The sequence below is a fragment of the Nonomuraea sp. NPDC001699 genome (assembly GCF_053596455.1).
Map to the genome: position 1 here is coordinate 1 of NZ_JBSFGF010000006.1, position 456,262 is coordinate 456,262.

The following is a 456,262-nucleotide window of genomic DNA, read 5'->3' on the forward strand; positions in this document are numbered from 1 at the left end:
CCCTGGACGATCGTGGCCGTCTCGGCCTGGTGGTCGGTGAAGCCGCTGACCTGGACGTCGGCGTCCAGGTAGTCCCAGTTGGGGTTGCCGCCGGCCGTGGCGGCGGTGGCCCTGATCGTGTTGGCGCCCGCGTTGACCTGGGCGGTGAGGGTGACGGTGGCCCAGGTGTCCCAGTTCGCGGTGGGCGCGAACGCCCGGGCCGCGGCCACCACCGAGCCGTTGACGGCGATGTCGCTGGGCCGGTCGGCGGTGGTGCCGTTGGCGTAACGCAGGGACAGGGTGGCGGTGCCGGCGGCGGGCGCGTCGACGGTCCACTCGGTGTAGGCGCCGGCGACGTTGTCGCCGTTCACGAAGCCGCTGCCCGAGTAGCCGGTGTGGTTGGACTCGACGGCCCCCTGCGAGACCGTCGCGTTCTCGGCCTCGTACCGGGTGGGCGCGGCGCCGGCGGGACCGGCGGGTACGGCCAGCATGCCCGCGACCAGCGCGAGGACGCACAACCGGGACTTCCACAGGTTCATCGGGTGGCTCCTGAGGGGTTAGCGGCTCTTCATCGTGTTCCCACAAGGAGTCACACGCGTCAACAGATAAACGATCTTGGAACGATCCAATTTTAGGAAAGTTTCCTAACTCACGCGGCGAGGGTTGCCGCGATACATCCGATGTGCAAACGGATGTGGACAGATATTTGCCGGAGATGTATGGGTGAAGCAGGCATGAGATCGGACCTGTGCTCGCCGCCGTTCGACAGGAGGACAAGATCATGCCGCTCAGAAACCGACATCGTGCGGTCGCTCTCGTCGCGACAGGATTACTGCTCATCCCGCCCGTCCCCGCGGCCGTGGCCCTCACCGCCACCCTGTACGAGGCGGAGGACGCGACGATCTCGCAAGGGACGGTCGACTCCGACCACGCCGGGTACACCGGGACCGGGTTCGTCAACTACGACAACGCCGTGGGCTCGTCCGTGGAGTTCCAGGTCAGTGCCGTGGAGAGTGGGGCGCATGCCCTGGTCTTCCGCTTCGCCAACGGCACGACCACCGACCGGTCGATGACCATCACGGTCAACGGCGTCGCCGTGTCCCAGTCGTTTCCCGGCACCGGCGCCTGGACGACTTGGCGGACCGCGACCGTCCGGGCCTCGCTCGACGCGGGCACGAACACTGTACGGGCCGCCGCCGCCACCGCAGCGGGCGGGCCGAACCTCGACTCGCTGACAGTGGACGACGACGCCCCGACCATTGACTGGTCCCGCGCCGTGGTCGACTCGACCATGGCCAGGTACACGCCGGGCACGCTGGGCGGCTGGAGCTACACCCGCGGCCTGTACCTTTGGGCCCAATACCTGGTGTGGCGGCGCACCGGCGAACCTCGCTACCTGAGCTACATCAAGGACTGGGCCGACCGGTTCGTGGACGCCTCCGGCGGCATCTCCCAGAGCTTCAACAATCTGGACAGCATGCAGGCGGGCAACGTCCTGCTGGCCCTGTACCGGGAGACCGGCCAGGCCCGTTACCGGACCGCCGCCGCCAAGATCAGAACCAGGTTGAACACCTACCCGCGCACCTCCGACGGCGGCTGGTGGCACTCGACCTCCGACTCACGTCAGGGACAGCTCTGGGGCGACGGCGTGTACATGGTCGACCCGTTCCTGGCCAGATACGGATCCTGGGTCGAGGCCGACTCCTTCACCGGCGCGGAACCGGCCAGGCAGCTCGAGGTGTACTGGAGTCACCTGCGTCGAACGGACGGGACGGCGGCCGGACTGCTGTACCACGCCTACGACGAGCCCGGCGGCCTGACCGCGCCGTGGGTCAAACCGTCGATCGGCAACACGAACGGCGTCTCCTGGTGCCGGGCGATGGGCTGGTTCGGCATGGCCGTCGTCGACGTGCTGGACCTCGTCCCGGCCACCCATCCGCGCCGGGCGGCGCTCGTCGGCATCCTGCGCGACCTGGTCCCCGCCTACGCTCGCTGGCAGGATCCGGCGACCGGCCGCTGGTGGCAGGTGGTCACCGAGCCGTCGAACGCCGCCAACTGGACCGAGACGTCCTGCTCGGCGATGTACACGTACACGATCTCCAAGTCGGTCGAACGCGGGTACGTGGACGCCTCCTACCAGGTCAACGCCGACCGCGGATACCAGGGTGTGCTGGCCACGCTGTCGGTGGGCGGCGACGGCCGGACCAACATCGCGGACATCAGCGAGGGGACCAACGCGAGCGACTCCCTGAGCTATTACTTCGGCCGGGCCAGGCCGGTCAACGACTTCCACGGGCTGGGCGCGTTCCTCATCATGAACGAACAGGTGCGCCGCTGAGGACGCGTCGATCCGCAACGGATCGGCTCTGAGTGGCTTTCGAGCGCCTGTGCGGTGCCAAAACGCCGATGCTGTTGCTGAGCTGGGCATCTGCAAGGCGGTCAGGCTGCTCTGTGGTACTCGCTGATCAGTCCGGTGACAGTCCTTCGATGGTGGATACGGGCGGTCATGTCGATCACTCGGCGAACGTGTTCGCCCGTGGCGAGCGCGGCGGAATCTTCAGGACGCGCACGTCCGCGCCGATGAGCACCTCGTCGAATGCTCTGCCGAACTTGCCGTCCCTGTCCCGGATCGGGAACCGGAACCTGTCGGCTCGCTCGCCCAGTCCCATCAGCAGATTGCGTGCCTGCTGCGCCGTCCAGGCGCCGGTTGGATTTGCCGTGGCACCGAGGATGTGCACGCGCCGTGTTTCGATCTCCATGACGAACAACACGTGCAGGCTCTCCCGAGCCAATCGGACGATCAGATCGCGGATCTCTTCAGCGATCGGGGGCCGGCCCTGTTTGGCGGGGTAGGTCCACTTCTTCTTGACCAGCCTGCGATGCCAGGCCAGCAGCGTGCCGGGCGTTACGCTGCGATGCGGTCGAAGACGAGCGGGTAACAGTCTTGCCGGCGCGGCCAGCAGCGCCCGATCGGCCCAGTCCGGTCTGGGCTGGGGGACCTGGCGATGCAGCCCCGCGACCTCATGCCGCAACACCAAGATCTCCACCTCTTTGGAGGCACTGCCGCGTGCGAGCGGCACCAGCCAGCCGAACACCCTGACCACCAGCAGATGCAGAAGGCGAAACAGCACGAGAGGCAAGCCTGGAAGTCCAGGTTAGACCCGCTGCAATCAGTTCTGGCACCGGACAGGGGTGACCGCGCATCCGACTGGGGCGTGGACGGTGCAGCAGGCCCGCAACTTGGTCATGGATCTGGGGAGCGCATCGCCAGGCTACGATTCTTGATCCACGATCGGGCCCCGCTCTTCACCGTCGCCCTTTGAGAGGTTTTCACAGCCAATGGCCTGCGATCCATCCGCCGAAGGCTCGTCGTCGCAGGCGTGATGAGCGAATACCACCACGCCGCTTAATCACAGCTCAGCCCACGAAACTCAATATTCGAGCGGCACACCTCGCGATGGTCGCAGTCGCTGCCCTGATCACGCAGCAAAACTCTTTCCGAGCGGATGCCGTGCTGATGGTGCGGTTCTTCCCGGACGAAAGCGTGCCGTCGGGTGCCGTGAGTTCCAAGGCGCCAACGCGCACAACAATCACATACGGGACAGCAGTTCAGCCTTCCGCCGTGACCTGTTCGATCATGGGAGCTTGTACGGCGGCCAGCACGGCGGCGGCGAAGGGCAGGGAGTGATGCGTGGCTCCCCAGCCAATGCCGAACACCACGGAGGCGGGATCGTTGTTGGGGTTGGAGAGGGCCTGGTGCCCACGGATGCGCAGCCGCAATGACCCGCGAGCCTCCTCCAGCGCATGCCAGTCGACGCCCTCGATCTCGGTGATCGGGTAACGCCGGTCACCTGCCGTGTACTTGGCCGGGGAAGCTGCGGACGCGAACCAGGTGAAGGTGACGGCCTGCCCGTCGAAGGCGGCCTCACCGTCCCATGCCTTGAAACGACGCGGTACCGAAGGACCGGCGATCAGGAACCGCTCAGCCGGACCGCGCTGGGACAGGGCCGCGCGCACCTCGTTGGCATACTGGTCGGCCAGCGTCTTCGTGGCGGCGGGCAGCACCAGCCGGTACGGATCGAGCGACTCCTGGAGCTGCCCCGTTGCCGCGGACATGACCGGATCGGCTCCCTCCCGGGGAACCACCCGCAACACCACCCTGCCGCGTGCACCAGGCTCCAGCATGACATCGGCCAGCGCGTCGTACGGCACGAACCGTTCTCCGAGCTCCATGCTCAGTTTCGACGCCTTACCCGGCTCAGGCGTGATGCGCAGCCCACCGTCCTCGAACTCCCACGCGCAACCTCGCCCCTTCAGTACGTCACCCATGCAAGCAAGGATAGGTGCACGAACACTGGCGGCTACGCAGACGGGCGACCACCGCGACGAGTCGGCCGGGTCTGCGCACGTCGCCGGCCGCCACGTTCGGTGACGACGACTACGGCGACTTCTGCCGGCGCACTCCGAAGGAGCACGAAGCGGTCGACCTGTCCAGGTCGCGGCGCTTCGGGAAATGGCATTCGCCGGTGAGGGTCTCCATGGCGGTCGACCGTGACCGCAGCATGGTGACGCACGGCCACCCCCTCCCATGTCGGCCGCCGAGATGATCGGTTCTGCGGCTGCCGAAAACTCCATCCACGCGGTTCAAGCCGCATATGAGTGGTCTGTGAAGGCTGCAGCCGAGGCTGTCTGCCAAAGTTTCGACCTGATGTGAGAGACGATGGCCTGTCGTGGTCGGCAGGATGGTCGCGGGCGTGCTCGGTGCGTGCTCGTGCGCCCCGTAACGTGCCGTCGGAACCCGGCATTGCCCGACATGCAAAGCGCGCTGAGGCGGCATGAACTGCCATCAAGCGGCACCGCGCTTCTAATCCGACGGTCGCAGGTTCGAATCCTGCAGGGCGCGCAATTGTGATGTCTCGGGACATCGGAAACCCTCGAACCTACGGGTTCGGGGGTTTCGTCTTGTTCGGGTTTGCCTGGGGCTGGTAGTCGCGGGCGGGGTCGAGGGTCAGCTCGCGTAGCAGTTCTCCGGTGACGGCGTTGGCGACGTGGATGTGCAGGTTGTCGATCAGGAGGATGACGTGGGTTCGGGCGTGGGTTCGTCCGATGCCGATGTGGTGCAGTCGGCCGTTGACGCGCAGGGTGACCACGCCGGAGGGGTCGATGCGGTCGTGGCGTACGCGTGCGTGGGTGTCGGCGTCGCGGCTGCCGTCGGGCAGGGCCTTGGGCGAGGTGGCGTAGGTCGCGGCCGGGGTGGCGCGGTGTGGCAGGGACCGGTGCGGGCGGTGGTGGTTGTAGGTGTCGGTGAAGCGGTCGAGTAGCGCTTGCAGGTCGGCGAGGGTGGACAGCACTGCTCGGTCCACCCATGACGGCCTTGGACGGTGGACCTGGCGGCGCAGCACGGTGACTTCGTGCCGCAGGACGAGGATCTCCATGTTCTTGGACGCGTCGCTACGGGCCGGCAGCGTCAGCCAACCCATTCTGCGGCAGAAGATCATGGAGAAGAGACGTGGCGTCACGAGCCCGGAGCATGCCTGACCCAGGCCACTGCTCCGACCAGGAAGCCGAGACAAACCCGCAGCTCACGACCGTGAATGGAGTACTGGCACCCAGCGGCGAGGCCGGCCCGTCCACCGCCTCCGGCAGGCAGGGACGGGCCGTTCCCTTCAGCGGGGGGACGACGGTCCGAACGGCCGGTCGCCACGCAGCGTGATGCGGTGCATGACCCGGCGGGCGGTGCCGTAGTCGCGGTTGGCGTAGTGGGCGGTGCTGCGGTTGTCCCACATGGCCACGTCGCCGAGGCGCCAGCGGTGGCGGATGATGTGCTCCGGCTTCGTCAGGTGGGTGTAGAGCAGGTCGAGGATGTGACGGCTCTCAGCCTCGGAGACGCCGACGACGTGCGAGGTGAAGCCGGGGTTGACGAAGAGGCCCTTGCGCCCGGTCTCGGGGTGGACGCGGACGACGGGGTGCTCCACCGGGTCCAGCCGGGTGACGACCTCGCCCTCCCAGACGCTGCCCTTGCCGCCGCGCCGCTGGGCCAGGTAGTAGCCGAACTCGCGGTTGCCGTCGTGCACCGCGGTGAGCTGGTCGGCCAGTTCCCGTACGGGTGCGGCCAGTGAGTCGTAGGCGAGCTGGCTGTCGGCCCAGCTCGTGTCCCCGCCGGTGGGCGGCAGCACCACGGCGCGCAGGATCGAGCCGAGCGGCGGGCGCGGCATGAAGGTGACGTCGGTGTGCCAGACGTCGGCGAAGCCGTTGTCGGCGCTGTCGAGCTCGTAGATCTCCGGGTGCGTCTCGTCCACGCCGCCGACGACGGGGTGGGAGGCGGTCAACTCGCCGAGGCGGCGGCCCAGGGCGACCTGGCCGTCCTCGTCGAGGCTCTGGCCGGAGAAGAACAGTGCCTTCCACTCGACGAGGGCGGCTCGTACCGCGGCCAGCTCCTCGTCGTCGGCGGTCGCCAGGTCGAGCCCTTCTATCCGGGCGCCGAAGTGTGGTCCGAGCGGGCGCAGGGTGAGCGTGGCGGCCAGGGGTGTGGACATGTGCGCTCCTGTTCTGTGGTGGTCATCCGGCGGCCTCGCGGACGGCGTGGCTGACGGTGGCACGCAGGGCCGTGTACTCGGGGAGGGCGCGGAGTTCGTCGGGCTCCAGGCCGGTGCGGGGCAGGGGGATGTCGAGGTCGAGGGCGATCTGGCCGGGCCTGCTGGTCAGCACGACGACGCGGCTGCCGAGGAAGACGGCCTCTTCGACGCTGTGGGTGACGAACACGGAGGTGCGGCCCGTCTGCTCGCTGACCCGGCGCAGGTCCTCCTGCAGCCGCTCGCGGGTGAGCGCGTCCAGGGACGCGAACGGCTCGTCGAGCAGCAGCAGCGGATCGTCGCCCGCCAGCGCCCTGGCGATGGCCACGCGCTGCTGCTGACCGCCGGACAGCTGCCAGGTCCGGCGGCGGGCCACGTCGTGCAGGCCGACCCGTTCCAGGAGCTCTGGCACCCGGCGGGCGCGCTCCTCGCGGGGGACGCCCGCGTAGCGCAGGGCCAGCTCCACGTTGCCGCCCACGCTCTTCCAGGGGAACAGCCGGGGCTGCTGGAACACGATCCCGGCGCCGGTGCCGGGCACCGGCGCGGCTCCGGCGGTACGGACGACGCCGCCGCTGGGCCGCTCGAAGCCGGCGATCAGGCGCAGCAGCGTGCTTTTGCCGCAGCCGGACGCTCCGACGATCACGAGGAACGAGCCGCGGGGGACGTCGAGCGAGATCGGGCCGAGCGCGGTCACGATGTCCGTGCCCGTCCCGTACACGTGCACGACATCCTTGACGTGGACAGCGGTCTGCGTGCCGGCCTCAAGGGGTGAGGACATCGGGCAGCCCCTTGTTGTAGACGGCGTTCCGCACGGTCGCCAGGTCGGGTACGGCTTCGATCTTCTGCTGGTCCTTGAGGAACTGCGCGGCGCTGACGAGGTTCTCGGCCAGGGCGCCGGGCCGCTCGGGGGTGCCGAGCCACTCGGGGGAGGCCAGGTCGGCGGGCTTGAGGAAGACGCCCTGGGTGAGCTGGTCCCCGGCGTCCTCCTTGGTGAGGTTGAGCTCGGCGGCGACGGCGGCGGCGGCCTCGGCGCGGTTGTCGGCGATGAGCTGCAGGGCCCTCGCCTCGGCCTTGCGCCAGGCGTCCACCGCGTCTGGATGCGCCTTGAGGAACGCGGTGGACACCACTCCGAGGTCAAGCGTGGGCTTGCCGGCCGTGGCCAGTTCCCGGCTGGCGATCAGGACCTTGCCGTTCTTCTTCAGCTCCTTCAGGGTGGGCAGCCAGGTGTAGGCGGCGTCGATGTCGCCGCGCGTCCAGGAGGCAAGGATGTCCTGCGGTTCGAGGTCGACGATGGTCAGCTCCGACTCGCGCACGCCCGCCTGGCCGAGCGCGGCCAGCAGGCTGTAATGGGAGGTCGAGGCGAACGACGTGGCGACCTTCTTGCCGCGCAGGCCCTCGATCGCCGACACGCCGCTGTCGTTCCTGACGACCAGGGCCTCGTTGTCACCTGCCACGTCGAGCACGAACGCCACCTGGTACGGGATGTTCAGCGGGGCCGACAGCCCGCGGGCCACCGGGCTGGAGCCGATGGCGGCGATGTCCACGCTGCCGGCCACGAAGGCGGTGTTGATGCTGGCGCCCGAGTCGAACTTCGTCCACTGGATCTGGTAACCGGGCAGCGCCTCCTCCAGCCACCTCTTGTTCTTGACGATGAGGTCGCCGCTGGGGAAGGCCTGGTAGGCGAGGCGGATGCGGTTGGCCGCCGCGCCGCCACCGCCTCCCCGGGACGCGGTGCCATCACCGCAGGCGGCCAGGACCGCGATCAACACGAAAGACAGCAGGAATCTCAGACGCATGGCGGCTTCCTCACGAGGGACGTGCGGCGGGTCACGAGCGGCCCCGCCAGGGGATGAGCCGTTTCTCCGCGACCCGCAGCAGGCCGTCGATGAGCAGGCCTGACAGTCCGATGGCCAGCAGCCCCAGCACCACGACGTCGGTCTGCAGGTAACGCTGGGCGTCCCGGACCATGCCGCCGATGCCGGGCACGCCGTTGACCGTCTCAGCGGCGACCACGGACGAGTACGCGATGCCGACGGCCAGGCGGACGCCGGTGAAGATCTCCGGCAGCGCGTTGGGCAGCACCACGTCCCGGATGACGTCCCGCCGCGAGGCGCCCAGTGCCCTGGCCGCCTCGACCAGGTGGGACGGCGCGCCGTGCACGGCGGTGGCGGTGGCCACCGCGACCGGTGGCAGCGCCGCGATCGCCAGCAGCCACAGCTTGGGCGTCTCGTCGATGCCGAACCAGATGATGAGCAGGCTGAAGTACGCCAGCGGCGGCAGCGCCCGCACGAAGGTGACCACCGGCTCGGCCACGACGCGGATCCACGGCACGGTGCCGAGCACGACGCCCACGACGAGCCCGCCGGCCACACCGATCGCGGATCCGATGAGGATGCGCCGCAGGCTGATGCCCAAGTGCTCGACGAGCAGGCTGCCGCTGTAACCGCGGATGCCGTCGTGCGTCGTGGACAACCGCAGGAACTGCTCCCACACGGCACCGGGAGAGGGGATGAAAGAGGGATTGGCCGCCGCGGCCGCGGCGAGCTGCCACAGGCCGAGGAGCGCGGCCCCGGCGAGCACGCGCACCATGGTCCTGCGGGTCGCCGGCCGCCATCGCCGGGTGACGGACGCCGGTCCGCCGTCGGGAACGGCGGTCGAGGGGGCGGCCGTCGAGGTGGGCGAGGTCACCGCCTCGGACGCCTGGTCGGGGGGCTCATGACCACGAAACTACGGCGACGCTCACCTAAAGTCAACATTTCCTACTAGCTATATCGGATATATGTAGCCGGGCGTCGGGGACATCCGGGTGCACCCGGACGGCTTGCGCGCTCAGAACCCGATCGGCTCACGCACGAGCACGACCGTGGCCCGCTCCGGCAGGGCCTCGCGCTCCACGATGAGGATCTGGCCGATGAACGATGACTGCCCGAACTCCTGGAGGCGCCGGTGCTCGCGCGGCAGGCTGTAGGAGCGGACCCGCCGCAGCGCCCCGGCGAAATCATCAGCCGCGGGTTCCCCGCCGCTCCGGGTTCTGCTCGGCCTCACCGGCCCCGACACGAAAGGTCGAACCTGCGCAGGAACGCCTGCCAGAGGTTGTCCCCATGAGACGGACAGACGCCGGTGCGGGACGACCGCAGCCACAACGGTTTCGGGTCACGGTCGCCCGGGGCGGGTGCCGCACCGTGAGCCGGATCAGCGTGCCTTCCAGCACGGGCGGGTCGCCGTGGTCCAGCCAGGCGGCCCGGCGGGTCAGGCGGGGATGCAACCGGTCCCACGGCAGGGCGTTCGCGGCGCCGTAGCGGGTCATACCGTGCGCAGGAAGTCGTCCAGCACGTCGAGGCCGCTGCGCAGGGACGCGATCGGCACGCGTTCGTCGACGCCGTGCATGCCGGCTGGTGTGCGGCCGTCGGGGTCCTCACCGAGCGGGGCGAAGCCGAAGCCCGCCAGCCCCAGTTCGGCGAACGGCTTGGCGTCGGTGCCACCGCCCATGCAGAACGGGACGATCACGCCGTCCGGGTCGTGGCGCAGGACCGACGCGGCCATCGCGTCGTACCAGGCGTTGTCCCAGCCGGCCCCGATCGCGGGGCGGTAGGACAGGAATGACCGGGTGATGGACGGTCCCAGCAACTCGTCGATGATGGCGAGCTGTTCGTCCTCGGTGCCGGGCAGCGAGCGTACGTCGATCTCGGCGTGCGCCTCGCCTGGTACCACGTTGAACTTGTAGCCCGCGTCGAGCACGGTGACGTTCGTCGAGCAGCGCAGCGACGGCTCGACGTACTCGCGCAGCGGCCCGATCCGGTCGAGGACGGCCTCGACGCCCTCGTCGGAGGAGAGGTCGGCGTCGAGGCCGAGGGTCCGCACGGCGGTGTCGAGCAGCCGGCGCACCGGTGGCGTCAGCACCAGCGGCCACCGGTGCGCCGAGATCCGGGCCAGGCCGGTCACCAGGCGGGCGACGGGGTTGTCCGGGTTCGGGCGTGACCCGTGGCCCTCCGTACCGGTCGCGCGGACGCGCATGTGGAGGGAGCCGCGCTCGGCGACAGCGATCGGGTAGAACCGCCGTACCGTCCCGTCGGGCGCCCGTACCGGCACGGGCCGTCCGCCCGACTCGCCGACGGCGGTGGTGACCCCGGCGAAGAGCTCGGGTCGGTTGCGTACCAGCCATTCGGCGCCGAGGGCGCCGTCCTCCTCCTCGTCCGCGACGAAGGCGAAGACCACGTCGCGTCGTGGTCCGGTCGCGTCGGCCGCCCACCGCAGCAGGGTGGCGAGCATCATCGCGACCGTATCCTTCATGTCGGTGGCGCCGCGGCCCCACACGTACCCGTCCGCCACCCGGCCCTCGAACGGCGCCACCGTCCACCGCTCCGGCTCGGCGGGGACGACGTCGAGATGCCCGTGGACGAGCAGGCCGGGCAGCAACCGGTCGGCGCCGGGGACCCGGAGAACGACGTTGGCCCGGGTCGGCGCGGACTCGATGATTTCGGGGTCGTATCCCGCCCCGCGCAGGAGACTGGCGACGTACTCGGCCGCGGCCAGTTCGCCCTTGCTGCCCGCCTTGCCGTAGTTGCTGGTGTCGATCGCGATGAGGTCGGAGCAGATCGTCACGACGTCCGGGTGGTCTTTCATCGTTCTCCTGTCTTGGCTGGGTAGGTGATCAGGTAGCCGTGCCGCCGGTCGAAGGCGGCGATCTCGGCGCCGTCGGCCAGGGCCCCGGCCAGCACGTCCCGTACGTGGGCACGCCAGGCCCGCGCGAGGAGGGGGTTCTCGACCCGGAACCGTTCGATGTCCTCGGGGACCGGGACGAAGGCGGGCCCGCCCGTCCACGGCACCACCCGGAGCGCGTCGTCGCGGACCGTGATCAGCGGCCGATGGTCGCCCTCGGGCGGCCCGGCGGCGGCGGGGGAGAGCAGGTCCCACTCGACGAACAGCCGGTCGCTGGCCTCGCCGCGGTTGAGCCCGTCGTGCATCGGGCCGTAGCAGTCGGGCAGGTAGTCCGTCGCCCGGGCGCCGAGCTTGACCAGGTTGAAGTACGCGTTGCGACGGACCAGGGGGTCGAACGTCCAGGTGATCGAGCCGATGCCGCGGCCCAGCGCCCAGTCGCGCTGGTGGCACTTGAGCAGGTAGCCGATCTGCCGGCCGCGGTACTTCGCCTCCACCCCGGTGATGTGGCTGTGCAGGGATCCGTTGTGCGGCGCGAGGAACCCGACCGCGGCGCCGGCCAGATGCTCCCCGACGAATGCGACGGCGACGTAGTTGCCGGTCATGCTGAAGGCGCGCAGCAACGCGACGGTGATCTGGCTGGAGTCGGGCGCGCCGTCCCAGACCCGGTTGAAGAGGGCGGCGATCGCCTCGAGGTCGGCGAGCCCGGCCGCCTCGCGGACTGACACTCCGTGCTCCGGCGTCATCGCCCGGCCTCGCCGAGCAGGTCGGCGAGCAGCCCGGTCAGCAGGGCGAGACGGTCGCCGAGCCGAGCCACGTCGACCCACTCGTGGCGGGCGTGCGCCCCGCCGCCCACCGCGCCCAGGCCGTCCAGGGTCGGCACCCCGGCAGCGGCCGTGAGGTTGCCGTCCGATCCGCCGCCGACCGCGACGCCGGCGAGCGGGCCGATGCCCAGCCGATCCGCCACGGCGCGGGCCCGCTCGAACAGCCCGGCCGTCATCGTGGCATCGAGCGGCGGACGGTCGATGCCACCCTCCATCTCGATGGTGACGTCACCGTTCGCCGGCGCCAGGCCGCGGATCGCGGTGTCGACCCGCCGCAGCTCCTCGGCGGTCCGGGCGCGAACGTCGATCGTCAACGTGGCCCGGTCCGGCACCGTGTTGACGGCCGTACCGGCGGAAGCCATCGTCGGCGTCACGCTGGTCCCCGCCGCGTCGTCGGCCAGCGCGGCGACGGCGCCGACGGCGGCGCCCAGTGTGATCAGCGCGTTCGCGCCCAGGTGCGGTTCCAGGCCGGCGTGGGCCGCGCGTCCGGCGAAGGTCAGCTCGTAGTGGGCACGGCCCTTGCGTTCGGTCTTCAGGGCGCCGGAGTCGTCGCCGGCCTCCAGTACCAGGGCCGCAGCGCAGCCCCTGGCCTCATCCTCGATCAGCTCGCGGGAGGTCGGAGAGCCGAGCTCCTCGTCACCGGTGACCAGCAGGGTGACCCCGGATGGGTCGTCGAGCGCGGCGATGGCGTGGAAGGCGAGGGCGAGGCCCACCTTCATGTCCAGGCACCCGGGCCCGCGGATCCGGTCGCCGGCCGTGCAGGGGATCGTGTCGATCGTGCCCAGCGGCCAGACGGTGTCGTGGTGGCCCAGCACGAGCACGCGAGGTGGTTCCTTTCCCCACCGCCAGCGCAGGTGGGTGCGGCCGGCGGTGACGATCGGCTCGGCGGGGCGGCCCAGGATCTCTTCGCCGACCCGCGCGACGCAGTCGGCGCTGCGGGCGACCGCGGCGAGGTCGGTGGAGGGTGACTCGCAGCGGATCATCCGGACCGACGCCGCGACGACGCCGGCGACCCGGGAGCGGGAGCTGACGGACGGTGCGTTCATGGGTTTTCCTCCGGCGCTTTGGACGGCGCCGTCAACGTTTCATCGGGTGCGGTGGCGACTCTTGTGGCCCGACATGAAAGGCGGTCCCGAGGTTGGGTGTTCGACACCGACGGCGGCCGGCGCCGCCGGTTAGCTTGCTCAAACGAGACGGGTCGCAGCGGGCGGCCCGCGTGTTCAGGAGGACCAGGTGACGGAACGGGTGGCGGACGTGGTCGTCGTGCCGGTCGGGACCGATGGGGCGGTGCCGGCCCCGGTGGCCGGCTTCCTCGCGGAGGCCGGCGTTGATGTTGACGTGCACGCGATCGGGGCTCGCCTCGGCCCGGCCGAGCCCGGCGACGTGGCCCGGGTCCCCATACTCGACGGCCCCGACCTCGTCTACGTGACCGTCGGTGATCCCCGGCCGGGTCTGGCGTTCGACCACGTGCGGGCGGCCGCGATGGCGGCGGCCCGGCACTGCGGATCCGCGCCGGCGGTGCTCGACGCGATCGGGTGCTGGGCGGCCGACCCGGATTGCGCGGTCGCCGCGGCGGAGGGCTGGACCCTCGGCACGTACCGATACCGCCCCGACTGGACCGTCGCCGACCTGCTCGCCCGGCTCGACCCCGGTCCGCGTCGGCACGGGGGACCGGAGCATGCCGTACGGGAAGGGGTCGCGCTCGGCGCGGCCGCCAACCTCGCTCGGGATCTGACCAACACGCCGCCCGGCCAACTCGTCCCGGCGCGGCTGGCGACCGTGTGCCAGGAACTCGGCGAGGCGCTCGGGTTCGAGGTACGCGTACACGACGCCGCGATGCTGGAGCGCGAGCAATTCGGCGGCATCGCCGGCGTGGGCCGGGGAAGCGTGCATCCGCCGTGCCTGATCGAGCTGCGACGCGGAGGCGACGGCCCGCACACGGCGCTCGTCGGCAAGGGCATCACCTTCGACGCGGGCGGCCTGTCGCTCAAGCCCACCCGGGGCATGCTCACCATGAAGGCGGACATGGCCGGCGCCGCCGCCGTTCTCGGCGCCTTCGTCGCGCTGGCCCGCCTGGGCTCCGACGCGCCGGTGCGGGCCTATCTGCCGTGTGCCGAGAACATGCCGGGCCCGTACGCGGTCCGGATCGGGGACGTCCTGCGCCATCGCGGTGGCCGGACCGTCGAGGTGACCAACGCCGACTGCGAGGGACGGCTCGTGGTCGCGGACGCCATGGCGTACGCCGTGGAGGCCGGCCCTGCCGCGATCGTCGACCTGGCGACGCTGACCTCGGTCACCGGCCTCGGCCCCGACATGTGGGCCGGTTTCGGCACCGACGACGCCCTGCTGGCGCGGGTGCTGGCCGCCGGCGGCGCGGCCGGTGAGCCCGGGTGGGCGATGCCGATGTGGGAGCCCTACCGGGCCACCCTCGCCTCCGACGTGGCGGACACCCGGAACTTCGACCCGGACGCGCCCCAGCCGTACGGCGCCATCACCGCGGCGCTGTACCTGGAGCCGTTCGCGTCCGGCGTGCCGTGGGCGCATCTCGACCTCGGGCTCACGGTGATGCGCCCGGCCGCCGACGCCCGGTGGGCCGCAGGCGCCAACGGCCGCGGGGTGCGCCTGCTCACCCGCTACCTGACCGCCGGCGCGCCGGCACTGGAGGAGGGCGCATGAGCGTCGTGGACGGTCCCTGGTTCGACGATCTCGCCGTCGGCGACACCTTCACCGCGCCGGCCGTCACGCTGGATGCCGGGCTCCATGCCCAGCACCGGGCGATCCTCGGCGACCGGCTCCGGCTCTGCCTCGACGAGACGCTCGCCGAGCGGGTCACCGGACGTCCCGGCCTCGCGTATCCCGGCGTGGTCTGGGACGTGGCCGTCGGCCAGTCGAGCGTCGTGACCCGCCAGGTGGTGGCGAACCTCTTCTACCGGGGGCTGCGGCCGCGGGCGACGCCGTACCTCGGCGACACCCTCGTCACCTCGACCGAGGTCGTCGCTCTCCGCCGGGTCCGGTCCCGGCCCGACCGGCCCGAGCGCGGCAAGGCGGTGCTGAGCATCGTGACCCGGGACCAGACCGGACGTGTCATCCTCGCTTTCGACCGGTGCGCGCTGCTGCCCTGCCGCGACGGGTCCGGACCGGCCCCGGAGGCGGGCCCCCACGTCGACGGCCTTTTCACCGCACCGTCCGTGCCGGACGTGGCGACGGCCCCCGACTGGCTCGCGCAGTGGTCGCTCAAGCCGCTGGAGCCCTCGCCCGGCGGTCCGCCTGCGGCTGGCGACACCTTCGAGCTGGCGGCCGGCGACGTCGTCTCGAGCGCGCCGGAACTGGCGCGGCTCACCGTCAACATCGCGGCGGTGCACCACGACGCGGAGGCCGCCGGCGGCCGTCGGCTCGTCTACGGCGGGCACACGATCGGGCTCGCGCTCAGCCAGACCTGCCGGATGGTCCCGGGGCTGGTGATCGTGACCGAGTGGTTCGCATGCGATCACGTCGCACCCGTCTTCGAAGGCGACACGGTGCGCAGCCGCGTCACGGTGCGGGGCGTCACCCCCTACCGGGACGGCACCGCGATCGCCGTGCTCAACACCCAGACGTCGGTGGCCGGTCGCGGAGCCGTCCTCGACTGGACCTTCGCGGCGCTGGTCGCATGAGCACCGTACGAGGCCCGGCCTGGCTCTTCGTCCCGGGCGACCGCCCTGAGCGCTTCGCGAAGGCCGCGAGCGCCGCCGACCAGATCATCTGCGATCTGGAGGACGCCGTGGCGCTGACTGCCAAGCCGGCGGCCCGGGACCACGTCGCGGGCTGGCTCGCCGCCGGCGGATCCGCCTGGGTACGGGTGAACCCGGCAGGATCACCGTGGCACGCGGACGATCTGCGCGCGCTGGTCGGCTGTGCGGGCCTGCGGGGCGTGGTCGTGCCCAAGGCCGAGTCGGCGGCGGACCTGCAACGCGTGTGCGACCTGCTCCCGGTGCCGTCGGCGGCCCTCGTCGAGTCCGCCGTCGGCGTCGGGCGAGTCGCCGAGATGCTCGCCGTCGAGCGGGTGGAGCGGCTCATGCTGGGCACTGTCGACCTCGCCCTCGATCTCGGCTGCGAGCAGGAGTCCGACGTCGTCAGGCAGGTCCGGAGCCGGCTGGCTCTGGAGTCCCGCGCGGCTGGGAAGCCCGCGCCGGTGGACGGGGTGACCATGGCGCTGCGGGACTACGACGCCACGTTCGCCGACGCCGGGCGAGCGCGCCGCGAGGGCTACGCGGGCAAGCTCGCAGTCCATCCGGTCCAGGTCGGCGCGATCCGGGCCGCCTTCGCGCCGTCGCCGGAGGAGGTGTCCTGGGCGCGCGAGGTGATCGCGGCGGCCGGGCAGGGTGCGGTCGCCGTCGGGGGCGTCATGGTCGACGCCCCGGTCGTCGAGCGCGCGCGCCGGATTGTGGCTGGCTCGGCCATCGATGAGAAAAGGGGAACTGGGGACTGAGATGGCGCACTTCGAGAGTAACGTCCTGTGGAATCCGGCGTGGTCGGCCCTCGACGGCTGGGCGGAACGCCCTCCGGACGCGATCGAGCACTTTCACCGATCGATCCCGGGATTCGCCGAGTCCGCGCTGGTGCCGGCGCCGGCGATCGCCGACCAGGTCGGCGTCGCGCACGTGCTCGTCAAGCACGAGGTCGAGCGCCTCGGCCTGCCGTCGTTCAAGGTCGTCGGTGCGAGCTGGGCCGTCAGCGTGGCGATCGCCGGTCACATCGGCCGCGTGCCCTTCCCGACGTTCGACGCGCTCGCCGAGGCGGCCGGCGCCCTGCGCGCCTCGATCGTCCTGTCGACCGCCACGGACGGCAACCACGGCCGCGCCGTCGCGTACCTGGCGCGCCGGCTGGGCCTGAACAGCCGGATCTTCGTGCCCGCGGACATGGCCGAGGCACGCGTCGATGCGATCCGCGGTGAGGGCGCCGAGGTCGAGGTGGTCGCCGGATCGTACGACGACGCCGTTCGCCGGTCGGCCGAGAGCGCGGAGCGGGACCGGTCCGACGGCCGGCACGAGCTGCTCGTCTCGGACACGTCGTGGCCCGGGTACACCCGGATCCCCGAGGCCGTGGCCGCCGGTTACTCGACGATCTTCGCCGAGACCCGGCGCCAGCTCGCCGCGGCGCTCGGCTCGGACGCGTCGATCGACCTGGCGCTCGTCCCGGTGGGTGTGGGCGCGTTCGCCTCGGCCGCGGTCCGCAGCCTCGCGAGCGGGTCGTGCAGCGTCGTCACCGCCGAGCCGGCTGCGGCCGACTGCCTGTGGCAGTCCCTGGCGGCCCGGGAACGGGTGACGGTGCCGGGACCGCACGAGTCCACGATGGCGGGGCTCAACTGCGGCGAGGTCTCGCTGGTGGCATGGCCGGCGCTGCAGCGGGGCGTCCGTGCCGCCACCCGGGTCTCCGACCTCGAGGTGGCCGCGGCCGTCCGCGACCTCGCCGCGCTCGGCGTCGCGACCAGCGAGAGCGGCGCGGCCGGTCTGGCCGGTCTCCGGCGGCTGCGGCTCGACTCGCGGGCGGGTTCGCTGCTGCGGCCCAGATCCACGCTCGTCCTCTTCGACACCGAAGGGGTCACCGATCCGGCCGGATACGAGGCGGTCCTGGCCGGATCGTCGACGGCGCGGGGTCGTACCGAAGAAGGGGCGGGTCATGTCACGGGTCGATGAGCTCATCGCGTACCTCTCCGAAGCCGTTCCCCGCGAAGCGAGGTCGCGGGGGATTCCGGGGGTCGCCGTAGGGCTGTGTGATGCCGACGGCGTCCTGTGGGCCGAGGGATTCGGCAGCGGCATCGGCGTCCGCACCATGTTCAGCGTCCAGTCGACGTCGAAGCTGGTCACCGCGACCGGCGTGCTGCTGGCCGTGCAGGAGGGCCTGGTCGACCTCGACCAGCCGATCCTGCGCCACCTGCCGGACTTCACCGTACACAGCGACTTCGAGGAGCGGCCCGAACGCCGGATCACCCTGCGCCACCTGCTGACCCACACCGCCGGCTTCACCCACGAGGCGCCGGTCGGGTCCAACTACGAGGTCGGCGACGCCACGTTCGAGGAGCACCTCGCCAGCATCTCCGAGACCTGGCTGCGGTTCCCCGTCGGCCACCACCACGAGTACTCCAACCTCGGGATCGACCTTGCCGGCCAGGTGGTGGCCACTGCGGCGGGGGAGACGTTCGCCGAGTTCATGCGCGGGCGGCTGTTCGAGCCGCTCGGTCTCACCCGGTCGACGTTCGACTTCGGCGCCTTCGACGGCGAGGAGGACCGGACGCTCGGGCACTCCCGTACGTTCGCCCGCGCGGGCCGCGACGTGCCCCGGCGAGTGCCGATGGTGCCGTCGGGCGGTCTCTACACCAGCGTGGCGGATGTACTGCGCTACCTGCGATTCCAGTTGCGCGAGGGCGACGGCGTCCTACGGCCCGAGTTGGCCCGGCAACACCTGGACTTCCCGAGGCTGACCGAGGAGCAGACCCAGGGGTACGGGCTGGGGCTCTACGTCGACCGCTGGGCGCCCGGGGTCCGGGTGCTGCACCACGGCGGGGCCGGCTTCGGCTTCCTCTGCCAGGTGTTCTGGCTGCCGGACCTCGGCATCGGCGGTGCGGTGCTCACCAACTCCGTGGACCACGACCTGCAGAACGAGCTGGCGGCCGACATCGTCCGGCGGCTCGCGGACGGCCACGGCTCGCAGGCCACCCCACCCCCGGCGGCGGTTTCGCCTTACCCGCAGGACGCGGCCGGCCGGTACGTCGGGCGCCTTGGCGACATCCGGGACATCGTCGCCCGCGACGGCGAACTTCACGGCGTCGACGGCCGGTCCGTGTTCCTGCGCGACGCGGCCGGGCACGTCCGTTACCAGCTCGACGCCGTCACCGGCGATGTGCGGTACCGGACCGCCGTGCCCGAGCTCGGCCCGTCGACGCTCGAACCCGGCCTGGCCGGCGACTACGAATCCCGGGTCGGGGAGGTGCCGATGGCGCCGTACCGCCTGCGGCAGGACGGGGACCACGCCGTGATCGACCTGCCCAGTGGGGGCTCCCTCGATGACCCGATCACCCTGCAGCTCACCGCCGCCGGCCCGGGACGCTACCTGTCCGCGACCGGCGAGGTGCTGACGGTCGGCGACGCCGGCCCGGCGTACGCCAACATCCCCCTGAACCGGACCGAGGACTGAGGTGACCCTGATGGGTAAGGTATCCGCGCTGGAAGGCATCGAGATGCGGCGGCTCCGGCTGCCCCTGGTGTCGCCGTTCCGCACCTCCTTCGGCACCCAGACGACCAAAGACGTGCTGATCCTCCGCGCCGTCACCGCCGACGCCGAGGGCTGGGGCGAGTGTGTCGCCGCGCAGCACCCGCTGTACGCCTCGGAGTACGTCGGCGCGGCGATGATCACGCTGCGCGACTTCCTCGTGCCCGCGCTGCGCGACCTGCCCGCCATCGACGTCAACCTCGTCAGCGCCGCGCTGGATCGCTTCCGCGGGCACCGGATGAGCAAGGCGGCGCTTGAGATGGCGGTCTGGGACGCCGAGCTACGGGGTCTGGGGATGCCGCTGAGCCGCGCGCTCGGCGCCGTCCACACGTCGGTGCCGGCGGGCGTCTCGGTCGGCATCATGGACACCCTCGACGAGCTGGTCACCGCGGTCGGCGCCTACCTGGCCGACGGATACCGGCGGATCAAACTCAAGATCGAGCCAGGCTGGGACGTCGCGGCGGTGCGCGCGATCCGGGACGCGTTCGGCGACATCCCGTTGCAGGTCGACGCGAACGCGGCGTACACGCTCGCCGACGTCGACCAACTCCGGAAACTGGACGATTTCGGCCTGCTGCTCATCGAGCAGCCGATGGCCGAGGAGAACGTGCTGGGCCACGCCGAGCTGGCCCGCCACCTGCGAACCCCCATCTGCCTGGACGAGTCGATCACCTCCGCCCGGGCCGCGGCCGACGCGATCAGACTGGGCGCGTGCCGTGTCGTCAACATCAAGGCCGGCCGGGTGGGCGGCTACCTCGAGGCCCGGCGCGTGCACGACCTCTGCCAAGCCCACGACGTCCCGGTCTGGTGCGGCGGCATGGTCGAGACCGGCCTGGGCCGCGCCGCGAACGCCGCCCTGGCCGCCCTGCCCGGCATGCGGCTACCAGGTGACATCTCCGCCTCGTCGCGCTTCTACCACCAGGACATCACCCCACCCCTCGAACTCAGCGACGGCTACATGTCAGTCCCGGAAGGCCCAGGCCTGGGCGTCACCCCCGACCCCGAAGCCCTCGCCGCGGCAACAGTTCACACCGAGTGGCTGCCTCTATAGGAGGCCGCTGAAGAATCGGCGTCTCGTCTGTAGTGATTCATACCGAGTCTGGGTGCGGGGTGTGGAGCGTGATATTCGGCGGCCTCATAGACAGCGGCGACCGCTACCGCTCATCCCGCAGTGAACCCGAAGCCCCATGAAGATGGTGCTGCCGCACCAGATCGAGCAGGCCGATAGTGCCGTGGAACAAGATCGGGCAAATCGGCCGTGGCTAGAATCACGGTTGTGGAGCGCCCGGAACAGCCGGAAGCATCCGTCGTGGCAGACGGACCGTCGATCACGCTGGCCCGGATCCTGGAGGACGCCGGCCACACCCTGCTCCGCCCGGCGTTCGACGGCCAGGACCTAGACCGGATCGTCGACGGCCTGGTGATCTTCGACCCGGCCGACCAGGTCGCCTGGTCGCGGCGCCCCCTGGTTCTTGCCGTCGGGGTCCAGGCTGGTGAGCAGCTCACCGCCCTCAGCGAGCGGGTGGCACGCCAGGGCGGCGCGCTCATCGTCCACGAGAGCGTCGTCGCCTCGCTGACCGGCCCGCGGACCGTCGTGCCGGTGCTCGCGCTTGGCAACGAGAACTCCTGGATCCAGCTCGCCGCGACCCTCGCGCCGCTGGTGAACGGCTCGTCCGGCCCCGCGCTCGCGGCGCCGCTCGGTGGCGTCCCGACCGGCGACCTGTTCGCCCTGGCGAACGCCATCGCCGAGATCCTCGACGCGCCGGTCACGGTCGAGGACCGGGACTCCCGGGTGCTCGCCTTCTCGATCCGGCAGGAGGAGGCGGACCCGTCGCGCATCGGCGCGATCCTCAACCGCCAGGTCACGCCCTGGGCCACGCAGGATCTCACCGAGCGCGGCATCTTCCGCCAGTTGTACCGCACCCAGGAGCCGCTCTTCGTCGATCCGCCCGAGAGCGGGTACGGCGGTTTCACGATGCCCCGCGTCGTGCTGGGCATCCGGGCCGACGACGAGATCCTGGGCTCGGTGTGGGCCGCGGTCCCCGGTCCGCTCTCGGACGAGCGGATGCAGGCCTTCCGCGAGCTGCAGGGCACGGTCGCCGTGCACCTGCTGAGCCACCGCGCGAACGCCAACGTGGAGCGCCGAATGCGTTCGGACCTCACCGCCCAGGTCCTGGCCGGCGGCCCGGAGGCGGAGGAGGTCGCGGCCCGGCTGGGCCTGCCCCACCGCCCGATGCTGGTGCTCGCGGTCGCGCTCCCGGACGGCGAGGACGAGCCCGCACGCCTGCGCGGCGACCGCGCGGCCGAGCTGCTGCGCATCGGTGACGCGTTCGACATGCACCTCGGCACCGTCCAGCCGGGCGCCTCCGCCGCGCTGGTAGGCGACATCGTGTACGGGATCGTTCCGCTGCCCCCTGCCGCCGACCCGCACTCGGACCGCGGTCAGCGGATGGCGAAGGACTTCCTCGCCCGGGTAGGGCGGCGGTCCGCCGCGGTGATCGGGGTCAGCGCCGTCGCGCCCGACGCCTACGCCCTCCCGCGGGCCCGGGAGGAGGCCGACCGCGCGCTGCGGCTGGCCCGCAGCGCGCAGCAGGGCGACCGCGTCTGCTCGACGGTCGAGCACGCGTACGAGTTGCTCATGATGGAGATGGCCGACCTGGTGTCGGCGCGGGGGATGGGCCTCAGCGGGCCGCTCGCCCGCCTCGTCGAGCAGGACGAGCGCCACGGGTACCTGGTGCCGACACTGCGCGCGTGGCTGGACCACTTCGGCGACAACATCGCCGCGTCAGCGTCGCTGCACGTCCACCCCAACACGTTCCGCTACCGCCTGAAGCGGGTCGCGGAGGTCTCCGGGATGAGCCTGGACAACCACGACGAGCGGCTGTCGCTGATGCTCCAGTTCCGGCTCTTCATGCGCTCCTGACCGGCAGCCTCGTCGCGCGGCGCTACCCGGCGCTCGCAATTTCGTGCCGCGACACCAGCGCCGCCGCCCCCGGACTTGTGACGATCAGCGGTGTCCGGCATCCAGGCAACCGACGAGAGGCCCGGTGTGAACCGCTATCTGACTGTCGACGACATCCGGCGGATCGACGTACCCAAGCAACCGGCGATCAGCCCGGACGGCAGCGCGGTCGCCTACGTCGTCCAGACCGACGACCTCGACGCGGACCGCGTCGAGCAGACCCTGTGGCTGGTGCCCACCGGCGGCGGGAACCCGCGCCGCCTGACCGACGGCGTCGGCGACTGCGCCCCGGCCTGGTCGCCGGACGGCCGGCTGCTCGCCTTCCTGCGCACCACCGACGGCCGGCCCCAGATCTGGCTGCTCGACGTCGGGACGTCCGAGGCGCGGCAGCTCACCCGCCGGCCCGGCGGAGCGGGCGCCCCGGCGTTCAGCCCGGACGGCTCGCGGCTGCTGTTCACCGCGCCGGCCGATCCCCCGGAGTCCGAGGGCACGTGGGCGTGGGGCGCGCCGGTCGTGAGCCGCCGCCTCGACTACTACGCTGACGGCGCCGGCGTGCTGAGCGCCCCGCGGCAGCACATCCACATCGCCGACGTCGGCACGGGCGGATGCGAGCAGATCACCGCCGGCGAGTGGAGCGCATTCGGGGCGGCCTGGTCGGCGGACGGCACCCGGATCGCCTTCTCCGCCGCCATGTCCGCGGACGCCGACCTCACCCGGCAATCCGCCGCGTACACCATCGACCTCGGCGACCCCGGACGGGTCCCGCGGCCGGCGGGCCCGTTATCCGGCAGCGCCGGGCCGCTCGCCTGGACGGGTGACGGCACCCGGCTGCTGGTCTGCGGCCACCCGGAGGGGCCCGCGCGCTTCACCGGCCTGCTCCTCGTCGATCCGGCGGACGGCACGGCCCGGCACCTCACCGAGCAGATGGACCGGCAGGTCATGTACGGCGCGCCCGGTTATCCCGGCTCGACGCCGCGCGTGGTGCCGCAGCTCGGGACGGTCCTGTTCTGCGTGCGCGAGGGCGGCTACGTCGTGCCGTACACCATGCCCGAGACCGGCGGTACCCCCACCGCGCTGCTCGCGGCGCCCGACCAGAACGTCTCGAGCCTGAGCGTGGCCGGCACACTGGTCGCGTTCATCGGCAACGGGCCGGACACGTTCGGCGAGATCTACGTCCTGGACCTCGCGACCGGCACGTCGACCCAGTTGACCAACCATCGCGAGCGGCTCGGCGACCGGCGTCCGGCCCCGCGCGCCGAGCGTACGTTCACCATCTCCGATGGGACGGCCGTCACCGGATGGGTCATGCGCGACCCCGACGCCACCGGCCCGCAGCCGCTGCTGCTGGACATCCATGGCGGCCCGCACAACGCCTGGAACGGCGCCGCGGAGGCCGTGCACCTCTACCACCACGAGCTCGTCGCGCGCGGCTGGACCGTACTGCTGCTCAACCCGCGGGGAAGCGACGGCTACGGCGAGGAGTTCGCCCGCGCCGTGAGTGGCCGGTGGGGAACCTCGGACACCGCGGACTTCCTCGAGCCCCTCGAAGAGCTCGTCGCCGAGGGTCTCGTCGACGACAACCGCATCGCGGTGACCGGTTACAGCTATGGCGGCTACATGACCTGCTACCTCACCAGCCGCAGCGACCGGTTCGCCGCGGCCGTCGGCGGGGGCGTCATCAGCGATCTGCGCAGCGCCGCCGGCACGACCGACAACCGGCGCGCCCTGTCGACCAGCGAGTGGGGCGGCGCGTTCTGGGCGGACGCCGAGAACTACGCGGCGATGTCGCCCATCACCCACGTGGCCGAGGTACGCACTCCCACATTGCTCCTGCACGGCGGTGCGGACGTCCGCTGCCCGCTCGACCAGGCCAGGCAGTGGCACACGGCGCTGCGCGAGCTCGGCGTGCAGACCGAGATCGTGATCTACCCGGAGGCGTCGCACAACATGCTGTTCAACAGCCCGCCCCGGTTCCGGCGCGACTACAACGCCCGGGTCGTGGACTGGGTGACAAGGTACGCCGGCTGATGCGCGTCTCGGAGATTCTGGCGGTGCCCGGCATCGGCACCTACAGCAACGACGACCAGGCGGCGATCAAGGCCGGGGCGGTACGCGACGGCTACTTCTACGACGGCCCCGCGCTCACCCCGGGCTACCGCGCGATCCGCCAGCCCAGCGAGTCGCTGCAGATTTCGCTCTTCCTCGACGACGACCGCGTGGCCACCGGGGCCGGGGTGTCGGTGCAGTACGCCGGCGGCTCCGGACGCGAGCCCGTCCTGCTGGCGGAGGCGGCCCGCGACCGCTGGCTGCCGGTGCTGCGCGACGTCCTGCTGGACGCGACCGTGGACTCGTTCCGGGAGACCTCCGCCCTGATCGCGCCGCTCGGGCTGCCACGAGCGGTCGCGTACGGGGTCAGCCAGGCCCTGCTCGATGCGGCCGCGAACGCCACCCGGCGCACGATGGCCGAGGTGGTCGCCGCCGAGTACGGCGGCGCCGATCCGATCGGTCCAGTCCCGCTGCTCGCCCAGTCCGGCGAGGACCGGCGGGGCGCGGTCGACCGGATGGTGCTGCGCCGGGTCGAGAGCCTGCCGCACGGGCTGATCAACAACGCCGATCTGCTCGTCGGGCCCGGCGGCCACCTGCTGCTGGAGTATGTCGGCTGGGTACGCGACCGGGTGCTGGCGCGGCGCCCGGACGACGACTACCAGCCGGTGATCCACATCGACTGCTACGGCACCCTCGGCGACGTCTTCCCCTCCACGGCCGAGGTGGCCGGCTTCCTCGCCCGGCTGGCCGAGAAGTGCGCGCCGTTCCCGCTGCGCGTCGAGCAGCCGATGCGCGCGGCGTCGCGGGAGGCCCAGATCGACGTCCTCCTGCGCCTGCGCGAACACGAAACCGGCGTCCAGATCGTCGCCGACGAGTGGTGCAACACCCACGAGGACGTGCTGGCCTTCCTCGACGCGCGGGCGGCCGACATGATCCAGATCAAGATGCCCGACGTCGGCAGCCTCGACGACGCCGTGCGGTCCGTTCTCGCCTGCCGGGCCGCAGGCGTCGCGGCGTACCTCGGAGGGTCGTGCACCGAGACCGACCTGTCGGCCCGCATCGCCACCCACGTCGCGATGGGCGCGGGCGCGGACGTGCTGCTGGCCCGGCCCGGCATGGGCGTCGACGAGGCAGTGATGGTGACCAGGAACGAGATGGCCCGCACCCATGCGGTCATCGAGCACAGGAGCAGACGTGACGGGACTCAGTGACATCAGGATCATCGCCGTCGAGCAGTACGGCGCCGGCCCATTCGGATCGTTGCACCTCGCCGAGCTCGGCGCCGACGTGATCAAGATCGAGGACGCGCGTACGGGCGGCGACATCGGGCGGCATGTCCCGCCGTTCGCCGAGGACGACGACAGCCTCTTCTTCCAGAGCTTCAACCGGAACAAGCGCAGCATCTGCCTCGACCTCTCGGTTCCGGCCGGCGTGGCGGTGCTGCACCGCCTCGTCGAGGGCGCCGACGCGCTCATGTACAACCTGCGTGGGGACGTGCCGGACAAGCTCGGCCTCCGGTACGCCGACCTGAGCCACCTCAATCCGCGGCTGGTGGTCTGCTCGCTGTCCGGTTACGGGATGACCGGGCCGCGGCGGGCGGAGCCGGCGTACGACTACGTCGTCCAAGGTCTCGCCGCGTGGATGGACCTGACCGGCGACCCGGCCGGACCGCCGACCAAGAGCGGCCTTTCGCTGGTCGACTACTGCGGCGGAGTCGTCGCGGCGATGTCGTTGCTGGCTGGGGTCCACGTCGCCCGGCGCGACGGCGTCGGCGGCGAGTGCGACGTCAGCCTCTTCGACACGGCGATGGCGATGCTCTCCTACCCGGCGACCTGGTTCCTCACCCGGGGGCACGAGACCCGCCGCAAGACCCGGTCGGCGCACCCCTCGGTAGTGCCGTTCGGCGCCTACCCCACCGCGGACGGCTGGTTGATGCTCGCCTGCGTCAAGCCGGTGTTCTTCGAGCGCCTGACCAAGGTGCTGGGCGTCGCCGAGGTCGCCGCCGATCCCCGGTTCGCGACGCTCGCCGGCCGCCAGGCGCACCAGGCCGAGCTGGACGCGGTGCTGGACTCCGCCCTGTCCCGGCACGGCACCGACCACTGGGTCGGCCTGCTGTCGGCGGCGGGCGTGCCGTGCGGCCCGGTCAACGGGCTGCGCGAGGCCTTCGAGGAGCCGCAGGCCGCGCAGCGCGGCCTGGTCGTCGACACCGACCACCCCAGCTTCGGTACGGTACGGCACGTGCGCACGGCGGGACGCGCCTGGTGGGAGAACCCGACACCGGACCGCGCGCCGGGCCTCGGCGAGCACCGCGAGCAGATCCTGCGGGAGGAACTCGGCATGAGCGCCGCGGAACTGGCCGATCTTGCACGGGGCGGCGCCTTCGGCGGTGAACGGTGAGCGGCGCTCCCGCCGCCGTGGTGGCGCTCGCCGCCCGGCTGAACGCTTTGACCCAGCTGATCGAGGACGACACCGGGGCCGGGAAGAACGGCCCGATGGCGGGCTGGACCATCGCGGTCAAGGACAACATCGACGTCGCCGGGACGGTGCGCACCGACGGGCTCCGCGACCCGCATCCGCCCGCGGCGGTGATCGACGCGGAGGTGGTGCGCCGGCTGCGGGCCGCCGGCGCGCGGATCGTCGCCAAGGCGAACCTTGAGGAGATCAGCTTCGGGGCGACCACGCAGAACGACACGTGGGGCGCCTGCCGCAACCCGTGGGACCTGGACCGGATCCCCGGCGGCTCAAGCGGCGGGTCGGCCGTCGCGGTCGCCGCGGGCCTGGTCCGGCTCGCGATCGGCACGGACACCGGCGGCTCACTACGCAACCCGGCCGCGTTCTGCGGGGTGACCACGCTGCGCCCGAGCCACGGGCTGGTGCCGACGCTGGGAGTGACGCCGCTGAGCCCCAGCATGGACGTCGTCGGGCCGCTCGCGCGTAGTGCGGCCGAGGCCCGCATCGCCCTGGAGGTCATGGCCGGCACGGGCTCGCGGCCCCTTCCGCCGCGGGACCTGTCCAGCCTGACCGTGGCCGTACCCGAGCCGTACTTCCTCGACGACCTGGAGCCCGCGGTCGCCGCCGGCTTCCGCGATCTGCTCGACCTGCTGGGCGCGCACGGCGCGAAGATCCGGCGGGTGGCCCTGCGCGACGTCGATCGGGTGCACCAGGCGATGGCCGCGCTGCAGAACTCCGAGGCGATCCGCCACCTCCGGCCGTACTGGCACGACGCCCGCGTCTGCGCCGGGATCAAGGGGCGGATCGAGGCGGGCCGCCGGGTCACCACCGAGGAGATCGAGAGCGCGCTCGCGGTGGCCTCCGTCTGGCGGGCCCGGGTCGACGAGGTGCTCGCCGAGGCCGACGTCATCGCCGTGCCGGCCACGCCCTTCGTCGCGCCCGTTGCCGGGGACGGCGATCTCACCCTCGTCAGCCGGCGGATCAACCAGCTCACCGGCTGCTGGTCGGTCACCGGCCTGCCCGTCGTCGGCCTGCCGGTGTCGCCCTCGCCGGCCGGGCTGCCGGTCGGCGCACAGCTGGTCGGCCGGCGCGGCGCCGACCGGGCCCTGCTCATGGTGGGCGAAGCCGTGCAGGCGGTCAGCGACTGGCATCGCCGCCGCCCGCCCGGCGCACTACCCGACGACGCCTGGTAGTGCCGCGGCGACGTGCGCCTCCAGCAAGGGCAGAGGCAGCTGCCCCGCGCCGAGCACCACGTCGTGGAACCGGGCCAGGTCGAAGCCGGCACCCTGGCGGCGCTCCGCCTCCCGCCGGATCCGCACGATCTCGAGCCGGCCGACCAAGTAGGCCAGGGCCTGGCCCGGCGTCACGATGTACCGGTCGACCTCCGCGTCGATGTGCCCCGGGCTCAGCGGTGAGTGCTCGGCCAGGAAGCGCTTGGCCCGCTGCCGGCTCCAGCCCTTGGCGTGCAGGCCGGTGTCGATGACCAGGCGGCAGGCCCGCAGCGAGTCGAACGACAGCATGCCCAGCCGGTCCAGCGGGCTGCTGTAGAGGCCCATCTCGTCGGCGAGCCGTTCGGCGTACAGCCCCCAGCCCTCGAGGAAGCCGGTGACCGTGGTGGTGCGGCGGAACTCCGACAGCTCGGTGAGCTCGGCGGCGAGGCCCATCTGCAGGTGGTGCCCGGGAACGCCCTCGTGGAAGGCGAGGGCCTCAACCTCGTACCGGGCCCAGGCGCGCGGATCGGAGACGTTGATGACGAACGTCCCGCCCCGCGAGCCGTCCTTCGGCGCAAGCATGTACTGGCCGAGCGATCCGCTCGTCGCCGCCTCGACCGCGCACGCGGCGCGCGGCAGCCGCCCGAACCAGCCCGGGGCGCGGTCGGTCGCCCGGGCCAGGGCGACCTCCGCGGCGCGTACGAGGCCGGCGGCGTCGTCGAAGTGCAGGGCCGGGTCGTCGCGCATCCTGGCCATGACGGCGGCCACGTCCGAGGTGCCGAAGACCTCCCGGCCGAGGGCGGCGTACTCCTCGTCCAGGGCCGCGACCTGGGCGAGCCCTATCTCGTGGATGCGGTCAGGGTGGAGGTCGGTGGTGGTGTGCGAGCGGACCAGGGTGGCGTAGACGCGATCGCCGTCGTCGAGCCAGCACAGCCCGCACCGCTCATTGGGCCGCGCGGACGGCGCGACCTCCCATGTCAACGCGTTGGCATAGTCGGCCAGCGCGGGGCGCACCACCTCGCCGACCACCGCGCGCAGGTGATCCGTGCGCGCGGCGCGGTCGACGGCCAGCAGCGGGTCGTCCTCGAGCGGGGTGTGCAGCCACCTCCGCACCCTGTCCACGGTGTCCGCCACGGCGAAGGCGACCGGGGTACGGCCGGCCGCGCGGCCCGCAGCGAGACGCTCCAGCCTGTCGCGCAGATTGCGCGCGAAGCCGCGGTACTTCTTCGGCAGGGCGCCGGCCACCTCGGCGGACGGGAGCGCCAGCTTGGCGACCTGGCCCGGGAACTGGGTCACCGGCCCGAAGAGCGGGTCGACGTCGAGCTCGGCGAACCGGTGTTCGAGCACGTCGGCTCTGGTCGCGGCCTGCCAGGCGAGGACCGCGCCGTCGAGCGAGACGGGTGTGCCGTCCGGCGTACGGGCGAGCGCGGCGGCGGCATGTGCCACCTCGCGCAGCTCGCGGAGCTCGGCCGCCTCGGCCGTCGCGCTGACGTCCTCGAAGTGCCCTGCCACCGAGTACTCACCGATCAGGTGCGCCCAGGTGGGCGCCGTGCGGTATCGGAGCTCCTGGTACCGCTTGCCGAGGCTTTCGACGTCCACCAACCCGGACCCCTCCGTCATTTGATCCATGTTTCACCTAGTCCGGTACGGTCTGACGGACGACGTTAAAGTGAGGGGCGACCGTGGGGCTTGGGTCTGGCCACGATCGAGCACGGGCACCTTTGTGGGCTTGGACAAGAATCGCTGCCGCGCTGTGGCTTCAATCGTGGGTTACATCACCCAGCGCCGAGCTGGCTCGTCCCGCCGGCCGCAGAGGAAGTCACACGCCAATGGTCCGAAATCGCCCTTTTCGTGTCTCGATTTCCGTATTGTGCTCGACGGTCGCGCTGGCTGCCTGCTCCAACGGTGGGAGCACCGGTAGCTCGTCCGGCGACGACTATGCCGACGGTGGCTCGCTCACCATCGCGATCGACAGCGACCCCGGTGCGCTCGACCCGCAGCGCTCGGTCAACGGCGTCAACAAGATGATGGCCGTCTTCGCCTACGACACGCCCGTCAAGCTGCTGGACTCCGGCGAGGTGGCGCCCAGCGTCGTCAAGTCGTGGACCGGCGAGGGAACCTCCTACACGCTGACCGTCCGCGAGGGCGTCACCTGCTCGGACGGCTCGCCGATGGACGCGCAGACGGTGGCCGACAACATCAACTACGTGGCCGCCGAGGGCAACGGCTCACCCATGCGCGGCGCCGCCGTTCCTGCCGGCGCCACGGCAACGGCCGACAAGGCCGCCGGCACCGTCGCGGTCAAGCTCAAGGAGGGCGCGCCCTTCTTCTTGCAGAACCTGGCCGAGCTGCCGCTGGTCTGCTCGAGCGCCATCAAGAACCGCGACTCCCTGAAGGCCGCCTCCGCCGGCTCCGGTCCGTTCGTCCTCTCCAGCGTGCAGGCCGGCAACCAGTACACGTACACCCGCCGCGACGGGTACGCCTGGGGGCCGAACGGCGCCTCGACCGCCGAGAAGGGCATACCGGCGAAGGTGACCTTCAAGCTCGTGACGAGCGTGACCACGACGGCCAACCTCCTGCTGAGCAAGGGCGTCAACATCTCGCTCCTCTCCGGTGCCGACACCCGGCGGCTCAAGGCCGCCAAGGTGTTCTCGGACGGCGGCAGCATCATCGACGACGAGCTCACCTTCAACCAGGCCGCCGGTCTGCCGACCGCCGACGTCAACGTCCGGCGCGCGCTCGTCGGCGCTCTCAACATGAAGGAACTGGCCCAGGTCGCCACCGGCGGCCTCGGACAGGAGGCCAACGGGCTGCTGACCGACCCGAAGATCTGCAGCGGTGACACCGTCACCCCGAACAAGCCGGCGTACGACGCGGCCGCCGCGGCGGCGCTGCTCGACCGGGCCGGCTGGACGGCCGCCGGCGGCGGAGCCCGGGCCAAGGACGGCAAGCCGCTCGAGGTCGCGTTCGTCTACGACAACGAGGACACCACGACCGCGGCGGCGGCCGAGTACATCGGCCAGAAGTGGACGGCGCTGGGCGTCAAGGTGGACCTCAAGGGACAGTCGTTCAACGCGCGGTCCGACGTCGTCTTCGGCGGCAAGGGCCCGTGGACCGCGACCCTCATCGGCCTCGGCGTGTCCAACCCGGCCACGCTCGTGCCATTCTTCTCCGGCGCCACCCCGTCGCATGGCGGCATCAACTACGGCTCGATGCACAACGACGTCTTCGACAGCTCGATCAAGGCGGCGCAGGCGAAGTCCGGCACCGGCGGCTGCGCCGACTGGAACGCGGGCGAGGGCGCCCTGATCAAGGACGCGGACATCACCCCGATCGGCGTCTCGCCCTACCTCTACTGGGGCAACGGGGCCAAGTTCGACGTCGTCGCCCGCGTGCTGGAGCCCACCTCGCTCCGGGTTCTGCGCTAGGTACGGCGGGGAGGATGGGAGGTTCTGTGAAGTCGTCGCTGCGCGCCAGGCACCCGTGGCCGGTATTCCTGATCCGGCGGCTGGGGAGGTTCGTCGTCTCGCTGGCGGTCGTCGTCACCGCATCGTTCGCCATGGTCCACGCGCTGCCGGGCGACCCGGTACGCGGAGCCCTGGGCCTGATGGCGCCGCCGGAGACCATCGCGGCCACCCGGGAGCGTCTCGGGCTCAACGACCCGCTGTGGCGGCAGTACCTGGACTATCTCTGGAACCTGTTCCACCTCGACCTCGGTACGTCACTGGACACCCAGACGCCGGTGCGGGAGAAGATGGCACAGTTGGTGCCCGCGACCCTCCAGCTCGGCCTGACCGCGTTCGTGGTCTGCCTCGCGGTGGCGATACCGGTGGGCCTGCTTCTCGGTATCGCCACCCGGGACGGCCGGGGCCGCGGCCTGCACTTCGGCTTCGGCGGCGTGACCGGGCTCGCGCTCTCCGTGCCGGACTACCTGGTGTCGGTCGGACTCGTGTTCGTCTTCGCCGTCTCCCTCAACGCGCTGCCGGTCGCGGGCCTGTCCGGTCCCGCGTCGTTCGTGCTGCCGGTGACCGCCCTCGTCGTGGGGCCGGCCGCCTACCTGGCGCGGATCGTCCGGGCCGAGACCCAGCGGGTGCTCGGCGAGGACTACATCCGGGCGGCGCGCGCGAAGCGCCTCGCGGCGCGGCTGATCTACCTGCGGCACGCGCTGCCGAACACGCTGACCCCGACGCTGACCGTCTCCGGCATGATCCTCGCGTCGATGGTGGCCGGCACCGTGCTCGTGGAGAACGTGTTCGCCTGGCCCGGCGTCGGCGCCGAACTCGTGCATTCGGTGCTCGCCAAGGACTACCCGGTCGTCCAGGCGGTCGCGCTCTTCTTCGGCGCCGGCATCCTGCTGATCAACCTCGCGGTCGACATCGCGATCGCCGTCATCGACCCGCGCTCGACGATCAAGGAGAGCTGACGTGTCCTGGTCACGTACCCGCCATCACCTGTCGTCGCCGCTCGGCGTGGTCACGGTCGCCCTGCTGCTGCTCCTGGTCGCGACCGCCGTCGTGGCGCCGCTGCTGCTCGGCGACCGGGCCACGGAGATCGCGGGCGGCGCACTCCAGGCGGGACCGTCGGCGGCGCACCCGTTCGGCACGGACGCCCTCGGACGCGACGTCCTCACGCGGACGCTGGTGGCCACCCGGCTGTCCCTCGTCCTCGCTCTGCTCGTCGTCGGCATCGGCGTGGCCTGCGGGCTGATCATCGGCACCGTCCCCGTCGTGCTCGGCCGGCGCGCCGGCCGAATGGTGGTCGCCGTCCTGAACCTGATGGTCGCCTTTCCCGGGCTGCTGCTCGCCCTGTTCCTCGCCATGATCTTCGGAGTGGGGGCGCGCGGCGCTGTGCTGTCGATGGCGATCGCCTTCGCGCCCTCGTTCGCGCGGCTGACCCACACCACCGCCAGCGGCGTCGCGAACGCCGACTACGTCTCCGCCGCGCGACTGCTCCGGGTCCCGCGGTGGCGGATCCTGATTCGCCACGTCATCCCGAACATCTCGGAACCCCTCGTCATCAACGCGACCAGCCAGGTCGGGGCGGCGCTGCTCAGCATATCGGCGCTGTCCTACATCGGCTTCGGCGTGCAACCGCCGCAGTACGACTGGGGACGCATGCTCGCCGACGGGCTGCCGGCCATCTACACCAACCCCGTGGCCGCGCTCGCGCCGTCCATCATGATCGTCGTCGCGGGTCTCGCATTCGTCCTCGCCGGCGAGCTGCTGACCCAGGTCCTCGGCGGCAGCCAGCACGGTCACCTCCGGCTCCCGTCCCTCAGGTCCCAGCGCCGGGATACGGCCCCGGCCGAGACGCCGCCACCGGGCGACGAGGTGCTCCGGATCGAGCGCCTGACCGTCACCGTACCCGGCGAGACCGCGCCCTTCTCCCCGGTCGTCGACGTCAGCATGCGCCTTCGCCGCGGCGAGATCGTCGGGCTGGTCGGCGAGTCGGGATCGGGCAAGAGCCTCACCGCCATGGCGGCCGCGCAGCTCACCTCGTACCCGAACGTCGCTGAGGCCGACGTGCACCAGATCAAGGGCAACGAGCTGCGGCGGATGCGCCCCCGCGACCGCGAGCGGCTGCTCGGCACCTCGCTCGCGATGGTGTTCCAGGACCCGATGTCGTCGCTGAACCCGGCGCTCAAGGTCGGACGCCAGCTCGCCGAGGTCGCGGAGACCCACGAACGCCTCAGCCGCCGGGACGCGTGGCGACGAGCCGTCGACCGCCTCAGCGCAGTGCTGATCACCGACCCGCAGGCGCGGGCGAAGCAGTACCCGATGGCGTTCTCCGGCGGCATGCGCCAGCGTGCGTCGATCGCGATGGGCCTCATGGCCCAACCGGCGCTGATCGTCGCCGACGAGCCGACCACCGCCCTCGACGTGACGGTCCAGAAGGAGGTGCTCGGCCTGCTGCGGCGCATCTCCCAGGAGAGCGACGCCGCCGTCCTGCTGATCAGCCACGACATCGCGGTGGTGGCTGAGAACGCGTCCCGGGTCCTGGTCATGTACGCCGGCCGGGTGGTCGAGGAACTGCCGGTCAGCAGGCTCGCCGAGGCCACGCATCCGTACACCCGCGCGTTGATCGCGAGCATCCCGGACATGTCGACCGACCGGTCGCGGCCGCTCGCGAACATTCCCGGCCGCCCGCCGCACGCCTCTGACCTGCCGCCGGGCTGCGCGTTCGCGCCCCGGTGCGGCCGGGCGGACGACCGATGCCGGCAGGCGCGTCCCGAACTGGCCGACTCGGGCGGCGGCGCCGTCGCCTGCTGGCATCCGCTGCTGCCGGTCCTAGAAAGCGAGGCGTGACGTGCTCGAGCTCCGCGACATAGTTGTCCGGTACGGCCACCATCGGGGCGCCGTGACGGCCGTCGACGAGGTCAGCCTGACCGTGGCGGCCGGCTCGGTCGTCGGGCTCGTCGGCGAGTCGGGGTCCGGCAAGTCGACCCTCGCCCGGGCGGCGGTCAGCCTCGCCCCGCTCACCTCGGGCACGATCCTCTGGAAGGGGGCGGTGCTCGACCCGCGCGACCGCCCGCCGTTGCAGTACGTGTTCCAGGACCCGTACGCGTCCCTCAACCCGCGGATGAGCGTCGGCGCGTCGATCGCCGAGGGCCTGCCCCGGGGGAGCGGGCGGCGGGAGCGGTCGGCCCGGGTCACCGAGCTGCTCGAGATGGTCCGGCTCGATCCTGGCGACGTCCACAAGCGCCCCCGGCAGCTCTCCGGCGGACAGCGGCAGCGCGTCGCCATCGCCCGCGCCCTCGCCGCCGAGCCCGAGGTCCTGATCGCCGACGAGATCACGTCGGCGCTCGACGTCTCGGTCCAGGGTGCCGTACTCAACCTGCTCAAGGAGATCCAGACCCGGACCGGGGTCGGGATCCTGTTCATCTCGCACAACCTCGCCGTGGTCCGCTACGTGGCCGACTCGATCGCGGTCATGAAGTCCGGCCGGCTCGTCGAGCACGGTACGACGGAGGACGTCATCGAGCGTTCCGCGCATCCGTACACGAAGCAGCTCCTCGAAGCCGTCCCGACCATGACGATGGGTGGCCGCTCATAGCCGAGAGTCGATGCCGCGCTTTGATCCGGTGCCCATCAGGCGACCAGCCGGATGCGGGTGGGAAGGCCCGCGGCACCACAGGGCCGAGCTCATCTGCGCAGACCACTATCGCGCCGGACGGCGGGCGCGCGTAGAGGTCCACGATCCAGGATCTTTGCGGCGAATTCCGGGTCTTTGCTGGTGGTCCAGGATCGGGGGCGGCGCCATCTCACCCCTTCCTTCATCAGGATCCGGCGCACATGAGAGCGACCGACCTCGATTTCGGCGCCACGGGCCGCGGCTGTCAGCGTGTCCAGCGTCCACACGTCCGGCACATCTTCCTCCTCGGCGGCGGCCAGCCCGTTCAGCCACGGATCGGGCACAGGTCGCCCTGGTGGGGTCGTGTTGACCAGGGCGATGATCTGGCTGCGCTCGCTTTCGGTGAGCCGCGGTCGTTGCCCTGGCCCCGGGCCGATCGCCCAGGCCATCGATCCCTTCGCCGTTGAACCGGTGTAACCGCCGGCGCACCGTTTCCGGGTGACAGCTCAGTCTGGCCGCGATTGCCGGCATCCTCAGCCCGTCCCAGCTGGCCACCACGATCGGGGCACGCTGGATCCAGTCACCGGGAGCGTGCCGGGCACCGGCCAACCGGCGCATTGTGCGTTCTTCCCTCTCATCGCACGGAGCCCGCGCGAACAGTAGCTTCGGCATGGCGGAACCCTCCTGCCATGAGAATCCGCCTGCTCAAGGCGCCTGGCCAGAGGCAACCCCACACCCTTTGAGGAACGCAGCACTAGCTTCTCGTCCCGCCATCGTCGACCCAGACCAGGCGAGCAGAGCAGTCGCGAAGCACGGCTCGACGGCGCACAGGACGGGAGCAACACAGGCGCCGTCACATCACCATGAAAGAAAGTGGCCGGATGGACACTGGCTTCGACTCGGCCGGCCGGTCGAGGCACCAGCTACTCATGTCAGTCGCGAACCACGACATCGTGGCTGGCCTGCGTGGGCAGGGTCGCGATGTCGCCGCTCCACTGGACGGTGTACGTGCTCTGTCGGGTCTCCCCAATCGCATTCGCCCAGGTCAGCGTCTAGGACACCTTGAACGCCATGATTCGGCCACTGCCCGGCCCCGGTTGTCCACAGCCGTAACCGCTCCGGCGCCACCCGCCGTCCGGGCCCTCTGACCAGCGCGGACGCTCTACTTTGCGTCTGGTGACACCGGCCGAGCGCCGGGCCCGTATGGCGGCGCGGCTGACGCCATGGGCGCGGGCGAGCGCGGCGATGGAGACGCCTCGTTCCTGGTATGCGGTCGCGCCACAGCTCGGTGGTTCGCAGCGCGGGCGGGTGGTAGTAGGTGGCGTCGACCTCGACCAGCGGGAATTTCGCCGCGTAGTGGTCGAGGCGCTCTTCTGGCGTGGTGGCCGTCGGTGGATGCCAGCCAGACTCCAGCAACGACCGATTCGTCCACGACGCCGTTCCCACCAGAACCCTGCCCATGGCGGTGTGCACTGCCCCGATGAGGCCGTGTCAGACGCCTTGGCGTATGTACAGGTCGCGCAGCAGGCCGATCTCGCCGCCGTGATGCGAGACCTCGACCAGGGCGTGCAGCGCGAGCTTCAGGTAGGTGTAGGTGCTCTCGGCGACGAGAGGCGAGTGACCCCGGGAGGTGGCGGGGTCATGGGATCGGGGGTCACGAGAGTCACGGCGGTCACGGGGTCATGGGACGGCGGGCGTCACGCGGGTCACGGGGTCACGGGGTCATGGGGCTGTGGTTACGGGGTGGGGGGTTCGAGGTTTCGTGGGATGAGGGGCGGCGGGCGGCGTAGGAGCGGAGGGCGCGCAGGAAGTCGATGTGGCGGAACCCGGGCCAGTACACCTCGCAGAAGTGGAGCCGGGCGGTGGCCGACTGCCAGATCAGGAACCCCGATAGCCGCTGCTCCCCGCTTGTCCTGATGATGAGGTCCGGGTCGGGCCGCCCGGCCGTGTAGAGGCGGGCGGCGATGTCGTCCGCGGTGATCGTTCGGGCGAGCTCGTCGATTGGCACGCCCGCGTCCGCCCTGTCGGTCAGCACGGACCTGACCGCGTCGACCACCTCCTGCCGCCCGTCGTACCCGATGGCGAGCGTCAGGTGAAAGCCTTCCCTGTCGCGGGTACGGTCGACGGCGAGCTTGAGCGCGTGGGCCGTGGGGTCGGGCAGTTCGTCGAGCCGTCCCGCCACGTGGAGCCGCCAGCGGGGGGCCGAGTCGACCAGCCGTCCCGCGACGATCTCCTCGATCAGTCCCATGTAGAAGGCGACCTGCGCCGATTCGCGCTTGCGAACGTTGTCGACGGACGCGACGTAGATGGTGACGTGTCTGATGTCGAGGTCGGCGCACCAGCCGATGACGGTCTCGATGTGCTCGACGCCGTGGCGGTGTCCTTGGCTCGGGTTGTCCAGACCCACCTCCTTGGCCCATCGCCTGTTGCCGTCCATCACCAGGGCGACGTGGGCGGGGAGTGGGCCCTTCAGCAGCCGGGAGCGCAGGTGACGGGCGTAGAGGGCATAGAGCACAAGCGGCACCCTAGTAGCAGCTGCCACCGCGGCGGGCGAGTTCACGCCGCAGTTCAAGGTTCTCGCCATGGGGTTGCTCGAGGGCCGCTCGTAGCTCCGAGATCTCTTCCTGGGAACCGGGCGGAGTTCCGCGGCCGTCGCTGCCCCCGTGGATCCGCGGCCGCCGGTTGATGAAGGCGTGCCCGGTTGCGGAGGCGTAGTGTGCATCGGCATCACCTGGTAGTTCTCGATCTGGCAGGTCAGCCCGCAGTACTGGCGGGTCACCCCGACCGACCTGTCGCCTTTCTTGATCGCTTGTGTGTCGTCAGCGATCAATACCCCGGCCGCGCTGCCCAGATGTTCGACGACGTAGGCGCGCACGCCATCGCGTGGTACGTCGGCGTCCCACTTGGCCCGTGACAGCAGTCACTCGATCGGGTTGGCGGTCGGGATGCCCGAGGTGGTCGGCCAGCTGCCAGGAGTTTAGGCGGCACACCGGCCAGCAGCCCGCGGACCAGGTCTGCGAACGTCGCCTTCGGCTCGGGCCGCTTGAACAACCGATCAGCGATCTTCGATGGTTATCTTGGGTAGCCAAGCGAAATAGCTGGTCAGCTGCTTGAAGGTCTGTCAGGCACGTCAGGCAAGTAGGTTGGCCATGGCAATCTCGGAAGTCGGCGCGGTGCTCTTTAACTGGGGAGTCGCCGTAGCATCCGGGAAATTTTGGGCGGATATGATCGACTAGGCTCCTTAGCTGCGGATCTTCGAGCTGTGGCGAGGGGTGCTGGTTGGTCGCTCAGGTCTTCACCGACCAGCAACTTGAGGCACTGCGCCAGTTCCCGAGATCGGGCGCGAGGAGCTGTTCCGGTTCTTCGCCCTCCGTCCGGATGATGAGGTGGCACGGTGACAAACCATGATGAGGCGGCGGCTGTCCGACCGTTGACACTGGCTTGGGTGAGCCGGCACCTGGAGGTCGGCGAACGGATCGTCGAAACCGAGGCGCTGCACGGCGGCATCAATGCCGAGATGCGGAGGCTGACCATCGGCACGCGGCACGGAGGCACCCGTGACCTGGTGCTGCGGACCTTAGTCAACATGGAGTACGCCGAGGACTGGCTGAATAGGGAGGCCGGCGCCCTGACCCTGCTCACGGGGACCGACGTGCCGGTTCCTGGACTGGTCGCGGTTGATCCAACCGCCGCGCATTGCGAGTATCCCTCGCTCGTCATGACACATCTGGCGGGCCGAACGGTCCTCGACGATGAGGGATTGGAGACACGCGTCCCTCTGCTGGCCCGTCAACTCGCGGCGATCCATGCGCTGCGGCCCGCCGAGCGGCCCCGGAAGTATGTGACGCTGACGACCGCCGACACCGTCGTGGTTCCGAAGGGCGCCGACGCGGCGGCATGGGCCGCGGCAATCGACGTGATCCGCAAGCCGGCGCCGCCCTATGAAGGACGATTCCTGCACCGGGACTTCCAACCCGGCAACGTGCTGTTCGACATGTCGCCCCCAAGCCCGGCAGGTGCCCGGATCACCGGCGTCGTCGACTGGGCAGCGACCTGTTGGGGCCCGGCGGATCTCGACGTGGCGCACTGCTCCACCAATCTCGCCCTGCTGCACGGCCCGGCGTGGGGTCTGCGGTTCGCTGAGGCGTATCAGGAGGCCGGCGGTGTGTTGGCCGCGGCCGCGAGCGAGCGGCTGTACTGGCAGGTGCGGGACGGGCTGGCGTGCTCAGAAGAAGTGCAGTTGGTGTCGCAGCCATGGAGGGAGGCAGGGAGGACAGAGCTGACGACGCGTGCCGTGGAGGAGCGGCTGGATGCCTATGTCACCGCCCTGATGGACGCACTGGCCTGAGCCAGGGAGGTCCGGGGCGGCCCTCGGCGCGGTGGGCACCAGGATTTTGCGGCCGATGCGCAGCGCGGGCAGAAATCTGATCACAGCATCAACACAGCAGCCCTCAGACCAGGAGACCCAGGGTCGGCACGGCACGGCTGGACGCGGGCGAGTTCTCATATCCCGGTCACCCCAAGCCGCTCGGCCACCCGCGCCACCGCCGCGGCCGGTGCTGAGGCCACGTCGTCGGGCACGGACCCGAGCCAGGGCAAGCTGCACAGCTGGACCAGCATGCCCAGCCGATCAACTGGGACTCACGAACGCTGCCAGGTCAGCCGCCGTCGGCGTGAAATACCTGATCAGCTCATCGCCGGTGATCTCCGGGTACGAGCGCAGCTGCTCCTCGGAGAACATCTTCTCGGACAACGCACCACCTCTACCTGCCGTACCGGATGAAACCGGAACGAACGTAGCGGCAGTGATGCTCACCTGCCGCAGGCGGTCAAGCGCCTACATTTATGCAGGTCAGAGGCTACTTCGCTGGAAATTTCTTCATTGCTACCGGCGCCCCTGGACGGTCACCTGCTCGACCACATCAGCGGCAGCCAGGCACTCGCCAACGTCCAGGCCGTGCCCGCCAACGGCGCGAGAGAGAGAAACGGGCAAGCTGATCATGGCCTTGACGTTACGCGCCCGCGCGGGCGTAACAGTGGCTCCCGAAACTCCGGGAGCTCCTCGAACGCGAGCCACTTCGCCGGTTGGGAACAAGAGCGTGGTCAGCATGTCTTCAACAGGCTGACCACGCGCTACCAGCTCGCCGAATCAGTTCAAAGGCTGGTTGAGGTCAGCCGCCAGGCTGCGTAGGGATCGCCATCGTGGGCGCGAGCTCGCAGTTCTGCGGTCCGGCCCTGCTTGGCGAGCAGATCGGTCAGCCGGCGAGAGGCGGTGAAATCGCCAGCCGCGGCCCGCGCTTCTAGTTCGTAGGTGTTGTCCTGCTTGGCCAGAAGGTCGACAAGACGGCGAGCAGCGAAGGAATCGCCGGCGTCAGCCCGAGTACGTAACTCCAGAACACCGCCTTGTTGGACAAGTAAATCGGCCAATCGCCAGGCGGCATACGGATTGCCTGTCTTGGCCCAAGCCCGCAACTCTTCGGTTTGGCCCCGCTTCGCCAGCAAGTCGGCCAGTTGCCAGGCGGCATGGATGTCGCTGTTGTCAGCTTCGGTCAACACCCGCAGTTCTAAAGCATTGCCACGCTCCGCATAGAGATCGGCAAGTCGCCGAGCGGCAGGTTCGTCACCTCTTCTGGCGCGGGCCCGCAGCTCCTCTACTAAACCCTGCTTGGCCAGCGCGTCGGCATGGCTTTCGGCCAAGAGCCGAAGTGCGGCCTTGTCTCCGGCTTGAATTCGGGCTTGTAGTCCCACAAAGCGCCCGTGCTCCAGCAACAGGTTCGCCAGGCGCTTGGCGGCGTACCGGTTGCCCGCGTCAGCCAGCACTTCCAAGTCCTCTTGGCGATCTTGTGCGGCCAACACGTCGATGAGCCGACGCGCGGCGTACGCGTCCCCAGCCTGGGCGCGTGCGTGCAGCTCTTCTGTCCGCTCCTGCTCCGCCAGCAGGTCGACCAGTCTCTGGGCAGCGCTACGCTCTCCTGCGTCGGCGGGGAGGATCTCCTCCGCGGGCGGGCGTGTTGCCTGCCGAGCTTCCACCACTGCCGGCGGCTGGGAAGTGTGGGAACCGGTTCCTTCCCGCGTTGCTCGGGCCTCGCGTTCAGTCCGGAGCTCTTGCTGCAGATCAATGATCGTTTGTTGAAGATGGGCGACGGTCTCCTGCAGGAGACTGATCTGTTCCATCGGTGCCGGCGCCTGGTGGATGCGCTCCGCGATGGCCACCCGTTCCCACGCCGCTTCCCACGCCGACATCTCAGTCAGGGCGACGCCGCATGCCTGGACAAAGGCCAGCATGACCTTTTTCGGCGCCAGTCGTTTAGCCCGCAGCATCTCAGAGACAGTGCTACGCGCTAGCCGCACCTTGTGGAGCTGGGTTCTTTCCTGCAGCTGACGCAGGGAGGGTTCCCCGGCTCGGACATGCAGCGCGGTGAGCGCACGGGCCAGATCCTCACGCGTTACGACTGAGTCTGGGTCCAGCCGATGTGGGCCGCCTTCCTCGCGGGGGAGATGTTCCACGCTGCCTCGTTCGCGATCGTCCGGACATGTCTTTGAATGTCCGACAGCTTAGGCCGCCTCCTCGTCGCGGACGGGGGTTCACGGAAACCTCGTGGGCCAGTGTCCGGAAATGGACGGCCCGTGGCGTCAGTTCGGCTCGGGAATGGCCGCCAACCTCGCCGGACACCGATCTTCCCTCTCACTCTGATCCAGTGACTTGTCCGACCATTCTGGAGAGGCCTTCATGCTGGATCTGTTGACCGAGCTAGCCCAGCTAGCCACCGCCGGCGTCGGCCTTGCTGCCGCGCTGACGATGGCGCGACGCCGCGTCCGCCCAACCCGCCGTAAGCGACGACGCGACAACGATCACGACGCGTCGATGGAGTAGAGCCGCGCACGCCTCAATGGACTGGCTCGGCACCAGAGGGCCAGTGACGGGCTTTCAACAAGGGGCGCCCGTGCGCCCCTTGTGTTCTCTTGCCTGCAGGGCGGCTGCCTGTGTGACGCCCCGACTTCATGCTTCTGCGCGAAGCACTCCGGGATGAGGTGATGGAGGGTTGGTGGAACATTGATCCAGCTTCGGAGGCCTGTGAATGGGACTCGCCGAAGGCACCCACACCTTGGCGCCCGCGCACGTACGTGAAACGGCTACCGTCACCGTCGGCCTGCTCATGGGGGTCTGGGTGATCGACTATGTCGATCGGCCATCGGCGAGGAGTTCGCGCTACCGGCCTGGACCACTACCAGGTCCGGCGCTACGACGCCTGGCACCGCCACGGCCACCCGGCCGCTCACGTACGCGCCGGCCTGGTCCCAACGTCGGCGCCACCACCAGACCCGCGCCCGAGCCGGCCGCTCTTGGGGACGGCGGCTTCTCCATCATGAAATCGTCCTGAACTACTAGCTAGTAGGCTGAACCTCGTTCTGATCTCGAACGAGGCCGGTGACGTGACCCCCCGAAGCGCCAGCAGCGCACAGATCGTCTCGCCGAAATTGGTCGCCCGGGCGACAGAGCTGTCCGCGCTGTTGGCCACGCTCGGCAGCCCCCCGGCAGTCGCGGTCGTCGAGGGCGAGGCGGGGATCGGCAAGACCCGGCTCGTCAGGGAGCTGGCCACCGAGCTGGCCGGGACGCTGGTGCTGACCGGCGGCTGCGGGCACATCCGCGAGCCGTTCCCGCTCGGCCCGGTGCTCGAAGCGCTGCGCGGCACCGGCGAACTGCTGGCGGCCGTCTCTCTGTCACCGGTGGCGGGGGCGTTGCGGCCGCTGCTGCCCGAGCTCGCGCACGTCCTCCCGCTCGTCCCTGAGCCGCTGGACGACCGGGTCGGCGAGCGGCACCGCGTGTTCCGCGGGCTGGCCGAGCTGCTGACCACCCTCGGCGCGGTGGTCCTGGTGCTGGAGGACATGCACTGGGCCGACGAGCAGACCGTCGAGTTCCTCGGTTACCTGCTGTCGGATCCCCCGCCGGACCTGAGCGTGGTCCTCACCTACCGCGGCGAGGAAGTGGGAGTCGGCGTGCGGGCGCTGACCTCCCGGCTGCCCACGGCCGTGGCCAGGACCCGGGTGGCACTGGCCCCGTTCAGCACGGCGGAGACGCAGGAGCTGGCCGCCTCGATCCTCGGCGCCCCGCGCGTGTCCGAGGACTTCGCGCTCTACCTGCGGGAGCGCACGTCGGGCCTGCCGTTCGCGATCCAGGAGCTGCTGGCGCTGCTGCGCGCCCGCGGCACCCTCGTACGGCGCGACGGCGGCTGGGCGCGCAAGACGATCGACGAGCTCGACGTCCCCGCCGGGGTGCGCGACTCGGTGCTCGAACGGGTCAGCCGCCTGTCTCCCGCCGCCCGCGCAGTGGTCGAGGCGAGCGCGGTGCTGGAGGCGCACGTCCCGATCGGCACACTGCTGGCCACCTGCCGGATCCCGGCGGGCGAGGCGGAAACCGGACTGGACGAGGCCCTCGAACGCGGCCTGCTGATCGAGCGGTCAGGGCTGGTCGGGTTCAGGCATCTGCTGGCCGTACAGGCCGTGTACGGCAGCGTGCCGCTGTCGCGGCGGCGCGATCTGCACGCGCGGGCGGGCGCGGCGGTGGCGCGGCTCAGCCCGGTGCCGCTCGGGCAGCTCGCGCACCACCTGCGCCACTCCGGGCAACTGGACGCCTGGGTGTCGGCGGCCGAGCAGGCCGCCGACCAGGCGACCGCGCTCGGTGACGACGACGAGGCGGCGCACCTGCTGAAGGCGGTGCTGCGGGACGCCCCGCTCGACCCGGTACGGCGGGCGGAACTCGCGGTCAAGCTCGGCTGGGCGAGCACCAGGACGCTGAAGGTCGTCGCCGAGCTCGACGCGCTGTCAGCGGCGCTCGCACACGACCCGCCCCAGCCGCTGCGCGGGGAGCTGCGCTTCCTGTACGCGCTGGGTCTGGACCGGACGGCGGCGGAGCCCCCGCTGCAGTGGCGCGCCTTCACCGACGCGGTGGAGTCGCTGGACGGGCGCCCCGACCTGCTGGCACAGGCGATGGTGGGGCTCGGCCTGCCGACGACTCCGGAGGTGCCGCTGGCCGAGCACGTCGGCTGGCTGGAACGGGCGCTGGAGCAGTTGCCCGCGATCGATGACGCGCCCCTACGCGCGTTCGTGCTGGGCAAGGTCGCCATGGTGCTCACGGCGGTGGGCGATCCCCGCTGGGCGGAGCTGTCGGACCGGCTGCTGGCGCAGACGGGCGGCAGGCCGGTGAACCGCAGGGAGGTGGGCGCGTTCTGCTCACTCGGCGAGGACGCGTGCTACGCCGGGCGGTACGAGGTCGCCGACCGGATGCTCTCGGCCGCGCTGCTCGGGGCTCCGGGCTGCGACCTGACCCGGTGGATGGAATTCGAATGCCGGGCGTCGTACGCAGCCCTCGCCTACGCGCGCGGTGCATGGGCGGGCCTGCGGGAGGAGGTCGAATTCCTGTCCGAACGGCTGGCCGGGCACCCGCGCCAACTCGCCGTCCTGGACATTCTCGGGGCCTGCCTGACGCTCGCCTCCGGCGAGGTGGAGGAGGCCAGGCTCGGGCTGCTCGACGTGGTGGAGCGGGCGACGCGGATGGGCGCGATCGACGTGCTGCCGATCGCGATGGGCGCGCTGCTCAGGCAGGGCGGCGAACCGCCCGCCGGGCTCGCGGCGGCCATCGCGGTGTGGGACACCAAACGGCTCTGGCCGGTGGCCGTGCGGGTGCTGCCGCCGCTGGTCGACGCGCTGGTCACGGCCGGGCGCCAGGACGAGGCGCAGGCGCTGACCGACCGGCTCGGCCGTGAGCTCGCCACGCTGGACGCGCCGCTCGCGCCACCGTCGCTGGCCCACGCCCGCGGCCTGCTGGCCGCCGGCGCGTCGGACCCGGCCACCGCGTCCGCCGAGTTCCTGGCCGCGGTTGACGGCTACGACCGGCTCGGCTGCCCGTACGAGGCCGCCCAGGCGCGTGAGCTGGCCGCCGCCGGCCTGTTCGCGCTCGCCGACGAGCGCGCCGCCGATCTGCTGAACGCGGCCCTGGCCGGGTACGCCGCGCTCGGTGCCCGCTGGGACCTCGACCGTGCCTCCCACCTGGCCAGGCGGCGCGGCGTCCCCTCGCCGGCCCGGCACCGGGGCGGGCCGAGCGGCTACGGCGGCGACCTGTCACCCCGGGAGCGGGAGGTCGCGACGCTGGCGGCGACCGGGCTGACGAACAGAGAGATCGCCACGGAGCTCTTCCTGTCGACGAAGACGGTCGACAAGCATCTCAGCGCGGCGCTGCGCAAGCTCGGGCTGCGTTCGCGGGCCGCGCTCGCCCGAAGGCTGGACGGCGGGGCATAAATGGGGATTCTTACCCATAGGTAGGTAGAGGGCGCGCCGCAGACCATGGGCGTCATGTCCGGAACCGATCCGCAGCGTGACCTTGAGCACCCGGAGGAGCCCGAAGAGGGCGACCAGGAGCCCGACGAGGACCCCGCTGCCCTAGTGCCCGATGACGGATGGGTCGACGTCTGACCGCCCGCCTGCCTGACCTACCTCCCGAGGAGCCCCATGCCTAGTTTCTCGCGCCTGTTACGGCGCGGATCCGCCGTCGCCGTCACCGCGGTGACCCTCGCGGGCTCGCTGTCCGCCGTCTCCACTCCGGGTGCGCTGGCCGTGCCGGCCGCGCAACCCGATCTGGACCGGCTGCCGGCGGGCACGCACAAGATCACGCTCATCACCGGCGACACCGTCACCCTCTCGGACCGGGGCGGCGCTCACCAGGTCGACGTGGACCCCGCCGCCCGTCCGGGTGGCCCGGCGCCCGCCTTCCTGACCAGGGCGACGCCCAAGGGCGTGTACGTCTTCCCGACCGACGCCATGGCCGCCGTGAACGCGGGCAACGTCGACAAGGAACTGTTCAACGTCGAGTACCTGGCCGAGAACGGCTACACCGACGCCGAGACCAAGCAGCTGCCGGTCATCGTCCAGTACCCGAAGGGACAGCGCGGGGCGAAGGCGGCGGCGGACGCGCTGCCGGCCACCACCACCGCCACCGACCTGACCAGCATCAGCGGCGCCGGACTCCAGGTCGACAAGGCCAAGGCCGGCGACTTCTGGAGCGCCGTCCGCGACGGCGGCACGGCCGCGCGCACCCTCAAACAGGGCGTCGCCAAGCTCTGGCTGGACCGGAAGGTGCAGGTCAACCTGGCCGAGAGCGTTCCCCTGATCGGCGCGCCCCAGGTCTGGGCCGCCGGGTTCGACGGCACCGGGGTGAAGGTCGCCGTCCTCGACACCGGCGTCGACACCAAGCATCCCGACCTGGCGGGCGTGCTCGCGGAGACGCACTCGTTCGTCCCCGGCCAAGACGTGACCGACGGCCACGGCCACGGGACCCACGTGGCCTCCACGATCGCGGGCTCGGGCAGTGCGTCTGGCGGGAAGAACAAGGGCGTCGCCCCCGGCGCCAAGCTGCTGATCGGCAAGGTGCTCGACAACGCCGGACAGGGCGAGTCATCCTGGCTGATCGACGGCATGGAGTGGGCCGCGAGCAGCGGCGCCAAGGTCGTCAGCATGAGCATCGGCGGCGGCGTCAGCGACGGGTCCGACCCGATGTCGCAGGCCGTCGACGAGCTGACGGCGAGCACCGGCACGCTGTTCGTGATCGCCGCGGGCAACAACGGGCCCGGAGCGCGGACCGTCAACACGCCGGGCACCGCCGATGCCGCGCTGACGGTGGCGGCCACGACGAAGACCGACGAACTGGCCGACTTCTCCAGCCGCGGCCCCCGCCTGGACGGGGCGCTCAAGCCGGACATCGCCGCCCCGGGCTTCGCCATCGTCGCCGCGCGGGCCGCGGGCACCGCGATGGGCACGCCGGTGGACGACTACTACACCTCCGCCAACGGCACCTCGATGGCGACCCCGCACGTGGCGGGCGCCGTGGCGATCCTCGCCCAGCGCCACCCCGACTGGACGGCGGCGCAGTACAAGGCCGCGCTGATGAGCACCAGCAAGCAGGTCGGGCTGACCGTCTACGAGGAGGGCGCCGGCCGGGTCGACGTGGCCAGGGCGGCCTCCCAGCAGGTCGTCGCCACCACCGCGAACCTGGACTTCGGCGACGGCAAGACCGCCACGAAGCAGGTCACCTACGCGAACCTGACGGACCAGCCGGTCACGCTCACGCTGACCCCCACGCTGTCCGACAGCAAGCGCAAGCCGATCGAGGGCGCGCTGAGCGCCGACAAGACCCTCACGCTCCCCGCCGGCGGCACCGCGACCGCGACGGTCACGCTCGACGCTGCCGACCTCGGCTTCGGCGCATACGGCGGCGCCATCACCGCCCAGGCGGGCGACGTACGGCTCAGCACCCCGGTCGGCCTCTTCATCGCGGGACCGAGGGTCACGCTCACCGTCAAGACGATCGGCCGGGACGGCGCCCCGCTGACCCCCACGGGGCTCGACCTCATCAGCGTGACGGACTCCGAGGAGCAGCCCGACGGCGCCGGCGTCTCAGAGCCCGGCGTGGTGACGGTCCGGGTGCCTCCGAGCACCTACAGCATCATGGAGCTGGCACAGTGGATCGACGACGACTCGCGGACGAACTACGCCTGGCTGAGTGATCCGGAGGTGAAGGTCACCGAGGACACCACGATCACGCTCGACCTGCGCAAGGCCAGCCAGGTGCGGTTCGGCACGCCCACTCCCGCTGGTCCGCTCAACAACACCGTGATCGAGACCTACCAGCGTACGACGGAGAACGGCGCGCGGTACGCGGGCATGCTCGACCACAGCCCCTGGGACCTGGTCTGGGCTACCCCGACCAAGCGCGTCACCAAGGGCACATTCCGCTTCGCCCAGCAGGCGATTCTCGGCCAGCCGGAGGTGAGCATGTCCCTCCTCCGCAAGGGCATGCCGGACATCCAGGCCGTCCCGGGGATGCATTGGGAGTACGAGGGGGTCGAGAGCCAGAACGGCCATCCCGGCTGGGTCCCGTTCACCGGAACCCAGGATCTCCCGGTGGTGAACGTGGGAACGGGAACTCCGGAGGAACTGGCCAAGCTCGACCTCAAGGGCAAGCTGGCGCTGCTGGAGACCGGCTTGCAGGCGAACATCTTCGGCACGGCCTGCGGCGTGCCGATCGAGGTGGTGCAGAACCTGCGTGCGGCCGGGGCCGCCGGTGTGGTGGCGTTCCCGAGTGCGCCGTCGGAGACGATGCCCCGATGCTCCCTGCCGTTGCCGATCTCGCAGGCGCCGTTCACCGGCGAGCTCAAGGAGCTGGGGATCGCCAACGTGTCCCTGTCCGCCCGTGACGGCGCGGCGGTACGCGACCGGCTGACCAAGGGCCCGGTCACGATCCGGGTGACGGGAACGCCGGACACCCCCTTCACGTACGCGCTGAAGGAGTACCAGGAGGGCAGGATTCCCGAATCGCTGAACCACACCTACAAGCACAACCAGCTCGCCCAGGTCGACGTGGTGCACGTGGCCCCGGACCCGGCCACCAAGTTCTCCGACCACCGCCTGGCCTGGAAGCAGGACGAACGCCTGCTCGTCGCGCAGGCCGTCGAACTCGGCACCTGGTCGGCCGTCGGTCCGCACACCCGGCGCGACTACGTCGGTCCACTGGCGGCGGACGTGATGCAGCTGAACATCAGCGTGGCGAGGCCGTCGGACAACACCGTCGAGGTGAGCGACGCTCTGGACGTCTATGACAAGCCGGTCCGCACCCAGCAGCGTATGTTCGCCGGACCGCGCACGCCCGGTGGCTACACGGCTCCGGACCAGGTGTACCGGGTGCCCGACCCCGCCAGGCCGTACCCGGCGACCTTGGGGCTGAACACCCCGTGCGACCTGTGCAGGCGCGGCGACCTGCTCTTCCCCATCTTCCATACGATGAGGGTGAACGGCGGGCTCCAGCAGCACGACGACATGGGCGGGATGTACAGCTACACCTATCGTCTCACCAAGCAGGACGGGACCGACGTGCCGTTGACCAACATCAACCGCATCTTCCTGTTCAGGCTGCCCCCGGAGAAGGCCACGTACCGGCTTTCGGCGACGAGCAAGTCGATCAACGCAGTCTGGACGTTCACCTCGTTCCGCGCGGAGAAGGACACGGTGAAGCCCGGGCACATCTGCGCCGTCGTGTCCGCCGATCCGTGCCGTCCCGAGCCGATGGTCACCGTCGGCTTCGACCTGGATGACACGCTCGACCTGCGGAACACCGTGGCCACCGGGCGCCACCGCTTCACCGTCAACGCAGGACACGGTCCTTCGTTGGAGGCGATGCCGAAGATCGCCGGGCTGAAGGTGTGGGCCAGCACGGACGACGGCAAGACGTGGAACCCGGTCCAGCTCTCGAAGAAGAAGGGCGGCTCCTACACCGCGACCGCGACCTACCCGTCCCGTGGCAACACCACGGGCACCGTCAGTCTCAAGGCGGAAGCCTGGGACACCGACGGCAACCGGGTGGAGCAGACGACACTGAAGGCGTTCGGTCTGCGCTGACGAAGAACGAGCACCGCCCGGACCGGGGTCCGGGCGGTGCTCCTCGTCCGACTGCCGAAGAGGTCATAGACAGCCGATGACACGTGCCTGGTTTGTATCGTGTCTGGCCAGCATGAAGTCCGTCCTCATGACGATCGCCGGGTATGCCGGGTTTTCCGACCGTATCGACTCTTCTTCGGAATTTCACCGCAGCTTGGCCACGTGTCCCGGCCCAGCGAGATCGTCCCTGGCCCACCGTCGGCCATCTGCCGCAGGGCGATGGCCTTGAGCTCAGGATCGTGGCGAGACGAGGGCCGGCAGCGCGGCGGCCAGAGCGCGGCCGCGGGCGGGGGGCGCGCTCGCCGTCTCCCAGCCGGATCTGCCGGCCCTGATGGCGCAGAACCACGGCGCCGTCCGGCTGCCGGGCGACGACGATGCCGGTCTCGGGCAGTGACACGCCGCGTGCGCCGTCGCCGAGGTCGGCCAGTTCGGGCAGCACCAGCCCGGCGGCGGCCTGCGCGGCGGCCAGCCGGTCACGTAGTCCCCGCATCTGTTCGGCGTCACGTTCGCGTTCAACTTGGGCGGCGCGGGCCTGCTGTTCGGCGGCCACCGCGCGCTCACGCTGGAGATCACGCTCGGTGCCAGCCTGGCGCAACACCTCCTCGGCGCGGGCCTGCAGCCGCGCAGCGGCGGCGGCTTCGCCCTGGGCGGCGACCAGGGCCAGGCGGGCGTCGGTCGCCTCCTGCCTGGCGGTCTCGGCGCGGCCTTCAGCGGTCTCGGCCCGGGCCTGAGCCTGGCGGCTGTCGTGCTCGGCACGCTCGCGGGCGAGGTCGGCCTCGGCGGCCGCGGCCCGCAGGGTCTCGGCCCGCCGGGCGTGCTCTTCTGCGGCGGCGCGCAGCCGGTCGATCTCGCGCCGGGCCTCCTCCAGCAGGGCGGCCGTCCGTTGCTGCTCGGCTTGGGCCTGCTCCTGCTCGCGCAGCGCGTCGTCGCGGGCCTGCTCGGCCGCGCCGCGGGCGCGTTCGTGCTCGGCTACCTGAGCCCAGGCGTCGCGGGCGTCGGCCTTGGCCGCGTCGACCTTGCTGTTGGCCTCCCGTTCGGCGCGGCGCTGCTCCCGTTCGGCGGCCTCCTGGTTTTCCCGGGCGGCCCGGGCACGGCGGTCGGCCAGCTCGGCGCGGGTGTCGGCCTCGTTTTTCTCGCGGCGCGCCTGCGCGGCGTCGGATCGTGCCACTCGGGAGATGCTCGACGAACGGCAGCACCTGCTCGAGATCGCTCTGTGCATGTTCGGCTCGGACACCACGGCCGACCACGTCGTCCAGGAGACCTATCGCCGCTGGTACGCCCTCGACGAGGAGGAGCGCGCCGCCATCGCGGTGCCGCGCGCCTGGCTGACGCGGACAGCGGGAAGCATCTGCCTGGAGCTCGTCGCCGACCCCGACCACGTGCCTGGAGGCCCGGTGACCCGGGCTCAGCCCGTGCCGTACCCGGCCTCGCACCAGGCCGGGTACGGCCCGGAGATGCTCGCCAGGCACGAGCGGGTGGCCCGCCGGTTCGCCGCGGCCTGCCAGGCGGGCGACACCGAGGCGCTGCGGGAAGTCCTGGCCGCCGACGCGACCGTCGTCAGCGATGGCGGCGGCAAGGTGCGCGTCGCCGTACGGCCGACTTACGGTGCGGACGCGGTCGCGCGGGTCGTCACGGCGTTGCTGATCGATCAGCCAGGCACCGAGCCGGCCATCGGATCGGTGAACGGCAGGACGGGGCTCGTGCTGCGGCGGGCGGGCAAGGCCGTGGCCGTGGTCAGCGTGAGCGTGGCCGGGGCCGAGGTCACGGCGGTGTGGATCATCCTGAACCCTGACAAACTCCAGCGTTGGCACTGAAGGGCATACCGGTGCACGACCAGATCCTCTCCACTGACCCGACAACGACGGGGTGGAATTCAGGTCGCTCTACTCCACGCGCGTCGCCGTGACCGCCGGCAGCTCCTCCCCCGGGCGGGCCAGCGGCCACGCAGGTCACCACGCTCCTCCTCGAACACGAGGCCGCCTGTCACAACCGAGGGGGGCTGCCTTGTCTTAGCTGACGACGGGGCGCACCACAGCGCCCAGAAGGCAGAAGGGTGCCAGCAATGAAAATCGTGGTGATTGGCGGGACCGGGCTCATCGGGTCGAAGCTGGTGAAGAAGCTGGGCGAGCACGGCCACGAGGCCGTGGCCGCGTCGCCGAACACCGGCGTCGACACGTTGACCGGGGAAGGTCTGGCCGAGGTGCTGAAGGGCGCCCAGGTCGTGATCGACGTGTCGAACTCGCCCTCGTTCGAGCGCGAGGCCGTCATGAAGTTCTTCCGGACCTCCACCGGCAACCTGCTGGCGGCCGAGGCGGCCGCGGGGGTGGGCCATCACGTGGCGGTGTCGATCGTGGGGACCGAGCGGATGCCGGAGAACGGCTACTTCGCGGCGAAGATCGCCCAGGAGCAGCTGATCGAGAAGTCGGGGATCCCGTTCTCGCTGATGCACTCCACCCAGTTCTTCGAGTTCGCCCGCGGCATCGCCGACGAGGGCACGATCGACGGCAAGGTGCACATCGCGCCGGTGCTGTTCCAGCCGATCGCGGGCGACGACGTGGCCCAGGCGGTCGGCAGGACCGCGGTGGGGACGCCGCTGAACGGCCGGATCGAGATCGCCGGACCGACCCAGTACAAGATGGACGAGTTCTTCCGCAAGGCGCTGGCCGCCTGGGGCGACACCCGCGAGGTCGTCGTCGACCCGCAGGCGCGCTACTTCGGCAGCGTGCTCGGCGAGCGGTCGCTGGTGCCCGCTGACGGCGCGCAGCTCGGCACCATCACCTACAAGGACTGGCTCGACCAGTCCGACGCGAAGTAGGGCGGGGCGATGGACAAGCCGCGATCGACCGCGTGGCAGACGGCGTTGACCGTGCTGCAGGAGGCGCAGCCTCCGTTCATCCCCGAGGGCGCGCACGCGATGACCGTGGTCATCGAGTACCCGCCCGGAGACCCCGGCGCGCCGCCGCATCGCCACCCGGGTCCCGCCTTCGGCGTCGTCCTCGACGGCGAGATGCTGATGGAGCTGGAAGGAGAGCCGGAGCGGGTGATCCGCGCCGGCGAGGCGTTCTGGGAGCCGGGTGGCGACGTCATCCACTACCAGGACGGCAACAATCGCGACGATGTCCCGGTACGGTTCACGGTCACCATGTTGTGCGAGCCGGGCAGGCCGATGTTCACGCTGGTGGAAGAGGCCGAGCTGGCCCAGCGCAAGGACCGCCGCGCGCCACGCCCGTCCTGAACCCCGGCGACGTATCCGCAGCGTGACGGCACCGGCTGCCGTCGTCGCTGCCTGATCCCAGGATCGAACCAGGCCGCCGGCTCACCGGCCGGCGGTCCGATCCGCCATGCCAACAACCCGAGGTTTGACACGAATGAACCATGAACGACCGGTTCGGATCGGCACGCTCGGCAGCCTGCGTGAGCACCTGCAGTGGGCGATCGAGCTGGAGCACGCGACGCTGCCGCCGTACTTGACGGCGCTGTACTCGTTGGATCCGGAGCGTAACCCGGCGGCTGTGGAGGTGGTGAGCGGCGTCTTCGTGGAGGAGATGCTGCACTTGGCGCTGGCGGCGAACCTGCTCAACGCCGTCGGCGGCACGCCGCGGCTCGACACGCCCGAGATGCTGCCGCCGCACCCGCGCAAGCTGCCCCACGGTGATGTGGAGGTGTCGCTGGTGCCGTTCGGCGCGGAGGCGCTGGAGATGTTCCTGCGCCTGGAACGGCCCGCGCCGCCCGGCGCGCCGCCGGAGGACGACGACTACGAGACCATCGGGCAGTTCTACGCCGCGATCGAGCAGGGGTTGCGCCATCTGTGCGAAACGCTCGGCGAGAAGGAGGTGTTCTGCGGCGACCCGGCCCGGCAGGTGAGCGGCGCCCACTTCCGTCACACTGCCGGATCGTTGTTCGCCGTCGAGGATCTGGAGTCCGCGCTCGGCGCGCTGAAGGAGATCGTCGAGCAGGGGGAGGGCAACGCCCGCGGCGAGGTCTGGGACGGCGACCAGGACGTCCTCCACCCCGAGCGGAAAGAGGTCGCCCACTACTACCGCTTTCAGGAGCTCAAGCTCGGCCGCCGTTACCAGCGGGGCGACACCCCGAAGACCGGCCCGACCGGGGAGAAGGTCGGCGTCGACCCAGACGGCGTGCTGCCGATGTCACCCAACCCGCGGCCCGCTGAGCCGGGCAGTGCCGTACGGGCGGCGCAGGATCTGTTCGACACCACCTACAGCACCCTGCTGAACCTGCTGGAGCAGGCATTCAACGGCGACCCGAAGCGGCTCACGGACGCCACCCGCACCATGTTCACGCTCAGGGCCCAGGCGCAGGCCCTGATGGCGCTGCCCGGCGGCGCCGGTCCCACCTTCGCCTACGTGCCGCCCGAAGCACGCGACTGATCCAGGAAACCTCTCCGCTGCCGCGTGGGCGGCGGAGAGGACAGAAGTCACCGGGTTCGCGTCACCAGCTCGCCGATCTCGGGGAGGACGGCGTCCGCGACCGTGATCTTCCGCTGGATGAGCCCGTTGGCGTGGAACAGGTCGGCAGCGTGCTGCTGCTCGGCGACGAACTCCGCGCTGACCGGGTGCAGCCCCCACGGGCGGGTGCGCAGCGCGTGCTCCCACGCGTCGAGGTCGCCGTCGAACAGGGCCGCGGCCTCGCGCGGGTGCTCCTCCGTCCAGTTGTCCGCCCGTTGCAGCGCGGTGACGATCCTGGCCAGCTCCTCCGGCCGTTCCTGGGCGAAGTCGCGGCGGGTGAACCAGAGTGAGCGGTGGCTGAACAGGCCCTCGGTCTCCACCAGCGTCCGGGTGCGCGACTCGACCGGCGTCAGGTAGGGGTAGGAGCCCACCCAGGCGTCCACGTCGCCGTTCACCAGCAGCTCGGCGGCGTTGCCGTAGGCGTCCACCGGGACGATGTCGCCCCACCCGAGCCCGGCCCGCTCCAGCGCCAGCAGCAGCAGGGTGGTCTGCCAGGAGCCGTGCCCGAGCGCCACCCGCCTGCCCTTCAGCTCCGCCACCGAGCTGATCGGGGAGTCGTCCCGCACCACCAGGCGGCCGTTCTCGACCCGCGGCCCCGAGATCGCCACGTACACGATGTCGTGCCCCTTGGCCTGGGCGGTGACCGGGGGCGTGGAGCCGGTGCCGATGAAGTCGTATCCGCCGTCGAACAGGTGGTCGCCGTGTGCGGACGGCAGGGCCCGGGTGGGATCGACGCGCTCGTCCCGGCCGAGGGCGTTCAGGTCCACCCATTCGACGCCGGGCAGCAGGTCGCGGTGGCGGGCCACCCAGAGCGTGTTGTTCTGCGGGAAGAAGCCGACCTTGGTGGTCATCAGGAGCGTCCTTTCAGTAGCGGCAGAACGTGGCGGCCCACGCGGCGGGCCTCTTCGAGATGGGGGATCCCGGCCAGGATGAGGGCGTCCACCCTGAGGTCCAGCAGCCGGTCGAGGCGGTCGGCGACCTGGTGGTAGTCGCCGACCAGGCCGAAGGCCGGGCCGTCGCGCAGTTGGCTGAACCCGCCCCACACGTGGGGGGCGACCTCCAGGGCGCGGGGGTCGTCACCGGCTCCGGCGAGGAAGGCGCGGCTGCGTCGCACGCCGACGGAGTCGCCCTCGCCGGCGTCGCTCTCGCGCGGCCGGGCCCGCCAGCCGGCCTCGATCTCCGCCCACGCCTCCTCCTCGCTCTCCCGGGCCAGCAGGTCCACCCGCACGGCGAACCGGGGCGGCGTGGCACTGTGCGCGCGCACCGCGTCGAACTTCTCCTCCAGCGCCTCGAACGGCTCCAGCCAGGACAGGTAGTAGTCGGCGTGCCGTCCGGCGGCGTCGATAGCGGCGGGGGAGGAGCCGGAGAAGAAGATCTCGGGGAACGGCTGCCCGGCCAGCTCCTCCGGCAGCCCGGCGTTCTCCACCTGGTAGAAGCGGCCACGGTGGGTGTGCCCGCCCTGCCAGACTCCCTTGAGCACGTCCAGGAACTCCGAGGTGCGGGCGTAGCGGTCGTCGTGGTCCACCTTGTCGCCCCACCACAGCTGCGCCGGGCCGCCGCCGCCGGAGATGACGTTGTAGACGATCCGGCCGCCGGTGGCCCGTTGCAGCGTGGCCGTCATCCGGGCGGCCTGGACGGGGTGCAGGAAGCCGGGCTGGAAGGCCACCATGAAGCGGTACGACGTGGTCTCGCGGGCCAGCGTCGCGGCGGCGGCCCACGGGTCGTCGGTGTGCGGGAAGTTCGGCAGCAGCCCGCCGGTGAAGCCGCTGTCTTCAGCGGCCCTGGCGACCTCGGCCATGTAGTCGGCGTGGCTGTAGCCGTCGTCCCGGCCGTCCCTGGTGCCGGGGGCGGTGCCGCCGGGGGCGAAACCGCCTCGGCTGCGGACGCGGCGGCGCAGCGAGGGCTGGTCGCCCTCCATGTGAATGCGCCAGTAGATGTCAACGGTCAACAGACCGCTCCTTCACGTGCTCGCCGAGGCGGTAGACGTCCTCGGTCTGGAGGAAGAACTCGGTGACGCCGAGCGCGGCGTACTCGTCGGCGGCCTCGATCGAGGGCAGGTGCACGCCGTAGCGCAGGCCGGGCAGCTCGGGGACGAGGGCCGCCAGGTCGTCACCGGCCACGAAGACGTGCACGTCGGCGTGGCGGCGCGACAGCTCCAGGGCCTCGGGCGAGACGCCCGACAGGTGCACCTCGGGGAAGGGCGGGGACGACAGCGGCGCGCCGAAGCCGCCCTTGACCACCTCGTAGAAGTCCCCGGCGAAGTCGAACGGGCCGCCGCCCCAGACGCCCTTGGCCACGGTGAGGAACTCGTCGGCGCGGGCGAACCGGGCGGCGCCGGTCAGGAAGTCGCCCTGCGCCCTGGCCACGGCCGGGTCCAGATCCACCGCGAGCCGCCAGCCGAGCCGTCCGGCGGAGAAACGCTGCAGGGACGCCGAGAGCTTGGCCGCGTAGACCGGGGTGGCCACGGCCGGGTGGAACTCGGCCACGACCCGCAGGTGGCGGGTGCGGCGCAGGGCGTTGGCGGCGACGGCGAGAGATTCCTGGCCTGCGGGGTCGAAGGGCGAGAGCGCGCCCGCCCACCCGGACAGGTCCGCGGCCACGGCGGCCCGCCCGGCGGGGTCGGTGAGCGCCGGCCGCACGTCGGTGACGAAGGCCGGCAGCTTGGCGGGGGCGGGGCTCGTGGTGGGCAGGACCAGGTGGAAGCGCGCGGTGCGGTGCGCCGTCATGCCGCCGCCCCCAACGGGACCTCTTCCAGCAGGGCGTCGATGCGCGGGAGCAGCTCCCCGGCCAGCGGCTCGATCTGGCTGTCCAGCACGAACAGGCCGCGCGTGACGTGCCGCGCGCCGAGCACGCTCAGCACCGGGCGCAGGGCGTAGTCCACGGCCAGCAGGTGGCCGGGGGTGCCGCCGGTGGCGATCGGCACCACCGTCTTGCCGGCGAACGCGCCCTGCGGCAGGACGTCCAGGAACGCCTTCAGCAGGCCGGTGTAGGACGCCTTGTAGATCGGGGTGGCGACGACGATCGTGTCGGCCGCGGCCACCTGCGCGGTGGCGTGGGCCAGCTCGGGATGGGCGGTGTCGCCGCGCAGCAGGGCCTCGGCGGGCAGGTCACGAAGGCGCAGTACGGTGGCGGGCCGGTCCAGCCGCCCGGCCAGGTGGTCGAGCAGGCGTACGGTGCGCGAGGCGGCCGATGGGCTGCCGGAGATGAGCAGGACGGACATGTCAGATCTTTCCTAGGGGTTCAGCGGACACGGGCGGCGTCCGGGTCGGCCGCGGCGACTGGCCCGTCTCGTCGAGGAATCCGGGCGGCGGCAGGTGGTACGGCGGCTCGGCGCCGGCCGGCAGGAGCGCGGGCTCCCGCTCGCGGGAGTCGAACTCCGCGCTGACCGCCGCGAGCGTCTCGGGCTGCTCGACCAGCGTGACCGCCGCCGTGGCCAGGTAGCGGGCGGCGGCCAGCAGCCCGGCGTGTGCGATCGGGGTGCCGGTCGCCGCGGTGGCCGCCCACGAGTGCAGGGGCACCCCGAGCGGCACCACGGCCGCGACCAGGCTGAGGTGCGGGGCCGTCCAGCTCACCTCGGAGGTGTCGCTGGACGGGCCGCCGAGGTCAGGACCGGCGGGCGGGCGCAGCGGCAGCACCTTGCCGGCCAGGCCGGCGGGCGGCCGGCCGATCGCCGCCTGCAGCCGCCGCGCGAACGCGTGGTCGGCGTCAGTGAACACCGGCGGCCCCAGCTCGCTCATCGTGTGGTGCAGCAGCTCGGCGCCCGCCCGGTTGCCGAGCCCCTGCCGGATGGCGGTGACCAGGCGGTGCTCCAGCCGGGTCCCGCTGCCGGCGGCGGCGGCGTGGGCGCAGGTCACGACCTGGTCGTAGAGGGTCCTGGCGGCGGCGGCCGTGGACTCGCGGACGTAGACCCAGACCGTCCGCAGGTCGGGGGTGACGTTGGGGGCGCCGCCGCCGCTGATCGTGTAGCTGACGCGGCCGGAGGGGGAGACGTGGCCGGCGCGCAGGCGCTCGACCATCTCCGTCAGCAGCAGCGCGCCGTCCAGGCCGCTGCGGGTGCCCAGCGGGTTCGAGCCGTGGCCGGGCGAGCCGAGGAAGGAGAACGTGGCCGAGTACAGGGCGCTGGTGACGTCCCAGCCGGTGCCGGTGACGGGGGCGGGGTGCCAGTCGAGGAAGGCGTCCAGCCCGTCGTAGGCGCCGTCGTGCACCGCGTACGCCTTCCCGACCAGGTGCTCCTCGCCGGTGGACGCGAACACCTTGATCGTGGCCCGGTTCCCCAGTGCCGTGGCGGCGGCGATGGCCGCGCCTGCCGACGCCGCCGCCAGGGCGTTGTGGCCGCAGCCGTGGCCGGGGCCGTAGGCGGGGGCGTACTCGTCGCCCTCGAACGCGACCGGCTCGTGCCGGGCCGCGCCGGCCCGCTGGGACAGGCCGGGCAGGGCGTCGTACTCGACGTTGAAGCCCAGCACCGGCCCGCGGTCGCCGTGGGTGGCGACGAACGCGGCAGGCAGGCCGGCCGTGCCCCACGCGATCGTGAAGCCGTGCGCGCGCAGGAGCGCGGCGGTGGCCAGGGCCGAGCGCCATTCGCGCAGCGACGGCTCGGCGTAGGCCCAGATCCGGTCGGCGAGCCCGGTCAGCGCGGCGGCGTTCTCGGCGATCCAGCCCGCCGCCGTCATGGCCCTCGTCATGGCCCTGCTCACGGCACTGCTCCCGGGCGCCGTCATGGCGCCGCTCCCGCGTGGGCGTCCACGCCGAGGTCGGCGAGGAGCCGGCGGCGCAGCTCGACGAAGTCGGGGTCGGTGCGGTCGCGCGGCCGGTCGAGCTCGACCCGCACATCGGTGACGAACGTGCCCGCGCGCAGCACCGCGATCCGGTCGGCGAGCAGGATCGCCTCCTCCACGTCATGCGTGACCAGCACCACGGCCGGGCGGTGCCGGGCGCACAGCTCGGCGATCAGGTCCTGCATGTGCAGCCGGGTCAGGGCGTCCAGCGCGGCGAACGGCTCGTCGAGCAGCAGCAGCTCCGGCTCGCGTACCAGGGCCCTGGCCAGCGCGACCCGCTGGGCCTCACCGCCGGACAGCGTCGCGGGCCAGGCGTCGGCATGGCTGCTCAGCCCCACCTCGGCCAGGGCCGCCAGGCCCTTGGCGCGGGCGGCGCGGCCCTGCCCGATGATCACGTTGGCGAGGGCGCGCTTGGACGGGACGAGCCGCGGCTCCTGGAAGACGACGGTGCGCACCGGCGGCACCAGCACGCTCCCGCCGCCGGCCGCGTCCAGCCCGGCCAGGATGCGCAGGAGCGTGGTCTTGCCGGTGCCGCTCGCGCCGAGCAGCGCCAGGAACTCGCCGCGCCGCACGTCCAGGTCCACCCCGTCGAGCACGGCCCGCTCGCCGAAGACCTTGCGCAGCCCCCGGGTGCGTACGGCGAGGCTCATCGGATCGTCACCGCCCTGCGCCAGGGCATCGTGACCCGCTCGGCCAGCCGCAGGGCCAGGTCGGCGGCGAGCCCGATCACCGCGTACAGCAGCACGCACAGAGCGAGGATGTCGGTGCGCAGGTAGTCGGTGGCCCGGGCCATGAGGTAGCCGAGCCCGGCCGTCACGTTGATCTCCTCGGCGGCGATGAGCGCGATCACGCTGAGCGTGGTGGACAACCGCAGCCCGGCGAAGATCGACGGCAGCGCGCCCGGCAGCACGACCTCGCGGGCGACGGCCAGCCGGCCCAGTCCGAACGAGCGGGCCGCCTCGACGACCTTGCGGTCCACGTTGCGCACCCCGCTGGAGACGTTGATGTACATGGGGAACGTGCAGGCCACCCCGATCAGCAGGATCTTGGACGCCTCCTCGATCCCGAACCAGACGATGAACAGCGAGGTCAGCGCCAGGAACGGGATGGCGCGCAGGGCCTGCATCGAGGAGTCGACGAGCTCCTCGCCGAGCCGGGTGAAGCCGGAGACGACGCCCAGCGCCAGCCCCGTGGAGGCGCCCAGCAGCAGGCCGAGCCCGGCCCTGGTGACCGACACGCGCAGCGCCTCGGGGAGCTGGCCGTCGGCCCACAGCTCGCCGAAGGTGTCGACGACGTCCTGAGGGCCGGCGAGCACGTCCTGGGTGAGGGCGCCGGTGGCGGTGGCCGCGTACCAGGCGGCGAGCAGCAGGACGGGGCCGGTGGCGCGCAGCGCGAGCGTGACGGCCGGGTGGCGGCCGGACGAGCGCGGCGGCTGTGGCGCGACGAGCCCTTCGACGCCGGCCTCCGCGTGAGTGGCCACGCTCATGACCGCGCGCTCCCGAGCGTGTTCACGTCCACGACGTGCTGGGAGACGTCCAGCGGCGCGGTGAGCACCTTCTGGTCGAGAAAGAACCTCGCCACGTCCTGATATTTCGTGATTTCGGCGGCGGTGACCGCCTGGGCGGGCCTGCCCTTCTTCTGGATGCCGACCACGAGCTCCTTCTGCTCGCCCTGCACGGCCTGCGGGCCGGTCTGGGTGAAGACGTTCAGGTACGCCGCCGGATCGGCGATCTCCTTGGCGCTGCCCTCCTCGATGAACGCGAACAGCGCCTTGACCACCTCGGGATGCTCCTGCAGCAGCTTGTTGGCGGCCACGTAGATCACGTAGTTGTCCGACTTGATCGCCTCGCCGTCGGCCAGGACGCGCGCGCCCAGCTGGGTGACGGCGGGGATGAGGAAGGTGGAGAAGGTGGACCAGGCGTCCACCTCGCCCGAGCCGAAGACCGGCGCGGTCTGCGGCGGCGGCAGATAGACCCGCTTGACCTTCTCGACCGGCACGTCGAACGTCTGCAACGCCTTGAGCAGCAGGTACTCGCTGGTGCCGCCGTGCCCGACGGCCACGCTGCGCCCGGCCAGATCGGCCACGGACCTGATCGGCGAGTCCTTCTTCACCACGATGCCCTCCCCGGCCAGGTCGGGCGGGACGGTGGCGAAGATCTTGAAACTGGGCTTGACGGCCAGCGCGGTGACGCCGGAGGTGATCGAGCCGGTGGCGATGTCGAGCGAGCCCGCGTTGATGGCCTGGGCGGCCGGGGCGAACACGGAGAAGTCCCCGGCCCACTTGACCTTGGCGTTGACCTTGGCCAGGGCCGCGTCCAGGCTGCCGTCCTTCTTCGCGACGGCCAGGAAGCCGCTGTTGCCGGGGTCGGAGATGCGCACGACGACCTGCTCCTGGCCGGCGGCGGTGGTGGTGGTGTCCGGGCCGCCGCAGGCCGTGGCCAGGAGGGCGAGCGGAAGGGCGAGCAGCAGCTTACGCATGGGTGACTCCTTGGAGCGGGGTGTGGTCGGCCCAGGCGGCGACGTCCACGGGTGATTCGAGGAAGCCGTGGCCGCGCAGGAAGCGCTCCTGCTCGGCCAGCAGGTCGAGGCGTTCGGCGGACAGGTCGAGGTGGAGCGAGGCGCCGGGGCGGTAGGCCGCGGCCACGCCGGTCGCGCCGGCGCCGGTCTCCGCGCCCAGGATCCTGGCCACCTCGGACGGGTGCGCGGCGGCCCAGTCCGCGGCGCGCAGCAGGACGGCCAGGAAGCGGGTGACCACCTGCGGATGCTCGTCCAGCAGGCGCTGGTGGACGGTGATCGGGCGGGGGGTGCCGTTGTTGATCCGCGCGCGCCGGTCCGGCACGGCGTCCAGGTCGATGCCCACCTCCGCGCCGTGGCGCAGGGCGGCCTCGACGGCGAGCGCGCCCTTGACGTAGACCGCGTCCACCCGGCCGGCGGCCAGTGCGGCCAGCTCCGCCTCCCACTGGCCGCCGTCTGGCTCGGCCTCGACGTCCACCAGTTCGGCGTCACCGAGCCCGAGCCCGGCCAGGGAGAGCGCGCCGTGGAAGCCGCGCAGGGCCATGGCCCGCCAGAAGTCGATGGCGATGCGGTGCCGGGGCGCCGCCAGCCGCAGGCCCTTGAGCTGCTCGGGACTCTCCAGGGCGGTGCCGCCGCGCACCAGCACGACCTGCCGCTCCTCGATCCAGGTGAGCCCGATGAGCCTGGTCGCCTCGCCGCGCGAGCGCGCCCACAGCGCCGGTACGTTGCCGCCCTCGCGGAACAGGCCGGTCAGAGCGTGGGTGTAGTGGGTCTCGCGGGGCACGCCGGGGTCGTCGTCCTGCAGCGAGCGGACCTCGATCCCGTCGCCGGCGAACTCTCCCGCCAGCCAGCCCTGGTCGGCCGCGATGCCTGTGGCGGTGGGGACGGGACAGCGGGTGAACCAGATGGCGTCGAGTGCGGCTGTGGTCATGGGCCAGAGTTTGCTTGTAAATTGGTAGGGAATGCAAAGATTGTCCCGCGATGCGGGAAGCGTTCCCGGCTGGACCGGCTTCCACCTGGTCCCCGATCTCCCTACTCGGAAGACGGAGTTTCCCGTATGGCAACAGACGACAGCGTCCAGTCGGTGCGCAGGGCGATCGGCCTGCTCGGCTGCTTCGGGGGCGGTGACGCCTCGCTCGGCCTGTCCGACCTGGCGCGCAGGATGGGGCTGTCCACCTCGACCACCCACCGCCTGGCCAGGACGCTGGCCGCCACGGGCTTCCTGGAGCAGGAGGCGCGCACCGGCCGCTACCGGCTGGGGCCGTCCATCACGGAGCTGGGGCAGCTCTCCTTCCACCGGCGCGGCCTGCACCGCATCACCCCCGAACTGGCCGAGCTGGCCCGCATCACCTCCGCCACCGTGGACCTGGCCGTCCGCAACGACCGGCACGCGGTCATCCTGAGCGGCGGCTCGCTCAACCCCGACAGCGGCGCCGGGCTGCGCCGCCCCCTGCACTCCACGGCGCTGGGCAAGGTGCTGCTGGCCTGGGACCCGGAGGGCAGCGCCGACCTGGAGGCGCTCGGCCCGCTGCCGGCGCTGACCGGCCGCACCATCGTGGACCACGCCGAACTGCGCGAGGAGCTGGTCCGCGTGCGCGAGTCGGGGTACGCGCTCAACGACGGGGAGTCGGGCGACGGCATCCGCACCGTCGCGGTGCCGGTGCTCGACCGGCACAACCACGTCCGCTACGCGCTGGCCGTGCGCTCCACGCCGCTGGTCATCAGCGACGCGCGGATCGACTGGTTCGCCGCGCACGCGCGGGCCTGCGCCCGCGCGCTGGAGGTGCTGCTGATCCCACCGGCCGAGCGCCGCCTGCGCCCCTCCGCCTGAGTCACGGCAGGCGGCGCCGGCCGGCGGCGGTGACGCGCAGGCCGAACTCCAGCGGCGGATGCGCGCGGCCGAGCCGGTCGGCGAGCCCCTGGGTGATTTACGGGGAAGGCGTGACGGAGGCGAGGAGCGCCAGCTTCTCGGCGCTGCCGGTGCCGGGGTCGGGGTGCAGGACGATGAGCGTCTGGCCCGCCGCGCCGCTCACGCCCAGCCTCTCCCGGTTCAGCCACAGCTCACCCACCTGGGGATGGTCGAGGCGCTTGGCCGCGCCTTCGCACGTGTTCACGTCGTGACGGGCCCAGAGCCTGCTGAACAGCGGGCTGGCGAGGGAGAGCTCGCCGACGAGTTCGACGAACCGGGGATCGTCGATGTCGGCGCCGACGGACTTGCGGAAGCCGGCGACCATGCCCTGCGCGGCGTTCTCCCAGTCCGGGTAGAGAGCCTGCTCGGCGGGGTCGAGGAACACGTCCCGCAGGCGGTTGCGCCCCGCCGCGAGCCGCGGCGACAGGGTGGTCGCCGGCGCGTTGGCGGCCAGGACGTCGAAGGAGCGGCCCTCCACGTACGCAGGCAGCGCGAGCGCGGCGACGAGCTTGGCGATGCCCGTGGGAACGCTCTCCTTGCGGGGCCGCCGCCGTCGCCGCCGGGGATCGCCCGCCCCGAGGCGCAGCAGATAGGCCGTCGCGTCGTCGTCGAGCCGCAGCACGCGCGCGAGGGACACCAGCACCTGCGCGGACGGGTTGCGGTCGCGGCCCTGCTCCAGGCGCAGGTAGTAGTCGGCGCTGATGCCGGCGAGCATCGCGACCTCCTCCCGGCGCAGGCCCGGCACCCGCCGTACGCCCACGGAAGGGATGCCGGCCTGCTCAGGAGTGACGAGCTCCCGGCGGGCGCGTACGTATTCGCCCAGAAGGTTGGATTCGCCGCCCATGCGCACCACGGTAACGGCGCACCTCGGCGCGTGCCTGGCCCCCTCACCCCCAGGATCGCGAGGGCTCTGGCTGCGCCGGCGGACGAGCGGAAACCTCACTCGGGAACGAACACCCCTTTGATGAGCAAGGAGCCGCACATGTCAACGTACGTGCTGGTGCACGGGGCCTGGCACAGCGGACGATGCTGGGAGCGGGTGGTCCCGCTCCTGACCTCGGCCGGGCATCAGGCGGCCGCGCCGTCGCTGACCGGCCTCGGTGACAAGGCCCATCTGCTCGGCCCCGAGGTGGGACTGGACACCCACGCCGGCGACGTCGTCGAGCTGATCACCGCGAACGACCTCACCGACGTGATCCTGGTCGGCCACAGCTACGCCGGGCTGGTCATCTCCTCCGTAGCCAACCGCATCCCGGAACGCGTCGCCCACCTGGTCTACCTCGACGCGATGGTCCCGGAGGACGGCGAGAGCGCGGTGGACGTGCAGCCCGTCACCCAGGCCCTCATCGACCGCGCCGCGCAGTCCGGGACCGGCTGGCGGATCCCGCCGATGCCCGAGCTGCCGCCGCCCCTGGGCCTGTTCGGGGTCACCGACCCGGCGGACGTGGCCTGGCTGCGGGCGATGCTGTCGGACCAGCCGGCGCTCTGCCTCCAGCAGCCGGTCCGGCTGGACAACCCCGTCACGCACGCGATCCCGCGGACGCACATCCACTGCGTCGCGGGCGTGCCGGAGGGCATCACGCGGCGGCCCGTCCCGGCGACGCAGCCCAACGGCAGCCCCGCACAGGTGTGGGAACTGCCGACGGGCCACGACTGCATGATCACCATGCCGGACGAGCTCACCGAACTGCTGCTCAAGCTCGCGTGACCCGGTGGCCCGGGTCGGACCGGGATCGTGTCGCCGCGCCCGGCCGCGACATCGGCTGGAGTGCGGGGGAGGGGCCGGACTCGTCGCCGAGCGCCGAGCTGTTCCAGTGGTGGTACGACCAGGTGCGGTCGGAAACCCTGTCCGAAAGCGGTCACGGTCAAAGGGTGATTTCCCATGCACAATCGTCTCTTATGGAGGCAAGGCGGCACATCGCCACCTCCTGCTCCAGCCCGAGAGGACCTCCATGGACATCCCGGCCCGAGCCACCCTGATCAACAAGAAGTCCGGGCTCGCCCTCGACATCATGGAATGCGACATGTCCGACGGGGGCTGGGTGATTCAGTGGACCCCCCACGGCCGGGCCAATCAGATCTTCCGCTTGGAACCCGCCGAGGGCGGCTACAAGTTCATCGCCGAACACTCCGGCAAGGCCCTCGACGTCACTCTGGCGAGCCAGAACTCCGACTTCGCGATGCAGTGGGGGATCAACGGCAGTCCCAGTCAGATCTGGTACCTCAAGGAGCACGAGGCGGGCGTCTACCGGCTCATCGCCAAGCACTCGGGCAAGGTTCTGGCAGTCGCGAACGCCTCCACCGACCCGGGCGCACGCGTGGTGCAGTTCGAACCCGGTCATGACGAGAACGAGCTCTGGCTGCTCAAGGCCGTTCCCTAGCGCCGGTACGCGGAGTTCGGTTGCACGGGGTGGTCGGGTCCCAGGAACTGCGGCGTGAGGGAGGGCCGGTTCGGAGGCGTCGGTGCCTGCGGGTCCGTTGTGGCCATGGCGCCCGGGCAGGATGGTTGCCATGGTTTCCTACCAGTTGGTCATTGACTGCGCCTCGCCCGACCTCATGGCCCGGTTCTGGGCGAGCGCGCTGAGGTACACGGTGGAGCCGCCACCGGACGAATTCGGCACATGGCGGGAGTACTGGCTCAGCATCGGCGTGCCCGAGGATGAGTTGGGCGAGGGCGACTGCAGCGACAGCATCATCGATCCCGAGGGGCACGGCCCGAGGATCTGGTTCCAGCAGGTGCCCGAAGCCAAGACGGTCAAGAATCGGTTCCACCTGGATGTGAAGGTGGGCGGTAAGCGGGCGGACGTGCCGTTGGAGACCCGGAGGGCGCGGGTGGACGCCGAGGTGGAGCGGCTGGTCCAGGCAGGGGCGTCCGTGGTGCGGGTGCTGTCGCAGCCCGGAGTCGATCACTATGCGGTGGCGATGGCTGACCCGGAGGGAAACGAGTTCGACGTGGCGTAGCGCCACCCCAGGCGGCCCGCGTCCCGTACGTGAGTGCCGCGCGCGGCTGACGTACATCGCGGTTCTCATGATCGAAGGCTCTACCGCTGATTTCTGCATTCAGCCTGCTCAGGTCAGGTCGAGCCCGGCGAGTTGGGCTCTGCTGGTCACGTTGAGCTTGGGGAAGGCCCGGTAGAGCTGGTAGCTGACGGTCTTGGGGCTGAGGAAGAGCCGGGCGCCGATTTCCTTGTTGGCCCGCCCTGCCGCGGCCAGGCGTACGATCTGCAGTTCCTGGGGCGACAGGGCCGGCAAACCGTCGCGGGCACCGACGGCCAGAGTGGTGTCGCCGGCGGCGCGAAGCTCGTTCACCCCGAGGGGTGGGGCTGCTGTTCGACCACGACGACATGATGGTCTCATGGGAGGCCCCGATCGGCGACTGGTGGCCCGACTGGCTCGGCTCCAGCTGCCCGGCCCTGCTGATCCACAGCCTGGAGGATGCTTGCGGGGCATCGAGCCGGCGCCGAATGGGCGATCGACGGCGGCGTCCTACGGCAACTCTGGGGGACGGCACGACGAGGAGCCGCGCCCACCCCGACGGGGCCCGATGGAACTGCCCGCCACCCCCGTCCGCTTCCTGCTCCTGCTCGACGTCGGCCGCGGCGACGTCCCGCGGCCGGACAGCCTCGTGCTCGGCGCGCTCGCCGGAGAGCTCAAGACCATCACCTCTGCGGCCCGCACGGAGTCACGCAGGTCGGCCTCGATTGGCAAGGGCGGCAGCGGCGACCGTGCAAACAAACGCGGGGGCGTAGAAGATGCCGACCGATGCGAGGCCGAGGACGCACCAGATGCCTAGACAGATTGCAGTCAAGGTTGTGGCCCACCTCATGTACCTGCCCGTAACGACGAGAGGGACTGCCGAGATGGCGACGGGAATGAAGAGCGGGAGGCCGTTCGTCCAGTCGATGTCGGACGCATGAGTTCCTGTGGGATTATTGATTCTGTAGACCGGGATGATGAGCGTGAACAAGGCTCCGGCGAGCGCGAGGGCCACCCCTGCGACGACCCAGCGTCTTTCGGAACTCATCGGCTCATCGGCTCATCACCCGTCTCTCGCGGAGTCTTCGGCGACGCCGCAGGCTGACACTAATTATAGGTGCGTATGACCCTGTAATGGCGAGACAGCAGGAAACTGCATCCGGAGTCCGCATATGAATCGGTGAGGCCGGTCAGGTTCCCGTCCCACCAGCCCTGCACGACATTCCTCGGATAATATACGTGGGCCGCGGGACGGCAACGCCGCAGAACGGGCCGTTCGCGTAGTGCGCATACGGCTCCGACCTGTGGTCGGTGCAGCCGTAGAGATTCTGGAAATTGTCCGCGACTTTGAACCAGCCGGTTGTCGTCAGCCAGGAATGGTTGGCGTTCCCCCAGCCGGGCTGAATGCAGTTGACGCCGTTCCAGTCCCAGCCGACGAAATTCGTCACATCGTTGACCGTTAGATTGATGGGGTCCACCCACCAGGTCTCCTTCGTGAGCCCGGTGGTGGGGTCGTCCGTCTTGAGAAGCTGGTCGCGCCGGATGGCCGGTTCCATCTGGCAGGTCTTCAGGTTCAGGCGCGTTTCGTCGCCCTGGACCGCCTTCTCGTCCGGCCCCAGCTCCAGCTCGACGGTGAAGACGCAGTCATCCGCGCCGAGTTGGCGTTGGAGGACGGTGATCTGGTGGCACAGGGCGAGTATCGCCACGTCCTTGTCCCGATCGTTTAGGGCAGCAACCGCAGCGCGGCGACCGTGTTCGTGACGGTGAGGTAGGCCAGGCGAAGGAGCACGACTGATCATCCTGTCGCACGCGTTTCTGTCCCCCGGGTGGCCCTGAGTTCGCGCCGCCACGCGAAGGTCTCACATGGTCATGACCTGGGCGGACGCAATTTCGGCAGACGCACTGCCGCCGCGCGAGCAGGCACGACTCGCCCTCCGCCCGCTCCAGCCTGGCCGTCAACGGTCCAGCACGCCCTGACTACTCGCACTCTCGGTGTTTCCTCATGATCAGAGCGCAGGACATGGGTTGTGGGGGCCAGGATCGCCAAGTCCATCCGGCCAGCCCACGCCACCGGCGATCTTCGCCCACGTCTCCGGAGTCACCCGGAGAGCACGCAAGGCCGAGTCGGCGCAGACGTCACGCAGAGGATCATCGCTGATCCCGCCGACCTGCCACGACATCACCCCCCACCCGGCCGCCGCGCTCATGGCCACCCCGCCGTCGGCGCTCAACGCCACCGCGCCCACCGGGCCCGGCGACCCGGGCAACTCGGCCAGCAGCACCGGACGCAGCCGGTCACGCAACCCCCACCAACCGACCCTGCCGCCGTCCTCGCCCGTCACGGCGCCACTCCCGTCGGACGTGAACGCCACGCCGATCATCAGGCTCCGCACCCCCGGCAACGTCGCCAGCCGCCGCGGCCTGGCCGGATCGCCCACGTCCCACACCTGATTCCCCGTCACCGCCGTACGCCCATCGGCGCTCAGCGCACCCGCACCCCACGGCACACCCGGCCGGGTCAGCACCCCCGCCTGAACCGGACGCGCCGGATCGGCCAGGTCCCACACCACCGCCTTGTCCTCGCTGACCGTCAACGCCCTGCGCCCATCGGCGCTCAACCCCGCCGACAACACCGCCGACGCGTGCACCTCCGACGGCCGCCGGAGCTGCCCGCCGGCCGCGTCCCAGAAGACGACCCCGCCGCCGTCGAAGCCCGCCACGGCCCTCCCGCCGTCCCGCGACAGCGCCACCGCGCTCACCGGCCGCACGCCATCACCCGCCACGACCGTGCGCGAGCGGGAATGACCGCCCATCTCCCACACGCGCACCGAACCGTCGCGACCACCGATCAGGCCGGTGCGGCCATCAGCGGTGAGCGCCACCGCGGAGGCGTCCAGGCGATCCTGCAACGTGCTCGACGCGGTCACCAGCAGGCCGCGCCCGGGAGGGCCCTGAGGCGCCAGCTCCCACCGGACGACGCGCTCGTGCGCGTCCGCCGACAGCGCGATCCGCCCGTCGGCCGACAGCGCGAGGTCCCGCACGTCGCTCGCGCCCGGCAGATTGCCCTGACGCCCGGCGAGCAACGTGCCGGTCAGCGCGGCCCGCGTACCGGCATCGGCGTGCAGCTCGACCGCGGCCGCGCCCACGAGCCGCGCGGCCAGGTCATCGACATCACGCAGCCTCACCCCTTGCAGGGCCAGGTCCCTGGCGGTGGCGATCCTGGCGCTCTCACGACCGTCGGCCACCACCCAGGCCAGCGCTACCAGCAGCACGCCTGTCAGCAGGATCAGGCCAAGACCTGACCACGGCCCACCTCGTGCAGCACGTTGATTCGTCATTCCTCGCGCCATCTGTAAGTAGTCGGGGCGGGGCCCGGGTCCATCGACCGCAGGATCGGGAAGTTGGTCACGTCGAACGTGAGGGTGACTTACTCGCCCGGGTTGCTCTTGCGCAGCTGGTTCCATTTCTTGTTCTCCCAGCTGACGTCGTGGTCGAGCAGGATGTTCTCTATGGCGGACAACCCTTTGCAGATGTCGCCGACCACGCCCTTGTACTGTCCGACCACAGGAATCTTATCGACCCACGGGAATCCACTGACCACGTCAATGGTCCCACAGACACCGTTGACCGAGCCCGGCTGCTTGTCCCGCAGTACCTTCTTCTTATCCATACCTGCGTGGGGGAGTAGCTCTGGTAGCAGTGCTCCTCGTACTTGTGCTTGGGGTTCTTGAGGCAGGTCTCGATCGGCCTGTCGTCATATCCAGCCCGCTTTCCGGTTTCCACGATGCATTCGAGGTGAATGAGCCCTCCGCCGAAGCAGGTCTTCGGATCGCCTCCTCGGACATGGCAGTTGGCCGGACGGGGGCCGACTGCTTGTGGCCAGTCCGCCCCGACGGCGCCCAGCCGTTTCGTTCGAGCCGTCCTCGCCCTTGGTGTACAGGTTGCGGCATGTCACGTACACGACATTTCCTTCGATGCAGGCGGAGCGTCATGTCCCGCCGGCCCGGCACTTCTCGTGAACCGAGTCGGCGCCATCGCATCTGTTGCCGTTGTGCCGATACTCCTCGCACACCTTGTGGACGGCATCCTTCTCGCACTGCTGTGTCGTTTTCTTCGTCCCGAACACACACTTCTCGAAGCCCTTCTTGTTGAGGTTCTTCCTGCATTTGTCGTACTGAGTCTTCTTCGGCTTGGTCGTCTTGTGGCCGTCGGGGTCGGTGAGGGGCAAAGGATTGTCGTTGGCATAGATGGAGCGGTTGAGCTGGACAGAGGAGCTTCCTCACTCGGCCGTGTGCGTGAGGATCGCGTCGGCCAGCTCCTGGTGGGTCTCCAGCGGCAGCGTGTGCCCCATGCCTGCCACGATCGTCAGCCGCGCCCCCGGGATCTGCTCGGCGATGATGGCGCCGTGACCCGGTTTGACCGGCTCGTGGCTGCCGTCGATGACCACCGTGGGCGCCTTCACCCGGTGGAGCACGCCCACCGGCTCGAAGTCGGGGCCGGCCGCTGCGGCCAGCCGGTGGTTGGCCACCGCCGACAGGTCGCGGGCCCGGTCGTAGATGCGTTCCCGCAGCCGGCGCGCCGCGTCCTCGTCGAACGGCAGCCCTGTGCCGTGCAGCACGCGCTGCTCGGCGAGCATGCCGTTGATCAGCGCGCGGCGGTCCTGCGCCGGTGGGGCGGCCATCAGCGCGCGGAAGAATTCCACGAACTCCGGCGCCGGCTGCCCTCGGGCTGCGGCTGCCCCGTCAGGGCCCGCATGAGCACCTGGCCCTCACCGCCGCCGGGTGGCGAGGAGGCGATGACGGTCAGCGAGCGCACCCGGTCCGGCGCCTCCACGGCGATGAGCTGGCCGAGCAGCCCGCCCGGCCGAGTGGCCCACCAGGTGCGCGCGGTCCGAGCCGTGGGCGTCCAGCACGCGGTAGACGTCGTTCTTGATGTCGTCCCAGGTGTACGGCTCGGCCGCGAAGTCGACGGTGCCGGACATGCCGGTGTCGCGGTGGTCGTAGCGGATCACCCTGCGGCCCCCGGCGGTCAGTCGGCCGACGAACTCGTCCGGCCACAGGATGCCCTGCGACATCGAACCCATGATCAACAGGGTCGGCGCGTCGGTCTCGGCGCCGAACTCTTCACTCCAAATGTTCACGTTTTGCATGTCTCCCGGCGTGCCGTCCCCGGTGACCGGCGCCTTCCGTAGAACTACCGGTGACGCCGGATCCGTACGGGGAGCCGATGCCCAGCGTGCTGATGTTTCAGGAGTTTCCGAATTGGATTCGCCCTGATCTGGGGGCTGCGGAGCGGGCGTCCGGCAAGGCGCGGGGGTGTGAGGCCATGGGAAGAGCACGCGGAGCGGGCTGGTGGAGGCCGGCCGCTCATCTGGGGAGTGGCCCGTCACGTCAACGAAGCCGACCTGCTCGGTAGCGGTGAATACAAGGGCGATCAACCCCCTGTACAGCGCGCCACTCGCGCCCGGCCCGGCAAGGACGCGTAGCCACTTCCTCCGCAGCCGGCCTCGCCTCGAGGTGTGGCAGTCCGGGTGAGCCTTCGCTGGAGGTCCCGACGAGCCATGGGCCCCTGGAGCTTGGCCTGACTATCGGCGGCTGCTGCCGCACGCCCTCACTGTCCTGCCGCCCGGCTCCGACAGCCTGCTCGAAATCTGCCGGTATCTCGGCGCCGCCGGTGACCATCGCTCCGCCCTCGCTCTGGCTCCGCAGCTGTGCGAGCACCGCACCGCACACCTCGGTGCCGAGCACCCCGGCACCCTGACCGCCCGGCACGAAGCTCACGCTCTGGGACAGCAGATCGCTCCAACAAGTGGGCACGCCGAGCGTCGGCGGCTCCCCTGCGGCCTTCTCACCCGAAGGCCGCCTGTTGGCCGTGGCAGACGCAACCGACCAAATCCAGCTGTGGGATGTCACCGCCGGCCTGCCCCTCGGGCTCCCGCTCAGCGGCTTCTTCCACCCGGAAGATCCCCTCGGGAACAGCTCACTCAACTCGCTGGCCTTCGCCCCGGATGGGTCGGCCGTGCTCACCATCGACCGCGCCCGTCTCCGCACCCACCTCATCGCGCCCGACAAGATCAAATCCGCGTTGTGCGCCCAGTCCGGGCCCCTGTCCGAAGCGGACTGGAAGATCTTCATACCCGAAATCCCTTACCGCCGGACTTGCTGATCGTCATGCCAGGTGAGCCCGAACGATCCATCATCGTGGTGGAAGCACGCTCGACACCACCCGGCACGGCAGCTCTTGGCCTACCCGCGACCTGTGAAGGCCCGCCTCCGGCGGGCCGGTGCGTCGGCCACTGCCTCCACGGCAGCCGCGGGCGCGCGGGACCGTCTCGCCGCTTTCCCCGCGGAAACCTGGCATTTCTGCGACACCTGCCCCTCGTCAGGCTCTGGAACGACGACCTACGCATCCTTGGCGTCTGCGAGGGTCTTGTGGACGACGCCGACGGAGGCCTTCACGCCGGCGTCGATGGTGCGGATGGATTCCCCGCGCTGGCGACGGGCGAGAATCGCTGCGCGTTTGTCGTCGTCGACCACCGGGGGGCGGCCGCCGACCCGGCCGCGGCGGCGGGCCGCCTCCAGGCCGTTCCTGGTCTTGCGGACGATGTCGCGGCGCCGGTCCTCCGACAGGGCCACGGCCAGGTCGAGGATCAGGGAGCGCTCGGTGTGCTCGCCCGCCGCGATGCCCTCCAGCACCTTGACCGCGATACCGCGCTGGAACAGGTCGTTGAGGACGATGAGCCCTTCCAGGAGGTTGCGGCCGAGCCGGTCGACCTCCTGGACGGTCAGCATGTCCCCACGGCGGATGTGGGACAGCGCGTCCAGCAGGACGGGCCGCGAGCTTGCCGCTGATCTTCTCCTCGAGCGCCGGTGGTGTCCAGCGCGACCAGCTCATGTGGATCCGGCGGGTCTGGCGCAGCAGGCTCTCGTAGGTCGCCGCGGCTCAGTCGGAAACAGGCACTTGGGTCGTCTCATCCACTCGGCAGTGGAGCCCGTCGAACATGACGGCCAGAAGTCGATCACGATGTGCGGGGGTCCGCTCCGCCGCCCAGGCGACTGAAGCGATCAGGGAGAAAAGGGCAGAAGCGTCAATATCGGGTCGGATCGTCCCCGTGTGCTGGGCTCTGTCCAGTAGTTGCGCCCCAGCGGCCTTGACGGCTTGGCAGGTGGCGTGGAGTTCGGATGCGGGGTCGGCGAGGCTGTCGACGAGAGCGTCGACCAGGCCGCGATAGGCCATGGCGTGCTCGACCGCGGCCGTCAGCCAGGTGGCCAAAGCTTGGTGCGGGGATGGGGAGGCGAGCAGCTCATCTGAGCGGGCTTTCAGGCCGCGCAGGCTTTCGCCCAGCAACGCCTCCAGTAGTGCCTGGCGGGTCGGGAAGTGCCGGTAGAGGGTCACGTTGCCGACGCCGGCGGTGCGCGCGATGTCGTTCAAGGAGGCGCCGACGCCGTGCTCGGCGAAAGCCGTCCGGGCGGTCGTCAGGAGCCGCTCGTAATTGCGTCGCGCATCTTTGCGCCCTACGGGCCGGGCCTGCGTTGATCGGTCCGCCACGGGAACCCTCCACATATTTGCCAAAGCGAGGAACCTCCTCATATCTTAGCTCACCACAAGCGAGGAACTTCCTCGTTTCTTTGGGTTCCATTCTGAGGAGTGCCATGACCGAGCAGAGCACGCACGTGGCAAGAGCGGGATCCGGGCCCGCCGGTGCCTCCCGACAGCAGCGCCGCCCCGGCCTGGTGCTCGCCATCGTGCTGATCTGTCAGACGATGTTCATCCTCGACACCAACGTGGTGAACATCGCCCTCCCCGACATCCAGCACGACCTCGGCTTCTCGGCGGCCGGCCTGTCCTGGGTGCTCAATGCCTACATGCTGGCCTTCGGCGGTCTGCTGCTGCTCGGCGGTCGCGTGGGCGACATCGTCGGCCAACGGCGGGCTCTCATCGGCGGGGTGGTCGTCTTCACCGCCGCCTCACTGGCCGGAGGGCTGGCCACATCGGCTGGGATGCTGCTGGCGGCCCGTGCCGGTCAGGGGATCGGCGCCGCCGTCGCCGCACCGACCGTGCTCGCCCTCATCACCGTAGGCTTTCCGGACCCCGCACGCCGGGCGCGGGCACTGGGGGCTTACGCGGCGGTCTCCGGTTCCGGCGCCGCGATCGGGCTCATCGCCGGTGGCGTGCTCACCGACTGGATCTCCTGGCGGTGGGTGCTGTTCATCAACGTGCCGATCGGCATCGTCCTGCTGATCCTGGCCCCGCTGTTCGTCACCGAGACCGATCGCCACCCCGGCCGCTTCGACGTGGCGGGTTCGCTGACCTCGACGCTCGGCATGACCGCACTCGTCTACGGCTTCATCCGCGCCGCCGAGCAGGGCTTCGGTGACGTGGTCACGCTCGGCGCGCTCGGCGCGGCCGCCGTCCTGCTGGTCCTGTTCGTGGCCGTCGAGTCCCGTGCCCGGCAGCCGATCGTCCCGCTGCGGCTGTTCGCCGACCGCAACCGCGCCGGCGGCTACGTCGTGCTGCTGTTCGTCCTGGCCGCGGGCAACGGCATGTTCTTCTTTCTCACCCAGTTCCTGCAGCAAGTCCGCGGATACAGCCCGCTGCAGGCGGGGTTCGCCTTCGTGCCGCTGGCCCTGGTGATCCTTGCATCCTCCGGCGTGGCGGCCCGGCTGCTGCCGCGCCTGGGCGCCAAGACGTTGATCGCCGTCGGCGCCGGGGCGATCAGCCTGGCCCTGCTGTGGATGACGCGGCTGACGCCGCAGACCGACTACGCCTCCGCGCTGCTCGGCCCGATGATGATCGCCGGTCTCGGCATGGGCGCCTTGCTGGTGGGAGCCACCACCGTGTTGTCCTCCGGCATCCAGGCCGAGGACGCCGGCGCCGCCTCGGGCCTGCTCAACGTCATGCAGCAGATCGGCGGTGCGCTGGGGCTGGCCATCCTCGTCACGGTGTTCGGCGCGGCCACGCGCGCTTCGCGCGGACCGTCCCACCAGGTCCTCACCGAGGGGGTCACCGCGGCCTTCACCGTCGCCGCCGCGTTCACCGCCGCCGCAATCCTCCTGGCCCTGGCCATGAAGAACCGACCGGCTCCCACAGCCGAATCCGCAGCCGCGGAAAAGCTCACCCGATGACGAAGGAAGCAGCCTCATCTGCGCCGGCGATGAGATGCGGGAACGGGACCCGGTGTACGTTCTCCGTTCCGCCACACTCTGCCCCCCGACTCCAGGCAGCAGCGGCCCCGCCTGAATCCGAGGGGTGCGCCCGCTCTTCGGCGAGGCGGACTGGCGCGCGACGCCACCCACCAGATCGGAAGTGCCGATTTGCCGATTGGCCCGCGAAGAGGATCGGAACGGCCAGTAGCGACTCAGCCGTGTGGTGACTCTGACGACTGGACATCGTCGGGTTATGGCTGATCAGCGGGCCGCCGGGGTGGCGGGTCGTCGCGCTCCAGCAATTGCACTGCGGCGAGGAATTGTTCCTGGGTGAGCCCGGTCGCGTTCTGCAGGTCTCCGGTCGAGATCTCGGTCCGGTTGTCCCGCCTGGCGACTTCAAGCGCGCGAAGGAGTTTCCCGGCCCCTGGTTCGGCGTCGATGCAGTGCCGGGCGGCCGCTTGGGCGTGGAGCTGCCTCATGTGATCGGCGGAGCAGGCGACCACCATCCGCCGTCCGTCCCAGGCGGGGTTCGGTGGCGTGGGTCGCCGAGGAATCGGGCACGAGCCCGTACCGGCGGTGTTCTCTCGAACGTGCCCCCAGGACCAAAGTAGCTGTGCGTAGCGAACCGTCACTCTTATGGCGTGATCAGACGTGGCTCAGCTCAGGCCCAGCGACCTGACCAGGTCGAGCATTTCGGCGCGATGCAGGGCGGCCGGGTTGCCTGCTACGGGGTGAATGTGGCCGTCGATCTCCAGGGCGACCAGGCCGTGCATCCGGCCCCAGACGCGCAGCGCGAGGGCCGCCGCCGCGGGCGGCACGTCGGGGAGATCCTCCTGGATCTTTGCGGCGTGGTCCGGATGGAGGTCGGACCAGGAGGTGTCTTCGGGCTGGTGGCGCCGGGCATGCGGCCACGAGGCCGCCACCAGGCGGGTGAGCTCGCGGCACACACGGCGGGCCGTCTGGTCGACCGGCCCGTCCTCGGGCGGCTGGTAGCCCGGGACGGGGTGTCCGTAGAAGAGCCGGAAGCTCTCCGGATGGGCCAGCGCCCACTCTCTAAGCGCCCGGCCCCAGGCCATAAGCCTGCCGCCGGGGTCGGTGTTGGGCACCGCGTTGCTGGCGGACTCCAGCGCATCCGCGAGCGAGGCGGCGATCTCGCTGATCAGTGCCGTGATCAGGTCGTCCCGGGTGGGGAAGTAGCTGTAGATCGCGCGCGCGGTCATCCCCATCTCGCGGGCGATGCCCCGCAGCGAGATCGCTCCCGGGCCGCCTTCGGCCATCTGCCGCAGCGCGATGGTCTTGATCTCCCGGCTCGTCTCCACCCGCAGCCGCTCCCGGCGGCTCATCATGCCCCCGGCGCGTTCGCTCTGTTCGATGCCCACCTTGAACAGGTTACAGGGATGCGTTAGCCTTCGGCGGGTCAAAAGTACACGCCGTGTCCGAATGAAACGGAGTTTCCATGCCTGCTTACGTCATCGCCAACGTCGATGTGCTCGATGAGGAGGCCGGCTGGGCCTACGCCCCCGTTGCCCAGCGGTCGATCCTCGACCACGGCGGCCGCTACCTGGTCGCGGGCCCCGTGCCCGAACCCGCCGAGGGCACTTGGGCCTCCTCCCGGCTCCTGATCATCGAGTTCCCCGACATGGACCGTGCCCGGCAGTGGTACGACTCCCCTGAGTACCGGCGGGCCAGGCAAATCCGAGACGGCAAGGCCCGCGTCGGGCTGCTCTTCGTCGAAGGCTCCCCACCCGAAGGCTTCACCCTTCCCTCCTAGGAACTCTCCGATGGAGGTGACCCCCGTACGCTTGTCGAAGGCCGTTGGTGGACTGGTCGACGATGCCGAGCGCGTTCTGCCGAGCGGGCCCTGGGGGGTGGGAACATCCGACGAGCCGCAAAGTAGCTGTCCGCGATGGCGGTGACTGTGTGCTCGCAGAAGACCGATTCGCAGAAGCTGGGGAGGGCCGGTAACGCCTTCGCCACTTCTGGTCCACTACCGCCAGTTCGGTGCACCCTGGAAACATGACGAAGACGTCGCCCGAGGCGGGACATGCGCCGGGTTCGCGGTTATGGCGAGTCGTGGCGATCGCCGCAGTCGTGGTGCTGGCAGTCTGCCTGGCGGCCGGGGTGCTGTGGTTCTTCGCCGATCCGCTGCACTTACCCGACCAGGTGCTGCAGGTACTGGATCAGCGGGCCGGCGTGGTCGGCATGTTCACCGGCATGGCGCTGGGGGCGGCCGCCCTGGGGGTCGCCGTGGTGGCGTTGCGGGCGCAATTGCGCGCCGAGCACGCCCCGGCACAGGCCGAGCAGCAGACCAGCCCGCCCACAGTGTCGGCCTCGGGCGAGCGGGTGGTCGCCCTTGACGGCGACAACTCCGGCATCATCTCCACCGGTGACGGCGCGCGGAACGTGCAGATGCGGGCCGAGGCCTCCGGGCAGGGCCGCGTGTACCAGGCAGGTGGCGACCAGACCATCAACGAACGATGACCACCCCACCAGACGATCCCCAAGAGCTGCTGGGCATCCAGATGGACGGCGCCGCTCGTGAGCACGGCCGGGTGTACCAAGCAGCTCACAACCAGATCATCAACCACAGCGAGCACCACCACTATCCACCTGCGCCGGAGCCGGGCCAGATCGTCGAGGGCGACATCCCGCAATGTCCGCCCGGCTTCCAGCCACGCGAGCAACTGCTGCAGCGCGTGGCCGGCCTGCTCGGCGATCCCGCGCCCGGCCAGAGCGGTCAGGTGGCCGGCGGGGCAGCGGTGATCTGCGCGATGGCCGGAACCCCCGGGGTGGGCAAGACGATGCTGGCCGCCTCCTACGCCTGGGCCTGCCAGGCCGCGCGCTGGCCAGTCATCGCCTGGATCGCCGCCGAGACCACCGACCAGCTCCTGACCGGCCTGGCCGCCCTGGCCGAACGGCTCGGCGAACGCAAGGCCGACGACGACGCCACGGCCGCCGCCGAACGAGCCAAGAACTGGCTGGCCGCCACCGCCCGGCCGGCACTGCTGGTGTTCGACAACGCCACCGACGCCGCGGCGGTGCGCCGCTGGTGCCCGGCCACCGGCGCCACCCGCGTGCTCATCACCACCCGCAACCGCGCCTTCCTGCGCCTGTTCCAACCCGTTGAGGTCGAAGTCTTCACCACCGCCCAAGCCCACGCCTTTCTGCGCCGGCGCACCGGCCTCGAGGACGCCGACGATGTCGCCCAACTGGCCGGCGAGCTGGGATGCCTGCCCCTGGCGCTGGCCCAGGCCGCCTCCGTGATCACCCGGCTGGGCCTCAGCTACAGCGACTACCTGAACCTATTGCGTGGCTTCCCAGTCACCGAGTATCTGCCCGCCCAGCACGGCGACGCCTACCCGGCCGGCACCGCCGAGGCGATCCTGCTGTCGGTCACCCAGGCCGAGACCGCACTACCCCAGGCCCACGACCTGCTGGAGATGCTCTCGGTGCTGTCCCCGGCCGGCGTCCCCCTGGAGGTCCTGCAAGCCTGGAGCACCCCCGACGGCGAGCCGCTACAGCTACGAACCCTGCTGGCCGACCTGGCCGATACCTCGCTGATCGCCTTCAGCGAGGACCATTCCGCCATCTTGATGCACCGCCTGGTCCAGCGCGTCCTACGCGACCGCGCCGCCCACCATGGTGACTTCGACGCCATTCTGAGTCGGGCCACCGACCTGCTGCACGCCTTCAAAACCACCCTGCCCGACGGCGTCCACACCTGGGCTGCACGCGGCGCCGTCGAAGTATTCATCGAACAGACCGATGCTCTCTATCGGCATGCCCACCTCAGGGAGGGTCCTTCTAGCGACCTTTTGGAGCTTTTTAGTTGGTGTGGCCACTACCTGTACGCACTGGCCGACCTCACTCGTGCGGTCGCCCTGCGGGAGGTGGCGGTTGTCGATCACGAGCGGGTGCTGGGCGCCGACCACCCCTCAACCCTGACCTCCCGCAACAACCTCGCCCACGCCTACCGAACGGCGGGGAACCTGGGCCAGGCCATCCCCTTGTACGAGGCCACACTCGCCGACCGGGAACGGGTACTGGGCGCCGACCACCCCTCAACCCTGACCTCCCGCAACAACCTCGCCTACACCTACCAGGCGGCGGGGAACCTGGGCCGGGCCATCTCCTTGTACGAGGCCACCCTCGCCGACCGGGAACGGGTACTGGGCGCCGACCACCCCTCAACCCTGACCTCCCGCAACAACCTCGCCCACGCCTACCGAACGGCGGGGAACCTGGGCCAGGCCATCCCCTTGTACGAGGCCACACTCGCCGACCGGGAACGGGTACTGGGCGCCGACCACCCTTCAACCCTGACCTCCCGCAACAACCTCGCCCAGGCCTACCAGGCAGCGGGCGACCTGCGCCAGGCCATCCGCTTGCACGAGGCCACACTCGCCGACCGGGAACGGGTGCTGGGCGCCGACCACCCCTCAACCCTGACCTCCCGCAACAACCTCGCCCACGCCTATCGAACGGTGGGGGACCTGGGCCAGGCCATCCCCTTGTACGAGGCCACCCTCGCCGACCGGGAACGGGTACTGGGTACCGACCATCCCGACACGCAGGGCTCCCGCAACAACCTCGCCCACGCCTACCGAGCGGCGGGCGACCTGGGCCAGGCCATCCGCTTGTACGAGGCCACACTCGCCCACCGGGAACGGGTGCTGGGTACCGACCATCCCGACACGCTGGGCTCCCGCAACAACCTCGCCTACACCTACCAGGCGGCGGGGGACCTGGACCGGGCCGTCCCCTTGCATGAGGCCACACTTGCCGACCGGGAACGGGTGCTGGGCGCCGACCACCCTTCAACCCTGACCTCCCGCAACAACCTCGCCGCCGCCTACCAGGCGGCGGGGGACCTGGAGCGGGCCCTCCCGTTGTACAAGCAGACGCTGGCCGAGCGTGAGCGGGTGCTGGGCGGCGACCACCCCGACACGCTGGCGTCCCGCAACAACCTCGCCGCCGCCTACCGAACCGCGGGGGACTTGGGCCGGGCCATCCCCCTGCTGGAGGCCGCCTTCGCCAACTGCGAGCGGGTGCTGGGCGCCGACCACCCTACGACTCGCATTGTCCGAGAGAACATTGAGACGGTGAACGCCGACAGCATGCGCCACGGTGCCCGCGGATGGAGGCGGCTGTTCCGGAGGCGGGGCCGCGCCACTGGCGAATCTTGAAGGAGCTGGATCCTTCAGATGACGATCGTTTTTTACAGACCGGCCATGCGGCCATCAGAAGGCACTGGGAGCCTTCGACAACTCGTTCAACAACTCCGGCGGTTCAACAACCCTTGGACACTGTTTGTTGACCGAATTGCCGACGTGGTCGACGCCCTGCAGCTCTGCGCCTGCCGATGATCTCATCCACGCTGGTCAAGCGGCATGTGAGTATGTGTGGAGGACGCCGCCGAGCCGGTCTCTTAGGCGTACGTCGAGGTTGGCGGTCGTTTCAAAGCAGTAGCGGTCGAGGAGTTCAGGGCGGCAGTGCTGCACCCATCGCTCGGATCAGGAAGCGTGTCCGGCAGCCCGCCGGCTCGGGTTCGGCGTGGCGTAGCGCGTGCGGTGGCGCACTGTGTGCGTATAACTACTCTGTGCCGAACGAAGTGCAGAAGGTGATTTGTGTCGGTGGCGGACCCGCCGGCCTGTATTTCGCGATCCAGATGAAGCTGCGCGATCCTTCGTGTGACATATCCGTTTTCGAGCGCGATCCGGCGGGTTCGACGTACGGCTGGGGCGTGACGTACTGGGGAAGCCTGCTCGACCGGCTTCACGAGAGCGATCCCGAGTCGGCCCGCGCCATCGGCGAGGCGTCCGTACGGTGGCAGGACGGGATCGCCCTCGTCGGCGGCCGCACCACCACGCACCGCGGCGACGAGGGCTTCGGCATCGGCCGCCACCGGCTGCTCGGCATCCTGGCCGACCGGGCGATCGCACTCGGCGTGCGGGTGGAGTTCGAGCGCGAGATCCTCGGCGAGGTCCCGGACGCTGACCTGGTGGTGGCCGCCGACGGGGTGAACAGCCCGCTGCGCGGCCGCCACGACTTCGGCACCGAGGTCGCCACGGGGGGCAACACCTACATCTGGCTCGGGACCACCAAGGTCTTCGACGCCTTCACCTTCGCCTTCGTGGAGACCGAGCACGGCTGGATCTGGTGCTACGGCTACCGCTTCGACGACGAGCGCAGCACCTGTGTGATCGAGTGCGCGCCCGCCACGTGGCGCGGGCTCGGGCTCGACCGCGCCGACGAGGCGGGCAACCTGGAGCTGCTGGAAAAGCTGTTCGTCGACGTGCTCGACGGGCATCGGCTCGTCGGGCGCGGGCAGGGCGTCGCGCAGTGGCTGCGCTTCCAGACCGTGACGAACCGCTCCTGGCACTGCGGCAACCTCGTCCTGCTCGGCGACGCCGCGCACACCACGCACTACTCGATCGGCGCCGGGACCACGCTCGCGATCGAGGACGCCATCGCGCTGGCCGGCGCGATCGGGCGTCACCCCGCCCTGGCGCCCGCGCTCGCGGCCTACGCGCGGGAGCGCAAGGCCGCGTTGTTGCCGGTCCAGAGCGCCGCCCGCTACAGCGCGCGGTTCTACGAGGATCTGCCGCGCTACCTGCGCCTGGAGCCCGCGCAGATGTTCGCGCTGCTCGGCCAGCGGCACTCGCCGCTGTTGTCGTACATGCCGCCGCTGCTGTACTACCGGCTCGACCGGGCGGTGAGCCGGCTGGAGGCGGCGCGCAAGTTCAAGCGCTGGGCCGGGCACCGGATCGCCGGGTCACTGCAGTCGTTGTCGCGCTGACGGGGTCAGCGCAGGTCGCGGACGAGGCGGCCGACGACGGAGTGGACCCTGCCGTCGTCGAACGAGTCCGAGCCGATCAGCAGGGTCACAGCCATCACCGGTGGCAAGGCCACGAGTGCTGCCGGCGGCTCCCTTGGTGTCGATGCGCAGCGTTCGGCTCTCTCGTCGCTCATGGCACGCCGATGCGCCGGCTGATCGAATCCGGCGCCCTGCGCGGAGACCGCTGATCGGCCTGCGCGACCCGGGCTCCGCACCGGGCACCGGCCCCCCAGAACCCGTTCCCCGGGGCCGATCACGGCTGTCGGCGCCCGACACCGGCCATCGCTGACTGTCCGGCTTGCCGCGTTTGTCAAATGGGCGTCACCAGAGGTGTACTGCCTTCCGGAAAGCTGATCATCCGATCACGCACGAGGGAGGACCGGTGGACTTCGCGATCCTCGGCACCATTCGCCTCAATGGTCCCGGCGGCCGGATCCGTCTCAGCCGCAAGCAGCGGGCCGTGATCGGGGTCCTGCTGCTCCACCCGAACGCGACCGTTTCCACCGAACGCCTGATCGGCGCCCTCTGGGACGACCCGCCCCGCTCGGCGCTGTCCAACGTCCAGACCTACGTCCATCAGCTCCGCCGCTCCCTGGAGGGCAGCGGCCTGTGGCTGGGGACCGAGGGGTCGGGGTACGCCTGCGAGGTCCCGCCGGAGCGTCTGGACCTGCTGGTGTTCGAGGAGGGCGTACGCCGGGCGCGCAGGGAACGGGCGAACGGCGACCTGGTGGCGGCCGAGCGCGAGTACGCGGCCGCGGTCGCGTTGTGGCGCGGAACCCCGGCCGAGGACGTACCGCTCAGCGGGGCCGTGGCGCTGCGGATCACCGAGCTGGAGGAGCAGCTGGCGGTGGCCAGATCGGAGTGGATCGACGTACGGCTCGCGCTCGGCCACGACGGCCTCGCCGCCGAACTGCGTACCCTTGTCGCCGCCCACCCGCTGCGTGAGCGGTTGCGAGAGCAGCTCGTGGTCGCCCTGCACCGCAGCGGGCGGCGGGACGAGGCCCTCGACGCCTTCCGCGAGGCGCGTGAGCTGCTGGTGGCCGAGCTGGGCATCGAGCCGGGCCCGGAACTGCGCCGCCTGCACGCCGCGCTGCTCTCCGGCGACGCCGACCGCCGTTCGCCGCTGCTCCCCGGCGAGACGGATCACCACTCGCCACCGGCCGGAGAGGCCGGGCGCCACTCGCCGCCACCGGCAGGAGAGGGCGGTCGTCATTCGCCGCCGCCGGCCGCGGACGCCGACCGGCACGGCATGCCGCCTTCCGCGGACGTCGAAGCGGGCGAGCGGCCGATGGCGTTCCGGGGGCTGTGCCAGTTACCCGGCGACACCGCGGACTTCGTCGGGCGTGAGGGAGAGGTCGCCGAGCTGCTGAGGCTGCTGCGGGCGGGCGCGGATCGGCTCGGTCCGCCCATCGTGGTCGTGTCCGGTCTGCCCGGCGTGGGCAAGACCACGCTCGCCGTACGACTGGCGCACCTGTTGCGAGCCGACTATCCCGACGGGCAGCTCTTCGTCCGGCTCGGACGGGACGCGCGCGGCCCCCGGGAGCCCGGCGAGCTGCTGGACGTGCTGCTGCGCTCGCTCGGCCTCGACGGCGCGCTCATCCCCGTCCCGGTCGAGGAACGCGCGGGACTGCTGCGTCAGCGGCTGGCCGACCGGGCGGTGCTCCTCGTGCTGGACGACGCCGTCGAGGAGGACCAGCTCCGCCACCTGCTGCCGGGCACCGCACGCGGCGCCGTCCTGGTGACCTCCCGCTCTCCGCTGCCCGCCCTGGAAGGTGCCGTGCGGCTCACGCTCGACGTCCCTGACGAGAAGGACGCCAGGCTCCTGCTGGAACGCGTGGCGGGCCCGGACCGCATCGGTTCGGCGCCCGGCGCGGCCGAGCAGATCCTGCGTTCCTGCGGCCGGTTGCCGCTGGCCATCCGGGTCGCGGGAGCCCGCCTGGCCACCCGGCCGGTCTGGCCGGTCAGCGAGTTCGCCACCCGGCTGGCCGGACGGGGCCTGGACGAGCTGGTCGTCGGCGGGCTGGACGTGCGCGCGACGTTCGAGCCGAGCTACGCGGCGCTGCCGGACCCGGCCAGGCGCGCGTTCCGGCTGCTGGGCCTGGCCGGGCTGGACAGCGTGGCGGAGTGGTCGGTCGCGGCCCTCCTCAGACGACCCGCCCCGGAGACGGACGCGGCGCCCGCCGGACCGCCTGGCTCGGACGGGGATGCGGACAAGCTGGGGGCGGCCGCGCTGGAGGCGGATGCGGCGCTGGAGACGCTGGTCGCGCGGGGCATGCTCACCTCGACCGAGGTGGACGGGGCCGGACAGCCCCGCTACCGGCTGCACGACCTGCTGCGGGTGTACGCGCGGGAACGGGCGCAGGCGGAGGAGACCCCCGAGGGGCGGCGTGCGGTGCTCACCTGGCACGTGCTGGAATGCCTGCGGCGTACCCGGGCCGCCACGCGCCGCCTGCCGATCCTGCTGGCCCCGCCGTACGAGCGCGAGCCGGAGGAGGGACCGGCGCCCGACGTACGGGTGAGCGAGATGTGGCTGGCGGCCGAGCGGCGTACGCTGATGCTCGCCCTCAGCACCGCCGCCGAGCTGGGCCTGAACGACGCGGCGGCCGAGCTGGGGCACCACCTCACCAGCTATTTGATCATGGATCGGTTCCTGGCCGACGCCGAGCGGGTCCAGCAGATCGTGATCGGGCTGGGCGATGGGCGCGCCGCGCTGCGGGCCCGGCTGCTGCTGGCCACGGTGGAGATCGAATGGGGTCGGTTCCTTTCGGCCGAGACCATGTGCGGCGTGCTTCTGGCGGAGTTCGGCCGCGCCGGCGATAGGCATGGAGCGGCGTACGCGCTGATCGTCAGGGCCGCCGCGCGGCACGGCATGGGCCATCTGGACGAGGCGCTGGCCGACGCGTACGCCTGCCTCGACCTGATGGCGGCTCACGGCGACGCCGCCGGGCTGGCGTACGCGTGGACCTGGCCTGTCTGGATCCACGTCGAGCGCGGTGAGCACGGCCGGGCCGTGGAGATCGCCAGAGCGCGGCTGGAGGTGACCGAGAAGGACGACTACGCCATCCGCGGCAACCTGCTGCGCGGCCTCGGCACCGCCCTCTACCAGCGGGGCGAGACGGCGGAGGCCGTCGTCCGCTACCGGGAGGGCCTGCTGGCGGCGCAGGCGCTCGGCGATCGCGCCGAGACGAGCAAGGCGCTGCGCCGGCTGGGGGAGGCACTGGGTGCGCTGGGCCGCTTCGACGAGGCGGCCGAGACACTGGCGGCGAGCCTGCGGCTGTTCGTGGAAAGCGGCGACACCCTGGGCGAGGCACTGGCCGGGCACGCGCTCGGCGTCGTGCACCTGCGCCAGGGCGAGCCCCGCCGGGCGGTGGCGGACCTGCGGGCCGCGCTGGAACGGCTCGGCGGCGACGGGCCTCCGGTGTGGCGGGCCCGCGCTCTCAGAGAGCTGGGCCGGGCCTACGCCCTGCTGGGGCGGCACGAGGAGTCGGCGGCGGCGTGGCGCGGCTCCCTCGCCCTGTTCGGCGACGCGGCGGAGGGACGGGAGGTGGCCGCGTTCCTGGCGCCCTGACCGACGCTATTCGCCGAGCCGCCACACGACCGGCACGCCCTGCGTTCCCGCCAGCCTGGCCTCCTTGCGCGCCAGCCCCGGCGTGGCGCCCTCGGCGACCAGCACGCCCTCGGGTGACAGGGCGGCCCACATCCCGGCGGGCGCGTCGGCCGCCTCCAGCGCCCGGTTCACCTCCAGCGCCCGGTTCACCTCCGGCCGGGCCGGGGCGGGCGTCCGGCGGGCCCGCCACCGCCGCCAGTACAGCCACTGCACGACGATCAGCGGCCCGAGCACGGTCAGCAGCGGCAGCAGCCGGCCATGGGACAGGACGAAGGCGATGGACAGAGCCAGCAGAACGGCCTCCAGGCCGGCGGCACACCAAGCGGCCGCCTTCCCGTACGCCCGTAGCGCCACCACCGGCCAGATCGACAACATCAGGCAGTCGCCGAGCCCGATGAGGGCGGGATCGTCGCCAAAGGAGGAGGCCAGCACCGGCGCGAACGGCAGCCCCTGCATCCGCTGGACGAAGTCGGCGGTGAGCGACGTCAGCCCGGTGGCCAGCGTGTCGTACAGGGTGAGGGCGGCGGCCAGGGCGGCCACCTGCGCGGGCGTGATCGCCGCCTGCACCCACATGTTCACCACGCCGACGACGAGCAGGATCAGCAGCGCGTCGTTGATCACAAGGAGCGCGGCCGGCCGTCCCAGCGCGAAGGCGGTGACGTCGGCGGCGCACAGGAGCAGGGCGGCGATCATGCCCCACCGGCCGCCCAGCACGGGGGCGAGGGTGAGCTGGGTCAACGTCAGGACCACGAGCCCGAAGATCGACACGACGACGCCCGTGGGCAGGTGCAGGTACGCGAACGGCATCACGACCAGCGTCACCACCATGACCGCGATGTCCGCGCCCACCATCCGGCCGACCGGCGGTCTGGGCATGACGTAACGGCGCAGGTACGCGGCGGTGAGCGCGACGGCCAGAGCGACCAGGGCGTACAGGGCGAGCACGTACGGGGTCATCACAGTCCTCGCTCGAAGCTGATCTCCAGCAGGTCCGTGCGCAGCCGGCAGGGCGTGGGCAGGTCCTCGGCGGTCTCGACCAGGACGATGCCGGTCAGAGGCAGCCCGTGGGCGCGCTCCTCCAGGCGGCCGAGCAGGCCCTGCTCGGCCTTGCCCGCGACGACGTACAGGATGGTGCCCTCCAGGGCGTACCGGGTGGGCAGCGGCAGCGCGTGCTCGGCCTGCAGCAGGTCCAGCACGTCACGCGTGGTCAGCCCGCCGGGCGACCTGCGGCCGAGCACCCGCGAGGTGGCGGGCAGGGCGGCGAGGGCGCACGTCGGGGGCTCGGCCAGAACCTGGACGAGGTCGCCGGTGACGTACCTGAGCAGAAGCGTGGTGTCGCGAAACGTGGAGTACGGCGTCACGACGATCGTGCCGACCTCGCCGGGAGCGGCGGGGGCCAGGGTCTCGGGGTCGAGTATCTCGACCAGGCCCTGGTCGGCGGACAGGTGCAGATGACCGTCGGGGCAGACGCGGCCGGACACCGGGGCGATCTCGGTCATGCCGTACCCGTCGCGGACCTCGGCCCCGAACGCGTGCTCCGCCCGCTCGCGCAGCGCGTCGGTGAGGACCTCGCCGCCGGACCAGATGGTGGTCAGCGCGAAGTCGGCGGCCCGCCAGCCGCCCCGCTCGGCCTCCTGCACGAGCGCCGCGAGGTGGGAGGCCGGCACGTTGAGGTGAGACATCTGCGCGCGCTTGCCCGGAACGTGCAGCGGAGTGGCCAGCCGGTCGAGCGTGGCGGCCGGGTCGATGGTGCCCAGGTGGGCGAACACGGCCCCGGTACGGGTGACGGCCCGTTCGGTGAGGATCTGCGCGACGGACCGCGAACTGCTCGCGTTGGCCCACACGTCGTCCGTGCGCACGTTCCCGGACATCATGAGCGAGAGCGCCGACAGGCACGACAGCAGCTCGATCTCGTAGGCGGAGAACCACACGAGCGTGGGCGTGCCCGTCGTGCCCGTCGTGTGCGCGAGCACGGATGGCCTGGCCAGGTCGGAGACGAAGGCCGCCGGCCTGCCGCGCAGGTCGGCCTTGGAGGTGGGGGCGATCGAGGACAGGGTTTGCGGGGTGATGGAGGCCGGGTCCACGCCGTGCTCCGCGAACCACCGCCGGTAGTAAGGGCTCTCCGCCGCCGCGTGGGCCACCGTGCGCCGCAGCCGCCGCCGGGTGAGGTCCTCCTGGAGCTCGGGGTCGTTGCCCGCGATCAGGTCGTCGGCGCCCTCGCCGGGCGAGCCGAACGTCTCCAGCGTCTCGCGCATGTCGTCGACCAGCGTGTAGACGTCCCGCAGCCGGAACCTGCGCCCCGACATCATCGACCAGGCGTAGCCGAGCTGGCGTACCGCGGTGCCGAACACGCCGCTTTCCTCCCGTCGTGGTGTCCCCCGGGAGAGGGCTCCCGGGGGATCCCTCGCTGTTCGTCAGACCTGCAGCCCGAAGATGGCGCTGGACAGGGTGCTGACGGCGTACTTCGCGTAACGACGGGCGGTCTTGACCATGACGAACTCCCAGTTCTTCAGGGGGCGCACCGATCGCGCCCTCTGCGATCAAGAGTGCGAGCCGCTGCCAGAGATCCCCTACACAGTCGCTACAAAGTCATTACAAACAGCTGGTGGCGGGCCCCGTCACCCGCCGGTGAGCCGATGCCGGGTCTCGCGGCAGTCGCCGGCGGCCCAGATCCCGACGGCCAGGCGCCCGTCCGGCTTGGGCCGCAAACCGCCGGTCGGGCCGCCCGGCAGCTTGGTGAGGTCGGGGTTCAGCCAAGATGATGGCGAAACCCGCATGGGATGTGAACGGGCTCCGGGGCGGCGGGGCTCGGACAAGTGGCGAGGGCTCGTGGCGGACCCGATGGCTCGGAGGACCTGCAACTCGGGCTAACGGAGGACTCGGTAGCGAAGATGAGCCTCACTCGCGAAGGCTGATGTGCCGAGGCGCTCAAGCTCGATGTGCCGCCCAAGGCCGGCGAACAGCGAGATGCCGTCGCCGAGCAGGACCGGCGCAACGTCCAGGTGGAGCTCGTCGACGAGACCGAGCCGCAGGCACTGTCGTGAGATGGTTCCTCCGAGCAGGCTGACCCAGCCGTCCCCGGCCGCTTGCGTGGCCAGTCTGACGGCCTCGTTGATGTCGTCGACGACGAAGTTGTACGTGATGCCGTCGCGCTCGATCGGCTCATGGGCGCTGTGGGTCATCAGGTAGACCGGGACCTTCAGCATGCCGCCGTACGGGATCTCGCCGTCCTCGATGGTCTGGGTCTTGTTCGCGCCGCCGACCACCGCGCCGATCCGGCTCATCACTGTCCCGACGACGGCGTCGTCCTCGGGAGCGGAGGGTCGGCCGAACATCCAGTCGACCCCGCCGTCCTCCCTTGCCATGAACCCGTCAAGAGTGATGGTCGCGTGGACGATCACGGTGGCCATAAGCCGCTCCCTTCTCCGAGAGGTGAGTCGATCGACTCGCCTCTATGACCGTAATCGTGTGCGTAATGGTGAGTCAAGGAACTCGCCTCGATGAGATACTGAACGGATGACACGTGGACGCTCCTCGTACCACCGTGCGGTGGCCGCGACCAATCGCGAGGCGATCCTCGGCGCCGCCGCGCAGCTCTTCCTGGAGTTCGGGTACGACCGCACGCCACTGGCACGTGTCGCCGAGCAGGCAGGGGTGTCCAAGGCGACGCTCTTCAAGCAGTTCCCGACCAAGGCCGAGCTCTTCGAGGCAACGGTGCTCGCGGCAGGCGGATCGCCGGCGCCGGAACCTGTCGAGATCCCGACCGGCGACCTCTACGCGGGCTTGGTGGTGCTGGGTCGCGCGTATTCGGAACTGTTGACTCGTCCTCGCATGGTCGCCCTGATGCGAACCGTGATCGCCGAATCGCACCACTTCCCCGAACTGCGCGAGCGGACCTTCGACTTCGGCACGCTGCCTGTGCTGCAGGCGCTGGGACGCTATCTGCGGGAGGCGCACTCCGCAGGCAGCGCCGACATCGATGATCCGGATCTGGCATCCGCACAGTTCCTCGGCATGATCGCGTCCGCGATCTTCTGGCCGCGCCTCACGCACGGTACGTGGTCGATCACCAAGGAAGAGCAGTCGCGAGCGGTCGACGAAGCAGCCCGAACGATCGCCGCGCGCTTCGCAACTCCCTGACGTGATCATCCGCCTCCGGGGCGGTGCCCAACCTCAGGCGGACAGCCTCCTCGCCAGGCACCGCGCCACGCTGGAGCAAAGTGCCTGGCAACTCCCAACCGTCGCGTCCCGTCGAGGCCTTCGGCGGTGGCCACCCGCGTGAGCTGGTGGCTGACGCCCGCGTCTCTATCGCGGGTCGAGTACGCGCGTCATCCAGATCGAATCACCGTGTTCGGCGTCCTCGTCGATGCGGTCGCTTCGGTGGAAGCCGAGTTTCTCAAGGACGCGGAACGAGGGTGTGTTCCACTCCCGCACAGTGGCCCAGAGGCGGTGACGCCCTGTTCGAATCGCGGCTTCCAAGACCGCACGGGCGGCTTCTGTCGCATAACCATGGCCGTGAGCTCGTTGTGCCAGCTCGTACGCGATCTCAGGTTCGTCGAACGTTCCCTGGCCGACGGTCAATCCGCAATACCCGATGAACTCACCGGTGTCGCGCAGCTCCATGGCCAGCAACCCGAGCCCGGGAGCCGCCGTCAGCGGATTGTCAACGAGCCAGCTGCGGACGTCCTCGACCGTCGGCCGTCCCTCGGCGTCGATCCGGCGGGCCGCCGGCACTCGCGGGTCCCGCTCGAACCACAACCCGCGGAACTGTTCTGCGTCCGACGGCACCCACCGTCGCAACCGCAGCCGCTCGGTCATCAACTCTGCCGGTAGATCCTCATATGTCCTCATCCGGCCAACCTAACCCAGTGCTGGTGACCCTCGGACCCGACAGAAGCGGTAGCGAGAATGTCGGGAGATCCGGGCCGGTGACGTCGCACGATGGGGGCATGGACGACACGACCTTGACATCCCGTTTCCTCCGCGACGGCTTCGTGAAGCTGGAGGGTGCCGTCGCGCCGCGCGTGGCCGCAGACTGTGCGCGGCTGCTGTGGCGGGAGACGGGCTGCGACCCGGACGACCCGTCCACGTGGACGCAGCCCGTGCACTGGGTGGCCGGTATGGCACAGGGACCGTTCGCGGCCGCACCCAATTCCCCGGCCCTGCATCATGCGTACGACCTGCTCGTCGGCGCGGGACGCTGGGAGCCGCGCTACTCACTGGGCACGTTCCCGCTGCGCTTCCCCCACGAGGAGGAGCCGAACGACGCGGGCTGGCACATCGAGGGGAGCTATCTGCCGGAGGGCGAGAGCTGGTACTTCACGAATCTGCGCTCCCAGGGGCGGGCGCTGTTGATGCTCTTCCTGTTCAGCGAAGTCGGTGAGGAGGACGCCCCGACCCGGATCCGGGTCGGCTCACACCTCGACGTGCCGAAGGTGCTGGAGAAGTACGGGGAGGACGGGGCGAGCGGGCTGACCCTCGCACCCGATCTGGTGGCGGCGTCCGACCACCGGCCGCTCGCCCTCGCCACCGGGTCCCCGGGCGACGTTTTCCTGTGCCACCCGTTCCTGGTGCACGCCGCACAGCCGCACCATGGGGTGCGGCCGCGCTTCATGGCCCAGCCGCCGCTCCTGCCGGCCGCGCCGTACGAACTGGATCGCGCCGACGGCGCGTACTCACTGGTGGAGATTGCGATCCGCCAGGGGCTGGGACGGGACGGGGGCGGCGCTGGATAGAGGTGCCTGACGACTATCGTCGGCAGGGCGGCCGTGCAGAGGCTGCGGAAGGAGGGCACGCATGCTGGAGCGGCTGAACCAGGCCATGGAGCACATCGAGGGCCATCTCGACCAGGCCCTCGACGTGGAGGAGCTGGCACGCGTCGCGGCCACCTCGGAGCAGCACCTGCGCCGGATGTTCTCCGCGCTGGCGGGCATGCCGCTCGCGGAGTACGTCCGGCGCCGCCGGCTCACCCTGGCGGGCGCCGAAGTACTCGCGGGGCGTGAAACGCTGCTGGATATCGCGGTGCGCTACGGCTACGGCTCCGGTGAGGCGTTCGCGCGGGCGTTTCGTGCCATGCACGGCATCGGGCCAGGCGAGGCCCGGCGTACCGGCGCCGCGCTCACCTCCCAGTCCCGAATGGCCTTCCGCCTCACCATCGAAGGGAGCAGCAGCATGCGGTACCGCGTCGTGGACAGGGCGGACTTCACCGTCGTCGGGTTCAAGGCCCGGGTACCGCTGGTGCACGCGGGCCCGAACCAGGCGATCATCGACTTCGTCCGGAGGATCGATCCACAGGCTCTGGGACGCCTGGAGAAGCTGTCGGACCAGGAACCGTACGGCATCGTCGCGGTGTGCGACGACATGGAACCCGGCCGCGCCGAGGGTGATGAGCTCGACTACCATCACGGCGTGATCACCTCCGCCGCCGCTCCGGAAGGCACGACCACGCTGGCCGTCCCGGCCGGCACCTGGGCGGTCTTCACCACCTCCGGGCCCGCGCCACGGGCCATCCAGGAGCTGTGGCGGGACGTGTTCACCGAGTGGTTCCCGTCGAACCCGTACCGCACCCGCACCGGCCCCGAGATCCTCCGCATCCAGCTGTCGCCGGACAAGACGGAGGCCGACGCCGAACTGTGGCTCCCGGTGGAGCCCGAGCACCGCTGAACACGGCGACCTACCCCCGGGGTGGACGTCCGGGGCTGACCCTCGCGATGGCATCCCCCGGACACGAATGCTGGGTCAGGGCCGTAGGAAGCGATGGAGTGCACGTGAGGCGGCCATTCGGCCGGTCCCGGCCGCCGCCCGGAAGGCAGCCGTTCCCGGCGGAACGGGGTCGCCAGATGCCTGGTCAGTGCCCGTTCCTGGCTCTGGGGCCGGCTCCAGACCCGGTTAGGCCTCCTCGCATGCGATCTCGGGCGGGCAGCTGACCTTCGCGCCGCCGAACCTGACCCGGGTACCGCCAGGCACGCTCAGCCGGTAGTCGGCGCCGCAGTCGCCGCCCCCGCATTCGTAGTCGATGGTCATGCGGTGCTCGCTCCACGACTCGGTGTGGCGCTTGGGGCCGGTCCAGCGCAGCCTGCGGTCGACCACGACCTCGCCCGCCGGCCCGGTGACCACGGTGATCATCACCGGGCCGCTGGAGTCGACCTCCAGCTCGTCCCCGGTCAGTCGGTACGTGCCGCGGGTGGTCTCCGAAGCGGGCACCATCGGCTCGCGGCCGTTGCTGTGGATCAGCATCGCGCCCCCGGCGATCGCGACAGCAGCCAGCAGGGCGGTGGCTGCGAGGATCTTCTTCATGCCTCAAAGGTAGGAACTCGCGGCCCCGGCGAACGATGGTGCTGCTTTCCCACTTGACGGTGGTGCTGGCCCCACCCTCGAACAGGGGTGCCGGATGATGGCCGACGCGGAGCCCACCGCCCTGACACCCGAGACGCCCCGGCCGCCGTTCTCCTTCCGCAGTTCGAGGTCCGCGCTGACTCCAACGGCGGCGCCGGCGGGTCCGCCACCACCGGGCTCGCCGGCGGCGGGGGGCGGCGGCAGCGGCGGCGGCAGCACCGTTGCGCCCGACGTTCTAGTCGGTGAGCAGGATGTCGTCCAGGCACAGCGTGTACGGCGCGTCAGCGCCGCCCACCTGGAACAACACCTGGGCCTCCCGGTCGGAGACCTTGGCGGTGTTCTGGTAGGTGTAGGTCCGGGAGCCGGTGCCGACCTCGGGGTAGCCGTCCACGATCGCGGTGTGCGTCTCGCCGCTGCCCTGGACCAGTGACCTGATCTTCACCGTCCGCGTCGCCGACGCCTTGAAGCTCAGCCGGTACGTCTTCCCGGCCTCCACGCCGATGCCGCTCTGCCCGACCATCGCGGCCCACACGTTGTCACCACCCGCGGGGACGTGGGCGCACAACCGCCCGCCCGTCGCCTCGATCGGGGTGTTCTTGGACGCCCACCAACCCTTGACCCCGTTGTCCAGCGAGCCGTTCACGACGCTCTGGTGCACGGGCACGAGAGAGACATTGTCCAGGCACAACGTGTAGGGCGCGTCAGCGCCGCCCACCTGGAACAACACCTGGGCCTCCGTGTCCGACCCCTTGGCCGTGGCCGCGTAGGTGAACTTCTTCGGGCTGCCGCCGACCTCGGGGTAGCCGTCCACGATCGCGGCGCGCTTCTCGCCGCCGCCCTGGACCAGCGACCTGATCCTCGTCGTCCTCGTGGCGGTCGCCTCGAAGCTCAACTGGTAGGTCTGTCCGGACTGGACCGCGACGCCGCTCTGCCCGATCATCGCGGCCCACACGTTGTCACCACCCGCGGGGACCTGGGCGCACAACCGCCCGCCGGTCACCTTGATCGGGGTGTTTTTGGACGCCCACCAGCCCTTGACCCCGTTGTCCAGGGAGCCGTTCACCACGGCGTCGCCGGCGGGCGCGGCGGCGTACGCGGGAGTCGCCGCCGCGGCCATCGCCACGAAGGCGCCCACGGCGATGAGGCGCATTGATAGAGGATTCATGAAAAATGATCTTAGGAAGGACGTCACCATCGGCACAGAGCCAATTCGTGGTCACGCAGTTGGGCCAACCTTCACGAGTGGACCTGCGTGCGGTGGAGTGTGACGAAGGAGGCGAGAACGGCGGCGAGGCCGTCGGACGCGTTCACGGTGGAGTGCCGCAGCGGCGTGCCGGATTCGATGGAACGGGCGATCTCCTGGTACACGAGCCCGCGCAGGACCCGGACGGGCGGGATCTCCCGCATGGCCCTCGATCCCATGCGTTCGAAGAGCAGCGTGCTGCCGCTGACCGTGAGGCGCGCATCGGTGTCGAACAGGCTGAGCCGCTCAGACGGAACCGCGGAACAGGTCGTGCCGGCGAAGGCGAGCCGCGAGCCGTTGTGGAAGCTCACCAGGCCGATGGCCCGCCCTCCCGGATCGTCGTCGACCTGGATCCTCGTGTCGGCCGGCTCGCCGAGAAGCTGACAGGCCAGATCGAGGTACGGCGTGAGAATCCGGGCGAGTGCCCGTTTCTGCCGCGTCGGCCCCCAGCGGAACCACAACGGGTTGCGGAACTCCTCGAAGGGATGTGACCGGGAGACCTCGAGTGTCGCGCAGGTCGTCGCCGTCCAGGTCCAGGCTCGTACCTCGGCCGGCACCGCCATGCGGAACGGCATCATGACGCCGATCAGCGCTGTGTCACGCCGGGTCAGCTGCCGGAGCTGCGCCAGTTCCTGGGGGGAGGGGGCGGGTTCCTGCAGGAGTACCGCCTTGCCCGCCTCGGCCGCCTGCCGGACCAGGGCGACTCTCGCCTCCGTGTGGGTGCACAGGACGATGAGCCGGATGTCCGGGTCGAGCAGCAGGCTCTCCCATGTCGCGTCGGTGGGGGCACCGTCCGCGTCCACGACCGGGTCCCGGTTCAGCGCGTGGACGAGCTGGAAGCCCTCGTCGCGCAGCAGGTCGTCCACGGCCTGCTGATGGAGGGGACTGCCGCCGACGACGGCGGCCCTGATCGTCACGGCACGTCCGCCGTTTCGGACCGCCGGCTGATCGGATGTACGTTCGCGCCCTCGCGGAAGGGGGTCAGGCGAGTCATATCGCCCTCCAAGCTCTCATGACCTGACGCTCTGGTGGATGGGCCCCGCCGGAAGCGTGGCGGGATGTCCGGAGATCTTTACGAGCTGCCCAGTGTCATCTTGGATCCGCGTGGAGGCGAAGTCCACGGTCAGGAGTGGCGACGTCACGCCAAGGCAGATGGTCGCCTCGGCTCTCTTCCCGCGAACGGGTGGGTTCAGAGAAGGACCGTCATGGACGTCTCGGTGGTACGGAAGCCGATCCGCGGCCAGATGTGCCGCGCCGGGTTCGCCTGGCTGACCACGGCGGTGAGGGATTCCAGGCCGTCGGCCGCCGCCTTCTGTATGACGTGACGGAGGAGGGTCAGGCCCAGACCTCGGGGCGTGCCGGCAGGGTGGCGGAAGGCGTTGGCGACCCATGAGAGGCCGTCCCAGTCATTGACCACCACCCCCGCCACCACCCGATCCGTCAGGTCCACGGCGAGTGAGCTGCAGGGCAGGAGCGGGCCGATCAGCTCGCCCCGGAGAAGGGGAGCCAACTCCTCTCGCAGCACCTCTTCGTCGGTACGCGGAGAATGATCCGGATGTCCGGGCGGGAACGCGTTCCGCCAGGCGGGCAGCACCTCCTCCGGCGCACGATCGCAGGGCGTGAACCGGAATCCCTCCGGCGCCGTCGCGGGGGGCCAGGCCGCCGCTGCGCCGAGATCGCAGGAGATCACGTGCGCGTGCCGGATCAGGCGGGCACCGCGGGCCGTCAATTCCGCGCCGAAGTCCTCGGAGACCGTGACGTACCAGCCGCGCATTTTCGCGGCGACCGTCTCGGCCGGTCGCGGGCCGATGATCTCGACCTTGTGCGCCCACGGCCGGCCGTCCCGTTCGCCGTGCACGTAGCTGATTGCCGGAACACCCTGCTCATTCTCCAGAAAATGGCGCTCCTGCTGCATGCGAACATTTGTATCGCACCCCGGCGACATTGCTGAAGGCCGGACCGTTGTTTGCCGATGAACTGCCGCCATGGGCAGCTTGACGGCCCGCCGCGGCCAGTGCCTATGCTGGGCATTCCTTGGCGGCCGACCCTGGACAAAGGGAGTGGCGAGGCGATGCTGAACAGCGCGAACGGTGGCGACCTGACCGGCCGGTTGTCCGGCCCGCTGGCTGAGATCACCGCGCCGGAGCGCTGGAATATACGCGCGGAGTCATTCTGGTGTTATGTGGAACCGCCGGGGTTCAGTCGCCGGCTCCAGGGGTGGAAGATACACGTCTCGGCGACCACGCAATCGGCGCCGACGGTGCTGGAGAATGCGGCCGAAGTGCTGCTGCGCCGACGGGCCTGTTTCAAATTCGCCAAAGGCTTGGAACAGGTCGAAGAACTGACGTCCATGCGTTTTCCCCGGTCCGGCGGAGGAAAATTCATCACCGTCTATCCCGATGACGACGAACATTTCCGCGTACTCGTGGAGGAGTTGCACGGGGCCGTCGCGGGGCAGGCCGGGCCGGCCATCTTGTCCGACCGGCCCTACTGCCCGGGAAGCCTGGTCCACTACCGATACGGGGGATTCACGGACGCCCTGTCCAGGCTCGACGACGACGGGTCGTACGTGCCGGCGCTCGTGGCCCCCGACGGCACCTGGGCGGAGGACCGGCGTGAGGCCCGGTTCACGCCTCCGCCGTGGGCGCCGCCGCCGTTTCCCGGGATGACGTCGCCGCCGGCGCGAGACGGCGGGCCGGTGTTCATCGCCGACCGGTTCCAGGTGGACGAAGCGATCCGGCACTCCAACCGAGGCGGCGTCTACCGGGCCACGGATCGGCGGAGCGGGCACCGGGTGATCCTCAAGGAGGCTCGTCCGCACATCTCGGACGCGCACGCCCGGTTGCGGCACGAGGCGGACATGCTCGACCTCATGGAGCCACTCGGCGTCACGCCCCGCAAGGTGACGCTGTTCGAGTACCAGCACCACCTGTTCCTGGCGGAGGAGGAGATCCCCGGGCGGTCCCTGCGGAAATGGGTGGAACAGGAGTCACAGGGGACGGAGATCCGCCGCCCGCCACCGGCGGACGTGCGGGCCGTGGCCGCACGGCTGGTGGACCTGGTGGCGCTGGTCCACCGGAGCGGCCTGGTGCTCCGAGATCTCAGCCCGGGCAATGTCGTGGTCACTCCGGACGGCGCGTTGCGCCTGGTGGACGTGGAGTTCGTGACCCGGCAGGGGAGCCCGGCCACGCCGGTGATGACGCCCGGCTACACGGCGCCGGAGCAGATCGCGGCACGCGGCTCCTCGGCGGTCGCCTCGCGGACGGCCGATCTCTACAGCCTCGGCGCGTGCCTGCTGTACCTGTGCGCCCGGGTCGACCTGGTGCTCACGGCTGACGACGACCCCGTCCGGGTGGCGGACGAGCGCATGGAACTGCTGGTACGAACCGCCATGCACGGCAACGACCCCCTACGTCGCCTGGCACCTGTGATCCTCGGCCTGACGGCGGCGGAGCCGGGGGCGCGGTGGGGTCTCGACCGGGTGCGAGCCGCTCTGCGCGGCGACCGCGGCGCCGCGCCCGAGCCCATCGCGGCCCTCACCCCGGACGAGCAGGACGGTCTCCTGCGTGACCTGCTGGACCACACGGCGGAGCGGATGACGCCCGGCGGCGGACCTCTCTGGCCGCCCGTGCGGCACGAGAACCGTACGGGGGACGCCGCCGGTGTGCACGCCGGCGCCGGTGGCGTGATCATGGTGCTGGCGGGCGCGGTGCGCGTCTTCGACGACCAGAGACACCGGCACGCTCTGGCCACGGCGTCCGCATGGCTGTGCGCGGAGCTGGAGCGCGAGCCGCGCGTTCTTCCCGGGCTGTTCTTCGGCCGCTCGGGCAGCGCCTGGGCGTTGTACGAGGCGGCCCGCGTCCTCGGTGACGACGGCCTTGCCGAACGTGCCCTCGCCTATGCCAGGCGCATTCCGCTGCGGTGGTACATACCGGACTACACGCATGGCACGGCGGGTGCCGGAGTCGCGCAACTCGCGCTCTGGCAGGCCACGGGCGACCCCGAATTCCGGGCGCGAGCACAATTGTGCGGCGATCGGCTGATGGAGACCTGCGAACGCCGGGCGGACGAAGTCGTGTGGCCGATCCCCGAAGGCTTCGCGTCCAAGCTGGCCGGTCTCACGCACTACGGTTTCGCGCATGGCGTCGCGGGCATCGCGACGTTCCTGCTCTCGGCCGGCCATGCCCTCGGCCGGGCCGACTACGTCGAGATGGCCGAGACCTGCGGCACGGCGCTGTACGCCCGGGCCGAGCGGGTCGGCGAGGCCGTCCGGTGGCCGGTCGGCCCCAAAGACGCCACCCGGGCTGGGGCGCCGGAGCCGGACACCGCATGGTGGTGCAACGGCTCCGGCGGCATCGGCGCCTTCTTCGCCAGATTGTGGCGGACGACCGGCGACGCTCGTTTTCTCAGCATGGCGGAGATGGCCGCGACAGCGGTGCGGAACGAGCGATGGGTGCTCGGCCCCGATCACTGTCACGGCAACGCGGGGAACGGCGAGCTGCTGCTCGACCTGGCCGGCCTGCTGGGTGAGGAACGCTATCTCAGCTGGGCCGCCGAGCACGCGGCCCGTATCCACAGCGGGCACGTCCGCGCGAACGGACGGAAGATCATCCGCGCCACGGACGGGCGGGACCTGCCCTTCAGCTACAACCTGGGCCTGGGCGGGATCATCGGGTTCCTGCTGCGGCTGCGCCATGGTGGCCGCCGGTGGTTCATGCCCGATGAGTTCGCCCTGCATCCCCCGCACGCAGAAGGGAGGTGAGACCGTGTCCACCGATGTGGCCGCTCTTCAGGAGCTTCCCGCCGCGGAGAACGCCGAGGCGCAGGAGAGAACCGTCTGCTGCATGACCTGGACCGTACCGGGTTGCCAGACCTCGTTCGTCTCCACGTAGGAGTGGCGAGGCGGGCCGGCCGCCCGGTGCCGGTGCTTTTACGGTGCGGGGTGGCCGGCTGTGCTCAGGGCGTCGTGCCAGGGGCCGATCTTTACGACAATCATGAGGGCGGCGTCATATCTCGTGTCCGGGCGATCACGGACCGTCGTCCTTCTGGCGCACATTATAGCCAATTGCCGGGGAAATCTTGGGGGTTGTTCGTGCTTGTTCGATCAATAGAATGATGGGATCCCTGCGAGAATCGTCGTCGAAAGTTGTGCTGAATGCTGGTGTCACTCGGGCTGTATCCACTGGCGGAAAAGGTTTACCGGTTGCTCCTTCTACGTCAGGACTTAGACGTCGAGGCGATGGCGAGTGAGCTTTCCACAACTAATGATCAGGTCCGAACGGCGCTCGATCATCTGGCCGAGCTGGCATTACTCCTGCCCTCCTGGGAATCTCCCGGCAGCTTTCGGCCGGTCAGCCCGCAGGTGGGGTTGCAGGTGCTCCTCCAGCAACGCCAGGCCGAGCTGGCGCGTCAGCAGAACCAGATCGCCGAGGCCGAGTCCGCCATCGCGGCCATCGTCAGCGAATACTCCGACGCCCAACAGGACGGGCAACGTCCTGGAGCCGATTGGCTGCTCGGGATGGATGCCATCCAGGCCCGCATCGAGAGACTGTCGGCCGAGGCCGTCTGTGAAGTGGCCAGCATGATGCCCGGCGGGGCGCAGGACCCTCAGCTGATCGAGGCGGCCAAGTGCCTGGACAGGCAGGTCCGTGACCGGGGGGTGGACATTCGCACGATCGGGCTGGACAGCATGCGAAACGACGGCCCCACGCTGGCGTACGCGGAATGGCTGGTCGAGATGGGCGCGCAGGTCCGCACGGTGCCGACCCTGCCCATCCGGATGTTGATCTATGATCGCCGGGTCGCCTTTCTCCCGGTGGATGCGTCGAATACCCAGGTCGGGGCCGTGCAGGTGTCGGAGAGCGGGACCGTGGTCGCCGTCCTCGCGTTGTTCGACCAGATCTGGAACGCGGCGACGCCCATCGGGTCGCAACCGCACAAGGACGAGGCCGGGCTGCTGCCGCAGGAACGGCACCTGCTCAAGCTGCTGGCCGAAGGAATGACGGACGAGGCGGCCGGTCATCACCTCGGCCTGTCCCAGCGCACGGTGCGGCGCATGATGGCGGCGATCATGGAGCGGCTCGGCGCCCGTAGCCGTTTCGAAGCGGGGTTGCGCGCGGCGCGACAAGGCTGGCTCTGACCCGCCGCCTCAGCCTTCGGGGCGGCCGCGACGCGGTCTGGACGCGCCACCGGCAGGTGCGGGCCGCCGTCGCCGGGGAAGTTGTAGACGCCAATTGGGCCCCCACCGCGGAAGCGGGCGGCCGACCTCATGGACGCGTTCTTCTCGCCCGGGCCGGGATCCGCCATCAGCCCGATCGCATTGTCGCGGCCCCCGCCTCGGCGACATGGAGATCCGCCACTGGCGGTCGCCCGCTGCCGGCCCCGTGCGGCGGTCAGACCTAATCAGGTCAGACACCTTTAGGTCACGCGCCGGCACTTCAACACGGTCCATTCTGCTGAGCATACTGATCGCACCACACGGCAGTTCCTCACCAGAAAAGGATCGAAAATGCAGCTTCCCACGAAGTTCACCGCGAAGATCGCTGCCCTCCTCGTTTCCGTGGCCGTGCTCGGAACGGGCGGCGCGGTGGTGGCCCTGGCCGGTCATGCGCCCGCCGGCAAAGCAGTCATGAACGTGGCCGACGGTGTAAACGGAAACATCTGGGGCTGAGTCCCGGACAATCGTTGCCGATGTTTCGTCATGTATGTGATTACAGCTCGCTTGGCTCCGATGATCCCGGGGAGCCCGCCGCTCGACACCGAGCGGCTGCGCTCTTCCCTGACCGCGTTCAGAGGCCCGATCAGCGTCTGCCACGCCTACCTCCGAAGTGACGCCGGCGGGATATCGCTGGTCCTGTACCTGAACGGCGCCGACCTGCCGCAGGTGGAAAGCGGCTCCCGCGCCCTGCTGGAGGCGGTGCTGGCCGACGATGCCGATCCGGCTGGATGGGTGGTCGCGCACTGCGGGGCCGACGTGATCTCGCTGGCGATGGACACGTTGCTCAGGGCCGATCCGTTGACCGAAACCTGATCGGATGGCCCTCGCTCCGGTGTCAACCCCCTGGCTTCGAGCATGGAAGGATGGAATGAAACTCTCAGTCGGGCGTTCGCCGCACCAAGAGTCGCTCCGCTCGCTGCTCCGCAAGCTTCGGATTCGGGCCGGGCTCACTCAACAACAACTGGCTGATCTGTCCACGTTGAGTGTGCGTGCGATTCGTGATCTGGAAAGTGGACGGGTGCATCGGCCCCGTTTGGAGACCGTTCGCCTGCTGGCCGACGGTCTCGCTCTCGAAGGCGGCACCCGCTCGCTGTTCATCGCGGCGGCGACCGAGGCCGCCGCCGACGCCGACAACGCCGACGACCACAACGCCGGCGCCGACAATGACGCCTTCATGCCGGAAGACGACTTGGGGGCCACGATCGCGCACGTCATAGAGAACGCGCTCATGAGCACCGTGCCAGGCCAGGTGGAGGCGCGGCCCTGCCCTCCGGAGGGGGCCGTCCGGCAGGTGTCCATGATCCGCCTGGACGGCGGCGAGCCCCGTCACATCTTCATGGAGATCTGGATGTGGCGTGGATCCGAGATGCCTCAATGGTTCCGGACGGACGACGCGTCAGGGTGGAGAATCCCTGACCTGACTTGAGGCCGCGCCCGGCGAGCCGGGGCCGTGTGATGTCCGCCGCCGGCCGGTCCGTTCTCGGTCATCGAGCGACGGGCCGGCTCGCGGCCTTTTTCTGTCGTGAGCTGGGAAAAGTCGAGCCCGCTGCCACCCGCCGCCGTACGCCTGCTTTGCTGGCAATCTCTCGCCATGGCTGCTACACGCCTTGGCAGACGCTGGACGCCCGCCGTTTCGGTGACACACGATGAATGCGCGGAAGCCGCCATTCCCCCGAAAAGCGCCGTCCCGGCCTCATGAAAGGTTGCCATGTCACAACCGACTGTTCTCGCGCCCCGTTCCTGGGCAGAGCCGGCAAAGCATTATCTCGCCGTCCTGGAGAATTCCTGGTACCAGCATCTCACGCTGTTCCAGGATATCGTCGCCCATCGGACGACCGACTTCTGGACAGCCCATGGCGCCCGTTATCTCAACGTGCCGATCACGACGGGTTCCATTTCCAGCCCGATGGGCCGCGGCAGCGACAGCACGCCGGTGAAGGTCGAGCTGGAAGGCGTTTCGACCTATCTCGCGGACTCGATGCAGTTCATGCTCGAATTCGGCTGCCGGCTCTCGCCCGGCGGGGCGTACTACCTCATGCCTTCCTTCAGGGGCGAGCAGGCCGACCAGACGCACCTGTGCCAGTTCTTCCACAGCGAGGCCGAGATCGCCGGAGGTCTGGACGACGTCATCCGGGTGGTGGAGGACTACCTGCGCCATCTTGCCGCCGGCCTGCTTGAGCACGGCCGTCAGGCCGTGCTGGACGTCGCGGGCGGCGTCGAGCACCTGGAGGAGCTCGCGGGCTCGGCCGCCCTGCCTCGCGTGCCGTTCGAGGAGGCGGTGGCCCGGCTTCGCCAGGATCCGGCATTCGTGCGGGAAATGGGACCGCAGTGCCGCACTCTCACCCGTGCCGGAGAACGGGAACTGATGGAGCAATTCGGGGGATACGTATGGGTCACCCATATGGACCACCTCAGCGTGCCGTTCTATCAGGCGTTCGACCCCGACGATCCCACCAAGGCGTTGAGCGCCGATCTGCTTTTCGGTATCGGCGAAACGGTCGGCTCGGGAGAGCGGCACGCCAACGCCGCCGAACTTGAACGGGCGCTCGACCTGCACGAGGTGTCGGCCGACGAATATCACTGGTACATGACCATGAAGGACCGTCATCCGCTGCGTACATCGGGTTTCGGGCTCGGGGTCGAACGCTTCCTCCTCTGGGTGATGAAACACGACGACATCCGGGACCTGGCGCTGCTGCTGCGATTCAACGGCCAGCAGATCCTGCCCTGAAGCCATCAATACCGACACGGAGTTCTCATGGCACTGATCGACGTTCCCGCGCACGATTCCACGCAGCACGAAGTGCTCGACTATTTCCGCAAGAAAGCCGACGGCTACGACCAGGTGGACGAGCAGGTCTACTGGCGGCTGTCGGACCAGCTTCTCTGGGAGGCGCTGCAGGAGTACGTGCTTCCCAACGTCCCGGTGGGTGGGCGGCTCCTGGACGCGGGCGGCGGCACGGGCCGGTGGACCCAGCGGATTCTGCGGGAGCGCCCGGACCTGACCTGTGTGCACTTCGACCTCAGCCCCGACATGACACGGCACGCCACGGCGAAGGCGGAGGAAGACGGCTATCTCGACCGTCTCACCGTGGTGAACGGCGATCTGATGGACGTGGAACGGCACCTGGCGGGCGACCGGTTCGACCTGATCATCAGCTTCCACAACGTGCTCGGTTTCGTGGCCGATCCCGATGAGGTGCTCAGGCAGCTCGCCACGCTGATGGCGCCCGACGCCCAGCTGGCCCTGGTGCTGCCCAACCGCTATCACGCGGCCTTCTTCAACCTGCACGTCGGCATGCTGGAGGACGCGGAGTCGGCGGTGTCCGACGCTCGCGGGCGGTTCACTCCGGACATGCCGGCCATGCACTTGTTCACGCCCGGACTGCTGCACGAGAGGCTGGTCGGGCTCGGACTGACCGTCCCGGTCAGGACGGGGTTCCCGACGCTCATCTATCCGGGCTACCAGGAGACCCAGCTCGAAGGCACCAGCGCCGGCGTCTCCCGGAGCTTGTCCGACCCCCAGAGCTACGAACGCATCCTGAAGCTGGAGCGTCGCATGCTCAGCGAGCCGGACCTGGCCGAACGCGGGAACAACCTGTTCTTCGTCGCCCGCCAAGGCCCCGCGTCGTAGGCGATGCACTTCTCGACGAGGCGGGCTCTGGTGGACGAGCCGGACCCGAGCCCGCCCGCACCCCTGCTTCCGCACGCCCTGCGCCGCGGAGACGTGATCGGACTCTGCTCCCCCTCGATGCCGCACGCCGCCAGATTCCCCCGGCGCCGAACCCGGGCGATCGGCGCGCTGGAGGCGGCGGGCTACCGCGTGCGTGAGGGGCGGAACTGGCTCAAGGACACCGGTCACACGGCCGGCACCCCCGAGGAGCGGGTCCAGGACCTGCACGAGCTGTTCGCCGACGGCCAGGTCCGCGCCATCATGACCTCCATCGGCGGCTACAACGCCAACCAACTGCTGGAACTGCTCGACTACGACCTGATCCGGCGCCACCCGAAGCTGCTGATCGGCTACAGCGACGCCACGGCGCTCCTGCTGGCGATCTGGAAACGCGCTCGGGTGGGGGTCGTGATGGGCCCCCAGCTTCTTCCCCAGTGGGGGGAGTCCGGCGGATGCCTGTCCTACACCGAGGCGATGCTGGAGCGCACCGTGGCGGACTCCCGCCCGATCGGTGACATCCCGTTCCCCGAGGAGCAGGTTCTGGAGTTCCTCGCCTGGGACTGCGACGACGAACGGCCGAGACGCCAGGATCGGGCCGCTCCGGTACGGGTCCTGCGGGAAGGCGAGGCGGAGGGCTTCCTGATCGGCGCGAATCTCGACACCCTCCTGAGGCTGGCCGGTACGGACTTCTGGCCGGACCTGCGGGGCGCGATGTTGCTGGTGGAGACCGCGGGCAGCGACGTCGGCGAAGTGGAGGCGCAGCTGACCCACCTGCGTCACCTCGGGGTCTTCGACCAGATCGTCGCGCTGGGGCTCGGCCGGTTCACCGATCCCGCGATGGACCGGCTCCCCGAACTGGCGGCCGTCGTGGACCGGGCGGCGCAGGGCTTCCGCGGCCCGGTTCTGAGCGGGCTTCCGCTGGGCCACACCGACCCCGTGATGTGCGTGCCCTTCGGGGCGCGGGCCGTGTTGCACGCCGGCGAGCGGCAGCGTCTGACGGTGCTGGACCCGGCGGTCAGAGAGGACGGCTGCATGCCATGAACAAGGCGACGAAATGGTCGGCGCCGGTCGGGAGAAAGCCGGCGATGGCGGCGGCCTTCCTGCTCGCGGTGCTGGCGGGCCAGTTCTTCCACACGGTCGTCGACCGCAATCGATGGCCCTTCTGCTCCAACAACATGTTCAACCGCGCGCTGCCCCGACGGTTCCCCCAGTTACGGATCCGGCTGAGGGACGGCGACGAATGGACCGGCCTCCGCCAGGTCTACGGCCTGATGCCGCTGGAGTTCTTCCGGGTTGTGGACATCTTCGCCACCGTCCTGCTGGAGAACACGGACGACGAGGTGAAGGAGCGGTTCTGCCGGACGATATTGGACCGGCTCAACACGCGGCCCTGGCCGAACTACGACGAGGTGCGGCGATCGGAACGGCCCACGCATCCACGCGGTTTCACCGGACTAGAGGTGATCATGGTCAGTATCGACGTCGGAGACTACTCGATGACCGACGACGGGCCTCTCTACGACCACCAGGTGCTCTACCGCTGTGAGGTGGGGTGATGGTGCGCAGGCTCTCGGCGATCCTCTTCGGGCAGGAGGACGCCGCCGACCGGTTGCCGCTCGCGCGCGTGAGTCTGGGGCTCGCGGTCATCCGCACGATCGTGCAGATGCCCGCCGGGTCGTTCTTCGAGGAGCACCAGGACACCCTTCAGGCGTGCCAACCGGAGGACCGTCGCGGCGTCCGGCTGAGCGCCTTCCAGTTCAACGCGCTGCGGCTGCTGTCGCTGGCCGCCGTGGGGTTGTGGACGATCGGCGTGCGCCATGCCCTCGTGCGGGTCTCCGCGGCGGCCGGCTTCGCCGCGCTCAACTGCTATGTCGCCCAGTTCCATCCGCGTTTGTGGAACTACAACAGTCACCTGAACCTGTTCCTGTGCGCGGCGACCGCGGTCGACACCTCGAAGTGGCTGAGCGTCGACAAGCGGCCGCCCGGCCCCCTGTCGAAGGAGGAGGCGCAGCTTCAGTCGCTCGCGCTCGCCGCCATGCAATTGGGGGCCGCCTCGATCTACAGCCAGGCGGGGCTGTCGAAGCTCATTCACGGCAAGCTCAAATGGATGGTGGAGGGCGGCACCCTCAAGGGCTCGCTGGCCGTGCTGGGAACGGCCGAGGGACACCGCCTCAGCGCCAACGACCCGCTGATGCGGGTGCTGAGCGTGGCGACCGTCGTCGGTGAGGCGGCCTTCCTGCCGCTGTTGGTGGCCCGCTGGAAGAACCGACGTCTGATCGCGCTCGGCGCCGTCGCCTTCCATCTGGCGACCAAACGTTTCCTGGGCATCTCCTTCTGGCATCTGTGGGCGCTGTACCCGGCGCTGTTCATCGCCCCGTCGCCGAAGACCGACCGCTCGTAGGGAATCGCACTGCTCGTGTAGAGACGGGCCCGAAGCCAGGAGATCCAGCCATGCCAGGCCAAGTCAGTCACAGCGATGTACGGCGGGCGAGTCGTTCACAACAGACCCTTGTGGATCTGACCGCCGGCTTTACCGATCACTTCCTCCGAGCCGGGGCCGAGCGTCTGTCCGCCGAGCCGGCCGTACCGCGCGACGACCCGACCGTTCTGTTCACCAACTCCGCCGTGGTCGCGTTCAAACCCTACCTACGCGGTGACGTCGTCCTGGGCGATCGCACGCTCGTGGTCACCCAGCCGTGCGTCAGGGCGCACAATCTGAAGACCACCTTCAGCGAGGCGTTCTCGGCCGACTTCGTCCTGCAGTTCAACATGCTCGCCGTGCTCGCGCCCGTGGCCGCCCTCGACTCGCTGGCCGAGACCATCAGGCGGTTCTTCAGCGACCTGCACGGGCTGAAGGGCTCGCAGGTGCTGCTGAAGGTGGCGGCCGACGACCATGACCTGCACACCGCCTGGCAGGACGCCTGGACGACGCCGTTGGCCTACGACGAGGAGCCGCGTCGCTACTACCGCTGGGGCTTCGGCGAGGACCGGATGACCGGGCGGGGCGCCACCTTCGCCATCGAGCAGTCCGGCGGCAAATGGCGCGACCTGGGAAATCTCATCGCCTTCGAATGGGACGGCCGGACCGTCGGCTACGGGTTCGGAATCGGCGTCGAGACGCTCGCCGCGTGCCTGGCCCGCAGCAGGTGGGTGATCGACGTGATGCCGCCCGGGGTACTCCCGCCCGTGGAGACGGAGCAGCAGGCCAAGCTCGCGGACCTGCTGGGGCTGCTCGCCCGGCTGTACGCCAACGACATCGAGATGTCCGGCCGCGCCCAGGGCTACATCATGCGCATGGCCCTGGTGACGCTGGACGCCCTGGCGTCCGAGCTGCGGGTGCCCGAGGACGAGCTGCTGGCCAGGATGGGCGCGATCACGGCCGCGCAGACTCCTGATCTGGACCTGGTGCGCCCCTTCCGGCGAGACCTCGCACAGCTGCGCATGCTGCCCGAAGCGGTGCGTTCGTTCGACCTGTCGTTGCGGTGCCGCCGGGACGTGTCGCCGGAGATGCTCTGCGCCGCCGCCGAGGGGGTCGCGCTTCCCGACGTGCTCAGGATCGACTCGTCCGTCTCGGACGTGTGGTGCGGGCCTTCGCTGGACGAGGACGAGCACTCCGTGACGATCTCGTTGAGCCTCCTGACCCGCCACCCGTTGACTCCGCAGCAGATCAAGGAGGCGTTGCGGACCGTGACCCAGGAACTGGCCGGGAATTTCGGCGCGACATTGCGCGGCACGGTATAGGCCGCGGCCCGCGATGCCGGCCACGTGCGTTCTGTGGAGTGAAAGTGGACCTTGCAGCAGAGATATATGACCGGTTCTCGGCCGACCTCGCGGAGGCTGTCACCGGAGAAGAGCTGGCGGCGGTCCAGGCCCGGCACACGGGCCGGCGCAGCCGGGTGAAAGAGGAGTTCCGCGAGCTGGCGAAGCTGCCTGAGCACGAGCGCAAGGAACGCGCGGTCATGCTCAACGGCCTGGAACTGCGCATGCGCGTGGAAGTGGAGGAGAAGACCGGCCGGGTGCGGGCGGAGGAGACCGCCCGGCAGATCGAGCACGAATGGCTCGACCTGTCCCTGCCCGGTCAGGTGCCCCGGCGTGGCGCCTGGCACCCGCTCACGGAGGTGGAGCGCCACTGCCTGGACGTGCTGCGCCGGCTCGGATTCGAGCGCGCGGACGGTCCGGAGGTCGAGGACGCGTACCACAACTTCGACGCGCTGAACATCCCGCAACACCATCCGGCGAGGGACCTGCAGGACACCTTCTGGCTCGACGCCGGGCTGCTCCTGCGCTCGCACACGACCACCATCCAGGCCCGAGTGCTGGGCGGCCGGCCGCGGACGCCGGTCAAGATCGTCGCGGCGGGACGGGTCTACCGCAACGAGGCTGTGGACGCCACGCACATGGCGATGTTCCACCAGCTTGAGGGCTTCTGGCTGGAGCGCGGGCTCGCCCTGGGGCATCTGAAGGAAGTTCTCGTCTTCGTGGTACGGGCTCTGTACGGAGACCGCGTGCGGATGCGGTTCAAACCCAAGTACTACCCCTACACCGAACCATCGCTCGGGCTGGACATCGCGTGCACGGCCTGCGGCGGCGACGGGTGCGAGGCCTGTCACCGCGTCGGCTGGGTGACCATCATCGGCGCCGGGATGATTCATCCGGCGGTGCTTCGCGAATTCGGCTTCGACGGCGACGGGATGCGCGGGATCGCGTTCGGCTGGGGCACGACCAGAATGGCCGCGCAATGGCTCGGCATCTCCAAGGTGAGGTCGCTGTACTCCGCCGACCACCGTCAGCTGGCCTACCTGCATCGAGGCGTCTCATGAAATTCTCCCTCGCCGGCCTGCGCGCGTTCCTGCCGGAGCTGCCCCACGACCTCGCCCGGGTGCGGGCGGCGCTGGACGAGTCCGGTCTTGAGGTCAAGGGCGTCGAGTCCGACGGCTCGGACTCGTACGTGACGCTGGAGTTCCTGGCCAATCGTGGCGACCACCGCTGTTACGCGGGGGTGGCCACCGAACTCGGCGCCCGGCTGCGCCTCCCGGTGACGCTTCCGCCGGTCGAAGAGCCGGAGATCGGCGACGGCACGATCGAGGTGGCCGTGGAGTCGGCGGCGTGCCTGGCGTACTCGCTGACCCCGCTCACCGTTCTCGATGCGAAGGCCGAGCTGGGCGCCCCTGTGACCGCCAGACTGGCCGCCGGCGACCTCCTGACCGGATCGGCGCCGGTGGACGCGGCCAACGCCGCGGCCTTGGAGCTCGGCCAGCCGACCCACGTCTTCGACGCCGACCGGGTGAGCGGCACTGTCCGCATCCGTGCGAGCCGCTCCGGTGAGCAGGCCCATCTGATCGGGGAGCGGAAGCCCCGGCCGCTGCCCGCCGGCCTGCCCGTGGTGGCCGACGACGAGAAGATCCTCGCGGTGGCGGGCGTGCTGGGCTGCGAGGAGTCCCGCGTGCGGGAGGAGACGCGGCGGCTGCTCCTGGAGTCCGCGGCCTACGATCCCGTGGCGGTCAGGAAGGCCGCGGCCGCGATCGGGGTCTCCACCATGGCGTCGCAGCGATACGAGCGTGGCAGCGACCCCACCGCCGTCCTTCGGGGCGCCGGCCGGGTGATCCGCCTGTTGGAGGAGGCCGGCGCCGCCGAGCGGGACGGGCCGTCCACCGTGCCCGTACGGTGGACGGCCCCACCGCCGCGCATCGCGCTCGACCCGCCGACCTGCTCCGACTTCCTCGGCGTCGAGCTCGGCCTGACGGACATGGCCGGCAGGCTCGGCGAGTACGGCTTCCGCCACGAGGGCGACGGGGAGTTCTCCGTGCCGGGCTCGCGCATCTGGGACGTGAAGGAGCCGGAAGACCTCTACGAGGAGCTCGCTCGCCATATCGGCTACGACACGCTGCCCGCCCGGCCGCTGCCGGCCAGCCCCGGCGCCCCGCTCACGCCGAAGGAAGAGCTGGTCCAGGCGATCGGCGACACCCTCGCCGGCCTCGGCTTCTACGAGACGTTCACCGAGGGCTTCTACGGCAAGGAGACGTTGCGCCTGCTCTCACCGGCCGAGTCCGAGCCGCTGGCCCGGCACGTGCGGATACTGAACGCCGAGGACCGCCGCTACTCCATGCTGAAGAACAACTGCCTGGCGCAGGCCGTGGCGGCGGTGAGCGCCAATCTGCGGTTCAAGCAGGGCGACGTGCGCCTGTTCGAGGTGACCCGGGTCTTCGAGCCCGACGCCACGGCGGACAACGGCCTCTGCCGCGAACACGAGGTCGTCTGGGCCGTGGCACTGGGCAGCCGCGCCGCCGACCAGTGGTCGGGCAAGCCGGGCGAGACGGATGTCTTCTTCCTGCGCGGCGCGGTGGAGGAGATCGCGCTGCGCTGTGGTGCCGACGTCGCCTTCCGCCCCGTCCCGCAGGCCCATCCGCTGGCCGGAGTCCTCCACCCCCACCGCGGCGCCGAGATCCTCCTCGACGGCCGGCACGCGGGGCTCGTCGCGGAAGTGCATCCGGACGTGCGCCGCCGCGCCGGCCTCGGCGGCAACCGTCCCTGCTACCTGGAGCTGCGCCTGGACGCGTGGAAGCTGCGCAAGGAGCCGGCCGGGCGCCCGCCGTTCCGTGAGGACCCCGGCGTGGAGCGCATGGTCGACTTCGTCATGCCCCGCCCGGTGCTCAGCCAGGACGTCCTGGACGTGATGACCGCCGCCGGTCCTCCCTGGGTGCGCAGCATCAGAGTCGGCGACGTCTTCCTGCCGCGCGGAGCCGCTCCGGGCGAGCGCTCGGTCACCTATGTCATCACCTGCAACAGCGAGCCCGTACGGCCGGCCGACGAGGTCAACGCCATGCTCGAGAGCTTCATCGAGAAGGTGACGGAGCGATTCGCCGACCAGGGCGTACGCCTGCGCTGAGTGCCCTCGATCCATCGCCCGTCCCGTGAGAACGGTTAACGACATTGACGCATCTCCATTCCATTCTGTTCTGCATTCCCCATGCCGGCGGATCTGCCAGCTCCTTCGCGGGCTGGCACGGCCCGTTCGGGCACAGCGCGGAGGTACGGCCGATAGAACTGGCCGGGAAGGGCGCAAGGGCGGGCGAGACGCCGTACGCGTCGATCCAGGAGGCCGCGGAGGACGTCGCCGGCGTCATCGAGAAGGAGTCGGCCGGCAGGACCTGGGCGGTGCTCGGCCACAGCATGGGCGCGCTCATCGCCTACGAAGCCGTACGCGTGCTGTCGGGACGTGGGCATCCCCCGGCTCAGCGGTTGATCGTCTCGGGATGTCCCGCCCCGCGGCAGCGGCCGGGCACGCGCCCGGACGAGCCGCTCGAAGGCGCGGGGGCCCTCGGTTTCCTTGAGCGGCTCGACGGCCTGCCGCCCGAGATCGCCCGAGACGGGGAGGCGGCCGAGTACTTCGCGGAGCTCGTCCGCCGCGACGGCCTGCTTCTGTCGGAGTATCGCCACACACCGCCGACCGGCCCGCTCGACTGCCCCGTCACCGTGCTGACGGGTTCGGCGGATCCCATCACGACGGACACCGATCCCGCCGACTGGGAACTGGCGGTCGACCGGCCGGTGCGCATGTGCCGCGTGAACGGGCGAGGACATTTCTTCACGATGGAGAACCCCGCGGAGTGTGCCGCTCTGGTGCTCACCGAACTCGGCTGGACCGCGGCGCCCGAGGAGCGGGCCGCCCGGCTGTACCTGGATCTCATGAAGAAGACGCTGACCAACGTCATCTACGAGGACCCGCCCGTGCCCAGCGACTGGAGCCCGGGCTCCACCTATGACCGGGTCAATCGCAGCGCGGGTCTGGACTGGCCGAGCAAGGCCCACACCATGGTCGGGCTACGCCGGCTCGACAACGTCCAGGAATGCGTCGAGCGGGTGCTCCGCGACGGCGTCCCGGGCGATCTCATCGAGACCGGCGTCTGGCGCGGGGGCACCACCATCATGATGCGAGCCGTACTGGCCGCATGGGGGATAGAGGACCGGCTCGTGTGGGTGGCCGATTCCTTCCAGGGGATGCCCGAACCCACGCCGGACGCGCACCCCGACGACACCCGGCTCGCCACCCACGAGTTCAACCACTTCATCGGCGTGCCGCTGGAGACGGTGCAACAGAATTTCCGCGCCTATGGACTGCTGGACGACCAGGTCCGCTTCCTCCCGGGCTGGTTCAAGGACACCCTTCCGTCCGCCCCGATGAACCGGCTCGCCCTGCTGCGGCTGGACGGCGACCTGTACGACTCGACGATGGACGCGCTGGAGCACCTGTACCCCAAGCTCTCCCGCGGCGGCTTCGTCATCGTCGACGACTACTTCCTCAAACCCTGCCGCGACGCCGTCTACGACTTCCGCGACAGGCACGGGATCGAGGACGAGATCCGAGACATCGACGGCTACGGCGCCTACTGGCGTCGAGAGAACTGAGGGAGGCCCCGATATGTCCGGCGACTTGCCCATGACGACGACCGCGGCCGCCCAGGTGGAAGGTCCGCCGGTGGCCGACGACGGCGCCGCCCTCGCGGACACGTTGGCGGGCGCCCTCCTGCGCGCCGCGAGCGAGGCGCCGGACCACGGCGTGGTGATCGTCGCGCCCGACGGCCTGTCCAGCACCGTCCTCACCTATCCGGAGCTGCTCGAAGCCGCGCGTTCCGTGCTGGCCGGGCTGCTGCGGGCCGGCTGCGCGCCCGGGGACACGATCGTCCTGTACGGTCTGGACCTGGCGGACTACTTCCCCGCTCTGTGGGCCTGCCTGCTGGGCGGGCTCGTGCCGCTGCCCGTGGACGCGCGCCGTGACACGGCCTCCCGCACCCGATCGGTCGAACGGCTGCGCGGTGCGTGTGACGTCCTCGGCCGTCCTCGCGTCCTGACCGACGCGGCCGGCGTCCGGACGCTGGCGGGCGAGAACGATCTGCGCCCGATCGACGTCGCCGAGTGCCGGGCGGCCGTGACGGACCCGACGCCGCCGCCCGCGCCCGGCGGGGCGGACACGGCGTTGCTCATGCTGTCGTCCGGCAGCACGGGAAAGCCGAAGCTCATTCCCCTGACGCACGCGGGCCTCGTCGACTTCGCCGCCGGTAATCGGCACATGGTGGGCTGGGAGCAGCAGGAGAAGACGCTCAACTGGCTGCCCCTCGACCTCAGCGCGAGCCTGCTGCTCTACCACGTGCTGCCGGTGTTCCTGCGGATGACCAACGTCCACGTGCCGCCGGAGGTCGTCCTCGCCCGCCCGGTGCGCTGGTTCGACCTGATCTGCGCGCATGGGGCGCACCACGCGTGGGCGCCCACGTTCGCCTTCCGGCTGCTGTGCTCCGCGCTCGCGGGCGGCGGGGAGCGGCCCCGCTGGGATCTGAGGCACGTACGGACGATCGTGAGCGGCGGTGAGCAGATCACGGTACGCGCCGTCGACGACCTGCTCGACGCGCTGGCCCCGTACGGCCTGCCGCGCGACTGTTTCGTCCCGGCCTGGGGCATGACCGAGACCTGCACGGGCATCACGTTCGGCCGGTACGGCGAGCCGGGCGGCGTGCATCGGCTGCGTTCGTCGAGCCTGCACGGCAGGGTCGCGCCGGCCGGGCCCGAGGTGCCGCACGAGGAGTGCGCCTCCTACGTCGCACTCGGACGGCCCGCGCCGGGCTCGGCCATCCGCATCGTGGACGACCGGCAGCGGCTGCTCACGGAGGGCGAGATCGGCCATCTGCAGGTGCGCTCCCCACGGGTGACGCCCGGCTATCTCCACGACGACGAGGCGAACGCGCGGGCGTTCCCCGAAGGCCGCGGCGGGCCGGCGAGCTGGCTGGCCACGGGGGATCTGGCGTACGTCCTGGACGGTCGGCTCGTGATGGTCGGCCGGCACAAGGACGTCATCGTCATCAACGGCGAGAACCACTCGTGCACGGCGATCGAGGCGGTCGTCGAGACCGTCGACGGCGTCGCGCGGGGAGCCGTCGCGGCCTGCGGGGTACCCGACGAGGCGCTGGGCAGCGAACGGCTAGCGATCTTCTTCGCCTGCTCGCCCGGCGACCGCACGGCCGACGAGATCGCCGGCGACGTGGGACGGACCGTCGTCCGCCGGCTGGGCCTGTTCGCCCACCACCTCGTGCCCCTGGCGCCCGAGGACTTCCCGCGCACACCGGGCGGCAAGCTGCGACGCGCCGACCTGGCCGCGATGGTGCCCCGGGGACGGCCCTCGGAAAGACCTCCGCGGGACGCCACCGCGTCCCCGGACCTGCTCCGCCTGCTGCGCTCGGAGGTCGCCTCGCTCGGCGTGGCCGTGGATCCGGGGGGCGCCGACGACCACCGGCCCTTCCACGAGTTCGGCCTGACCTCGGTCTCGATCGTGCGCCTGCACGCGCGCCTCGACGAGGTGCTCGGGCGCGAGCTGCCCGTCCACGCCCTCTTCGAGCACCCGTCGATCGCCGAACTGGCGGCGTTCCTCGACCGGCGCACGAGCGAACCGGACCGCGGCGCGAGGCGGCCGTCCGCCCCGGACCCGCGGGTGGCCGTCATCGGGATCGGGCTCAGGTTCCCGGGAGCCCGCACGGCCGGGGAGTACTGGGAGAACCTGCGCCGGGGAAAGGACTGCACGACGGCCTCTCCCGGACTGACGCGCCGTGGAATGCTCGACGACGTCTTCGCGTTCGAGCCCCGGTTCTTCGGCATGAGCCCGAAGGAGGCCACCCTCACCCATCCCGGGCACCGGCTGTTCCTGGAATGCGCCTACGAGGCGCTGGAGGGGGCGGGATACGCCGCCGATGGCGCGGACGCCCGCGTCGGAGTGTTCGCCGGCGAGGGGATGACCCTGCTCGGGTACCAGTCGCCCGCCTCGGGCGGCCGGCCGGCCGGAGGACTCACGGACGCCATGCAGGCCGCGATCGGCAGGCAGAGCGACTTCCTGGCCTCGACCGTCTCGTTCCGGCTCGGCCTCACCGGGCCGGCGATCGGCGTCCAGACGGCCTGCTCGACGTCTCTCACCGCCGTGCACCTCGCGATCCAGGCGTTACGCGCCGGCGATGCCGACATGGCGCTGGCCGGCGCGGCGGCGATCAACCTGCCGCAGGACTCGCGGTACGTCCACCATCCCGAGTCCGTGCTCTCCCCAACCGGGATGTGCCGGCCGTTCGACGCCGGGGCGGACGGCACCGTCCCGGGAAACGGGGTCGGCGTCGTCCTGCTCAAGCCCCTCGCGGCGGCGATCGAGGACGGAGATCCCGTACTCGCGGTGATCTCCGGCACGGCCGTCAACAACGACGGCCGGCGCAAGGCGGGTTTCACCGCCCCGAGCGTGCAGGGCCAGGTGGACGTCGTCCGCACCGCGCTGCGACGTGCCGGCCTCCGCGGCGACGACCTCGGCTATGTCGAGGCGCACGGCACGGGCACCCCGGTCGGCGACCCCATCGAGTTCGAGGCTCTCAGCCGGGCACTGCGCTCGGACTCGGGACGTGTGGGCTTCTGCGCGCTCGGATCGGTCAAATCGAGCGTCGGCCATCTCGACACGTGCTCGGGCATCGCCGGCCTGATCAAGGTGGTGCTGATGCTCGGGCACCGCGAACTGGTGCCCACGCCCAACCTCTCAACGCCCCATCCGGCGCTGAACCTGGGAAGCAGCCCCTTGACCCTGGCCGCCTCGCCGCGGCCGGTGCCCTGGACGCCCGAAGGCTCGCAGCCGCTGCGTGCCGGGGTGAACTCGCTCGGCGTGGGCGGCACCAACGCCTTCGTGGTCGTGGAGGAGCCGCCCGCGCGCGTCCTCTCCACGTCAGGTGAGCGTTCCTACCCGGTGCCGCTGTCAGGGCGTACCGAGGAGGCGGTCCGCCGGACGGCGGCCCGGATCGCGGACTGGCTGCTCCGGCATCCGGACGTGACCGTGCCCGACGTGGTGGCCTCGCTGGCACGCCGTCCCGCCTTCGAGGTACGCGCCGCCGTGGTCGCCGCGTCCGTGGCGGAACTCGTGCCTTCCCTACGCGCCTGCCAGGTCCCGGCAGCCGGTTCCGCGCCGCCGCGGGACGGCTCGCTGGCCTTCGTCTTCTCGGGACAGGGCAACGCCCACCACGGCATGGCGCGTGACCTCCACGCGTCGTTGCCGGTGTTCCGGAGCGTGCTCGACGAGTGCGAGCAGGCCCACCTGGAGCACACCGGCGTCAGCCTCTCGGACGCGCTGCTCGGCCGGCGGGGAACCGGCCCGCTTCCCAACGACCTCGCGCAACCGGCGTCGTTCGCCTTCCAGGTCGCGCTCGCCGCCCAGCTTCGCGACTGGGGCGTGGAGCCGGAGTACGTGTGCGGGCACAGCCTCGGCGAGATCTCCGCGCTGTGCGTGGGCGGCGCCCTTTCCGTCCGCGAGGGCGTGCTGCTGACCGCGCGGCGCGGCCGGCTGATGGAATCGTCCGTCGCGGAAGGCGGCATGCTGGCCGTACGCGGGGACGCGGCGCTGATCGGGCGTCTCGCCCGCGACAGCGGGCTGGAGATCGCGGCGCACAACGGAGCTCGTGAGTTCGTGCTCTCCGGCACCGTCACGGCGGTCCGGCGCTGCGAACGGCTCCTGACGGAGGCGGAACTGGACTGGCGCCGCCTGGAGGTGAACCGGGCGTTTCACTCGGCCCTGCTCGACCCCATGCTGGAGGAGTGGGAGCGTGCCGTCTCCGCCCGCACACTGTCGCCGCTCAGGGTGCCGCTGGTCTCGTCGGTCGACGGCGCGGTGCTGCCCGCCGGTGACGCACCCGATCCCCGCTACCTCGTACGACAGGCGCGGAACGCGGTGCGCTACGACCGGGCCGTGTCCTCGCTGCGGGACTCCGGATGCCGGTCGTTCCTGGAGATCGGCCCGAGAGACGAGCTCGCCGCTCTCGGGCGCCGGCTGACGCCGGACCTGGACTGGTCGTCGGCGCAGCGACGTGGGACGGAACCACTCAAGGCGCTCGCGCTCGCCGTGGGCGAGCTGTACGTGGCGGGACGCCCGGTGGCGTGGAGCCGGGTCGCCGCGGAAGGCCGGCGTGCCGCCCTGCCGGGCCATCCCTTTCAGCGCACGGACATCCCCTACACCGGGCACGAGGAGAAGGTAGCTGTGAACGGTCCTCTCACCATCATCCGGTCGCTGACGGCGGAGCGGCTCGGCCTCGCCCCCGGCGACGTCGACGTGGACGCCACCTTCGTGGCGCTGGGCGGCGACTCGTTGTCGATGGTCGCGCTGACCAGGCAGGTCGCCAGGGAGTTCGGGGTACGCGTGCCGCTGCGCGCCCTGTTCGACGAGGCCGACACGCCACGCAAGCTCGCCGACTCCGTGACCGGAGGCGTCGAGGTGGACGTCCCGCCGCCGCCCGCCCCCGGGAACGGGCCCGACGTCGCGGCGACCGAGCTCACCGATGTGTACGCGGCGCAGCTCAGGCTGGCCGAGGGCATGGTGGACAAGGTGACCGGGCTGATCGCACGGCAACTCGATGTGCTGGCCGCACGACCGGCGCCGCGGCCACCGGCTCAGGTCGTGCCCCCGGAGGCTCGGGCCGTGGCTCCGCCGCCCGCCGCGGCCGTCCCCGTCACGACCGCTCCCGCACCGTCGCGGCCGGACGCCGCCGCGACGGGAGCGTGCGACTTCAGCCTCTACTTCTTCGGCAACTATCCAGACCAGGACGCGAACGCCAGATATGCCCACATCGTGAGCGCCGCGGAGTACGCCGACCGCCACGACTTCCACGCCCTGTGGATTCCCGAGCGCCATTTCCACTCCTTCGGCGGCCTGTTCCCCAACCCGTCGGTGCTGGCAGCCGCGCTGGCGACCCGCACGTCAAAGGTCCGGCTCCACGCCGGCTCCGTCGTCCTGCCGCTCCACGACCCGATCCGGGTCGCCGAGGAGTGGTCCATGGTCGACAACCTCTCGCAGGGGCGCGCCGGCCTCTGCGTGGCCTCGGGGTGGCACGCGAACGACTTCGCGCTGGCGCCGGCGAGTTACGCCGACCGCCGTGACCTGATGGTCGAGCGGCTCGGCACCGTGCGGCGGCTCTGGGCGGGCGAGAAGATCTCCGTCACCTCCGGCACGGGGGAGAGCATCGAGGTGGGGCTGTTCCCGCGTCCGGTTCAGCCGCGGCCTCCGCTCTACGTCGCCGTGGTCGGCAACCCGGACAGTTACCGCCGGGCGGCCGAGAACGATCTGGGCATCGTCACCAACCTCATGTCACAGAGCGTCGACCAGCTCGCGGCGAACATCGCCCGCTACCGGGACGCGCGGGCCGAGCATGGTCTCGATCCGGCCGCCGGCCGCGTCGTCGTCCTGATGCACACCTATGTCGGCGACGACCTGGACCGGGTCCGCCGGGAAGCGGCCGGGCCGTTCCGCGAGTATCTCCGGGCTTCGCTGCATCTGCTCGGCGACCTCGCCGGCAGCCTGGGCATCGAAGGGGACGTCACCCAGGCCGACCAGGCGGACGTGGAATACCTGCTCGACGAGGCGTACGAGCGCTACTGCCGCGACCGTGCGCTGATCGGCACTCCGGAGAGCTGCCGCCCGATCGCCGACTCGCTGATCGCCGCCGGCGTGGACGAGATCGCCTGCTTCGTCGACTTCGGGCTGCCCGGCGAGCAGATGCTCGCGGGGCTGCCGGGGATTTCCACCCTCCGGGCGCGGGCCGCCGCGCCACCCGCGCGGAAAGAGGTGGAGCAGCGGGCGCAACCTCCCGCTCCGGCCTCCCCGGCGCAGCGGCGGCTGTGGATCGTCGAGCAGATGTATCCCGGCCGTCACGACTACTGGGAGCCGAAGGGAATCCTGCTGGAGGGCGCACTCGACGTCGAAGTGCTGCTCGACGCCCTGCGGCAGGTGATCGCCCGCCATCCGCAGCTACGCTCCCGGTTCCGGGAGGTCGACGGCCGGATTCAGCAGTCGTTCCACGCGCCGGGTCCGGTGCGGTGCCCTGTCGTGGACCTGACCGGCCACACCGTGGAACAGGCGCACGCCGAGCTGGCGCGGGAGCTGCGCGGGCGGAGGCCGGATCTGTCCGAGGGGCCGCTGGTCCTCGCCACCCTGGCCGTGCTCGGTGAGGGCCGCCACTTGTTGTTCCTGCTGGCGCACCACATGGTCTTCGACTCCTTCTCCACCGGAGTGTTCGCCCGGGACCTCGCGGCCTTCTATCGGGCCTGGCCCGGTCGGCCCGCGGATCTTCCCGCGCTTGCCGCCTCGGTGGCGGCCCGTCCCGAGCACACCCCCGGCGATCTCGCCTTCTGGACCGGGGAGCTGGCCGGTGCCGAGGTCCTCGCCCTTCCGACCGACCGCGCCGTCGCGGGCTCTCACGTGGTTCAGGGCGCATGTCTGACCCGCGAGTTCGGTGACCGGCTGGCCGCGGGCGTCGAGTCGTACGCCCGCGATCACGGGGCCACGACGTTCATGGTGATCCTGAGCGCGCTCGGCGCGGTCTTCGCGCGGATGGCCGGCCAGGAGGACTTCATGCTCGGCACGGCGGTGACCGACCGGCCGGAGGGCACCGAGCACCAGGTGGGCATGTTCATCAACACGTTGGCGCTGCGCATGGACGTGACGGGCGACCCGAGCTTCCCCCAGCTGGTACGGCGTGTCCGCGACCGGTGCGCACGCGCCTACGAGCACCAGAACGTCCCGTTCGACGACCTGGTGACCGCGCTCAACCCCGAGCGGGTCGCCGGCGCCAACCCCCTGTTCGACGTGATGATCGAGTACGAGAGGGCGACCGGTCTCGACTTCGACCCGCCGCGCGTGCGCGCCGAGATCGTGGACGCCCCGGCGGACCGGGCGCCGTTCGCCCTCACCTTCTACCTGACCAGGCACGAGACCGGACTGCGGTGCGCGGTCGAGTACGACTCGGCGCTGTTCGACGCGTCCACGGTGGCACGCGTCCTGGACTACACCCGTGAGGTGCTCGACCGGGCGCTGACCGACGGCACGGCGCCGCTGTCCGCGCTCACCCGGCTCACGGCGGCCGACCGCGACGCCCTGGAGGCCCGCCAGGCTCCGGCGAAGGCGCCCGAGCCGCCCTTGTGCCTGCACCACCTCGTCGAGGAGCAGGCCCGGCGCACCCCGGAGGCGACGGCGATCGTCGGCGACGAGGGACGGCTCACCTATCGGGAGCTCGACGAGGCCGCGAACGCCCTGGCCGGCGCCCTGGCGGAGCGGGGCCTCGGCCGGGGGGACCGGGCAGCCGTCCGCATGGCTCCGGGCGCGAATCTGATCATCACGCTTCTCGCCGTGCTCAAGGCCGGCGCCGCGTACGTCCCGCTGGACGTCTCACTGCCGAAGAGCCGCATCGACTTCTGCCTGGAGGACAGCAAGGCGGCTCTGCTGGTCGTGGACGAAGGCTTCGCCGGTTCTCCATGGGAGCCGACGTTCGTGGTCGACGACACCGTCCGCACCTCGTTCGCCGCGGAACCGCCGCGGGTGCCCAGCACGCCGGAGGACATCGCCTACTGCGTCTACACCTCCGGCTCCACCGGCAGGCCGAAGGCGGTGCAGGTGCCACACCGCGGCCCGGTGAACCTGGCGCGCTGGCAACTGCGCAACCATTCGCCGCTGCGCACCCTGCAATGGACCTCCGTCGCCTTCGACGTCAGCGTGCAGGAGATCTTCGGGACCCTCGCCTCCGGGGCGGCACTGGTCGTCGTGCCGGAAGGCGTGCGCGGCGACGCGCAGGCGCTGGGCGCCGCTCTGAACCGGCACGACGTGCAGCGGCTCCACCTGCCCTGCACGGCCCTGAAGCACCTGGCCGAGTGCGATCTGAAGGCGCCGTCCCTGCGCGAGGTCCTCAGCGCGGGCGAACCGCTCACCGTCACCGCCGCGCTGAGACGGTTCCTCGACGCGCATCCGGACGTCCGGCTGTTCAACCAGTACGGCCCGACCGAGACCTCCGTGATCGTCACCAGTCACGAGGTCACCGACCTCGACAGCCCGCTCGTGCCGATCGGCCGGCCCATCGACAACGTGCGCGTCCAGGTCATGGACGGCAACGGGCAGGAGGTGCCGATCGGCGCGATCGGCGAGCTGTACGTCGGCGGGGTGGCCGTCGCCCACGGGTACCTCGACGATCTCGCCCTCACGAAGAGGCGCTTCCTGTCCGGCGCCGAAGGGCCGGTCTACCGCACGGGCGACCTCGTACGGTGGCGTGCCGACGGCGATCTGGAGTTCCACGGCCGTCAGGACCAGCAGGTGAAGATCCGCGGCCACCGGGTCGAGCCCGGGGAGACCGAATGGGCGCTCGGGCGGCTGGCCGAGGTCCAGAACTGCGCGGTGCTCGTACGCCCCGACGCCTCCGGCGATCCGCAGCTGGTCGCCTACGTGGTGATCGAGCCCGGGACGTTCTCGCAGGAGCGGCCGTGGAACGTCGAGCTGCGCGACAGCCTGCGCGCGCTGCTGCCGTCGTATCTCGTGCCGGACAAGTGGATACGCGTGGACGAGCTGCCGATGAACGCCAACAGGAAGTTGTCCTCCGCCGACCTCCCCGACCCTGTGGAGGAGGACGGGGCAGCCGACGGGGACAAGCCCGTCACCGCCGTGGAGGAGGCGCTGCACGAGATCTGGTGCGCCGAGCTGGAACTCCGCGCGATGCCGGTGACCCGGTCCTTCTTCGACGCCGGGGGCAACTCGCTGAAGGCGCTGCGGGTCATCACGTTGATGCGGGAGCGGTTCGGCTACCAGTATCCGCTGGCCGACTTCATGGCCGAGCCGGACATCCGATCGGTGGCCGGCCGCCTGGAGGTGGCGAATGACGTCGCCGCCGTCCACTGACAGCCCACCTCGTGAGGCGCGGAGCAGGGCGTTCATACCGTCGCTCACCCTGTCGGGCTTCACCGTCTCGCTCATCAACATCCTGCCGGTCCCGCTGCTGCCGAGCCTGCCGGAGATGCTGGGCACCACGCCGGCGTCCGTGTACTGGACGGTGACGGCGACGTTGCTGGTCGCCGCCGTGTCCACGCCGATCTGCGGGCGCCTGGGCGACATGCTGGGCAAACGCCGGGTGCTGCTGTACTGCCTGGGCCTGATGGTCGTCGGCTCGGTGATCTGCGGCTGCGCCGGCTCCGCGGCGACGCTGATCGGCGGACGCGCCCTGCAGGGCTGCGCGGCGGGGGCGCTGCCTCTCGGGCTGAGCATCATGCGGGACCAGCTTCCGGCGCGGCGGCTCGGGCGGGGGCTCGCCGCCATGAGCGCCTCGGTCGGGCTCGGCGGGACCGTCGGGTTCCCGCTGGCGGCGTTCATCTCCGAGCACGCGGACTGGCATGCGCTGTTCTGGCTGGTGGTCGCCTTGGGCGTGGTCCAGGTGTCGCTGGTCGCGTTCTTCGTGCCCGAGAGCGGCATCCGGCACGGCGGGCGTTTCGACTGGATCGGCGCCACCTCGTTGTCGGCCGGGCTGGTGTGCGTTCTCGTGGCCCTGTCGAAGGGCCACGACTGGGGGTGGACGAGCCCCGCCATCCTGGGCGCCGCCGTCGTGGGCACGGTCGTCATCGCCTGCTGGGCGCGGTACGAGTCACGCGTCGGCCAGCCGCTCGTCAACCTGCGCACGCTGCGCGCTCTGCCGATGCTCCTGACCAACGTGGTCACGTTGCTGGTCGGCTTCGCGATGTTCGTGCTGTCCCTCGTGGTGCCCCAGATGTTGCAGGCGCCGCCGGGTACGGGGTACGGCGCGGCGTGGTCCATGGTCGAGGCGGGGCTCGCGCTCGCTCCGGCCGGGATCGCGATGGTGGCCGTCGCCCCGGTGTCCACGCGGATCGTCGTCAGGCTGCGGAGCAGGGGCGTGCTCCTGCTCGGTTGCGGAGTCATCGGCACCGGCTACGCGCTGATCATCCCGCTGTCGGGATCGTCCTGGATCGTTCTCGCCCCTGCCGTCGTCGGCGTCGGGCTGGGCCTGGCGTTCTTCGCCATGCCCGCCATCATCGCCGCGACCGCCCCCGCTGCCGAGACAGCCGCGGCCAACGGGTTCAACACCCTCGTCCGGCAGCTCGGCGCCGCGCTCTCCAGCGCGTTGACGAGTGCCGTCTTCGCCAACTACAACGTCCGAGTCCCGGTGGGCGGCGTCGTGCACCTATACCCGTCGCGTACCGGCCTGACGATCGCCCTGCTGGCCGCCTGCGCCGCCTGCGCCGTGGCCGCGGTGGTCACGACCTGCATTCCGAGGGATGTGTCATGAACGACCGGCTCCAAGACCCGCGGGGGACGCTCATCTTCGACGGCGACTGCGGCTTCTGCACCTCGGTGGTGCGGCTGCTGTCGCGGTACGTCGCACCCGGCGTCGACTACCGTCCCTGGCAGCGCGAGGACCTCGACGCGCTGGCGCTCACGATCGAGCAGGTGACGCGCGAGGTGTGGTGGCTGCACCCGGCCGAGACCCGCGCCGGGGGCGCGCGGGCGTTCGCCAGAGTCCTGCGGCACGGACGTCGGCCGTGGCCGATCGCCGGACGGCTGATGGAGCTGCGGCCGATCGCCGCTCCGGCCGCTCTCGTCTATCGCTGGATCGCGCGCAACAGGAGCAGGCTGCCCGGCGGCACCCCCGCCTGCCGGTTGTAAGACCGTCGCCCCTCTTCGTGAGGGGGCGGGAGTTGCCTTCGTTCTGCCGATGGAACTACCCATCGAATCGTCCGGTGCTGCCTAAAGTGTTCATCGATGAAGCCGCCCTGCATTTGGACGAAGTGACCCATGGAAAACGAACGGCAGCAGGCATTGTCGAGGATATTCGCGGACGTGCTGGAGGTGGCCGAGGTCGGAGCGGACGACAACTTCTTCGACCTCGGCGGAAACTCCCTCATGGCCATGAAGATCGTCAATCGGGTGCGTGACGAACTCGACGGGAAAGTGACGGCCCGCCTCTTCTACCGGTGGCCGACGATTGCCGGGCTCGACCAGAACGTGGAATTCGGGGTGGCGCCCGGCGGCCCGATGACACGTTATCCGGAATAGGAGCGCGGCATGACGCGTATATCGATCATCAAGCATGAGCGTTCGTCCGCTCCTGAAACTCGGCTCTTCTGTTTTCCGCACATCGCGGGCGGCCCGGCCATGTTCACGAGCTGGGCCGAGGCGTTGCCGCCGGAGATCGAGCTGTGCGTGCCTCTGCTCCCCGGCAGGGAGCGGAGTTTCGGCCGGGCGCCGTTCACCGACATCGAGGACCTGTGCGCGGCGCTGCACGAGGCGGTCGGCCCTGCCATGGACATTCCGTCGGTCTTCTTCGGCGACTGTCTCGGCGCGCTGGTGGCCTTCCGGCTCGCACAGCGGCTCCAAGCCGCCGGGGAGACCGGCCCGCGCATGTTGATCGTGCAGGGTGTGGGCGCGCCCCAGACACTCGCGGAGACGGAAATGGGATATCCGCCGTCCGACGCGGCCACCGGTGAGCTGGTGGACTACCTGAAGCGGGCCGGCGACACCGATTCCGCGTTGCTGGACGACCCGGACTGGGTGGAGATCCTGGAGCCGGCGCTCCGCGGGGATCTGGCCATCGCGGAGAGCTTCCGTCACCACGCCGCCCCGCTGCTGACCGTACCGATCTCCGTCGTCGTACGTGACCACGCCAGAGCGACGATCGCCGACTTCTCCCTGTGGGCCGGCCTGACCGACTCGGAGTTCACCCTGCGCGTGCTGCCTCCCGGACCCCGGGAATGGGAGCGGACCGCCGCGGCGGTGGGTCGCCAGATTTCCCGGACGAGCTAGTCGAAGGGCTGTCCAGTGCATCATCGAGTGCGGGCCGTGGGCCTGATCATGGCCTTGACCTCCGCCTGTTGCTTCGGCTTCGCCGGGGTCGCGGCGAAGGCCCTCGGTCATGTCGGCCTGGGATCGCTGCAGGCGGTGTGGATTCGGCTGCTCATAGGTTCCTGCCTGCTCGTGCCGTTCGTGCTCCTGCGGCGGCGGGACGCTCTGCGCGTCCCCCGGTCGGTGCTGCCGGCCATGGCCGCGTACGGTCTGCTGGCGGTGGCCGGCGCGCAGGGCATGTTCTTCGCCGCGCTTTCCCGGATACCGGTGGGCATCGCCCTTCTGATCGTCTATCTGGCGCCCGTCCTCGTCCTGCTCTGGGTGCGCGTCATGTGGCGGCGGAGGATCTCCTCGCACGCCGTTCTCGGCGCCGTTCTGGTGACGATGGGACTGGCGTCGGTCGTGCAGGTGCGGGCGGGTGCGGGACTCGACCCGCTCGGCCTCTTGTTTGCTCTGTCCGCCGCCTGCTGTCTTGCCACGTATTTCCTGCTCAGTGAATCGCTGGCCGGAGTCGACGTGCTCGGCCTGCTGGTCTGGGGGCTCGGTGGCGGCGCCCTCGTCCTGACCCCCGTGGCCGCGCCATGGAACATCCGCTGGGCGGCATTCCTGGAGGACGTGCCGGTCGGCGGCTGGCAGGTGCCCGTTGTCGGCGTGCTCGCGTGGCTGGTGCTGGTGAGCACGATCGCGGCCTACCTCACGGGCATGGGCGCGGTCAGGCGCCTGTCCTCCCCGCTGGCCAGCGTTCTCGCCAGCCTTGAGGTCCTGGTGGCGGCCGTGGTGGCACTGATAGCGCTGGACGAGCGGCTGTCGTTCGTGCAGTGGTGCGGCATGTTTCTCGTGCTCGCCGGTTCGTTCCTGTCCAACCGGGCCGCGAAAGAAGGTGGGGGGAAGCCGGGGCGGAGCCGTCCGGACGATGCCGAAGGGCCGCGTGCGGTCGTGGACGCCGGCCCGGTCGCACGCCCGGCGGCACCCGGCCGTCACGCCGTCACCGTCTCCCGTACCGGCTTCGACGACCCCGCGCAGCGCCTTGTCACGGAGCTTCAGCCGCGCCTCCTGCACCCGACGCGGCAGCACGGCGACCACTGACCTCTCGTCCGCGCGACACCGTCCTCCAGGCTGCCGCCCCGACTATGTAACGGAATGGAGTCATATGCGTACCATCGGTCTTATTGGTGGGCTGAGCTGGGAGTCCACTGCGATCTACTACCAGATCATCAACCAGGAGGTCCGTGCCAGGCTGGGCGGAACCCACTCCGCGCGCAGTCTCATCTGGTCCTTCGAGTTCAGCAGCTGCGAGGAGCTCATCTTCGCCGGACGCTGGGACGAGGTCGGCGCCCTGCTCGGCGACGCCGGGCGGAAGCTGGAGGGCCTGGGCGCCGACACGCTGCTCATCTGCAGCAACACCTTCCATCGTGTCGCCGGGCAGGTCGCGCGGTCGGTGACCGTCCCGGTGCTGCACATCGCGGACGCCGTGGGCACGGAGGTCCGCAACCGGGGAATGCGGAAGATCGGCCTCCTGGGCACCCGCTTCACCATGGAGGGGTCGTTCTACCGGGACCGCCTGGCCGCCAACGGCTTCGAGGTGGTCGTGCCGGAGTACGAGCAGCGGCTGGTCGTCGAACGTGTGATCTTCGACGAGCTGGTCCGGGGGGTGCTCAAGGAATCCTCCAGGGAGGTCTTCGGGCAGATCGTCGCCGACCTCGCGGCGAGGGGCGCGGAGGGCGTCATCCTCGGCTGCACCGAGATCGAGCTGCTGATCAGCGAGAAGGACACCAGCATCCCGGTCTTCCCCAGCGCCCGCTTGCACGCGGAGGCGGCCGTGGACTTCGCCCTGCACGCGGCCCGATTCGACGGCGCGTCAGCCGCTTGACGCACGGAAGGCAGGAGGTGGCTCGGATGAGCAGTCGCGAGGAGTCCGCGATCGTCGTGTCGACCGGGGACGCCCTGGTCTCCCGGTCCCGGTCCTGGGCTCCGGGCCGGCCCTTCCCGGTGCTGGACGGACCGGGTGTGGAGCGCTACCGGAGCGTGCTCCTGCGTCGCGGACGCCCGGAGTGGCCGGCGATCGACGGCAGCCCGCGGGACGGCGTCGTGTTGTCCGTGGGCGGCGAGGAGAGCGAGGCGGCGGCGGTCCTGCTGGCCAGGGCGACGGACAGGCCGCATGCCCACCTCGGCCTGAGTGAGCTCGCCGGGGCGATCGGCCGCCACGCGGACGAGCCGATCGCGCTGGTCGGCCTCGTCGACGACTTCGCCGCCCTGGGGGACTGGCCCGGCTTTCTGGCGCCGCGCCTCGGTGTCGTGACCGCCAGAGACGCCTCCTCGCTCAGTTGCCTGGTGTACCGGACGCTCACCCTTCATGCCCTGGGCCAGGCGCGCGACTTCACGATCCTGCATCCGGAGGACGAGGAGGCCGACAGCGCCGACGCGGTCGCGTGGGACGAACTCCTCTCGCTGAAGGACGAGCCGGTGCGTCTTCTGGCGATGCGCACCCATGGCATGGAGTGCGGCGCGAACCTGCCTGACGCCATCCTGTGCGGCAGATCCGACTACCTGGGGAAACCCCTTCCCGTGTTGAACGGGGAGCACCGCGCCGTGTCATGTCTCAGAGGAGCCGGTTGTTACCGCAAGGACCTCAAGGACGAGCAGCGCCTCCCCGTCGCCGACCTCGACGCCAGCGTGGTCCTCGCGCAGAGCTGCATGTCGGTGGCGGTCGGCAACAACGTCTTCCCCGGCGATGTCGGGTTCGGCGTGGGCTTCATGGCCGGCACGGCGGTCGCGGTCATCGGCACGATCGGCAAGCACCTCGACGACGCCGGCTTCATGCACGAGATGCGAGCCGGCCTGGCCGCCGGAGGCTCGCTGGGCCACGTTCTTGAGCAGGTCAACGAGCAGGCCATGCTCGTGGGAGGGGAGATGTCGCGGTTCGGGCTGCTGGGCGACCCCACGCTCGTGCTGATCCCCGACGCCGCGCCGGAGCCTCGTCGGCGGCCGGCCCTTCCGGACGAGCGCGACAACCGGGGGCTGGACGAGCTGGCCTACCTCAACGCGGAGGTCATCCCCCGGCTGCTGCGGCTGCGCTGGCTCGACGTCGAGGTTCCGGAGGGAAGGCTCGCCGAGCTGCGCAGCGGGATCAAGGCCGCGGCCGGTGGCTGGCGTGCCGCTCCTCCGGAGACGGAGCTGGCCGCGGTGGCCGGGCAACTGGCGGCGGTTCAGGCCGAGGTCGTGACGTCGTTGATCCAGCAGATCCATTCCTCTTGGTGGCATTTCACGCAAACCGCTCTGCCTGCCTTCGGCAAGGTGAGCGACGAGCCCCAGCGCTGTCCGAAGTGCAAGCTGGACAGCGCCTTCCTGGCCACGTTCGCGCATCGGATCGAGCCCGAGCTGAGGATCTCCACGGTCCAGTGCCGGCGTTGCGGAGATCTGTGGTGGTCCACTTCCGGTGCCACTGCCGCCGTGGAGGCCGAGCACGTCGCCTGGCTCAGGCCCGACCGGCCTTGCGAGCTGACGGCCACCGTGTCCAACCACGCGGGGTCCAACCAGGCGGGCAGAAGGCTCGTGGGCACGGTGGGCTTCGCGATCTCGGCCGGGAAGTTCCTGCACCTGCCGGAGGGCTGGTCCGCGCCGTGCGACCTCGACCCCGGCGAGTCGCGGGACATCGCCTGGACCGTGACGGCCGCCTCCGAGGTCGTGCCGCACGAATACGAGGGCTGGTGTGTGCGGCTCTTCGACGGGGTCTACAGCGCGTCGACCATGCAGATGGAAGTGCTGCCGTAATCCGGACGCCGGAGGAAGGAGCAGGATGGCTCGCGGTTCTCGGCGCTGGGGGGTCCTCGGCGTTCTGTGCCTGTGCGTATGGATTCTCGTCATGGACAACACCGTGCTCAACCTGGCGGTGCCCGTGCTCATGGGCGACCTCGGCGCGGGGCCGGACGACGTCCAGTGGATCATCAACGCCTACGCCCTGGCCTTCGCCGGAATGCTGCTCACCTCCGGAAGCCTGTCCGACAGGTACGGGCGCAGGCGGTTCCTCATCCTCGGCCTGGTCGTGTTCGGCGGCGCCTCACTGGTCGCGTCACTGTCGGCCGAGCCCTGGCACCTGATCGTCGCGCGGGCCTTCATGGGGCTGGGCGGTGCGATGCTGATGCCGAGCACCCTGTCCATCCTGGTCAACGTCTTCGACGCCGGGGAACGCCGCAAGGCGTTCGCGGCGTGGAGCGCGGCGGCCATGATGGGGCTCGTCGTCGGGCCGCTGGTCGGCGGGTTCGTGCTGGAACACGCGCCCTGGGGCATGATCTTCCTGCTCAACCTGCCCGTCGCCGGGCTGGTCATCGCCGTTGCGGTCCGGCTCGTACCCGAGTCCAAGGGGCCCGCCCGCCGGCTCGACCCGGTCGGCGTCCTGTCATCGGCCCTGGGGATGACCGCCCTGATCTACGTGGTCATCTCGCTGCCGCGCGAGGGATGGGCGGCGCCGCGCTCACTCGTGGCGGCGCTGCTCGCCGTCGCCTCGCTGTCGGCGTTCATCTGGTGGGAGCGGCGCACGGATCATCCGATGCTCCCGCTGTCGCTGTTCCGCGACCGGCGCTTCAGCGGCGCGTCGCTCACGATCGTCCTGGTGGTCTTCGGCTCGGGCGCTCTGCTGCTCGTCCTCGCGCAGTACCTGCAGTTCGTACGGGGGATCAGCCCGGTCGCCGCCGGGCTGGACCTGCTGCCCTACGTCGTCGCGTCCGTGCTCGGCAACGTGGCGAGCGGGGCGCTGGGCAAGAGGATCAGCAACCAGTCCCTCATCGCCACGGGGTTCGCCGGGGCGGCGGCGGGATTCGTCCTGCTGGCGTTCATCGACAGCGGCGCGGACGGGGGCCTGCTCCCCGCCGGCCTGGTGATCATGGGGGTCGGTGCGGGGCTGGCGAGCCCGGCCGCGTACACCTTGCTGATGGGGGTCGTGCCGGAGGAGCACGCCGGGGTCGGATCGGCTCTCAACGACACCGTTCAGCAACTGGGGATGGCCCTGAGCGTGGCGGTGCTGGGAAGCGTGATGGCCTGGAAATACACGTCCTCGATGCCGGCGGGTGCCCCGGCGGCGGCGAGGGAGTCCATCGCCGGCGCCCTGGACACGGGCGATGCCACGCTGGTCGCGGCGGCCAAGTCCGCGTTCCTGTCCGGGATGTCGCTCACCCTGGTGATCGGCGCCGCCTGTTGCGTGGTCGCGATGATCTCGGCGATGAGCGTGCTCAGATCTCCCTCCGCCGTGCCGATGCCTGATCCCGAGACCGGAGTCGTGCGGGCCCCGTAGCAGCCTTTTCTCGTCCGATCCACCTTTTTACTCTGACGAACGGAGCTGGAAATGAACGAGGGCGCGATTCAGACCTTTGGTGGTTTGTTCGAGGGTGTGGCTGGGCGTTTTGGTGGTGAGGTGGCGTTGGTGGTGGGGGAGGTGGAGTTGTCGTATGGGGAGTTGAATGGGTGGGCTAATCGGTTGGCTCGGGTTTTGGTGGGTCGGGGTGTGGGGCCGGGGTGTGTGGTGGCGGTGGTGTTGCCGCGGTCGGTGGAGTTTGTGGTTGCGGTTTTGGCGGTGGTGAAGGCGGGGGGTGCTTTTTTGCCGGTGGATCCGTCGTATCCGGTGGAGCGGGTGGAGTTTATGGTGGCGGATTCGGGGGCGGGGTTGGTTATTCGGGATTTGGCTGATTTTCCGGTGGGGGGTTGTTCGTCGGCTGATTTGGTGGTGGGGGAGCGGTTGGGGGTTTTGGGGGTGGATGATCCGGCGTATGTGATTTATACGTCGGGGTCGACGGGGCGGCCTAAGGGTGTGGTGGTGTCGCATGCGGGTGCGGTGAATTTGGCTGCGGTGCAGGTGGCGCGGTTTGGTGTGGGGCCGGGGTGTCGGGTGTTGCAGTTTGCTTCGCCGAGTTTTGATGCGTCGGTGTTTGAGTTGTTGTGGGCTTTTGGTGGGGGTGGGGCGTTGGTGGTGTGTCCGGTGGGTGTGTTTGGTGGGGAGGAGTTGGGCCGGTTTTTGGTGGAGCAGCGGGTGAGTCATGGGTTGATTCCGCCGGCGGCGTTGGTGACGGTGCCGGAGATGGAGTTGACGGATTTGCGGGTGTTGGTGGTGGGTGGTGAGGCGTGGGGTGGTGATTTGTTGCGGCGTTGGGTGGGTGGTCGTGCGTTGTTCAATGCGTATGGGCCGACGGAGACGTCGGTGGTGGCGACGTTGAGTGGGGTTTTGGGGGTGGTGGAGGGTGTGCCGCCGATGGGGCGGCCTTTGGAGAATTTGCGGGCGTTTGTGTTGGATGAGTGGTTGCGGCCGGTGCCGGTGGGTGTGGCGGGGGAGTTGTATGTGGCTGGGGTGGGTTTGGCGTTGGGGTATGTGAATCGGCCGGGGTTGACGGCGGAGCGGTTTGTGGCGTGTCCGTTTGTTTCGGGTGAGCGGATGTATCGCACGGGTGATGTGGTGCGGTGGCGGGTGGATGGGGATTTGGAGTTTGTTGGTCGGGTGGATGACCAGGTGAAGGTTCGTGGGGTGCGGATCGAGCTTGGTGAGGTGGAGGCGGTGGTGGCTGGGTTGCCGGGGGTGGCGCAGGTGGCGGTGGTGGTGCGTGAGGATCGGGTGGGGGATCGGCGGTTGGTGGCGTATGTGGTGCCGCGTGCCGGTGTGGGGCTGGATGGGGGGTGGGTGCGTCGGGGGGCGGCTGAGGGGTTGCCGAAGGCGATGGTGCCGTCGGCGGTGGTGGTTTTGGATCGGTTGCCGGTGACGGTGAACGGGAAGGTCGATCGGCGGGCGTTGCCGGTTCCGGATTATCGGGTGTCGGGGCGTGGGCCGGGGAGTGAGCGGGAGGAGTTGTTGTGTGGGTTGTTCGCCGAGGTGCTCGGGTTGGAGCGGGTCGGCGTCGACGACGACTTCTTCGACCTCGGTGGAGACTCACTCCTGGCCACGAGGCTGATCAGCCGCGTACGCGCCGAGCTGGGCACGGCGCTTTCCGTCAGAGCCGTCTTCGACCGGCCCACCGCCGCCGAACTGGCCCGAGGGCTCGCGCCTGACGCGACCTCGGGGCCCGTGCTGGCCCCGACCTCGCGTGCCGGGGCCGTGCCGCTGTCGTTCGCCCAGCAGCGGCTCTGGTTCCTGCACCGTCTGGAGACGGACGCCGCGACGTACAACGTGCCGATCGCGCTGCGGATGAAGGGGCGGCTGGACGTGGGCGCGCTGGATGCGGCGTTGCGTGACGTCGTGGCCCGGCACGAGAGCCTTCGGACGATCTTCCCCGATCTCGACGGCGTCCCGGCCCAGCGGATCCTGAGCCCGGCCGAAGCCGGCCCGCGACTGGCCGAGGTCGCGGTGGAGGAGGCGTCGCTGGCCGAGGCGCTCAGGCGGGCGGCGACGCGCGGGTTCGACCTGTCGGCCGAGCCGCCGCTGCGCGCGTCCCTCTTCACGGTGTCCCCTGACGATCACGTGCTGTTGCTCGTCCTTCACCACATCGCCTGCGACGGCTGGTCGGTGGCTCCCCTCGTCCAGGACCTGTCCCACGCCTACGTCGCGCGCCGCCGCGGCGGCGACCCCGGCCAGGCGCCCCTGCCCGTGCAGTATGCCGACTACGCGCAGTGGCAGCACGAGCTGCTCGGCGGCGAGGACGACCCCGGCAGCCTGATCAGCAGGCAGCGGGAGTACTGGGCCGGCAAGCTGGCCGGCCTTCCCGAGGAGCTGACGCTCCCCGCTGATCGGCTCCGGCCGGAAGGCTCCGGCGGCCGAGGCGACGTGATCCGGTTCGAGTGCGACGTCTCGGTGCATGCCGGCCTGCTGCGCCTGGCCAGGCAGAGCCGCGCCACGGTCTTCATGGTGGTGCACGCCGCCCTGTCGGCGCTGCTCACCCGGATGGGCGCGGGCACCGACGTCCCGGTGGGCACGGTGATCGCCGGCCGCACCGACGAGGCGCTGAACGATCTGGTCGGGTTCTTCGTCAACACCCTGGTGCTGCGCGTGGACACCGGCGGCGATCCCAGCTTCAGGGAGCTGGTGGCCCGGACGCGCGAGGTGGACCTGGAGGCCTACGCCCACCAGGACCTTCCGTTCGAGTATCTGGTGGAGATGCTCAACCCCGCGCGCGTGCTGGGACGGCATCCGCTCTTCCAGGTGATGCTGGCCTTCCAGAACAACGCCGCACCCCGTTCGAACCTGGACGGGCTCGCCGTCGAGACGGAAGTCCTCCCCACGGGCACCACCAAGTTCGACCTGTCGATGGAGGTGGCCGAACGGTTCGACGACGGCGGCCGGCCGGCGGGCCTGCACGGCACGCTGGAATACGCCGCCGACCTGTTCGGCAGGCCCGCGGCGGACATGCTCCTCGCGCGGTTCTTGCGGGTCCTGGCGCAGGTGGCGGACGCCCCCGACACGCCGATGAGCCGGCTCGACGTGCTGGACGCCGACGAATGGCGCCGCCTCGTGACCGATCAGCACGAGAACGAGCTCGCCGTTTCCGAGCAGACCATTGGTGGTTTGTTCGAGGGTGTGGCTGGGCGTTTTGGTGGTGAGGTGGCGTTGGTGGTGGGGGAGGTGGAGTTGTCGTATGGGGAGTTGAATGGGTGGGCTAATCGGTTGGCTCGGGTTTTGGTGGGTCGGGGTGTGGGGCCGGGGTGTGTGGTGGCGGTGGTGTTGCCGCGGTCGGTGGAGTTTGTGGTTGCGGTTTTGGCGGTGGTGAAGGCGGGGGGTGCTTTTTTGCCGGTGGATCCGTCGTATCCGGTGGAGCGGGTGGAGTTTATGGTGGCGGATTCGGGGGCGGGGTTGGTTATTCGGGATTTGGCTGATTTTCCGGTGGGGGGTTGTTCGTCGGCTGATTTGGTGGTGGGGGAGCGGTTGGGGGTTTTGGGGGTGGATGATCCGGCGTATGTGATTTATACGTCGGGGTCGACGGGGCGGCCTAAGGGTGTGGTGGTGTCGCATGCGGGTGCGGTGAATTTGGCTGCGGTGCAGGTGGCGCGGTTTGGTGTGGGGCCGGGGTGTCGGGTGTTGCAGTTTGCTTCGCCGAGTTTTGATGCGTCGGTGTTTGAGTTGTTGTGGGCTTTTGGTGGGGGTGGGGCGTTGGTGGTGTGTCCGGTGGGTGTGTTTGGTGGGGAGGAGTTGGGCCGGTTTTTGGTGGAGCAGCGGGTGAGTCATGGGTTGATTCCGCCGGCGGCGTTGGTGACGGTGCCGGAGATGGAGTTGACGGATTTGCGGGTGTTGGTGGTGGGTGGTGAGGCGTGGGGTGGTGATTTGTTGCGGCGTTGGGTGGGTGGTCGTGCGTTGTTCAATGCGTATGGGCCGACGGAGACGTCGGTGGTGGCGACGTTGAGTGGGGTTTTGGGGGTGGTGGAGGGTGTGCCGCCGATGGGGCGGCCTTTGGAGAATTTGCGGGCGTTTGTGTTGGATGAGTGGTTGCGGCCGGTGCCGGTGGGTGTGGCGGGGGAGTTGTATGTGGCTGGGGTGGGTTTGGCGTTGGGGTATGTGAATCGGCCGGGGTTGACGGCGGAGCGGTTTGTGGCGTGTCCGTTTGTTTCGGGTGAGCGGATGTATCGCACGGGTGATGTGGTGCGGTGGCGGGTGGATGGGGATTTGGAGTTTGTTGGTCGGGTGGATGACCAGGTGAAGGTTCGTGGGGTGCGGATCGAGCTTGGTGAGGTGGAGGCGGTGGTGGCTGGGTTGCCGGGGGTGGCGCAGGTGGCGGTGGTGGTGCGTGAGGATCGGGTGGGGGATCGGCGGTTGGTGGCGTATGTGGTGCCGCGTGCCGGTGTGGGGCTGGATGGGGGGTGGGTGCGTCGGGGGGCGGCTGAGGGGTTGCCGAAGGCGATGGTGCCGTCGGCGGTGGTGGTTTTGGATCGGTTGCCGGTGACGGTGAACGGGAAGGTCGATCGGCGGGCGTTGCCGGTTCCGGATTATCGGGTGTCGGGGCGTGGGCCGGGGAGTGAGCGGGAGGAGTTGTTGTGTGGGTTGTTCGCCGAGGTGCTCGGGTTGGAGCGGGTCGGCGTCGACGACAACTTCTTCGACCTCGGCGGCGATTCCATCATCGCGATCCAGCTGCTGGCCAGGATCAAGAAGGAAGGGCTGACGTTCAGTCCGCGGCAGTTGCTGCAACAGCAGACGGTGAGAGGGCTCGTCTCCCTCGTGGAGGACGCCGGCGAACCGTCGACGCCCTCCGCGGACGACGGGACGGGCCCCGTGACGCTCACGCCGATCATGCACTGGCTTCGCGATCTCGGCGGATCCGTCGACGAGTTCAGCCAGAGCGTCGTCGTGACCGTGCCGGCCGATCTCGATCTCGATCACCTGCGCGCCGCTGTGGGGCATGTCCGTAGACATCACGACGCGCTGCGACTGCAACTCTCGCAAGCCGGCGGCGCATGGTCACTCCGCGTGAATCCGCCGGACGGGCTTCCCGGCGAGTCCTGTGCCCGGCGGGTCGACGTGGCGGGACTCCCGGACGACGAGCTCGCGCGGACGATCACGGCACACCGGTCGGAAGCCGCCCGCCGCCTGGACGTCCGGGCCGGTGCCGTCGTCGAGATCGTCTGGTTCGCCGCGGGTCCGTCCCGCCCCGGCCGGTTGTTGATCATGGTCCACCACCTCGCGGTGGACGGGGTCTCGTGGCGCATCCTGCTCCCGGACCTGGCGGCCGCGTACGAGGCGGTGGGCGCCGGCCGGCCGGTGACCCTGCCACCCGTGGCCACCTCCTTCCGGCAGTGGGCCGAGAGGCTGCGCGCCGAGGCGGCGAGTCCGGCGCGGGAAGGGGAGCTGGAGCTCTGGCGCGACGTCCTGGAGACCGCCGACCCGCCGCTCGGCGGCGGTCACGACGTCGAGGCCGGCGCCACCGCGCGCCATCTGACACTGACCCTTTCCCCGGCGGCCACCCGCGACCTGCTGGCCAAGGTGCCCGCCGCCCTGGGGGGAAGGATCAACGAGGCACTGCTCACAGCACTCGCGCTCGCCGTCGGACACTGGCCCGAACGCTGCGCCGCCGGCTCGGCCGTCCTGATCGACGTCGAGGGGCACGGGCGCGAGGAGATCGTCCCGGATGTGGATCTGTCACGCACGGTCGGCTGGTTCACCAGCATGTTCCCCGTCCGGCTCGACCCTGGCCAGGTGGACTGGGAGGCGGTGCGCGCCGGCACGGCCGCGATGGGAACCGCCTTCGAGCGGGTCAAGGAGCAACTGCGGGCGATCCCCGACAACGGCATCGGGTTCGGCCTGCTGCGCCATCTGAACGAACGGACCTCATCGAGCCTGGCCGGCCGTCCACGGCCGCGGATCGGCTTCAACTATCTCGGGCGGATCACGCTCGGCGACGAGGAGGAGAGCTGGGCCCTCGCTCCGGGCACGCAGGCCATCCAGGGCACGCGCGCCGCGGACCTGCCCCTGCCCCACCAGGTCGAGGTGAACGCCATCACCCAGGACTCGGCCGACGGGCCGCGGCTGGTGGCGATCTGGACCTGGGCCGCGGAGGCGGTCTCGGAAGAGGCCGTCCGATCACTGGCCGAGCGCTGGTTCCAGGCGCTGCGGGGGCTCGTCGCACATGCGTCCGCCGCCGAGGAGACGGATGCGTGAGGGTATCGGCACGACAACGGAGGAAGCGTGATGACCAATCCCTTCGAGGACCACGGCCGCGAGTACGAGGCTCTCGTCAACGCCGCCGGACAACATTCCCTGTGGCCGGTGGACATCGAGGTGCCCGATGGCTGGACGGTCACGTTCGGGCCCGGCGGACGTGCCGAATGCCTGGAGTTCATCGAGAACAACTGGAGCGATGTGCGCCTCTTCAGGAGAGGTGCGGAATCGGCGGGGTGAGTCGGGCCACCCTGCGCTACACCCGTTCCTGGAAAGGTGAGGGTCTGGTGAATGATTCAACGATGTCGGACGTGCGCAACGGGCTGGCCTCGCTGCTCTACCGGACCGCGGGATCGCGGGCGACATGGGACGCGCCCTCCGTGGCGGCGGAGGTGGGTGCCGAGACAGTCGATATCGAGGCAGCCATCATGTGCCTGGAACAGCTCGGACTGCTCGTCCCTTCCACGCAGGCGACAACGGGATACATCATCGTAAATCCTGACGTGGCGCTCTCCCGGCTGCTCGACCTGGAGCGGAGCCTCGCGGCCAGCTACCACCGGCGGCTCGGTCATTTCCGCGAGGCGTTGCACATGCTGCTGCGGGACTTCTCGCCCGGCGAGCGGCACGGGAACGGCGTGAACGTCGAGTTGCTGCGAACCTCGACGGAGCTGAGCGAGTTCCTCGATCATCGATCCTCCCAGGTGAAGCAGCAGGAGCTGGCCATCCATCCCAGCGCGCCCGCGATCGACGCCACGAACGAGATGTTGTCGAGGACGGTGCGGGCCCTGTCCCGCGGCGTCAAGATGCGGGTCCTCTATTCCGATCATGTGGTGGCGCACCCCGTGATGCGTGACTACTGCATGGAGGCGATGCGTCACGGGGCGGACATCCGGGTCGGCGGTTATCTGCCGCTCGGCATGACCCTCATGGACGACGACCTGGCCCTGTTGCCCATCGACCCGCAGGACACCTCTCTCGGCGTCGTGGCCATCCACAGCATGGAGGTGGTCAGGTCCATGTACGCGGTGTTCGCATACCACTGGTCCGAGGCCGTCCCGATAGCGAACGTGCTGGATCACGCGGAATGCGTGGACAGAATCCTGTCCACCCAGGAAAGGGTGATCATCCGGATGCTCGCCATCGGCGCCAAGGACGAGGCGATCGCACGAAGGCTCAACGTATCGCCCAGGACGCTCAGCCGCGTGATCTCGACCCTGCTGGACCGCCTGGGCGTGGAGACCCGATTCCAGGCGGCCGTGAAGGTCACCAAGATGGGACTGCTGGCAAGAGAGCCCTTGGAGGGCACGTGGACCGAGCGGTCACGCCATGCGGCCTCGCGATCCGCCCGGGGCCCGCGTCCCCACCCCTCCGCGCAAGGCTTCGGCCCATGACGGCCGCGCCCCGGCCGGTGCGGGGCTCCGGGCCGGGCTGCATGGCCCGCGTCCCGATCAGTACGGCTCCGCAGTCCGAAAACTGTCGCCACCGCTTGCTAGTTTCTCGGTCCATGAGCCAGCGGACATGGACGATCGACGATCACCTTGAGGGCAAGCCCGACGCATCGGTAGCCCTGTACCACGAATTTGTCAGCCTGGTTGAGGCATGCGGGCCCTTCACGTACGCGGTGTCCAAGAGCATGATCACCGTCAAGGGCACACGTCGAGGATTCGCCGGAGCGAAGCCGGACATGCGGGGGCTCCGAGGGTACTTCGACATCCAGCGCACGATCGGCGACGACGCCCGCATCAGCAGCGTGTCCCCGTACACGAAGCGGTTGTACGTTCATACCTTCCGGATCTCTGATCTCGCCGAGCTTGATGAGGGGTTCGCCGGCTGGCTCCGCGAGGCGTACGAAGTTGGGCAAGGCGGACATCTGGGAGGCCTGGTCGCCAGCTGATCGTCGGGCACCCCACTTCTCGTTCGACGGCGGCGCTCGTGTTGCCGCAGCCGTCCCGGAGCCCACGGTGGGAAAGTCGGCAGTGCGTGTTCCGTCGCTCGCTCGTACCGTGTAGTCATGACTGGACGGCTGGTGGTCGTCATCGGTTTCGACGGCATCGAGCTCGTTGACGTCGCGTGCGTGACGACCGGTTTCGACTACGCCAACCGGCAGGGCGCCGACCCGGCGTACCGGGTCGTGTTCGCGACTCCGATGGGCCGGCCCGTGCGGTGCGACTCCGGGCTGGAGCTGCCCGGGCAGGGGCGGATCGACACGATGGGCGGCCCGATCGACACGCTGATCGTCTCGGGTGGTCAAGGGCACGAGACCGCCGCCGCCAACCCTCGGTTCGTCAGTCAGGTCGTACGGCTGGCCGGGCTGTCGCGGCGGGTCGCGTCCGTGTGCACCGGGGCGACGGTGCTGGCCGCGGCCGGTCTGCTCGACAACCGCCGGGCCACCACGCACTGGTACGAGGCCGGACGGCTGGCCACCCGATACCCGCACGTACGGGTCGACCCCGCGCCGATCTTCGTACGGGACGGCACGGTCGCGACGTCAGGCGGGGTCACCGCCTCTCTGGATCTCACGCTGTCGTTCATCGAGGAGGACCACGGGTCCGAGCTGGCCCGCCGCGTCGCCATGGGCATGGTCACTTACCTGAAAAGGCCGGGGGACCAGGCGCAGGTGAGCATGTTCAACCGGATCGCGCACGCCGACCAGGTCCTGGTCCGGCGGGTCGTCGACCATGTGGTCAGCCATCTGGACGAGGATCTCGGCGTCGCCCGTCTGGCCGCGCTCGCCGGGGTGAGCGAGCGGCATCTGAGCAGGCTGTTCGTCGAGTGCGTCGGCCGGACCCCCTCGCGGCTGGTCCGCGAGACGCGGCTCGAAGCGGCCGCCCAGCTGCTCACCGGCACTCGTGAGTCGGTCGCGGCCATCGCCCGGCGGTGCGGGTTCGCCTCCGCCGAGTCCTTACGGCAGGCGTTCGTGGCGTGGGCCGGGATCTCACCGTCGCGTTACCGTGGGAGATCATGACGCTCACGTTCGCCGCCGACGGCACAGAGCACCGGCCCGGGGTTCTTCCCGGACCGGCGCTCTCGTGTGTCAGCCTCCGGCGCTGAAGGACCTCGCGCCGTTACCGTAGACGGTCATGTCCACCCAGGGGTGCGATTCCTGGATGCAGGAGAAGTACGGCACAAGGCAGAAGACGCCCTGGGTCCGCTTGCGCCATTGGGCCGCTCCCCGGCCGCCGTTGCTCACGAGCGACTCGTGAGCCTTGAACGACCAGCCCACCATGTAGACCTCGGCCCACCTGGTGTAGAAGTGGGCGCTGGTGATCCGGGAGCCGTCGCGGCAGTAGTCCATTCTCTGGAAATACTTCCAGAGCCATTGGCCGACGCGGTTCTTGCCGCCTCGGTAGCCGGTGTAGATCCAGCAGGAACTCGCCATGATCTGGGTCCGTTCCTCCGCCGAGACGACGACATCGTTCTGGGCGAGCTTCGCGAGATAATCCTCGCTGGAGATGGAGTCCAGCGGTTCCTCGCCGTTCTCCGTGGTGGCCAGTTCGGTGTCGGGATCCGTCAGAGACGACGAGACCTTCTGGGACGTCCTGCTCTCCGCTCCCGCCGCGGGCGCGAGCATCAAGCAGGCGAGCGCCGCCGCCAGCAGCACGACAAACGCATGCCGTACGAGCGGAATACGCCTTCGCAGGCTTCTCATTGCTGTCCTTTTCCGCGATTCCCGAGAATCGCACATCGGCCTGAACGAACCTTTCATCGGTAATACGTTCCTGGGCGGGAAGCTCGACGGAATTCATCGCCGTTTTCCGGCCGGGCGGTTCACGGCCCGCCGCACGGGGGCTGTCGCACGGCGATACCGCATCTCGACGGCGGCGGCCGATTCGCCGCGCGCGACGCCGATCTGCCCCCAGGTGGCGCCCTCCATCCGCAGATGGACCACATGGCGGATCTCGGGGTCGAGCAGCGCGATCAGAGGGGCCGCGCGCCTGGCCTCGTCCCCGTCGGCCACGGCGTCCTCGAAGCCGTGGGGGCGCGGCATCAGCGCCGCGTGGCGGCATAACGCCTGTTCACGGGCCGTCCGGCGGTGGTGGTCGACCACGAGTCGCGTCGTGACGGTGGCGAGGAACGGCCACGCCCGCTCCTCCTCCAGTCCTGCGAAAGTGGCGGTACGCAGCAACGCGTCCTGGACGACGTCCTCCGCGTCCGCCCCGGCCCCCATACGTTTCGCCAAGGCCAGCAGTCGCGGCCGGTACGCCATCAGGACATGCCAACGTTGTTCTGTGACTTTCATGCCACGGCCCTTTCTGTTTCCATGCAGACAAAGGAGCCCGGACAAAGTCGCCCCGTAAGATTGCAGACATGCGGAACCGCCGCACCAGGACCACCGCCGGACGTTTCCAGGCCACCTGAGCGTGGCTTCCCCGACTCCGGCCGGGCTTTATCGCACGCGCCGGGCGGTCACCCCTACGACCGCCCATCCACACCCCGACGCCCTCATCGCCGGCTCCCGACCCCCCGCAGTTCCCTCCGTTCGGGGCACCGGGCTTTCGCTTTCTCACCAGATCGAAGCAGTTCGTGTCCTTGTCCGGATCGAACCGGGGAGCGCGCTGTCCGGATCCATGGGATTCCCGTCCGCTTGCCAGGGCGCCGGGAAGGCCAAGCGATTCCCGGCCACGCCCGTTACTAGCGCAGAGTACGGCGCACGGTGGCCGTCGCTGACGGGTGCCAAGCCGCACCATCTCGCCGTGCACCCGTCGATGGGCCAACCGGGTTCTCCCGCGCCAGGCGAATGATCAGGTCCTCCGACACCTGACTGCGGCCCAGTGACATCAGCCAATCGAAGACCCGGAGCGCGATCAGATAGGGGGTGCCGGTGACGATCCCGTCCGCGACGGCTGGAACTCCCTGTCTCGTTCTCGGAGCGGGACGCGCGCCTGGCGGTAGGCCCTTTGTAGGTCCGTCAGGAGATACCTGAATGCCGGATGATTCCCGGTGGCGGTCGCAGCTCGCCGGTGCGTGTGGGGCAGTAGTCGCGCAGTTCTTCCGCCGCGCGTCGTGACCACCGCGCAATGAATGCAGGGTCCAGCTCTTCGTCGAGCACGGCCACGTGGATCTCTCCGGTTGTCGACTTGTGGACGTGCATGAGCTCTCCACCGTCCGGCGCTAGATCCCAGATCTCGGCGACCCAGTTCTCAGTTCCAGGAACGCTGAGGACGGAGAGCTCGATGAGTCGTTCCCCCTCTCTTGTCACGATCACGATGCCACCCCATTCCCTGGACGAATGCAGCGTCCAGCGACCCCGTCCCACTAAGCTGCCGACACTGAAGTCCCTCGTCAGGCAGCAGGTACTCCACGAGCCTATTCTCGGCTTTGTTGCCAAGCGCCATCCGGCTACCAGTTCTTGCGAGGTGGTGGCGACAGTCTTCAGTGGATGTCGACGGTGTAGCCGCTGGCCTGGAGGGTGAAGAGGCGGGCGTATTCGCCGTCTGCGGCCATCAGGGTGGTGTGGGTGCCCTGTTCGGCGATTCTGCCGTCCGTCAGCACCACGATGAGGTCGGCGTCCTTGACGGCGCTCAGCCGGTGGGAGATCAGCAGGCTGGTGCGGCCGGCCCGGTGCTCGCGCAACCGCTGGTGGATGGCGTGTTCGGCCTCCGCGTCGAGTCCGGCGCTCGGCTCGTCCAGGATGAGCAGGTCGCGTTCGCCCCGGATCAACGCTCTGGCCACGGCGAGGCGCTGCCACTGGCCGCCGGACAGGACGACGCCGCTGGCCTCGGCGGCGTCGAGGAAGCGGTTGCTCAGCAACGTGTCGTACCCGTGCGGCAGGCTGTCCAGCGCCTTGTCCACCCCCGCCAGTCGTGCCGCCGCCCTGACCTGGTCGGGGGAGGCGCCCAGTGAGCCGAGTGAGATGTTCTCCGCCGCCGTGAAGTCGTAGGCCACGTAGTCCTGGAAGACCGCGGTCAGCCGGGAGCGCAGTTCGGCGGGGTCGGCGTCACGCAGGTCCGTCCCGTCCCAGCGCACTGCCCCGCGGGTCGGGTCGTAGAACCGGCACAGCAGTTTGACCAGGGTCGACTTTCCGGCGCCGTTGAGTCCCACGAGCGCGACGCTGGCGCCGTGCGGGATGGTGAGATCCACTCCGCGCAGCACCCATGGTTGCTCCTCGCCGTAGCGGAACCAGACGTCCCGTACTTCGATCCCGGAGCGGAGCGCGGGCAGCGGGCGCGGCGGGAGACGTACGGGAAGGTCGGGGACGGCGGAGACGACGGCGCGGTAGTGACCGAAGACCAGCAGCGCCTGGTGCAGCCGGGCGAGCTGGGTGACCCCGCCGGACAACGCGCCCTGCACCCCGGCGACGGCGGCGGCGAAGACGGCCACGTCGCCCACGCCGAGCCGGCCGCCGGCGATCGCCCAGATCAGTCCGGCGCCGCCGATCGCCGCGCCGAGCAGGGCCAGCAGCCCGTGTCCCGCCAGCGCTCGCCGTTCCAGGGCCTGCTCCTGGTGGTTGACGGCGCGGATCTCGCCGAGGAGACGGTCGCGCAGGAACGTGCCGAGCCCGAACAGCCGCACCTCCTTGGCCGGCTCGACCTCGGTGAGCAGGTCGGCGTAGAAGATCTGGCGGCGCATCGCCGGGCTGAGCGTCCAGCCGAGACGTACCTTGCGCCTGCTCAGCGACAGCTGCACCCCCAGCGACGGCAGCGCGGACAGCAGGACGATCCCGGTCATGACCGGGCTCAGCGCCATGAGCGCGGCGACGAACCCGGCCAGCGTGACCAGCCCGCGCACCAGCGCCAGGCCGGGGGCCAGGATCTGGTTGGCGGCGCCCGTCCCCGCCTGCTCGGCCAGTCTGAGCCGGTCGCGGAAGCGGGGGTTCTCGAACGGGCCGAGTCCGACGAAGGCGTTGACCGAGGTGAACAGGCGCTCGCGGGTCAGCAGGTCCATGCCGCGGCGCAGCCGTCCGTCGGTGTATTCGGTCAGGTGCGGCAGCAGCGCGGCGACCAGGCCCACCACACCGAGCATGATCGTGGGCACCAGGACGGCCCGGTTGCCCGCCAGACCGTCCAGGATGAGCTTGGTGCACCAGGCCGCGGCCACCGGCGTCGTGCCGCCGACGATCACGGCGAGCGCCGAGCAGACGGCCGCGAGCGGAGCGGCCCGCCAGGCCAGCCCCCACACCGTCACGGCCCTCCCGGCCAGCCGCAGCACGCCGGGCGAGACGTCGTGGGTCATGCGGTGACGGGGGCGCCGAGCCCGGCCACGGTGACCGCGCGCGACCTGACCCGGCCGGAGTCGTCGAGCAGGTAGAAGGCGGGGAAGGCGGAGTTGGGGAAGGCCAGGCAGACCGGGCCGTTGGCGGGCTCGGTGATCACGGTGGCGCTGCCGCGCAGCGCGTCCGCGTAGCTGTCCCCGTCAGGGCCGGACACGACGGCGAGCACCTGCGAGGGGGAGTAACCCGCGTTGGCGACGAGCTGGAGGAACGGCGGCAGTTGCCCGGGGCAGGCCTGACACTCGGTGTCGAAGAAGCCGATCATCGCGGGCCGGCCGATCCCGCCCACGTCGGGGACGGTCGAGCCCACCGGCAGCAGCGGCGGCCCCGAGGGCGCGGCGTGCTGCTCGGCGTGGCGCAGCCTGCGGATCACCGCGAGCGTCAGCACCAGGTTGAGCGCGCTCACGACGCCCACGATGACCAGGGCTGCGATGACGTACGGCATCAGAGGTTCCTCTCCAGGAGAAGGTCGGCGAGGTCGTCGAAGAGCACCAGAACGGCGGCGAGCACCGCGGCGGCGACCAGCGCCAGCGCGACCCCGGCGAGTTCGACGCTCCCGCCCGGCATCGCCCAGCCGGTGACCGCGACCGCGATCAGGAGCAGGTTGCGCACGACCTGGGCCCGGCTCAGCGGGGCGGCGGTGACGCCGAAGCACCGGCAGGTGGCGGCGGAGCCGCGGCGCAGGGCCAGCAGGATCGCGGCGGCGAAGGCCGCCGACAGCGCGGCGGCCAGCACGAATCCCGCGCGCTCGCCCGTGGCGAGCAGCGCCACGGCGGCGCTCTCACCGGCCAGTACGGCCACCGCGACCGGCGCGGCGGGCAGTCCGGGAGCCAGACCGGGGACGGAGGACACGAAGGCGCGCCAGCCGGTGGCCTTGCCCGCCAGCGCGGCCAGGAAGACGAGGCAGAGCACGGCCCTGCAGCCCAGCTCTATGTACGGCATGGCACTCCTGCGCAGGTGGGGTCCGCCCACGCCCCTCGCGGAGGGGTCGTGGGCGGGGTGTGGAGGGTCAGCAGCACTCGTAGCAGGACACGTAGGTCGTGCAGTCCGGCCGCACGCAGGTGTACGCGGTGTGGTCGAGCCAGTGGTAGCACCAGCACTCGTAGGGGCACCCCCTGGCGTCCGCGGTGCTGGCGGGCAGCAGGGCGCCGAGCATCCGGTCGCCCAACGCCTTGAGTGTGCGAGTCATCCGACCTCCTGGGTGAGAGGGGCTGTATTCGCCTGATCATCACCATCGGGTCAGGGGAGGGGCAATCCTTTCGGACCGCCACCGAAATGCGACAAATCAGGCGCTGTATTCGAGGAGTTCGTGCCCCAGCGAGGTGAGCACGTGCCGCACCGCCCGTCCCTCGCGGTAGGTGTTCACGAGCCCCGCCAGCCGCAACGCCGTCACGTGCTCGGACACCGTCGAGGCGCTCACCGCCAGCGACCTGGCCAGCTCGCCGGTCGCCGACCCGCCGCCGATCGAGCGCAGGACCCTGGCGCGGGCCTGCCCGACGACCTGGGCCAGGGCGTCCACCGGCACGGGGTGCCGGGTGCCCTCGTCGCTGACCGGATAGGCGATGACGGCCCTGCGGTCGCCGCGGGGCGGCGACAGCGCGAGAAAGCAGCGGCTGGCGCACATCAGCGGCGAGAACGCCACGCCCCCGTCACCGAGCTCCACCGGTGACGGGCACATGTCCGACGTGTCGATCTGCAGGGCGCAGCCGTACCAGCTCAGCCTGGGGGTGAGTCTGGGCAGCGTACGGCCGAAGCCTCGTACGCAGATCAGCTCGGAGTATCGGTTCACGTGCGCGCTCAGGCGGCGGTGTATCGCGTCCCATTCCGGGGCCACGCAGCTGACGTAGAAGGCGCGCAGCGCGTCGGCGACGTCGCGGAGACCGGGTTGGACGTCGAGTTCGTCGTTGAGTGTGCCTGCTCCGGACGGCAGTGGCAGGTCGGCCCAGAGGAAGCCGGACACGCTGTGCGGCGCGTGGTGGACGCGTCGTACGAACGGCATGGCTCTGGCGGGCGTCCTGCGTGCCAGGTCCCGCCACGGTGATCCGGGTACGGCGAAACCGGGATGATGCAGGCACAGGGCGGCGAACAGGGTGTGGTGCAGGGGGGAGATGATGAAGGTCGTCGTGGCCAGTCCTGCAGCAGAAAAGACCAGACGCATATCCCAGCCCCGTTGTCAGGAAATGTCCGGACATAATGGAGTATGAGGCTGTTAGGACGTACTAACAAGGGTGCGTAGGACGACCCCCAGCACGCGGTCAGCTGGTACAAGTCCCCATAATCTCGAATCCGCGCTGATCTCCCCGTCGCCCAGCACCACGAGCTTTCCGGGCGGGACCGTCGAGGGCAGCCCGGGGCACTCCGGCGGCACCGGTTCACCCGGCAGCGCCGCGACCCGCTTGACCACCCACTCGGCGGACGTGACCTCGGGCAGCGGCCCCTCGCGCCACCGCATCCCCGGCCCGATCGCCTCAAGCACCACGATCTGCCCGCGTCTGACCGCCTTGCCGCGCAGCACCAGCAACCGGTCGCCGGGCCGCAACGCCGGCACCATGCTCTCCCCGCGTACCGTCACCACCGCCAGCCGGCGCCTGGCCAGGAACACGACAATGACCAGCAGGGCGGCGAATGCGGCGATCACGGGCATGGCGTGAGCGTAAGCGTCCGACCTGTGGGGCTCAAGGATTGCGGGTGCAGAACCCTCCTCCGCTTGCGCGGGGGCCTGCTCGGGACGGCCGAGGTCATGGCGTCGCGTGCCTGGGCTGCCGCTGTGGAGGAGCATCTTCAAGGAGGCGGAGCTGCTTCGGCGTCAGGTACCGCGACGGCTTTCGTGTCGCAGAGTGACGCCCTGTTCATGTGGGGATGGCGTCGACGAACGCCTTGTTCCGACGGCTCTTCGGCGCGGAGGCTCGAAGAGCCGGCATCGCGGTGGTGATCCGCCTAGTCGGGGGAGCGCAAGAGCATTGCCTCCACCTCGGCGCCGGCGTCGGCCGTGCAGACGTACGTGGGTCTACCGGTCGCCGGATCAACGTAGTACAGGCTCGCGCGCTTGCCGCATCTTGAGCACCAGGCGTCCGGCCCGCCACCGAGCTCGGCCAGGCCGACCTTGATCTCTGGGATAACAAAAGCCATGGGGGAAGCGTAGGTCGGCGTGGTCAGGACTTCCGTGGTGACAGCGCGTCTTGCGGAATCCATGCCCGCAGATTGTTCGACACGGGAGGTGACGGGCCCGCCGGTGGTGACCAGGACCCGGGAGAACTGGTCGAGGCGACACGGCCTTCGCCGGAGCAAGCGGATGCTAACGGCGCAGCAGCAGGCGCAGCAGGCGCAGCGCACGGGATCGGCGTCCGGAGTCGGCCGAGAACATGTAGATGACGGCGGGGAGTGTCAGCAACGCGGCGCTTGCCACGACCAGTGCGACGAGGTGGGGCAGCATCATCATGGAGCTTCCCTTCTGGAGTTCGGCATCACCTCGGCCGACGCCGAGGGTGCGATTTCAGGATGCGGCGTGCCGAATAGCCGTTGACGATCCGTGCCAAGGTCTTACGCGATCCGATGAACCCGTACGTCGGCTGACAGAAACTGACAACCCAGCCCAGGTGACGCTGTGGGGAGATGTGCCACATGTGGTTTACGTTCTCGAGAATTCTGGAATCTTGACATCACCATGTCTCCGCAAGCCCCTCTGCCGGAGGATCCCCTGGCCGTTCTACGTGAGCGCCTGCGGGACCTGCATCTGCACGCAGGCGAGCCCAGCAGCCGGACTCTGGCGAAGCAGACGGGAGCGATGAGCCACTCCACCGCGCACGGTGTGATCCGCTGCGTCAACCTGCCTCGATGGGGCAATTTGGAGCTCGTGGTCGAGGCGTTGAAGGGCGACGTCACCGAGTTCAAAGCTCTGTGGATCGCCGCCCACAATATGCGTGCCCAGAGCAACAGCCTTCTGGATTCCGGGGCCGAGCCCACGGTCCGGAACGAAGACGCTCAAGGGCCGGCCCTCGATCTCCTGCATGAGCAGGAGGATCTGTATCGGCCGGAGGAGGGATCGCCGGCACAAGGTCACTCCGGCGCCGTCTGGTCGGTGGCCTTCCATCCGAACGGGCACATCCTCGCAAGCGGCGGCGGCGACGGAACCGTGCGGCTGTGGGACACCGTGACGGGGAAGCCGTGGCGGGAGCCTTTGTCAGGCCATACAGGTGCCGTCGTGGCTGTGGCCTTCCATCCCGACGGGGATCTGGTGGCCAGTGGTGGAAGCGACAAGACGATCCGCCTGTGGCATCTTGACGGCCTGAAACCAGCGAGGGAACCGCTGTACGGCCATACCGGCAGTGTTTGGTCGGTGGTCTTTCACCCGAACGGGCACATCCTTGCCAGCGGTGGCATAGACGGGACCGTGCGGTTGTGGGACACCAAAACTGGAAGGCCGTTGAAGGGGCCTCTGATCAACCTCGACGGCGCCGGCTGGGCCCTCGCCTTCAACGTCGACGGACACCTGCTGGCGAACGGCGGGGACGACGGCATGGTGCGCTTGTGGAAGGCGACGTCCGGGCAGGCGGCAAGTGAGCCTTTGGCGGGGCACAACGGCGCAGTCGTGACGGTGGCCTTTCATCCGGACGGGCACTTGCTGGCCAGCGGCGGCGACGACGAAACGGTGCGGTTGTGGGATCCCCTGTCCGGGCGCGCCATGGCCGGTCCGTTCATCGGCCATATCGGCCCGGTCCGGTCGGTGGCCTTCCACCCGGGAGCGGACTTGGTGGCCAGCGCCGGCGATGATGGATTGGTCCGGTTGTGGCATGTCGATTCCGGGAAGCAAGTGGGGCGGCCTCTCGGCGGCCATACAGGTCCGGTCCGGGCCGTCGCTTTCCACCCCCACGGCCATTTGCTCGCCACCGCAGGTGCCGACAGGAAGGTGCGGTTGTGGAAGAGCACCCAACCGCCCGACCACCAAGCGCTGTACCGGCGCATCGACAATTTGCATGCTCGAATACGCACGTTGAATTCGTAGAGGTGGCGGCGAAGTCGCGACAGGCCGTTGTCGTCGAGGAGTCGGCGTAGAAATGGAAGCCTCGATCGCGTCCGGCAACCGCAGTGTGACCTCGGGTTCGCTCATCGCGCCACCCTGACCTCAGCACACCGGCTTGCGGTATCGGGAGAGGCGGAGTTCGAAGCCGACGTCTCGGCTGGAGGGTGAGAGCGCGATCCCGCCGCTGGTTGCGGCGTTCCAGAGCCATGGCTTCACGTACCGGAGAGGGGACTGCTCCGGCTCGGCGCAGATGGCTTCTCGTAGGGTCATGCGGAGACGTTGGAGCAGGTCCAGGTCTGCCGTCGGGTGGTTCACGGCCCGCTGCCGTCCGTCGTGGGCGGTGGCCTCGGCCAACGCCATGGCGATGTCCTCGATGGCCGGCGGCTCGTCCTTTGGCGTACCGACTCGCTGAGCCCGCCAGTCGGACCAGTTCGATCCGATGCTCTCCAGTGCCTGAAGCAGCATGGTGAGGACCTGACGTTCCGTGTCCGTGCCGTTGCCCCACACCTCGCGCAACAGCGGAAAGATCTGGGCCCAGGTGACGTGCGCGAACCTGATGTCGTCCTGGCCGGCTGGCGGCGTGAAGGTGAAGGGCGGTGTCAAGTAGGTGAGATCCACGCTCAGACCGGGATGGTGATGGCCGGCGAGAGCAAAGTACGAGGTGAGTTGACCGCGCCGGTGGCTCGACGTCTCCGTCTTCAACTCGATCATCCAGAGACGATCGGCCCACAGTACGGCGTAATCGGGTGCCCCGCCCTGCTCGTCGTCGTGCCTTGGGCGCAGTTCGAACTCGTCCACGAAGAGCGGTTGGGTGTGCCGGCCGCTCTGACCGAACGACAACTCGTCCAGCGATCGCAGGAACCGGGTTCCGTGAGGCGAAGGCCGGGAGCGGCTGTTCCACGGGGGATAGGGGCCGCCCACGATGAGCATGGTCAGGAGACGCTGGCAGTATTCCTCCCTGCCCAGCCGTAGGCGTCCTAACAGGTGAAGAGGGTCTTCCAACATCACGGCTCCAGGAATTCGATGACGGCGTAGCCGGATTGGATGCTGTTCATCTCCTTGCTCCCTTGTCCGATGGGACATCGGATCTTCACGTCCAGGAGTTTCCATACGCGTACGCATCGTGATGGGCTCGTGACGAATGGAGGTGGCCTGTTGAGGTCGACCATCGAGCAGCGGCATTCGTGACCTCGTCATTGTTCGCTGAAGAAGTCCTGTAGGGCCTGGGCTACGACGAGTGGGGATCCGTCGTCCTCCGGGCCTGAGTGCCCGATTCCTGGCAGGTCGAGATGTCGGGCGCGGGGCAGCGTCTCGGACAGTTTCCGGAGTGCCAGGCGCAGGTAGTCGGCGCTCTTCGTGCCGCCGAGGAGCAGCACCCGCGCATCGAGCGTCGCGTAGTCCGTGATCGTGTCGGCCATCTCCCTGACCACCTGCATGTCGTAGTGCTGCGTCGGGATGAGCGCTTTGACCGGCACCTCGTCGGCGGGCCCATCGCCCTGCAACCGCGCGCCGATCGCCAGGAGCGGTACGAGGGCGAAGCGGGGGATCCTGCTGAACAGCGACGGTTCGGCGTCCAGCCCCTTCAGTGCGGTGACCAGCGCTGATGCGCTCCTTCCCGCGGCTACCTCGTGGTCGTAGCGCGGCACCCAGTCCATCGGCGCCGAGCCGTCGATGGACAGCGGGGGCTCATACAGGGCGAGCCGGTCAAGGGCGGGCGTGGTCAGGGCCGTACGCAGGACGACGAGCGCGCCCGAGCTCAGACCGAAGATCTGCGACGCGCCGGTCGCCGTGACGAGCGCCTGCAGGTCTTCGACCTCCCGCATGACGCTGAAGTCGGCCCCGTGCGGGCCGCTCAGCCCGCGTCCGCGCCGGTCGGGCACATAGACGGTGAAGTCTGTCGACAGGGCGGCGGCGAGCTTCGTGAAGTGCTGCGACGCCTGCATCGCGCCGTGGACGAGGATCAGCCCGGGGCCGCGGCCACGGCGGCGGTAGCCGATCGTGGTTCCGTCGGCAGAAAGAACCTGATCGTGCAGGAGGCGCGGCTCATTCCTCATCGCGCCTCGCCCCCGGCCGGGACGAACCTGTGCTCCGCCCGCTTGCCGGCCTCCACTGCCGCGTTCCCGCGTTCCAGCAGGTCGCGCTGGTATTCCGTCAGAGCCGGGATCAGGTCCCGTCGGCCCTGATCGACCTCGGTCAGGCGGGCGCTCAGCCGTACGGCGTCCAGCAGTGCGGTGTTGGCGCCGTTGCCGCCGCTGGCCAGGGTCAGGTGGGCCGCGTCGCCCAGCAGCGTGACCCGGCCCACCGGCCACGACGGCATCGGACGGTCGTGGACCTTGGAGCGGCCCACGCCGCTCAGGTCGGCGCCGCGTACCAGGTCCCGCAGGTCGGGATGCCAGTCTTCGATGAGCTCCAGCACCAGGTCGCGAGCGTCCCCCCGGTCCGGTGTGGCGGCCGCCGGATGGTCCGGAGGCAGGAGCAGCACCCATCGCACGTAGCTTTCCCGGCGGGGCATGGGCAGGTCGGGTACGAGTTCGGCGGCGGCCTCGCCGGGCTCCCTGTCGAACTGCATGCGTCCCAGCATCAGCGTGATGCCCGGCCCCTTGACCATCGTGCCGCGTCCTGGCACGAGCTCCAGGAAGCGGTCGGTGGCCGGGGTGCGGCCCATCGCCCCGCACAGGTCGGCGTCGATGAGCCGGACCTCGGGCACCAGCCGGCGCCGCACCGCGGAGTTGCCGCCGTCGGCTCCGACCAGCACGTCGCCCGTGGCCCGCGTGCCGTCGGAGAAGTGCGCGGTGACGGTTCCGTCCGTCTCTTCGGTGTGGTCCTTCAGGCGTTTGCCGAAGGTGACCCGGCCGTCCAGGTCGCCGAGCAGGACCTGCCGCAGCACCTGCCGGTCGAAGGCCCTGGCCTCCTCCGGTCCGGGCAGGTCGCTGCCGAGCAGCGTGAGCCGGTGGTCGAACAGCAGCCCCGGCCCGGTCAGGCCGCCGCTGGTGGCTTCGGCCAGTTGGTACAGCCGGGGCGGCAGGACGGCGCGTAAGGCCGCCAACGCGGGCGGCGCGAGTCCGATCCGGTAGCCCTGAGCCCGCTCGCCGGTGCCGTCGTCGGCTTCGTACACGTTCACGTCGAGGCCGGCGCGCATGAGGGCGTGCGCGAGCGTCAGCCCGCCGAGCCCTGCGCCGATCACCAGGACACGTGTCATCTTGGTCCTCCGTTCACAGGTGAACAACGTTCACGTGTACATTGTTCACGTAGCTCGGGCAGGACTGTCAACCCCGATTTCAGGAGGACACGATGGGGCAGCGGCGCACCGAGGTGCTGCAGGCGGCGATCGGACTGCTCGACGAGGTGGGCCTCGACGCGCTCACCATGCGGCTGCTGGCGAGCCGGCTCGGGGTGCGGGCGAGCGCCCTCTACCGGCACTACCCCAGCAAGCAGGCCCTGCTGGACGCCATGGTCGCGCACCTGGTCAGCGTGGCGGACGACGTCGCGCCGCTCGCCGACGCCCCCTGGGACGAGCTGTTGCGCGGCGTGGCGTCCGGCGTGCGCGACATCATGCTGGCCCACCGCGACGGCGCCCGTCTCATATCCGGTTTCCAGCACCCGGGCGACGAGGCGGTCAGCACCTTCGAACGTCTCATCGCGGCCCTGGTCGCCGCGGGGATCCCCGCTGACGTCGCCGCCGTCGCCGTGGACACCGTCCTGGCCTACGCCAACGGCTACACGATCGAGGAACAGAACCGCAAGACGGGAGCCGACGGCTGGCCCAGAGAGCATCGGGACCGCGCTTTCCAGGCCGGCCTCGACCTGATCGTCTCCGGCGTCAGAGGAACCCTGGCGCAGTGACGTGACGACGCCCTGTCGCCTGCGCCCGGTGATGGCCGGAACCCGGTCAGGCCCTCGACCGTGGTGTGCTCGCCGTAGGTGCCGTCCCCCTTCGAGGGATCAAGGATTGCCGGGGTACACGTACCCTTCTTCGGCGATCTCCTCCAGTCTCTCGTCCCCGATCACCGCTTCCACGGCGTCGCCCAGGAGCCCCCGCCACTTGGCCAGACGCTGGAACAGCTCACGGTCGACCATGTAGTCCACCAGGATCTGCGGGCTCGCGTCGGCGAAGGCGATCCTGGAGCGGATCCGGTCGAGCGACACGACGAACTCGTTCAGATCGCTGAAGAGCTCGATCGCGTCCGGGAGCCGCAGCGTCACCTCGGATTCACTCATCGCACCACCTTGACGTCCGAGGTCTGAGTATCTCCTGTCGTGTGCGTCCAGTGACGCACACGACAGGGGATCACGTGCTCCGCGCCAGTGGCTCCTCCTTGGTCTCCGCGTCGATCGCGACGTTGCCGCCGGACAGGATCGCGACCACCGGGCCCGGTGGCAGGTGTGCCTGGTGGGTGAGGTAGGCGGCTGTGGCGGTCGCGCCGCTGGGTTCGGCGCGTTCGCCCAGCTCGCGCCAGAGCAGGTCGGCGGCGGTGTCGATGGCGTCCTCGGGCACGGTGAGCATGTCGTCCACGTACCGGTGGATGTGTTCCCAGGCCAGGGCGCCCAGTACCGGGGCGCGCAGGCCGTCGGCTCGGGTGCGGTAGGTCAGTTCCACCGGCCATGCGGTCCGCGTGCCCGTCCGGAAGCTGGCCGCACCGTCGGCGGCCAGTTCGGGTTCGACGCCGATCACCCGGATGGTCGGGTCGGCGGCCTTGACCGCCACCGCGATCCCGGCCAGCAGGCCGCCGTTGCAGACGGGCACCAGGACGGTCCCCGCGTCCGGCAGGTCCAGGCAGAGTTCGGTCCCGGCGGTGCCGTGCCCGGCGATGACGTCGTACGCGTCGGAGCCGACGACCGTCGCGCCGAACCGGTCGGCCAGAGCGAGGCACGCCTCCTCCCGCAGGGCGGGCGGCACGATCACCACCTCGGCGCCGAGCCGGCGGGCGGCGCGCACCTTCAGGTCCGGGGCCGTGTCCGGCAGGACGACGGTCGCCCGCACCCCGTGTTCGGCGGCGGCGTACGCGATGGCCTGGGCGTGGTTGCCCGACGACTGGACGATCACGTGCCGGACGCCGCGCCCGGCCAGCCGGCCCACGGCGTTGACCGCGCCGCGCACCTTGAACGAGCGGGTCGGCTGGCGGTTCTCCGGCTTGACCCAGAGCCGTTCGCCGGGCACCCGCAGCAGCGGCGTGCGCCGGACGTACGGCGCGATACGGTCACCGGCGGCCCGGACGTCGGCCGCGGTGACAAGCCCGGTGGTGGGTTCGGTGTGCGTCATGCCTCTCATGGGTTCCGGGTTCATGCGCTCAGCACCCTCTCCTGGATGGCGTCCAGGTCGGCCGCGGCCTCCGACGGCGGGGCGGCGTCCGGGACGAGGTCCTCCAGGTGACGCAGCGGCCGGTGCCGCAGCCCCACCAAGCCCCACAGCACCAGGAACACGCCGCTGGCGTGCAGCACGACCCCCGCGCCCCCGCCGGGCCCGCCGGCGAACCGTCCGGCCCACTCCGCCAGCGGCCCGGCGGCGAGGAAGCCGATCGGCTGCATGGCCGTGGCGATCATGATGTTCACCGCGAGCACCCGTCCCTGCAGCTCCGGACCCACCTTGACCTGGATGATGGACAGCCAGTGCGCGTTGCCGATGCTCATGCACGCCAGCCGGACGAACAACCCGGCCGCGACCAGCCACACGACCGGCCACACGCCCATCAGCACCACGCCGAGCCCGGACCCGACGACGAAACCGATCATCCCGGTGGCCCGTCGCCGGGTGCCGCCCCACACCAGCACCACGCCGGTGCCCACGGCCGCGCCGACGCCGCCGACGGCGGTCACCAGGCCCAGGTCCGCGGAGGTGCCGATGGCCAGCACGACGGGGGTGACGAGCACCCACATCAGCGCGGTGCAGAAGTTCACGACCGCGAAGTAGAGCGCCATCACCATCAGCGGACGTCGCCTGCGCAGGAACCGCCACCCGCCGGTGAGCGCCGCCGTGAACGTCTCCTCGCGCCGGTGGAACAGCCGGTCGGGGAAGCGCACCAGCAGCAGCGTCAGCACGCCGATCGCGAACGTGGCCACGTCCACGGCCACCACCGCCGACAACCCGAACAGGCCGATCAGCGCGCCGCCCGCGAGCGGCGCGACCACGTTGCCCGCGCCGAAGCCCACGTTCGCCAGCGCGTTGGCCTGCGGCAGGTACGGTTTCGGCACCAGTTGCGCGATCGCCGCCAGCCACGCGGGCTGCTGGAACGCCGACACGACGGAGGTCACGCCCACGATGAGGCAGACGTTCCAGAACTCCAGCCGCCCGGTGGTCAGCAGCAGCACCAGCGCCACCATGGACAACCCGGACAGCGCGTCGCAGGCCAGCATGATCCTGCGCCGGTCCACCCGGTCGGCCAGCGCGCCGCCCAGCGGGGTGAGCAGCACGGCCGGGATCTGCGCCAGCATCGTGACCAGCGCCAGGTCCAGGATCTCGCCGCTGCGCTGGTAGGCCCACACGCCGAGCGCGAACGAGCTCAGCGCCGTGCCCAGCGCCGAGACGATCTGCCCGCCCGCGACCGTGTAGAAGGGCCGCAGCCTGGCGCGTTCGGGCGGACGCACCGGGTCGGGCAGCGTCCCGGCCGCCCAGCGGGTCAGGTGCGCCAGCACCAGGGCGGCCAGCGGCTCGGCCTGGTGACGCAGGAAGTAGTGCCCGGCCCTGGGCAGCACGGCCCGCTCCACCCGCGGCGCGAACGCCGCCCATTCGGTGTGGCGCTCCTCGTGCAGCTCGGTGGCGCGGTCGCGTTCCCCGACCAGGCTCAGGATCGGGGCGCGCAGCGGCGCACCCTCGCCGGCCAGCTCCTGGCCGAACCACTCCTGCGCCTGGTCGGCGTCGTGCCGCATGGCGCGTACGGCGGTGCGCTTGGCGGCCTCGTCCATGTCGTCGAGCAGCCCGCCGGAGGCGCGCAGCGCGTCCCGGAACATCCGGTCGGACACCCAGCGGTCGCCGCCGAACAGCCGCCTGACCGGACCGGGCAGCCGTGCCGCCGGGAAGCTCGCGGCGGCGATCACGCCCAGCACGGGCACGCCGTCCGCCTCCAGCCGGCGTGCCAGCGCGACGGCGGTCGCGGAGCCCACGCAGTGGCCGTAGACCGCGACGGGACCCGACGCGGTCGCGGCCACCTCGGCGGCCAGCACGTCCACGAGCTGCTCCAGCGGGAGCGGCGGCTCGTCCGGGCGGGCGGGGTCGTGGCCGGGCAGTTCGGCGGAGAGCACCTCGACCCGGTCGCCCAGCGCCTGGGCCAGCGGCTGGTACACCGCCGCCGACCCGCCGCCGTACGGCACGCAGACCAGCGTGAACTCGCCGGCCCGGCCGCCGCCCAGGCGGTGCAGCAGCCCGCCGGTGTCCTCGCGGCCCAGGAACGCGGCCAGCTCGGCCACGGCGGGCCGGGTGAACAGGTCGATCACCCGCAGCCCGCGGCCGATCTCCTTGACCGCGCGCACCGCGGCGAACGAGTCGCCGCCGAGGGCGAAGAAGTCGTCGCCCGCACCCACCCGTTCCACGCCGAGCACCCGGGCGAAGGCCCCGGCGACCAGCTCCTCGTTCGGTGTCGAGGGCGGCGCGTACGCGGCCTGCCCGGCCACCGGCTCGGGCAGCGCGGCCCGGTCGATCTTCCCGTTCGGATTGAGCGGCAGCCGGTCCAGGGCCATGACGTGCGCCGGCACCATGTAGTCGGGCAGCCGCTCGCGCAGCGCCGACCGTACGGACGCGGCCTCCACGGTCGCGGGCGTCACCCACGCGGCGAGCTGCCTGGCCTTCCCCTCGCCGACGGGCAGCACCACGGCCTCGGCGATCTGGGGCAGCGCCCGCAGCGCGGTGGTGACCTCGCCCAGCTCGACGCGGTAGCCGCGCACCTTGACCTGGTCGTCCACCCGGCCGCGGAACTCGATCCGCCCGTCGGAGGTGACGCGCAGCAGGTCGCCGCTGCGGTAGCAGCGTCCCTCGGCGGTCAGCGGGTCGGGGACGAACCGCTCGGCGGTCAGCTCGGGCCGGCCGATGTAGCCGCGGGTGACGCCGGGGCCGCCGACCACCAGCTCGCCGGGCACGCCGGGCGGCACCGGCCGTAGTGCGGCGTCCACGAGGTGCCCGTACACGCCGGGCAGCGGACGGCCCAGCGGCACGATGCCGGTCCGCCGGTCGGCGGGGATCTCCTCGGTGTCGCAGACCAGGCAGATCATCGTGGACTCGGTGTGGCCGTAGTGGCTCTGGATCCGCAGTCCGGGCCGGGCGGCCCGGGCCCGCTCCACCAGGTCCCACGGGCAGGCCTCGCCCGCCAGGATCAGCAGCTCGCGCGGCAGCACGGCGGCCAGGTCGCCGCCCGAGGCCAGCAGCTCCAGGTGGCTCGGGACGCACTTGACGACGTCCACCCGGTGCTCGGCCAGGTAGCCGGCGAACGCGGCCGGGTCCATGGCGGTCTCGCGGGGGACCAGGTGCACCGTCCCGCCCGTGGTCAGCGCGCCGAACACGCAGGTCAGGCCGAAGTCGGCGGCGGGCGTGGAGACCACCGCGAACGACCCGCCGGGCACGCCGATGCGCGGCAGCATGCCGCCCAGGTAGTTCAGGACGCCGCCGTGCTCGGCGGCCACCGCCTTGGGCGTGCCGGTGGACCCCGACGTGAAGATCACGTGGTGCAGGTGCTCCGGCAGCACCTCGACCCGGGGGCGGGTGTCCGGCAGGGACGGCGGCCGGTCGAGCGCCAGCACCCGCCGGCCGTCCCCGATCAGCGGCGCGAACTCGCTCACCGTCACCACGGCCCGCACCCCGGCGGCCTCCAGCATCGCGGCGATCCGCGCCGCCGGGTACGCCGGGTCCATCGGCAGGTAGCCGCCGCCCGACTTCTGGATGCCGAACAACGCGCACGCCAGGCCCGCGCCCGGCTCCAGCAGCACGCCGACCGGCTCGTCGGCGCCCACCCCGGCCTCCAGCAGCCAGTGCGCGATCCGGTTCGCGGACGCCTCCAGCTCGGCGTACGTCAGGGCGCGGTCGGCGCCCACCACGGCCGGCGCGCCGGGCGTCTCGTCCACCCAGCGCTCGATCAGGTGGTGCACCGCCCCGGCGGGCGGCTCGGGCGGCGCCCCGCCGTCCACGGCGGGGCCGGTCACCGGCTCCAGCGGCACCGCCCCCACCGGCGCGTCCAGGTCGGCGAGCAGCCCGTCGAGCAGGGCCGCGTACCAGCGGGTCAGCTTGGCGGCGGTGCCCGGCTCGAACAGGTCGGTCCGGTAGGCGAGCCCGCCGCGCAGCGGCGCGCCCGGCCCGTCGTCGACGACGTGCCAGCTCAGGTCGAACTTGGTGGTCAGCTCCGGCAGGTGGATCTCGGACGCCTCCAGGCCGGGCAGCTCCGGCCCGGCCCCGCCGGGGATGTAGTTGAGCATCACCTGGAACAGCGGCGTGGCCGCCAGGTTCCGCTCCGGCCGCAGCCGGTCCACCACCCGGTCGAACGGCGTGCCCGCGTGCGCGAGCGCGCCCAGCGCGGACTCCCGCGCGCGGGCCAGCAGGTCGCGCCCGGTCGGGTCGCCGCCCACGTCGGTCCGCACGACGACGGTGTTGAGGAAGCAGCCCACCACGCCTTCGGTGTCCGGGTGGTCGCGGCCGGAGACCGGTACGCCGACCGCGACGTCCGCAGTGGCCGACAGCCGGGCCAGCAGCGCCTGCAGCCCGGCCAGCAGCACGATGAACGGCGTGGACCGGTAGGCGGCGGCCACCGCCCTGATTCGCTCGCTCAGCCCGGCCGGCAGCTCCAGGTCGAGCGCGGCCCCGCCCGGGTCGGGCACCGCGGGACGCGGCCGGTCGGTGGGCAGGTCGAGCACCGGCGGCAGGCCGTCCAGGTGCCCGGCCCACCAGTCCAGGTCGGCCGGGTCGGGGACGGGGGACACCTCGGCGTACTGCGCCGGCGGCGGGTCCAGCGGCGGGCGCAGGCCGAGGCGGGCGGCGTACAGGCCGGACAGTTCCGACAGCAGCAGCCCGCGCGTCCAGGCGTCGGTGGCGATGTGGTGGAAGGTGAGCGAGAGCACGTGCTCGTCGTCGGCCCCAGGCTCGCCGACGGTGAGCAGCACCGCCCGCATCGGCGGCTCGCGGTCCAGCGCGAACGGCGTCGCCAGGTGCGCGGCCAGCACGTCCTCGACCTCCGAGCGGTCCACGCGCGTGGTGGACACGGGCACCTCGGCGGCGTCCCGGACCACGATCACCGGCTCGGGGCCGGAGTCGTCGACCACGCCGCGCAGCACGTGGTGCCGCTCGGCCAGGTCGCGTACGGCGTCGAGCAGGGCGTCCGCCCGCAGCGGGCCGCGCAGCCGCAGCGCCACCGGCACGTTGTAGGCGCTGCTGTCCGGTTCGAGCTGGGCCAGGAACCACAGCCTGGCCTGCACGCCGGACAGCGGCACCGGCCCGTCCGCCGGCGCGCGCCGCACGCGAACGGCGTCCGCCGGACGGGGGAGCGCGGCGGCCAGGTCGGCCAGCACCGGGTGCTCGAACAGCAGCCGCACCGGCACCGCCGCGCCCAGCCGCTCCCGCAGCCGCCCGGCCACCCGGGTCGCCGCGAACGAGTGCCCGCCGAGGGCGAAGAAGTCGTCGTCCGCCCAGACCTCGGGGAGCCCGAGCACGTCGGCCCAGACCTCGCCCACCAGGCGCTCCCCGGCGGTGCCCAGCGGCACCCGCACCGCAGGCCCCGCCTCGGGCACGGGCAGCGCCGCCCGGTCCACCTTGCCGTTCGGGGTGAGCGGCAGCGCCTCCAGCACGCCGATCGCGGCCGGCACCATGTAGTCGGGCAGCCGCTCGCGCAGCGCCGCCCGCACCTCTGGCACGTCCACCGTGGCCATCGCGGCCGGCGTCACCCAGGCGGCCAGGCGCCGCTCCAGGCCCTCGCCGACCGGCTGCACGTACGCCTCCGCGACCTGCGGCAGGGCCCGCAGAGCCGCGGCGACCTCGCCCAGCTCGACGCGGAAGCCGCGCACCTTCACCTGGTCGTCGATCCGCCCCAGGAACTCGACCAGCCCGTCCCCGGTCACCCGGACGCGGTCGCCGGTGCGGTACCAGCCGCCGGTGAAACGTTCCGCGGTGAGGTCGGGGCGGCCCAGGTAGCCGCGGGCCACGCTGGGCCCGCCGATCCACAGCTCACCGGGCACGCCGGGCGGCAGCGCCCGTCCGGACGGGTCGGCCACCCGGCACAGCACGTCGGCCAGCGGCCGGCCCAGCGGCGCCCGGCCCGGGCCCAGCCCGGCCAGGGCCTCGGCCGCGTCGCAGGCCAGCACCGACACCGTGGTCTCGGTGGGGCCGTAGTGGATCTGCACCTCCAGGTCCGGCCGCGCCTCCCGGACTCGCGCCACCAGGTCCGCCGGCACCGCCTCGCCGGCCAGGATCAGCAGCTTCCCGGGTAACGCGGCCGTGCCGAGGAGTTCGAGCTGGCTGGGCACCATCTTGATCGCGTCCACCGGGTGCGCCGCCAGGCGGGCGGCGAACGCGGCCGGGTCGGTGGCCGTCTCGTGGTCGATCAGGTGGAGGGTGGCGCCCGTGGTCAGCGCGCACCACACGTTCGTCATGCCGAGGTCGGCGGCGGCGGTGGAGACCAGCGCGAACGACGTCATCCCGGCGGGGACGACCTCGGCCACCGCGCCGAGGTAGTGCGTGATGTGCCGGTGCTCGACCGCGACGCCCTTCGGCCGTCCGGTCGAGCCCGACGTGTAGATCACGTACGCCAGGTGCTCCGGCCGCACCGCCAGGCCGGGACGCCCGCCGGCCGCCTCCGCCGCGGCGGCGAGCTCGGCGTCCGTGAGCACGAACCGCGCACCGGCGTCGGTCACCACCGCCCGGTTGCGCCGCTCCGGATAGACCGGGTCGAGCGGCAGGTAGGCCGCCCCCGCCTTGAGCACGCCGAGCATGGCGACCACCAGCTCGGGACGCCGCTCCAGCAGCACCCCGACCGGCTCCTCCGGACGCACCCCGCTCGCCAGCAGCCAATGGGCCACCTGGTTGGCGCGGCGGTCCAGCTCCGCGTAGCTGAGCGAGCCGACGGCGACCGCGTCCGGGCGGGCGTCGGCCACCCGCTCGACCAGCGTGTGCAGCGGCACGTCCACCGGCAGCGCGGCGTCCCGGCCGCGCAGGTCGTCGCCGGCCGGCAGCCGCACCGGCGCGGCGGGGTCGGTGAGCAGGCCGTCCAGCAGTTCCAGGTACCAGCCGGCCAGCCGGCTCACGGTGGCCTCGTCGAACAGGTCGGTGCGGTACCGCAACTCGCCCGAGAACCGGGTGCCGTCGTCGCCGAGCTCCAGGTTCAGGTCGAACTTGGCGGTCGGCGCGGGCGGCGTCCCGGCCACGACCTCCAGTCCGGGCAGCGACATCGGCGCGCCGGTCTCGTAGACGTTGAGCATCACCTGGAACAGCGGCGTGACCGCGAGGTTCCGCTCCGGCTGCAGGCGCTCCACGACCCGCTCGAACGGCGTGCCGGCGTGCGCGAACGCGTCCAGCGCCGCCGTGCGCGCCCGCGCCAGCAGCTCCGCGCCGGTCGGGTCGCCCGAGGTGTCGCCGCGCACCACCAGCGTGTTGATGAAACAGCCGACGACCCGCTCGGCGTCGGGGTGGTGGCGGCCCGCGTGCGGCACCCCGACGGCGATGTCGTCGACGCCGGACAGGCGGCTCAGCAACGCCTGCAACCCGGCCAGGAACACCATGAACGGCGACGTCCCCGCCACCGCGCGCACCTTCGCCGACAGCGCCTCGGGCACCTCCACCACGACGGCCGCCCCCTCCCACGTGGGCACGGACGGGCGCGGGCGGGCGAGCGGCAGGTCGAGCACCGGCGGCAGGCCCGCCAGGCGCCCGGCCCACCAGTCGAGGTCGGCGTCCGGCCGTCCGGCCTCCCAGGCGGCCACGTCCGCGTACTGGAGGGCCGGGGGAGCGGGGGGCGGCTCCAGGCCGAGGCGGGCGGCGTACAGGCGGGTGAGGTCGTCCAGCAGCACGCGTTCCGACCAGGCGTCGGTGGCGATGTGGTGCAGGGTGAGCGCGAGCACGCACTCCTCGTCGCCGAGCCGGAACACCGTGGCCCGCAGGGGCGGCTCGGCGTCCAGCCGGAACGGCCGCCAGGCGTGCGCGGCCAGCTCCCGGTCCAGCTCCGTCCCGTCCACGTCCACCACGGGCACCGGGACGGCGGCGACGGGCCGCACGCGCCCCTCGTCGATGACGCCGCGCAGGACCCAGTGCCGTTCGGCCAGGTCCGCCACCGCGCCGGTGAGGGCGGCGACGTCCACCGGGCCGCGCAGCCGCAGCGTCAGCGGCACGTTGTAGGCGGGCGTGTCCGGTTCGAGTTGGGCCAGGAACCACAGCCGTTCCTGCGCCGGCGACAGCGGCATGTCCGCGGCCGACGTCGCCGGGATGCCGGGGGCGGCCTTCTTCTCCTTCTGCTTCAGAGCGGCGTCGATCCTGGACCGGACGAGTTCGGCGATCCGGTCCTCACGTGTCTCGGTCATCCCTCGTCCCCCTCCATCAGGTCGGCGGCCAGCAGCTCTTCGAGCGCGGCGGCGAAGTCGGCGAGCACCGGACGGTCGAACAACAACCGCACGGGCACGGTGACCTGCAACATCTCGCGCAGGCGGGCGGCCACCCTGGTCGCGGCGAACGAGGCTCCGCCGAGGGCGAAGAAGTCGTCGCCGGCCCAGACCTCGGGCCGTTCGAGCACCTCGGCCCAGACGGCGGCCACCAGCCGCTCGGCGCCGGTGTCCGGCGCGACCCGCGCCGGGTCCGGGCCGGTGTCCGGCTCGGGCAGCGCGTGGCGGTCGACCTTGCCGCCGGGCAGCGTGGGCAGGGCGGGCAGGGCGACCCAGCGGCGCGGCACCATGTGGCCGGGCAGCCGGGACCGGGCGTGCCGCTCGATCGCGGCCAGGTCCGCCGTCTCCGGCGCGACGTAGCCGACCAGGTGGGCGTGCGCGTCCGTCCCCGCGACGGTCACGGCGGCCTCGGCCAGCTCGCGCAGCACGGCCTCGATCTCGCCCAGCTCGATCCGGTACCCGCGGACCTTCACCTGGTGGTCGCGGCGGCCGTGGAACTCCAGCGTCCCGTCCGGCCGCCATCGGGCCAGGTCACCGGTGCGGTAGCAGCGGCCGTCCGGCGTGAACGGGTCGGCCACGAAGGCGGTCGCGGTCAGGTCCGGACGCCCCCGATAGCCGCGGGCCACCCCGGCGCCGCCCAGCAGCAGTTCGCCGACCGCGCCCGGCGGCACCAGCCGCAGCCGCGCGTCGACCACGTACGCCCGCTCGCCCGGCATCGGCGCCCCGATCGGCACCCGGTCGCCCTCGTGCGCGCGCACCCGGTGCAGCGTCGAGGTGACGGTGGTCTCGGTGGGCCCGTAGGCGTTCCACAACTCGCCGACGCGGCGCAGGATCTGCTCGGCCAGCGCCGGGTCCAGCGCCTCCCCGCCCGCGACGGCGCGCAGCGCCGGGCCGCCCGCCCAGCCGGTTGCGATCAGCATCCGGTACGCGGTCGGCACCAGGTCGATCACCGTGGCCGCGCTCGTGCCGATCAGCTCGGCCAGCGCGTGCCCGTCGGTGGCCGTGGCCCTGTCCACCACCACCGACGTGCCGCCGGCGGTCAGGACGCTCCACAGCTCGGAGGCGGAGGCGTCGAAGCTCAGCGGCGCGACCGCGAGTTGCACGTCGGCCGGGCCGAGGCGGAGCGTCGAGATCATCCCGGCCACGAGGGCGGCCAGGCCGCCGTGGGTGACCTCGACCCCCTTGGGGGCGCCGGTGGAGCCGGAGGTGTAGGTGACGTACGCCAGGTCCTCGGAGCGCACCTCGGGCAGGTCCGCGAGCGGGCCGGCCGCGAGCCGGTCCGCGTCGAGCACCACCGGCCGGTGCCCGGCAGGGGTCGCCGGGCCGTTCGGGGCGGGCGGCGCCGGGTGGTGCGGGGTGGACGGCGGGGCTGGGTCGAAGGGGGTGTCGCCGCGGGTGAGCACCACGCGGGCGCCCGCGTCCGCGGCCAGCAGGCGCAGCCGTTCGGCCGGGTGTTCGGGGTCCAGCGGCAGGTACGCCGCCCCCGCCCGCCACACGCCCAGCAGCACCACGGGCAACATCCGGTCCCGCGGCACGTGGACGCCGACCACGTCGCCCCGCGACACCCCGTGCGCCAGCAGCCCGGCCGCGATCCGGTCGGCGCGGTCGTTCAGCTCGGCGTGGCTCAGCGCGGCGCCGTCCGGGCCGACCACCGCCGTGCCCACCGTGCCCGCCGTGCCCGCCGTGCCGGTTCTGTGGGCCGCGAGGGCCCGGGGCACCGGCGGCAGGTCGTCCGGCAGCCGCGGGCCGGCCGCGCGGGCCAGCAGCGCGGCGCGCTCGTCCGGCGTGACCGGCTCGAACGCCGCGATCAGCAGGTCCGGCTCGGCCACCGCGCGTCGCAGCAGCCACAGCAGCCGGTCCAGGTACGCCCCGGCCGCCTCCCGGCCGAGCAGCGCGACCGCGTACTCCAGGTGCAGCTCGGCGCCGGCCGCCGTGCGGTTGACGAGCACGCTGAACTCGTGCACGGCAGCGCCGGAGCCGACCTCGGTCAGCAGTTCGAGGCAGCCCGCGCGCACCGGCACCTCGGCGTGCTGCATGGCCAGCAGCACGGGGGCGCGGGGCAGGTCGGCGGGCGGCGCCTCCTGGTGGACGAGCGCCCGCGTGGTGGCCTCCCCGGCCTGCCTGACCAGGTCGCGGAAGGTCGGCTCGGCGTCCGGCCGCAGCCGCACCGGCACCGTGTCGATCAGCGGCCCGACGACCCGGGCCAGCTCCGGCCTGGCACGCCGCGCCGCGACCATGCCGACCAGCGTGTCCGGCTCCCCGGCGGCCAGGGCGACGGCGGCCACGTACACCGCGAACGGGGTCGCGCCGCACGCGCGGGCCAGCGCGGCCACGCCGTCCGTGAGCTCTTCGGGCAGCGGCCTGGTCACCCGGCACGTCGTCAGGTCGCGCGGCGGCGGCCCCGCCACCGGCGCCCCCGCCAGCTCGCCGCGCCAGAACTCCCGCAGCCGCGCGAGGTCGGGCCGTTCCTCCTGCTCGCGCACCGCCACGTCGCCGAGCTGCACCGCGGGCTCGGGAACGGGCTCGCCCGCCAGCTCGGCGGCCAGCTCGTCCATGAGCACGCCGACCGAACCGCCGTCGAAGGCGAGGTGGTCGGTCACGAGCACCAGCTCGGCCACGTCGTCCCCGACGGGGCACAGGCTCGCGCGCAGCAGCGGCACCTCGTTCGTCACGTCGAACACGTGCTCCGCCGCGGCCCGGGCCACCTTCACCGGGTCCGCGCCCGCCGGATGCTCGACCAGCGGGACGGCGACGGGCGGGTGCACGACCGCGTACGGGACGCCGTCCTCGCCGACGGAGACCGTGCTGCGCAGGGCCTCGTGCCGGCGCAGGACCGCGTCGAGTGCCGGGCGCAGCGGCGCGCTCCCGCTCAGGCCGCGCACGCCCAGCCGGACCGACACGGTGGTGACCGGGCTGTGCGGGTGGAGCTGGCGCAACGTCCAGAACTCGCGTTGCGCGGCGGTGAGCGGGTGCCGGGTCCGGCCGGTCCGCCGCACCGGCGCCGATCCCGGCTCGCGCAGCCGCGCCGCCAGCCCGGCCGCGGTCGGCTCGGTCAGGAACGACGCCAGGGGCACGGTGTGCCCGAGCCGCCGTGACAGCTCGGTCACCACCCGGGCGGCGGCCAGCGAGTGCCCGCCCAGGTCGGCGAACCGGTCGTGCACGCCCACCTCCGGCAGGCCCAGCACGTCCGCGATCACCTCGGCCACCTGGCGCTCGTCGTCCGTGCGCGGCGCGACCGGGGCCGCGTTCCCCGTCCGGGCGGCGCCCAGCTTGGGCAGGGCCGCGCGGTCCACCTTGCCGGTGGGGCCGATCGGCAGGTCGCCGGTCACGCCGATCCTGGCCGGGACCAGGTGGTCGGGCAGGCGGTCGCGCAGCCAGTCGCGCAGGTCGGGCTCGGTCACGCCGGAGGCGGCCACGTGCGCGGCGAGGTAGGCGATGCCGTCGTCGTCGGTGTGGGCCAGCACGACCGCGCGGCGCACCGCGGGGTGGCGGTCCAGCGCCGACTCGACCTCGCCCAGCTCCACCCGGTAGCCGCGGATCTTGACCTGGTCGTCGGCGCGGCCCACGTACCGCAGCTCGCCGTCCACCCGTCGGACCAGGTCGCCGCTGCGGTAGACGCGGGCGCCGTCGGGCTCGGTGCGGAAGGCCTGCGACTCGTGGCCCAGGTAGCCGCGGGTCACGCCGGGGCCGCCGATCCACAACTCGCCGGTCTCTCCGTCCGGGACCGGCCTGCCCGCGTCGTCGCGCACGCTGAGCAGCGCGCCCGCCATCGGCTCGCCCAGCGGCGGTTCGCCCTGGTGGTCGCGGGTCACCTCGAACATGGTGGAGCCGGTGGTGCACTCGGTGGGGCCGTACATGTTGAGCACCCGGCGTACGCCCGGGTTGGCGAACATGCGCGCGACCAGGGCCGCGGTCAGCCGTTCGCCGCCCGACAGCACCATGCGCACGCCGTCCGGCAGCGGCTCGCGCAGCAGCACCGACAGCGCGGACGGGACGCCGAAGACCGTGCGCACCTCGTCGCGGGCCGGCAGCGTCGGCAGCGCCAGCACGTTGTCCGCCATGATCACGGTTCCGCCGGCGAACAGCGGCGTGAAGATCTGGGTGATGGAGGCGTCGAAGCAGATGGAGGAGCCGGCCAGCATGCCGCTCAACTCCTCGGCGGTGTAGGCGGCCGCCTCCCAGCGCACCAGGTTCAGGGTGTTGCGATGCTCCACGACCACGCCCTTGGGGCGGCCGGTCGAGCCGGAGGTGTAGATGACGTACGCGGCGTCGCCCGGCTCGCCGGGCACCTCGGGCCCGGACGCGGCGGGCGTCACGTCGTCGACGAGCACCGTGGCGGCGCCGGTCAGCGACGCGGTGTCGCGCCGCGCGGCCGAGGTGACCACCGCGCTCACGGCGGCGTCCTCGGCCATGAAACGTAACCGTTCCGCCGGGTAGGCCGGGTCCAGCGGGACGTAGGCCGCCCCCGCCTTCAGCACCCCGATCAGCGCGGGCACCAGCCACTCGTCGCGGTCCAGGCAGATGCCCGCCAGGTCGCCGCGTCCGACACCGCGCGCGGCCAGGGCGTGGGCGACCCCGTTGGCCCTGCGGTCGAGCTCGGCGTAGGTCAGCCGGCTCGTGCCCGCGACGACGGCGAGGCGATCGGGCGTCCGCCGGCACTGCGCCTCCAGGGCCTGGTGGAGGCGGCTGGGGGAGTCTGTGAGAGGGCGGTTCGCGCCCGTCACATCCGTATTCATGTGTCCTCTTTCCAGCAAAGATCGAACGTGTCCGGGTGGGCGGTCTCGAACGGGCCCGCTCCTCCGGGACGGCACGCGGGCCCGGGCGAGGTCGTCGCTGGGCGCGCGGGGGGTCGTGCGGGCGGCTCACTGCCGCATGGTCGGCGGGGCCGGCGGGGTCGGCGGGGAGTGTCTTCTACGGTCACCTGCTCCCTTCACCGAAGACCGGGTCCTCCGCACAGCAGCATCGGTGACCCGGCTTGCCGCTGACTTGGAACCTGCCGTGATCTTGCTTGCATCAGGGCGACGTCGACGGCCGATCGGCTCGGGACGGCTCGGCGGGCGGCCTTCTCTCCACTGCTCCGGGGCGCCGGGACACCGTGATCCTCTCGGCCGGGGCCCTCCCGCAAACGGGCCTTTCCCGGGGAAAAGGACTGGACGCGGCGACGGCCGGGCTTGTAGCTTGCAGGCGACCGTGACACCGCCCGAGGAGGTGAGCCCCATGAACGCAGTTCCGCTGTGGGTGCTCCCCCATTCCGTCACGGCCGGGCGGCTGACGTAGGCGTCGCCGGGAGCGCCTCTCCGACAAGGCACTCCCGAAAGGCAACGCCATGCACTCTCCGCACGCCAACGCCATAGAGCCGCCGTCGAACGCCGGCGCCGACCGCGTGCCTCTCGCGTACGACGTGATCATCGCCGGATGCGGGCCGACCGGCGCGATGCTGGCCGCCGAACTGCGGCTGCACGACGTACGGGTACTCGTCCTGGAGAAGGAGACCGAGCCCAAGTCGTTCGTCCGCATAGTCGGGCTGCATATTCGCAGCCTTGAGATCATGGCGATGCGCGGCCTGCTGGAACGCGTTCTCGAACACGGAAGACGGCGTCCGGCCGCCGGTTTCTTCGCCGCCATCGACAAACCCGTGCCCAAGGGCCTGGATTCCGCGCACGCCTATTTGCTGGGCATTCCGCAGCCGGTCATCGAGCGCCTGCTCGAAGAGCACGCGATCGACCTCGGAGCGCAGATCCGCCGCGGTCGCGCGGTGACCGCCCTCGAACAGGACGACGAAGGCGTGACCGTCGAACTGGCCGACGGGGAACGGCTGCGCGCACGCTTTCTCGTCGGCTGCGACGGCGCGCGCAGTACGGTGCGCAAACTGCTCGGCGTCGGCTTCCCCGGCGAGCCGTCGCGGACCGAGACGCTGATGGGCGAGATGGAGGCGGGCGTGCCGCAGGAGGAGATCACCGCCAGGGCGGCCGAGCTCCACGGGCCCCACAGGCCGTTCTGGATCCGGCCCTTCGGCAACGGGGTCTACAGCGTCGTCGTCCCGGCCGTCGGAACAGGCGACCGCGCGGAACCGCCGACCCTTGAGGACTTCCGGCAGGCGCTGCGCGCCCTCGCCGGAACCGATTTCGGCGTGCACTCGCCGCGCTGGTTGTCCCGCTTCGGCGACGCCACCCGGCTGGCCGAACGTTATCGGCTCGGGCGGGTGCTGCTGGCCGGCGACGCGGCGCACATCCACCCACCCATCGGCGGACAGGGCCTCAACCTCGGCGTCCAGGACGCGTTCAACCTCGGCTGGAAGCTGGCCGCGCAGGTCCGCGGCTGGGCGCCGGCCACGCTGCTGGACACCTACGAGGCCGAACGCCACCCGGTCGCCGCGGACGTGCTGGACAACACCCGCGCCCAGAAGGAGCTGCTGTCCCCCGAACCGGGCCCGCAGGCCGTGCGCAGGCTGCTCACCGAACTCATGGACATCGACGAGGTGAACCGCCACCTGATCGAGAAGATCACCGCGGTCGGCGTCCGCTACGACTTCGGCGAGGGCCCCGACCTGCTCGGCCGCCGCCTGCCCGACCTCGACGTGAAGGAGGGCCGCCTCTACGGCCTGCTGCGTCACGGCCGCGGCCTGCTGCTGGACCGCACCGAACGCCTGACCGCCGGCGGCTGGTCGGACCGGGTCGACCACGTGGCGGATCGCACCGCGGCCCTGGACGTCCCGTGCGTCCTGCTGCGCCCCGACGGCCACGTGGCCTGGGCCGGCGACGACCAGCACGACCTGGACGCCCATCTCTCCCGCTGGTTCGGCCCGCCCGCGACCCGATGAAGGCGCGGCCCTGTCGGGGATGAAGAGGTTCGGGTGATCATGACGCCGCCGCCGTCGTGAACCGCGACGACGGCGGCGCCGTCAAGATCGTGCAGGGGGCGCCGTGTTCGTATAGGGATGGCGTCAAAACGCCCCCGGTCACGGGCGCGGGAGGTGAGGCTGGGGGCGTCAACAATGCGGACGAAAGCGACACATGCCTACCAATCCCACTCCTGAACAGCCCCCCACCCCGTACGACGTGGAGATCGAGCGCGCCCGGCTCAGGGAGATCAGGTCCCGGCTCCCCGACGCCGTCCGGCCGCTCGGCGGCGTGCTGCCGAGCCTGGCCGGGCTCACGGTGGCGGAGTCCGCCTTCACGTCCTTCACCTATTCGCTCGCCCTGGCCTACAACGAGGTCGAGGCGTTCACGATGGTGGAGGCGCGCCACCGGGTCGAGGACGTGGCACGCATCCAGGACGGCCTGACCGCGTCCATCACGACCTGGGAGAGCGCCGAGCGCGCCAGTTCCGTGAGCCGGTGGTGAACCTCGCGGCCCTGGGGCGGCACGGCCTCATGGTGGGCACGGGCGCGGCGCTGACGCTGTCGGCCCTGGGCGTTCCGGCGGCCTGGCCGTTCGTCGGCAAGATGTACGTCCACCAGTACGACCCGCAGGCGTTCTTCGACGCCGCCCCCACCTGGTCGTCGGTCCACGACGACGTCGTCGCCGCCCGGCTGGACGTCGAGGCCCTCGTCGCCGGGGTGGCCGCGACGAGCTGGCGCAGCGAGGACGGCCGGGCCTTCCAGCGCCGCATGGACGCCTACCTGGCCGACCTCCGCGGCATCGAGCTCCGCGCGCTGGTCACCGCGCTCACCCTGTTCACGGCGGGGGCCGCACTGGCGGCGATGGTGCTGTTCCAGTTCCTGGTCGCGGCGGCCATGGCGGCGGTGGCGCTGTGGACGCTGACCGCGGCCGTCACGCCGCTCAGCCTGGCCTCGGCCCGGCTCCTGGCCATGCAGTGCCTGATCAAGCTCTTCGAGGGCTACCAGGCGGTGGAGTCGATGCTCGACGCGCTGCTGCACGGCTGCGCCGCCGCCCTGACCGCGGCGGTGGCGGCCGACCTGGGCGTCCGGACCGTCCGCGGTGACCGTGACGGCCTGAACGACCTCGCCGCGGCGACCTTCGCCCAGGGGCCCATGCTGGTCTGGGGCACGGCCGACCGGATCGAGCGCGACCTGACCGCGCACGGCCTCAGCGGCCGGTTCCCGTCCTCCGGCCCCTGGTCGGGCGGGCGGGCGGGCGCGGCTCTGCCGCCAGGACTGCCGCAGGCGGCGGGCGGCAAGGCGGTCAACGATCTCATGACCGGCGGCCAGACGCTGACCGGCCGCCTCACGCCGGAGCAGAACGCCGACGGCTTGTACCTCTTCCCCTGGGAGTGACCAATGGGAGCGTCCATGAACTTCGAGGAAGAGCTCGGGATCGACCCCGAGCGGCTCGCGGCCGATGCCGACCGCCTCTTCGGCCTGCTGGGACGGCCGCCCGGCGAGGCCGCGACGGCACGGGCCGAGTCCCGGGACGGCTGGGTGAGCGTCGAGTACAGCTGCGCGGCGGGCGTGCGGGACCTGCGCCTCGACCCGCGGGCCATGCGCCTGGACTCCGGCCGGCTCGCCGGGACGATCCTCGACCTGATCCAGCAGGCGAGGGAACGGGCCGAAGCCGAGGAACGCGCCAGGACCGAGGCCCTTCTCGGCGGCAACGCGCTTCTGGCCGACCGCCGGCTCGTCGCCGAGCACCTGCGCGCCGCGACCGGCGCCCTCCAGGAGAACCTGGAACGCGCCGCCGCGACCATCGACCGGGTCCGCGCCCTGCTCCGCCCCTGACCGGGCGGCGGCACGTCCGCGGTCACGGTCTGAAGCGGTAACCCATCCCGGGTTCGGTGATCAGATGGACGGGCCGGGACGGGTCCCGTTCGAGCTTGCGGCGGATCTGCGCCATGTACTGGCGCAGGTAGTGGGTCTCCTTGACGAACGTCGCGCCCCACACCTCGGTGAGGACCCGGCGCTGGCTGATCAGCTTGCCGGGGTGGCGCAGCAGCAGGTCGAGGATGTGCCACTCCGTCGGCGTCAGCCGGACGTCGCCGGAGATCGTCTTGTTCGTCAGGTCGATGACGTGGTCGCCGATCCGGATGCTCGCCAGCTCGGCCTCCTGGATGGCGGTGCGCCGGGTCACGGCCCGCACCCGGGCCAGCAGCTCGTCGATGCCGAACGGTTTCGTCACGTAGTCGTCGGCGCCGGCGTCCAGGGCCTCGATCTTGTCCTGGTTCCCGGCCCGGCCGGACAGCACGATGATCGGGATGCCGCTCCAGCCGCGCAGGCCGTGGATCACCTCCACGCCGTCCAGGTCAGGCAGGCCCAGGTCGAGGATGACCAGGTCCGGGGCGGCGTCGACGGCGGCCCTGAGCGCGGACGCGCCGTCGGCCGCGACGGTGACGTCGTAGTGCCGGGCGACCAGGTTGATGCGCAGGGCGCGCAGGATCTGCGGCTCGTCGTCCACGACGAGGATGCGGGTCACCGGGTCGTCCTCCGCGGGGTGGCGACGGGCAGGGTGAGGATCATGGTCAGACCGCCCCCAGGCGTCTCTTCGGGTACGAGCGTGCCGCCCATGGCCTCGGCGAGCCCGCGTGACAGGGCGAGCCCGAGCCCGACGCCGGAGTGGTTGTCGCGGTCGCCGAGCCGCTGGAACGGCTGGAAGACCCGGTCGTGCGCCTCCGGCGGGATGCCCGGGCCGCGATCGATCACCCGGATCTCGACGTGGTCGCCGTGCCCGCTGGCGGTGATCAGCACGGTCCGGCCGGGCGGGCTGTAGCGCACGGCGTTGGACATGAGATTGACCAGGACGCGTTCGAGCAGCGCGGGGTCGGCCAGGACGTCGGGCAGCTCGACGGAGACGTCGCCGTCGATGCGCTCCTGGAGCGGGCCCAGGTCGTCGATGGCCCGCGGCACGATCTCCTCAAGCGCCAGGGGCTGCGCGCTCACCCCGAGCACGCCCGCCTGCAACCGGCTCATGTCCAGCAGGTTCGCCACCAGCCGGTCCAGCTTGTCCAGCGACTCCTCCGCGGTGGCCAGCAGCTCCGAGCGGTCCCGTTCCGACCAGGCGATCTCGGTGCTGCCCAGGCTCTCGACGGCGGCCTTGGCCGAGGCGAGCGGCGTGCGCAGGTCGTGGCTGACGGCGGCCAGCAGCGCGGTGCGCATGCGGTCGGCCTCGGCCAGCGGGCGGGCGTGTTCGGCCGCCTCCTGGAGGCGTTCCTGGCGCAGCGCGACGGCGGCCTCGGCGGCGAACGCCTCCAGCACCGCGCGGTCGGAGGCCTCCAGCGGGCCGCCCTTGGCCGCCAGGACCAGGTCCTCGCCGATGACGACGTCGGTGTCGGACTGGCCGGGGCAGGTGGAGGGGGCGCCGCCGGAGGTGGCGACGATCCGCCAGACGTCCGGGTCTGACTGGTCGTCGGGGGTGTGGGCGGCGTCGGGCCGGCGTTCCAGCAGGGTGACCGAGCTCAGGCCGAACGTCTCGCGGGTGCGTTCCAGCAGGGACGGCACGGCGGCCTCGCCGCGCAGCACGTGCCCGGCCAGCGTGGACAGCAGTTCGGCGTCGGCGCTCGCGCGGGCGGCCTGCCGGGTGCGGCGGGCCGCGATGTCCACGATCGTGCTCACCGCCGCCGCCACCAGCAGGAACACGACCAGCGCGAACAGGTTCTCCGGGGCGGCGATGGTGAACTCGCCGACCGGCGGCGTGAAGAACCAGTTGAGCAGCAGCGACCCGCCGACGGCCGCGGTGATGGCCGGCCACATGCCGCCGGCCAGTGCCACGCCCACGGTCAGGCAGAGGAAGAACAGGATCTCGCTGGGCAGCGACAGCAGGTCCCGGAACGGCCACAGCGCGGCCGTCAGCAGCGGCATCCCGGCCACCGCGAGAACCCAGCCGGTCGTGCGGCGGGCGCGGGTGAGCGCGGCGCGCGAGCGGCCCGGCCGCCGGCCCTTCTTGGCCTCCTCGTGCGTGATCATGTGCACGTCGATCGAGCCGGACCGGGCGGTGGTCTCCACGCCGACGCCGCGGGAGAAGATCTGCGCGAACCGCCCCCTGCGCGAGGCGCCGAGGACGAGCTGGGTGGCGTTGACGCCGCGGGCGAAGTCGAGCAGCGCCCGGGGGACGTCGTCGCCGACGACCTGGTGGTAGGTGCCGCCCATGTCCTCCACCAGTGTGCGCTGGCGGGCCAGGCTGCCCGGGTCGGCCCCGGCCAGCCCGTCGGCGCTGGTCACGTGCACCGCGAGCAGGTCGGCGCCCTTGGTGCGGGCGGCGATGCGGGCGGCCCGCCGGACCAGCGTGTCGCCCTCGGGGCCGCCGGTCAGGGCGACGACGACGCGTTCGCGGGTCTCCCACGTGGTCGCGATGCCGTGGTCGGCGCGGTAGCGGTCGAGCTGGTCGTCCACCTTGCCGGCCACCCACAGCAGCGCCAGCTCGCGCAGCGCGGTGAGGTTGCCGACGCGGAAGTAGTTCGACAGCGCCGCGTTCACCTTCTCGGGGGCGTACACGTTGCCGTGGGCCATCCGCCTGCGCAGCGCCTCGGGCGACATGTCCACCAGCTCGATCTGGTCGGCCCGGCGCACGACCTCGTCGGGCACGGTCTCGCGCTGCGGCACACCGGTGATCTCCTGGACGACGTCGTTGACCGACTCCAGGTGCTGGATGTTCACCGTGGAGATCACGTCGATGCCGGCGTCCAGGATGTCGTCGATGTCCTGCCAGCGCTTGGCGTTCTTCGAGCCGGGCACGTTGGTGTGGGCCAGCTCGTCGATCAGCGCCACCCGCGGCCGGCGGGCGATCACGGCGTCGGCGTCCAGCTCGGTGAAGGTGGCGCCGCGGTGGACGAGCGTCCGGCGGGGGACGATCTCCATGCCCTCCAGCAGGGCGGCGGTCCGGGCCCGGCCGTGGGTCTCGACGAACCCCACGACCACGTCCCGGCCGCGCTCGTGGGCCCTGCGGCCCTCGCCGAGCATCGCGTACGTCTTGCCGACCCCGGGCGCCGCCCCGAGGTAGACCCGCAGCCGGCCCCTCACCTCACGCCCTGTCGAGCGCGAGGTTGAGTTCGAGCACGTTGACCGCGGGCTCGCCCATGAAGCCGAGGACGCGGCCGGTGGTGTGCTCGCCGATCAGCCCCTTGACCCGGGCGAGGTCGAGGCCGCGCTCCCTGGCCACGCGGGGCGCCTGGAGCTCGGCGTAGGCGACCGAGATGTGCGGGTCGAGACCGGAACCGCTGGCCGTGACCGCGTCGGCGGGGACGACCGCCCTGGCGTTCCCCCTGACGGGCACGGTCCGCCCGGCGGAGTAGTCCTCACCCGGCCTGCCGCACTCGACCGTGACGCCCTGGTAGGAGGCGACGAACGGGACGGCGGGGCACGCCTGGTTGACGCTGACGGCCCGGCCGGGGAAGACCTTCAGCACCGCGCCGACCCCGTCGGCCGTGCAGTACGGGCGGGCGCCGCTGACGCCCTCCAGCTCGCCGGCCGCCCTGGAACGGGCGCAGACCCGGGTGAGCAGCGACTTCCTGCCCTCCCCGCCCGCGCCCGGCAGCGTGTCCACGACGTCCTCAGGACCGAGGTTGCTCGCCCCCGACGAGGTCGGGTCGTAGCCGTCGCCGGCGGCCGAGGGACGGGACTGGAAGTACGTCCTGACCGGGTTGCCGTCCTTGTCGGTGAAGGACTGGCCGATCAGGGCGCTGCCGTGGCCGCCGTCGACGATTGAGCCGTTGGCCCGGCCGTTGAACAGCGCCTGGGCGACGCCGGTGGTGACCAGCGGGTAGACGACGCCGAGCAGCGCGGTCAGGACGGCGACGGCGCGCAGGGCGGCGAGGTGCTGGCGGACCCAGCTTGGCAGGCGTTCCATTTATGACATCCCCGGAAGGAACTGGATCAGCAGGTCAATGAGCTTGATGCCGGCGAAGGGGGCGACGATGCCGCCCAGGCCGTAGACGTACAGGTTGCGGGAGAGCAGTTTGGAGGCGCTGGAGGGCCGGTAGCGCACTCCGCGCAGGGCCAGTGGGATGAGCGCGACGATGACCAGCGCGTTGAAGACGACCGCCGACAGGATGGCCGACTGGGGGCTGGCCAGGCGCATGACGTTGAGCGCGTCCAGGCCCGGGTAGACGGCGGCGAACATGGCGGGGATGATCGCGAAGTACTTGGCGATGTCGTTGGCGATCGAGAACGTGGTCAGCGCGCCCCGGGTGATCAGCAACTGCTTGCCGATCTCGACGATCTCGATGAGCTTGGTCGGGTTGGAGTCCAGGTCCACCATGTTCCCGGCCTCCTTGGCGGCCGAGGTGCCGGTGTTCATGGCCACGCCGACGTCCGACTGGGCCAGGGCGGGGGCGTCGTTGGTGCCGTCGCCGGTCATCGCGACCAGGCGGCCGCCCTCCTGCTCCTTCCTGATCAGGGCGAGCTTGTCCTCGGGGGTGGCCTCGGCCAGGAAGTCGTCCACGCCGGCCTCGTCGGCGATGGCCTTGGCGGTGAGCGGGTTGTCGCCGGTGATCATGACGGTGCGGATGCCCATGCGGCGCATCTCGTCGAAGCGTTCGCGCATGCCCTGCTTGACGACGTCCTTGAGGTGGATGACGCCGAGCACGCGGCCCCGCTCGGCCACGACCAGCGGGGTGCCGCCGGAGGCGGAGATGCCGTCCACGATGTGGCCGACGTCGTCGGTGGGGTGGCCGCCGTTGTCGCGCACCCACTTCATGACCGCGGTGGCCGCGCCCTTGCGGACCTCGCGACCGTCCAGGTTCACGCCGGACATGCGGGTCTGCGCGGTGAACTGCACCCATTCGGCGCCGTGGATCTCGCGCTCGCGCAGGCCGTACCGCTCCTTGGCGAACACCACGATCGAGCGGCCCTCGGGGGTCTCGTCGGCGAGGCTGGAGAGCTGGGCGGCCTCGGCGAGCTCCTGCTCGCCGATCCCCTCCACGGGGACGAACTCGGCCGCCTGCCGGTTGCCCAGCGTGATCGTGCCGGTCTTGTCCAGCAGCAGCGTGGACACGTCGCCCGCGGCCTCGACCGCGCGTCCCGACATGGCCAGGACGTTGCGCTGGACCAGGCGGTCCATGCCGGCGATGCCGATGGCCGACAGCAGCGCCCCGATCGTCGTCGGGATCAGGCAGACCAGCAGCGACACCAGCACGATGCCGGTGACGCCGTTCGCGTCGAGCGCGACCGAGTCGGGGACGCCGGGGTTGATCTGCTTGGAGTAGATCGCCAGCGGCTGCATGGTCACGGTGGCGACGAGGAAGACGATCGTCAGGGCGGCCAGCAGGATGTTGAGCGCGATCTCGTTCGGCGTCTTCTGCCGGTTCGCGCCCTCGACCAGGGCGATCATGCGGTCGATGAAGCTCTCGCCGGGCTTCTGGGTGATCTTGACGACGATCCGGTCGGAGAGCACCTTCGTGCCGCCGGTCACCGCCGAGCGGTCGCCGCCCGACTCGCGGATGACGGGCGCGGACTCGCCGGTGATGGCCGACTCGTCCACCGAGGCGATGCCCTCGACCACGTCGCCGTCGCCGGGGATGACCTCGCCGGCCTCGACCACCACCAGGTCGCCCTGCCGCAGGTCGGGCGCGCCGACCCGGTCCCACTCGGTCCCGCCGCCGGCGCGCAGGCGGCGGGCCTGGGTGTCGGTCTTGGCCTTGCGCAGCGTGGCCGCCTGCGCCTTGCCGCGCCCTTCGGCGACGGCCTCGGCCAGGTTGGCGAAGACCACGGTCAGCCACAGCCACACGACGGTCGCCCAGGCGAAGAACGACGGCTCGACGACCGCCAGGACGGTGGTGAACACCGCGCCGACCTCGACGATCAGCATGACGGGGTTGCGCCACAACGTGGCCGGGTTCAGCTTCCTGACCGCGTCGGGGAAGGACCTGACGAGCTGCCGGGGATCCAGCAGGCCGCCGCCCACGCGGCCGTCCCGGCGTGCGGGGGAGGGTTTGTCCAGTACGGGGGTTGACATGTCAGGACAGTCCTTCTGCGATCGGGCCGAGCGCGAGTGCCGGGAGGAAGGTGAGGGCGACGAGGACGACCGTCACGCCGACGACCATGCCGACGAACTGCGGCCGGTGCGTGGGCAGCGTGCCGGCGCCCTCCGGGACGGGCGACTGCGCCGCCAGCGAGCCGGCCAGGGCCAGCACCAGGATGATCGGCAGGAACCGGCCGAAGGCCATGCACAGGCCGAGCGCGACGTCGTACCAGGGGGTGTTGACGGTCAGGCCGCCGAAGGCCGAGCCGTTGTTGTTGGAGGCGCTGGTGAAGGCGTACAGGACCTCCGACAGGCCGTGCGGGCCGCCGTTCAGCATGCCCGCGCGCTGCTCCGCCGAGCCCATCGCGGCGGCGGTGCCGATGAGCACCAGGGCCGGGGTGACCAGGAAGTACAGGGAGGCGAGCTTGATCTCGCGGGCGCCGATGCGCTTGCCCAGGTACTCGGGGGTGCGGCCGACCATCAGGCCCGCCACGAAGACGGTGATCACGGCGAGGATGAGCATGCCGTACAGGCCCGAGCCGACGCCGCCGGGCGCGACCTCGCCGAGCATCATGTTGACCATCGTCATCATGCCGCCGAACGGCGTGTAGGAGTCGTGGAAGGAGTTCACCGCCCCGGTCGAGGTGAGCGTGGTCGCCGCGCCGAAGGTGGCCGAGTTGGACACCCCGAAGCGCAGCTCCTTGCCCTCCATCGCCGCGCCCACGGCCTGCGGGACGGTGGCGTTCCCGGACAGCTCGAAGACGTTGGTGAGGATCACGCTGGTCAGCGCGAGGACGCCCATCACGGCGAGGATGGCGTACCCCTGGCGGACCTGGCCGACCAGCCGGCCGAAGGTGCGGGTGAGCGAGAACGGGATCACCAGGATCAGGAAGATCTCGAACCAGTTCGTCCAGCTCGTGGCGTTCTCGAACGGGTGGGAGGAGTTGGCGTTGTAGAAGCCGCCGCCGTTGGTGCCCAGTTCCTTGATGACCTCCTGGGAGGCCACCGGGCCGCCGGTGATGCCCTGCGTTCCGCCGGTCAGCGTGGTCAGCTCGTGCACGCCGGAGAAGTTCTGCACCAGGCCGCCCGCGACCAGCACCAGCGCCCCGACGAACGCGATCGGCAGCAGGATGCGCAGCGTGCCGCGGACCAGGTCGACCCAGAAGTTGCCGATCGTGCCGGACCTGCGGCGGGCGAACCCGCGGACGAGGGCGACCGCGACCGCCATGCCGACGGCCGCCGAGACGAAGTTCTGCACGGCCAGGGCGGCCATCTGGGTCAGGTGGCCCATCGTGGACTCGCCCGAGTACGCCTGCCAGTTGGTGTTGGTGACGAAGCTGATCGCGGTGTTCCAGGCGATGTGACCGGTGACCGGTTCCATGCCCAGGCTGAGCGGCAGCTTGTCCTGAAGGCGCTGGAGGCCGTACACGACCAGGACGGAGACGACCGAGAAGGCGAGCAGGCCGCGCGCGTAGACCGGCCAGCTCTGCTCGGCGTCGGCGCGCACCCCGAGCAGCCGGTAGATCCCGCGCTCGACCGCGTTGTGCCTGGTCGTGGAGTAGACGCGGTACATGTGGTCGCCGAGCGGCTTGTGCACCAGCGCGAGCGCGGCGATCAGCGAGGCTATGAAGATCATTCCTGCGACGGTCGTGCTCATCAGAACCGCTCCGGGAACAGCAGGGCGGCGACCATGAAGATCACCAGGGCCGCGGCCACCACGAGACCGGTGGCGTTGATCGCGCTCACAGGCGCTCCACCGCCTTCACCACGAGCCCGAAGACCACGAAGACCGCGATCGTCAGGGCGACGAAGATGACGTCTGCCATCCCCACTCCTCAGCTCTGGAACATTTCCTTACCGCCCGGAATGAGCGGTTCCAGACCAAGGAAAACCCGGGAAAAGCCCCGTTTGGCGTTTCTTGACGGCTTCCCTACGGCGGCGGCCCGATTCTTCACGCGATCCATACGCGGACCCCTCCGCGCGGCGCGTCAGCCCACGTGGACGTGCGGGCGGCGCTCCAGGTCCGGCTCCGCCTGGCGCAGCACCTCCCGGGTCAGCGGCGGCACGTCCCCGCCGCCGAAGACCAGGTAGCGCAGCATCGCCACGACCGGGTTGCCCTCGGTCCAGTGGAAGTAGATGTGCGGCACCGAGCCGGTCCGGTCGCGCAGGTGGAGCAGGAGCGCGGCCAGCGAGTTGGGCACGGCCGAGCTCTCGATGGTGAGGATCCGGTGCCCGTACCGCTCCTCGCCCCTGACGTGCAGCTCGGTCTCGAACTCGGACGCGTCCGGCACCGAGACCTCCACGAACAGCACCGGCTCCGAGCTGCGCAGCCGGTGGTTGAGCCAGGTCTCGCGTAGTTTGTCGTGGTACTCGTCCTGGTCGCGCTGGTGGGGCTCGTTCGCGATCAGGTGGAGGTCTCCGCAGGCGTCGTTGACGTACTGCTCGGCCAGCGTGTCCAGGCGCACCTCGGTCACCCGCAGCTCCGTGGAGCGGGTGGCGCGGGAGATCAGCGAGGTGACGACGATGGCCGCGATGAAGAACGAGGCGATCTTCACGCCGTCCGGCCGCTCGATCACGTTGTCGACCAGCGTGTAGACGAGCACAGCCGTGATCACGGAGAAGCCGGCCGTGGCCCCGCGCTGCCTCTTCTTGTACGCCGACAGGGTCACCGCGACCGCCGCCGACAACATGAGCACCAGCACGCCCGTGGCGTACGCGCCTCCCTGGGCCTCCACGTCCGCGTCGAAGATGATCGTGATGGCGAACGCGATCACGGAGAACACCAGGACCAGCGGACGGACCGCGCCGGTCCACTCCGGGGCCATGCCGTAGCGGGGCAGGTAGCGCGGCACCAGGTTGATCAGCCCCGCCATGGCCGACGCCCCCGCGAACCACAGGATCGTGATGGTGGAGACGTCGTAGACGGTGCCGAACCAGTCGCCCAGGTAGCCGTGCGCCAGATAGGCCAGGGCCCGGCCGCTCGCCCGGCCGCCCTCCTCGAACTCCTCGTGCGGGATCAGCACGGTGGTGACGAAGCTGGAACAGATCAGGAACACGCTCATGATGGACGCCGCCACCGTGAGCATCCGCTTGGTGCCCTTGATCCGCTGCCCGACCTCGCCCTTGACCACCGGCATCACCGCCACGCCGGTCTCGAACCCCGACAGGCCGAGCGCCAGCTTGGGCATCACCAGCAACGACAGCCCGATCATGGTGAGCGGGCTGCTGAAGTCGAGGCTCAGGGCACGCTGCCAGTCCACGACCACCTGCGGCGCCTGGACGACCCGGGTGAGGGCGGTGGCGACGACGACCGCGTTCAGAGCGAGGTAGACGAGGACGAGCAGCACCGCGATGCCGATCGCCTCGCTGAAGCCCATCAGGAACACCCCGCCGAGCGCGGCCAGCAGCACGAGGGTGACGATCACCCGCCCCCCGGCCAGGAAGTCGGGCACGAAGGGGTTCTCCAGGATGTGCGCCGTGGCGTCGGCCGCCGACAGCGTCATGGTGATGACGAAGTCGGTGGCCGCGAACCCGAGCAGCGCCAGGACGAAGATCTTGCCCCACCACTGCGGGGCGAGCTTCTCCAGCATCGCGATCGAGCCCTGGCCGTACGGGCTCTCGGCGGCGACCCGGCGGTAGACCGGCAGCGCGCCCAGCAGGGTGAGCGCGACCAGGAACAGGGTGGCCAGGGGCGACAGGAACCCGGCCGCCAGGGCCGCGATGCCGGGCTGGTAGCCCAGGGTGGAGAAGTAGTCGACGCCGGTCAGGCACATGACCCGCCACCACGGGTGCTTCACATGGGGGCCGTGCTCGATCTGCCCGCGGTCGGTCTGCAGGCCCTGGAGGAGCCAGGAACGCAGCGTTCCTTCCGTAGCCGCCGGCCGTTTCGCCAGCACCATTCTCGGTCATCCCCCCGTCAAGGCCGCGTAAATACGCATCGCACCCTAGCGACGGTTTGAGGGGGTTTGGCCGAGTCGGGGCGTCAAGAAAACGTATGGATGCGTAGGGAGACGGGGGCCGTTCGGCCTGAGTTTCAGCGCTCGGGGACGACCGGAACTCCAGTGGCCGACCCGCCCCCATGACGCCTCCATCCGAATGGAAAGGTCCATCCAGCACAACGCATCAAGGGGGAGGGACCGCCTTTTCGCCGTCGCCCGGCGTCGCCGGTCGGGGGTCAGGCGTCCCAGGCGACCGGGAGACTCTTCATCCCGTAGATGTCGGCGGTCTCCGGGCGCAGGGCGACCTCCTCGGCCGGTACGGCCAGCCTCAGCGTGGGGAAGCGGTTGAGCAGGGCGGGGAAGGCGACCCGCATCTCGACGCGGGCGAGCTGCTGCCCCAGGCACTGGTGGATGCCGTGGCTGAAGGCCAGGTGGCCGCCGTTCTGCCGGCGCAGGTCGAGCGTGTGCGGGTCGGGGAAGCGCTCGGGGTCGCGGTTGGCGGTGCTGAGGGACAGGATGACGGTCGAACCGGCCTTGACGGTGTGGCCGCCCAGCTCGACGTCCTCCAGCGCGACCCGGTGGAACTGCTTGGCGACGCTCAGGTACCGCAGCAGCTCCTCCACGGCGCCGTCCACGAGCCCGGGGTCGTCGCGCAGCGCGGCGAGCTGGTCCGGGTTCTGCAGCAGCGCGAACGTGCCCAGCGCCAGCATGTTCGCGGTCGTGTCGAACCCGGCCGACAGCAGGATCAGGGCCATCCCCTGCAGCTCCTCGTCGGTGAGGTCGCTGTCGAGCAGGTCGCTGAGCACGTCGTCGGTCGGGTTGGCGCGCTTGGCGGCGACGAGCTGCGCGAGGTACTGCTGGGTCGCGAGGTAGGCGGCGATCAGCTCGTCGTCGCCGACCTCCCCGCCGAGGAACTTGTCGATGTTCTCCTGGAAGAAGCCCCGGTCCTCGTACGGAACCCCGAGCAGCTCGCAGATGACGACGGCGGGGATGGGCTTGGCGAACGCGGTCACCAGGTCCGCCTGGGTGCCGGCCTTCTCCATGGCGTCCAGGTGCTCGGCGGTGACCTGCTCGACGCGTTCGGTCAGCAGGCGCATGCGGCGGACGGTGAACTTGCCGACCAGCGGCTTGCGGTACCGGCTGTGCTGCGGCTCGTCCATGAGCAGGAACTCGCCGGGCGGCGCCGGGGGCACCTCGATGTCGCCGTAGTCGATCAGCGGGTGCTGGACCATGAGCTCCTTGCGGGAGCTGAAGCGCGGGTCGGCCAGGACCGACCGGGCCAGGTCGTAGCCGGTGACCAGCCAGCCCTCGTGGCCGCTGGGGAAGGTGAAGCGGCTGATCGGGCCGTGCTCGTGGGCCTCGACCAGGGCCTCGGGCGGGTCGAACGGGCAGCCGCGGCGGCGCTCGGTCGGCATGGAGGCGAGGGTGTGGAGGGAGTCGGTCATGGTCGTTCCTTCACGTCCTAGGAGATCTTGCGGCGGTAGGTGTTCATGGCGAAGAAGTAGGCGACGACGAGGATGCCGACGCACCAGGCCAGGGCGATCCAGATGTCGTTGCCGACCGGCTGCTCGCTGAACAGGGCGCGGACGGCGTTGACGATGGAGGTCACCGGCTGGTTCTCGGCGAAGACCCGCACCACGGTGGGCATGGTGTCGGTGGGCACGAACGCCGAGCTGAGGAACGGCAGGAAGATGAGCGGGTAGGAGAACGCGCTCGCGCCCTCCATGGTCTTGGCCGACAGGCCGGGAATGACGGCGATCCAGGTCAGCGCCAGGGTGAACAGGATCAGGATGCCCGCGACCGACAGCCACGCGAGCACTCCGGCCCCCGAGCGGAAGCCCATGAGCAGGGCGACGAGCATCACGACCACGAGGGAGATCAGGTTGGCGATCAGCGAGGTCAGCACGTGCGCCCACAGCACGGACGAGCGCGCGGTCGGCATCGACTGGAAACGCTCGAAGATGCCGCCCTTCATGTCCATGAACAGCCGGTACGCGGTGTAGGCGATGCCCGAGGCGACCGTGATGAGCAGGATGCCGGGCAGCATGTAGTTCACATACGAGTCCGACCCTGTTCTGATCGCGCCGCCGAAGACGTAGACGAACATGAGCATCATGGCGATCGGCATGATCGCGGTCGTGATGATGGTGTCCGGGCTGCGCGTGATGTGGCGCAGTGACCGTCCCAGCAGGACGGTGGTGTCACCGAAGAAGTGCTTGCTCATCGTGGTTGTCCTTAGGCTTTCGTGCCGACGAGGGTGAGGAAGACGTCCTCCAGGGTCGGCTGCTTCTCGACGTACTCGACCTTGGCGGGCGGGAGGAGCTGCTTGAGCTCGGCGAGGGTGCCGTTGACGATGATCCGGCCCTCGTGCAGGATCGCGATCCGGTCCGCGAGCTGTTCGGCCTCGTCCAGGTACTGGGTGGTGAGCAGCACCGTCGTGCCGCGTCCGGCGAGCTCCTTGACGGCCTGCCACACCTCGATGCGGGCCTGGGGGTCGAGCCCCGTCGTGGGCTCGTCGAGGAAGATGACCGGCGGGTCGCCGATGAGGCTCATCGCGATGTCGAGGCGGCGTCGCATGCCGCCCGAGTACGTCGCCACCTTCCGCCCGCCCGCCTCGGTCAGCGAGAACCGGGTGAGCAGCTCGTCGGCGATCTTCCCCGGGTTCTTCAGGTGCCGCAGCCGGGCGACCAGCACCAGGTTCTCCCGCCCGCTGAGGATCTCGTCCACGGCGGCGAACTGGCCGGTCAGGCTGATGGACTCGCGCACGTCCGCGGCCTGCTTGGCGACGTCGAGGCCGTTGACGGTGGCCGTGCCGGCGTCGGCCTTGAGCAGCGTGGCCAGGATCTTCACCATCGTGGTCTTGCCGGCTCCGTTGGAGCCGAGCAGGGCGAAGATGCTGCCCCGCGCCACCTCGAAGTCCACGCCGCGCAGGACGTGCAGCTCCTTGTACGACTTCTCCAGGCCCCGCACGCGGATCGCCTGGACCGGCTGTGCCGTCATCGGACGGTCCCTCCTTCTTCTCCGGTTCGCCATCTACCTAGCACTGCTGAGTACTGCTACATAGTGACACGGACTAGCGGTACTTAGCAACGCTGAATAGCCGAGGCCGAGGCGCGAGTGCCGTGCCCGGTGAGCTGTTCATGCGTAGAGCATCGTCGGGTGCGCTGACACGGCGCCGACGTCGTGCTGACACGGCACCGCCACGGACCCGCCGGATGTCAGGACGAAATGAACCTTTCACCGCCTCCGAGACGTTCGCGCTGGTCGTCGCGGTCCGTCGAGGGCCGATCTTGCGGTGGGGGCGAGCCCTGTCGTGCAATTCACGGTGATCGCTTCTCACACCTTCACGAGGGGAGAGCTGGTGCGTCGCAGAATCACCGCCTTGGCGCTTGTCGCGGTCACCGCCCTGGCGCCTGTCCTGGCCACGAGTACGCCGGCACACGCCACATCCACGCTCCAGGTCGTCTACACCAACCTGCCCTACGACATCTGCCTCTCCTTCGGCCGCTCGGGCCAGGAGAACGGACGCTGGCAGACCTGGTGGTGCAGCACGCACTATCCGCAGAGCTACCCGGGCTCCTCCACCTACGACCTGTGGGCGTACGTGGACTGACGCCTTCTCCCCGGGCTCGTGGCCGTCGGCCGAGCTCGGGGGGTGGGGTGTTCGGGTGGATATTTAGTCAAAAAGTTGCGCACATGGGCAATTAGGCCCGAATCTATGATCTCGGGGTCGGGTGGCACAGAGATCATGAGGGCACATGGGGACCAAACGGGGCGCGGGGGCAGCCATCGGCTGGGCGGCGCTGTCGATCGTGATTCCGGGCGCGGCCCATCTGCGGGCCGGGTACCGCGTGCTCGGGCTGGCGCTGCTGGGGCTGTTCCTGGCCGCGGGCGTCGCGGTGGCCGTCGTGGCGATCTCGGCGGGCGGCATGGCCATGGCGACGGAGGCGGCCTGGGCCAAGGCGATCGGCGGCGGCGCGCTCGGCGTCGGCGTCGCGTGGGGGCTGCTGGTGGTCGCCTCGTACACGGTGCTGCGGCCGCGGCGGCGGCTGATCTGGTCGGACGGCCTGGCGCTGCTGCTGGTCGCGGCCGTGGTGTCGCCGTTCGTGGTGGCCTCGCAGACGGTGTCGGAGGTGGACGCCACGCTGACCGACGTGTTCGACGCCCCGGAGCCCACCCCCATCAACCACGAAGACCCCTGGGCCGGACGTACCAGGGTGAACATCCTGCTGCTCGGCGGCGACGGCGCACGCGGCCGGACCGGGACGAGCATCCGCACCGACAGCCTCAACGTGGCCAGCATCGACGTCAGGACCGGCGAGACCGTGCTGTTCGCGCTGCCCAGGGAGATGGAGAACGCGCCCTTCCCCAAGGACAGCGTGATGGGCAGGCTGTTCCCGCCGCCCAAGGGCTTCTACGTCCAGGGGGCGGGCCGCGGGTCGGAGGACCTGCTGAACGGCGTCTGGGCCTACGCCGACACCCATCCCGCGCTGTTCCACAACGCCCCCACCCGGGCGCCGGAGGCCGTCAAGGGCGCGGTCGGCCAGATCCTCGGCCTCAAGATCGACTACTACGTGCTGGTGAACATGTGGGGCGTGGCCCGGCTGATCGACGCGCTCGGCGGCGTGCGCATCCACGTCGAGCAGGACATCTGCTACGGCGTCGGCCGCAGCGACGGCGGCGTCATCAGGGCGGGCACCCGCCGGCTGAACGGCAACGACGCGCTCTGGTACGGCAGGGCGCGCGACCACGACGGCTCCAGCTGCGCCGGCGGCGACAACCACGCCCGGATGCGGCGCCAGCACTGCGTCATCTCCGCCATGCTCGACCAGCTCGACCCGGCCACCGTGCTGCTGAAGTTCAAGCAGCTGGCCGGCGCGGCCCGGCAGACGTTCAGGACCGACATCCCGCGCGGGCTGTTGCAGGACCTGGTGCCGCTGGCCGACAAGGTCAAGGGCGGGCGGGTCGGGACGTTGTCCATCGTCCCGCCACGCTACAACCCGGCGTATCCGGACTTCCCGCGCATCCGCGCCGACGTCCGCAAGGCCATCGCCCGCTCGCACCGCGCCCCCGTCGCCATGGGCACGCCGTCCGCGGGACCGTCGAGCACGCCGTCCGGTACGCCGTCCGCCAGGCCCACCAGGACGGCGTTGGCGTCGTCGGGGAAGTTGTCGGACTCCTGCGCGGCCTAGTCGATCCAGGCCCACAGGCAGACGTCGAGCACGCACACCAGCGCCCACACGATGAGCGCGGCGACCCTCCGATGCTCCCCTGCACGCATGTGTTCGCCCTAGCGGTCCGGCCCGGCATGACGGTTGCTACATTGCGCAACTCTACAACTGTCTGCGGCGGTTCAGTACGGCCAGCACCCCGCCGTACAGGACGGCCACGAGCGCCAGCCACAGACAGCTCGTGACGGGCAGGGCGGTCAGGCCGACGGGAGCGGCCAGCGGCGAGAGCGGCAGCAGCAACGCGATCGCCGCGAGCGACCCCGCGGCCAGCCACAGCGGCGGGGAGACCGGGGCGACGGGCCGCAGCAGCAGCATGATCACGGCCTGGGTGAGCAGGTTCTCGATGAACCAGCCCGTGTGGAAGGACCGCTCGTCGACCACGCCGACGACCTGGGTCAGGACGGTGAAGGTGGCCAGGTCCACGCCGGCGTTGAGCGCCCCGAAACCGGCGATGAACCCGAGGATGCCGCGCGGACGCAGCCCGAACGGCCCCCGCAGGACGGCCGGCGCGGCCCGGTCGAAGGCGAAGGCGAGCTGGGCGACGTCGAAGCAGACGTTCTGCAGCAGCACCTGGACCGGCAACATCGGCAGGAACGGCAGCGCCAGCCCGGCCGCCAGCATCGCGATCACGTTCCCGAGGTTGGACGACAGCGCGATGCGCAGATAGGTGACGATGTTGCCGGTGCTCCGCCGTCCGGCGACGATCGCGTGGTCGATCGCCGACAGGTCCTTGCCGGCCAGCACGACGTCGGCGGTCTCGCGGGTGACGTCCACGGCGGCGCGCGGGCAGATGCCGACGTCGGCGGCGCGCATGGCGGGCGAGTCGTTGACGCCGTCGCCGAGGAAGCCGACCGTGTGCCCGGCCTCGCGCAGCACCCGGACGACGCGGGCCTTGTCGTCCGGGGTGCAGCGGGCGATCACCGTGGCCCGTTCGGCGGCGGCGGGGGTGAGGTCGGCCGCCTCGATCACCGCCCCCACGTCGAGGCCCAGCTCCCGGCACGTCCGGGCGGCGGTGGCCGGGTGGTCGCCGGTCAGCACCTTCAGGGCGATGCCCCTGCGGGCCAGCAGCGCCAGCGCGGCGGCGGCGTCCGGCGACGGCTCGTCGACGAGGGTGAGGAATCCGGTGAGCCTCAGCCCGCCCTCCACGACGGGATCGCCGGGGGAGTGCCCGGCGTACTGATCGGCGTGCTGATCGGCGTGCTGATCGGACACGGCGACCGCGAGCACCCGCGCACCGGCTTCGGCCAGGGCTCGGGCGACCTCGCCCGCCCGCAGGCGATCACCCGGGCTCATCGCACACCGGCCGAGCACCGCCTCCACGGCGCCCTTGACCACGACGACGTTCGCGCCGCCGTCCCGGACCACCGCGCGGGAGAGCCGCTGGGCGGGATCGAAGGGGGTGGCCTCCAGCCCTTCGGTGCCGCCCAGGTCGGGCGCGCACTCCAGGATCGCCTCGTCCAGCGGGTCGGGGATCGGGGGATCGGTCAGGTGCAGCGTCCAGAAGCTGTTGACGGCCGCCCAGCGCAGCACCTCGGGATCCGGCGCGCCGCCGGGGCCGACGGACGCGCTGAGCACGGGCCGGTCCCGCGTCAGGGTGCCGGTCTTGTCCATGCACAGGACGTCGATCGCCCCCACGTCGTGCAGCGCGGGCAGCCGCTTGACGATCACGCCCCGGTGGGCCAGCAGCGCCGCTCCCCGGGCGAGCGCCGTGGTCACCACGACCGGCAACATCTCGGGCGTCAGCCCCACGGCCACCGCCACCGCGAACGGCAGCGCCTCCAGCCCCTTGCCGCGCAGGACCGCGCCGGCCACCAGCGCCACGGGCGGGATGACCAGCATGAGCCGGACCAGGATCCAGGAGATGCCGTTCACCGACTGGTCGAAGGCCGAACGCTGCCGCGCCGGAGCGTGGTGGGCGCCGGCGAACAGGGTGCCGCCTCCCGTGGCCGTCACCACCGCGAGCGCGCTGCCGGACGCCACGCTGCTGCCCTGCCAGCACAGATGGTCGTCCCCCTCGGGCAGGTCGCGCGCCCGCTTGGGCACGGGCGCGGACTCGCCGGTCAGCGCCGCCTGGTGCACGGTCAGGCCGGCGGCCCGTAACAGCCGCACGTCGGCGGGGACCAGGTCGCCCGGCCCCAGCTTGATCACGTCGCCGGGGACGAGCTGGTCGACGGGGATCTCCCGCTCCCGCGGCTCGCCTCCGTCGCGGGAGCGCCGTCTCACGGTGGCCGTGGTGGCCACGAGCCTGCGCAGGGCCGCAGTCGAGCGGTCGGCGCGGAACTCGCCGTTGGAGCGCAGCAGGCAACTGGCCGCCACCAGCAGGACGATGACGGCCGCCGTCCCCCAGGAGGTGATCGCGGCGGAGACGAGCCCCAGCGCGAGCAGCGTCATGGTGAACGGGTCACGCAGGCTGCGGGCCAGGCGGCGCGGCCAGGACACCGGCCGCTGGGCGGGGATCGTGTTCTCGCCGCGTTCCAGCAGGCGGGCCTCGGCCTGCGCCTCCGTCAGGCCGCGTGGCCCGGTGTCGAGCAGGCGCAGGGTCTGGAGCTGGCTCAGCGTGGCCGGACCGCCGGCCCTGGTCGGCGCGTCAGGCGCCCAGACCATGGACGCGTCCTCCGGAGGCGCCGGCCCGTTGCGAGAGCCGCCCGACGAGGCCGCGCACGGTGGCCACGACGTCCTCGTCGTCGATCAGGTAGACGACCCTGCGGCCCTCGCGGCGGGAGCGGACCAGGCCGGCCAGTTTCAGCTTGGCCAGGTGCTGGCTGACCGCGGGCAGCGCGCCGCCCACCCGTTCGGCCAGCCCGGACACGTCGCACTCGCCCTGCGCCAGCGCCCACACGATGTGCAGCCTGGGCGGCGAGGCCAGCAGCGCGAAGGCGGCCGCGGCCTCGGCCAGCACCTCGGCGGGCGGGTCAGGGGTCGTTGTGCCGGCCACCTTCACTCCTTTTTCGGACAGGTGACAAGTCTAGGCGCGCGGCGGCCGGCGCCCCGGCCGCTACCGGCCCGCGCAGAGGTCGGCGGGCGGCCTGCCGACGGCCAGCCGGAGGGCGCTCTCGATGAACCGGCTGTTCTGCTTCTTGGTCACCATCTCCGACTGGGTGAGGGAGCCGGTCACCGCGACCCGCTTCTTCGGCACGTAGACCTGGAACGCGCCGAAGAAACCGCTGTGCCCGTAGGCCGCGTCGCCCGTCGCCGTCAGCCGGGCGATGCCCAGCCCGTACGGCGAGCCGGCCTTGACGCTCTGCGGGGTGCTGCGCACCATCGTCCGGAGCGTCGCCGGGCGCTTGAAGACCTTGCCCTCGAACAGGCCGCGCATGAACCGGTTGAGGTCGGCCCCCGTGGAGACCAGGCCGCCCCCGCCGAACGTGTCGAACGTCGGGTTGAAGTCGTAGGTGTCGCGCTCCCCGAGGTAGTTGTGGGCGCGCGGGCCGCGGGGCGCCTCCGGGTGTTCGAGGTAGGTGCGGTCCATCTTCAGCGGACGCAGCAACATCGACCGGTACACCTGGTGCAGCGGCTTGCGGGCGGCCTTCTCGATGACCAGCCCGGCCAGGACGTAGCCCGTGTCGGAGTAGTGGTAGCCCTTGGCGGGCGCGAAGTAGGGCTTGCCCGAGCGCAGCGCCCAGTCCACCAGTTCCAGGGGCTTCCAGGTCTTGTCCGGGTGGTCGAGCACGTACTGGAACCATTTCTCGTCCCCGACGTAGTCGTACAGGCCGGCGGTGTGGTCCAGGAGCTGCCGGACGGTGATGCGCGACCCGTACGGGATGCGCGCGACCAGCTTCCGGTCCAGGTACGTGCCGATGGGGGCGTCCAGGCGCAGGTCGCCGCGTTCGGCGAGCTGGAGGGCGACGGCCGCGGTCATCGTCTTGGTGACGCTGGCCGCCCGGAAGGCGTCGGAGGGGCGCAGGGGGCGTCCGCCGAGCTCGTACACGCCGGCCGCGCCGTCGAAGCTGCGGCCGGGGCCGGTCACGGTGAGGATCGCGCCGGGCACGGGCGGCTTGACGACGCCGTCCAGTAAGCAGCGGAACTGCTCGTCGGTGGCGTCCTGGGCCGCGGCGGGGACGCGGGCCGTCCGGGCGAGGGCCGGGGCGGCGAGCCCGCCGCTGAGCACCACGCCGGCCAGGACGGCGGCGAACAGGCGAGATTTCTGAACCTGGTGGCGAATTTTTGACCGCATGGCCAGGATTTAATCCAGATGGTATGAGTGAGACAAGAGGTTCGCCCGGATTCTGCGGTTTCCCGTACCGAGGAGGTGCAGCCATGCCCGAGGCTTCCGGCTGGGACGATTCCCTGCTCCCCCGAGAGCGCGAGGTGCTTGCCCTGATGGCCGAGGGCTGGTCCAACACCGGCATCGCCGACCGGCTCTTCGTGTCGCTGAGCGCGGTGGAGAAGCACGTCACCGCGGTGTTCGCCAAGCTGGGGCTGCCCGCGTCGGCGGCCGGCAACCGGCGGGTGCTGGCGGTGCTGCACTACCTGGCGGCGACCGGCCGGCCCGGGGAGGAACGCGGAACCGTGCCGGGTGGGGGAAACCGCACAGTCGGCGGCCGGGGCTTGCCGCGCGACGTCCGTCAGGCTTGAATCCTGGCCATGCGGTCAAAAATCGATCAGGACAGCCAGAAGAAGGCCTCGTTCATCGAGGAGGCCCGGCGACGGCAGATCGTGGAGGGCGCCATCTCCACCATCGCCAGCACCGGGTTGCCCCAGGCGTCGCTGGCCCGGATCGCCCAGGACGTCGGCGTCAGCAGAGGCGTGATCTCCTACCATTTCGCCGGCAAGGACGAACTGATCCAGCAGGTCGTCAATGCCCTGTTCGCCGAGACCAACCGGTTCATCAAGGCCCGGGTGGACCGGGCGCCGGACGCCCCGCACCGGCTGCGCGCCTTCATCGAGGCCAGTTTCGAGTTCATGGCGGCCAACCGCGCCAACTTCGTCGCGCTGGTGGACATCTGGGGCAGCTTCGGATCGCCGGAGGCCAAACGCCGCTTCAACGCCGACATGTACGACCCGTGCCGCCGCCACCTGGAGGGCATCCTGCGGCGCGGCCAGGACAGCGGCGACTTCCGCGACTTCTCGCCGCGCACGCTGGCCGCCACCGTGCAGGGCGCGATCGACGGCGTGATGCTCCAGTGGGTCTTCGACGAGGAGGCCATCGACCTGGCCGACTGCGCGGCCGAGCTGGCGATGATGTTCGACATGGCCACCCGGCGGCGGGCGTGACCGCCGCGCCGCCGCCCGGTGGGGGAGCTGCCGGGAACGTCGCCGGGGGGCTCGGTGGGGGAGTGGCCGGGCATGTCGCGGGAGGCCTGGGTGGGTTGCTCCGGGAGCGGGCCGTCGCCCACGGTGACCGCGTGCTGTTCCGCTTCGCCGGGGTCGAGACCACCGTCGCGCAGGTGGAGGACCGCACCGACCGGCTGGCGGCCGTGCTGGCCGCGCACGGCGTCCGCCGGGGCGACCGGGTCGCGGTGATGCTGGACAACGGCGTCGGGTTCCCGGTCGCCTGGCTGGCGATCGCCAGGCTCGGCGCGGTGATCGTCCCGCTGAACCCGGGCTACCGCAGCGCCGACCTGGCTCACATCGTCAAGGACTCCGGCCCGGTGCTGGCCCTGGCCGGCTCGGCCGCCGCGGCGCAGGCGCTGCTCGCGCTGGACTTCGGCGAGGTCGGGCTGCTCGATCCCGCCGACGCCGGGCCCGCACCCGACCCCGTACAGGCCGGCGCCTTCGACGCGGGCGCCGAGGCGGCCGTCGCGGCCGGCTTACGCGACCTGCCCGACGTCGGCTGGGACGACCTCCTCAACCTCCAGTACACCTCGGGCACGACCGGCTTCCCCAAAGGCTGCATGCTCACCCACCGCTACTGGCTCCACCTGGCCGAGCTCGCGGCCGACGTCGCCGCCGTCACGCCGGACGACGTGGACCTCACCGCGCAGCCCTTCCACTACATGGACCCGCAGTGGAACACGGTGCTGTGCCTGCTGACCGGCATCCCGCTGGTGATCCTGCCGCGCTTCTCCGCCTCGGGCTTCTGGCCGTCGGTCCGCGAGCACGGCGCCACCTTCTTCTACGTCCTCGGCACGATGCCGCTGCTGCTGCTCAAGCAGCCGCCCGACGCCGGACTGGACCGCTCCCACCGCGTCCGGCTCGTCCTGTGCTCGGGGATCACGCCCGCCCTGCACGCCACGATCGAGGAGCGTTGGGGTGCGCCCTGGCGGGAGGCGTACGGCAGCACCGAGGCGGGGGTGGTGCTGGCCGTCCGGCCCGAGGACACCGCGTGCGTCGGCACCGGCGCGATGGGGTCGCCCGTTCCCGGCAAGGAGGCCAAGGTCGTCCGGGAGGACGGAACCGACGCCGCGGACGGCGAGGTCGGCGAGATCGTGGCCCGCGGCGCGCCGATGCTGACCGGCTACTGGAACCGGGACGAGCCGCTGCTGCGCGACGGCTGGTACCCCATGGGCGACCTCGGTTACCGGGACGCGCGCGGCCACTACCACCTGGTCGGGCGGCTCAAGGACATGATCAGGCGTGGCAGCGAGAACATCGCCGCCGCCGAGGTGGAGGCGGTCCTGACCGGCCACCCGGCCGTGCGCGCCGCCGCCGTGGTCCCGGTGCCGGACGAGCTGTTCGGCGAGGAGGTCAAGGCGTTCGTCCAGGTCGCCGAGCCCGTCGAGCCGCGCGAGCTGGTGGCCTACGTCCGCGCGCGGCTGGCCGCCTTCAAGACGCCGAGGTACGTGGAGTTCGTCGAGGCGTTCCCGATGACGCCGTCCGAACGCGTCGCCAAACACCTGCTGCCCGCCGGACGCGGCGGCGCCTACGACTCCCGGGAGGAAGACCGATGAGCACCGATCTGCGGGTGCGCCGCGCCGGCTCGGCCCTGGTGGTCGCCTTCGACCGGCCCGAGGTGCTCAACGCCTTCCGGCAGCGCACCTACGGCGAGCTGGTCGCCGTCCTGGACGAAGCCGCCCGCGACGACGCGGTGGGCGCGGTCGTGCTCACCGGCACCGGCCGCGCCTTCTCGGCCGGCACCGACCTGAAGGAGGCCGGCGCGCAACTGGCCGCCGGGTCCGACGCCGACCTGGTCGAACGGATCGCCGCGCTCCAGGACCTCACCCGCCGCTTCACCGCCCACCCCAAGGTGATCATCTCCGCGGTCAACGGGATCGCGGTCGGCGTCGGCGTGGAGCTGGCCATCGCCAGCGACCTGCGACTGGCCGGCCACGCCGCCTCATTCGCCTTCAAGGAGGTGCACCGCGGCCTGTTCCCGAGCAACGGCGTCCTGTACGCCCTGCCCCGCCTGATCGGCCACGGCCGCGCGGTGGACCTGCTGCTGTCGGGCGAGACCGTCGGCGCCGCCGAGGCGTACCGGGCCGGGCTGGTCAGCCGCCTGGTCCCCGACGCCGACCTGCTCGACACGGCGTTGGAGCTGGCCGAACGCGTCGCCGCCGCCGCGCCCACCCCGGTACGCCTGATCAAGAAGGCCATGCGGCGGGTCTGGGAGCTGGACCTGGAACAGGTGCTCGACCTGGAGACCGAAGGGCTGCTGGCCTGCCTGCGCGGCCAGGACGTGCTCGAAGGCGTCCGGTCCTTCGTCGAGCGGCGTCCCGCCGTCTACCGCGGAAACTGACCGTCCTCGCGATCAATGAGACCCCGGCCCGCCCATGGGCCGGGGTCCGACCTCCCCTTTCCGAGAACAGCAGGGAGCCGAACGCCAATGACCGGGCACGACAGCGGAGGATCGCTCCACCGCGGACTCAGACGACGGCACATGACCATGATCGGGCTCGGCGGCGTCATCAGCGCCGGCCTGTTCGTCAGCAGCGGCAAGGTGATCGCCGACACCGGCCCGGCGGCGCTGGTCGCCTACGCCCTGGGCGGCCTGATCGTCATCCTGGTGATGCGGATGCTCGGCGAGATGGCCGCCGCCCGGCCCTCGGCGGGCTCGTTCGCCGACTACGCCCGTACCGCCCTCGGCCCGCGCGCCGGGTTCCTGGTGGGCTGGTGCTACTGGCTGTTCGCCATCGTCGCGGTGGCGTTCGAGGGGGTGGCGGGGGCCAAGCTGCTGCACTCCCTGTCCGGCGGCATCCCGGTGCTGCCGGCGGCCGTCGCGCTGCTGGCCGCCCTCACCGCGGCCAACCTGGTCTCGGTGCGGCTGTTCGGCGAGACCGAGTTCTGGCTGGCCTCGGTCAAGGTCGTGGTGATCGTGGCGTTCCTCGCCGCCGGGGCGCTGTACGTCCTGGGCCTGTGGCCGTCCGCCGAGGCCGGGGCCGGGCTCGCCACGCTGACCGGGCACGGCGGGTTCGCCCCCAAGGGCTGGGGTGCGGTCCTCACCGCCCTCGTCACCGTGCTGTTCTCCTACTTCGGCGCGGAGATCGTCACCATCGCGGCCGCCGAGTCGGCCGAACCGGCCAAGGAGGTCGCGCGGGCCACCCTGCGGGTGGTCTGGCGGGTGCTGATCTTCTACGTCGGCTCGGTGCTGGTCATCCTGGCGGTCGTGCCGTGGGACCGGGTCCCGGCCAACGGCGCCGACAGCCCGTTCGTGACCGCCATCTCCGCGCTCGGCGTCCCCGGCGCGGCGACGCTGATGACCTGGGTCGTCCTGGTCGCGGTCGTGTCGGTGATGAACGCCGCGCTGTACGCCGCCTCGCGCGTCCTGCGTGCCATGGCCGCCCGCGGCGACGCTCCCGCCGCGGCGGGCCGGGTGCGCGCGTCCGGCGTCCCCGCGCCCGCGCTGCTCGGCGGCGCCGTGCTCGCGCTGGCCCTGATGGCCGGTGCGAGCGCGGCCGGTGACGACGCCTTCGACCTGCTGATCAACACCGCCGGGTTGCTGGTGTTGATGCTCTACGTCTTCGTCGCGCTCAGCCAGCTCCGGCTGCGCCGCCGCATGGAGGCCGAGTCGCCCGAGCTGCTCAGGCTGCGGATGTGGGGCTTCCCCTGGCTGAGCCGGGTCGTGGTGGCGCTGCTGGTCCTGGCGTTCGCCGCGGTCGCCTCCTCCGCGGAGGCGCTGCCGGTCGTCGGCGCGGTCGCCGTGGCCGTCGGCGGCACCCTGCTCGCCTACGAGATCAGGTCCCGCCGCAAGGAACCCGCCGACGCCGTCGCGGTGGCGCGACGTTCAGGCGCCTGACACCCCCGATCACCGCCGGTTCCCTCTGTACGAGCCCCGAGCGGGCCAGTATAGAAGTTGCGAAAATTCGCAATTTGTTGAACACTAATGTGCGAAAGGCTGGTGCGGAGTCGCGCCGGACGTCGGCAGAAGGCGGGGACCAGGGGTGAGCGAGGCGTTCGCTGCGGCGATCCGGCGCCGGGTGGATGAGGCGGCCGGCGCGCTGCACGCGGCCGAACAGGACGGCGACGCCGACGCGGCGCTGGCGGCCGCCGGAGGGCTGGACGAGGTGCTGCGGATGGCCCGCGCACACGGGGTGGACACGGACCGGAGCCCCGATCCCGCCCCGGCCCGCCAGGCCGTGGAGGGAGAGGAGTCGCGCTGATGTCCGTCCCCCTGTACGAGGCCAAGGCCGAGCTGTTCCGCCTGCTGGGGCATCCGGTGCGCATCCGCGTCCTGGAGCTGCTCCAGGACGGGCCGATGCCGGTGCGCGACCTGCTGGCCGAGATCGAGGTGGAGCCCGCCGGCCTGTCGCAACATCTGGCGGTGCTGCGCCGCTCGGAACTGGTCACCGCGCGCCGCGACGGATCGACCGTCGTCTACGCGCTGTCCGGCGGGGACGTCGCGGAGCTGCTGCGCGCCGCCCGTCACCTGCTCCAGGCCAAGCTCTCGGGCCGGCACGCGCTGCTGAACGAGCTGCTCGAGTCGGAGGCCGGCGAACGGTGACCCCAGTGCTCCGGGCGGGCTGGGCCCGTCTGCGCCCCGTTCTGCCCGCCCGGGCCGATCTGGCCGCCTTCGGCCGTCATCCGCGCCGTGACCTGCTGGCCGGGCTGACCGTGGCGATCGTGGCGCTGCCGCTGGCGCTCGGCTTCGGCATCTCCAGCGGGCTGGGCGCGCAGGCGGGGCTGGCCACCGCGGTGGTGGCCGGCGCGCTGGCCGCCGTCTTCGGCGGCTCCGCGCTGCAGGTGTCCGGGCCGACCGGGGCGATGACGGTGGTGCTGGTGCCGATCATGCACGCGTACGGCGCCTCCGGCGTGCTGACGGTGGGGGTGCTGGCCGGGCTGCTGCTGCTCGGCCTGGCCCTGGCGCGGGCGGGCCGGTTCATGATGCTGGTGCCCGCGCCGGTGGTGGAGGGGTTCACCCTGGGCATCGCCTGTGTGATCGGCATGCAGCAGGTGCCCGCCGCGCTCGGCGTTCCCACACCCGAGGGCGACAAGGTGCTGGCCGTGGCCTGGCAGGCGATACGCGACTTCGCCGCCCGTCCGAACTGGGCCGCCTTCGCCATGACCGCGGCGGTGGCGGCGCTGATCCTGGTCGGCGGGCGTCTCCGGCCCTCGGTGCCGTTCTCGCTGCTGGCCGTCGTCGCCGCCACCCTCGTCGCGGAGCTGGTGAACCTGCCGGTGGCGCGCATCGACGCCCTGCCCGCGGGGCTGCCCGCGCCGTCCCTGGAGTTCCTGGACGTGGCCGCGCTGAGCTCCCTCGTCGCCCCCGCGTTCGCCGTGGCCGCGCTGGCCGCGCTGGAGTCGTTGTTGTCGGCCGCGGTCGCCGACGGCATGAGCGTCAACCATCGGCACGACCCCGACCGCGAACTGTTCGGCCAGGGCGTGGCCAACCTGATCGCCCCGCTGTTCGGCGGCGTCCCGGCCACCGGCGCGATCGCCCGTACGGCGGTCAACGTGCGCGCGGGCGCCTCCTCCCGGCTGGCCGCGCTCGCTCATGCCGCGATCCTGGGCGTGATCGTGTTCACCGCCGCCGGCCTGGTGGCCCGCATCCCGCTGGCGGCCCTGGCGGGCGTGCTGCTGGCCACCGCGGCGCGGATGGTCGAGGTCGGCTCGGTGCGGGCGATGTTGCGGTCCACCCGCGCCGACGCCGTCGTCCTGGCCTCGACCGCGATCGCCACGCTCGTCCTGGACCTGGTCACCGCCGTCATCCTCGGCCTGATCGTGGCCGGGGCGCTCGCGCTGCGCGCCATCGCCCGCGACGTCCGCCTGGACACCGTGCCCCTGCGGGCCGACCTGCCGGACGACCACGACGCCGAAGAGCACGAGCTGCTGGCCGAGCACATCGTCGCCTACCGGCTGGACGGGCCGCTGTTCTTCGCCGCGGCGCACCGCTTCCTGCTGGAGCTGTCGGAGGTCGCCGACGTCTCGGTGATCATCCTGCGCATGTCCCGCATCACCACGATCGACGCCAGCGGCGCCCTGGTGCTCGGCGACGCCATCACCCGCCTGGAACGACGCGGCATCATCGTGTACGTCTCCGGCATCCGGGACGGCCATCACCGGCCACTGCGCGCCCTGGGCACGATCGCCCGGCTGGACGAGGCGGGGCAGGTGTTCGCCTCCACGCCGGAGGCCATCGCGGCGGCCCGCCGCCATCTCCACCGGACCGGCGTCCTGCCCTCCGCCACCGGCTGAACCCCGCCGGCATCTGCGGACCAGGTGGCATGAACCTGACTTTTCCGTCACTCGGGTTGGCGTGATGATGACGGGGTGCGCCGTATGGGCAAGCAGGGGAAGTTACCGTTCATCGGCCTTGCCGCACTCCTGGTGGCGCTCGTCGCCTGGGGCGTCCTGGCGGGCTGGTGGTCGTTCGTGGGTGACAAGAACAATGTGCCCTGGGCGGAACCCGTGGGCTGGCTGGCCGGCATCGGAGGCTCTGTCGCCGGCGTCGTCAGCCTGTTCGTGACCCTGGCCGGGGACAAGAAGGAACGGGCGCGGCGTACGTCCGTGGAGCCGGAACAACGGCGGGAGCCCGAACGGCCCCCCACGACCGGGGTCCGGTCTCCGCGAACCATTCACCGAAGCGCCATCATCGATCGCAAGGACGAGCAGGCCCTTCTCCTGACCCGGCTGACTCAGGGGCCGTGGGGCGTCGTCGTCGTGACGGGAGAACGGGGAGTCGGTAAGACGATGCTCGTGGACCGGGTGGTGGACGAGTTGGCGGGCGCATCGGCCGGTCCGCTGCCGACGATCTTCCGCCACGAGGCCGTTCCCGGCCTGGGCCTCGACGCCAGGACGCTGATCGCCGACCTCGAAGCGCTGCAGGGCGACGGGGTGGTGCGATGGTCCGAGGTCGGCGACGCGCCGCCCGCCGATCACGTGCGAGCGTGCCTGGAGAGGATCGGCGACACCCCGGCGGTGATCGTCGTCGAGCGCGCGGAGAACCTGCTCGACCCGGCCACCCGGCAGCTCGCCGATCCCGAGCTGAGCTCGGTGTTCGAGGTGCTCGCCGCGGACGAGGGCCATCGCGTCGCCGTGGTGCTCGTGACGCGGGTACCGCCGAAGACCGCAGGACCAGGCCGATGGGCGGCTCACGCGCCGATCAAGGTGGGCGGGCTGGAGCGGACGTTCTTCCTCACCTTCATCGGCGACCGGACCAACCAGAAACACACGATGCTCCGGGCGGCGGACAAGTACTACGACTTGTTCGGGGGCAACCTCCGCCTGGCGGAGCTGGCCTGCGTCGTCGCCCAGTCGCCGCAGGACGACACCACCCAGCTGTTCAAGAAGCTGGACGGGAAGACCCGGAGAATGCCCGAATTCCTCATCGAGAGGCTCATGCGGGGGCTGGACCCGGGAGAGCGCGCGATCCTCGAAGCGCTCGACGCCTTCGGGACCGCCGTGGACGCGGAGGCGGTGCACGAACTGCTCGGCCAGGCGGAGGGCGGGACCCGGCTCCGGCTCGGCGACGTGCGGGACATCCTGGCGGGGCTGGTGGACAAACGCGTGGCGGACAGGACGCGCGACGGGGAGTACTGCCTGGCCCTGTCGGAGGAGGAGCGGGCCTGGGCCGGGCTGCCCGGCGAGGACGGACCCGTCGGGGCGAGGCAGAAGAAGCTGCTGACCGACGCCGGTGGCGTGCTCGCCGGCCGCCGCGTGTCGTCCCCGCGGACGGTCGAGCACCTGCGCCTGCACCTCGCCGGGATGCGCGCCTACATCCGGGCGGGCAGCCCGCAGTCCGCCTACAACCGGATCGAGGTCGTCGATCGCGAGCTGCGCAAGCGGCACTGCGCGTTCCTGCTGCGCGAGCCACGGGAGAGGCTGCGGGGCAGGCTCGTCGATGGGGACGCCGAGCGGGAGCTGGAGAACGACACCGCGCTCGGGGACATCTACGCCTCCGGCGGCGATTTCGACAAGGCGAGCGAGGCGTACGGCAGAGCGCTCCAGCAGGCCGACGACCGGCACGACGTGCCCGGCCGCATGCGGGTCCGGGCCAACTTCGCGACAGCGTACTGGTGGAACCGGGACGCGAAGAACGCCGGCGAACACTACAAGGGCGTGCTTCACGAACACGACAAGCTGGCCCGGAGCGGCCGGCAGGAACACCTCGCCCTGCTGCCGGTCCGGATGAGCGCGCTGGAAGGGCTGGCGGACTGCCATCGTCAATGGGGCGACTACGACAGGGCCATCCAGTACGCCGAAGAAGCACGCGCCGTGCCCGGAACGACCGGATATCCCGACACCGACGACGCCCTCGCCCTCGCCCTGTCGGGAAGCGTCTCCATCGACCTGAAGCTGGCCCGCTGGCACGCCGAGCTCGGCGATCTGGCGGCCGCGGAAGGCGCCCTCATGGCCGTCGGGCAGAGGCTGACCGGACACGACGAGGACTGGTTGCACAGCCGCTACCAGGACGGGATCGCCCAGGCACGGCTCGGACACGACGACGATGAGGCGATGCGGGCGGCGCAGAAGGCGGTGGAGCTCGCGCGGCGGTACAACGATCCGATCATCCTGTTGCGGGCGCGCACGACCCTCTGCCAGATCCACCTGGCCCGGCACGACCTCGCCGACGCCTCCCAGCAGATCGAGAGCGCCGCCCAATACCGCCATGTCGGCCGTCCGCTGCTCACCCCGGCCCTGCGGGCGCTGGTCTCGCTCGCCCGGTCCGGCCAGGACGGCGACGCGGTCAGGCTGTTCCGCGAGCTTCTGGACGAGACGAACCGGCGCATCGAACGAGACGAGGACGACGTCACCGCTTGGAACTTCAAGGGCTTCGCTCTCTGCGGCCTCCACCTGAACAGCGAGGACACCCTGGCCGGGGCCATGCACGCGTTCCTCGTGGCGCGCGACAGGACGTCACGCGCCACCCCGGGGCTGGTGGGCCGCCTGCTGTTCCTGCTGAAGCAGCTCGACGGGTACGGCCGGACCCCCGGACGGTTGCAACCGGTCTGCGATGTCCTGACCTTCGAGGAGCCGTCCGCCTGAGCCGGGCTGCTCAGCGCCGTCCCCGGCCGGGCCCGGCGCCGAGGTCTTCCGGGAGGCCCGTCCCCGCGCCGAACCACCCCTGTTCCTGTGCCCGGACGATCGCCTGGACGCGGGTGGCGACGCCCATCTCCTGGTAGAGGGCCTGGAGGAGCCGGAACATGGCGCGTTCGGAGTAGCCGGCCCGTCCGGCGAGCTGCGCCACGGTCGAGCCTTCCGCGAGCTGCCGCAGCCAGGACAACTGCCGGGGACTCGGCGGCTTCGTGTCCCCGCCCGTCCGGTGTGCGCCGGTGGCCAGGGCCGTGGCCACGACCGCGGGCAGCACCGCCTGCCCCTCGGCGGTCGCCTCCACCGTACGCCTGAGCACGCCCGCCGCCACGTCGCGCCTCAGCACCGACCGGGCGCCGGCCCGTACCGCCCGCGTCCCCAGCACGGCGGGCTCCTCGCCGATCAGCGCGATCACGGCGTGCGTCGCGGCCACGTCACGCAGCCGGCCGAGGACGTCCCAGTCCCGCTCGTGCTCCAGGGTCAGCAGCACCACGCCGCGCTGGACCTGCCGTACCCAGGCCAGCACCTCCGCCGGAGCCTCGACGCGATGACCCGCCGCGGACAGGACTGCGGCGACCCCCTCGCGGTACATGGGCAGGGGGTCGACGACCGCGACATGGAGGGCCACCGGTGGCAGGAATTCCCTTCTCGACGGCTGTCGCGGTCGCTCATGGCCGGTGGACGCGCGACGGCCCGGCGCGAACGCGCTTCAGCCTGGATATCAGCCCTGTCAATGGCCCGGGACCGGCGACGCGGTCCGGCGGCTTCGCGCGGCCCGGTGTCAGGTTCCCGCCGGTGATTGTTCGTGGACCCGCCCCCGAGGCGCTTCCTACCGTCGAGGGCACCCCACGCTAGGAGGTCTTCATGGACGACACCGGCGCGCCGACATTCCACTTCATCGTGACCGATCAGCCGACCGCCCATCGCGCGCTCAGGGTGCGCTACTCCAAGGGCCGGCTTCCGGATCTGCCGAGGGGCGCCGTGCCGACGATCCGGGAGATCGCGAACGAGGACGCGAGGCGGACCCCGGAGGAGGTCGCGGCCGCGTTCGGGAAACGGGAGCCCGAGATGGTCAGGGACATCGGGCGCAAGGTGCTGGTGCACCTGGTCGAGCTGGTGACCGGCAGGCAGGCGAACTGACGCGACGCTCCCGCCCGCGCCACCGGCGGGTGCCGGGGCGCGGGCGGGGCGGTCGGCTGCCTCGCGAACCACGGAAGCGGGCCCGCCGGGGTGTCCGACAGCAGGCTGGACGGACCCGGACGAACTCGTCTGGCCCACTAGGGCGGCGTGAGCGAGGCGGTCAGGTGGTGGCGGAAGCGGCGGGCCGCCTCGGACACGTACGCGCCCTCCCGCCAGTACAGCCGCAGCACCCGTTCGGCGCCGGGAGCGGCCAGCCGTACGGGCGCGAACGGCGTGCGCGACGCCATCGGCGAGCGGAGATACCACGCGGGCCCGAACCCCACGCCCAGACCGGCGCCGACCATCTCGATGCCCGTGGACGCCTCGTCGATCTCGCAGGCGACCACCAGCTCCAGCCCGGCCTCGGCGAACAGCCGCTCGGCCAGCGTGCGCTGCCAGATCCCCGGCCGGGTGGTGACGACGGGTTCGCCCGCGAGGTCGGCCATGGTCACCTCGCTCCGTCCGGCGAGCCGGTGCCCGAGCGGCACGCCCAGCATGACCTCCTCGCGGACCAGCACCTCATGGCCCAGCCCCGGCCCCTCCAGCTCCTCGGAGGCCAGGCAGAAGTCGACCTGTCCCTCGCTCAGCCGGTCGGCCATGACCTGCGGGGTCGCCTGGAAGAGGCGTACGGCGACGCCGGGATGCTCGGCGATGAAGCTCTTGACCGCCTCGGTGACGGTGAGCAGCGTCTCCGAGGCCAGCGAGACGCTGCCGCGGGCCAGGCCGGCGGCGTCGGTGAGTTCGCGCCGGGCGTCGTCCAGCTCGGCCAGGGCCCGGTCCACCCGGCGCAGGAAGGCGACGCCGAACCGGTTGAGGTGGATGCGCCGGCCGTGCCGGTCGAACAGCGGCACCCCGAGATCGGCCTCCAGCCGTGCGATGGTCCGGCTGAGCGAGGGCTGGGCGATGCGGAGCTCTTCGGCCGCCCTGCTGATGTGCTCGTGGCGCGCCACGACCTGGAAATAGCGCAGCGACAGCAGATCCATCATGCCTCTACGGATATCAACTGATGAGAATATCGGTCTTGGACAGCATATAGCAGCCCTTCTTAGGCTCATTCGTGAGAATGCGATCTTCAGGAGGTTCCGTGCCTTTCGGGTATTTGTTCACCGTGGCGCTCGCCGCGATCGGCACGCTGTTCGCGCTGCGGCCGGTGCCGTACTCGCGTCCGCTGGGCCGGCCGAGCTACTTACTTCGGCCTGGCCGCCAACGAACTGCCGTTCGCGGCCTTCTTCTGGCTGCTGCTGCTCCCGACGGCGCTGGCGTTCGCCAAGGGTGACATTCACTCGGCGGGCGGCTGGGCCGTCGTCGCCCTGGCCGCCGTGACCACGATCGGGCTCACGGTCATCGCCCGCCGCGCGCTGGGGGAGCGGGCCAGGATCGAGCGCGCCATGACGGAAGGGCTGGGCGCGGGCTGGCGGGCCGGCGCAACCTGCTCGACGTCTACCACCACCGCTCGCGCCCCTCCAGCGCGCCCGTGCTGATCCACCTGCACGGAGGCGGCTACTCCGGCGGCCACAAGAACAGCCAGTCGCTCCCCCTGCTCCACCACCTCGCCTCCCAGGGGTGGGTGTGCGTCAGCGCCAACTACCGGCTGCGGCCCCAGGCCCAGCACCCGGACCACCTGATCGACCTCAAGAAGATCATCGCCTGGGTACGCGAGCACGCCCACGAGTACGGCGCCGACCCGTCCACGCTGTTCGTCGCGGGCAGCTCGGCGGGCGGGCACTTGGCGGCGCCGGCCGCGCTCACCCCCAACGACCCCGCCTTCCAGCCGGGCTTCGAGCACGCCGACACCTCCGTGACCGGCGTGATCTACCTGAACGGCTGGTACGGCCCCTACTTCGACGACGACCCCGCGTCCTCGCCGCCGGCGGCGGCAACCACGCCTTCGATCTGCACCCCTCGGTCCGATTCGAGGCGGTCGTCGACGCGGTCGAGGGCCTCACCGCCTGGGTGAGGTCACGGGAGCGGGTGGCCGGCCTCATTCGGGAGTCTGCTCCAGCAGGCCCCGGGCCAGCCGGCGAACGGCGTCGCCCAGCTCGCGCGGCGACCGGATCGTGAACGGGAAGCCGAGCCCGGCGAGCATGGCGGCCATGCCGTCCAGCGACTCGGCGCGCATCCGCAGGAGGGTCCCGTCCGGGGCGCCGGTGAGCGTGGCCACCGACGGCGGGATGCGACGGGCCGCCTCGGCCAGGGGGACGTGCAGAAGGACCTCGACCGCGTGCGCGTACGGCACCCGCGCCAGCGACGCGGTGACCTGCCGCACCGGGTCGGACTCCTCGGGGATCTCATAGGACGCCGTCCCGGGGACGACGGACGAGATCCGGTCGAGGCGGAAGGTGCGGATCTCGCCGGACAGGTGGTCGAGGCCGGTGACGTACCAGCGGCCGGAGTGGAGGACCAGGCCGTGGCCGTCCAGTTCGCGTTCGGTTCGTGAGCCCTTCCAGGAGCGATAGGCCAGCGTGACCCGGCGGCGGTCGCGGATCGCGGCGGCCAGGGTCAGCACGGCCCGGCTCGCGGGCGTCGGCGTCGCGCGCTCGGCGAGGGTGAAGTCCAGGGTCTCCTCCAGTGCGCCGGCCTGCTCGCGCAGCGTGGCCGGCAGCACCCGCCGGATCTTGGCCAGGGCGGCTTCGGTGGCCTCGGCGGCCAGGCCCAGGCGGCGTCCGGCGAGCAGGCCGAGGACCACGGCGGTGGCCTCGTCGTCGGTGAGCATCAGCGGCGGCAGCTTGTAGCCGGGCATCAGCCGGTAGCCGCCGTAGCGGCCGCGCTCGGCGGCGACCGGGATGCCCAGGTCGGCGAGCCGGGCGGCGTAGCGCCGGACGGTCCGCTCGTCCACGCCGAGCCGCTGCGCCAGGTCCCTGCCGCCCAGGACGTGGTGCGCCTGGAGGAGTTCGAGCATCGCCAGCATCCGGGTCGCCGGATATGACACAGGTCACCTACTTTATCCGGGCGGATTCTGTCCGCTTTCGGCTTTAGCGTAGCGACATCGGCTCACTGGAAGGACGAAGAGATGGCGAACTACGTACTGGTGCCCGGACTCTGGCTCGGCGCCTGGGCCTGGGACCAGGTGGCGGAGAGGCTGCGCGCCGCCGGGCACCGGGTGCGGGCGGTCACGCTGACGGGGGTGGCCGAGCGGGCCGCGGAGCTGTCGCCGGAGGTCGGCGTGGAGACGCATGTCGCCGACATCCTCGCCGCGATGGACGGATGGGAGGAGGTCGTCCTGGTCGGGCACAGCGGCGCGAACGTCCCGGTGACCGCGGTCGCCGACCGGCACCCCGAGCGGATCGCCCGGATCGTGTACGTCGACACCGCGTCGCTGCCGTCCGGCGTGGCGGTGATCGACTTCAACGACGAGGTCACCCAGAAGGCCTGGCGCGCCCAGGTCGGCGACGGTTACGCGCTCGACGTGCCCGCCTACGAGCAGGGGGCGGGCAGGTTCGACGGACTGACCGAGGAGGACTGGGAGCGCGTCCGCGAGAGGGCGACGCCGCACCCGTGGGGCGCGGTCACCCAGCCGATCGAACGGCCTCAGGACATCCCGGCGACGCCGAAGACCATGGTCGCCTCGACGATGCCGGTGGCGCTGATCCACGAGCTGATCGCCTCGGGGAACCCGGCGTTCGCCCCGCTCGGCACGCCCGAATGGACCTTCGTCGAGCTGCCGACCGGCCACTGGCCGATGTTCTCGCGCCCGGACGACCTCGCCGCGCTGCTCTGACGATCCGGCCGGTCCGCCGGGTGCGGCCTGGTCAGCGCCGCGTCCCCCGGACGGGGTCCGGCTCGGCCGGAGGGGAGGTGCCGTCCAGGTAGGCGAGCACGGCCCGGACGCGGCGGTGGCCGGAGTCGTCCGGGGCCAGGCCGAGCTTGGCGAAGACGTTGCCGATGTGCTTGTGGACGGCGTTGTCGGAGATGCGCATCCGCTCGGCGATGGTGGCGTTGTCGTGCCCCTGCGCCATGAGCGCCAGGGACTCCCGCTCGCGGGCGGTGAGGGCGGCGAGGGGGTCGTCGGGGCGGCGGGCGAAGAGCTGGGCGATCACCTCGGGGTCCATGGCGGTGCCGCCGGCCGCGACGCGGCGCAGGGCGTCGACGAACTCGGCCACCCGGCCGATCCGGTCCTTGAGCAGGTAGCCGATGCCGCCGCGGCCGTCGGAGAGCAGCTCGCCGGCGTACTCGCGCTCGACGTACTGGGAGAGCACCAGGATCGGCAGCGCGCCGTGCTCGCGGCGGGCCCGCAGCGCGGCGTGGATCCCCTCGTCGCGGAACGACGGCGGCAGCCGCACGTCCACGATGGCGATGTCGGGGCGGTGTTCGGCGACGGCGTCGAGGAACGCCTCCCCGTCGCCGACGACCGCCACGACCTCGCAGCCCTTCGCCGCCAGCAGCAGCTTCAGCCCGCTGGACAGCAGAACGTTGTCCTCGGCGATCACGACCCGCACGGAACCTCCTGAAACGATCACAATGCGCACGGCATCCGGACGGCGAGCGTGGTGGGGCCGCCCGCGGGGCTGTCGAGGCGGACCACGCCGTCGAGGGCGGCGACCCGCCGGCGGATCCCGGGGATCCCGGTGCCGCGCGCCTCGTCGGCGCCGCCCCTCCCGTCGTCGGTGACCTCGATGGACAGCACGTCGCCGGACCGCTCGACCCGCAGGGCCGCCCGGGTGGCGGCGGCGTGCTTGGCCACGTTCGTCAGCGCCTCGGCGATCACGTAGTAGGCCACCGTCTCCACGGACGCCGGGAGCACGCCCAGCTCGGCGAGCTCGATGTGGACCGGCACGCCCGACCGGGCGGCCAGCGCCGTCAGCGCGCCGTCGAGCCCGCGGTCGGCCAGGATCGGCGGGTAGATCGTCTGGAGCACCGTGCGCAGTTCGGCCATCGCCTCCTCGGCCGTCTCGTGCGCCTGCCGGAGCAGCGCCGCGACCGTCTCCGGGTCGTCGGCGAGCGACTCCCGGGCCAGGCCCAGATGCATGGCGATGGTCACCAGGCGCGCCTGCGTCCCGTCGTGGAGATCGCGTTCGATGCGCTGGAGCTCCGCGCCGTGGGCGTCGACGACGCCGACGCGGCTCCTGGTCAGCACGTCCACCCGCTCGGTGAGCCGTTCGCGGGCCGACGGCGTGAGCAGCGCCAGGCACAGCCGGGCGTGCAGCCGCGCCAGCACCGGCAGCCCCCACCAGGCCGCCGCGCCGAGGACGGCGATCTGCGCGGCGCCCCCGACCAGCGCGGTCACCCAGTCACCCACCTGGACGTCGTAGAAGGAGAACAACGTGGGCCGCACGCCGACGGGGAACGCCCACCACAGGGACATCGCCACCGCGGCGACCACGATGTTGCCCAGGCACAGCAGGGCGGCCAGCCCGAGCGGGAACCCGACGGCGACGTGCGCGAGGGCCCAGGGGAGATCCCGCCGCCCGCCCGGCCGCCCGTCGGCCGGGACGCCGAGCAGCCCGCCGGCCCGCCGGCGGTGCCAGGCCGCCCAGCCCCGCCCGGCCGCCGGCGCGAGCAGCACCGGCAGGGCGAGCGCCGTGGCCACGGCGGTGGCCAGCGTGCCCAGCAGGTAGATCGAGCCGGAGAACGCACGGTCACGCATGCGCACCTCCTCACGACTCCGTACGGATCCCAGTATTTGTCACCATGTCCCGCCGGACACTACAGCGGGCTGTACCAAGGCGCGTGCGGCCGGCTGTATCGTGCCGGGGCTGCGGCCGCAATAGCGTCCCCGGCCATGAAACCGACACGTGCGAGACGCCTGGTCCCGGCCGCCGCCCTGACCGCCTTGATCGCCCTGTCCGCCTTCGCGCCCCCGGCCGGCGCCGACGCCGTCGCGCCCCCGTCGCTCGACTGGAAGCCGTGCGCCCAGGGCTCCGACGACGCCGTGGGCAAGGAGCTCGACCGGGCGGGCGCACGCTGCGCGGCGCTCACCGTCCCGCTCGACCACTCCAGGCCGGGCGGCCGCACGATCGAACTCGCGCTGTCCCGCATCCCCGCCGCCGACCGCGCCCACCGCATCGGCACCCTGGTGCTCAACAGCGGCGGCCCAGGCGAGAGCACGCTGGACATGCCCCTGCGGACCCGCGCGGCCATGAAGGACGTCGGCGCCCGGTACGACATCGTCGGCCTGGACCCGCGTTTCGTCGGGCGCAGCACGCCGCTCGACTGCGGCTGGCCCATCGGCCTGTGGGTCCGCTCGGCCGGCGCGACCCGCGCCCGGTTCGATCACCAGGTGGCGGTGCAGCGCGACCTGGCCGAGCGCTGCGCCGAGCGTCACGCCGACGTGCTCCCGTACGCCAACACCCGCGACACGGCCCGCGACCTCGACCTCGTGCGCCGCGCCCTCGGGGAGCGCCGGATCTCCTTCCTCGGCTACTCCTACGGCAGTTACCTGGGCGCGGTCTACACCCAGCTGTTCCCCGGCCGCACCGACCGCGTGGTCCTGGACAGCGCGGGCGACCCGGACAAGTGGGGCCCCAGGGCGATGCGGGGCAGCGAGGACGAGGCGGACCGCGCGCTGCGCGGCTGGGCGTCCTGGGCCGCCGCCCGTCACGGCGCCTACGGCCTCGGCGCCACCACCGCCCGGGTGCTCGCCACCGTGGACACGATCGTCGCCGCCGCCGAGGACGGCCCGCTGCGCGTCGGCCGGTACGAGGTGGACGACCAGGCGGTCCCGTACATCCTGTCCGTCGGCTCGGCCAACGACCGCCCGGAGGCCCGCGCCGAGTTCGCCGCCACCGTCCGGACCCTGAACGAGGCCGCGCACGGCCGCCCGGCCGAACCGGGCGCCGAACTCGCCGGATTCCTCTCGTTCGTCCTGACCGGCGCCGGCTCCCCGCTCGCCGGTCCGGCCGCCGCCATCACCTGCGGCGACCGGGCCGCGCCGCGCGACCCCGACGTCTACTGGGACGACGTCCAGCGCAGCCGTGTGCGCCACCCGCTCTTCGGGCCCGTCAAGAACAACATCTGGCCCTGCGCGTTCTGGCCGACGCGGCCGCGCGAGCGCCTCACGCGTGTCGCCAACGCCACCCCCGCGCTGATCGTGTCCGCCACCGGCGACACCGCCACCACCTACGAGGGCAGCAAGGCCATGCACCGGGCGCTGACCGGCTCCCGCCTGCTCACCCTGCGCGGCGTCACCGCCCACGGCATCTACGGCGAGTACGGCGACGCCTGCGTGGACGCCAAGGTCAACGCCTACCTGGCCACCGGCGCCCTCCCCGCCACCGACCAGACCTGCCGCCCCTGACCCGCCCGCTGCCGCCACGCGCGTCGGCGCCGACCGCCGCGCACCCGCACGGCGATCGGCGCCTTGTGGTCGGCCGTCTTTGCTAGCGGCCTCTCACCCGTACCTCTGCCAGGGCCAGGGGATTGGTGGCCGAGGAGAGCTGGATGCGCACGTGCCGCCCGGTCGTGCCGGCGGGCAGCCTGATCGTGCTGGGCCGCCCGGCCTGCTCCTGCACGTGCACGGCGGTCACGCCCGGTGCCGTGCGGGCCGCTTCCAGGCCGTCCGCGGTGATCGGCTGCTCGGAGGACATCACCCAGTAGTCCCGCAACCGGTCGGCGCAGCAGTCGGTGCGGTTCCAGATCTCGACGCTGTCCAGGTCGGCCGAGGCTCCCAGATCGACCTGCCACCAGGCTTCCTTGGCCGGTTCCGCGGTGTGGCTGACCGAACCGTTCCAGAAGTCGCCGTTGGTGTTGCCGTCCACGGCCCGCGAGGCCGGGGCGTCGTAGCCGGTGCTCTGCTGGGTGGCCGGCTTGCCCTGGGCCAGGTTGGGCAACACCACCGAGACGGGCACCGGGTACGGCACGCGCAACCGGCCCGACTTGAGCGTTGCTCGCATCGGCATCGCGGCGGGCTCGGCCCCTTCTGGCACGGTCACGGTGACGGGCACGTCGGCGCTCGCCCCGCCCGCCAGGTTGCCGATCCTGGTGTTCGCCGCGTTCACCGTCCAGCCTTCGGGCGCGGTGAGTTCCAGCGAGGCCCCGTGCAGCGGCTTGGAGCCGGGGTTGGTGACGGTCACCTTGCCGCTGAAGGTCTCACCGGCCTCTACGAACTCGGGCAGATCGGTGCCGAAGCGCGGCAGGGCCGACACGCCGGGCGTCTCGATCTTGAAGGAGTAGGCGTACTGCCCGGTCTCGGCGGGGGTGGTGACGACCACCCGGCCCTGCTCGTCGCGCTGCCACCGCAGCGGGCCGCTGTCGGAGCCGAGCAGCGTGATGCGCGTCCCGGGGGCGACCGGCACGTCCGCGCCCAGGGTGAGCTGCTCGCCCGGCCACTTCAGCGCGGTGGCGTAGAGCACGCCGTCCTTGACGGTGTACCGGAGGTCGTCCGGGCCGCCCTTCTCCTCGGCCCGGTTCCAGTACGTGGTGCCGTACATGGCCTCGCCGTTGACCTTCAGCCAGGAGCCCATGTCCAGCAGCCGTTCGCGCTGCACCTCGGGGATGGTGCCGTCGGCCTTCGGGCCCACGTCCAGCAGCAGGTTGCCGTTCTTGCTGACGATGTCCACGAAGGAGTCCACGAGCTGGTCGGAGGTCAGGTAGTCCTCGATGGGCTCGTTCTGGTTGTAGCCGTAGGAGTGGGCGATGCCGCGGCTGGACTCCCACTTGACGGGGTCGATGTCCGGCTTGACGGAGTACTCGGGCGTCTGGAAGTCCAGCTCGTGGCTCTCCAGCGCGCCGCTCTCGATCTTGCACCGGTTGGCGACCGCCACCTCCTTGCCCTTCTTGGCCGCCTGGTTGTAGTAGTCGGCGATCACCCCCGCGGTCTGCCACTGGGCGGCCGAACGGTCCCACTGGCCGTCGCACCACAGGATGTCGGGGTCGTAGCCGTCGATCAGCTCGCGCATCTGCGGGAGCATGTAGTCCTTGACGTAGTCGCCGCTCTGCGGAGCCCCGGTGTACGGCACGGGCTGACCGGTGTACGGGTTGGTCGCCGGCTGGCCGGTGAACAGCGGGTTGTACCACTCCATGAGCGAGTAGTAGAAGCCCGCGCGCAGCTTCCCGTCGGCGCGGGCCGCGGTGAACAGCTCCTTGGCCAGGTCCCGCTTCGGGCCCATCGCCATGGTGTCGCGCTCGCTCACCTTGCTGTCCCACAGGGCGACGCCCTCGTGGTGCTTGGAGGTGAGGACGAAGTACTTGGCCCCGGCGTCGTTGAAGAGCTTGACCCAGTCGGCGGCGTCGAACTTCTCCGCCTTCCACTGCTCGGCGAAGCGGTCGTAGGAGAAGTCCTGGCCGTAGGTGTCCCGGTGGTAGCTGTTGGTCGCGTTGCCGGGGGAGTTCATGTAGTACCAGTACCACTCGGCGTAACTGCCGCGCGGGCCCCAGGCCGGGACGGAGTACGCCCCCCAGTGGAGGAAGATGCCGAACTTGTCGTTGCTGAACCATTTGGGGGTCGGATGACTGTTCAACGATTCGACGGTCGGCTCATAGGGGCCGTCTGTCGCTGCCTGGGCAGGAGCAGGCAGACATCCGATGATGCTGAGCATGGAGACGGCGAGAAGTCGACGTAAGCGGGCCATGGCCACTCCAAAGCGGGGGAGAGATTGGAGGAAACGTAGCCCGAGCTCCAGGGCATCGGCAAGAGCTGTGCGCAGATTCATCCGATGTCTGTCCTGAAGGGCGAGACGGCGTCACGCCCCGGCTCCGCCCGCCGCCGTGGTCCACCGCCACGGCGGGACGTCGGTGCTGGACAGCGTCTGCCCGCCGGAGGCCACCGCGTAGAGCCGCTCCAGGACGGTGTTGGCGGCCAGCCCGGCCGCGCCGGTGATCGACCCGCGTTCCTTCAGCGTCGAGGGCACGATCGGCGGCGCCGGCCGTACCGTGCACAGGGCCTCGACGTGCCGGCGGAGCGGCTCCAGGAAGGTGTCGCCGGCACGCGCGTTGCCGCCGCCGACCACGACGATCTCGGGGTCGATCGCGAGCACGAGCGCGGCGATGCCGATCGCGATCTCCCCGCTGAACCGGTCGACCGCCTGGACGGCCGGAGCCTCGCCGTCGGCCGCGGCGGCGAACACCTCCTCGCGGTTGAGCCGCCGTCCGTCGGCGAGCCGCACGTCGTGCAGGAACTCCTGGGCGTGCTCCCAGCCGAGGTGCGGCAGCGCGCCGATCTCGCCGGCCGCGCCGTTCGCGCCGCGGACGACCATGCCGTTCAGGACGAGCCCCGCCCCCGTGCGGTTGCCCGAGTGCACGTAGATCGTCGAGGTCGCGTCGGTGGCGCTGCCCTTCCACGCCTCGGCGAACGCGGCCAGGTTCGAGTCGTTCTCCACCGCGATCGGGCACTCGAAGTGCGGTTCCAGCGCCGCGCGCACGCTGAAGCCGGCCCAGCCCGCCGCCCCCTTGGTGATGACGTCCTGGTAGACCACGGCGGGCACGGCCGCGCCGATCGCCCAGACCTCGGCCCGCCCGCGCCCCTGCTCGGCGAGCAGGCGGTCGACGACCCGCACGGCGGCGGCGACGAGATCGCCGGGGGCCTGCGAGACGGACGAGGCGACCGCCCCCGCGGCCAGCACCTCGCCGTTCAGGTCGGCGATCTCGGCCCTGGTGGTGTGCTGGCCGAGGTCGATGCCGACCACGACCGCCGCCTCGGCCCGGAAGCGGTAGCGGCTGGCCGGCCGACCGGCGCCGGTCGGGGCCAGCGGCTCGACCGGGACGGCCCAGCCGAGCGTGACGAGGTTGGCGACGACGGAGTCCGCGGCGGTCTTCGAGAGCCCCGTGGCCTGGGCGACCATGGGGATGGTGAGCGGCTCCCGCCGGATCGCCTCGATCACGGCCAGGGAGTTCAGGCGCCGTAGCCGCGACTGGTCTCCGGCGCGGCGCAGCGGGCTCTGCTCACGTCCGAACAGCACACTCATCCACAACCCTCTCGATTCCTGCGGCGTCGGGTGACGCACGGAGTACGGGTCAACCTCTTCCATTAATACAGAAACTGTCTTTATTATTGCGCAGCGCAGTCCCGCCTCGCGTCGCACGGCACCCCGTAGACGCCTGCCCCCAGAAGGGAACAGCAATGCGCAACAGCATCCGCGTCACGGCCGTCGTCAGCGCGCTCCTCGTCCTGAGCGCGTGCGGCACGAAGCTCCAAGGCGGCGAGCCCTCCGGCGCCTCGCCGGACTCGAACGCGAAACCCCTGGTCTACTGGGGAAAGTGGGCCAAGGGCACCCCGCAGGCCACGCTCTTCGAGAGCATCATCGCCGACTACGCCAAGGAGACCGGGCGCAAGGTCGACGTGCAGTGGCTCGGCAAGGCCCAGGAAGAGCAGATCAAGAACGCGATCGCGACCGGGGAGGGCCCCGACCTCTTCGACACGGCGATCGACCACACCGCCGAGTTCCGCGCCGCCGGCGCGCTCGGCGACATGGCGGACGTCTTCAAGACCAAGATCCCCGGCGAGAACGCCACGATCGAGCAGGTCCTGCCGAAGAGCGTGCTGAAGGCGATCAGCGACGACAAGGGCTACGGGTTCGTGCCCCACAGCGTCTTCTCCGTGGGCCTCTGGTACGACGCCGCCCGCTATCCCGACTTCGCCACCACCCCGCCCAAGACCTTCGGGGACTTCCTCGCCGTCGCGGGCAAGGAGAAGGCCGCGGGCCGCCGGCCGATCGCGCTCGACGGCACGGTCAACTCCTACAACGCGTTCTGGCTCTACCAGCTGCTGCTCTCGACGGCGGGCCCCGGCGCGCTGCGGCAGCTCGCCGAGGACCCCGGCGCCTGGGACCGTCCCGAGGTGAAGCGGGCCGCGACCGAGCTCGAATCGCTCGTCGAGGCCGGGCTCTTCCAGCCCGACCACATGGCCACGAAGTTCCCCGACGCGCAGAACGCGTGGGCGGCCGGCGACCACACCTTCAACCTGAACGGCACCTGGCTCGGCAGCGAGACGGCCTCGCTCCGCGCCCCGGCGGTCAAGGCGCGCATCATCTCGTTGCCGCCGGTGGACGCCTCGAAGGGCTCGGCGGTCACGATCGGCGCGCTCGGCTGGGGGATGAACCCGAAGTCGAAGAGCCGGCAGGCGGTCGCGGACTTCCTGGCCTTCGCGATGCAGAAGAAGTACATCGACCGGATCGCGACCGACGCCGACAACATCCCGTCGCGCGCCGACTCCCCGGCCCCCGAGGCGCTCACCTCGATCCAGGAGTCGATCCGCACCGCGACGGCGGTCAGCCTCGACTTCGACGGCGTCGCCACCGTGGCGCCCAAGTGGTTCAACGACGTCTTCCTCCCGCTCGACGACAAGCTCGTCGGCGGCTCGATCGACGCCGCCAAGTTCCTGGCCGAGGGCAAGGCGCAGACCGCCGAGCTGGGCGAATAGTGGTCGCGGACACCATGGCGCGGCCCAAGGCACGCCGAGGGCGGGCGGCGGCCGACGGCGGCGCCCTGCACGTCGAGCGCCGCCGGCTGTACCTCCCGTTGCTGCTGCCGGCACTGATCGCCTACCTGCTCTTCTTCGTCGTGCCGTCGGTCTTCGGCGTCGTGCTCAGTTTCGCCGAGTGGTCGGGGCTGGGCACCGAGTTCTCCTGGGTCGGCCTCGCCAATTACGCCGAACTCCTGTCGAGCCGGATGTTCCTGTCGTCGTTCCTGAACACCGTCCTGCTGACACTGATCGTCGGGGCGGCGCTCTTCCTCGTCGCAGTCGCCGCGATGGTCGCGCTGCGCACCGCTCGCGCCGGCGCCTTCATCCGGTCGGCCGTCTTCCTGCCGTTCATGATCTCACCGATCGCCGTCGGTCTCGCGGTCTCGTTCCTGTTCAACCCGAAGGGCATGGTGAACAGCGTCCTCGGACTGGCCGGCCTGGACGCGCTGCGCCAGCCCTGGCTCGGGCCCGAGCTCATCTTCCGGGTGATCATGGCCGGGGTCGTGTGGAGCGCGGCCGGCTTCTACGTCGTCCTGGTGATGTCCGCGGTGGACGGGATCCCCCCGAGCCTGTACGAGGTGGCCCGCATCGAAGGCGCCGGCCTGATCCAGCAGTTCAGGTACGTCACCCTGCCGCTGACCCGGGACATGATCGCGATCGCCGCGGCCCTCTGGGCGATCGCCGGCATCAAGACGTTCGAGATCGTCATCGCCTTCGTCGGCACGGCGGGCACCCCTCCGCCGGAGGCCAGGACCCTCGCCGTCGAGCAGTACCTGCGGGTCACGGGCGGACGCGTCGGCGGCATGGCGCAGCTCGGCGAGGCGGCCGCCATCGGGGTGGTCATGACGGCCATCACCGTCGGGCTGATCGTGCTGTCCCGCCGCATCCAGCGGCGCGACCGGCTGGAGTGGTCATGACCGGCTCCGCCCGACGCCCGGCCGACGTCTTCGGCGCCTCGCTGATCGTGCTCATCAGGGCCGGTCTCTGGCTGTGGGTGCTCTTCAACGTCGCCATGGTCGTCTGGGTCATGCTGAACTCGGTCAAGACCTCACGGTCGATCTTCGCGAACCCCGTGGGGATGCCCGACACCTGGATGTGGGAGAACTTCGCCACCGCCTGGTCGGACTCGGGGCTCGGGGCCGCCGCGCTCAACTCGGTGGTCCTGGTGACCGTCTCGGTGGCGCTCATCATGGGGCTCAGCATCCCGGCGGCCTACGCGGTGGCGCGGCTGGGCGGCCGGTCGAGCGGGCCGGTCGCGACGTTCTTCGCCGTCGGCATGAGCATCCCGTTCCAGGCGTTCGCCGTGCCCATGGTGCTCATCGGCGTCGGCCTGTCGAGGTTCATGATCGACTGGGTGACGGGGGCGTGGGATCCACGCGTCACCGTCGCGCTCTTCTACGTCGTGCTGAGCCTGCCGTTCAGCGTCTTCGTGCTCATCGGCTACTTCCGGTCGCTGCCCGGCGAGCTGGAGGAGGCCGCGGCCCTGGACGGCGCGACGCCGTTCAGGACCTTCTGGCGGATCATGGTCCCGCTCGCCAGGCCCGGCATCACGACCGTGGCCGTGCTGAACGTGCTGAGCCTGTGGAACGAGACCGTGATCGTGCTGATGCTGGTGCCCAACCAGCGCATGCAGACGCTGAACGTCGCGCTGCTCAACTTCTACTCCAACATGCAATACACCTCGAACTGGGGCGGGCTCTTCGCCGGCGTCGTCATCGTCGTGCTCCCCATGATCGTGATCTACCTCTGGTTCGGCCGCCGCATCGTCAACGGCATGACGCAAGGCATCGGCAAATGACTGACAATCGCGCGGAAACGGATGGTCACCCCATGCACGGAACGGTCGGACTCATCGGCGCGGGCGGCATCGCCAACGCGCATCTACCGGCCTGGCTCGACCTCGGCTACGACGTCGTGGTCTTCTCCGTCGCCGACGACGCGGAGCGGCTCATCGCCCGGCACGGCGGCGGGCGGTCCGTGGCGGGCCTGGAGGAACTGCTCGGCGCGGCCGACGTCGTCGACATCTGCACGCCGACGCACACCCACCGTGAGCTGGCGCTCGCCGCCCTTGAGCACGGCCTCCCGACGGTGTGCGAGAAACCTCTGACCCGCACACTCGGAGAGGCGGAGGACCTCGTCGCGCGGTTCGCCGCGGCCGGGGTGCCGCTCTTCCCCGCCCACGTCGTCCGGTACTTCGCCGAGTACGAGGAGCTGTGGCACGCGGTGACGCGCGGCGACGTGGGCCGCGTCGGCGTGCAACGCCACACCCGCCAGGGACGCAGCCCCCAGAGCGGCTGGTATCTCGACGAGCACCGCTCGGGCGGCGTGCTCCTCGACCTCATGATCCACGACATCGACGTCGCCCGCTGGATCGGCGGCGACGTCGAGCGGGTGTTCGCCCGGACGAACGTCGTGGACGGCAGCCAGAGCACGCAGGCGTTCCTGACGCATGCCGGGGGCGCGATCTCGGTGCTCACCGCGACCTGGACCACCGCTCCGATCGAGTTCCGGACGCAGTTCGAGGTCGCGGGGTCCGACGGCGTCCTGCACGGCGACTCCGCCGAGCGCCGCGCCTTCCGCTACGAGGGACACGCCGAGCCCGGCGCGGACCTCCTTCCCGATTTCTCCCCTCTCACCAGCCCCTATCGCGCCGAACTGGCGGATTTCATGCGGTCCATCGCGACCGGCGCAGCGCCGAGGGTCACCGCCCTCGACGGCCTTGAGGCCATGCGCATCGCGGACGCCGTGGCCCGCTCGGCCGCCGCCGGCCTGCCCGTCGACCTTCAGCCCACCAAGGAAGAGGTTTCTGCCGCATGAGGATCGGAATCCTCTCCTTCGCCCACCTGCACGCGACCGAGTACGCCGCCGCGCTGCGCCGTGCCGGCGACGTCGAGATCGCGGCGTGCGACGCCGGCCACGCCGACCGCCCCACGGGGGAGCTCGGCGGCCGTGCGCTCGCCGACGAGCTCGGCATCGGCTGGTTCGAGACCGAGGAGGACCTCTGGGCCTGGCGGCCGGACGGCGTGGTGATCTGCGCCGAGAACGTCAGGCACCGCGAGCTCGCGGTCCGCGCCGCCGCCGAGGGCGTGCACGTGCTGTGCGAGAAGCCGCTGGCGACGTCGCTCGCGGACGCGGCCGAGATGCTCGGCGCCGCCCGCGCCGCGGGCACCGTGCTGATGACGGCGTTCCCGGTCAGGTTCGCCCCCGCCTACGCCGAACTGCGCGCGGCGGTACGACACGGCGACCTCGGCCGGATCGTCTCCATCGCGGCCACGAACTGCGGCGGCGTGCCCACTACCCGGGACTGGTTCGTCGACCCGGCGCGCAGCGGCGGAGGCGCCCTGACCGACCACGTCGTGCACGTGGCCGACCTGCTCGCCGACCTCCTGGACGAGGACCCCGTCGAGGTGTACGCCATCGCCAACACGATCCCGAACCCGGCGCAGAACGGCGCCGCCGCACCGGTCGAGACCGCCGGGCTCGTCTCCCTGCTCTACCGCGACGGCGCCATCGCCTCGATCGACTGCTCCTGGTCGCGCCCGCCCGGCCGGCCCAACGCCGGCGACCTGGTCACGCTGACCGTCGTCGGCACCGAGGGCGTGGCCGAGATCGCGCCCTTCGCCGGCGTCCTGACCGGCTGGAACAGCCGCGGCGCGGTCGCCGCCGGGTACGGCGCGCCGCTGGACGACCTGCTGATCCGCGCCTTCCTCGACGCGGTGCGCACCGGCGAGGCCCGCCAGCCGGACGCGACGGCGGGCTACCGCACCGTCGCGCTGGTCGAGGCGGCGTACCGGTCGCTGACCGAGACGGCCCCCGTGCGCCTTGAGATGGAGACCCGATGAGCAGCCGCCTGCTCGGCGCCGCCCTGTCCGTAGTGGTCGCCGCGGCCCTGGCCGTCGTGCCCGGTCACGCCGCCGCGGCCACGACGGTCGCCGAGACGCCGACCCCCCGCACGACGGTCACCTTCACCGACACCCACGAGGTGCTGCACGGCAACCCGTACACCGGCACCGCCTTCGACATCAACTCGCCCAAGCCCGCGGGCCAACGCGGCTGGGTCTTCGCCGACGACCCCGCGATCACCGCGTTCATCGACGGCAAGGAGAAGATCCCGGACGAGGCGGACATCGTACGGCTCCAGATCGCATGGGCCGACTTCGAGCCCGACGACGACGCCTTCACCTGGGACCGCCTGGACGCGTTCATGAAGCGCATCGTCGAGCAGGGCAAGACCGTGGAGTTCCAGCTCCTCATGTCCGAGGCGCCGGACATCGAGAACGACCCGAGCGTCTTCGCCTACGAGTACCCGCCCGCCTGGCTCTTCGACAAGCTCGGCGCGGGGTTCCGGCTCGCGCCGTACAACACGGTCTACAAGTCACGGCAGCCGATCTACCACGACCCGATCTACCTCGCCGAGCTCAAGGAGGCGGTCGGCGCCTTCGCCGCCCGATACGACACGAACCCGGGGATGGCCTGGGTCGACCTGCGCGCCTTCGCGCTGTTCGGCGAGTGGTCCGGCTGGAACGACGCGATGAACTTCCCCTGGCCCGACAACGCCACCCGCTCGAAGACGCTGCGCGCGATCATCGACATCTACGCCGACGCCTTCACCCGGACGATGGTCATGATGCCGAACCCCGGCGCGGACGTCGTCGCGACCGACCCCGACGCCGACACCCAGGCCAAACGGTACGTCGCCTTCGGCTACGACCAGGCCGCCCGCAACGAGAACTGGGGCCTGCGGTCCGACACGGTGAACAGCGCGTTCCCGTGGATGCAGTACGGCACCGGCAGCGAGAGCGTGTGGATCAACCGCAAGCTCCGCCGTGACCTCATCCAGGTCTCGGAGGGCGCGGGCTGGGACAGCGGGATCATGCTGAACAACCCGCGGCTCGTCGTCAAGAACGCGCTGGAGGCCTACCACTCGAACCTCCAGGGCATCAACAACACGAGCTTCGCGCAGTGGCAGGCGATGAAGGACGCGTACGGCGAGTGGTTCACGACGCTCGGGCGCTACTCCGGCTACCGGTTCGTCATGCCGCGGGCGACGTACGACTCGCAGGTCACGGCCGGTGGCCGGTTCACGCTCGCCCACACCTGGACCAACAACGGCGTCGGCTTCAGCCCGCGCAAGTACCCGCTGGAGGTGCGCTTCACCGACCGTGCCACGGGCGAGGTGGTGTGGCGCGGCACCGACGACTCGCTCGACCAGACGAAGTGGTTCAAGGGGGACGTGCGCGAACTGCGCTCGGTGTTCACGCTGCCCGCGGGCGTCCCCGCCGGAACCTACGACGTCGGGGTCGCCATGCTCGGCGCCGACGGCAAGCCGCGCATCGAGCTGGCCATGCCGGACGGCGCCGGCAAGGTGTACCCGATCGGCACGATCAAGGTCGTGCCCGAGGTCACGCGTCCGGCGGCGCTCGCCGCGCCGCTCACCCAGTTCAGGATCGAGAACGAGGACTACACCGAGGCCAAGGGCGCGTACGGCGTCGAGGCGCCGCCCGAGGGCGGCTTCGGCTCGGTCTACCTGGACGAGGCCGGTGAGTGGGCCGAGTACGACAACGTCGTGGTGCCCGCGAGCGGGACCTACCGGGCCGAGTTCCGCGTGTCGTCGGAGCAGGGCAACCGCTTCCGGGTCGAGGTGGACGGCCGGGACGCGCTGGGCACGGTCACCGTGCCGGACTCCGGCGGCTACAACGTCTACCGGACCGTCGAACGCGACCTCACCCTTCCCGAGGGCCGCCACACGATCCGGATCATCCGCGAGGACGGCCGCTGGTTCTTCATGAACTGGATGCGGTTCACCCGCGAGCGGCCCGAGTCGATCACGATCCAGGCCGAGAAGCCCACCGCTCAGGAGGGCGTCTGGCTCGCCGCCGAGGACGCGGTCAGCGACGACGGCACCCCCGGCGTCTCGGTCGTCGACACCGGCGACTGGCTGCGGTACGACGACGTCGAGGTGCCCGCGAGCGGCGACTACCTGCTGCAGTTCCAGTACTCCACGGTCAACGCCGACCCGCTGACGTTCCGGGTCGAGGTCGACGGGACCGACGTCTCGGGCGGGCTGAGCCTGCGCGACACGGGCGGCGTCAACCGCGTCCGGACGGAGGACTTCGTCCTCCCGCTGACCGCCGGCACCCACTCGATCAAGGTGGTGTGGACCGAGGCCCACTCCAACATCGTGTGGAACCGGATGCGCTTCGACCTCCAGGGCGCCGCCGAGCAGACGATCGAGGCGGAGCACTACACCATGCAGTGGAACCTGGGCCAGGAATGGGCCTGGAAGGGGGCCGACACCGGCGTCGTCGTCGGCACGTACCAGGGCGCCGACGGCCCCGTGCGCGCGGTCGGCCACGTGGACGAGGGCGACTACCTGCGCTACGAGAACGTCCTCGCGCCGCACACCGGGCTCTACCGGGTCGCGTTCACCGCCGCGTCCGGCAAGGCCACCTCCTTCCGCTTCGAGGTCGACGGCGACCGGTACCCGGTGCACGTGCCGGACACCGGTGGCGACGGCCACTTCACGACCGTCGGCACCTGGGTGAAGCTCACCGCGGGCGCGCACACGTTCCGGATCGTCGCCGAGGGGACGGGCCTGCTGCTCGACGCGTTCACCGTCACCGCGGGCACCGCCGCGACCAAGGCGCTCGTCGCGACCGGCGCCACCGCGCTCAAGGCCGGCCAGACCGCCACGATCACCACCGAGGCCGTGCACGCCGACGGCAGCCGCACCCCGGTCTCCAACGGCGTCACCTACGTCAGCTCGGACCCGTCGGTCGCCACGGTGGACGCGCACGGCGTGGTGAAGGCGGCGTCCTGGGGATCGACCACCATCACGGCGATCTACGACGGCCTCTCGGACGGCTATTCGCTGACCGTCACCGACCCCGCGCTGCTCCTCACCCACGTCAACGACGACGACCCGCGAGTGACGTACTCCGGCGCCTTCGGCGTGGACCGGGGCCGCGGACTCGGCGACTACGGCGACGACGTGCACTACTCCACCGAGAAGGGGGACTACGCCGAGCTCACCTTCACCGGCACCGGCATCAGCTTCCTCACCGAGCGCTACACCGACATGGGGGTCGTCGACCTCTACGTGGACGGCGAGCTGCGGGCCTCGGCGGACTGCTACGGCCCGGTCCGGCAGGGGCAGCAGCGGGTGTTCCGGGCGAGCGGCCTGGAGCTGGGCGAGCACACGATCCGCGTCGTCAACAGGCAGAGCGCCGCCGACACCGGACGGATCGCCATCGTCGACGCCTTCGTCGTCGAGGTGCCGCGCCCGTGGGCCGACGGCGCCGAGCTCACCGTCACGAAGAAGCAGAACTCGGTGCGGCTCGCCTGGCCCAGGTCGCCGATCGCGACCGGCTACGCCGTCTTCGACGGTGACACCGAGGTCGCCCGCGTCCCGGCGAACAAGACCAAGGCGAAGCTCGCCGCGCTCGCGCCGGGCTCGGCGCACACGTTCACGGTACGTCCGGTGCTGCCGGGCGGCGCCGTGCTGACCTTCGGACTGACCGCAGAGGTGACGCCATGACCTCCTTGCGCAAGGGACTGCTCCGGATCGAGGGAGCCGCCGACCCGGTCTCCGGGACGCTGCCGATCCTGACCGGCGTGCCCCCCACCACCGGGGACGGCGTGGGCGTCGACGACGAGATGCGCCGGAACCTGGCCTACGGCCGGCCGCGCTCGCTCCTGCCCTACACCCGCCAGTGGGGGTACGGCCGCGAGCGCGCCGAGCGCGAGCTGCCCACGGTGGTCCTGGAGAACGACCTGCTCACCGCCACGTTCCTGCCGGGGTACGGCGGGCGCCTGTGGTCCCTCGTCCACCGGCCCAGCGGCCGGGAGCTGCTGCACCGCAACCCGATCCTCCAGCCCGCCAACCTCGCCCTGCGGGACGCGTGGGTCGCCGGCGGGGTGGAGTGGAACCTGGGCACGACCGGGCACTGGCCGCTGACCTGCGAGCCGCTGCACGCGGTCCGGGCCACCGCCGCCGACGGGACGCCGGTGCTGCGCATGTTCGAGTTCGAGCGGCTGCGGCGGTTGATCGTGCGGATCGACGCCTGGCTGCCCGCCGGGTCGCCGGTGCTCTACGTGCACGTCTCCCTCCACAACCCCGCCGACCAGGTCACGCCGGTCTACTGGTGGTCCAACATCGCCGTCCCGGAGAGCGCGGGGAGCCGGGTGCTCTGCCCGGCCGATCGCGCCTTCCACTTCGACTACGTGAGCGATCTGCGGCACGTGGACTTCCCCGGCGCGGACGGTGCGGACGGGGCCGACCGCAGCTACCCGGCGCGGGCCGTCCGGGCGGCCGACTACTTCCTGGACCTGCCCGAGGGGGAGCGCCGCTGGATCGCGGCCCTGGACGAGGCCGGGTCGGGGCTCGTCCAGACCTCCACCGGCAGGCTGCGCGGGCGCAAGCTGTTCTGCTGGGGGGCCACGGCCGGCGGCCGGCAGTGGCAGGAGTGGCTGTCCGGCCCCGGCTCGCCGTACCTGGAGATCCAGGCCGGGCTCGCCAGGACCCAGCTGGAGCACCTGCCGATGCCCGGCGGCGCGACCTGGTCCTGGGTGGAGGCGTACGGCCGGCTCGACGTCGACGCGGCGGCCGCGCACGGGAACTGGCGGGAGGCGTGCGCGGCGACGGCCGAGGCGCTGGAACGGCTCGTCCCTCCCGCCCGGCTGGACGAGGCGCTCGGGGAGGCGGCGTCCTTCGGGCCGCCCGAGGAGTGGCTGGCCGAGGGCTCCGGCTGGGGCGGGCTGGAGGGACTCGACGGCTTCCCGCCGCCGGGCCCCGCACAGGAGCCCTGGGGGCGACTACTGGCCACCGGCCGGCTGCCGGTCTGCGACCCGCCCGCGCCCCCGATCACCGGCCGGCGCTGGAGGGAGGCGCTGGAGGGCAGCGCGGACGACTGGCACGCGTACTACCACCTGGCCCTGATGCGCCTGGCCGACGGTGAGGACGACGCGGCCCGCGACGCCTGCGAGCTGTCCGTCGGCGCGCGGAGGACCCCATGGGCGCTGCGCGTCCTGGCCTTCCTCGCCGCGTCGCCGCAGGAGGCGGCCGACCTGCTGCTCGAAGCCCACCGGCTGCGCCCGGACCTGCGGGAACTGGCCGTCGAGACCCTCGACGCCCAGCTCGTGGCCGGGCGGTGCGAGGCGGCGCTCGCCCTGATCGAGGAGCTGCCCTACCGCGACCACGGCCGGATCCGGCTGGCCGAGGCCAGGGCCGCGCACGCGACCGGCGACGACGACCGCCTGCGCCGCCTGCTGGCGGAGGGCATCCGCGTCGACGACCTGCGCGAGGGCGAGGTCTCCCTCGACCGGCTCTGGCTGGCCGTCCACCCCGGCGAGCCCGTCCCGCCCCGGTACGACTTCCGCATGTCCGGATGAGCCCCGGCTGTCAGAAGTAGTCGGCCGGCCAGTGGGCGGCGTTCGCCGCGCCGACCACGGGCGCCGGGTCGCCCAGGACCGCGCGGGCCATCCCCGTGCGGTCCCGCTCCGGGACGACGCTCGCGAACAGGTGCGGCAGGGCCGGGTCGTCCCAGGTCAGCCTGGCCCTGCCGGTGCCGACGCCCCTGGCTTCCGCCTCGGCGGCCAGGGCGGAGAGCACCTCGGGCACGTCCCCGGCGACCTCCAGCACGTCGAGCACGCCGCCCTCCCATCGGACGGCGGCGTACCCGGCGTCCCCGGCCAGCAGCTCGACCGGGTCGCCGTACCAGATCGGCAGCCGGTCGCGCCAGTGCGCCTCGTCCCGCACGGCGGTCAGCGGACGCCGCGCGTTGTGCCGGTCGTACAGCTCACGCAGGAGGGTCGCGTCACCCGCGGCGAGCCCGCGCAACCTCCGCCCGCCCGCGGCGGGCCGGCGCAGCGGGCCGGACACGGTCCGCAGCTCGAAGACGGACCACTCCTTGTAGACCCCGGGCGTGCCGGTGAACAGCAGCGACCAGGCGCAGCCGTCGGCCGCCATCGCCTCGGTAGCCATCGCCAGCAGCCGCCGGACGTGCCCCCGGCCGCGCACCGACGGATGGGCGGCGACGTTGGCCACCCCGCCCACCAGCACCTCGCCGCCCAGGCCGTCGTGGACCCGGCGCGGCAGGTAGTACACGCACGCCGACACGTCGCCGGTCACGAACGTCCTGCCGTACCGGCCGGGGTCGGTCTCGTACAGGGGCACCACGTGCGGGGCGTCGAAGCAGGCGGCCCACAGCGCGTGGAGCGCCTCGCGGTCGCCGGGACGGGCGGTGCGCAGCGGCGTCACCCCATCCTCCCCAGGTGCTCCGGCGTCACCTCGTGCTCCAGCGGGACGCCGCCGGCGTACCGGGCGATCTCCTCGACCACCAGCCTGCCCTGGCGGGCCCGGCCCGAGTCGGTGCCGGCCGCCTGGTGCGGGGTGAGCAGCACGTTCGGCAGCCCGCGGAAGGGGTGCCCGACCGGCAGCGGCTCCTCGTCGAAGACGTCGATCGCCGCGTCCAGCCGTCCCGTGCGCAGCTCGGCCAGCAGGGCGGCCTCGTCGACCAGCCACGACCGGGCGGTGTTGACCAGCCCGGCGCCGTCGGGCATCAGCGCCAGCTCCCGCGCCCCGAGCAGGTGGCGCGTCTCCGGCAGCGCCGGGGCGTGCACGGCGACGATCCGGCTGGTGGACAGCAGCTCGTCCAGCTCGACGGCGCCCTCGTGGTACGGGTCGGCCACGGTGACCTCGGCGCCGAGCGCGCGGACCAGGTCGAGGTAGGCGCGGCCGGTCCTGGAGGCGCCGATGACGCCGATCGGGCAGCCGAGGATCTCCCGCCTGGCCGGCGCCCGCTCGGCCTCCTCCCACGGCAGGCCGCCGCGCAGGGCGTGGTCGAAGCGGTGCACCTGGTGCAGCAGCGCCAGCGTGAAGGTCAGCGCCACCTCCGCGACCGACCGCGCCATGCCCGCGCCCGCCTGCGTCACCCGGACGCCGCGCGCCCACAGCTCGCCGGTGACGAACGGCTTGACCGTCGCCCCGGTGTGCGCGACCAGGCGCAGCCCAGGCGCCCGGTCGAGCAGCTCGGCGGTGAGCGGCGGCACCCCCCACGACGTCACCAGCACCTCGGTGCCGGGCAGCGCCTCGGGCAGCGCGCGGTGGTCGTCGATCAGCCGCACGTCCCCCAGGGCGGTCAGGGCGGCGGGATCGGGGAAGAACTGCGCACGCAACCCCGGCGGGACGCTGACCAGGACGCGCACGGGGGAGTCAGGAGAGCCAGGCATCGCGGTGTTCCGCCACGAAGTCGTCGTCGGTCAGCCACGGGTAGGCGGCGCTGACGCGGGTCAGCTCCTCGGCCTGGCCGGGGGACAGGCCCTCGGCGGGGTCGAGGCACCAGGTGCCCGCCAGCAAACCCTGCCTGCGCAGCACCTCGTGCACGCCCGCGATGCACCCGGCGAAGGCGTTGGCGGCGTCGAAGACGGCGGCGTTGGCGTCGGTGAGCGCCGTGGCCCGGCCCCACCACGGCGCCGGGTCGTCGCGCAGGCCCTCGGCCATCTCCACCGCCGCCCGGGTCCACACCGCCCACTGGCCGAGCAGCCCGCCGACGAAGCGCGCCCCGCCGGGCAGCTCGGCCAGCAGGTCGCCGATGATGTGGTCGTCGTTGCCCGTGTACAGCGCGACCTGGTCGGCCCGGTCGGAGGCGGCCACCCCGTGCGCCACGTCCAGCGAGCGGTAGCGGTCGAACGCCGCCACCTTCACCGCGACCGTGGACGGCTGGTCGGCCAGCGCCCGCCAGAAGCCGCGCGACAGCACCGGCCCGCCGATGGCCGTCTGCAGGTAGAAGCCGACGACCGGCAGCACCTCGCCCACGGCCGCGGCCCGCGCCAGCAGGTCGCCCTCGGAGGCGCCCGGCACGACCGGCGACAGCAGCACGGCGTCGTACCCGAGGGAGGCGGCCAGCTCGGCCTCGGCCACCGCCTGCGCGGTCGGGCCGCACGCCCCGGCGACGAGCACCGGCGGCTCCCCGGAAGACCGCCGGGCGGACTCCCGGCTCACGTCGGCGGCCAGGCGGAGGACCGGCTCCAGCAGCCCGGCCCGGCGGATCTCGAACTGGGTCGTGTGCACGCCCACGGCCAGGCCGCCGGCGCCCGCCGCCAGGTAGTACCGGCTGAGGGCGGCCTGGCGGCGCTCGTCCAGCGTCCGGTCCGCGGTCAGCGCGAGCGGGTGCGCGGGGATGACGGTCCCCGCCCGCAGGCGCGACAGCGCGGCATTCGGCGTGAGCATCAGAATCTCCCGTCTCGTACGGCGAACTTGGTGGGTTTGCCCGACGTCGGCAGCCCGGCGGACAGCCAGGCGGCCTGCCAGTCGACGAGCGTGCCCAGCGGGACGTCCGGGTAGCCGAAGAGCCGGTGACAGAGGGTGGCGTCGTTCAGCAGCGCCGTCGCGGCCTCGGACCCCTCGAAGGACACCGGCGTGCCCAGGCGCGCGCCGAAGGCGGCGGCCACCCGGCGCACCGAGGCGGTCTCGGGCCCGGTCAGGTTCAGCGTGAACGGCGTGCCCGACGTGGCGTGGGCGAGCGAGCGCAGCACGACCTCGTTGGCGTAGCCCTGCCAGACCACGTTGACGTGGCCGGTCGTCACGTCCACCGGGGCGCCGGACAGCACCCGCTGCCCGATGTCGGCGAGCACGCCGTACCGCAGGTCCACCGCGTAGTTGAGGCGGACGAGCGTCACGGCCGTGCCGCGGGTGGCGGCCGCGTGCTCGAAGATGCGCTCGCGTCCGAGGCAGCTCATCGCGTACTCGCCCACCGGCCCGACCGGGTCGCCCTCGGCGCTGCCGCCCGACGAGACGGGCACCAGCGGGTAGACGTTGCCCGTGGACAACGCGGCGACGCGCGCGTGGCCGTACCTGTCGGCGACGCGGGCGGGCAGGGCCGCGTTGACGACCCAGGCGAGGTATGGCGCGGCCGACGTGCCGAACTTCGCCCCGACCATGAAGACCACGTCCCCGGCGTCGGGCAGCGTGCCCAGATCGCCGTCGAGCAGGTCGAAGGGGACGACGTCCACGCCGTGCGCGGCGAGGGCGCCGGCGGCCGCGCGGTCGGACCAGCGGGAGACGGCGAAGACGCGGTCGGCGCCGCGCCCGGCGGCGTCCAGGCCGCGCCGGGCCAGGCGGCACAACGTGGGCCCCATCTTGCCCCCGGCGCCCAGCACGACCAGGTCGCCGGAGCCGGCGGCGAGGTCGGCCACGAGCGACTCGGACGGCCGCGTGAGGCGCTCTTCCAGTTCGTCGACGGAGGTGAACATCAGCCCTTGATCCCCGACATCGTGACTCCTTCGGTGAAATAACGCTGGCCGACCAGGTAGGCGGCGAAGATCGGTACAAACGCGACCGTGGCCCCGGCCAGCACCACGCTGAGCGGCACGTTCTCCGTCTGCAGGGAGGCGATGCCCACGGTCAGGGTGCGCATGTCGGCGCCGCCGCCGATGATGAGCGGCCAGAGCAGGTCGTTCCAGTGCCACAGGAAGACGAAGACGCCCAGCGTGGCCAGGATCGGCTTGCACAGCGGCAGGACGATCCTGATGAAGATCCGCCACTCGGAGGCGCCGTCGAGCCGGGCCGCCTCGAACAGCTCGTCCGGCAGGCCCATGATGAACTGCCGCATGAGGAAGACCGCCTGCGCGTTGGCGAGCGTCGGCAGGATCAGCCCCCAGTAGGTGTCCACCCCGCCCAGCTCGGCGATGAGCATGAAGGTCGGGATGAGCGTCACGTGGTAGGGCACCATGACCATGGCCAGGAACGACCAGAACATGGGCTCGCGGCCGGGGAACCGTTTCTTGGCGAAGGCGTACCCGGCCAGCGAGGCCAGCAGGAGCACGGCCACCACGCTGACCACGGAGTAGATCAGCGTGTTGACCGTCCAGGTGACCAGGTCGCGCCCGCCCAGCACCTCGCCGTAGGCGCCGAAGTCGACCGGCCAGGGCAGCATGCTCTCCGGGAACGTCACGGCCGTGCCCGGCTTCAGCGACAGCACGACCATCGCGTAGAAGGGGAACAGCGTGACCGGCGTGGCGACGGCCAGCAGGACGAACCTGACGACCTTCCCGCCCCTCGTCGGCTCCAGCGCCTTGTACGAGCGATACTTCGTCACTTCGACCTCCCGATGATCAGGCGCTGGATCAGCGCGACCACGAGGGTCATGACGAACAGCGCGACGCCGATGGCGCTGGCGTAGCCGAAGTCGAAGTTCTTGAACGCCTGCTCGTACAGGGCCATGACCAGCGTGAAGCTGCCGTGCGCCGGGCCGCCGCCGGTCATCACGTAGACCAGGTCGAACACCTGGAAGGAGTTGGTCGTCTCGATGACGGCGACGAAGAACAGCGCGGGGCGCAGCTGCGGGGCCACGATGTAGCGGAACCGCTGCCAGGTGGAGGCGCCGTCGGTGAGCGCGGCCTCCTCCAGCTCCCGCGGCAGGTCCTGGAGCCGGGCCAGGACGATCAGCATGCCGTACCCGAACCTGGACCAGACCGAGACGATCACCAGCGCCGGGATGACCAGCGTGGTGGAGGCCAGCCAGGACTGCCCGGTGAGCTTGGTGATCGGCCCCTCGGAGGAGAACAGCCAGGTGAAGACCGTCCCGGCCAGGACCAGGCTGGTGACGACGGGCAGGAAGAAGACCGAGCGGAAGAACGCGGCCCCGCGGAAGGCGCGGCGCACCAGCAGCGCCATGCCCACCGAGGCCGCCATCGACGCCGGCACGTACAGGATCGTGTAGATCAGCGTGATGCGCAGCGACTCCCAGAAGACGGGGTCGGCGGCCATCCGCCGGTAGTTGTCCACGCCGGTCCACTCCGGGCTGGCGCCGATGGAGGAGTCGAAGAACCCCAGCAGCACCCCGGCGACGGACGGGCCGAACCGGAACAGCAGGAAGAGCAGGAGGCACGGCAGGACGAACAGCAGTCCGGTCCGCGCCTCCCACCGCCTGACGTCGATCGCCGCCATCAGCCACCCAGCAGCGCGTCCGCGGCCTTGGCCGCGTCGGCGAGCGCCTGCTCGGGCGTCTTCTTGCCGATCAGCGCGGCCTGGATCTCGGGAGCCAGGACGCCCATCACGTCACGCGCCTTCTCGTGCAGCGGCCCGGCCGTGGTCAGGTCGAGCGCCTTCTCCACCTCGGCCTGCACCGGGTCGTCCGCGTACAGCGAGCCGGTGGACTTGCGCGGCGAGAAGTAGCCGGAGGCCAGGTCGTAGGCCTTGCTCGGGGCCGCGCCGGTGGCGAAGCCGATCCACTTGCCCGCCGCCTCCTTGTTGTCGGAGGCCTTGAGCAGGGACAGCGAGCCGACGGTGCCGTAGGCGACCTGCTTGGCGTCGGTCAGCGGCGGCAGCACCTTGATGTTCTCCTTGCCCCAGAACGACTCGACGTCGGCGGGGAGCTGCTGCCAGGTGCAGGCCACCTTGTTCTGCGCGGTCCTGGTCTGCTCGAACTTGGGCAGCCCGGTCAGCAGGTCCTTCTCCACGAAGCCGCCGTCGGCCAGGTTCTTCAGGAACGTCAGCGCCTTGACGCCCTCGGGGCCGCCGAAGGCCGCCGACTTGCCGTCGGGGCTGAACACGTCGCCGCCCGCCTGCCACAGCAGCGGGTAGAACGACTGGTTGAGGGTGGCGGCGGGGTCGGCCCAGTAGTTGGTGACGTCCACGTCCTTGGCCTTGAACTTCGGGGCCAGGGTGAGCACGTCGTTCCAGGTCTTGGGGAACTCGGTGATCCCGGCGGCGTCGAAGGCCTTCTGGTTGCAGACCAGCGGGTTGGCCGACATGAGGATCGGCGCGCCCATGACCTTGCCGTCGATGGTGACCGACTTCAGGGCGTTGTCCCGGTAGTCGGCCTTGTCGGCGAGGTAGGCGTCCACCGGCTCCAGCGTCCTGCCGTACTTGGGGAGCTGGTCGGGGATGAGGTAGACCACGTCGGGCGCCTTGTTGCCGGCGATCGCCGTGGACAGCGCCTCGTCGCGCTTGGCCCACGGGTAGATCTCGACCTTGACGTCGATGTTCGGGTTGGCCGCCTCGAACGCCTTGGTCTGCTCGTCCCAGAACGCCTGGTGCTTGGCCTGGTCGGCGATGTTCGGGTAGATCCACATGGTCACGGTCTGCTTCTCGTCGCCTCCGGAGCCGCCGCCGCAGGCGGTCAGGGTGCCGAGGGCGGCCGCAGCGGCGGCCAGCGCGCGCAGTCGCATGATCGTTCCTTCCTAGGATGCCGGCACGGTGACGACCGTGCCGCTGTGCCGGGCCTTCTCGGCGGCGAAGACCGCGAGGTGGCTGTGGAGCGACTCGGTGGGGCCCGAGCGCACGTGTGCGGGGTCGCCGGTGGCCAGCGCGGTGACGAAGGCGTCCATCACGCCGTCGTCCCCGCCGCCGTGGCCGTCGCCGGCGTTCGAGCCGGTCTCGGTGACGTCGCGACGGGTGCTGCGGCCGTCGCGGAAGTCGAGCACCTCGACCGACTCGCCGTCGCCGATCAGCCGCCCGTGGGTGCCGAAGATCTTCGTCTGGCGGTGGGTCTGCTCGGTGAAGGCGGTCATGGTGAACGTCGCGGTCGCCCCGCCGGTCAGCTCCATGGCGAGCACCTGGTGGTCGACCACGTCGTTGTCGCAGGCGTACACGCACCTGCCGTACGGGCCGGTGCGCAGGGCGTCCATGACCTGCTCCTCGTTCTCGCCCAGGATGCTGGTCGGCCAGTCGTAGCCGCGGTTCAGGTACAGCCGCGGCGCCGAGTACGGGCACCCGGGCTCCAGGACGCAGTCGAGGCAGCGGTCGGCGGCCTGCGCCGGTCGCCGCTCGGGCCTGAAGTGGCCGAGCGAGCCGAAACTGGCGACCTTCTCGATCCTGAGCCCGGTGACGTAGGCCAGCCAGTCCAGGTCGTGGGAGGACTTGGCCAGCAGCATCGGGCTGGCCAGGCGCTCGCTGCGCCAGGGGCCGCGCACGTAGGAGTGCGCCTGGTGCCACCAGCCGACCGGCTCCAGGTGCTCGACGCTCATGACCTCGCCGAGCACCCCGCTGTCCACGGTCTCCTTCACCAGCGCGGTGTAGGGCGTGTAGCGCAGCACGTGGCAGACGGCGAGCAGCACGCCCGTCCCGGCGACGGCCGACACGATCTCGCGGCACTCCTGCTCGGTCGGCGCCATGGGCTTCTCCAGGAGCAGCGCGTAGCCCGCCCGCGCCAGGGCGATGGCGGGCTCGACGTGCAGGCGGTCCTGGGTGGACAGGACGACGGCGTCGGCCACCCGCTCGCGCAGCAGCTCGCGCCAGTCGCCGAACTCGCGCACCCCGGGCCCGGCCAGCCTGGCCCGGCGGACGGGGTCGGGGTCGGCCACGGCGACCAGCTCCGCCCGGTCGGGGTGGGCGGCGATCCAGGAGGCGTAGGTCTGGCCCCGGTTGCCCGCCCCCGCGACGGCCAGCGTTACTTTACGCACCTAAATCACCAGATTTCCCGAGGTAAGGACCTTCGGCCCGTCGGCCGGCAGCTCCCTGGCGACGCCCTCCTCGACGTTGCCCGTGTGCTGGACCACCTCGAAGGCCTTGATCGACAGACGGCCGCCGCCGAACTGGCAGCCGGTCGCCGTGTAACGGTTCCTGCCGGAGTCGAGCTGGACGTGGGCTCCGGCGTTCTGGCTCCGGACCCCGGCGAGCTGCCAGGAGACCAGCCCGGCGCCGTCCACCCGCGACAGCCCGGCCTCGGCCAGCTCGGTGCCGCCGTCGAGGCGGACGCGCTGGTCGGCCTTGCCGGCGGCGGCCAGGCCCACGTTCTTGACCGTGCAGCCGGTCAGCGACACCGACCCGGCGAGGACCAGCGGGGCCGCGCCCTCGGCGCCGTTCAGCGTGGAGCCGGACAGGCGCAGGTCGGCGCCGTTGAAGGCGTTGCCGTTCAGGCCGTGGAACGTGGTGCGGCTGACGTGCACCGGCGCGGTCACGTTCGCCTGGACGATCTCGCTCTTGGCCGGGACGGTGAAGACGCAGCCCTCGATCAGGTTGGGACGGCGCGACAACTTCGACTGCTGCGAGACGATCAGCGTGTGGCTGGCCGAGCAGCCGCGCATCTGCACGCCGTCGGCGTTGACCCAGATCATGCCCGAGCCCTCCAGCGACGGCTTGCCGATGACCTGGAGGTCCTCCAGCGTCAGGTCGGTGATCTTCACCCGGGCCACGAACCACGAGCAGACGTGCTTGCGCACGGTGATGCGCTTGGCCGCCGAGCCCCAGGCCGCGCCGGAGTTGGCGAAGGTCATCAGGCCGGAGTTGCCGGTGTAGGTCAGGTCGTGCTCGTACTGGCCGTGGGTGACGAACGGCCCCTGGTCGTCGCCGTCGCCGTGGCAGTTCTCCACGTAGCAGTAGGCGCTGGCGGTGAAGTCGTTCAGGTGGCGGGCGTTGGCCGTGTGGCAGTCGCGGACGTGGCCGTACAGGCAGTAGATCTGCTGGGTCAGGTAGCCCGCGCCGCCCCAGGTGACGCTGGCGGGGTTCTTCAGGGTGCAGCGCTCGGTGCGGAAGTGGGTGGCCCAGCGCCGCATGATCAGCGGCCAGAACGTGCCCGTGCCGTGGAGGCCCTCGACGTCGCAGTGGACGGCGTACTCGTAGGCCAGCGGGTGCGAGCCGGTGTACTGGTCGCCGTCCGCGACGCCCTCGAAGCGCAGGTTGCGCACGTGCACGCGCTCGACCGGCTCGACGAGCGTCCAGGTGATCGTCCGGCCGGCGGCCAGCTCCCAGCCGTTCTTGTAGTTCACCCGGACGTGCGTGCCGTCGACGATCTGGGTGATCTCGACCAGCTTCTGCAGCTCGCGCTCCCAGCGGCCGGACAGCGCGTTGACCTCGGCGCTCCACCACTGCCCGACCTTGAAGGCGGCGGAGTCGGCGACCTCGAAGACGTCCGACAGGTCGGGCACCGCGGCGCCCAGCTTGTGGGTGACCGTGGTCGAGGTGACCTTGCCGCGGAAGAACATGACCGCCGCGAACGGGTCGTCCTGGCCGGCCTTCTCGATGCCCACGGTGCGCATCGTGTGACCGCCGAAGTCCAGCACCAGGCCGGAGCGCTGGAACTTGTGCCGCTTGACGAAGTTGAGGTCGCTGTGGGCCTCGATCCTGGAGACGGCGGGGTCGTTGACCATGGCCTCCAGGGCGGCGTCCGCGGGCGTCCTGTCGTCGAAGACGCCGAAGGCCCGGAAGTCGAGGCAGCCGTCGTGGAGCTGGATCCAGCGGCCCTTCGGCGCGGAGCCGAGCACGGTGCCGCCGTTGGCGGCGGCCGTGGAGGCCGCGTCCCAGCGCACGAGCTTGCCGCCGCCGTCGCCCGGCTTGAGGTAGCCCGCGACCTGCGCCAGTGTGCCGTCCGCCAGCTTGGCGGCCTCGAAGGCGAGCAGCTCGGCGACGGTGCCGACCGCCTGCACCTCGTCCTTGGGCTTCTTGTCCGGCTCGGCGAGCGCGGGCCTGGCCGCCAGGACGGTGCCGACAGCCGCTAAACCGGTGACGCGCAGGATGTCACGACGTTCCATGGGTGGTTCCTTACAGTGCGAGGGTGTCGGCGATGAGGACGCGGGGGCCGGCGGGCGGGAAGGCGCGCTCGACGCCCTCCTCGGTGCAGCCGGTGTGCACCAGGACGGTGGCGGCGGTCAGGTCGAGGCGGCCGCCGGTGAAGCGGGAGCCGGCGGCGCGGAAGCGGTTGTCGCCGCCGGTCAGCTCGACGCGGGTGGCGTCGGCCGTGCAGGCGGCCAGGTCCCAGGTCAGGACGCCCGGACCGGCGGCACGGCCGAGGACGGCGCCGTCCAGCGTGACCCCCTCCAGGCGCAGCCGCTGGTCGCGTACGGCGCTCAGTTCGATCCGCACGCCGTCGACCCGGCCGCCGCTGATCACGACGTCGGACGAGCCCAGCGAGACCTGGCCCTTGCCGCTCAGGACGCACCCGGTGAGGCGCAGGGGACCGGAGCCGCGCAGCGTGGCGCCGTCGAGCCCGGTGATGACGCACTCCTTGAAGTGCAGCGCGTTGCTCACCGGCGTCTGGACCAGCACCTGGTCCTTGGGCAGGTCGAAGGAGCAGCCCTCGATGACGTTGGGGCGGCCGGAGCGGTTGGAGCGCTGGCCGATCGCGACGGTTCTGGCCGAGCAGCCGCGCATGTGCAGGCCGTCGGCGTTCACCTGGAGCGTTCCCGCCGGGTCGAACGTCGAGCGGGGGATCACCCGCACGTCCTCCAGCGTCAGGTCGGTGATCTTCGTTCCGGCCACGAACCACGAGCACAGGTGCTTGCGCACGGTGATGCGCTTGGCGCTGGTGCCCCACAGGGCGCCGCTGTTGGCGATGTCCATGAGGCCGGAGTTGCCGGTGAAGACCAGGTCGTGCTCGTACTGGCCGTGGGTGGTGAAGGGGTTGCCGCCCTCGTCGTCGCCGTCGCCGTGGCAGTTCTCGACCGTGCAGTAGGCGCTGGCGGTGAAGTCGTTGAGGTGGCGGACGTTGGAGGTGGTGCAGTCGGCGACGTGGCCGTACAGGCAGTAGATCTGCTGGGTCAGGTAGCCCGCGCCGCCGTACATGACGGTCGGGGGGTTCTTCAGGCTGCAGCGCCGGGTGCGGAAGTGGGTGCACCAGCGCCGCATGATCACCGGCCAGAAGCTGCCGGTGGCGTGGACGTCCTCGACGTCGCAGTGGACGGCGTACTCGTAGGCGATCGGGTGCGAGCCGGTGTACTCGTCGCCGCCGGGCGCGGCCACGAAGCGCAGGCCGCGCACGTCGACGCGCTCGACCGGGTTGACCAGCGTCCAGGTCAGCGTACGGCCGGCCGCCAGCTCCCAGCCGTTCTTGTAGTTCACCCGGACGTGCCGGTCGTCGACGATCTGGGTGACCTGGACCAGGCGCTGGAGCTCGCGCTCGTACGTGCCCGCCAGCGCGTCGACCTCCACGGCCCACCACTGGCCGACCCGGAACGAGCGGGAGTCGACCTCGAAGACGTCGGCCAGGTCGGGGATCGTGGCCGTGAGCGTGCCGGTGACGGTGGTCCGGGTTCGCTCGCCCTGGAAGAACAGGACCGCGCCGAAGGGGTTGTCGTGACTGTTCTTCTCGATGCCCTCGGTGGTCATGGTGTGGCCGCCGAAGTCGAGCACGACGTCCGAGCGCCGGAAGGTGTGGCGCTTGACGAAGTTGAGGTCGGTGTGGGCCTCGATCCTGGAGACGGCCGGGTCGTTGACCATGGCCTCCAGCGCGGCGTCCGCGGGCGACTTGGGGTCGAGGACGCCGAACGCCCGGAAGTCGAGGCGGCCGTCGTGGAGCTGGATCCAGCGGCCCTTCGGCGCGGAGCCGAGGACCGTGCCGCCGTTGGCGGGCGCGGTGGAGGCCGCGTCCCAGCGGACGAGCTTGCCGCCGCCGTCACCGGCGCGATGGTAGCCCGCGACACGCAGCAGCGTGCCGTCGGCGAGTCGGGAGGCGTCGAGCGCGAGCAGGCGTGCGACGTCGCTTACATGGTTCATGGGGGGAGGCCTTCGGGAACGGGGTGATGGGAAGGCCGGGCGTGCGAAGGCGGGCAGGCGGCGGCGCTGCGGCCCAGGACGTCCGGCGCCGGGGCCGCGGCGCTCGGAGTCGGATCTTCGCCCGAAACGATTGGCGAGGACGCTAGACAGTGGTGGCGGATCTGTCAAGCCGTCACGCGGGATGCCCGAGCTGCTGGGAGATCATCGCCGCGGTCTCCCGCACCTCCCGGCCGAGCTCCTGGTAGCGCCAGGCGGGCAGGTCGCGCTTGAGCGAGGTGATGCTGATCGCGCCCACGCAGGCGCCGGTGTGGTCGCGCAGCGCGCTGCCGATGCAGAAGATCCCGTCGGCGTCCTCCTCGTCGTCGACCGCGTAGCCGAGCTCCCTGACGGTCTTCAGGTGGGCCAGCAGCAGCGGCAGCTCGGTGATCGTGTGGCCGGTCCGGCGCGGCAGGCCGACGTGGCCGACGACCTTGGCGACCTCCTCGTCGCTCATCTCGGCCAGCAGCGCCTTGCCCAGCCCGGTGCAGTGGGGCAGCTCCCTGGTGCCCATCCGCAGGTCGACCTGGATGCGCTCGCCGTTGCTCACCTGGTCGACGACGACCGCCTGCCCGGCCTCGGGCACGGCGAGCCGGGAGTTCATCGCGGTCCGCTCGGTGAGCTCGACCAGCGCCGGCCGCGCCACGTCGCGCAGCGAGAGCTGTGCCTGGGCCCTGGCCCCCAGCCTGGCCAGCGCCATGCCCAGCCGGTAGCGGCGGTTCATGCCCTCGCCGTCGTCGGCGACCAGGCTGTAGCCGCGCAGCGTGTAGAGCGTGGCGAAGGCGGCGCTCTTGCTCAGCCCGCAGGCCGCGGCGATCTCGGTCACGCTCATGCCGCCGCCCGGCCCCACACGGGACAGGACCTCCAGCACCTCGGCGGCGCGGGCGACGCTGCGGACCCAATATCGCGATTCCTCAGCAGCAGTGTTCGTCACAGCCGAACAGCTTAGCGGAATTCATCGTTGACCCCCACCCATCTTCGTGTTTCAATCTCCCTCGTCTGTTCGGTATTGCCAAACACTGTTCGGAATTTGTGGCGGATGACCAGCGCTCCCCAGGCCGGGCCGGGCCGGGAAGCGCGTCAGAGGAGAGAGATTTGAAGCACCTAGCCGAGCGCGCACGCCAGGTCATCCCCGGCGGCGTGAACAGCGGGCAGCGCAGCATTCCCGGGCTCACCGACCTGGTGATCACCCATGCCGCCGGCGCCCGCTTCCGCGACTCGCAAGGACGGGAGTTCGTCGACTACCACGCCGCCTTCGGCCCGCCGCTGCTCGGCCACAACGACCCCGACGTCGGCGCGGCCGTCGCCGAGGCCGGCCGTACGGTCGACCTGTGCGGCGTCGGCGTCACCACGGGTGAGGTCGAGCTGGCCGAGACGCTGGCCGAACTCGTGCCGAGCGTGGAGAAGGTGCTCCTGACCAGCACCGGCAGCGAGGCCACCTTCCACGCCCTGCGCGTGGCAAGGGCCGCGACCGGCCGCCGGCTCGTGGTGAAGTTCCAGGGTTGCTACCACGGCTGGCACGACGCGGTCAGCCTCAACGTGATCTCCACGCCGGAGAAGGTCGGCACGCACGACCCGATCTCGACCGGCATCCTGCCCGAGGTGCTCCAGGCCACGCTGGTCCTGCCGTTCAACGACGCGGAGGCCGTCCGCCGGGCGTTCGCCGAGCACGGCGACGACATCGCCGCCGTCATCCTGGAGCCGGTGCCGCACAACGTCGGCTGCCTGCTGCCCGAGCAGGAGTTCCTCCAGACGCTGCGCGCCGAGTGCACCAGGGCGGGGAGCGTGCTGATCTTCGACGAGGTCATCACCGGCTTCCGTCACCACCTGGGCGGCTGGCAGGCGATCTCCGGCATCACCCCCGACCTCACCACCATGGGCAAGGCGATCGCGAACGGCTACCCGGTGGGCGCGCTCGGAGGCCGCGCCGATCTCATGGAGCTGTTCAGCTCGCGGCCCGGCGGCCCCGCCTTCTTCGCCGGCACCTACAACGGCCACCCGGCCGTCGTGGCGGCCGCCCTGGCCACGCTGCGCAAGCTGCGCGAGGAGCCGGTGCACGAGCACGTCTTCCGACTCGGCGAGCGGATCAGGACCGGGCTGGCCGAGGTCTTCGCCTCGCTGGACCTCCCGGCGCTGGTCAGCGGTTACGGCTCGGTCTTCGTCGGATATTTCATGACCGGACCCGCCCGCACCTACGACGACCTGCTGCGCAATGATGCCAACATGTTCATCGGGTACCGCCGCCGCCTGCTGGAGCACGGCATCTTCGAGCTGCCGCTGAACCTCAAGCGCAGCCACGTCTCCTACGCCCACACCGACGCCGACGTCGACCACCTGCTCGAAGCGGCCGCCGTCGCGGCCACCCTGGCCCGCGGCGACGTGCTCGACCTCACCGACGCCAGCACGATGGGCGGAGCCGATGCTCACCGTTGACACCAAGCGCCCGGTCGGGCCCGCCGGCCGGATCAGCCGCGTCGAGACCCTCTCGCTCGGCACCGCCTGGCGCGACTTCTCCTACGTGCGCGTCCACACCGACGAAGGTCTGAGCGGCATCGGCGAGATCACCCACCCCTACCGGGGCCGGGAGACCTGCTCGCTGACCGAGGCCATGGCGCAGCGCCACCTGATCGGCGCCGATCCCTTCGACGTCGAGGAGATCTGGCTGCGGATGTACCAGGGCGACTTCCTGCGCGGCGGCGACGTCGGCGGCATCGTCGTCTCCGGCGTCGACCAGGCGCTCTACGACATCATGGGCAAGGCGCTGGGCGTGCCCGCCTACCGGCTGACCGGCGGCGCCTGCCGCGACTCGGTGCGCGTCTACGCCAACGGCTGGTACACCGGCGAGCGCGACCCGCAGGTGTTCGCGGCCAAGGCCAAGGAGGTCGCCGCCCGCGGCTACACCGGGCTGAAGTTCGACCCGTTCGGGGCCGGGCTGGGCGAGCTGTCCCGGGCCGAGCTGCGGCTCTCGGTCGACATCGTCGCGGCCGTCCGCGAGGCCGTGCCGGACCTCGACCTCTTCGTCGAGGGGCACGCCCGCTTCGCGATGCCGACCGCCGTCCGGCTGGTGCGCGAGCTGGAGCCGTTCGACCTCGGCTGGTTCGAGGAGCCGCTGCCCTGGACGCACATCGAGCGCTACGCCGAACTGCGCGCCCGCGCCGCCATGCCCATCTCCGGCGGCGAGCACTTCCACAACCGCTACGAGTACGCCCGGCTGTTCGCCACCGGCGCGGTCGACATCATCCAGCCCGACCTGTCGATGGCCGGCGGGTTCACCGAGATCAGGAAGCTCGCCGCGCAGGCCGACGTGCACGCCATGCTGGTCGCCCCGCACAACTCCAACTCCCCGCTGTGCACCACGGCCTCCGTGCACGCCGTGCTCGGCATGCCCAACCTGCTCGTCCTGGAGACGTTCGACGGCATGCTGGAGCCGTACGTCTTCGACGCGCTGAAGGGCGCCCTGCCCGTGGTCGACGGCCACATCGGGCTGCCGGAGCGGCCGGGGCTCGGCGTCGAGCTGGCCGACGAGGTCTTCGCCGAGCACCCGCCCTCCCACCGGTTCTGGAACATGTTCAAGGAGGGCTGGGAGAAGCGTGATCGTTGACGTCCACTCCCATCTGTTCACCTGCCCGGACGACGTCGGCGACCCGTTCGCGGCCGAGTCCGCCCGCGCGCACGGCGGTCACGTCGACCTGACCGTGCGCTGGGCGGACTACGCCGCCACCTCGCCCCCCGGCACCCGTACCGTGGTGGTGGGCGGCAAGGCCAGGCGCTCGGGCCTGTGGGTGGACGACGCCGCCGTGGCCGCCTACGCGGCCGAGCACCCCGACCGGCTCATCGGCTACCTGTCGCTGGACCCCACCCAGCCCGGCTGGCGCGACGAGCTGGAGCACGGCCACCGCGACCTGGGGCTGCGCGGCATCAAGCTCATGCCGATGTACGCCGGCTTCGACCCGGCCGCCCCCGAGCTGGACGACCTGTACGCCTACGCCGCCCGCCACGGCCTGCCGCTGCTCGTGCACACCGGGACCACGTTCGTCTCGGCCGCCCCCCTGCGGTACGCCCTGCCGGTGCACCTGGACGAGGTCGCCATCAGGCATCCGGAGCTGCGCATGGTCCTGGCCCACCTCGGCCACCCGTACGAGGGCGAGTGCATCGCGGTGATCCGCAAGCACCGCCACGTCTACGCCGACGTCTCGGCCCTGCACTACCGGCCCTTCCAGCTCTGGCACAGCCTGCGCCTGGCCCAGGACTACGGCGTGTGGGCCAAGCTCCTGTTCGGCAGCGACTACCCCTTCACCACGGTGGACGCCTCGGTGGAGGGGCTGCGGGCCGTCGGCGCGGTCCCCGGCATCCCCGGGCTGCCGCCCCTGGACCGTGAGGAGATCGAGAAGCTCATCCACCGCCCGTCGCTCGACCTGCTGGGGCTGTCATGACCGAACTGGCCGTGGTCACCGGGGCCGCCAGGGGCCTCGGCCAGGCCATCGCCGCGCGCCTGACGGCCGACGGCTACCGGGTGGTCACCGTCGACCGGCCGGGCGCGGGCTGCGCGTACGGCTTCGACCTGGCCGACACCGAGGGCCTGGCCGGGCTCGCCGACGAGGTCCGGCGCGACCACGGGCCGATCCACGTCCTGGTCAACAACGCCGGGGTGGCTCGCCTTGAGCACTTCAACGAGATCACCGTGGCCGGCTGGCAGGCCGTCATGCGGGTCAACTGCGACGCGCCGTTCTTCCTGTCCCAGCGGGTGGCCGAGCACATGATCGCCGACGGCGTGCGGGGCCGGATCGTCTCCGTCTCCTCCAAGAACGGCCTCATGGCCGAAGCCGGCCTGGCCCACTACAACGCCTCCAAGGGCGCCCTGGAACTGATCACCCGTTCGCTCGCCGCCGAGCTGGGAGCCCACGGCATCACCGTCAACGCCGTCGCGCCCGGCATGATCGCCACCCCGATCGACGGCGACTTCCCCTTCGACCGCGAGGCCTTCGAGGCGGCGTGGGAGGAGCGCATCCCGCTGCGGGGCGGGTACGGCCAGCCGGACGACGTGGCCGGCGCGGTCGCCTACCTGGCTTCGGAGGCGGCCCGCTACGTCACCGGCTCCACCCTGGTCGTGGACGGCGGGGTGCTGGCCGACCAGATGCCGCGGCTCAGGTTCATGCCGCCGTACCGGAACTCGCTGCGACCCGGTTCCTGAATCCCGCGTCCGACCTGCGGCGCCCGGCCGGTTCATCGGCCGGGCGCCGCTGCGTTTCAGGGCTGCTCGAACACCTCTGCCGCGAATCAGCACGTCGGAGCCCCTTGCCTTCTGGATACCATAGGGGGGTATAGTGTTCTCAACGGCAACGAGCCGAGGGAGGGCTGGACATGGCTGGACGCAGTAACAAGCAGGACCAAGGGATGCGGTTGCGCCGGATCGAAGGGCAGGTCCGCGGCCTGCAGCGGATGGTCGAGGACGACAAGTACTGCATCGACATCCTGACCCAGGTGTCGGCCGCGACCAGCGCCCTGAAGTCGTTCTCCCTGTCGCTGCTTGAGGAGCACCTGGCCCATTGCGTCGCCGAGGCCACCCTGAAGGGCGGTCCCGAGGCCGACGCGAAGGTCAAGGAAGCCTCCGACGCCATCGCCAGACTTGTTCGTTCCTGACCGGATTGAAGGAGAGACCGATATGAGCACCACCACCTACACCGTCAAGGGCATGACCTGCGGCCACTGCGTCAGCTCGGTCAAGGAGGAGGTCGGCGAGGTGGCCGGGGTGACCGGCGTCCAGGTCGACCTGGCCTCCGGCCTGCTGACCGTCGAGAGTGACAGCCCGATCGACGCGGCGCACATCGTCGCCGCCGTCGAGGAGGCCGGGTACGAAGTGGCGAATCAGTCGTGAACACCGCAGCCAAGCTCGGCTCCTACGCCCTGGGGCTGGCCGTCGTCTTCGGCGGCGCCCTGGGCGCCGGCAAGGCCGTGGGGCCGGTCGGGGCCGCACCCGCCACCGCCCACAGCGCCATGGCGGACACCGCGGAGAGCGCGGGTCACGACCAGCACGCAGCCCAGCAGACGACGAACGATACCCCCGGGGGGCTCCAAGTGTCAGAGAACGGTTACACCCTCAACCCGCTCACCGCGACGATCAAGCCCGGTGAGGCCACCGACTTCAGCTTCTCCGTGACCGGCCCCGACGGCCGGGCGGTCACCGACTACCAGGTCCAGCACGACAAGAAGCTGCACTTCATCGTGGTCTCCCGCGACCTGGGCAGTTTCCAGCACGTCCATCCGGAGATGGCGGCCGACGGGGTCTGGTCGGTCAAGGTCACCTTCCCCGAGGCGGGCGGCTACCGCGCCTTCGCCGACTTCGCGCCGACCGGCGGCGAGCCCCTGACGCTGGGCGCCGACCTGGCCGTGGGAGGCGACTACGCGCCCAAGCCGCTGCCGGCGGCGAGCCGTACGTCCAAGGTCGACGGCTATGACGTCACCCTCGAAGGCGACCTGACGCCGGGCCAGGCGAGCAAGCTCACCCTCAAGGTCAGCAAGGACGGCAAGCCGGTCACCGACCTGCAGCCCTACCTCGGCGCCTTCGGCCACCTGGTGGCCCTCCGCGCCCGCGACCTCGCCTACCTGCACGTCCACCCCGACGGCGAGCCCGGCGACGGCAGGACGAAGCCCGGCCCCGAGATCGTCTTCTACGCCCAGGTGCCGAGCGGCGGCGACTACCGCCTGTTCCTGGACTTCCAGCACGAGGGCGAGGTCCGCACCGCCGACTTCACCCTCGCCGCCGGGCCGGCGGCCGCCACGTCCGCCGCGCCGGCGACGCCCGGCGGGCACGGCAACCACAGCCACTGATCGAGCCACGGAGAAAGGGGAATGGTGATGTCTGCTGTCACCGATGACCGGCAGAACGCGGTCGAACTCTCGATCGGCGGCATGACCTGCGCCTCGTGCGCCAACCGCATCGAGCGCAAGCTCAACAAGATGGACGGCGTGACCGCCACGGTCAACTACGCCACCGAGAAGGCGAAGGTCACCTTCCCCGAAGGCGTCGATCCGCAGCAGCTGATCGCCCAGGTGGAGGCGGCCGGCTACACCGCCGCCCTGCCCGCGCCGCCCAGGACCGAGGGCGAGCCGGGCGAGCAGGAGCCGGAGGACGAGCTGCGGCCGCTGCGCAGCCGGTTGATCACTTCGGTGGTGCTGGCCGTGCCGGTGATCGCGATGGCGATGATCCCGCCGTTGCAGTTCACGAACTGGCAGTGGATGTCGCTGGTGCTGGCCGCGCCGGTCGTGGTCTACGCCGGTTGGCCCTTCCACAAGGCCGCCTGGACGAACCTGCGCCACGGCGCGGCCACCATGGACACGCTGATCTCCGTCGGCACCATCGCCGCGCTCGGCTGGTCGTTGTGGGCGCTGTTCTTCGGCAGCGCGGGCACCCCGGGAATGACCCATCCCTTCGCGTTCACGATCGAGCGCACCGACGGGTCGGGCAACATCTACCTGGAGGCCGCGGCGGGGGTCACCGCGTTCATCCTGGCCGGCCGCTACTTCGAGGCCCGCTCCAAGCGGCGGGCGGGGGCCGCGCTGCGCGCCCTGCTGGAGCTCGGCGCCAAGGACGTCGCCGTGCTGCGCGACGGCGTGGAGACCCGCATCCCCAGCGACCGGCTGGCCGTGGGCGACCGGTTCGTGGTGCGGCCGGGTGAGAAGATCGCCACCGACGGCGTGATCGAGGAGGGCACCTCCGCGGTGGACGCCTCGATGCTGACCGGCGAGTCCGTGCCCGTCGAGGTGCGGCCCGGCGACGCGGTCACCGGCGCGACGGTCAACGCGGGCGGCCGGCTGGTCGTGCGGGCCACCCGGGTCGGCGCGGACACCCAGCTCGCCCAGATGGCCAAGCTGGTCGAGGACGCCCAGACGGGCAAGGCCCAGGTGCAACGCCTGGCCGACCGCGTCTCCGGCATCTTCGTCCCGATCGTGATCGCGCTGGCCCTCGGCACCTTGGGCTTCTGGCTCGGCACCGGCGACGGCGTCGGCGCGGCCTTCACCGCCGCGGTCGCCGTGCTGATCATCGCCTGCCCGTGCGCGCTCGGCCTGGCCACCCCGACGGCACTGCTGGTCGGCACCGGCAGGGGCGCCCAGCTCGGCATCCTGATCAAGGGCCCCGAGGTGCTGGAGTCCACCCGCCGCATCGACACGGTGGTGCTGGACAAGACCGGCACCGTGACCGAGGGCCGGATGACGCTCACCGGCGTGCACCTGGCCGAGGGCGAGGACGAGGCCGAGGTGCTGCGCCTGGCGGGCGCCCTGGAGCACGCCTCCGAGCACCCGATCGCCCAGGCCGTCGCCAAGGGCGCCGCCGCCCGCGTCGGCGACCTGCCCACCCCCGAGGACTTCGCGAACGTCGAGGGCCTCGGCGTCCAGGGCATCGTGGACGGCCACGCGGTCCTGGTCGGCCGCCCGAGGCTGCTGGAGGAGTGGTCGCAGCACCTGTCGCCCGACCTGGAACGTGCTCTGCACGCCGCCCAGGCCGGCGGCAGGACCGCCGTGGCGGTCGGCTGGGACGGCAGGGCCCGCGCGGTGCTGGTCGTCGCCGACGTGATCAAGCCCACCAGCAAGGAGGCCATCAGCCAGCTCCGGGCGCTCGGTCTCACGCCCGTCCTGCTGACCGGCGACAACGAGGCCGTGGCCAGGACCGTGGCCGCCGAGGTCGGCATCGACGAGGTGATCGCCGAGGTGCTGCCCGCCGACAAGGTCGACGTCGTCAAGGAGCTCCAGGGCGAGGGCAAGGTCGTGGCGATGGTCGGCGACGGCGTCAACGACGCGGCCGCGCTCGCCCAGGCCGACCTGGGCCTGGCCATGGGCACCGGCACGGACGCCGCGATCGAGGCCTCCGACCTGACCCTGGTCCGCGGCGACCTGCTGGTGGCGGCCGACGCGATCAGGCTGTCGCGCCGGACGCTCGGCACGATCAAGGGCAACCTGTTCTGGGCCTTCGCCTACAACGTGGCCGCCCTGCCGCTGGCCGCGCTCGGCCTGCTCAACCCGATGATCGCGGGGGCCGCGATGGCCTTCTCCAGCGTCTTCGTGGTGAGCAACAGCCTGCGGCTGCGCCGCTTCAAGTGAACACCCCAGGAAAGGGCTCCGGGCACCCCGCCCGGAGCCCTTTCCGCGTTCCCGCGCTCGGCCCCGCCGCCGGGGAGTGGAACGGTCCGGCCTAGGCTCTGATCATCCGCACAGGAAGGACCCCCGTTGACCACCAACCCGGACGACATCCTCACCGCGCTCACCACCGAGGAACTGCGCCGGCGGCACAGCGTCAAGTGGCGCGAGTTCCCTCCCGACGTCCTTCCCCTGCGCATCGCCGAGATGGACACCCCGCTCGCCGAGCCCGTCGCCGAGGCGCTGACGTCGGCCGTCCGCCGGGGCGACACCGGTTACGCGCGGGCCGGAGGCCTGCCCGAGGCGTTCGCGGGCTTCGCCGCGCAACGGTACGGGTGGCACCCCGACCCCGCCGGGGCACGCGTGCTCCCGGACATCATGTCGGGCGTCGTGGAGATCCTCCGGATCATCACCGGACCCGGTGACCGCGTCGTCGTCAACACCCCCGGCCACCCGCTCTTCTTCACCTGGCTCGAACACCTCGGCCGCCAGGTGGTCCGCAACCCGCTGGCCGCCGGGCCCGACGGCCACCGCCTCGACCTGGACCGGCTGGAGCGCGACTTCGCCGCGGGCGCGCGGGCGTACCTGCTGTGCAACCCGCACAACCCCACCGGCCTGGTCCTCACCCGTGAGGAGCTGACCAGGGTCGCCGCGCTGGCCGACCGCCATGACGTGCGCGTCGTCACGGACGAGGTCCTGGCCCCCCTCACCTACGCCGGCCACCGGCACGTCCCGTTCGCGTCCCTGGACAGCCCGGCGGCGGCCCGTTCCGTCGCCTTCGTCTCGGCGTCCAAGGCGTGGAACATCGCCGGGCTCAAGGCCGCGCTGGCCGTCCCCGGGCCGGACGCCCGCGCCGACGTCGCGGCGATCCGCGAGGAGGTCGGCGAGGGCGCCGGACTGTTCGGGGTGCTCGCCTCCGAGGCCGCCTTCACGCACGGCGTCCCCTGGCTCGATCAGCTGATCACCGCCCTCGACGGCAACCGGCACCTGCTGGCCGGACGCCTGGCCGACCTCCTGCCCGCCGTCGCCCATCACCCGCCGCAGGCGGGCTATGCCGCCTGGCTCGACTGCCGCCCGCTGGACCTGGGCGACGATCCCGCCCAGGTGTTCCTCCAGCAGGGCAGGGTCGGCCTGTCGGCAGGGCTGAGGTTCGGCCCGGACAGCGGCGGGTTCGTCCGGCTCAACTTCGCCACCTCGCCGGCCCGGGTCGGCGAGGGCGTCGAACGGATGGCCGCCGCCGTCGGTCAGGGGCGGACCGCGCCGAGCAGCCGGGCGCGCCAGTAGTCGTCGAGGTCGACCACCTTGACGACGTCCCCGGTCTGGGGCGCGTGGACCATCTTGCCGTTGCCGGCGTACATGCCCATGTGTCCCAGCCCCTTGCTGAAGAGCAGGTCGCCGGGCTGCAACGCGTCGAGCGGGACGCGCCTGGCCGCGCCCCACGACCACTGCGTCCAGGTGGTGCGGGGCAGCGCGACCCCCGCCGTGCGCCAGGCGGCCTGGGTGAGGCCGGAGCAGTCGTAGGAGCCGGGGCCCGTGCCGCCGAACCGGTACGGCTTGCCGACCTGGGCGAAGGCGAACTGCAACGCCGCACGGGCGCTTCCGGAGGCCGGGCCGGTGTACCTGATCCCCGTACTGTTGGGATCGCCGCTGCGGAAGGCGTTGAGCTTGCGCAGGAGCTTGGTCTGCTCCGCCACCATCTTCTCGGCCTTGGCCTTCTCCGAGCGGAACTTGTCGCGCGCCGTGTCGGCCTCGGCGAGGACGGTCTTGGCCTGGTCGCGCCGGTCGCGCAGGTCCTTGGTGGTCGCCGCGAAGGCGGCCAGCTTCGCCGCTCTGGCCTGGGAGATCTGTTCGAGGGAGGCCATGCCGCTCAGCACCGTCTCGGGGCTGCCCTCGGCGACGAGGCGGCCCCAGCTGGTGATCGGGCCGGACTGGTAGTCGCTGACCGCCGTCGTGACGAGATCCTTGCGTAACTGGTCGGCCTGGGCGTTCTTGCGTTCGACCTCGGCGTTGAGCGCGTCGAACTTCCGCTTCGCCGTCTTGTATGCCTCGGACGCCTGGTTGTACCGCTCGACCACCTCGTCCGCCCGCTCGTTCAGCTTCACCAGCTTGGCCTTGGCCTTGGCGGGGGACGGATCGGCGAAGGCGACATCCGGGACGGAGAGCGCCCCGACCGCCGCCAGTGTCACGGCCACTGCCGCTCGCGCGAGCCTCGTCGCCACGACCACTACGATGCCTCCTCGTATGTCTCCATGCCTGAGGCGGAATAGTACAGAAAGTCTTCCTGAGTGTGGGCCTTTCGGGCGTACTACCCGGCGTAACAGACGGCCGTTCCGGCTCGTCTGGAGATACGCACGCGGTGTCGAGCGCGTTCACCGGCACGCGGAAACGCCCGGCTCCCGTGGGAGCCGGGCGTTTCCGACGGCCTCAGCGGGCCGCGCGATGCCCGGCGGCGCGGCGGGCGTCGGCCAGCGGCTTCGACGGGATGATCAGCGTGGGCCGCGAGGTGGCGTGCATGACGTGGGTGGACGTGCTGCCCGACAGCAGCGCGCGCAGCCCCTGCCGGCCCCGGGAGCCCAGGACGATCAGCGAGGCGTCGATCTCCTCGGCGACGGCGACGATGGTGGCGGCGACCACCTCCTCCGGGACCGAGGCGACCCGCGGCTCGGCCTTCAGCCCGAGGGTGCGAGCCAGGTCGGCGCCCTCGGCGGCCAGCCGCTCGGAGGCGTCCAGGGTCTTGGCGTCGATGTCCCGCAGATCCTCCAGGGCGGGATGCCCTTCGAGGTGGGCGGCGAGGCTCTCCAGGGGCTGACGGGCGTAGAGCACCACCGCGGAGGCGCCGGGGAACAGCCGGGCGGCCTCCTCGACGGCGTGGCGGGCGTCGGACGAGCCGTCGTAGGCGATGAGGATGGACATGGGGATCTCCTTCGGAGCTGTGGGCGTCGAGGTCAGCCGCGGGCGGCGGCAGGGGTCTCGTCGGCGGCCTCGGTGTGCACGGCGCCCCGCGAGCGCAGCGTCAGCGCAGCGATCAGCGCGCCGGCCACCGCGATCCCGGCGGCTCCCACGAAGGCCGAGGAGAAGCCGTCGGTCAGCGCGGGCAGGTTCCCCAGCTGGGCGGCGCCGTTCGCGGCGGCGACGGCCGTCATGGCGGCCAGTCCGAGCGCCGAGCCGACCTGGTAGCTGGTGTTGACGATGCCGGAGGCGAGGCCGCCCTCCTCGGGACGGGCGGAGGAGATCGCGGTGCCGAGGGAGGGGATGAAGGCCAGCGACATGCCGAGCGCGGCCACGAGGCTGGCGGGCAGGACGTCCACCGCGAAGCTGCCTTCGGGGCTGATCAGCGACAGCCAGCCCATGCCGACGGCGAGCAGGACGAGGCCGGCCACCGTGACGGCCTTCGGGCCGAACCGGTTGATGGCGCGCGGCGCCAGGACGATCATGCCGAGCATGATGAGGACGGTCATCGGCACCAGGGCGGCGCCGCTGGGGAAGGCGCTGTAGCCGAGCACCTGCTGCAGGTAGAGGTTGAGGAAGAACCACATCGGGATCCAGGCCCCGCCGAGCAGGAGCTGGGTCAGGTTGGCGGCGGCGAGGTTCGGCGTACGGAAGATCGACAGCCTCATCAGCGGCTCGCGGCGGCGGGCCTGGATGGCGAGGAAGGCGATGAGCAGCACCACGGCCGCGGCCAGCACGCCCCAGGTCTCGCCGGAGCCCCAGCCGACCTCGGGCGCCCGGACGATGGCGTACACGGCGGCACCGAGCCCGGCGGTGACGAACAGTGCGCCGAAGACGTCGATGGACCCGCGCTGGGACTGGCCGGCCGGCATCAGGGGGCGGGTGGCCAGCAGCGCGACCAGGGCGATCGGGATATTGATGTAGAAGACCCAGGGCCAGCTCAGGTACTCGGTGATGACGCCGCCGAGGAACACGCCCGCGGTGCCGCCCGCCGGGGCGGCCGCGCCGTAGAGGGCGAGGGCCTTGGTGAGCTCCTTGGGGTCGTGGCCGAACAGCATCATCAGCAGGGTGAGCGCGGACGGGGCGATCAGGGCCGCGCCGACGCCCTGGACGGCACGTCCGGTGAGCTCGACCCACACCTCGGGGGCGATGCCGGCCACGAGCGAGCCGGCGAGCAGGATCAGCCAGCCGGCGCCGAACAGCTTGCGTGCGCCGAACAGGTCGGAGAGCCGGCCGCCGAGCAGCAGGAGCCCGCCGAAGGCGACGACGTAGGCGTTGAAGACCCACGACAGGTTCTCCTGCGAGAAGCCGAGGTCTTCCTGGATGCGGGGAAGGGCCACGCCGATGATCGACGTGTCCATGATGACGATGAACTGGGCCGTGGCGATCAGGGCCAGGGCGGTCCATCGCCGGGGGGATGGTGTGGACATGAGCATTCTCCAGCGTTACGCCGTACCCCGGTGGGGGATGCGGGTGGTTTCTCGGTTCAGCTGTATACCTGTAGGGGGTATCTGGCGATGAACATACATACACCGGGGGGGTATCTGTCAAGTCCACGTGGGCGGTCGTTCGGAGATTCGGTGCGGCGCGCGGATCGGGGCGGCGCTTCAGGGTGGCCGCCGCCGGCCCGCCGTCCATGTCCCGAGCAGGTGCGGACGACGGGCGGGGCGGCTCATCGCCTGCCCGGGGCGGGTCTTCTCAGTGGCCCTGGTGGTACTGGTGGATCACCGCGTGACCCTTGCCGCGGGAGATCAGCCACTTGTTCACCGGCGTGGTCAGCAGGAAGGCCACGAGCAGCGACCCGGCCAGGGCCGCCCAGAACAGCCAGTCGGCCAGCCCGGCGTCCATGGCGCCCGGCACGGTCACCATCACGGTGTTGTCCAGCACCTCCATCAGCGCGATCGAGATGGTGTCGGCGGCCAGTGCCACCTTCAGCGCCGACCTGAAGTCCAGCCCGGCGCGCAGCACGCCGCGCATGGTCAGCGCGTAGCCGAACACGAACGCCAGCGCCACCGACAGGATCACGGTGGCGAGGTTGGACAGGCCGGCCGCGGTGCCGATCACCATGCCGAGCACCTCGCCGATCGCGCAGCCGGTCAGGCAGTGCAGGGTCGCCTGCGCGGCCGTGGCCCAGGTGGCGGCGGGCGGGTGGTGGTGATGTCCGCTATGGTCCATGATGTGGCTCCAGGGGGTAGGGGTATGGGGTATGCGTCCGGGTCAAGGGGCGGGCCTCCTGGTGGACGAAGAAGGGAAAAGGGGACGATTTCGCCCGAATCGTAACTCTACTATCATGATTAGTAGAACTTCGTTCAAGGGTTCTTCGGTGTGGCTCGGCAGTCCGAGGTCCGCGGGATGTGGTCGCGGCGTTTCAGGACGCGGCCGGGCGGCCGGACGCGCTCGGGTGGCGTCGGCTACTAGATGTGGTCGTAGGTCAGAGCGAGAACAGCGAGTGGCAGTGATGGGCCAGGAACGAGCCGACCCCCGGCGCCAGCGCGACCACTCCGGGCCCGCCGAGCAGCGCGCTGACCAGGAGCCGCCCGGTCAGCCGTTCACGGCGGCGGAGCGGCTGCTCCGGGCCGAGCAGCCGGCGTACGCGAGTGAGCGCCGTCTCGCCGCCGGCCCCGAGCGTGAACGCGGGCGCGCGCCCGGTGGCCAGGCTCACCAGCGCCGCGGCGATCTGCGCGCGCGGGTGGCGGCGGGCGGCGACGTCGTCGGCGAGCAGCTCGACCAGCCGGGCGATCTCGGTCCTGGCCTGCTCGAACAACGGCACCCGGGGGAACGCCCGGACCAGGGCCTCGGCCCCGGCGAGCACCAGATGATGACGGCCGCGCAGGTGCGCCCGCTCGTGCTCCAGCACGGCGGCGATCTGCTCCGGGGTCAGGGCCCGCAGCGCGCTCGTGGTGATCACCGTCTGCGCGCGCCGGCCCGGCACGCAGTACGCCAGCCGCTCGTCATAATCGATCACCACCGCGCCCAGCTCGGCGTCGCGCCGCCCGAGAAGCCGCAGCATGGCGGCGTGCCGGCGACGCTCGACGGAGGCCCGCACCAGGACGACCCCGCCGCAGCAGACCACCCTCGCCACCACCGCGGCGGCCGCCGGAATGGCCGCCGACCCGACCTGGGTCACGCCCGAACCGTCGCCCAGCATGCTGGCGCAGACCTCGAACAGCCCCGCCAGCCCGTGCCCCACGACCTCGGCCGGCACGGCGAAGGCCAGCGCGGCCAGGACGGCCGAGGCGACCACCGACGCCGCGCCCGCCTGCCACAGCGCGATCGCCAGCCGGGGCGCGCGGTCGGCCCACTTGGCGGCCCGCCGCCCCAGCGCGGGCAGCCAGACGGCCGCCACCACGGTGTAGCAGGCCAGGACGGCGGCGGCGATCATGCGGGGCGGCCCCGGTGCGGGTAGACCTGCAGGGCCGCCTCCAGGGCCTGCGCCTCTTCGGGGGTGAGCCGTTCGAGGAAGTGCACGAGCGTGGCGGCCTGGTTGCCGCTGCCCGCGAGCGCGCGGCGCATCACGTCGGCGGTGTAGGCCTCCTTGGAGGCGACCGGTTCGTAGACGTAGGCGCGGCCGACGGCCTCGCGCCGGAGCATGCCCTTGGTGTGCAGCTTGTCCATCACGGTCATCACCGTGGTGTAGGCGATGGTCCGCCGCTGCCTGAGGTCTTCGAAGACGTCGCGGACGGAGGCGGGGCGGCGCCTGGCCCACATCCAGTCCATGATCGTGGATTCGAGCTCCCCAAGGCCACGCATCATGCCGGTCATGCTACCCGCGGTCGTAGTCAGAGCGCCTCGCGCGCCGCGACGGATCGCTTGAGCCTGATCAGGTCCTTCGGCGCGTTGACGGCGACCGCGCCCACCAGCACGCCGTCGCGGGCGAAGGCCACGGCGAAGCGGTCCTCCTCCGGGCTGCCGGCGACGACGCGGGCCTCGTCGGCCAGGTGCGGCAGGCCGGCCGTCTGGATGCGGGCGCCGTGCACGTGGGTGGCGAAGTTGGGCACGTCCGCGAACGGCTGCGCCTGCTCGGGGCCCGCCAGGAGGTTGCGGGCGGCCACCGCGCCCTGCTCGTTGGCGTTGGACCAGTGCTCGACGCGGATCAGGGCGTCGTCGTACAGGCGGTGCGGCCAGCGGGCCACGTCGCCCGCCGCGACGACGTCGGCCGAACCGGCGGCGTACAGCGTCGGCTCGCACACGACGCCGTCGTCCACGGCCAGGCCGCTGCCCTCCAGCCATTCGGTGTTGGGCGTCACGCCCATGCCGCCGACGACCAGGTCGGCGGACAGCACGCGGCCGTCGGCGAGACGCACCAGGCCGTCGGTCACGTCGGTGACGCGGGTGCCGGTGACGAGTTCGACGCCGTTGCGCTCATGGTGCCCGGCCAGCCAGCGCGCCGCCTCCGCGCCGAGGCCCGCGTGCATGGGGTGCGGCCCGGAGTCGACCAGGGTGACCTTGCGGCCGAGCTGCCTGGCCGTGGACGCCACCTCGCCCCCGATGAACCCGCCCCCGATGACGAGCACGTGCTCGTGGCCGGAGTCCAGCTCGGCGCGCAGGGCAAGGGCGTCCTCGATGGTGCGCAGGGTGCGCACGCCGTCGAGCCGCCTGGGACGGGCGCCGCTGGCGATGACCAGGCCGTCGTAGCCGAGCTCGGTGCCGTCGTCGAGGACGACCGCGCGGTTCGCGGCGTCCAGGCGTACGGCCTGCCTGCCGCGCAGCCACTCCTCGCCGAGCTCCTCCGCACCGGGGAGCGTGACGTCCTCGTCGCCGCGCAGGACGCTCTTGGACAGCGGCGGCCGGTTGTACGGCACGTGCGCCTCGGCGCCGACCAGCGTGAGCTCGCCGTCGAAGCCCTCGCGGCGCAGGGTCTGGACGGCCCGCAGCCCCGCCAGCGAGGCGCCGACAACAATGATCTTGCCAAGGATTCTCATGCGAGGCACCATACCGGTAGGGGGTATAGCCGAGGCAATGTGACGCGCGTCTCACATACCCCTCCTCCGTATGGCTTGCCTTTCGTGGTGATCGGGCGTACGTTCTCTTCGTCACATACCCGGCAGGGGTATCTACGAGAGGAGCGAGGCGATGAGCACGAAGACCTACACGGTGTCCGGGATGACCTGCGGTGGCTGCGCGGGCACCGTCAAGACCGAGATCGGCAAGGTCGCCGGGGTCTCCTCGGTCGACGTCGAGCTGGCCACGGGACAGGTGACCGTCACCTCGGCCGACGCCCTCGACGACGCCAGGATCAGGGACGTCGTCGAAGAGGCGGGCTACGAGCTGGTGGCCGGCTGAGCAGGCAGGACCACCGAAGCGGCGCCGGGAGCTGACCCGGCGCCGCTTCGGCCGTCACCCTCGGCCGGGCCGGGTCGATCAGGTCGGCCGGGTCAGCTCCCGGTGGAGGCTCCGGCAGGCGCGGGTGAGCGAGGTCGAGCCGCGTCTCTCCGCGTGGGCGGCCACCTCCGGGATCTCGCCGCGCGCGCCCGCCCACGTGGCGAGGTCGGTGGCCAGCACGACGGCGTCGGTGTGCGGGCGCCGGGCCCGTTCGCCCTCGCGGGGGAGGAAGACGGGCAGGTGGTGGCGCATGATCGTCCACACCTCGGCGTGCGCGCCCTGCTTGGCGGCCAGTTCCAGTGAGGGCAGCGCCGGGTCGGTCTCGTGGCGGGTGCGGCGGCCGAGCAGGCCCAGCAGGCGGCCCGTCTCGGCGGCGGGAAGCGCGCCCCTGGCCGCCAGCTCAAGCAGCGGGGGCACCGCGTCGTCGCCCTCCAGGGTGAGGAAGCAGGCCAGGACCAGGGCCGTGGCCGGGCCGGACGCGCCTTCGGCCGACGCGAGGCCGCGCAGGTCGTCGATCGTGAGGTCGGGCGGGTCGAAGCGGCCGGTCAGTCCGATCGCCAGATGGGCCGCCACGAGCTCCCGGTGGTGCGGCATCATGCCCGGCCAGAACCGCCGTGACGCGCGCCGGGACGGACGTGTCCCGGACGGCGCGGTCAGCAGGGCGTCGAGGTGCGCGAGCCCGGTGGGCTCCACGGGCCGCCAGCTCACCCGAGGGCCGAGTCCCCGGTCGCCGTGCGGCCCGAGGTCGAGGCTCCAAGTCAGCTCCACCTCCGGAGGCGGCGGCGCGCCGCGCTCGAACCAGCGGGCCACCACCGCGCCGGCCGCCGAGCCGAGGCCCTTCGCGCGTGCGGCCAGGTCGGGGGCGGGGCCGGGCGGAAGGCGCAGCAGGGCCTGTTCCAGGTCCAGCGGGAGCGGTTCGCGACCGGAGTCCGCGTACCCGGCCAGGCGGGTGAGCAGGGTCTCGGGGTCGAGGTGGCCGTCGGCGCGGGTGGGGGTGGCCAGCAGGACCGGGGGCAGGGCTCCGGCCTTCGCCGCGCTCAGCAGCTCGTCGAGGCGGGCCAGGAGGAAGGCGTGCGGGTGGGCGCAATTCCGCTGGTGGGGGAGGCGGCTCCAGCCGGCGGACGCGGGCCGCGCGCCGGGGTCGTAGAGGTCGTGGAGGTCGGGCTCGACGTCGTCCGTCCGGAGGAGGTCCGCCCGCACGTCGGCGGGCAGCTCGTGGATCGGGACCATCGTGCGCAGGGCGGGGAACAGCCGGAAGGCCGTGGCCGCGAGGGTCACCATGCCGTCGTACAGGGTGTGCCCGAGATCGCCGGCCGGGTCGGGGAGGACCCGGCGCCGCGGACGTGACCCGGGCGGCCCCGGGTCCTCGCCGGGGTTGACGAGCTCCCTGGCCAGCGCGGTGCACCAGTCACGAGGGGACTCCCACGACGGCGCGTCGTAGAGCACCGGCCGCAGGTCCTCGCCGAACCGCCGGGCCAGCCTCTCCCGCAGGGCGTCCGGACTCGCGTGCGCCTCCCGGACGACCGCCGCCAGCCACGCCTCGACGCCGATCCAGCCGTTCTCCCCCGGCGGCCCGCCGTCCGGGCCGCCGTCCGGGCCGGACGCGGGGAACGGGCCGGGCACGACGGGCTCCGGCAGCCGGCCCGGGGTGAAGTCGCCGGTCCAGCCTTCGACGAACCGCTCGCGGAGCCGCCGGGCCGAGGCCGGGGGCAGCAGTTCGGCGCCCTCCAGGATCGGGGCGGTGTCGGGGAGGTGGGCGGCGTGCTTGAGGGTGAGGGCCACCGCGCGGTCGCGCACCTCGTGGGAGGCGTGCGCGTACGCGTTGGTCAGCGCGGTGACGTGGTCGGCCACGCGTTCGGGATGGCGGCCGAGGTCGCGGTCGAGCCAGGTCAGGCCCTTCACCGCGAGCTTGGCCTCCTGGCGGAACGTCATCACCTCGACGGCCTCGGCGGCGTCCGCCGGGTCGAGGCGCGCCCGGCGTACCTGCTGCCAGGCCAGCTCGGCCACCGGGCCCGGCGCGGCGGCCAGCAGCCGCAGGTAGTCGTGCACCAGCCCGGCCGACTCCTCCGGCGCAGGCGCCACGAGCGTGTGCAGCCGGACGAAGAACCGCAGGTCACGCGCGTCGCCGCCGAGCAGGAACCGGCGCACGCAGCCGGCGATGACCTGCTCGCGCGGCAGCGCGCGGGCGGTCAGGGCCAGCCAGTGGGACGGCTTCGGGGTGAGTGTCTCGCCGGCCAGCGCCCGGCCCGCGCCGGCCGCCTCGAAGATCCGCGGAAGCAGGTGCGGCGTCAGCGGGTCCTCGGCCACGGCCGCCGCCGACAACCAGGCCGCCACCAGCGGTTCGTGGTCGGGCGGGGTGGCCGCGCCGTCGCGCAGCAGTTCCAGGGCCAGCGGCACGATCCGGTCGTCGGGACGGCGGACGCGGCGTGCGATCCGGCCCGCCAGGTCGGCCCGCCAGGCCGCCGGGCGGCCGGAGAGCGCCTTCACCAGCCGGTGCGGGCTCGGCGCGTCGGTCCCGCGGGGATTGAGGTCGCGCTTCGTCAGCCAGGTGGCGGCGCCGGCCGGGCCGGGAACGGTCGCCGCGCCCGTCATCCTCAGCGCCTCGGACAGGCGGGCGGCGTGGCCGTCGGCGGTCCAGGCGAAGCCGTCCCAGCCGATGGCGGCCAGCCGGGGGCGGACCTCGGCGAGCAGGCCGGGCAGCTCGGCGGCGACGGCGGCCCGCTCGTCGCCGGTGAGCGTCGGCAGCCGCGCCGCCAGGCCCTCGGTGTCGCGGGCGAGCACGAGGTTCCTGATCTCGGTGCGGACGTCGTCGGCGGTCACGAGGTGGCTCCGGTGAGCTGGGCGTGCAGGCGCCGGCACTCGTGCGCGAATCGGGTCGTCCGGCGGCCGCGGGCGTACTCGGCGATGACCGGCATCTCCCCGCGCGCGCCGGTCCAGTGCGCGACGTCGGCGGCGAAGGCGACGAGCGCGGTGTGGGTCGCCGTGACGCGGCGCCCCTCGCCGGGCAGCATCCCGGGCAGCAGGGTCAGCAGGATGCGCCACACCTCGTGGTGGCCGCCTGCCTCGGCCAGCGCGGTCAGGGCCGCGATGGCGGGGCGGGTCTCCTGCCAGGTGCGGCGCAGCACCAGCGCGAGCTGGCGGCCGATCGCCTCGGCGGGCAGCTCTCCCTTGGCGGCCAGGTTCAGGATCTGCCGGGTCACGCCGGGCACGCCACCGGCCAGGAGGAAGGCGAGGATCACCGCCGTCGGCTCGCCCATCGGCCCTTGGGCGATCTCCAGGCCGGCGAGCGCCGCCGGGGCGCTCCACACCCCCCAGTGACCGTGCAACAGGTAGGGCAGGAAGTTGACGGCCACGACCTCGCGGTGCGAGGGCAGCATGGCGGGCCACGCGCCGACCGTGTGGCCGGACTCGCCGGTCGAGTCGGACGGCTCGCGCAGCAGCACCTCGTCGATCAGCCGATGGCCGGTCGGGGCCGTCAGCCGCAGCACGGGCCGCAGTCTGACCTCGGTGAAGTGTTCCGGCTCGCCGTCACCGAAGTCGACCATGGACGCGCCTGCCATGTGACGCCACACGTGGCCGCACTCGGGGTCGGCCAGGCCGTCGCCGGCGAGCCAGCGGGCGGCGGACCCGGCCGCCTCCGACTCGACCTTGGCGGCCCGCTCGGCCGCCGCCGGGTGGGCGCCCCTCGGCAGCCGCAGCAGCGCCTGCGCCAGGTCGGCCGGCAGCGGCTCGACGCCGGCGGCGGTGCACGTCTCCAGCCGGTCGATCAGCACGTCGGGGTCGAGGTGGCCGCTCGTCCAGGTCGGCGTGGCCAGCAGCACCGGCGGCAGCGTGCCGGTCCGGAGGGCCTCGGCGAGTTCGGCGTGGCGGTGCAGCAGGAAGTCGTGGGGCGGGGAGACACGATGGGCGTGGGGCAGCCGGTTGCGCCGCCGCCACTCGTCCTGCTCGGGCAGCTCAGGGGGCAGGTACGAACGCAGCCGCGGCGGGACGAAGACGACGGTCACCTGCACCAGCGGCTCGTCGGGGCCCGGCGGGGGCACCTGGTCACCCGCCCGCATCGCGGCGATCCGGGCGGGCCGCACGCCGAACTCGGCCATGCGCTCGTAGGCGTGCTCAAGGATGTGGTCCGGCATGGCCTCCGCGGAGTCGTCGTACTGGATGCCGGGCCTGGCCTGGGCCGGGTGGAGAGGGTCGGGGTCGTTCAGGTGGATCCGGCCGCCGGCGAAGGAGATCTGCCGGTCGCCCTCGTGGGCCACCGCGTTGCCGGGGCCGTCGTCGCTGGTCCAGGTGATGAAGAAGGCGCGCAGCGGGGCGTCGTCGTCGAGGTAGCGGCCGGGCCGGTGGAAGCCGCCCACCATGATCCGCCGGGACTGCGGCGGCTGCGCGGCGGGATCCTCGCCACGGGTGAGGACACGCGCCCTCAGGGAGTGGCTCGCCTGGTCCCAGAACTTCTCCGGCCGGATCGGCGGCACCTCCGGCACGCTGCCCGGGGTGACCAGCTCGGCGGACAGCGCCGCCTGCCAGCTGTCGGGGTCGAGGCGCACCTTGTCGGTCCGCCAGTAGCTGTGGACCTGCTCGGCGTGGCCCCTGAGATCGTGGCGCAGCGCCGCCCGGTCGCCGGCGGCGCCGGTGACGAAGGCCGCCAGCCAGCGTTCCTGCTCGATCCAGGGCTCGTGGTGGTCGGGGAAGACCGACGGCTCGGGGAAGCGCCGCGCCTCGGGCGGCTCGGGCAGCGGCGGGAACTCCTTGCGCTCCAGCAGCTCCTCGACCGGTATGTCCCCGCCGAACCGCCCGGCCAGCTTCGCGCCCAGATCCGCGGGGAGCGCGCGGACGCCGTCGAGGATCGCCTCGGCGTGGTCGGCGAACAGGGCGGCGTGCCGCAGCGTCAGCTCGACCGCGCGGTTGCGCACGTCGAAGGACGCGTGCGCGTAGGCCGTGGTCAGCGCGGTCACGAAGTCGGCGGCCGTCTCCGGCGTGGCCCGGATCGCCTGGTCGAGCCAGCGCAGGCCCAGGGTGGCGAGCTTGGCCTCGGCCCGGAAGGTGAGCGCGTCGACCGCCTCGACCAGGTCGGCGTGGTCGAGCGGCATCGCCCCGCGCACCTGCGCGGCGGCCAGCTCGGCGACCGTGCCCGGGGCCGACGGCAACAACCGCAGATAGTCGCGCAGACGGGCGGCGGACTCCGCGGGCGTGGGGTCGAGCAGCGTGTGCAGCCGGACGAAGAAGCGCAGGTCCTGCGCCTCGCCGCCGCGCAGGAACCGGCTCACGCAACCGTCGAGCGCCTGCTCCCTGGGCAGCTCGCGGGCGGCGGCGGCCAGCCAGCGGCTGGGCCGGGGCTCCAGCCGCTCGTCGCGGAGGGCACGGCCCGCGCCGTCGGCGTCGAAAACGCGCGGCAGCAGCACGGGGGTCAGCGGGTCGCCGGGCACGCTCGGGACGGTCAGCCAGGCGGCCACCAGCGGGTCGTGGTCGGGCGGCACGGCCCCGGACTCGCGCAGCAGCGCCACGGCCAGCGGCGCGATGCGGTCGGCGGGACGGCGCACCCGCCGGGCCAGCCGGACAGCGACGTCGCGCCGCCACTCCAGGGGCCGGGTGGCCGCCAACCGGCACACCTGGGCGACGTTGGGCTCCCTGGCCCAGCGGCGGTTGACGTCGCGGCCGGTCATCCAGGCCACGGCGGCGGCCGGGCCGGTGATGACGCCGACGCCGGTCAGCAGCAGCGCGCCGGCCACGGTGTCGAGCAGGTCGCCGACCTCCCAGGAGGCCATCTCCTCGACGCCCTCGACGTCGTCGGGGTGCTCGGCGCGCAGCCGTTCGGTGCGGGCCTGGCGCAGCTCCTTGACCAGGCCGGGCAGCCGTCCGCCCAGCTCGGCGCGTTCCTGCTCGGTGATCGTGCCCAGCCGGTCGGCCAGGCGGGCGACCTGGTTGCGGATGATCAGGTCGAGGATCTCCGTCCAGAGGGTCATCGGGAGACCTCCACGGCGGCGCGGGCGACGATCCGGGCGGCCAGCACGTGCTTGCACGGCCCGCGGGAGCCGCGATGGTCCCACCACCACTCGCAGGTGCAGGAGCCGTCGGCCAGCGAGACCCGGCGGGTGCCGCCCGAGGTGCGGACGGTGGCCGACTCGCCTTCGAGGTGCACCGCGCCCGCCTCGACCAGCTTGCGCGCCTTGGCCAGCCGCGGGTTGAGCAGGATCACGTTGTCCTTGTCGTAGGGCAGCTCGCGGTGGAAGTGGGCGGCCTCCGACAGGTCGTAGCCGACCCGGCCGGCGACGCCGAGCCGCGTCAGCGCGGCACGTACCCGGTCGGCGGGGATGCCGGCGCGGTCGGCCAGCAGGCCGATCTCGATCTCGGGCTCGAAGTTGAGCAGCATGCCCACCACGTCGGCGTCGTTCTCGGCCTCGTCGGTGGCCAGGTCGTCGAGCACCGCGCCCTCGCCGGAGAAGCCGCGCCAGCGTTCGGGCGAGAGGGTGAGCGTGTAGCGCATGCCGGGCAGCTCCAGCTCCCAGGCGCTGGAGGCGGCGTCGGGCGGGCCGTACACCCGCAGGGACTTCGCGAAGCGCAGCAGCGGCAGGAGGGTGCCGAGCCGGTTGGGGCCGGCGAGCTGGACCGAGCCGGATACCTGGTGCTGGGAGACCTTCAGGTCGCGCCCGGATTGTGCCACCCACACCGTGCCCTTCTTGGGCAGCCCGCGCAGGAACCGCACCGCCGCCATGCCGGCCAGCTCGCCGCGCTGGTCCATGCCCGAGGCGATGACCTGCACCTCGGCGAACCCGCGCAGCCAGCGCTCGGGCAGCGGCACCTTCTTCTCCACCACCGCGCCGTCCGTCGTGGTCACGACCAGCTCGTCGAGGCCGACCCCCAGGTGCAGCGGGTCGCGCGCGCCGATGCGCGCCAGCGCCTCCCGCAGCGGCGCGTTGACGTCGACGTTGGTGGTGCCCCGGTCGAAGACCTCGCCGTCGAGCGCGCCGTCCAGCAGGTCGAGCCGGGCGTACACGCCGCCGCAGGCCGAGAAGGACTCGAAGCGCAAGCGGTCGCCGTTGCACGTCACCACCGGGTCGCGTACCCAGCCGGGCCGCGACTGCGGCTGGTGGTAGCGGGCCAGCGCCACGTCGGCGACGCCGAGCAGGGCCGCGGCGGCGGGGGCGGCCTGCGTGACCACGCCGCTGAAGAACCGGGGGGCCACGGCCGGGCCGGACAGGGCCCGGCCGCCGGAGGTCGCCAGACCGAGCCGGCCGTCGACGAGGGAGGAGGGCGCGGCGTACGTGTACGCCTGCGTCGCTGAAGTCATGGCCGGGACGATAGATCGCCCCACCGACAAGATCGCTGCTTCACTTTCCGCGGTCTTCGACGCCAGATCATCTTTAATTCCGGATGGTCTACTCATTTCGGACAAGCCGGTTTATGCTCTGGGCATCCTGAAGTGGATCACACCCCCGGGAGGCGCCCATGAAGAAGATGACCATCCGCCGCAAGAGCACGCAGCGCCTGATGTCCGGTGCCCGCCGGCTCTGGATCGAGTGGTGCTGGTAGGTGCCGAGACGGCGGGCGCTCTCGGGTGCCCGCCCCTGCGGTCTCCGGACCTGCCGTGAACCGCTTCGACTGCCATCGCGGGCACGGGCCCTACGCCGGGGTCTCCGGCTTCCTCGCCGAGATCGCCGCCGACCGTCCGCGCCTGGCCGCCCCCCACCGGGTCGAGCTGCACGCGATCGCCCCCTGGCTCGACCGTACGGCCCGGCCGGCCGCCGAGGAGGAGCCGATCAGGTTCCACCCGGCCCGCCGCACCGCCTGCCTGGCGTACGGCGCCGCGGAGTTCGCCGCCTCCTGGGCCGGCACCCTGCGCCGCCCGGTCACCGTCACCTTCGAGCACGTCGCGCACGCCGACGAGACCACCGCCGAGCTGCTGGACACCCTGCTCCCGCGGATCGCCTCCACCCCGCTGCGCCTTGACCTGCGCGACGACGGCCGCGCCGAGCCCCCGCCGCTGCCCACGGACCCGGACGCCGTCCGCGCCGCGCTCGGCGACGGCCTGGCCCGCGGCTTCTACCACCACGCGGCCCGCGTCGCCGCCCACGGACGCGCCATCGTCACCCCCGAAGGCGACCTGCGGCAGTGGTGGGCCTGCACCACGGGCCTGGCCACCGCGCTGGCGGCGCTGGAGCGCGCGGAAGAGGCGCTCGCACTCTACGACGAGGCACGCGCGGCCACCGGCGACCCAAAGATCAACATGTCCGCCGCGTACGCCACCGCCATGTTGTACGCCCGCCACCTCCCGGCCGCCCGCCAGGACCCCGGGCAGGCACGACACTGGCTGGAGGAGGCGCTCCGGCTGGCCGAAGACGTGGACGACCCCCGCCACCAGGTGATCTCCACCGTCTTCTACGAGCAGGGCCTGGCCCTGCTGGACGCCAAGGCCGGCGCGCCCGCCGAGGCGCTGCGGCTGATCGACGACGGGCTGGCCAGGCTGACGGCGGTGCTGGCGCCGGGCGAGCACCCGCAGCACCTGGCCCGCCTGCGCCACAACCGCGCCCAGGTGCACCTGGCTCTCGGCGACCCGGCGCGGGCCCTGGCCGACCTCGACGGCGTGATCGCCCACGACCCGGACAACAGCGAGTACTACGTGGACCGGGCCGCCCTGCACCGCGCGGCCGGACGCGTCCAGGCCGCGATCAAGGACTACGGCACCGCCATCCGCCTGGGACCGCATCTGCCCGAGGCGTACTACAACCGCGCCGTGCTCCTCCTGGAACGCGGCCGCGACGAGCGGGCCCGCGAGGACCTGGGGCGCGCGCTCGCCATCGACCCCGGCCACCTGGACGCCCGGATCGCCCTGGTCAACGCCCACCTGGAGCGCGGCGCGCTGGACGCCGCCGAACGCGACGCGCTGGCCGGCCTCGCGCTGGCCCCCAAGGAGCCGGCGCTGCTGTGCACGCTCGGCCTGATCCGCTCCGAGCGCGGCGAGCCGGCCGAGGAGCTGTTCACCCAGGCCCTGGAGGGTGACGAGACGCTGGTCGAGGCGTGGACCAACCGCGCCGCCGTGCGCTTCGAGCGCGGTGAGGTGACCGCCGCCGTGGCCGACCTGGACCGGGCGGTGGCGCTGTCGCCCGCGCCCGAGCCGCGCTACAACCGGGGCACCGCGCTGGCCCGGCTCGGCCGCTGGGAGGAGGCGGCCCGCGACTTCACCGACGCGCTCGCCCAGCCCGGCCTGGACCGGGCTCTCCGCCGCGACCTGCGTGCCGAACTGGCCCGCTGCGACCGCGCCCGCTCCGGCTGAACCGCAAGGCTTACTGTGCGTCCGCCTTGTCGCAGGTGGTGTCGCGGCCGGGCAGGACGCCGTCCACCAGGTAGCGGTTGACCGTGGTGTTCACGCAGGTGTCGCCCGCGGCGAGGTAGGCGCCGTGGCGGAAGGCGCCGCGCAGGGTGACCATGCGGGAGCCGGTCAGCGTCCGGTGCATCGCCCGCTGGCCGGGGAACGGGGTGACGGGGTCGCCGTCGGCGCCGACGACCAGCATCGGGACGTCGTTGCCGAGCCTGGTGGGCGCCTCCACCGGGGCGGACGGCCAGAAGGAGCAGGGGCTGAGGTTGCGGGTCATCGGCCCGAACAGCGGCTCGTCCGCGCGGTGGGCCTGGATGTCGCGGAAGTAGCCCTCCACGTCGCGGGAGGCGGCCCGGTCGGCGCACAGGATCGGGATGCCGGCCCGGTCCTCGGCCGGCCCCGAGCCGGTGAACAGGCCGTCGAGGGTCTCCTTCAGCGACGCCGGGACGGTGACCGCCTCGCCGCGGGCGGCGCCGGCCAGCGTCCGCACCTCCGCCGCGAAGCCGGCGTACGCCTTGGCGCTGTCGTCGTAGAGGCGGACGAACAGCAGGTAGGGGATGTGATGGGCGTCGATCCGGTACGCGCCGACCCGCAGCGGGCGGCGCGCCGCGGCCCGGTCGACGCGCTCCACGGTGGCCAGGACGTCGGCCCGGGTGCCGCCCAGGCCGTACTCGGCGTCGCGGGCGGCGGCCCAGGCGGCCCAGTTCCCCAGCGCGGCGTCGATGGCCGGGCCGTTCGCGGACAGCAGGTCGGGGCCGTAGACGTCCGGGCCGACCGCGCTGTCCAGCACGAACCGGTCGGCCCGTGAGCCGAACAGCTGCGTGTAGACCGCGCCCAGGTAGGTGCCGTAGGAGTAGCCGAGATAGGACAGCCTGGGCTCGCCGAGGGCGGCGCGGATGACGTCCATGTCGCGGGCGGTGTTGCGGGTGGAGGCGTACGGCAGCAGGTCGCGGCCGCTCTTGGCGCACCCGTCGGCCAGCTCCCTCATGAGCGTGACGCTCTCGTCGAAGGTGCGGCGGGTCGGGCCGGCCGACCGGGTGGGGGTGTCGGTCGTCCACCGGCAGCGGATCGGCGTGCTGCGGCCGACGAAGCGCGGGTCCATCCCGATCAGGTCGTAGCGGGCCGCGACCTCGGGCATGAGCCGGCCGAGCAGCGGCCGGGGCAGCCCGCTCCCACCCGGACCGCCGGGGTTGATCAGCAGGACGCCCCGGCGCGCGGCGGGGTCGGTCGCCTTGATCCGTGAGATCGCCACCGAGACGGTCCGCCCCCCTGGCCTGCGGTGGTCCAGCGGGACGGTGACCTCGGCGCACTGGGCCCCCGCCGCGTCGAGAGCCTCGCCGATCTCGTCGCCGCGACCGGTCCGGCAGCGGTGCCAGTCGAGCGTCTGGCGGTGGAACCGGGTCGCGTCACCGGCCCGGGCGTCGCCCGTGACGGCCGCCGACGCCTGGCCGGTGACCGCGAGCCCCGCCACCAGGGTCGCGCTCGCGACGACGGCTGTCACGATCTTTCGTGCACGCACAGAAAGCCCCCTTTTCTGATGATGTCGTCACCGACGTTAGGGTTCCGTGCGTTTGATCTTGATCGGCCGAACGGCCGACCGGGGTCGGCCTAACGGACATTCCCCCGCTCAGTGGCCGTCGCAGCAGGCGGTGCGGGCCGCCTGAAGGTGGACGGGCTCGTTCCACCAGTGGCCCGCCGTGCTCGGATGGACGGGGACGCGGTCCCTGACCCTGCCCGAGAGGGCCGAAGCGGCGGGCGTCGCCTGGTCGGTGGTGGTGGCGGACGGGTAGGGCGCGAGAAGCCGCTCGACCGTATGGTGCCTGCCGCCGACGACGACGGCGGTGACATCGGCCGCGTCCTCGATGCGGGACAGCGGGTCGCCGCGGACGATGGCCAGGTCGGCGTACATGCCCTTGGCGACCCTGCCCAGCGGCAGGCCGAGGTGGGCCCCGGACGCGCTGGTCGCGGCGGTGAGCGTCTCGCGCGGGGTCAGGCCGAACCTGACCATGGCGCGCAGGTTCATGTGCAGGCTGACCCCGAGATGGTCGATCGGCGCGTCGGTGCCGGCGGTGACCACGCCGCCGCCGCGGATCATCGCCGTGAGCTGCGCGACCTGGTTGGCGAGGTTCGTCCGGGTCACCTGGACCGCCGCGGGGTCGGCGTTCTGCACCGTGGTGACCGTCGCCCGGAGCTGGGCCATCCGCCAGTTCGGGTAGAGCCGGCGCACCCGTTCGTCGGTGACCAGCGAGGTGTCCTCCCGGTAGAGGATCGAGGAGGTGAACAGGGTGGGGGTTCTGGCCATCTTCGAGGCGTTGAACATGGAGATGACGTCGGAGTAGGCGGACCCGACGTTCGTGACGGTGCGCGAGTAGCCGAACCGGTTGGTGGCGCCGACGTGCTCGGTCTGGTCGCCGCCCATGGCGATCGCCGGATAGTGGTAGTGCGAGCTGACCGGCTTGCCCCGCCGGTGGGCCCACTCGATGACCTCGCGGTGCCAGGCGACCGGCAGCCGCACGTAGCACTTCAGCAGGTCGTAGTCGAGGGCCGCGGCCCGCCGCAGTTCGAGCAGCAGTTGGTCGTGGCTGTAGGTCGGGCGCATGAAGTTGTAGTAGACGCGCGCGCCGTCGATGGCCTCGCCGGTGCCCAGGTAGCGCGGCGCGAGCCGGGCGCCGGACTGCACCGACTCCCGCTCCTCGACCATGTGGTACGCGGGTGAGCCGGGCGAGCGCGTCGTGGTGACGCCCAGGGCGAGCCACAGCGGACCCTGCCGCGATCCGTAGGCGTAGCCCTGCATCTCCCGGTGGTGGTGGATGTCGATCAGGCCGGGCATGACGAATCCGTCCCGGGCGTCGATCAGGGTGCCGGGCCTGCCGTCCCGGTGCGGCTCGACCGCGGTGATGCGCTGGCCTCGTACGAGGATGTCGACGTCGTGGGCGACGTGGTCGGAGACGCCGTCCCACATGCGGCCCGCGTGGATGACGACCTGGTCGGGGCCGGGGTCGTTGCGCCAGGTCAGCCGCATCGGGATCGGCCGCGCGGGCCCGCCGTCGAGGCGCGCGCTCTTGAGACGCCCCTCGTTCAGGTAGAGCAGGGTGGCCGAGTCGCCGGCCCAGACGGGGGCGTCGGAGACCTCCCGGGTGACCTGACGGGCGGCGCCGGTGGGCCGTCCGGAACCGTCGACGGGCAGCACCCACAGGAGCGACTCCATGGCGAACGCCAGCATGGTGCCGTCGGGGGACCAGACGGGACCGTCGTCGCCGCGGGTCTGGAGGGAGCGGTGCGGCGCGGGGTCGACGTACGTGCCGGCGCCCGTGGCCCGGTCGACGAGCAGGATCTTGGACAGCCCTTCCCGGTAGCGTCGCGAGTACGGCACCACCGCGGCCATCGCCAGCGTCCGGCCGTCGGGTGACCAGGTCGGGCGGCCCGGCTCGAAGGTGGCGTCGTAGATCTTCCGGAGGTCGCCGGTGGAGACGTCCACGACCCATAGGGCGCCGTCCTGGTCGAGGTAGGCGATCTCCCGGCCGTCCGGCGACCAGCGGACCGACAGGGCGGCGGAGTCGGTCAGCCGGGTCACCTGCCGGTCGGCGCCGGTGGCCAGGTCGCGCACCCAGACGTTGAGCGTGCCGGTGCGGTCGGTGACGAACGCCAGCCGCCGCCCGTCGGGGGAGAAGTCCGGGTCGGCCTTCCACCAGCGGTCGCGGAAGAGCGGTTCAGGGGTGCCGCCGGAGCGCATCAGGTAGATGTCGTTGAGGGCGCGGAAGGCGATGGCGGAACCGTCGGGGGAGACCGCCGGGCTGCCGATCCCGACGACGGGGAACGACCCCGGCTCGTCGAACACGCGGACCTTCTTCTGGTACTTCGGAGTGGTCGTGGTGAGCGCGGCGGTGAATCCGACCGTGCCGACGGACGGGGAATCGAGCCGGCGTACTTTGATGGCGCCCGCGGAGGTGTAGTAAAAGCGTCCGTCAGGGGCGAAGCGGGCACGGAACGGGAAGACCTCCTCGCCGGTGACGAGGGCGCCCGCGGTGCCGGCCAGCTCGTTGGCGCCCGAGCGGAAGAGGTGGTAGGCGAGGTCGGCGCCGTTCGGCAGCCAGGACGGCTGGTGGACGACCTGGCCGGCGGGCACCGTGACCGCCGTGCCGCGCGTGCCGGTGGCGACGTCGATGACGTCGATCCTGGTGTCGGCGACGACGAACGCGATCTTCCGTCCGTCGGGCGACCAGGCCGGTTCGTACTCCTCGGCGGGGCCGTCGGTCAGGACGCGGCTCGCTCCGGTGGCGACGTCGAGCAGGTGGATCCCGTAGCTGCCGCCCGCGTCGGAGGAGTAGGCGATGGTCCGCCCGTCGGGGCTGTAGCGGGGCTCCCGGTGATCGAACGGGCCGGTGGTCAGCTTCGTGATCGCGGACCCGTCGGGGCGGATCGTCCACAGGTCGAAGACGCCGTCGCGGTACGACTGGAACACGAGGGTGCCGCCGTCGGGGGACCAGTCGGGCTGGGCGACGTCGTACAGGTCGCTGGTGAGCCTGCGGGCGGCGCCCCCGGAGGCGGAGCAGACCCACAGGACGCCGAGCAGGTCGAGGGCGAGCCGGCGGCCGTCGGGCGAGGGGGCGACGGCGAAGCCGGTGCCGGAGGTGACGGCCGTACGGGCGGCGGCGCCCGCCATGCCCCCGACGCCGGCCCGCGCCGGTGAGGCCGGGACGAGCACGGCGGCGAGGGCGGCGCCGCCACCCGCCAGAACGGCCCGGCGGGACGGGCGGGAGGTCGATCCGGAGGAGGAGGTGAACGCGTCGGGAGGAACCGGAGCATGGGACATCGCGAATCTCCATTCCACTATTCAGATGGTCAGCGAACCGCTGAACGTGTTGACGCGCGAGTCATGGTCGCAGACGAAATGCCTTTAGTCCCGGAGTTGCTCCGATCGGCGGCAGGGGATCAGGCGGGGGGTTCGAGCATCGGCACGAGGAAGCGCCTGGCCACCGCGGCCAGTTGCCCGTCGTCGTCGAGGTCGATGACGGCGCTGGGGATCGCCAGGAAGGAGGTGGAGATCCGTACCATCATCTCGGCCACGAGGTCGGCGTCCAGGCGCTCGGACACGTTGCCCGCCCGCTGCTCCCGGCGGAGCTGGCCGGCGACGAACTGCCGCACGGTGGCGAGGGTGCGGCCCCCGTCGGTCATCATGGACGGCACCAGCAGGTCGGGCTCCGTGGCGATGAGCCCGCCGATCAGCGGGTTGCCGCGGATGGCCCGCAACGAGCTGACGAAGCCGAGCACCACCCTGTCGGCCGGGGTGCGGGCCTGCTCGATGTCGATGAGGAACCGGTCGAAGTAGCGCCGGAACTCCCGGCGGACCACATGCTCGACCAGCGTGTCCTTGGTGTCGAAGCGCCGGTAGACGGTGATCCGGGACACCTTCGCCAGGCGCGCGACGTCCTCCATGGTGGAGCGCCTGATGCCCATCCGGCAGAACTGCTCGTAGGCCGCGTCGAGAATGCGCGCCCTCAGCTCGTCGAGGTCGCCGACCCGCTCGACGGCGTCGACGAACGCGCGCTCCAGCAACGACTCCGAGCCCGACGGCGCCATGAAGCCGGACAGCACGGATTCCACGATCACCTCCTGGTCCGTTCCGCCTCGGGGGCGGGTCTTGTGATGTCCATCACATCGTGCTCTCATGATGATACACAGACTCAAGGTTTGTTTCTCAGTATCACCCACTTCTCGGCCTCGCACGAGAAGGAGGAAGCGGCGTGGGAGACCTCGGCAGGCGTGATTCCGGCGACGACGCCGACACGCGCCCCCTGCTCGGCGGATCTCCGGCGAGCCGATCGAGACTGCCCTGAGCGGGACCCCCCCATCTCGAAGGAGTGCAGAGCATGGCAGAGCTGAGCAGGCGCGAGATCCTGATCTCGGGCACCGCCCTGGGAGCCCTCGGCGCGCTGGGCATCACCTCTCCGGCCCAGGCGAAGACCCTGGCGAAGACCCTGGCGGACGACTGGACCTGGCCGGCCTCCGGCTCGGTCGCGGGCTCCGGCACCGGCGCCGACCCCCGATGGGTGTGGGACGACGTCGCCGATCCACTCCTCGCCTCGCTGTTCGACCGCGGCGTCATCCCCGAGGTCAACCGGCTGCTGTACGACTGGAACCGCAACGACCAGCCCCTGCCCGCCGGGCTCCCCGCCGACCTGCGGGCCTTCATCGAGCAGGCGCGTCAGCTGCCCTCGTGGGCCGACCAGGGCAAACTCGACGCCGCCTCGCGCTTCCACGCGCTCAAGGGCAACTACATCGTCGTCCTCACCATCGTCGGGGCGGGCATGCTGGCCACCGCCATCCCCAAGGAGGCCCGCGCGGTCTACTACTCGGCGGGCGGCGCCGACCTGAAGGACCGGGTCGCCAAGACGAACGTCCTGGCCTACGCGGTCAGGCCGCAGAACGCCTGGGGGCCCGGCGGGACGGCCGTGGTCGAGGCCGTCAAGACCCGGCTGGTGCACGCGGCCGTGCGGCACCTGCTCAAGTCGTCCCCCCACTGGCCGGGCCCCATCCCGATCAGCCAGGAGGACATGCTCGTCACGTGGCACACCCTGGCGACCTACTCCATGCGCGGGATGCGCGAGTGGAAGGTGCGCATCTCCGCCGGCGAGTCCGCGGCGTACCTGCACTCGTTGCAACTGCTGGCGCACATGCTCGGCATCAGGGACGAGTTCATCCCCGCCACCTGGGACTCCTCCTACGCCCAGTCCGACATCGTGCTGCCCAGGAACATGGGGCCCACCGCCGAGGGCGTGGAGCTGAACGGCATCCTGCGGGGCATGCTCGCGGAGCTGACCAGCCCGGGCGGCATCGACAAGCCCCTGGTCAACGCGTTCTCCAGGTACCTCACCGGCAACCAGGCGGCCGACTGGAACGGCATCCCGCGCGAGCCGCTGTGGGACCCGGTCGTCAAGACCGCCTGGCCGCTGCTGGTGCAGTTCAGAGAGGGGCTGATCGGGCTGCCGCTGGTGCCCGCCGCGGCCTGGCTCCTCGACGAGATGATCAAGAAGTGGACCACGTTCTACCTGACCAAGGGCGCGCAGACCAAGATCGTGATCCCGACCGGCAACCGTCCCGGCTGACCGCCCCCGCCCAAGCAGAAGGCCCTCCCCGCCGGTGACGGGGAGGGCCTTCGGGGTGCGTGTCAGACCAGGGGGCGACGGCGCAGCCGGTAGGCGACCGCCGACACCCACAACATCGCGCCGGTGACGCCGACGGCCAGGGTCACCGAACCCCCTGGGCCGCCGCTCATCGTCCAGCCGTTCCCGGCGATGACGGCCACGCCCGCCACGAAGGACGCGACGGCCGAGCCCGGCGCCCCGGCCCGGGAGAAGTGGCGGCCGAGCACGAAGCAGGCCGCCGCCAGGGCGATGAAGGCGATCGAGCCGGAGGCCATGTGCAGCCCGGCGTGCCAGCTCATCGTCGTGGGCGGGCCCGCCGGGGTGCCGACGGGGAAGCCGTCGCCGGCGTCCATCCGGAAGATCCCGGCGGAGATCATCCCGATGCCGTTGACCAGCAGGAGGCGGGGCAGCCACCGGCCGGGGACGGCCCGGCGCAGCCCGTACGAGCCGGCGATCACCAGCGCGCCGACGACCAGGAAGTCGGCCACCTGGATCCAGCCGGGCGAGCCGGTCGACAACTGGCTGAGCGGGTGGCGGACGATGTCGAAGCCCTCGCGGGTGAGCACTTGGACCAGGTTGACCGCCGTCCACAGGGGGGCGGCGACGGCGCCCGCGGTCAGCAGGGTGCGGGTCGAGGCGGGGGTGGCGGTGGGGGCGATGGCGGTCATGTCCCGTGTCCTTTCGTGTTCTACTGCATACGCGACGAACGGGCGATGTGACAGGGAACGCACATGAGATTTCTGCTGACGAACGTGAGCGAGCGGCGCGACGACGAGACGCTGCACGTCGAGATGGGCAGGTTCATCCAGGAGCTCACCGAGGCGGGCGTGCTGCTCGCCACCGGAGGCATGGAACTGGGCGGCACCGTGCTCAGGTCCGCGGGCGGCGAGCTGACCGTGACCGACGGGCCCTTCGCCGAGGCCAAGGAGATGGCGGGCGGCTTCGCGCTGATCGAGGTCGGTTCGCGGGAGGAGGCGCTGGAGATCTCGCGGCGCTTCTTCGCGGTCGTCGGCGACGGCGAGTGCCACATGCGCCAGATCTACTGATGGACGCCGTCACGGCGGTCTGGCGGGAGGAGTCCGCACGGATCGTCGCCGGGCTGGCCCGGATGCTCGGCGACGTGGGCCTGGCCGAGGAGTTCGCCCAGGACGCGCTGGTCGCCGCGCTGGAGACCTGGCCGCGCGACGGCGTACCGGACAGGCCGGGCGCGTGGCTGATGACCACCGCCAAGCGACGCGCCCTCGACCACCTGCGCCGCGACCGGCGGCACGACCGGGTGATCGGCGAACTCCGGCCGGAGCGGCCCGGCCAGGACGAGCCGCCCGGCGACGACGTGTTGCGGCTGATGTTCGTCTCCAGCCATCCCGTGCTGCCCGCCGAGGAGCGGACCGCGCTGACGCTGCGGCTGCTCGGCGGCCTGACCACCGCGGAGATCGCCCGTGCGTTCCTGGTGCGGGAGGCGGTCGTGGCTGGACGCGTCGCGCGCGCCAAGCGCACGCTCGCCGAGGAAGGGGTGCCGTTCGAGCTGCCGCAGGGGCCCGAGCTGGCCGTACGGCTGGCGTCCGTGCTGGAGGTCATCTACCTGATCTTCAACGAGGGTTACTCGGCCACGGCGGGCGAGGACCTGATGCGGCCCGCCCTGGCGCTGGAGGCGCTGCGGCTCGGACGGCTGCTGGCCGGGCTGGCGCCGGGCGAGTCCGAGGTGCACGGGCTGGTGGCGCTGATGGAGATCCAGCAGTCGCGCGCGGACGCCCGTACCGGGCCGTCGGGGGAGCCGGTGCAGCTGCACGAGCAGGACCGGGGACGGTGGGACCGGGAGCTGATCGCGCGCGGGTTCGCCTCCATGCTGAGGGCGCGGGAGGCGGGCGGAGGGCTCGGGCCGTACGTCCTGCAGGCGGCGATCGCGGTGTGTCACGCGCAGGCGGCCGGGGCGGCCGACACGGACTGGGACCAGATCGCGGCCCTCTACGGCGCGCTGGCACGGCTCCTGCCCTCGCCGGTGGTCCGGCTCAACCAGGCGGTCGCCGTCGGCATGGCGACCGGGCCGGAGGCGGGGCTGGCGCTGGTGGACTCGCTGCTGTCGGACCCGGCGCTGCGGGACTACCCGCCGCTGTCGGCCGTCCACGGCGACCTGCTGGCGCGGGCGGGGCGCGGCGCCGAGGCCGCGACGGCGTTCGAGCGGGCCGCCGCCCTCACCCGCAACACCGCCGAACGCGCCTTCCTCCTCACCCGCGCCGCCCGCCACCGCACCGCCTCCTCCCTCGCCCGGACGACGGGCGTCCGGGACACGGCCCTGCTCGGCGAGGCGGCGGACCGGTTCCTGGCGCGCACGGACCTGGACGCCGGGACGATCCGGTCGTACGGGCAGACGTTGCGGCGGCTGCGCCTGGACCTGGGGGCCGCCACGCCGCTGGCCGAGATCACCCCCGCCCTCGTGGCCAGGGTGTTCGCCGCCGCCTGGAGCACGGCCGCGCCCAGGACCTGGAACCGGCACCGCGCGGCCGTACGGTCCTTCGGCGCGTGGGCGGGCCTCGGCGACCTGCCGGCCGAGCTGCCCAGGAAGCACGACGACCGCAGGAGGCGCCCCGCCGTCGCCGATCAGGCTTTGGCCGCGCTCTGGCGGCACCCGTCGCCGCGGGAGAGGGCGCTGTGGCGGCTGGTGCACGAGTCGGGCGCCTCGGCCGCCGCCGTCCTCGCGCTCAACGTCGAGGACCTCGACCTGCCCGCCCGCCGCGCCGCCACGATCACGTGGGGCGACGGCGCCGCGGCCCTGCTGGAGGAGCTGGTCGCGGGCCGGACCGGCGGCCCGCTCTTCCTGGCCGGCCGCAGGCCCGCCCCCGCCCGGACGCCGGACCCGGCCGACCTGTGCCCCGAGACCGGCAGGCGCCGCCTGTCCTACGAACGCGCCGAGTACCTGTTCAAGCAGGCCTCGGGCGGCTACACCCTGCACCAGCTCGCGACGTCGGGACGCCGTCCGGCGCCGGCGGCCGGGTAATCGGGTCGACAGGCGGGCCGGCGATGCAGTGTGATGGTCCGGCCGCCCGCCGCACCGAGCGGGCCCGTCGACGGAGTCGCCTTTGCCGGAAACCGCGGACATCCGCCCCACGATCGACGCCGCCCTGGTCAGGAGGCTGGTCGACACGCAGTTCCCGCAGTGGGCCGGGCTGCCGCTGCGACTGCTCGACCCGGCGGGCTCCGACCATGTGATCTACCGGCTGGGCGAGGAGCTGTCCGTCCGGCTGCCCCGCCATCCCGGGGCCGTCGGGCAGGCCGAGAAGGAACGCGAGTGGCTGCCCCGGCTCGCCCCGCGGCTGCCGCTGGCCGTCCCGGTGCCGGTGGAGGTGGGGGAGCCCGGCTTCGGCTACCCGTGGCGGTGGGCGGTGTCCCGCTGGCTGACGGGCGAGGCGGCCACCGTCGAGGCGCTGGCCGGCTCGTCCGAGGCCGCCGTGGAGCTGGCCGGATTCCTGGCCGCCCTGCAGCGGTTCATGCCCGAGTCCGTCCGGTCGCTCAAGAGACGTCCGGAACTCGGCGAGCAGCCGCTGGCGGGCCGCGACCGCGCGACGCGGGCCGCCATCGCGGCGCTCGGCGGCGTGTTCGACGGCAGGGCCATGACCGCCCTGTGGGAGGCGGCCATGAGCGCCCCCGGCTGGGACCGCGCCCCCGTCTGGTTCCACGGCGACTTCCACACCGGCAACCTGCTGACCGTCGACGGCCGGATCAGCGCGGTCATCGACTTCGGCGGCCTCGGCATCGGCGACCCGGCCTGCGACCTGACGATCGCCTTCACCCTGATGTCGGCCGGCAGCCGGGCCGCCTTCCGCGCCGCGCTCGGCGTGGACGAGGCCACCTGGACCCGGGGCCGCGGCTGGGCCCTCGCCACCGGCCTGAACGCGTACACCGCCTACGCCGCCGTCGACCCGAGGGTCGCCGCGCAGACCACCCGCCAGATCACCGAGGCCCTCGCCGGCTGAATCGGGATGTAAGAAAGCCGCCCTTCGGACCACATGTCTAGGAACGACTCGTCCACGACCGAAGGAACCGGCTTGCCCGACCCACATGAGCGCTTCACCGTGCTCTACGACACCTACCAACCGCGGGTGTACGCCTACGCGGCGAGCCGCGCCGGGCACCAACTCGCCGAGGAAGTGGTCAGCGAGACCTTCCTGGTGGCCTGGCGGCGTCTGGACGACATTCCCGGCCACGCCGAGCTGCCATGGCTCTTCCGCGTCGCCCGCAACGTGCTGAGCGACAACCTCCGGCAGGCCGTACGGCGGGAGGCCCTTCAGGCCGAGCTCAGGACGTGGACCGAGTCGGCCGCCCTCGACGCGGGCGAACAGGCCACCGAGCGGGTCGCCGTGCTGCGGGCGCTGGCCAGGATGTCCGATGCCGACAAGGAGCTCCCGACCCTGACCACCTGGCACGGCCTGTCCGCCGCGGAGGCGGCCGAGGTGCTCGGCTGCACGAAGGCCGGCTTCGCTGGATCGCGGATCGCGCCTGTCCGCCGACGACCTGCTGGTTCTGGCCGCCCTTGACGCGCCGGGGGAGCCCGCTCGCCGGCCGTCGCGCCCGAGACGGACCCTGCTGACGGGCCTTCGGCTCACCGCCGTCGCGGCCGTCGCGGTCGCGGCCGTCGTCTTCGTGCGGAGCACGGACGCCCGGCTCGCCACGCCTGTCGCCATGTCCGCCCGTACCGTACTGCTCGCCGCCGCGGAGCGGATCGAGACCGCGACCCCGGCGACCGGCCGCTACTGGCACACCGTGGGGCTGAGCATGGCGCTGCGGAGCGCGGGACAGGGGCCGCCCGGCGGTGGGACCCCCAAGAGCGTCGGCTACCGGGTGACGTGCACCCACGAGCTCTGGATGGCGAAGTCGGGACGAGACCCCAGCTGGCTCGTGGTCACCGCTCAGTCGGGCAAGCCGCTCACCGGCGCCGATGAGGAGACCTGGCGCCTGCAGGGCCGATGGAGGCTGGGTGACTGCGATGGAGCCGGGGTTCCCGGAGTGGGCCCGCTGACCGCGCCGCCGTTCGCCGTACGGCTCGACGACGAGCGCAACCCGGAGGTGTCCTATCCGATGGTCGGAGCCACGCCCGTCACCACGAAGCAGGTGATGGACCTGCCGGCCGATCCGGCGGCGCTCAAGAAGGTCCTTCAGCAGTGGGCCCGGCAGGCCGGTCAGCAGTCGGACGAGGCGTTGTTCGCGGAGGCCGTCAGTCTGCTGTCGCAACTTCCGACCACGCCCAGGATACGGGCCGCGCTCTACCGGATGCTCGCCGACCTCCCGGGCGTGCAGAACCTCGGCAGGATCAGCGACCCCCTGGGACGGGTGGGGACAGGGATAGAGCTGCAGGGCGGAACGCAACGGATCGTCATCGACGAGGCGTCGGGCCGCCCGCTGGCCATGGAGGACCGGCTCGACGGAGACGAGCTCACCGCGTGGACCGCTCTGACGGCGTCCGGCTGGACCGACGCGAGACCGGTGCTGCCCGAGCAGCGCTGAGCACAAGCCCGCGAACCCGGCCTGAAATGAGAGGGACGGACTATATGGTCCCGGCATGAACCGTGTTCCCGCCACCATGCCGGGTCCGTGGGCAGCGAAGCTGACCGGCGCCTTCGAGATCCTGCTCGGCCGTCCGCTGTCGAGTTTCGATGCGGACGCCACCTATGCGACGTTCTTCGGCGGCAACCTCATCGACGAGCTCGGCTTCGCGCGTGACGTCGCCTGGGTGACCCCGGCCGCCCTCGCCGGCGCCGAGCCCGTCGTCTGGGACTGCCCGATCTTCGACGTGGACGAGCCGCCGACGACGTTCGACGCGAGCCGGTCGGTCTTCGAGTTCGACAAGGCGGGGCTGCCACCGGAGTTCGCGTCGGACCTGGCGGCGGTGTGCTTCGCGGACCGGCTCGTCCTGGGCGGCGATCTGGTTCCCCTGCTCGCCCGGCACGACCTCGCCGGGCCCGGCCTGCGGGACGCCTGGACCGTCAGCCACCCGCGGCTGGTCTCCGACGGCACGCTCTTCGACGCGATGCGGGTCGCCACCGCGCTCGGCACGGGCCCCGAGAGCCTGCTCCCGTTCGAGGCGGAGGCGGCCGAGGAGTGGCAGGAGGCGCTGGGCGGCCTCACCCCGCCCGAACTGTTCGCCCACCTGAGCTTCTTCTGCACCGACGGCGAGGAGGGGCTGATGTACCTGCGGACCGAGCGCACGGGCGGCGACCTGCTCGCCGACGTGGGCTGCACGCTGATCGCGAACTGGGAGGAGGGGCAGAGCCAGGTCGAGTTCGCGGTCGTCCGGGTCGGCGAGCTCCTGGCGGCGCCGCGCCCGTCCTGACGGACGGGCCGGGCCGCGCGTCGAGCTCGATGGGGGTCAGGCCGGGCGGTAGGGGCGGAACGTGCGGCGCAGGTCCGCCACCCATTCCCCGGGGATCTCCCAGGGGATGAAATGGCCGCCGCGGTCGTGGGCGGTGATGTCGACGTGGTTGTACCAGGCGCCCCGCTCGCCGTCGACGAAGCCCTGGATCCGCTGTTCGCCGGTCGTCACGCCGGGCGGGTTCTCGTAGCCGACGAACGTGATGCCCGTGGGCGCCTCGACGACCGGCCACCGGTCGTGCGACGGCGTCCAGGGGTAGCGGTTGTTGTTGGCGTAGGTGCGGATCGAGCTGTCGATCGTGTTGCCCGCCCAGAAGATCGTCGCGTGGGTGAGCAGGTCGTCCTTGGTGAACACGTTCTCGATGTCGCCGCCGTTGTCGGACCACTTCGTCCAGCGTTCCAGGATCCAGGCCAGCATGCCGGCGGGGGAGTCGGCCAGCCCGAAGCCGAGCGTGGACGGCGCCAGCACGTGCGCCGCCAGATGCACCGCGAACCGCCTGTCCAGCTCGACGATCCGGGCGTGCACGTCGGCGGGCAGGCCGTCGGGGATGGGCATGCCGCCGCTCAGGTCCCAGGCGCGGTCGCCGTTGAACATGGTGAGCTTCTGCGCCGAGCCGATGTGGACGGCGTACAGCTCGTCGGCGTACTTGTGGCCGAGCTGCCCGGTGACCAGCGCCCCGACGTCGCACCCGGCGGCGGCGTACCGGTCATGGCCCAGGACGCCGGTCATCAGCTCGTGCCATACATCGGCGATCTTCCAGAAGTTCATGTCCGGCCGGTGGTCGAGCGGGGCCGAGAAGCCGAACCCCGGCAGCGACGGCACGATCACGTCGAACGCCTCCGCCGGATCGCCACCGTGGGCGCCCGGATCGGCGAGCGGGTCGATCACCTTCGACCAGTGCCAGAACGTCCAGGGCCAACCGTGGCTGAGGATCAGCGGCACCGGGGCGGGGCCGACGCCGGGCTTGCGCATGAAGTGCACGGGCACGCCGCCGACGTCCACGCGGTAGTGCTCGTAGGCGTTGATCGCGCGCTCGGCCGCACGCCAGTCGAAGCCGTCGGCCCAGTAGGCGACCAGCTCGCGCAGGTGGTCGCCGCGCACGCCGTAGAAGCCGTCCTCGTTCCCGGCGGTGGCCGGCCATCTGGTCAGGGCGAGCCTGCGGCGCAGGTCGTCGAGCACCTCGTCGGGGACGTGCAGCGGTTCTGGGCGCAGCGGGAAGGGGCGATTCGTCAAGGGGACCGTTCTCCTAGTCTTCGACACGCGCGGCAATCTCGGTCAGGCGGCCCAGGAGGCCCGCGTACCGGGCCAGCGCCGCGCGCTCGTCATCGCTCAGGTGCTCCACCAGGCGGGCGACCCGCGCCACCCGGTCGGCGCGCCGGGAGCGGACGATGCCCATGCCCTCCTCGGTGAGGGTGAGCAGGACGGCGCGCCCGTCGCGCGGGTCGGGACGGCGTGAGACCAGCCCGTCCCGTTCGAGCTTGGCCACCAGGGTCGTGAGCGCGGGCTGTTTGAGCTGTTCCGTCGCCGTCAGGTCGGTGAGCCGCATCGGACCCTTGCCCGCCAGCGTGTGCAGCACGGACAGGGTCGAGAAGCTGAGCCGTCTGACCGAGGGCAGCCGGATGAAGTACGTGTTGAACTCCTCGATCGCGCCGACCAGCTCGTCGAGGTCCAGGGCGGGGCCGTGGCCCGCCTGCGAAGATGCCACGACCCATTTATATCGAACTTCGATATAAGCGAGGAGGGCCGACTTTCGGTGGACTAAACCGTTATTAAGGGAGAGGTCGCGGCCGGCAGGTCGGTCTCCGGATCGAAGAGGACCTTGGACAGATGGTCGACGCCGTGGCACACGGCCCCGATCGCCACGCACTCGTCCCCGAGCACGGAGGCCCGCAGCTCGGGCGTGCGCAGGCACATCGTCTCCAGCTCGACCCGCAGCGGCTCCATGAGCACGTCCGCCGAGCGGGAGAAGCCCCCGCCGAGCACCACCAGGTCGGGATCGACGGTGAGGGCCATCGCGGTGGTGGCCAGCGCGAGCACCTTGACGTAGCGCAGGACGGCGCGGCGTGCCTCGACGTCACCCCGCCTGGCGGCCTCGAACACCGCTCCCGCGACCGCCTCGGGCGGCGTGCCGGGCTCGACCGAGGGGACGGCCTGCAGGAGCTCGCCCACGTAACCGAGGTTGAACAGCGGATGCACGCCGATCTCGCCCGCCGCGCCGCCGCCGCCGCGCAGGGGGACCCCGTCGAGCACGACGGCGGCGCCGGCCCGGCGGCCGACGTGCAGGAAGACCAGGTTCCGCGCGTCGCGGGCGATGCCCCTGCGGCACTCGGCCAGCGCGGCGAGCCTGCTGTCGTTCTCCACCAGGACGGGGCAGCGCAGCCGGGCGCCGAGATGGTCGGCCAGCGGCACGTCCGACCAGTCCTGGATGGCGCGCGAGAGCACGACGCGTCCTTGCAGGTCGACATAGCCCGTGCTGCCCGCGACCGCGAGCCAGACGTCGGAGGCGGCGGTGCCCGAGCCGGTCAGGCAGGACTCGATGGCCCGGTCCACGGTGGCCAGGCGCTCGGTGCGAGGCTGCTCGGGGGAGGCCGGCTCCCGCGTGGTGTGCAGGACGTTGCCGTCGAGGTCGGCCACGACAGCGAGCACCTTGTGCGCTCCTATGTCGAGCCCGAGCACCCGGCCGGCCTCGGCGTGGAACCGGTAGCGGCGCGCGGGCCTGCCCTTCTCCCCGCCGTTCGGGTCCATCTGGATCACCCAGCCCAGCTCCATCAGGTCCTTGACCACCACCTTGATGGTGGCTCTGGCCAGGTCGGCGCGCTCGGCGAGCTGGGTCAGCGTCGCCGGCCCGCCCGCGCGCAGGGCCGAGAGCGCGGCGATCGCGTTGAGCCGCCGGAGCCGCTGAAGGTCGCCGCCGGTCACGGAGAGCGTCACTGAGAACCCTTCTTGACGAATCTTAATGGTGAGCTACATCATAAATCCAGATCGAGGCGCTCACCCAGAAAAGAGGCCAGATCATGGGCGTGGCCGCGGGCGGTTCGCGGCGACCGGAAGCCGAGCGCCATGGTACGACCCGCCGCCCACCCTGTCACTGACCGCCGATCCCCACCCCCCGACCCCTCAGGGACCTGTCTTGCTGCTGCCGCGACCCGTCCATCTGACCCGAGACGGCGGGGAACCCTTCGCCCTCACCACGACCACAGTGATCGCCGCGCCTCCCGGGCTCTCGCGGGTGGAGGGCTGGCTGCGTACCGTGCTGTTCCCGGTGACCGGCCTGCCGCTGCCCCCCGGAGCGCCGGGGCCCGGCGCGATCGAGCTCACCCTGACCGACGGGCTCGGCCCCGAGGGCTACCGCCTGACCGTACGCCCGGACGGGGTGCGCATCGAGGCCGGTGACGCGGCCGGGGCGTTCTACGGCGCGCAGACCCTGCGCCAGCTGCTTCCGCCCGACGCCTTCCGCAGCGGCGCGGTCGGCGAGCGGGACTGGCACCTCGCCCCGGTCACCGTCGCCGACCGGCCGCGCTTCCGGTGGCGGGGCTGTCTGATCGACGTGGCCAGGCACTTCCTGCCCAAGCCCGACCTGCTGCGGTACATCGACCTGCTGGCCGCCCACAAGCTCAACGTGCTGCACCTGCACCTCACCGATGACCAGGGCTGGCGGGTGGAGGTGACGGGATATCCGAAGCTCACCGAGGTCGGCGCGTGGCGCAGGGAGAGCCCGCTCGGTTCCCGTCGGGACGACATGTTCGACGGCCGCCCGCACGGCGGCTTCTACACGCAGGAGGACCTGCGGGAGATCGTGTCGTACGCGGCCGACCGGTTCGTCACCGTGGTGCCGGAGATCGAGCTGCCCGGACACTCGCAGGCGGCCATCGCGGCCTATCCGGAGCTGGGCAACCTCGACGAACGGCTGGAGGTCGCCACCAGATGGGGCGTCTCGCCCAACGTGCTCAACGTCGAGGACGCCACGCTCGCCTTCTACCGGGACGTGCTCGACCAGGTCATGGACATCTTCCCCGGCGAGTACGTCTGCGTGGGCGGCGACGAGTGCCCCAAGGAGCAGTGGCGGCGCAGCCCGTCGGCCCAGCGGCGCATCCGCGAGCTCGGCCTGCGCGACGAGGCGGAGCTGCAGAGCTGGTTCATCCACCGGTTCTCCGACCACCTGGCGGCGCGCGGGCGCCGCCTGCTGGGATGGGACGAGATCATCGAGGGCGGCCTGCCGCCGGGGGCGACGGTCGCGTCCTGGCGCGGGACGTACGGCGCGGTCGTGGCGGCGAAGGCCGGGCACGACGTGGTCACCTGCCCCTTCACCGAGCTCTACCTCGACTTCCGTCAGTCGGACCGCTCCGACGAGCCGGTCCCGATCGGCAGCGTGATCTCCTTACGCGACGTCTACGCCTACGAGCCGGTGCCCGCGGAGCTGACGGAGGCCGAGGCCGGCCGCGTGCTCGGCGCGCAGGCCAACCTCTGGACCGAGCACATCGACTCGCCCCGCGCGCTCGACTACATGGCCTTCCCCAGACTCTCGGCCTTCGCCGAGGTCGTCTGGAGCCCCGGCGGAGGCGACTACGAGGACTTCCGGGCACGGCTGCACCACCACGAGCGACGGCTCGCCGCGCTGGGCGTGGAGTACCGCAAGGAGACCGGCCCCGAGCCGTGGCAGACCCGGCCGGACGTCCGCGGCTGGCCGCGGGAGCGGGCGGAGACCGAGGCCGAGGTGGCTGCCTGGACCCGCGACCTGCGGCGGAACCACAGTGAAGGGAAGCGGTCATGATCAAGCGCCTGTTCGTCATCCTGGTCGGCCTGTCCCTGCTCGGACCGGTCGCTCCGGCCCAGGCGGCGGCTCCCCAGATGTCGGCCTACTTCAGCAGGCCGAGCGTCGACGGCACGCTCGACGGCTCCCTGCTGACCAGGTTGCTCGACCTGATCAACCTGGCCGCCCCCGACTCCACCCTGCGCGTGGCGACCTTCGTGCTGGAGATCGAGGCCGTCAAGGACGCTCTGGCGGCGGCGCACGACCGGCGTGTCGACGTGCGGGTGGTGTCCGAAGGGTCCGGGTCCCACCCGTTGCTCGACGAGCTGGCCGCCGCCGGCGTGCCGGTCACGCTCTGCGACAGGGGCTGCAACGGGCCGGACACCGACATCAGCCACCACAAGTTCTTCGTGTTCAGCCGGCTCACGGACGGCAGGACCGACGTGGTCGTGCAGAGCTCGCAGAATCTCAGCCCCGAGAACGGCATGCACCAGAACATGCTGATCAGCACGGGCGACGCCGGGCTGGCCGACGGCTACCGGCAGGCGTTCGACACGCTGGCCTCCCGGGTGCGGACCACCTGGCGGGCGCCGTTCACCTCCACCAGTGGCAAGGTCACGGTCTGGATGGAGCCCCGCGACACCGCCTACGACCAGACCGCCTACGGCAGCGCCGACCTGGTCGCGGCCGTGATCCGCGACGTGGGCTGCCCCGGCACGATTCGCGTGGCGCAGTCGCAGTTCGCCACGGACCGGCCGCTGGTCATCGCCGAGCTCAAGGCGAAGAAGCAGCAGGGCTGCGACGTCCAGGTGCTCGTGGCCGAGGGCAACCAGACGGTCGCGACCGCCCAGGAGCTCGCCAAGGGCGGGATCGTGGTGCACACCTTCCGGCCCGGCGGCTGCCGCTACCCGGCGGGCGGCACCTGCGCGCCCGACGGCCTCCACTCGAAGATCGTCCTGGTGGACGGGCCGTCGGCGGCGGCGGGCGGCGCGCGGCGCAGCTACGTCTACACCGGCTCCCACAACCTCAACAACGGCTCCCTCACCGCCTCGGACGACTCCTTCGTCCGCGTCGACGACGCGGCGACCTACGCGCTGTACGACGCGGACTTCACCTCCATGCTGGACGAGATGATCAAAATCGTCCCCAGGGCCTACCCGGGGGCCGGGCTCCAGATGGCCGCCAACGGCCCCGACGACCAGCGCGCCCCCAGGGCGGCCGCCATGCGATCCGGCTACACGGCGGTGACCTGGGAGGACGACCGCGACCGCGCCTCCGTGGACGGCACCGAGATCTACGCGCGCATCTACCGCGACGGGCAGCCGGTGACCGGCCCCGTGAAGGTCTCCATGGGCGGGGTCGGCTGCGCCACCGGCTGGAACCACGTGCAGCCGTCGGCCGGCGTGGACGACGCGGGCAACGCGTACGTCGCCTGGGCCGAGGACGGCGACTGCCGCGGCGAGCACAACATCGCGGTGCGCAGGCTCTCGCCGTCGGGCACGCTGAGCCCGGCGATCTGGGCCAACGAGCCGCAGTGGAGCGGCGACCAGACCCGGCCGAGGATCGCGGTCCGCGGCGGCGGCGGGTTCACGGTGGTGTGGGAGGACGGGCCGAGCGGAACCGTCCGCGCGGCCGGTTACTCCTCCCTGACCGCCCGCGCCTTCGCCCCGCTCCAGGTGGGCACGGGCGACCGGCCGGACGTGGCCGTCGACGGCGCGGGCGCCGCGACCGTGGTCTGGCAGCAGGCGCCCGACGTGTACGGCAGGCGGCTCTCGGCGACCGGCGCGACCGTGGCGCCCGCCACGAGGATCAACACCAACGCCGCCACCCAGCACCTGGCCCCTGCCGTGGCCACGACGCCGGGCGGCGACAGCGTCGTGGCCTGGAGCGACAACGTGGCGGTCACCGGCGGCGACGTGACGACCGTCTGGCGGGTGCGGACGCGGGGCCTGACGCCGTCCCTGGGACAGCGGTTCGCGGAGACCCCCGTCGCGTTCGGGCAGTACGCGCCGAACACGCCCTCCGACGGCGGCAAGGAGTACCCGCCGCTGTGCGGGGAGGTGTCCTCGGTGGACAGGTGCGCCGTCCAGGGGACGCCGTCCGTGGCCGTGGACGACACCGGCCGGTTCGTGGTCGGCTGGACCGAGTCCGACGCGTGGAACGCCGGCCGCTCCCACGAGGTGTACGCCCGCGGCTTCAACGCCGACGGGACGACGACCGGCCGCTTCCCCTGCGAGCGCATGAACCCGAACACGGTCGGCGACCAGGCGGGCACCGCCGTCGCCGCCGACGGCCGCGGCTTCCACCTGTTCTACGTCGAGGACTTCGACGTCAACGGATACGGCGACGTCGTGGCCAGGACGGGTTTCACCAACACCGGATTCTGAGCCCGCCGCCGTTCACCGCACGCCGCCCCCGCGCGGGCGGACCCGCCGAGATCGAGACCTGATCATCACCCCCGACGCCGTCCTCCGGCCTGCCCGCCGACGGCTTACAGAGAAAAGGAACGCCCATGCGCCTGCGTATGGCATTGGCCGCCGCCCTGGCGATGACCCTGGCCGGTTGTGGCTCCGGGACCGACACCACCAGCACCAAGTCCGGAAAAGTCACGATCAGCTACGCGATCTGGGAGAAGAACGACCAGCCCAGCACCCAGAAGATCATCGAAGCCTTCCAGAAGCAGCACCCCGACGTCACGGTCAAGCTTGAGATCACCCCGTGGGACCAGTACTGGACCAAGCTCCAGACCGCGGCCACCGGCGGCGCGGCCCCCGACGTCTTCTGGATGAACAGCCTCAACGTCCGGATGTATGCCAAGGGCGGCGTGATCGCCCCCTTCGAGAACGCCGACGTCAGCGCCTTCCCGCAGGCCATCGTGGACGGCTACCGCTACGACGGCAAGCTCTACGGCATGCCGCGTGACGTCGGCGTCCCCGTGCTCTGGTACGACAAGGAGCTCTTCGACAAGGGCGGCGTCGCCTACCCGACCGCCGACTGGACCTGGGACGACCTGCGGGCCGCCGCCAAGAAGCTGACCGACCCGGCCAAGAAGCAGTACGGCCTGCTGGCCCCCCTGTGGGACCAGGGCGGCTTCTACCCCACGATGGTCCAGGCCGGCGGCCACGTCATCTCCGCCGACGGCAAGAAGTCGGGCTTCGACGAGCCCGGCTCGATCCAGGGCCTGGAGTTCTGGACCGACATGATCAACAAGGACAAGGTCGCCCCGCCCGCCCAGGCGACCACCGACACCAGCCCGGTGCAACTGTTCATGACCGGCAAGTACGCCATGTACTACGGCGGCTCCTGGCTCGCCACCACGTTCAAGGCCAACACCGAGCGCGGCGACAAGGTCGACGTGGCGCCGCTGCCCAAGGGGCCGGCGCAGGAGGCCGTCATCCTGCTCGGCCTGGCCAACGCCGTCTCGGCCAAGAGCGAGCACCCGGCCGAGAGCGCGCAGTTCGCCCAGTTCCTCTCCTCCGACGAGGCCGAGAAGATCCTCAGCGACGCCGGCGGCGCCTCGGTCTCCTCCCGCGCGGGCACCCAGGACGGCTGGTTCAACGCCTTCCCGAACTACCGCCTGAAGGAGACGTTCGACGCCTCGATCCCGAACGGCGTGCCGTACCCCGTCTCCCTCAACACCGCCAAGTGGCAGGACGTGCAGAACAAGGTCCTGGCCGAGGCGTGGGCCGGCAAGCGGCCGACCGCGGAGGCGGCCAAGGAGATCGCCGCGCAGATGAACGAGATCCTGGCCAAGGAGTAGCCGATGGTGCTGACCGAGGAACGGGCCGCCGCCGTCGGGGCGGCGGCCCCGCCGGGGCGGCGGTCGCGCCGCGACTGGCTCTGGGGTTACGCGCTGATCGCGCCCATGGCCCTCGGGCTGGCCGTGTTCTACCTGTGGCCGATCGTCCAGACGCTCTATCTCAGCTTCACCGAGTCCGGCGTGTTCGGCGGGCAGACATGGGTCGGCCTGGACAACTTCGTCGCCCTCTTCGGCGACGAGGAGATGGTCGGCGCGCTGCGCAACACGCTGCTCTACTCCGTGCTCGTGCTGATCGGGGTGCCGCTGTCGATCGTGATCGCGGCGCTGCTCAACGTGCCGGGGCTGCGCGGGCTCGGCTTCTACCGCACGCTGTACTTCCTGCCGGTGGTCACCATGCCCGCCGCCGTCGGCCTGACCTGGCGCTACCTGTACAACGGCGACTTCGGGCCGATCAACTACCTGCTCGCCCAGGTGGGCATCGACGGGCCCTACTGGGTGTCCGACCCCGAGTTCGCGATCTACGCGATCGCGGTGGTCGGGATCTGGACCTCGCTCGGGTACAACGCGGTGCTGTTCCTGGCCGGGTTGCAGGGCATCCCCAAGCACTACTACGAGGCCGCCTCGATCGACGGCGCGGGCAGGTTGCGGCAGTTCTTCCGCATCACGCTGCCGCTGCTCACACCCACCACGTTCTTCGTCACGGTGATCACGCTGATCAACGCGTTGCAGGTGTTCGACCTGGTCTACCTCATGATCGACACCAAGAGCCCGGCGCTGGCGGGGAGCCGCACCATCGTCTACCTCTTCTACGAGCAGGGCTTCGTGCAGAACAGCCGCGGCTACGCCGCCGCGATCGCGGTCGTGCTGCTGGCCCTGATCCTCCTGCTGACCGCCGTCCAGTTCAGGCTGCAGAAGCGGTGGGTGCACTATGAGTAGGCGCTGGATCGTGCACGCGGTCCTGCTGGCCGGCGGGCTGATCATGATCACGCCGTTCGTCTGGCAGCTCGTGGTCTCGCTGCAGACCATGACCGAGTCGATGCGGGTGCCGCCCACGGCGGTCCCCTCCTGGCAGTGGCACAACTTCGCCGACGTGTTCCAGACCGTGCCGCTCGGGCGGCAGTTCCTCAACACGGTGATTGTGACGGTGGCGGTGACGGCCGGGCAGCTCCTGCTGTGCTCGCTGGCGGCCTTCGCCTTCGCGCGGCTGGAGTTCCCCGGGCGCGGGCTGGTCTTCATGCTGTTCCTGGCCGTGCTGATGGTGCCGGGGGAGCTGTTCCTGCTCCCGCGGTACGAGATCATGCAGGGGCTCGGGTGGCTCAACAGCCTCCAGGCGCTCATCGCCCCCGGCGTCTTCGGGGCCTTCGGCACGTTCCTGCTGCGGCAGTTCTTCAAGACCCTGCCCAAGGAGCTGGACGAGGCGGCGCGGCTGGACGGCGCCAACCCGCTGCAGATCTACTGGTGGATCATGCTGCCGCTGGTGCGGCCCGGCCTGCTGGCGCTCGGCCTGCTGACCGTCATGTGGTCCTGGAGCAGCCTGCTCTGGCCGCTGGTGGTCAACACCGACCCGGAGATGATGACGCTCTCCGCCGGGCTGGCCTCGCTGCGCGGCCAGTATCTGACCAACTACCCCATCCTCTTCGCCGGGTCCGTCGTGGCCTCGCTGCCGGTGATCGTTCTCTTCGTGGTCATGCAACGGCAGCTGATCGCCGGGATCGCGTTCACCGGCTCGAAGGGCTGATCCGCAAGCCTTTTATCCCGATATTTCACCTATTGAGGAGCAAGTGTGTCTTCGTTCCGTAAGTGGATCGTTGTCGCCTTAGGCGTCACTCTGGCCTCGACAGCCTCACCCGCACAGGCCGAGCCGAAGCCCGTGGACGTCCAGCTGCTGTCCTTGACCGACTTCCACGGCTACATCACCCCGCAGTCCAACGCCACCGACGGCACGATCAAGGATCCGCAGGGGAACACCCTGGTGGTGGGTGGCGCGCCGTACATCGCGACGCATCTCGACCGGCTCAGGCAAGGCCGCAAGAACACCGTCACGTTCGCCAGCGGTGACAACTTCAGCGGCTGGCCGACCGAGGTGTCCTACCACGCCGACGAGCCCACCATCGAGTTCCTGAACAAGATCAAGGTGGAGTTCACCGCGGTCGGGAACCACGAGCTGGACCGGTCGCTGGGCTTCCTGCGCGACCACATGGGCAAGGGCGAGTGCTTCGGCGAGATCGGGCTCGACAGCTGCTTCACCGACTCCGACGGGCAGCAGTTCTCCGGCGCCGACTTCACCTTCTCCACGGCCAACATCGTCCAGAAGGGCGACGACCGGCCGGTGCTCCCGCCGTACGTGATCAAGCGCTTCCAGGGCATCCCCGTCGGGTTCATCAACCTGACCACGCCCACCACCGTGGACGGCTCCACCTCCTACCAGCCGTCGCTGGACAACCTGCCGCTGGTGGAGACGGCCGACAAGTACGCCGCCATCCTCAAGGCGCGCGGCGTCAAGGCCATCGTCGCCAACGTGCACGAGGGTGGCAAGGCCGGGGAGGACTACAACGGCTGCGGCGAGCCGAAGGGCGGGCCGATCTGGGACTTCGCCAAGAACGCCTCGGCCGACATCGACGTCATCGTCACGGGCCACTGGCACTGGTACTTCACCTGCTCGCTCCCCGACCCCGCCGGCAACCTCCGCCCGGTCGTCGAGGCCGCCAACCACGGCCGCCTCATCAGCGAGATCAACCTGAAGCTCGACCGCCGCACCCGTGACGTCATCAGGCCCGAGACCACCGCGGTCAACCACCCGGTGACCCGCGACGTCACCCCCGACCCCGCCATGGTCAAGCTGGTCGACCACTGGAACGCCAAGACCAAGGAGACCTACGCCAAGCCGTACGGGACCATCACCGGCGACCTCACCAGGACCCGCGACGCGACCGGGCAGAGCACGCTCGGCAACACCGTGGCCGACGTGGAGTACTTCGACTCGCAGCAGACCGAGGGCGGCGAGGCCGACCTGGCCATGGCGGCCGTGGCGCCGACCAAGGGCTCGAACTCGCTGCGCGGCGACCTGAAGTTCGCCAAGGGCACGAACCCCGCCGACGCCGACGGCCGGGTGCTCATGGGCGAGTCGTGGGCGGCATGGGGTTACGCCAACCCGGTGCTCACCGTCTCGGTCAAGGGCGCGCAGATCGAGCAGGCCCTTGAGCAGCAGTGGCAGACGCAGGCCGACGGCACCGTGAAGTTCGCGCCGCTGGCCGTGTCCAAGAACGTCCGCTTCTCCTACTCCCCGAACCGGCCCGTGGGGGACCGGATCAACCCCGCGGACGTGGTGATCAACGGGCAGCCGCTCGACATCGGCAGGACATACCGGCTGGCGGCGCTGGCGTACACGCTGATCGGCGCCGACGGCTACACGGCCTTCGCCGGGTACACCGACGCGGTGCGCGGCAACCGCGACTACGAGGCCATGCGGGCCTACCTGCGACAGGGACCGCTGACCCCGCCCGCCCTGGACCGCGCGATCCGGCTCCCGTAGGACTCCCCGTGCGGGGGGACCGGCCGTCCCCCCGCACCCCGGGCTCGCACTTCGCTCGCGGGACCGGCGGCCTTTTCGCATGCCGGAGTTGCGGCTCGCTCTGATCATCGGTATATATCGTCGACATGACTTCAAGGGCGATGCAGGAGCCGACGTTCCTCATCCTGACCGCGCTCGCGGCCGGGCCGCAGCACGGCTACGGCATCATCACCGACGTCGTGCGGATCTCCGGCGAGCGGGTGCGGTTGCGGGCCGGCACCCTCTACGCCGCCCTCGACCGGCTCCAGGCCGAAGGGCTGGTGGCGGCCGACCGGGAGGAGGTCGTCGACGGGCGGGCGCGGCGCCACTACCGGCTGACGCCCGAGGGCGAGCTCCGGCTGGCGGCCGAGGCCGAGCAACTGCGGCACAACGCGGAGACGGCCACGGCCCGGCTGCGCGGCCGGGCGGCGTGGCAGCCCGGCGGAGGGCTGGGATCGGCGTTCGCCGGGCCGCTCGGGGCGTTCGCGGGGCCGCCGGGAGCGCTCGGCGGGCCGTCGGCGGCCTTCGGCGGGGCGGGGAGGTCGCGATGACGTCCCTGGAACGGCGCTACCGGCGGCTGCTGGTCCGGTGGTACCCGGCCGAGCACCGGGCCCTGCACGAGGAAGAGATGATCGCGGTGCTGGTGGCGGGCGCGGAGCCCGGCCGGCGGCGGCCCGGGGTGCGCGACACGTTCGACCTGGTGCGGGGCGGCCTGGCCATCAGGGTGCGGCGCGGGGCCGGCGCCCAGTGGCGGGCCGCGGTCGACGCCGCCGCCCTCCTGGTGCCCGTCGCGCTCCTGTTGACGGCGCTCGCGCGGGCCGCCATGTTCGGAGCGGCGACATGGCAGCGCCCCTTCGTGGCGGACGAGTTCCCGCAGTTCCTGCGCATGCTCACCTACGCCCTGCCGTACGCGGTCGTGGTGGTGCTGGCCTGGCGCGGGAAGGCCGGTGCGGCGGCCGTCTGCGCGTGGGCGTACGCGCTGGTGACCCCGGGGGTGCGCGGGTGGGTCAACGCGTCGTTCACGTCCAGCGTGACCGGCGACGGGGTGCTCCTGATCGGGGGCGTGCCGTTCGACTTCGGCGGGATGGCGATCTCGGCGCTGCCCCTGGTGCTGTGCGGGGCGATGCTGCTCCTCGCGCCGTCTCCCGGGCCCGGCCCGCTGGGCGGGCGGCGGCTGCTGTGGTGGATGGCCGTGCTCCTCGGGGCTGCGGCGGCCGGCGCGGCCGTCTCGTCCCGATGGGCCTACCCGCCCATGTGGGCCCTGGCGGTGGTGGCCGCGGGGCTGGCGCTGCGGTCGCCGGTCGGGCGCCGTGCCCTGGTGGTGCTGCTGCCGATGGTCGGCGTCTACGTGGGCGGGCTTCCAGGGGCCGGCTACCTGCTGAACGCGGTGCTGCTGAGCGTGCTGGCGGTGGTGGTGCTGGGGGTGACGGCCTGGATGGCCCGGGTCGCCGGACAGGGCGCCGGTGCCGTAAAAAGGGGACGAACCGGTCACTGAATGGCTGGTAACGTCTGCGCGATGATGATTTCTCATGATGTCGCGGGTGACGGACCGGCCCTGCTCCTCCTGCACGCGGGGGTGTGCGACCGGCGCATGTGGGACCCCCAGTGGGAGCCCCTGATCGCAGCCGGGTTCCGGGTGGTCCGATGCGACCTGCGCGGCTTCGGGCAGAGCCCGCTGCCCACCGAGCCGTACAGCAACTCGGGCGATGTTCTCGACCTGCTCGACAGCCTGGGCATCGACCGGTTTTTCCTGGTCGGTTCCTCCTACGGCGGGAAGGTGGCGCTGGAGGTCGCCGCCGGCAGCCCTGAGCGGGTGGAGGCGCTGGTCCTGCTCTCCGCCGCGCTGCCCTGGCGGGAGCCGAGCGCCGACCTGCGCGCACTCGGAGAACGCGAGGAGGAGCTGGTCGAGGCGGGCGATCTGGCGGCTGCCTCGCAGCTGATGGTCGACCGCTGGCTGGGCCCCGACGCCGGCGAGGAGGCCGGGCGGGCCGTGCACGAGATGCAGGTGCGCGCCTACGAGCTCCAGCTCGCCGAGGGGGTCGTCGGGCCGGTCAAGGTCGCGATCGAGCCGTCGGTCGTGACGATGCCGTGCCTGGCCGTGTCGGGCGCGCACGACGCCGTCGACTTCCGGCACACCGAGGCCGACCTGCCCGCCGCCCGCAACGTCGAGCTGCCCTGGGCGGGCCACCTGGCGAGCATGGAACGCCCGGCCGAGGTCACCGAACTGATCGTCGCGTTCCTGCGCGAGCAGGCCCGGGCTTGACCGGCCACCACGCCGACAGCGAGCTCGTCCAGGCCGCCGCGGAGGTCGCCCGTACTCGTTGCCGGGGCGACAACCACACCATGGCGGCCGCCGCCCGCGCCCGGGACGGCCGGATCATCACCGCCGTGAACGCCTACCACTTCACCGGAGGGCCCTGCGCCGAGCTGGTGCTCATCGGCACGGCCGCCGCCCAGGGCGCCTACGAGCTGGACACGATCGTCGCCGTGGGGGACCGTGACCGGGGAGTCGTCCCCGCCGTGCGGCCGTTGCCGTCAGGTGCTGCTGGACTACTTCCCGGCCCTCAAGGTGATCGTGGGCGGCGGTGACCGCCTCCGGGCGGTCCCCGTCGCCGATCTGCTGCCCGAGACCTACGTCTGGGCCGACCACCAGCTCGACCCCACCACTCCGGCCTGACCGCCGACCCGCCGCCAGGCGTGCGGCCGGACCCGGGTCCGTCCGCACGTCGCCCGCTGCCAGGCACAGCCGGCCGGCGGCGGGTTCAGCCGTGCGCGCGGGTCAGATCAGGCCCAGGGCGAGCATGGCGTCGGCGACCCGGCGGAAGCCGTCGATGTTGGCGCCGGCCACGTAGTTGCCCGGCATGCCGTACTCGTCGGCGGTCTGCAGGCAGCGGCCGTGGATGTCCTGCATGATCTCCCGGAGGCGGCGCTCGGAGAACTCGAACGTCCACGAGTCGCGGCTGGCGTTCTGCTGCATCTCCAGCGCGCTGGTCGCCACCCCGCCCGCGTTGGCGGCCTTGCCGGGCCCGAACGAGACGCCCGCCTCCAGGAACACCTTGATGCCCTCGGGCGTGGTCGGCATGTTGGCGCCCTCGCCGACCGCGAGGCAGCCATTGTCCACCATGAACGCGGCGTCCCGGCCGGTGATCTCGTTCTGCGTGGCGGACGGCATCGCCACCTCGCAGGGCACCTCCCACACGCTGCGGTCCGGGACGAAGACGGCGTGCTCGCCCCGGCGCTCCGCGTACGCCTCCAGGCGGCCCCGCTCGACCTGCTTGACCTGCTTGAGCAGGTCCAGGTCGATGCCCTTCTCGTCGAGGACGTAGCCGGAGGAGTCGGAGCAGGCCACCACGACGCCGCCGAGCTGCTCGACCTTCTCGATCGTGTAGATGGCCACGTTGCCGGAGCCCGACACGACGACCCGCTTGCCGTCGAACGACGTGCCGCGGGCCTTGAGCATCTCCTCCACGAAGAACGAGCAGCCGTAGCCGGTGGCCTCGGTGCGTACCTGCGCGCCGCCGTAGACCAGGCCCTTGCCGGTGATCACGCCGGATTCGTAGCGGTTGGTGATGCGCTTGTACTGGCCGAACAGATAGCCGACCTCGCGCCCGCCGACGCCGATGTCACCGGCCGGGACGTCGGTGTACTCGCCGATGTGCCGGTAGAGCTCGGTCATGAAGCTCTGGCAGAAGCTCATCACCTCGCGGTCGGAGCGGCCCTTGGGGTCGAAGTCCGAGCCGCCCTTGCCGCCGCCGATGGGCAGGCCGGTCAGGCCGTTCTTGAAGATCTGCTCGAACCCGAGGAACTTGACGATGCCCAGGTAGACCGACGGGTGGAAGCGCAGCCCGCCCTTGTACGGCCCGAGCGCGCTGTTGAACTCCACCCGGAAGCCACGGTTGATCTGCACCTCGCCACGGTCGTCCACCCACGGCACCCGGAAGATGATCTGACGCTCAGGCTCGCAGATCCGCTCGATGATCTTCGATTCGGCGTACTCGGGATGCTTGCCGAGAACCGGGCCGATGCTTTCGAGCACCTCGCGCACCGCCTGGTGGAACTCGACCTCGCCGGGGTTCCGGCGCAGGACGTTGTCGTAGATCGACGACAGTTTCTCGTGCAAGAAGGACTCCCTACATCACTGGTGCAATCCTGCTCACTTTACGATTCGGCCACTCGTGAGCAGCAGGCGGCCCGCCCTCGCGCGCTCCCGCGGATGTCAGCGGCGGCGTCAGGGCGGCGACAGTCCGGTGTCAGGACGGTCGGCGAAGGTTTACCCCATGAGCGGATCGGCGCTGACGGGACGAGGGAGAACGATGACGGGCAACGGCAACGGCGGCTTCTCGAAGGCCGGGCTGGGCAGGCTGCACGACGTGCTGGCGCGGCATGTGGACTCGGGGCGGATCCCCGGTCTGGTCGCCCTGGTCGGCCGGGGTGAGGAGACGCACGTCGAGGCGATGGGGACGATGCGGCACGACGGCGGCGCGCCGATGAGCCGGGACACGATCTTCCGGATGGCGTCCACGTCCAAGCCGGTGACGATGGCGGCGGCGATGGTCCTGCTGGACGAGTGCCGGCTGCGGCTGGACGACGTGGTCGAGCCGTGGCTGCCCGAACTGGCCGACCGGCGGGTGCTCACCCGCGTGGACGGCCCGCTGGACGACACCGTGCCGGCACGCCGGCCGATCACCGTGCGCGACGTGCTGACCTCCACGTTCGGGCTCGGCATGGACATGACGTCGCTGGGCACCCCGATCATGAACGCGGTGTTCGGGCAGGGCCTCACGCCCGACCTGCCGACGCCGATGCCCGAGCCGGACGAGTGGATGCGCCGCCTGGGCGAGCTGCCGCTGATGCACCAGCCCGGGGAGCGCTGGCAGTACCACATCGCCAGCGACCTGCTCGGCGTGCTGGTGGCCAGGGTCACGGGCCGGCCGTTCGGGACGTTCCTGAACGAACGCGTCTTCGAGCCGCTGGGCATGAAGGACACCGGCTTCGACGTGCCCGCGGGCAAGCTCGACCGGCTGCCTCCCCTGTACGCCCCCGACCCGGCGACGGGCGAGTTCCACGTCTGGGACGAGGCTCAGGGCGGACGTCACAGCGAGCCCCCGGCGTTCCAGGGCGGCGGCGGTGGGCTGTCGTCCACGGTGGACGACTACCACGCCTACTTCCGCATGTTGCTGAACGGTGGCACGCACGACGGCGAGCGCGTCCTGTCGCGGCCCGCCGTCGAGCTGATGACCACCAACCGCCTCACGCCCGCCCAGCAGGCCGCCCGGCACGCGATGGCGGTCGACAACGTGCACATCTCCTTCGGGCAGGGCCAGCACGGCGGCTGGGGCCTCGGGATGGCGGTGCGCACCTACCGCGGCGACTACGCGCCCGTCGGCCAGTTCGGCTGGGACGGCGGCAGCGGCACCTCCACCTACGCCGACCCCGAGAACGGGCTCACCGGGATCCTGCTCACCCAGGTCGGCATGTCCACGCCGGACTCGGCCCGGCTCGTCCACGACTTCTGGACCACGCTCTACCAGGCGATCGACGCCTGACCGGGGCGCCGACGGTAAAGGAAGGTTTGCCTCCGGGGCCGAGTGCGGGAGGGGGGCGGGGTAGCGCGGGTTCTATGACCGGCAAGCGCAAGGACGATCCGTCCGTGGGTGACGAGGTCTCCTGGAAGAGCCACGGGTCCACGGCCCGTGGCAAGGTGGAGAAGAAGATCACCAAGAGGACGAAGGAGGCGGGCCGCACGGTCGCGGCCTCGCCCGACGACCCGCAGTACGTCGTGCGCAGCGACAGGAGCGGGCGCAAGGCCGTGCACAAGCCGTCGGCCCTGCGCGAGGACAAGGACGCGAAATGAGCGGCGACCGGGACGTGGCGGCCGAGTTCGGCGAGGCGGTGAACATGACCGCCAAGGAGCTGGAACGCTGGCTGGACACCGACGAGTCGAAGGAGGCCGGCCAGAAGCGGGACGGCGGCGAGTCGACCGGGCACGCCTCCGGCCGCGAGATCGTCCGGCTCCTCCGCAAGGGGAAGTCGTCCTTGAACGGCCACGACTACGAGCACATGACCAAGGTCATCGGCTACATCCACCGGCACCTGGCGCAACGCCCGTCCGGCGACGTCCGGGAGACGCGGTGGCGCCACTCGCTGATGAACTGGGGACACGACCCGCTCAAGTGAGACGAGCGTCCGGCCGCACGACGTGCTCCGAGTCCGCCGGCGGGCGGGTCAGTCGTCGTGGGCGATCAGCATGAGCTGACGCCACAGCAGCACGACGAACACCGCCGAACCGGCGAAGGCGAACCAGAAGGGCGCCGCGACGCCGAAGCGGGTGGCCAGCACGCCGCCGATCATCGAGCCGACCACCAGACCGGCGTAGACGCAGACGGTGTTGACGCTGCCCACCCGGCCCTGCAACTCCTGCGGGACCGCGCGCTGGCGGACGGTGCCCGAGGTCGTGCCCCAGATGAAGGCGTGCGCGCCGAACACCAGGAAGATGGCTCCGGCGACCCACGGCGAATGCGTCAGCGCCAGGCCCAGGTGGGTGAGCGTCTCGATGATGAGCCCGATCCGCATCAGCGCGCCGAGGCTCACCCTGCGGGTGACGGTTCCGTACAGGCCGGTGCCGATCAGGCCGCCGATCCCGCCGATGGTGGTCATCAGCCCGAACCCCATCGCGCCGAGGCCGAGCTGCTCCTGGGTGTAGAGGACGAGCACCGACCAGGCCGCGCCGAAGGTGAAGTTGAAGATCAGGATGGTGAGCGCCAGCGTGCGGACCGCCGGATGCCTGACGGTCCAGCTGAACCCGGCGACGAGCTCCCGCAGGGTGTTCGGCCGCGGCGCGCCGGCCGGCCGGTCGCGGGGCGGCAGCGTGATGCGGGAGACCAGGACCATCCCCGCCAGCACCAGGATCAGCTGGCCCGCGAACGGCCAGGTCAGCCCCAGTCCGAACAGCGCCGCGCCGACCGGCGGCCCGGCGAGCTGGTTGAGCGTGATGAACCCGGTGCCGAGGCGGGCGTTGGCGATGATCAGGTCGTCCCTGCTGACCATCATGGGCGTCAGCGTGGACGTCGCGTTGTCGGCGAACACCTCGGCGACGGACCGCAGCGTGAGCGCCACCAGCGCCGTCACCACGGTCACGGTGCCGGTCGCCATGAGCACGACGAGTGCCGCCAGGACCACGGCCCGTACGGCGTTCGCGACGAGCACGATCCTGCGGCGGTCGTGCCGGTCGGACAGGACGCCCGCGTACAGGCTGAACATCAGTGGCGGCGCCCAGCTCACCAGGGCGGACAGCGAGATCATCAGCGGGTCGCGGGTCAACGTCGCGATCAGCAGGGGGCCCGCGGCGGCCGCGATCCCGTCACCGAGATTCGTCAGCCAGCTCGACGCCAGCAACCATCGGAACCCTGTACCCAATCGGGCCGGCAGGACCCGCTCCACCACTGTGACCACGAGCGCAAAACCATACGTTTCGCCGGGCGTCCACGGCAACGCGTTTTTCCGTGACGGACCCGGGCGCCCGCCGGGGCCGTCAGGGGGTGCGGAAACCCCGGAAGGTCACGGGCCCGTAGGTCCGGAAACCGAGCCGCTCGTAGAGGGCGATCGCGGCGGTGTTGGCCTCGGCCACGTGCAGGAGGGGACGGTCGCCGCGGGCCAGGATCCGCGAGACCAGGGCGCCGACCAGGCGGGCCGCGTGCCCGCGGCCGCGCGCCTCGGGCGCGGTGCAGACGGCGCTGATCTCGGTCCAGCCCGGCGGCCGCAGCCGCTCGCCCGCCATCGCCACCAGCTTCCCGCCGTCGAAGACGCCGAGGTAGACGCCCATCTCGCGGGTACGCGGCCAGAACGGCCCCGGCCGCGTCCGGGCGACCAGGTCGAGCATCTCGGGGACGCTGTCGTCGCCCAGCTCGGCGACCTCGCCGGACCCGGCGGGAGGCGGGCCGCCGGGCCAGATCAGCCGGCGTCCTTCGACGGAGAAGACCGGCTCCCAGTCCGGCGGCGGGGTCGCCGGGAGGCTGAACAGGTCGGCCAGCTCACCCGGCCCGAGCAGCCGGGCGAGGTCGGCCCACGCCCGCTCGTCCGGGTCGGCCGGCACCGAGCAGAAGGTCGCCACGTCCTGCCGGTACGCGACCGCGTCGCCGAGCCGGCGGGCGAGGTGCGCGTGGCGCCCGCGCAGTGACGCGCCCACCGGGTCGTCGAGCGGGTGGGCGTCGCGGTCCGCCATCAGGATGTGCCTCTCGGGTCGTGCGGGACGGGGCGGGAAGCCCTCCCGGCGCGGGCCATCCTAGTGACACCGTTGTCAGCGCCCTCGCGCCAGGTCAGGAGCGGGCCGCGCCCTCGATCGCCTGCCGCATCTCCGACGCGCCGTACCGCATCCGCAGGCCGACCTCGGCGGCCCGCGCGTGGGGCAGCACGTCGGTGACCCAGATCAGCCGGCCCGCCCCCTCGCCCTCCGGCCGGACCTCGAAGGAGGCGTGGTGGTGCTCCAGCGGCGGCCTCGCGCCGTCCACGACCGCGTAGGCCAGGCGGCGGGCGTCGTCGTCGACGGCCAGGATCAGCTCGCGGATCACGTGCCCGTCGGGGAACGTGAGGAAGCGCTGGTCGCCCTCCATCCGGGTGTCCTCGACGCGGCCGGGGAGCAGCCGTTCGTGCACGGCTCCGACGTCGCGCAGGACGTCCCAGATGTGGTCGGGGGAGGCGTCGATGACGATCTCGTGCCGGATGGAGGCCATGCGGGGGAGCTCCTCGGGTTTGTTTACGTCCTTCATTGTGAAGTACTTCGCTATCTTATTCGCCCGGTGCCTTCAGCGCACGTTCCAGTCCTCCTTGCGGGGCGGGTAGGCGAAGGTCTGGTGGTGGGCCCAGTCGCCGCCGATGACGCGGTAGTCGTGCGCGGCCTCGCTCTCGGGATGATCGGGGCCCACGTCGACCTTGTCGGCGATCGACCAGACGCCGTTGATCCGGTGCTCCACGGTGTAGAGGAACTCGTTGAAGCCCGAGGCGGACACGCACTCGTTCACGACGGTGAGCGCGCGCCGCCCCGCCGTCAGGGCCGGCGGCAGGTCGACGATCTGGTTGCGCCACTTGTGGACGCCGTCCTCCAGCAGCGGCCGCCAGTGCGCCGCCGGGGCGCCGTCCACGGTGATGGTCGCGTGTTGCAGGCCGACGCCCGCGTCCAGGCGGCGGGTCAGCCGTACGCCGGTGTTGGCCGGGCTCACGCTGACCGTGAACCGGCTCGACCCGCCCCGGGGGAACGCGCGGCCGTCGTCGGTGACGATGTGATCGGGATCCACGGCCTGGTCGGGGACCCGCTCGGGCGGCGCCTCGGGCCGGGCCGTCATCCGCAGCGCGACGACCACGGCGAGCACCAGCGCGGCCGCCGCGGGAACGGCGACCGCCGCGACCAGGACGGCCCGCCGACGACCACCTCCGGCCAGGACGGCCCGCCGCCGGCGTCCGTCTCCGGTCAGGACCGCCCGCCGCCGGCGCCCGCCCTCGTCCACGGCCGGTTCCGCCGGGGCGGCCGCGGACGTCGGCGCTGTGCCGGTGGGCGTCGGCGAGGCGCGATCGTCCCAGGCCCCGGCGGGCAGGCGGCTGATCCGCACCCGGTCCCAGGCCCGTTCCCACGCCGGGAGCTCATGGTCGGGCACCCGGCACCCCCGCAGGAACGCCACCATGACCGCCTTCTTGGGAAAACGCCGCCCGGCCAGCATGTCGGCGCAGGTGCTGCGCGGCAGCCTGGTCCCGCCCGACCTGTCGGCCCGCGCCTGCAACTCCCGCAGCGACACGTCGGCCCGCGCGAACTGCTCGGCCAGCAGCCTGGCCAGATCCTCATGACAGGTCACCGACTCGGGGCCGGTGGCCGCCGCGGCGCCCGGCGACTGTCCGCCGCCGTGGACCTCGCTCATCGCTGTCAACCCCGCCCTCTCTCGACCGGGCCGTAAGGCCACACGGACCAGCGACAGAAAGTGTACGGACGCTCGCACTCCGTGTCCGGCACGTTCTCGCCCTGGTGTGCGGCGGCAACGTCGACACGGCTGCCTGCCGCCGCCGGGTCGGCACGACGCCCAGGCCGTAGGACCGGTCCGCGGAGGCGCGGGCCGGGATCAGGCGCGCTTCTCCTGGGGTTCGCCGGCCAGCCAGTCCCAGCTGGTGATCGTGGTGCGCATCAGGCGGGCGGCGGTGGACAGGTGGCTGTCGGCGCCCCAGAGCAGGGTGAGCGTACGGCGGCAGTCGGGGTCGTCGACGTCCACCCAGGCCAGGGGCGCACGGGTGGTGGAGCGGCGGGCGAGGGACGGGACGAGGCCGATGCCGAGCCCCGCGCCGATCAGGTCGGCGATGGCGCTGGGCTCGTCGCCCTCGCAGACGACCCTCGGCGTGCGGCCCCTGGCGGCGAAGAGGCGGTCGAGCAGCCGGCGCTGCCAGTGTCCCTTGCGGGCGGTGACGAAGGGCTGGCCGGCGAGCTCGTCGATGGTCACCGACGCACGGCCGGCGAGCGGGTGGTCGAGCGAGGTGGCCAGCCCCACCGGCTCGTCGAGCAGCTCGACCGCCTCCAGGCCGTCGGCGTGGATGGGCTGCGAGGCGACGCACAGGTCGAACTCCTGGGCGCGCAGGCGGCGGCCCATGTCGTCGGCGGGCGCCCAGTGCAGCTCGACCTCGACCGAGGGATGGGCGCGCTTGTAGGCCGCGAGCGGCCCGGTGAGGGTCAGGAAGGTCTCCGACGCCAGCCGTACGGTGCCGAACCCCTCGCCGGCGGCCTCGGCGACGGCTCGCCGTCCGGAGTCGAGCTCGCCGAGGGCCCGTTCGACGAAACCGAGGAACAGGGTGCCCGCGCCGTTCAGCCGGAGCCGGCCGCCGCGGTCGAACAGCGGCGTGCCCAGCTCGTTCTCCAGCCGCGCGATCGTACGGCTCAGCGACGGCTGCGCGACGCGCAGCTCCTCGGCGGCGGCGCTGAGGTGTTCGAGCCGGGCCACCACCAGGAACTGCCGGAGCGCGTTCAGATCCATCATGCCTCCCAACGCATAACACCATAGCAATACAGATCTTGGACAAGATAACCGGGAGGCCATAGCGTCGGAGCGTTTCACGAGGACGAGACGAGGAGGACCCCCCGATGCTCACCGCGGTCGACGGGCCGGGAGCCGACGCCCGGCGGCGTACGGCACCCGTGGCCTGGACGTTGCGAGCGCTGGTCAGCGCGCACATGGCGGCGATCGCCGGGCAGCCGGTGTTCGCCGGCGTCTACCTGACCGGCGACTACGACAGCCTGCGCTGGCACTCGATCGGCGCGGACGTGGTCACCTCCGTCGGCTACCTCCAGCTGATCGTGGCGATCGTGGTGTGGGTGCGGCTGCGCAGGTCCGGGCCCTTCCTGGCCACGGCGGCGGTGGTGGCGGCCGAGACGGTGCAGTACTTCGCCGGGCTCGACGGCGCCCTGTGGCTGCACATCCCCCTGGGGGTGATGACGGTCGCCGCGCTCACGGTGCAGTTCATCGACGTCTGGCGCCGCCCCTTCCCGCGAAGGGAGACCCCCGATGCCTGAACAGGACAGGCGGATCATGGGTGTGACCAGGCGGCAGGCGCTCGGCATCGGCGGCGCGCTCGGGCTGATGGCGGCCACCGGGCTCGGCACCTCCGCCGCGATGGCCCGCCGGCCCGCGACCACCGGCGCCGAGCTGCGCAGCGACCTGCCGCTGCCGCCGCCGTTCCAGGTGCCGCTGCCGATCCCGGCCGTGCTGGCGCCGTCCGGCACCTCGGAGGGCGCCGACCGGTACGAGATCGTCCAGCGTGAGACGACGCTGGAGATCCTGCCCGGCGTGCGGACCCGGGCCTGGACGTACGGGGGCACCTTCCCGGGGCCGACGATCGAGGCGCACCGAGGCCGGCCGATCACCGTGACGCACCGCAACGACCTGCCCGTGCCGACCGTCGTCCACCTGCACGGCGGACGCACCCCGGCGGCCTCCGACGGCTACCCCACCGACCTCGTGCTGCCCGAGGGCTGGACGGAGCCCACCATGCACCCCGGCATGCACACGGCGCACGGCTCCGGGATGGGGACCATGCGCGACCCCCGGGCCGTGCTGAGCAGGCGGACGAGGGACTACACCTTCCCGCTGGACCAGCGGGCGACGCTGCTGTGGTACCACGACCACCGGATGGACTTCACCGCCCCCGCGATCTGGCGCGGCCTGGCCGGGCTGCAGATCGTCCGCGACGACGCCGAGAAGGCCCTCGGCCTGCCCTCGGGGCCGCGCGAGCTGCCGCTCATGATCGCCGATCGGGCGTTCACCGCCGAGGGCGAGCTGGCCTACCCCGCCCTCGACCCCACCCTGCGGGAGCGGCCGGGCGTGCTCGAACCGTACCTAGCCGGGGTGCTCGGCGACGTGATCCTCGTCAACGGCGCCCCCTGGCCTGTGCACGAGGTGGACGCGGCCCGCTACCGGCTGCGCCTGCTGAACGCCTCCAACGCCCGCCACTACGAGCTCGAAGCCGTGCTCGACGACGGGCGGCGGCTCGACCTCGTCCAGATCGGCGCCGACCAGGGGCTGCTCGCGTCGCCGGTCACCCACCGGTTCCTGCCGATCGCGCCGGCCGAGCGGTACGACGTGGTGGTGGACTTCGCCCGTGTCCCGGTCGGAGGGCGCGTCCGGATCGTCAACCGGCTCGGCTCCGGCCGTACCCGGGACGTGATGGCCTTCCGGGTCGCGCGGGCCGCGCCCGACGACAGCAGGGTCCCGCGCGTCCTGTCCACCGACCTGCCCGAGTGGCGGCGGGCGGACGCCGTACGGGTGCGCGAGTTCTCCTTCCGCGCGGGCCGCATGGACGACGGCCACGGCTGGCTGATCGGCGGGCTGCCGTTCGACCCCGCCCGGTCCGACGTCACCGTGGGCCTCGGCGACGTCGAGGTGTGGCGCATGGTCGCCGACGTCCACCACCCCGTCCACCTGCACCTGGTCGGCTTCCGGGTGCTCTCGCGCAGCGGCCGGCCGCCGTTGCCGCACGACGCGGGGCTCAAGGACACCGTCTCCCTGCGTCCGGGCGAGGCGGTGGAGATCATCACCCGGTTCGACGGCTACCGCGGCCGCTACCTCTTCCACTGCCACAACGCCGAGCACGAGGACATGGCGATGATGGCCAACCTCCAGGTCGTCTGACCCTCCTCGGTCCCGTTCACAAGGAGATTTCCCATGCCCGCCGATCCCGGCATCGTCATCATCGGCGCCGGCCTCGCCGCCGCCCAGGCCGCCCGGGCCCTGCGGCTCGACCACGGCTACGACCGGCCGATCACGCTCGTCGGCGACGAGCACCCCCTGCCCTACCACCGTCCCGCGCTGTCCAAGGGCTACCTGCTGGGCACCACCGAGGCCGCCGAGCTGGACGTCCTGGAGCCGCGCTTCTACGCCGCCCAGGACGTCGCGCTCGCCCTCGGCGCCCCCGCCACCCTGCTCGACCTGGACGGCCGGCGGGTGAAGCTGGGCCGCAACGTGGAGCTGCCGTTCAGCCAGGTGCTGATCGCCACGGGTGCCCGCCCGCGCCGCCTCCGGGTGCCGGGCGCCGACCTCGACGGCGTGCACTACCTGCGCGACCGCCAGGACAGCGAACGCCTCCGCGACGCCCTGCGCGCGGCCTCCGACGTCGTCGTGGTGGGCGCCGGCTGGCTGGGCTGCGAGGTCGCCGCCGCCGCCCGGACGCTCGGCGTCCGCACGACCGTGGTCGACCCGCTGCCCACGCCGCTCTACCACGTGCTCGGCGACCGGCTCGGCGGCGTCGTCGCCCGGCGGCATCTCGACCACGGCGTCGAGCTGCTGACCGGCGACGGCGTCGAGGCGGTGCTCGGCATGCGCTCGGTCGAGGCCGTGCGCACCGTCACCGGGCGGCGCGTCCCGGCCGACCTCGTCGTCGTCGCCGTGGGCGCCGTCCCCAACACCGAGCTGGCCGAGGCGGCGGGGCTGCGGGTCGACGGCGGCATCCTCACCGACGGACGTCTGCGCAGCTCGCACCCGGCCGCGCTGGCCGCCGGCGACGTGGCCCGCCACCGGCACCCCCGCTACCTGAAACCGGTGCGGATCGAGCACTGGGACAACGCCGTCGTCCACGGGACGGCCGCCGCGGCCACGCTGGTGGGCGAGCCGGCGACCGTCGACCACGTCCCGTACTTCTTCTCCACCCAGTACGGGTCCACCCTCGAATACGTCGGTCTCCCCACCACCTCGGACCGCGTCGTCACCAGGGGCGAGCCCGGCGAGCCCGGGTTCACCGCCTTCTGGCTCGACCGCGGCGTCCTCGTGGCGGCCATGACCATGGACGGCCAGGGCGCCGCCGGTCACCTCCGGGCCCTGGTCGCCGCCGGGCACACCGCCGATCCGCGACGGCTCGCCGACCCGGGCGTCCCCGTGGCGGACCTCCTGCCGTACGCCCCCGCCGATGCCTCCTGAACGGCGGCGGCCCGGCCTCAGACGCGGACGACCGCCGTACGGGCATGCCCGCGGCTGCCGCCGACCTCGATCTTGACCGCCCGCTTGGACCGGCGCACGCCCCGGTCGCCCTCCTTGACCGACTTGACCGGCCACGGCAGCTTGATCCGCACCTCGTCGGCGGTCCTGGACGGGTCGGAGACGGCCAGCCGTACCCGGTGGCGGTCGCGGCGCAGCAGCACGGCGCACGGCCCGTCGGCGGCGAGCGGCCCGTGCGGCGTCTCGACGGCCCCCGCGCGCCAGAACACGGCGGCGAGCAGGTCGCCCCTGGCCACGGCCTGCACCGTCCTGGAGTTGGCCAGGACCTCGACCCGACGGCGGTAGGCCGCGGTCTGCTCGGCGGTGGCGTCGGGCAGCACGGCGTAGGCGTAGCGGGCCCTGCGGGGATCGACGCCGTGATCGACGACGATGGTCGTGTAGTGCCTGGAGACGGGGGTGCGGTCGCCGCCGGTGGTGGCGCCGGTGTCGATGTCGCGCCAGCGGCCGGTGCGCTTCTCGCGGATCACCTTCGCCTCGGCGCCGTCGAGCAGCGCGTACCCGGCCACTCCGGACAGGTGGACCCAGCCGTCGCCGCGGGTCAGCGGGGGATGGGCGCCGTGGGTGTTGCGGTTCTCCACGACGGTCTCGACGCGGCGGCCGTCGGAGGCGGTGATGCCCGAGCCGAGGGCGATCACCCCGTCGTCGAGCAGGAACCACGCCTTCCTGGCCCGCAGCGAGGAGCCGTCGGCGATCAGCCTCATGGCCGCCACGCCGTACTCGCCGTCGAGCGCCACGCCGCCCGCCCACGGGGTGGGCGGCAGGCGGCGCGCGCCGTGCGGGAGGTCGGCGCGCCTGCGGGTGTCGACCGTGGTGCCCGGCAGCCGGTACGGGTCGATCGTCGGCCACAGGTCGTCGTTCCAGTGGGTGAGGTCGGCCGTGTAGAGGTACGTCATGCCGTCGCCGGTGTACCAGCCGTGCAGGTTCTCCTGGTTCATGCCCTCGGCCGCGCCGATGCGCTCCGAGCTCATCGCGATCGCGTACGCCCAGGTGGGACGCCGGTGCACGACCCGGTCCATGTCGGCGAAGACGAAGGTGCCGGTCGTGCGGGGGCCGACCGGGACCGACGCGTCCGCCAGCAGGGCCTCGGCCCGCGCGACGCTCGCCAGCGGGGCGACCGTGGCGTACGGGACGGCCTGGTTGCGGGTGAGCCAGCCCTTCACCAGCGGACGCCAGCGCCGCGCGTGGCGTTCGGGCGCCGTCTCCAGCAGCGTCAGGATGGCCTCGACCGCCTTCTGTCCCGAGTGGTGGTCGCGATGGCCCTGCACCGAGATCTGCCGGCCGCGCACGCAGTCCATCATCAGCCCGTCGAAGATGAACGGCGTGAACGAGCGGTCCACGATGTCGTAGACCTTGCCGATGCCGTCGATCTCCCACGGCGACCTGGCGAGCATGGCGATCAGCTTGGCCACGCTCTCCAGGTAGTCCACGCCGTAGCTGCCGTTGTAGGGGTACACGTCGTGCTGGATGAACGACCCGTCCCGGTAGAAGCCGTCGCCCGGCCCCCCGGTGCGGCGCAGCAGGTCGGAGACGGCGTTCCCGGCCCGCTTGATCAGGCGGGCGTCGTGAGTGAGCAGCCCGCGCATCGCCACCGCCATGGCCTTGCTCGCCCGGTTGGCGCCGGTCTCGACCACGCCGGGGTGGCTGACGCGCCGCTCGGGGTCGGGGCACCAGTGGCGCAGCGGGCGCAGCCAGCGATGCAGGCTCTTCCTGGGCAGGCCGTCGTAGAGCAGGGCGCAGGTGTCGGTCAGCGCCCGGGGGACGCCGATCTCCCACCAGTACCAGTTGCTGCCCCGGCGGTCGAGGCCCTCGCGGTAGGCGTGCTCGTACAGGAAGTCCAGCGCGTCGGCCGCGGTCTCGGCGACCCGCTGGTCCCGGTGCATGTCGGTGCCCGGCGTGGCCCAGCCGAGCGCCAGCGTGCGCATGCGGTTGTAGGCGCGGTTGAAGTTGCCCGTACGGGGGTCGTCGAGCGGCAGGTCGGGCCACAGGCTCGGACGGCCGGGGGTGGGGTTCATCTTGCGCAGCACCGCGTTGGCCGAGCCCTCGACCGCCCGCGTCTTCTCCAGGTAGGCGGGGTCGTACGTCGCACCGGCCAGCAGGCTCACCCATCGCTCCCGGGCCGCGTCGAACGCGGCGGCGCCGGCCGCCTCGGCCGGCCTTTCCCACAGGGCGATTCCGGCCACGGCCGCGGCCCCCAGCAGAGCGGACCGGCGGCTGAGGGGGTGGATCATGGAAGCCTTTCGATGATCGGCCAACACCAGATGAAATGATCCTATGTCGGAGAGAAGTGCGATCATTTCGCCTTCGCCATGGGTTACCCGGCATAGAGCGTATTGAACTGTTCGCTTCGGCGATCGATCATCGAGGTCAGTAGCGCTTCCTCGTGTCAGAGAGGATCTCCATGATTCGCCGCGCATCGCTGGCCGTCCTGCTCGCCCTCGGCACCCTCACCATCATCGGCTCGCCCGCCCACGCCCGCGCCTGCCAGATCGACTACCACTGCGAGACGTACTACTACAGCGACTCCTCCCGCACCACGCTGGTCGGCGTCAAGTACGAGAACTGCGTGGGCGACGAGACGTGGGTGGGCACCCGCGGCTCGTACCCGGAGTTCTACGAGACCCCCTGCTAGCGGGATCGGCGAAGGGGGACGGCGCGCCGCCGGTCGCGCGTTCCCCGGCGGGCCCGGCTGCTCCGGCGGGGTGTTCCGCAGGCACACCCCGCCGCTGCGCCCGATCGCCCGGCACCGACCGCCCTCACACGGTGATCACGATCTTCCCGAACGCCCGGCCCGACGCGTAGTGGCGGTAGGCGTCGGGAGCCTGGTCGAAGGGGAAGACGCGGTCGATGACCGGGCGCAGCCGGTGGGCCTCGATGAGCCGGTTCATGGCCAGGAACTGCGCCCGGCTGCCGACGGCGATGCCCCGCAGCGTGGCCCCCGCGTTGAAGACCGCCCGCGGGTCGAGGGGCGGCGGGTCGCCGACGACGAACCCGACGCTGGCGACCTGCCCCGCGATCGAGGCCGCCGTGAGCGACAGCCCCAGGTCGCCGGCGACGTCGACGATGTACTCCGCGCCCTGCCCGGAGGTCAGCTCGCGGACGCGGGCGGGCCAGTCTGGGGTGGCCCGGTAGTCGACGACGTCGTCGGCGCCCAGCTCGTACAGGCGTTCGGCCTTGGCCGGGCTGCTGGTCGTGGCGATCACGCGGGCGCCCAGCGCCTTGGCGAACTGCAGCGCGAACAGCGACACCCCGCCGGTGCCCTGGGTGACGACGGTCTGGCCGGGCAGCGGGCCGGTGCCGTCGCCGGTCAGGGCGTTCCAGGCGGTGACCGCGGCGCAGGGGAGAGTCGCGGCCTCCTCGTAGGACAGGTGGGCCGGGATCGGCACGAGCGCGTGCTCGTCGAGCAGCGCGTACTCGGTGAGCATGCCGTCCAGCGAGCCGCCGAGCTGCGGCAGGTGCCGGAGGGCGAACGGGCCGTCCTGCCAGCTCGGGAACAGGGTGGCGGTGACCCGGTCGCCGACGGCGACGGACTCGACGCCGGGGCCGGTCGCGACGACCTCGCCGGCGCCGTCGGAGACCGGCACCACGTCCGGCTTGACGGGGAGCACGTAGTCGCCGCGCAGGATCATCAGCTCGCGGAAGCTGAGGGAGGTGGCGCGCACCGCGACCACCACCTGCCCGGGGCCGGGGGAGGGGACGGGGTGTTCCTTGATCGACAGGCCGTCGACGCCGGCTCCGCTGTCGACGTGGTAGCTGCGCATGACGTCCATCAGGCGCTGGCCAGGGGGACTTCGCCGGCGGTCTTGCTGAAGCCGAGGGCCTCGACGATCCGCCCGTCGCGGATGCGCATGAGGTTCACGCCGCTGACCCAGTCGGAGGGGCCGGTGCCGTAGCGGTAGTGCCAGTGGATGGTGGCCCGGTCGCCGGCGATGATCACCTCCTGCGGCTCGAACCTGCTGGTGAGGTCGTCCACGAGCGCGCCCCACCACTCAAGGCACGCCTCGCGGCCGGTGACGCGTTCGCCGGTGGGGGCCGGCTGGACGGACTCCATCACGCAGTCCTCGGCGACCAGGTCGTCGAGCAGGCCGCGGTCACGCTCGACGAAGGCGCGGTTGAAGCGCTCGATGACGTCGGCGGTGGAAGGGAAGGACACGGTTCCTCCAAGTGGAAGCCGGTAGATCGATCGGTCTATCTATGTATATCGACCGGTTGATCTACTCGTCAACCCGTGGCAACCTGGGTTCCATGACAGTTCGTACGGGACCCGGCCCCCGGGAGCGCCTGCTGGAGGCCGCCGACCGCCTGATCTACAGCCACGGCGTGAACATCGGCGTCGACGCCCTGCTCAAGGCGGCCAACGTCGCCCGCCGGTCGTTGTACGAGCACTTCGGCGGCAAGGACGGCCTGATCGTCGAGGTGCTCCGGTCAGCCGCCGCCGCCGACGCCGCCGACTACCGCCACACCATGGACGCCGCCGGCCACGACCCGCGCGAGCGCCTGCTGGCCGTCTTCGACCGGCTCGGCGAGATCGTCGGCATGCCCGGGTTCCACGGCTGCCGCTACCTGGCCGCCGATCTCGGCCTGGCCGACCCCGCGCACCCCGCGCACGAGGTCACCCGCGACTACCGGCGGCAGGTGCACGAGCTGCTGGCGCGCGAGCTGACCGCGCTCGGCCACCCGCGCCCCGACCACGGCGCCGACCAGCTCCTCATCCTCATCGACGGCCTCCTCGCCGTCGGCGCGACCCGCCCCGGCACCTCCCCGGCCGCCGCCGCCCGCGAACTCGCCGAACACGTCATCACCCCCTGACGAACTCCGAGCGGGCACGGAGACCGGCTACCAGGCCGCCACGGTCAGGGTGGTGCACGGGGTGGCGGCCTCGGAGCCGGGCGGCCGCCGCCGGGCCGGTGGGCACCACGGCCTCCCGGTAGATCAGATCCTGCCGTTCCTCCAGCCCCGGGCGGCCGTCCTGGCCGGTCAGCCGGGTGCGTACGACGACCACGACCAGCCGGCCCGACCGTCCGGACTTCTGGGCGACCGACTCCACCGTGCTCTCCCGGCGTACGGTCTCGCCGACCCGCAGCGGCCCGTGGAACACGACCTCGCCCCCGGCGAACATGCGTCGCGGCAGGTCGACGGGCGGCAGGAACGAGCCGCGCACCGGATGCCCGTCGCCCCCGATCACGGACGAGACGGGCCACCGCGCCAACGCCGCCCAATGCCACAACGGCGGCAACTCCGCCCCCGGCCCGGGGACGGGCACACCGTCGTCGAACAGGGCCGCGAGCGCGGCGACCGGCGACGGATCGACCAGCTCGTCACTGACGACAGCGGACGGCTCCCACCCTCGGATGCCCTCACCCGCGACCATCATCCGCCCACGGTACGCCGCACCTGCCGGGATCGCCCTACTTCACGCCCCGCCGATAGGTGTAGACAACGAGCCCGTCGTGAACCTTGCCCACCTTGTCGTACAGCGCGCGGGTGTCCGGTCGTCGTCGAGCAGGCGTCGCCAGGTTCGTTCGTAGGCGTCGTCGCCGCGTTCGACCTCGAAGTACGCGTCTTTGCCGCGGGCCGGCGCCTCCCAGGAGGCGCGGTCGGACCCGGTCAGGAAGTCGATCTCCACCATGACGCCCAGCCTGCCCCAAGGCCGGTGCGCGTGGAGCTCGGGTTCTGTCGGGAAGGCGGGCTTACCGGATAGTCTTCGGCGTTGGCGGCGCCGTCCGTTCGGTGCTTCTTCGCTGGGGGTCGGTGTGTGCTGCGTGCATACCGACCCTGAGCGGCCGCCCCGGGGGGAAGGGGCGATCGTCAGCGGGCGGCGATGATGCCGTTGGGCAGCAGGACGCCGAGGGTGGTCGTGTCGTTGACGAGGTTGAGCATGTCCAGCAGTGGCTGCACCAGCGCGCCGACGGGCCCGCCGGCCGCCAGCGAGTCGGCGGAGGCCGGAGTGGTGAGGGCGGTGGTCAGCAGCGCGCCACCGGCGAGGGTGCAGGCGATACGGCCCATGAGCTTCATGGACACCTCCGTGAGAGTTACTGAAAGTGACTGACTGGCACCCTACGTGATCGAGGGGTTGAAGTCCGGTAAGGCGCACGGTCAGGCGGGCTGGACGGGCAGCATGACCTCCACCGTGGTGCCCGCGCCCGGCGCGCCGGTGACCAGGCAGATCCCGCCCAGCTCGGCCGTGCGCTCGCGCATCGAGGTCAGGCCGACGCCCGAGCGGTGCTCCGGCGGCAGGCCGGCGCCGTCGTCGGCGACCAGCAGGCGCAGCGCCCCGGGCTCGCGGCGCAGCTCGACCCGGACGCCGGTGGCCCGCGCGTGCCGCCGCACGTTCGTCAGCGCCTCCTGCGTGATCCGGTAGACGGCCACCTCGACGGCGGCGGGCAGGCCGGTCAGGTCACCCTCGGTGATCACCTGCGCGGCGGGACCGTCCGGCCCGGCCAGTGCCCGTACGGCGGCGGCCAGGCCCAGGTCGTCCAGGGCGGGCGGGCGCAGGCCGTAGACGAGCTGCCGCAGGTCGCCCGTGACGGCGTCCATGCCGGTACGCAGCTCGCGCAGCAGCCCGTCGGCCGCCTCCGGGGAGGTCTTCAGGCTCAGACGGGCCATGTTGACGGTCATGGCCAGCCCGCTGAGCGTCTGGCCGAGGCCGTCGTGCAGGTCGCGGCGCAGCCGCCGGCGCTCCTCCTCGCGGGCGGCCAGCATGCGTTCGCGGGAACGTTGCAGGTCGGCGGCCAGCCGGACGGCGTGGGCCACGTCGGCCGCGTACGGGACCAGCGTGTCCAGCACCCGCTCGTCGTGCGCGGCGGGGAAGCGGCGCGCGGCGGGCGGGCCGACGAGGAGCCGCCCCACCCACTCGCCGTGCCAGATCAGGGGCACCTCGCGCGGGGAGTCGCCGAGCTGCCCGCTGTCTATGCTCGCCCTGCCGGCCGGGTGGCCGGGCTCGCCGCCGGTCACCTCGATCGCGGCGCCCTGCACCGCCAGGCCCTCGCGCAGCACGCCGAGCACCGCCGCCAGCGCCTGCGCCGGATCGCCCCGGCGCACCTCCTGGGCCAGCCGCTCGGCCAGCACGCGCGGATCGCCCACCGGCCCGTAGAGCAGGCGGTCGACCACGCGTTGCAGCGCCCGCCGCAACGGCTGGAAGAACGCGCCCGTGAGCAGCGCGGAGGCGAGCCCGGCGACCTGGTGGTACCCCGACACCATCAGGCTCGACAGCGTGGCCACCCCGAAGTAGACCCCGCCGATCACGGCCAGCAGCCCGGCGGCGACGAACGTCCGGCTGATGACGGTGTCGATGCCGTAGAGCCGGTAGCGGGTCACCGAGATCACCATCGACACGGGGATGACCGTCGCCCACGCGATCGACAGCCACTCCAGCCCGGGCACGACGATGGCGGCGAGCATGAAGACGATGTACCCGGTGAAGGAGAACAGCGGCCAGCCGATCTGCCGCCGTACCGTCGGGTCGGCCCGGCGGAAGCGCAGCAACATCGACCAGGCCGCCAGCGGCAGCGTCGAGAGGATTCCCGTCCAGGCCACCACCGTGACCACCGGCCAGATCGGCGCCAGCTCCGGGACCTGCAACGGGTTCGGGATGACCGCGGGCAGCGGGTAGCCCTCGGCCGGCGGGTCGGGGCGGACGAACATGTGGGCCAGCTCCACCGCGGTCGACACCGCGCCGAGCAGCACCACCAGGCGCCAGCGCCGCGACGGCAGCCTGCTGTCGGGGGAGTACAGCGGCAGCAACATCTCCAGCAGCAGCCCGGACACCGCCCAGCCGACATGGGCCGGTAATCGCACCCATCCCGCCAGCGCGAGCTCCCCGCCCGCCGCGGCGGCCAGCATCGCCGACTGGCAGAACGTGTTGACCGCGCCGCCCAGACCGCCCGCGCACATCAGCCACGCCAGCCTGAGCCGCGGCCGGTGCATGATGAGGAACGCGCTGAACGCCGGGAACGTGACCCCCGCCGCCGCCAGCGGCGTGAAGATCTGCGGCAGCCGCCACTCGGACGGAAGCGCCGCGTACATGAGGATCGCGGCGAGCACGAGCACCGGCAAGACCACGGCCATGACGACGGCGACCACCCGGGCTGCCCACGCCATCAGTCCCCGCCTTCCGGCTGCCGTCCCGCCCGACCCTAGCGTGCCTGCGGAACGGTCCGCCACGCGCGCCGGTGCAGGACCGCGCGGGTCAGCGCAGCGACCGCAGCAGGGCGTCCCGGTCGAGGACGTCGATCGGCCACGTACGGGAGCGCAGGGTGCCCCGATCGCGGTAGGCGCGCATGATCGCGACGTGCTCGCGCAGCCGGACGAACCCGCGCAGATCCTCCTCGGTCCGCCACACCGACAACGAGCCGACCCGGCGGCCGGCGAGGTCCACCCAGAGCCACATGCCCACCGCGCCCGGCAGCTCGGGCCAATGGCGGCTCAGGGACCGGCCGCGCCGGGCGATGCCGGGCAGGTCGAGGAGCCGTCGCATGCGGAAGTCCGTCAGGGCGGCCACCATCGGCCCCCCGCTGTGGCTCTCGGGGCCGGGGATCCAGCGTGACGTCAGCATGCGGCGTCCGGTCCGGCGGCGATCTCGGATGTCATGCCGCCAAACTATATTAACGACCGATCGGTTGTATATCTGAGGGGGTGGTCAGGCGTCACCGGGCGCGAGGGCGTCGGCGAGCGCGCGCCAGTGGGGCATCGCCGTGCGGCCGGGCTCGATGCCGATCACCTGCACGGCGACATGGTCGGCCCCCGCCTCCACGTGGCCGCGGAGCTTGCCGACGACGGTGTCCAGGTCGCCCCAGAAGACGAAGTCGTCGACCAGGCGGTCGCTGCCGCCGCCGGCGAGCTCGTCCTCGGCGTACCCGAGCCGCTGGAACTTCGCCACGTTGTACGGCGTGCTCAGGTAGGGACGCAGGTGCTCGCGGGCCGCGGCGCGGGCCTTGGCGGGGTCGGTCTCGAACAGCACCGGGTGCTCGACGGCCAGGAACGCGTCAGGGCCGAGCAGGTCCCGCGACTCGGCGGTGTGCGCGACGTTGACGTGGTAGGTCTGGGCGCCCGCCGCGCGGTCGCGGGCCAGTTCGAGCATCTTGGGCCCGTACGCGGCCAGAATACGGCGTACGCCCGCCTTCGGGACCGGGTTGACGGTCTCCAGCTCGTCCATCTCGTCCAGGTAGGTGCGCATGGCCTTCAGCGGCGTCGTCCCCGGACGCGGCTCGCCGCCGAAGCCCAGGCCCAGAAGATGCCGGTCGGGGTAGGCGTCGGCGAGCAGCAGGGCGGCGCCGTACGTCCACCTGGCCTCGCGGGCCCAGATCTGGGCGATGCCGTTCACGATGTGCAGGCGCCGCGTGCAGGCGAGCAGGAACCCGGCGTGCGTGAGCGCCTCGCGCCCGAGGAGTTCCGGCATCCAGAACGCCCGCCACCCCTGCTCCTCCAGCTCCTGGATCGACTCGCGCATCCGCGCGGCCGGCTGGTGCTCGAAGTCGAACGTGTAGATCCCGAACGTGCCGAGATCCAGGCCGTCGATGGCGCTCATGGGACATCCCCCTCGATCATCTGCCGATCACTTCAAGGATAGACATATCGCAAAGTGTCGATATGACACAAGTCGGAGGCGCTTCGAGGGGCGGCGCGGGTCTCTACAGCGTGTGCCCGAGCGTGGCGACGAGCTGGGCGATGCGCTGCTCGTCGCGCTTGTAGTGCGTCCACTTGCCCACGCGGGTGGCGCGTACGAGCCCGGCGCGCTGCAACTCGCTCATGTACGCCGACACCGTCGACTGGGCCAGCCCCACCTTGGCCTGGATGTGGGTCACGCACACCCCGACCTCCACCGGGTCGGCGATCGCCCCCTCCAGGGAGAAGTGGCGCTCCGGCTCCCGCAACCACGACAGCAGGTGCAGCCGGGTCGGGTTCGCCAGGGCCCGCAACGCGTCCGACAGCTCGGAATCGGTCATGAGTGCAGCTTCCGCCATGGAAGCGATCCTAGGCACTCATCGACGTATCGGGGTAATCCGATGCGTACCCGGCCGAGGGCAACGGACGGCAACGCCGCAGAAGATCTTCCGCACCCGGAGTAATCCATCCAGTCAAGACGATTGCCTTGAATAAGGCGATCGCCTTATATTCCGAAGTGTCGGGCTATCAAGCTGGAGGACGCATGACCGCTGACGCGATCCCCGATTTCCCCTTCGACCGCCCCACGGCGCTGGAACCGCCCCCGCAGCTCGACGACCTGCGGGACAAATGCCCCGTGGCCCACGTACGCCTGCCCAGCGGCGACGTCGCGGCGCTCGTGACCAGGTACGACGACGCCAGAGCCGTGCTGGCCGACCCCCGCTTCAGCCGCAACCTCGCCCGCGAGGGCGCCGCCCGGCTGTCCACCACCGAGGACGGCGGCCTGTTCAACCGGCGCAAGGACGGCGCCGGCGACATCGGCGAGGGCGAGGGCCACATGCGGTGGCGGCGGCTGCTGAGCCGCTGGTTCACGGCACGGAAGATGGAGGTGTGGCGCCCCCGGGTCCAGGCCATGGCCGACGACCTGCTCGACTCCATGCTGGCCGAGGGCTCCCCGGGCAACCTGTCGTCCGGCCTGGCCCTGCCCCTGCCGGTACGGGTCATCTGCGCGCTGGTCGGCGCGCCGAGCTCGGACCAGGACAAGTTCGCCCACTGGTCGAGCACGATGCTGACCCTGACGCGCAACACCCAGGAGGAGGTCGACGCGGCCTACCGGGACTTCAACGCGTACGTGTCGGACCTGGTCGACCGCAACCGCGCGAACCCCGGCGACGACCTGCTCAGCGAGCTGACCCAGATCACCGACGCCGAGGACGGCAGGCTCAGTCAGGACGAGCTCGTCGCCACCGTGCGCGGGCTGCTGCTGGCCGGCCACGAGACCACGTCCAACATGATCGCCATCATGACGGCGATGCTGCTCTCCGACCGACGGCGCTACGAGGCCGTGATCGACGACCCCGACCTGATCCCGGGCACCGTGGAGGAGGTCCTGCGGCTGGACAGCACGTTGTCGGCCATCGGCGGCGTGCCCCGGTTCATCACCGAGGACGTCGAGCTGAGCGAGGTCGCCGTGCCCGCCGGCAGCACGGTGATCCCGCACATCCCGGCGGCCAACCGCGACCCGGCCAAGTTCGCCGACCCCGACCGGTTCGACCCGCGCCGGGAGAACAGCAGCCAGCACCTCACCTTCGGCGCCGGACGCCACTACTGCCTCGGCCAGCCGCTGGCCAGGCTGGAGCTTCAGGTCGTCCTGGACCTGCTGACGCGACGGCTGCCCGACCTGCGGCTCCGCGACAACCCGGACGAGCTGCGGCTGCGTACGGGCGGCCTGTCCGGCGGCCTCCAGGACGTGTGGGTCACCTGGTGACCCACTGACCTCCACCGGCGACATGGGATAACGTTCGGGGACGGTGGTGGAAACGAGATCGAGGACCGGTCATGGACGTCAGTACGGCGGTCGCCGCGCCGTCTCCCCGCTCGATCCGCGCCAAGGACAAGATCATGCAGACCGCGGAGCGGCTCTACGCCGAGCACGGCTTCGCGCACGTGTCGATCAGGATGATCCGCGAGGCGGCGGGCCAGCGGAACAAGTCCGCCGTCCAATACCACTTCAGCACCCGTGACGAGCTGATCCACGCGATCCTGTCCCGTCACGCGGCCGCCATCGACCGGCACCGCCTGCCGATGGTGGCCGCGCTCGAGGCGTCGGGCGAGGTGTCGCTGCGCGACTGGATCACGTGCGTGATCGCGCCGAGCATCGAGCACCACATCGAGCTCGGCACGCCGTCCTGGTACGGGCGCTTCCTCGCCCAGGCCGTCGTGGAGCCGTCCCTGCGCGACTACGCGGCGCAGACGACGTTGAGCACGCCGTCGTTCCGCCGGCTGGAGCTGCTGCGTCCGCCGTCGATGCGCGACCGGGAGCGCGAGCTGTCCGAGCGGCAGGCGGCGATGATCCGGCTGCTCGTCGTGCACATGAGCGCCGAGCTGGAGACCGACCTGGCCGCCGGCCGTGCCGCCGCCGGTTCAGTCGAAGAATCCTGGCGGGCTCTGGGAGAACATCTCGTCACGGCCGTCTGCGGACTCAGCGGCGCCCTGCTGCCCTAGAGCGTCCCGGTCGGGCACGCGCCCGAGCTGCCCGCCGGTGCCGCGAGGGGCGCCAAACTGGCGGACCGCCTGGTAGTACAGCTTGGCCAGCGCGTTGCAGCTCGGCTGACGGAAGATCGTGTACCCGGCGCACACCTGCCTGAGGTCGAACAGGAACGCCTTGTCGACGTGCTCCTTGTTCGCCCGGAAGTCGCCGACCGCCTGGTAGTTCCGGTAGCCGAAGTCGTGCCGCCGGCACGCGATGCTGAAGTCGAAGCCGAGCGGCTGGTCGGGGCTGTTGGTGCAGCCGTCCGTGGACCAGTCGAAGTCGAAGTCGGCCCACGACCTCCGGTCCGACCAGGCGTCCCGCCACGCCGCGGCGCTGGACTCGGTGGGCTGCGTGAACTCCGCCAGCGTGGCGAGCTTCTCCTCCAGCGTCACCGCCTGGGCGGGCGGCGCGGTCGCGAGCACGGCGACCAGAGAGAGCGCGAGCGGGACCGGCGTCTTGAGAGCCCGTCTGACCATGGGAACCTGCCTGTCTCGACCGGGGCGGGAACATGTCATGGTCAGATTCGCCCGCCGGTCCGGTGAGAGCCGGGAGATACAGGAAAACCACTGGCAAAGGTCGTGTCCGGTTTCCGACGGGAAACCGCAGGTGGGCGGGGGCGCCGGTCATCCCGGTTCGTCGGCGCGGTTCATCTCCTCGGCCCGTGCCAGGGCCTCGGCCAGGGGCGGCACGTCCCAGACCGTGCGTTCGGCGTCCGTGGTGACGGGGTCGACGCGGTAGAGGGACCAGCGGCCGCCGATGTCGACGTACTGGGTGCCGTAGCGCTGGGGCAGGCCCATGTGCAGCAGCCACCGGTCGAGGGCCGAGGCCGCCAGCCTGCGCGCGGGGCGGAAACCGGCGTCGGCCGCCCGCCGCGCCAGCTCGAAGGCCAGGTGATAGTGCTCGGCCAGCCCGCCGTGCCGCATCACCGCGGCCAGGTGGAAGTAGTCGCCCGGCGAGCGGACCTCCCCGGCGGCGAACTTCTCCATGCAGCGCGCCCGCCGGGCCAGGGCGCGCTGGTCGCCGCCGTCCTCGGGCCCGCCGTCGCGACGGTCGTGCTGGTCGCGCTCGAACAAGTCACGCAGCTCCGGATCGCCGGGCGACTCGCGGTCGGGGTCGGCGAGCTTGGCGAGGATTTCCGGCAGGCTGAACATTTCGCTGCGCGGCGCGGCCGACCATCTGCGCGCCGCTCGCGCGCGGCTCTTTCCAGTACGGGTATCCGCCACGTTGCCAGCGTGCCGGGACAAGCCAGGGCGCGCAAGACGGCGCCACGCCGCAATATAGGGAAAATGTAGGGCCGTCTCCCGTTGACGCTTTTTTGGGCCCGGGTGATGATGGCCGCGAAAGGGACGTCCGTGCCTCCGCCGGAAATGAGGAAATGCGTGACCCTGCTTGTGCGAGCGAATGCCCGACGCCCCGGTGCGCCAGGACAGTGCCGTGACACGGCCGTGAACTGCGGCTTTCCGGCGGGCGGTGGCAGGGGCTGAGCAGATGACGTCCGCGCCCGGCGATGCGGAACTCCTGCGCGCCCGCTGTGCCGAGTTGGCCGCCGATTTCGGGACACATGAATTCATGCCCGTCCGGCCCGGCGTCCCGGCCATTGACTCCCGGTGGTGTGGAATTCTAGAACGGTCAGCGCGGAGAAGCGTTTCTGACACCGCCGGTGAAAACGCGCGACGAGTACGGCAAGCGACATTCCGTACAAGGCGCGAGCGGAAAAGGATCGGGCGCGCGTACGAGGAAGGGCGTGACATTCCGCGCCCGCCGCTCGCCGCCGGCGAGGAGAGAGCCCCGCAGGGCGTGGCGAGGACGGCGGGACGGCATGCGTGACCTCGTCGCGGCCGCCGCCGACGCCCTGCGGGCGCTCGACGAGGCGCTGCTCGACCTGCTGAAGGCGCTGCCGTCCGAGGACCCCGGCGCGCGGGCCGCGCTCAGGGCGGAACTCGCGCGGGCGGGCGTCACGGACGAGGACGCCGGCCGCTGCCTGCGTGTCCTGCGGCTGGTGTTGTCGGGCGAGCACACGCGGGCGAGCGACTGGATCGGGGTGACGGCGGTGTTCCAGTGCGGCTTCTGCGGCTCGGTGCCCGATCCGGCCGATCTCGTCGTCGGCAAGGCCGTCTCGGTCTGCCTGGGATGCGCGCTGCTGGCGACGGCGGGGACCACGGGCGGCGACCGGGAGCCGGCGGAACGGCCGTGCGCGTTCTGCGGCGCGCGGGCCGTGCCCGCCCATCTGGGCGCCGACGGTGACATGACCGTCTGCCGCGCCTGCGGCGAGCTGGTGCTCTACATCATCGCCAGCAAGAAACGCGCCGGTTGACGCCCCCGGCGGACGGCCGGGCGGCGGGGGTCAGCCGCCCTGGGTGTAGACGGTCCTCCAGCGTGAGCACCGGCCGACGGGCCGCTTGGCGGTGCCGCGGCACACCTGCACCCTGATCTGCAGCGCCCCGCCGACGTTCTTGCGGAAGGTGCCCGTGCTCCTCATGCAGTTGTAGACGCCGTACGTGCGCCAGCGGCCGTTGCTCCCGCTTTGATACCTGATCAGGGCCCATGAGCAGCCCTTGCCGCGGTCGTCGTCGAGAGATCCGGTCACGGCGAGCCCCGACTGCCCGGCCACGACCTTGCCCCGGGCGGTCGCCAGGCCGTCGGTCGAGTGCAGGGCGCCCCACCTCCAGCTCGTGGGATCGGCGGCGGCCGCCGTGCCCGTCGCGGTGAGCGTGAGGACGGCGGCGCCCAGGGCGGCCAGGACGCGGGTCGGAAGATGGTTCGTCACCGGTCCAGAACTACCGGCCGGCACTTGTGGCCGACTTGGAAGCGGGATGGGGGATCAGGGCGAGGGGCAAAGGGCCGGGGCGGTGCCGTAGGCGTACCGGAGGAAGTCGACCAGGTAGGACGGCCAGGCGTTCCAGTCGTGGCCGCCCTTGGTGTAGCAGTAGCGGTGGCCGACGCCGAGGGTGGTCAGCGTCGTGTCGAACTCGCTCGCGTACGCCCCGAGGATCGGCTCGCTGACGCCTGTGGCATCGTCGCTCGCCCCGGTGTCGTAGCCGCAGGCGGCGGGGGCGGGCTCGGTGCCGTTCGGGACGTGCGGGAGGCTCGCGCAGCCGCCGGCGTAGAGGGCCAGCCGTCCCGAGTAGGGGGCGTACTTGCCCTGGGTGACCAGGTCGGCGGGGTTGGCGGCGGGCCAGTCGTCGACCGTGCGGCCGTGGAAGACCGTGGTGGTGTGCGGGCCGAACAGGGTGTCCAGGCGGTAGCGGCGCTGCACCTCCTGGTCGAGGACGGGCAGCGGGCTGCCGTTCTCGTACTTGTTGACGCGGAACTCGCCCAGGTCGGTCAGGTTGATCGCCGCGCCCGACTGCCACATGGAGTCGGAGATCGTGCGCTGGGCGGGCTTGGCGCGCAGGTCGATGCCGGGCGAGAAGGCGCCGATCACGGAGAAGACGCCGGGGTGCGCGGCCGCGTACCGCAGGGTGCCGTAGCCGCCCATGGACAGGCCCGCCAGGCCGCGCCCGGACCGGTCGGCGACGGTGTTGAAGTTGGCGTCGATCCACGGGATGAGCTGGTTGATGTGGTACGTCTCCCACTTCGGGGCGAAATATCCATCCGTACGGCCGGCCCAGTTCGCGTACCAGCCGGTCATCCCGCCGGTCGGCATCACCACGATCCCGTCAAAGGAGCCCGCCGTCCGGACCAGGGAGACGAGGTCGGCCTTGGTGGTCCACGAGTCGTAGTTGTCGCCGCCGCCGTTGATCAGGTAGAGGGCACGGTAGCGGGTGGCGCGCTGGGGGTCGTACCCCTTGGGCAGGTAGACGCGGACGGTGATCGGGCGCGACAGCGGGCTGATGACCGGGGTGCCGCCGGACGCCTGGAAGATCGCCGTCGAGGTCATCGTGACGTCCCGCAGTTCGGAGCCGTCGCTCTGCGGGTGACGCTGCACGTCGGCGCAGGTGATGCCGTAGCCGTCGGCGTGGGGGAGCACGGTCGCGCACCCGGCGGCCTCCGCGGGCGCCCCCAGCGCCACCATCGTGCCTGCGAACAGTAGTAATCCGGCCAGGGTGGACATGAACCGCATGGCTCTCCTTCGGTTCGGACTCCCGACCGCCCCAACCTACGGGGGGACCGGCGGCCCGCGCGTCAACCGCCGGTCCGAAGGGGGTCAACTTCTGCCGTACTCCTCAGCGCAGGTGGGCGGCCGTCCAGCAGTCGGGCGCGCCGGGCCTGCCGCAGGTCGTCAGCCCGCGGAGCACCCCGGCCAGGTAGGCGGTCCTGGCGTTGCCGGGGTCGTTCGACTCCTGGCGGGGGTCGGTGACGGTGTCGTAGTACTCGGGCCTCGGGTCGCCCTCGTACTCGACGTACAGCTCTCCGGCGGTTCGCACGGCGTTGTACGTGGGCGGCTGCGCGTTGCCCTTCTTCAGCCGGTCGGCGTCGGGGTCGGGCCTGCCCGGCGTCCGCGGGTCCGGTTTGACGTGCTCGACCAGCGCCGCCTGCCGCCAGTCCGTGACCTGCCGGCCCTGGATGAGCGGCAGCAGGCTGCGGCCGTCCCGGCTGTCGCGGACCGCGGGGGCGACGCCGGCCATGTCGAGGAAGGTCGGGAACAGGTCCACGTTCTGGGCGATGGCGTCGGTCACCAGCCGGTCGCCCTGTCCGGTGACCGGCCGCCTGATCAGCAGCGGGACCCGTACGTCGTGGTCGTAGGCGGTGGACTTGCCGCGTACCAGGCGGTGCTGGCCGAGGTGGAAGCCGTTGTCGCTGGCGAACACGACGTAGGTGTCGCGGCGCTCCCGCTCGGTCAGCGTGGACAGCACCCGTCCGACCATGTCGTCGACCGACTGGACCATGCGGATCCGGTCGCGGAAGTCCTCGCGCAGCTCCTCGGTGCGCTTGGCCCCGATCGGGGCCCTGCGGACCCAGGAGGGCTTGTCGGCGGTGTCCTCGTCGAAGGAGGGCAGGGCGGTGACGTCGATGCCGTCGCAGTCGGGGCCGCCGCAGTCGCCGTGCGGGAACTCGCCGGCCGGGAAACGGTCCTTCGGACGGTCGCGCGGCGCGGGCGGGAAGCGCGGCTCGGTGTCGCCGGGCTTGACGTCCACCCGGTTGTGCGGGGAGAAGGGCGCGACCTGGAGGAAGAACGGACGGCCGGGGGCGTGCTCGCGGGAGCGCTCGATGAAGCCGGTCGCGCGCCGGGCCAGCTCGTCGACCAGGTACGTGCCCTTGGAGGGGGCGATCGCACGCCTGCCGCCCGACTCCTCCCTGATGTAGCGGGTGAGCTGGTACCTGAACTCGTTGTAGCCGCCGCCCGCCGAGACGTGCCACTCGTCCCAGCCGGGCGGCACCTGGTAGCCGGGGCGGGCGGGGTACTCGTTGATGTACTTGCCCAGGTAGCCCGTGCGGTAGCCGGCCTGATGGAGGGGGACGGCGTAGGTGCGGCTCTCGTGCGGGGCGAACGCCTGGTAGCCGCCGCGGTCGTAGCCCTGGTTGGTCCGTACGCCGGTGTTGTGGGGGAACTGGCCGGTGAACATCGTGGCCCGGGAGGGGCAGCAGAGCGAGTCGGACACGTAGTAGTTCGTGAACGTGGTGCCGCCGTCGGCGAGGCTGCGGACCGTGTCCATGTAGGGCAGCAGGTCGGCTGAGAGGTCGTCGACCAGGAAGAAGATGATGTTCGGGCGGGTGGGGGCCGGGGCCGCCGTGGGGGCGGCGGTCGCGGGGGAGGCGGCGAGCAGGGCGAGGACGATGGTCACCGCCGCAGCCACGATTCTCCTGATATTTCCGGACAACGACATGACTGCCTCGTAAGCGGTGGGGAGGGGAGGGATGGCGCTGCCCAGTAATACCAGACAAACCACCCATAGAGCACAAACCCCCCACTTCTCCCAGTCGTCCGGCCCGCCGAGGGCGCGCCGGACGGCGGGTGGCAGAGGGCGAGGGTTGCGAAGGGCGCCCTGAAGGCGGGCTACGGGCAGCGCGGGTTGCGCCTGGCCGGGGGCTACGGGCGGGGCTGAGGTTGTGCCTGGCCCAGGGGCGGCGGGTTGCGGCCGGGGGCGGGCCTAGAGGGTGAGGACGCGGGTCAGGGTTTCCTGGACCGTGGCGCGGACCGTGGGCGGGTCGTCCAGGTCGAAGCCGACCACCAGGCCGTCCCTGACCAGGAGCAGGATGTCGGCGGTGCGCTCGGCGTCGGGGTGGCCGTCGGCCGCCAGGAGGTCGCGGTACAGGTCGCGCGACCAGCGCCGGTGCTCGGCGATGGCCCGCCGTACGGGATGCGCGGGGTCCGGGTACTCCGCCGCCGTGTTGACGAAGGGGCAGCCGCGATAACCGGCGCCGGACCCGAACTCGCACATGAACGCGAAGATGGCCTCCAGCGTCTCCCGAGGTGAGGCCGCGCGCAGGGTGGCGACCATCGCGCGCTGCGTCGAGCCCTGCTCGGCGATGTAGGCCCGGACCAGCTCGTCCTTGCTCGGGAAGTGGTGGTAGAAGGTCGCCTTCGCGACGCCCGCCTCAGCGATGATCCGGTCGATGCCCACCGAGTGCACGCCCTCGGCGTAGAACAGCCGCGCCGCGGTCTCCAGGACGCGGGCGCGGGCCGGGCTCGGGTGAGGGTCCTTCGCCGTCTCTGCGGTCACCCCTTGACGCTACCAGACAGACCTGTCTAGTCTCAGGCTCAGCAGGGCAGACAGACAGGTCTGTCTACTACAGGAAAGGCGAACGAGACATGAGCATGTACACCGCCATCGCCACCTCCGCGGGCCGCGACGGGCGCGCGGTCTCCTCCGACGGCAGGCTCGACGTCAAGCTGGCCCTGCAGAAGGAGCTGGGCGGCGACGGCGAGGGCACCAACCCCGAGCAGCTCTTCGCCGCCGGCTACGCCGCCTGTTTCGCCTCGGCGATGCGGCTGGTGGCCGGGCAGAAGCAGCTCGACGTCGCGGACGCGTCGGTCACGGCGGAGATCGGCCTGTCGCCCAACGGCGCGGGCGGTTTCCAGCTCGACGCCACGCTCCGCGTCGAGCTGCCCGACGACATCTCGCCCGAGGCCGCCCGCGAGCTGGTCGAGGCCACCCATCAGGTCTGCCCGTACTCCAACGCCACCCGCGGCAACATGCCGGTCAACCTGATCGTCGAGTGAGCGGGGAGAAGATCGTGCGGAGGTAGAGACGAGAGGCTTGGAGTGTGACATGTTACATGCCATGCGAATCACTCTCTCCGCGGCGGCCGTCCTGTTGGCGATCGCCGCGCTCGGCACCTCCCCCGTCTCCGCGGCGGCGGCGGAGCCCGCGCCGCCACCCGCGAAGAAGATGAGCAGGGAGATCTCCCCACTCAGCCCGCAACAACGCGAACAGGCGGCACTGCGCAGGCAGGCCGTCGAAGGCGTCTTATCCCCGGGCGCGGCGGCGGCCGACGCCCGGACCGGTCGCTCGGCCAAGGTCGGCCATCGCTACGTCGAGCTCGCCCAGGAACGCAAGGATCAGGTCTTCGTCGTCCTGGCCGAGTTCGGCGACAAGGTGGACAACGAGACGAAGATCGACGGCCAGGTCAAGTACGGCGGCCGGCCGGGCCCCCGCCACAACGCGATCCCCGACCCGCGCCGCACCGACGACAACCACACCCTCTGGCGTCCCGACTTCGACCGCGCCTCCTACACGAAGTCCTACTTCGCAACCGGCGGCAACTCGCTGCGCGACTACTACCGCCTCCAGTCCTCCGGCCGCTACGACCTCGACGGCTACGTCAGCGACTGGGTGCGCGTGCCGTACAACGAGGCCCGCTACGGCAGCGACCGGTGCGCCCCCGAGGAGGGCGGCATCTGCTGGAACAACTGGGACCTGGTACGCGACTCCGCCAACGCCTGGTACGACGCGGAGAAGGCCAAGGGCAGGACCTCGGACCAGATCCGCGCCGAACTCGCCAAGTACGACGTCTGGGACCGCTACGACTACGACAACGACGGCGACTTCGACGAGCCCGACGGCTACCTGGACCATTACCAGGTCGTGCACTCCGGCGTGGACGAGACCTGGGGCGGCGGCGCGCAGGGCGCGGACGCCGTCTGGGCCCACCGCTACTTCGCCTACTGGCCCGAGCGCGGCCAGGCGGGCCCCCAGGGCAACCGCAACGGCGGTACCCAGATCGGCGACACCGGCATCTGGGTCGGCGACTACCTGACGGTCGGGGAGAACAGCGGCGTCGGCCTGACCGCCCACGAGTTCGGCCACGACCTCGGCCTGCCGGACCTGTACGCGGGCGGCGGGGACAACTCCGTCAACTTCTGGTCGCTGATGTCGTCCGGGTCCTACCTCAGCTCGCGGACCGGGCCGCTCGGCGAGTACGCCGGCGACCTGGACGCCTGGAGTAAGCTCCAGCTCGGCTGGCTGGCCTACGACCGGGCCCGCGCGGGCACTCCCTCCACGCACACGCTGGGCGTCGGCTCCTACAACACCCGAGATCCGCAGGCGCTCGTGGTGGACCTGCCGCCGCGCGAGATCAGCACCCCGCTCGGCCGGCCGTACCAGGGGGAGTGGCAGTGGTGGAGCGGTAAGGGCGACAACCTTGAGCAGACGCTCACCCGGCGCATCGACCTCTCCCGGGCCACGGAGGCGACGCTGAAGGCGCATGCGGCGTACGCGATCGAGCAGGGCTACGACTACCTCTACGCCGAGGTGTCCCGCGACGGCGCGGCCTGGTCGCCGGTCGGTCGGCCGCTCACCGGGAGCTCGGACTGGCGTGAGATCACCTACGACCTCACCCCGTACGCGGGCGGCCAGATCTGGTTCCGCTTCCGCTACTCGACCGACTCCAACACCTCCGAGTCCGGCTTCCGGGTGGACGACGTCCAGGTGCCCGGCGTGTTCGCCGACGACGTCGAGCAGGGCGAGGGCGAGTGGACGGCGGTGGGCTTCGCCCGCAGCGGCGAGGTCGGCGTGCAGCGCTTCTCCCGGGCCTACCTCGCCGAGAACCGGCGTTACACCGGGTACAACGCCTATCTGCGGACCGGGCCGTACAACTTCGGGTGGACCGGCAGCCAGCGGGTCGAGCACTACCCGTACCAGCAGGGGGTGCTCATCTGGCTCTGGGACGCCTGGTACGGCGACAACACCACTCGCGACCACCCCGGCGAGGGCATGATCCTGCCCGTGGACGCCCGGCCCGAGCCGCTGCGCTGGGCCAGTGGGGCGGCGGCCGGGGCGCGGCTCCAGGTGTTCGACGCGCCGTTCGGCAACGCGCGCACGGACCGGCTCCGGCTGCACTCGGCGGGCGTTCCCGCGGTGTTCCCGGCGCGTCCGGGCGTGCCGGTGTTCGACGACCGCAACGGCGTCTACTGGCACCCTGACCTGCCCCAGCTCGGGGTGAAGGTGCCCGACACCGGCACCCGGATCGCCGTCCTGCGTGACGGCGACCGCGCGGTGGTGCGCGTCTCCGGGTCATAGAGCCGGGTGCGGCCCGCATGCGGGGAGGCGGGCCGCACACCTATGGGCGTTTACGACACTTTTAGGCGGTTTCGGGCAGTGTTGTCGTGTTGTATCCCATAGAGAGGAAAGATCATGACCTCTGGGCCTGACGGATTCGGCACGGCGGACACTCTGACGAGCGAGCCGCCCAGGCGCCGATTCCCCCGCTCGGTTCTTGTCGCGGCGACCACCGTGGCCGTGCTGGCCACCGGCGCGGGCGTCGCCGCCGCCTCGGCGCTCTCGCCGGCGCCCTCACCCACCGCGACCCCTTCGGCCGGTCCGACGGACTTGCCTACGGCCGGCCCGTCGGAATCGCCGTCCGGCAAGGAGCGGGGCTGGGGACGCGGGTTCGGCGGCCCGCCCGTCCACGGCGAGTTCGTCGTCCCCGACGGGAAGGGCGCGTACGTGACGGTGGCCACCCAGTACGGCGACGTCACCGCCGTGGACCAGGACTCCGTCACGGTCAAGAGCGCGGACGGCTACACCAAGGAGTACGCCGTCGACGCCGGCACCCGGGTCAACCGCGACGAGGGCATCGACGCGATCAAGGCCGGTCAGAAGGTCATGGTCAGCGCCAAGGTCAGCGGCGGCACGTCCACCGCCGTCACCGTCCACGACGTGACCGCCCGCGGACCGCACTCACGCGGCGGCGACCACCGCGACGACAGGGACGGCGGCAAGGACGGCCACCGGCACGGCGACCAGCGGCCCACCCCGTCCCCCAGCTCCACCTCCTGACCGATCACCGGTCCCCGGTTCGCGAGAGGGCGATTATGCCCCCCGTATATACCCTCGGTATATAGTTCGGGGCATGAGCGTCCCTCTTGCGCTGCTCGGCCTCCTTGAGCGGGAGCCGAGCCACGGCTACGACCTGAAGCGCGACTACGACACCTTCTTCGGCCGCGGCAAGTCGCTGCCCTTCGGCCAGGTGTACTCCACCCTCGGCCGGCTGGCCAGGGACGGCAAGGTCACCGCCGGGGAGAACGAGCCGGGCGACGGCCCCGAGCGCAAGCGCTACGCGATCACCCCGCTCGGCGCGCGGGAGGTCGAGGCGTGGCTGAGCGAGCCGGTCGCGGCCGAGCCGTACCTGCAGACGGTGCTGTTCACCAAGGTCGTGCTGGCGCTGATGCTGGGCCGCGACGCGGCGGCCTACCTCGACCTCCAGCGCGCCACGCACCTGCGGCGCATGCGGGAGTTCGCGCAGATCAAGCGAGGCGACTCGCTGGCCGACGCGCTGCTCGCCGACCACGGCATGTTCCACCTGGAGGCCGACCTGCGCTGGATCGACGTCACGCAGGCGCGGCTGGACGCGCTGGCCGAGCTGGTGCGGACGTCATGATCCTCCAAGCCCGCGAGATCAGCCGCTCCTACGGCCGCACCCCGGCGCTGCGCGAGGCCAGCGTGGAGGTGGCCGCCGGGGAGATCGTGGCGGTCATGGGCCCGAGCGGCTCGGGCAAGTCGACGCTGCTGCACTGCCTGGCCGGGATCTTCATCCCCGACAGCGGCGAGGTGTGGTTCGACGGGCAGCGCCTGGACACCATGAGCGACGACCGGCGCACCCGGCTGCGGCGCACCGCGTTCGGCTTCGTGTTCCAGTTCGGGCAGCTCGTGCCGGAGCTGACCGCGGCCGACAACGTCGCCCTGCCGTTGCTGCTCGCGCGTACCGGGCGCAAGGAGGCGTACCGGCGGGCGGCGGACTGGCTGCGCCGGCTGGAGCTGGACGACCTGGGCGGCCGGCGCATCGGCGAGCTGTCCGGCGGGCAGGCGCAGCGGGTGGCGATCGCCAGGGCGCTGGTGACCGGGCCGCGGGTGCTGTTCGCCGACGAGCCGACCGGCTCGCTCGACTCGCTGACCGGCGAGCACGTCATGGAGCTGCTGGTCGGCCTGGCGCGCGAGGAGGGCACGACCGTGATCGTGGTGACCCACGACGCCCGGGTCGCCTCCTCCGCCGACCGCGAGGTCATCGTCCGCGACGGCAGGCTCACCGACCCCTACGCCGGCCAGGTCGTACGGTGATCGCCCTCGGCCTGCGGCTGTCGCTGGCCGGAGGCAGGGAGGCGGCCGCCCGGCTCGCGCTGATCGTCGCCGGGGTGGCGGTCGGCGTGGCGGTGCTGCTGACCACGCTCTCCCTGTTCAACGCCTTCCAGACGGCCAACGAACGCACCTGCTGGGAGTGCACCCGCGGCACCGCGCCCAGCGGCTGGGCCCTCGACGCCACCGCCACCGGCGCCCTGTGGAACTACCACGAGGACTACTACGCCGGCCGCGTGATCAGACGCCTCGACGCCGCCGCGCTCGGCGCCCGGGCCCCCGTCCTCCCCGGGCTGTCCCGCATGCCCGCGCCCGGCCAGTACTACGTCTCCCCGGAGCTGGCCCGGCTGCTGGACTCGGCGCCGCGCGCACAGCTCGCCGACCGCTTCCCCGGCGTCAGGGCCGGGACGGTCGCCCGCGCCGCGCTGTCCGGCCCCGACGACCTGACCATCGTGGTCGGCCGCACGCCCGAGCAGGTCGCCTCCCTGCGCGGCAGCCGCCAGGTGGACACGACGGCCGACGAGCCCGCCATCGACGACAACGCCGACATCTACCAGTTCGGGTTCGCCGTCGCGGCCGTCGGGCTGATGGTGCCGCTGCTCGTGCTCGTCAACACCGCCACCCGGCTGGCCGCCGCCCGCCGCGAGGCGCGCTTCGCCGCGATCCGGCTGGTGGGCGGCACGTCCCGGCAGGTCACCCTGTTCGCCGCGGTGGACGCGGCGCTCGGCGCGCTGACCGGCACGCTCGCCGGGATCGTGCTCTTCCTCCTGGTACGCCCGGCCGTCGCCGCCGTCCGCGTCACCGGCTCCCGGTTCTTCCCCGACACGGTGACCCCGGCCGCCTGGCAGTACGCGGCCGTGCTGGCCGGCGTCCCGCTGCTGGCCGGGGTGAGCGCGCTGTGGTCGCTGCGCCGCGTACGGATCTCGCCGCTGGGCGCGCTCAGGAAGGGCACCCCACGGCCGCCGGGGGCCTGGCGGGTGATCCCGCTGCTGGCCGGGCCGGCCCTGTTCGCGGGTCCGGCGTTCCGCACCGAGAACCGCGATCCGGACGCCGTCTCGGCCTCGACGGGCCTGGCGCTGACCATGGCCGGGCTGATCCTGGCCGGCCCCTGGCTGACGATGCTGGCTGCCTGCCTGGCCGCCCGGCTGACCGGGGGAGCGGCGACGCTGCTGGCCGCCCGGCGGCTGGCCGCCGATCCGAAGGCCGCGTTCCGGTCGGTGAGCGGCCTCGTCCTGGCGGTGTTCATCGGGACGGCGATCGCCGGGATCGTCCCCGCCGTGCTGGACGGCCAGCGGGCGGTGGCCGGCGGCACGCTGTCCGGCGTGCTGCGCGCCCCGCTCGGCGACGTCGCCGGCGGCGGGCTGTCGCCGCGGGCCGGGGCCGACCTGGTGGCCCGGCTGCGGGCCCACCCGGGCGTCGGCGTGCTGCCGATCTACGCCGCCAAGGAGGAGGAGAACCGGGTCATCGACCCCGAACGCCCGCCGCCGCCCCGGGCGGTCGTCGAGTGCGCCGACCTGGCCCGCTTCCCCGCGCTCGGGCAGTGCCCGCCGGGCGCGCGGGCCGTCGCCGGGCGGTTCGACCGCGTGGTGGAGGCCGACAACCCGCTCACCATCGACAAGCTGATCCCCCTGGCCGGCACCGGCAGCGAACCCGTCTCCGCCGACGGGCTCAACCTGGCCTCCGTGCTGGTCGCCATGCCCGACCCGGCGGCCCTGGAACAGATCCGCACCCTGCTGGCCGGGCAGAGCACCGGCCCGCCGATGACGTTCGACGAGGTCGCCCAGGTCCGGGCGACGCTCTACACGCAGGCCGAGAACATCGCGCTGGCCATGGTCGCGCTGACCCTGCTCGCCGGCGGCTGCAGCCTGCTGGTGGCGGTCGGCGGCGGGCTGATGGAACGACGGCAGCCGTTCACGCTGCTGCGGCTGGCGGGCACGCCCGGCCGCACCCTGGGCGCGGTCGTGCTGCTGGAGTCGGTGCTGCCGCTCGTCCTGGCGGCCGTCGTCGCGGCCGGGGCCGGGTTCGCCGTGGCGGCGCCGTTCATCGACGGGCTCGGCATGAAGGGGGCCTCCCTGGCGATGCCGGGGCCGGCCTACTTCGCCGGCGTCGGCGGCGGGCTGGCCGCGTCCCTGCTGGTGATCCTGACCGTTCTGCCGCTGCTGCGGCACATGACCGCGCCCGACAACGCGCGCTTCGAATAGGAGCCACATGAAGCTGCGGACATCGACCGTGGCGGTCGTTCCGGTGATCGTGCTGGCCGTGGTCGCCGCCCTGCTCACCGGCCCGCCGTCCGCGGCCGCCGCCGGTCGCCACGCGGCCGAGATCCGGCGCACCGAGTACGGCATCCCGCACGTGTCCGCCAAGGACCACGGCGGCCTCGGCTTCGGCTACGGGTACGCCTTCGCCCAGGACAACCTGTGCGTGCTGGCCTCCTGGGTGGTGACGCTGCGCGGCGACCGGTCCCGCTACTTCGGCCCGGAGGCCGAGTCCGACGACCCGGTGCGCCCGGTCGCCAACCTCACCAGCGACCTGTACCACCGGAGCGTCGCCGACTCCGGCGTCGTCCGGCGGCTGCTGGCCCGGCCCGCCCCCGTCGGCCCGAGCGCCGAACTGCGCGAGCTGGTGGACGGGTACGTGGCCGGGTACAACCGCTACCTCGACGACACCGGCGTGGCCAACCTGCCCGACCCCACCTGCCGCGGCAAGTCCTGGGTCGGCCCGATCACCGCCGACGACGTCTGGGCCAACCTCCTCGACCTCAGCCGCATGTCGGGCGGCTCCGCCCTCAAGGAGGCCATCGTCGGAGGAGGGGACGGCGGGGGAGAGGGCCCGCGGCGCGCCCCCGGCAGCAACGGCTGGGCGCTGGGCCGCGAGGCCACCCGCGACGGCCACGGCATGCTGCTGGCCGACCCGCACTTCCCGTGGAACGGCGTCCGCCGCTTCTACCAGGTGCAGCTCACCATCCCCGGCGTGCTCGACGTCGCCGGCGGCAGCCTGTACGGCACCCCCGTCGTGCAGATCGGCCACAACACGACCGTCGCCTGGACCCACACCGTCTCCCACGCCCAGCGCTTCACCCTCTACCGGCTCCGGCTAGCGCAGGGCGACCCCACCACCTACCTGGTCGACGGCCGGCCCGAGCCGATGGGCCGCCAGGACGTCGAGGTGCCGCTCCAGGACGGCACCTTCGTCTCACGCACCCTGCTCACCTCCCGCTACGGCCCGGTGCTGGCCGCCGGGCACGGCAAGGAGTACGCGTACGCGCTGGCCGACGTCAACGCCGCCAACCTGCGGGCGGCCGACGAGTGGCTGGCGATGGCCAAGGCCGGCGACGTACGCGAGCTGCGCGCCGCCCAGGACGCCCACCAGGGCATGCCGTTCGTCTACACGCTGGCCACCGACGTCGGCGGGACCGCGTCCTTCGCCGACGCCTCCGTCGTCCCGCACGTCACCGACGCCCAGGCCCGCCGCTGCGCCAAGCCCTCACCCGACCCGTCGATCGACGCGCTCGTCCTGGACGGCTCGACCTCGGCGTGCCTGTGGGGCAAGGACGCCGACGCGATCGTGCCGGGCATCTTCGGCCCCGGCAGCCGGCCCGGCCTGACCCGCGCCGACTACGTCGCCAACTCCAACAACAGCCCGTGGATGGCGAACCCGGCCGCGCCGCTGACCGGCTACGACCAGGTCTGGGGCACCGTGCGGGCCGACCTGGAGCTGCGGCCCCGGGTGAGCCTGGACATGATCGACCGGCGGCTCAAGGGCTCCGACGGGCTCGGCGGCCCCGGCTTCACCCTGGAGACGCTCCAGGCCACCGCCCGGAGCAAGCGCAATCACGGCTTCGAGCTCATGCGCCCGGACCTGGTGGCGTTGTGCCGTGAGCACCGCGAGCTGCGGGCCACCTCGGGCGAGCGGGTCGACGTGCGGGCCGCCTGCCGGACGCTGACCCGCTGGGACGGCCGCGCCACGCTCGACAGCGAGGGAGCCGTGCTGTGGCGGCGGTTCTTCGACGGGCTGCAGGTCCCGGTCAAGCCCGGGGAGCCGCCGCAGGGCTGGTGGCGGGTGCCGTTCGATCCCGCCCGTCCGCTCGCCACGCCGCGCGGCCTCAAGCGGGACGACCCCGCCGTGCTACGGGCCCTGGCCGACGCCGCGCTGTTCTTCCGGGCCAACGGGCTGCCCCTGACGCTCACCACCGGCCAGGCCCAGCACTACGCGTCGGTCCCGATCCCCGGCTGCACCGAGGGTGAGGGCTGCTTCGACCGTGTCCGCAACTCCGGCCCGCTCGGCAAGGACGGGCGTTACCCCGACGTGAACACCGGCTCCAGCTTCATGATGGCCGTCGAGCTCACCCCCGACGGCCCCCGCACCCGGACCGTGCTCACCTACTCCCTGTCCGCCGACCCGAGCTCGCCCCACCACGCCGACCAGACCGCCCTGTTCTCCCGCGGCGGATGGGTCACGGAACGCTTCACCGACGCCGAGATCGCCTCCGACCCGGCTCTGAAGGTCACCAGCGTGACCGGCTGACCTGTCCGCCCGTCCGCCTTGTGGCTGACGGGCCCGCTGCCCACCACCACGTGCGCCGAGCCGCCGGTCAAGCGGCACGACCTCAAGCAGGCCCGCGCCTACGTCGACGCGGTCGTCGCCTGCCTGGAGACCACCTGGGAGCAGTACCTGACCGGGGCCGGGCTGCCGTACGAGCCGGTGAAGGTGCGGCACATGAACCGCATCCCCAGGAAGTACTGCGGCATGGCCGTGGACGACGACGAGTCGCAGACGTGGTACTGCGCGAAGACACGCACGCTTGGGACTATTTCCTCACCCTCCCCGTAGGGAACAAGCTGGGCAAGTACAGCTCGTACGGCACGACCTCCGCGATGCGTTCCTGGATCAAGCGCGGCTTCGCCACCGGGGACCCGGGCTCCTGCAACACCTGGGCGGCTCCCTCCTCCAAGGTGCTCTGAGCCGCCTCTCGCGGTGCCTGTGAACAGGTGTCATGCCGGTGACCGGGGGCATGACCTGGGCAAGGGCATCTCGGGGGGTGCGGTGGGCGGACAGTGGCCGGAGGGCGGTGCGCACGGCGGGGACCTGGGGCCGTTCGGCGCCGAGAAGCTCCGCCGGCTGCAGGCGAGCCTGGTGCAGATCGAGGATCTGCACGGCCGGATGGCGCGCCTGCTGGACGCCGTCCTCGCGATCAGTTCCGAGCTGGAGCTGAACGCCGCGCTGCGCACGATCGTGGAGGTCTCGGCCGACCTGGTGGACGCCCAATACGGCGCCCTCGGCGTGCTCAACGAGCAGGGCGAGTTCGCCGACCTGTTCACCTACGGGGTCTCCGAAGAGGTGTACGAGGCCATCGGCCGCCTGCCCACCACCCACGGCCTGCTGCAGGAGCTCATGGCCCAGCCCAGGCCGCTGCGCGTGGACGACGTGCTCGCCCATCCCAGCTTCCGCGAGTACCCACCAGGCCATCCGGTGATGCGCACCCTGCTGGGCACGCCGATCCTGGTCCGCGGCGTCGCGTACGGCACCCTGTACTTCGCGGACAAGCGGTCGGGCCTGCCGTTCACCGGCGACGACGAGCGGATCGTCGCGGCGCTGGCCAGCGCGGCCGGCGTCGCGATCGAGAACGCCCGCCTCTACGAGCGCATCCGCCGCAACACCGAGGAGTTCCAGCGCAGCCTGCTCCCGCCGCTGCCCGAGCTGAACGGCCTGTGGGCCTGCGCCCGCTACCTGCCCTCCAGCTCGGTCCCGCGCATCGGCGGCGACTGGTACGACGCGATCGTCCTGCCCGACGGCGTGCCCTGCCTGGTGGTCGGCGACGTGATGGGCCACGACCTGCGCGCGGCCACCGTCATGAGCCACATCAGCAACATGTTGCGGGTGCTCGCCTACGAGCACTGCGAGCCGCCCTCCCAGATCCTGCGCCGCCTCGACGAGATCCTGCACGCCCTGCACGGCGGCCCGATGGCGACCGTGCTGCTGGCCCGCCTGGAGGAGTACGGCGGCACCGAGTGGCGGCTGCGCTGGGCCACCGCCGGCCACCTGCCGCCGCTGCTGCTCCCCACCGGCGGCCCCGCCCGCTACCTGCGGGCCGTGGGCGGCCACCCCCTCGGCGTCACCCCCGACCTGCCCCGGCCGGACCACCAGCAGATCATCCCGGCCGGGTCCACCCTGCTGCTCTACACCGACGGGCTCGTCGAGGACCGCGCGCACGGTGTCGACAGGGGCATGGAGAGCCTGGCCCGCACCGCCTCCCAACTGCGCGACCTGCCCATCGAGGAGATGTGCGAGCTGCTGCTGGCCAACCGTGGCGACAGGTTCACCGACGACGTCGCCCTGCTCGCTCTACGCCTCGGCGAACCGGCCGACCTGCACGCCGACTGAGCGCCCCGGCCCCCGCACTATCGTGGCGTGGATGAACACCCCCGAAGCGGAGATCGACATCGACGACGCCCTCGTCGACCGGCTGATCCGCGCCCAGCACCCCGACCTGGCGGGCCCGCTCACGCTCGTCGCCAACGGCTGGGACAACGTCGTCCACCGGCTGGGCGACGGCCTGTCGGTACGCCTGCCGCGCCGGCGTGTCGCGGTCGACCTCGTCGTCAACGAGCAGCGCTGGCTGCCGGTGCTGGCCGGGTACGTCCAGGTCGCGCTGCCCGTGCCGGTGAGGGTGGGCGTGCCGGGCGAGGGCTACCCCTGGCCGTGGACGATCGCCCCCTGGTACGAAGGGTGCACGGCCGCCGACCTGCCGCCGTCCGAGCGGGCCGTCGTGGCCGTGACGCTGGCCGGTTTCATGAACGACCTGCACCGGCCGGCGCCGTCCGGCGCGCCGCGCAACCCCGTGCGGGGCGTCCCGCTGGCCCACCGCGACCGGGCGGTGCGGGAGCGGATGCCGTTCGCCGCCCGGCGGGACGAGCTGCTGCCGCTCTGGGAGCGGCTGGTGGCGCTGCCGCCCTGGCCGGGCCCTCCGCTCTGGCTCCATGGCGACCCGCACCCGGCGAACCTCCTGCTGGACGGGGGGAAGCTGGCCGCCGTCCTCGACTTCGGCGACGTGACCAGCGGTGATCCGGCCACCGACCTGGCCGCCGCCTGGCTGGTGTTCGACGCGGACGGACGCACGGTGTTCCGCGCCCACGTGGACGCCGACCGGGCGACCTGGGAACGCGCGCGGGGCTGGGCCGTCGTCATCGGCACGGCCCTGGCCGCCCACTCGGCCGACAACCCCGCGATGGCCGCCATCGGCGCGCACGTGCTCGACCAGGTGCTGCTCGATGACCAGATGTGACAGATAACTGTCGTTGCGGTCATTCCATCGGTTCGGTGAGAATCTGGGCATGCCCGCTGCACACCGCGTCGTCATCGCGCTCTTCCCGGACGTCGACCTGCTCGACGTCACCGGCCCGGCCGAGGTGTTCGCCCTGGCCAACCGGGTCGCCGGCGGCGCCCTGTACGACGTGCGGCTCGCCGGTCCCCGGGGCGGCCAGGTCACCACGTCCGCCGGGGTGCGGCTGGTCGCGGACCTGGCGTTCGACGAGGTCGGCGACCAGGTGGACACCCTGCTGGTGCCCGGCGCGGTGACCGCCACGCCCGACGGGCCACGCGCCCTGACGGACGCCGAGGTCGTCGCCTGGGTACGGCGGACCGCTCCCGGCGCCCGCCGGGTGGCCTCGGTGTGCGTCGGCGCGCACATCCTGGCCGAGGCCGGCCTGCTGGACGGCCTGACCGCCACCACCCACTGGTCCACCGCCGCGCAACTGGCCGCCGACCACCCCCGGGTCACCGTCGATCCCGACCCGATCTTCCTGCGGTCCAGCGGCCGGATCTGGACGGGCGCCGGCATCAGCGCCTGCCTCGACCTGACCCTGGCCCTGGTGGCCGAGGACCACGGCGAGGAGACGGCCCTTGCGGTGGCCCGCGAGCTGGTCGTGTACCTCAAGCGCCAGGGCGGCCAGAGCCAGTTCAGCGTCCCGTTGACGCGGCCCGCCACGGGCCGTCGCGACATCGACGACCTGCGCCTGTGGATCGCCGAGCACCTCGCCGAGGAACTGACCACGGTCGAACTGGCGGCGCGGATGGGGCTGAGCCAGCGTCAGTTCAGCCGGGTGTTCCGGCAGCAGACCGGCTTCACCCCGGCCGCGTACGTCGAGTCGGCGCGCGTGGAGGTGGCGCGCCGGCTGCTGGAGACCACCGACCTGCCGCTGCCCCGGGTGGCCGCCGACAGCGGGCTCGGCTCGGTGGAGACCCTGCACCGCGCGTTCCGCCGCCGCCTGGGCACCGGCCCCGGCACCTACCGCCGCCGTTTCCACACGGTGGCCTGACCCCCGTTCTCCCCGCGACAACGCCGCCCACGCCGGGCGGCGGCGCGAGCCTGCCCGAAAGGAAACCCCTGCCATGAGCAGCACCGTCTCGCCCACCCTCCGCCAGGTCGTCGGCCTGCCGGACGAACCGGCCCGTCTGGCCGACTCGACCCTCGTGCTGATCGACTACCAGAACACCTACAGCACCGGCGTCATGGCCCTGCCCGGCGCGGACCGGGCCCTCGCGGCCGGGGCCCGCCTGCTGGAGCGCGCCCGCGCCGCCGGGGCGCGCGTCGTGCACGTCGTCAACGACGGCGGCCCCGGCAGCCCGTACGACGTCCGCGCCGAGATCGGGGCCATCAGCCCGCCGGTCGCGCCGCGCGACGGGGAGCCGGTGGTGGTCAAGACGTTTCCCGACGCCTTCCACCAGACCGGTCTCCAGGACGTCCTGACGGGCCTGGACTCCGGGCCCGACCTGGTCCTGGCGGGCTTCATGACCCACATGTGCGTCACCTTCACCGCCCAGGGGGCCTTCCGGCTGGGTTACCGACCCACGGTCGTCGCCGACGCCTGCGCCACCCGTACGCTCGCCGGTCCCGGCGGCGCGCCGTTGCCCGCCGACGCGCTGCACGAGGCCGCTCTGACGACGATCGGCGACCTGTTCGGCCTGGTGGTCCCCACGGCCGACGCCCTGCCCGCCTGAGCCGGGCGGGCCGGGCCGGTCAGCTTGTGACCGGGGTCAGCCGGTGACGGGACGGCGGCGGCCGGCGACCAGGCGATCGGCGGGCGTCCGGTGACGCGCGCCCGGAACGGACGCGTCCCGGCCGTCGGTCCGGTCGGTCCGGTCAGTCCGGTCGGTGGCCACGAGGCGGTCGGCGGCCGGGTCGGTCGTGCGGTTGTCGTGCCGGTCGGCCGTGAGGTCGGGCTGGGCCGCGGCGGGCTGGGCCGTGGCGGGGCGGTCGTCCGTCCGCTCGGCCAGGAGGCGGCGCAGCTCGCGGCGGCGGGCCAGCTTGCGGCTCGTCCCGGCCACGATCAGGAAGGCGCCCAGGATGAACGCGGTGGCGGTGGCGGCACCGGCGCTGAACAGCTCCAGGTCACCGACCCGGAAGGTGACGCCCATCAGCGTCAGCGCGGCGGCGGCGGTGGTGGTCGTCTGGGTGAACAGGACCACCACGGCGGCCGACCCGGCGACCATGAGCAGCAGGCCGAGCAGGACCATGGTTCTCACTCTCCTCGAACGTCGGCGATCACGATTCCTTGCCGCTGCCCAGCATTTCTTTACTTATGTATGGGCATGCTCCGGGCGTCGAAAGAATGGTCGCGCATTCGGCTCGGGAATGGCCGTCCGGGGCTTCGCCAATTGCACTCCGAAAAAAGCCGCATTGAGCAGCGACGCTGCGCCGTACGGTCAGGCTGCGGGGTTTGTCGGCTGCCGGGCAGGGGAGAGCGGTCCAAGAAGGGAAGTGATAGCAGTGAAAGTGGACACTTTCCGACTCCTCGCGAACTCCGCAGGAGAAACGGTCGTGCTGCACCCGGCCGGGGACCTTGACCTGCACACGGCCGGCGCCATCGAGGATTGGGCGACCGGCTATCTCGACGGCTCGCCGGCCGCCGTCACTTTGATCGACCTGTCCGATGTCGGCTTCATGGACTCGGCCGGCCTCGGCGCGCTGATCGGCGCGTGGAAACGTATCACCGCCACGGGACGGACGGTGATGGTCGCCGCGCCGACCCCGCAACCGGCCAGACTGATGCGCATCACCGGTCTGGAAGGACGCCTCGGCGTACGCGCCACCGTCGCCGAGGCCCTGGAAGAGATCATTCCCAGGCGCTCGCACGCGCCCGCCTGAACCGCGCGCGGCGTCAGCCGTTCTTCGCCTTGGCGTACTCGGCTGCGCCGCCCGCGAAGTCGTACAGGACGACCTGTTCGTCCCCGACCACCCAGGCGTCGTGTCCGGGCGGGCACACGAAGACGTCGCCCGGTCCCGCCTCGGCCTCGGTGCCGTCGTCCATGCGCAGGCGCATCCGGCCCGAGACCACGAAGCAGTTGTGGTGCACCTGGCAGGACGGTGTGCCGGCGATCGGCTGCACGGACTCCGTCCAGTGCCATCCCGGCTCGAACGTGGCGACCCCGAACGTCAGGCCGCTCAGCTCGCAGATCTCCAGGTGGCCCTTCGGGAAGTCGCGCCGTTCGTCGGGCTTGTCGATGCTCTTGACCTCGATCATGGCTCATCCCCCCTCTTCAGCTACCTTCTTACGCTGAATTGTTCATAACGGGGGGTTTGCCGGGGCAAATATCCCTTTGTGGGGATGGGTACGGCCCCATGTGCGTGTGGGGCCGTACCCATGTCGTACGGACTATCCGGCCCAGGGCAGCGAGTCGGACGGCCACGCCCGCTTCGTCTGCTTCCGGAGCGTCTCCTCAGGCGTGCCCACGCCGCAGCGAGTGCCCTGCGGCGGGACGGTCAGGGCGATGAGGTACTGGTCGATGATGTCGGTCTGGCACTTGTCCTTGCCGTAGATGCGGTGACCCCAGCCCTCGTACGTGAGCAGCACGGCCTTGCGGCCGAGCTGGCGGGCGGCGTTGGCCGACCAGATCCACGGCGTGGCCGGGTCGTGGATCGAGCTGCCGAGCAGCAGCGGCGCCTGGCCGGTGTAACGCAGCTGGTGCGGCGGGTTGACGGGGCTGGAGTTGAGGCAGATGGGCAGGTCGTCGGTCGGGTACGGGTGGTACTTCGTGTCCGGGGCCAGAGCGCCCGCGGTGCGCATGAGCGCGGCGTACTCGGCGTAGCTGCTCACCTTGAGGCTGTAGTCCTGGCACAGGATCCTGGTTGGCAGCTCGGCGACGTCGCCTTCCACCGGGCCCCTGCCGGGCAGCGGGGGCACCCATTCGGGGGCCGGGCCGCCGTTCAGCCAGTTGATCACTTCGCTCAGCGTGCGCCAGTCGGGCCCTTCGTTGCCCAGCGCGGCGTTGTAGATGACCTGCAGCTCGGTCACCCGCTGACCGGTGCTGGGGTAGACCAGCTCGCCGCGGCGGGCCTTGTCCAGCAGGCTCTTCCAGATCGCGCGGATGTCGCGGCCGTTCAGGACGCAACTGGTGTCCTGCTCGCACCAGCCGACGAACTGGTCGAACCCGTCCTCGACGGCCATGGCCTCGGTGGCGAAGAAGCCCTTCAGGCCGAGGCTGTGGTCCATGTTGCTGTCGAGGGCGAGCGCCCGGACGCGGCCGGGGAACAGCTCGGCGTACATCTGGCCGATCAGGGTGCCGTACGAGATGCCGTAGTAGGTCAGCTTCTCCTCGCCGAGGGCGGCGCGGAGGGCGTCCATGTCACGGGCCACGGAGACGGAGTCCACGTGGTCGTACAGCGGGCCGGTACGGGCCCGGCAGTCCGGGTGCAGCTTCTTGGTGAAGGCGTTCCAGGCGTCGAAGTCGGCCTGGCTGCGCATGACCGTCGGCGGCATCTTGTTGTAGACCGACGCCGAGCAGATCACCGGGTGGCTGCGGCCCACGCCGCGCGGGTCGAAGCCGACGATGTCGAACCGCTGCTGCAGTTCCTCGGTGTAGGACCCGGGAGCGCCGTAGACGGCCTCCACGCCGGACCCGCCCGGACCACCGGGGTTGATCACCAGCGAGCCGACCCTGGCGGCCGGGTCGGTGGCCTTGCGGCGGGCGACGGCGAGGTCGATCGAGGGCCCGCCCGGCCGGGACCAGTCGATGGGGACGGCCAGCTTGCCGCATTCGGCACTGGGCTCCTCCTCGCAGGGAGCCCAGGTGATGGTCCTGGTCGCAGGTTTCGTGTCGGTCGTCGCGGTCGCCGCGGCGTTCGCCGCCGGGACCGGGATCAACGCCGCCAACGCCACGAAGGCGGTGGCGAGCAGAGGGAGTCTTGTCCGCAAAATGCAACTCCAATCAACGGTCGGTGCGCCCCCCGTGGGCACTCGGCCGACGTTGATCATCGCCGGTCGCGGGCACGAATGTGAGCAAAATCGGAAATTTCATCAGAGCGTTGACTCCGGCCGCCCGTGGGTTATCTGATCCGGTACGCGTGGATCACGGTCTGCTCCACGGTGTTGCCCCCGGCGTCGGCGGCTCGGGCGCGCAGGGAGACGAAGCCCGCCGCGGCCGGATGGCGCAGCCGCACGGCGCCGCCCGAGACCTTGATCGCCCGCCAGGTGCGGCCGTCGTCGTAGGAGACGTCCACGGACAGCCCGCGCACCGCCCCCGCCTGCCCGCGCACGGACACCGGCACCGCGAACGCCCGGCCGGCGGGCGCGCCGCTCGCCGCGTCCAGGGAGGGCGAGAAGGCGACGACCGGCAGCGGCAGCGCACCGTCCCGGCCGCCGGCCGAGCGGAACGTCCAGGCGACCGCCGTACGGGTGGAGAGGAGCTCCGGCCCGCGCTCGGCCTCCACCTCCAGCCGGTACGCCGCCTCCCCGGCCGGTACGCCGAACCGCGCCCCCAGACCGGGCTCCTCCGCCACCAGCTCGCCGTCCCGGTAGAGGGCGGTCCGCGCGCCGGACACGCTCGACATCCCCGGATGACCGGCCCCGTCGGCGTACAGCGAGGGGAACGCGGAGATCACGTCGCCCGCGCGGGAGAAGGGCGGCGTGTCCGCCGCGGTGACCGGCGCGGGGCCGAAGACGCCGCGGTTCCAGGTCTCGTCGTAGGCGCGTCCCGCCTCGTACCTGAAGGCGGTCGAGGTCAGGTCGCCTCCCCAGGTCGGGCCCGTCTCCATGTAGCTGTTCAGCCAGCGGAGGCCGCCGCCGGTGTTGACGTACTCGGTGTGCGTGAAGGGGGGCCGGAAGTCGGTCACGAAAATGATGCTGAAGAACCGTCCCTCCGCGGGCCAGGCGGCGCCTGCGGCGCTCGCGGCCGTGCCGGGCGCCGGCGCGCCGTAGTCCCTGCGGATCCTGGCCAGGTCCGCGCGCCCGACCCGGCGGCTGAAGCCGGTCGGCACCTGACCCTGGACGAACCACGCCAGCCGGTACGCCTGCGCGCTGCCCGCCAGGTCGCCGTCCGGGCCCGGCACCGCCCACTGGCCGGCGACCTTGGTCAGCAGGTCGTACCGGCCGGACCCGACCTGCGCGGTGCGGATGCCCGGCGCGGCGTCGAACATGGTGGCCTCCGCGCTCAGGTAGTACGGGGAGCCGTCGCGGGTGCGGCCGCTGTAGGTCACCTCGGTCATCAGGTGCCTGGCCGCCGGGTCGGGCGGCGTGATGGACACCGGCCGCGCCTGAGCCGGGTCCAGCCGCAGGGATTGATCCCGGTCCAGGCGCAGGCCGGGATGGACGAGCATGGTCAGACCTCCGCCGTCGGTGGTCCGGCTGTCGACGAGGTAGGTGCCCTTGGCCAGCCGCAGCGTGACCCTGTCGCCCGGCTGGGCGGTGACCGGGTTCCAGTCCTTCCGGTCGACGTCGGTCCGGTAGAGGGTGGTCAGGACGTCCGCGGCGCCCGGCCGGTCGAGGGTCAGGTCGTAGCTCTCGACCTCCTTGACCACGGCGAGCGGCGTGCTCACGGTCGTGCCGTTCTCGGCGGTGGCCTCCAGGTAGCCGCCGAGCGGCCCGTCGGCCACGTCGCCGCGGGTGTCGGCGGTGACGGTCGCCTCGGCCCGGCCGCCGGCGGGGACGGTCAGCGTGCCGGGCGACACCTCGAACACGTCCGCGCCGGCCCGCGCCGACAGGCGCAGCGTCACCGGCTCCGGACCGTCGTTGCGGTAGGCGAGCTTCCTGGTGACCGGCTCGTCGTCGTCGTGAGGCCAGGCGACCAGGCCGAAGCTCACCGACGCGGGGGAGGTGGTCACCGTCTGGCCGATCGCGCGGCCCACGTCGAGGCGGCCCGCGCCCTGGGCGTAGATCCCGGTGCCGGGCTGCGGCCGGGCGGTGGCCATGAGGGCGGCCTTGAGCTGCTCGGGCGTCCAGTCCGGGCGCAGCCCGGCCAGGATCGCGGCCGATCCGGCCGCGTGCGGGGCCGCCATGGAGGTGCCCGACATCTCGACGTACGGGCCCTCGCCCGGCGAGTCCTTGCCGTGCGCGGCGCGGATGGCGACGCCGGGCGCGGTGAGGTCGGGCTTCAACGCCGAGTCGCCCACGCGGGGGCCTGTGCTGGAGAAGACGGCCAGGCGGTCGGAGCGGTCCACCGCGCCGACCGACAGGGCCGCGTCCGCGGTGGAGGGCGAGGAGACGGTGCCCGGCTTGCCGTAGTTCCCGGCGGCCACGACGAACAGCACGCCGTACCGCTCGGTCAGCGTCTGGACGGCCTCCTCCAGCGGGTCCAGGCCGGGGGCGTCCGGCGAGCCGAGGCTGAGGTTGGCCACCTTGGCCCCCTGCTCGGCGGCCCACTGCATGCCGGCCAGGATCGCCGACTCCGCGCACCAGCGGTCGGCGCACACCTTGGCGTCCAGGAGGGTGGCGCCCGGCGCGACGCCGCGGTAGCGCTCGCCGGTCCCGGCGATGGTCGAGGCCACGTGGGTGCCGTGCCCGGTGAGGTCGGCCGCGGTGTCCGCGCCGGAGAAGTCCCGGCGGGCCGCGACCTTGCCGGCCAGGTCGGGGTGGGTGTCGTCGATGCCGGAGTCCAGGACGGCGACCTTCACCCCGGCGCCCGTGTAGCCCTTCTCCCAGGCGGCGGGGGCGCCGATCTGCTTGACGCTGGCATCCAGCGACAGGGTCGCCCTGCCGTCGAGCCAGATCTTCCCCGTGCCGGTGGAGAGCGAAGCCCTGAGGTCCGGCCAGGAGCCGGCGGCGGCGTCGAAGCGTACGGCGGCGCCGTTCACGGCGGGCAGGTCGCGGGTCACCGCCAGGCCATGGGCGGCCAGGCCCGAACGGCTGGCGGCGTCCGGGCCCGCGACGATGAGGGGCAGGGCGCCGGGGGCGTACTCCAGCAGGGTCGTCACGTCGAACAGGCGGGGGTCGAGCCGGCCGGCGGCCAGCAGGGGGACGGCGTCGCCGGGGACGACGCGGAGCCGGTCGCCGATCTTCTCCGTGCTGAAGACGACGCCCTTACGGCCCTTGCCCGCCGCGACGCGCACACCGTCGGCGACGAGACTCACCCGGTCTCCCGTGATCAGCGTCACGGTACGGGCGGGGCCGCCCGGCGGGGCCGGCAGGCCGGAAGGGACGGCTCCGAGGAGCGCGATGGTCAGCGAGACCGCTGTCGTTCTGAGGATCACATGTCTTCTTGGCGGAATGCCCGCCCCTTCTTCACGGGCTGAGAGGGCGTGAAGAAGGACGGACGCTCCCGCCAAGTAGGGGTGTGACACAAACCATGACCGTCGAGGACGAGCAGGTGATCGGCGAGTCCCTGCGCCTCCCCGAGAGGTTCGGGGTGCTCTACGACCGCTACTTCCCCGAGATCCACCGGTACGTCGCCGGACGCCTCGGCACCCAGGCCGCCGACGACCTCACCGCGGAGATCTTCCTGGCCGCCTTCCACGGCCGGGCCGGCTTCGACTCCGGCCGCGGCGTGGTCCGCGGCTGGCTGTACGGCATCGCCACCAACGTCGTCGCCCAGCACCGCAGGAGCGAGCTGCGCCGGTTGCAGGCCATGCAACGGGCGCCGGAAGGGATCCTCACCGGCGAACAGGCCGAGGACGGGCACGAGGACCTGGTCGCCGGGCGGCTGGCGGCGGCGGGCGTCAAGGACGACCTGGTGGCGGCGCTGCAGGCGATGCCGGAGGCCGACCGCGACGTCCTGCTGCTCCTGGCGCTGGCCGACCTGAGCTACCAGGAGATCGGTCAGGCCCTCGACATCCCCTCAGGAACGGTCGGTTCCCGGCTGAACCGCATCAGAAGGAAGCTTCGCGCCGCCCTGGGCGGCGCCAATCCCTTGCTTGGAGAGTCCCATGGATGACCTGACCCTGATCCGCGACCTTTACACGGCCCCGCCCCCCACCCCCGAGGTGCTGGCCGACGGCCGCGCCCGCCTCGCCGACGCCTATGCCCAGGCGACCCCGGCGTCCGCCGGCACCCGCCGGGGGATGCGCCGTCCGGCACCGCAGGCGCTGCCGGACGGCGGGAGGAGCCGGGGGCGCCGGCGGCGCTGGCCGCTCGTGGGGGCGAGCCTGGCCGGGGCGGCCGCCGTCACCGTGGCCGCGACCTTCCTCACCGCACCCTCGACGCCGCCGGCGCCCTCGGCGTCCGCGGCGCCCGCCCGGCTCTCGGCCGGTGAGATCCTGCTGGCCGCCGCCGACTCGGTCACCCCCGCCACGGGCGACGGCGCGTACTGGGTGCGCGACGGCGTCGTCGGCCGGTACGAACGCGCGCCCGGCGGCCACTACACCCTCAAAACCAGCCGCTCGGTCGAGCTCTGGCTCCCCAAAGCGGCCGACCGCCCCACCTGGGTGATCCGCCAGGACCTCGGTGCCCAGCCGGCCACGCCCGAGGACGAGACGGCCTGGCGCGCCGCCGGCTCCCCCCGGACCTGGACCCTGAGCGGCGGGACGCCCGCCGTGAAGCTCCAGGCCGGCCCCGGTGAGCGCGACGCCGTACGCGACGACAGCGGCAAGACCCTCACGCTGCTGGGCACGCCCATGACGCCCGCCACCCTGAACGCCCTGCCGACCACGCCGGACGGGCTGCGCCACACCCTGGAACGCATCGTCTCCAAGGGGTACGGCAAGGAGCGGGTGGACATGAACGCCCAGCTCTTCGAGACCGGCGTGCGGCTCGTCATGAACTTCCCCACCTCGCCGGAGGTCCGGGCGGCGACGTACCGGATGCTGGCCGCGCTCCCGGGGGCGAGCGCGGAGAGCGAGGCCACCGACCCGCTCGGCCGTATGGGACAGGCGGTCAGCCGGCCGGGCGGGCCGGGTGAGCGGTATCGGTTCGTCGTGGACACCGCCACCGGCCGGCCGCTGGCGCTGGAGTCGACGATCGGCCGGGACCGTTCGTACGAGGCGATCAGAACGGCCGCCTGGACCGACGAGGAGCCCCGGCTCCCGGTGCTGCGCCGCGACATGAACCGCTGATCCCGCCTCTCACGACGGGTGCGGGTGCGGTTCCCGCCCGGTCAGCGGGTGCAGAGGGCGGTGTCGAAGGCGGCGAGCAGGAGGTCGCGGGACTTGCCGCCGTCGGCGGAGCCGGTGACGTACACGGTGACCGTGCGGCCGGCGCGGTCGCGGCCGCTGAAGGAGGACACGCCCGGGAGGTCGCCGCCGTGCCCCCACAGCTTGCCGCCGCAGCTCAGCGGGATCTCCGCGACGCCGTAGCCGTAGCGGGCGCCCTTGGGCCAGCCGGGCCGGCCGACGGCGACGTACGAACCGGACTTGACGGACTGCGCCCGCCAGAACGTGTCGAGGTCGCGCGGCGTCGAGACCAGCCCGCCGCTGGCGCCGAAGTAGTAGCCGGGCAGCCGGGTGATGTCGACGATCCCGTCCTTGGGGCGCACCGGGTTCACGCCGTAGGTGTGCGCGTGCGGGCCGCGGACGCCGGTCTCGCCCTTGGCCGGCCAGTACGTGTCCCGCATGCCCAGCGGCTTCAGCACGAGGTCGCGGCTGACCAGGCGGAAGTCGCGCCCGGTCACCGCCTCGGCGACCAGGCCGAGGACCGTGTAGTTGGTGTTGGAGTAGGCGAACCGGCCGCGGGGCGTCGGTTCGAGGGTGAGCGCCAGCTTGAGCAGGTCCTGCTTGCCGACCTTCGACCAGTCGGCGGCGGGGGTGAAGTCCGCCAGGCCGCTGGTCTGCTGGAGGAGCATCTTCACGGTGATCTCCCGCCCGTCGACGCCCTTGCCGCGGATCACCCCGGGCAGGTACGTCTCGACCGGTTCGTCCAGGTTCACCTTGCCCTGGTCGGCCAGCTTCAGCACGGTGGCGGCGATGATCGACTTGCTCACGCTGGCGATCCTGAACCGGCCGTCGGCGCCGGGCATGGGCTCCTCGGCGCCACGCCGCGCGGTGCCGGAGACGACCGTCGTGGTCCTGCCGTCCGGGTGGCGGACGTAGGCCACGGCGCCGGGCACGTCCGGGGAGGAGGTGAGGGCGTCCAGCCGCGACTGCAACGACGGCGCACGGTCGGCCGCGAACGCCGGAGCCACCGGCGCGAGCGCCAGCGGGACGATCACGAGCAGGGCGAGTGCGCGCCGGGAGGCGGAGGAAGGCATCGGGACTCCTTAGCGGTGGATCAATATATGTCCCGACTCTCGCGAATTGGAGGCTTTGTCACAGTCACGGCACCACCCACCCTCGTGCGGGGGCTGCCCCTACCGGCTACCGGACCGGCCGGCTCATGGAGAGGGCGCGGAGAGGGCGCGGCGGACGAGGTCGGCGTTGTCCGCCGCCGGGCCGCCGTCCGGGTCCAGCAGGGTGTCCTCCAGGCCGATCCGGGTGGCGAGGCCCAGCCGTACGGCCTCCGCCACGAGCGGCCAGGTCGCCGGCCCCTCGCCGTGCAGGAGGCGGGGGGCAGGAGACCCGCCCAGGCGGTCGAGGACGGCCGTGGCCCGGGGGACCGCCTCCTCGTACGGCGCGTCGATCACTTCGACCAGGATGCGGGTCATCCGCCCGGCCAGGCCCGACGCGGTCAGCGTGGCGGCGTCGGCCGGCGTCCACACCCCGGCCTCGACCCCGATCCCCGCCTCCAGCAGCACCCGCGCCAGCTCGCCGAACCCCGGCTCCGACAGGTTCACCGAGGCGAAGTCCGGACGGGCTCCGGCGGGCAGCGCCGCCCACGCCGTCACCGCCTCCAGGCGGGCGGAGGCGTCCCCGCCCACGATCCACAGGCCGGTGGACACGCCCACGGGCAGCCCCGGGGCCGCCGCCCGGATGGCCGTGGTCGCCGCTCCGACGTCGGCGGCGTCCAGCGACTCCCGTCCCGTCGCGTCACGCGGATGGACGTGCACCGCTCCCGCCCCCGCCAGCCGCACGGCCACGGCGTCTGCGGCCAGCTCGGCGGGCGTGAGGGGCAGCCGGGGATGCTCGCCCGCCGACCGGCTTCCGTTGAGACACGCTTTGATGAACATGCGGCCCATCCTTCCCGGGCGGTCCGAGCTCAGGCGCGGGTGTCTCGGCGCTTCTCGGCGGAGGCGTCAGCCGGGGTCCTCGGCGGGGGTGTCTCAGCGGCTCAGTGGGCGGCGTCGAGGCGGGCGCGCTGGTCGTCGGTCAGCTCCAGGTCCACGGCGGCCAGGTTCTCCTCCAACTGGGCCACCGACGACGCCCCGGCCAGCGGGATCACCGGGAACGCCGAGCCGATCTGCCAGGCCAGCACCACCTGGTTCATGCTCGCCCCGCACTCCTTCGCGACCTCGCGCAGCACGGACAGGCGGGCCGGGGTGCCGGGGTGGTCGTAGTCCGGCGGCACCTGCTTGTCCTGCCGGGTGTAGGCGCCGCCGAGCAGCGGCGAGTAGGCCACCAGAGTCAGGCCGGGCTCGGCGCGCAGGTAGCTCAGCAGTTCGGCTCCGGCGTGCCCGAGGCTGCCGTCCTCGAAGATCGACTCGGGCATGTCGAAGCGCGGGCGCAGCAGGCTGTGCTGGTACTGCAGGACCTCGTACCCGGCGACCCCGGCCGCGGCGGCCAGGGCGCGGGCCCGTTCCACCCGCCAGATCGGGTGGTTGCTCACCCCGAGCAGACCGACCGTGCCCTCGGCCACCAGCGCGCCGAAGCCCTCGACGGTCTCGGACAGCGCCACCGAACGGTCCTCGATGTGGGCGTACAGCAGGTCGATGCGGTCCACGCCGAGGCGTTCGCGGCTGCGCTCGGCCGACTCCCTGATCGTCCTGGCGGACAGTCCCTCGGCGTTGTCGACGTAGCTCGTGCCGGGGGCGAGCGGTCGCGCGCCCAGCTTGGTGGCGATCAGGATCTCGTCGCCGACGCCATTGGCGCGCCGCCAGCGGCCGAGCAGCTCCTCGCTCTGCCCGCCCTGGCCGCCGTCCACCCAGAAGGCGTAGTTGTCGGACGTGTCGATGAACGTCCCCCCGGCCTCGGCATAGCGGTCGAGGATGGCGAACGACGTCTTCTCGTCCGTCACCGAGCCGAACAACATCGCCCCGAGGGCGAGCACGCTCACCTCACGGCGGGTGTCAGGGTTCGTGCCGATCGTCCGGTACTTCATGCTGTCTCCCCAATTCGTCACGTTCTGTACGAGGCCCCGGAACGGGAGTCTGGGGCCTGGAGCGAACTCCAGGTCAAGCCGGACCGGCGAGCTCGGCCTGTACGTCAAGGGCAGGGCCGAACCGGGACGCACGTCCGTGGGCGCCGCCTTCTCACCGATGCGCACGTACGCCGACACCAAGCTGTGCAACCTGCTGACCGTGCCGCTGTTCGCCGAGCGCTGGCGGGCGGCCGGGATCACGGTCGACGCCGTGCACCCAGGGGTCGTCCGCACCGGGCTCGGGGATCGCCGCGGCCCGCTCGGCCTGCTGCTCAAGGCCGCCAAGCGCACCTGGGCCGCGCCCGAGGAGGGCGCGCGGCACGTCGTCTCCCTGGCCGGGACGCCCGGCACCGGCCGGTACTTCGACCAGGACCGTCAGGTCCCCTTGCAGGGCCCGGCGCTGGACGCCGGCCTGGCCCGGCGCGTCTGGGACGAGGCCGAGGCGCTGGCCGCGGCGCGATGACCCGGCACCGGCGCAGCGAGGAGACCGTGCGCAGGCTCCTGGACACCGCCCTGGAGGTCTACCCCGCCGACTTCACCCTCCGGGCCGTGACCACGCGCAGCGGCGTCAGCATGGGCAGCGTCTACCACCACTTCGGCAGCCTCGAAGGGCTGGCCGCCGCGCTGTACAGCCGGTGCATGGACGAGCTGCTCGGCACGCTGGTCGCCGCCACCGAGGCGGCCGCCGACGCCCGTGACGGCGTGCGCCGCGTGGTGCGGGCCTACCTGGGGTTCACCGCGCGGCACCCGGACCGGGCCCGCTTCATCCACGCGGCGCCGTACGCGCTGGACCTCGGCCCGTACGCCGAGCGCATCGCCGAGGCCAAGGCGTCCCGGCTGGCCAGGCTGAACGCCTGGATCGGCGCGCGCATGGAGGAGGGGGCGGTCGCGCGGCTGCCGGCGGCGCAGGTGGAGATGTTGCTGATCGGGCCGGTGGCCGAGGTGAGCAGGCGGTGGCTGGCGGGCGTGCCGGACATCGACCTGGACGAGGCGGCCCGCGTCCTGCCCGACCGCGTCTGGCTGTCGCTCGGCGGCTGACGGGCGGACGCCCCTCACCGGATGGTGGGCCGCTCCAGGGAGGGGGCGTCGGTATGATGGGCATGGCTTCCCACGCCGGGAGCCGCGGCGGTGGGGCCCGCCGCCTCCCGCCCGTACGGGGGTAACCGCGGTGTCGGCCGCCAACGGTCCCTGCCAGAGATGTGCCACGCTCATGTGCTGGTAGGAGATGCCTCATGACCCAAGCCCGTCCCCCCAGGCCCGGCCCGGGCGGCGCGCACGCCGCCGAAGGCGCGGAGGCCGGCGACGCGTCCGCCGTCGAGGGCACGCGGGTCGATCCGCGAGCCGCGGTCGATCCCGACGTCGATCTGCATGTGCCCGCCCAGCGCGGCGAGCTCGCCCGCGTCCCCATCGCCACGCCGGCCGTCATCGCGGCTGGCGGCGTGCTCGGCGCGCTCGCCCGGTACGCCGTCCTGACCGCCTTCCCGGTGCCGCCCGGCGGCTTCGCCTGGCCGACGCTGGCCGTCAACGTCTCCGGGTGCCTGCTGATCGGGCTGCTGATGGTGGCCATCACCGAGATCTGGCAGGTCCATCCGTTGACCCGGCCGTTCCTGGGGGTGGGGGTGCTGGGCGGTTTCACCACGTTCTCCACCTCCATCGCCGACGCCCAAGGGGCCCTGGCCGCGGGCGCGCCGCGCACGGCGCTCGCCTACCTGGCGGTCACGCTCGTCACGGCGCTGGTCGCGGTCTTCCTGGGACAGACCCTCGGCCGCGGCCTGTTCGGCCGCTTCGCCACCCCCGGCGACGAGGGCACGCGCGCTCCGCACGACGGGAGGCGTCAGTGACCACGATGTTGCTGGTGGTGCTGGGCGCCGCCGTGGGCGCGCCCGCCCGCTACCTGATCGACCGCGCGGTCCAGGCCCGGCACGACAGCCTGTTCCCGTGGGGCACCTTCGCCGTGAACGTGGCCGGGTCGGCGCTGCTCGGCTTCCTGCTGGCGCTGCCCGCCGACGGCGGCGCGCAGGCTCTCCTGGGCACGGGCCTGTGCGGGGCGCTGACCACGTACTCCACCTTCGGTTACGAGACGCTGCGGCTGCTGCAGACCGGCGCCCGCACCTACGCCGCGCTCAACGCCGTGGCGAGCATCGCCGCCGGCCTCGGAGCGGCCTGGTGCGGCATCGCCCTCGCCCAGGCCGTCATCCTGTGAGCGGCCGGCACGTTTGACGATCGATCGACGGGAAAGCTGAACGGAAGCCGGCGTATCCCTTCCCGACGTCCGACAGACGAGACGATCATGTGTGTGGAGTTCGAGCTGCGCTGTCCCATCAGCGCCGATCTGGCGTTCATCCGCGACCTGGTGCGCCTTCACGGCCACCACAGCGGGTTGTCCGGCGAGCGGCTGGAGGACCTGGTGCTCGCGGTGAACGAGGCCGTCACCAACGTCCTCGACCATGGCGGCTCGGCCGGCCTGGTCACCGCCGTCCGTGACCCGATCGGGGTCTGCGTGGAGATCCTGGACACCGCGGGCCGCCTGACCCCCGACCACCTCGACGCCGCCGGCGTCGACCCGACCGCGTCCCATGGCTTCGGGCTGTGGGTGATCCGGCAGTTGTGCGACTCGGTCGCGCTGGAGCGGACCGGCCTCGGCTCGCGGCTGCGGCTGCGCGTGCTGGTGCCTCCGGAAACCCCGCGTGCTGCCGACCGCCGCCTCAGCGACGCCATGGCCGGCGCCGCCTTGCCCTGGTCCTGAGCCCGGCGCGGTCCCGGGTACGCGAAGTCGGCATGTCAGTAATCATCCGATAACGTAGTGTGATGATGGCTGATCGGGGTGACGTCGGGCACCGGCCGGAAGGCTCCGGTTCCGGCGCGCAGCCGGAGGAGTGGCTGCTGCGCGCGGCGTTCGACGGCACGGGCATGGGCATCTACCTCACCGACATCGACGGCCGCATCACCTGGGTCAACCCCGCGACGGTGGCCCTGCTGGGCTTCCCCGTCGACGAGCTGCGCGGCGCCGACGCGCACCAGAAGCTGCACCGCCGCCTCGACGGCGGCCTCCCGCCCCGCTCCGGCTGCGAGCTGGTGACGGTGTGCCGGCACGACCGGTCCGTACGCAGCGAGTTCGCCACCTTCGCCACCGCCGGCGGCCGGCTGCTTCCGGTGGCCTGGGTGGCCTCGCCGCTCCACCGCGACGGCGAGCCCGCCGGGGCCGTCGTGGTCTTCATCGACGTCGTCGAACGCCTCGACGCGGCCGGCCGGCAGGCCGAAGAGCTCGTCCGCGCCCAGAAGCTGACCGAGCAGTTCCGCCTGCTGACCGAGATCAGCACCGTCCTCACCCAGACGCTGGACGTGCGCGAGGCGATGACCCGGCTCGGCCGGCTGCTGGTGCCGCGCCTGGCCGACTGGGCGGCGGTGGACCTCTTCCTCGGGCCGCGCGAGCTGCGCCGCCTGGCCATGGCCTCCGCCGGGGCGGCGCCGGTCGACCCCTCCTGGTTCGCCGAGCTGCCGTACCTGCCGAAGGGCCCGTCACGGTCGGCGCTGGTCCGGGTGCTGCGCGGGGAGCAGGCCCTGCTGCTCGGCCCCGAGCAGATCGCCGCCCCGCCGGACGGGCCGCTGGCCGCCGCGCACGACGCCCTGTTCAACGTGCTGGGCGGCTCGTCGGCGATCGTGGCGCCGCTGCGTACGCCGCGCCGCGTGCTGGGGGCCCTGACGGTGGCGCGGACGGACCCGGCGCGGCCGTACACGGAGTCAGACGTGGAGCTGGTGGCCGACATCGCCCGCACCGCGGCCCTGGCGGCCGACAACGCCTGCCTGTTCGGCCAGCAGCGCGACATCGTCGACACCATGCAGCGCCACCTGCTGACCGCGCTGCCGCAGGTCGATCACCTGCAGCTCGCCGCCCGCTACCTGGCGGCCCCGGCCGGCTCCCAGGTGGGCGGCGACTGGTACGACGCCTTCGTGCTCCCCGACGGCGTCACCGCGATCGCCATCGGCGACGTCGCCGGCCACGACCTGGAGGCCGCCGGGCAGATGGCCCAGCTGCGCAACATGCTGCGCGCCCTGGCCTGCGACCACAAGGAGTCGCCCAGCCTCATCCTCGACCGGCTCAACAAGGTCATGGCCGTGGCCAGCGACGCCTCCACGGCCTCGGCGATCCTGGCCCGGATCGAGCCTCCGCAGCCGGAGGGCGAGCCGGGCGCGCGGATGTTGCGCTGGACCAGCGCCGGCCACCTGCCGCCGCTGCTGGTCACCGCGCACGGGCAGGCCCGCTATTTGGAGGAGGGCCAGTCGTTGTTGCTGGGCGTGCACCTCGACGACGTGACCCGCCACGACGCCCTGGTGCCGCTGCCGCCGGGCAGCACGCTGCTGCTCTACACCGACGGGCTGGTCGAGGTGCCCGGCGTCAACCTGGACACCAGCCTGGCCCGGCTGCGCCGCCACGCCGCGACGCTGGCCGGACGCCCGCTCCAGGACTTCTGCGAGGAGGTGCTCGCGCTCGCGCCGTCGCCGCGCACCGACGACATCGCGCTGCTCGCCCTGCGCCTGCCGCCTCCGGGGCAGTAGCGCGGCCCGCCCTCAGGGGAGGGCCGGCACGCCGGTCAGGGCGCGGTCAGCGCGGCCTCGATCGCCGGGCCGTGCAGCTCCAGCCACGCCTCACGCCGCTTGATCAGGTCGCCGACGCCCTCCTCCCACATCCGGGCCCAGCCGCCGCCCTGCTCCTCGGCGATCTGCCGCATCGAGAACCACGACCGCCGGGTACGCATCACGGCCACCTCGACCAGGCGCGAACGGTCCACGCCGGACATCCCGTACGCGTCGGCGAGCAGACGGCAGCGGCGCGGCACGTCCAGGTCGCGCAGGGGCGGGTCGGCGTCGGCCGGGTCGCCCAGCGGCGCCCAGTTCATCATCGCGCTCATCAGCTCCTCCACCCGGGTGGCCGGCCTGGCGATGTCGAAGTCGATCAGCCCGGCCGCGACGCCGTCGCGGAACACGATGTTGTCCGGCGTGTAGTCCAGATGCCCGACCAGCTCCGGCGGGTACGGCGGTGCGGGCGGCATGCCCGGCGGCTCGGTGAACCCGAAGTCGGCCCGTACGCCTTCGGGCGGCACGAACCCCACCACCGCCTCGTGGTAGGCGCGGATCAGCCGGCCCACGGAGGCCAGCCGTTCCTCGTCGGCCAGCCATTCGGGCCTCGGGCGTCCGGCGACCTCTCCGGGCACGAAGGTCAGCACCTCGCGCCCGGCGGCGTCGACGCCGAGGAAGCGCGGGGCGCCCGCGAACTTCGCCTCCTCCAGGTGTTCCAGCAGCGCGTGGACCAGCGGGGCGTTGGGGCCGACCGGGCGGCGTACGGTGTCGCCGACGCGTACGACGCCTTCGGTGACGTCGCCGCCGGCGAGCGGGATCTCGGGCTGGGCGTCGTCGGGCTCGACGTAGGTGACGGGGCTCATGGCTTCCTCAAGGGCTGGGGAGTGGGCCGGTCATGATCTCATGGCCGAGGAGGACCCGCCGGACGATCTCCGCGACGGCGGCCGGGTGGGTGAGGTGCGGGTGGTGCCCGGCCCCCGCGACGACGGTGACGGGAACGGGGCCGGGGTCGCCGGTCAGCGGGTCCAGCTCGCCGACCACGAGGTGCACGGGGACGGGGCCGCCGAGCAGCGTACGGAGGGCGGCGCGTTCGGCGGGGGAGTGCGCGGCCCGCAGCGCGCGGGCGGTGCGCCGGGCCGTCCCGGGACGGCGGAGCCCGGCCGCGGCGCTCGCGACCGCCCGCCGCGCGCTCTCCGGCGGCGGCGCAGCGCCCAGGAGGGTGGCCGCGAGCCGGTCGGCGCCCGCCCTCCCGAGCAGGGGGCCGGCGAGGAGCCGGGTGAGCGCGGACGGCCGGCGCTGGAGGAAGAAGGGGGACACCAGGACCAGGGCCGCGACCCGGTCCGGCTGGGCGGCGGCGTACCGGAGCGCCGGCGCGGCGGCGGCCGAGTGCGCGACGATCACGGGACGGGTGCGCACCGGCCCCAGCAACTCGGCCAGCCATTCCGGCGACGTGGCCGCTGCGGGAGACGAACGCCCCAATCCGGGCAGATCGGCTACGAGCGCCCCGAAGCGCCGTGAGGCGGGGGTGCCGTCCGGTTCGTCGAGCACGTCGTGCCGGGGGTCGCCGTCCGGTTCGTCGAGCACGTCGTGTCGCGGGTCGCCGTCCGGTTCGTCGAGGGCGCGGTGCCGGGAGTCGGCGTCCAGTTCGTCGAGCAGGTTGTGCCAGGAGTCGCCGTCCAGGGGCAGTCCGTGCAGCAGGACCAGGCGCGGTGACGTGCGGTCGCCCGCGAGGTAGGTGCGCGACCCGGCGACGTCGTGGAAGCCGCCGGGACGCACGGCCGGGGCGGCGCCGAACCGGTCCGCGACCAGCCGGTCGGCCCAGCGGCGCAGCGCGTCCCCCACCGGAGGCCGCCGCAGGCCCGCGGACGCGGCGACCCGGTCGGCCGAGCCCGTGTCGTACCGGTCCTCGGTCAGGAAGCCCAGCGTCTCCGGGTCGGCGCCGGTCAGCGCGGACGGCAGGCGGCGGATCAGGGCCACCGGCACGCGCACCCGCGGCGCGCGGACGCCGAGATGGTCCGCGAGCAACCGGATCAGGTCGGGCAGTTCGGGCGTTGCGGGATCGAGCACCCAGTGCAGTCCGCCGGGTTCGGGGTCGTGCTCGGGCACGGCGGCCATGAACCGGGCGAACTCGTCCACCGTCACCACGGGCACGAACGTCCGGGCGCCGCCGGGCAGCGCGGGCAGCCGGCCCGTCCACAGGTCGCGGACGAGCCCCGCCAGGCCGAGGTACTGGTCGGCCTCGCCGGTGAGCGAATGGCCGATGACGCTGCTCGGGTTCACCACGGTCAGCGGCACGCCCAGCCGGGCAGCGGCGACCCGCACGGCGGCGTCCCCCTCGGCCTTGGACCCCTCGTAAGCCCCCTTGTCCCGGTACAGGGCCGCCAGTTCGGCCTCCGGGAGCGGATGGCGCGGACGCGGGTCCAGCCCGACGCGGTACCCCGACACGTGCACCAACCGGCGCAGCCCGGGGCGGGCGGCGGCCCAGCGCAGCACGTTGAGGGCGCCTTCGACGTTGACCGCCCTGGCCTCCTCGCGTTCCATGCCGAAGCGGTAGACGCCGGCGGCGTTGAACACGTCCCGCACGCCCGCCGGGCCTTCGACGGCCGCGTCCAGTCCCAGGCCGGGGGCCGTGAGGTCGCCCTCGACGACCGTGAGCCGGGTGGCGGGCACGCCGTGCTCGCCCAGCCACGCGCGCAGCCCGCCGTCCGCGCGGCGGACGACGGCCGTCACCGTACGGCCCTGTTCCAGCAGGTGCAGGACCGTCCATCTGCCGATGAAACCGGTCGCGCCGAACACCACGGCGTCTTCCATGGAACTTCCCTCTCTAGACCGATCTGCATATTCTGTGGGCACGGAAAACCGCCCGCTCACGCCAGCAGCCTGACGACCTGGCGGCGGGCGCGTTCGACGGGCAGGCGGGAGCGGCCCGCGCGGGCCAGCACCAGCGAGCCCTCGATCACCGCGAGCACGGTCGCCGCCAGGTCGTCGGCCGACTCGTGCCCCTCGGCGCGCAGGGCGTCGGTCAGTCTGCGCTGCCAGCCCTCGTAGACGCCGGCGCAGATCCGCCGCAGGTGCTCGTTCGACGAGGCGACCTCCAGGGCCACCGTCGCCACCGGGCAGCCCTTGGCGTACCCGCCCGCCACCATCCTGTCGGCCAGCGCGTCGAGGAGGGCCGGCACGAGGTCGCGGGCGCGCGGGAGCGTGCCGGCCAGCTCGTCGATCATGGTGTCGACCTCGCGTCCGGCGGCGGTGAGCGCCTCGCCCACCAGTTGGTCCTTGCCGCCGGGGAAGTGGTGGTAGAGCGAGCCGCGAGGGGCGCCGGCCATCGCGAGCACCTCGTTGAGCCCGGTGCCGTGGCAGCCCTGGGCCTCCACCAGCGTGCGGGCCGCCGCGATGATGCGCGCCCGCGTCTCGTCTCCTTTGACCGCCATGCGGCACACACTAGACCGGTCTGCATATTCCTGTCCACGCGGGCCGCTCCCGGTGGACCGGCCGCCCCATGCCGCGGGGGCGGCCGGTCCAGGGGTCAGGCGGCTTCGTTCCGGCGCTGGCAGTTGATGCAGAACCGGGCCAGCGGGCGGATCTTGAGGCGCTCGAACGGGATGCCCGACTCACAGTGCGAGCATCGGCCGTACGAGCCGGCGGTCAGCCGGTCGAGGGCCTGGGTGAGCTCGGCGATGGCCCGGTCGGCGGTGGCGAGGGAGGCCAGCAGCTCCTGCCAGGTGCCGTCCGCGCCGCTGCCGTCCTGGGCCTCGGCCTGCAGGCCGAGCAGGTGGCGGCTGCGTCGTTCCAGCTGCTCGTCGAGGTCCTGGCGCAGGGACTGGAGCTGCACGGTGCTGAGGTGGTCGGTCATTGTGGTTTCCTTTCCGCGCGGATGCGGGGGTTTCAGAGGGCGGTCACGGGCGCCGCGGGGCGCAGGCACAGGCGCAGCAGGCCGCGGACGGTCGCGTGCTGCGGCTCGGGCGCGGCGTTGATCCGGATGCGAAGGGCGGTGTGCAGGCGGTCCAGCAACCGCGTCTGCAGCGCGCCCCCGCCGGTGACGGTCAGGCCGTTCTCGCGGACGGCCGGCCGCAGGTGGGCGGGCTGGCGGCGCAGCAGGCCAGCGGTCATCTCCACGACGCCGTCCAGCGCGTCCGGCAGCAGGCCCTTGCTGGTCGTGGCGCTGAGCTGGAGCGCCGCCGCGTCGCTGACCGCGCCGCCGCCGACGACGACGGCCTCGACGATGCCCGCCCCCACGTCCAGCAGCAGGTACGGTGCCGGCCCGGCGACGTCCAGACCGGCGCCGGCGGCGGCCGCCAGCGGCGCCTCGACCAGCGTCACCTGGCAGCCGGCCGCCTCGGCGACGGCCGCGCGCACCGCCTGGCGGTCGCTGCCCGTCGCGGCCCTGGGCACCGCGGTCATCACGTGCTCCAGCGGCCGGCCGCCGGAGAGCCAGGCGTCCTGCAGCACGAGGTGCACGAGCCGCAGGCAGGCCCCCGGGTCGACCACCATGCCCCGGCGCACCGGACGGACCGGTACCCCGGCCGCGCTCTCCGGCGACGGGACGACCACCGCCGTGGGACGGTCGGCGATGGCGAACCCGTCCAGGGACAGCGAACGGGTGCGCGAGGTGCCCAGGTCGAGCACCACGTGGGCGCGGTGGACCGCGGAGGTTCGCGGTGAGTGTTCGTGGACTGATCCGGCGTCGGACATGACGATGATCGGCTCCTTGCTCTGTCGCGGAGAACTCGTACGCGAAAGACGAGAGAAAAGGCGCATCCCGCAGGCGGGGACGCCACGACGGCGCTCTCCGGCCGCGCGGGAACCCGCGGACGGCCGGACGACGCGCGGACCCGGCCGTGCGGCGGCCGGGCGCGACGACCGGCCCCGCGGCGCGCTGGGCGGGCCGGGAGGCGGCGACTCGTGAAGAGGGAGGGAGCTAGATCAACGGCGGGCTGCGCGAGCCCGCCGTGCGGTGACCGACCTGCTGCGGGTCGCGGATCGCGGCCGCGTCGGGGCCGGGCGCCGGGAGCAGCGCGAGATGGGCCGCCTGGAGGTGCCGCCCGCCGCGCGGCGGCGGCCAGAGCGTCAGCGTGAGGTGCTCACGGCCGCTGGACACCTGCGGCGGCAGGCTCGGCATCCGGTCGCCGCCCTTGTCCGGGGTCCACTCGTGACCGGCGGACAGGGGGTGCGCGGTTGCCTGGCCGTCGGCGTAGGAGGGGCCGGCGACCAGCAGGGACAGCAGGACCAGGCCCACCACGCAGCACAGCGCGATGGGGCCTCGTGGCACTCTGCACGGTCCCTTCATAAGGCCGACCATAGCCCAGGCGATGGGAAAAGGCATTACCGTCCGTTTTCCCGTTCGGCGGTACGGCGTGGCCTGCCGGGGGCGAGGCGGTGCGGGGGCGGCGGGAGCGTCTGGAGGGGCTCGCGGGGCTGGTGCGAAGGGCACCGGGGAGGACTCACGAAGGATGGATGGCGGGGCCGAGGGACGGCGGGGGCCGAGGGAAGGCGGGGGCCGTGGGAAGGCGGGGGTCAGGAGAAGGCTGAGGCCGGGAGAAGGGTGGGGGCAGGAGAAGGCGGGGGAGGGGTGGCGTGCTGGAGGGCGGGGTTCGCCGGGACATGGCGGGCGTGGCCGGTCGCCGGACCGGGAGCCGGTCTTGGTCCGGATGGCCGGCACGCGCCACGTCGCCGGGAACCCCGCCGTTCAGCGTGCTGCTGTCTCAGCGGGAACCTCGCCGAGGGCTGCTATTTAGAAGCCGTCGAAGTTCTCGCCCCACTCGCCCCAGTCGTCGTCTTCCTGGTGGGTGTCGGGGCCACGGTCGTCGGTGTCGGTGTCGTGGTCGTGGCGGTCCGGCTTGTGGATGGCCGGGCGGCCGGGACGGCCCTCGGGGCCGCGGGGGCCCTGAGGACCACGGGGGCCCACGCGGTGGTGGCGGCCGTGGTCGTCGTCGTCGTGGTCGTGGTCATGGCCGCCGCCCCACCAGCCGCCCCAGCGCGGACCCCACCAGCGGGGACCGCAGTGGCGCCAGCCGCAGCCGCCCCTCAGGACCGGCTTCTCATCGGACGGGCTCTGATACGACGCCGTGCCGGCCGTGCTGGCCTGTGCCGGCACCTGGCCGCCACCCAGCAGCAGCAACGCGCTCGTGGCGAGCACGGCCGCCGGCTTGTTCATCATTGATTTCATCGCGCTTTCCGTTCAGAAGTTTCCAGAACCGCCGCGGGACTTCTCGACTGCCGTCGGTCTCCGGCATGAGCAGTCTTACCCGCGCATTGAGTTCGGAGTTCTGACAAGACAGGCATGAGCTCCTAAAGCTTGACCAGATTTACCAGGCCCTTACAGCCGACTTGTCCGGGTTTATTGCGACAACCAGCGGTGGTGTCGCTTTACTGAGACTGGATCAATTCCTAGCGCTGTCATCCCGAAAATGCGGCGCTGCCGGGAACATGCGCTCCGGGTCGCCGGTGCGGTGGGCGCGGGGGTGCCGGTTTCGTTCGAGATCCGCTATCGTCACTGTCGTACTGTAGGTAGACAGTGAGGTGGAGTGTGGCGAATCGTACGGACGTGCGGCTGGAACTGCTGACCGGCGACCAGGCGCTCGCGCGCCGGGCGGAGCTGATCGGCCTCTACCGGGAGGTGTTCACCGGGCCGCCGTGGAACGAGGGGGAGGCCGAGGTCGCCGACTTCGGCGTGCGGTTCGCCGCCGACGCGGCGCTGCCCGGTTTCCGCGCCGTCCTGGCCGTCGGGGACGCGGGACCGTGCGGGTTCGGCACGGCCTGGCCGACGGCGTCCCCGCTGCCGGAGACCCGTAGCTACGGCAAGGTGCTCGCGGCGCTCGGGCCGGACGGGGTGTCCCGGCTCCTGGCCGGCGCGCTGCAGGTGGACGAGCTGGCGGTCGCTCCGCGCGCCCGTGGCCGGGGCCTGGCGGGCCGCATTCTGGACCTTCTGTGCGGCGGACGCCGGAGCTGGTTGTTGACCTCCGTGCACGCGCCGGACGCCATTCGTCTGTATGAGCGCCTGGAGTGGCGGCGGGTCGGCGAGAACGGGGGAATTGTGGTGTTCGTCAAGCCCGAGTAAGCATGATGTTTCGCCGAATCTCTGTACTAGTGCTGATATCTGGAGCAAAACTGCGCGAGTACTGAATAAGTCGGACATTGCTGCGTCGAGGGGGCGGGAGAATCGCCAACAAATGGCGAGGCAATCCGGCTGGACGCCCTCCGGATGCCTCCCGGACGCCCCCGGATGCCTTCGCCGCCCTCGCTGGAGGTCCGGTTTGCGTTTGAGCGCGCTCTAACGCCTAGCGTTCCGTCACATGACGAACTTTGAAGAAGGACCCCAGCGGGAGCAGCGGTACGAGCATGGCCTGAAGGTGTTGCGGGAGATCGACGGCGAGGCCGGGCAGCGGGTCGTCGACGCCCTTGCCGACGTCTCGCCCGAAATGGCCCACCAGGTGGTCGCCTGGGCCTTCGGCGAGATCTACGACCGTCCCGGCCTGGCCCCCCGCGACCGTCAGCTGGTGACCCTGGGCGTGCTCACCGCGCTCGGCGGCTGCGAACCCCAGCTCGACGTGCACGTCAACGCCGCGCTGAACGTCGGGTTGACCCCTGCCGAGATCACCGAGTCCCTGTTGCACGCGGCCGTCTACTGCGGCATGCCTCGGGCGTTGAACGCCACGTTCGCGGCCAAGAAGGTCTTCGCCGAACGCGGCCTGCTCCCCGTGGGCGACGCCGGCCCGGCCTGACCGCCCGCCCGCCCCTGCTGGGGGCTGCCTCCCGCGCGCCCGGTCTGTCATGATCGGCTGGGATGAGCGTGCAGGCGTTACAGGCGACGGACCCACCCGAGATCGGCGGCCACCGGCTGCTCGGGCGCCTCGGCGCGGGCGGCATGGGCGTCGTGTACCTGGCCAGGAGCCGCCGCCGGGGCCTGATGGCCATCAAGGTCATCCGGCACGACCCCGCCGACGCCGAGGCCATGGAACGGTTCCGCCGTGAGGCGGCGACCCTGCGGGGCCTGCGCAGCCCGTACGTGGCGCCGCTGGTGGACGCCCGGGTGACGGCCCCGCCGTACTGGCTGGCGACGGAGTACGTGCGGGGGCCGACGTTGTTGCGGGCGGTGTCGGAGCGGGGGCCGCTGTCGGCGGGGCTGTGCCGGCGGCTGCTCGCCGGGCTGGCCGCCGCCCTGGCCGACGTGCACGGGCACGGCGTCCAGCATCGCGACCTCAAGCCGCACAACGTCGTCCTGTCGCCCGAGGGGCCGAAGCTGATCGACTTCGGCATCGCGCGGGCCCCCGGCCAGAGCACGATCACGACGTCGGGGGAGATCGTCGGCACGCCCGGCTACATCGCTCCCGAGGCCGTGCGGCAGGAGCCGGTCACGGCGGCGGCGGACGTCTTCGCGCTGGCGGGCACGGTCGCCTACGCCGCCACCGGCCGTCCGCCGTTCGGCCGCGGCGAGCCGATGGCGGTGCTGTACAGCAGCCTGAACACCGACATCGACGTGGACGGCGTCGAGCCCGCGCTCGCCGAGCTGATCCGCTCGTGCGCGGCGCGGGACCCGGCGGAGCGGTTCACGTCCGAGCGCGTGGCGGCGCTGGCCGGCAACGCCGTGGACCCGCTGTCGTGGGGCTCGGACGAGGAGTACCAGGCACTCGTCGGCGAGACCGGCCCCGCCGAGGGCGAACCCACCGGGTCGACGGCCCGGCCGGGCGGGGCGTCCTGGCCGGGGCGGGCACTGGCGGCGGGAGCGGCCCTGGTGGCCCTCGGCGCGACGGCCGCCGTCCTGTTCCCCCACCTCGCCACCCCCACGCCCGCCCCGACCCCGACCCTCTCCACGCCCGGCCCGAACCCGGCCTCCCCGACGGTCCCCACGACCGCGCCCGCGTCCACGACGGGCCGGACGCCCGCCTCCGCGACGAGCCCCGCGCCCGCGTCCACGACGGGCGGTTCGGTGGAGGTCGGGGCCACGGTGGCCGGTGATCCCGGGACCGTCGTGGTCACCCAGCCGCCGCCCGGCCCCACCCCTTCCGGTCCCGTCCGATGGCGGGCCGTGCACGGCCCCCGGTGCGTGGCGGAATGGTTCTACGCCGACCCAGCCTGGCGTCCCGTCACCGGCGGCTGGAAGCGCGACGGCTGCGCGGGCGCGGCGCTGGCGCTGCGCGTCGGGAGCGAGCCGGCCCACTTCAACCAGGGCGTCAACTGGTACTTCGACACCCGCGGCGGCGCGCGCTGCACCATCGACGTGCACATCCCCGACGACCCTCGCTCGACCGGCCTCGCCTTCTACTACCTGGACGGTGACGAGACCGACCCACCGCACCTCGGCCCGCCGGTGACCGTGGACCAGCGTGCCCACCGCGGCCGCTGGGCCCCGCTCGGCACCTGGAAGGTCCCCGCGCCGGGCCGGCTCACCGTCCTGGTCGGCAACCAGCCCGTCAAGGCCGGCGACACCCACGAGGTGACGGTCTCCGCCGCCCGCGCCCGCTGCTACTGGTGACGGTGAGCCCAGGAACCCCCCGGGCGCGTCAGCGGAGGGTTCTGCCCAGGGTGCCCTGCTCGGGATAGGAGTACTTGACGCGCAGCACCAGCTTGGCCTTGCGCGGCTGGCTGCCGGCGTAGGCCAGCAGGCCGGAGAAGAAGTCGAGGCCGTCGGCGTTCACACCGACCTCGACGCAACCGTGGCTGTACCCCTTGTGTGAGTTGTGCAGGTAGAAGCCGCCACGCCCGTACATGTTCCCCTGGATCGGGGTGAGCCGGACGCGGAAGGTGCCCCAGTCGGGGAAGACCGGGCCGTTGCCGCCCACGGGAAGGAACTGGATGCCCTCCCCGGGATTGGAGACGGCCTTGTCGCCGCGCTGGTTCGCCGCCTCGACGGAGTTCTGGCGGGGATCGACGTGGGTGAGGAACGTGTACAGCCCCTCGGGCAGCGGGCCGTGGTCCTTGCTGTTCTGCATGCTGCCGATCTGGTGTCCCACCAGGCCCGAGGTGGCGGCGTACAGCAGGGTGCCCGAACCCCGGAGCGAGGCGGGCATGGACCTGCGCCAGTACAGGAACCTGCCGGTGTAGACGAGGTCGGCCTGGTCGTCGGCGGGGTCGCGGACGTCGAGGTCGAACTGGCCGAGCGTCCTCAGGGCGCCCGTCCGCGGCACGTCGACGGCCTCGAACCGGCCCGAGCCGGGCGTCCTGCCGGTCAGCGCGAACACCCGGTACGAGCCCTGCGGCGAGTAGGACGCCCGGGTCTCCTCCAGGAACACGAGCCCGGGATCGTGGTGGAAGAGCACGGCGTGCACGTTGTCGTCGGGTTTCTCGCCCTTCCACATCATCGGCCGGCTCTCCTCGCCGACGGTGAGGGAGATCCGGGAGACCCGGTCGTCCTGGCTCCTCTGGAAGCAGAAGTACGTCATCGGGCCGCCCGCCGCCCTACGAGATCGTCGCGAGGTTGGACGTGAGCGCGATGTCGGTGCCGGACGACGGCGTGTACTCGTGCCACTCGGCGATGAGCGCCCCCTTCTCGCCGGGTTGCAGGATCGGCACGGGGGACTGCGTGCCGCGGTGGGCGAAGCTCAGGCGTTCGACCACGATGTGCGTGGCGTCCGGGATCGCGACGACGACCTGCGCCTCCTGGATGCGGCGGTCGTCCTCCACGTCCAGCACGACGGGCAGCCCGACGACGAACGCCGAGCTGTTGCCGACCTTGATGTTCACCGGGTTCGGGCTCGGCGCGAGGTCCGAGGACGACGTGGTGAAGGCGGCGTCCTGGAGCCGGGCGGCGGCGCGTTCGGGGTTGGCGGGCGGGATGCCGGGATAGTTGCGATCGTCGTAGGCCGCGATCTCCTGCGCGATCGTCAGGTACGGCGCCGGGACCGGCGCGCCGACCGCGCCTCCCTCGGCGAAGCGCATCCACTCCTCCTCCCAGCCCTTGCGCACGGTGAGGACGATCCGCGCGCTGCCGGCTCGCAGGAACGCCTGCCTGGTCGGGTCCGGGTGCCGCAACTGCCGGATGAACGGCCAGCTCGGCGGGACGTCCCAGAAGTAGGAGTAGAGGAACGTGACCACGTTCTCCCACTCGATCGCCTGGTTGATGAAGCGCACCAGGTCCTCGTGCCGCCGCAGCAGCGTCCACTGCTCGGGGCTGAGGCCGAGGCTCGGCCCGTCGAAGCCGATGCCGTGCTGGAGGTCCACGTGCGCGGCGAGGAAGGCGGCCAGGACGTCGGCCGGCATGAAGTCGAAGTCGCTCCCGAGGACGAACCGCAGGACGCACTTCATGATCTCGTCGCTCTCCTCGCGCCGCAGCGTCAGGGTGTCGACGTTCGCCAGGCCGTCCTCGACGGCCGCGATGCGCGCGGCGATGTCCTCCTGCTCGGCGAAGTACCTGGTCTGGGCGGCGTTGTAGAGCGTGTTCCAGACGTCGGTGCGCCACTGCTCGACGGCCTCGTCCGTCAGGTCGAGCCGCACGCCGAGCCCGACGAACACCCGCTCGGAGTGGTGGAAGAAGAAGGTGATCTTGTGACGGCCGGTGAAGCCGCGCATGTAGGGCGTGGCGCCGTCGAAGGACATGATCCGGTGGTCGCGGATGATGAGCGCGTCCGACAGGTTGCGCCACGTCGGCTCCGAACGGGCGCCGATGACGTCGAAGTTCATCTTGTCGTCGGAGTCGTCCTTGCCGACCTGGGCGTCCAGCATGATCTCCCGGATGTGCGTGCCGCCGGGCACGTCGAACTCCAGGTCCAGGAACCACCAGTTCCCGTCGGTGTTGACGTGCGAGCTGACGGTCAGCGGCGTCGGCTCCTCGGGGTGCGGCCGGACGGTGACGCCGTACCGGTCGGCCAGCCACTGGTACTTCGGGACGCCGGTCGGCGACGGATGCCCGTCCTGGTCGACCAGGTCCGTGGTGATGTCGGCGTGCCTGACCGGGAACTCGAAGGGCCCCTGCCGCGAGCGGAGCAGTTCGAGCTCCGCGTACGCCCGCCGCATCGACGCCCCCGGCTCGGGGACCGCGATGTCGTACGTCAGGCGCAGCCCGTACCGGTAGAGCCGGACCCGCCACTTGCGCATCAGGCTGAAGTAGTCGATCCGGACCGGGTCGTTGCCCGTGTTCTTCAGCATCCGGGTCGAGGTCTCCTCCGACCCCGTCACGGTGGTCGTGGAGATGGTCACCTTGTGCTCGCGGCGGGAGCGCGAGGACGCCTTCTGCGTGGTGGCGCGGGCGTGCTTGACGCTCTCGGCGGCCGAGGCCGACTCCGAGCCCTGCGCGGTGAACCCGGTGGTGCTCGAACCGGAGATGATCGGGATGCCGCCCTGGACCGTGCCGGTGATGTTGAACTGGTTGGAGTGCTGGCTCTGCGACGACGTCGACTGCGCCAGGTCGGTGTTGTCGGTCACGCCCGTCTCGCTGACCGCCTCCAGCGAGTCGGTGACGATGGTGGTGAACTCCTTCGAGGTGACCGACCACTCCTTGTGCGTGACCGCGGTCTCCTCGCCGGGCGCGAGCGGGATGGTCGAGACGAGCTCGCCGCGCTGGATGCCGACCGGGACCATCTCGATGCGTTCGAGGTTGAGCAGGCCGATGGGCGGCGCGGCGGTGTTGACCGTCAGGCCGCGCAGGGCCACCGCGGCGGTGTTGAGCGCCTGCGCGGCCCGGCCGGCGTCCCCGGCGCCCGCGCGCTCCGCCTCGCGCAGGCGTTCGGCGCGCAGCTCGACGAGCGTCCCGGCGAACAGCGCCAGTTCGGCGGCCGGCACCCGCGACAGCGCGGCGGGGTCCGGGCGCAGTGCCGCGGCGGGCTGCTCCTCGAAGCGCCTGAGCAGGTCCAGCGCCTCGCCGGACACGCCTTCGGCGGCGCTGCCGGCGTGGAGGCGGTCGCGGACCCCGTCGGTGTCGCCGGGGGCCAGCGCGAGCTGCCGGACCGCCCCGAGCTTGACGATGCCGCCGCCCGGATCGTCGTGCGCCGTGGGCACCCGCAGCGGAACGAGCGTGCCTTTCAGCACCTCCCGCGCGGAGTTGTCCAGCACCGGCGCGGACGGTGGAGCCGGTGGCCCCGCGGCCGCCGCGCTGAGGATGTCTGCCATGGTCGTCCCCCCTCGTGGATGAGCAGCTGTGCCGCCATGGTGGGGGCGCGTGCCGGTGGACGGCATGAGTAAGGGCTACTCAGAAGGGAGGCCCGCGCCTCCGCCGAGATGGCCGTGGAGGCGCGGGCCGTGCACCGGATCTTGTCAGGTGCGGCGGGTTCTCAGCAGGCGAACGGTGATCGCCGCGCCGAGCAGGACCACGGCGCCCACGGCCCAGGGCAGGGGGGTGCCCCCCGGGCCGGGGACGCCGTAGCCGCCCGCGTAGCCGTCCCTGGCATAGGTGCTGCCGGGGAGCTTGGCGGCGTAGCGCTGTTGCGCCAGCCGCCGGTAGTCGGCCACGGGGACGCCGGCCCGGCCGACCGACTGCGCCGCTTCGGCATTGAGCGGCACGACCGTGCCGTCGCGCAGGGCGTACCAGGCGTTGAGCTGCGGCTCGCGGAACACGGTGCCGGTCTGGCCCGCGTACGTCTGCTCGTCGCCGCCGCTGGCGATGTTGCTGACCACCCACGTGCCCCGGCGGTCGCGGGTCGTCCAGACGGAGGCGGTCTGCCCGTCCGGCGCGGTCGCCCCGGTGGCGAGGAAGGCGAAGCGGGCGATCTCCGCCGACCGTCCGGCGACGAAGTCCGGATTGAGGTCGTTGACGGCGACCGTGGGACCGTCGATCCGCGCCGGCACGGGGGCGAGGCTGGTCTGCCTGCCCTGCCCGGCGAAGAAGCGGCCGACCGTGTCGCCGGCGCCCGCGGCGGCGGTCCTGGCGGCGTCGATGTCGGCCTGGGTGGGGGCGCCGGGGTCGGCCAGCGCGGGGCTCGGGACCCACAGGAACAGGGCGGTCAGGGCCGCGACCGCTGCGATGAGCTTCATGTCGATGGCCTCCCTCACGCGCCGATGTAGTCGAGCGAGTGGGTCCAGAAGAACGAGGAGTTCGAGACGTAGTAGCTGTAGGTGGACCAGTTGTAGCGGGTGCTGGACGGCCACGGGTTGCTCCAGTACACGTACGACGAACTCTGGTCGTAGCCGTAGATGACCTCCATGTGGCCGCCGCCGCTGGTCCACTGGATGCGGGCCATGATCGGGCGTTGGGCGTCGATCTCCCTGACGATGGCGGCGTAGGTGAGGTAGTCGTAGACGTACACGCCGGGGCTGATGCCGATCTGGCGGAAGGCCGTCTGGTCGTTGCCGAGGGTCGCCTGGTTGTTGGGGCAGCTCGTGTTGACGCCGCGGTTGAAGGCCAGGTTGCAGAACTGGTTCTGGCTGTAGGAGTACCCGTAGTAGGCGGCGACGGAGTTGCCCGTCGCGGCCCAGCACCAGTTGGAGTACTGCTGCGACTGCTGGGTGAAGTTCAGCTTGTACCAGGTCGCGGCGTCGGCCGGGGGGCTGCTCGCGATCCAGGTGGCCGCCGCTAGGGCGAGGGCCACGGCCAGGCGGAACATAGGCGCTCCTTCTGCTGGGGGGTGCTGCGAAGGATGTTCGACCTGCGGTGATGTCCGTACAAGAGGGAGCACATTTCCCTGACAGATCACTGTGGAAGGTGACATTTCATGACGTTCATGAAGTGATGACGAATCTGTGGAAATCTGTGAACATTCACAACGTGGCGGATGAGCTCCAGGCCGCGCTGCGCGCGGGCCCCTTTCACGTCGCCCTGCGGGCCGCGGTCGGAGCGCGGGGGCTGACCCTCGAACGGCTGCGCCACCGCCTGGCGCAGCGCGGCCTGAACGTCGGGGTGAGCACGCTGAGCTACTGGCAGCAGGGCCTGCGCCGGCCGGAGCGCGAGGAGTCGCTGCGGGCCGTGGGAGCCCTGGAGGAGATCCTCGACCTGCCGCCCCGCGCGCTGCTCGGCCTGCTCGGGCCGCCGAAGCCACGCGGACGCGCGCCCGGGGTGGCGTACTCGACCCTGTTCCGGCCGGCCCAGGTGGTCTCCGCCATGCTGGACGAGCTGGACGCGGTGGCCGACGACCGCCGCCTGCACATCGCCGTCATGTACGAGTCGCTGCGCATCGGCCCTGACCGCAGCCTCACCAGCCGCGAGACCACGCAGGTCGTCCAGGCCCACGAGGAGGGCGCCGACCGCTACATCATGATCTATCGCGGCGACGCCGGCTGCGACGTGGAGCACGTCACCGTCACCGCCCTTGAGGACTGCCGCGTCGGCCGCGTCACCAGGGACGGCGCGAGCGCCACGGTGGTCGCCGAGCTGCTGTTCGACCGGTCGCTGCGGGTCGGGGACACCCACGTGCTGCGGTACCGGATCGCCGACCTCAGCGGCGCCGAGTCCTGCTTCTACGAGCGCGGCTTCCGCTTCCCCGCCGGCCAGTACGTGCTGCGCGTGGCGTTCGACCCGGCCGAGCTGCCGGTGCGCATCCACCGCTTCGCCCGGCGCGGTCCGGGCGGCGGCGAGCCGACCGCCGCCGAGCTGACGCTGAACTCCCAGCACGCCGTCCACCTGATGGCCGCAGCCCTGCAGCCCGGCCTGGTCGGCATCCGGTGGGCCTGGCCCTGACCGGCGCGTCGCCGTCACATTCCGGGCCGCTGTCCCGTCCTGTCGTCGACAATGACGACGAACGGAGAGGTCATGACCATGAGAGCGATACGCGTTCACCGGCCCGGCGGCGACCTCGTCCTGGAGGACGCCCCCATGCCGCGCCCGGCCACCGGCGACGTGGTGGTACGCGTGCACGCGGCCGGTTTCGTCCCCGACGAGCTGGAGTGGCCGGGGACGTGGACCGACCGGGCCGGGCGGGACCGCGCGCCGTCCGTCCCCGCCCATGAGGTGGCGGGCGTGGTGTCCGAGGTCGCCTACGGCACCACCGGCCTGTCCGTGGGTGACCGCGTCTTCGGCCTGACCGACTGGCACCGCGACGGCGGCGCGGCGGAGTACGTGGCGGCCGAGGCGCGCAACCTCGCCCACATCCCCGCGAACGTCACCTTCACCGAGGCGGCCGCGCTGCCCCTCGCCGGGCTGACCGCCTGGCAGGGCCTGTTCACCCACGGCGGCCTGGAGGCGGGCCGGACGGTCGTCGTCCACGGCGCGGGCGGCGGCACCGGCACGCTCGCCGTCCAGCTCGCCCGCGAAGCCGGCGCGCACGTCGTCGCCACCGGCAGGGGACGGGTCGCGGGCCTGGCGGTGGAGCTGGGCGCGCACGAGTTCGTCGACCTGGAGCGGCAGTCGTTCGCGGAGGCGGTCGGGCCGGTGGACCTGATCTTCGACACGATCGGCGGCGACCTGCTCGCCCGCTCGGCGGCGAAGGTCAGGCCGGGCGGCGCGCTGGTCTCGATCACCGCGCCGCCGCCGGTCGCCCCCGAGGCGGGGCGGGCGGCGTTCTTCATCGTCGAGCCCGACCGGGCCCAGCTCGCCGAGCTGGCCGCGCGGGCGGGGGCGGGGCTGCTGCGCGCCCACGTCGGCGCGGTGTATCCGCTGGCCGAGACCGGGCAGGCGTTCCGGGCCAAGCGCGGCGTGCCGGGGAAGGTCGTGATCGAGATCTGAGGCCCGCGTCCGGGGCTGGTCCGTGGAGCGGCGGCCTGCGGTGGCAAATGTATGGATATTTCGGCCTATTGAGGAAACCTTGACCGGCCTGCCGTATGACCGTCCGGGCCACGGGCACGCGCAGTTACGGAGACAAGCGACTCGCTGACTCCCCGTATCGAAGGAAGGAACCGTCATGCCGCAGAACAAGGCCCGCAAGACGAAGTCGGGCGACAAGGACAAGGACAAGAGCCGCAGCTCCTCGACCCAGAGCCGCAGCACCGGGGACAAGAAGCCCTCCACCAACAAGTCCCAGGAGAGCAAGCACCTGCCGGGGCATCAGGGCTGACCCTGCCCGGCACGACGGCGTGACACCCGGCCCTTCGGGCCGCGGGTCACGCCGTCTCTTGTGTCGGGGTTGTTCCTGTCTGTTGGCAAATGACCAGAATGAGGAGACAGTTCCCCGTCCCTTCAGTCTCTCCATGCACAACGTTCACTCGTGCGCTCCAACGTGTCCGCTCGAAGGGCACGCCGCCTCATCGGCTGCCCGTGAACGTCATGGAAGGACCCGATGCAGCCGATGGCAGCACGACAGTTATTGGGCGGTTCAAGGAGCAGGGGACGGCTCGCCGTCACCACCGCGCTCGCGGCGGTGCTGGTGGGCGGTGTCGTGACGGCGGCCTACGCCGACCCGGGGGAGCAGGGCCGGGGACGGCCGACCCCCACCCCGACGAGCACCCCGGCCCCGCCCGCGCTCACCCCCGCCACCGGCTCGTACCTGGAGGGCACGGCGAAGCTCGCCGCCGTCCCGGTGAGCGCCGGTGACAGCGTCACGAAGCTCGACATCGACGGCGCCCCCGTCACCGCCACCCCGACGGTGGGTGTCTCCAAGCTGGCCTTCGACGTCGGCTCCAACTCCACCGAGGCGCAGTACCACAGCTACGTGCTGGTCAACGGCGCCTACAAGGCCGAGATCGGCAACTTCGTCAACCAGCGGGCCACCATCGAGATCCCGAACGGGCACCTGGTCAAGGGCGAGAACACCGTCGAGATCGTGGTCGGCACGATCCAGTCCTCCTGCGGGCAGAACCACGACGACTTCGTGCTGTCCGACGTGGGCCTCGAACTGCTCGGCGAGGTGGCCGACGGCGAGGACAACCCCTACACCTTCAACTTCGGCGACGGCAACTGCGGCAGCAACACCACGCTGCTCAAGCGCGCCACGCTCACGTTCTTCACCCAGTCCGACCCGCAGGGCACGACCGGCCTGGCCGCCGACGTGGACACCACCAAGCTGGCCAACGGCGAGCACGTCATCAGCGCCGCCACCGCGGCCGGGGGGACCGTCAGGAACACCGTGACGGTGAACAACGCCCCGGCCGGCGCGCCGCGGCTGCTGCCCACCGACGGCACGCTCGTGGCCGGCGCCAAGACGGTGTACGCGACCGTCCCGGCGGCCGGATCCGGCGGCGTCGAGTCGCTGACCGTGGACGGCGGCAAGCCGGTCACCAAGGCCACGCTCGGCAACGGCGCCGCCATGCTCGCCTTCGACGTGGGCGCGGACTCGATCGACGACAAGTACGACAACTTCCTGCTGGTCAACGGCAAGCGCATCGACCTGGGCGGCACCTGGGCGAGCCGGCGGGTGACCGTCGCGGTCCCGGCCAGGTTCCTGGTGCCCGGCGAGAACACGATCAAGGTCGTCACCGGCGACTACAAGGAGTCCTGCGGCGTCAACCGCGACGACTTCACGATCGCCAACCTCGCCCTGACCCTCGACGGCGCCACGGTGACCGGCCAGGACGTCAAGCCCTCGTACGCGCTGGGCGACGGCGACTGCGGCAGCGACCAGGCCCTCCCGCGCGAGGCCGAGCTGCGCTGGACGATCGACGCCACCGCCGTGCACGTCACCGAGACGCTCGGCTCCGGCCAGGCGATGCTCGGCTTCACCGTGGGCAGCAACTCGATCGAGGCGCGCTACCAGAACTTCGTGCTGGTCAACGGCCAGAAGGTGGTGCTCGACGGCGACTTCGTGAGCCGCCGGGTGGACCTGCCGATCCCGAACGAGTACCTCGTGCCCGGCTGGAACACGATCGACTTCGTGGCCGGCACGTACCCGACGTCCTGCGGCGCCAACCGGGACGACTTCACGATCTCGAACATCGTCCTGACCCCGGCGCAGGGCACCGCGACCGGCCAGATGATCAAGACCTCGTACGGCATGGGCGACGGCAACTGCGGCGACACGGTGAACCCGCTGACCGAGATCGACCTCGAGTTCCTGGTGGACGCCCCGGCCCGCGGCCTGCGCGCCGACCTCGACACCACCGCGATCAAGGACGGCCGGCACACCCTGGCGGCGAAGTCCACCTCGGGCGAGACCGCCGCCCGCGTCCTGATCACCGACAACTCCGCACCGAAGGTCGCCAGGAGCGTCCCCGCCGCGGACGAGAAGATCACCGCGACGGTCGTCCTGGACGTCAAGCTCGAAGACGCCTCCGGCGTCGTGTCCGGGCCGGACGTCAAGCTCGACGGCCAGGCCGTGGAGCTGGGCGCCAAGGTGGGCCCCGGGCTGAAGGCGGGCCGGCACACGCTGTCGGTCACCGGCGTCGACGGGCTCGGCAACACCGCGGCCCAGGAGATCGTGTTCGAGTCGGCCGGCATCCCGGACGTGCCCGCCGAGCTGACCCCGGCCCCGGGGACGGCCGACGTGTCCGACCCCGTCACGCTGTCGGCCAAGGTCGGCGAGCCCGGCGGTGGGCAGGTGTCGGCCACCTTCTCCGAGGCCAGGATCCTCACCCCGGACGAGGCGTACCAGGGCACCGCCACGACCCTGCCCACGACGCTGAAGGTGCCCGGCGAGCAGCGGGTCAAGGCCGAAGGGCTCGAACCCGGCGACGGCCGGACGCTCGACGCCCCCAGCGGCCGCGACCTCGTCTACCAGCGCTACGACGTCAAGGTTCAGGGCCACGTGGACTCGCCCGTCCTGCGCTGGGAGGGCGTCGTCGACCCCGAGCGCCTGGCCTCGCTGCGGGCGTGGAACACCAGGACCAAGGCGTGGGAGCTGCTGACCAGCGCCCGCGGCGCGGCCGACGGCAGGACCGTCCTGACCGCCGTGGTCGGCCCCGAGTACGTGGACCGGCAGGACGTGCACGTCATGGTGACCGGCGAGGACCCGTTCGCCGACGACATCGACCCCGGCGACCCGAACGGCTTCGCCGACCCCTCCACGTACGACTTCTCGATGGTGCACTTCACCGACACCCAGTACATCTCCGAGGGCGCGGTGGAGCAGGAGACCGCGCAGGAGCGCGCGGTGTGGGAGTCGGCCTACGCCGGGATCGTCAACTGGATCGCCGCCAACAAGGACCAGCGCAAGATCTCCTACGTCGCCCACACCGGCGACATCATCGAGAACAACATCCGCAAGCCCGCCGACGAGGCCATGCAGCGCGAGGTCGTCGGCGAGTTCGAGGTGTCGTCGAAGCAGCAGCGCGTGCTGGACGAGGCCGGCATCCCGAACGGCGTCATCGCCGGCAACCACGACAACCAGTCGGGCACCGAGGACGGCCCGGAGGCGATCTACAACAAGTACTACGGCCCGTCCCGCTACCAGAACGCCTCCCAGGGCTGGCAGCACGCCAAGTACGGCGGCCCGTGGAAGGAGGGCGACAACCAGAACCACTACGAGCTGTTCTCCGCGGGCGGCCTGGACTTCGTGGTCGTCGGCCTGTCGTACGGCGTGACCAGGGAAGAGGCCGAGTGGGCCGACTCGGTCTTCAAGAAGTTCCCCGGCCGTAACGGCATCCTGCTCTCGCACGACTACCTCGTGCCGAGCACCAACCCCGACGGCCGCGGCGCCGGCTTCTCCGCCCCCGACGGCTCGATGCTCTACAAGACCGTCGTCGAGAAGAACCCGAACGTCTTCCTCATCCTGGCCGGTCACGAGCACGGCGTGGGCACCAACGTGAAGCCGAAGGTCGGTCAGGTCGGCAACGGCGTGGTCGAGCTGCTGGCCGACTACCAGTTCTACACGGTCTCGGCCGACCGGCTCGGGCTCACCGAGATCGGCGGCTACAAGCCGGAGGACCAGCTCCAGTTCGGGGCCAGCTACTTCCGGCTGCTCCAGTTCGACGTCAAGCGGGCCGAGCTGAGCGTGGACACCTACTCCCCGCTGCTCGGCGACTTCGGCGCCGGCGAGTTCGACCCGCTGCGCCGCTACGACGGGCGCGAGGACAACATGGTCCTGCCCGTCGACCTCACCTCCCGGACGACGAGCTTCAAGACCGACTCTCTGGCGCTCTACAAGCCCACGAAGATCATCGGCCGGAGCGCCGCCGCCTCGGGCCAGGTCGCCTCGGTGACCTGGAAGCACCTCAAGAACGACACGGCCTACGCCTGGTTCGTCACGGCACGCTCGGCCGGCGGCGGCGTCACCGCCTCCGAGCCCAGCGTGTTCGTCACCAAGGACGAGCGCGGACGTCCCGGCAAGTGGGATCAGGACTCGCCCATGTACCGCTGGTTCACCCGCTGATCCGTCCCTTCCGCCGCCCCGGGCCCGCGCCCGGGGCGGCGCCCTTCCCCCCCCTCGACCCCTGGAGATAGAAGACATGCCTCGCTGGCGCTGGCCGTACGCCGTCGTCCTCGCCGTCATCCTCTGCGGCGCGCTGGCCGACCTGCTGCACCCCGCCCCGGCGGCGGCGCACGACGCCACCACGAAGGCCCACGCCGAGGTGACCGGTACGGCCGGGGACGTCAGAGTCGTGCTCGACCTGGAGTACGACCTGCTGATGAAGTCCGCCTGGCTCTACGCCGAGGCGTACGAGGCCAAGGAGCGCGCCGAGCAGCTCCGGCAGCTCGCGGCCAACCGCGACGCCGTGTTCGGCTACGTCACCCGCCGCTTCTCCGTCGCCCGCGGCGACCGGCCGTGCGTCCCCCGGCAGGTGGGCGAGGCGGACGTGCACCCGCGCGGCAAGGCCGCCTTCGCGACGCTGACCCTGGCCTACGCCTGCCCGGACGGGGGCGGGCCCACGATCTCCAGCGCCCTGTTCCCCGACGCCGAGTCGTTCGTCCACAGCACCCAGACGCTCCTGCGCTACGACCTCGACGGCGACGCGGGCTCGGCCGTCCTGACCGCCGGGAGCCCGACCCTGCGCGTGGGGGAGCGCGCCGCGACCGGTCAGATCGGCGAGTTCTTCCTGCTCGGCGTCGAGCACCTCGTCCTAGGCCTGGACCACGTCTTCTTCCTGCTCACCCTGATCATCGGCGCCCGCGGGGTGCGCGACGTCGTGGTCACCGCCTCCGCCTTCACGGTCGCCCACAGCATCACGTTCCTGCTGGCCGCGATGGGCGTGGTGAACGTGCCCGGCGCGGTCGTCGAGCCGGTCATCGCCGCCTCGATCGTCGTCGTCGCGCTCGCGAACCTCCTGGGCCGCGACCGGCCGGGCGCCTGGCGGCTGCCGGTCGTCTTCGCCTTCGGCCTGATGCACGGCCTGGGGTTCGCCGGCGCGCTCGACATCCGCGAGAGCGGGTCGTGGGAGCTGCTGCTGTCGCTGCTGAGCTTCAACGTCGGGATCGAGGTGACCCAGCTCGCGATCATCGCCGTGCTCTTCCCGCTGCTGGTGCTCCTGCGGCGGACGGCCGCGGCCCGCTGGACGTCGGCCGCGGTGTCGCTGTCCATCGTGGCGGTCAGCCTGTACTGGTTCCTCGACCGGATCCCGCTCCCGCTCTGAGCGCCCACAGGCGACGGGCCCCCCAGGCGAGCAGGGCCAGCACGCCGACCAGGAGGTATTCGATGGCCGGGATCCTGATCGCCTCGTTGGTGCCGGCCAGGTCGCCGCGCAGGGCGTAGACGACGATCAGGGCCGCCGCGTAGCAGCCGGTCAGCGCCCAGCGCGCGGCGCGCGACAGCCCCAGGCCGTGCATCTGGGTGATCACGAAGACGCCGAGGAAGCCGAACAGGAACATCGGCCACAACCCGTCCGGGCCCGAGGTCATGACGGCCACCAGGGTGCCGTGGACGACGACGGCCAGCTCCAGCGTCACCGTCCAGTAGCGGTTGGTGTGCGCCCTGGTGAGGAACAGGCTGCCCTGGAGCAGCAGCAGGAACATGTAGAAGAAGCCGATCAGGTGGCCGGGCGTGGACTCGGCCGGGTGGTACCAGAACGTGTAGACCGCCGCCCAGCTGAACAGGTAGCCGTGGTAGCGGCGGGCGAAGTCGACGATCTCCCGCTTGATGGGCGCGGGCTTGCCGAGGAACAGGCCGCGCCGCCGGTTCTCCATGATCAGGACGACCACCAGCAGCAGGATGACCGAGCCCTGGGAGCTGTAGATCGACACGTCCTGGGCCAGGCCGTCGTAGAACAGGTGGGTCTGCGCCGTGTGCAGGGCGATGAACCCGGTGTTGACCGCCAGCGCGACGACGTTGACCGGGTGGAGGCCGGCTGAGTAGCGGCGGACCCGGGTCTGGGCGTAGTGGATGAGCCACCAGGACACGATCTGGTGGGCGGCGTAACCGGCCCAGGCCGACAGCCTGGTCCACATGGTGGGCTCGGGCAGCTTCCAGTAGTACCAGGACGCGCCCTGGTCGGGCAGCAGCACCACGTCGTCCAGCCACCGGCCGAGGAACCAGATCAGGCCGGTCAGGACGGCGCTCGCGACCACCCCCGCGACGAGTACCGTCTCAGGACGGAGCGCGGCTAACGTTTTCTTTCTATGATGGAATACTTCCACGATAGAAATATAAGGGGTGACATGACGGCGTATGACCTGATGGTCCTCATCCGCCGGCTCAACGTGGAGAGCGACCGGTTCGTGGAGGGCTTCGCCGTCGGGCACCGGCTGCACAGGACCGACATGAACGCCCTGGTGGTCATCCTCGACGCCCACCGCGCCGGCCGGCCGCTCTCGCCGGGCGGGCTGGGTGCCGCCCTGAACCTCAGTGCCCCCGCCACGACGGCCCTCCTCGGCCGGCTGGAACAGGCCGGTCACGTCGTACGGCGGCGTGACGAGGGCGACCGCCGCAAGGTCGAGGTCGTCCTGAACGAGCAGGCCGTCGAGCTGGCGGGGGCGTTCTTCGCCCCGCTGGTCCGCCACCTCACCGCGGCGATCGACGCGTTCACCCCGGCGGAGCGGGAGGTCGTCGGCAGGTTCCTCGCGGACGCGATCGAGGCGACCGTGGCGGCCAGGAAGGAGCACGAGGCATGAGCGCGTCCCGGTCGATCGTGATCACGGGCGGCACCCGGGGGCTCGGGTTCGGCCTCGCCCGGTCGCTGACCGCCCTGGGGCACCGGGTCACGGTGTGCGGCACCGACCCCGTCCGGGCGGCCGAGGCGGGGGCCGAGCTCGGCGTGCCCGCCGTCGTGGCCGACGTCGCCGACCGCGCCCGCCTCCAGGACCTCTGGGACGAGGCCGTACGCCGGCACGGGCGGGTCGACATCTGGGTCAACAACGCCGGGATCTCCCACGACCGCCTCCCGCTGTGGCGGCTGCCCGCCGACGAGGCCCGCGCGGTGACGGAGGTCAACCTGCTGGGCACGGTCAACGGCTGCGCGGTCGCGGTGGCGGGCATGGCGGCGCAGGGCGGCGGCCACGTCTGGAACATGGAGGGGCTGGGGAGCGACGGCCGCACGGTGCCAGGGCTCGGCGTCTACGGCGCCACCAAGCGGGCCGTGACGTACCTGACCCGGGCGCTGGCCAAGGAGGCTCCCGAGGGAGTGACGGCGGGCCTGCTCAGCCCCGGCATGGTGGTCACCGACCTGCTGACGCACGGCTACTCGCAGGCCGAGCGGGCGCGGGCGGCCAGGATCTTCGCGATCCTCGCCGACCCGGTGGAGACCGTGGCGCCGTGGCTGGCCGAACGGGTGGTCGGCCGGGCCCGCAACGGCGCCCACGTGCGGTGGCTGACCCCGGCCAAGATCGCCTACCGCTTCGCCAGGGCCCCCTTCACCCGCCGCACCTGACCGACCGGCCCGCACCTGACCGACCGGCCCGCACCTGACCGACCGGCCCGTACCTGGCGGGCCGGGTCGCGGCCGCTCAGCCTTCCTGTTTGCGGACCAGGAAGCCGCCGCGGCCGTCGAGTTCCACGGCGTAGACGGCGTCGAAGCCGTCGGAGGCGCGCGGGCGGCGCAGTCGCCTGAGCGTGGCGAAGAGGCCCACCTCCGGGACCCGCGCCCGGCCCAGGCGCTCGGCGTTGCGCTGGAGGGACACCTTCACATTGGGCGGGAACCAGTAGGCCACCACCCGCGCGCCGTGCTCCCGGCCGGCCACAATGAGCGGCTGCCACTCCTCGGGCGAGGCGTTGGTGTTGTCCACGGCCACGTTCCGGTCCTCCTCCAGCGCCTCGCGGATCAGCCGGAGCTGGCGGTGCTGACGGCGGCGCGCGTTGGGGAAGTCGTCCTTGCTCACGTGCGCGTGCGTGGCGGCCAGGCAGCGCCGGTAGAAGGTGGACTTGCCGGAGGCCTGCAGGCCGATGAGTACGGCCACCTCCCGATCGATCATGATTCCACCCTATTGCTCCCTGGACAGGCTAACGTCGTTAGCCTAAAGTGTGGCTAACGCTGTTAGCCAAGGAGGACATCATGACCGCAGTGACCGTCAGGCGGGTGGCCGGCCGTTCCGGGTGGGCGCTGCTCGCCGCCTTCTGCCTCGCGTTCCTCGTCTTCGAGGTGGCCAAGTACGGAGGCGTCACGCCGGTCAGCTCGGCGTTGTTCGTGCTGGCGCCGTACGCGACCAGGTTCCGCGGGCCGGCGGTGCTGCACGACCTCGCTCACCGTCCGTGGATCCCGCTGGCCGTGCTGGTCGGTTACTCGGTCTCGCCGCTGGGCTGGGTGCCGGTCTTCACCGCGGGGCTGGCCTGGATGACGTACGTCGCGGTCGCCCGGTTCCTCGGTCACGGGCCGAGGAGCGCGCGTGGCTGACCTGTCGCCGCGCGCCGGGCAGATCGTCGCGGCGGCGCGCGAGCTGGTCGAGGCGGGCGGGGCGGAGGCGCTGACGATGCGCGCGCTGGCCGCGCGGCTGGGGATCCGGGCGCCGTCCCTTTACAAGCACTTTCCTGACAAGTCCGCCGTGGAGGCCGAGCTCATCGCCATCGCCCTGGCCGAACTGGCCGTCGCCCTCGAACGCGCCGAGCGCGCCGAACGTGACGGCGGCGGGGGTGGCGAGCGTGACGGCGGTGGGGGCGGGGGCGGCTTGGGGGCTCTCGGGCGGGCCTATCGGGCGTACGCGCTGGCTCATCCGCACCTGTACCGCCTGATGAGCGCCGGGCCGCTGCCGCGTGACCTGCTGCCCGCCGGGGTGGAGGAGCGGGCCGCGGCGCCGCTGGCGCGGATCGTGCGTGGCGAGGCCGCCGCGCGTGCCGTATGGGGGCTGGCCCACGGCCTGGTCGTGCTCGAACTCGACGGCCGCTTCCCGCCCGGCGCGGACGTCGAAGCCGCCTGGGCCGCCGGGATGTCCGCGTTCACGGCGTCCATGACCGCTGTCCGCTGAGCGGGATGGCCGTGCGGTGGTCGGTTGTGCGGTGGTCGGGCGCGGTCAGGGGCGGTCAGGGGCGGGGGTGCAGGCCGTCCAAGGTGAGGGTGAGCAGGCGGTCGGCGCGGGCCGGGTCGGGGGTGGCCTGGGCGATGCCCGCGGCCAGCTCAACCAGGTCGGACACCTCGACGTCCGCGCGTACGGCCCCCGCCTCCTGGGCGGGCCGCAGCAGCCGCGAGGCGGCGGCGCGCAACATCGCCCAGCAGTCGACCCCAGCGCCGTCCTGGGTGAGCATCATCCGCGCGCCGAGCCCCCGGTCGGTCATCGCGTGCGCGACCAGCGACCGCAGCCAGGCCACCAGCGCCTCGCCGGGCGGCAGCTCCTCGCCCGCCTCCTCCGCCCGTGCGCACAGCCGGGCCAGCCGCCCCTCGAACACGGCCACGAGCAGCGCCTCGCGCGTGGGGAAGTGCCGGTAGAGCGTGCCCGCACCGACGCCGGCCCGCCGGGCGATCTCGTTGAGCGAGGCGTCGGGCCCCTCCTCGGCGACCACGGCGATGGCCGCCGCCACCAGCTGGTCGTAGTTGCGGCGCGCATCGGCGCGCATCGCCCGTGCCGGCACTGGACACTCCCGCGGGTTGAATCGGAGAACATCTCCGATTATAGTCCCCGACGTAACCGGAGAGGCTCTCCGCATAGACGGGACGGTGTGACCCATGACCGACAACCCCCACCACGACGACGGCCCCCGCCTGGGCAAGGTGGGCCTGTGGACGTTCGCCTTCGACGACCGTCCGGCCGGGGAGCTGCGCGACGGCGCGGCCGAGATCGAGGAGCTGGGTTACGGCGCGCTGTGGTTCGGCGAGGGGTTCGGCCGCGACTCGGTGAGCCAGTCGTGGCTGCTGCTCTCGGCGACCAGGCGGATCACGGTGGCCGCCGGCATCGCCAACATCGCCCTGCGCGACCCGATCAGCATGGCCGCCGCCGAACGGGCGCTCAACGAGGCCCACCCCGGCCGGTACGTCCTGGGCCTCGGCGGCCACCGCATCAGCGACGGGCCGATCCAGATGGACGGCTACGCGATCCCCAGCCTCGGCCGGGCGGTGACCACGATGGGCGGCTACCTCGACGCCATGGACGCCGTCCCGCTGAACTCGCCGGCCCCGGAGCGCGCGCCGCGCCGCATGCTGGCCGCGCTCGGCCCGAAGATGCTGGACCTGGCGGCCAGGCGCACGCTCGGGGCGCACACGTACTTCGTGCCGGTCGAGCACACCGCGCGGGCCAGGCAGGCCATGGGCCCCGGCGCCCTGCTGGCCGTCGAGCAGGCCGTCGTGCTGCACCCCGACCCGGCCAGGGCCCGTGAGCTGGCCGCCGAGCACGTCTTCTTCTACCGCACCGGCGCCCCTCACCAGGCCGCCAGCCTGCGCAGGCTCGGCTTCGGCGAGGACGAGATCGAGCACGGCAGCGACCGGCTGGTGGACGCGATCGTGGCCCACGGCGACGTGGAGGCGATCGAGAAGCGCGTACGGGCCCACCTCGACGCGGGCGCCGACCACGTGTGCCTCCAGGTGCTCACCGACCGCCCCGGCGAGCCGCCCCTGCCCGAGTGGCGCGAACTGGCCGCCCTGACGTCCCTGTGAGCGTCGTGCTCGGCGGCCAGCGGGTTCAGTCCGCGGCGGCCCGGTAGCCGGTGGCGCGGAACAGGAACGAGGCCCACGACCGGTAGGGCCGCCACGACTCGGCGATCTTGCGGTAGGCGCTCGCCGGGGCGTCCTCGGGCAGCCCGTACGCCTCGCGCAGGATCCCGAACAACCGGGGCTCGTCGCCGGGGAACGCGTCGGGCGCGCCCGCCCCGCGGATCAGGATCAGACCGGCCGAGAACGGCCCCACGCCGGGCAGCGCGCGCAGCTCGGCCAGGGCGTCCTCGGGGGCGAGCGAGCGCAGGTGCTCGGTGGTGAGCACGCCGTCGAGCGCCGCCCTGGCCAGCCCGCGCAGCCACTCCTCCTTCTGCGCCGGCAGCCCGAGCCCGCCCGCGTCCACCAGGCTCACCGGCGGCGGGAACGCCTGGTACGCCTGCCCGTCCACGGTGACGGCCGCGCCGTAGCGGTCGGCGATGCGCTGCTTGATCCGCGAGGCGACGAGCATCGACGAGCGTTGCACGATCACCGCCCAGCAGGCCGCCTCCCACGGACTCCAGAAGCACACCGGCCGCAGCCCCGGGCGGTGCCGCTGCACGTCGCCGAGCACCGGGTCGGCCTCGCCCAGCTCGGCGAAGCCGCCGGCGTCCACGTCGAGGGAGAGGATGCGCGCGATCTCGCCCCGGATCGCCGGGCCGGGGGCGCGGGTGGTGGTGACGGCGACGCCGCCGGGAGCGGCGGTCACGCTCACCCCGATCGGCAGCCAGTCGGACTCGGCGCAGTAGGCGAAGCGCAGCGCCCGGCCGTCGGAGGGCAGCGCGCTGGTGGCCGGCCAGTCCTCGACGAAGCGCAGCGTCGCGCCGAAGTCGAACGGGCCCTCCGCGGTGAGCGTGAATCCGTGGGTGGTCATGGGCCGTATGGTAAGCGGCGCGGCGTACCCGGCTGACCGTCCGTGTGGCCTCCGGCGCGCAGGGTAGGGCGCTGGGACAGAGCCCGCCGCGCCGGCCCGAGGAAGGACACGAGGTCATGTCCGAGCTGCTGACCGGGGACTTCTACGAGTTCGAGAACCTGCTCTCGGCCGACGAGCGCGAGATCCTGCTGCGGGTGCGCGCCTTCCTGCGGGAGAAGGTCGTGCCCGTCGCGAACGACTGCTGGGTGCGCGCGGAGTTCCCCGTCGAGCTGGTGAAGGGCTACGCCGGCCTCGGCGTCGCGGGCCTGGCCCACCCCGAGTGCCCCGGGCCCCGGCCGAGCGGCCTGCTCAGCGGCTTCCTCGCCCTGGAGATGGCGCACGCCGACGCCTCGATGGCCACGTTCTTCGGCGTGCACACCGGGTTGGCCATGGGCAGCATCGCCGAGTGCGGCTCGGCCGAGCAGCGCCGGCGCTGGCTGCCCGCGATGAGCAGGATGGAGAAGATCGGTGCGTTCGCGCTGACCGAGCCGACCGGCGGCTCCGACGTGGCCGGCGGCCTGCGCACGACGGCCAGGCGCGAGGGCGACACGTGGGTGCTCGACGGCGCCAAGCGCTGGATCGGCAACGGCACGTTCGCCGACCTCGTCGTCGTCTGGGCACGCGACGCCGACGACGGCCGCGTCAAGGGCTTCGTGGTGGAGAAGGGCGCCCCCGGCTTCACCGCCACGAAGATGGAGAACAAGATGGCCCTGCGCACGGTCCAGAACGCCGACATCACGCTGCGCGTCTGCCGCGTCCCCGAGTCCGACCGGTTGCAGGAGGCCGGCTCCTTCCGGGACACCGCCAGGGTGCTGCGCCGCACCCGCAGCGGGGTCGCCTGGCAGGCGGTCGGCATCATGATCGCCGCGTACGAGATCGCCCTGGCCTACGCCAAGGAGCGCGAGCAGTTCGGCCGCCCGATCGGCTCCTTCCAGCTCGTCCAGGACCTGCTGGTCAGGATGCTGGGCAACGCCACCGCCTGCTTCGGCATGGTCGTCCGCCTGGCGCAGCTCCAGGACGCCGGGATCTACCGGGACGAGAACTCGGCGCTGGCCAAGGCGTACTGCACGACGCAGATGCGCCAGGTCGTCGGGTGGGCGCGGGAGCTGCTGGCGGGCAACGGCATCCTGCTGGACCACGACATCGCCAGGTTCGTCGCCGACGCCGAGGCGATCTACTCCTACGAGGGGACCAGGGAGATCAACACCCTGATCGTCGGCCGGGCCGTGACGGGGATCGGGGCCTTCGTCTGACCCGGCCGGCGAGCAGGCCCGCGCTAGTCGCGGACGGAGGCGGGACGCTTTCGGTCGCCCTTCACGGCCGCCTGCCGGGTGTCCCAGGTCCGGTAGAGGATCGACCGCGCGGCCACCACCACGCAGAACACCCCGAGCAGCAGCCCCCAGGTCACGTCCGAGAAGAAGTGCATGCCGCGGTAGAGCCGGGAGAAGGCGACGATCAGCGGGGCCGCGATCCCGATCGTCCAGATCACCACCTGCAGCGCCCGGTTGCGTACGTGCGTCGTCAGCACCAGCGCCAGCCCGCAGTAGAACGCGACGGCGGCGCTGACGTGTCCCGACGGAAAGCTGGAGGTCGGCGGCGCGGGGTCGAGGTGGTGCACCGGCGGGCGGCTGCGGCCGACCGGCTCGGTGGTGGCCAGGAAGACCAGCGACTGGCCCCAGACCGCGGCGATCATGAAGAACGACTCCCGCCAGCGCTTGTACACCAGCCGGAACAGGATCACCGCCACCGCCGTGAACGCCACCACGTAGGGCGTGTCCGACAGGCTGGTGCCGTAGTCGGTGAGCGTGTTCCACAGCGACGTGCGGATCGAGGCGAACTCCTTGCTCACGGCCACGTCGCCGGGCTGGGGGACGCCGACGATGAGCAGCCCCATGCCGTACGAGACGGCGCCCATCAGCACCAGAGGTAACACCAGCGACAGCGCGTAGTACCGGACATGCTCAGCTTTGCTCATCGGGCACCTTCACCGGTTCGGGTTCCATACCTTCCGACAGCGGCGCGGTGGGCCTGCGGCCCGTGTCGCGCCGCCACGTCTCGAACGCCGCCGCGGTCGCGGCGATCACCGCCACGCCCAGCACGATCCCCGCCACGACGTCGCTCACCCAGTGCACGCCGAGGGCGATCCTGGTGAAGCCCACCGAGACCACCACGAACCAGGCCAGCACCCAGGCGAGCCGCCGCCCCCACCGGGGCAGCATCGGCAGCAGGAGCAGGGTGACGACCCCGGCCCCGAGGGTCACGTTGACCGCGTGGCCGGAGGGGAAGGAGTCGCCGGGCGCCAGGGCGACGGGGTCGGGCAGGTGCGGCCGCACCCGCGCGACGAGGATCTTGAGGCCGAGCCCGATCAGGCCGCCCGCGGTGACGGTCGTGATCGCCCACAGCGCCAGCCTGCGCCTGCCGTGCATCAGCAGCCAGACCGTGAACGCGCCCACCGCGATCCGCCACGGCCACGGGCCGAACAGATCCGTCCAGACGATGAGCACCCGGGTCACGCCGGGGTGGGCGAGCGCGTACTCGTGCAGTTCGCGGGCCGCTCCGGCGTCCAGCTCGTTGAGCGGCATCTTGGCCACGACGAGCAGCAGGGAGAACGGGATCATGATGAGCGCGACGGCGAACGCCGCGACCGTCATCCGCGGCCCCAGCCTGTGGAGCAGGAACGTCTTCATCGGAACCTCCGCGATCTCCGCAGCTCCGGCGGCCGGCCGTCGGGGTCGACGGCGAACCGGTAGAGCGGCATGGCCATCGCCCTGCGGACCCTGGACAGCGTGGGGGCGGGGTGCGGGCGTAACCGGCCGGCCGGGCGCGGTCCCCGGCAGCCGGAGGAGTGCCAGTCCTCCAGCCGGGCCGCCGACCCGGCGAAGGCGTCGAACGCGGCGACCGGGTCGCACAGCTCGTCCCGGCCGGCCTCGGACTCCTCGTCCAGGTGCTCGGACATGAGCGTCAGCCGCAGGTCGCGGGCGAACCTCAGGGCGCCGTGCGGCGGCCTCGGGTCCTCCCGCTCGTCCAGGACGGCGCAGCTCAGCTCCGAGTCGTAGGTCCACGAGCGCAGGTTGACGTTGTCCGACCCGACCGAGGCCCACACGTCGTCCACCACGCACACCTTGGCGTGCACGTAGACGGGGGTGCCCTGGTGGTTCTCCAGGTCGTAGATCGCGACGCGGTCGCCGCCGGCGCTCGTCAGCCGGTTCAGCGCCTCGACCCGGCCGATCAGGCTCGCCGGGCCGGCCAGCCAGCCGTCCTGGTCGGGGTGGCGCGGGACCACGATGATCATCCGTAGCTCCGGCTCGCGCTCCAGCGCCTGCGCGAACGGCTCGATCACGTCCGTGGACCACAGGTACTGGTCCTCCAGGTACACCAGCGACCGGGCCCTGCCGAGCACCTTGTGGTAGGCGTGGGCGATGCTGCGCTCCCCGTCCGGCGCGAACGGGTACGCGCTGTGCCGGGCCGGATAGGTGCGCAGGAGCTGCACGTGGTGCGTGCCTGCGCGCGGGGGCGGCGGGCCCGGGTCGGGCAGCGGGGGAGCGTCGTCCAGCCTGCTCAGATGGTCGCGCAGGCGGCGCAGCGGGTCCCTGGTCTCGGGGGCCGGGTCCTCCCAGCGTTCGCAGAAGGTCTTCTCCACCTCGGCGACCGCCGGGCCGTGGATGGCGAGCTGGATGTCGTGCCAGGGCGGGCGGGGGCCGTACACGTCGGGCATCGGGCAGGACTGCGGGTCGCCCAGATGCTCGGCGTCGTCGCGGCGGCTGTGGCACAGGTCGATGCCGCCGACGAAGGCCACGTCCGCCGAGGGGTCGCGGTCGTGGCGGAGGATGACGAACTTCTGGTGGTGCGAGCCGCCCGGTTTGGTCCGCGTGTCGAGCATCGCCTGCCCGTGCGCGTTCTCGATCTTCTCGCCCAGGTGCCGGTTCTCGGCCGCGCTGAAACGCAGGCGGTCCAGGTGGGAGCGCCAGATGAGGCCCCTGACGATGACGCCGCGCTCGGCCGCGGCGCCGAGGGCCGCGCTCACCGTGGGCCCGTCGTCGGTCAGCCGCTCGTCGGGGTCGCCCCGCCAGTCGGCGAACAGCAGCAGGTCGTCCTTGCGCAGCGCCGCCAGGCGGCTGTTCAGCTCGGCGAAGTACGTGGCGCCGTGGATGAGCGGGCGTACCTCGTTGCCGCTGGACCAGGCGTCGAGCCCGGTCGCCCGGTTGTCGCGTTCCTCCTCGGTGAGGAACCAGTCCTGGATGCGCATTCGGCCACCGCTACCCGCATGAAAGCCATTCATAACCCCGCAAACCACGGGTAGTGCGGGAGGAGTGTCCCCCACAATCGCAGTTGTCGCACATCAGAAGAAGATCCTCGGCGCCGGGCTGGACCGGCTGCGCGTGCTGCTCACCGAGCGGGACGTCGGAGAGCTGATCTGGCACGAGGTGCCCAAGAGCAAGAAGGCGCCCAAGAAGGTGCGCAAGGCCCTGGAGGCGGGCGCGGAGCAGGTGTTCGTCTGGGGCGGTGACGGCATGGTGCAACGGTGCGCCGACGCCATGGCCGGCTCCGGCGTGCCGATGGCGATCCTGCCCGCCGGCACGGCCAACCTGTTCGCCGGCAACCTGGGCATCCCCACCGACCTGGAGGAGTCCGTACGGATCGGTTTCGAGGGCCGCCGCGCCGAGCTGGACCTCGGGCTGCTCAACGGCGAGCACTTCGCGGTCATGGCCGGCGCCGGGTTCGAGGCCGAGATGATCGCCGAGGCCGACGGCAAGGCCAAGCGGAAGTTCGGCAGGCTCAGCTACGTCAAGGCCGCCGTCCGGCACGTCGGCGGGCCCCTGGTGCCGATGAAGGTCAAGGTCGACGGGGTCACCTGGTTCGAGGGCGAGGCGAGCTGCCTGCTGCTCGGCAACGTGGGCACGATCGCCGGCGGGATCGAGGCGTTCGACGACGCCCGGCCGGACGACGGCTGGCTGGAGGTCGGGCTGTCCACGGCCAAGGGGCCGATCCAGTGGGCCAGGGTGATGGGCAAGATGGCCGCCGGACGGTCGGAGGACTCGCCGTTCGTGCGCATCACCCGGGCGCGCAAGGTGACGGCCCGGTTCGGGTCGCCGCTGACGTACGAACTGGACGGGGGCGACCGCGAGGCCACCACCAAGCTCAAAGCCGAGGTGGCCCCGGGGGCGCTGACCGTCTGCCTGCCCTAGCCCGCGCGGGCGGCGTCCATGACCCGCCCGGCGTCGCGCTCGAAGGAGGCGCGGGCGCCGAGCGTCAGGAGGCCGCCCACGATCATGGGGACGACCAGCAGGTACATGCCGCCGATCAGCGAGCCGAACCGGTCGGAGGCGATGCCGACGACGAGCGAGCCGAACGCCCCGGCCGCCGTGATCAGCAGTTGCAGCACGGCGAAGCCGAGACCGCGCGCCGCGGCCGGGACGACGTCCGCCAGGCAGGCCGTCATGTTCGGGATCGCGATCGACATCAGCGAGCAGGCCAGCAGGACCAGCGCGGTCATCGGGCCGATCGAGTCCATGGCGAGCGCCCCGGCCAGCACCGCCGCGCCCGCCGTGATGCCGCCGCCGCCGGCCAGCAGCCTGCCGCCCTTGCGGGTGCCGTGCCACCGGCGGCCCAGCCAGGAGCCGACCAGGGTGCCGGCCAGCGTTCCCGCGATGGTGATCAGGCCGCTCAGCGAGCCGGCGGCGCCGACGCCGACGCCGTACTCGCGGACCATGAGGGTGGGCAGCCAGTAGAAGATGCCGGCCAGGCCGAGGGTGAGCAGGCCCAGCCCGGCGCACACGAACAGCAGCGTCGGGATGCGGATGACCTGCCCGAACTGCTGCCAGAAGGGCGCCTTGGGCGTCGCGGGCCGGGCTGCGGGCGGCTCGACGGCGGCTCCGGCCACCATCCGGTCCAGGTCGCCGCGGCCCGGCTCGCGCAGGAACCAGCAGAGCACCGCCGTGAGCACGCCGGGCACCACCATGACCAGGAACGCGGTGCGCCACGAGTACGCCTCGGCCAGCACGCCGCCCAGCAGCGTGCCGACGCCGCCGAGATAGGTCGTGACGCGGGTCAGCCCGTACGCCTTGGCCCGGCTGACCGGCGGGTAGTAGTCGGCGAGCAGGCTGCCGGCCGCCGGGTTGTCGATGTTCTCGGCCGCCGCGAGCAGCACCCGCATCAGGTAGAACATCACGAAGCCGGTGGCCAGGCCCGACCCGAGCGTGGCGACGGCCCACAGGAGGACGACCACCGCGATGATCCGCGTACGGCTGAACCGGTCGGCGAGGAAGCCCGCGGGCAGGGAGACGATCGCGGCCGCGAGCGCCGCGGCGGTGGGGATCGAGCCCGCGGCGGTGTCGCTGAACCCCCACTCCTTCTGGACGAGCGGCAGCACCCCCGACAGCAGGTTGTACTCGATCCGGTCCACGAGTCCGACGATGAAGAGCACGACCAGCGGCGCCCAGCCGAACGGCGCCCGGGTCTGCGCGTCGATGGCGCCGGCACGCGGCGATCCCAACGTCCTGACCATGCTCACCCTTCCCGTAGGAAAATCTAGAATGCTGTTCTAGGCGAACGTTCTAGACAGAGTGGCAGAAGTCACACGATTCGTAAATGGCCGGTTTCTGGGAAATTTCGCAGTTTGGGGCTCATGTACGGTGATCTGCATGAACGCTGCGCGGCTCACCGGGGCGATGCTGGTCGCCGGCACCACCTCCGACGCGGGCAAGAGCGTGGTGACCGCCGGGATCTGCCGCTGGCTGGCCCGTCAGGGCGTGCGCGTGGCGCCCTTCAAGGCCCAGAACATGTCGCTGAACTCCTACGTCACCGCCGGCGGCGCCGAGATCGGCCGCGCCCAGGCCATGCAGGCCCAGGCCGCCGGGCTCGAACCGGTCGCCGACATGAACCCCGTCCTGCTGAAGCCGGGCAGCGACCGCCGCAGCCAGGTCGTGCTCCTGGGCGAGCCCGTCGCCGACGTGGACGCCATGGAGTACGGCGCGCTGAAGGACCTCCTGCGGACCACCGCCCTGGCCTCCCTGGAACGGCTGCGCGCCCGGTACGACGTGGTGATCTGCGAGGGCGCCGGCAGCCCCGCCGAGATCAACCTGCGCCGCGGCGACATCGCCAACATGGGCCTGGCCAGGGCCGCCGGACTGCCCGTCGTCGTGGTCGGCGACATCGACAGGGGTGGCGTGTTCGCCGCCTTCCACGGCACGGTCGCGCTGCTGGACGCGGCCGACCAGGCCCTCGTCTCCGGCTTCGTCGTGAACAAGTTCCGGGGCGCCCGTGAGCTGCTCGAACCCGGCCTCGACATGCTCAGGAAGCTCACCGGCCGGTCGGTGTACGGCGTGCTGCCCTGGCTCGACGGCCTCTGGCTGGACGTCGAGGACTCCCTCGCGCTGGACTCCCGCCGGGTCGCGACCGGCCGGCCACTGGGCAGGCAGACGTTGCGCGTGGCGGTCGTCCGGCTGCCGCGCATCTCGAACTTCACCGACCTGGACGCGCTGGCCGCCGAGCCCGGTGTGGTGGTGCGCTTCGTGACCGACCCGGTCGAGCTGGACGACGCCGACCTGGTGGTGCTGCCGGGCTCGCGGGCCACGGTCGAGGACCTGGCCTGGCTGCGGCGTACCGGCCTGGCCGATGCCCTCCTCGCCCGGCGCGGGCCCGTCCTGGGGATCTGCGGCGGGTTCCAGATGCTCGGCCGGGAGATCGTGGACGAGGTGGAGTCGCGGGCGGGCCGGGTGGACGGGCTCGGGCTGCTGCCCGTGCGGGTCGAGTTCGCGCCGGACAAGCGGCTCGGACGGCCCGTCGGGCGGGCCTACGGGGAGCCGGTCAGCGCGTACGAGATCCACCACGGCCGGGCGACGGTCGAGGGCGGCGAACCCTTCCTGGACGGCTGCCGCGCCGGCGACGTGTGGGGCACCACCTGGCACGGCGCCCTGGAGAACGACGCCTTCCGGCGGGCGTTCCTGGCCGACGTCGCCGACCGGGCCGGGCGCGCCTTCGTCCCCGCCCCGGACACCGACTTCGCCCGTCTGCGCGAGGCCCGCCTCGACGCCCTGGGCGACCTGATCGAGGAGAACCTCGACACCGACGCCCTGCTGGGCCTGCTGCGCGACGGCCCCGCCCCGGTCCCCTACCTGCCGCCGGGCGCCCCCTCGCCCTGATCCGGCACCACTTCCTGATCCGGTGGCGCCTCCTGATCCCGGGCCGTTTCCCGGTCCGGCGGCGTTTCCCCGTCCCGCGTGGAACGCTGGGCGGTGATCCAGGCGTCGATCTCCTCCCAGTGGGAGTACAGCCAGCGGACCTGGCTCTCCCGGTCCCGGGGCACCTCAGCCGCCGGCACCCGCCACCACTTGGCCGTGATCCGCGCCGCGTACGGCAGCCTGCGCCACACGTCGCCGATCGTGACGAGGTCGTCCAGGCCGGTGTGGGCGACGAAGATCACGTCGGCCTCCGGGCAGGCGGTGATCGCGGCGATGGCGCCGTTCGGCCGGGGCGGCAGCAGATGGTCCATGCCGCGTGCCCGTTCCGCCTCCTCGGCCAGCCCCTTCTCCTCCAGCCGCCGGATCGCCAGCCGCCGCCGGCGTGGGGTGAAGTTGCCGCCCTCCGGGAAGATCACCAGCGCGTCGTGGTCGTCCATGGTCGTCGCCAGCCGCCGGATCTCCGCGACCACCCGTTCGCGGCCGGACCGGCGCGGCACGAAGGCGTTCGGCAGCCGGTTGACCACGACGTCGAGCGAGGGGTCGTACTGGAGGGCGGCCTTCATGACGATCCGGGGGCGGCGTTCGTACCGGGACAGCAGGAGATAGATCAGCAGGAAGGAGTCGCCCGGCCCGGCGTGCCGGGAGAGCACCACGACCGGGCGGCTCAGCCGGGCGGCGCGCTCCTGCGGGGTCGGCGGCGGCTCCTCGACGACCAGGGTCAGCCTGAAGATCCGCACGGCCACCGCGTAGACCTTCGACAGGAACCAGCGGATCAGCGCGTAGTGCCGCTCCTGGCGCCGGGCCCGTCCGAACGCCCCCGACAGCCACAGCCCGAGGCAGGCGATGAGCACCGCCGACTCCAGCGTCAGCCAGGCCGCCCCGAACCAGACGAACCGCAGCCCCCTGCGCTGCGGCGGCGGCAGCCGCAAGGAGGCCCCGAACGTGACCAGGAGCCACAACGGCAGCGTCACCAGCACGAGCACGGTGACCACGATCACGAGCGGCGCGAGGATGATCCGGCGCACGATCCGCGGCGGGAGCATCGGCGGCCTCCCTTGGGTCAGCCTCCCTGAGGTTGGGTCTTCATCCTCCTATTGTCCGCAGATACCGAGAAGAAGCCTCGTACGCCCGGTCGATGTAGGTGGAGATCTGGGACAGGTCCCGGTAGCGCAACGGCGACAGCGGCTCACCGACCCCGGCAGGCAGCACGTGCACCTCCACCCCCGGCGGCAACGTTGCCATCTCCTCGGCGAACCGGTAGCGCCGCGCGATCTCGAACGCCACCATCCCCACCTCCCAGAACCGCCGGGGCGCGGTCAGCGGCCGCTCGATCCGGCCGACGTGCAGCACGTAGACCCGCCTGGCCCCGAGCTGCACGGCCCGGCCGACGGGGATGCTGTGCACCAGCCCGCCGTCGAAGAAGTGCTCCCCGTCGATCTTCACGGGCGGCAGCAGCCCCGGCACCGCGCACGACGCCAGCACCGCCTCCACCAGCGGCCCGCTGGTGAACCAGTGGGCCGCGGCCCGCTCGACCGAGGCCGCCACGCACTGGAACGGCACCGCGAGCTCCTCGATCAGCTCCGTGCGCACCGTCCCGGCCAGCACGTCCCGCAGGGGGCCGTTGGGGTGCAGGTGGGTGCCGGTCCTGGCCAGCGTGGACAGCCGGGCCACCCACGACCCGGCGAACGCCGTGCGCACGATGTCGGACCGCCACAGCGAGGTCAGCCGGTCGACCGCCCGCGCCGGGTCGGCGGCGATGAGCGCGCCGTTGAGCGCGCCCACCGACGTGCCGACGACCAGGTCGGGCTGGACGCCGAAGTCGTCGAGCGCCTGAAGCATGCCCACCTCGTGAGCACCGAGCACGCCACCGCCACCGAGCACGAACGCTGTCTTCACGCACCTCACCCTGCCCCATTTCCCGGCGCAGTGTCCTGGAAGGGAACCGGCGGCGACCCTAGCGGACGCGGGCGCAGGTGGCGGGCACGTACCCCTTTGTGACCACGAGGCCGATCTCGTCGCGCGTGGGTTTGATGTTGACCTGGTACCAGTTGTAACCACTGGCCCCGCATTTGGGGGTGTACCCGTTGCTGCCGTTGCCTCTGAGGAACTGGCAGGAGGTGAGGACGCTGCCGGTCTTGCGTGTCTGCAGCACCTGCCCGTTGTTGAAGGCGAACTCGCGCACGCCCACGTTGGACCCCGTGATGACGATCTGGCGGCAGGCGGCGGCCGCGGGGGCCTGGCTCTGCGCCTGGGCGCTCGCGGGAACGGCCGCGAGGACGAACGCGGCGGCGAGCACCGACGCGCCGACGGTGGTGCGGGTGGTGAACATTTCGCTCCTTGTCCCGGAAGGAATTGCTTGTGTGGGGACGTACGGGAGCGAATGCGAAATGAGTTCAAAGATTTGCGAGAGATATAAGGAAAGTCCGGTTTCTGGAAACTGCTGTTTCTGGAAACGTCCGGAAAGCGGCTGTCGGATCGGCCCCGGGGTCAGTCGTGAAGGGCCAGCCGGAGCCCGAACCCGACGATGACCACGCCGGTCACCCGGTCGAGGACCCGCCGTACGCGGGCCGACCGCAGGACGTCGCTCATCAGCGAGGCGAACCCGATCAGCACCGTGCTCCACAGCAGCCCTTCGGCCGCGTGCACCCCGGCCAGCAGCAGCCCCATCGCCGCGTGCGGCGCCCCGGCCGGGATGAAGTGCGGCAACATCGCCACGTAGAACGCCCCGACCTTGGGGTTGAGCAGGTTGGTGAGCAGCCCGCGCCGGAACCCCTTCCCGAACCCGAACGCGTGCTGCCCGTCCTCCTCCTCGCCGGCCCGCGCCTTGGCGAGGAGCATGCGCACCCCCATCCACACCAGGTACGCCGCCCCCGCCCAGCGCAGGACGTCGTAGGCCGGCCGCGAGGCCGCCAGCAGCGCCGACAGCCCCGCCGCGGTGAGCACGCCCCAGACGAGCGTGCCGAGCTGGATGCCCAGCACCACTCCCCAGGCGGCACGCCGGCCCACGAGCAGCGACGTGCGCAGGGTGAGAGCCGTGTCGAGCCCCGGCGTGATCGTCAGGAGCGCGACGACGGCAGCGAAGGACCAAACTGCCGCATTGATGTCCACAAGGGGTGAGCGTAGCGCTAGGGAATCAACAGCAACTTTCCGGTCGTACGCCGGGCGGCCAGGTCCTCGTGCGCCCGGCCCGCCTCGGCCAGCGGGTAGCGCTCGGACACGTTGATCCTGAGCTGCCCGGAGGAGATCCAGCCGAACAGGTCGGCGGCCCGCCAGAGCAGTTCCTCCCGCTCCGCGACGTAGTGGACGAGCGTGGGCCTGGTCAGGAAGAGCGAGCCGCCGCGGTTGAGCACCTGGGGGTCGATCGGCGGGACCGGGCCGCTGGCCGCGCCGTAGAGGGCCATGAGGCCGCGCGGACGCAGCGCCTCCAGACCGCCGTCGAACGTGGTCTTGCCCACGCCGTCGTAGACCACGTGGATCCGGCCGCGCAACGCCTCGGCGAAGTCGTCGTAGTGCAGCACCTCGTCGGCGCCCGCCTCGCGGGCCAGCTTCTCCTTCTCCGGCGTGGAGACCGTGCTGTAGACCTTGGCGCCGCGCAGCTTGGCGAGCTGGATCAGCAACTGGCCCATGCCGCCGGCCCCGGCGTGCACCAGGACCTGGTGGCCCTCCTTGACCTCGTACGTCGAGTGGGTGAGGTAGTGGGCGGTCATGCCCTGGAGCATCGCCGCCGCCGCCACCTCGGCGGACACGCCGTCGGGCACCGGCACCAACCGGTCGGCCGGCACCACGGCCTTGTCCGCGTAGCTCCCCATCACGCCGGCCCAGGCCACGGTGTCGCCGACGGCCAACTCGTGCACCCCCGGGCCGACGGCCGAGACCACGCCCGCCCCCTCGGACCCGATCGGGCTCGGCAGGGAGAGCGGGTAGGCGCCGGAACGGTGGTAGATGTCGATGAAGTTGACCCCGCTGGCCGCGACGTCGACCACGACCTCCCCGTCGCCCGGCACCGGATCGGGACGCTCGACGTACTCGAGAACCTCTGGACCGCCCTGGGCGGAGACGATGATGGCATGCATCCCCCCAGTCAACTCCGCCCCGCCCTCCCACCGCCACCCTGACCCACCAAACCGCGCCCCGCCGCACCCCCGCCGCGCCTCTCCGCGGCCCGCGCCGCGCCGCGCGCCCGCCAGTTGCGGCGCGTCGCTACGGGCGGTTCACCGGGGTGCCGAGTCGGGGGTGGGCGTGACGCGGGCCAGGGCGCCGGCCTCCAAAGCCACCCAGATCGCTCCGTCGGGCCCGACCGTCAGCCCGTGCGGCTCGCTGCCCTCGGCGGGGCTCGGGGCGCCCTCTCCGGCGGACGCGGACGGCGGCACCGAGGGCAGCGGGTGCTCCTCGATCGTGCCGTCGACCGTGATGCGGCCGAGCCGCCCGGTGGCCCACTCGGTGAACCAGAGCGCGCCGTCGGGACCGGCCACGATGGCGTGCGGACGGCAGGCGCGATCGGGCAACGGGAACTCGGTGATCTTCCCGGCCGGATCGATCCGGCCGACCTGCCCGGCGCCGATCTCCACGAACCACACCGCGCCGTCCGGCCCCAGCGTGATGCCCACGGGGGCGGCCCCCTCGGTCGGCAGCGGATGCACGCTGACCTCCCCGGACAACGAGATCCGGCCGACGGCGTGGCCCTGGTTGATCGTGAACCAGAGCGCGTCGTCGCTGCCCACCGTGATGAAGGCGGGCATCCCGCCCTCCACCGGCACGTCGAAGTCGGACCGCTCGCCCGCGCCGCCGATGCGCCCGATGCGCCCGCTGCCCATCTGGGTGAACCACATCGCCCCGTCGGGCCCGGCGACGATCCCGTACGGCGAGTCGGCCGCGTACGCGGTGACCTGGCCGTCGCCGGTGATGCGGCAGACCCGGCCGCCCTTGCCCTCGGTGAACCACATCGCGCCGTCGTGGCCGGGCACGATCACGCCGGGCTGCCCGTCGGCCGGGTCGAGCCGGTGGATCACCGGCTCGCGCCCCGGCACCAGCCTGCCGACGCGGCCCTGGTGCACGAGCGTGAACCAGAGCGCGCCGTCGGCGGCGGTGGCCACGCCGTAGGGCGCGCCTTCGGGAATCATGGTCAACATACGTGTCCCCCTGTCAGTCGGATCTCGGTGCCTGAGAAATGCCGTCTCAGCGCGCGGTCGTGGGTGATCATGACCACCGCCCCGGGGTAGGCGGCGAGCGCGTGGTCGAGCTCGTCGGCCAGGGTCGGCGACAGGTGGTTGGTCGGCTCGTCGAGCAGCAGCAGGTCGTGTTCCCGGATCAGCAGCCTGGCCAGCGACAGCCGGCGCCGCTGGCCGACCGAGAGCGCGCCCACCTTCTGGCCGAGCACGTGCGGCGGGAAGAGGCCGGTGTCCAGCAGGGCCGCGCGACGCTCGTCGGCGTAGCCGTCGTGGCCGAGCGCGGCCGGCACGGGCAGGCCGGGGTCGAAGTCGTCGTCCTGGGGGAGGTGGCCGGCCCGGCACGCGGCGCGCTCGGCCATGATCCGCAACAGCGTCGACTTGCCCGCGCCGTTGGGCCCGCTCACCAGCACCCGCTCGCCCGGCCGGACGGTCAGCGACTCGACGTGGAGCCGGTCGCCGACGTGGACGTCGCGCAGCTCCACCAGGGGCCGGGGCGTGCCGGGACCGTCGCCCGCCGGGGCGGGACCGCGGAAGGCGGCCCGGAAGCGGAGCGGGGCCGGCGGACGCGGGACCGGGTCCTCCTCCAGGCGGCGCAGGCGCTCGTGGGCGTTGCGCACCCGGGCCGCCACCGAGCTCTGGACGCGGCCCGCGTTGCGGTCGTAGGCCATCTTGTTGTTGTCCTTCATGGCCCGCCCGGCCGCCACGCGGTGAGCGGTGGTGGCGGCGTGCTCGCGCACCTGCCGGACCTCCTCGCGCCAGGCCGCGTACGCCTGCTCCCACCGCGCCCGCGCCGCCGCCTTGGCGGCCAGGAAGCCGGTGTGGCCGCCGCCGAAGCGGGTGACGACCCCCTCCTCGACCTCCAGGACGGCGGTGGCCACCCGGTCGAGGAAGATCCGGTCGTGCGAGACCACGACGACCGGCCCCCGGTGCCCGCGCAGCCGCTCTTCGAGCCAGGTCAGCGCGGGCTCGTCGAGGTGGTTGGTCGGCTCGTCGAGCAGCAGCGTGGCGGGGTCGGCGGCCAGCACGCAGGCCAGCCCCAGCCGGGCGCGCTCGCCGCCCGACAGGCTCGACAGCACCCGGTCGCGGGTGACGTGGGCCAGGCCGAGGCCGTGGAAGGCCCTGTCGATGCGCGCGTCGGCCTCGTAGCCGCCGCGGGCCTCGTAGGCGGTCAGCAGCTCGCCGTATTCGTCCATGACGTCGTCGGTGAGCGACGACTCCAGCTCGCGCAGCCGCCGCTCCATGGCCCGCAGGCCGGCCAGCGCGTGGTCGACCGCCTGCCGGACGGTGTGGCCGGGCGGCAGGCCGAGGGTCTGGCCGAGGTGGCCGACGTCGCCGGTGACGGTGATCTCGCCGTCGTCGGGCCGCTCGACGCCCGCCAGCAGCCTGAGCAGCGTGGACTTGCCGGAGCCGTTCTCGCCGACGACGGCCACGCGCTCGCCGGGCCCCACGGACAGGGACACCTCGGTGAGCACGGCGCGGTCGCCGTACGACTTGCTGAGCTTGCGGACGTTGATCAGGATGGAACTCCAATCGCAACTGTTGTAGCTTTAGTTTGGCACAGGTCGAGCCGTAAAAGCAACTGGAGTAGTTTTTGGAGACGAGCAGGCGTCCGGGAGGGCGCAGCGCGCGGGTACGCGACGCCGTGCGCCAGGCGACCCTGGCCGAGCTGGCCGCCCACGGGTTCCGCGGCCTGACGGTCGAGAACGTGGCCGAGCGGTCGGGCGTGCACAAGACCACCGTCTACCGGCGGTGGGGCAGCGTGGAGGGCCTGATCTCCGACGCTTTGCAGCTGGCCAAGGACGAGCCGTGGCCGATCCCCGACACCGGCAGCGTCGAGGGCGACCTGCGGGGGGTCGTCCAGCTCGTCCGCAGCGGGTTCGCCGACCCGGAGATGGGGCCGGTGTCGTCGGCGTTCGTGGCGGCGGCCGTCCAGGACCCGCAGGCGGCGCGGGCCCTGCACGAGTTCTTCGCCGCGCGGCACGACCAGTCGGCCGAGGTGGTCCGGCGGGCGATCGCCCGCGGCGAGCTGCCCGACGTCGTCGACGTGCGGGAGGTGATCAGGGTGGCCGTCGCCCCGGTCTACTACCGGCTGTTCGTGGCGCACGAGCCGGTGAGCGAGCGGGACGCCGACCGCGCCGCCGACGCCGCCCTGGCGGCCGCCCGCGCCGGGGTCCTCTGAGCGTCCCCGATCAGCGGCGGCGACCGGTCAGCGTCCGGTCAGCGGCGGCGACCGGTCAGCGTCCGGTCGGCGGCGGCGGGCGGCAGGGCCCGTCAGTGGCTGAGGCCGGAGGGGCCGGTCAGCGGCGGGCGGAGAGGGCCGTCAGTGTGGGCGGGTGCGGAATCGGTTCAGGAAGCGCCGGGCCTTCTCCTGGTTCTGCGGGTCGCGGGCCATGCGCTTGGCCTTCTCCACGTTCTGCCTGCCTTCAGGGCTGCGCAGGTACGCGCGCACCCGGTCCATGAGCTTCGCCATCCGCATCCCCTACCCCGATGGCCGTCATGAACGCGGGCCCGCCTGGGGTTCCTTCTGCCCCCGCAGCTCGAAGTCGTCGAAGGTCAGCTTCAGCGACGACTCGCTGTCCTTGGGCGTACGCGCGAACAGCCCGACGTGCCCGTTGCCGAGCCCGTTGGGGTCGTCGGCCTGCGCCACCCGCTTGTCGTTCACCCACATCGTCAGCCGCACCGCCGCGCCGCGCTGCTCGCACGAGGCCACGATGCGCACGCGTCCCTCCGGCTTGGCCACCTTGGCGGGCTGGGTCAGCGTGCCGCCCGCGCCGTCGTACACGCGGCGGATCCGCGCGTTCCCCTGGAGGTCGAGGCCGAACTCGTAGTAGGTGTCGTCGTCGTCGGAGTCGTGGCAGTAGACGCCGTACTCGCCGTTGCCCGCGGACTCCCGGATCTCGGCGGTGACGCCGACGACCACCGACGACGGCAACATCGGCGTGGGCGTGGCCGAGGGGTCGGGCGTGGTCGTGGGCGTGGCGACGAGGAAGGGGATCGGGGCCTTGGCCCGCTGCTCCTCGCGGCCGTCCGCCACGTCAAGCCCGTACGTGCCGTCCGTGCGGTAGCCCTTGCTGCCCGTGGTGGTGGGGTCGTACGTGCCGAGCCAGCCGCCGGAGGTCTGCGTGAAGTCCTCGCGGTACAGGACGCCCAGGTCGTCGGGGGGCCCGCCCGGGGTGAGCATCGCCCAGGCGGCCACCGAGCCCGCCACTAGCACCGCCGCGGCGGCCGCGCCGATTCCGAGCAGCCTGCCGCGCCGCTTCGCCGCCGTTCCGGCCGCCGTGTTGGCCGGGGGCGCGACCTCGGTGAACGGCGTGGTGGCCTGCTGCCAGGCCACCTGCACGGTGTGTGCCGCCTGCGCGGGCGCCGCCGAGCGGCCCACGAGGTGGTCGAGGAGCTGCTGCGCGGTGGGCCGCATGGCCGGGTCCTTGCGCAGCGCGGCCCCGACCAGCTCGCGGAGGCCGGGGTCGACGTCGTCAAGGCCGGGCTCGGTGTTGAGCACCTGGTAGACGATGGCGGGCAGCGTGTCGCCGCCGAACGGCGCCCGTCCGCTCGCCGCGAACGCGATCAGGCAGCCCCACGAGAACACGTCGCAGGCGGGCGAGACCGGCTCGCCGCGCAGCACCTCGGGCGCCATGTACCGGGGCGTGCCGACCAGCTCGCCGGTGCCGGTGACGCCGCCCAGCGTGTCGAGCGCCCGCGCGATGCCGAAGTCGATCACGCGCGGCCCGACGGGGGACAGCAGCACGTTCGACGGCTTGAGGTCGCGGTGGACCACCCCGGCGCCGTGGATGGCGGTGAGCGCGGTGGCCACGCCGACGGCCAGGGCGTCGAGGCTGGACCCGCGCAGCGGCCCCGACCGGCGTACGGCCTCCTCCAGGTTGGGGCCGGGCACGTACTCGGTGACGACGTAGAGCAGGTCGCCGTCGAGCGCGGCCTCGATCACCGCGGCGGTGCAGAACCTGCGTACGCGGCGAGCGGCGTCGGCCTCCCGGCGGAAGCGCATCCTGAACTGCTCGTGCTGGCTGAGTTCCGGATTGATCACCTTGATGGCGACCTGCTGCCCGGCCGGGTCCTCGGCGAGGTGGACGGTGCCCATGCCGCCTCGCCCGAGCACGCTCAGCAGCCGGTAGCGCCCGATCTGGGATATATCACCGCTCACGGCGGGTCAGCTTACCGATTGACGGCTATCCGCCGCAGATCTCGCAGGCGGTACGCGTACGCCGCGCGTACGACCAGGCCGCCACGGCCATCCCGGCGCCCCACACCACGTACCCGGGCACGGCCACCCAGAAGAACGCCTCGGGCAGGTCGCCCCCGGAGAACGGCACGCCCCCGCCGAGCCGTTCGGCGGCCATCTGCCCCAGCGCCACCCCGAAGTAGGCCAGCAGCCCGCCGGACACCCCTGCGCCCGGCCACAGCACCAGCCGGCGCGGCACCGGACGCCCGGCCAGCCACGGCACCCATCGCGGCCACACCCGCCCGAACCGGTGGACGAGCGCCAGCGGCAGCAGTGTCCCGGCCAGCAGGAACTCCACCTCGAACGCCGCCGCCCCGGCCCGGTACGGCACAGCGTCGAACCCCACGGCCGCCTGCGCCGCGATCCGCGCCAGGCAACCGGCCACGGACACGTAGGCCGCCGCGAAGGCCCACCCCGGCGTTCGGCCGAGCGCCCTGGCCGCACGCGGCCCGCGCCCGCACGCCTCGCAGGTCGCCGCGGCCCGCCGCCGGTAGGCCGCGGCCGACCGCCAGAGCAGCACCCCCGAGCCCACGCAGGCCGCCTTGCTGAGCGCCCCCGTCCACGAGAACGGGATGCCGAGCCCGGGGACGACCGCGGACACCACGTCGAGCAGCAGCAGCGCCCCCGACACGATGAGCGCGCCGCCCACCGCCCACGCCAGCGCCGGCGGCGCCCACCCGAGCGGGCCGTCCGGGCGCACGGTCATCATGACCACCAGCGCCGCCGCGGCCGCCGCGCACAGGCCCACCGCCGCCCAGCCGGTGAACACGATCAGATCGGGACCGATCGGCGACATCCGCGCCGGCATGTGGCCGAGCTCCCAATAGACGCGCAGGCCGCCGTAGAGGACCACCAGCGCGAGCGCCACGACGGGCGTCCTGACAATGCTCATGAACGGCATCCTGCCGACGGCCGCGGGCCCGTCCCTCCCCTGTGGGAGGCGTGCTCATCCCCCGTGCGGGGGAGCGCCGAGCAGCGCGGCCCGCACCCGGGCCAGCCCGTGTGCGGGGTCCACCACCAGCACGCGGCAGCCGGCGGCCGTGGCCGCGGCCACGCCCGCCGGGCTGTCCTCGACGGCCACGCACCGCGCCGGGGCCACCCGCAGCCTGCGGGCCGCCTCCAGGTACGGGTCCGGGTGCGGCTTGCCGCGGGCGGTGTCCCCGTCGGTGATCACCAGGTCGAACGCGTGCCCGAGCCGGGGCAGCACCAGCTCCGCGATGCTCCGGGGGGAGGCGGTCACCAGAGCGGTCGGCACGGCGGCCGCGGCCAGGCCGGCCAGCAGCTCCGGCGCCCCCGGCAGGACCGTCAGCCCCTCCCTGACACGCTCGGCGAACGCCTCGGTGAGCGCCTCCGCCACCTCGCCAGAGGATCCGGCGCCGGTCCCGTCCACCAGGTACGCGGCCGTGTCGCCCACCGTGCGGCCCGCCACGTGCGGCGCGTCGTCCGCCGTCAGCGAGCGCCCCAGCGACCGGGCCACCGCCGCCACGGCCTGCCACCAGAGCCCCTCGGTGTCCACCAGCGTGCCGTCCATGTCGAACAGGACAGCGTCGAACAGCACGGCGTCGAACAGGACAGCGTCGGCAGGGACGGCATCAACCTGGACCGCGTCGGGCAGCGCCTCAGGCATCGGCCGACAACACCGGCGCGGGCGCCGTGACCGTACGGGCGGCCACCAGCACCGGCCGCTCCACCAGCCGGACCGTGACCCGGGCCCCCGCGCCCAGCCGGGCCGCCTCGTGCCCCGGGACGTCGGCCAGCACCTCGCCGCCCTCCAGCGACAGCCGCAGCCGCACCGAGGCCCCCCGGAAGGACGCCGCCAGCACCTCGGCCCGCCCGTCGGGGTCGGGCGTGACCCGTACGGCCTCGGGGCGGATCAGCACGTCCACGTCGGGCTCGGCGGGCACCGGGCCGTCCACGGGAAGGAGCTGGCCGAACACGGTCACGCCGTCGCCGGAGAGCCGCCCGGCCAGGTGGTTCATGGCCCCGACGAACTCGGCGACGAACGGCGTGGCCGGACGGTCGTAGACCTCGGCGGGCGGCCCGCACTGCTCCAGCCGCCCCTCGCGCAGCACCGCGACCCGGTCGGCGATCGACAGGGCCTCCTCCTGGTCGTGGGTGACGAAGACGGTGGTGATGCCGAGGTCGAGCTGCAGGCGGCGGATCTCCTCGCGCAGCGTCACGCGCACCTTGGCGTCGAGGGCCGACAGCGGCTCGTCCAGCAGCAGCACGCGCGGTTCGAGCGCGAGCGCGCGGGCCAGGGCGACGCGCTGCTGCTGGCCGCCGGACAGCTCGTGCGGGAAGCGGTCGGCGTGCGTGGGGAGCCCGACGAGTTCGAGCAGTTCGGCGGCCCTGGCGTGCCGGACGGCCGCGGGCGCCTTGCGTACGCGCAGGCCGAAGGCCACGTTGTCGCGGGCGTTGAGGTTGGGGAAGAGCGAGTACGACTGGAAGACCATGCCGGCGTCGCGCTTGTTGGCCGGCACGTTCGTGATGTCCTTGCCGTCCAGCAGCACCGCGCCGGAGTCGGGCCGCTCGAACCCGGCCACGCAGCGCAGCGCCGTCGTCTTGCCGCAGCCCGAGGGCCCGAGCAGGGCCACGAACTCGCCGGGGGCGATGGTCAGGTCGAACCCGTCGAGCGCGACCGTCCTGCCGAACACCCGGCGCAGCCCGCGGAACTCCACCTGAGCGGTCATGATTTCTTCCTTCCACTGAAGACGGTGGAGACGGCGAGCAGCAACGCCCAGATGAGCAGCAGGCTGAGGATGGAGACCGCGACGGAGAGCTGCCCCTTGGAACCGGAGACGGTCACGATCCACACCGCGAACGGCTCGTACCCGAGCAGGCTGGCCACCGTGTACTCGCCGAGCACCAGCGCGAGCGTCAGGAACGACGCGCTGGCCAGGGCCGAGCGCAGGTTCGGCACCACGACCCGCAGCAGCACGTGCGGCCAGGACGCGCCCAGGTTCCGCGCGGCCTCGACCAGCGTGCGCACGTCCATGGTGCGCAGCCCGGCGTCCAGCGAGCGGTAGACGAACGGCAGCACCAGCACGACGTACGCGAGCACCAGCACGACGGGGAACCCCGGGTCCTGGATCGCGATCAGCGTGCCCCAGAACGGCGTCGGCGCCAGCAGATCGGCCCCGTCACGCAGCGAGGTCGTCAGCCCGGCCACGAACGTGATCGGCGGCACCACCAGCGGCAGCGTGCACAGCACCTCCATCACCGGCCGCAGCCGCGGCGCGAACAGCCGTACGGCCAGCATCGCCGGCAGCGCCAGCAGCAGGACCAGCACGATCGTCGCGGCGGCCAGCGACAGCGACATCAGCAGCGAGCGGGCGAAGCCCTCGGCCGTCAGCAGCTCGCCGTAGGCGGAGAACGACACCCCGGTGGCGGGGTTGTGGATCGTGTACCAGAGCGAGGCCCCGAGCGGGATCAGGAAGTAGGCCGCGGCCAGGGCGAACACCAGGCCGCGCCACCAGCGGGGCCGTGCGGGCGGTTTCGCCGCCGCCGCGGCGACGGGCTCCAGCCCGGTCAGCGCAGCCATCGGGAGCTCCTCCTCTGCAGCGGCAGGTAGATCGCCATCACCAGGCCGGCCACCACGATCATGTCGAGGCTGAGCGCCAGCGCGATGTTCTCGTAGCCGACCAGCACGTCACCGGTCAGCGCGCTGGCGATCTTCAGGGTGACCAGCGGCACGACGGTGCCCACCATGGCGTTGGCGGTCGCGTACGCCGAGAACGCCGACCCGAACAGCAGCACCACCCCGCCCAGCATCGCGGGCGCGAGCACCGGCAGCGCGACGAAGCGCCAGTAGTGCCAGGCGGTCGCGCCGCTGTTGGCCGCGGCCTCGCGCCACTGGGGCTTCAGCCCGTCCAGCGCGGGCGCCATGACCAGCACCATCAGCGGGATCGCGAAGTACAGGTAGACGATCGCCAGCCCCCAGAACGTGTACAGCGACCCCGACGGCAGCCCCACCAGGCCGCTGATCACGCCCGAGTTGCCCAGCGTGGCGATCCAGAAGAACGCCAGCGGCACCCCGCCGAAGTTGGCCAGCACGCCCGAGGCGGTCAGCACGGCCTCGCGCAGCAGCGTGAAGCGCGAGGTCACCACGGCGTAGGCGAGGAACGTGCCGAGGACGGCCCCGGCCAGCGCCACCACGGCCGACAGCTTGACGCTCCCGGCCATGGCGACGAGATAGCCGCCCTGGAGGCTCTGCGCGAGGTTGGCCAGGCTCGGCCGTCCCTGCGCGGTGAAGGCCCCCGCCACCAGCGCGACCGCCGGGACGCCGAAGACGAGGGCGAAGAAGGCCAGCAGGGGCAGGGCTCCCGCCCAGCCCCTGGAACGCGAGCGGGTCATCCCGAGATCGCGGCGTCCCAGCCGCTGGCCAGCTTGGCCTTGGCCGCGTCGACCTGCTCGGGCGTGGGGAACTCGGGCGTGCCCTCGACCTGGGGCAGCTTCTCGGCCAGCGCCTTGTCCACCGTGCCGTCGGAGGTCATGGACGGCAGCAGCACCGGACGGGCGAAGCCCTTGAGGTAGAGGTTCTGGCCCTCGGCGCTGTACAGGTACTCCTGCCACAGCCTGGCCGCCGCCGGGTGCGGGGCGTCCTTGTTGACGGCCTGGGCGTACATCTGGAAGTACTTGCCGTCGGTCGGCACGTTCACCTTCCAGTCGAGGCCCTTGGCGGACATCTGGGGGGCGTAGGCGGCGTTGTTGTAGTCCCAGTCGATGCTGATCTGGGTCTCGCCCTTCTCGATGGTCGCCGGGGTCGTCTCGACCGGGTTGTAGTTGCCGGCGTCCTTGAGCTTCTTGAAGAAGTCGATGCCGGGCTGGATGTCGTCGAAGGAGCCGCCGCTCGCGATCGCGGCGGCGTACACGCCGGCGAAGGCCGAGCCGGACTTGGTCGGGTTGCCGTTCATCGCGACCTTGCCCTTGTACTCGGGCTTGAGCAGGTCGGCGTAGCTGGTCGGGCAGTTGGCGATCTTCTTGGCGTCGCAGCCGATCGAGACGTAGCCGCCGTAGTCGTTGGTCCAGAGCCCGGTCGGCTCCTTCTGGCCCTCGGGGATCTTGTCGAACGCCTGCACCTTGTACGGCGCGAACAGCCCTTCCTTGGCGCCGCTGATGGCGAACGACTGGCCGAGGTCGAGCACGTCGGGGGCGCGGTCCTGGCCCTTGCGGGTCTTGACGGCGTTGATCTCGTCCGCGCTGGCCGCGTCGGGCGTCTCGCTCTCGATCTTGATGCCGTACTTGGCCTCGAACGACTTGATGATCTCGCCGTAGTTGGCCCAGTCGGGCGGCAGCGCGATGACGTGGAGGTTGCCCTCCTTCTTGGCGGCCTCGACGAGCTTGTCGAAGCCGCCGAAGTCGGCGGCCGAGGCGGCGGTCGCCGCGTTCGCCCCGCCTTCGGCCGTCTTGGTGGTCTGCTGGCTGCTCGGGGCGGCGCCACACGCCGCGGTGACAACGGTAAGGGCCGCGATGACGCCGGCCGTACGGGCGCGAGGTGTGAACACGTCGCCTCCACTCTCCGGGGGGTGTGGAAAGAACCTAAGGGAACTTGTACAAACAAGCGAGCACCAGTAAGTCGCATAAACATTGCTCTTTCATGAATGGAGAGGGTCGCGAATGGTTGCGCGCTATGAACGGATAGCCGCTGAGCTGCGTGATGACATCCTCGCGGGCGCGTACCCGGTCGGCTCCCAGCTCCCGAGCGAGGCCGAGCTGGCCACCCGCCACCGGGCGGCGCGCGGGACCGTACGGCAGGCGGTGGCCGTGCTGGTCGCCGAGGGGCTGGTGGGGTCGCGGCAGGGCGCCAGGCGCATCGTGCTCGGCAACGCGCGCAGCCAGAGCTTCGCCGAGCTGCACAGCTTCGCCCAGTGGGCCAGGGCCAACGGCTACCGCATCGGCGGTCAGGTGGTCTCCCAGCGCCGCCGGTCCGCCACCGCGCCCGAGTCCGCCAGGCTCGGCGCGGGCGAGGATGGGGGCGAGGTGCTGGAGGTGCTGCGCCTGCGCTCGCTGGAGGGCGAGCCCGTCCTCGTCGAGCGGACCGTCTACGCCGGCTGGGTGGCCCCCGCCGTCGAGGCGCTCCCCGCCGACTGCGCGTCCGTCACCGAGGCCCTGTACGACTCCATCGGCCTGATCTTCGCCTACGGCGAGCACCTCATCGACGCCGTGCCCGCCGGGGCCGAGGACGCCCGGCTGCTGGGTGTGCGGCGCGGCAGCCCGCTCCTGCGCCAGCGCCGCGTCACCACCACCCACGAGGGCCGGCCGGTGGAGTCCTCCGACGACAGGTACCGGGCGGGCAGCGTCACCTTCAGCATCCGCAACTCGATCGGCGCCAACCCCCTGACAAGACGGGCGGGTGACTTGCGCTTCGGGCCGTAAGAACATATGTTCGATACATAAGCACGCCCGTCTTCCCCCGGGTGGCTCAGCAAACGAACCAGAGCCGCGGGGAGAAGCGTCTTGAGCAGACTCTATGGCGATCCGATAGAGGTGTGGACCAGAGACGGCGAGCCGACCCAATTCGTCTGGCGCGACCGGCTCTACCTCGTCCGCAACGTGCTCGACCACTGGGTCGTGGCGCGCGAGTGGTGGAAGACCGGCGAGGGCGACCCCGGCGAGCGCCGCTTCTGGCGGGTGGAGGCGAGCCCGGGGCGCGAGGTCGGCTCGTACGAGCTGCGCTACGACACCGCCGGGAACGGCTGGCTGCTGCTGCGGGCGTGGGACTGATGGCGCCCCCGTTCCCGCACCTCCACGTGGCCTCGGCGTACTCCATGCGGTACGGCACCGCCTTCCCACGCGCCCTGGTGGACCGGGCGTCCGAGCACGGCATGGACATCCTCGCGCTGACCGACCGCGACGGGCTCTACGGCGCGGTCAAGCACGTCCAGGCGTGCGCGGACGCCGGGATCGCCCCCGTGGTCGGCGTGAACCTGGCGCTCGACGTCCCGGCCTCCACCCCGGCGCCCGGCCTCCGCCCGCCGCGGCCGAGGACCGGTCCCGGCGCCGAGGACCGGGTCACCGTGCTGGCCCGCGCCGGTGGCTGGTCACGGCTGTGCCGCCTGGTCACCGCCGCGCACGCCGCCGGGGAACGCGGCGCGCCCAAGGTGACCCGCGAGCTGCTCGGCGCCTGGGCCGGGCCGCAGGGCGGCGACCACGGGTTCGGCGCCGAGGACGGGCTCGTGGTGCTGCTCGGGCCGCGCTCCGACGTCGGCCGCGCGATCGCCGAACGCCGCGACGAGCATGCCAGGACGCTGCTCGGCCTGTGGCGCGCCGCCGTCCCCGGCGTGGTGATCGAACTGGTCGACCAGTACGGCTTCCGCGACGCCACCACGGCCGTCCGCATGCTCGGCCTGGCCGAGTCCGCCGGCGTGCCGGCCGTGCTGACCAACGCCGCCCGCTACCTCGACCCGGCCGACCACCAGGTCGGGGACGTGCTCGACGCGGCCCGCCAGCTCGTCCCGCTGCACCCGCGGCACCTGGAACGCACCACCTCGCACGCCTACCTCAAGAGCACCAAGGAGATGTGGCAGGTGGCGGCCAAGGTCTGCGGCGCCGACCGGGAACGGGTGGCCCGGCTGCTGTTCACCACCAGGCGCCTGGCCGAGGCGTGCTCGATGGACCCGCTGCGGCTGCTCGCGCTCAGGAACGACCCGCCCGACCTCAACCTGCCCGAGATCGGCCGCGACCCGGTGCCGCTGCTGCGCAACCGCGTCGAGGACGGCCTGGTCAGGCGCGGCCTCGACCGCTCGCCGCAGGCCAGGGAACGCCTGCGGGCCGAGCTGGACGTCATCGAGCGCAAGCGCCTGTCCGGGTACTTCATCGCCGTGGCCGGCATCACCGACATGATCCGCGGCATGGACATCCGCTGCGCCATCCGCGGCTCGGGCGCCGGCAGCCTGGTCAACTACCTCATCGGCATCGGCGAGGTGAACCCGCTCGAACACGGCCTGCTCATGGAGCGCTTCCTGTCGGAAGGACGCGTCGGCCTGCCCGACATCGACGTGGACGTGGAGTCGGCCCGCCGGCTCGACTGCTACAAGGCCATCTTCGAACGCTACGGCGAGGCCCGCGTGGCCTGCGTGTCCATGATGGAGACCTACCGGGCGCGCAGCGCCATCAGGGACGTCGCCGGCGCGATGGGCCTGCCCCCGCACGAGATCGACGCCATCGCCAAGGCGTTCCCGCACATCAGGGCCAGGCAGATCACCGCGTCCCTGGCCGACCTGCCCGAGCTGCGCGAGAGCCGGCTCGGCGAGGCCGGGCTCGACCGGGTGTTCCGGCTGGCCGAGAGGCTCGACGGGCTGCCCAGGCACATCGCGCTGCACCCGTGCGGCGTGCTGGTCGGCAACTCGGGCCTGCGCGACAGGACGCCGGTGGAACGCAGCCTGCTGGAGTTCCCGATGTCCCAGTTCGACAAGGACGACGTGGAGGAGGCCGGCCTGCTCAAGCTGGACGTCCTGGGCGTGCGCATGCAGTCGGCCATGGCGTACGCGCTGAGCGAGGTCAAACGCGTGGACGACATCGAGGTCAGGCTGGACGAGCAGACCGGCGACGACCCCGGCGTCGAGTACGTCCCGCACGACGACCAGGAGACCTACGACATGATCTGCGCCAGCCGCACGCTCGGCTGCTTCCAGATCGAGTCGCCGGGCCAGCGCGAGCTGGTGGCCAAGCTGGAGCCGCGCCGGATGCACGACCTGATCGTGGACATCTCCCTGTTCCGGCCGGGGCCGGTCAACTCCGACATGGTCACCCCGTACCTGGAGGCCAGGCACGGATGGCGGCGGCCGTACTACCCGCACGAGCGGCTGCGCGAGGCGCTGAAGGAGACGCACGGCGTGGTCGTCTTCCACGAGCAGGTGCTGAAGGTCATCTCGGTGATGACGGGACGCGACCTGTCCTTCGCCGAGACGTTGCGGCGCACCCTGGACACGCCGGCGGGCCGGGAGCGGGTGCGCAAGGCGTTCGTGCCGCTGGCCAGGGCCAACGGGTTCGGCGACGCGGCGGTGGAGCGGGCCTGGAAGGTGCTCGACGCGTTCGGCGCGTTCGGGTTCTGCAAGGCGCACGCGGCGGCGTTCGCGCTGCCCACCTACCAGTCGGCCTGGCTCAAGCGGCACCACGCGGCGGCGTTCTTCGCCGGGGTGCTCACCCACGAGCCCGGCATGTACCCGTCGCGCGTCATCATCGACGAGGCCCGGCAGTGCGGGGTCGAGATCCTGCCGCTCGACGTCAACGGGTCCGGCAAGGACTGGCGGGTGGAGCGGCTCGGCCCGCGTCCGCCGCTGCGGCTGCGGGTGAGCCCGTCGGAGCTGGGGGAGGAGCGGCGTCCGGTGCGGCAGGAGTTCCGGATCGGGGAGATCGGCCGCGGTTACGCGCTGCGGGTGCCGTTCTCGGCGATCAAGGGGGTGAGCGAGGCGGAGGTCGAACGCATGGTGGCGGGGCAGCCGTACACGTCGCTGGCCGACTTCTGGGACCGGGCCCGGCCCTCGCGTCCGACCATCGAGCGCATCGTCCAGGTCGGCGGCCTCGACGCGCTGCACGGCCTGCGCCCGGGCGGTCCCCGCTGGCGTCCGGGAGAGCTGACCCGGCGTGACCTGATCGCCCAGGTGGGCGCGCTGGAACGGGCGTCGTCGATCGGCGTGCGCTCGGCCGCGCCCCGGTCCAGGCGCTACACCGCGGCGGCGCCCCGCCCCCGGGCCGAGCAGCCGTCCACGCAGCTCCCGCTCGGCTTCGGCGAGCACCTGCCGCCCGGCGAGCTGCCCGAGATGACGGAGACGGAGATGGTCGAGGCCGAGCTGGAGATCCTGGGCATCGACGTCAGCCGGCACGTCATCAGCTTCCACGACGAGCTGCTCGACGCGCTCGGGGTCGTGCGCTCCAAGGACCTGCTCGCCCAGCGCAACGGCGCGGAGGTGCTGGTCGCCGGGGTGAAGGTGGCCACCCAGACGCCCGCCGTGCGCTCGGGGCAGCGGGTCATCTTCACCACCCTCGACGACTCGACGGGCCCGATCGACCTGACGTTCTTCGAGTCGGTGCAGGGCAGGTGCGCGGCGACGGTGTTCGGCTCGTGGCTCATGCTCGCCAGGGGAGTGGTCCGCCGTACGGGGGCCCGCGCGGTCTCCATGCGCGCCGTGGACTGCTGGAACCTGACCGACCTGGACGCGCTGTGGCGCGCGGAGGGCGTCGAGGCGGTCCGCGCCCTGCTCGACCAGGCCCCGGAACAGTCGCAGGGCGTCGGCGGACGGAAGATCGAGTACGCCAACGGCTTCCGGCTCTCGCCCTACTCCGACCTCGGCCCCGCCATCGCCGCCCCGCCCCGGCAGCTCTGGCACGCCAGCCCCGGCAGCTCGGGCCCGACGGCTGCCTGACCCGACGAGGCCCGCGAGGCCCGCGTGGCCGCCACGGCTAGCCGGTGTGGCCGAACGGGGTCGAGCCCTGGGCGGGCCGGGTGGTCAGGCGGGTCACGACCTCGGGGCCGGACGCGGCCTCGGCGACCGCCTCGCGCAGCCGTCCGGCCACGTCGAGCCGCTGGACGCGGGTGACCTCGCGGACGGTGGCGGCGCACAGCAGGGCCGCCGTCACCGCGCCGGCCAGCTCCAGCAACCCCACCCCGGTCAGCCCGTCGGAGGAGGACTCCAGCGGGAGGCGGACCGTGATCAGCGTCAGCATGGCCAGCCAGCTCAGCCACCACGCCGTCAGCAGCGCGAGCCACCGCCCGCGCCGCCCGGCCGGCGGCTTGGCCCGCTGCCACACGTCGTCGACCAGCAGCGCGGGCGCGACCAGGTTGACGACGGGGATCAGCCAGGCGGCCGCGACCGGCCCGGTGGGGCTGGAACGGTCCTTGACCTGGCGGGCGCGCACCAGCCAGGTCACGTAGGCGGCCGCGGCGGCGACGGAGGTGCCCGCGACCAGCATCATCAGCACCGCGAACATCGTCACCGCCCCCACGACCGCCTCGGCCTGCGCCCCGTGGGGACGGCCGCCGAACGCGGCGAGCTGGACGGCGAGATGACGGCCGCTGGACCGCTCGAAGACCACGAGGGCGCCCAGGGAGAGGACCTGCGCGGTGAGCGTCACGTAGACGGCGGAAGCTGCTTTGGTTGGCGGTGCCTGGGCGTAGCGCACGATGTTCTCCCCCCGGGCCATGCGCTGAGGTTCTGACTCACTTGTATCCCGTGAGCACCGCTGTTAATCAGCTCACCACGCCGGATTCCCACGCCCAAGCTGCGATTCCCACTCGATTGCGGACACCGAGTTTGGCCTGGATGCTGCCGAGGTGCGTTTTCACCGTCGACAGCGACACGAACAGCTCGGCGGCCACCTCCTGGTTGGTGCGTCCCCTGGCCACCAGGCGCACGACGTCCAGCTCGCGGTCGGTCAGCGCGCCGTTCGGCGGCTCGGCCGCCCGCCTGGGCTGGGTCAGGTGCTGCAGCAGCCGTACGGTGACCGACGGCGACACCAGCGCGTCCCCGCCGGCGGCCGCCCTGACCGCCTCGATGAGCAGCGTGGGGCCGCTGTCCTTGAGCAGGAAGCCGGTGGCCCCGGCGCGCAGCGCGCCGTAGACGTACTCGTCGAGGTCGAAGGTGGTGACGATGACCACCCGCATCGGGTTCTCCACGCCCGGCCCGGACAGCACGCGGGTCACCTCCAGCCCGTCGAGCTTGGGCATCCTGATGTCGAGCAGGCACACGTCCGGCCGCAGCCGCCTGGCCTCGGCCACGGCCTCGGCGCCGTCGGCCACGGCGGCCACGACCTCCATGTCCGGTTGAGCGTCCAAGATCATTTGAAAGCCGGTGCGTACCAGCTGCTGGTCGTCGGCGATGAGAACCCGAATAGTCACGGCTCAACTCTAAGGATCAGCCGTTCGGCCGAGGCCGAAATGGACGCACGGCCGATCCGCCGGCACCCCCTGTCCCGGAAGGCTGGAGCCCATGAACGACGTGCTTGTTGGACGAGCCCTGGCCAAGCGGTTCGGGCAGACGGTCGCCCTGGGCGGCGTGGACATCACGGTACGGGCGGCCGAGGCCGTGGCCATCATGGGCCCGAGCGGTTCCGGCAAGTCGACCCTCCTCCACTGCCTGGCCGGGATCATGAAGCCGGACGACGGCGAGGTCCACCTGCTGGGCCAGCGCATCGACGCGATGGGCGAACGCCAGCGCAGCGCCCTGCGGCGCACCCGCTTCGGCTTCGTCTTCCAGTTCGGCCAGCTCCTGCCGGAGCTGCCCGCCGAGGAGAACGTGGCGCTCCCGCTCATGCTGGGCGGCGTGCCGCGCGCCCAGGCCGTACGGCAGGCGCGCGAGTGGTTCCCGCTGCTCGGCCTGCACCAGATGGAGGCCCGGCGGCCCGGCGAGCTGTCCGGCGGCCAGGCCCAGCGCGTGGCCATCGCCAGGGCGCTGGTGAGCAAGCCCGCCGTGGTCTTCGCCGACGAGCCCACCGGCGCGCTCGACCAGCAGACCGGCCAGGACACGATGCGCCTGCTCACCGAGGCGACCAGGCACAACGGGGCCTGCCTGATCGTCGTCACGCACGACCCCAACGTGGCCGCCTGGTGCGACCGCACGGTCGAGGTCCGCGACGGCCGCCTGCTCGCCCACGGGGTGACCGCGTGAACTTCGACCTGACCTGGCGGCTGCTCAAGGGCGGCGGGCGCAGGGGCATGCTGGGCACCTGGCTCACCTTCGGCGCGGTCGCGGTGGCCACGGCGCTGCTGCTGTTCGCCGTCGCCGCGAACGTCGCCTTCGACGCCAGGGCCGACCGCAGCGCCTGGCGCAACCCGGTGGCGGCGGCCCAGAAGGACGCGGCGGTCGCCGTCGAGGCGAGCCGCTTCGACTACGTGGGGGACCAGGCGATCACCGTCGTCGACCTGGCCGCGCTCAAGCCGGGGGCGCCCGCCCCGCCCGGCATGCCGCACTTCCCCGCGCCCGGCGAGGTGTGGCTGTCGCCCGCCCTGTCCGAGCTGGCCGCCCGGCTGCCCGCCGACCAGCTCGCCAAGCGTTACCCGGCGCCGAAGGGCGTGCTGGGCCCGGAGGCGCTGGTCCAGCCCGAGGAGCTGGTCGCGGTCGTCGGCCACGCCCCGGACTCGCCCGCGATGACCGCCGAGCGCAGCGACGACTGGATCCTCGGCAAGCCGCCGGTCAAGGTCGCGACCCTGGCGGGCACGCCCAGCGAGGACGCCACCGCGTACCAGGTGCTGGCGCTGATCGCCAGCGTGCTCATGGTGGTGCCGCTGCTGGTGTTCGGCGGCGCGGCGGCCAGGCTCACGGTCGCCCGGCGCGACCAGCGGCTGGCCGCGCTCAGGCTGGTCGGCGCCACGCCGGGCCAGGTGATCGGCATGACGGTGGCCGAGGCCGTGCTGGTGGCCTTCGCCGGGGCGCTGGCCGGGGCGGTCGCGTTCGGGGCGGCCGTGCCGCTGCTGGCGCGCATCCCGATCCAGGGCGGCACCTGGTTCGTCGCGGACCTGTTCCCGAACCTGCTGATCCTGGCCGGCGTGCTGGTCGCGGTGCCGCTGCTGGTGGGGGTGTCGGCGGTGGTCGGGCTGCGCCGGGTCGTGGTCAGCCCGCTGGGCGTGGCCAAGCGGGAGACGCCGCCCGGCATGCGGTTCGTCCGCGTCCTCGCGCTGCTCGCGGTGCTGGCCGCGTTCCCGCTGCTCACCAGGGGGACCAGCGTGGCGATCGTGGCCGTGGCGCTCGGACTGGCGTTCCTGTGCCTGAACCTGGCCGGCCCGTGGGTGGTCGGCCTCATCGGCAAGGTCGCGGCCGGGACCGCGCGCCGGCCCGCGCGGCTGCTGGCGGCCCGCAGGCTCGTGGACGATCCGCGCTCGGCCTGGCGGACCGTCAGCGGCGTGGCCCTGACCGGCTTCGTGGCCGGGTTCCTCGGCCTGCTCAGCCCCGGCGCGTTCGGCGGGGACACCGGGCCCGCCCAGCTCAGCGTCGCGGCGCCGGTGGGCGAGGTGTCGAAGGTGGCCGACCAGGCCCGCGACCGGCTCGGCCGGGCGGGCATCACGGCCACGGTGAAGACCACCAAGCACACCGTGGTCGCGGCGCTCGGCAGCGGCGCCGACGACGTCGTGGTCGACCGGGCGCGCACCGTGCTGAGCGATCTCGTGCCGGGGCACACCCCGACGACGAAGGCCGACGACCAGCGCTTCGGCCTGCAGATCCTCGCCGACGTGCGCGTGGGCACGATCGTGGTGCTGTCGGTGTCGTTCCTCGTGGCGATCGCCAGTGCGGGGATCACCGCGGCGTCGTCGGTGCTGGACCGGCGGCAGACGTACGCGCTGCTGCGGCTGGCCGGCACGCCCCTGGAGGTCCTGGACCGGGCCCGGCGGGCCGAGACGCTGATCCCGATGGCCGTGATGGGCGGCGGCGCGATCCTGGTGGGCGCGTTCTGCGCGATACCGTTCATGATCGGCGGGATCAGCACGACCGGGGTGGTCACGCTGCTGGTCTGCGTGGCCGCGGGCTTCGGGGGCGTGATCGGCGCGGGCGCGCTGAGCAGGCCGCTGCTGCGCTCGGTGACCGACGACCCGGCGCCGCGCCCGGACTGACCACCCGGACCGGGTGTCCGAACCGGCCGCTCAGCCGAGCACGAGGTCGCGGACCGTGCGCAGCGACTGCTCGTCGCGCGGTCCCATGACCAGCAGGCTGGTGACCGGGCTCTTGTGCCACAGGTCGAGCCGTTCCCTGATCCGGCCGGGCGGGCCGACGAGCGAGATGCCGTCGGCCAGCTCGTCCGGGATCGCCCGGAACGCCTCGTCCTTGCGGCCGGCCAGGTAGAGGGCCTGGATGTGCTCGGCGGCTTCGGCGAAGCCCATGCGGCCGATGATGTCGGCGTGGAAGTTGCGCTGCTTGGCGCCCATGCCGCCGATGTAGAGCGTCAGCATCATCTTGACGCCGTCGAGGGCGGCCCTGACGTCGTCGGAGATGACGACCATCACCATGGCGGCGATCTCGAAGCCGGGGCTCCGGGCCGCCAGCGCGTCGCCGTACATCTCCTCGATCCGGCCGGGGAAGGCGAACAGCGGCAGCCAGCCCTGCGCGATCTCGGCCGCCAGGGCGACGTTCTTCGGGCCCTCCGCGCCGAGGTAGACGGGGATCTCGGGGCGCAGCGGGTGGGTGATGAGCTTGAGCGGCTTGCCCAGGCCGCCCGCCAGGGGGAGCGGGTAGTGCTCGCCGTCGCTGGTCACGGGCTCCTCGCGGCGCCACACGCGGCGCATGATCTCGACGTACTCGCGGGTCCTGGCCAGGGGTCTGGCGAACGGCTGCCCGTACCAGCCCTCCACCACCTGCGGGCCGGAGGCGCCGAGGCCGAGCAGCAGCCGGCCGCCGGTCAGGTGGTCGAGCGTCATCGCGGTCATCGCGGTGGTGACCGGCGGGCGGGCCGAGATCTGCGCCACCGACGTGCCCAGCTTGATCCGGCTCGTACGCGCGCCGTACCAGGCCAGGGGCGTGAACACGTCGCTGCCGTACGCCTCGGCGGTCCACACCGAGTCGTAGCCGAGGCGTTCGGCGGCCAGGACGGTCTCCGTGGCGTCGTCGGCGCCGCGCTGCCAGTAGCCGAGATTCAGGCCGAGCTTCATACGCACCTCCGGAATAAAGTTCCATTACCGACGCCGCAGTGTCAATGCGTGATCCTCCGGGGAGATCAGACATTGTGCTCAAGAGTCTCTGTCGTCTCTTCTGCCTGCTGCTCCTGCTGTCGCCGGCGGCCGAGCCGACGATGGCCGTGAGCGCCGCGCGGCCGAACATCGTGTTCGTGATGGCCGACGACCTGGAGAGCGGCGTTCTGCCCTACTTTCCGACCATCACCTCGGAGCTGGTCGCCAAGGGCGCCTCCTTCGACCACTTCTTCGTGACGAACTCCTGGTGCTGCCCTTCGCGCACGTCGATCCTGCGGTCCCAGTACGTCCACAGCCATGGCGTCCTGACCAACACCGCCCCCGAAGGGGGGTTCGACCGCTTCCATTCGCTGGATCTGGAACGTTCCACGATCGGCACGTGGATGCAGCAGGCCGGCTACCGCACCGCGCTGATGGGCAAGTTCCTGAACCACTATCCCGGCGCGACCGCCGACGCCGCGTACGTGCCGCCCGGCTGGGACGAATGGGACGTCCCAGTTCGCAAGCTCTACGAGGAGTACGGCTACCGTCTCAACGAGAACGGCGACCTGTACGACTACGGCTGGTCGGAGCAGGACTACCTGTCCGACGTGCTGGCGGCCAAGGCGAGCGACTTCATCACCGGCTCCGACGACCCGTTCTTCCTCTACCTGACGCCCATCGGCCCGCACAACCCGGCCAACCCGGCGGTCCGGCACGTCGCCGACCTCCCCGAGGTCGGCGCGCCGCGCACACCGTCGTTCAACCAGGTCGACGTGAGCAAGGAGCCGCTGTGGCTGCGCTCCCTGCCCCCGCTGAGCCAGGAGGACATCGACCGGGTCGACGAGCGCCACCGCCGGAGGCTGCGCTCGATGCTCGGCGTGGACGACCTGGTCCGATCGGTGGTCGAGACGCTGCGCGCGTCCGGCAAGCTCGACAACACCTACATCGTCTTCACCTCCGACAACGGCTTCCATCTCGGCACGCATCGGCTCACCCAGGGCAAGACGACGCCGTTCGAGGAGGCGATCAAGGTCCCGTTCGTGGTGCGCGGGCCGGGGATCAAGCCGGGCTCGACGATCGGGCAGCTCGGCGCGACCGTCGACATCGCGCCGACGATCGCCGCGCTGGGCGGGGCCGCCGTGCCGTCGTTCACCGAGGGGCGCTCGCTGGTGCCGCTGCTGCGCGGCAGCCCGCCCGCCCAGTGGCGCAGGAACGTGCTGGTCGAGTTCAACAGGCCGGTCAACCGGTCGTCGGCGGCCCAGACGCCGGTGCCCTCCTACCAGGCGCTGCGCACCGACCGCTACACCTACGTCAGGTACGACACGGGGGAGCGGCAGCTCTACGACCTGACCGCCGACCCGTACCAGCTCGACAACCTCGCGGCCACCGCCGACCCGGCGCTGCTGCTCGGGCTCGACACCCGGCTCCAGGCGATGCGGGCCTGCTCGGGCGCCGGGTGCCGGGAGGCCGACCTGCGTCAGTGACCGGGGAACAGGGCGGGGTAGGCGTGCGCCAGGTGGTCGGTGACCGCCTGCTGGGCCTCGTCCGGGTCGCCGGCCGCGATGGCCGCCCGGATGCGCTCGTGGTCGGCGCGCAGGACGGACGGGTCGCCGAGGCGTTCGACCGCCTCTATGGCGTTCCTGCGCATCGCGTCCCGGAGTGAGCGCATGATGGCGGCGATGAGCCGGTTGCCCGAGGCGTCCGCGATCGCGCAGTGGAAGGCCGTGTCGTGCTCCACGAACTCCTCGGCCGTGCCCGCCCGGTCCATGCCCTCGATCGCGGCGTCCAGGGCCGAGGTGCCGGCCCGGGTCGCCGCCGCGTGCGCGGCCGACCAGCGTTCGATCATCAGCCGGGCGTCCACGACCTCGCGCTGCTCCAGGGTGGCCAGGCCCAGGTTGAGCCGGAGCAGGTCGGTCAGCGCGGTGTCGGGCCGCGAGGTCAGCACGGCCCCCGCGTCCGGTCCCCGTCCCACCTGCGAGGACACCACGCCCAGGGTCTCCAGGACGCGCAGCGCCTCGCGTACGGACGAGCGGCCGACGCCCAGTTGCTCGGCCAGCCGGCGTTCGCCCGGCAGCCGGTCGCCCACGGTCAGGCCGTCCTCGGCGATGCGCCGTTCGATCTGGGCGAGCACGTCCTCGAACGCCCGTGTGCGTTTCACCGATGCCTCCCCGGTGCTGGCCCGGAACAGTGTGGTTGGGTATGGTCTGACCATACAGTGGTCAGACCATTCATTGGGAGAGTCGTGCGAGTCGCCCTGTTCATCACCTGCGTGAACGACACGCTCTTCCCGGGCACCGGCAAGGCCGTCGTGTCGCTGCTGCGCAGGCTGGGCTGCGACGTGGACTTCCCCGTCGCCCAGACGTGCTGCGGGCAGATGCACGTCAACACCGGTTACCGGGCGGAGGGCGTGCGGCTGGCCAGGAAGTTCACCGAGGTGTTCGCCGGGTACGACGCCGTCGTGGCGCCGTCCGGGTCGTGCGCGGCCATGGTGCGCGAGCAGTACCCGAAGCTGGTGCGGCCGGGCAGCAGGGGCGCGGCGGCCGTGGCCGAGGTCGTGCCCAAGGTGTACGAGCTGAGCGAGTTCCTGCTGGACGTCCTGAAAGTCGACGACGTTGGCGCATATTTCCCGCACCGGGTGACATATCACCCGACGTGCCATTCGCTGCGCGGGCTGCATCTCGGCGACCGGCCCACCCGGCTCCTGCGGAAGGTCCGGGGCCTGGAGCTCGTGCCGCTGCCCGGCGCGGAGGAGTGCTGCGGCTTCGGCGGCACGTTCGCGGTCAAGAACCCGGCGGTGTCGGCCGCCATGGGGGCCGACAAGGTGCGCGGCATCCTCGACACGGGCGCCGAGGTGATCTGCGCGGCCGACAACTCGTGCCTGATGCACATCGGCGGCACCCTGAGCCGCCAGAAGACGGGAGTCAGGACGATGCACCTGGCGGAAATCCTCGCAGCCACGGAAGAGACCCCATGAGCGCAACATTCCTCGGCATGCCCGGAAATTTCCCGAAAAATGCGGCGAAAGCCGTGGAGGACTCGCAACTCCGGTTCAACCTCCGGAAAGCCACTCACACCATTCGCGGCAAACGCGCCGCCGTCGTCGGCGAGCTGCCCGACTGGGCCGAGCTGCGCGCCGCCGGCAAGGCCGTCAAGGACCACACCCTCCGCCACCTCGACCGCTACCTGCTCCAGCTTGAGGAGGCCGTCCGGCGGGCGGGCGGCACCGTCCACTGGGCCAGGGACGCCGACGAGGCCAACCGCATCGTCGGCGACCTCGTCGCGGCCACCGGCGAGACCGAGGTGGTCAAGGTCAAGTCGATGGCCACCCAGGAGATCGGGCTCAACGAGGCGCTGGCCCGGCGCGGGATCACCGCGTACGAGACGGACCTGGCCGAGCTGATCGTGCAGCTCGGGGACGACTTCCCCAGCCACATCCTGGTCCCCGCGATCCACCGCAACAGGTCGGAGATCCGCGAGATCTTCCTCGACCACATGCCCGGCGCGCCCCCCGGCCTCACCGACGAGCCGCCCGCCCTGGCCGAGGCCGCCCGGCTCCACCTGCGCGAACGCTTCCTCAAGAGCAAGGTCGCCGTCTCCGGCGCCAACTTCATGATCGCCGAAACCGGCACGCTGGTCGTCCTGGAGTCGGAGGGCAACGGCCGCATGTGCCTGACCCTCCCCGAGACGCTCATCAGCGTCGTCGGCATCGAGAAGCTCCTGCCGTCCTGGCAGGATCTGGAGGTCTTCCTCCAGCTTCTTCCGCGCAGCTCCACAGGTGAACGGATGAATCCGTACACCAGCACGTGGACCGGCGCCACCGAGGGCCAGGACTTCCACCTGGTGCTGCTCGACAACGGCCGCACCGACGTGCTCGCCGACGAGGTCGGCCGCCAGGCGCTGCGCTGCATCCGCTGCTCGGCCTGCCTGAACGTCTGCCCGGTCTACGAACGCGCGGGCGGCCACGCGTACGGCTCGGTCTATCCCGGGCCGATCGGGGCCATCCTCACCCCGCAGCTCAGGGGCATGTCCTCGGACCTGGACGCCTCGCTGCCGTTCGCCTCCAGCCTGTGCGGGGCCTGCCTGGAGGTCTGCCCGGTGGCCATCGACATCCCGGAGGTGCTGGTGGACCTGCGGGCCAAGGCGCCGCACGCGGCGGCCGAGCGCGCGGGCATGAAGGTCGCCGGCTGGGTGCTGGGCGACCAGGCGCGGCTGGCCAGGGCGCAGCGGGTGGCGGGCCGGCTGCGCCGGCTGGTGCCCAGACGGCGGCTCCCCGGCCCGCTGTCGGCCTGGACCGACACCCGGGACGTGCCGGACATCCCTGAAGAATCCTTTAGAGACTGGTGGGAGCGTGACGATGGGCGCGCGTGAGGAGATCCTGGCCAAGGTCAGGAAGGCGGTCGCGGACGCGCCCGAGGTGGAGGTCGCCCGGCACTACCGGACCCGCCCGCAGGTGGACGACGTGGTGGGCCTGTTCGCCGAGCGGGTGCGCGACTACCGGGCCGTCGTGCACGTGCTCCCCGACGAGGAGGTGCCCGGCAAGCTGGCCGAGCTGGCCGAGGGCCGCCGGATGATCGTCCCGGACGGCTTCGCCTGGGCGGCGCCGAGCAGCCCGGAGGCCGGGACCGACCGGCGCTGGGACGCGCTGGACGCCGCCGACGGGGTGTTCACCGCCTGCGCGGTGGCCGTCGCCGAGACCGGGACCATCGTCCTCGACCACGGGCCCGGCCAGGGCGCCAGGGCGCAGACGCTAGTCCCCGACCACCACGTGTGCGTGGTGCGCGCCGATCAGATCGTGGCGGGCGTGCCCGAGGCGGTGGCCAGGCTCGACCCGGCCCGCCCGCTCACCTGGATCAGCGGCCCGTCGGCGACCAGCGACATCGAGCTGAACCGCGTCGAGGGCGTGCACGGCCCCAGGACGCTCGAAGTGATCATCAGCACCTGAGCGGCCGCCCTCGCAAATCGTCAGTATCTGAGCACGGCCGCCACGTCGTGCACGTCGTCGGTGAACCACAGCTCGGCGTCCGTCATGGCGGCCGCCCTGACCACGGCCGAGTCGGCGCGCTCCTCGACGGGGTGCTCCACGCCCCAGCGCCGCAGCTCGGCCGGGTCGGTGGCGAGCTGGGTGCCGCCGTCGCCGGTCCACACGTTCCGGTCGAGCGGGCCGGGCATGAGCACCGCGTGCACCCTGCCCTCGCGCAGGGCGTGCGCGACCTGGGACAGGCCCGCCGGCCCCGAGGACTCGCGGTGGCGGTCGAGCAGCTCGGCGCGGCGGCGGTCGAGCCAGTCGTCCAGCGCGCGCTCGACGTCCTCCTCGAACTGGCCGTGGTCGGAGCGGCTGCCGTGCTCGACCATCATCACCCGGTCGGCGGACTTGGTGCTGAGGTGCTGCAGCAGGTAGGAGCGCGACTTCGGCTCGCCGGCCACGATGATCAGCTCGGCGCCGATCCTGCGGACCTGCTCGTCGATCTCGCGGGCGACGGCGACCGCGTTCTTCTCCCACGTCTCCTCGGCGCCCCGCTCGTACCGCTTCTGCGACCAGCCGCCCTGGGCGGTCTTCTGCAGCGGCCAGTCGGCCGCCTCCACGGTGGTCGTGCGCGCCGCGCCGCCGCCGAAGACCGACAGCTCGGCCCCCGCGTGGTCCACGATGACCCGCAGGTGCGGCACGTTCTCGCCGCGCTGCATCAGCATCGGCGTGACGTGCGGCAGCGGCGACACGGTCGCCAGCTCGTACGGCGGCCGCGCCAGCGGCTCGGCCAACACCACGGCCCCGTGCGTGGCGAACAGCGCCTGGCCGGGGGCCGGCCGGTTGGCGGCCACCTCCAGGGCGTCGATGGTGGCGGGGTCGGTCCCGTCGAGCTGGTCACGCACGCTGTGCCAGTGCGTCTCCCGCTGCGGCTCGGTGAGCGCGCCCAGATAGACCGAGGCGTACGGGCCGCGCCGCTCGTACAGCGGCCGGATGAAGTCGAGGCGCACCGGTCACCACCTCCGCTCTTCCAGGCCGAGCCCGAGGGCCTTGGCCACGTCGGCGATGTTCACAAAACGGCGGTCGGGAAGGGATTGCACCATGTCGGTCACCTGGTCAGGCGCGTCCACCTCCTGGGCGTGCTGGACCAGATCGTCCTTGGACGCGGGCCAATGGGTGTCGCTGAGCCACTTGGCCAGGTCGCTGCGGATGTCGACGCCCCGCCGGGTGATGCCTTGGGGGGTGCCGGGCTCGTGTCCGGGGGGGTATGACTGCAATGACTCCTCGCCGGGCCCGGGCATGGACTCGGTCTCCTTCCACTCCTCGGCGTGCGTGCTGCCGCCGCCGCGGACCATGCCCTCGGTCTCGTGTTTCTGCTGATCGTCCAGGCGCGGACCGTGCTTGTCGCTCCCACGTTCCATAGTTCCCTCACTCCTCTCGATCGGCCCCTACCCCCGCTTTCGTGGGCAAACATCGTGGGTGTGTAGGGTGCGCACGTGTTCGATCCCGATGCGCGCATAGCCGCCGGACGGCTCGTGCTGCGGCCGTTCGGTCCCCGTGACGCCGACCGTGTGAGGTCCGTGGTCGAGGCCGTGGTCGAGGCCGCGTCCGGGCCCGGGGACCGCTTCCTCCCGCCGGGCGCGCCCGTCCACCCCTCCGGCGTCGGCCAGTGGCTCACGCACGGCGTGCACGAGCTGTACCGCTCGCAGCAGGGCCTGCACCTGGCCATGACCGAGGCCGACGACCGCATCGTGGGCGCCATCAGCCTGTTCAAGACCTCCTGGACGGCGGGCACGACCGAGGTCGGCTACGGCGTACACCCGCTGTACCGGGGCCGCGGCTACGCGACCGAGGCCGTACGCGCCCTGACCGCCTGGGTGTTCGCCACCACCGCCCTGCGCAGGGTCGACCTGACCGCGAACCTGGACAATCCGGCCTCCCTGCGCGTCGCGTTCAAAGCGGGCTTCACCTGGGAAGGCGTGCTGCGCGCCGCCGTGCTGGAGGAGGACGGCCCGCACGACCTGGTCGTCCTCGGACGGCTGCGCGAGGACTCCGGCGAGCCCGCGCCCGCCCTGCCGAAGACCGAGCTGCGCACGCCCCGGCTGCTGCTCAGGCAGCCCAATCTCGCCGACGTCCCCGACCTGACCGCCACCGCCGCCGACCCGCTCACCCAGGCCAGGACCGGCGTCCCCCGCGACTACACCGAGGACCACGCCCGCGGCTTCATCGACATCTGCGAACGTATGCGGATGAGGGGCGCGGGCATCGCGTTCGCCGTGGAGGAGTTCACGACCACCCGTTTCGTGGCCAACGTGGACCTCAGGGACCTCGACTGGCACAACCGTACGGCCGAGGTCGGCTACATGACCGCCCCCTGGGCCCGCGGCCACGGCTACGCGGGCGAGGCCGTGACCGGCATCGCCCGCTGGCTGTTCGAGCGCCACGGCTTCCGCCGGCTGCAACTGCGGGCGGCGGTGTCGAACCCGGGCTCACAGCGCGTGGCGGAGAAGGCCGGCTTCACCCGCGAGGGCGTCGCCCGCGCCGCGCTCGGCGGCGAGGACCTGGTCGTCTACAGCCTCCTCCCGTCCGACCTGGCCTGAGGGCACGGCGGACTGGCCCCGCCGACCCATGGTGAAACCCGGCGTGAACCGTCACCCTGGGGATGAGGACGGTGAGGCTGAATGATCACGGTTGTCGGCTGGGACGGGGTCGAGCTGCCGGCCAGGGCCGCGGACAGGCTGCGTGAGGCGGAGCTCGTCGTCGGCCCCGCCGCCATTCTCGGCCGGCTCAGGGTCGAAGGACGGGCCGCGAACGACGGCGACCTGCTGCAAGCCCTCGACGGCCACCTCGGACAGGGCCGCGGGCCGGCCGTCGTGGTCGCCGAGGGCGATCCCGGCTTCTTCGGAGTCGTCCGCATGTTACGGGCGCACGGCCTCCGGCCGGACGTGCTCCCGGCCACCTCGCTGATCAGCCGCGCCTTCGCCTGCGCCGGGCTCAACTGGGAGGACGCCCTCGTCGTCGCCCCCTCCGGCCCCGGCCAGCTCGCCCGCGTGGTCAACGCCTGCCGCGCCCACCCCAAGGTCGCGCTGCTCGTCGCACCCGGCGTCGGCCCCGCCGAGATCGCCAGGGAGCTGGCGCCGACCACGCCGCGCGCCCTGATCGTCTGCGAGGACCTCGGCGGCCCCGAGCAGCGCGTCACGCACAGCCGCATGGGCGAGGCCACCACCCGGCCCTGGAAGGACCCCGACGTGGTGCTCGTCATCGACCCGCTGCACCGGCCGGGAGAGCCCGGCTGGCTGGCCGGGGCGCAGCCGGGGCCGCCGGAGTGGGCGCTGCCGTCCGGGAAGGGGCTGCCCGCCGAGGTGCGGGCGTTCGTCCTGGCCAAGCTCGGTCCCCGGCTCGGCGACCTGGTCTGGGACGTCGGCGCAGGCGAGGGTGAGATCGCCGTCGAGTGCGCCAGGCTGGGCGCGGCCGTCGTGGCGGTCGAACGCGACCAGTCCGCCTGCGCCCGCCTGCGTTCCAACGTGCTGGCCCACGGCGTCAAAGTGGCTCTGACCAGGGGACAGGCGCCGGCCGCGCTCGAACCGCTGCCCGACCCCGACGCCGTCTACGTCGGCGGCGGCGGCGCCGACGTGCTCGCGGCCTGCGCCGCCCGCGGGCCCCGCGCGCTGGTGTGCGCGCTCCCCACGGTCGAGCGGGCCGTGGCCGTGCTCGCCCTGCTGCGCGAGCACGGCTACCGCGCCGAGGGCACGCGGATCCAGGCGTCCGGGCTGACGCTCGGCGCCGCCGGGTCGCACCGCCTGACCTCCGCCGACCCCGTCTTCGTGGTGCACGCCAGGCCCGTGCACGCAGCGTGACCTGTCCCCCACGGGCACGTATCGGTTATCCTCGCGTGACTTTGTCTACGCACCGGAGATTCCCTCAATGAAGCCGCCGCTCCTGCTGATCGGGCAGGGCTCGAACGATGACGCCTACGCCGCGGAGTTCGGCAGGTTCGTCCACCGGCTCCGCTGCCGCCTCGACCAGACGGCCGTCGACGTCTCCGGTGGCTACCTGGAACGCGCCACGCCGCGCCTGAGCGACTCCGTGGCGTCCCTGATGGCGCGCGGCCACCACCGTCTCGTCGCGCTGCCGCTCAGTCTCAGCAGGGTGGGCGAGGAGTTCCCGGCCGCGATGGCGCTCGAACAGCAGCGCCACCCCACCCTCATGTACGACTACGGCCGTCCCCTCGGCCCCGACCCGCGCGTGCTGGCGCTGCTGGCCGACCGGCTCGGCGAGGCCGCCGCCGAGATGGCCAGACCGCGCCCCCTGGAGCTGGTCGGCGCCCGCCCCCGGCTGCGCGCCGTGGACACGCCGGCCTTCGACGAAGCCCCCGGGCAGGTCGAGCCGGGCGAGACGGCGGTCGTGCTGGTCGGCGAGGGCTCGACCGACGCCGTCGCCAACGCCGAGGTCCACCGGGTGTCGCGGCTGTTCTGGGAGACGCACGCCTACGACTACATGACCGTCGAGACCGCGTTCGTCTCGGTGACGCCGCCCGGCGTGCCCGGCGGGCTCGAACGTTGCCGGCGGCTGGGCGCCAAGCGCGTGATCGTGGTGCCGTACCTGCTGTTCGCGGGCGGTCTGCTGGAGCGCGTGTGGGCGCAGGCCCTGGCCTACGGCGCGGGCCACCCCGACCTCGACATCCGCTGCGCCGAGGTGATCGGCGACTGCGAGACGCTGGCCGACGTCGTGATCGACCGCTACGAGGAAGCGCTCCAGCTCGTTCACTAAGTGGAGGTGTCCCGTGCTCGCCGAGACCCTGGCAGCCATCCGTCCCGCCGACCCCGAGGCGCTCGCCGAGGCCCGTGCCCACCAGGACCGGCTCACCAAGCCGCGCGGCGCGCTCGGGGCTCTGGAGGAGGTGGCCGTACGCCTTGCGGGCGCCTCCGGCGTCTGCCCGCCGCCCGTGCCCGAGCCGGCCGCCCTGGCCATCTTCGCGGCCGACCACGGCGTGCACGCGCGCGGCGTCAGCCCGTGGCCGCAGGAGGTCACCACGCAGATGGTCGCCAACTTCCTGGCCGGGGGCGCGGTCGCCAACGCCTTCGCCGCCCAGGTGGGCGCCTCCGTGACGGTCGTGGATGTCGGCGTCGCCGCCGACCTGCCCGACGCCCCCGACCTGATCAAGCGCAAGGTCGCGTACGGCACCGCTGACCTGTCCCGCGGCCCCGCCATGAGCGTCGACCAGGCCGTCAGGGCGCTGGAGGCGGGCATCGCGGTGGCCCGGCAGCTGATCGACAAGGGCGCCCGCTGCCTGATCACCGGCGACATGGGCATCGCCAACACCACCGCCTCGGCCGCGCTGATCTCCGTGTTCACCGGCAAGGACCCGGCCGAGGTGACCGGCAGGGGCACCGGGATCGACGACGAGACGTACGCGCACAAGGTGGACATCGTCCGCGAGGCGCTGCGCGTCAACGGCCTGCCGGGCGGCACCGGGCCGAGCGACGCCCTGCGCGCGCTGGCCGCCGTGGGCGGGTTCGAGCACGCGGCCATCGCGGGCTTCGTGCTGTGCGGCGCGGCGAACCGGGTGCCGGTGATTCTCGACGGCGTCATCGCCGGCTCGGCCGCCCTGGCCGCCGCCGCGCTCGACCCCCACGTCAGCGGTCACTGCGTGGCCGGTCACCGCTCGGCCGAGCCCGGCCACGCCGCCGCGCTCGACCACCTCGGGCTGCGCCCTCTGGTGGACCTGGAGCTGCGGCTCGGCGAGGGCACCGGCGGCCTGCTCGCGCATCCGCTGGTGTGCGCGGCCGTACGGGTGATGCACGACGTGGCGACGTTCGACTCGGCGGGGGTCACCGAGAAACCCGTGTGATGATGGGGGACACGCCAGACAGCACGTGAGGTGAGCAGTGTCCCGGTACGGTCCCATGTTCGGCCCCGACATCACGTTCCTCGGCGTCGAGCGCTGCGACCTCGCGGACCCGGCCAGTCATGCCGGCGCCGACGTCGTGATCATCGGCGCCCCCTTCGACGGGGGCACCTCCAACCGGCCGGGCGCCAGGTTCGGGCCGATGGCGCTGCGCCAGACCTGCTACCTGCCGCACAACGGGTCCCGTCCGAGCCTGGCCCTGCGCGTCGACGCCCTGCGCGACCTGAGGGTGTTCGACGCGGGCGACGTCGAGTGCTACTCCGGCGACGTCGAGGGCTCGCTGGCCGCCATCGAGGACGCGGTCCACCGGATCGCCTCCTCCGGGGCCGTGCCCGTGGTGCTCGGCGGCGACCACACCGTCGCGCTGCCGGACGCCCGGGGCACCGCCAGGGCGTACGAGCCGGGCCGCACGTCCATGATCCACTTCGACGCTCACGCCGACACCGGCGACATCGAGTTCGGCCACCTGCACGGACACGGCCAGCCGATGCGGCGGCTCATCGAGTCCGGCGCCATCCGGGGCGACAGGTTCCTGCAGATCGGGCTGCGCGGCTACTGGCCCGAGCCCGAGACGCTCGACTGGATGGCGGCGCAGCGCATGCGCTCGTACGAGATGACCGAGATCGTGACGCGCGGGCTGGAGGAGTGCCTGACGGAGTCGTTCACGATCGCGCTCGACGAGTGCGACCAGGTCTTCCTGTCCGTGGACATCGACGTCTGCGACCCCGGGCACGCCCCCGGCACCGGCACGCCCGAGCCCGGCGGCCTGTCGGCCAGGCAGCTCCTCGACGCCGTGCGCAGGATCTGTTACGAGCTGCCCGTGGCCGGGATGGAGGTGGTGGAGGTCTCGCCGCCGTACGACCACGCCGACATCACCGCGTTCCTCGGGAACCGCGTTATTCTTGAGGCACTCTCGGCCATGGCCAGACGCCGCAAAGACGCTCAGGGCGGGCCACGCTGGGACCCGTCGCAGCCTCTTCTTGACGGCCGTTGAGCCGTGTGCAGCGAACGACGCACGGTGAGCCGGTAGGTTTACCTCCGAACACAACCTTCGCGAACGGGAGATTCCCCCCATGGGTCCCTACCTCCTCGGCCTGCGGCTTTCCGGCCGCCGGGTCCTCGTCGTGGGCGGCGGCCGCGTCGCCCAGCGGCGTGTTCCCGCGCTGCTAGAGGCCGGTGCGGAGGTCACCGTCGTGTCCCCGGGCGTCACGCCTGCCCTCGACGACCTGATCGCGGCGGGCCGGGTCACCTGGCACGCGCGGCCGTACGAGGTCGGCGACTGCGACGGCGCCTGGCTCGTGCAGGCGTGCACCGACGACAGGGCCGTCAACACCGCGGTCGCCGCCGAGGCGGAGGCCAAGCGCGTGTGGTGCGTGCGCGCCGACGACAAAGATGCCTCCGCCGCCTGGACCCCGGCCTCCGGCCGGGTCGACGAGATCAGCGTGGCCGTCACCGCGGGCGGCGATCCGCGCAGGGCCGCGGGCATCCGCGACGCGGTCGTCGACGCGCTGCGCGACGGCACGGTCGACGCCCGGCGCAACCGCACCAAGCCCGTCGGCGTGGCCCTGGTCGGCGGCGGTCCCGGCGACCCCGGCCTGATCACCGTGCGCGGGCGGCAGCTCCTCGCCCAGGCCGACGTGGTCATCGCCGACCGGCTCGCGCCCCGGGCGCTGCTCGACGAGCTCGCCCCCGACGTCGAGCTGATCGACGCCGCCAAGGTGCCCTACGGCAGGTCGCTGTCCCAGGAGAAGATCAACGAGCTGCTGGTCGACCGGGCGAGGCAGGGCAAGTTCGTCGTCCGGCTCAAGGGCGGCGACCCGTTCGTGTTCGGGCGCGGCGGCGAGGAGATGATCGCCTGCGCCCGGGCCGGCATCCCCGTGCTCGTCGTGCCCGGCATCACCAGCGCCGTCGCGGTCCCGGCCGCTGCCGGGGTGCCGGTGACGCATCGCGGGGTCAGCCAGGAGTTCCACGTCATCTCCGTGCACGTCGCGCCCGACGACCCGGCCTCCACCGTCGACTGGCCCGGCCTGGCCCGTTCCCAGGGCACACTGGTGCTGATGATGGCCGTCGAGCGGCTGCCGAAGGTGGCCGAGGCGCTCCTTCGAGACGGACGTGCGCCGGAGACTCCCGTAATGGTGGTACAGGACGGTACCCTTCCGACCCAGCGGGCGGTAATCGCACCGCTTTCCACCGTGGCCGACCGCGTGTCCGCGGCTGGGATACGGCCTCCGGCGATCGTCATCGTCGGCGACGTCGTGCGGGTCGGCCAGGAGGTCGAGATGGTTCGAGCGGAGCGATTGCCGTGAACACCGCCATGGATGACGGGCGGCACGAGTCGTTGGGGGAGCAGACGTTGAGCTTCCGTCCGGTGACGGACGACGACCTGCCCGACCCCGGAAACCCGGCCCCTTCGTCCCCCGAGGCCCCCCAACCTCCTGCGGCCCCGCCGCCTCCCCCCACCGAAGGGCCGTCGTCCTCTTCGGGTTTGCCGTCGCGGTCTTCCGCTGAGCGGTCTTCTTCGGGTTTGCCGTCGCGGTCCTCTGCTGAACGGTCCTCCTCGGGGTTGCCGTCGCGGTCCTCTGCCGAACGGCTGCCGTCCGCTGCGGACGAGCCGTCGTCCTCCGCCGGCCGGCCCTCGCTCTTCCAGCGGCCGCCGCGTGCCGACGATCCCGCCGCCCCGCCTCACCCGTCCGGGCCGCCGGCCTCGGCGTCGCAGGAGCCGGCCGCGCCGCAGCGTCCCTTCACGCGGCAGGTGCCCTCGGCGCCGCAACGGCCGTCCGCCGAGACGGAGACCGGCCAGCCCACCGGCCCCAGCCTCTTCACTCCGGCGCGTCCCGCCGAACGGCCCAGCCTGTTCACCCCGGCCCGCCCTGCCGAGCCGCGCGAGGGCAACGACCCGCGCCCGAGGCCGCCCGCCTTCTGGGAACGCGCCGCCCAAGAACCCGCCGCCCCCTCCCACCAGCCCGCCGCCCCCGAGCCGACCCCGGACGCGGAGCCTGACCCGGTGGCCGCGAGCCCGAACGCCGACGCGGACGACACCGGAGCCACCCCTTCCGACATCGAGCCCGAGCACGTCCCGGCCGACGCGGCTTCTGGCGACGACGACGCACCCCCGAACGACGCTCCGCTCGACCCACACCCCGAAGAGTTCTCACCACGGGATACGCACGACGAGACGGACACCACAGGCGACGACCGCCCGCCCACCACGGACGGCCCCCTTCCCCACGTCGCCCCCGCCCCCGACGCGGATGCCGTTCCCTCCGAGGTGAGCGCTGCTTCTGACAGCGACCCCGACCTCGACACCGCTCCCGACGCTGACGTGGACACCGGCGCCCTCGCCGAGGCGACCGACCTCGAAGGCGAGGACGCCGACGCCGGTCCCGCCACTCAGGCCGACGCGGGATCCGACCCCGCTCCCGAAGCCGAAGCGGCGCCTTCTACGGAAGGCGAGGACGTCCCCGTCGAGGCGATCGCCCTTGACGACAACGACAACGACGGCGACCTCGACGACACCCCCGCCGACGACGAACCCAGCGACACCGCCACCACCGAAGACACTGCCGCCACCGATGTCCCCGCAGACGCCGACTACCCCACCGACCCGGGAGACCTGGCGGAAGAGGAGTTCGACGTCGAGGCCGACACCGACGACGTCACGATCCCGGGTGAGGCCGACAAGACCGGAACGGATGCCGCCGATCCCGCCGACGACAGCGGCGAGACCGATCCTGACACCGACCCGGATGCCGACACCGACACCGACACCGACACCGACACCGACACCGACGCGGACGCCGTGCCGGAGCCGGAAGATCCGCAGGGCGCGGAAGCAGGGCAGCGGGTCGAGGAGTTGCCCGCCGAGGTCGTCGAGGCCATGACGGCGGCGCTGCGCGCGTTGCGCGAAAGCGTGTCCGACCTGCGCTTCAGCCTCGACCTGCCAGGAGCCGAGGAGGCCAGGCAGGCACGGGCCGACCTGCTCGCCCAGTTGGAGAACTACGTCCTGCCCAGGGTGCGCACCAACACCGCCCCCGCGCTGATCGTGATCGCGGGCTCCACCGGCGCGGGCAAGTCCACCCTGGTCAACTCCCTGGCGGAGCGGAACATCTCCCGCACCGGAGTGCGCCGCCCGACCACCGGCACCCCGATCCTCGCCTGCCACCCCGACGACAGGAGCTGGTTCGCCGAGGGCGAGCTGCTCGCCGGCCTCGAACGGCTGGAACGGCCGTCGCCCGACAGCGGCACGGACGGCCTGGTCGTCGTGTCCACCGAGAAGCTGCCGCAGGGCGTAGCGCTGCTCGACACCCCCGACATCGACTCGGTCGTCGAGGAGCACCACGAGATCGCGCACCGCATGCTCGACGCCGCCGACCTGTGGATCTTCGTGACCACCGCCGCCCGCTACGCCGACGCCCCCGCCTGGAACCTCCTGCGCCTGGCCAAGGAGCGCGGCGCCCGCCTGGCCATCGTGCTGTCGCGGGTGCAGCCGCGCTCGGCCGACGTCGTGCTCAAGCACTTCGTCCGCATGTTGACCGAATACGGCCTGGGCGACATCGACAGGTTCGTGATCCACGAGGCGACGGTGACCGACGGCAGGCTGCCCGACAGCGAGGTCACCGACCTGCGCCTCTGGCTGGCCGAGCTCTCCGTCGACGAGGCGCGCCGCGCGCAGGCCGTGCAGGAGACCCTGAACGGGGTGCTCAACAGCTTCCGCACCCGCGTGCCCGCGCTGGCCAGGCACCTGGAGGGCCAGGCGGTGTTCCGGGCCGAGCTGCGCAGCGACGTGGAGGCCGCCTACCTGGGCGCGCTGGCCGAGATCGACAAGGCGTCCAAGAACGGCTCGCTGCTGCACGGCGAGGTGCTGGCCCGCTGGCAGGACTTCGCGGGTTCCGGCGACCTCATGCGCTCGCTGCAGTTCGGCAAGGGCGGCAAGGCGGGCAGACAGACGCCCGAGCGGGTGCTGGCGTTCAAGGCGGCGATCCGGGCCGGGCTGGAGTCGGTGATCGTCGCCGCGGCCAACCGCGCCGCCGAGGAGGTGGTCGCGCGCTGGCGGCACCGCTCGGAGCTGGGCGCCAAGCTCGTCGAAGGGCTGGACCGCCCGTCGGACAACCTTCTGCGGCACGCCGGGCGCGCCATCGCGTCCTGGCAGGATCACCTGAACGAGCTCGTACGGACCGAGGGCGTGACCAAGCGCTCGGTGTCCAAGCTCGTCTCGTTCGATCCCGACGCGCTCTCCCTGATCTTCACGGTCGCCATGTTCAGCGGCGGCGACGGGTCGGGCGTCCCGCACCGGCTCGTGAACGCGCTGCTCGGAGCGGAGTCGCTACGCGGCATCGGCTCCAAGGCGCTCAGTGACCTGCGAGCCAGGATAGGCATGCTGTTCGACGAGGAATCCATGCGTTACGTACACGCTCTCGACTCCGCGGGCATCCCGGACGAGTCCGTCGCGACCCGCCTCTTCCAGGCGACCTACAACCTTGAGGTCGCCCGATGACGACGACCACGCCCCCGAGGGCGGGGCTCGCGCCGAGGCTGGCCGCGCTCAACAAGGTGGTGGAGCTCGGCCCCGGACGGCTCGACCAGAAGCTGCTCACCGAGGCCGGAGCGCTGCTGATGCACGCGGGCGACCGGCTCAAGCTGTCGTCCGAGCACACCGTGGTCGCTCTCGCGGGCGGCACGGGCAGCGGCAAGTCGTCCCTGTTCAACGCCATTTCGGGGCTTGAGCTGTCGCCCACGGGCGTACGCCGCCCGACGACCGCCCGTACCCACGCCTGTGTGTGGGGGCTGGAAGGCTCGGCGCCGCTGCTCGACTGGCTGCGGATCCAGCAGCGCCACCGCTTCTCCCGTACCAGCGCGCTCGACAAGGGCGACAGCCAGCTCCACGGGCTGATCCTGCTCGACCTGCCCGACCACGACTCGATCCGGGCGCTCAGCGACAACGAGGCCGACCGGCTCATCGGGCTGGCCGACCTGGTGGTGTGGGTGCTCGACCCGCAGAAGTACGCCGACGCCTCCACGCACCGCCGCTACGTCACCGAGCTGGCCGGGCACGACGCGGTGACCGTGTTCGCGCTCAACCAGGCCGACAAGCTCTCCGCCGCGGAGCTGGCCGAGCTGGTCATCGACCTCAACGACCTGCTGCGCAGGGAAGGCGTGGAGCATCCCAGCGTCGTCCCCACCTCGGCCGTCACCGGGCGCGGGGTCGAGAGCCTCAAGAGCGTGATCGCGACCGCCGTCGGCCGCCGCCGCGCCGCCATCCAGAAGTTGGAGGCCGACCTCCAGCGCATGGAGCAGCGGCTCGGCGAGGCCATGCCGCTCGGCGACGCGCTGCTCGTGCCGTCGTCGGTCGACGAGGCGCGCAGGATGGGGCTCACCGACGCGCTCTGCGACGCGATCGGCGTCCCCGCCGTCGGGGAGGCCATGGAGAACGTCTACGCCGAGCGGTCCAGCCAGTGGGTCGGCTGGCCGTATCCGCGGTGGTTCGCCAAGTTCCGTCCGGATCCGTTGAAGAGCCTGCGTCTCCAGGACGTCGGCGACGAGATCCGCGGCATCACGACCGGCTCGGTGAGCGCGCAGTCCGCCGAGGTGGCCAACGCCGTGCAGGCGCTCACCGACGGGCTGTCGTCCGGGATGGACCCGGTGTGGCGGACCGCAGTGCAACAGGCGGCGCGCTCGCACGCGTCCCAGCTGCCGAAGGCGCTGACCGAGGAGCTCACGGAAGTGGCGCCGCGCCTCGACCGGGTGCCCGGCTGGTGGCGGCTGCTCAAGGTGTGGCAGTACCTGCTGGTGGTGGCGTTCGTGGCCGGCGTGGTCTGGCTGGTGGCCGGGCTGACCGTGCCCAGGCAGCTGCCCGCGACCCTGCAACTGGTCGGCGACGGCGCCGCGCTGCCGTGGGTGGCGCTCATGATCGCCTCTGTGCTCGGGCTGGGCGCCCTGTCCGGCATCGCCTCGCGCAACTTCGTCGAGCTGGGAGCCTCACGCGAGCGGGAACGGCTGGAGCGGGAGATGCGCCGCCGGGTGGCGGCGGTGTCGGCGACGATGGTGGTGGAGCCGGTCGAACGCGAACTCGGCCGTCACCACGCCTTCTACACGGCCCTTCGCGACCTCTCCAGCTGATCCCCGTCTTTCGTACGGCCGTCGTCCACAGGCTCGTTCCCTTCCTGTCCCCTCATCCACAGAACGGCGTTCGCCTCCACCCCACCCGGCCCCCTTCAGGCACCGTGTTCCCAGGTCACGGGCAGCAGGCCCGCATCATGGGAGGCACGGATGAACGACATCTACATCACGCTCACCGGAAACGTCGCAGCAGAGCCACGGCAGTACAGCTTCGACGACGGCACCAGGGTCACATCGCTGAAGGTGTTCACCTCGCACCGCTACTTCGACAGGAAGACGGGGCAGTGGACCGACGGTGAGCGCGTCTGCTTCACCGTCCGCTGCTGGCGGGCGCTGGGCGACAACGTCGCCGACTGCGTACGGGCGGGGCAACCCGTCGTCGTGTCCGGCAAGCTCCGTATCCGCGAGTTCGGCGCGGAGGGCGACCGCCGCTTCATGCCGGAGATCGAGGCCAGCGCGGTCGGGCACGACCTGCGCTGGGGCACCGGCGCCTTCACCAAGCCGGAGCGCGGGGGCGGCCTCGGCTCCATGACCAAGGAGATGCGCGAACGCCTCGACGAGGAGACCCAGGACTGGGCCATGGGCACCAGGCCCGTCCGCCCGCCGTCCCGCCCCACCGCCGACCCGTCGGTCTCCCTGACCGCCGACACTGCCGGAACCGTCCCCGCCCAGCGTCACGACGAGGACGCCAGGCCGGAAGACGACCATGCGCCGATGGCCATCGCGGCCACCGACCCCGACGCCACCACCCCGAAGCCGGCCACACCCCCTGTGCCCGTCCCTGAAACCCCCGCCGACCCCGCCTCGGAAGACGCTCCCGCCTCGGGAGACCACGTCTACGCCGACACGGGCACCCGAGAGCACCGGGTGCGCGGCTCGGCAACGAAGACCGGCACAGTCCGCACTCTGGGCCCGACCGCCCGGCCCCGGACGAAGACACAGATCCCGGAAAAGGCCGCCGCCTGACACCAGCACCACCCCACGGCCAGACATCCACACAGCCAGGCATCCATACAGCCAGGCGTCACACAGCCGGGCGTCACACAGCCAGGGATCTGCATAGCTAGGGCTCTACACGGTTAGAGCTCTGCAGGCTAGGCATCTGTACGGCTAGGCGCTGACGTCGGTGGATGCTCGTGCCGTGAGGGTGGCCGCTGTCGGTGGAGGCGCGTGTGTGCCGGTGCCTTGCTCAGGCCACCAGCAAGACACGCGCCTCCCCACACCGCGAGCGACCGCTCGCCGACAGGAGTACGCGCACACGGCGCCGCTCACAAAGGCGGCGACCTCCAGCCTGCGGGGAGGCCCGACCTGAGAAGGCGCTCGTCCACCGGCGCGGCTGTCCGCCGCCTTGGGTTTGTCCTTCATGGCGCCCACGCATCTGCCATGGCGCCCACGCAACTGCGTCGGGTCGGCCCTGGCCTAGGTTGGGTCGTCCCTCGCCTAGGTCGGGTGGTCCCTCGCCTTCGTGGGTCGCATACTCACCCCATTGGGTTGCCTGCTCACCTGCATGGGGCGGTTGGCTCCCCAAGTTGCGGTGGGCGGTCGTTCGCCGCAGTTTCGGAGCGTCTACTCGCCTGTGGTGGGGTGCCTGGTCACCTGGGTGGGTGGATGGGGCGGCCCGCCAAGTGCGGTGCGTGGTCGTCCGCTGCACTTTCGGAGTGGCCCCTGGGAGGCTGCTTGGTCACCTTCGCTTGCGCACACCCGACTCGGGAGCGCGCACGTACGGACGCGCGGTGCTCCTGCCCGCCGCCGGTGTCTGCGGCCGGGCGCGTGCAGACGTCGGCAGAGGGGGCGTCGTGAGTAACCGGAGTGTGTCTCATGGGGGTGAGACGGTGCGCCGGCTGACGCGAGGCCCGGCCGGCGGGCGTGATGAGACATCCGGTTGTTGGAGTGATGCGCACCTTGGCGGTGTGAATCCCGATTCGCGGTCGATCGCCGGCCGGCGGACGGGGTGGGAAGCGATCGGGGCGGAGGGCAGCAGCCGATTGTCGGCGCCCCCGCGCAGAGGACGGCCTAAGGGGAGGGGGAGGGGCATCGGCCGATGGCCCCGATGCCACCCCGAAGGGGGGCCGATGGGGTGTTTGTCCGCGTCAGATACCTAGAGCATGGGTCATGTCCAGGTCACGCCCCGCACCATGGTTGCTCCTTTCCGGCAGCCCGCTCGCGGAGTGAGCGGGCGTGGTCGTTTCAACGTAGCGGTTCCCATCGCATAACGCACACTCCGCAATTATTGTGTTACACATCGTTAGTCAGGGAGGAGACGAGATGGCGGCGACCAGTCACGCCACGATCAAGTCTCGCGACGGTGTGTCAAGACTGGCCGGTCGCTGGCCATTGCTCGGGCAACGGCGCCCGCTTGTGGCGTATCTGTGCGCCATTGTCGCCCTCGATGCCGTCGCGATTACCTTGTTCACGAGATCTACCGATTTCCAGTGGCCGGATTTGCTGACCTTTGCCGCGCTCATGGCATGCGGCGCGGTCTGCATCGAGGCCAGCAGGCGTCTGGGCATGCCCGCCGGAGTCTCGCGCGACCTGTTGTCGGCCTGGTGGCTGCCGGTCGCACTGCTCCTGCCGCCGGTCTACGCCCTCTTCGCGCCGATCGTGCTGCAGATCCTGCTCCAGGTGCGCGTCCGCGCCACAGTTCTCTACCGTCGGGTGTTCAGCTCGGCGGCCATCGGTCTGGCCGGGTGTACGGCGTCGGTGGCCTTCCACTGGGTCGTCCCGGATCCCTGGGTGCTGACGCAGGGGAGCGGGCCGCCGATCGCCTACGCGGTGACGGCCGCCGTGCTCTTCTCCTTGCTCAACATCGGTCTCATCGCGGTCGCGGCGCATACGTCCGACCCCGAGGGGTCGTGGCAGGAGGTGCTGTGGAACAGGGAGAGCGTGCTGCTGGACATCGTCGAGCTGTGCCTCGGGGTCACGGTCTCGATCGGGTGCGGGCTCAACCTCGTTCTGCTGGTTCTCGCGTTGCCGCCGGTCGTCCTGCTGCAACGCAGCCTGTTGCACGCGCAGTTGCAGGCCGCCGCGCGTACCGACTCGAAGACGGGGCTGCTCAACGCGGCCGCCTGGCAGCGGGAGGCCGACACCGAGATCCTGCGGGCGCGTCGCAGCGGCGAGACGCTGGCCCTGCTGATCATCGACATCGACCACTTCAAGCGCGTGAACGACGCGCACGGCCACCTGGTCGGCGACGAGGTCCTCGCCGGGGTGGCGGCCATGTTGCGCAGGGAGCTGCGGGACTCCGACGTGGTGGGGCGGTTCGGAGGTGAGGAGTTCGTCGTCCTGCTGCCGGGCGCGGATGTCGACGAGGCTCGGCAGGTCGCCGAACGTCTTCGTACGCACATCGGGCACATGGCGACCCCGGTGGACGACGCGTTGATCCGGATCACGATCTCGGTCGGGGTCGCGCTGATGACCGTGCACGGTGACGATCTGATCGATCTGCTGGCCGCCGCTGACCTGGCGCTCTATCGAGCCAAGGAGCTGGGACGGGACCGTGTCTGCATCCCCGTCGTCCAGCCGCCGCAACCGCCGTCGCCCGAGGAGCAAGCCGTGTGATCTCGCTTCGTGCGACGAGGCGCGCGGGGCCGGGCGCGTGCGTCGGTCTCCCGACCGTGGGGCTGTCGGTCGGCTGCGGATCTGCAGGGCAGCGGTCGGCCGCCTCCGCCGAGGGCTCTCGGAGGAGCTGGGGGCAGGCGTCTGAGGGAGGTGCGGGTCAGGGGCCTGCCCCTGCCGGTGCCGGTCCGGGGAAGCCGGCCGGGATGTCAGGACGTGGTGACGCTGTCGCAGGTGACGAGGCGGACGGCGGGCGCCGAGACGATCTGGACGTGCGGTACACCCGGGACCTCGACGTTGAGGTACCCGCCTTCGACGGCGAACCGTACTCCTTCCACCTTCGACAGGCGGCGGCCCTCGGAGTCCGTCAGCGTGTAGCCGTCGAGGAGTTCGACGGTGCCGTTTCTCCAGGTGGGGTTCACGCCTGCACCTCCGGGAAGTCCAGCTCGGGCTGGGCGAGATGGTTGAAGTAGTTGGACAAGGTGTTGAGGGCGACGTGGCCCACGATCTCGGCGAGCTCCGCGTCCGAGACGCCGGCGGCCCGTGCGGCGTCCAGGTCGTCGTCGCTCACCGCGCCGCCCGTGTGCATGATCGCCCTGGTGATCGCCAGGACGGCTGCCGCGTGCGGCTCGTCGTCGGCGCCCTGGCGGGTCTTGATCAGCTCCTCGTCGGACATGCCCATACGGTGACCGCGCATGGTGTGGGCGCTCACGCAGTAGGTGCAGTGGTTCTCCTGGGCGACGAGCAGGGCGATCTGCTCCCTCAGCCTGGGCGTGAGGACGCCCGAGCTGAGGTGCTCCCGCATCGCGAGGTAGCCGGCCAGGGCGGCGGGGCCGTTGGCGAGGGCGGCGTACAGGTTGGGGACCTTGCCGAGTTGGCGGCGGGTCTGTTCGAGCAGACCGTCGTGGTCTTCGGTCAGTTGCGGAAGGCGGGGCATGATGTCTCCAAAACGGTACTGATCGGTTCCGTCGCGGCGAGACGATACCGAATGGTTCCGTTTTAGGAAAGTTCGGGATAGCTTGGAGGCATGCCCACCCGCGCCCGCGAACGACTGCTCGACGCCGCCGAGGACCTCTTCTACGCGGAGGGGATCAGAGCCGTCGGGGTCGAGCGGATCCTGAGTGTGTCGGGCGTGGGGCGTGCCTCCTTCTACCGGCACTTTCCGAGCAAGGACGACCTGGTCGTCGCGGTGCTGCGGCGGCGGGACGAGCGGTGGCGGGCATGGCTGGCCGAACGGGTGGAGGCTCTGGGCGGACATGCGCTGAACGTCTTCGACGCCCTGGCCGAGCGGTTCGCGAGAGCGGACTTCCGTGGTTGCGCCTTCATCAACACCATGATCGAGACGGCGGATCCGGACAGCGCGGCCCACCGGGTGGCGGCCGAGCACAAGGAGCGCGTGCGGGCCTACGTGGCGGAGTTGATCGAGCGGGACGGGCGGCCCGACGCCGTCGAGCTGGCGCACCTGTTCGTGCTGCTGGTGGACGGCGCCATCGTCACGGCGGTACGCGAACGTTCGATCCGCCCGGCGCTGCGAGCGCGGGCCGCGGCCGCCGCGCTTCTCGCCACCGGGGAGGGCGCGACGACGGACGTTGCGGGGGCGGTCAGGGAGGACGCGGTCCGCTGACGTCGAATCGTCGGGTGCTCGGAGCGCGCAGGCGCGGACCACCGGTTCGTCACCGGGTCGGCTTCGCCGGCCGGAGGCGATGTTGGTCGGGGATCGCCATTGGTGCTGACGGGCTGATCGGTGTCCTGCCGAGGGGGCGTTCGGCTGCGGCGGCAGGGGGTTCTGCCCGGCCGGAAGACCCCGTGAGGACTGTGGCGTCGAGGGGCTGGGGGGTGGCGAGGGGAGGGAAGGGCGGAGGGGAATGGGGCTGGGCGGCGGAAGCCTGGGCGTGCAGCCCCTAAGCTAGGGAGCATGCCGGAGTACATCTACACGCTGCAGCGCGTGCGCAAGGCGCACGGCGACAAGGTTGTCCTTGACGACGTCACGCTGTCGTTCCTGCCCGGAGCCAAGATCGGTGTCCTGGGGCCGAACGGCACCGGTAAGTCGACGCTGCTCCGGATGATGGCCGGCCTGGAGCAGCCGTCCAATGGCGACGCCAAGCTGATGCCGGGCTTCACGGTCGGCATGCTCCAGCAGGAGCCGCCGCTCAACGAGGAAAAGACCGTTCTGGGCAATGTGCAGGAGGGTGTCGCCGAGACGATGGCGATGCTCGAGCGCTACAACCAGATCGCCGAGCAGATGGCCACCGACTACAGCGACGAACTGCTGGCGGAGATGGGCAAGCTCCAGGACCAGCTGGAGCACCGCAACGCGTGGGACCTCGACAGCCAGCTGGAGCAGGCGATGGACGCCCTGCGCTGCCCGCCGCCCGACGCCGAGGTGAGCAAGCTGTCCGGTGGTGAGCGCCGCCGCGTGGCGCTGTGCAAGCTGCTGCTTGAGGCCCCCGACCTGCTGCTGCTCGACGAGCCCACCAACCACCTCGACGCCGAGAGCGTGCAGTGGCTGGAGTCGCACCTGGAGAAGTACCCCGGCACGGTGCTGGCCGTCACCCACGACCGGTACTTCCTGGACAACGTGGCCACCTGGATCCTGGAGCTCGACCGCGGTCGCTGCTACCCCTACGAGGGCAACTACTCCACCTACCTCGACATGAAGGCCCAGCGTCTCAGGGTCGAGGGCCAGAAGGACGCCAAGCGCAAGAAGCGCCTGGAGGACGAGCTGGAGTGGGTGCGCTCCAACCCCAAGGCCCGCCAGACCAAGAGCAAGGCCCGTCTCCAGCGGTACGAGGAGATGGCGGCCGAGGCCGACAAGTTCCGCAAGCTGGACTTCGAGGAGATCCAGATCCCGCCGGGCCCGCGTCTGGGCACCACGGTGATCAGGTCCGACGAGCTCACCAAGGGCTTCGGCGACCGCCTGCTGATGGAGAGCCTGACGTTCGACCTGCCGCGTAACGGCATCGTCGGCGTCATCGGCCCCAACGGCGTCGGCAAGACCACGCTGTTCCGCATGATCACGGGTGGGGAGACGCCGGACACGGGGTCGATCACGGTCGGCGAGACCGTGAAGATCTCCTACGCCGACCAGAGCCGGGGCGGCATCGACCCGAACAAGAACGTCTGGGAGGTCGTCTCCGACGGGCTCGACCACATCAAGGTCGGCAACGTCGAGATGCCGTCGCGGGCCTACATCGCGGCGTTCGGGTTCAAGGGGCCCGACCAGCAGAAGAAGGCCGGCGTGCTGTCGGGCGGCGAGCGTAACCGGCTCAACCTGGCGCTCACCCTCAAGCAGGGCGGCAACGTGCTGCTGCTGGACGAGCCGACCAACGACCTCGACACCGAGACGCTGTCGTCGCTGGAGAACGCGCTGCTCGACTTCCCGGGCTGCGCGGTGATCACCTCGCACGACCGGTGGTTCCTCGACCGCATCGCCACCCACATCCTCGCGTGGGAGGAAGGCTCGAACTGGTTCTGGTTCGAGGGCAACTTCGCCGACTACGAGAAGAACAAGATCGAGCGTCTCGGTGCCGACGCGGCTCGTCCGCACCGGGTGACGTACCGGAAGCTGCACCGGGACTGACGTCCCGAGCCGACGAGCGGCGGGCCCCTTTTCCAGGGGCTCGCCGCTTTTCGCGTGTTGTGAGGGGCCGGAGCGCCATGTGGGAGGCTCCAAATGAGCCTTGTACGACGGGGGATCAGCCTTCGGCTTCGGTGAGGGCAACCGGTACGGGGGCCGGGGTGGTACGTCGCCAGGGGCCGTTGAAGAGCAGGATCGCGGGGATGAACAGCACCAGGCAGCCCAGCGCCACGAACAGCCAGGTCTGCCAGCTCGTGGCCGCCACGACGTGCGGGATGACCAGCAGCCCGACCACCGCGATCGCCTTGCTCAGGAAGCCGAACAGCCCCCAGGCCGTGCCCTGCAGGCGCGGGTCGGCGTCCTCGGCGTCCTCGGAGTAGTTGGCCATCCAGGGGGCGTACGCGACGCCGAGCGAGCCGCCGAGCAGGGCGCCGGCCACCATGAGCGTGCCGGTGGAGACGCCTTCCTGGCCGAGTGCTACGGCGAGGTAGGCGGTGACCAGGACCGCGGCGATCGTGCCGGCGAGCGAGAACGGCTTGCGCAGTTGCAGACGGTCCGACAGACGTCCGGTGACGATCAGCGTGATGAGGTTGAGGCTCCAGAACGCGGCCATGATCGTGGACGCCTGCGCGCTGCTGATGCCGAGCGAGCCCACCAGCATCGTCTGGCCGAACAGCGACAGCGTGATGTAGAGCACCAGCCAGAGCGAGATGCCGACGACGTGGGCCCAGATGTTGCGGCGCGCGAACAGCGACCGGATGGTGGGCGGGCGCCGCAGGTCGACGACCTCCTCGGCGGCCCGTTCCGTGTGCTGGATCCTGGCGCGCAGCTCGGGGGACAGGTCGGCGATGTTGAACGCGATGACCGCCGAGATCACCAGCGAGAAGCAGCCCATGATGACGAACTGCGACCGCCACGACTCGTCGAAGATCGGCAGCGTCCAGCCGGCGACGGCGGCGGCCAGGAAGTTCGCGCCCACCGGGCCCCACGTCCAGAATCCGAACGCCTGCGCCCGCCCGAGCCGGGGCGAGAAGTCGCGGATCAGCGGCGCGGTGGAGGCCATGGCCACGCCGTCCACGAAGGCCAGCAGGATGCGGGCGATCAGCAGGTCGCGCGGGCTGTGCACGAGCGTCATGGCGAAGCAGCACACGGCGGTGAGGGCCATGAGCGGGATGAGCAGGCGCACCCGGCCGACCCGGTCGGTGAGCCTGCCGCCCAGGATGGAGGCGATCGCCCCGGCCACCGCCGCGGCCCCCGAGACCGCGCCGTACGTGGCCAGGGACATGTTCAGGTCTTTGAGCAGGAGGGGTACGACGGGCGCGATCTGCCCTTCGTAGGAGCCGATGAGGATGGCCAGCACGGCCATGGTGAGGATCTTCATCCGGCGGGCGCCGGTCGGGTACTCGTCGAGCTCGCGGACGTAGGACAGCCTCATGACAAGCCTTTCTGTCGAGCCTAGGCCCCCCGTCATGAGTTCTAGAAGCTAGCTCTAGAATCCATTTCTGAGATGCTGCTCCTCGCATCGGCGGACGTCAAGAGTGCGTACCCGGTATGAGGTGATTAGAATCAAATTCTAGGATTCGCTCGTAGTGAGGAGCCGTGCGTGGACCTGGAACTTGACGGCCTCGACGTGACCTTCGACCACACGGCCGTGGCCGCTCCCCGGATCAGGGACCTGCTGCCGATCTATCGCGACCTGCTCGGGGGCCGCCACCTGGGGGGCGGGGGTGACAACCGGGTCAACGGGTACCGCACGCTGCAGCTCACGTACCAGAACGGGAGCAAGGTCGAGCTCATGGAGCCGCTGGCCGGGTCCACGTTCTTCGACAGCTTCTTCGGGCTGACGCGGGGGCGGGGTGGCGTCCACCATCTGAACTTCCACGTCGGCGACATGGACGCGGCCGTCGCCCGGCTCACCGAGCGCGGCTACCGGCTGCACGGGCTCAACCGGGCCGACGTCCGCTGGCAGGAGGTGTTCCTGCACCCCAAGGAGGCGCACGGGGTGCTGATCCAGCTCGCCTGTCCGGGGTTCCGCGAGCCGGACGAGACCCGTCCGACGCTGGAGGAGGTGCTGGCCGGACGCGGCCGCAACGGCGACGGCATCCCCAGCCCCTGACCGGCCCCCGCCCCTGACCGGTCCCGGTCCCTGGCCACCCCCACCCCCTGAGGTCCCCGCGTCACTGAAGTCCTGAGCCTTCCCTCGGAACCGAACCTAGATCTAGAGTGGGATTCTAGAACCAGATTGGGGAGGCCGATGAAACCGGCACCGAAGCCCACGCCCGAGACCCAACCGTTCTGGGACGGCACGGCCGCGGGAGAGCTCAGGATCCAGCGCTGCCAGACGTGCGCGCGGCACTACTTCTACCCCCGGCCGAGCTGCCCCCACTGCGGCGGCGACGACGTGGAGTGGGTGCGCGCGACGGGCCGCGCCACCCTGTACTCGTACGTCATCAACCACAGGCCCGCGCCCGGTTTCGAGGCCGACGGACCGTATGCCATTGCCGTCGTGGAGCTGGAGGAGGGCGTGCGGATGATGACGAACATCGTGGGCGTGCCCAGCACCCCCGAGAACCTGCCGCTGGACATGGAGCTGCGGGTGGTGTTCGAGCCGCGCGGCGACGTGCACGTGCCGCTCTTCGAGCCCGCCGGAGGCGCCCGATGAACATCGTGATCGCCGGGGCGGCCGAGACCGACGAGGTCGGCCGCCTGCCGGACCGCTCCACCTTCCAGCTCCACCTGGAGGCCGCGCGCAACGCCCTCGCCGACGCGGGCATGACGAAACATGACATCGACGGCATCGCCACGGTCGGCACGCCCGGCCCGATCCAGATCGCCCACGCCCTCGGCATCACGCCCTCCTGGCTCGACGGCACGGGGGTGGGCGGGTCGTCGTTCCTGTTCCACGTACGGCACGCCGCCGCCGCCATCCGGGCCGGGCTGTGCCGTACCGTGCTGATCACCCACGTCGAGTCGGGAAGGTCGCGCGTCGGCGCGGGCCGGTGGGGGCTGGGCGCGGACTCGCTTTTGGGGCAGTTCGAGCTGCCGTACGGGGTGGCCGGGCCGCCGACGTCGTTCACCGTCACGGCGCTGCGCCACATGAAGGAGACCGGCCTCACCCACGAGCAACTGGCCGAGGTGGCGGTCGCGCAGCGCCGCTGGTCCTCCCGGAACCCGCGGGCGATGTACCGCGACCTCATCACGGTCGAGGACGTGCTCGAATCGAAGATGGTCGCCTACCCCTTCCACCTGCTGGAATGCTGCCTGGTGACGGACGGCGGCGGCGCGCTGGTCGTCACCTCCGAGGAGCTGTCGCGCCGCTCGCCGGTGTACCTGCTGGGCTCCGGCGAGGCCATGGACGCGCCGATGGTCTCGCAGATGGAGGACTTCACCACCTCCAAGGGCTTCCGCCTGTCCGGCGAGGCCGCCTTCGCCGAGGCCAAGATCTCGCACGACGACGTCGACCACCTGATGGTGTACGACGCCTTCGCCCACGTGCCCATCTACGGGCTGGAGGACCTGGGCTTCGTCGGCCGGGGCGAGGCGGGGGCGTTCGTCGCCGAGGGGCACACCTCGCCCGGCGGCCGGCTGCCGATGAACACCAACGGAGGCGGATTGTCCTACACCCACACCGGCATGTACGGCATGTTCGCCATCCAGGAGTCGGTGCGGCAGCTCCGGGGGGAGGCGGCGGCGCAGGTGCCGGACGTGGAGGTGAGCGTGGTGCTGGGCAACGGCGGCATGTTCGCCTCGGCCGCGACCCTCGTCCTGGCGTCCCGGCTGCCCTAGGTTCCCCGGTCGGCCCTCCGGGCAGGCGAGCCCGGACGGCCGATGGAACGGCATGGAACGGGATGGAACGCCTCTCCATCGGAAGCGGAAGACCATGAGAAGAGGAGACGGCGATGCCGAAGTTCATGGACGTGCACAGTGGTTTCGTCGGTGTCACCGAGGAGCAGTTGCGCGAGGCCCACGAGCGGGACCTGGCGGTCGAGGACGCCGAGGGCGTGCACTTCGAGCGCGCCTGGCTCGACCCCGACTCGGGCAAGGTGTTCTGCCTGTCCTCGGGGCCGTCGAAGGACGCGGTGATGCGGGTGCACGAGAAGGCCGGCCATCCCACGACGGAAATCTACGAGCTGCCGATCGAGGTCGAGTAGCCACAGGGGTGACCGCCGGACCGGTGACGACGACCGCGCTGCTGCGGACGCGGACGTCCGTCACCGCGGCGCCCCGGACCTTGTGAATCCGGGACCGGGGCGCCATGGACCCAGAGAATCCGGGCAGGCGGGGCGCGTCGGGTGCCGGGACGGGGGCGGGGGCCGTACTAGATTCGTCGGGTGGGAACGGGAGCCGCGCGCGGGGTGGGGCGGTTCGTCAACGGCGAGTCGGTCTACGGGACCATCCTGACGGCCGGCGTCGTGTCCGGGCTCTCGCACTTCATCAGCGACGCCGACGAACTGCTGGTGACCGCGATCGGCACGGTCATCGTGTTCTGGATCGCGCACGCGTTCGCGGAGATCGTCGGCGACCGGTCGCCGGACGTGCGCCAGGCGGTGAGAGGCGCGGTGATGCGGTCCACCGGCATGTTGTGGGGGCTGGTGCCGCTCACGGTGATCCTGTGCGTGGCGATGACCGGGGCGATGTCCGTGGACGCGTCGGTGTACCTGGAGATCGCCGTGTCGGTCGTCCTGCTCACCGTGCTGGGCTTCTTCGCGGCGGCGCCGAAGACCGACCGGCTCTGGGTCCGGTTGCTCTGCGGTGCCGGTGCGGGGGCTCTGGGGGCCGTGATGATCCTGCTGAAGAGCCTCGGGCACTGAGCGGGGCCGCGCGTGGCGGTCCCGCCCGGGGTGGCCGAGGTCAGGGGGCCGGTGGGCGCCAGGTGATGAGGGCGTCCAGGGCCTCGACGCGGGAGCCGGTGACCAGGAGCGGGTTGATCTCCAGGGACTCCAGGGCGTCGCCCAGGCTCTCGGCGAAGACGGCGATCCGGGTGACCACGTCGGCCACCGCGTCCAGGTCGGACGGCTCGGTGCCCCTGGCGCCGTCCAGCAGGGCCGCGCCGCGCAGCTCGGACAGGGCCCGGCGGACCTCGACTGCGTCCACCGGCAGCACGCGCAGGGCCGCGTCGCGCAGCACCTCCACCCAGACGCCGCCGAGCCCGACCGCGAGGGTGAGCCCCCAGGCCGGGTCGCGCACCACGCCCACCAGCAGCTCGACCCCGCCGCCGCGCTGCGGCTGGATGAGGGCGCCCGCGTCCGGGGCGTGCGCCCGCGCCGCGGCCACCACCTCCCGGTAGGCCTGCCGCACCTCCTCGGGCCCGGACAGCCCGAGCCGTACGCCGCCGATGTCGCTCTTGTGCCCGAGCCCTTCGGCGGCGGCCTTGAGCACGACCGGGTAGCCGAAACGTTCGGCCGCCGCGACCGCCGCCTCCTCGTCCGCCGCGGTCTCGGACGGCACCACGGGCAGCCCGGCGGCGGCGAGCAGGGCGGCGGCCCGGTGCTCGGCCCACACGCCGCTCGCGCCCTCCGGCGCGCCGGTGACCGCCGTGCGCCCGGCCGGGGCGCTGGTGAGCGCCCTGCGGTGCGCCTCCGACCAGCGCACCGCCGCGCCGATCGCGGTCAGCCCGTGCTCGATCCCGCCCATGACGTACGGGAACCCGGTCTCCTTCTGCACCCGCCGCCCGAACTCCGTGACGTCGGTCAGCACGTTGCTCACCACCACGACGGGCACCGGCGACTCGGCGATGCGCCGCGAGCTGGCCTCGTACATCGCGAGCACGGGGGCCGGGTCCGGCGGGGCGGTCCTGGGCGGTTCGGACAGCAGCATGACCAGGTCGACGCCGGGATCGGCGGTCACCGTCTCCAGGGCGCGGCCGAGCAGGGTGCGGTCGACGAGCACGTAACCGGTGACGTCGAGCGGGTTCTGCACGGTGCCGAACGACGGCACGATCGCGGCCAGGCGCTCGACCGTCGCCGGGGCGAACGGCGGCAGCTCCAGGCCCTCGTCCTCGGCCCGGTCGGCGATGATCTCGGACGCGCCGCCGGACGGCGTCACGACGCCCATCCGGCGGCCGGGCAGCGGCCCGGTCGCGGCCAGCAGCCCGGCGGTGATGATGAGGTCCTCCAGCGAGCGCACCCTGATCACGCCGAGCTGGCGCATCGCGGCGTCGATGACGTCGTCGTCGCCCACGAGCGCGCCCGTGTGGGCCTGCGCCGTGTGCGAGGCCAGCCCGCTGCGGCCGATCTTGAGCGCGACGATCGGCTTGCCCGCGACGAGCGCCCGGCGCGCGACCCGGGAGAACTCGGCCGGGTTCCTGATCGTCTCCAGGAACAGGGCGACGACCTTGGTCGCCGGGTCGTCCACGAGGTGGTCGACGACGTCGGTGACCGTGACGACCGACTCGTTGCCCATCGAGGTCAGCAGGCTGATGCCGACGTTGCGGGCCTGGGCGAAGCCGAGCACCGAGCTGGCCAGCGCGCCGCTCTGCAACACCACGCCGACCGACCCGCGCAGCAGCGGCTCGGGGATGGGCAGCCCGTACGGGGTCACGCCGGCGGCGGCGTTGATGTAGCCGTTGCCGTTCGGCCCGAGGATCGTCAGGCCGTGCTCGCGGGCGAACCCGGCGATCTCGGCCTCCAGGCGAGCGCCCTCCGCGCCCGCCTCCCCGAACCCCGCCGTGAGGATCACGTAACAGCCGATGCCCAGCTTGGCGCCCTCCTTCAGCACGCCGAGCACGGCCGTGGTCGGCACCATGACGTAGGCCAGGTCGACCGGGGAGGGGATCTCGGTCAGGCTGCGGAAGGCCGGCGATCCGTGCACCACCCCGCCCCTGGGATTGACCAGGTGGACGGGCCCGGAGAAGCCGTGGGTACGCAGGTTCAGCAGCGTGCTGACCGACCAGCCCGACTTGTCCGTGGCCCCCACCAGGGCGATCGAGCGCGGGTTGAACAGTGCCTCGACCGACATGGGGCTACTCTCCGATCAGGCCGAGCCTGGCGTGGCCCTTGATGAGGTTTCGGGCGATCGTGCGGCGCTGGATCTCGTCGGTGCCCTCGAAGATGCGCAGCAGGCGCAGCTCCCGGTACCACCGCTCGATCGGCAGCTCCTTGGTGTATCCCATGCCGCCGTGGATCTGCAGCACCCGGTCCACGACCTGGTTGGCCATCACGGCGCCGTTGAGCTTGGCGATGGAGGAGGCGTGCCGGGCGTCCATGCCCTGCTGCACCTGCCAGGCCGCGTAGAGGGTGAGCCACTTGGCCGCCTCGATCTCCACCTGGGAGTCGGCGATCATCCACTGGATGGCCTGGTACTCCGAGATGGCCTGGCCCATCGACTTGCGGATCTTGGCGTAGTCGACGGCCATCTGGAGCATGCGCTCGGCGGAGCCGATGGCACGGGCCGGGATCATGTAGCGTCCCTGCCCGATCCACTGCATGGCAAGCTCGAAGCCCTTGCCGAGCTCGCCCAGGATGTTCTCCTCGGGCACCCGTACGTCCTCGAACACCAGCGCCGCCGGGCCCCACTCGCCCATGGTCGGGATGGGCTCGGACTTCCAGCCCATGTCCCGGTCGACCAGGAAGCACGTCACGCCGTGGCCCTCGGCCACCGCGAACACCATGACGAAGTCGGCCTCGCTGCCGCCGGTGATGAACGTCTTCTCGCCGTTGATCACCCACTCGGCGCCGTCGCGGGTGGCGCGGGTGCGGATGTTGCGGGCGTCGGAGCCGGCGCCGGGCTCGGTGATCGCGAAGCAGGACCGCCGCTCGCCCTCGATGGTGGGGACGAGGTAGCGGCGCTTCTGCTCGTCGGTGCCGGCGTACAGGATGTTGTCGGCGCTGCCGCCGAAGGAGAAGGGCACGAACGTGCGGCCCATCTCCATGGCGATGATCGCGGACATGATCGGGCCGAGCGCCGCGCCGCCGTACTCCTCGGGGGTGTTGATGCCCCAGAAACCGGACTTCCTGGCCTTGGCGCGCAGGTCGCGCACGACCTCGGGATCGAGCCCCGGACGGCCCTCGCGCTCGTTGCGCAGGACCTCGGGCTCCAGCGGCATGACCTCCTTCTCGACGAAGGAACGTACGGTGTCGCGGATCTGGCGTTCCTCCGGGCTGAGCGAGAAGTCCACGGCCGCCTCCTGATTTTCTAGAATCATTCTCTAGTACTGGATTCTAGCTCCCGTGCCGTCCTGGTCAATAATCAGATTCTAGAATTTACCGGGCTAGAATGGGCGGCATGGCACGCAAGTCCTCGTGGGAGTGGAGCCGCACGGCTCAGACGCGCAAGAGCATGTTGCAGGCGGCCCGTGAGGTCTTCAGCGAGCACGGCTTCGCCGACTCCAACGTCTCGGAGGTGGTGGCCCGCGCCGGCTCCAGCGTCGGCAGCCTCTACCACCACTTCGGCGGCAAGACCGAGCTGTTCCTCGCCCTCTACGAGGACCACCAGGCGGCCCACGAGCAGGCCTCGGCCGCCAGCGTCGCCAAGGCCAAGAAGGCGGGCATCAGCGACCCCGTCGAGCTGCTGATCGCCGGGGCCCGCGCCTATCTCGACGGCGCCTGGGACCGGCGCGACCTGGTCAGGCTCTTCATCGACGGCGACGGCCCGCCCGGCTTCGAGCTGATCCGCCGCACCCGCGGGCGCGAGTGGGTGCGCCAGAACGCCGTCCTGCTCGGGGCCGGGGGAGACCCGCTCGACCGGTTCACCGTGGCGGTGCTGACCAGCATCATCGGCGAGGCCGCCCGCGAGGTGGCCACGTCCGACACCGAGGAGGAGGCCAGGGAGATCATCGAGGCGGCGATGAAGCTCATCCACCGCCTCGATCCCCTCAGAGGGCTCGGCGACGACTGATCGTCGCCCGTCCGCGGTCGATCACCACCGTCCCGTCGTCCTTGGCGGTCCTGAACAGCACGTCGTCGCCGTCGGCCCAGATGGAGACGGTCAGTGACTCGCCGGGGAAGACCGGGCTGCTGAACCGGCCCGACATCGCCCCGAACCGCGACGGGTCCGACTCGGCGAGCGTGTGCAGCAACGCCCGCCCGGTCACCCCGTACGTGCACAGCCCGTGCAGGATCGGCCGGTCGAACCCGGCCCTGGCGGCGAACTCAGGATCGCTGTGCAGCGGGTTGAGGTCGCCCGACAGCCGGTAGATCAGCGCCTGGTCCGGCCGGGTCGGGCAGGTCACCTTGTGGTCGGGCGCCCGGTCCGGGGCCGTCCACTCGTCGCGGGGTCCACGGTCGCCGCCGAAGCCGCCCTCGCCCCGGATGAACACCGAGCTGTGGGAGGCGATCACCAGCTCGCCGGTCTCCAGGTCCACGGCCCTGGCCTCGGTGGTCACCAGCGCGCCCGAGCCCTTGTCGTAGATGCCCGTCACCTTCGACGTCGTCCGCACGCCGCCCGCGGCCGGCAGCTCCCGGCGCAGCTCGAAGCCCTGCTCGGCGTGGACCAGCAGGGCCGGGTCGAAGTCGCCCAGCCGCCGCCCCGGCGACTGCGCGGCCAGCACCGCGAACGTCGGCAGCACCCGCTGCCCCTTCTCGGTGGCGAACTCCAGCTCGTCGAGGCCGGAGCCGACGCCGAGCGCGTACAGCATGGTGTCCTTGGCCGTCCACGTACGCTCGTGTGCCGGGCCCTCGACGCCGATCAGCGAGTGGTCGAGCGGCATGTCAGTCCTCCCGTCCGGGGACGCGGCCGTTGGTCAGGGCGTTGGGGGCGGCCTTGTCCACCAGGGCGGGGATGACCGCGCCCAGCTCGGCCGGGTCCCAGCGGGAGCCCTTGTCCACGCCGGGCCCGGCGTGCCAGCCCTCGGCCACGCTGATCATGCCGCCGCGCACGTTGAACACCCGCCCGGTGACGGCCCGCGCCTCGGCACTGGCCAGCCAGACCACCAGCGGCGCGATGTCGTCGGGGTCGGCGCCGGTCGCCCCGGCCGGGATCAGGTTCTCCGTCATGCGGGTGAGCGCGGCGGGGGCGACGGCGTTGACGGTCACGCCGTAGCGCTCCAGCTCCCTGGCGGCGATCACGGTCAGCCCCGCGATGCCCGCCTTGGCGGCGCCGTAGTTGCCCTGGCCCGGGTTGCCGTAGATGCCGGAGGACGACGTCGTGTTGATGATCCGGGCATCGAGGCGTTCGCCGGACTTCGCCTTGGTCCTCCAGTAGGCGGCGGCATGCCGCAGGGGTGCGAACGTGCCGCGCAGGTGCACCCTGATCACCGCGTCCCACTCGTCGGCGGTCATGTTGACCAGCATGCGGTCGCGCAGGATTCCGGCGTTGTTGACCAGCACGTGCAGGTCGCCGAAATGCTCGACGGCCGATCTGATCAGGCGCTCGGCGCCCTCGAAGTCGGAGACGTCCTCGCCGTTGACGATCGCCTGGCCGCCCATGGCCTCGATCTCGGCCACGACCTCGGCGGCGGCCCCGGACGAACCGGTGCCGTCCACCTCCGCGCCCAGGTCGTTGACCACGACCTTCGCACCCTGCCTGGCGAACTCCAGCGCGTGCCCGCGCCCGATGCCCCTGGCCGCACCCGTGACGATCACCACGCGACCTTCGACGATCCCGCTCATCCGACACCTCGATCCTTGACCCGCCGACGACTTGAACTGGATTCTAGTATTAAAATCTAGAAAGGACAGGCCCTTGGTGACGACGACCACCGAATCCGTCGGCCACGCCTGGCGCACGCTCTCGGTCGTGAGCCTGGCCAGCGTGCTGACCGGGTTAGGCGGCAGCTCGATCAACGTCGCGCTGCCCGAGATCGCCCGGCACACCGGGGCCGACGCCACGGCCGCGGGCTGGATCCTGCTGGGCTTCCAGTTGACCACGACCGTCCTCATGGTGGTATTCGGTCGTCTGGCCGACATGTTCGGCAGGCGCAGGATGTACCTGCTCGGGCTGGCCATCTACACCGCGGCCGCCCTGCTCGCCGGGTTCGCGCCCGGCGCGTGGGTGATCGTGGCCATGCGGGTCGTGCAGGCCGTCGGCGCCGCGATGTTGCTCACCAACAGCGCCGCCCTGGTCAGCGACGCCTTCCCGCGCGAGCGGCTGGGCGAGGGCATGGGCGTCTACGTGGCCTCCTTCTCCATCGCCGGGCTGATCGGCCCGACGCTCGGCGGTGTGCTCGCCTCGAACCTGGGCTGGCGCTGGGTGTTCTGGTTCAACGTGCCCATCGGCGTGATCTGCCTGGTGTGGGGTGCGGTCACGCTGCGGCGGACCGAGCCGGCCGGGCGCGAGCGCGGGCTCGACCTGCCGGGCAGCGTGTTCGTGCTGGTCACGCTGGGCGGGCTGCTGCTGGCGTTGTCGGAGTTCGGCAGGCTGGGCTGGGGGCATCCGGCGGTCCTGGCCGGGCTCGGCGCGTTCGCCGTGGGGCTGCCGCTGTTCGTGGCCAGGGAGCGGCGGGCCGCTCATCCCGTCGTGGACCTGCGGCTGTTCCACGACCGCGCCTTCGCCTTCGGCACGCTCGCCTCCTTCCTCAACGCCGTGGCGCGCATGGGCATGGTCTTCCTCGTCGCGCTCTACTTCCAGGCCGTGCGGGGGGACGATCCCGTACAGGCCGGGTTGAAGGTGCTGCCGCTGGCGGTGGCGGCCATGGCCGCGTCGGTGGCGTCGGGGTTCCTCCAGCGGCTGACCAGCGCGCGCACCCTGGCGGTGGCCGGGGCCGCCACCACGACCTGCGGGCTGCTGGTGCTGCTGGCCACGATGTCGGCGAGCACGCCGTACGCGGCGGTGACCGCCGGGCTGGTGCTCATCGGGCTCGGCTCGGGCGTCTTCCTGCCCTCCAACACCACCGCCATCCTGGACGGCCTGCCCTCCGACCGCCTCGGCATCGTCAACGCCATGCGCCTCATGCTCCAGAACACCGGCAACGTGGTCGGCACCGGCCTGGTGCTGTCGATCATCACCGCGCCCCTCCCCGCCGCGCTGCACCAGCGCGTCTTCGCCGGGACGCTCTCGCAGGTCTCCGGGGAGGCGGTCGGCGAGCTGGTGACCGGCTACCGCTGGGCGCTCACCTGCATGGCCTCGATCTCGGTGCTGACCGTGCTGGCCTGCCTGGCCCGCCGCAAGGCCCGGTGACCGGCGGACCGGACGGTACGGGTACCGTGGCGGACGTGGCAGAACCCTCCTCGGCGCATCGGCACGTCTTCCCCCGCATGGTCAGATTCGCCGACATCGACTCCCAAGGGCATGTGAACAACGTGCGCTTCCTCGACTACCTGGAGGACGCCCGCTTCGGCATGTTCGCGATCGATCCGGTGCGGGCGGGCGAGGCGCCCTTCGGAGGGCTCGTGGTGACCCGCCACGAGATCGACTACCGGCGGCCGCTCGGCCTGCGCCCCGACCCGGTCAGGGTCGAGACCTGGGTCACCGGGATCAGACCGGTCCGCTTCACCCTGTCCTACGAGATCCGCGACGACGACGAGATCTACGTGACCGCCACCTCGGTGATCGTGGCCTACGACGTCGAACGGGCCGCGCCGCGCCGGCTCACCGAGGACGAGCTGGTCGTGCTCAAGCGCTACGCGGCCGAGGGCTGACCGCCCTGGAACCGCAGCCGCCCGCCGGCCCCGGCAGGAAGCGCTGGTTGATGCTCGCGTTGGGCGTCAACGCCCACGCGAGCGTCACCTTAGGACTCTTCGGCCTGCCGCTCGTCATGCCGGAAATCGAGCGACATTTCGGGGTTCCGCTGGCGGTGGCCGGAATCATTGGGAACGCTCCGGGAATCGGGGTTCTGATCGCGCTCGTCGCCTGGGGTGCGCTGGCCGACCGGCACGGCGAGCGTCTCGTGCTCGGCATCGGCGTGAGCCTGGCGGCCGTGCTGCTCGCCGCCGTGGCCTTCGCCGGGCCGGCCTGGGCGGTGATCGCGCTGCTGGCGCTGGCGGGCGCGGCCGGCTCGGCGGCCATGGTCGGCGGCGGCCGGATCGTGCTGCGCTGGTTCCAGCCGCCCGAGCGCGGGGTCGCCATGGGCCTGCGGCAGGTCTCCTACACCCTCGGCATGGCCGTCGCGGCGTTCGTGCTGCCGCCGGTCGCGCGGGCGCACGGGTTGCCCGGCGTGCTGCTGGTCTGCTCCGCCGTGAGCCTGCTGGCCGCCGTCCTGGCCGGGCTGTTCCTGGCCGAGCCGCCGCACTCGATCTCCGGGGGGAGCGCTGAGCAGGCGCGCTCGCCGTACCGGCAGCCGGCGCTCTGGCGGGTGCACGCGACCAGCGGGCTGCACGCGGTCCCGCAGATCGTGGTCAGCACGTACGGCGTCACCTGCCTCGTCGGCCTGTACGGCTGGGACGCCGTGGCGGCCGGCCAGCTCTTCGGCCTGTCGGCCGTGGCCGGGGCCGTGGTCCGCGTGGCCGTGGGCCGCTGGTCGGACCGGGTCGGCCTGCGGATGCGTCCCCTGCTGCTGCTCACCTGCGCCTGCCTGGCCGTTCTCGCCCTGCTGGTCGTGGGCACGGCGACGGACAGCCTGCTCGGCCCGGCGGCGCTCGCGACGGCGTCGGTGCTCACCGTGTCCGGCAACGGGCTGGCCTACCTGAGGGCGGGCGAGCTGGCCGGACCCGCCTGGGCGGGCAAGGTGCTCGGCACCCACAACACCGTCCAGAACGTCGTCGCCCTGGCGGTGACCCCGCTGGCCGGAGCGCTGATCACCGGGACGGGGTACTGGGCGGCGTACGCGGCGGGCCTGGCCTGCGCGCTGCTCTCGCTGCCCGTCATCCCCGTCCGCGGCGAGCAGCGGGCCGGCCTTCGCTCATGACTCCCGGCGCAGCCACACGGCGGTGTCCGGCGGCAGCGTCCCCGCCTGGACCGGGCCGCTGGACAGCAGCACCGCGTCGTGCGCCGGCAGCCGTACGGCCTCCGTGCCGCAGTTGATCGCGCAGATCAGCGGGCCCCGGGAGAAGAAAAGTGCTCCTTCGGGGGAATCCAGCCACTCCAAGGTGTAAGGAATGTCCCCCGCCAGCTCGCGGCGGCAGGCCAGGGCGCGGCGGTAGAACTCCAGCGTCGAGTCCGCGTCGCCCTCCTGCTTCTCGGCCGTCAGTTCGGCGAAGGAGGACGGCTGCGGCAGCCACGGCCGCACGCCGGGCGGCGAGAACCCGTAGGAGGGGGACTCCGCCGACCACGGCAGCGGCACCCGGCAGCCGTCGCGGCCGGGCAGCTTGCCCTCCGACTGGACGAACACCGGGTCCTGCCTGGCCTCGTCCGGCAGGTCGGTCACCTCGGGCAGGCCCAGTTCCTCGCCCTGGTAGAGGTAGGCCGAGCCGGGCAGCGCCAGCATCGTGAGCAGCGCCGCCCTGGCCCGCGCCAGGCCCGTGCCGGGATCGGCGGTCCCGTAGCGGGTGCGATGGCGTACGACGTCGTGGTTGGACAGCACCCAGGTGGCGTACGGCACCGAGGCCAGGGTGTCGTCGATCACCTTCTTGAACGCGGTCGGCGACCAGGGCGCCTGGAGCCAGGCGAAGTTGAAGCTCTGGTGCAGCTCGTCGGGCCGCACGTAGAGGGCGAGGTCCTCGGCGCTGTCGGTCCAGACCTCGCCGACGGCCATGCGCTCGCCCGGGTAGCCGTCGAGCACCTTGCGCCAGTCGCGGTAGACGCCGTGCACCTCGGGCTGCCCCCAGACCGGCGAGACCGACTTGAACGACTGGTCGCCGACGTCCGGCAGCCCCTCGGCCTTGTACAGGCCCATCGCGACGTCGATGCGGAACCCGTCGACGCCCTTGTCCAGCCAGAACCGCAGGACGTCGAGGAACTCCGCGTGCACCTCGGGGTTGCGCCAGTTGAAGTCGGGCTGGGCGGGGGCGAACAGGTGCAGGTACCACTGCCCGTCGGGGGTCTGGGTCCACGCCGGGCCGCCGAACGTGGACTGCCAGTTGTTGATCGTGTCGCGGAAGAGATAACGGTCGCGGCCCTCGCCCCGCAGCGCGGCCTGGAACCAGGGATGCTCGGAGGAGCTGTGGTTGGGGACGACGTCCACGAGCACCTTCAGCCCGTGCCCGTGGGCCTCGGCCACCAGCGCGTCGAAGTCGGCCAGCGTGCCGAACAGCGGGTCGACGCCGCGGTAGTCCGCCACGTCGTAACCGCCGTCGGCCATCGGGGACGGGTAGAACGGCGTCAGCCAGATGGCGTCGACCCCCAGCCTCCTCAGGTACGGAATCCGTTCCCGTACCCCGGCCAGGTCGCCGACGCCGTCTCCGGAGGCGTCGGCGAAGCTGCGAACGTAGATCTCGTAGACGACGGCATCGCGCCACCAGGGGATATCCATGTGGGCGTCATGCCCGTTATGTCGGCGAGTTCACCAAGCTCTGGGCCGCGTACACCAGATAGTCCCAAAGTCGGGTCGCCTGCTCCTCGGGCAGGTCGAGCGAGTCGACCGCGTCACGCATGTGCCGCAGCCAGGCGTCGCGCTCGGCCTCCCCGATCACGAACGGCACATGGCGCATGCGCAGCCGGGGATGGCCGCGCTCCTGGCTGTAGGTGTTGGGGCCGCCCCAATACTGGATCAGGAATCCACGCAGCCGGTCTTCGGCGCCCGTCAGGTCGGGCTCGGGGTAGAGCGGCCGCAGCAGCGGGTCTTCCGCGACACCTTCGTAGAAACGGTGGACAAGGCGGCGGAAGGTCTCCTCGCCGCCTACGGCGTCGTAGAAGGAGGTCTCAGTCACGCTCTCAGCCTACGGTCGGCCGCGTTCGGCGGCCAACCGCAGGTGGCAGGGGCGGCGCCTATGCGTGGGCGACCATGGGGATGCCGGCCGAGTCGAGGGCGGACTTCACCCTGAGCCGGATCTCCCGGGCGACCTCGGCCTGGTGGGAGGGCAGCGTTTTGGCGGTGATGCGGAACACCAGGGCGCTGTCGGAGAGCTGCTCCACGCCGTACACCTGAGGCTGCTCCACGATCACGCTCTCGCGGAACTCGGGGTCGGCCCAGATCTCCTCGGCCACGATCTCCAGCACCGCGCGTACGGCGGTGATGTCGGCGTCGTAGGCCACCGGGACGTCGAAGTAGGCCCGCGACCAGCCCTGCGACTCGTTGCCGACGCGGGTGATCGTGCCGTTGCGCACGTACCAGACGCGGCCGTCGGCGTCGCGCAGCCGGGTGACGCGCAGGGTGACCGCCTCGACGGTGCCGACGGCGGCGCCCGCGTCGATCACGTCGCCCACGCCGTACTGGTCCTCCAGCAGCATGAACATGCCGGCGATGAAGTCCTTCACCAGCTCCTGGGCGCCGAAGCCGATCGCGACGCCCAGGATGCCGACGCTGGTCAGCAGGGGAGCGATGGGGATCGTCAGCCGGTCGAGCACGGTCAGGATGGCGGTGCCGAGGACGACGATGGAGGCGATGTGCTTGAGCACCGAGCCCATGGTCTCGGCCCGCTGCTTGCGGCGCTCGTGCAGCAGCGCGTCGATGCCGTCGGTGGCGGCGTTGCGGCGGAACCTGTTGGCGAGCGAGCCGCCGGTGGCCGCCCGGGTCACCACCTTCGTGATCACACGGTGCGAGATGTTCCGCACGACGAACCCGAAGACCAGGATCAGGACGATGGTGATCAAGCTCGCCAGCAACGGCGCCCACGATACGTTGCCCAGCCAGTCGACCAGGGGACCACAGATCACTGTGTCACCTTGACAGGCTTGCGCCATCTGCGAGCTCACTTTGTCCAAGTCCTGCACGAGCGACGACTCCGTCGGCGCGGGCGTCGGTGATGGCCCCGATGTCACCAACAGGAACACTGGGTGGATTCCCCCTCAGGAAGCGGTTCGGTCAGCGGCAAATCAGTCCAATTGGATCTAAAAATACCGCTGACCGAACCGGCCGCCGTCACATCACGCCGGGGAAGACGGGGTCGCCAGGTCTCTGGGCCGCGGAGGGAGAGACCGGACGCTCCGATGACGGACGGCTCGGACGGGCCACGCACCCGGAAGCGTGTCCCGTTCCGGTTCCAAGGGGGGAGGTGATCCCCCCGGCACCCGGCGGGGGCACCCGCCGGGCTGTCCTGCGCGCACGGGCACCCGCCCGCGCGAAAGGGCCGGAACCGGCGGGACGATCAGGGGCCCGGGAACCCGGACGCCCTCCGCACCGATCGTCCCGCCGGCCCCGCGAGGCCGCCGTGGGGACGGTGACCCGTGGTGGCTGCGCTCCACCCGGATCACCGCGTCGTCACTCTCCCACCGCGGCGAGCACGCGTGCGACCTTGGTCGCGGCACCGGCCGGGTCGTCGGCCGTGTGCATGGGTTCGCCCCAGGACCAGCAGTACCACCAGTCGGGAAGGTCCGAGGCGTTCGCCGGGCGGCAGGTGACGTTCTCGGACAGGCTCGTCGCCTTCGGGTTGATGACGCGTACGAACTGCCGGCCGCTCTGGGTCTGGACCACTCGTGCGAGCAGACCGCGAGCGCCGAGCTCGGATACGAGGCGCTGCAGATGTCCGTTCTTGTCGTCCGTCACCTTCTCGTCCTCCCTGGGAATCGTTGCTGGTGGGCCAAACATGGCTCAAGTCAACAGCACACGCAACGCCACTGTGGTGATCACAGGGAGTGGCTATTCCCTCGTGGGTTGTAAGAAACGACCCCTCGGAGGACGATCCTTAACCGTAGGCTTGATGAGCACGTTTTCAAACGGTCCTCACTGCCTCATAGTCATCTCTAGGCGAAGAGCTACCTGAGGGCTACGCTGAGTCACCAGTCTTGACGGGTCGAGACATCGGGAGAGGGGCCGGGATGTCCGGCAGGCAGCACAGGGAAACGGAGATAGCCCGGCGGGTCAGGGCCAAGGGCCTTGCCACCGGGCGCACCTCCGCCCAGATAGCTGAAGAGATCCACGAAGCGTGCTCACCACAGTTCAGCACGACCCGCATCAAAGCGCACCGCCTGTCCTACGGCATCGCACTCGCGGACGTGATCGAACAGGTGCGCGCGTTGTTCGAGCGCGACGCCAAGGCGCCGCCGGGCATCGGCGAGACGTTGCTGTCGGCGTACGAGAGCGGGCTCAAGCGCCCGGGTCCCGAATACCTGCACTACCTGTGCACGGTCTACCGGGTAGAGCCCATCGAGCTCGGCTTCGACGGCCCCTGCATCTGCGGCCACGGCCACCGCATGCCGGGCGCGCTCGCCGAGATCACCCAGCGCATGGGGTCGGCGTCGCTCCCTCGCGACCTGGTCCTGCAACCGGTGACCGTCGAGGCCGACGCCCAGGAGGACGAGAACATCCTGCGGCGCACGTTGTTAAATCTGCTCGACACCGACGTCTCGTTCAAGCAGCAGTTCGACGGGGCGATGCTGGGCGCGTGCGAGGGCATCCGGCGGCGGATGGACCAGACGCTGGTCTCGGCCACCGTCTCGGGCGGGATGCTCGACCAGTGGGAGGAGGCGACGCTCGCCTTCGGCCGCCAGTACACCACGACGCCCCCGTTGCGGCTGCTGTGCGACGTGCTGCTGGAGCTGAGCGCGGTCCGTACGGCGCTGTCCCAGCGGCAGCCGATCGACCTTCAGGACCGGCTGTGCCGCATGGCCGCGCAGCTGGCCGGCCTGAGCGGCATGGTGATGATCAATCTCGGCGACCACCGGCTGGCCCGGTCGTTCTTCCGCACC

At 71.9% G+C, this 456,262-nt stretch carries 399 protein-coding genes and 3 pseudogenes (1 of these 402 cut by a window edge); 204 read left to right on the forward strand and 198 right to left on the reverse strand.

All coding sequences use genetic code 11. The annotated features are described in order from the left end of the window. On the reverse strand, positions 1 to 518 hold a 518-nt coding region (locus tag ACWCSU_RS19400; protein WP_449936417.1), incomplete at its 3' end, for a CBM35 domain-containing protein. 242 nt (positions 519 to 760) lie between these two features. On the opposite strand from ACWCSU_RS19400, the gene ACWCSU_RS19405 reads away from it, so the two are divergent. Next, positions 761 to 2,317, forward strand: a complete 1,557-nt coding sequence (locus ACWCSU_RS19405) for a glycoside hydrolase family 88 protein (protein ID WP_449936418.1) — start codon at positions 761 to 763, stop codon at positions 2,315 to 2,317. A gap of 175 nt (positions 2,318 to 2,492) precedes the next feature. On the opposite strand, the gene ACWCSU_RS19410 is transcribed toward ACWCSU_RS19405, so the two are convergent. The 11 genes from ACWCSU_RS19410 to ACWCSU_RS19460 all read right to left on the reverse strand — a co-directional run bounded on the left by ACWCSU_RS19410 (position 2,493) and on the right by ACWCSU_RS19460 (position 13,077). After that, positions 2,493 to 3,119 (reverse strand): hypothetical protein, encoded by a 627-nt coding sequence (locus ACWCSU_RS19410; RefSeq protein ID WP_449936419.1) that lies wholly within the window; start codon positions 3,117 to 3,119, stop codon positions 2,493 to 2,495. A gap of 469 nt (positions 3,120 to 3,588) precedes the next feature. Continuing rightward, positions 3,589 to 4,308 (reverse strand): DUF4429 domain-containing protein, encoded by a 720-nt coding sequence (locus ACWCSU_RS19415; protein ID WP_449936420.1) that lies wholly within the window; start codon positions 4,306 to 4,308, stop codon positions 3,589 to 3,591. 611 nt (positions 4,309 to 4,919) lie between these two features. Then, on the reverse strand, positions 4,920 to 5,498 hold the full coding sequence (locus ACWCSU_RS19420; protein ID WP_449936421.1) for an integrase core domain-containing protein: 579 nt from the start codon (positions 5,496 to 5,498) through the stop codon (positions 4,920 to 4,922). Positions 5,499 to 5,645: 147 nt separating this feature from the next. Next, positions 5,646 to 6,515 carry a TauD/TfdA dioxygenase family protein gene (locus ACWCSU_RS19425; RefSeq protein WP_449936423.1) on the reverse strand — a complete coding sequence of 290 codons (870 nt, stop codon included), beginning with the start codon at positions 6,513 to 6,515 and terminating at the stop codon, positions 5,646 to 5,648. A gap of 22 nt (positions 6,516 to 6,537) precedes the next feature. Then, on the reverse strand, positions 6,538 to 7,329 hold the full coding sequence (locus tag ACWCSU_RS19430; RefSeq protein ID WP_449936425.1) for an ABC transporter ATP-binding protein: 792 nt from the start codon (positions 7,327 to 7,329) through the stop codon (positions 6,538 to 6,540). Continuing rightward, positions 7,313 to 8,347, reverse strand: coding sequence for a taurine ABC transporter substrate-binding protein (locus tag ACWCSU_RS19435; RefSeq protein ID WP_449936426.1), 1,035 nt, complete (start codon positions 8,345 to 8,347; stop codon positions 7,313 to 7,315). The genes ACWCSU_RS19430 and ACWCSU_RS19435 overlap by 17 nt, the downstream gene beginning before the upstream one ends. A gap of 31 nt (positions 8,348 to 8,378) precedes the next feature. Then, the gene (locus ACWCSU_RS19440; protein WP_357700116.1) at positions 8,379 to 9,239 is read right to left on the reverse strand and encodes an ABC transporter permease; all 861 of its coding nucleotides are present in this window, start codon (positions 9,237 to 9,239) and stop codon (positions 8,379 to 8,381) included. Between the two features lie 141 nt (positions 9,240 to 9,380). After that, positions 9,381 to 9,596, reverse strand: coding sequence for a hypothetical protein (locus ACWCSU_RS19445; protein ID WP_449936428.1), 216 nt, complete (start codon positions 9,594 to 9,596; stop codon positions 9,381 to 9,383). Positions 9,597 to 9,854: 258 nt separating this feature from the next. Continuing rightward, positions 9,855 to 11,174, reverse strand: coding sequence for a M20/M25/M40 family metallo-hydrolase (locus ACWCSU_RS19450; RefSeq protein ID WP_357700121.1), 1,320 nt, complete (start codon positions 11,172 to 11,174; stop codon positions 9,855 to 9,857). Continuing rightward, positions 11,171 to 11,935: a GNAT family N-acetyltransferase gene (locus ACWCSU_RS19455; protein ID WP_449936430.1), complete on the reverse strand. Its 765-nt coding sequence runs from the start codon at positions 11,933 to 11,935 to the stop codon at positions 11,171 to 11,173. Before ACWCSU_RS19455 ends, ACWCSU_RS19450 begins: the two co-directional genes overlap by 4 nt. A gap of 14 nt (positions 11,936 to 11,949) precedes the next feature. After that, positions 11,950 to 13,077, reverse strand: coding sequence for a M20/M25/M40 family metallo-hydrolase (locus ACWCSU_RS19460; RefSeq protein WP_357700125.1), 1,128 nt, complete (start codon positions 13,075 to 13,077; stop codon positions 11,950 to 11,952). A gap of 187 nt (positions 13,078 to 13,264) precedes the next feature. Between ACWCSU_RS19460 and ACWCSU_RS19465 the strand changes: the two genes are divergently transcribed. From ACWCSU_RS19465 to ACWCSU_RS19515, 11 genes are all read left to right on the forward strand, one after another. After that, positions 13,265 to 14,707: a leucyl aminopeptidase family protein gene (locus ACWCSU_RS19465; RefSeq protein ID WP_449936432.1), complete on the forward strand. Its 1,443-nt coding sequence runs from the start codon at positions 13,265 to 13,267 to the stop codon at positions 14,705 to 14,707. Further along, positions 14,704 to 15,684: a MaoC family dehydratase gene (locus ACWCSU_RS19470; RefSeq protein ID WP_449936433.1), complete on the forward strand. Its 981-nt coding sequence runs from the start codon at positions 14,704 to 14,706 to the stop codon at positions 15,682 to 15,684. The genes ACWCSU_RS19465 and ACWCSU_RS19470 overlap by 4 nt, the downstream gene beginning before the upstream one ends. Beyond that, positions 15,681 to 16,499 (forward strand): HpcH/HpaI aldolase/citrate lyase family protein, encoded by an 819-nt coding sequence (locus ACWCSU_RS19475; protein ID WP_449936434.1) that lies wholly within the window; start codon positions 15,681 to 15,683, stop codon positions 16,497 to 16,499. The genes ACWCSU_RS19470 and ACWCSU_RS19475 overlap by 4 nt, the downstream gene beginning before the upstream one ends. A 1-nt stretch (position 16,500) precedes the next feature. Further along, complete coding sequence (locus tag ACWCSU_RS19480) at positions 16,501 to 17,706, forward strand: pyridoxal-phosphate dependent enzyme (RefSeq protein ID WP_357700133.1); 1,206 nt, start codon at positions 16,501 to 16,503, stop codon at positions 17,704 to 17,706. Continuing rightward, on the forward strand, positions 17,690 to 19,204 hold the full coding sequence (locus ACWCSU_RS19485) for a serine hydrolase domain-containing protein (protein ID WP_449936436.1): 1,515 nt from the start codon (positions 17,690 to 17,692) through the stop codon (positions 19,202 to 19,204). The genes ACWCSU_RS19480 and ACWCSU_RS19485 overlap by 17 nt, the downstream gene beginning before the upstream one ends. 10 nt (positions 19,205 to 19,214) lie before the next feature. Continuing rightward, positions 19,215 to 20,330, forward strand: a complete 1,116-nt coding sequence (menC, locus tag ACWCSU_RS19490; RefSeq protein WP_357700137.1) for an o-succinylbenzoate synthase — start codon at positions 19,215 to 19,217, stop codon at positions 20,328 to 20,330. Positions 20,331 to 20,588: 258 nt separating this feature from the next. Beyond that, positions 20,589 to 22,202 (forward strand): PucR family transcriptional regulator, encoded by a 1,614-nt coding sequence (locus ACWCSU_RS19495; protein WP_364101076.1) that lies wholly within the window; start codon positions 20,589 to 20,591, stop codon positions 22,200 to 22,202. A 126-nt stretch (positions 22,203 to 22,328) separates the two neighbouring features. Continuing rightward, entirely contained in the window at positions 22,329 to 24,269 is a 1,941-nt protein-coding gene (locus ACWCSU_RS19500) for an alpha/beta fold hydrolase (protein ID WP_449936439.1), read from the forward strand. After that, positions 24,269 to 25,498, forward strand: coding sequence for a methylaspartate ammonia-lyase (locus ACWCSU_RS19505; protein ID WP_449936440.1), 1,230 nt, complete (start codon positions 24,269 to 24,271; stop codon positions 25,496 to 25,498). The genes ACWCSU_RS19500 and ACWCSU_RS19505 overlap by 1 nt, the downstream gene beginning before the upstream one ends. Then, the gene (locus ACWCSU_RS19510; RefSeq protein ID WP_449936442.1) at positions 25,482 to 26,684 is read left to right on the forward strand and encodes a CaiB/BaiF CoA transferase family protein; all 1,203 of its coding nucleotides are present in this window, start codon (positions 25,482 to 25,484) and stop codon (positions 26,682 to 26,684) included. The genes ACWCSU_RS19505 and ACWCSU_RS19510 overlap by 17 nt, the downstream gene beginning before the upstream one ends. Further along, on the forward strand, positions 26,681 to 27,931 hold the full coding sequence (locus tag ACWCSU_RS19515; protein WP_449936443.1) for an amidase: 1,251 nt from the start codon (positions 26,681 to 26,683) through the stop codon (positions 27,929 to 27,931). The genes ACWCSU_RS19510 and ACWCSU_RS19515 overlap by 4 nt, the downstream gene beginning before the upstream one ends. On the opposite strand, the gene ACWCSU_RS19520 is transcribed toward ACWCSU_RS19515, so the two are convergent. After that, entirely contained in the window at positions 27,911 to 29,578 is a 1,668-nt protein-coding gene (locus ACWCSU_RS19520; protein ID WP_449936445.1) for a DUF885 domain-containing protein, read from the reverse strand. The two genes, ACWCSU_RS19515 and ACWCSU_RS19520, sit on opposite strands and share 21 nt — an antisense overlap. Before the next feature lie 239 nt (positions 29,579 to 29,817). On the opposite strand from ACWCSU_RS19520, the gene ACWCSU_RS19525 reads away from it, so the two are divergent. Genes ACWCSU_RS19525 through ACWCSU_RS19540 form a run of 4 tightly spaced genes read left to right on the forward strand, consistent with a single transcriptional unit; the run spans position 29,818 to position 35,002 of the window. Beyond that, positions 29,818 to 31,377, forward strand: coding sequence for an ABC transporter substrate-binding protein (locus tag ACWCSU_RS19525; protein ID WP_449936447.1), 1,560 nt, complete (start codon positions 29,818 to 29,820; stop codon positions 31,375 to 31,377). A 14-nt stretch (positions 31,378 to 31,391) separates the two neighbouring features. Then, a complete protein-coding gene (locus tag ACWCSU_RS19530; RefSeq protein ID WP_449936448.1) occupies positions 31,392 to 32,372 on the forward strand; it encodes an ABC transporter permease in 981 nt (326 codons plus the stop codon). Position 32,373: 1 nt separating this feature from the next. Further along, positions 32,374 to 34,254: a dipeptide/oligopeptide/nickel ABC transporter permease/ATP-binding protein gene (locus ACWCSU_RS19535; RefSeq protein WP_449936451.1), complete on the forward strand. Its 1,881-nt coding sequence runs from the start codon at positions 32,374 to 32,376 to the stop codon at positions 34,252 to 34,254. Between the two features lies 1 nt (position 34,255). After that, on the forward strand, positions 34,256 to 35,002 hold the full coding sequence (locus tag ACWCSU_RS19540) for an ABC transporter ATP-binding protein (protein WP_364101100.1): 747 nt from the start codon (positions 34,256 to 34,258) through the stop codon (positions 35,000 to 35,002). A gap of 89 nt (positions 35,003 to 35,091) precedes the next feature. Here ACWCSU_RS19540 and ACWCSU_RS19545 read toward each other — a convergent pair whose 3' ends face one another. The 5 genes and pseudogenes from ACWCSU_RS19545 to ACWCSU_RS19565 all read right to left on the reverse strand — a co-directional run. Further along, the gene (locus tag ACWCSU_RS19545) at positions 35,092 to 35,469 is read right to left on the reverse strand and encodes a hypothetical protein (RefSeq protein ID WP_449937038.1); all 378 of its coding nucleotides are present in this window, start codon (positions 35,467 to 35,469) and stop codon (positions 35,092 to 35,094) included. Between the two features lie 31 nt (positions 35,470 to 35,500). Next, positions 35,501 to 35,692 (reverse strand): annotated as a pseudogene (locus ACWCSU_RS19550) (helix-turn-helix domain-containing protein); the annotation flags it as partial. Positions 35,693 to 35,947: 255 nt separating this feature from the next. Further along, positions 35,948 to 36,481, reverse strand: a complete 534-nt coding sequence (locus tag ACWCSU_RS19555; protein WP_449937023.1) for a DUF72 domain-containing protein — start codon at positions 36,479 to 36,481, stop codon at positions 35,948 to 35,950. A 253-nt stretch (positions 36,482 to 36,734) separates the two neighbouring features. Then, the gene (gene uppS / locus ACWCSU_RS19560) at positions 36,735 to 37,535 is read right to left on the reverse strand and encodes a polyprenyl diphosphate synthase (protein WP_449936454.1); all 801 of its coding nucleotides are present in this window, start codon (positions 37,533 to 37,535) and stop codon (positions 36,735 to 36,737) included. A 160-nt stretch (positions 37,536 to 37,695) separates the two neighbouring features. Then, positions 37,696 to 38,086: pseudogene (locus ACWCSU_RS19565) on the reverse strand (transposase); the annotation flags it as partial. A gap of 379 nt (positions 38,087 to 38,465) precedes the next feature. On the opposite strand from ACWCSU_RS19565, the gene ACWCSU_RS19570 reads away from it, so the two are divergent. Continuing rightward, entirely contained in the window at positions 38,466 to 39,368 is a 903-nt protein-coding gene (locus ACWCSU_RS19570; RefSeq protein WP_449936456.1) for a phosphotransferase family protein, read from the forward strand. Between the two features lie 155 nt (positions 39,369 to 39,523). Here the strand turns inward: ACWCSU_RS19570 and ACWCSU_RS19575 are convergent, their stop codons facing one another. The 3 genes from ACWCSU_RS19575 to ACWCSU_RS19585 form a co-directional block, all read right to left on the reverse strand. Beyond that, positions 39,524 to 39,640 carry a hypothetical protein gene (locus tag ACWCSU_RS19575; protein ID WP_449936458.1) on the reverse strand — a complete coding sequence of 39 codons (117 nt, stop codon included), beginning with the start codon at positions 39,638 to 39,640 and terminating at the stop codon, positions 39,524 to 39,526. A 10-nt stretch (positions 39,641 to 39,650) separates the two neighbouring features. Further along, positions 39,651 to 39,773: a hypothetical protein gene (locus ACWCSU_RS19580; protein WP_449936461.1), complete on the reverse strand. Its 123-nt coding sequence runs from the start codon at positions 39,771 to 39,773 to the stop codon at positions 39,651 to 39,653. 401 nt (positions 39,774 to 40,174) lie between these two features. Continuing rightward, on the reverse strand, positions 40,175 to 41,341 hold the full coding sequence (locus ACWCSU_RS19585; RefSeq protein WP_449936463.1) for a hypothetical protein: 1,167 nt from the start codon (positions 41,339 to 41,341) through the stop codon (positions 40,175 to 40,177). A gap of 409 nt (positions 41,342 to 41,750) precedes the next feature. Here ACWCSU_RS19585 and ACWCSU_RS19590 point away from each other — a divergent pair, with 409 nt between their 5' ends. From ACWCSU_RS19590 to ACWCSU_RS19600, 3 genes are all read left to right on the forward strand, one after another. Beyond that, positions 41,751 to 41,894, forward strand: coding sequence for a hypothetical protein (locus tag ACWCSU_RS19590; RefSeq protein ID WP_449936466.1), 144 nt, complete (start codon positions 41,751 to 41,753; stop codon positions 41,892 to 41,894). Between the two features lie 560 nt (positions 41,895 to 42,454). After that, positions 42,455 to 45,316, forward strand: coding sequence for a helix-turn-helix transcriptional regulator (locus ACWCSU_RS19595; protein WP_449936469.1), 2,862 nt, complete (start codon positions 42,455 to 42,457; stop codon positions 45,314 to 45,316). A 210-nt stretch (positions 45,317 to 45,526) separates the two neighbouring features. Then, positions 45,527 to 49,465, forward strand: a complete 3,939-nt coding sequence (locus ACWCSU_RS19600) for a S8 family peptidase (RefSeq protein WP_449936472.1) — start codon at positions 45,527 to 45,529, stop codon at positions 49,463 to 49,465. Here ACWCSU_RS19600 and ACWCSU_RS19605 read toward each other — a convergent pair. Continuing rightward, positions 49,392 to 50,672 (reverse strand): hypothetical protein, encoded by a 1,281-nt coding sequence (locus ACWCSU_RS19605; protein ID WP_449936475.1) that lies wholly within the window; start codon positions 50,670 to 50,672, stop codon positions 49,392 to 49,394. The two genes, ACWCSU_RS19600 and ACWCSU_RS19605, sit on opposite strands and share 74 nt — an antisense overlap. A 7-nt stretch (positions 50,673 to 50,679) precedes the next feature. Between ACWCSU_RS19605 and ACWCSU_RS19610 the strand changes: the two genes are divergently transcribed. From ACWCSU_RS19610 to ACWCSU_RS19625, 4 genes are all read left to right on the forward strand, one after another. Then, positions 50,680 to 51,318, forward strand: coding sequence for a hypothetical protein (locus ACWCSU_RS19610; protein ID WP_449936478.1), 639 nt, complete (start codon positions 50,680 to 50,682; stop codon positions 51,316 to 51,318). A gap of 248 nt (positions 51,319 to 51,566) precedes the next feature. Continuing rightward, positions 51,567 to 52,319: an SDR family oxidoreductase gene (locus ACWCSU_RS19615; protein ID WP_449936481.1), complete on the forward strand. Its 753-nt coding sequence runs from the start codon at positions 51,567 to 51,569 to the stop codon at positions 52,317 to 52,319. Positions 52,320 to 52,328: 9 nt separating this feature from the next. After that, positions 52,329 to 52,739: a cupin domain-containing protein gene (locus ACWCSU_RS19620; protein ID WP_357700189.1), complete on the forward strand. Its 411-nt coding sequence runs from the start codon at positions 52,329 to 52,331 to the stop codon at positions 52,737 to 52,739. Positions 52,740 to 52,872: 133 nt separating this feature from the next. After that, positions 52,873 to 53,892 (forward strand): ferritin-like domain-containing protein, encoded by a 1,020-nt coding sequence (locus ACWCSU_RS19625; protein ID WP_449936485.1) that lies wholly within the window; start codon positions 52,873 to 52,875, stop codon positions 53,890 to 53,892. Between the two features lie 47 nt (positions 53,893 to 53,939). On the opposite strand, the gene ACWCSU_RS19630 is transcribed toward ACWCSU_RS19625, so the two are convergent. The 9 genes from ACWCSU_RS19630 to ACWCSU_RS19670 are packed head-to-tail and all read right to left on the reverse strand — an operon-like array spanning position 53,940 to position 62,190. Beyond that, positions 53,940 to 54,821 (reverse strand): ABC transporter substrate-binding protein, encoded by an 882-nt coding sequence (locus tag ACWCSU_RS19630; protein WP_357700192.1) that lies wholly within the window; start codon positions 54,819 to 54,821, stop codon positions 53,940 to 53,942. Beyond that, positions 54,821 to 55,918 (reverse strand): LLM class flavin-dependent oxidoreductase, encoded by a 1,098-nt coding sequence (locus ACWCSU_RS19635; RefSeq protein ID WP_449936488.1) that lies wholly within the window; start codon positions 55,916 to 55,918, stop codon positions 54,821 to 54,823. Before ACWCSU_RS19635 ends, ACWCSU_RS19630 begins: the two co-directional genes overlap by 1 nt. Beyond that, entirely contained in the window at positions 55,908 to 56,696 is a 789-nt protein-coding gene (locus ACWCSU_RS19640; RefSeq protein ID WP_449936491.1) for an LLM class flavin-dependent oxidoreductase, read from the reverse strand. The genes ACWCSU_RS19635 and ACWCSU_RS19640 overlap by 11 nt, the downstream gene beginning before the upstream one ends. Next, on the reverse strand, positions 56,693 to 57,190 hold the full coding sequence (ssuE, locus tag ACWCSU_RS19645; protein WP_357700197.1) for an NADPH-dependent FMN reductase: 498 nt from the start codon (positions 57,188 to 57,190) through the stop codon (positions 56,693 to 56,695). The genes ACWCSU_RS19640 and ssuE overlap by 4 nt, the downstream gene beginning before the upstream one ends. 1 nt (position 57,191) lies before the next feature. Continuing rightward, complete coding sequence (locus ACWCSU_RS19650) at positions 57,192 to 58,664, reverse strand: hypothetical protein (protein ID WP_449936494.1); 1,473 nt, start codon at positions 58,662 to 58,664, stop codon at positions 57,192 to 57,194. Between the two features lie 20 nt (positions 58,665 to 58,684). Continuing rightward, positions 58,685 to 59,395 carry an ABC transporter ATP-binding protein gene (locus ACWCSU_RS19655; protein ID WP_125629991.1) on the reverse strand — a complete coding sequence of 237 codons (711 nt, stop codon included), beginning with the start codon at positions 59,393 to 59,395 and terminating at the stop codon, positions 58,685 to 58,687. Continuing rightward, positions 59,392 to 60,231 carry an ABC transporter permease gene (locus ACWCSU_RS19660; RefSeq protein ID WP_357700205.1) on the reverse strand — a complete coding sequence of 280 codons (840 nt, stop codon included), beginning with the start codon at positions 60,229 to 60,231 and terminating at the stop codon, positions 59,392 to 59,394. The genes ACWCSU_RS19655 and ACWCSU_RS19660 overlap by 4 nt, the downstream gene beginning before the upstream one ends. Further along, the gene (locus ACWCSU_RS19665; protein WP_449936498.1) at positions 60,228 to 61,223 is read right to left on the reverse strand and encodes an ABC transporter substrate-binding protein; all 996 of its coding nucleotides are present in this window, start codon (positions 61,221 to 61,223) and stop codon (positions 60,228 to 60,230) included. Before ACWCSU_RS19665 ends, ACWCSU_RS19660 begins: the two co-directional genes overlap by 4 nt. Continuing rightward, positions 61,216 to 62,190 carry an ABC transporter substrate-binding protein gene (locus ACWCSU_RS19670; RefSeq protein WP_364099012.1) on the reverse strand — a complete coding sequence of 325 codons (975 nt, stop codon included), beginning with the start codon at positions 62,188 to 62,190 and terminating at the stop codon, positions 61,216 to 61,218. Before ACWCSU_RS19670 ends, ACWCSU_RS19665 begins: the two co-directional genes overlap by 8 nt. Positions 62,191 to 62,316: 126 nt before the next feature. Here ACWCSU_RS19670 and ACWCSU_RS19675 point away from each other — a divergent pair, with 126 nt between their 5' ends. Then, positions 62,317 to 63,090 carry an IclR family transcriptional regulator gene (locus tag ACWCSU_RS19675; protein ID WP_357700211.1) on the forward strand — a complete coding sequence of 258 codons (774 nt, stop codon included), beginning with the start codon at positions 62,317 to 62,319 and terminating at the stop codon, positions 63,088 to 63,090. Positions 63,091 to 63,187: 97 nt separating this feature from the next. Here the strand turns inward: ACWCSU_RS19675 and ACWCSU_RS19680 are convergent, their stop codons facing one another. After that, positions 63,188 to 64,012, reverse strand: coding sequence for a helix-turn-helix domain-containing protein (locus tag ACWCSU_RS19680; RefSeq protein WP_357700213.1), 825 nt, complete (start codon positions 64,010 to 64,012; stop codon positions 63,188 to 63,190). Positions 64,013 to 64,150: 138 nt separating this feature from the next. Here ACWCSU_RS19680 and ACWCSU_RS19685 point away from each other — a divergent pair, with 138 nt between their 5' ends. The 3 genes from ACWCSU_RS19685 to ACWCSU_RS19695 all read left to right on the forward strand — a co-directional run bounded on the left by ACWCSU_RS19685 (position 64,151) and on the right by ACWCSU_RS19695 (position 66,129). Then, positions 64,151 to 64,876, forward strand: coding sequence for an alpha/beta fold hydrolase (locus tag ACWCSU_RS19685; protein ID WP_449936502.1), 726 nt, complete (start codon positions 64,151 to 64,153; stop codon positions 64,874 to 64,876). A gap of 244 nt (positions 64,877 to 65,120) precedes the next feature. Continuing rightward, the gene (locus tag ACWCSU_RS19690; RefSeq protein ID WP_449936505.1) at positions 65,121 to 65,549 is read left to right on the forward strand and encodes an RICIN domain-containing protein; all 429 of its coding nucleotides are present in this window, start codon (positions 65,121 to 65,123) and stop codon (positions 65,547 to 65,549) included. A gap of 130 nt (positions 65,550 to 65,679) precedes the next feature. After that, positions 65,680 to 66,129 carry a VOC family protein gene (locus ACWCSU_RS19695; protein WP_449936507.1) on the forward strand — a complete coding sequence of 150 codons (450 nt, stop codon included), beginning with the start codon at positions 65,680 to 65,682 and terminating at the stop codon, positions 66,127 to 66,129. Between the two features lie 108 nt (positions 66,130 to 66,237). On the opposite strand, the gene ACWCSU_RS19700 is transcribed toward ACWCSU_RS19695, so the two are convergent. Continuing rightward, positions 66,238 to 66,477 carry a helix-turn-helix domain-containing protein gene (locus tag ACWCSU_RS19700; protein ID WP_449936509.1) on the reverse strand — a complete coding sequence of 80 codons (240 nt, stop codon included), beginning with the start codon at positions 66,475 to 66,477 and terminating at the stop codon, positions 66,238 to 66,240. A 235-nt stretch (positions 66,478 to 66,712) separates the two neighbouring features. Between ACWCSU_RS19700 and ACWCSU_RS19705 the strand changes: the two genes are divergently transcribed. Next, positions 66,713 to 66,961: a hypothetical protein gene (locus tag ACWCSU_RS19705; protein WP_449936512.1), complete on the forward strand. Its 249-nt coding sequence runs from the start codon at positions 66,713 to 66,715 to the stop codon at positions 66,959 to 66,961. A 373-nt stretch (positions 66,962 to 67,334) separates the two neighbouring features. Here ACWCSU_RS19705 and ACWCSU_RS19710 read toward each other — a convergent pair whose 3' ends face one another. The 6 genes from ACWCSU_RS19710 to ACWCSU_RS19735 all read right to left on the reverse strand — a co-directional run bounded on the left by ACWCSU_RS19710 (position 67,335) and on the right by ACWCSU_RS19735 (position 71,284). After that, entirely contained in the window at positions 67,335 to 67,850 is a 516-nt protein-coding gene (locus ACWCSU_RS19710; RefSeq protein ID WP_449936514.1) for a hypothetical protein, read from the reverse strand. A 300-nt stretch (positions 67,851 to 68,150) separates the two neighbouring features. After that, complete coding sequence (locus ACWCSU_RS19715) at positions 68,151 to 69,416, reverse strand: WD40 repeat domain-containing protein (protein WP_449936517.1); 1,266 nt, start codon at positions 69,414 to 69,416, stop codon at positions 68,151 to 68,153. Positions 69,417 to 69,571: 155 nt separating this feature from the next. Beyond that, positions 69,572 to 69,814, reverse strand: coding sequence for a hypothetical protein (locus tag ACWCSU_RS19720; RefSeq protein ID WP_449936520.1), 243 nt, complete (start codon positions 69,812 to 69,814; stop codon positions 69,572 to 69,574). 318 nt (positions 69,815 to 70,132) lie between these two features. Next, positions 70,133 to 70,372 carry a hypothetical protein gene (locus tag ACWCSU_RS19725; protein WP_449936521.1) on the reverse strand — a complete coding sequence of 80 codons (240 nt, stop codon included), beginning with the start codon at positions 70,370 to 70,372 and terminating at the stop codon, positions 70,133 to 70,135. Between the two features lie 51 nt (positions 70,373 to 70,423). Then, complete coding sequence (locus ACWCSU_RS19730) at positions 70,424 to 70,846, reverse strand: alpha/beta fold hydrolase (RefSeq protein ID WP_449936523.1); 423 nt, start codon at positions 70,844 to 70,846, stop codon at positions 70,424 to 70,426. 66 nt (positions 70,847 to 70,912) lie between these two features. After that, positions 70,913 to 71,284 (reverse strand): alpha/beta fold hydrolase, encoded by a 372-nt coding sequence (locus tag ACWCSU_RS19735; protein ID WP_449936525.1) that lies wholly within the window; start codon positions 71,282 to 71,284, stop codon positions 70,913 to 70,915. Positions 71,285 to 71,952: 668 nt separating this feature from the next. On the opposite strand from ACWCSU_RS19735, the gene ACWCSU_RS19740 reads away from it, so the two are divergent. Then, entirely contained in the window at positions 71,953 to 72,309 is a 357-nt protein-coding gene (locus tag ACWCSU_RS19740; protein WP_449936527.1) for a hypothetical protein, read from the forward strand. A gap of 236 nt (positions 72,310 to 72,545) precedes the next feature. On the opposite strand, the pseudogene ACWCSU_RS19745 reads toward ACWCSU_RS19740, so the two are convergent. After that, positions 72,546 to 72,983, reverse strand: a pseudogene (locus ACWCSU_RS19745) (recombinase family protein); the annotation flags it as partial. A 103-nt stretch (positions 72,984 to 73,086) separates the two neighbouring features. Beyond that, positions 73,087 to 73,692, reverse strand: coding sequence for a TetR/AcrR family transcriptional regulator (locus ACWCSU_RS19750; RefSeq protein ID WP_449936529.1), 606 nt, complete (start codon positions 73,690 to 73,692; stop codon positions 73,087 to 73,089). Between the two features lie 104 nt (positions 73,693 to 73,796). On the opposite strand from ACWCSU_RS19750, the gene ACWCSU_RS19755 reads away from it, so the two are divergent. After that, positions 73,797 to 75,269 carry an MFS transporter gene (locus tag ACWCSU_RS19755; RefSeq protein WP_449936532.1) on the forward strand — a complete coding sequence of 491 codons (1,473 nt, stop codon included), beginning with the start codon at positions 73,797 to 73,799 and terminating at the stop codon, positions 75,267 to 75,269. Positions 75,270 to 75,946: 677 nt separating this feature from the next. Here the strand turns inward: ACWCSU_RS19755 and ACWCSU_RS19760 are convergent. Further along, on the reverse strand, positions 75,947 to 76,669 hold the full coding sequence (locus ACWCSU_RS19760) for a TetR/AcrR family transcriptional regulator (protein WP_449936535.1): 723 nt from the start codon (positions 76,667 to 76,669) through the stop codon (positions 75,947 to 75,949). Between the two features lie 77 nt (positions 76,670 to 76,746). Between ACWCSU_RS19760 and ACWCSU_RS19765 the strand changes: the two genes are divergently transcribed. The 5 genes from ACWCSU_RS19765 (at position 76,747) to ACWCSU_RS19785 (ending at position 85,696) form a co-directional block, all read left to right on the forward strand. Then, the gene (locus tag ACWCSU_RS19765) at positions 76,747 to 77,061 is read left to right on the forward strand and encodes a DUF1330 domain-containing protein (RefSeq protein ID WP_352364639.1); all 315 of its coding nucleotides are present in this window, start codon (positions 76,747 to 76,749) and stop codon (positions 77,059 to 77,061) included. Between the two features lie 245 nt (positions 77,062 to 77,306). Continuing rightward, entirely contained in the window at positions 77,307 to 77,771 is a 465-nt protein-coding gene (locus tag ACWCSU_RS19770) for a hypothetical protein (RefSeq protein WP_357700254.1), read from the forward strand. Then, positions 77,768 to 80,476: a tetratricopeptide repeat protein gene (locus tag ACWCSU_RS19775; RefSeq protein ID WP_449936539.1), complete on the forward strand. Its 2,709-nt coding sequence runs from the start codon at positions 77,768 to 77,770 to the stop codon at positions 80,474 to 80,476. The genes ACWCSU_RS19770 and ACWCSU_RS19775 overlap by 4 nt, the downstream gene beginning before the upstream one ends. 557 nt (positions 80,477 to 81,033) lie before the next feature. Next, on the forward strand, positions 81,034 to 82,089 hold the full coding sequence (locus tag ACWCSU_RS19780; RefSeq protein ID WP_449936541.1) for an FAD-dependent monooxygenase: 1,056 nt from the start codon (positions 81,034 to 81,036) through the stop codon (positions 82,087 to 82,089). A gap of 421 nt (positions 82,090 to 82,510) precedes the next feature. Further along, positions 82,511 to 85,696 carry an AfsR/SARP family transcriptional regulator gene (locus tag ACWCSU_RS19785; RefSeq protein ID WP_449936543.1) on the forward strand — a complete coding sequence of 1,062 codons (3,186 nt, stop codon included), beginning with the start codon at positions 82,511 to 82,513 and terminating at the stop codon, positions 85,694 to 85,696. 6 nt (positions 85,697 to 85,702) lie between these two features. Here ACWCSU_RS19785 and ACWCSU_RS19790 read toward each other — a convergent pair whose 3' ends face one another. The 4 genes from ACWCSU_RS19790 to ACWCSU_RS19805 form a co-directional block, all read right to left on the reverse strand. After that, on the reverse strand, positions 85,703 to 86,692 hold the full coding sequence (locus ACWCSU_RS19790; protein ID WP_449936545.1) for a hypothetical protein: 990 nt from the start codon (positions 86,690 to 86,692) through the stop codon (positions 85,703 to 85,705). Continuing rightward, positions 86,692 to 88,086, reverse strand: coding sequence for a phenylacetate--CoA ligase family protein (locus ACWCSU_RS19795; protein ID WP_364098955.1), 1,395 nt, complete (start codon positions 88,084 to 88,086; stop codon positions 86,692 to 86,694). Before ACWCSU_RS19795 ends, ACWCSU_RS19790 begins: the two co-directional genes overlap by 1 nt. Positions 88,087 to 88,353: 267 nt before the next feature. Continuing rightward, positions 88,354 to 88,512 carry a hypothetical protein gene (locus ACWCSU_RS19800; protein ID WP_449936548.1) on the reverse strand — a complete coding sequence of 53 codons (159 nt, stop codon included), beginning with the start codon at positions 88,510 to 88,512 and terminating at the stop codon, positions 88,354 to 88,356. Between the two features lie 90 nt (positions 88,513 to 88,602). Continuing rightward, positions 88,603 to 89,145 carry a dihydrofolate reductase family protein gene (locus tag ACWCSU_RS19805; RefSeq protein WP_449936551.1) on the reverse strand — a complete coding sequence of 181 codons (543 nt, stop codon included), beginning with the start codon at positions 89,143 to 89,145 and terminating at the stop codon, positions 88,603 to 88,605. A 139-nt stretch (positions 89,146 to 89,284) separates the two neighbouring features. Here ACWCSU_RS19805 and ACWCSU_RS19810 point away from each other — a divergent pair, with 139 nt between their 5' ends. After that, positions 89,285 to 89,875 carry a TetR/AcrR family transcriptional regulator gene (locus tag ACWCSU_RS19810; protein ID WP_357700272.1) on the forward strand — a complete coding sequence of 197 codons (591 nt, stop codon included), beginning with the start codon at positions 89,285 to 89,287 and terminating at the stop codon, positions 89,873 to 89,875. 165 nt (positions 89,876 to 90,040) lie between these two features. Here ACWCSU_RS19810 and ACWCSU_RS19815 read toward each other — a convergent pair whose 3' ends face one another. After that, positions 90,041 to 90,553 carry a GNAT family N-acetyltransferase gene (locus ACWCSU_RS19815; protein WP_357700274.1) on the reverse strand — a complete coding sequence of 171 codons (513 nt, stop codon included), beginning with the start codon at positions 90,551 to 90,553 and terminating at the stop codon, positions 90,041 to 90,043. A 131-nt stretch (positions 90,554 to 90,684) separates the two neighbouring features. Here ACWCSU_RS19815 and ACWCSU_RS19820 point away from each other — a divergent pair, with 131 nt between their 5' ends. Both ACWCSU_RS19820 and ACWCSU_RS19825 read left to right on the forward strand, forming a co-directional pair. Further along, positions 90,685 to 91,470 carry a phytanoyl-CoA dioxygenase family protein gene (locus tag ACWCSU_RS19820; protein ID WP_357700276.1) on the forward strand — a complete coding sequence of 262 codons (786 nt, stop codon included), beginning with the start codon at positions 90,685 to 90,687 and terminating at the stop codon, positions 91,468 to 91,470. Between the two features lie 61 nt (positions 91,471 to 91,531). Continuing rightward, a complete protein-coding gene (locus ACWCSU_RS19825; RefSeq protein WP_449936553.1) occupies positions 91,532 to 92,398 on the forward strand; it encodes a GyrI-like domain-containing protein in 867 nt (288 codons plus the stop codon). 225 nt (positions 92,399 to 92,623) lie between these two features. Here ACWCSU_RS19825 and ACWCSU_RS19830 read toward each other — a convergent pair whose 3' ends face one another. From ACWCSU_RS19830 to ACWCSU_RS19845, 4 genes are all read right to left on the reverse strand, one after another. After that, positions 92,624 to 93,031 carry a hypothetical protein gene (locus ACWCSU_RS19830; RefSeq protein WP_449936554.1) on the reverse strand — a complete coding sequence of 136 codons (408 nt, stop codon included), beginning with the start codon at positions 93,029 to 93,031 and terminating at the stop codon, positions 92,624 to 92,626. Between the two features lie 274 nt (positions 93,032 to 93,305). Beyond that, positions 93,306 to 94,235 (reverse strand): carbohydrate binding domain-containing protein, encoded by a 930-nt coding sequence (locus ACWCSU_RS19835; protein WP_449936557.1) that lies wholly within the window; start codon positions 94,233 to 94,235, stop codon positions 93,306 to 93,308. 71 nt (positions 94,236 to 94,306) lie between these two features. Beyond that, positions 94,307 to 95,230, reverse strand: coding sequence for a Gfo/Idh/MocA family oxidoreductase (locus ACWCSU_RS19840; protein WP_449936560.1), 924 nt, complete (start codon positions 95,228 to 95,230; stop codon positions 94,307 to 94,309). 272 nt (positions 95,231 to 95,502) lie between these two features. After that, positions 95,503 to 96,228: a GNAT family N-acetyltransferase gene (locus ACWCSU_RS19845; protein WP_449936562.1), complete on the reverse strand. Its 726-nt coding sequence runs from the start codon at positions 96,226 to 96,228 to the stop codon at positions 95,503 to 95,505. 156 nt (positions 96,229 to 96,384) lie between these two features. Between ACWCSU_RS19845 and lanL the strand changes: the two genes are divergently transcribed. From lanL to ACWCSU_RS19990, 29 genes are all read left to right on the forward strand, one after another. Beyond that, positions 96,385 to 99,075, forward strand: coding sequence for a class IV lanthionine synthetase LanL (gene lanL / locus ACWCSU_RS19850; protein WP_449936565.1), 2,691 nt, complete (start codon positions 96,385 to 96,387; stop codon positions 99,073 to 99,075). A 4-nt stretch (positions 99,076 to 99,079) separates the two neighbouring features. Continuing rightward, the gene (locus ACWCSU_RS19855; RefSeq protein ID WP_357700292.1) at positions 99,080 to 99,205 is read left to right on the forward strand and encodes an ALQxL family class IV lanthipeptide; all 126 of its coding nucleotides are present in this window, start codon (positions 99,080 to 99,082) and stop codon (positions 99,203 to 99,205) included. 263 nt (positions 99,206 to 99,468) lie between these two features. Next, complete coding sequence (locus tag ACWCSU_RS19860; RefSeq protein ID WP_364098923.1) at positions 99,469 to 100,452, forward strand: helix-turn-helix transcriptional regulator; 984 nt, start codon at positions 99,469 to 99,471, stop codon at positions 100,450 to 100,452. 369 nt (positions 100,453 to 100,821) lie between these two features. Beyond that, positions 100,822 to 100,983, forward strand: coding sequence for a hypothetical protein (locus ACWCSU_RS19865; protein WP_357700297.1), 162 nt, complete (start codon positions 100,822 to 100,824; stop codon positions 100,981 to 100,983). Between the two features lie 60 nt (positions 100,984 to 101,043). Then, positions 101,044 to 101,343 carry a hypothetical protein gene (locus ACWCSU_RS19870; protein WP_449936569.1) on the forward strand — a complete coding sequence of 100 codons (300 nt, stop codon included), beginning with the start codon at positions 101,044 to 101,046 and terminating at the stop codon, positions 101,341 to 101,343. 55 nt (positions 101,344 to 101,398) lie between these two features. Continuing rightward, positions 101,399 to 101,956 carry a helix-turn-helix transcriptional regulator gene (locus ACWCSU_RS19875; protein WP_364098914.1) on the forward strand — a complete coding sequence of 186 codons (558 nt, stop codon included), beginning with the start codon at positions 101,399 to 101,401 and terminating at the stop codon, positions 101,954 to 101,956. A gap of 282 nt (positions 101,957 to 102,238) precedes the next feature. Next, entirely contained in the window at positions 102,239 to 103,261 is a 1,023-nt protein-coding gene (locus tag ACWCSU_RS19880; RefSeq protein WP_357700304.1) for an amino acid--tRNA ligase-related protein, read from the forward strand. 27 nt (positions 103,262 to 103,288) lie between these two features. After that, complete coding sequence (locus ACWCSU_RS19885; RefSeq protein ID WP_357700306.1) at positions 103,289 to 104,164, forward strand: class I SAM-dependent methyltransferase; 876 nt, start codon at positions 103,289 to 103,291, stop codon at positions 104,162 to 104,164. Between the two features lie 30 nt (positions 104,165 to 104,194). Further along, positions 104,195 to 105,244: a S66 peptidase family protein gene (locus ACWCSU_RS19890; protein ID WP_449936574.1), complete on the forward strand. Its 1,050-nt coding sequence runs from the start codon at positions 104,195 to 104,197 to the stop codon at positions 105,242 to 105,244. Further along, on the forward strand, positions 105,241 to 105,759 hold the full coding sequence (locus ACWCSU_RS19895) for a hypothetical protein (RefSeq protein ID WP_449936576.1): 519 nt from the start codon (positions 105,241 to 105,243) through the stop codon (positions 105,757 to 105,759). The genes ACWCSU_RS19890 and ACWCSU_RS19895 overlap by 4 nt, the downstream gene beginning before the upstream one ends. After that, entirely contained in the window at positions 105,759 to 106,604 is an 846-nt protein-coding gene (locus ACWCSU_RS19900; RefSeq protein WP_357700312.1) for a hypothetical protein, read from the forward strand. The genes ACWCSU_RS19895 and ACWCSU_RS19900 overlap by 1 nt, the downstream gene beginning before the upstream one ends. 110 nt (positions 106,605 to 106,714) lie before the next feature. Continuing rightward, entirely contained in the window at positions 106,715 to 107,944 is a 1,230-nt protein-coding gene (locus ACWCSU_RS19905; RefSeq protein WP_449936578.1) for an alanine--tRNA ligase-related protein, read from the forward strand. Positions 107,945 to 107,988: 44 nt separating this feature from the next. Then, positions 107,989 to 109,023, forward strand: a complete 1,035-nt coding sequence (gene pheS, locus ACWCSU_RS19910) for a phenylalanine--tRNA ligase subunit alpha (RefSeq protein WP_364098893.1) — start codon at positions 107,989 to 107,991, stop codon at positions 109,021 to 109,023. Beyond that, positions 109,020 to 111,089 carry a phenylalanine--tRNA ligase subunit beta gene (locus ACWCSU_RS19915; RefSeq protein WP_449936582.1) on the forward strand — a complete coding sequence of 690 codons (2,070 nt, stop codon included), beginning with the start codon at positions 109,020 to 109,022 and terminating at the stop codon, positions 111,087 to 111,089. Before pheS ends, ACWCSU_RS19915 begins: the two co-directional genes overlap by 4 nt. 44 nt (positions 111,090 to 111,133) lie before the next feature. Continuing rightward, positions 111,134 to 112,609, forward strand: coding sequence for an alpha/beta fold hydrolase (locus ACWCSU_RS19920; RefSeq protein ID WP_449936584.1), 1,476 nt, complete (start codon positions 111,134 to 111,136; stop codon positions 112,607 to 112,609). Positions 112,610 to 112,622: 13 nt separating this feature from the next. Then, positions 112,623 to 121,913, forward strand: a complete 9,291-nt coding sequence (locus ACWCSU_RS19925; RefSeq protein ID WP_449936585.1) for an amino acid adenylation domain-containing protein — start codon at positions 112,623 to 112,625, stop codon at positions 121,911 to 121,913. Further along, a complete protein-coding gene (locus ACWCSU_RS19930) occupies positions 121,891 to 123,309 on the forward strand; it encodes an MFS transporter (protein ID WP_449936587.1) in 1,419 nt (472 codons plus the stop codon). The genes ACWCSU_RS19925 and ACWCSU_RS19930 overlap by 23 nt, the downstream gene beginning before the upstream one ends. After that, the gene (locus tag ACWCSU_RS19935) at positions 123,306 to 123,686 is read left to right on the forward strand and encodes a thiol-disulfide oxidoreductase DCC family protein (protein WP_449936590.1); all 381 of its coding nucleotides are present in this window, start codon (positions 123,306 to 123,308) and stop codon (positions 123,684 to 123,686) included. Before ACWCSU_RS19930 ends, ACWCSU_RS19935 begins: the two co-directional genes overlap by 4 nt. A 129-nt stretch (positions 123,687 to 123,815) precedes the next feature. Further along, entirely contained in the window at positions 123,816 to 124,076 is a 261-nt protein-coding gene (locus ACWCSU_RS19940; protein ID WP_449936592.1) for an acyl carrier protein, read from the forward strand. A gap of 9 nt (positions 124,077 to 124,085) precedes the next feature. Further along, entirely contained in the window at positions 124,086 to 124,823 is a 738-nt protein-coding gene (locus tag ACWCSU_RS19945; protein WP_449936595.1) for a thioesterase II family protein, read from the forward strand. A gap of 36 nt (positions 124,824 to 124,859) precedes the next feature. After that, complete coding sequence (locus ACWCSU_RS19950) at positions 124,860 to 125,948, forward strand: EamA family transporter (RefSeq protein ID WP_449936596.1); 1,089 nt, start codon at positions 124,860 to 124,862, stop codon at positions 125,946 to 125,948. Between the two features lie 64 nt (positions 125,949 to 126,012). After that, the gene (locus ACWCSU_RS19955) at positions 126,013 to 126,732 is read left to right on the forward strand and encodes an aspartate/glutamate racemase family protein (RefSeq protein ID WP_449936598.1); all 720 of its coding nucleotides are present in this window, start codon (positions 126,013 to 126,015) and stop codon (positions 126,730 to 126,732) included. Between the two features lie 26 nt (positions 126,733 to 126,758). Then, entirely contained in the window at positions 126,759 to 128,633 is a 1,875-nt protein-coding gene (locus ACWCSU_RS19960) for a hypothetical protein (protein WP_449936599.1), read from the forward strand. Between the two features lie 25 nt (positions 128,634 to 128,658). Next, the gene (locus ACWCSU_RS19965) at positions 128,659 to 130,149 is read left to right on the forward strand and encodes an MFS transporter (protein ID WP_449936601.1); all 1,491 of its coding nucleotides are present in this window, start codon (positions 128,659 to 128,661) and stop codon (positions 130,147 to 130,149) included. Between the two features lie 51 nt (positions 130,150 to 130,200). Next, on the forward strand, positions 130,201 to 136,416 hold the full coding sequence (locus ACWCSU_RS19970; RefSeq protein ID WP_449936604.1) for an amino acid adenylation domain-containing protein: 6,216 nt from the start codon (positions 130,201 to 130,203) through the stop codon (positions 136,414 to 136,416). A 30-nt stretch (positions 136,417 to 136,446) separates the two neighbouring features. Next, complete coding sequence (locus ACWCSU_RS19975) at positions 136,447 to 136,656, forward strand: MbtH family protein (protein ID WP_397040820.1); 210 nt, start codon at positions 136,447 to 136,449, stop codon at positions 136,654 to 136,656. Positions 136,657 to 136,796: 140 nt separating this feature from the next. Continuing rightward, complete coding sequence (locus tag ACWCSU_RS19980) at positions 136,797 to 137,807, forward strand: LuxR C-terminal-related transcriptional regulator (RefSeq protein ID WP_449936607.1); 1,011 nt, start codon at positions 136,797 to 136,799, stop codon at positions 137,805 to 137,807. A 113-nt stretch (positions 137,808 to 137,920) separates the two neighbouring features. Then, positions 137,921 to 138,310 carry a DUF5655 domain-containing protein gene (locus ACWCSU_RS19985; protein WP_449936609.1) on the forward strand — a complete coding sequence of 130 codons (390 nt, stop codon included), beginning with the start codon at positions 137,921 to 137,923 and terminating at the stop codon, positions 138,308 to 138,310. Between the two features lie 117 nt (positions 138,311 to 138,427). After that, the gene (locus ACWCSU_RS19990; protein ID WP_397040826.1) at positions 138,428 to 139,381 is read left to right on the forward strand and encodes a GlxA family transcriptional regulator; all 954 of its coding nucleotides are present in this window, start codon (positions 138,428 to 138,430) and stop codon (positions 139,379 to 139,381) included. Between the two features lie 69 nt (positions 139,382 to 139,450). On the opposite strand, the gene ACWCSU_RS19995 is transcribed toward ACWCSU_RS19990, so the two are convergent. The 11 genes from ACWCSU_RS19995 to ACWCSU_RS20045 all read right to left on the reverse strand — a co-directional run bounded on the left by ACWCSU_RS19995 (position 139,451) and on the right by ACWCSU_RS20045 (position 147,065). Beyond that, positions 139,451 to 140,017 (reverse strand): hypothetical protein, encoded by a 567-nt coding sequence (locus ACWCSU_RS19995; protein WP_357700357.1) that lies wholly within the window; start codon positions 140,015 to 140,017, stop codon positions 139,451 to 139,453. Between the two features lie 141 nt (positions 140,018 to 140,158). Beyond that, positions 140,159 to 140,623, reverse strand: coding sequence for an RNA polymerase sigma factor (locus tag ACWCSU_RS20000; protein WP_364098846.1), 465 nt, complete (start codon positions 140,621 to 140,623; stop codon positions 140,159 to 140,161). A gap of 702 nt (positions 140,624 to 141,325) precedes the next feature. Beyond that, entirely contained in the window at positions 141,326 to 141,622 is a 297-nt protein-coding gene (locus ACWCSU_RS20005) for a hypothetical protein (RefSeq protein WP_449936614.1), read from the reverse strand. A 167-nt stretch (positions 141,623 to 141,789) separates the two neighbouring features. Then, complete coding sequence (locus tag ACWCSU_RS20010; protein WP_449936617.1) at positions 141,790 to 143,589, reverse strand: ABC transporter ATP-binding protein; 1,800 nt, start codon at positions 143,587 to 143,589, stop codon at positions 141,790 to 141,792. Then, complete coding sequence (locus tag ACWCSU_RS20015; protein ID WP_449936618.1) at positions 143,586 to 144,071, reverse strand: hypothetical protein; 486 nt, start codon at positions 144,069 to 144,071, stop codon at positions 143,586 to 143,588. Before ACWCSU_RS20015 ends, ACWCSU_RS20010 begins: the two co-directional genes overlap by 4 nt. Next, on the reverse strand, positions 144,071 to 144,568 hold the full coding sequence (locus tag ACWCSU_RS20020; protein ID WP_449936620.1) for a MauE/DoxX family redox-associated membrane protein: 498 nt from the start codon (positions 144,566 to 144,568) through the stop codon (positions 144,071 to 144,073). The genes ACWCSU_RS20015 and ACWCSU_RS20020 overlap by 1 nt, the downstream gene beginning before the upstream one ends. 67 nt (positions 144,569 to 144,635) lie before the next feature. Then, a complete protein-coding gene (locus tag ACWCSU_RS20025; protein ID WP_357700370.1) occupies positions 144,636 to 144,815 on the reverse strand; it encodes a hypothetical protein in 180 nt (59 codons plus the stop codon). A 96-nt stretch (positions 144,816 to 144,911) separates the two neighbouring features. Further along, entirely contained in the window at positions 144,912 to 145,784 is an 873-nt protein-coding gene (locus tag ACWCSU_RS20030; RefSeq protein WP_449936624.1) for an ArsR/SmtB family transcription factor, read from the reverse strand. Positions 145,785 to 145,835: 51 nt separating this feature from the next. Further along, positions 145,836 to 146,270: a S26 family signal peptidase gene (locus tag ACWCSU_RS20035; protein WP_449936627.1), complete on the reverse strand. Its 435-nt coding sequence runs from the start codon at positions 146,268 to 146,270 to the stop codon at positions 145,836 to 145,838. A gap of 293 nt (positions 146,271 to 146,563) precedes the next feature. After that, entirely contained in the window at positions 146,564 to 146,755 is a 192-nt protein-coding gene (locus tag ACWCSU_RS20040) for a hypothetical protein (RefSeq protein WP_357700378.1), read from the reverse strand. A gap of 166 nt (positions 146,756 to 146,921) precedes the next feature. Beyond that, positions 146,922 to 147,065, reverse strand: coding sequence for a hypothetical protein (locus tag ACWCSU_RS20045; protein WP_357700380.1), 144 nt, complete (start codon positions 147,063 to 147,065; stop codon positions 146,922 to 146,924). A gap of 345 nt (positions 147,066 to 147,410) precedes the next feature. Between ACWCSU_RS20045 and ACWCSU_RS20050 the strand changes: the two genes are divergently transcribed. Next, positions 147,411 to 148,628 (forward strand): WD40 repeat domain-containing protein, encoded by a 1,218-nt coding sequence (locus tag ACWCSU_RS20050; RefSeq protein WP_449936629.1) that lies wholly within the window; start codon positions 147,411 to 147,413, stop codon positions 148,626 to 148,628. Positions 148,629 to 148,748: 120 nt separating this feature from the next. On the opposite strand, the gene ACWCSU_RS20055 is transcribed toward ACWCSU_RS20050, so the two are convergent. From ACWCSU_RS20055 to ACWCSU_RS20065, 3 genes are all read right to left on the reverse strand, one after another. Then, entirely contained in the window at positions 148,749 to 149,444 is a 696-nt protein-coding gene (locus ACWCSU_RS20055; protein WP_449936632.1) for a hypothetical protein, read from the reverse strand. A 395-nt stretch (positions 149,445 to 149,839) separates the two neighbouring features. Then, complete coding sequence (locus ACWCSU_RS20060) at positions 149,840 to 150,700, reverse strand: alpha/beta fold hydrolase (protein WP_449936634.1); 861 nt, start codon at positions 150,698 to 150,700, stop codon at positions 149,840 to 149,842. After that, positions 150,697 to 151,845: an FAD-dependent oxidoreductase gene (locus tag ACWCSU_RS20065; RefSeq protein WP_449936636.1), complete on the reverse strand. Its 1,149-nt coding sequence runs from the start codon at positions 151,843 to 151,845 to the stop codon at positions 150,697 to 150,699. The genes ACWCSU_RS20060 and ACWCSU_RS20065 overlap by 4 nt, the downstream gene beginning before the upstream one ends. Positions 151,846 to 151,937: 92 nt before the next feature. On the opposite strand from ACWCSU_RS20065, the gene ACWCSU_RS20070 reads away from it, so the two are divergent. Next, positions 151,938 to 152,489: a TetR/AcrR family transcriptional regulator C-terminal domain-containing protein gene (locus ACWCSU_RS20070; protein WP_357700394.1), complete on the forward strand. Its 552-nt coding sequence runs from the start codon at positions 151,938 to 151,940 to the stop codon at positions 152,487 to 152,489. Between the two features lie 99 nt (positions 152,490 to 152,588). Here the strand turns inward: ACWCSU_RS20070 and ACWCSU_RS20075 are convergent, their stop codons facing one another. The 4 genes from ACWCSU_RS20075 to ACWCSU_RS20090 form a co-directional block, all read right to left on the reverse strand. After that, the gene (locus ACWCSU_RS20075) at positions 152,589 to 152,864 is read right to left on the reverse strand and encodes a hypothetical protein (protein WP_357700397.1); all 276 of its coding nucleotides are present in this window, start codon (positions 152,862 to 152,864) and stop codon (positions 152,589 to 152,591) included. Between the two features lie 70 nt (positions 152,865 to 152,934). Continuing rightward, the gene (locus tag ACWCSU_RS20080) at positions 152,935 to 153,906 is read right to left on the reverse strand and encodes a threonine ammonia-lyase (RefSeq protein WP_449936638.1); all 972 of its coding nucleotides are present in this window, start codon (positions 153,904 to 153,906) and stop codon (positions 152,935 to 152,937) included. 20 nt (positions 153,907 to 153,926) lie between these two features. After that, positions 153,927 to 162,122, reverse strand: coding sequence for an amino acid adenylation domain-containing protein (locus tag ACWCSU_RS20085; RefSeq protein WP_449936639.1), 8,196 nt, complete (start codon positions 162,120 to 162,122; stop codon positions 153,927 to 153,929). Further along, positions 162,119 to 166,936, reverse strand: a complete 4,818-nt coding sequence (locus ACWCSU_RS20090) for an amino acid adenylation domain-containing protein (RefSeq protein ID WP_449936640.1) — start codon at positions 166,934 to 166,936, stop codon at positions 162,119 to 162,121. Before ACWCSU_RS20090 ends, ACWCSU_RS20085 begins: the two co-directional genes overlap by 4 nt. A gap of 698 nt (positions 166,937 to 167,634) precedes the next feature. Between ACWCSU_RS20090 and ACWCSU_RS20095 the strand changes: the two genes are divergently transcribed. The 4 genes from ACWCSU_RS20095 (at position 167,635) to ACWCSU_RS20110 (ending at position 170,877) form a co-directional block, all read left to right on the forward strand. Beyond that, positions 167,635 to 169,020 (forward strand): FAD-dependent monooxygenase, encoded by a 1,386-nt coding sequence (locus ACWCSU_RS20095; RefSeq protein WP_449937025.1) that lies wholly within the window; start codon positions 167,635 to 167,637, stop codon positions 169,018 to 169,020. A 193-nt stretch (positions 169,021 to 169,213) separates the two neighbouring features. Next, a complete protein-coding gene (locus ACWCSU_RS20100; RefSeq protein WP_449936641.1) occupies positions 169,214 to 169,543 on the forward strand; it encodes a hypothetical protein in 330 nt (109 codons plus the stop codon). Continuing rightward, positions 169,537 to 170,436 (forward strand): hypothetical protein, encoded by a 900-nt coding sequence (locus ACWCSU_RS20105; RefSeq protein ID WP_449936644.1) that lies wholly within the window; start codon positions 169,537 to 169,539, stop codon positions 170,434 to 170,436. Before ACWCSU_RS20100 ends, ACWCSU_RS20105 begins: the two co-directional genes overlap by 7 nt. 15 nt (positions 170,437 to 170,451) lie before the next feature. Continuing rightward, positions 170,452 to 170,877, forward strand: a complete 426-nt coding sequence (locus ACWCSU_RS20110) for a YbaB/EbfC family nucleoid-associated protein (RefSeq protein WP_357700414.1) — start codon at positions 170,452 to 170,454, stop codon at positions 170,875 to 170,877. A gap of 22 nt (positions 170,878 to 170,899) precedes the next feature. Here the strand turns inward: ACWCSU_RS20110 and ACWCSU_RS20115 are convergent, their stop codons facing one another. From ACWCSU_RS20115 to ACWCSU_RS20160, 10 genes are all read right to left on the reverse strand, one after another. After that, positions 170,900 to 171,568, reverse strand: a complete 669-nt coding sequence (locus ACWCSU_RS20115) for a response regulator (RefSeq protein WP_357700417.1) — start codon at positions 171,566 to 171,568, stop codon at positions 170,900 to 170,902. Further along, positions 171,565 to 174,048 (reverse strand): ATP-binding protein, encoded by a 2,484-nt coding sequence (locus ACWCSU_RS20120; RefSeq protein WP_449937027.1) that lies wholly within the window; start codon positions 174,046 to 174,048, stop codon positions 171,565 to 171,567. Before ACWCSU_RS20120 ends, ACWCSU_RS20115 begins: the two co-directional genes overlap by 4 nt. Before the next feature lie 61 nt (positions 174,049 to 174,109). Beyond that, entirely contained in the window at positions 174,110 to 174,934 is an 825-nt protein-coding gene (locus ACWCSU_RS20125; protein ID WP_449936645.1) for a potassium-transporting ATPase subunit C, read from the reverse strand. Continuing rightward, positions 174,935 to 177,040, reverse strand: a complete 2,106-nt coding sequence (kdpB, locus tag ACWCSU_RS20130) for a potassium-transporting ATPase subunit KdpB (protein WP_357700425.1) — start codon at positions 177,038 to 177,040, stop codon at positions 174,935 to 174,937. It abuts the gene before it with no gap. Between the two features lies 1 nt (position 177,041). After that, positions 177,042 to 178,682 (reverse strand): potassium-transporting ATPase subunit KdpA, encoded by a 1,641-nt coding sequence (gene kdpA / locus ACWCSU_RS20135; RefSeq protein WP_449936646.1) that lies wholly within the window; start codon positions 178,680 to 178,682, stop codon positions 177,042 to 177,044. Positions 178,683 to 178,702: 20 nt separating this feature from the next. Then, positions 178,703 to 178,792 (reverse strand): K(+)-transporting ATPase subunit F, encoded by a 90-nt coding sequence (gene kdpF, locus ACWCSU_RS20140; RefSeq protein ID WP_357700429.1) that lies wholly within the window; start codon positions 178,790 to 178,792, stop codon positions 178,703 to 178,705. A 242-nt stretch (positions 178,793 to 179,034) separates the two neighbouring features. After that, positions 179,035 to 180,945 carry an amino acid transporter gene (locus ACWCSU_RS20145; protein WP_449936648.1) on the reverse strand — a complete coding sequence of 637 codons (1,911 nt, stop codon included), beginning with the start codon at positions 180,943 to 180,945 and terminating at the stop codon, positions 179,035 to 179,037. Between the two features lie 275 nt (positions 180,946 to 181,220). Continuing rightward, positions 181,221 to 182,429 carry a cytochrome P450 gene (locus tag ACWCSU_RS20150; protein ID WP_449936650.1) on the reverse strand — a complete coding sequence of 403 codons (1,209 nt, stop codon included), beginning with the start codon at positions 182,427 to 182,429 and terminating at the stop codon, positions 181,221 to 181,223. 17 nt (positions 182,430 to 182,446) lie between these two features. Then, positions 182,447 to 183,208 (reverse strand): ABC transporter permease, encoded by a 762-nt coding sequence (locus tag ACWCSU_RS20155; RefSeq protein ID WP_357700435.1) that lies wholly within the window; start codon positions 183,206 to 183,208, stop codon positions 182,447 to 182,449. 11 nt (positions 183,209 to 183,219) lie between these two features. Beyond that, positions 183,220 to 183,984: an ABC transporter ATP-binding protein gene (locus ACWCSU_RS20160; RefSeq protein WP_449936651.1), complete on the reverse strand. Its 765-nt coding sequence runs from the start codon at positions 183,982 to 183,984 to the stop codon at positions 183,220 to 183,222. Between the two features lie 382 nt (positions 183,985 to 184,366). Between ACWCSU_RS20160 and ACWCSU_RS20165 the strand changes: the two genes are divergently transcribed. Next, complete coding sequence (locus ACWCSU_RS20165) at positions 184,367 to 184,597, forward strand: hypothetical protein (protein ID WP_364100816.1); 231 nt, start codon at positions 184,367 to 184,369, stop codon at positions 184,595 to 184,597. A gap of 145 nt (positions 184,598 to 184,742) precedes the next feature. Further along, complete coding sequence (locus tag ACWCSU_RS20170) at positions 184,743 to 186,176, forward strand: LCP family protein (RefSeq protein ID WP_449936652.1); 1,434 nt, start codon at positions 184,743 to 184,745, stop codon at positions 186,174 to 186,176. A gap of 141 nt (positions 186,177 to 186,317) precedes the next feature. Here the strand turns inward: ACWCSU_RS20170 and mgtA are convergent, their stop codons facing one another. The 3 genes from mgtA to ACWCSU_RS20185 are packed head-to-tail and all read right to left on the reverse strand — an operon-like array spanning position 186,318 to position 190,389. Further along, entirely contained in the window at positions 186,318 to 188,819 is a 2,502-nt protein-coding gene (mgtA, locus tag ACWCSU_RS20175; RefSeq protein ID WP_449936653.1) for a magnesium-translocating P-type ATPase, read from the reverse strand. Further along, positions 188,803 to 189,150: an ArsR/SmtB family transcription factor gene (locus ACWCSU_RS20180; RefSeq protein WP_357700445.1), complete on the reverse strand. Its 348-nt coding sequence runs from the start codon at positions 189,148 to 189,150 to the stop codon at positions 188,803 to 188,805. The genes mgtA and ACWCSU_RS20180 overlap by 17 nt, the downstream gene beginning before the upstream one ends. Before the next feature lie 60 nt (positions 189,151 to 189,210). Beyond that, the gene (locus ACWCSU_RS20185) at positions 189,211 to 190,389 is read right to left on the reverse strand and encodes a serine hydrolase domain-containing protein (RefSeq protein ID WP_449936654.1); all 1,179 of its coding nucleotides are present in this window, start codon (positions 190,387 to 190,389) and stop codon (positions 189,211 to 189,213) included. 83 nt (positions 190,390 to 190,472) lie between these two features. Here ACWCSU_RS20185 and ACWCSU_RS20190 point away from each other — a divergent pair, with 83 nt between their 5' ends. The 9 genes from ACWCSU_RS20190 (at position 190,473) to ACWCSU_RS20230 (ending at position 200,513) form a co-directional block, all read left to right on the forward strand. Then, positions 190,473 to 190,790: a response regulator transcription factor gene (locus ACWCSU_RS20190; protein WP_397040871.1), complete on the forward strand. Its 318-nt coding sequence runs from the start codon at positions 190,473 to 190,475 to the stop codon at positions 190,788 to 190,790. Between the two features lie 9 nt (positions 190,791 to 190,799). Further along, on the forward strand, positions 190,800 to 191,429 hold the full coding sequence (locus tag ACWCSU_RS20195; RefSeq protein WP_364100827.1) for a TetR/AcrR family transcriptional regulator: 630 nt from the start codon (positions 190,800 to 190,802) through the stop codon (positions 191,427 to 191,429). Between the two features lie 95 nt (positions 191,430 to 191,524). Next, on the forward strand, positions 191,525 to 193,045 hold the full coding sequence (locus tag ACWCSU_RS20200) for an AMP-binding protein (protein ID WP_449936655.1): 1,521 nt from the start codon (positions 191,525 to 191,527) through the stop codon (positions 193,043 to 193,045). Next, positions 193,042 to 193,830 (forward strand): enoyl-CoA hydratase/isomerase family protein, encoded by a 789-nt coding sequence (locus ACWCSU_RS20205; RefSeq protein ID WP_449936657.1) that lies wholly within the window; start codon positions 193,042 to 193,044, stop codon positions 193,828 to 193,830. The genes ACWCSU_RS20200 and ACWCSU_RS20205 overlap by 4 nt, the downstream gene beginning before the upstream one ends. A 141-nt stretch (positions 193,831 to 193,971) precedes the next feature. Next, a complete protein-coding gene (locus ACWCSU_RS20210; RefSeq protein WP_449936658.1) occupies positions 193,972 to 195,327 on the forward strand; it encodes an amino acid permease in 1,356 nt (451 codons plus the stop codon). A 145-nt stretch (positions 195,328 to 195,472) separates the two neighbouring features. Beyond that, on the forward strand, positions 195,473 to 195,691 hold the full coding sequence (locus ACWCSU_RS20215) for a hypothetical protein (RefSeq protein WP_449936660.1): 219 nt from the start codon (positions 195,473 to 195,475) through the stop codon (positions 195,689 to 195,691). Continuing rightward, complete coding sequence (locus ACWCSU_RS20220) at positions 195,691 to 196,032, forward strand: ArsR/SmtB family transcription factor (RefSeq protein ID WP_357700459.1); 342 nt, start codon at positions 195,691 to 195,693, stop codon at positions 196,030 to 196,032. Before ACWCSU_RS20215 ends, ACWCSU_RS20220 begins: the two co-directional genes overlap by 1 nt. Beyond that, positions 196,029 to 197,723, forward strand: coding sequence for a SulP family inorganic anion transporter (locus ACWCSU_RS20225; RefSeq protein ID WP_449936661.1), 1,695 nt, complete (start codon positions 196,029 to 196,031; stop codon positions 197,721 to 197,723). The genes ACWCSU_RS20220 and ACWCSU_RS20225 overlap by 4 nt, the downstream gene beginning before the upstream one ends. Positions 197,724 to 197,807: 84 nt before the next feature. Then, the gene (locus tag ACWCSU_RS20230) at positions 197,808 to 200,513 is read left to right on the forward strand and encodes a hypothetical protein (protein WP_449936663.1); all 2,706 of its coding nucleotides are present in this window, start codon (positions 197,808 to 197,810) and stop codon (positions 200,511 to 200,513) included. A 10-nt stretch (positions 200,514 to 200,523) separates the two neighbouring features. On the opposite strand, the gene ACWCSU_RS20235 is transcribed toward ACWCSU_RS20230, so the two are convergent. After that, positions 200,524 to 201,186, reverse strand: a complete 663-nt coding sequence (locus ACWCSU_RS20235; protein WP_449936664.1) for a hypothetical protein — start codon at positions 201,184 to 201,186, stop codon at positions 200,524 to 200,526. 236 nt (positions 201,187 to 201,422) lie between these two features. Here ACWCSU_RS20235 and ACWCSU_RS20240 point away from each other — a divergent pair, with 236 nt between their 5' ends. Beyond that, on the forward strand, positions 201,423 to 201,698 hold the full coding sequence (locus ACWCSU_RS20240; RefSeq protein WP_357700467.1) for a hypothetical protein: 276 nt from the start codon (positions 201,423 to 201,425) through the stop codon (positions 201,696 to 201,698). 137 nt (positions 201,699 to 201,835) lie between these two features. On the opposite strand, the gene ACWCSU_RS20245 is transcribed toward ACWCSU_RS20240, so the two are convergent. Both ACWCSU_RS20245 and ACWCSU_RS20250 read right to left on the reverse strand, forming a co-directional pair. Continuing rightward, positions 201,836 to 202,723 (reverse strand): LysR family transcriptional regulator, encoded by an 888-nt coding sequence (locus ACWCSU_RS20245; RefSeq protein WP_357700469.1) that lies wholly within the window; start codon positions 202,721 to 202,723, stop codon positions 201,836 to 201,838. Positions 202,724 to 203,016: 293 nt separating this feature from the next. After that, the gene (locus tag ACWCSU_RS20250; RefSeq protein ID WP_449936666.1) at positions 203,017 to 203,187 is read right to left on the reverse strand and encodes a hypothetical protein; all 171 of its coding nucleotides are present in this window, start codon (positions 203,185 to 203,187) and stop codon (positions 203,017 to 203,019) included. Positions 203,188 to 203,211: 24 nt separating this feature from the next. Between ACWCSU_RS20250 and ACWCSU_RS20255 the strand changes: the two genes are divergently transcribed. Beyond that, a complete protein-coding gene (locus ACWCSU_RS20255; RefSeq protein ID WP_449936667.1) occupies positions 203,212 to 203,694 on the forward strand; it encodes an alpha/beta hydrolase in 483 nt (160 codons plus the stop codon). A gap of 24 nt (positions 203,695 to 203,718) precedes the next feature. Here the strand turns inward: ACWCSU_RS20255 and ACWCSU_RS20260 are convergent, their stop codons facing one another. After that, positions 203,719 to 204,666, reverse strand: coding sequence for a helix-turn-helix transcriptional regulator (locus tag ACWCSU_RS20260; protein ID WP_397040884.1), 948 nt, complete (start codon positions 204,664 to 204,666; stop codon positions 203,719 to 203,721). Positions 204,667 to 204,747: 81 nt separating this feature from the next. Between ACWCSU_RS20260 and ACWCSU_RS20265 the strand changes: the two genes are divergently transcribed. Then, the gene (locus tag ACWCSU_RS20265) at positions 204,748 to 205,455 is read left to right on the forward strand and encodes an alpha/beta fold hydrolase (protein ID WP_449936669.1); all 708 of its coding nucleotides are present in this window, start codon (positions 204,748 to 204,750) and stop codon (positions 205,453 to 205,455) included. Positions 205,456 to 205,486: 31 nt separating this feature from the next. Here ACWCSU_RS20265 and ACWCSU_RS20270 read toward each other — a convergent pair whose 3' ends face one another. Both ACWCSU_RS20270 and ACWCSU_RS20275 read right to left on the reverse strand, forming a co-directional pair. Further along, on the reverse strand, positions 205,487 to 206,173 hold the full coding sequence (locus tag ACWCSU_RS20270) for a response regulator transcription factor (RefSeq protein ID WP_364100860.1): 687 nt from the start codon (positions 206,171 to 206,173) through the stop codon (positions 205,487 to 205,489). Positions 206,174 to 206,190: 17 nt separating this feature from the next. After that, positions 206,191 to 207,321: a sensor histidine kinase gene (locus ACWCSU_RS20275; RefSeq protein ID WP_357700479.1), complete on the reverse strand. Its 1,131-nt coding sequence runs from the start codon at positions 207,319 to 207,321 to the stop codon at positions 206,191 to 206,193. 135 nt (positions 207,322 to 207,456) lie between these two features. On the opposite strand from ACWCSU_RS20275, the gene ACWCSU_RS20280 reads away from it, so the two are divergent. After that, positions 207,457 to 208,971, forward strand: a complete 1,515-nt coding sequence (locus tag ACWCSU_RS20280; protein WP_449936670.1) for an alpha/beta hydrolase — start codon at positions 207,457 to 207,459, stop codon at positions 208,969 to 208,971. Between the two features lie 82 nt (positions 208,972 to 209,053). Here the strand turns inward: ACWCSU_RS20280 and ACWCSU_RS20285 are convergent, their stop codons facing one another. Both ACWCSU_RS20285 and ACWCSU_RS20290 read right to left on the reverse strand, forming a co-directional pair. After that, the gene (locus tag ACWCSU_RS20285) at positions 209,054 to 211,324 is read right to left on the reverse strand and encodes an alpha-L-fucosidase (RefSeq protein ID WP_449936672.1); all 2,271 of its coding nucleotides are present in this window, start codon (positions 211,322 to 211,324) and stop codon (positions 209,054 to 209,056) included. A gap of 30 nt (positions 211,325 to 211,354) precedes the next feature. Continuing rightward, positions 211,355 to 212,575: an ROK family protein gene (locus tag ACWCSU_RS20290; RefSeq protein WP_449936674.1), complete on the reverse strand. Its 1,221-nt coding sequence runs from the start codon at positions 212,573 to 212,575 to the stop codon at positions 211,355 to 211,357. Between the two features lie 155 nt (positions 212,576 to 212,730). Between ACWCSU_RS20290 and ACWCSU_RS20295 the strand changes: the two genes are divergently transcribed. Genes ACWCSU_RS20295 through ACWCSU_RS20325 form a run of 7 tightly spaced genes read left to right on the forward strand, consistent with a single transcriptional unit; the run spans position 212,731 to position 223,461 of the window. Continuing rightward, the gene (locus ACWCSU_RS20295) at positions 212,731 to 214,029 is read left to right on the forward strand and encodes an ABC transporter substrate-binding protein (protein ID WP_357700487.1); all 1,299 of its coding nucleotides are present in this window, start codon (positions 212,731 to 212,733) and stop codon (positions 214,027 to 214,029) included. Beyond that, entirely contained in the window at positions 214,029 to 214,988 is a 960-nt protein-coding gene (locus ACWCSU_RS20300; protein ID WP_357700489.1) for a carbohydrate ABC transporter permease, read from the forward strand. The genes ACWCSU_RS20295 and ACWCSU_RS20300 overlap by 1 nt, the downstream gene beginning before the upstream one ends. Further along, positions 214,985 to 215,869: a carbohydrate ABC transporter permease gene (locus ACWCSU_RS20305; RefSeq protein ID WP_357700491.1), complete on the forward strand. Its 885-nt coding sequence runs from the start codon at positions 214,985 to 214,987 to the stop codon at positions 215,867 to 215,869. Before ACWCSU_RS20300 ends, ACWCSU_RS20305 begins: the two co-directional genes overlap by 4 nt. Positions 215,870 to 215,901: 32 nt before the next feature. Beyond that, positions 215,902 to 216,888, forward strand: a complete 987-nt coding sequence (locus tag ACWCSU_RS20310; protein WP_449936676.1) for a Gfo/Idh/MocA family protein — start codon at positions 215,902 to 215,904, stop codon at positions 216,886 to 216,888. Further along, entirely contained in the window at positions 216,885 to 217,913 is a 1,029-nt protein-coding gene (locus ACWCSU_RS20315) for a Gfo/Idh/MocA family protein (protein ID WP_449936677.1), read from the forward strand. The genes ACWCSU_RS20310 and ACWCSU_RS20315 overlap by 4 nt, the downstream gene beginning before the upstream one ends. Next, positions 217,910 to 221,608 (forward strand): carbohydrate-binding protein, encoded by a 3,699-nt coding sequence (locus tag ACWCSU_RS20320; RefSeq protein ID WP_449936679.1) that lies wholly within the window; start codon positions 217,910 to 217,912, stop codon positions 221,606 to 221,608. The genes ACWCSU_RS20315 and ACWCSU_RS20320 overlap by 4 nt, the downstream gene beginning before the upstream one ends. Further along, positions 221,605 to 223,461 carry a DUF5107 domain-containing protein gene (locus ACWCSU_RS20325; protein WP_449936682.1) on the forward strand — a complete coding sequence of 619 codons (1,857 nt, stop codon included), beginning with the start codon at positions 221,605 to 221,607 and terminating at the stop codon, positions 223,459 to 223,461. The genes ACWCSU_RS20320 and ACWCSU_RS20325 overlap by 4 nt, the downstream gene beginning before the upstream one ends. A gap of 10 nt (positions 223,462 to 223,471) precedes the next feature. Here the strand turns inward: ACWCSU_RS20325 and ACWCSU_RS20330 are convergent, their stop codons facing one another. From ACWCSU_RS20330 to ACWCSU_RS20380, 11 genes are all read right to left on the reverse strand, one after another. Further along, on the reverse strand, positions 223,472 to 224,329 hold the full coding sequence (locus tag ACWCSU_RS20330; protein WP_449936684.1) for a GNAT family N-acetyltransferase: 858 nt from the start codon (positions 224,327 to 224,329) through the stop codon (positions 223,472 to 223,474). Further along, positions 224,326 to 225,300: a hydroxyacid dehydrogenase gene (locus ACWCSU_RS20335; RefSeq protein ID WP_364100893.1), complete on the reverse strand. Its 975-nt coding sequence runs from the start codon at positions 225,298 to 225,300 to the stop codon at positions 224,326 to 224,328. Before ACWCSU_RS20335 ends, ACWCSU_RS20330 begins: the two co-directional genes overlap by 4 nt. Beyond that, positions 225,284 to 226,300 carry a dihydrodipicolinate synthase family protein gene (locus ACWCSU_RS20340; protein WP_449936686.1) on the reverse strand — a complete coding sequence of 339 codons (1,017 nt, stop codon included), beginning with the start codon at positions 226,298 to 226,300 and terminating at the stop codon, positions 225,284 to 225,286. The genes ACWCSU_RS20335 and ACWCSU_RS20340 overlap by 17 nt, the downstream gene beginning before the upstream one ends. Then, positions 226,300 to 227,322: an NAD-dependent epimerase/dehydratase family protein gene (locus ACWCSU_RS20345; RefSeq protein WP_357700506.1), complete on the reverse strand. Its 1,023-nt coding sequence runs from the start codon at positions 227,320 to 227,322 to the stop codon at positions 226,300 to 226,302. The genes ACWCSU_RS20340 and ACWCSU_RS20345 overlap by 1 nt, the downstream gene beginning before the upstream one ends. Next, positions 227,322 to 228,167: a carbohydrate ABC transporter permease gene (locus ACWCSU_RS20350; RefSeq protein ID WP_357700508.1), complete on the reverse strand. Its 846-nt coding sequence runs from the start codon at positions 228,165 to 228,167 to the stop codon at positions 227,322 to 227,324. The genes ACWCSU_RS20345 and ACWCSU_RS20350 overlap by 1 nt, the downstream gene beginning before the upstream one ends. After that, positions 228,164 to 229,018, reverse strand: coding sequence for a carbohydrate ABC transporter permease (locus tag ACWCSU_RS20355; RefSeq protein WP_357700510.1), 855 nt, complete (start codon positions 229,016 to 229,018; stop codon positions 228,164 to 228,166). Before ACWCSU_RS20355 ends, ACWCSU_RS20350 begins: the two co-directional genes overlap by 4 nt. After that, complete coding sequence (locus ACWCSU_RS20360; RefSeq protein WP_449936688.1) at positions 229,018 to 230,241, reverse strand: ABC transporter substrate-binding protein; 1,224 nt, start codon at positions 230,239 to 230,241, stop codon at positions 229,018 to 229,020. Before ACWCSU_RS20360 ends, ACWCSU_RS20355 begins: the two co-directional genes overlap by 1 nt. Before the next feature lie 12 nt (positions 230,242 to 230,253). Then, a complete protein-coding gene (locus ACWCSU_RS20365) occupies positions 230,254 to 231,474 on the reverse strand; it encodes a Gfo/Idh/MocA family protein (protein WP_449936690.1) in 1,221 nt (406 codons plus the stop codon). Then, positions 231,475 to 233,541, reverse strand: coding sequence for a hypothetical protein (locus tag ACWCSU_RS20370; protein WP_357700516.1), 2,067 nt, complete (start codon positions 233,539 to 233,541; stop codon positions 231,475 to 231,477). A gap of 10 nt (positions 233,542 to 233,551) precedes the next feature. Beyond that, entirely contained in the window at positions 233,552 to 235,501 is a 1,950-nt protein-coding gene (locus ACWCSU_RS20375; RefSeq protein WP_449936692.1) for a hypothetical protein, read from the reverse strand. 172 nt (positions 235,502 to 235,673) lie between these two features. Then, on the reverse strand, positions 235,674 to 236,471 hold the full coding sequence (locus ACWCSU_RS20380) for an IclR family transcriptional regulator (protein WP_357700520.1): 798 nt from the start codon (positions 236,469 to 236,471) through the stop codon (positions 235,674 to 235,676). Positions 236,472 to 236,632: 161 nt separating this feature from the next. Between ACWCSU_RS20380 and ACWCSU_RS20385 the strand changes: the two genes are divergently transcribed. The 9 genes from ACWCSU_RS20385 to ACWCSU_RS20425 all read left to right on the forward strand — a co-directional run bounded on the left by ACWCSU_RS20385 (position 236,633) and on the right by ACWCSU_RS20425 (position 245,953). Next, entirely contained in the window at positions 236,633 to 237,970 is a 1,338-nt protein-coding gene (locus ACWCSU_RS20385; RefSeq protein ID WP_449936693.1) for an aspartate aminotransferase family protein, read from the forward strand. After that, positions 237,957 to 239,138 carry a mandelate racemase/muconate lactonizing enzyme family protein gene (locus ACWCSU_RS20390; protein ID WP_364100916.1) on the forward strand — a complete coding sequence of 394 codons (1,182 nt, stop codon included), beginning with the start codon at positions 237,957 to 237,959 and terminating at the stop codon, positions 239,136 to 239,138. Before ACWCSU_RS20385 ends, ACWCSU_RS20390 begins: the two co-directional genes overlap by 14 nt. Then, positions 239,128 to 239,970 carry an amidohydrolase family protein gene (locus tag ACWCSU_RS20395; protein WP_449936694.1) on the forward strand — a complete coding sequence of 281 codons (843 nt, stop codon included), beginning with the start codon at positions 239,128 to 239,130 and terminating at the stop codon, positions 239,968 to 239,970. Before ACWCSU_RS20390 ends, ACWCSU_RS20395 begins: the two co-directional genes overlap by 11 nt. Next, positions 239,967 to 240,728, forward strand: coding sequence for an SDR family NAD(P)-dependent oxidoreductase (locus ACWCSU_RS20400; protein WP_397040916.1), 762 nt, complete (start codon positions 239,967 to 239,969; stop codon positions 240,726 to 240,728). The genes ACWCSU_RS20395 and ACWCSU_RS20400 overlap by 4 nt, the downstream gene beginning before the upstream one ends. Positions 240,729 to 240,898: 170 nt before the next feature. Beyond that, on the forward strand, positions 240,899 to 241,177 hold the full coding sequence (locus ACWCSU_RS20405; protein WP_357700530.1) for a metal-sensitive transcriptional regulator: 279 nt from the start codon (positions 240,899 to 240,901) through the stop codon (positions 241,175 to 241,177). 22 nt (positions 241,178 to 241,199) lie between these two features. Beyond that, a complete protein-coding gene (locus ACWCSU_RS20410; protein ID WP_364091978.1) occupies positions 241,200 to 241,412 on the forward strand; it encodes a heavy-metal-associated domain-containing protein in 213 nt (70 codons plus the stop codon). Next, positions 241,409 to 242,365 (forward strand): hypothetical protein, encoded by a 957-nt coding sequence (locus ACWCSU_RS20415; protein WP_449936695.1) that lies wholly within the window; start codon positions 241,409 to 241,411, stop codon positions 242,363 to 242,365. Before ACWCSU_RS20410 ends, ACWCSU_RS20415 begins: the two co-directional genes overlap by 4 nt. A 27-nt stretch (positions 242,366 to 242,392) precedes the next feature. After that, positions 242,393 to 244,633: a heavy metal translocating P-type ATPase gene (locus ACWCSU_RS20420; protein WP_449936697.1), complete on the forward strand. Its 2,241-nt coding sequence runs from the start codon at positions 242,393 to 242,395 to the stop codon at positions 244,631 to 244,633. A 126-nt stretch (positions 244,634 to 244,759) separates the two neighbouring features. Further along, a complete protein-coding gene (locus tag ACWCSU_RS20425; RefSeq protein WP_449936700.1) occupies positions 244,760 to 245,953 on the forward strand; it encodes a MalY/PatB family protein in 1,194 nt (397 codons plus the stop codon). Here the strand turns inward: ACWCSU_RS20425 and ACWCSU_RS20430 are convergent. The 7 genes from ACWCSU_RS20430 to ACWCSU_RS20460 form a co-directional block, all read right to left on the reverse strand. Further along, a complete protein-coding gene (locus tag ACWCSU_RS20430; protein WP_449936701.1) occupies positions 245,914 to 246,888 on the reverse strand; it encodes a C40 family peptidase in 975 nt (324 codons plus the stop codon). The two genes, ACWCSU_RS20425 and ACWCSU_RS20430, sit on opposite strands and share 40 nt — an antisense overlap. 205 nt (positions 246,889 to 247,093) lie before the next feature. Continuing rightward, positions 247,094 to 247,582 (reverse strand): universal stress protein, encoded by a 489-nt coding sequence (locus ACWCSU_RS20435; protein WP_357700542.1) that lies wholly within the window; start codon positions 247,580 to 247,582, stop codon positions 247,094 to 247,096. 32 nt (positions 247,583 to 247,614) lie between these two features. Next, positions 247,615 to 249,048 carry an MFS transporter gene (locus ACWCSU_RS20440; protein WP_357700544.1) on the reverse strand — a complete coding sequence of 478 codons (1,434 nt, stop codon included), beginning with the start codon at positions 249,046 to 249,048 and terminating at the stop codon, positions 247,615 to 247,617. A gap of 268 nt (positions 249,049 to 249,316) precedes the next feature. After that, positions 249,317 to 249,793, reverse strand: coding sequence for a DUF4396 domain-containing protein (locus tag ACWCSU_RS20445; protein WP_449936703.1), 477 nt, complete (start codon positions 249,791 to 249,793; stop codon positions 249,317 to 249,319). 256 nt (positions 249,794 to 250,049) lie between these two features. Next, on the reverse strand, positions 250,050 to 251,000 hold the full coding sequence (locus ACWCSU_RS20450; RefSeq protein WP_449936704.1) for a M56 family metallopeptidase: 951 nt from the start codon (positions 250,998 to 251,000) through the stop codon (positions 250,050 to 250,052). Next, positions 250,997 to 251,371: a BlaI/MecI/CopY family transcriptional regulator gene (locus ACWCSU_RS20455; RefSeq protein WP_357700550.1), complete on the reverse strand. Its 375-nt coding sequence runs from the start codon at positions 251,369 to 251,371 to the stop codon at positions 250,997 to 250,999. The genes ACWCSU_RS20450 and ACWCSU_RS20455 overlap by 4 nt, the downstream gene beginning before the upstream one ends. A 26-nt stretch (positions 251,372 to 251,397) precedes the next feature. Then, positions 251,398 to 252,540 carry an NAD(P)/FAD-dependent oxidoreductase gene (locus ACWCSU_RS20460; RefSeq protein WP_449936705.1) on the reverse strand — a complete coding sequence of 381 codons (1,143 nt, stop codon included), beginning with the start codon at positions 252,538 to 252,540 and terminating at the stop codon, positions 251,398 to 251,400. A gap of 151 nt (positions 252,541 to 252,691) precedes the next feature. Here ACWCSU_RS20460 and ACWCSU_RS20465 point away from each other — a divergent pair, with 151 nt between their 5' ends. Next, entirely contained in the window at positions 252,692 to 252,901 is a 210-nt protein-coding gene (locus ACWCSU_RS20465; RefSeq protein ID WP_357700554.1) for a heavy-metal-associated domain-containing protein, read from the forward strand. A 78-nt stretch (positions 252,902 to 252,979) separates the two neighbouring features. Here the strand turns inward: ACWCSU_RS20465 and ACWCSU_RS20470 are convergent, their stop codons facing one another. From ACWCSU_RS20470 to ACWCSU_RS20480, 3 genes are read right to left on the reverse strand one after another with little or no spacing between them, the layout of a single operon-like run. Further along, positions 252,980 to 255,760, reverse strand: coding sequence for a hypothetical protein (locus tag ACWCSU_RS20470; protein ID WP_449936706.1), 2,781 nt, complete (start codon positions 255,758 to 255,760; stop codon positions 252,980 to 252,982). Next, on the reverse strand, positions 255,757 to 258,900 hold the full coding sequence (locus tag ACWCSU_RS20475; RefSeq protein ID WP_449936708.1) for a hypothetical protein: 3,144 nt from the start codon (positions 258,898 to 258,900) through the stop codon (positions 255,757 to 255,759). Before ACWCSU_RS20475 ends, ACWCSU_RS20470 begins: the two co-directional genes overlap by 4 nt. Further along, complete coding sequence (locus ACWCSU_RS20480; protein ID WP_357707354.1) at positions 258,897 to 260,225, reverse strand: SWIM zinc finger family protein; 1,329 nt, start codon at positions 260,223 to 260,225, stop codon at positions 258,897 to 258,899. The genes ACWCSU_RS20475 and ACWCSU_RS20480 overlap by 4 nt, the downstream gene beginning before the upstream one ends. A gap of 297 nt (positions 260,226 to 260,522) precedes the next feature. Here ACWCSU_RS20480 and ACWCSU_RS20485 point away from each other — a divergent pair, with 297 nt between their 5' ends. Then, a complete protein-coding gene (locus ACWCSU_RS20485; RefSeq protein WP_449936710.1) occupies positions 260,523 to 262,208 on the forward strand; it encodes a tetratricopeptide repeat protein in 1,686 nt (561 codons plus the stop codon). A 10-nt stretch (positions 262,209 to 262,218) separates the two neighbouring features. On the opposite strand, the gene ACWCSU_RS20490 is transcribed toward ACWCSU_RS20485, so the two are convergent. The 3 genes from ACWCSU_RS20490 to ACWCSU_RS20500 form a co-directional block, all read right to left on the reverse strand. Beyond that, the gene (locus ACWCSU_RS20490) at positions 262,219 to 263,769 is read right to left on the reverse strand and encodes an alpha/beta hydrolase (protein WP_449936712.1); all 1,551 of its coding nucleotides are present in this window, start codon (positions 263,767 to 263,769) and stop codon (positions 262,219 to 262,221) included. A gap of 108 nt (positions 263,770 to 263,877) precedes the next feature. After that, a complete protein-coding gene (locus ACWCSU_RS20495; RefSeq protein WP_449936715.1) occupies positions 263,878 to 267,063 on the reverse strand; it encodes an amidohydrolase family protein in 3,186 nt (1,061 codons plus the stop codon). A gap of 119 nt (positions 267,064 to 267,182) precedes the next feature. Next, positions 267,183 to 267,854, reverse strand: coding sequence for a TetR/AcrR family transcriptional regulator (locus ACWCSU_RS20500; protein ID WP_449936717.1), 672 nt, complete (start codon positions 267,852 to 267,854; stop codon positions 267,183 to 267,185). 266 nt (positions 267,855 to 268,120) lie between these two features. Here ACWCSU_RS20500 and ACWCSU_RS20505 point away from each other — a divergent pair, with 266 nt between their 5' ends. Further along, positions 268,121 to 269,356 carry an oxygenase MpaB family protein gene (locus ACWCSU_RS20505; RefSeq protein WP_449936719.1) on the forward strand — a complete coding sequence of 412 codons (1,236 nt, stop codon included), beginning with the start codon at positions 268,121 to 268,123 and terminating at the stop codon, positions 269,354 to 269,356. Between the two features lie 62 nt (positions 269,357 to 269,418). Here the strand turns inward: ACWCSU_RS20505 and ACWCSU_RS20510 are convergent, their stop codons facing one another. Further along, positions 269,419 to 270,063, reverse strand: coding sequence for a DUF998 domain-containing protein (locus ACWCSU_RS20510; protein ID WP_449936720.1), 645 nt, complete (start codon positions 270,061 to 270,063; stop codon positions 269,419 to 269,421). Positions 270,064 to 270,126: 63 nt separating this feature from the next. Here ACWCSU_RS20510 and ACWCSU_RS20515 point away from each other — a divergent pair, with 63 nt between their 5' ends. From ACWCSU_RS20515 to ACWCSU_RS20540, 6 genes are all read left to right on the forward strand, one after another. Further along, positions 270,127 to 270,441 (forward strand): YciI family protein, encoded by a 315-nt coding sequence (locus ACWCSU_RS20515; RefSeq protein WP_364092015.1) that lies wholly within the window; start codon positions 270,127 to 270,129, stop codon positions 270,439 to 270,441. Then, entirely contained in the window at positions 270,441 to 272,390 is a 1,950-nt protein-coding gene (locus tag ACWCSU_RS20520) for a DUF6596 domain-containing protein (RefSeq protein WP_449936722.1), read from the forward strand. Before ACWCSU_RS20515 ends, ACWCSU_RS20520 begins: the two co-directional genes overlap by 1 nt. A gap of 82 nt (positions 272,391 to 272,472) precedes the next feature. Continuing rightward, complete coding sequence (locus tag ACWCSU_RS20525) at positions 272,473 to 273,366, forward strand: aminoglycoside phosphotransferase family protein (protein WP_449936724.1); 894 nt, start codon at positions 272,473 to 272,475, stop codon at positions 273,364 to 273,366. 72 nt (positions 273,367 to 273,438) lie between these two features. Then, positions 273,439 to 273,927, forward strand: a complete 489-nt coding sequence (locus ACWCSU_RS20530) for an RNA polymerase sigma factor (RefSeq protein WP_449936726.1) — start codon at positions 273,439 to 273,441, stop codon at positions 273,925 to 273,927. Beyond that, the gene (locus ACWCSU_RS20535; protein WP_449937029.1) at positions 273,914 to 274,894 is read left to right on the forward strand and encodes a CU044_5270 family protein; all 981 of its coding nucleotides are present in this window, start codon (positions 273,914 to 273,916) and stop codon (positions 274,892 to 274,894) included. The genes ACWCSU_RS20530 and ACWCSU_RS20535 overlap by 14 nt, the downstream gene beginning before the upstream one ends. Before the next feature lie 55 nt (positions 274,895 to 274,949). Next, a complete protein-coding gene (locus ACWCSU_RS20540) occupies positions 274,950 to 275,720 on the forward strand; it encodes a hypothetical protein (protein ID WP_449936727.1) in 771 nt (256 codons plus the stop codon). A gap of 36 nt (positions 275,721 to 275,756) precedes the next feature. Here the strand turns inward: ACWCSU_RS20540 and ACWCSU_RS20545 are convergent, their stop codons facing one another. From ACWCSU_RS20545 to ACWCSU_RS20555, 3 genes are read right to left on the reverse strand one after another with little or no spacing between them, the layout of a single operon-like run. After that, entirely contained in the window at positions 275,757 to 276,992 is a 1,236-nt protein-coding gene (locus ACWCSU_RS20545; RefSeq protein ID WP_364092023.1) for an epoxide hydrolase family protein, read from the reverse strand. Between the two features lie 13 nt (positions 276,993 to 277,005). Continuing rightward, entirely contained in the window at positions 277,006 to 277,464 is a 459-nt protein-coding gene (locus ACWCSU_RS20550; RefSeq protein ID WP_357707371.1) for a MarR family winged helix-turn-helix transcriptional regulator, read from the reverse strand. Positions 277,465 to 277,517: 53 nt separating this feature from the next. Next, positions 277,518 to 278,690: an ROK family protein gene (locus ACWCSU_RS20555; RefSeq protein ID WP_449936729.1), complete on the reverse strand. Its 1,173-nt coding sequence runs from the start codon at positions 278,688 to 278,690 to the stop codon at positions 277,518 to 277,520. Between the two features lie 199 nt (positions 278,691 to 278,889). On the opposite strand from ACWCSU_RS20555, the gene ACWCSU_RS20560 reads away from it, so the two are divergent. From ACWCSU_RS20560 to ACWCSU_RS20605, 10 genes are all read left to right on the forward strand, one after another. Beyond that, positions 278,890 to 280,530 carry a beta-N-acetylhexosaminidase gene (locus ACWCSU_RS20560; protein ID WP_357707373.1) on the forward strand — a complete coding sequence of 547 codons (1,641 nt, stop codon included), beginning with the start codon at positions 278,890 to 278,892 and terminating at the stop codon, positions 280,528 to 280,530. Beyond that, on the forward strand, positions 280,527 to 282,896 hold the full coding sequence (locus tag ACWCSU_RS20565; RefSeq protein ID WP_449936731.1) for a phospholipase D-like domain-containing protein: 2,370 nt from the start codon (positions 280,527 to 280,529) through the stop codon (positions 282,894 to 282,896). Before ACWCSU_RS20560 ends, ACWCSU_RS20565 begins: the two co-directional genes overlap by 4 nt. Positions 282,897 to 283,021: 125 nt before the next feature. Beyond that, positions 283,022 to 284,269: an ABC transporter substrate-binding protein gene (locus ACWCSU_RS20570; protein ID WP_357707376.1), complete on the forward strand. Its 1,248-nt coding sequence runs from the start codon at positions 283,022 to 283,024 to the stop codon at positions 284,267 to 284,269. 3 nt (positions 284,270 to 284,272) lie between these two features. Then, positions 284,273 to 285,205 (forward strand): carbohydrate ABC transporter permease, encoded by a 933-nt coding sequence (locus ACWCSU_RS20575; protein WP_357707377.1) that lies wholly within the window; start codon positions 284,273 to 284,275, stop codon positions 285,203 to 285,205. Then, positions 285,198 to 286,007 carry a carbohydrate ABC transporter permease gene (locus tag ACWCSU_RS20580; protein WP_357707378.1) on the forward strand — a complete coding sequence of 270 codons (810 nt, stop codon included), beginning with the start codon at positions 285,198 to 285,200 and terminating at the stop codon, positions 286,005 to 286,007. Before ACWCSU_RS20575 ends, ACWCSU_RS20580 begins: the two co-directional genes overlap by 8 nt. Before the next feature lie 45 nt (positions 286,008 to 286,052). Further along, a complete protein-coding gene (locus ACWCSU_RS20585; protein WP_449936735.1) occupies positions 286,053 to 287,801 on the forward strand; it encodes a bifunctional metallophosphatase/5'-nucleotidase in 1,749 nt (582 codons plus the stop codon). 125 nt (positions 287,802 to 287,926) lie between these two features. Continuing rightward, positions 287,927 to 288,370, forward strand: a complete 444-nt coding sequence (locus tag ACWCSU_RS20590; RefSeq protein WP_397040948.1) for a PadR family transcriptional regulator — start codon at positions 287,927 to 287,929, stop codon at positions 288,368 to 288,370. After that, on the forward strand, positions 288,367 to 289,314 hold the full coding sequence (locus ACWCSU_RS20595) for a hypothetical protein (RefSeq protein WP_449936738.1): 948 nt from the start codon (positions 288,367 to 288,369) through the stop codon (positions 289,312 to 289,314). The genes ACWCSU_RS20590 and ACWCSU_RS20595 overlap by 4 nt, the downstream gene beginning before the upstream one ends. A 21-nt stretch (positions 289,315 to 289,335) precedes the next feature. Continuing rightward, on the forward strand, positions 289,336 to 290,082 hold the full coding sequence (locus ACWCSU_RS20600) for an alpha/beta fold hydrolase (RefSeq protein WP_357707384.1): 747 nt from the start codon (positions 289,336 to 289,338) through the stop codon (positions 290,080 to 290,082). Then, on the forward strand, positions 290,079 to 290,408 hold the full coding sequence (locus ACWCSU_RS20605) for a hypothetical protein (protein WP_449936742.1): 330 nt from the start codon (positions 290,079 to 290,081) through the stop codon (positions 290,406 to 290,408). Before ACWCSU_RS20600 ends, ACWCSU_RS20605 begins: the two co-directional genes overlap by 4 nt. Positions 290,409 to 290,598: 190 nt before the next feature. Here the strand turns inward: ACWCSU_RS20605 and gdhA are convergent, their stop codons facing one another. Then, a complete protein-coding gene (gdhA, locus tag ACWCSU_RS20610) occupies positions 290,599 to 291,939 on the reverse strand; it encodes an NADP-specific glutamate dehydrogenase (RefSeq protein ID WP_449936744.1) in 1,341 nt (446 codons plus the stop codon). Between the two features lie 193 nt (positions 291,940 to 292,132). On the opposite strand from gdhA, the gene ACWCSU_RS20615 reads away from it, so the two are divergent. From ACWCSU_RS20615 to ACWCSU_RS20625, 3 genes are all read left to right on the forward strand, one after another. After that, complete coding sequence (locus tag ACWCSU_RS20615; protein ID WP_357707389.1) at positions 292,133 to 293,365, forward strand: serine hydrolase domain-containing protein; 1,233 nt, start codon at positions 292,133 to 292,135, stop codon at positions 293,363 to 293,365. Between the two features lie 74 nt (positions 293,366 to 293,439). Next, positions 293,440 to 293,673: a DUF2945 domain-containing protein gene (locus ACWCSU_RS20620; protein WP_397040953.1), complete on the forward strand. Its 234-nt coding sequence runs from the start codon at positions 293,440 to 293,442 to the stop codon at positions 293,671 to 293,673. After that, on the forward strand, positions 293,670 to 293,996 hold the full coding sequence (locus ACWCSU_RS20625; RefSeq protein ID WP_357707393.1) for a DUF3140 domain-containing protein: 327 nt from the start codon (positions 293,670 to 293,672) through the stop codon (positions 293,994 to 293,996). Before ACWCSU_RS20620 ends, ACWCSU_RS20625 begins: the two co-directional genes overlap by 4 nt. Positions 293,997 to 294,044: 48 nt before the next feature. On the opposite strand, the gene ACWCSU_RS20630 is transcribed toward ACWCSU_RS20625, so the two are convergent. From ACWCSU_RS20630 to ACWCSU_RS20650, 5 genes are all read right to left on the reverse strand, one after another. After that, entirely contained in the window at positions 294,045 to 295,214 is a 1,170-nt protein-coding gene (locus ACWCSU_RS20630) for an MFS transporter (protein WP_449936747.1), read from the reverse strand. Between the two features lie 136 nt (positions 295,215 to 295,350). Then, a complete protein-coding gene (locus ACWCSU_RS20635) occupies positions 295,351 to 296,040 on the reverse strand; it encodes a GNAT family N-acetyltransferase (protein ID WP_449936749.1) in 690 nt (229 codons plus the stop codon). A 94-nt stretch (positions 296,041 to 296,134) separates the two neighbouring features. Next, the gene (locus ACWCSU_RS20640) at positions 296,135 to 296,548 is read right to left on the reverse strand and encodes an SRPBCC family protein (RefSeq protein WP_449936750.1); all 414 of its coding nucleotides are present in this window, start codon (positions 296,546 to 296,548) and stop codon (positions 296,135 to 296,137) included. Between the two features lie 72 nt (positions 296,549 to 296,620). After that, positions 296,621 to 297,724 carry a hypothetical protein gene (locus tag ACWCSU_RS20645; protein ID WP_449936752.1) on the reverse strand — a complete coding sequence of 368 codons (1,104 nt, stop codon included), beginning with the start codon at positions 297,722 to 297,724 and terminating at the stop codon, positions 296,621 to 296,623. Between the two features lie 198 nt (positions 297,725 to 297,922). Beyond that, positions 297,923 to 298,825 carry a LysR family transcriptional regulator gene (locus tag ACWCSU_RS20650; RefSeq protein WP_449936754.1) on the reverse strand — a complete coding sequence of 301 codons (903 nt, stop codon included), beginning with the start codon at positions 298,823 to 298,825 and terminating at the stop codon, positions 297,923 to 297,925. Positions 298,826 to 298,929: 104 nt separating this feature from the next. Between ACWCSU_RS20650 and ACWCSU_RS20655 the strand changes: the two genes are divergently transcribed. Genes ACWCSU_RS20655 through ACWCSU_RS20665 form a run of 3 tightly spaced genes read left to right on the forward strand, consistent with a single transcriptional unit; the run spans position 298,930 to position 302,254 of the window. Next, complete coding sequence (locus tag ACWCSU_RS20655) at positions 298,930 to 299,358, forward strand: hypothetical protein (RefSeq protein ID WP_357707401.1); 429 nt, start codon at positions 298,930 to 298,932, stop codon at positions 299,356 to 299,358. Beyond that, positions 299,351 to 300,973, forward strand: coding sequence for a multicopper oxidase family protein (locus ACWCSU_RS20660; protein WP_449936756.1), 1,623 nt, complete (start codon positions 299,351 to 299,353; stop codon positions 300,971 to 300,973). The genes ACWCSU_RS20655 and ACWCSU_RS20660 overlap by 8 nt, the downstream gene beginning before the upstream one ends. Positions 300,974 to 301,006: 33 nt before the next feature. Continuing rightward, positions 301,007 to 302,254: an NAD(P)/FAD-dependent oxidoreductase gene (locus ACWCSU_RS20665; protein WP_449936759.1), complete on the forward strand. Its 1,248-nt coding sequence runs from the start codon at positions 301,007 to 301,009 to the stop codon at positions 302,252 to 302,254. Positions 302,255 to 302,271: 17 nt separating this feature from the next. On the opposite strand, the gene ACWCSU_RS20670 is transcribed toward ACWCSU_RS20665, so the two are convergent. Next, the gene (locus ACWCSU_RS20670) at positions 302,272 to 304,560 is read right to left on the reverse strand and encodes a polysaccharide lyase 8 family protein (protein ID WP_449936761.1); all 2,289 of its coding nucleotides are present in this window, start codon (positions 304,558 to 304,560) and stop codon (positions 302,272 to 302,274) included. Positions 304,561 to 304,730: 170 nt separating this feature from the next. On the opposite strand from ACWCSU_RS20670, the gene ACWCSU_RS20675 reads away from it, so the two are divergent. Then, positions 304,731 to 304,961: a DUF6289 family protein gene (locus tag ACWCSU_RS20675; RefSeq protein ID WP_364092066.1), complete on the forward strand. Its 231-nt coding sequence runs from the start codon at positions 304,731 to 304,733 to the stop codon at positions 304,959 to 304,961. Positions 304,962 to 305,085: 124 nt separating this feature from the next. Here ACWCSU_RS20675 and ACWCSU_RS20680 read toward each other — a convergent pair whose 3' ends face one another. Both ACWCSU_RS20680 and ACWCSU_RS20685 read right to left on the reverse strand, forming a co-directional pair. After that, positions 305,086 to 306,090, reverse strand: coding sequence for a zinc-dependent alcohol dehydrogenase family protein (locus tag ACWCSU_RS20680; protein WP_449936763.1), 1,005 nt, complete (start codon positions 306,088 to 306,090; stop codon positions 305,086 to 305,088). 8 nt (positions 306,091 to 306,098) lie between these two features. Beyond that, positions 306,099 to 306,482 carry a nuclear transport factor 2 family protein gene (locus tag ACWCSU_RS20685; RefSeq protein ID WP_364092070.1) on the reverse strand — a complete coding sequence of 128 codons (384 nt, stop codon included), beginning with the start codon at positions 306,480 to 306,482 and terminating at the stop codon, positions 306,099 to 306,101. Positions 306,483 to 306,574: 92 nt separating this feature from the next. Between ACWCSU_RS20685 and ACWCSU_RS20690 the strand changes: the two genes are divergently transcribed. Next, positions 306,575 to 307,138, forward strand: a complete 564-nt coding sequence (locus tag ACWCSU_RS20690; protein WP_364092072.1) for a TetR/AcrR family transcriptional regulator — start codon at positions 306,575 to 306,577, stop codon at positions 307,136 to 307,138. On the opposite strand, the gene ACWCSU_RS20695 is transcribed toward ACWCSU_RS20690, so the two are convergent. The 7 genes from ACWCSU_RS20695 to ACWCSU_RS20725 form a co-directional block, all read right to left on the reverse strand. After that, complete coding sequence (locus tag ACWCSU_RS20695) at positions 307,128 to 307,703, reverse strand: FAS1-like dehydratase domain-containing protein (RefSeq protein WP_449936765.1); 576 nt, start codon at positions 307,701 to 307,703, stop codon at positions 307,128 to 307,130. The two genes, ACWCSU_RS20690 and ACWCSU_RS20695, sit on opposite strands and share 11 nt — an antisense overlap. Before the next feature lie 39 nt (positions 307,704 to 307,742). Further along, on the reverse strand, positions 307,743 to 307,958 hold the full coding sequence (locus tag ACWCSU_RS20700; RefSeq protein WP_449936767.1) for a hypothetical protein: 216 nt from the start codon (positions 307,956 to 307,958) through the stop codon (positions 307,743 to 307,745). A 179-nt stretch (positions 307,959 to 308,137) separates the two neighbouring features. Next, positions 308,138 to 308,344 carry a hypothetical protein gene (locus ACWCSU_RS20705; protein ID WP_357707417.1) on the reverse strand — a complete coding sequence of 69 codons (207 nt, stop codon included), beginning with the start codon at positions 308,342 to 308,344 and terminating at the stop codon, positions 308,138 to 308,140. A gap of 81 nt (positions 308,345 to 308,425) precedes the next feature. Then, positions 308,426 to 310,429, reverse strand: coding sequence for a sensor histidine kinase (locus ACWCSU_RS20710; protein WP_449936770.1), 2,004 nt, complete (start codon positions 310,427 to 310,429; stop codon positions 308,426 to 308,428). Positions 310,430 to 310,517: 88 nt separating this feature from the next. Then, positions 310,518 to 310,883, reverse strand: a complete 366-nt coding sequence (locus tag ACWCSU_RS20715) for an antibiotic biosynthesis monooxygenase family protein (protein ID WP_449936772.1) — start codon at positions 310,881 to 310,883, stop codon at positions 310,518 to 310,520. An 84-nt stretch (positions 310,884 to 310,967) separates the two neighbouring features. After that, positions 310,968 to 311,855: a TIGR03620 family F420-dependent LLM class oxidoreductase gene (locus tag ACWCSU_RS20720; RefSeq protein ID WP_449936773.1), complete on the reverse strand. Its 888-nt coding sequence runs from the start codon at positions 311,853 to 311,855 to the stop codon at positions 310,968 to 310,970. A 103-nt stretch (positions 311,856 to 311,958) separates the two neighbouring features. Then, positions 311,959 to 312,273 (reverse strand): ArsR/SmtB family transcription factor, encoded by a 315-nt coding sequence (locus tag ACWCSU_RS20725; RefSeq protein ID WP_357707424.1) that lies wholly within the window; start codon positions 312,271 to 312,273, stop codon positions 311,959 to 311,961. A gap of 203 nt (positions 312,274 to 312,476) precedes the next feature. On the opposite strand from ACWCSU_RS20725, the gene ACWCSU_RS20730 reads away from it, so the two are divergent. Both ACWCSU_RS20730 and ACWCSU_RS20735 read left to right on the forward strand, forming a co-directional pair. Next, positions 312,477 to 313,700 carry a cytochrome P450 gene (locus tag ACWCSU_RS20730; RefSeq protein ID WP_449936776.1) on the forward strand — a complete coding sequence of 408 codons (1,224 nt, stop codon included), beginning with the start codon at positions 312,477 to 312,479 and terminating at the stop codon, positions 313,698 to 313,700. A gap of 71 nt (positions 313,701 to 313,771) precedes the next feature. Further along, on the forward strand, positions 313,772 to 314,437 hold the full coding sequence (locus ACWCSU_RS20735; RefSeq protein WP_357707427.1) for a TetR/AcrR family transcriptional regulator: 666 nt from the start codon (positions 313,772 to 313,774) through the stop codon (positions 314,435 to 314,437). Here the strand turns inward: ACWCSU_RS20735 and ACWCSU_RS20740 are convergent. Then, a complete protein-coding gene (locus ACWCSU_RS20740; protein ID WP_357707429.1) occupies positions 314,357 to 314,941 on the reverse strand; it encodes a phospholipase in 585 nt (194 codons plus the stop codon). The two genes, ACWCSU_RS20735 and ACWCSU_RS20740, sit on opposite strands and share 81 nt — an antisense overlap. A gap of 147 nt (positions 314,942 to 315,088) precedes the next feature. Beyond that, complete coding sequence (locus ACWCSU_RS20745) at positions 315,089 to 315,688, reverse strand: hypothetical protein (protein ID WP_449936779.1); 600 nt, start codon at positions 315,686 to 315,688, stop codon at positions 315,089 to 315,091. A gap of 596 nt (positions 315,689 to 316,284) precedes the next feature. Here ACWCSU_RS20745 and ACWCSU_RS20750 point away from each other — a divergent pair. Next, complete coding sequence (locus tag ACWCSU_RS20750) at positions 316,285 to 316,779, forward strand: hypothetical protein (RefSeq protein WP_357707432.1); 495 nt, start codon at positions 316,285 to 316,287, stop codon at positions 316,777 to 316,779. A gap of 30 nt (positions 316,780 to 316,809) precedes the next feature. Here the strand turns inward: ACWCSU_RS20750 and ACWCSU_RS20755 are convergent, their stop codons facing one another. The 4 genes from ACWCSU_RS20755 to ACWCSU_RS20770 all read right to left on the reverse strand — a co-directional run bounded on the left by ACWCSU_RS20755 (position 316,810) and on the right by ACWCSU_RS20770 (position 321,070). Continuing rightward, positions 316,810 to 317,232 (reverse strand): hypothetical protein, encoded by a 423-nt coding sequence (locus ACWCSU_RS20755; protein ID WP_449936781.1) that lies wholly within the window; start codon positions 317,230 to 317,232, stop codon positions 316,810 to 316,812. A gap of 54 nt (positions 317,233 to 317,286) precedes the next feature. After that, on the reverse strand, positions 317,287 to 318,528 hold the full coding sequence (locus ACWCSU_RS20760) for an alpha/beta hydrolase (RefSeq protein WP_357707437.1): 1,242 nt from the start codon (positions 318,526 to 318,528) through the stop codon (positions 317,287 to 317,289). A 103-nt stretch (positions 318,529 to 318,631) separates the two neighbouring features. Next, positions 318,632 to 320,203, reverse strand: coding sequence for a sulfatase family protein (locus ACWCSU_RS20765; protein WP_449936783.1), 1,572 nt, complete (start codon positions 320,201 to 320,203; stop codon positions 318,632 to 318,634). Positions 320,204 to 320,497: 294 nt separating this feature from the next. Next, entirely contained in the window at positions 320,498 to 321,070 is a 573-nt protein-coding gene (locus ACWCSU_RS20770) for a TetR/AcrR family transcriptional regulator (RefSeq protein ID WP_357707440.1), read from the reverse strand. A gap of 89 nt (positions 321,071 to 321,159) precedes the next feature. On the opposite strand from ACWCSU_RS20770, the gene ACWCSU_RS20775 reads away from it, so the two are divergent. From ACWCSU_RS20775 to ACWCSU_RS20830, 12 genes are all read left to right on the forward strand, one after another. Then, positions 321,160 to 321,570, forward strand: coding sequence for an organic hydroperoxide resistance protein (locus ACWCSU_RS20775; protein ID WP_449936786.1), 411 nt, complete (start codon positions 321,160 to 321,162; stop codon positions 321,568 to 321,570). Between the two features lie 61 nt (positions 321,571 to 321,631). Next, the gene (locus ACWCSU_RS20780) at positions 321,632 to 323,869 is read left to right on the forward strand and encodes an immune inhibitor A domain-containing protein (protein ID WP_449936788.1); all 2,238 of its coding nucleotides are present in this window, start codon (positions 321,632 to 321,634) and stop codon (positions 323,867 to 323,869) included. A gap of 114 nt (positions 323,870 to 323,983) precedes the next feature. Then, positions 323,984 to 324,628: a hypothetical protein gene (locus ACWCSU_RS20785; RefSeq protein ID WP_449936791.1), complete on the forward strand. Its 645-nt coding sequence runs from the start codon at positions 323,984 to 323,986 to the stop codon at positions 324,626 to 324,628. A gap of 73 nt (positions 324,629 to 324,701) precedes the next feature. Beyond that, positions 324,702 to 325,229 (forward strand): PadR family transcriptional regulator, encoded by a 528-nt coding sequence (locus tag ACWCSU_RS20790; protein WP_449936793.1) that lies wholly within the window; start codon positions 324,702 to 324,704, stop codon positions 325,227 to 325,229. Beyond that, positions 325,226 to 325,906, forward strand: a complete 681-nt coding sequence (locus tag ACWCSU_RS20795; protein ID WP_449936795.1) for an ABC transporter ATP-binding protein — start codon at positions 325,226 to 325,228, stop codon at positions 325,904 to 325,906. The genes ACWCSU_RS20790 and ACWCSU_RS20795 overlap by 4 nt, the downstream gene beginning before the upstream one ends. Continuing rightward, complete coding sequence (locus ACWCSU_RS20800; RefSeq protein WP_449936797.1) at positions 325,903 to 328,122, forward strand: FtsX-like permease family protein; 2,220 nt, start codon at positions 325,903 to 325,905, stop codon at positions 328,120 to 328,122. The genes ACWCSU_RS20795 and ACWCSU_RS20800 overlap by 4 nt, the downstream gene beginning before the upstream one ends. A gap of 7 nt (positions 328,123 to 328,129) precedes the next feature. Next, on the forward strand, positions 328,130 to 330,445 hold the full coding sequence (locus ACWCSU_RS20805; protein WP_449936800.1) for a penicillin acylase family protein: 2,316 nt from the start codon (positions 328,130 to 328,132) through the stop codon (positions 330,443 to 330,445). 18 nt (positions 330,446 to 330,463) lie between these two features. Continuing rightward, complete coding sequence (locus ACWCSU_RS20810) at positions 330,464 to 330,751, forward strand: hypothetical protein (RefSeq protein ID WP_449936802.1); 288 nt, start codon at positions 330,464 to 330,466, stop codon at positions 330,749 to 330,751. Positions 330,752 to 330,964: 213 nt separating this feature from the next. Beyond that, entirely contained in the window at positions 330,965 to 332,302 is a 1,338-nt protein-coding gene (locus tag ACWCSU_RS20815) for a PP2C family protein-serine/threonine phosphatase (RefSeq protein ID WP_449936805.1), read from the forward strand. Between the two features lie 31 nt (positions 332,303 to 332,333). Further along, positions 332,334 to 333,203 (forward strand): aminoglycoside phosphotransferase family protein, encoded by an 870-nt coding sequence (locus tag ACWCSU_RS20820; protein ID WP_449936806.1) that lies wholly within the window; start codon positions 332,334 to 332,336, stop codon positions 333,201 to 333,203. 49 nt (positions 333,204 to 333,252) lie between these two features. Further along, the gene (locus tag ACWCSU_RS20825; RefSeq protein ID WP_449936808.1) at positions 333,253 to 334,236 is read left to right on the forward strand and encodes a GlxA family transcriptional regulator; all 984 of its coding nucleotides are present in this window, start codon (positions 333,253 to 333,255) and stop codon (positions 334,234 to 334,236) included. 73 nt (positions 334,237 to 334,309) lie between these two features. Then, on the forward strand, positions 334,310 to 334,918 hold the full coding sequence (locus tag ACWCSU_RS20830) for a cysteine hydrolase family protein (protein ID WP_449936809.1): 609 nt from the start codon (positions 334,310 to 334,312) through the stop codon (positions 334,916 to 334,918). A gap of 36 nt (positions 334,919 to 334,954) precedes the next feature. Here ACWCSU_RS20830 and ACWCSU_RS20835 read toward each other — a convergent pair whose 3' ends face one another. After that, positions 334,955 to 335,443 (reverse strand): hypothetical protein, encoded by a 489-nt coding sequence (locus ACWCSU_RS20835; RefSeq protein ID WP_449936810.1) that lies wholly within the window; start codon positions 335,441 to 335,443, stop codon positions 334,955 to 334,957. A 109-nt stretch (positions 335,444 to 335,552) separates the two neighbouring features. Here ACWCSU_RS20835 and ACWCSU_RS20840 point away from each other — a divergent pair, with 109 nt between their 5' ends. After that, complete coding sequence (locus ACWCSU_RS20840; protein ID WP_357707479.1) at positions 335,553 to 336,065, forward strand: STAS domain-containing protein; 513 nt, start codon at positions 335,553 to 335,555, stop codon at positions 336,063 to 336,065. Between the two features lie 13 nt (positions 336,066 to 336,078). On the opposite strand, the gene ACWCSU_RS20845 is transcribed toward ACWCSU_RS20840, so the two are convergent. The 3 genes from ACWCSU_RS20845 to ACWCSU_RS20855 form a co-directional block, all read right to left on the reverse strand. Further along, positions 336,079 to 336,441, reverse strand: coding sequence for a cupin domain-containing protein (locus tag ACWCSU_RS20845; RefSeq protein WP_449936811.1), 363 nt, complete (start codon positions 336,439 to 336,441; stop codon positions 336,079 to 336,081). Positions 336,442 to 336,573: 132 nt separating this feature from the next. Beyond that, positions 336,574 to 338,112: an alpha/beta fold hydrolase gene (locus tag ACWCSU_RS20850; protein ID WP_449936812.1), complete on the reverse strand. Its 1,539-nt coding sequence runs from the start codon at positions 338,110 to 338,112 to the stop codon at positions 336,574 to 336,576. A 131-nt stretch (positions 338,113 to 338,243) separates the two neighbouring features. Beyond that, positions 338,244 to 341,381, reverse strand: a complete 3,138-nt coding sequence (locus tag ACWCSU_RS20855; RefSeq protein WP_449936813.1) for a S8 family serine peptidase — start codon at positions 341,379 to 341,381, stop codon at positions 338,244 to 338,246. Between the two features lie 95 nt (positions 341,382 to 341,476). Between ACWCSU_RS20855 and ACWCSU_RS20860 the strand changes: the two genes are divergently transcribed. After that, a complete protein-coding gene (locus tag ACWCSU_RS20860) occupies positions 341,477 to 342,061 on the forward strand; it encodes an RNA polymerase sigma factor (RefSeq protein ID WP_357707472.1) in 585 nt (194 codons plus the stop codon). Next, a complete protein-coding gene (locus ACWCSU_RS20865) occupies positions 342,054 to 343,178 on the forward strand; it encodes a CU044_5270 family protein (protein ID WP_449936814.1) in 1,125 nt (374 codons plus the stop codon). The genes ACWCSU_RS20860 and ACWCSU_RS20865 overlap by 8 nt, the downstream gene beginning before the upstream one ends. A 41-nt stretch (positions 343,179 to 343,219) precedes the next feature. Here the strand turns inward: ACWCSU_RS20865 and ACWCSU_RS20870 are convergent, their stop codons facing one another. The 3 genes from ACWCSU_RS20870 to ACWCSU_RS20880 form a co-directional block, all read right to left on the reverse strand. Beyond that, positions 343,220 to 344,308 (reverse strand): serine hydrolase domain-containing protein, encoded by a 1,089-nt coding sequence (locus tag ACWCSU_RS20870; protein WP_449936816.1) that lies wholly within the window; start codon positions 344,306 to 344,308, stop codon positions 343,220 to 343,222. Between the two features lie 123 nt (positions 344,309 to 344,431). Next, positions 344,432 to 345,163, reverse strand: coding sequence for a 3-keto-5-aminohexanoate cleavage protein (locus ACWCSU_RS20875; protein ID WP_449936817.1), 732 nt, complete (start codon positions 345,161 to 345,163; stop codon positions 344,432 to 344,434). 101 nt (positions 345,164 to 345,264) lie between these two features. Further along, a complete protein-coding gene (locus tag ACWCSU_RS20880; RefSeq protein ID WP_357710461.1) occupies positions 345,265 to 346,251 on the reverse strand; it encodes an aldo/keto reductase in 987 nt (328 codons plus the stop codon). Here ACWCSU_RS20880 and ACWCSU_RS20885 point away from each other — a divergent pair. The 6 genes from ACWCSU_RS20885 to ACWCSU_RS20910 all read left to right on the forward strand — a co-directional run bounded on the left by ACWCSU_RS20885 (position 346,250) and on the right by ACWCSU_RS20910 (position 350,847). Then, positions 346,250 to 346,753 carry a hypothetical protein gene (locus ACWCSU_RS20885; protein WP_449936819.1) on the forward strand — a complete coding sequence of 168 codons (504 nt, stop codon included), beginning with the start codon at positions 346,250 to 346,252 and terminating at the stop codon, positions 346,751 to 346,753. The genes ACWCSU_RS20880 and ACWCSU_RS20885 overlap by 2 nt on opposite strands. Next, complete coding sequence (locus tag ACWCSU_RS20890) at positions 346,750 to 347,328, forward strand: TetR/AcrR family transcriptional regulator (protein ID WP_449936820.1); 579 nt, start codon at positions 346,750 to 346,752, stop codon at positions 347,326 to 347,328. The genes ACWCSU_RS20885 and ACWCSU_RS20890 overlap by 4 nt, the downstream gene beginning before the upstream one ends. Before the next feature lie 194 nt (positions 347,329 to 347,522). Next, positions 347,523 to 348,131, forward strand: a complete 609-nt coding sequence (locus tag ACWCSU_RS20895; RefSeq protein WP_449936821.1) for a fluoride efflux transporter FluC — start codon at positions 347,523 to 347,525, stop codon at positions 348,129 to 348,131. 5 nt (positions 348,132 to 348,136) lie between these two features. Further along, the gene (crcB, locus tag ACWCSU_RS20900; RefSeq protein WP_357710517.1) at positions 348,137 to 348,493 is read left to right on the forward strand and encodes a fluoride efflux transporter CrcB; all 357 of its coding nucleotides are present in this window, start codon (positions 348,137 to 348,139) and stop codon (positions 348,491 to 348,493) included. An 87-nt stretch (positions 348,494 to 348,580) separates the two neighbouring features. Next, a complete protein-coding gene (locus ACWCSU_RS20905) occupies positions 348,581 to 349,036 on the forward strand; it encodes an ATP-binding protein (protein WP_449936822.1) in 456 nt (151 codons plus the stop codon). A 62-nt stretch (positions 349,037 to 349,098) separates the two neighbouring features. Next, entirely contained in the window at positions 349,099 to 350,847 is a 1,749-nt protein-coding gene (locus ACWCSU_RS20910; RefSeq protein WP_449936824.1) for a SpoIIE family protein phosphatase, read from the forward strand. A gap of 35 nt (positions 350,848 to 350,882) precedes the next feature. Here ACWCSU_RS20910 and ACWCSU_RS20915 read toward each other — a convergent pair whose 3' ends face one another. The 7 genes from ACWCSU_RS20915 to ACWCSU_RS20945 all read right to left on the reverse strand — a co-directional run bounded on the left by ACWCSU_RS20915 (position 350,883) and on the right by ACWCSU_RS20945 (position 357,034). After that, the gene (locus tag ACWCSU_RS20915) at positions 350,883 to 351,731 is read right to left on the reverse strand and encodes a phosphotransferase (protein WP_449936825.1); all 849 of its coding nucleotides are present in this window, start codon (positions 351,729 to 351,731) and stop codon (positions 350,883 to 350,885) included. Between the two features lie 7 nt (positions 351,732 to 351,738). Further along, on the reverse strand, positions 351,739 to 353,679 hold the full coding sequence (locus tag ACWCSU_RS20920) for an alpha/beta fold hydrolase (protein ID WP_449936827.1): 1,941 nt from the start codon (positions 353,677 to 353,679) through the stop codon (positions 351,739 to 351,741). A gap of 56 nt (positions 353,680 to 353,735) precedes the next feature. Then, complete coding sequence (locus ACWCSU_RS20925; protein WP_449936830.1) at positions 353,736 to 354,299, reverse strand: TetR/AcrR family transcriptional regulator; 564 nt, start codon at positions 354,297 to 354,299, stop codon at positions 353,736 to 353,738. Positions 354,300 to 354,394: 95 nt separating this feature from the next. After that, positions 354,395 to 354,721 carry a TraR/DksA family transcriptional regulator gene (locus ACWCSU_RS20930; protein WP_357710482.1) on the reverse strand — a complete coding sequence of 109 codons (327 nt, stop codon included), beginning with the start codon at positions 354,719 to 354,721 and terminating at the stop codon, positions 354,395 to 354,397. Positions 354,722 to 354,753: 32 nt separating this feature from the next. Beyond that, a complete protein-coding gene (locus ACWCSU_RS20935; RefSeq protein WP_449936832.1) occupies positions 354,754 to 355,560 on the reverse strand; it encodes a rod shape-determining protein in 807 nt (268 codons plus the stop codon). Positions 355,561 to 355,786: 226 nt separating this feature from the next. Further along, the gene (locus tag ACWCSU_RS20940) at positions 355,787 to 356,137 is read right to left on the reverse strand and encodes a hypothetical protein (protein ID WP_357710488.1); all 351 of its coding nucleotides are present in this window, start codon (positions 356,135 to 356,137) and stop codon (positions 355,787 to 355,789) included. Between the two features lie 462 nt (positions 356,138 to 356,599). Beyond that, positions 356,600 to 357,034, reverse strand: coding sequence for a hypothetical protein (locus ACWCSU_RS20945; protein WP_449936834.1), 435 nt, complete (start codon positions 357,032 to 357,034; stop codon positions 356,600 to 356,602). Positions 357,035 to 357,394: 360 nt separating this feature from the next. On the opposite strand from ACWCSU_RS20945, the gene ACWCSU_RS20950 reads away from it, so the two are divergent. From ACWCSU_RS20950 to ACWCSU_RS20960, 3 genes are all read left to right on the forward strand, one after another. Then, positions 357,395 to 357,925 (forward strand): GNAT family N-acetyltransferase, encoded by a 531-nt coding sequence (locus ACWCSU_RS20950; RefSeq protein ID WP_449936836.1) that lies wholly within the window; start codon positions 357,395 to 357,397, stop codon positions 357,923 to 357,925. A 235-nt stretch (positions 357,926 to 358,160) separates the two neighbouring features. After that, positions 358,161 to 358,589: a carboxymuconolactone decarboxylase family protein gene (locus tag ACWCSU_RS20955; protein ID WP_357710496.1), complete on the forward strand. Its 429-nt coding sequence runs from the start codon at positions 358,161 to 358,163 to the stop codon at positions 358,587 to 358,589. A gap of 62 nt (positions 358,590 to 358,651) precedes the next feature. Then, a complete protein-coding gene (locus tag ACWCSU_RS20960) occupies positions 358,652 to 360,340 on the forward strand; it encodes a serine/threonine-protein kinase (RefSeq protein WP_449936838.1) in 1,689 nt (562 codons plus the stop codon). 28 nt (positions 360,341 to 360,368) lie between these two features. Here ACWCSU_RS20960 and ACWCSU_RS20965 read toward each other — a convergent pair whose 3' ends face one another. The 4 genes from ACWCSU_RS20965 to ACWCSU_RS20980 all read right to left on the reverse strand — a co-directional run bounded on the left by ACWCSU_RS20965 (position 360,369) and on the right by ACWCSU_RS20980 (position 365,339). Further along, positions 360,369 to 361,247 carry a hypothetical protein gene (locus ACWCSU_RS20965; protein ID WP_357710500.1) on the reverse strand — a complete coding sequence of 293 codons (879 nt, stop codon included), beginning with the start codon at positions 361,245 to 361,247 and terminating at the stop codon, positions 360,369 to 360,371. Positions 361,248 to 361,263: 16 nt separating this feature from the next. Further along, the gene (locus ACWCSU_RS20970; RefSeq protein ID WP_449936839.1) at positions 361,264 to 363,909 is read right to left on the reverse strand and encodes a hypothetical protein; all 2,646 of its coding nucleotides are present in this window, start codon (positions 363,907 to 363,909) and stop codon (positions 361,264 to 361,266) included. A gap of 144 nt (positions 363,910 to 364,053) precedes the next feature. Continuing rightward, complete coding sequence (locus ACWCSU_RS20975) at positions 364,054 to 364,770, reverse strand: hypothetical protein (RefSeq protein ID WP_357710504.1); 717 nt, start codon at positions 364,768 to 364,770, stop codon at positions 364,054 to 364,056. A 14-nt stretch (positions 364,771 to 364,784) separates the two neighbouring features. After that, complete coding sequence (locus ACWCSU_RS20980) at positions 364,785 to 365,339, reverse strand: papain-like cysteine protease family protein (protein WP_357710506.1); 555 nt, start codon at positions 365,337 to 365,339, stop codon at positions 364,785 to 364,787. Between the two features lie 161 nt (positions 365,340 to 365,500). On the opposite strand from ACWCSU_RS20980, the gene ACWCSU_RS20985 reads away from it, so the two are divergent. The 5 genes from ACWCSU_RS20985 to ACWCSU_RS21005 all read left to right on the forward strand — a co-directional run bounded on the left by ACWCSU_RS20985 (position 365,501) and on the right by ACWCSU_RS21005 (position 373,104). Further along, the gene (locus ACWCSU_RS20985) at positions 365,501 to 366,409 is read left to right on the forward strand and encodes a hypothetical protein (RefSeq protein WP_357710508.1); all 909 of its coding nucleotides are present in this window, start codon (positions 365,501 to 365,503) and stop codon (positions 366,407 to 366,409) included. Between the two features lie 78 nt (positions 366,410 to 366,487). Continuing rightward, complete coding sequence (locus tag ACWCSU_RS20990) at positions 366,488 to 367,393, forward strand: NADP-dependent oxidoreductase (RefSeq protein ID WP_449936843.1); 906 nt, start codon at positions 366,488 to 366,490, stop codon at positions 367,391 to 367,393. 175 nt (positions 367,394 to 367,568) lie between these two features. Then, positions 367,569 to 367,721 (forward strand): hypothetical protein, encoded by a 153-nt coding sequence (locus ACWCSU_RS20995; protein ID WP_357710513.1) that lies wholly within the window; start codon positions 367,569 to 367,571, stop codon positions 367,719 to 367,721. 231 nt (positions 367,722 to 367,952) lie between these two features. Further along, positions 367,953 to 371,906 carry a metallophosphoesterase gene (locus ACWCSU_RS21000; RefSeq protein ID WP_449936845.1) on the forward strand — a complete coding sequence of 1,318 codons (3,954 nt, stop codon included), beginning with the start codon at positions 367,953 to 367,955 and terminating at the stop codon, positions 371,904 to 371,906. A 76-nt stretch (positions 371,907 to 371,982) separates the two neighbouring features. After that, entirely contained in the window at positions 371,983 to 373,104 is a 1,122-nt protein-coding gene (locus ACWCSU_RS21005; RefSeq protein WP_449936846.1) for a HupE/UreJ family protein, read from the forward strand. On the opposite strand, the gene ACWCSU_RS21010 is transcribed toward ACWCSU_RS21005, so the two are convergent. Continuing rightward, positions 373,061 to 374,035 carry a hypothetical protein gene (locus ACWCSU_RS21010; RefSeq protein ID WP_357704958.1) on the reverse strand — a complete coding sequence of 325 codons (975 nt, stop codon included), beginning with the start codon at positions 374,033 to 374,035 and terminating at the stop codon, positions 373,061 to 373,063. The genes ACWCSU_RS21005 and ACWCSU_RS21010 overlap by 44 nt on opposite strands. Before the next feature lie 90 nt (positions 374,036 to 374,125). On the opposite strand from ACWCSU_RS21010, the gene ACWCSU_RS21015 reads away from it, so the two are divergent. Both ACWCSU_RS21015 and ACWCSU_RS21020 read left to right on the forward strand, forming a co-directional pair. After that, positions 374,126 to 374,578 carry a MarR family winged helix-turn-helix transcriptional regulator gene (locus ACWCSU_RS21015; protein WP_357704961.1) on the forward strand — a complete coding sequence of 151 codons (453 nt, stop codon included), beginning with the start codon at positions 374,126 to 374,128 and terminating at the stop codon, positions 374,576 to 374,578. Further along, positions 374,575 to 375,333, forward strand: coding sequence for an SDR family oxidoreductase (locus ACWCSU_RS21020; protein ID WP_449936847.1), 759 nt, complete (start codon positions 374,575 to 374,577; stop codon positions 375,331 to 375,333). Before ACWCSU_RS21015 ends, ACWCSU_RS21020 begins: the two co-directional genes overlap by 4 nt. Before the next feature lie 76 nt (positions 375,334 to 375,409). Here the strand turns inward: ACWCSU_RS21020 and ACWCSU_RS21025 are convergent, their stop codons facing one another. Next, positions 375,410 to 375,874, reverse strand: coding sequence for an ATP-binding protein (locus tag ACWCSU_RS21025; RefSeq protein ID WP_357704967.1), 465 nt, complete (start codon positions 375,872 to 375,874; stop codon positions 375,410 to 375,412). A gap of 80 nt (positions 375,875 to 375,954) precedes the next feature. On the opposite strand from ACWCSU_RS21025, the gene ACWCSU_RS21030 reads away from it, so the two are divergent. Both ACWCSU_RS21030 and ACWCSU_RS21035 read left to right on the forward strand, forming a co-directional pair. Then, complete coding sequence (locus tag ACWCSU_RS21030; RefSeq protein ID WP_364092177.1) at positions 375,955 to 376,293, forward strand: hypothetical protein; 339 nt, start codon at positions 375,955 to 375,957, stop codon at positions 376,291 to 376,293. Beyond that, complete coding sequence (locus ACWCSU_RS21035; RefSeq protein WP_449936848.1) at positions 376,286 to 376,861, forward strand: TetR/AcrR family transcriptional regulator; 576 nt, start codon at positions 376,286 to 376,288, stop codon at positions 376,859 to 376,861. Before ACWCSU_RS21030 ends, ACWCSU_RS21035 begins: the two co-directional genes overlap by 8 nt. A gap of 55 nt (positions 376,862 to 376,916) precedes the next feature. Here the strand turns inward: ACWCSU_RS21035 and ACWCSU_RS21040 are convergent, their stop codons facing one another. Continuing rightward, a complete protein-coding gene (locus ACWCSU_RS21040; protein ID WP_449936851.1) occupies positions 376,917 to 377,462 on the reverse strand; it encodes a TetR/AcrR family transcriptional regulator in 546 nt (181 codons plus the stop codon). 94 nt (positions 377,463 to 377,556) lie between these two features. On the opposite strand from ACWCSU_RS21040, the gene ACWCSU_RS21045 reads away from it, so the two are divergent. Continuing rightward, positions 377,557 to 378,480, forward strand: coding sequence for a TIGR03620 family F420-dependent LLM class oxidoreductase (locus ACWCSU_RS21045; RefSeq protein WP_357704978.1), 924 nt, complete (start codon positions 377,557 to 377,559; stop codon positions 378,478 to 378,480). 25 nt (positions 378,481 to 378,505) lie between these two features. Here ACWCSU_RS21045 and ACWCSU_RS21050 read toward each other — a convergent pair whose 3' ends face one another. Beyond that, positions 378,506 to 379,387, reverse strand: coding sequence for a DNA-3-methyladenine glycosylase family protein (locus tag ACWCSU_RS21050; protein WP_449936854.1), 882 nt, complete (start codon positions 379,385 to 379,387; stop codon positions 378,506 to 378,508). Between the two features lie 116 nt (positions 379,388 to 379,503). Here ACWCSU_RS21050 and ACWCSU_RS21055 point away from each other — a divergent pair, with 116 nt between their 5' ends. Continuing rightward, positions 379,504 to 380,679: an acyl-CoA dehydrogenase family protein gene (locus ACWCSU_RS21055; RefSeq protein WP_449936856.1), complete on the forward strand. Its 1,176-nt coding sequence runs from the start codon at positions 379,504 to 379,506 to the stop codon at positions 380,677 to 380,679. Between the two features lie 23 nt (positions 380,680 to 380,702). Here the strand turns inward: ACWCSU_RS21055 and ACWCSU_RS21060 are convergent, their stop codons facing one another. From ACWCSU_RS21060 to ACWCSU_RS21070, 3 genes are read right to left on the reverse strand one after another with little or no spacing between them, the layout of a single operon-like run. Further along, positions 380,703 to 381,401, reverse strand: coding sequence for a phosphatase PAP2 family protein (locus ACWCSU_RS21060; RefSeq protein WP_357704985.1), 699 nt, complete (start codon positions 381,399 to 381,401; stop codon positions 380,703 to 380,705). Further along, the gene (locus tag ACWCSU_RS21065; protein WP_357704987.1) at positions 381,388 to 382,113 is read right to left on the reverse strand and encodes a phosphatase PAP2 family protein; all 726 of its coding nucleotides are present in this window, start codon (positions 382,111 to 382,113) and stop codon (positions 381,388 to 381,390) included. Before ACWCSU_RS21065 ends, ACWCSU_RS21060 begins: the two co-directional genes overlap by 14 nt. Then, positions 382,110 to 383,672, reverse strand: a complete 1,563-nt coding sequence (locus tag ACWCSU_RS21070) for a phospholipase D family protein (RefSeq protein ID WP_357704989.1) — start codon at positions 383,670 to 383,672, stop codon at positions 382,110 to 382,112. Before ACWCSU_RS21070 ends, ACWCSU_RS21065 begins: the two co-directional genes overlap by 4 nt. A 64-nt stretch (positions 383,673 to 383,736) precedes the next feature. Between ACWCSU_RS21070 and ACWCSU_RS21075 the strand changes: the two genes are divergently transcribed. Continuing rightward, positions 383,737 to 384,612 (forward strand): diacylglycerol/lipid kinase family protein, encoded by an 876-nt coding sequence (locus ACWCSU_RS21075; protein WP_357704992.1) that lies wholly within the window; start codon positions 383,737 to 383,739, stop codon positions 384,610 to 384,612. Here ACWCSU_RS21075 and ACWCSU_RS21080 read toward each other — a convergent pair. Further along, positions 384,609 to 385,931: an MFS transporter gene (locus ACWCSU_RS21080; RefSeq protein WP_357704995.1), complete on the reverse strand. Its 1,323-nt coding sequence runs from the start codon at positions 385,929 to 385,931 to the stop codon at positions 384,609 to 384,611. The genes ACWCSU_RS21075 and ACWCSU_RS21080 overlap by 4 nt on opposite strands. A 136-nt stretch (positions 385,932 to 386,067) precedes the next feature. Between ACWCSU_RS21080 and ACWCSU_RS21085 the strand changes: the two genes are divergently transcribed. Next, complete coding sequence (locus ACWCSU_RS21085; RefSeq protein ID WP_364092193.1) at positions 386,068 to 387,567, forward strand: cobyric acid synthase; 1,500 nt, start codon at positions 386,068 to 386,070, stop codon at positions 387,565 to 387,567. On the opposite strand, the gene ACWCSU_RS21090 is transcribed toward ACWCSU_RS21085, so the two are convergent. From ACWCSU_RS21090 to ACWCSU_RS21120, 7 genes are all read right to left on the reverse strand, one after another. Continuing rightward, entirely contained in the window at positions 387,537 to 388,649 is a 1,113-nt protein-coding gene (locus ACWCSU_RS21090; protein WP_364092195.1) for a 1-acyl-sn-glycerol-3-phosphate acyltransferase, read from the reverse strand. The two genes, ACWCSU_RS21085 and ACWCSU_RS21090, sit on opposite strands and share 31 nt — an antisense overlap. A 40-nt stretch (positions 388,650 to 388,689) precedes the next feature. Further along, complete coding sequence (locus ACWCSU_RS21095) at positions 388,690 to 389,502, reverse strand: patatin-like phospholipase family protein (RefSeq protein WP_357705002.1); 813 nt, start codon at positions 389,500 to 389,502, stop codon at positions 388,690 to 388,692. A 58-nt stretch (positions 389,503 to 389,560) separates the two neighbouring features. Further along, on the reverse strand, positions 389,561 to 389,935 hold the full coding sequence (locus tag ACWCSU_RS21100; protein ID WP_449936859.1) for a hypothetical protein: 375 nt from the start codon (positions 389,933 to 389,935) through the stop codon (positions 389,561 to 389,563). 158 nt (positions 389,936 to 390,093) lie between these two features. After that, positions 390,094 to 390,714 carry a LysE family translocator gene (locus ACWCSU_RS21105; protein ID WP_449936860.1) on the reverse strand — a complete coding sequence of 207 codons (621 nt, stop codon included), beginning with the start codon at positions 390,712 to 390,714 and terminating at the stop codon, positions 390,094 to 390,096. Positions 390,715 to 390,731: 17 nt separating this feature from the next. Then, positions 390,732 to 391,679 carry a quinone oxidoreductase family protein gene (locus ACWCSU_RS21110; RefSeq protein WP_449936862.1) on the reverse strand — a complete coding sequence of 316 codons (948 nt, stop codon included), beginning with the start codon at positions 391,677 to 391,679 and terminating at the stop codon, positions 390,732 to 390,734. Positions 391,680 to 391,817: 138 nt separating this feature from the next. Further along, on the reverse strand, positions 391,818 to 392,735 hold the full coding sequence (locus tag ACWCSU_RS21115) for a Vgb family protein (RefSeq protein WP_449936863.1): 918 nt from the start codon (positions 392,733 to 392,735) through the stop codon (positions 391,818 to 391,820). After that, the gene (locus ACWCSU_RS21120) at positions 392,729 to 394,294 is read right to left on the reverse strand and encodes an ABC-F family ATP-binding cassette domain-containing protein (RefSeq protein ID WP_449937034.1); all 1,566 of its coding nucleotides are present in this window, start codon (positions 394,292 to 394,294) and stop codon (positions 392,729 to 392,731) included. The genes ACWCSU_RS21115 and ACWCSU_RS21120 overlap by 7 nt, the downstream gene beginning before the upstream one ends. Before the next feature lie 71 nt (positions 394,295 to 394,365). Between ACWCSU_RS21120 and ACWCSU_RS21125 the strand changes: the two genes are divergently transcribed. Next, entirely contained in the window at positions 394,366 to 394,953 is a 588-nt protein-coding gene (locus ACWCSU_RS21125) for a TetR/AcrR family transcriptional regulator (RefSeq protein ID WP_449936865.1), read from the forward strand. Positions 394,954 to 395,094: 141 nt separating this feature from the next. Here ACWCSU_RS21125 and ACWCSU_RS21130 read toward each other — a convergent pair whose 3' ends face one another. The 8 genes from ACWCSU_RS21130 to ACWCSU_RS21165 are packed head-to-tail and all read right to left on the reverse strand — an operon-like array spanning position 395,095 to position 402,515. Continuing rightward, entirely contained in the window at positions 395,095 to 395,244 is a 150-nt protein-coding gene (locus ACWCSU_RS21130) for a hypothetical protein (protein WP_357705018.1), read from the reverse strand. Positions 395,245 to 395,268: 24 nt separating this feature from the next. After that, a complete protein-coding gene (locus ACWCSU_RS21135; RefSeq protein WP_357705020.1) occupies positions 395,269 to 396,933 on the reverse strand; it encodes a serine/threonine-protein kinase in 1,665 nt (554 codons plus the stop codon). A gap of 25 nt (positions 396,934 to 396,958) precedes the next feature. Beyond that, positions 396,959 to 397,903 (reverse strand): hypothetical protein, encoded by a 945-nt coding sequence (locus ACWCSU_RS21140; protein ID WP_449936867.1) that lies wholly within the window; start codon positions 397,901 to 397,903, stop codon positions 396,959 to 396,961. Positions 397,904 to 397,957: 54 nt separating this feature from the next. Next, a complete protein-coding gene (locus ACWCSU_RS21145) occupies positions 397,958 to 398,638 on the reverse strand; it encodes an HAD family hydrolase (RefSeq protein ID WP_449936870.1) in 681 nt (226 codons plus the stop codon). Beyond that, the gene (locus ACWCSU_RS21150) at positions 398,631 to 399,701 is read right to left on the reverse strand and encodes an ABC transporter ATP-binding protein (RefSeq protein WP_357705026.1); all 1,071 of its coding nucleotides are present in this window, start codon (positions 399,699 to 399,701) and stop codon (positions 398,631 to 398,633) included. Before ACWCSU_RS21150 ends, ACWCSU_RS21145 begins: the two co-directional genes overlap by 8 nt. Continuing rightward, positions 399,698 to 400,552, reverse strand: a complete 855-nt coding sequence (locus tag ACWCSU_RS21155) for an ABC transporter permease (RefSeq protein WP_357705028.1) — start codon at positions 400,550 to 400,552, stop codon at positions 399,698 to 399,700. The genes ACWCSU_RS21150 and ACWCSU_RS21155 overlap by 4 nt, the downstream gene beginning before the upstream one ends. Beyond that, complete coding sequence (locus ACWCSU_RS21160) at positions 400,540 to 401,364, reverse strand: ABC transporter permease (RefSeq protein WP_357705030.1); 825 nt, start codon at positions 401,362 to 401,364, stop codon at positions 400,540 to 400,542. Before ACWCSU_RS21160 ends, ACWCSU_RS21155 begins: the two co-directional genes overlap by 13 nt. Continuing rightward, entirely contained in the window at positions 401,361 to 402,515 is a 1,155-nt protein-coding gene (locus tag ACWCSU_RS21165; protein ID WP_357705032.1) for an ABC transporter substrate-binding protein, read from the reverse strand. The genes ACWCSU_RS21160 and ACWCSU_RS21165 overlap by 4 nt, the downstream gene beginning before the upstream one ends. A 112-nt stretch (positions 402,516 to 402,627) precedes the next feature. Between ACWCSU_RS21165 and ACWCSU_RS21170 the strand changes: the two genes are divergently transcribed. From ACWCSU_RS21170 to ACWCSU_RS21180, 3 genes are all read left to right on the forward strand, one after another. After that, positions 402,628 to 403,386, forward strand: coding sequence for a GntR family transcriptional regulator (locus ACWCSU_RS21170; RefSeq protein ID WP_449936873.1), 759 nt, complete (start codon positions 402,628 to 402,630; stop codon positions 403,384 to 403,386). 81 nt (positions 403,387 to 403,467) lie between these two features. Next, a complete protein-coding gene (locus tag ACWCSU_RS21175; RefSeq protein WP_357705037.1) occupies positions 403,468 to 403,734 on the forward strand; it encodes a DUF6504 family protein in 267 nt (88 codons plus the stop codon). After that, the gene (locus ACWCSU_RS21180; RefSeq protein ID WP_449936876.1) at positions 403,734 to 407,375 is read left to right on the forward strand and encodes a DNA polymerase III subunit alpha; all 3,642 of its coding nucleotides are present in this window, start codon (positions 403,734 to 403,736) and stop codon (positions 407,373 to 407,375) included. Before ACWCSU_RS21175 ends, ACWCSU_RS21180 begins: the two co-directional genes overlap by 1 nt. Before the next feature lie 37 nt (positions 407,376 to 407,412). Here ACWCSU_RS21180 and ACWCSU_RS21185 read toward each other — a convergent pair whose 3' ends face one another. Both ACWCSU_RS21185 and ACWCSU_RS21190 read right to left on the reverse strand, forming a co-directional pair. After that, positions 407,413 to 408,153, reverse strand: coding sequence for a DUF4328 domain-containing protein (locus tag ACWCSU_RS21185; RefSeq protein ID WP_449936877.1), 741 nt, complete (start codon positions 408,151 to 408,153; stop codon positions 407,413 to 407,415). A 46-nt stretch (positions 408,154 to 408,199) separates the two neighbouring features. After that, positions 408,200 to 408,847: a response regulator transcription factor gene (locus ACWCSU_RS21190; RefSeq protein ID WP_357705044.1), complete on the reverse strand. Its 648-nt coding sequence runs from the start codon at positions 408,845 to 408,847 to the stop codon at positions 408,200 to 408,202. A 91-nt stretch (positions 408,848 to 408,938) separates the two neighbouring features. Here ACWCSU_RS21190 and ACWCSU_RS21195 point away from each other — a divergent pair, with 91 nt between their 5' ends. Both ACWCSU_RS21195 and ACWCSU_RS21200 read left to right on the forward strand, forming a co-directional pair. Then, positions 408,939 to 409,616, forward strand: coding sequence for an ABC transporter ATP-binding protein (locus ACWCSU_RS21195; RefSeq protein ID WP_449936879.1), 678 nt, complete (start codon positions 408,939 to 408,941; stop codon positions 409,614 to 409,616). Next, the gene (locus ACWCSU_RS21200; protein ID WP_357705049.1) at positions 409,613 to 411,553 is read left to right on the forward strand and encodes an FtsX-like permease family protein; all 1,941 of its coding nucleotides are present in this window, start codon (positions 409,613 to 409,615) and stop codon (positions 411,551 to 411,553) included. The genes ACWCSU_RS21195 and ACWCSU_RS21200 overlap by 4 nt, the downstream gene beginning before the upstream one ends. A 30-nt stretch (positions 411,554 to 411,583) precedes the next feature. Here ACWCSU_RS21200 and ACWCSU_RS21205 read toward each other — a convergent pair whose 3' ends face one another. Then, positions 411,584 to 412,585, reverse strand: a complete 1,002-nt coding sequence (locus ACWCSU_RS21205; RefSeq protein ID WP_357705051.1) for an LLM class F420-dependent oxidoreductase — start codon at positions 412,583 to 412,585, stop codon at positions 411,584 to 411,586. Positions 412,586 to 412,659: 74 nt separating this feature from the next. On the opposite strand from ACWCSU_RS21205, the gene ACWCSU_RS21210 reads away from it, so the two are divergent. Continuing rightward, positions 412,660 to 414,090, forward strand: coding sequence for a sulfatase family protein (locus ACWCSU_RS21210; protein ID WP_357705054.1), 1,431 nt, complete (start codon positions 412,660 to 412,662; stop codon positions 414,088 to 414,090). Here ACWCSU_RS21210 and ACWCSU_RS21215 read toward each other — a convergent pair. Next, positions 414,084 to 414,764 carry a FadR/GntR family transcriptional regulator gene (locus ACWCSU_RS21215; protein WP_449936883.1) on the reverse strand — a complete coding sequence of 227 codons (681 nt, stop codon included), beginning with the start codon at positions 414,762 to 414,764 and terminating at the stop codon, positions 414,084 to 414,086. The two genes, ACWCSU_RS21210 and ACWCSU_RS21215, sit on opposite strands and share 7 nt — an antisense overlap. Positions 414,765 to 414,848: 84 nt before the next feature. Here ACWCSU_RS21215 and ACWCSU_RS21220 point away from each other — a divergent pair, with 84 nt between their 5' ends. The 3 genes from ACWCSU_RS21220 to ACWCSU_RS21230 are packed head-to-tail and all read left to right on the forward strand — an operon-like array spanning position 414,849 to position 417,548. Beyond that, positions 414,849 to 415,580, forward strand: coding sequence for a (Fe-S)-binding protein (locus ACWCSU_RS21220; RefSeq protein WP_357705058.1), 732 nt, complete (start codon positions 414,849 to 414,851; stop codon positions 415,578 to 415,580). After that, positions 415,577 to 416,974: a lactate utilization protein B gene (locus ACWCSU_RS21225; protein WP_449936885.1), complete on the forward strand. Its 1,398-nt coding sequence runs from the start codon at positions 415,577 to 415,579 to the stop codon at positions 416,972 to 416,974. The genes ACWCSU_RS21220 and ACWCSU_RS21225 overlap by 4 nt, the downstream gene beginning before the upstream one ends. Continuing rightward, the gene (locus ACWCSU_RS21230; RefSeq protein WP_449936887.1) at positions 416,961 to 417,548 is read left to right on the forward strand and encodes a LutC/YkgG family protein; all 588 of its coding nucleotides are present in this window, start codon (positions 416,961 to 416,963) and stop codon (positions 417,546 to 417,548) included. Before ACWCSU_RS21225 ends, ACWCSU_RS21230 begins: the two co-directional genes overlap by 14 nt. A 20-nt stretch (positions 417,549 to 417,568) precedes the next feature. Here the strand turns inward: ACWCSU_RS21230 and ACWCSU_RS21235 are convergent, their stop codons facing one another. After that, positions 417,569 to 418,579: a baeRF2 domain-containing protein gene (locus ACWCSU_RS21235; RefSeq protein WP_357705064.1), complete on the reverse strand. Its 1,011-nt coding sequence runs from the start codon at positions 418,577 to 418,579 to the stop codon at positions 417,569 to 417,571. Positions 418,580 to 418,582: 3 nt separating this feature from the next. Continuing rightward, positions 418,583 to 418,990 carry a DUF2795 domain-containing protein gene (locus ACWCSU_RS21240; RefSeq protein WP_357705065.1) on the reverse strand — a complete coding sequence of 136 codons (408 nt, stop codon included), beginning with the start codon at positions 418,988 to 418,990 and terminating at the stop codon, positions 418,583 to 418,585. A gap of 75 nt (positions 418,991 to 419,065) precedes the next feature. On the opposite strand from ACWCSU_RS21240, the gene ACWCSU_RS21245 reads away from it, so the two are divergent. The 10 genes from ACWCSU_RS21245 to ACWCSU_RS21290 all read left to right on the forward strand — a co-directional run bounded on the left by ACWCSU_RS21245 (position 419,066) and on the right by ACWCSU_RS21290 (position 434,151). Beyond that, a complete protein-coding gene (locus tag ACWCSU_RS21245) occupies positions 419,066 to 420,169 on the forward strand; it encodes a GNAT family N-acetyltransferase (protein WP_449936889.1) in 1,104 nt (367 codons plus the stop codon). Positions 420,170 to 420,250: 81 nt separating this feature from the next. Then, complete coding sequence (locus ACWCSU_RS21250) at positions 420,251 to 421,426, forward strand: bifunctional cobalt-precorrin-7 (C(5))-methyltransferase/cobalt-precorrin-6B (C(15))-methyltransferase (protein WP_449936891.1); 1,176 nt, start codon at positions 420,251 to 420,253, stop codon at positions 421,424 to 421,426. 67 nt (positions 421,427 to 421,493) lie between these two features. Further along, complete coding sequence (locus ACWCSU_RS21255) at positions 421,494 to 422,339, forward strand: sirohydrochlorin chelatase (protein ID WP_357705073.1); 846 nt, start codon at positions 421,494 to 421,496, stop codon at positions 422,337 to 422,339. Positions 422,340 to 422,352: 13 nt separating this feature from the next. After that, entirely contained in the window at positions 422,353 to 423,420 is a 1,068-nt protein-coding gene (gene cobT, locus ACWCSU_RS21260) for a nicotinate-nucleotide--dimethylbenzimidazole phosphoribosyltransferase (protein ID WP_449936894.1), read from the forward strand. A gap of 37 nt (positions 423,421 to 423,457) precedes the next feature. Then, positions 423,458 to 424,471, forward strand: coding sequence for an agmatinase (gene speB / locus ACWCSU_RS21265; RefSeq protein ID WP_357705078.1), 1,014 nt, complete (start codon positions 423,458 to 423,460; stop codon positions 424,469 to 424,471). Positions 424,472 to 424,550: 79 nt separating this feature from the next. Next, positions 424,551 to 425,783, forward strand: coding sequence for a uroporphyrinogen-III C-methyltransferase (gene cobA, locus ACWCSU_RS21270; RefSeq protein ID WP_449936896.1), 1,233 nt, complete (start codon positions 424,551 to 424,553; stop codon positions 425,781 to 425,783). A gap of 257 nt (positions 425,784 to 426,040) precedes the next feature. After that, a complete protein-coding gene (locus ACWCSU_RS21275; protein ID WP_449936898.1) occupies positions 426,041 to 428,971 on the forward strand; it encodes a dynamin family protein in 2,931 nt (976 codons plus the stop codon). Then, the gene (locus ACWCSU_RS21280) at positions 428,968 to 430,593 is read left to right on the forward strand and encodes a YfjP family GTPase (protein WP_357705085.1); all 1,626 of its coding nucleotides are present in this window, start codon (positions 428,968 to 428,970) and stop codon (positions 430,591 to 430,593) included. Before ACWCSU_RS21275 ends, ACWCSU_RS21280 begins: the two co-directional genes overlap by 4 nt. 150 nt (positions 430,594 to 430,743) lie before the next feature. Continuing rightward, positions 430,744 to 431,559, forward strand: coding sequence for a single-stranded DNA-binding protein (locus ACWCSU_RS21285; protein ID WP_449936901.1), 816 nt, complete (start codon positions 430,744 to 430,746; stop codon positions 431,557 to 431,559). Positions 431,560 to 433,035: 1,476 nt separating this feature from the next. Beyond that, complete coding sequence (locus tag ACWCSU_RS21290; RefSeq protein WP_449936903.1) at positions 433,036 to 434,151, forward strand: GGDEF domain-containing protein; 1,116 nt, start codon at positions 433,036 to 433,038, stop codon at positions 434,149 to 434,151. A 206-nt stretch (positions 434,152 to 434,357) separates the two neighbouring features. On the opposite strand, the gene ACWCSU_RS21295 is transcribed toward ACWCSU_RS21290, so the two are convergent. Together ACWCSU_RS21295 and ACWCSU_RS21300 are read right to left on the reverse strand one after the other, a co-directional pair. Continuing rightward, positions 434,358 to 434,570 (reverse strand): hypothetical protein, encoded by a 213-nt coding sequence (locus ACWCSU_RS21295; protein WP_449936904.1) that lies wholly within the window; start codon positions 434,568 to 434,570, stop codon positions 434,358 to 434,360. Next, positions 434,567 to 435,085 (reverse strand): carboxymuconolactone decarboxylase family protein, encoded by a 519-nt coding sequence (locus ACWCSU_RS21300; RefSeq protein WP_357705094.1) that lies wholly within the window; start codon positions 435,083 to 435,085, stop codon positions 434,567 to 434,569. Before ACWCSU_RS21300 ends, ACWCSU_RS21295 begins: the two co-directional genes overlap by 4 nt. A 90-nt stretch (positions 435,086 to 435,175) precedes the next feature. On the opposite strand from ACWCSU_RS21300, the gene ACWCSU_RS21305 reads away from it, so the two are divergent. Continuing rightward, positions 435,176 to 435,772, forward strand: a complete 597-nt coding sequence (locus ACWCSU_RS21305) for a TetR/AcrR family transcriptional regulator (protein ID WP_449936907.1) — start codon at positions 435,176 to 435,178, stop codon at positions 435,770 to 435,772. Between the two features lie 291 nt (positions 435,773 to 436,063). Further along, on the forward strand, positions 436,064 to 437,728 hold the full coding sequence (gene ettA, locus ACWCSU_RS21310) for an energy-dependent translational throttle protein EttA (protein ID WP_357705098.1): 1,665 nt from the start codon (positions 436,064 to 436,066) through the stop codon (positions 437,726 to 437,728). A 115-nt stretch (positions 437,729 to 437,843) separates the two neighbouring features. Here the strand turns inward: ettA and ACWCSU_RS21315 are convergent, their stop codons facing one another. Further along, on the reverse strand, positions 437,844 to 439,160 hold the full coding sequence (locus ACWCSU_RS21315) for an MFS transporter (protein WP_449936909.1): 1,317 nt from the start codon (positions 439,158 to 439,160) through the stop codon (positions 437,844 to 437,846). Between the two features lie 168 nt (positions 439,161 to 439,328). Between ACWCSU_RS21315 and ACWCSU_RS21320 the strand changes: the two genes are divergently transcribed. From ACWCSU_RS21320 to ACWCSU_RS21340, 5 genes are all read left to right on the forward strand, one after another. Then, complete coding sequence (locus tag ACWCSU_RS21320; protein WP_449936911.1) at positions 439,329 to 439,841, forward strand: VOC family protein; 513 nt, start codon at positions 439,329 to 439,331, stop codon at positions 439,839 to 439,841. 138 nt (positions 439,842 to 439,979) lie between these two features. Then, positions 439,980 to 440,387 (forward strand): Zn-ribbon domain-containing OB-fold protein, encoded by a 408-nt coding sequence (locus ACWCSU_RS21325; protein WP_449936914.1) that lies wholly within the window; start codon positions 439,980 to 439,982, stop codon positions 440,385 to 440,387. After that, complete coding sequence (locus tag ACWCSU_RS21330) at positions 440,384 to 441,511, forward strand: thiolase C-terminal domain-containing protein (protein ID WP_449936916.1); 1,128 nt, start codon at positions 440,384 to 440,386, stop codon at positions 441,509 to 441,511. The genes ACWCSU_RS21325 and ACWCSU_RS21330 overlap by 4 nt, the downstream gene beginning before the upstream one ends. A 113-nt stretch (positions 441,512 to 441,624) precedes the next feature. Beyond that, positions 441,625 to 441,876: an SCO4226 family nickel-binding protein gene (locus tag ACWCSU_RS21335; protein ID WP_357705111.1), complete on the forward strand. Its 252-nt coding sequence runs from the start codon at positions 441,625 to 441,627 to the stop codon at positions 441,874 to 441,876. A gap of 180 nt (positions 441,877 to 442,056) precedes the next feature. Then, entirely contained in the window at positions 442,057 to 442,536 is a 480-nt protein-coding gene (locus ACWCSU_RS21340) for a hypothetical protein (RefSeq protein WP_449936920.1), read from the forward strand. A gap of 40 nt (positions 442,537 to 442,576) precedes the next feature. Here the strand turns inward: ACWCSU_RS21340 and ACWCSU_RS21345 are convergent, their stop codons facing one another. Both ACWCSU_RS21345 and ACWCSU_RS21350 read right to left on the reverse strand, forming a co-directional pair. Next, on the reverse strand, positions 442,577 to 444,682 hold the full coding sequence (locus ACWCSU_RS21345; protein WP_449936922.1) for an acetate--CoA ligase family protein: 2,106 nt from the start codon (positions 444,680 to 444,682) through the stop codon (positions 442,577 to 442,579). 4 nt (positions 444,683 to 444,686) lie between these two features. Next, positions 444,687 to 445,868 (reverse strand): acyl-CoA dehydrogenase family protein, encoded by a 1,182-nt coding sequence (locus ACWCSU_RS21350; protein ID WP_449936924.1) that lies wholly within the window; start codon positions 445,866 to 445,868, stop codon positions 444,687 to 444,689. 80 nt (positions 445,869 to 445,948) lie between these two features. On the opposite strand from ACWCSU_RS21350, the gene ACWCSU_RS21355 reads away from it, so the two are divergent. Continuing rightward, positions 445,949 to 446,560, forward strand: coding sequence for a TetR/AcrR family transcriptional regulator (locus ACWCSU_RS21355; RefSeq protein WP_449936927.1), 612 nt, complete (start codon positions 445,949 to 445,951; stop codon positions 446,558 to 446,560). Here ACWCSU_RS21355 and ACWCSU_RS21360 read toward each other — a convergent pair. Together ACWCSU_RS21360 and ACWCSU_RS21365 are read right to left on the reverse strand one after the other, a co-directional pair. Continuing rightward, a complete protein-coding gene (locus ACWCSU_RS21360) occupies positions 446,538 to 447,371 on the reverse strand; it encodes a MaoC/PaaZ C-terminal domain-containing protein (protein WP_449936929.1) in 834 nt (277 codons plus the stop codon). The genes ACWCSU_RS21355 and ACWCSU_RS21360 overlap by 23 nt on opposite strands. Before the next feature lies 1 nt (position 447,372). Continuing rightward, entirely contained in the window at positions 447,373 to 448,272 is a 900-nt protein-coding gene (locus tag ACWCSU_RS21365; protein WP_449936932.1) for an SDR family oxidoreductase, read from the reverse strand. Positions 448,273 to 448,348: 76 nt separating this feature from the next. Between ACWCSU_RS21365 and ACWCSU_RS21370 the strand changes: the two genes are divergently transcribed. Genes ACWCSU_RS21370 through ACWCSU_RS21380 form a run of 3 tightly spaced genes read left to right on the forward strand, consistent with a single transcriptional unit; the run spans position 448,349 to position 451,445 of the window. After that, complete coding sequence (locus ACWCSU_RS21370; RefSeq protein ID WP_449936934.1) at positions 448,349 to 449,779, forward strand: MFS transporter; 1,431 nt, start codon at positions 448,349 to 448,351, stop codon at positions 449,777 to 449,779. A gap of 35 nt (positions 449,780 to 449,814) precedes the next feature. Further along, positions 449,815 to 450,240 carry an acyl-CoA thioesterase gene (locus ACWCSU_RS21375; RefSeq protein WP_397041084.1) on the forward strand — a complete coding sequence of 142 codons (426 nt, stop codon included), beginning with the start codon at positions 449,815 to 449,817 and terminating at the stop codon, positions 450,238 to 450,240. Between the two features lie 50 nt (positions 450,241 to 450,290). Continuing rightward, complete coding sequence (locus ACWCSU_RS21380; RefSeq protein ID WP_449937036.1) at positions 450,291 to 451,445, forward strand: MFS transporter; 1,155 nt, start codon at positions 450,291 to 450,293, stop codon at positions 451,443 to 451,445. Here the strand turns inward: ACWCSU_RS21380 and ACWCSU_RS21385 are convergent. From ACWCSU_RS21385 to ACWCSU_RS21400, 4 genes are all read right to left on the reverse strand, one after another. Continuing rightward, positions 451,440 to 452,948, reverse strand: coding sequence for a glycoside hydrolase family 13 protein (locus ACWCSU_RS21385; protein WP_364092270.1), 1,509 nt, complete (start codon positions 452,946 to 452,948; stop codon positions 451,440 to 451,442). The genes ACWCSU_RS21380 and ACWCSU_RS21385 overlap by 6 nt on opposite strands. Before the next feature lie 16 nt (positions 452,949 to 452,964). Then, a complete protein-coding gene (locus ACWCSU_RS21390) occupies positions 452,965 to 453,345 on the reverse strand; it encodes a globin (RefSeq protein ID WP_185844744.1) in 381 nt (126 codons plus the stop codon). Between the two features lie 58 nt (positions 453,346 to 453,403). Beyond that, positions 453,404 to 454,291 carry a mechanosensitive ion channel family protein gene (locus ACWCSU_RS21395; RefSeq protein ID WP_449936941.1) on the reverse strand — a complete coding sequence of 296 codons (888 nt, stop codon included), beginning with the start codon at positions 454,289 to 454,291 and terminating at the stop codon, positions 453,404 to 453,406. Positions 454,292 to 454,835: 544 nt separating this feature from the next. Then, positions 454,836 to 455,120: a hypothetical protein gene (locus tag ACWCSU_RS21400; RefSeq protein ID WP_357705137.1), complete on the reverse strand. Its 285-nt coding sequence runs from the start codon at positions 455,118 to 455,120 to the stop codon at positions 454,836 to 454,838. A gap of 272 nt (positions 455,121 to 455,392) precedes the next feature. Between ACWCSU_RS21400 and ACWCSU_RS21405 the strand changes: the two genes are divergently transcribed. Then, positions 455,393 to 456,262, forward strand: the 5' portion of a protein-coding gene (locus ACWCSU_RS21405) for an XRE family transcriptional regulator (protein ID WP_364092276.1). The gene runs 681 nt beyond the window's last position; only the first 870 of its 1,551 coding nucleotides appear in the window; its start codon is at positions 455,393 to 455,395; the stop codon falls past the right edge of the window.

Excerpts from the sequence above, each read along its gene's own strand:
- ACWCSU_RS20845 (WP_449936811.1), bottom strand. The coding sequence starts at position 336,441 with ATGATCGAGGTCAAGAGCATCGACAAGCCCGACGAACGGCGCGACTTC.
- lanL (WP_449936565.1), top strand. The coding sequence starts at position 96,385 with ATGCTGAACAGCGCGAACGGTGGCGACCTGACCGGCCGGTTGTCCGGC.
- ACWCSU_RS20185 (WP_449936654.1), bottom strand. The coding sequence starts at position 190,389 with ATGCGGTCAAAAATTCGCCACCAGGTTCAGAAATCTCGCCTGTTCGCC.
- ACWCSU_RS20865 (WP_449936814.1), top strand. The coding sequence starts at position 342,054 with ATGGATGACCTGACCCTGATCCGCGACCTTTACACGGCCCCGCCCCCC.
- ACWCSU_RS20450 (WP_449936704.1), bottom strand. The coding sequence starts at position 251,000 with ATGATCGCCGCCGCCGTCCTGGCCTGCTACACCGTGGTGGCGGCCGTC.
- ACWCSU_RS20505 (WP_449936719.1), top strand. The coding sequence starts at position 268,121 with ATGGCAGAGCTGAGCAGGCGCGAGATCCTGATCTCGGGCACCGCCCTG.
- ACWCSU_RS20125 (WP_449936645.1), bottom strand. The coding sequence starts at position 174,934 with ATGGAACGCCTGCCAAGCTGGGTCCGCCAGCACCTCGCCGCCCTGCGC.
- ACWCSU_RS20650 (WP_449936754.1), bottom strand. The coding sequence starts at position 298,825 with ATGATGGATCTGAACGCGCTCCGGCAGTTCCTGGTGGTGGCCCGGCTC.
- ACWCSU_RS20190 (WP_397040871.1), top strand. The coding sequence starts at position 190,473 with ATGCCCGAGGCTTCCGGCTGGGACGATTCCCTGCTCCCCCGAGAGCGC.
- ACWCSU_RS20710 (WP_449936770.1), bottom strand. The coding sequence starts at position 310,429 with ATGGCGTGGGCAGCCCGGGTGGTCGCCGTCGTCATGGCCGTGGTCTTG.
- ACWCSU_RS20775 (WP_449936786.1), top strand. The coding sequence starts at position 321,160 with ATGAGCATGTACACCGCCATCGCCACCTCCGCGGGCCGCGACGGGCGC.
- ACWCSU_RS20680 (WP_449936763.1), bottom strand. The coding sequence starts at position 306,090 with ATGCGCAGCTACCACGTCGACAGCGGAGCCGGCGTCGACGGCCTGTCG.
- ACWCSU_RS21280 (WP_357705085.1), top strand. The coding sequence starts at position 428,968 with ATGACGACGACCACGCCCCCGAGGGCGGGGCTCGCGCCGAGGCTGGCC.
- ACWCSU_RS19940 (WP_449936592.1), top strand. The coding sequence starts at position 123,816 with ATGGAAAACGAACGGCAGCAGGCATTGTCGAGGATATTCGCGGACGTG.
- ACWCSU_RS20245 (WP_357700469.1), bottom strand. The coding sequence starts at position 202,723 with ATGATGGATCTGCTGTCGCTGCGCTATTTCCAGGTCGTGGCGCGCCAC.
- ACWCSU_RS21000 (WP_449936845.1), top strand. The coding sequence starts at position 367,953 with ATGGCAGCACGACAGTTATTGGGCGGTTCAAGGAGCAGGGGACGGCTC.
- ACWCSU_RS20935 (WP_449936832.1), bottom strand. The coding sequence starts at position 355,560 with ATGTCCGACGCCGGATCAGTCCACGAACACTCACCGCGAACCTCCGCG.
- ACWCSU_RS21225 (WP_449936885.1), top strand. The coding sequence starts at position 415,577 with ATGAGCGCAACATTCCTCGGCATGCCCGGAAATTTCCCGAAAAATGCG.
- ACWCSU_RS21365 (WP_449936932.1), bottom strand. The coding sequence starts at position 448,272 with ATGAGCGGGATCGTCGAAGGTCGCGTGGTGATCGTCACGGGTGCGGCC.
- ACWCSU_RS21005 (WP_449936846.1), top strand. The coding sequence starts at position 371,983 with ATGCCTCGCTGGCGCTGGCCGTACGCCGTCGTCCTCGCCGTCATCCTC.
- ACWCSU_RS20735 (WP_357707427.1), top strand. The coding sequence starts at position 313,772 with ATGGACGTCAGTACGGCGGTCGCCGCGCCGTCTCCCCGCTCGATCCGC.
- ACWCSU_RS21250 (WP_449936891.1), top strand. The coding sequence starts at position 420,251 with ATGATCACGGTTGTCGGCTGGGACGGGGTCGAGCTGCCGGCCAGGGCC.
- ACWCSU_RS20965 (WP_357710500.1), bottom strand. The coding sequence starts at position 361,247 with ATGACGTACTTCTGCTTCCAGAGGAGCCAGGACGACCGGGTCTCCCGG.
- ACWCSU_RS20515 (WP_364092015.1), top strand. The coding sequence starts at position 270,127 with ATGAGATTTCTGCTGACGAACGTGAGCGAGCGGCGCGACGACGAGACG.
- ACWCSU_RS19555 (WP_449937023.1), bottom strand. The coding sequence starts at position 36,481 with ATGGGCAGGGTTCTGGTGGGAACGGCGTCGTGGACGAATCGGTCGTTG.
- ACWCSU_RS21045 (WP_357704978.1), top strand. The coding sequence starts at position 377,557 with ATGACCGACAACCCCCACCACGACGACGGCCCCCGCCTGGGCAAGGTG.
- ACWCSU_RS21155 (WP_357705028.1), bottom strand. The coding sequence starts at position 400,552 with ATGGCTGCGCTGACCGGGCTGGAGCCCGTCGCCGCGGCGGCGGCGAAA.
- ACWCSU_RS20740 (WP_357707429.1), bottom strand. The coding sequence starts at position 314,941 with ATGGTCAGACGGGCTCTCAAGACGCCGGTCCCGCTCGCGCTCTCTCTG.
- ACWCSU_RS21330 (WP_449936916.1), top strand. The coding sequence starts at position 440,384 with ATGAACATCGTGATCGCCGGGGCGGCCGAGACCGACGAGGTCGGCCGC.
- ACWCSU_RS20970 (WP_449936839.1), bottom strand. The coding sequence starts at position 363,909 with ATGGCAGACATCCTCAGCGCGGCGGCCGCGGGGCCACCGGCTCCACCG.
- ACWCSU_RS19755 (WP_449936532.1), top strand. The coding sequence starts at position 73,797 with ATGACCGAGCAGAGCACGCACGTGGCAAGAGCGGGATCCGGGCCCGCC.
- ACWCSU_RS20655 (WP_357707401.1), top strand. The coding sequence starts at position 298,930 with ATGCTCACCGCGGTCGACGGGCCGGGAGCCGACGCCCGGCGGCGTACG.
- ACWCSU_RS19680 (WP_357700213.1), bottom strand. The coding sequence starts at position 64,012 with ATGGGCGGCGAATCCAACCTTCTGGGCGAATACGTACGCGCCCGCCGG.
- ACWCSU_RS20540 (WP_449936727.1), top strand. The coding sequence starts at position 274,950 with ATGAACCGTGTTCCCGCCACCATGCCGGGTCCGTGGGCAGCGAAGCTG.
- ACWCSU_RS20080 (WP_449936638.1), bottom strand. The coding sequence starts at position 153,906 with ATGACGCACACCGAACCCACCACCGGGCTTGTCACCGCGGCCGACGTC.
- ACWCSU_RS21255 (WP_357705073.1), top strand. The coding sequence starts at position 421,494 with ATGAAGCCGCCGCTCCTGCTGATCGGGCAGGGCTCGAACGATGACGCC.
- ACWCSU_RS21335 (WP_357705111.1), top strand. The coding sequence starts at position 441,625 with ATGCCGAAGTTCATGGACGTGCACAGTGGTTTCGTCGGTGTCACCGAG.
- ACWCSU_RS21115 (WP_449936863.1), bottom strand. The coding sequence starts at position 392,735 with ATGTTGACCATGATTCCCGAAGGCGCGCCCTACGGCGTGGCCACCGCC.
- ACWCSU_RS20570 (WP_357707376.1), top strand. The coding sequence starts at position 283,022 with ATGCGCCTGCGTATGGCATTGGCCGCCGCCCTGGCGATGACCCTGGCC.
- ACWCSU_RS20015 (WP_449936618.1), bottom strand. The coding sequence starts at position 144,071 with ATGCCGTACGTCATCGCAGCCCTGGTCATCGTGGGCGTCGTGAGCGCG.
- ACWCSU_RS20790 (WP_449936793.1), top strand. The coding sequence starts at position 324,702 with ATGAGCGTCCCTCTTGCGCTGCTCGGCCTCCTTGAGCGGGAGCCGAGC.
- ACWCSU_RS19470 (WP_449936433.1), top strand. The coding sequence starts at position 14,704 with ATGAGCGTCGTGGACGGTCCCTGGTTCGACGATCTCGCCGTCGGCGAC.
- ACWCSU_RS20860 (WP_357707472.1), top strand. The coding sequence starts at position 341,477 with ATGACCGTCGAGGACGAGCAGGTGATCGGCGAGTCCCTGCGCCTCCCC.
- ACWCSU_RS19875 (WP_364098914.1), top strand. The coding sequence starts at position 101,399 with ATGAAACTCTCAGTCGGGCGTTCGCCGCACCAAGAGTCGCTCCGCTCG.
- ACWCSU_RS19970 (WP_449936604.1), top strand. The coding sequence starts at position 130,201 with ATGAACGAGGGCGCGATTCAGACCTTTGGTGGTTTGTTCGAGGGTGTG.
- ACWCSU_RS20150 (WP_449936650.1), bottom strand. The coding sequence starts at position 182,429 with ATGACCGACTCCCTCCACACCCTCGCCTCCATGCCGACCGAGCGCCGC.
- ACWCSU_RS20480 (WP_357707354.1), bottom strand. The coding sequence starts at position 260,225 with ATGACTTCAGCGACGCAGGCGTACACGTACGCCGCGCCCTCCTCCCTC.
- ACWCSU_RS19430 (WP_449936425.1), bottom strand. The coding sequence starts at position 7,329 with ATGTCCTCACCCCTTGAGGCCGGCACGCAGACCGCTGTCCACGTCAAG.
- ACWCSU_RS20295 (WP_357700487.1), top strand. The coding sequence starts at position 212,731 with ATGCGCAACAGCATCCGCGTCACGGCCGTCGTCAGCGCGCTCCTCGTC.
- ACWCSU_RS21350 (WP_449936924.1), bottom strand. The coding sequence starts at position 445,868 with ATGATTCTAGAAAATCAGGAGGCGGCCGTGGACTTCTCGCTCAGCCCG.
- ACWCSU_RS19485 (WP_449936436.1), top strand. The coding sequence starts at position 17,690 with ATGTCACGGGTCGATGAGCTCATCGCGTACCTCTCCGAAGCCGTTCCC.
- ACWCSU_RS20905 (WP_449936822.1), top strand. The coding sequence starts at position 348,581 with ATGTGTGTGGAGTTCGAGCTGCGCTGTCCCATCAGCGCCGATCTGGCG.
- ACWCSU_RS20840 (WP_357707479.1), top strand. The coding sequence starts at position 335,553 with ATGGCCGTCCGGGGCTTCGCCAATTGCACTCCGAAAAAAGCCGCATTG.
- ACWCSU_RS19615 (WP_449936481.1), top strand. The coding sequence starts at position 51,567 with ATGAAAATCGTGGTGATTGGCGGGACCGGGCTCATCGGGTCGAAGCTG.
- crcB (WP_357710517.1), top strand. The coding sequence starts at position 348,137 with ATGTTGCTGGTGGTGCTGGGCGCCGCCGTGGGCGCGCCCGCCCGCTAC.
- ACWCSU_RS20975 (WP_357710504.1), bottom strand. The coding sequence starts at position 364,770 with ATGAAGCTCATCGCAGCGGTCGCGGCCCTGACCGCCCTGTTCCTGTGG.
- ACWCSU_RS21345 (WP_449936922.1), bottom strand. The coding sequence starts at position 444,682 with ATGTCGGTCGAGGCACTGTTCAACCCGCGCTCGATCGCCCTGGTGGGG.
- ACWCSU_RS19915 (WP_449936582.1), top strand. The coding sequence starts at position 109,020 with ATGAAATTCTCCCTCGCCGGCCTGCGCGCGTTCCTGCCGGAGCTGCCC.
- ACWCSU_RS19685 (WP_449936502.1), top strand. The coding sequence starts at position 64,151 with ATGTCAACGTACGTGCTGGTGCACGGGGCCTGGCACAGCGGACGATGC.
- ACWCSU_RS19665 (WP_449936498.1), bottom strand. The coding sequence starts at position 61,223 with ATGCGTAAGCTGCTGCTCGCCCTTCCGCTCGCCCTCCTGGCCACGGCC.
- ACWCSU_RS21205 (WP_357705051.1), bottom strand. The coding sequence starts at position 412,585 with ATGAAGCTCGGCCTGAATCTCGGCTACTGGCAGCGCGGCGCCGACGAC.
- ACWCSU_RS19960 (WP_449936599.1), top strand. The coding sequence starts at position 126,759 with ATGAGCAGTCGCGAGGAGTCCGCGATCGTCGTGTCGACCGGGGACGCC.
- ACWCSU_RS20025 (WP_357700370.1), bottom strand. The coding sequence starts at position 144,815 with ATGACTCGCACACTCAAGGCGTTGGGCGACCGGATGCTCGGCGCCCTG.
- ACWCSU_RS21355 (WP_449936927.1), top strand. The coding sequence starts at position 445,949 with ATGGCACGCAAGTCCTCGTGGGAGTGGAGCCGCACGGCTCAGACGCGC.
- ACWCSU_RS20670 (WP_449936761.1), bottom strand. The coding sequence starts at position 304,560 with ATGATCCACCCCCTCAGCCGCCGGTCCGCTCTGCTGGGGGCCGCGGCC.
- ACWCSU_RS20345 (WP_357700506.1), bottom strand. The coding sequence starts at position 227,322 with ATGTTCACCTCCGTCGACGAACTGGAAGAGCGCCTCACGCGGCCGTCC.
- ACWCSU_RS19425 (WP_449936423.1), bottom strand. The coding sequence starts at position 6,515 with ATGTCCACACCCCTGGCCGCCACGCTCACCCTGCGCCCGCTCGGACCA.
- ACWCSU_RS19690 (WP_449936505.1), top strand. The coding sequence starts at position 65,121 with ATGGACATCCCGGCCCGAGCCACCCTGATCAACAAGAAGTCCGGGCTC.
- ACWCSU_RS19830 (WP_449936554.1), bottom strand. The coding sequence starts at position 93,031 with ATGAAGAAGATCCTCGCAGCCACCGCCCTGCTGGCTGCTGTCGCGATC.
- ACWCSU_RS20000 (WP_364098846.1), bottom strand. The coding sequence starts at position 140,623 with ATGGCGTACCGGCCGCGACTGCTGGCCTTGGCGAAACGTATGGGGGCC.
- ACWCSU_RS21085 (WP_364092193.1), top strand. The coding sequence starts at position 386,068 with ATGAACGCTGCGCGGCTCACCGGGGCGATGCTGGTCGCCGGCACCACC.
- ACWCSU_RS20830 (WP_449936809.1), top strand. The coding sequence starts at position 334,310 with ATGAGCAGCACCGTCTCGCCCACCCTCCGCCAGGTCGTCGGCCTGCCG.
- menC (WP_357700137.1), top strand. The coding sequence starts at position 19,215 with ATGGGTAAGGTATCCGCGCTGGAAGGCATCGAGATGCGGCGGCTCCGG.
- ACWCSU_RS20825 (WP_449936808.1), top strand. The coding sequence starts at position 333,253 with ATGCCCGCTGCACACCGCGTCGTCATCGCGCTCTTCCCGGACGTCGAC.
- ACWCSU_RS20955 (WP_357710496.1), top strand. The coding sequence starts at position 358,161 with ATGACGAACTTTGAAGAAGGACCCCAGCGGGAGCAGCGGTACGAGCAT.
- ACWCSU_RS19695 (WP_449936507.1), top strand. The coding sequence starts at position 65,680 with ATGGTTTCCTACCAGTTGGTCATTGACTGCGCCTCGCCCGACCTCATG.
- ACWCSU_RS20210 (WP_449936658.1), top strand. The coding sequence starts at position 193,972 with ATGACCATGATCGGGCTCGGCGGCGTCATCAGCGCCGGCCTGTTCGTC.
- ACWCSU_RS21050 (WP_449936854.1), bottom strand. The coding sequence starts at position 379,387 with ATGACCACCCACGGATTCACGCTCACCGCGGAGGGCCCGTTCGACTTC.
- ACWCSU_RS20065 (WP_449936636.1), bottom strand. The coding sequence starts at position 151,845 with ATGACACGTGTCCTGGTGATCGGCGCAGGGCTCGGCGGGCTGACGCTC.
- ACWCSU_RS20090 (WP_449936640.1), bottom strand. The coding sequence starts at position 166,936 with ATGAATACGGATGTGACGGGCGCGAACCGCCCTCTCACAGACTCCCCC.
- ACWCSU_RS19435 (WP_449936426.1), bottom strand. The coding sequence starts at position 8,347 with ATGCGTCTGAGATTCCTGCTGTCTTTCGTGTTGATCGCGGTCCTGGCC.
- ACWCSU_RS19815 (WP_357700274.1), bottom strand. The coding sequence starts at position 90,553 with ATGACCGAGCGGCTGCGGTTGCGACGGTGGGTGCCGTCGGACGCAGAA.
- ACWCSU_RS20220 (WP_357700459.1), top strand. The coding sequence starts at position 195,691 with ATGTCCGTCCCCCTGTACGAGGCCAAGGCCGAGCTGTTCCGCCTGCTG.
- ACWCSU_RS20635 (WP_449936749.1), bottom strand. The coding sequence starts at position 296,040 with ATGGCGGACCGCGACGCCCACCCGCTCGACGACCCGGTGGGCGCGTCA.
- ACWCSU_RS19620 (WP_357700189.1), top strand. The coding sequence starts at position 52,329 with ATGGACAAGCCGCGATCGACCGCGTGGCAGACGGCGTTGACCGTGCTG.
- ACWCSU_RS19520 (WP_449936445.1), bottom strand. The coding sequence starts at position 29,578 with ATGGATCAAATGACGGAGGGGTCCGGGTTGGTGGACGTCGAAAGCCTC.
- ACWCSU_RS20620 (WP_397040953.1), top strand. The coding sequence starts at position 293,440 with ATGACCGGCAAGCGCAAGGACGATCCGTCCGTGGGTGACGAGGTCTCC.
- ACWCSU_RS21025 (WP_357704967.1), bottom strand. The coding sequence starts at position 375,874 with ATGATCGATCGGGAGGTGGCCGTACTCATCGGCCTGCAGGCCTCCGGC.
- ACWCSU_RS19660 (WP_357700205.1), bottom strand. The coding sequence starts at position 60,231 with ATGAGCGTGGCCACTCACGCGGAGGCCGGCGTCGAAGGGCTCGTCGCG.
- ACWCSU_RS21015 (WP_357704961.1), top strand. The coding sequence starts at position 374,126 with ATGACGGCGTATGACCTGATGGTCCTCATCCGCCGGCTCAACGTGGAG.
- ACWCSU_RS21110 (WP_449936862.1), bottom strand. The coding sequence starts at position 391,679 with ATGCATGCCATCATCGTCTCCGCCCAGGGCGGTCCAGAGGTTCTCGAG.
- ACWCSU_RS20145 (WP_449936648.1), bottom strand. The coding sequence starts at position 180,945 with ATGGTGCTGGCGAAACGGCCGGCGGCTACGGAAGGAACGCTGCGTTCC.
- ACWCSU_RS19640 (WP_449936491.1), bottom strand. The coding sequence starts at position 56,696 with ATGACGGCGCACCGCACCGCGCGCTTCCACCTGGTCCTGCCCACCACG.
- ACWCSU_RS20890 (WP_449936820.1), top strand. The coding sequence starts at position 346,750 with ATGACCCGGCACCGGCGCAGCGAGGAGACCGTGCGCAGGCTCCTGGAC.
- ACWCSU_RS20720 (WP_449936773.1), bottom strand. The coding sequence starts at position 311,855 with ATGAGCGCCATCGACGGCCTGGATCTCGGCACGTTCGGGATCTACACG.
- ACWCSU_RS20230 (WP_449936663.1), top strand. The coding sequence starts at position 197,808 with ATGGGCAAGCAGGGGAAGTTACCGTTCATCGGCCTTGCCGCACTCCTG.
- ACWCSU_RS20880 (WP_357710461.1), bottom strand. The coding sequence starts at position 346,251 with ATGAAGTACCGGACGATCGGCACGAACCCTGACACCCGCCGTGAGGTG.
- ACWCSU_RS21130 (WP_357705018.1), bottom strand. The coding sequence starts at position 395,244 with ATGGCGAAGCTCATGGACCGGGTGCGCGCGTACCTGCGCAGCCCTGAA.
- ACWCSU_RS20520 (WP_449936722.1), top strand. The coding sequence starts at position 270,441 with ATGGACGCCGTCACGGCGGTCTGGCGGGAGGAGTCCGCACGGATCGTC.
- ACWCSU_RS21160 (WP_357705030.1), bottom strand. The coding sequence starts at position 401,364 with ATGACCCGCTCGCGTTCCAGGGGCTGGGCGGGAGCCCTGCCCCTGCTG.
- ACWCSU_RS20100 (WP_449936641.1), top strand. The coding sequence starts at position 169,214 with ATGCCTACCAATCCCACTCCTGAACAGCCCCCCACCCCGTACGACGTG.
- ACWCSU_RS20510 (WP_449936720.1), bottom strand. The coding sequence starts at position 270,063 with ATGACCGCCATCGCCCCCACCGCCACCCCCGCCTCGACCCGCACCCTG.
- ACWCSU_RS20945 (WP_449936834.1), bottom strand. The coding sequence starts at position 357,034 with ATGAAATCAATGATGAACAAGCCGGCGGCCGTGCTCGCCACGAGCGCG.
- ACWCSU_RS20405 (WP_357700530.1), top strand. The coding sequence starts at position 240,899 with ATGGCTGGACGCAGTAACAAGCAGGACCAAGGGATGCGGTTGCGCCGG.
- ACWCSU_RS20445 (WP_449936703.1), bottom strand. The coding sequence starts at position 249,793 with ATGGACCATAGCGGACATCACCACCACCCGCCCGCCGCCACCTGGGCC.
- ACWCSU_RS21065 (WP_357704987.1), bottom strand. The coding sequence starts at position 382,113 with ATGAAGACGTTCCTGCTCCACAGGCTGGGGCCGCGGATGACGGTCGCG.
- ACWCSU_RS20290 (WP_449936674.1), bottom strand. The coding sequence starts at position 212,575 with ATGAGTGTGCTGTTCGGACGTGAGCAGAGCCCGCTGCGCCGCGCCGGA.
- ACWCSU_RS21090 (WP_364092195.1), bottom strand. The coding sequence starts at position 388,649 with ATGCTCCCGCCGCGGATCGTGCGCCGGATCATCCTCGCGCCGCTCGTG.
- ACWCSU_RS19655 (WP_125629991.1), bottom strand. The coding sequence starts at position 59,395 with ATGAGCCTCGCCGTACGCACCCGGGGGCTGCGCAAGGTCTTCGGCGAG.
- ACWCSU_RS20335 (WP_364100893.1), bottom strand. The coding sequence starts at position 225,300 with ATGCCTGGCTCTCCTGACTCCCCCGTGCGCGTCCTGGTCAGCGTCCCG.
- ACWCSU_RS21180 (WP_449936876.1), top strand. The coding sequence starts at position 403,734 with ATGGCGCCCCCGTTCCCGCACCTCCACGTGGCCTCGGCGTACTCCATG.
- ACWCSU_RS20690 (WP_364092072.1), top strand. The coding sequence starts at position 306,575 with ATGACAGTTCGTACGGGACCCGGCCCCCGGGAGCGCCTGCTGGAGGCC.
- ACWCSU_RS20895 (WP_449936821.1), top strand. The coding sequence starts at position 347,523 with ATGACCCAAGCCCGTCCCCCCAGGCCCGGCCCGGGCGGCGCGCACGCC.
- ACWCSU_RS21055 (WP_449936856.1), top strand. The coding sequence starts at position 379,504 with ATGTCCGAGCTGCTGACCGGGGACTTCTACGAGTTCGAGAACCTGCTC.
- ACWCSU_RS20715 (WP_449936772.1), bottom strand. The coding sequence starts at position 310,883 with ATGCTGACGTCACGCTGGATCCCCGGCCCCGAGAGCCACAGCGGGGGG.
- ACWCSU_RS19585 (WP_449936463.1), bottom strand. The coding sequence starts at position 41,341 with ATGCTGCGGGCTAAACGACTGGCGCCGAAAAAGGTCATGCTGGCCTTT.
- ACWCSU_RS19765 (WP_352364639.1), top strand. The coding sequence starts at position 76,747 with ATGCCTGCTTACGTCATCGCCAACGTCGATGTGCTCGATGAGGAGGCC.
- ACWCSU_RS20625 (WP_357707393.1), top strand. The coding sequence starts at position 293,670 with ATGAGCGGCGACCGGGACGTGGCGGCCGAGTTCGGCGAGGCGGTGAAC.
- ACWCSU_RS20990 (WP_449936843.1), top strand. The coding sequence starts at position 366,488 with ATGAGAGCGATACGCGTTCACCGGCCCGGCGGCGACCTCGTCCTGGAG.
- ACWCSU_RS20320 (WP_449936679.1), top strand. The coding sequence starts at position 217,910 with ATGAGCAGCCGCCTGCTCGGCGCCGCCCTGTCCGTAGTGGTCGCCGCG.
- ACWCSU_RS19865 (WP_357700297.1), top strand. The coding sequence starts at position 100,822 with ATGCAGCTTCCCACGAAGTTCACCGCGAAGATCGCTGCCCTCCTCGTT.
- ACWCSU_RS19860 (WP_364098923.1), top strand. The coding sequence starts at position 99,469 with ATGCTGGTGTCACTCGGGCTGTATCCACTGGCGGAAAAGGTTTACCGG.
- ACWCSU_RS20075 (WP_357700397.1), bottom strand. The coding sequence starts at position 152,864 with ATGAGTGAATCCGAGGTGACGCTGCGGCTCCCGGACGCGATCGAGCTC.
- ACWCSU_RS20110 (WP_357700414.1), top strand. The coding sequence starts at position 170,452 with ATGAACTTCGAGGAAGAGCTCGGGATCGACCCCGAGCGGCTCGCGGCC.
- ACWCSU_RS19625 (WP_449936485.1), top strand. The coding sequence starts at position 52,873 with ATGAACCATGAACGACCGGTTCGGATCGGCACGCTCGGCAGCCTGCGT.
- ACWCSU_RS19770 (WP_357700254.1), top strand. The coding sequence starts at position 77,307 with ATGACGAAGACGTCGCCCGAGGCGGGACATGCGCCGGGTTCGCGGTTA.
- ACWCSU_RS20355 (WP_357700510.1), bottom strand. The coding sequence starts at position 229,018 with ATGGCGGCGATCGACGTCAGGCGGTGGGAGGCGCGGACCGGACTGCTG.
- ACWCSU_RS19800 (WP_449936548.1), bottom strand. The coding sequence starts at position 88,512 with ATGCGGGTTTCGCCATCATCTTGGCTGAACCCCGACCTCACCAAGCTG.
- ACWCSU_RS20575 (WP_357707377.1), top strand. The coding sequence starts at position 284,273 with ATGGTGCTGACCGAGGAACGGGCCGCCGCCGTCGGGGCGGCGGCCCCG.
- ACWCSU_RS20010 (WP_449936617.1), bottom strand. The coding sequence starts at position 143,589 with ATGACCCACGACGTCTCGCCCGGCGTGCTGCGGCTGGCCGGGAGGGCC.
- ACWCSU_RS20070 (WP_357700394.1), top strand. The coding sequence starts at position 151,938 with ATGGGGCAGCGGCGCACCGAGGTGCTGCAGGCGGCGATCGGACTGCTC.
- ACWCSU_RS21300 (WP_357705094.1), bottom strand. The coding sequence starts at position 435,085 with ATGCCCCGCCTTCCGCAACTGACCGAAGACCACGACGGTCTGCTCGAA.
- ACWCSU_RS20240 (WP_357700467.1), top strand. The coding sequence starts at position 201,423 with ATGGACGACACCGGCGCGCCGACATTCCACTTCATCGTGACCGATCAG.
- ACWCSU_RS20205 (WP_449936657.1), top strand. The coding sequence starts at position 193,042 with ATGAGCACCGATCTGCGGGTGCGCCGCGCCGGCTCGGCCCTGGTGGTC.
- ACWCSU_RS19415 (WP_449936420.1), bottom strand. The coding sequence starts at position 4,308 with ATGGGTGACGTACTGAAGGGGCGAGGTTGCGCGTGGGAGTTCGAGGAC.
- ACWCSU_RS20095 (WP_449937025.1), top strand. The coding sequence starts at position 167,635 with ATGCTGGCCGCCGAACTGCGGCTGCACGACGTACGGGTACTCGTCCTG.
- ACWCSU_RS19775 (WP_449936539.1), top strand. The coding sequence starts at position 77,768 with ATGACCACCCCACCAGACGATCCCCAAGAGCTGCTGGGCATCCAGATG.
- cobA (WP_449936896.1), top strand. The coding sequence starts at position 424,551 with ATGGGTCCCTACCTCCTCGGCCTGCGGCTTTCCGGCCGCCGGGTCCTC.
- ACWCSU_RS20340 (WP_449936686.1), bottom strand. The coding sequence starts at position 226,300 with ATGCTCACGCCGAATGCCGCGCTGTCGCGCCTGCGGGCGGGGACCGTC.
- ACWCSU_RS20310 (WP_449936676.1), top strand. The coding sequence starts at position 215,902 with ATGCACGGAACGGTCGGACTCATCGGCGCGGGCGGCATCGCCAACGCG.
- ACWCSU_RS20305 (WP_357700491.1), top strand. The coding sequence starts at position 214,985 with ATGACCGGCTCCGCCCGACGCCCGGCCGACGTCTTCGGCGCCTCGCTG.
- ACWCSU_RS21170 (WP_449936873.1), top strand. The coding sequence starts at position 402,628 with ATGGTTGCGCGCTATGAACGGATAGCCGCTGAGCTGCGTGATGACATC.
- ACWCSU_RS20475 (WP_449936708.1), bottom strand. The coding sequence starts at position 258,900 with ATGACCCTCTGGACGGAGATCCTCGACCTGATCATCCGCAACCAGGTC.
- ACWCSU_RS20580 (WP_357707378.1), top strand. The coding sequence starts at position 285,198 with ATGAGTAGGCGCTGGATCGTGCACGCGGTCCTGCTGGCCGGCGGGCTG.
- ACWCSU_RS20910 (WP_449936824.1), top strand. The coding sequence starts at position 349,099 with ATGATGGCTGATCGGGGTGACGTCGGGCACCGGCCGGAAGGCTCCGGT.
- ACWCSU_RS21020 (WP_449936847.1), top strand. The coding sequence starts at position 374,575 with ATGAGCGCGTCCCGGTCGATCGTGATCACGGGCGGCACCCGGGGGCTC.
- ACWCSU_RS19545 (WP_449937038.1), bottom strand. The coding sequence starts at position 35,469 with ATGGCCTGGGCGATCGGCCCGGGGCCAGGGCAACGACCGCGGCTCACC.
- ACWCSU_RS20795 (WP_449936795.1), top strand. The coding sequence starts at position 325,226 with ATGATCCTCCAAGCCCGCGAGATCAGCCGCTCCTACGGCCGCACCCCG.
- ACWCSU_RS21100 (WP_449936859.1), bottom strand. The coding sequence starts at position 389,935 with ATGTTCACCACCCGCACCACCGTCGGCGCGTCGGTGCTCGCCGCCGCG.
- ACWCSU_RS19945 (WP_449936595.1), top strand. The coding sequence starts at position 124,086 with ATGACGCGTATATCGATCATCAAGCATGAGCGTTCGTCCGCTCCTGAA.
- ACWCSU_RS19530 (WP_449936448.1), top strand. The coding sequence starts at position 31,392 with ATGGGAGGTTCTGTGAAGTCGTCGCTGCGCGCCAGGCACCCGTGGCCG.
- ACWCSU_RS20780 (WP_449936788.1), top strand. The coding sequence starts at position 321,632 with ATGCGAATCACTCTCTCCGCGGCGGCCGTCCTGTTGGCGATCGCCGCG.
- ACWCSU_RS20120 (WP_449937027.1), bottom strand. The coding sequence starts at position 174,048 with ATGCTCGGCGAGGGCCGCAGGGCCCACGAGCGCGGCCGGGACGTGGTC.
- ACWCSU_RS20275 (WP_357700479.1), bottom strand. The coding sequence starts at position 207,321 with ATGCGTGACCGTGCGTTCTCCGGCTCGATCTACCTGCTGGGCACGCTG.
- ACWCSU_RS20455 (WP_357700550.1), bottom strand. The coding sequence starts at position 251,371 with ATGATGCGTGGCCTTGGGGAGCTCGAATCCACGATCATGGACTGGATG.
- ACWCSU_RS20665 (WP_449936759.1), top strand. The coding sequence starts at position 301,007 with ATGCCCGCCGATCCCGGCATCGTCATCATCGGCGCCGGCCTCGCCGCC.
- ACWCSU_RS19450 (WP_357700121.1), bottom strand. The coding sequence starts at position 11,174 with ATGAAAGACCACCCGGACGTCGTGACGATCTGCTCCGACCTCATCGCG.
- mgtA (WP_449936653.1), bottom strand. The coding sequence starts at position 188,819 with ATGGTCTGGGCGCCTGACGCGCCGACCAGGGCCGGCGGTCCGGCCACG.
- ACWCSU_RS20595 (WP_449936738.1), top strand. The coding sequence starts at position 288,367 with ATGACGTCCCTGGAACGGCGCTACCGGCGGCTGCTGGTCCGGTGGTAC.
- ACWCSU_RS21385 (WP_364092270.1), bottom strand. The coding sequence starts at position 452,948 with ATGGATATCCCCTGGTGGCGCGATGCCGTCGTCTACGAGATCTACGTT.
- ACWCSU_RS19925 (WP_449936585.1), top strand. The coding sequence starts at position 112,623 with ATGTCCGGCGACTTGCCCATGACGACGACCGCGGCCGCCCAGGTGGAA.
- ACWCSU_RS20590 (WP_397040948.1), top strand. The coding sequence starts at position 287,927 with ATGACTTCAAGGGCGATGCAGGAGCCGACGTTCCTCATCCTGACCGCG.
- ACWCSU_RS20565 (WP_449936731.1), top strand. The coding sequence starts at position 280,527 with ATGATCAAGCGCCTGTTCGTCATCCTGGTCGGCCTGTCCCTGCTCGGA.
- ACWCSU_RS20410 (WP_364091978.1), top strand. The coding sequence starts at position 241,200 with ATGAGCACCACCACCTACACCGTCAAGGGCATGACCTGCGGCCACTGC.
- ACWCSU_RS19955 (WP_449936598.1), top strand. The coding sequence starts at position 126,013 with ATGCGTACCATCGGTCTTATTGGTGGGCTGAGCTGGGAGTCCACTGCG.
- ACWCSU_RS19965 (WP_449936601.1), top strand. The coding sequence starts at position 128,659 with ATGGCTCGCGGTTCTCGGCGCTGGGGGGTCCTCGGCGTTCTGTGCCTG.
- ACWCSU_RS19935 (WP_449936590.1), top strand. The coding sequence starts at position 123,306 with ATGAACGACCGGCTCCAAGACCCGCGGGGGACGCTCATCTTCGACGGC.
- ACWCSU_RS19630 (WP_357700192.1), bottom strand. The coding sequence starts at position 54,821 with ATGACCACCAAGGTCGGCTTCTTCCCGCAGAACAACACGCTCTGGGTG.
- ACWCSU_RS20035 (WP_449936627.1), bottom strand. The coding sequence starts at position 146,270 with ATGCCCGTGATCGCCGCATTCGCCGCCCTGCTGGTCATTGTCGTGTTC.
- ACWCSU_RS21360 (WP_449936929.1), bottom strand. The coding sequence starts at position 447,371 with ATGCCGCTCGACCACTCGCTGATCGGCGTCGAGGGCCCGGCACACGAG.
- ACWCSU_RS20050 (WP_449936629.1), top strand. The coding sequence starts at position 147,411 with ATGAGCCACTCCACCGCGCACGGTGTGATCCGCTGCGTCAACCTGCCT.
- ACWCSU_RS21140 (WP_449936867.1), bottom strand. The coding sequence starts at position 397,903 with ATGAGCATTGTCAGGACGCCCGTCGTGGCGCTCGCGCTGGTGGTCCTC.
- ACWCSU_RS19835 (WP_449936557.1), bottom strand. The coding sequence starts at position 94,235 with ATGAATCCTCTATCAATGCGCCTCATCGCCGTGGGCGCCTTCGTGGCG.
- kdpB (WP_357700425.1), bottom strand. The coding sequence starts at position 177,040 with ATGTCAACCCCCGTACTGGACAAACCCTCCCCCGCACGCCGGGACGGC.
- ACWCSU_RS19505 (WP_449936440.1), top strand. The coding sequence starts at position 24,269 with ATGCGCGTCTCGGAGATTCTGGCGGTGCCCGGCATCGGCACCTACAGC.
- ACWCSU_RS21145 (WP_449936870.1), bottom strand. The coding sequence starts at position 398,638 with ATGCCTGAGGCGCTGCCCGACGCGGTCCAGGTTGATGCCGTCCCTGCC.
- ACWCSU_RS20915 (WP_449936825.1), bottom strand. The coding sequence starts at position 351,731 with ATGAGCCCCGTCACCTACGTCGAGCCCGACGACGCCCAGCCCGAGATC.
- ACWCSU_RS19885 (WP_357700306.1), top strand. The coding sequence starts at position 103,289 with ATGGCACTGATCGACGTTCCCGCGCACGATTCCACGCAGCACGAAGTG.
- ACWCSU_RS19900 (WP_357700312.1), top strand. The coding sequence starts at position 105,759 with ATGGTGCGCAGGCTCTCGGCGATCCTCTTCGGGCAGGAGGACGCCGCC.
- ACWCSU_RS20930 (WP_357710482.1), bottom strand. The coding sequence starts at position 354,721 with ATGACCGACCACCTCAGCACCGTGCAGCTCCAGTCCCTGCGCCAGGAC.
- ACWCSU_RS20750 (WP_357707432.1), top strand. The coding sequence starts at position 316,285 with ATGCGTGACCTCGTCGCGGCCGCCGCCGACGCCCTGCGGGCGCTCGAC.
- ACWCSU_RS19675 (WP_357700211.1), top strand. The coding sequence starts at position 62,317 with ATGGCAACAGACGACAGCGTCCAGTCGGTGCGCAGGGCGATCGGCCTG.
- ACWCSU_RS20390 (WP_364100916.1), top strand. The coding sequence starts at position 237,957 with ATGCTCACCGTTGACACCAAGCGCCCGGTCGGGCCCGCCGGCCGGATC.
- ACWCSU_RS20660 (WP_449936756.1), top strand. The coding sequence starts at position 299,351 with ATGCCTGAACAGGACAGGCGGATCATGGGTGTGACCAGGCGGCAGGCG.
- ACWCSU_RS19600 (WP_449936472.1), top strand. The coding sequence starts at position 45,527 with ATGCCTAGTTTCTCGCGCCTGTTACGGCGCGGATCCGCCGTCGCCGTC.
- ACWCSU_RS21285 (WP_449936901.1), top strand. The coding sequence starts at position 430,744 with ATGAACGACATCTACATCACGCTCACCGGAAACGTCGCAGCAGAGCCA.
- ACWCSU_RS20280 (WP_449936670.1), top strand. The coding sequence starts at position 207,457 with ATGAAACCGACACGTGCGAGACGCCTGGTCCCGGCCGCCGCCCTGACC.
- ACWCSU_RS20695 (WP_449936765.1), bottom strand. The coding sequence starts at position 307,703 with ATGATGGTCGCGGGTGAGGGCATCCGAGGGTGGGAGCCGTCCGCTGTC.
- ACWCSU_RS20020 (WP_449936620.1), bottom strand. The coding sequence starts at position 144,568 with ATGCCGTACATAGAGCTGGGCTGCAGGGCCGTGCTCTGCCTCGTCTTC.
- ACWCSU_RS20875 (WP_449936817.1), bottom strand. The coding sequence starts at position 345,163 with ATGTTCATCAAAGCGTGTCTCAACGGAAGCCGGTCGGCGGGCGAGCAT.
- ACWCSU_RS19845 (WP_449936562.1), bottom strand. The coding sequence starts at position 96,228 with ATGCAGCAGGAGCGCCATTTTCTGGAGAATGAGCAGGGTGTTCCGGCA.
- ACWCSU_RS19610 (WP_449936478.1), top strand. The coding sequence starts at position 50,680 with ATGCTCGACGAACGGCAGCACCTGCTCGAGATCGCTCTGTGCATGTTC.
- ACWCSU_RS21185 (WP_449936877.1), bottom strand. The coding sequence starts at position 408,153 with ATGGCCCGGGGGGAGAACATCGTGCGCTACGCCCAGGCACCGCCAACC.
- ACWCSU_RS20730 (WP_449936776.1), top strand. The coding sequence starts at position 312,477 with ATGACCGCTGACGCGATCCCCGATTTCCCCTTCGACCGCCCCACGGCG.
- ACWCSU_RS19705 (WP_449936512.1), top strand. The coding sequence starts at position 66,713 with ATGGAACTGCCCGCCACCCCCGTCCGCTTCCTGCTCCTGCTCGACGTC.
- ACWCSU_RS20315 (WP_449936677.1), top strand. The coding sequence starts at position 216,885 with ATGAGGATCGGAATCCTCTCCTTCGCCCACCTGCACGCGACCGAGTAC.
- ACWCSU_RS20870 (WP_449936816.1), bottom strand. The coding sequence starts at position 344,308 with ATGCCTTCCTCCGCCTCCCGGCGCGCACTCGCCCTGCTCGTGATCGTC.
- ACWCSU_RS20155 (WP_357700435.1), bottom strand. The coding sequence starts at position 183,208 with ATGAGCAAGCACTTCTTCGGTGACACCACCGTCCTGCTGGGACGGTCA.
- ACWCSU_RS19405 (WP_449936418.1), top strand. The coding sequence starts at position 761 with ATGCCGCTCAGAAACCGACATCGTGCGGTCGCTCTCGTCGCGACAGGA.
- ACWCSU_RS20705 (WP_357707417.1), bottom strand. The coding sequence starts at position 308,344 with ATGAAGCTCATGGGCCGTATCGCCTGCACCCTCGCCGGTGGCGCGCTG.
- ACWCSU_RS19895 (WP_449936576.1), top strand. The coding sequence starts at position 105,241 with ATGAACAAGGCGACGAAATGGTCGGCGCCGGTCGGGAGAAAGCCGGCG.
- ACWCSU_RS20465 (WP_357700554.1), top strand. The coding sequence starts at position 252,692 with ATGAGCACGAAGACCTACACGGTGTCCGGGATGACCTGCGGTGGCTGC.
- ACWCSU_RS19805 (WP_449936551.1), bottom strand. The coding sequence starts at position 89,145 with ATGGCCACCGTGATCGTCCACGCGACCATCACTCTTGACGGGTTCATG.
- ACWCSU_RS19590 (WP_449936466.1), top strand. The coding sequence starts at position 41,751 with ATGCTGGATCTGTTGACCGAGCTAGCCCAGCTAGCCACCGCCGGCGTC.
- ACWCSU_RS20805 (WP_449936800.1), top strand. The coding sequence starts at position 328,130 with ATGAAGCTGCGGACATCGACCGTGGCGGTCGTTCCGGTGATCGTGCTG.
- ACWCSU_RS20160 (WP_449936651.1), bottom strand. The coding sequence starts at position 183,984 with ATGACGGCACAGCCGGTCCAGGCGATCCGCGTGCGGGGCCTGGAGAAG.
- ACWCSU_RS21305 (WP_449936907.1), top strand. The coding sequence starts at position 435,176 with ATGCCCACCCGCGCCCGCGAACGACTGCTCGACGCCGCCGAGGACCTC.
- ACWCSU_RS20170 (WP_449936652.1), top strand. The coding sequence starts at position 184,743 with ATGGGGACCAAACGGGGCGCGGGGGCAGCCATCGGCTGGGCGGCGCTG.
- ACWCSU_RS20030 (WP_449936624.1), bottom strand. The coding sequence starts at position 145,784 with ATGCGTCTGGTCTTTTCTGCTGCAGGACTGGCCACGACGACCTTCATC.
- ACWCSU_RS20085 (WP_449936639.1), bottom strand. The coding sequence starts at position 162,122 with ATGACCGAGACACGTGAGGACCGGATCGCCGAACTCGTCCGGTCCAGG.
- ACWCSU_RS20980 (WP_357710506.1), bottom strand. The coding sequence starts at position 365,339 with ATGTTCCGCCTGGCCGTGGCCCTCGCCCTAGCGGCGGCCACCTGGATC.
- ACWCSU_RS19480 (WP_357700133.1), top strand. The coding sequence starts at position 16,501 with ATGGCGCACTTCGAGAGTAACGTCCTGTGGAATCCGGCGTGGTCGGCC.
- ACWCSU_RS20045 (WP_357700380.1), bottom strand. The coding sequence starts at position 147,065 with ATGATGATGCTGCCCCACCTCGTCGCACTGGTCGTGGCAAGCGCCGCG.
- ACWCSU_RS20060 (WP_449936634.1), bottom strand. The coding sequence starts at position 150,700 with ATGAGGAATGAGCCGCGCCTCCTGCACGATCAGGTTCTTTCTGCCGAC.
- ACWCSU_RS20995 (WP_357710513.1), top strand. The coding sequence starts at position 367,569 with ATGCCGCAGAACAAGGCCCGCAAGACGAAGTCGGGCGACAAGGACAAG.
- ACWCSU_RS19930 (WP_449936587.1), top strand. The coding sequence starts at position 121,891 with ATGACGTCGCCGCCGTCCACTGACAGCCCACCTCGTGAGGCGCGGAGC.
- ACWCSU_RS20285 (WP_449936672.1), bottom strand. The coding sequence starts at position 211,324 with ATGAATCTGCGCACAGCTCTTGCCGATGCCCTGGAGCTCGGGCTACGT.
- ACWCSU_RS20925 (WP_449936830.1), bottom strand. The coding sequence starts at position 354,299 with ATGGCGGTCAAAGGAGACGAGACGCGGGCGCGCATCATCGCGGCGGCC.
- ACWCSU_RS20675 (WP_364092066.1), top strand. The coding sequence starts at position 304,731 with ATGATTCGCCGCGCATCGCTGGCCGTCCTGCTCGCCCTCGGCACCCTC.
- ACWCSU_RS20360 (WP_449936688.1), bottom strand. The coding sequence starts at position 230,241 with ATGCGACTGCGCGCGCTGGCCGCCGCTGCGGCCGCCCTCGGCACCCTG.
- ACWCSU_RS21315 (WP_449936909.1), bottom strand. The coding sequence starts at position 439,160 with ATGAGGCTGTCCTACGTCCGCGAGCTCGACGAGTACCCGACCGGCGCC.
- ACWCSU_RS21195 (WP_449936879.1), top strand. The coding sequence starts at position 408,939 with ATGAACGACGTGCTTGTTGGACGAGCCCTGGCCAAGCGGTTCGGGCAG.
- ACWCSU_RS21230 (WP_449936887.1), top strand. The coding sequence starts at position 416,961 with ATGGGCGCGCGTGAGGAGATCCTGGCCAAGGTCAGGAAGGCGGTCGCG.
- ACWCSU_RS20820 (WP_449936806.1), top strand. The coding sequence starts at position 332,334 with ATGAACACCCCCGAAGCGGAGATCGACATCGACGACGCCCTCGTCGAC.
- ACWCSU_RS20400 (WP_397040916.1), top strand. The coding sequence starts at position 239,967 with ATGACCGAACTGGCCGTGGTCACCGGGGCCGCCAGGGGCCTCGGCCAG.
- ACWCSU_RS19990 (WP_397040826.1), top strand. The coding sequence starts at position 138,428 with ATGACTGGACGGCTGGTGGTCGTCATCGGTTTCGACGGCATCGAGCTC.
- ettA (WP_357705098.1), top strand. The coding sequence starts at position 436,064 with ATGCCGGAGTACATCTACACGCTGCAGCGCGTGCGCAAGGCGCACGGC.
- ACWCSU_RS21070 (WP_357704989.1), bottom strand. The coding sequence starts at position 383,672 with ATGCGCATCCAGGACTGGTTCCTCACCGAGGAGGAACGCGACAACCGG.
- ACWCSU_RS20265 (WP_449936669.1), top strand. The coding sequence starts at position 204,748 with ATGGCGAACTACGTACTGGTGCCCGGACTCTGGCTCGGCGCCTGGGCC.
- ACWCSU_RS20440 (WP_357700544.1), bottom strand. The coding sequence starts at position 249,048 with ATGTCCACACCATCCCCCCGGCGATGGACCGCCCTGGCCCTGATCGCC.
- ACWCSU_RS19820 (WP_357700276.1), top strand. The coding sequence starts at position 90,685 with ATGGACGACACGACCTTGACATCCCGTTTCCTCCGCGACGGCTTCGTG.
- ACWCSU_RS20420 (WP_449936697.1), top strand. The coding sequence starts at position 242,393 with ATGTCTGCTGTCACCGATGACCGGCAGAACGCGGTCGAACTCTCGATC.
- ACWCSU_RS19975 (WP_397040820.1), top strand. The coding sequence starts at position 136,447 with ATGACCAATCCCTTCGAGGACCACGGCCGCGAGTACGAGGCTCTCGTC.
- ACWCSU_RS21380 (WP_449937036.1), top strand. The coding sequence starts at position 450,291 with ATGCTCGCGTTGGGCGTCAACGCCCACGCGAGCGTCACCTTAGGACTC.
- ACWCSU_RS19575 (WP_449936458.1), bottom strand. The coding sequence starts at position 39,640 with ATGCTGGTCCAGCTGTGCAGCTTGCCCTGGCTCGGGTCCGTGCCCGAC.
- ACWCSU_RS20435 (WP_357700542.1), bottom strand. The coding sequence starts at position 247,582 with ATGTCCATCCTCATCGCCTACGACGGCTCGTCCGACGCCCGCCACGCC.
- ACWCSU_RS19475 (WP_449936434.1), top strand. The coding sequence starts at position 15,681 with ATGAGCACCGTACGAGGCCCGGCCTGGCTCTTCGTCCCGGGCGACCGC.
- ACWCSU_RS19670 (WP_364099012.1), bottom strand. The coding sequence starts at position 62,190 with ATGACCACAGCCGCACTCGACGCCATCTGGTTCACCCGCTGTCCCGTC.
- ACWCSU_RS20920 (WP_449936827.1), bottom strand. The coding sequence starts at position 353,679 with ATGGAAGACGCCGTGGTGTTCGGCGCGACCGGTTTCATCGGCAGATGG.
- ACWCSU_RS21325 (WP_449936914.1), top strand. The coding sequence starts at position 439,980 with ATGAAACCGGCACCGAAGCCCACGCCCGAGACCCAACCGTTCTGGGAC.
- ACWCSU_RS19720 (WP_449936520.1), bottom strand. The coding sequence starts at position 69,814 with ATGGATAAGAAGAAGGTACTGCGGGACAAGCAGCCGGGCTCGGTCAAC.
- ACWCSU_RS20375 (WP_449936692.1), bottom strand. The coding sequence starts at position 235,501 with ATGAACCATGTAAGCGACGTCGCACGCCTGCTCGCGCTCGACGCCTCC.
- ACWCSU_RS21240 (WP_357705065.1), bottom strand. The coding sequence starts at position 418,990 with ATGGAACGTGGGAGCGACAAGCACGGTCCGCGCCTGGACGATCAGCAG.
- ACWCSU_RS19870 (WP_449936569.1), top strand. The coding sequence starts at position 101,044 with ATGATCCCGGGGAGCCCGCCGCTCGACACCGAGCGGCTGCGCTCTTCC.
- ssuE (WP_357700197.1), bottom strand. The coding sequence starts at position 57,190 with ATGTCCGTCCTGCTCATCTCCGGCAGCCCATCGGCCGCCTCGCGCACC.
- ACWCSU_RS19790 (WP_449936545.1), bottom strand. The coding sequence starts at position 86,692 with ATGACCCCGTACGTGCTCGCCCTGTACGCCCTGGTCGCTCTGGCCGTC.
- ACWCSU_RS20615 (WP_357707389.1), top strand. The coding sequence starts at position 292,133 with ATGACGGGCAACGGCAACGGCGGCTTCTCGAAGGCCGGGCTGGGCAGG.
- ACWCSU_RS19985 (WP_449936609.1), top strand. The coding sequence starts at position 137,921 with ATGAGCCAGCGGACATGGACGATCGACGATCACCTTGAGGGCAAGCCC.
- ACWCSU_RS19460 (WP_357700125.1), bottom strand. The coding sequence starts at position 13,077 with ATGAACGCACCGTCCGTCAGCTCCCGCTCCCGGGTCGCCGGCGTCGTC.
- ACWCSU_RS21080 (WP_357704995.1), bottom strand. The coding sequence starts at position 385,931 with ATGGTCAGGACGTTGGGATCGCCGCGTGCCGGCGCCATCGACGCGCAG.
- ACWCSU_RS20460 (WP_449936705.1), bottom strand. The coding sequence starts at position 252,540 with ATGAGAATCCTTGGCAAGATCATTGTTGTCGGCGCCTCGCTGGCGGGG.
- ACWCSU_RS20885 (WP_449936819.1), top strand. The coding sequence starts at position 346,250 with ATGCTGTCTCCCCAATTCGTCACGTTCTGTACGAGGCCCCGGAACGGG.
- ACWCSU_RS20700 (WP_449936767.1), bottom strand. The coding sequence starts at position 307,958 with ATGGTGGAGATCGACTTCCTGACCGGGTCCGACCGCGCCTCCTGGGAG.
- ACWCSU_RS20040 (WP_357700378.1), bottom strand. The coding sequence starts at position 146,755 with ATGGCTTTTGTTATCCCAGAGATCAAGGTCGGCCTGGCCGAGCTCGGT.
- ACWCSU_RS19880 (WP_357700304.1), top strand. The coding sequence starts at position 102,239 with ATGTCACAACCGACTGTTCTCGCGCCCCGTTCCTGGGCAGAGCCGGCA.
- ACWCSU_RS21060 (WP_357704985.1), bottom strand. The coding sequence starts at position 381,401 with ATGAGCAAAGCTGAGCATGTCCGGTACTACGCGCTGTCGCTGGTGTTA.
- ACWCSU_RS21030 (WP_364092177.1), top strand. The coding sequence starts at position 375,955 with ATGACCGCAGTGACCGTCAGGCGGGTGGCCGGCCGTTCCGGGTGGGCG.
- ACWCSU_RS21150 (WP_357705026.1), bottom strand. The coding sequence starts at position 399,701 with ATGACCGCTCAGGTGGAGTTCCGCGGGCTGCGCCGGGTGTTCGGCAGG.
- ACWCSU_RS19825 (WP_449936553.1), top strand. The coding sequence starts at position 91,532 with ATGCTGGAGCGGCTGAACCAGGCCATGGAGCACATCGAGGGCCATCTC.
- ACWCSU_RS20600 (WP_357707384.1), top strand. The coding sequence starts at position 289,336 with ATGATGATTTCTCATGATGTCGCGGGTGACGGACCGGCCCTGCTCCTC.
- ACWCSU_RS20645 (WP_449936752.1), bottom strand. The coding sequence starts at position 297,724 with ATGAGCGAGGTCCACGGCGGCGGACAGTCGCCGGGCGCCGCGGCGGCC.
- ACWCSU_RS20725 (WP_357707424.1), bottom strand. The coding sequence starts at position 312,273 with ATGACCGATTCCGAGCTGTCGGACGCGTTGCGGGCCCTGGCGAACCCG.
- ACWCSU_RS20640 (WP_449936750.1), bottom strand. The coding sequence starts at position 296,548 with ATGGCCTCCATCCGGCACGAGATCGTCATCGACGCCTCCCCCGACCAC.
- ACWCSU_RS20370 (WP_357700516.1), bottom strand. The coding sequence starts at position 233,541 with ATGGAACGTCGTGACATCCTGCGCGTCACCGGTTTAGCGGCTGTCGGC.
- ACWCSU_RS20785 (WP_449936791.1), top strand. The coding sequence starts at position 323,984 with ATGACCTCTGGGCCTGACGGATTCGGCACGGCGGACACTCTGACGAGC.
- ACWCSU_RS20760 (WP_357707437.1), bottom strand. The coding sequence starts at position 318,528 with ATGCGGTTCATGTCCACCCTGGCCGGATTACTACTGTTCGCAGGCACG.
- ACWCSU_RS20195 (WP_364100827.1), top strand. The coding sequence starts at position 190,800 with ATGCGGTCAAAAATCGATCAGGACAGCCAGAAGAAGGCCTCGTTCATC.
- ACWCSU_RS20960 (WP_449936838.1), top strand. The coding sequence starts at position 358,652 with ATGAGCGTGCAGGCGTTACAGGCGACGGACCCACCCGAGATCGGCGGC.
- kdpA (WP_449936646.1), bottom strand. The coding sequence starts at position 178,682 with ATGATCTTCATAGCCTCGCTGATCGCCGCGCTCGCGCTGGTGCACAAG.
- ACWCSU_RS20495 (WP_449936715.1), bottom strand. The coding sequence starts at position 267,063 with ATGTCCCATGCTCCGGTTCCTCCCGACGCGTTCACCTCCTCCTCCGGA.
- ACWCSU_RS20325 (WP_449936682.1), top strand. The coding sequence starts at position 221,605 with ATGACCTCCTTGCGCAAGGGACTGCTCCGGATCGAGGGAGCCGCCGAC.